The sequence below is a fragment of the Qipengyuania mesophila genome (assembly GCF_019711655.1).
GTDB lineage: Bacteria > Pseudomonadota > Alphaproteobacteria > Sphingomonadales > Sphingomonadaceae > Qipengyuania > Qipengyuania mesophila.
The window spans coordinates 777,501-1,230,658 of sequence record NZ_JAIGNU010000001.1 but is presented as its reverse complement, the minus strand read 5'-3'; the positions used below and the strand labels follow the sequence as shown (position 1 = coordinate 1,230,658).

Sequence of the window (453,158 nt, the reverse complement as noted above, 5' to 3'; positions counted from 1 at the left end):
AAAAGCTCCTCCGCGCGATCTTCGGCGAAAAGGCCAGCGACGTGCGCGACACCTCGCTCCGCCTGCCGCCGGGCGTTGCCGGGACGATCGTCGAAGTCCGCGTCTTCAACCGCCACGGCATCGAGATCGACGACCGTACGCGGGCGATCCAGAACGAGGAAATCGAACGCCTCCGCAAGGACTCGAACGACGAACGCGCGATCCTCAACCGGGCGACCTACAACCGCCTGAAGGACATGCTCGTCGGTCAGACCGCTTCGGCCGCGCCGAAGGGCGTCAAGAAGGGCAGCGAGATCACCGAGGAGCTGCTCGAAGGCGTCGACAAGCACGAATGGTTCAAGTTCGCCGTGGCCGACGATGGCCGCCAGGCGCAGCTCGAAGCCGTCAAGTCGCAGTATGACGAAGCGGTCAAGTTCATCGAAGAGAAGTTCGAGGACCGCAAGGAGAAGCTCGAGCGCGGTGACGAACTCGCCCCGGGCGTTCTCAAGATGGTCAAGGTCTTCGTCGCGGTGAAGCGCAAGCTGCAGCCGGGCGACAAGATGGCCGGCCGTCACGGGAACAAGGGCGTCATCAGCCGCATCCTGCCGGTCGAGGACATGCCGTTCCTCGAAGACGGTACCCCGGTCGACATCGTCCTCAACCCGCTCGGCGTGCCGTCGCGCATGAACGTCGGGCAGATCTTCGAAACGCACCTCGGCATGGCGGCCCGCAATCTGGGCCACCAGATCGGCGAGCAGCTCGAAGAGTGGAAGCGGGCGAACCCCAATGCCGCCGAGGACTACGCCAAGGCCAAGCCGCCCGAAGCCGTCATTGCGCGGCTCAAGGACGTCTATGGCGAAGAGTATCACGATGCGATCGACAGCCGTTCGACCGCCGACATCGTGGAACTGGCGGGCAACCTCACCGCGGGTGTCCCGATGGGTACGCCGGTGTTCGACGGTGCCCGCGAAGGCGACGTGACGATCGAACTCGAAAAGGCCGGTCTCCACAGCTCGGGCCAGTCGGTGCTGTTCGACGGGCGTACGGGTGAAGCCTTCGACCGCAAGGTCACCGTGGGCATCATCTACATGCTCAAGCTGCACCACCTCGTCGACGACAAGATCCACGCCCGTTCGATCGGTCCCTACAGCCTCGTCACCCAGCAGCCGCTGGGCGGTAAGGCGCAGTTCGGCGGCCAGCGCTTCGGGGAGATGGAGGTCTGGGCGCTCCAGGCCTACGGCGCCGCGTACACGCTGCAGGAAATCCTCACCGTGAAGTCGGACGACGTGATCGGTCGTACCAAGGTCTACGAAGCGATCGTCAAGGGCGACGATACCTTCGAGGCGGGCATTCCCGAGAGCTTCAACGTGCTCGTCAAGGAAATGCGTAGCCTGGGCCTCAACGTCGAACTCAAGTCGCTCAGCGACGACGAGGACGACGATGGTCTCGCGATCGCGGCGGAATAGGGGAGCGGCAACGCTCCCCCCACCGCCCCAGGAATTCACCCGCTAAGGGATAAAGTCATGAACGAACTGACCAAATTCACCAACCAGCTCGCGAAGCCCGAGACTTTCGACGAGATCCAGATCGGCATCGCCAGCCCCGAGCGCATCCGCTCGTGGTCCTTCGGGGAGATCAAGAAGCCCGAAACGATCAACTACCGTACGTTCAAGCCCGAGCGTGACGGCCTGTTCTGCGCGCGCATCTTCGGCCCCGTGAAGGACTACGAGTGCCTGTGCGGCAAGTACAAGCGCATGAAGTACAAGGGCGTCGTCTGCGAGAAGTGCGGCGTCGAAGTGACCGTGACCAAGGTCCGTCGCGAACGCATGGGTCACATCGAACTGGCCGCGCCGGTCGCGCATATCTGGTTCCTCAAGTCGCTGCCGTCGCGCATCGGCCTGCTGCTCGACATGCAGCTCAAGCAGCTCGAACGCGTGCTCTACTTCGAGAGCTACATCGTCACCGAGCCCGGCCTGACCCCGCTCGAGAAGTTCCAGCTCCTCACCGAGGACGAACTGCTCGAAGCGCAGGATGAGTACGGCGAAGACGCCTTCAGCGCCGCGATCGGTGCCGAAGCGGTCAAGACCATGCTGATGGACCTCGACCTCGAGCAGGAGAAGGAAGACCTGCTGGAAGAGCTCGCGACTACCAAGTCGAAGCTCAAGCCCGCCAAGATCATCAAGCGCCTCAAGGTCGTCGAAAGCTTCATCGAATCGGGCAACCGCCCCGAGTGGATGATCCTCGAAGTCGTGCCGGTCATTCCGCCCGAGCTGCGCCCGCTGGTTCCGCTCGACGGTGGCCGCTTCGCGACCTCGGACCTCAACGACCTCTACCGTCGCGTGATCAACCGTAACAACCGCCTCAAGCGCCTGATGGAGCTGCGCGCTCCGGACATCATCGTCCGCAACGAAAAGCGCATGCTGCAGGAAGCGGTCGACGCGCTGTTCGACAACGGCCGTCGCGGCCGCGTGATCACCGGCGCCAACAAGCGTCCGCTCAAGTCGCTGTCCGACATGCTCAAGGGCAAGCAGGGCCGCTTCCGCCAGAACCTGCTCGGCAAGCGCGTCGACTATTCGGGCCGTTCGGTCATCGTGACCGGTCCGGAACTCAAGCTGCACCAGTGCGGCCTGCCCAAGAAGATGGCGCTCGAGCTGTTCAAGCCGTTCATCTACGCGCGCCTCGACGCCAAGGGTCTCTCGATGACCCTCAAGCAGGCGAAGAAGTGGGTCGAGAAGGAGCGCAAGGAAGTCTGGGACATCCTCGACGAAGTCATTCGCGAGCACCCGGTCCTCCTCAACCGGGCACCGACGCTCCACCGTCTCGGCATCCAGGCCTTCGAGCCGGTCCTGATCGAGGGCAAGGCTATCCAGCTGCACCCGCTGGTCTGCGCCGCCTTCAACGCCGACTTCGACGGCGACCAGATGGCTGTCCACGTCCCGCTGAGCCTCGAGGCGCAGCTGGAAGCGCGTGTGCTGATGATGTCGACCAACAACATCCTCTCGCCCGCCAACGGCAAGCCGATCATCGTGCCCTCGCAGGACATGGTCCTGGGCCTCTACTACCTCTCGATGGAGCGGCAGGAGAAGACCCCCGAGTTCGTCGAAAACGACAAGGGCGAGAAGGTCGAGAAGCTGCAGATGTTCAGCGACATGGCTGAAGTGCACCAGGCGCTCGAAACCAAGCAGGTCTCGCTTCACACCAAGATCCTCGCCCGCGTTCCGCAGGCCGACGAAGATGGCAACATCGTCATGCAGCGTTTCGAAACGACTGCCGGGCGCATGCTGATCGGTGAATGCCTGCCGAAGAACCACAAGGTTCCCTTCGACATCGTCAACCGCCTGCTGACCAAGAAGGACATCGCCGACGTCATCGACGAGGTCTATCGTCACACCGGCCAGAAGGACACGGTGCTGTTCGCCGACGCCATCATGGCGCTAGGCTTCCGCCACGCGTTCAAGGCCGGCATCTCCTTCGGCAAGGACGACATGATCATCCCCGAGGAGAAGGTCGAACTGGTCGAGACGACCAAGAACATGGTCGCCGACTACGAGCAGCAGTATCAGGACGGCCTGATCACCCAGCAGGAAAAGTACAACAAGGTGATCGACGCCTGGAGCCGTTGCGGCGACCAGGTGGCCGATGCCATGATGGAGAAGATCAAGGCCCGCCCGATCGGCAAGGACGGCGTCCAGGCCGAGATCAACTCGATCTACATGATGGCCCACTCGGGCGCTCGTGGTAGCCCGGCGCAGATGAAGCAGCTCGCCGGCATGCGCGGCCTTATGGCCAAGCCGAGCGGCGAAATCATCGAGAACCCGATCATCTCGAACTTCAAGGAAGGCCTCAACGTCCTTGAATACTTCAACTCGACCCACGGCGCTCGTAAGGGCCTCGCGGACACCGCGTTGAAGACCGCGAACTCGGGTTACCTCACGCGCCGTCTGGTCGACGTCTCGCAGGATTGCACGATCGTCGTGGAAGACTGCAAGACCGAGAACTCGCTCGACATGCGTGCAATCGTCCAGGGCGGTAGCGTCATCGCCTCGCTCGGCGAGCGTATCCTCGGCCGCACCGTGGCCGAAGACATCGTCAACGCCGCCACCGACGAGGTCATCGCACCGGCGGGCACGCTGCTCGACGAACCGATGATCAAGGCGATCGAGGAAGCCGAAGTGCAGGTCGCCAAGATCCGTTCGCCGCTGGTCTGCGAAGCGGAACAGGGCGTCTGCGCCACCTGCTACGGCCGCGACCTTGCGCGTGGTACGCCGGTCAACATCGGTGAAGCTGTCGGCGTCATCGCCGCGCAGTCCATCGGTGAACCCGGCACGCAGCTGACCATGCGTACTTTCCACATCGGCGGTGCCGCACAGCTCAACGAGACCTCGCATCTCGAAGCCGTGTCGGACGGCAAGGTCGTCTATCGCGACATGCCGACCATCACCGACAAGAAGGGCCGTATCCTGTCGCTCGCCCGCAACGGCGAACTGGCTGTGATCGATGCCGAAGGCCGCGAACGCGAGATCCACAAGGTGCCTTACGGTACCGTGCTGATGCACAAGGATGGCGGCAAGGTGAAGGAAGGCGAACGCCTGGCCGAATGGGATCCGTTCAGCTTGCCGATCATCACCGAAACTTCGGGTGTGGTGAAGTACCAGGACCTGATCGACGGCACGACCATGGAAGAACGCGTCGACGATGCCACCGGTATCGCCCAGCGCGTCGTCACCGAGGTCAAGACCTCGGGCCGCAAGAAGAACGAGGATCTGCGCGCGCGCCTGACCCTGTTCAACGACGCGGGCGACGAAAGCGAACATGCGCGATACATGCTGGCCCCGGGCACCGTTCTCTCGGTCGAGGACAACCAGCAGGTCGAAGCGGGCGACATTCTCGCTCGTGCGTCGCGCGAAGCGGCCAAGACCCGCGACATCACCGGCGGTCTGCCGCGTGTGGCCGAACTGTTCGAGGCGCGTCTGCCGAAGGACAATTCGGTGATCGCCAAGATTTCGGGCAAGATCGAATTCGTTCGCGAATACAAGGCGAAGCGCAAGATCGCTATCGTGCCCGAGGAAGGTGATGCAGTCGAGTACCTGATCCCCAAGACCAAGGTGATCGACGTGCAGGAAGGCGACTTCGTGAAGAAGGGTGACACCCTGATTTCCGGCTCGCCCAACCCGCACGACATCCTCGAGGTGCTGGGCGTCGAGGCGCTGGCCGAATATCTCGTCAACGAGATCCAGGAAGTCTACCGACTCCAGGGCGTGAAGATCAACGACAAGCACATCGAGGTGATCGTTCGCCAGATGCTGCAGAAGGTCGAGATCACCGACGGTGGCGACACCGTTCTGCTGCCTGGCGAACAGGTCGACCTCGAAGAGCTCAACGAGACCAACGCCAAGCTCGGCAAGGGCAAGGAACCCGCCAAGGGCACTCCAATCCTGCTGGGCATCACCAAGGCCTCGCTGCAGACGCGTTCGTTCATCTCGGCCGCTTCGTTCCAGGAAACCACGCGCGTGCTCACGCAGGCCGCGGTCGAAGGGAAGAAGGACACTCTGGTCGGCCTGAAGGAAAACGTGATCGTCGGCCGCCTCATTCCCGCCGGAACCGGTGCGGGCATGAACCGCATGCGCATCACCGCCTCGAGCCGCGATGCCGCCCTGCGCGCCCAGTGGAAGAAGGCACAGGAAGCGATCATCGCCGCCAACACCGCCGAAGAAGAGCACGAGGCGGAACTCGCCCAGGGACCCGAAGCGGCCATCGGCGACGATCCGCTGGCGACCATGGAAGGCGAAACCCATGGCACCGATGCCGATGCGGGCGACTATCTCAACGAAGATGCCAAGGACAGCGAATAAGTCCTTCGCCGTCTAACGGCCAATATCGACCCCGCCGGCGTAAGTCGGCGGGGTTTTCTTTTGTCCGACGCGGTTTCCCCAGGGCCAGAACGCGGCGTAACGTTATTGCGCTCATAACTTGACTGCCACAGGCGGTGACTGCACGATATGGTATCGGACAACCGCCGGCAGGCTGCAGTGGCGGACCGCAGGGGAATTCGCGTCAATGGCAAAGCTCGACTCCGGGCTGCCCGTGAATTTGGGTAGAAGTTCGGCTGCCGAGGCGGTCGACCGCTTGCTGCTGGCCCGGCGTGTCGCGAATGTGAATGGCGGTTCGCGATTGGTGCTGGTCGCCGGCACCGGATCGATGGCGGGCGTGGTCTACGCGTTCCGCGATATCGCGCCGCTGGCCGTGCTGCTGTCCTGGATGGCGTTCCAGATTGTCCTGCTGGCGATCTCCACCGTGCTTGATTACCGGCTCGACCGGACCCAAGCGAGCCATGCCGAACTGCAGCAATACTGGCAGCGATCCATGGCGATGGAAGTCGTCCGCTCCGCCAGCTGGTGCTTCATCACGGTCTATCTGGCGATCTACGCCTCCGGCACTGCCGTCGCGGTGCTCGCCGCGATCACTGTCGCCAATCTGTGTACCGTACTGTTGGTGCACCGCACCGCCCCGCTGGCGGCCTCGGCCCGGCTCGGCCTGGTGGGCCTGGCGACGGTGGCCGCGATGTGGATCCACGCGGGCGTCGCCAGCTTCCCGGCGATCCTTTTGCTTGCGCTGTTCATTCTCGCGCTCGCCGGGTCGGTCCGCGAGCAGGACCGCCAGCTGATCCGCTGGGCGCAAGTGGAGGTCGATCGCGAAGAGGCTGCCGACACCGTGCGCCTTCTGCTCAACGATTACGAGGAGCATTCGTCCGACTGGCTGTGGACGGTAGGGTCGAATGGAAACTTGCGCGACGTCACGGATCGTTTCGCAACGGCGGCGGCGCAACCGGTCGACGAACTCGAAGCCTCCAAGTTCCTCGATCTGTTCACGCCGGGGGAAGAGCGCGATCGCCTGGCCCGCCACCTGATGGAACGCAGCCCCTTTCGTGGCCTCGTGCTCAGACTGAGGGCGGGGATCGGGGGCAGGGATGCCGTGCGGTACTGGGAACTCTCGGCCCGCCCGCGCAGCGACGGAAGGATGAGCGGGGTCGCGCGCGACGTGACCGGCGACCGGCTGATCGAGGAGCGCGTCGCCTTCATGGCGCATTACGACAATCTCACCGGCCTCGCCAACCGTTACCTCTTCAACGAGAGGCTGCGGACTGCGCTGGAGGATAGCGAACGAGCCCGCGAGGTGGTGCTGTTCTATCTCGATCTCGACGACTTCAAGGCCGTCAACGATACGCGGGGACATCTCGTCGGCGACCGGCTGCTGCGCGAGATCGGTACCCGTCTCGAGCAGGAAGTGCGGGGCCAGGATCTCGTCGCCCGGCTCGGTGGCGATGAATTCGCGGTCCTCCTCGAAACGCGCGCCGGAGCCGGCATGCTGATCGAGCGCGCCCACCGTTTTCTCGCGGTGATCCGCGAACCCTTCGAGCTCGACGGTCAGATCTATCGTATCTCGGGGAGTATCGGCATCGCCCAGCGCTGTGAGGCCGAATGCGATGCGGAGGAGCTCATGCGCCGCGCCGACCTCGCGCTGTTCGCCGCCAAGGACAAGGGCCGCGACACCATAGCGCTCTACGACGAGGACATGGATCGCGCGGCCCGCGAGCGACGCGAGATCGAGTCCGACCTGCGCGAAGCCCTGTCGCGCGGCCAGCTGAGGCTGCATTACCAGCCGGTCATCGATCTCGATACGGGAGAGGTCGCGGGATACGAGGCGCTGCTTCGCTGGTATCACCCGAGACGCGGGATCGTGACGCCCGCCGAATTTCTCGAAGTGGCCGAGGAAACGGGCATGATCGTGCCGATCGGCGAATGGGTGATCCGCCAGGCGCTCGCCGAGACGGGGCGCTGGGAGGGCGATTTCCGCATCGCCATCAATCTTTCGCCGACACAGGTCCGCAGCCCGCATCTGGCCGACGTCGTAGCCCAGGCGGTGCATACCCACGGGATATCACCTCATCGGGTGGAATTCGAGATCACCGAACACGTGTTGATGCAGAAGGGCAGCCTGTGCGCCAGCAATCTCGAGAAGCTGCGCGAGCTGGGCGCGAAGATCGCGCTCGACGATTTCGGGATCGGCTATTCCTCGCTCAGCTATCTGCGCCGCTTTCTCTTCGATCGGATCAAGATCGACCGCGACTTCGTCGAGGGGGTCGAGATGTCGGCGGACAGCCAGGCCATCGTCTCCAGTATCACCCGGCTGGCCGATGCGCTGGGAATGGCGACCACCGCGGAAGGCGTGGAAACGCGGGCCCAGCTCGATCTGCTGCGCAAGCTGGGCTGCCAGGAAGCGCAAGGCTATCTGATCTGCGAGCCGGTGCCCGGAGACAATTTCATCACCTTGTCTGCTGCGAAGGCGGCGATGAATGACGATGCCAGCGGGATCCTCGACTATCGCAAGGCGCGCGAGGCGGTGATGAAGCGGCGGACGCAGCGGGCCAGCTGAGCTCTCGCCAAGCGTCGCCCGCTCGGCTATCCGCGCCCGAATGACCACCGTCACGCGTTTCGCACCATCGCCCACCGGGCGGCTCCACGTCGGCAATATCCGCACCGCGCTGCACAACTGGATGCTGGCCAGGAAGTCCGGCGGACGCTTCCTGTTGCGGATCGACGACACCGATGCCGAACGCAGCCGCGAGGCATACGTCGACGCGATCCGCGCCGATCTCGCCTGGCTCGGACTGGTGCCCGATGACGAAACCCGCCAGTCGCAGCGGCTTGCGCTCTACGAACGCGCCTTCGAGGCCTTGCGCAAGGCGGGGCGCGTCTACCCCTGCTACGAAACCCAGCAGGAACTCGAGCTCAAGCGCAAGATTCGCCTCGGGCGCGGCCTGCCGCCGATCTACGACCGCGGGGCGCTCGAACTGAGCGCCGAAGTCCGCGCGGGCAAGGAGGCCGAGGGGATTCTCCCGCACTGGCGTTTCAAGCTCGACCACGATGTTCCGATCGCATGGGAGGACGGCGTCCGCGGCGCGCAGAAATTCGATCCCTCGCAGCTGTCCGATCCGGTCATCCGCCGCGCCGACGGTAGCTGGCTCTACATGCTGCCGAGCGCGGTCGACGATCTCGACATGCGGGTGACCGACGTGCTGCGGGGCGAAGACCACGTCAGCAATACCGCGGTGCAGACCCAGATGTTCGACGCGCTCATCGCGGCGGGCCATGCCGTCGGCCCCATGCCGCGTTTCGCGCATGAGGCGCTGCTGGTGGGGCGCGAGGGCAAGCTGTCGAAACGGCTCGGATCGCTCGGTTGCGACGCCTTTCGCGAGCGCGACATCGAACCCGCCGCGATCGTCGCGCTGCTGGCGCGCCTCGGCACCTCGCTCCCGGTCGAGGCGATCGCCGACCGCGACCTGTTGCTCGAGAGCTTCGACCTCGCGACCTTCGGGCGCGCACCGGCGAAGTTCGACGATGCCGAGCTCGACCGGCTCAATGCCGCGCTGGTCCACCAGTTGCCCTTCGCCGGAGTCGCAGATCGCCTGCCCGTGGGGATGGACGAGGCCGGCTGGCATGCGATCCGGCCCAATCTGACGCATGTGTCCGAAGCGGCGGACTGGTGGCGGCTGGTCACCGGACCGGTCGATCAGCCTGCCTTCTCCGAAGAGGACCGCGCCTATCTCGGCGAAGCCGCGCGGCAACTCGCATGGGGTGAGGATCCCTGGCACGCGCTCACTGGCGTGCTCAAGGAAACCACCGGCCGCAAGGGCAAGGCCCTGTTCCTGCCCTTGCGGCAGGCCTTGACGGGCATGGATCATGGGCCCGACATGGGCGAACTGCTGCCGCTGATCGGCGAAGCGCGCGCGCGCGAACGGCTGGAGGCCGCAGCACGGGGCTAGGGGGACATGCGATGGGAATTGGACTGGGAAGCGAGCTGAAGTTGCCCTGCGGGGCGGTGCTCCCCAACAGGATTTCCAAGGCCGCCATGACCGAAGGTCTGGCCACACCCGAAGGGAGGCCCACGCCCGCGCTCGAACGCCTCTACGGCATCTGGTCCGACGGCGGTGCCGGCATGCTGCTGTCGGGCAATATCATCATCGACAGCGACCATCTCGAACGACCCGGCAATGTCGTGATCGAGCGCGAACCCGATGCCGACATGAGGGCGCGCCTCGCGAGCTGGGCGAAGGCCGCTACCCGCAACGGCAACCACTTCTGGGCGCAGATCAGCCATGGCGGCCGCCAGACGCAGAAGCTGGTCAATCCGCACCCCAAATCGTCCTCCGACGTCCAGCTCGCGCTGCCGGGCAGCCAGTTCGCCAAGCCCACGCCGCTGACGAGGGAGGAGATCGCCGATCTCGTCACTCGCTGGGCACTTGCGGCGCGCGCCTGCAAGGAGGCGGGCTTCACCGGCGTTCAGGTGCACGGCGCACATGGCTACCTTGTCTCGCAGTTCCTCTCGCCGCGGGTCAACCTGCGCACAGACGACTATGGCGGCTCGCTCGAGAACCGCGCCCGCTTCCTGCTCGAGATCGTTCGCTCGGTGCGGGCGACGGTGGGGCCGGATTTCCCGGTCTCGGTGAAGCTCAACAGCGCCGATTTCCAGAAGGGCGGGTTCGATTTCGGCGACAGCCTGCAGGTGGTGAAATGGCTTGAAGCCGCATCGGTAGACCTGATCGAGATTTCGGGCGGTACCTACGAACAGCCCAAGCTGCTCGGTGTCGCAGGCCAGGAAGAGGAGGCGGTGCAGAACGTCGCGCCCTCGACCGCCGCGCGCGAGGCCTATTTCGTCGATTTTGCCAAGGCGATGCAGGCCGAGGTTTCGGTTCCGCTGATGGTCACCGGCGGATTTCGCACACGCGGCGCGATGGAAGAAGCGCTTGCGAGCGGCGCAGCCGATCTCATCGGGCTGGGGCGCCCTCTGTGCGTCGATACCGATGCGCCTGCGGAGTTGCTCAATGGCGCGGAGCGCTTCGCCCGCTACGAGGACAATCTCGACCTGCTGCCCAGCTGGCTCGGCTTCCTCAAGCGTTTCCAGCTCATGAAGGCGATCAACGGCTTTGCCGGCATCTACTGGTTCTACCAGCAGATCTGGCTGCTCGGACACGAAGGCCGGGTCGACCGCGACCTCTCCGTGTTCAAGGCCTTCCGCATCCTCGAGGCGCGCAACAAGCGCATCATGCAGGAACGCGCGGCGCTCTAGCCCTGCGAACGGATCAAATACCTGCCCAGGTCAATCCGTCTGGCAAATCGTCGGCGCTATAATCCACCTGCAGAACGCGCCTGCCTCGCCCCACTTCCGCTGCCTTGGAGGCGTGGATGATCGATGTGCGATAGGCCCAGACATCCCCGGCCTCCGCCAAGCAGGCCTCCACCGATGATGCGCGAACGATTTCCTCCACCTCGGTGGTGGGGACGCGGCCCAGCCGATGCGATCCGACGGCAATGAGCAGCGGCGCATTCGTTTCGGGTACGGGGTCAAGATGGCCTCGTAAGGTGACCATGCGTTTGATTACATCGAAGGGCGGCTCGACATGGAGCATTCCGGCTTTCGTCGACCACGGTCCGAACCCCTCGACCTCGCAGTGCTCGCCGACACAGATCGTGCGATCCTGATGCCAACCGAGCGACCAATTCTGCCCTTCGCTCTTGTCGAAGAGGATTGCGCGGACGGGTTTGGCCCGGTCACCGATGAATTGCCGAGCGATCGAGCCGAAGCAGCCACTGATGCCGATGTGCTTTTCAAGTGGGCCGACGCCGTTGAGTCGTATGCCCGCGCGATCCTGCGGCAGTTCAGCCAGTGCAATCAGGATGTCATCGACGCAGGCAGCCAGCACGGCTGGAAAATGCTGGGCACCGTCGCGGTCGAGGGTGAGCGAGCTCACCCCTCGTGCTTCTCCAGCTCGTCGCCGGTGACGGTGACGACGTGGAGGAGGTTGGTCGAGCCGGGGGTGCCGAAGGGCACGCCGGCCAGCGCGATCAGCTTGCTGCCTGCCTGGCCGAAGCGATGGCGCAGCGCCATGCGTTTGCCCTTGGCGATCATCTCCTCGAAACTGCCGATGTCCTTGGTCGCCACCGCATGCGCGCCCCACAGCAGGCCCAGCCGCCGGGCGGTCTTCATGCTGGGGGTCAGCACCAGCATCGGCACGCTGGGTCGCTCGCGCGCGACGCGGCGCGCGGTCGATCCCGATCCCGTGAAGACGGTGATCGCGCTCACCGGCACGGTGTCGGCCACGGTCATGCAGGCATGCGCCAGCGCGTCGGCGGTGGTCGCGTCGGGCGGCGTGTCGAGCAGGCGGACGCGTTCGAGATAGGCTTCGTCGCCTTCCACCTGCCGGGCGATCTTGTGCATGATCGTCACCGCTTCCTCGGGCCAGTCGCCCGCCGCGGTTTCGGCGCTCAGCATCACCGCATCGGCGCCGTCATAGACCGCATTGGCGACGTCGGACACTTCGGCGCGGGTCGGGGCGGGGCTCTCGATCATCGATTCGAGCATCTGCGTCGCCACGATCACCGGCTTGCCCTTGAGCCGAGCCGCGTTGACGATCCGCTTCTGCAACGGCGGGACTTCCTGCGGTTCGAGTTCGACGCCGAGGTCGCCGCGCGCGACCATGATCCCGTCGCTCATGTCGATGATCTCGTCGAGCCGGCGGACCGCCATCGGCTTTTCGATCTTGGCGCAGAGCGCGCCGTAGCCGCCCATCAGCTTGCGCGCCTCGGCAAGGTCCTCGGGACGTTGGACGAAGCTCAGACCGATCCAGTCGACCCCCTGCTGGACGGCGAAGGCGAGGTCGCGGCGGTCCTTGTCGGTGAGCGCCGGAATCGGCACCTCGGCATCGGGCACGTTGACGCCCTTGCGGTCGGAAATGACCCCGCCGACTTCTGCCGAGCAGAGGATTTCCTTGTCGTCGGCGCGGATCACGCGGAGGCGGATCTTGCCGTCGTTGATCAGCAACCGCTGGCCCTTTTCGAGCAGGCCGAACAGTTCGGGGTGCGGCAGTTCGACGCGCGTTTCGTCGCCCGGTTCGGGGTTGCGATCAAGCGTGAAATGGCCCGAATGGCGGATCACCGCCTGCCCGTCCTTGAACTTGCCCACGCGCAGCTTGGGCCCCTGCAGATCGGCGAGAATCGCGATCGGGCGGTGGAATTCCTTCTCCATCGCGCGGATCGCCCTGATCGTCGCCTCGTGATCGGCATGTTCGCCGTGGCTCATGTTGACCCTGAAGGCGTCGACCCCGGCCTTGAACAGGCGGGCGAGCATTTCGGGCGAGCGGCTGGCGGGGCCGACGGTCGCGAGGATCTTGACCTTGCGGCCGCGCGGATCGAGCTTGGGTGCTGTGATGGCCATGGAAATCGCCTATGGCAGCGACGTACGACAAAGCAAGGACGATGCGATTGTGACTACGAATGCGGGCGACCCGCTCGACCAACTCGACGATGCCGTAGCGGCGGCGGCGTTCCGCCGGCTGGTGCGCCACCTGCGCCACCGTCACGATGCGCAGAACATCGAGCTGATGGGGCTCGCCGGATTCTGCCGCAACTGCCTCGCCGACTGGATCCGCGATGCGGGGTTCGCAGGCGACAAGGCGGCCGCGCGCGAATTGATCCACGGCATGCCCCAGGACGAGTGGAAGGCGACGCGCCAGACCCCCGCCACCGAGGACCAGCTCGCGCGGATGGAAGCCAGTATCGCGAAAAATCGCGTGGAGTAGCGAGTCGCCGCCTTCACCCCGACCGAAGGGCTGGCTATCGAGCCGCCCGACCGATTCTCATTTTCACTGGAGCATACACCCCATGGCCGAAGCCACCGACGACCGCCTGCGCCTGCTGATCGAGCGCATCGAACGCCTCGAGGAAGAAAAGAAGGGCATCGCCGACGACATCCGCGACGTCTATGCCGAGGCCAAGGCGGTCGGTTACGACGTCAAGATCATGCGCCAGATCGTCCGCCTTCGTAAGATGACGCCCGACGACCGCCGCGAGATGGAAACCATCCTCGATACCTACAAGGCCGCGCTCGGCATCGCCTGAGCCGGTCCGCCCGAAGGAGAACCCCGATGCCCGCGCAATTGCCCGAACGCCGCGTGATCCTGGTGACCACTACCCCGAGCATCGAGGGCCACCCGATCGAGGCCTATCTCGGCCTCGTCTCGGGCGAGGTCATCCTCGGCGCCAATGTCTTCCGCGACATGTTCGCCGGCCTGCGCGATTTCTTCGGCGGCCGCGCGGCGAGCTATGAGCGCGTGCTCGAGGATGCGCGCCAGCGGGCGGTGCAGGAAATGCAGGCGGCGTGCGACAAGCGCGGCGGCAATGCCGTGGTCGGGGTCGACCTCGACTACGAGGTCGTCGGGTCCAAGGGTTCGATGCTGATGGTCTCGGTCACCGGGACCGCGGTCCGCATCTGATCAGGCGCTGCTGCCCGCCAGCAGCACCAGCCCGATGAAGGCGCCGTTGTGGAGGGCGTGCAGCAGCACGCTCGCCCACAGGCCGTAGTTGACGCGCAGGTAGCCGAGGATGGTGCCGGTGACGAATTGCGGCAGCACCAGCGGCAGCGCCATCATCATCTCTTCGGGTTTGAAGTTGAAGAGGTGAACGCTCGCAAAGCCCACCGCGCTGAGCCAGAACAGCAGTGGAAACAGCCGCTGGAACCAGCCCATTGCGTCCCGGTCCCGCAACAGGAAGACCGTCAGCCCCGCCACGACCAGCCCGGCAGTGCCCCCCTTCAGCGCTGCGGGTCCGATCGTGCCCATGCTCTCGGCGGGACCGGTCGCAGTGGCGAAGAGCAGTACCGTCATCCCCAAGGCGACCAGCGAGCCGAGCAGCACTGCCAGCAGATGCCCGGGCCTGCCCGAGAGCCAGCCGCGAAAGGCGAATTCCTCGGCCAGCGGGGCGAAGAAGATCACGGCCAGCGCGATATCGGCGCCGATCTCCATGTCGGCCAGCGCGGTCTTGGGGACCTCGATCCCCGACGACATCACCGCCCCCGCAACCGCGAGCAGCGCGGCCATGACCAGCACGTCGAGCAGGAACAGGCGCAGCACGGCGGCCAGGCTCGCCAGCCGCGGCATCGGCGCGCGCGCCGGCAGCACCGGGCGTTTCAGGAATGTGGCGAATTGCGACCACTCGCCGCGCGTCGAATTCGCGGGCGCAAGGCTTGTCGTTCCGGCGTGCATGCGGCTAAGGCGACCCCTGATTCCACCCACCCGATTGACGCAAAGCGAAACCATGGCCGGCCATTCCAAATTCAAGAACATCATGCATCGCAAGGGCGCGCAGGACAAGAAGCGCAGCGCGATGTTTTCCAAGCTCAGCCGCGAAATCACCGTCGCGGCCAAGATGGGCATGCCCGATCCGGATATGAACCCGCGCCTGCGCCTTGCGGTCAACGCGGCCAAGGCGCAGTCGATGCCCAAGGACAACATCCAGCGCGCGATCGACAAGGCGAGCGCGGCTGACGGCGAGAACTATGAGGAAGTCCGCTACGAGGGCTATGGCCCCGGCGGCAGCGCGATCATCGTCGAGGCGCTGACCGACAACCGCAACCGCACCGCCACCAATATCCGTACCGCCTTCAGCAAGAACGGCGGCAACCTCGGCACCGAGGGCAGCGTGCAGCACGGTTTCGAACGGCTCGGGCTGATCGAATATCCGGCGAGCGCGGGCGACGAGGAAAAGGTCCTCGAAGCGGCGATGGAAGCGGGCGCCGACGATATCGAGAGCAGCGAAGACGGCCACACGATCTGGACCGCGGCGGACGATTTGCACCAGGTCGCGGGCGATCTCGAAAAGGCACTGGGCGAGGCGGAGAACGTCAAGCTGGCGTGGAAGCCGAACATCACCGTCGAGATGGACGAGAACAACGCCTCGACGCTGATCAAGCTGATCGACGCGCTCGAGGACGACGACGACGTCCAGACCGTCTGGGGCAATTACGACATCTCCGACGAGATCATGGAGAAGCTGGGCTGATGGCCGCATCCGCAAGCGGAGTGGCCGGCTGATGCTGGCGTTCGTCGCGAAGGCGCTGCTCGCCGGCGTCATGATCGCGGCGATTGCCGAAGTCGGTCGACGCTTGCCGACGATGGGGGCGCTGATCGCCAGCCTGCCGCTCGTTTCCATCCTCGGCATGATCTTCCTGTGGATGGCGCGGCCCGATGCCGAGAACATGGCACGGCATGCCGAGGCGACCTTCTGGTACGTCCTGCCCAGCCTGCCGATGTTCCTGCTGATCCCCATGCTGCTGCGACAGGGCGCGAATTTCTGGCTGGCGCTCGGGCTCGGCTGCGCCGTGACCATCCTGCTCTACCTTGGCATGATGCAGATCGGCCCGCGTCTCGGTCTCCGACTCTGATCATCCTCGGCCTCGATCCTTCGCTCAGCTGTACCGGCTGGGGCGTGATCCGTGCCGAGGGCTCGCGTATCGCGCATGTCGCCAACGGCCAGGTTCCCACCGATGCCAAGGCGCCCATGGCAGAGCGGCTGGCCGCGTTGCAGGCGGCGCTGGCGGAGGTGATCGCTACCCACCGTCCCGACCGTGCGGCGGCCGAAGAGGTCTTCGTCAACAAGAACCCGCAGTCGACGCTGAAGCTCGCTCAGGCGCGCGGCGCAGTGATCGCGGCCTGCGGTGCTGCAGGTCTCGTTGTGAACGAGCACGCCGCGCGGCTCATCAAGAAAGCGGTCGTGGGAACCGGCGGTGCGGACAAGGCTCAGGTTCAGGCCATGCTGAAAGTGCTGTTGCCGGGTGCAGCGATTGGCGGGGCCGATGCGGCCGATGCGCTGGCGGTCGCGATCGCCGATGCGCATCTTGTGTCGAGGATCTAGCTCGTCGGCTCAGTCGCTGCCGCCGCAATCCTTACGGGGTATCATTATCTGCTTTTGGTCAGGCGAAGACGGCCGGGCTGGCCGGGACGATGGCGGTCGCGAAGAGCATTGCCGAGATGACGATTGAAAATGCTGCGGCGAAGACGGTCTGGTTGGTCGAGGCGAACATCGTGGAGGTCCTTGGTCGGTGAGCGGCTATGGCGCGGGGCTCAGGCTGTTGTCGTGAATGAGGCGAAGACTGCGGGGCTGCCAGGGATGATGGCAGAGGCGAACAGCGCTGCCGAAATGGCGATCGAGAAAGCGGCTGCGAAGAGGCTCTGGTTCGTCGAGGTAATCATGGTGCATTTCCTTCCGTTGTGTTCTCGGCAAGTCCATCTTGCCGTTGTCAGGAAGAGTGCAGGAGGCGTGCCAAATCCGGAAAAGCGCGCAAATCTGCGATTGATGCTACTTGCCTGAGCGGGTGCGGACAGTTCCGATTGCTCAAGGTTGGGAAAATTTCCCAACTGGTAGGATCGGACTTTTCGGCCGTCGCTACCTGCTGAGATTCCCTGTTCCAACTTCGGCCCTGTCCTGCAGCGATCCGACAGGTTAGAAGCCGCGAGTGCGCCCGCGATCACCATACAAATCTCGGGAATCGCGCGTAATTCAGCTCCCGGCGCTTTTGCGCGCCCGGACTGTGCTCCCTATGCTTCACCCTTTTAGGACAAACATTTTGACCATCCATCTCTACGGCATTCCCAATTGCGACACGGTCAAGAAGGCGCGCAATTGGCTCGACGCGCACGGGCTCGATTACAGCTTCCACGATTACAAGAAGGAAGGCGCAGATGCGGGCAAGCTGGCCGCGTGGATCGAGGCCGCGGGCGTCGACACCGTGCTCAACCGCCGCGGCACCACCTTCCGCAAGCTGAGCGACGCGCAGAAGGCCGATATCGATGCCGCCAAGGCCGTCACATTGCTGCAAGAGAACCCCTCGATGATCAAGCGGCCGGTGGTCGAACACCACGGGGCCCTGCTGGTCGGTTTCAAGGAAGACGAATGGTCCGCGCACTTCTCCTGATCCTCGCGGCGCTGGTCGCGACGCCGGTCGCGGCTGCCCCGGGCGAGGATTTCATCGTCATCGCGCATCGCGGCGCGAGCGGCGAGCGGCCCGAGCATACGCTGGCCGCCTATGAGCGCGCGATCGATCAGGGCGCGGACTATATCGAACCCGACCTCGTCGTCACAAAGGATCTCGTGCTGGTGGCGCGGCACGAAAACGAACTCTCCGACACGACCGACGTCGCTGATCACGAGGAATTCGCCGACCGCCGCCGGGGCAAGACGATCGACGGACGACTGGTCAATGGTTGGTTCGCAGAAGACTTCACGCTGGCCGAATTGCGCACATTGCGCGCCAAGGAACGGCTGCCGACATTGCGGCCGGGAAACGCCGAATTCGACGGCCTGTACACAGTGCCGACTTTCGCCGAAATCCTTCGGCTGGTTGCTGCCAAAGAGCGGGAGACTGGGCGGCGAGTGGGTATCTACCCTGAGCTGAAGCACCCCGAATTCCTGTTGCAGGAGGGCTTCGATACGGTCGACCTGCTGGTTACCGCGTTGCGCGAAGCCGATCTCGACGACGCCGTCGATCCGGTCTTCGTGCAGAGTTTCGAAGTCACCACCCTGCGTCGGCTCAATGCCATGATCGAAGTGCCGTTGGTCCAACTTGTGGCTTCGCAAGGCGGCCCTGCGGACGAGCCGTCGATGACCTACGCGGCTATGCTCAGCGCTTCCGGTCTGGCCGAAGTCGCCACCTACGCGGATGTGATCGGCGCCGATTTCAGACTCTTGTTCACCGCTGAGGGTTCGCCGACCGGGCTTGTCGATGCCGCGCATGACGCCGGCCTCAAGGTTCACGGCTGGACCTTGCGCAAGGAGAATGGATTCCTGCCGGTGGCATTCCGCCGCCCGGGAGGAGAGGGTGAAGAGGGCTGCTATAACCACATGTACGACCTGCTCGTATCCGCAAAGGTCGACGGGGTGTTCACCGATGATCCGGGCAAGGTCGTCTTGCTGCCCAAACAGGTCTGGAACGGGTGGTGCGGCTAGGGTCTATTTGCGGGCGGTGACGATGTAGTTGAGCGCGAGGTCGTTGGACAGGTGCAGCCCCTTGGCGGGCGAAAAGCCGATACCCCTGGGCTCGCCCATCTCGAGGCCCGCCTCATCCAGCAGCTCGCCGAGTTCGTCGGGGGTGATGAAATCGTCCCAGTGATGCGTGCCCCTCGGGATCATCCCGAGGCCCTCGGCGGCGCCGATCATCAGCAGGCGCGATTGCGGCGTGCGATTGGGGGTGGAAAGGACCATGAGGCCACCTGGCACAAGCCGCGCGGCCAGCGCCGCGACGAAGGCGCGCTTGTCGGCGACGTGCTCGATCACCTCCATCGCGGTGACGAGGTCGAACGTGCCGATGTCGAGATCGCCGATCTCGCCTGCCATGTAGCGGATGTCGAGCCCCGCGCCCTCGGCATGTAGGACGGCGGCGGCGACATTTTCGGGTGCGGCATCGACGCCCGTCACCTCGGCGCCCAGCCGCGTCAGCGGCTCGCACAGCAGGCCGGCGCCGCAACCGACATCGAGCGCGGACTTGCCGGCCAGCGGGCGACGCGCCTCGACATCGTTCGCCCAGTGCAGGTCCACCGCTGCGCGCAGGAACTGCAGCCGGACCGGGTTGAGCCGGTGGAGCATGGCCGAGGAACCCTTGGGATCCCACCAGTCCTTGGCCAGCTGTCCGAAATGCGCGGCTTCGTCGGGCCGGATCGTTTGGCCGCCCGAAGTTTTGCTACGCTCTTGCGTGGTTGCATCGCTCATGCGGCGTGGCTAGCAGCCTAGCCTCACGCATTCCAGCACGGAGACCCTTGCGCTTGGCCCGTATCGTGATGAAATTCGGCGGCACCTCGATGGCGGGGACCGAGCGCATCCGGCGCGTGGCGAATATCGTGCGCAAGCAGGCCGCGCGCGGGCACGAGGTCGCGGTGGTCGTTTCCGCCATGGCCGGCGAGACCGACCGGCTGGTCAATTTCTGCCGCGAGGCCAATGCGCTCTACGACCCGGCCGAATACGACGTCGTCGTCGCCAGCGGTGAACAGGTCACCAGCGGTCTTCTCGCGCTGACGCTTCAGTCGCTCGGGTGCAAGGCGCGCAGCTGGCTCGGCTGGCAGTTGCCGATCCACACGATCGAGGCGCATGCCAAGGCGCGCATCGAGAGCATCGATGCCGAGGCGCTCGTCGCCAGCATGCGGGCCGGCGAGATCGCGGTGATCCCCGGCTTCCAGGGTCTGGGCGACGACGGCCGCGTGACCACGCTCGGTCGCGGCGGTTCGGACACTTCGGCGGTGGCCGTGGCGGCGGCTATCAAGGCCGATCGCTGCGACATCTACACCGATGTCGACGGCGTCTACACCACCGATCCGCGCATCGTCGCCAAGGCGAAGAAGCAGAAGGCGGTGACCTACGAGGAAATGCTCGAGCTCGCGAGCGTCGGGGCCAAGGTGCTCCAGACGCGTTCGGTCGGGCTCGCCATGAAAGAGGGCGTGCGCGTGCAGGTCCTCTCCAGCTTCGTCGGCGAGGATGCCATTCCCGCCGACGATCACCCCGGCACGATGATCGTGTCGGAAGAAGAAATGAACCAGTTGGTGGAGAAGGGCGACATGGAACGCCAGCACGTGACCGGCATCGCGCATGACAAGAACGAGGCCAAGGTGATCCTCACCCGCGTGCCCGACAAGCCCGGTGCGGTGGCGCATATCTTCGACCCGCTGGCCAAGGCGGCGATCAATGTCGACATGATCATCCAGAACGTCGGTCGCGACAAGGGCGAGACCGACGTGACCTTCACCGTGCCGCAAGCCGACCTTGCGCGCGCGCAGGCGCTGCTCGAGGACCGGCGCGACGACATCGGCTACAACCGCCTGATCACCGACAGCAAGATCGCCAAGATTTCGGTCGTCGGCGTGGGCATGAAGAGCCACGCGGGCGTTGCCGCGACGATGTTCCAGGCGCTCGCCGATCGCGGAATCAACATCCAGGCGATCACCACGTCGGAGATCAAGGTCAGCGTGATGATCGACGAGGACGAGACCGAACTCGCAGTGCGCGTGCTGCACACCGCCTACGGGCTGGATGCGGCGGATGAGGCTGCTTGAACCGGCGCGACCCTCTGATCGATGGGTGGGCATCAATTGTCCGCAGCACGTGGCGCGCCTTTTCGGTGTTTTCGATACTACTTGTCTTGGCGATCTTGCACCAGCAACAGTCCGGGGCATTTGCGGAGATGGGGCACGCAGCAGTCCTTGCAGACGTCCTAAAGGCCGCCTTTTTGTTGTTTCTCGCATCCTTCATCACGGCGCTGATTTTTCACTATGTGGGGCGGCGCCGCTTACATGGATCCGATGCCGATGAGCGTAAGAACTGACAGGAGCGCCATGAGCCACACATCCACAATCCTCCTGCTCGGCTCGGGCGAACTTGGGCGCGAATTCGTCATTTCGGCCAAGCGCCTCGGCGCTTATGTCGTCGCCTGCGATTCCTATGATGATGCGCCCGCCATGCAGCTGGCCGATGCGCGCGAAGTCTTCTCCATGCTCGATGGCGAAAGGCTGCGCGAGGCTGCGGAGAAGCACCGGCCCGACTACATCGTTCCCGAGATCGAGGCGATCCGCACTTCGGTTCTCGCCGAGCTGGAGGAAGAGGGCTTCACCGTCGTGCCCTCCGCGCGCGCGGCGCAACTGACGATGAACCGCGACGCGATCCGCGATCTCGCCGCGAACGAGCTCGGGCTCGTCACCTCGAAATACCGCTACGCCAAGAACCTCGAGGAGGTGAAGGCCGCCGCGCAGCACACGGGCCTGCCCTGTGTCATCAAGCCGGTAATGTCGTCGAGCGGCAAGGGCCAGTCTACCGTGCGCAGCGAAGCAGGGCTCGAAGAAGCCTGGGACTACGCCTGCGCCAACATGCGCGGCGACCGCCAGCGCGTGATCGTCGAGCAATTCGTCGATTTCGATTACGAGATCACGCTGCTGACGGTGCGTCACAAGGACGGGGTGATCTTCTGCCCCCCGATCGGCCACCGGCAGGAACGCGGCGATTACCAGGAAAGCTGGCAGCCGACCCCGATGTCCGACACCGCCATCGACAAGGCGCAGGAGATGGCCCGCAAGGTGGTCGACGATCTCGGCGGCTACGGCCTGTTCGGGGTCGAGTTCTTCGTGCGCGGCGAGGAGGTGATCTTCTCCGAACTCAGCCCGCGCCCGCACGATACCGGCATGGTCACGCTGGTCAGCCAGAACCTGACCGAATTCGACCTCCACGCCCGAGCCGTGATGGGCCTGCCGATCCCCGGCGAACTGCGCGCGCGACCCGCCGCGAGCGCGGTCATCCTCGCCGAACGCGACAGCGCGAGCCTGGCCTACGAAGGGCTGGCAGAGGCGATGGCCGATGGTGCCGATATCCGTATCTTCGCCAAGCCCACCAGCCGACCCTATCGCCGGATGGGTGTGGCTCTGGCCACCGCGGGCGACACCGACGAGGCGCGCCGCAAGGCCCGCGATGCGGCGCACAGGGTGCGGATCCTCTACGGCGACTGACGCATCCTGCTTGCCGTAACGGCAGGGCCGCCCTAAGCGCCCTGCATATGAACACCTATCCCAAGACCGCCCATCTGATGCAGCGCGGCTGCGATTTTCTTGGTTCCGACACCGCGATCCTGTGCGGCGCGATGAGCTGGGTCTCCGAACGCAATCTCGTCTCCGCCATCTCCAACGCCGGCGGCTTCGGCGTGATCGCCTGCGGGGCGATGACGCCCGAGCTGCTCGACCGCGAGATCGCGGCGACCAAAGCGCTCACCGACAAGCCCTTCGGCGTCAACCTCATCACCATGCACCCCGATCTGTTCGATCTGATCCAGGTGTGCGAGAAACATGGCGTCGGCCATGTCGTGCTCGCCGGCGGAATCCCGCCCAAGGGCAGCGTCGAGGCGATCAAGGGTGGGCAAAATCCCGCCAAGGTGATCTGCTTCGCCCCCACGCTGGCGCTGGCCAAGAAACTGCTGCGCTCGGGCGCCGATGCGCTGGTGATCGAGGGCATGGAGGCCGGCGGCCATATCGGCCCGGTCTCGACCAGCGTGTTGGCGCAGGAAATGCTCCCCGAACTGGCCGAGGAACACCTGATTTTCGTCGCCGGCGGGATCGGTCGCGGCCAGGCGATCGCGGGCTATCTCGAAATGGGTGCGGCGGGTGTCCAGCTCGGAACCCGCTTCGCCTGCGCGACCGAGAGCATCGCCCATCCCGACTTCAAGAAGGCCTTCTTCCGCGCTTCCGCACGTGACGCGATCGCCAGCGTCCAGGTCGATCCGCGCCTCCCGGTGATCCCGGTCCGTGCGCTGAAAAACAAGGGAACCGAGGAATTTACCCGGAAACAGATCGAGGTCGCAGGCGTTCTGGATAGTGGGGGCCTCGCGATGGATGAGGCTCAACTGCAGATCGAGCATTATTGGGCAGGCGCGCTGCGTCGGGCAGTGATCGACGGCGACGTCGAGAACGGCAGTCTGATGGCCGGCCAGTCGGTCGGGATGCTCAAGGAAGAAGAACCTGTCGCCGTGATTATCGAGAAGCTGATGGCGCAGAGCGAAGAGGCGCTAACCCGACGCTGAAATGACAATACATCGTCTCGACGTCGACGTCGCAATCTATCGGGACCGGGTGCAGGTCACGCACCGTGCAACCCGGGCCTTTGCCGATCAGCCGGCAAAATTCGCCTTCTCTTCCGACACATCGATCGTCTCCGATCCGCGTTGTCTCGAGGACACCATCGTCCGGGCGATCCGCAAGGTCCTGGCCGAAGGCGCATTCGAGATGCGCGAACCCATCGCCCATGTCGTGAGCTGCGAGACGCCGCTCGATGAAAAGGAGAGGGCAATCGTCGAGGCCGCTCTATTCGAGGCAGGAATGCGCAAGGTGGTGTTCGACTTCGATTAGCCTAAGCTTGCCTTGACGGCCGACAAACGCGTTTGGGCTTGCCTCGGCAAGGCGCCGCGGGACATGGAACCGCCATGTCCGAACCGCTTGTCCTCACCCTCTCCTGCGCCGATCGCCCGGGCATCACCGCGCGCGTCACCTCGTTCCTGTTCGAGCGCGGTGGCAATATCCTCGAAGCGCAGCAGTTCAACGACCGCACCAGCGACGCTTTCTTCATGCGCGTCGAATTCGATCCGGGCGACGCTTCGCGCGCGGCAATCCGCGAGCAATTTGCAGGGCTTGCCGCGGACCACGGCATGGAATGGAAGCTCGCCCTGCGCGACCGACCGCGCCGTGTGCTGATCATGGTCAGCAAGTTCGACCATTGCCTCGCCGATCTGCTCTATCGCTGGCGCATCGGCGAACTGCCGATGGAGCCGGTCGCCATCGTCTCCAACCATCCGCGGGAGGCGATCGAACACACGCATCTGGGCGACATCCCCTTCCATCACCTGCCGCTCACCCGCGAGACCAAGGCCGAGCAGGAGGCGCAGGTCCGCGCCATCGCGGACAACACCGGGGCCGAACTGGTGGTGCTCGCGCGCTACATGCAGATATTGTCGGACGAGCAGGCGGCGCATTTCGCCGGGCGCTGCATCAACATCCATCACAGCTTCCTGCCGGGTTTCAAGGGCGCCAAGCCCTATCACCAGGCCTATGAGCGCGGGGTCAAGATGATCGGCGCGAGTGCGCATTACGTCACCACCGATCTCGACGAAGGGCCGATCATCCACCAGGATGTCGAACCGATCAGCCACGCCGATACGCCCGAGCAACTGGTCCGCAAGGGGCGCGACATCGAGAGCCGCGTCTTGGCCGAGGCGGTGCGTCTGCACCTTGAGGAGCGCGTGCTCCTCAACGGCAAGCGGACAATTGTCTTCAGGGGCTGACATTCCGTTTCATCCAGGCGGCCCGGCAGGCCCGGAAGGAGGCCGGCGGCTAGGGCGCGGAGGAAGCGAGCAGCGCCCGCCATGGTGCGACCCGCGGGTCGTCGCTCGACAGCGGGTCCCATATCGCGGCCATGCGTGCCCGGGCCTCGGGCTCGGGCACGCCCGCGGCGATATCGAGCAGGTAGAAGAAGGCCGTGACGCGGTAGTTCATGATGCAATGGACGTGCACCGGCCCCTCTGCATTGGCCAAAACGCTCGCAAGCTCCGCAACCTGCGCATGGCTCGGCGCGTCGAAAGCGACGGGGATATGCGTGTAGCCGATCCCCTGCTCGGCCAGGGCCGCGGCCTCGTCGGGCAAGGCTTCGGGGTGATCGGCGAGCGCGAGGTTGACCACGTGCCTGATCCCGATCGCGGCCAGCCGCGCGGGATCGCCGGGCTCGAGCCGTCCCGAAGTGGTGATCCCGTCGGGTCTTCGCTGCCAATTGCGAATGTCCGACGGGTCCTCCATCCTCGCGGGCCTACTTCTCGAGCGCCTTGTCCTCATTGGCGCGTTTCAGCACGTAGACCCGGATCGCCTCGATCTCGTCGCGGCTGAACTGGTCCTTCCAGGCGACCATGCCGTTGTCCGCCAGCAGCCCGTCATGAACGACCTGCTGCCAAAGGTCCTTCTTGCCGAGTGTGGAGGAGTGGCGCAGGTCGGGATTGAGCGCGCCCGAAACCGCCGATACGCCGTGGCAGACGCTGCAGCTGTTGCTGTAGAGCTTTTCGCCCAGCGCGACCTGTTGAGGCGTACCCGAGGGTGCCGGAGGGTCGAGAACCAGCGCCGGGGTCGGCTTGAGCGGTGGCAGGCTGCCCTTGGCGCCCAGCTTGAACACCAGCAGGCGGCTGACATTGGGGGTGATCCCGCCGCCGAGCTTGCCCGCCGAAACGTCCCACACACCGCCCCATCCGACCAGCACCGCCACATATTGCTCGCCGTCGATGGCATAGGTCATCGGTGCGGCGAGCACGCCGGTCTGCGTCGCGAAGGACCACAGCTCCTTGCCGGTGTCGGCGGTATAGGCCTTGAACTGGCCGGTCGAGGTGCCCTGGAAGACGAGATTGCCCGCGGTCGCCAGCGTGCCGCCATTGGTCGGGCTCGTCTGCGGGACCTTCCACTTCACCTTGCCTGCCACCGGGTCGAAGGCGACGAGCGCGCCGTTGAGGCCTGCCTTGATGGCCGCGCGGGTCGCCTTGTCGGCGGGGAAGTTGCCGCCGCTGACGTCGAGGCCGAGCTGGAAGCCCGTCGTGCCCGGTTCCCAGTCGGGATCGCCCATGTAGTATTGCGGGGTGTTGTTGGTCGGGATGTAGACGAGGCCCGTGGTCGGGCTGTAGCTCATCGGCGACCAGCTATGCGCGCCCACCGCACCGGGCACGCCGACGAAGGGCTTGCCGGTCACTTCGTATTTCGCCTCGGGATTGACCTTGGGCTTGCCGGTGACCGGGTCGAGCCCGCTCGCCCAGTTGATCCCGTCGACGAAGGGCCTGCCCGAGATGAATTTGCCCGTCGCCGCGTCGAGCACATAGAAGAACCCGTTCTTGGGCGCATGCATCACCACGCGGCGCTGCTTGCCGTCGATGGTCAGGTCGGTGACGGTGATCTGCTGGTTCGAATCGAAATCCCAGCGATCCTCGGGCGTTTCCTGGAAGTGCCAGACATATTCGCCCGTGGCCGGCTTCACTGCGACGATCGAGGCGGTGTAGAGGCTGTCGCCCGCGCCGTCGGTATTGCGATGCGCGGGGTTCCACGGCTCGGCATTGGCAGTGCCGAAATAGATCAGGTCGGTCTTGGCGTCGTAGGTGATCGAATCCCACACCGTGCCGCCGCCGCCGCGCTTCCACCAATCGCCGCTCCAGGTCTTGGCGGCCTTTTCCATGGCCTCGTTCTCGAAGCCCTTAGAAGGATCGCCCGGCACGGTGTAGAAGCGCCACAGTTCCTTGCCGCTCTGCGCGTCGAATGCGGCGAGATAGCCGCGGGTGAAATATTCCGCGCCCGCCGAGCCGATCAGCACCATGCCCTTGACGATGCGCGGTGCGCCGGTGATCGCCATCTGCGATCCTTCGGGAATGGTGAGCTTGTCCCATACCACCTTGCCAGTCTTCTGGTTGAGCGCGACCAGCCGCCCGTCGAGCGTCGCGACATAGAGCTTGTCGCCATAGAGCGCGACGCCGCGGTTGACCGCATCGCAGCAGACCTCGACCAGCTTGGACCGCGGCACTTCGGGGTCGTAGGCCCATTTGAGCGCGCCGGTCCGGGCGTCATAGGCCTTCACCATGCTCCAGGCGGTGGAGATGTAGAGCACGCCGTCGTGCATCAGCGGGGTGGCTTCCTGCCCGCGCGCCGTGTCGAGATCGGCCGACCAGGCGAGCCCGAGTTCGCCGACATTGGCATCGCTGATCTGCTTCAGCGGGGAGAAGCGCTGCTCGTCGTAGTCGCCGCCATAGGTCAGCCATTCGTCGCCATTGCCCGCCGCGAGCATGGCGTCGGTCACGCCATCGGTGGCCAGGGTGGGGCCGTCGGCCTCGCTTGCCCCCATGCTGCAACCGCCCAGTGCCAGCAGCGCCAGCGCCGCCCATCCGATCCCTCGCATCGCTCTCTCCCCGGCGACATTTGCGTCGCTCTATGAAACCCATCCTGCCGCGCGCGTGAAGGCTTGTCCATCGCTCGCTGCGTTCTAGGATGGCGGGCAGAAGGAGAGACGAGCATGTGCGACGAAAAGGATCTCGCCCGCTGGGCAAGGGGCGCCGTCAGCCGGCGGACATTCGGTGCGGGAGCGATCGCCGCGGGGGCCGCGGCCTGCGCGCCGATCGAAGGAACGGCGGGAGAGAGCAGTCCCGCCCCGCTGGCCGAGCGCAAGGTCAGTTTCGCCATTGCCGACGGCACGATGGATGGCGAATTCTTCCATCCCGCCACGGGCAAGCACCCCGGCGTGATCCTGTGGCCCGACATCGCCGGCATCCGCCCGGCCAAGCGCCAGATGGCCCGGCGGCTCGCCAAGGAAGGCTACGCGGTGCTGCTGGCAAATCCCTATTATCGCGATGTCGCCGGACAGCAGTTTGCCGACTTCGCCGATTTCGCCGGGCAGGGGGGCTTCGAGAAGGTTACCCCATGGCGGCAAAAATTCACCGTCGATACTATCGTCAGCGATACGACAGGATGTGTGGAGTGGCTGCTCGCCCAGGATGCGGTCGACGGCACCCGGGGCATGGGCGCGCAGGGCTATTGCATGACCGGCAGCTTTGCCCTCGTCGCCCCGGCAGCGCATGCATCGATGATGGCCGGGGCCAGCTTCCACGGCGGCGGGCTGGTCCGCGAGGGAGAGCGGAGCCCGCATCGCATGATGCGGAAAGGTGCGCATTATCTCGTCGCCATCGCGAAGAACGATGACGCCAAGGCGCCCGGCGACAAGACTGCGCTGCGCGAGGCAGCAGCAGCCGTGGGCGCCGATGCCGAGATCGAGGTCTATGGCGGCGATCACGGCTGGTGCGTGCCCGACTCGCCGTCCTACGACGAGCCCGAGGCCGAACGCGCCTGGGCGCGATTGCTCGCGCTCTACGCCAAGGCGCTGTAATGCGCTTGATGCCTGGCCTCGTCGCGCTGGCGCTGGCCAGCCCGGCTGTGGCGGACGATTTCGCACCCGATTGCGCCGCAGCGAGTGCCTTTCTTGACGAGGCAGTCGCCGCCGGGAGGACCGTTGGTGCCTCGGCGCTGGTCTGGCATCATGGCGAGGAGGCCTGTTTCGTCAGCGCCGGCGATGCGGTGCGCGAAGAGGACCGCCCCTTCGCGCGCGACACCCTGGTCCAGCTCTTCTCGATGACCAAGCCGGTCACCGGCGTGGCGCTGATGCAATTGTGGGAGCAGGGCCGCTTCGGGCTCGACGATCCGCTCGAATGGTATCTGCCCGAATATGCGGCGACCGAGGTGCTGACCGGCGAAAGCGAGACCGGCGAGGCGATCACCGCGCCGCCGCGACGCAAGATCACCATTCGCGACGTGCTGCGCCACACCGCCGGTTTCAGCTACGGGCCGTGGGGGCCGCCGCAGAATGCCTCCGACCGCGCCTGGCTCGCGCTCGAGCCACTTTCCTCCGAGAACACGCTGGCCGAGTTCTCGCGGAAGCTGGCGCAGGTCCCGCTGCTCTACGAGCCGGGTGCGCAATGGCACTACAGCGCCGGGGTCGACGTGCAGGCGCGGCTGATCGAGGTGCTTTCGGGCGACCCCTTCGTCGACTACGTCCGGACGCATATCTTCGAGCCGCTCGGCATGAAGGACAGCGGCTGGAGGCGCTCCGAGGCGGATCTCGCCCGGCTCGCGCGGATCTATGTCCAGGGCGAGGGCGGAGGTTTCACCCCCATGCCGCGCGACGCATGGCTCGAGGCCAATTTCGCCGGCAAGCCGATGACGATGGGCGGGTCGGGCATCGTCGCGCCGATCGACGATTACATGCGCTTCGCCCGCATGCTGCTGGGCGAGGGCGAACTCGATGGCGTGCGTATCCTGCAGCCCGCGACCGTACGCCTGATGGCGACCGACCAGCTCGACCCGCGCATCGCGTCCGAAGATCGCTGGTTCCTCCCGGACAAGGGCAATGGCGGCTTCGGCCTCAATGTCTTCGTACGCAACGGCCCGCCGCTGACGCCCGACGAGAATCGCGGCACGCGCGGCGAATTCTTCTGGGACGGGCTCGCCTCGACGCTGTTCTGGGTCGATCCCGCACAGGACATGGCAGTGGTCTTCTTCACCCAGAAGATCGATTTCGACGGGAGCCTGCACCACGATATTCGTCAGGCCGTCTACGGCGCCGACTATACCGGCCCCGAGTAGCCTACCGCTTTCGCTTGCGGCGTGCCCGTCCGGCGTTACGATGAAGCCCAGATAGGAGGGTTGTCATGCTCGAAGGTTCGCTGGTCCTGATCCTGCTGGTGCTGGTCGCCGTGCTGTTCCTGATGATGGGCGTGCGCGTGGTGAAGCAGGGTTATGTCTACACCATCGAACGCTTCGGCAAGTTCACCAACGCCGCCGATCCGGGCCTACACCTGATCGTCCCCTTCATCGACCGGGTCGGGCGCAAGATCAACATGATGGAGCAGGTGCTCGACATTCCCGGGCAGGAGATCATCACCGCCGACAACGCCATGGTCGGGGTCGATGCGGTGGTCTTCTTCCAGGTGCTCGACGCGGGCAAGGCAGCCTACGAGGTGGCCAATCTCTACCAGGCGATCATGGCGCTCACGACCACCAATCTGCGCACGGTGATGGGGTCGATGGACCTCGACGAGACGCTGTCGAAGCGCGACGAGATCAACGCCCGGCTGCTCAGCGTGGTCGATCACGCGACGTCGCCCTGGGGGATCAAGATCACCCGCGTCGAGATCAAGGACATCCGCCCGCCGCTCGACATTTCCGAGGCCATGGCGCGGCAGATGAAGGCCGAGCGCCTCAAGCGCGCCGAGATCCTCGAGGCGGAAGGCGACAAGACCAGCTCGATCCTGCGCGCCGAGGGGCGCAAGCAGTCGGCCATTCTCGAGGCCGAGGGCAAGCGCGAAGCCCAGTTCCGCAATGCCGAAGCGCGCGAACGCGCGGCCGAGGCCGAGGCACGGGCGACCGAGATGGTCTCCAACGCGATCGCCAGCTCGGGCAATCAGGCGATCAACTATTTCGTCGCGCAGGAATACACCAAGGCGGTGGCCAAATTCGCCGAGAGCCCCAATGCCAAGACCATCCTCTTCCCGGTCGAGGCGACGCAGCTGATCGGTTCGCTGGGCGGGATCGGCGAACTGGTGAAGGGCACGTTCGACCAGGGCGAGCGAGCGGCCGATTCGGGCACGCCGATTGCCGAACCGCGCGAGCGGACGCCGGTACCCCGACCCAGCGTTCCGCGCTCGCGCGACAGCTAGGGCTGGCGAATGGACGGCATAGACACCTACTGGCTCTGGCTGATCGCCGGTCTCGCGCTGGCACTGCTCGAAATGATCGTGCCCGGCGTCTACCTGATCTGGCTGGCCATGGCCGCGCTGGCGACCGCCGTGCTCGCCTTTGTCTCCGACCCGCCGATCGCTATGCAGGTCATCGCCTGGGTCTCGCTCTCGCTGATCTTCGCCTTCTCGGCCAAGCGCTGGTTGCGTGACCGTCCGATCGTCTCCTCCGACCCGCTGCTCAATAACCGCGCCGGGCGACTGGTGGGCGAGATCGCGCTGGTGACCCAAGCGATCGAAAGCGGCGCGGGCCGCGTCAAGGTGGGTGACAGCGAATGGATCGCGCGCGGCGCCGATGCCGCAGAGGGAACGCGCGTCCGCATTACCGGCAGCCGCGGTGCCGAACTTCTGGTCGAACCGGTGGCGCTGCTCGGCGGCGAGGGCGCCGCCTAGGCCTGCCTCACGCGCTCAGCCGGTCGGCGAAGCGGCCGTGCTTGCGATAGCGCACCATCCACCTCTCGAGAAACAGGTCGAGCGGCTTGGGCGTGATGCCGAACTTGTCGAAGCCGGGGAATTCGCCCGAGGCCACATTGCCCTGCTTCAGCAACTGCCACTGATCGCCGTTCATCGGCGTGCCGGGCAGCGCGGCGAACAGCGCGGAGAGCGCATCGGGCATGGGCAGGAAGCTGCGGTGGCGGTGCTGCGCCGCGGCGATCGCCTCGTTGATCTCCATCATCGTCAGCGTTTCGGGGCCGGTCAGTTCGAAGGTCTTGCCGCCGAAGCTGCCCGGATCCTCGAGCGCGAGCACCGCCGCCTCGGCCACGTCGTCGACATAGACCGGCTGCAGCTTCGCCTCGGGCGCGAAGACCGGCAGCAAGGGAAGCGTCGAAATCAGCCCGGCGAACATGTTGATGAAAGTGTCGTCCTTGCCGAACAGGATCCCCGGGCGCAGGATCGTCGCCGAGGGGAAGGCCGCCAGAACGCGTTCTTCGCCGAACTTCTTCGCCGCGGCATATTCGATCTCGGTGTCCTCGTCGGGCTCGGCGGCGATCGCGCTGACATGGACGAAGGCGCCGGCGCCTTCGCGCGCCGCGGCCTCGGCCATCCAGCCCGGCGCTTCGCCCATGATCCGGTGCAGATTGCCGCTGAAGGTACCGACGAGGTTCACCACCGCATCGGCGCCCGCAATGCAGCGCTCGACCGACCGGCGGTCGGCGGCGTCGCAACGCGCGAACTGCATCTGGCCGAGATTGGCGAGCGGCTTCAGCTTGAACGCATGGTCGGGATGGCGGCTGGCGATCCGCACGCGCGCGCCGCGCGCCAGCAGCGCCTGCGCCACGTAATTGCCGATGAAGCCGCTTCCGCCCATCAGCACCACCAGCCTGCCGTTCAACGCGCCGCTTTTCGCCATGGTATTCGCCTGATTCCTCGAAGGTGTCTTTCGCGCTGCGCCCTAGCCCCAACATTCGTCCAACCGCAAGCGTTCCGGCGCTGACGAAAGGCGTTGACAGGGTGCGTCTGCCTTCGCTAGTGGCCCGCGCCTACCCGCAGCCGAGCTTCGATGACCGGCCAGCGACAGTGTGCCCAGATGGCGGAATTGGTAGACGCACCGTCTTCAGGTGGCGGCGCTCGCAAGGGCGTGGAGGTTCGAGTCCTCTTCTGGGCACCATTTGTTCTTCTCACGTTCTCCCAAATAATCTATAAAACCCGCAGAAATCCTAGGGATTTGGCCCTTGGATCGTTCCGGATCGTCCCGCCTGTTCTCGGGGGTTCCAGACACTTTTGTGGGCCTTTTGAGGCCGTTTCGCAAAGGCCCAGATGAAAAGGCCCCCACATGCCGCTGACAGATACTCGTCTCCGCGCACTCAAGCCCAAGGATAAGCCGTACAAGGTAACCGATGAGCGCGGCCTATATGTTGAGGTTACGCCGACCGGCAGCAAACTTTGGCGATTCCGATACCGGATCGGCGGTGCGCAAAAGAAGCTCTGCATCGGCAGCTATCCCGACATCAGCCTCAAGCAAGCGCGAGACGCGGCCTACGAGGCGCGACGAGCTGTTGCTTCAGGGGGCGACCCGGCTTTTGAGAAGCGGAAGCGGAAAATCCGCGCGGAGTTCCTTTCTGCACAGACGTTCGAGGCAGTCGCGCGTGAGTATATTGAACAGATGATGGTCCAGAATGGCCGCGCCGATGGCACGATCGTCAAGGCCAATTACTTCCTCGATAAGCTTGCGCCTGCCATCGGGAACCGACCCATCAACGAGATCGAGCCGTTCGAAGTCCTGGCTCCCCTTAAACGGCTGGAAGCCACCGGTAAGCACGAGACTGCGAAGAAATGCCGCTCGTTCGCCGGCCGCGTGTTTCGCTATGGTGTTGCTACCACCCGCTGCAAATCCGATCCGACCAGTATGCTGAAGGGCGCTCTCGTAACGCCGAGAGCCACGCATTATGCAGCAATCCTCGAGCCCACCGAGCTAGGCGGGCTACTGCGCGCAATCGACGACTTCACTGGCTACATGGTGACGAAGTTAGCTTTGCAGATAGCGCCGCATGTGTTCGTACGCCCCGGCGAACTCCGGCACGCCGAATGGCATGAGATCGACCTTGTCGATGGGGTCTGGAAGATCCCTGCCGGTAAAATGAAAGCGCGCCGAGCGCATGCCGTCCCGCTTTCCAAGCAAGTTAGAAGCTATCTCACAGATCTGGCCGAGATGCTCGGCCGCGAAGGATATGTTTTCCCATCTGCGCGCAGCTCCAAGCGTCCCATGAGTGAAAACACGCTCAATGCCGCTTTCCGTCGCATGGGATACTCGAAAGAAGAAGTCACCGCGCACGGACTCCGGGCGACGGCATCGACATTCCTGAACGAGTCGGGACTTTGGAATCCGGACGCAATCGAGCGTGCCCTAGCACATGGTGACAGCAATGTTGTGCGCGGCATTTACCATCGCGGCAAGCATTGGGACGAGCGTGTGCGAATGGCTCAATGGTGGAGCGACTACCTCGATGAGCTCCGGACAGGAGGAAAGGTCATCGTGGGAAAGTTTGCGAAGGGTTGATCGGAAGAACGAATTTCTTCTCAGCCAGTGCAGGATTGAAGGCTCAGGACCAGCCCTATCAGGGACACTGACGCGAGCAAGGCGAACTCAATTCTGATGCCCCAGACCTTAAGCCACTTCCGCATCGTGCCGAGCCTCAGTTCGTAGAGCTTTGGCAGCTAAGCTGATCGAAGCGGTCAGCAACAGTCTTCCACGTTGCCATGCCTGCCTCGTCCCCTTCGTTGGATAGCCGCTGGATTTGCTGCGCGATATACGCGGTTCCCTCTTCGCCATGGTTCTTTTCGACCCAGAGCGCGACGGCCCACAATTCCTGATCGCGGTTCAGCACCATGGTTCACGTCTCCCGGTCCAGGTTCGCGCCAGGCCTTCGCTGACCAGCTGATCGCCAAGCGAGCGGCCGCCGCGCGTTACAACCCGCAATTTGCGACCGTACTGATCCTCGTCTCTGCTACCGATGGTCCTCAGTTCAAAGGGCCCGCCATTCAGCAATTCGACAAGGCGGTGCGTCGCGCGCATGCCGAGCTGGTATTCATAGTCGCAACGAGGCTCGCTGATCTCGGGAGTGTCGATGTCGGCAATCCGGATCTTCACGCCATCAAGCCAGAAAGTATCTCCATCCACGACGCATGTGCGCCGGATGGATCCGCAGATGTCGAATTGTGGGGAGCTTGCTTGCTGGAATAAAGCCTGAGGCTGATGATCGTCGTTAGCAAGGCTGGCATCATGGACTGGCCAGTTGAGTGCCAGCATCCCTCCAGCAAATACGATCGCGAATGCTCCCAAACCCAACGAGATCTCCTTTCTCAGCTTCCGGCGCTTCTGTGCCTTCAACGCCTTGCGAAAGTCGAACGGCTCACCGGGGGTCTCATTCACTGGCGTTGTCCGTCTTCATTCCGGCACATGATTTCAGACGATAGCCGGAAATCAGGTAGTTTCGTCAATTGTACGTACCAATTGCTTGCCAACGTCCCAACACAGACCGGACATATTGCGGCGTTTCACCATTGTTGGGAATGCCGCGTGATCGGGAGACGGCACCTGGGCCAGCATTGTAAGCAGCCAAGGCCAGGTGGACTGCGTCGAACCGGTCCAACATATCGCGAAGGTACCTGGCGCCACCGTCGATCGATGCAAGAGGGTCATGACGGTTCCGGACGCCCAGTTCTCTCGCCGTGGCCGGCATAAGCTGAGCCAGCCCGGCAGCACCGGCTGGGCTAACAGCCATCGGATTGAAGCGGGACTCAGCCCAAATAAGAGCACGAAGCAGGTTGGTCGGAAGCCCGTAACGGCGTTCAGCCTCGGCTATCGCCGCCATATACAAGCCTTCCCGGTAGGATACGTTTGCTGGCTCGGCCTGGTAGATTGCAGGAAGATATTCCCTTGCCGGCTGCTGGTCCGTCTTCGGCGGAACGATCGCGTGCTCGAACAAGGTGAAATCCTGGGCGCGGACTTGCTGAGAGGAGGTCGCGATCATCCCCAGGCAGGCGACCGCTATCGCGGTCCGACAATTGAGAGAGGTCATCTCGAGTGGTGCTCCATTGATTCGAATCACAATGGAACATAAATAGAACATATGACTGTAGGAAACCTGTGAATGCCTGCCTTCGGGAGAGGAAAGGAACGCTGATGGGGGGGCCACTTTGCATGCTGAGGAGCTCGCATGTCCCTGTCTGTCCAAACTCATCCCAACCGGTCGCTTGCCGAGACCGCCCGTCGCATTTGCGAATCGCGAGGGGGCAAATGGTCCGGCACAAAGGGCATGGCCTGTTGCCCCGCGCATGATGACCGCACGCCGTCACTCGGTGTGTCGCTCGGCCGACAGGCCATCCTCTTCCACTGTTTCGCGGGATGCGATCAGCAGAGCGTGCTGGCTGCTCTGGCGCGTGAAGGTTTCGAGGCACCGGCGCTTTTTTCAGGTTCTGCGACCACCAACGAACCCGAATCGACCAGCACCCGCAAACCCTCGGCGGTAGCGCTGAGGATCTGGCGCGATGCACAGCCACTGCGTGCTAGTCCGGCAAAGGCATATCTTGAAAGCCGCGGCATCCTCGCCGCATCTCCGGCGCTCCGCTTCCATCCACGAACGCCGCTTGGCCCGAAAGGACGGGCCCGCTTTCTGCCCGCCATGATCGCGGCAGTCAGCCTCGACGAGTGCCCGATCGCCATCCACCGCACGTTCCTGTCTACCGAGGCTTCAGGCAAGGCCGCTTTCGAAAAGCCGAAACGCGCGCTCGGCGCGCTCGGTGAAGCTGCTGTCCGCCTCTTCGCTCCGGCCTCCGGCAAGCTCGGCCTCGCTGAGGGCATCGAGAGCGCAATGTCGGCCTATGCTCTCACCGGCATTCCCGTCTGGGCGACCCTGGGCAATGAGCGCTTCGGTCTCGTCAGCGTGCCTGAAAGCGTGACCGAGCTTCACCTCTTCGTCGATCAAGATGCTGGCGGCGAGCTGGCCGCGTCGCGTGGCTTGGCCGCTTATGCCCGCGATGGGCGGACGATCCACGTTCGCAAACCATCCTCACGCGACACCGACTGGAACGATGAACTTACAGCATGGCTGCGCCGCAAAGCGGCGCGGTAGAGGAGAGAGAGCTTCTCTAATTCCTGATCCGGCAGAGGGCGTGTCCCGATGCCCTCATCAGGAGGACGAATTGCCATGTTTCAGTCAGACCTGTTTCCCGCCGGCGAGCAACAGTCGTCAGTGCCATTGGCTTACGCCGTCGGCGCCAGGATTGCCGAGTTTCTCGCTTCGGGACGTCACCTTTCCCGCGCCGATATCGCCGGCCTGTTCGCCGAGGAAACCGGCGTCATGGACTGGGGAAGCGCCTGGACCATCGATGACCACAACAACGCGGTCGAGATCGGCGCACTGCTCTGGCTGCGAGAGTCCTCACGGATCGATCTGGCGACGAACGTGCACGAAGCCGAAGCGCGGTTCGACTGGCTCAAAGCAGCCTTGCCGCCACGGCACGTGCGCAGCGAAGCACAGGTCGAGCTCCAGCAGTTCTCGACCCCGCCGATGCTGGCCTGGCTGATGGCGAAGGCTGCGGCTCTCTCCGCGCGTGACACGCTGCTCGAACCCTCCGCCGGCAATGGTGCCCTTGCTCTCTGGGGTTGGCTCCAGAACGCCTCGTTAATCCTCAACGAGATTGATCCGGCGAGACGAGACAACCTGGGCCACATCTTTCCTTCGACCGCGACCACCGCGCATGACGGGGAACTGATCGCCGACCTACTTCGCGGCCCGGTTCCATCGGCCGTGTTGATGAACCCGCCATTCGCCCGCAGCCGGGAACGCGGCAAGGACGGCGAGACGGCGCAGCGCCACCTGCGCAGCGCGATCCGGGCCACTGCCGGAGCCGCGAGGATTGTCGGCATCATGCCCGATGGCTTCGATGCTTCCACGTTCGCCAAAGCGCAGGGCGAAGCATCGCTGTTGCTCGATGTGCGCTTGCAGCAGGTGTTCCGCCGCACCGGGACTGGTATCGCCGTTCGCTTGGTCGTCATCGACAAGACGCAGACTGCGTCCTCGCCTGCGATCATCGGAGATACTGTCGACCTCATCTTGCTCCACGAGCTTATCACTGCGCTTCCGCCACGCGTACAGACCTCCGCCAACATCCATCGCCTGCCGCTCGGCAAGCCAGTGCGCCTCGTTTGCAAGACTTCGACCCAAAGCGCGCTGGTTCGGCCGGTGGCGCCGTTCGCCGCGACACCAGCAGCCACGGCGAATGCGATTGACCTTGCCTATTCGGTTCTCGCCGACCCCGCGCCGGTGCCTGAACAGACCGGAATTTACCTGCCTTACCGGCCCAGTCGCATCGCGTTCGAGGATGCGCCGGTCCATCCTACCCCGCTCGTGGAATCGGTCGCCATGGGTTCGGTCGCGGCGCCCCAGCCGGATGTTAGCCCGCGCCTTCCCGCAAATTGGCGGGCCGATGGCCTTCTGTCCGAAGCGCAGTGCGAGACACTGGTCTACGCTGCCCAGGCATTCGCGCGCGATCTTCCGGGCCGGTTCAAGGTCAGCCAGGAAGGCACCGCGCTGGAACTGTCCGAAGATGGTCACGAATACCGCCAGGGCTTCTTCCTTGGCGACGGAACCGGAGCGGGCAAGGGACGACAGATCGCCGCGGTCATCATGGACCGCTGGCTCGCCGGCGAGCGTCGCCATATCTGGATCACAAAGAACGAGGCGCTGCTCGAAGATGCGCGCCGCGACTGGGAAGCGCTTGGCGGGCTGCCGCTCGATCTCCAGCCGCTCTCGCGCTGGAAACTTGGCCACTCCGTAACGATGTCCGAAGGCATCCTCTTCGTCACCTACCCGACGCTGCGCTCGGGGCGCGCCGAGGATACGCGGCTCGACCAGATCCTTGCCTGGGCGGGCGAGGATTTCGACGGCGTGATCGCTTTCGACGAAGCCCACGCCATGGCCAATGCGCTCGGGGGCTCATCAACCCGCGGCAAGGTCAAGGGCTCCGAACAGGGCATGGCGGGTCTGAGGCTGCAGAACCATCTGCCGCGCGCCCGCGTGCTCTACGCGTCTGCCACTGGCGCTTCGGATATCGCCAACCTCGGTTACACCTCACGGCTTGGTCTCTGGGGACCCGAGACCGCCTTTCCGACCCACGAGGCGTTCATGACCGAGATCCGCGCTGGCGGCGTCGCGGCGATGGAGCTCGTCGCCCGCGACCTCAAGGCCCAGGGACTCTACGTTGCCCGTGCGCTGTCCTTCGCCGGGGTCGAGTACGAAATCCTCGAGCACAGCCTGACCGATGCACAGGTGCGGATATACGATTCCTATGCCGAGGCCTGGGCAATCATTCACCGCAACCTCGAAGCTGCGCTCGAAGCAACCCGCGTGGTCGACGAGGACAGCGGCGATACACTCAATCGCAACGCCAAGGCTGCGGCGCTCTCAATCTTCGAAGGTACCAAGCAGCGCTTCTTTGCCCAGCTCCTGCTCTCGATGAAATTGCCTAGCCTGATCCCTGCAATGGAAGCGGCGCTTGGCGAGGATCATTCGGTTGTCGTGCAGCTGGTCTCGACCGCAGAGGCCATGCTCGACCGACGCCTTGCCGACCTTACCGTGGAAGAACGCGAAGCGCTCGATATCGATCTCTCACCGCGTGAATACGTCATCGACTACCTTACGAAGAGCTTCCCGGTACGATTGATGCAGGTCTTCGCCGACGAGGACGGCAATCTTCGCTCCGAGGCAATGAGCGACGAGGAGGGCAATCCCGTTTTCTGCTCGCGTGCTATCGCCGCGCGCGATGCACTGATCGAACAGCTCTGTGCGCTGCCGCCTATCGCCACAGCGCTCGATGCGATCATCGAGCACTTCGGGACCGAGGCGGTGGCCGAGGTCACGGGCCGGACCCGCAGGCTGGTCCTGGGCCGCGATGGTCAGCAGCGCCTCGAACGCCGGAGCCCCAGTGCGAATGTCGCCGAAGCGCAAAGCTTCATGGAAGGGACCAAGCGCATCCTGGTCTTCTCGGATGCCGGCGGTACGGGGCGTTCCTATCATGCCGACCTCGGCTGTCGGAATCAGCAACGCCGGGTCCATTTCCTGCTCGAGCCGGGCTGGCGCGCCGACAACGCCATCCAGGGGCTTGGTCGTACGAACCGCACCAACCAGGCCTCGGCCCCGCTGTTCAGCCCGGTAACCACCGACGTGAAGGGCGAACGTCGGTTCATCTCGACCATTGCCCGCAGGCTCGACGCATTGGGCGCGCTGACGCGCGGCCAGCGCCAGACCGGCGGTCAGAACCTGTTCGACCCGGCCGACAATCTCGAAAGCGACTATGCGCGCGATGCGCTCAGCCGCTGGTTCCAACTGCTCTATGACGGCAAGCTCGAAGCCACGAGCTTCGGTAACTTCGTCGAGCGCACCGGCCTCCGGCTTGAAAGCCCCGATGGCGGGCTGACCGACAATCTCCCCACCATCCAGCGCTGGCTCAACCGCATTCTCGCGCTACCGATCGCGCTTCAGAACGCGATCTTCGATGAGTATCTCGGCCTCGTCGAAGCGCGGATCGAAGCGGCGCGCGAAGCTGGCACGCTCGATCAGGGACTGGAGACCGTCAGGGTCGATCACTTCACGGTCCTCGCCGATGAGCTCCTGCGCACCGACCCCGTGACCGGAGCCGAGACCCGCCTCGTCTCGCTAGAAGTGACGAGGCACCTTCGGCCTCTAAGTTTGCAACGCCTGGTGCGGATGCACGAGATTGGCAGCCCGCACGCGATCCCGATGCGCAATGCGCGCTCGGGCAAGGTCGCACTGTCGGTTCCTGCCCGGCGCCTCATCGCCGACGACGGGGCCGTGATCGAACGCCGACGCCTGCTGCGACCGCTCAAGTCCGCAAACTGGACGCTTGAGGCACTCGGTGAAAGCCATTGGGAAGATATTGGCGTTACCGCATTTACCAGCGCCTGGCGAACCGAGGAAGAGGAGGCCGCCGCTTCACCTGTGACCGAGCGCGTCCATCTTGCCACCGGACTGCTGCTTCCGGTCTGGAAGCGACTGCCCGGCGATCATGTTCGGGTCACCCGGCTCGTTGCCGAGAACGGCCAGTCGATCATTGGCCGCGAAGTGCTCGATATCGATCTCGCTGCAATCGCCGAGACCTTTGGACTTTCCGGAGTTACCGGACCAGCCGCAGAGCAGATCGGTGAGCTCGTCATCGCCAGCGGCAAGCCGCTGGGCCTCGCAAGCCACGATGCCCTGACCGTGAAACGCTCGCTGGTCGGAGGCGAACAGCGCCTTGAACTGACCGGGTTCTCGCCCGACCGGCTCGACTGGTACAAGAACAAGGGCTGCTTCACCGAAATCATCCGCTACCGCACGCGGCTATTCGTGCCAGTCTCCGCAGCCTCGTCGGTCCTCCACGCGCTTGCCGCCTGATCCCTCGGGCAGACCTCATTCTCAGAATGAGAGTGGAGGGAGCCCTTTGGGCTTGTGGGCCTTGTGATCCTCACCTGCGCCTTCATTCCATCAGGAGAACACCCATGATTCAGTCGATCCCCCTGAAGAAGCTCGTTCCGAGCCCGCGCAACGTTCGCAAGTCGAGCGATGTGCTCGCCGACCTCCAGCTGCGTGCAGACATTGCTGCGCGAGGCCTGCTGCAAAACCTCGTCGTACGCAAAGGAAAGCGCGGCAAGTTCGAGGTCGAGGCCGGCGGTCGCCGTCTCGCCGCGCTGCAGGCGCTGGCCGAAGAGGGCACCTTGCCCGAAAGCCATGAGGTCACTTGCCTCGTCATCGAAGGCGAGGAAAGCGATGTGCGTGAGGCCAGCCTTGCCGAGAACTTCCAGCGTCTGGCGATGAACCCCGCCGACGAGGCGCAGGCCTTCGCTTCTATCATCGATGCGGGGGCTACGACCGAAGACGTGGCGCGCCGCTTCGGTCTCACTGTCCGTTTCGTCGAAGGACGTCTGCGCCTGGCCTCTCTCGCGCCTTGCGTCTTCGAAGCGCTCGCCGAAGGTGCGATCACGCTCGACATGGCCAAGGCCTATGGCGCGATTTCCGACGTGGAGCGCCAGGCGCATGTCTATGCCGAGCTGCAGGACGCCTGGTACCAGATCACGCCTGACACGATCCGCCGCATGGTGCTCGATGCCACGGTGCGCGGTTCCGATCCGCGCGCTGTTCTCGTGGGACGCGATGCATATATCGCCGCAGGTGGCCGGATCGAGCGCGAACTGTTCGACGATGATGCCAGCGAGAGCTGGATCGATATCGCCCTGCTCGAAAACCTCGCACACAAGGCCATGGACGAAGCCGCAGAAAAAGCCGCGCTCGAATATGGCCTTGCCTGGGTTCGGCCGACCCTTGGCAACTATGTCAGCCATGACCTTGTTGAAGGTCTCGGCCGTCTGCCATGCGAACCTGCACCGATGACCGAGCAGGAAGCGCAGGAGCTCGGCGAGCTCGAGGCCGACTACGACCGCGTCGCCGCCGTGCTCGAAGACGAGGACAGCGCAGAGGACGAGGTCGCCAAGGCCGAACAGGAACTCGTCGTCATCGACCGCGCCATGCGCGCGCTCAACGACCGGCCGCCGGTACTCGCCGACGAACTGAAACAGGAGGCCGGTGCCTTCCTCGTCCTCTCGCGCAATGGCGAGCCGACACTGGTCCCGCAGTTTTACACCGAGACCGAAGTCGTCGCCGACGAAGGTGTGGTCGAGACCATCGAGGAAAGCGGAGCGGTGAAGACCAAGGGGAGCGCGCTGTCGCAGCGTCTTCTCGACGAGCTCGCAATGCAGCGCCGCGACATCCTGGCCATCCATCTCGCGAACGATCCCGCACTGGCGCTTGACTTCATGGTCTTCACGCTCGCCGATGCCGATGGGCACGACTGGCGCGCCAAAAAAGCATCGACGCTGGTCGGATCGGTCGCCTCCGGCCCGGTCACAGGGTTTGAGGCCAAAGATGCGCCAGCAAGCGCTGCTCTGGCCGAGTTTGCCGTGTCGCTCGATGAAAGCTGGCGCGCTGGCGAAAGCGACGTGGAACGGTTTGCAAGGTTCCGGGCGCTTTCCGACGAGGCGCGCTCTGCGTGGCTTGGCCATGTCGTTTCGCGCACACTCGTTGCCAGTCTCGCCTGCGAAGGCGAACGCTCGGTGCCGCTGCACGAGGCGCTCGGCTCCCTCCTCGAAATCGAGGCAGCGCATTGGTGGCGTCCCACTGCGAACAACTACTTCGACCGGGTGGCCAAGGCCCGCACGCTTGAAGCGCTCGATGCCGCTGGTGGTCCAGAACTGGTCAGTCGCTATGCCGCCTCGAAGAAAGCAGAGCTGGCGAGCGCTGCTGAGCGCATTTTCTCGGGCAACTTCATCGGCGAGGCAGATATCAAGGAACGGGCGCTGGCCTGGGTGCCTTCGATCATGCGTTTCGCCAGTGCCGAGGAAGTCCAATTGACCGGCCCCGAAGGAGACGAGGCGGTCAACGCCGAAGAAGCTGACGAAATTGCCGAGCAGGCCGCCTGACCCCTCCTGACAGGTCCAAGTCACTCGGTAGGCGGTCCGTCCCATTTGGGACGGGCCGCCTTTTCGTGTTTTTCCATTGCGGCGTCCGACACGATACTTCTGAATGCCACATTCCTAGTGCTGAGGAAGCGTGTCAGCAGTCGCCGACATTGCTGCCGTTCGCTGGCTCAGATTAGTCCGTCGAAACCTGCCCTACGTTCATGCCCAGCCAAAAGCGGTAACGGGCCGTAGCTGACGGGCGGCCTAAAGGCGTTCATGATTGGGAACGGAGTGAATTCAGGGTTACGCGCATCTCTAATGGACTGATATCTGCGTGAGACGCTCAAGCTACATTTCGACGCACCATTTTTCTACGCGATGGCAAACTGCGGGGCCTTCCGGCACGATCGCGCTTCGCTGGCGGGCAAGCAGGACAGCTGACGGCTTCTTCGACCATCGCTTTCGGTCTCGGGATTGGGCCTCCAAGGCGCCCATCGAGAATCTGCCGAATCAGATCGTCGAAAAGGTCGCGCTCGACCGCGTACATTCCGCCCCGCGCGCCTTCAAAGGCGCAGTTCCACGCCGCGAGTGCTTGGCCATAGCGTAGAGCATTTGTCAGACTCTCGATGCTCGTCGATTTCAATCCTGAAAGGCCCGCTCCGGCGATCTTCGACAATAGACCGGCCGAACACCAATCACCGGACCCGCAGCTGTCTAAAAACTGCGGCGCGTTGACCGCCGGCAAATGCGTCCAATCGGACAGATTTGAAAGACGATGGCGATAACGCAGCCCTTCAATGCCCATCGTCTGGATTTCAAGAATCGTGGCACTATCACCGGTCATCGCGCCGCCAGCCTCGCTCAAGCGCTGATCGGCATATTTCACGATGTGGGCGAGCTGCAACGCCTCGGCAAAGAGCTTGGGATCGGATTTGCCAGACGGCTCGAACATGACGATCGCGCCCGCGTCTGCCGCTCGCGCTGCCAAGGTCAGCGCCGCGCGCGAAAGCCGATCCATGAAGAAAACTTGGGCGCCGTTGACCCCGTCGCCGACGGCATCGACGGCCTGGCGTGTGACCGGCTTGAAACTCGGCAACCACTGGCCGCAGCGTGGACAAGCCCAGGAAAAGCGGTGTGTTGGTGATCCATCGCGCCCTCGACATATCTCCTGGATGATGATGGGCGTATGACTGGTTGGCTCACAACCGGCAAAATCCAGCTTCACGCCCCAGCGGCTCATGTCAGCCCTGACCCGCTCGGAGGCAGGGTCACCGTTCATGCGGGCGATTGGGTAGCTCTCCCACCCAAGGTAGGCGAGGATTGATAGAACGTTCCCGCAAGTCCCGCCCGCCCAAGCCTGGACCGGCAGGTTCGGATTCGCGCTCATGACCAGATCGAGTGCGATCAGGCCGGTCCCAAATGCGCGCGGCTTTTCGCCTTCGGCTGTGTTCACGCCGCTACCCCCTCATTATGAAGTGCCGGTCGAGGCTGCGGATAGACATCCCCTTCCAACCAAATATGAATCATGTCGGCCGCCTCCTCGTTGGCGGCCGGCCCATCGAACGCGTAGCCGATCGCCTCCAGATAGGCGACAGGCAAATCACGCTCGAGTGCCGCCATCAAGGCACCAAGCGCCATGACCTTGCTTCCGAGCGGTGAAAGGATCATCAGCGATCCTCCGACCTCCGCAAAGACCGGCTTTCGCAGGTCATCAAGACGCAGGATCGTTCGATAGAGATCGAGCGGATCCGACTCGTCCGCATAGACAATATTGCGCGTATCTACCGACCACCCGCTCTCGAACTCGGTCAGAAACTCCTCGGCCAAGCGATCGCCGGCCCGCGGATCGATCGTCGGAAACGGCAGGATCGGGCAGGTATCGTGCGGGTCGACGAAGGAATGCAGCCGTCCGAGCGCGCCGGCCCGCCCGGATGCGAGTTGCGGCAGCCAGAGCTTCGCGGCGCCGGCCGAGCCGTCGAGGGTCGATCCGCCGCGAAAGCCATGCACGAAGCCCGGCGCATCACTCGATACCGACGTGATCGCGCCGTCGAGGGCCGGGTCATGTGTCACGAACAGGTGAAGATTGAACTCGGCCGGTGCCCGCACCGACCGTTCGACCAGATAGCGGATGATCGGGAACGCCGTGCCGACCGAAAGCGCGCTGATATCGACGACGACATCGGTCGTCTCCGCGAAATCCTGCCGACCGATCAGCGCGACCGCATTCCGGCCGCCCACTACCGCGCCGTCGCTCCCGAAGATGTTCACCGATGCCATCTCATGCGCCGGAATTGCCGCCCGTAGCACGTCGCCATTCGTGGTAGCGCGGTCGATCAGCGTCTGCGTCGGCTTCGGGCGCTCTTCCTGAAAAAACAACCCCCGGATTTGGCCTTCGGTGTTGGCGAGCCGCCGCGCCACGGTCGTAGAACGAGGATCAAAGCCAGCTCCGCCCACCAGCAGGATGCGACGTTCGGGGCGGGCGAAATAATCGTCCACGAAGCCGTCAATCTCGGCGCCGCGATGCGAGACGCAGGGATCCCATCGGCCGGCCATCAGGGGACCTCATCCAGAAGCCGAACCAGATCGTCGGCGCGCCGCTCGAGAAACCCGCCCCGCTTGAGAGTCAGGCCATGATGGAGCAGCAACACGCCGCCCAGCTCGATGAGACACCATTTGCGCTTCTTCGTGCCATGATCCGGCACGAGCACAAAGGCGTTATAGGCCACGCCGAACTGCAAAACGCGCGCGAGATCGGGATGGCTCGTCGGGATCGAGTCGAACTCGTCTTGCGGAATTCCGAAGGCAGTCGCCCCACCCCCCAGCGACGCATTGCCTTCCAGGCTCTTGGTAACGCATTCCCGAGCGATCCCATCCGACAGACGCCTGACCAACTGCTGCTGCGGGAAGTCCCATTCCCGCACCATCTCGCTGGCGCGTTCGCGCAGCAGCTTGTGCTGCATCCCGCTGCGCAGCGTCGGCGCCTTGGCGCGAATGAGCTGGGTCTCCGACTGGGAGACCAGGCGGGCAGCCAGTTGCAGAAACTGCTCGGCATTCTCCGAACTAGCATCGCAGAGCGCATCGATCCCGAAATAATAAGGCCGATCATAGCGATGGAGGAGATGAATGCGGGCACCTTCCGCGATCGAGGCATCAACCGTCAGCGGGCGGTTCGGCTCGACATCCTCCTCCGGCTGATCGAACAGGTCTCGCTGGGGTATCCGCTTGGCATAGCGCTCAAACAGCACCGACAGCATTGCCATCTGCATGTCCTCGCCGGCCTCGCCCGTGCCTTCCAAATAGGTGGCAATATCCTGCGCGAGCGCGTGCCGGCGGACGGCAGAGATGTTATGACGGCGCTGAAGCACGTCGACATGCTCCGCCAACCGTTCCCGTTTGCTCTGTGCGATGATCTCGGGCGTAGTCGACAACAGATCGCCGAGATTGTTCAGCCGGCGGCGATTGAACACCTCCATCTGGCTCAAATAGCGGCCAGCCATATCTCGCGCCATCTTGCGGAATGCGCGCCGCTGCCCGAGCCGGTCGTCGGTGCTCTGCATCCAGATATCGGTGATTTCCCGGGCACGTTTGAGGCCCGGCTCCTCACCGTCCTGCGGTTCGGCATCCAGCAGGACGTCAGCAGGCGTGAGCGCGTCGAGCCGAGTCAGGATCCAGCGCGAAACTTTAAGTTCTCGCCGCGCGAGCCAGCGCTGCAAGGCGGCCAATTGAGCCGGATGGAGGCTGTGCGCATCGTCGAAGATGATCAACGGGCGGAGCGTCAGCACATCCTCGCCATCGACAATGCGGAAGGATTCGATGACGTCGAATGGGCGATAGGCCGCCGCCGCCTGGTCATCGATATCCTTGACGTCGGGCGGCATGAGTGCGGCTGAAATCCGATAGATCGCGAGTTCGACCTCGCGCGCGCGCTGGAGCAGATCGGGACCGGCCGTCCCCCCGATCGCGGTCAACGCCGCATCGGCGTCTGCCCGAGGAATGATCTCAACCTGATCGAGCGCGACGCCTGCCGTCTGCAAGTTGCGCAGCCATGCTAGGATCGTGCGCGCTTGCAGGAGGGCGATCATCAACCCTGCCTTGAGCTCGTCGGGATAGGGAAACTCCCAGAATTCGCGATATTCCGCCTCGAGCGGAAGCCTGCCCCCCAGCAGGACCGGCTGCTCATCGACCAGCGCCCCGCACGCCGTCAGCGTGTCGATCAACGGCTTGTAGGTGTTGAGGCCGCGATTGCGCAGCAGCGTGCGCAGCGTCGCATACTGGAACAGCCGGGCCAGGGTCGTCTTGCCGCTGCCCGGCGTGCCGATCACCATTGCCAAGCGATCGTAGAGCCGCCCATCCTTTGCCGGCTTCTCGAAAAAGGTCGACAGCGGTTCGGGCGTCACGACAGCCAAAAAGGCCTCGTCATCGCGAAGATATTCGGTGGCGCGCTTCTCGAAGGGATTGATCATGGCCGCCGCTCAAACATGCCTCTGCCGCCGCCGGAACAGAGGGCGCATCGCCGGAGCCGCAACACCATCACGGTCCCCGCCCGCGGTCTCCGCCCAGAGCAACGCGACCGCGTTATTCGGTGTATTGTGATTCAGCACGAGCGGGAGCGCACAGCCGCCATAGCCAAGGCCGAGATGCTCGACGCCGCCAACATCCGTGTGCTTCGTGCGAATGATCGGATCGTAATATGTCTGGGTCAGTTTGATGAACGCATCGTCACGCCCTTCAACGACGCCCAGGGGCAGGTCAGTCGGGAGGACCGTGCCGAACGAAATATGGACCGCCTTGGCCCAGCCGTCGCCGACCAGCGCATCTTTTGCGAGCTCTTGACGCTCGCCGATGGCCTGCGCTGCGGTCGAAGAGGCGATATAGTGATGCACGCAAAGCTCCCAATTCGGATCGAACGGGTCGCTTCCGAGGACCTGGCGCGCCCCTTCGATTGATTCCTTGAAGCGCCAGAGCTTCCCCGACCACTTCTGCTTCTTCTCGTTGTAGCGGAAGAACGATGTGCCCGTCCCCGCGAAATCGTCGACAAGATAGACCAGCCGAAACAGCGCCTGCTCGTCCTTGAGATCCTCGCGAAGGTTGCCGAGAAGGTCTTCCCATTTCTCCTTGTCGAGCTGTGTTGCGAGCACCAGCTGTTCATTGGTGAGCAGCCCGACATTGCTATGGCGAACGCCGTCGATCCGTGCGCCGTCGCTCAACCCCATGACGAGGGTCTGGCGGCGCAAGCGATCCACGTCGCTCCGCGCCGCTTCATCGCCTAGCACCCGAAAGGCGGGAATGCCGCGCTGCGCCGCGACCGTCGACACCAGACGTTCCCGCATCGTCTTTGGATAGAACTGTTCGACGAGCTTCTGCATTTCGATGGGCCCGACATAGACCAACCTACTGCGCACGAACGCATAGGCCGTCTCGCGTTCCGCCCGATCGAACTGCTGGAGCCAGGTGGCGAGACTCTCGAAAAACCGCATGCCCGCCTGGAAATCCCGGTAGCCGTCATATTTCAGCCGCGCCATCAGCCGCAGCCAGCGATATTCCTCCCGGGCGCGCTCGTCGCTCCAGTGCATGATCTCGGCAAGGACTTTGAGGCCTAGATCCTGGTTCATAGCAGCGCATCCGCCTTGAAGCGGACACCGCCTTCACACGGCTCAAGTGCGTCCAGATATTCGAGGGTCACTTGCAGGCCCCGCTGCCCCGGCTGACCAAGGTTCCAGCATGTGCTCGGATCGACGCTGATCTCGTCCACGCTCAGGGCGAACGGCTCGCGCAAAAGCGCATAGTCGTTTCCTGGCCACCGACCGCGATCGCCAATCGCCAGCAGGGCACCATCGTCGATCCGAGAGCGGATCGCCGCCAGCACGTTGGCCTTGGACACATGCTCAGGCACGATATCGATCGAATGACTCGACCGCGTGACGATCACATTGCGCATTCCCTGCGTGAGCAGTACTTCATGCGCCAGATCCCACAGTCGCGACTCCGACAGTCCTTGTCGGGCTTCCAATGTGACCTGGTATTTTCGGTCCGATTGTATCGCGGCGCCCGCCAGTTCGGGCTGATCGCGCAGCGCTAGCGCCAACGCGGCGAGCTCATCGCACGGTTCGTCTTTGCCATCCGGCGCATTATCTTCCCCCAACGCTGCTATTTCGGCGCCATTATAATAGCCGATCAGCACGTTTTCCCACAATGATTTAGGCAGCGCAGCCTGAAGGTCGCGCCGCACCGAGGCGCCCCGCCCCGTGGCGATCGCCAACTTGACGCCTGCGCCGAGCAGGCGACTCAATTGGCTCTTGACCTCGGGCGACACGGCATCGAACCGATGCCGCGTGTCGACCAGCGTCCCGTCATAGTCGAGCGCGATCGCCCGAAAGACAGGCCCCAACAGCCGCTGGCGGAAAGCTTCCAACGCCCCCTGCCAGCGCGCAAGGTCGCCCGCATCGGCAAGCTGCGCGGCGGAAGCGCCCGCCTTGCGATGGATTGCCGCGGCTTGCCTGGGGGTCAGGTTGGCGATGCGGGGCGCCGCGGTGCGCGGCAACGGCAGATGATAGAGCTTGCGTCCAAATTCGGGGACGCCCGGGCGTCCCGGATCGAGGCCCCGCGCGCGCCCCGCCCAACCCGTGATCTGCAACGCCGCGATGAGCGACGCCAGCATCGTCGCCATCGGCGATGCTGGCAGCTCAAGCCTTGCGATGGGTATCTCGGGCGGCAGCAGTGCAAGTGTGCGCTCCGCGAGATCAGCTCCAGTCGGTGAATAAAGCGCGAGTACGGCGCTAGCATCGCCCCGCTTGGCGAGCCAATGATGCCGACCATGTGCGAAGTTCCGGTAGTCCGCGATTTGCAGGTTGCCCACCGCAGCTTCGGTGAACTTGGACTCGAGGTCGATCGCCCCGATCCGGCTGTCTGCATCGTGAAGGACAATAGTCGTGCCACGCCGCCACAAATGCTCGGTCGTTAGTGCCCAGTTTTCGATCTGAGCGGACCCAGCGTCGAGCAAAGGCGCTATGTTGACACGTACCGCTTCCCACTCTTCTGCAGTGCCGAGTTCAAGCAAATATGCCCGGACAAGCACAGCGATAAAGCCCAGCAAGGAATTGGTGGCGAGGAAGCCGTCCTTACCCGCTGGCGGTGGAAAAAGCAGCAGATCAACGAAAGGGTGTCTGCGAGCAAGATCGGACAAGGGACTTTCCGAGCGACCACAGAGGATGGCGAGTTGCCGCGGCTCCTGGTTTGCCAGCCGGCGCGCTGCACCTAAAATGTCGACGTTGCTTCCGCCGGCACTCAACAACCAGTTCGCGAGCGGCGCTGCGCTTGGTTCGGTCACATCTAGCGGGGTCGCCACTACGCCCAGTTGGCGTGTAACATATTGATGCAGCTGCGCCAGCGCGTGCGCCGCCGTAAGAGAACCACCAGATCCCACTGCGCGAAGCGGCATTCCTCCGGCCGTTCTCACGGCGCGTCGCAACGCTCCAATGTCCACGTCATCAGCCCAGGCGAACGTCTCCGCAAGCCGCGCCATCTCAGCTGCATATGGCTTCGCCATAACTCTCCTTAATCTCGACCTTCGACCATCCCATACGATGCCTGGAACATCAAGAGAACAAAAAGATGCTTCGCGAATACATTATGGCTCGCCTTAAGAGCTTGCACCCAAGTCAGGTTTCAATGGCCGCAGCAGCAACTGCGGTGAAAGTGATGAACGGCAGGAATGGGCACGTGGCTACCATTTATGATAGCAGCGTCTAAGGTCGGCTATTCGCACGTCGCACCCCAATACCTGCCTTTCCGGATCGTCCAACATTTTGGACAGATTGAGCCGAGTGATCCGATGACCGCATTCAGGAGATCAGAGGCATCTCTTCTATGGCCGACGAGAGGGCGCTTAGCGTTCCATTAAACGAAAGGGGAGGGAGCTTTGCTCTTCCTGAGCCGGGACAACTCCGTTCCGGCGATCAGGAGATCTCCCATGACCAAGTCCCGCCGCTCTGTTTCGACATCGCCTGCCCAGCGCATTACCGCCGCCATTATCGAAAAGCTCGAGCAAGGAACAAAACCCTGGGTCAAGCCTTGGCGAGGTGTGCCGGTCTCCCGGCCCTTGCGCTACTGCGGGACGCCTTATCGCGGCATGAACACCTTCTGGTTGTGGATGGTGGCCGATGGCTGTGGCTACGCCTCGCCCTACTGGATGACGTACCGCCAGTGTCAGCAGCTCGGCGGCCAGGTCCGCAAGGGTGAGAAATCGACCATCGCGATCTTCTACAAGAGCTATACCAAGGAGGTCGAGAACGCCGAAGGCGAGGCCGACACTGAAAACCGGCGTGTGCTCAAGGCCTATGCCGTGTTCAATGCCGATCAGTGCGACGGCCTCCCTGAGTTCTATCACCCCAAGCCACTCGTTGCCGCGCTTGAGCCCGAAGGACGCGAAGACCGCCTTGATGCCTTCTTTGCCCATATCGGCGCCGACTTGCGGCATCATGGTGCGCAGGCCTATTACGAGCCGCTGCGCGACCGCGTCACAATGCCGCCAGCCGAACTCTTCGAAGCCTATGACCACTACTACGCAACGCTCGCACACGAGCTGTCGCACTGGACGGGGCATTCTTCGCGGCTCGACCGCGATCTCAAGAATCGCTTTGGCAGCGACGCCTATGCTGCGGAAGAACTGATCGCAGAACTGTCCTCAGCCATCCTCGGGGCCGAACTGGGTCTTCCGGTCACCCACCTCGACCATCACGCCAGCTACATCGCGTCCTGGCTCAAGATCCTCAAATCGGATGAGCGCGCTATCTTGACCGCTGCTGCCAAGGCCGAGGAAGCGGCCAGCCTGTTGCTTGACCTTGGGGGTCACCAATCCCTGGAAGGCGAGGCCGATGTCGATCTCGCCGATGCGGCCTGAGGAGCAATGAGATGGGACGTTCCGTCAGCTATCCGACCGGCTCCGTAGTCGCCTTTCGCCTGCTTGATGACGGCGAAGACGACGATGTCGATTGGGCCTACGAGTGCCTCGTCGACGAGGTCATCGATGCCGCGAAGGCGGCCTTTCCTTCTTTCGAGCGCTTCGATGGATGGCGCGGCCGCGAGGACCGCATTCTCCTGCGCAACGCTTTCGCCGATTGCGGCATATCGACCTATTGCGGCCTTGCCGCGATCTGGCTCGCCGAACGCGACGATGCCCGGTACTGGGAGGCCGATTTCTACAACCCACGAACGGGGAGAACACGCCACTGGCTTGGCCAGGTATCGGGTAGGTTCATCGACCTGTTCGGTGAACTGCGCCTGGTCGGGCGGTTCTCGAATGGCGAAGCAATCTTCGAGCGCTCCCGATCCACCTGCGACACCGGGTCCTGATCCTGCCTCATCCCTCTCCGCCGGGAGAGGCCCTTGGGCCGGTCGGGGCGCGCCGCAACCTGCGGCCCGTCGGCCCGTGTTACCCGCGCCAGCCTAGGGCCGCAGGTTTCCCGCTGCGCGGTGCGTCACGCCCCCTTTTCCCGGCCCTGATCGGGCTCCGGCGGACAGGGCCGAGGCAATGGTGCCTCCTCTCCTTGTCCCCGCGATCAGGAGACACCCCATGTACGACAGCTTCATCGACCAGTTGAGCGGCCTCGATCTCTCAGGCCTGAGCATCAGGCCGGCCCCCTTCAACGAGACCGACTTTCCCTGCGAGGACGCGATCGAGCAGACGCTTGGCGCCGTATGGTCCGACCTCTTCGCGATGTTTTCCGACACAGCCCTGGAAGCCGATGCCGAGGATATTGCCTGGGGCATGGTCAATCTGTTCCACCGCGCAGCCAGCCGCAAGTCGGCTCAACTTGATCGGGCCAGCGACGAGATCCGGGTCCTCCTCGCATCAGCCGACGGGTCCGAAGTGCATTCGAGCAATCTTGAAGAGCAGGTTGAGCGCGCGCAGGCTGCCGAAGCCAGCATGCTTGCCTTTGAGCAGATGCGCGAGGCGGCGGCAGCACTTTACCGCGACGAGACCGGCTCCTCTTGGAAGCCCGTTTCGGGCTCGCGCACGAGCCATTCGCGCCACTTCACATCGGCCGTGATCGATGCCCGCGATTTTCTACGCGCACGCGCTGAGAACCGTCGTCACGCCTTGATCCCTGAAGGAACTCCAGTCGTCTTTGCGGGTGGTCGCCAGAGCTTTGAAAGCGCCGAGGACGCGCGCGCCTACGCCGAGAACATCTGGGCGACGCTGGACAAGGTTCGCGATGCGGTTCCCGATCTCTTCCTGGTCCATGGCGGCGACGGCAAGGGTGCCGATCGTCTGGCAGCGAGTTGGGCCGAGCGCCGCGAAGTCCAGCAGCTGACTTATTCGCTCGATCGTCGTCTCGGTGCCCGCGCCGGGTTCAAGCGCAACGAGCAGATGCTCTCGCTCAATCCGCGTTACGTCGTCGCCTTTCCGGGCAATGGCGTAACCGAACGGCTGGTGATCGATGCCAAGACGCGCCGGATCACCGTGGTCGATCGCAGGACCGTCACGTTCCGATCCAAGATTAAGGGATAATAGTCTGTTGGTCGCCGCAGCATTTCTATGATCGGTTGGCTGCGGCGATCATCACAGACAATCGTCGTCGATTGCCTTTTCGGTTGGAGAGGGGATTTCTTGGAAAGGGCATCTCGGGGTATCAGCCTCGCATGCATCACGCCGACTCCAATCCGCTCGCCCATGATCACAACTTCCTGAGCGCCTCGCACGACGCCCATGAGCGGCGCACGCGTTATGTCGTTGCCTTGACCGCCGCGATGATGGTGGTCGAAATCGTCGCTGGCCTGTGGACCGGATCGATGGCGCTTCTCGCCGATGGTATCCACATGGCGACCCATGCAGGTGCCTTGGGCGTCGCGGCCTTCGCCTACTGGTTTGCCAAGCGCCATGCGAACAACCCGCGTTTCACATTCGGTACCGGCAAGGTGGGCGACCTCGCCGGCTTCGCGAGCGCGCTTGTCCTCGCCATCTTCGCAATCGGGATCGCGGTTGAATCGGCTCAAAGGTTCGTCAGTCCGCTCACGATTGCCTATACCGAGGCTATCTGGATCGCCGTGCTCGGCCTCGTGGTGAACCTCGCGAGTGCCTGGCTGCTTGGTGCCGATCATCACCATGGGCATGATCACGACCATCATCATCACCACGACCATGCGCATGCCGATAACAATCTGCGCTCCGCCTATTTCCACGTGCTTGCCGATGCCCTGACCTCCGTCCTGGCTATCGTGGCCCTTCTCGCCGGCATGTACCTCGGCTGGGCATGGATGGACGCGGCAATGGGGCTGGTGGGTGCATTCGTGATCGGGCGCTGGTCATGGTCACTGCTGCGCGATACCGCTGCCGTGCTTGTCGACGCCGAAGCGGCCTCTGAACGGTACACAGAGGTGCGCGAGGCGCTCGAGGACCGGGACGCCGCGATCGGCGATCTGCACATCTGGCGGATCGGTCCCGGCAAGTATGCAGTCATCGCCTCGCTCATCGCCGATGATCCGCTCGCGCCCGACAATTATGCCAGCCGACTTTCAGAGCATGCAGAATATGTGCACGTCACGATCGAAGTTCATCGCTGCGAACATCCGCATCCCGAGCTTCGCGCGGCCTGATCGCGCCGTTCTAAAAGACCGAAACAGTATTCGAGGACTGTTATACTGTAACAAAAGACTTATACTTCATCGTGTTACGGAACTTGCAATCTTGATGCGGTTTGCTAGGAGCCGTTGGAATCCATGACTACAAGCTATCGTCGCCTTGTCCTGCACCCTTTCGTCGTCCTGCTCATGCTGGTCGCGATGGTGTTCGTGACGGCGGCGGATGCTGCTGCTTGCGGTGCCGAAGTGGCGCCCGGAAGCACGCCCGTTCTGGCTTCGCTCGATAGCGCGTCTGCGTCATCCGCAGCCGCCGATGAAGTGCCGGGCGATCCGGATGCGCCGGCCGAGCAACACGGCGTGTGTGGACACGGCCATTGCCATCACGGGGCGAGCTTTGCCGGCACCGTGCAGAAGAATTCGGTCCCTCACTTGGTCGTGGTTCCCGATGCGCCTCCCGCCGAAGCGCTCGCTTCCGAAATTGCCGACCGACTGAAGCGCCCCCCTCGCGCCTGACGACCGTCACCGCGCTGCATGCCGCAGCGCAGTTCGGATCGTCAGCAGAGGAATTTTCGAAAAATGTCAGCCATTCATTGGCGAGGGGTCCTCCTTGGAGGGCTGTTCCTCGCCGCTCAAGCCACGACCGTGGCGGCGCAGGAGCGTGAGCTTCTGACGCTCGAAGCTGCGCTCGCTCGTGCGGGCATCGTCGACAGCGCAGATGAGCCCCCAGAAAATCCGCGCCTGATCGGACCGCGGGCCGAAGCCGACGCGGCGCGGGCCCTGGTCGACCAGGCGCGGCTGCGGCCCAACCCCGAAATTGCTTTCGAAGCCGAAAACATTGCCGGAAGCGGCGCATTTTCGGGATTGCAGGCCACCGAGTACACTTTGTCCCTGAGCCAGCGGCTCGAATTGGGCGGCAAACGAGGAGCGCGCGTCCGCGCCGCCCAGGCGGAGGCGCGCGTCGCGACCCTTTCAGGAGCGCTCTCGGTTGCTCAGCTCGGGCGATCGGTGCGCGAGCGCTATGTGGAAGCCGTCGCTGCGGCAGCCCGATTGGAACTCGCGCGGGACATAGTCGAGCGCAACCGCGAGCTTGCCAGGATCGCAGGGGTACTGGTCGATGTCGGGCGGGAGCCTCCCTTGCGTTCGCTTCGTGCCGAAGCGGCACTTGCGGAGGCGCTCGCGGAGCTTGAAGCGGCCCTGGCTGCCGACAGTGCGGCGAGGAATGCGCTGGCCGCGCTTTGGGGCGAGGCAGCACCTGCTGCGGACGTGCCTTCGGTGTTCCCCGAGATCGAACCTCCGGCAACGCTGCTCGCCTCGCCTTCGGCCTTACGTCTCCAGATCGCCCGTGCCGAACGCGAGGCTGCAGATGCCGCGATCGCCCGGGAACGCTCTTTAGGCATTCCGGATCCGACGATATCCGCCGGTGTCCGACGGTTCGAGGAAAGCAGAGACCAGGCGTTCCTCGTAGGCGTTTCGATCCCGTTTCCGTTCAGTAATCGCAACCAAGGAAACATCGCTGCTGCCGAGGCGCGGCTTCGCGCCGCGACGGCACGGGAGGCGATTGCCCGCACCGATTTCGAACTCGAAGTCACGCAGGCTCGCGGACAATTTCTGGCAGCCGAAGCGCGGGTCGAGACCCTCGCGGAGACCTCCTTGCCCCAAGCCGAGGAAGCCTTGCGCCTCGTTCGGATTGGCTACCGCAACGGCAGATTTCCGCTGATCGAAGTTCTGGCTGCGGCCGAAGCGCGCGACACCATCCGTGAAGCATTGATTCAAGCCCAGGAAGATCGTGGCCGCCTGGCGGCGACGCTGATCTGGCTCGGCGCACAATGAGGTATTTCCAAATGAACCGTAGACGTCTGGCCGTTTTTATCGGCGTGATCGTTTCAATCGCCGCTGCAGTGTTTATGCTGTGGCCAAGTGGCAGTGCCGACCAGCACATTGAGGAAACGAGCGAGGAGGCCGAGCTTCCCGAAGGGCTTGTCCTGCTTGGCGCCGAACAAATCGAAGCGTCCCAGATAGAGGTCGAAACCGTCGGTCAGGGATCGGCGGTCGAGCTGGTCTTTCCGGCCACCGTCGCGGCAAGCCCGACGGCAAGTGCCCGCATCGATGCCCGCGCAGCGGGCGTAGTCCGCAGTGTCGGCAAAACGCTGGGTGATTACGTGAGGCAGGGAGAGACGATTGCCCGCATCGAGAGCGCCGACGCCGCTGCTCTTGCGGCGCAACTCAGCGCAGCGGGCGCGCGGTTCAACGAATTGTCTGCTGCCTACGATCGAGAGCGCCGCCTTTTCGAAGCCAATGTCACCGCGCGGCAGGATCTCGAGGCCGCCCGAGCCAATCTGCAGGTTGCTCAATCGGAACTTGCGCGTGCCCAAGCGGCAGTCTCGGCGGCGGGTGTTAGCGGCGACGGGCGCTCCCTCGCGGTTACGAGCCCGCTCGCGGGCCGAGTGACCTCGGCGCCTATCGTTCTCGGGTCCTTCGTCGAGGCCGGAGAAGAACTCTACCAGGTCGTGAACCCGAGCGGCATGCAGGTCGAGGTTGCCCTCCCGTCGGCTGAAGCAAGCCGCATCCAGCCTGGCGACGAGGCCACGCTGGAAATCGCGGACAACCGGGAAGTGGGTGCGCGCGTGCGATCCGTCACTCCCTCGCTCGATCCCGAAAGCCGCAGCGCTACGGCGGTCCTGTCGCTGGCAAGGCCGATCCCCGGCCTGCAACCCGGTGCGTTCTTGCAGGCACGTATCCGCCCCTCGGGTGAGGTCGATACCGGCCGCATGTCGGTGCCGGAAAGTGCCGTCCAGACAATCGATGGCGCAGAGGTGGTCTTCGTTCGCACGCGCCGCGGGTTTCAAACCCGTCGAGTGGTCACCGGTGCGCGTTCGGGAGGACGGGTGGTCATCGAGTCCGGTCTCGAAGCAAATTGGCGGATAGCCACCGCCAACGCCTTCTTGCTGAAGGCTGAACTCGAGAAGGAGGAGGCCGAGCATGGACACTGATCACATGCAGGACGCGGATCGCCCCCACCGCCATGGCCTGATCGGCATGATCCTCGACGTCGCCGTGCGCTTTCGCTGGGCGATGGTCGTGCTGACCCTCGGTGTGGCAATCTTTGGCGTGGTGAATTTGCTCCGCCTGCCCATCGATGCTGTGCCCGATATCACCAACGTACAGGTGCAGATCAACACCGAGGCACCAGCCCTTTCGCCCTCGCAAGTCGAGACGCAGGTCACCTATCCTGTCGAAACCGGGCTTGCTGGCATCGAGGGTCTGGAAATGACACGCTCGATATCGCGCAACGGGTTCAGCCAGGTGACCGCGATTTTCGAGGAAGGGACCGACATCTATTTCGCGCGTCAGCAGGTCAACGAACGGCTGACGCCCATAAGCGCTTCGCTGCCCGAGGGTGCCGAACCGGTGATGGGACCCATCTCGACCGGCTTGGGCGAAGTGCTCATGTATACCATCGAGTACGAATATCCTGACGGCAAGGAAGCGCCGCGGGGCGGAGCGGTCGGATGGCAGTCCGACGGGAGCTTCGTGACCGAACGTGGCGACCGGCTCGACAGCGATGTTGCCAAGGCTGCCTATCTGCGAACCATTCAGGACTGGGTGGTTGCACCGCTCATGCGGTCGGTCGACGGTGTGGCAGGTGTCGACTCCATCGGCGGCTTCGAAAAGCAATATCTCGTCCAACCCGATCCCGCACGATTGACCGGTTACGGTTTGTCGTTCGACGAGGTGATCGACGCGCTGGAAGCGGCCAATCTCGCCGAAGGGGCCAATTTCGTCGAACGGGCCGGTGAAGCCCTCCTCGCCCGGGTCGATGCGCGCCTCGGCAGCGTCGAGGATATCGAGCAGGCGGTCGTTTCCACCCGCGAGGGAGTGCCTATTCGCGTAGGGGACATCGCCACGGTCAGCATCGGCGGTGACCTTCGAACTGGCGCGGCGTCGCTGAATGGCGATGAAGCGGTCGTGGGCACCGTGCTCATGCGCGCGGGCGAGAATAGCCGCACCGTTTCGGCCCAGGCGGCCGAACGGCTTGAGGAAGTCCGCAGCTCCCTGCCGGAAGGAATTGTCGCGGAGATCGTCTACAACCGGTCTTCCCTGGTCGATGCGACGATCGCGACCGTCGAGAAGAACCTTGTCGAGGGCGCGCTTCTGGTCATTGCGATCCTGTTCTTGCTGCTGGGCAACATCCGGGCAGCGATCATCGCGGCGCTGGTCATCCCCTTTTCCATGCTGATGGCATCGATCGGAATGAACCGGCTCGGCGTTTCGGGCAATCTCATGAGCCTGGGTGCGCTGGACTTCGGCCTGATCGTCGATGGTGCCGTCATCATCGTCGAGAACAGCGTCGCGAGGCTCGCGGCTCGACAGGAACACGAGAGCCGACTTCTTACACTTGGTGAGAGGTTGACGGAAACGCGGCTTGCCGCGCAGGAAATGATCAAGCCAACCGTGTACGGCCAGGCGATCATTCTTCTCGTCTTCGCACCGCTTCTCACCTTTACCGGCGTCGAAGGCAAAACCTTTTCACCCATGGCGATCACGGTCATGCTCGCGCTCGCCTCGGCGTTCGTGTTGTCGCTGACCTTCGTCCCGGCAATGATCGCCATCCTGCTCAACAAAAAGCTGACCGAAAAGGAGGTCAAGCCGATCCGGATCGCCAAGGAGCGATACGGACCGCTGGTCCGCAGGGCGATCACCCGCCCCTGGCCGGTCATCGGCGTCGGCGTCGGCATCTTCGCCTTTGCGGCCTTCGTGTTCAGCTTCCTCGGGAGCGAGTTCACACCGCAATTGGACGAGCGCGACATCGCCGTGCAATCGCTGCGTATTCCTTCGACATCGCTCGAACGTTCGCTCGCGATGCAAAGGCGGGTAGAGGACCGGCTCGAGCAATTTCCGCAAGTCGAGCTTGTCTTTTCGCGGACGGGCACGGCGGAAGTGGCCAGTGACCCGATGCCGCCGAACGCTTCCGATGCGTACGTGATCCTCAAACCCCGTGAGGAATGGCCCGATCCCGACCTCGCCAAGGACGAGTTGGTCGCGCAAATGGAGAGCGCCCTCAGCAGTCTCGTCGGCAACCTTTACGAGTTCAGCCAACCGATCGAATTGCGGTTCAACGAATTGATCGCAGGCGTTCGCGGAGATGTTGCCGTCAAGATCTACGGAGACGATCTCAGCGCCATGACCTCAGCGGCGAACGAGGTTGCGGGCGTGCTGCGCAATGTCGACGGCGCCGCGGACGTCAAGGTCCAGCAAGTGACCGGGTTCCCCACCCTCGATATTGCCTTCGATCGGCCAGCGATTGCCCGTTACGGGCTGAAGGTCGAAGACGTTGCGCAATCGGTGGCGATCGCACTGGGCGGTCGGCCTGCGGGCCTCGTTTTCGAAGGCGATCGCCGCTTCGATGTGGTTGTGCGGTTGTCGGACGCGACCCGCGACGATTTCGACCAGTTGGGTGCTTTGCCGGTGCTGCTCCCGAACGGGGCAACAATACCGCTACGCTCGGTTGCCGAGTTCCGTGTGGTGGATGGTCTCGCGGAGGTTCGCCGGGAACAGGGACGCAGACTGGTGATCGTCTCGTCCAACGTGCGAGAACGCGACCTCGGGTCTTTTGTAGAAGAGGCCCAGGAAAGGGTTGCGGCGCAGGTCGAACTGCCCGCTGCCGCGTTTATCGAGTGGGGCGGTCAATACCAGAACCTCCAGGCTGCTCAGGAAAGACTTCAGATAGTCATTCCTATCGCTTTCGCGGTCATTCTCTTGCTGCTTTACATGGCGGTTGGGGGCTGGGTGCCGGCGCTCGCCGTATTCAGCGCGATCCCGTTGGCCCTGGCAGGCGGGATTTTCTCCTTGGCTCTACGCGGGATGCCATTCTCGGTATCTGCGGCGGTAGGCTTTATCGCCCTGTCGGGTGTGGCGACCTTGAATGGCCTCGTGATGGTGACTGCGATCCGTCAGCGGCTCGACAGGGGCATGGCGCTCGATGACGCCATCGTCGATGGTGGATTGGCGCGCCTAAGGCCGGTTCTCATGACCGCGCTCGTTGCATCGCTCGGCTTCGTGCCGATGGCCATTGCGACCGGGACCGGCGCGGAAGTGCAACGTCCCTTGGCGACAGTCGTCATTGGAGGGTTGATCACCGCCACCGCGCTGACCCTTTTCGTCTTGCCCGCAATCTTGAAGCTGGTTTTCGGGACCAGAGAAGATGACCGGACCTGGCGACAGCGTTGGTGGGACAGGCTGCGGCGCAATGTGACAAGCGATGAGCAGCGCGAGCTGAAGGACATCACATGACCGATCGGGAAAGGAGAATACGGTGCTGGCACTGAAGGAAAAGAACGGACTGCTCTGGATACGTGCCGGAGGCAGGCAGGGGGATGAAGCTTATGACCGCTTTGTTCCCCAATTCGAACATATCGCAGAGCGCGAGGCCGGTACCGTCCCGATGGTGATCGAGCTCGCGCCTGACTTTTCGGGTTGGAACTTCGGAGGTCTCTGGCGCGATCTCAAGTTCGACATCCGGCATAAGGATTGTTTCGGCCGGATCGCCATAATCGGCGACAGCGAATGGGAAGAGTGGGGCACGAAATTGTCATCCTCACTCTTCCGCGCCGAAATGAAGTTTTTCCGGCCATCACAGCGTAGTCATGCGGAAAGCTGGGTACAAACCGAGGAGGACGCAGCATGAGTGGCGGACATGAGGTCGATGTCGGGTCGCCTGAAAAGCGCAAGACCCTGTGGGTTGTCCTGTGGCTTAACGTGGCCATCGCGATCGGCTTTTTCGCGGTCGGGTATTTTGCCGATTCTAATGCGCTGTTGGCGAACGGCCTCGATAATTCATCCGATGCCATCGTTTATGCGCTCAGCCTGCTCGCGCTGACCCGCTCACGGACCTGGAAACGCGGGGCCGCACGTTTCTCCGGCATCATGCTGCTGATCTTCTCTGCTGGGGTTATCTTCGATGCTTACCGACGGTTTGTGGAAGGGTCCGATCCGGGCGGGATATTGATGATGGCGATGGCGTTCATCGCGGGGATGGTCAATCTCTATTGCCTGCGCCTGCTGCAGAAGATGGAGAACAAGGACGTCAATATGCGGGCGGCGACCACCTTCAGCTTCAACGACTTTATCTCTAATGGCGGGATCATTATCGCCGGCATCATTGTGATGCTGACCGGAACCAACTGGCCCGACCTCGTTGTGGGCATCGCGGTAGCTTGCATCGCTCTCTATGGCGGCATCGAGATTCTGCGCGACGCTCACATGGATAGCCACGACGATGCGGGAACCAAACACGGCGAGAAGAGGAATTGACCCTATTCGATCTTCCTGCACAATGTGTCCGATGCGCTGGCTTCGGCCGGTGTGATCGTGGCTGGCGTGCTCATTCTGCGATACGAACTTTATATCGCCGATCTGACCATCACGGTGGTCATTGGTGACTTTGTGATCTGGCAGGGCGTTACTTTGTTGCCTCGCACGGTGCGTCTCTTGATGGGCGCGGTGCCGGACGAAAGCGAGTTCGATCGCATTGTGAGCGACCTGCGTGACGCAGAAGGCGTGGCCGACGTCCATCACGTCCAAGTCTGGAGCATCAGCGAGCATTATCGCGCGCTTGAGGCGCATGTCGTTCCTGCCGAATCTTCGTTGCAGGCTTTCGAGGATGTGAAGGCGTGGGCTCGCGGTATGCTCGAGACGCGGCACGCCATCACCCATGCAACGTTCGAAGCCTGCCTCGCTGCCAACTGTGATCCGGTTATGGTCCCGGGCCATCAGGTCGAAAAGAACCAATGCCAAGACCATGATCACGACCATTGACAAGCGCGGCGATCAGGTCGGCCGCTGCAAGCAAGCAGTTTGGTAGCGCACGGCATGAACCGCCCTGCAACTCGTAAAAGAGGACCGACGAATGAAAGCTTCCGATCTTATGGTCGCCGCGCTCGAGGCCGAGGGCGTCGAATATGTTTTCGCCGTTCCAGGCGAAGAGAACCTGGATCTCCTGGAATCGCTGCGAACTTCCGCCATCACGCTGGTTCTGGCCCGTCACGAACAGGGCGCTGGCTTCATGGCGGCGACCTATGGCCGCCTGACCGGCAAGGCAGGTGTGTGCCTGGCAACGCTCGGGCCTGGTGCCACGAACCTGACCACACCGGCGGCCTATGCCGCGCTCGGGGCCTTTCCGCTCGTCATTATTACTGGGCAGAAACCGATCAAGACATCGAAACAGGCCCAGTTCCAGATTGTCGACGTCGTTTCCCTGTTTACGCCGCTCTGCAAGGCTTCGACCCAGATCGTGAACGGCAATCGCATTCCCTCGCTCGTTCGCGAAGGTTTCCGTCTGGCGCAGGAAGAAAGGCCGGGCGCTGTACTGCTCGAGCTGCCGGAAGATATCGCTGAAGAGGAAACGATCGAACCGGTCATACCTCCGCATTACAGGCGTTATGCGGTCGCCGGAGATGCTGCGCTCGACGAAGCGGCCGAGCGCATCATCGCGGCTGAGCGGCCATTGCTCCTGATCGGTGCCGGAGCGAACCGCCGCCGCGCTTCGAAAGCGTTGCGCAAATTCGTGTCTGATACCGGCTTTCCATTCTTCGACACCCAGATGGGCAAGGGCGTGGTCGATGAAGATAGCGAGCTCTATCTGGGCACCGCGGCGCTATCGTCGGGCGATTATGTTCACTGCGCAATCGAAAAGGCCGATCTGATCGTCAATATCGGTCACGACGTGGTGGAGAAGCCGCCCTTCTTCATGGAGCCGGGCGGGCAGACCGTCATCCATATCAATTACAAGGCAGCCGAAGTCGATCAGGTCTACTTCCCGCAGCTCGAGGTCATCGGCGACATCGCCGGATCGGTCGAGCGGCTGGGAAACCGCCTGGATGGCAAGCTGCAGTGCGACCGCAGCTATTATACCGCCCTGCATCACGAGATTGCATCGCACATCTCCGAGACCAGCGACGACGAACGTTTTCCAATGGTCCCCCAGCGCGTGGTTGCCGACGTACGCAGCGTAATGGCGCGCGATGATATCGTTGCGCTCGACAACGGCATCTACAAGATCTGGTTCGCCAGAAACTACATCGCCCACGAGCCTGGCACCATCCTGCTCGACAATGCATTGGCGACGATGGGCGCAGGCCTTCCATCGGCCATGATGGCGGCGATGCTGTCGCCGGGGCGCAGAGTGCTCGCGGTATGCGGCGATGGCGGGTTCATGATGAACTCGCAGGAACTGGAAACGGCCGTCAGGCTGGGCCTGAACCTCGTCGTACTCGTCCTGAACGATGCGGCATACGGCATGATCCGCTGGAAGCAGGACCAGCTCGGCTTTCCGGACTACGGCCTGACCTTTTCCAATCCCGACTTCGTCACCTACGCACAAAGCTATGGAGCGACCGGTCACCGGGTCGAACGGAGCGCAGATCTTGTGGCGGTCCTGAACGACGCATTCGAGGCTGGCGGCGTGCATCTCGTCGATCTGCCCGTCGACTATTCCGAAAACAAGAAGGTGCTGATTGATGAACTCGGCGCAAAGGTGTGTGAGCTATGAAGACGATCGTTCACAATCCGTTCGACCGCGAGCCGGTTGCAGAAGTGCCGCTAATCGACTGGCCTCAAATCGATGAATGGCTGAATGAAGCGCAGTTGCTCCACCGCGACCGCCATGGCTGGCTTGCCGTGCACGAGCGTGTCGCCATCCTCCGGCGGGCTGCGGATATCATGCGCGAACGAGCCGAGGATCTGGCTCTCCAGATCGTCAGGGAGGGCGGCAAACCGCTGGTCGATGCGCGCGTGGAAGCCGGTCGCGCGATCAACAGCGTCGACTTATGCGTTCAGGCGCTCAGCGATGGCGGCGGTCACGAGATCCCCATGGACCTGACAGAAGCGGGTGCGGGAAGGACGGCATATACCTTCCGCGAGCCGATCGGTCCTGTCGTGGCGATCTCGGCATTCAATCACCCCCTCAACCTGATCGTCCATCAGGTTGGACCGGCGGTAGCAGCCGGGTGCCCCGTTCTCATCAAGCCTGCGCTGGAAACGCCTCTGTCATGCCAGAGCTTCGTGAACATTCTCCATGAAGTCGGCCTGCCCGAGGCCTGGTGCCGGTTCGCTCCGTGCAGCGACGATGTCGCCGAAAGGATGGCAACCGATCCGCGCACGGCGTTCTTCTCATTCATCGGTTCTGCGAAAATCGGCTGGATGCTTCGCTCGAAGCTGGCGCCCGGAACCCGCATTGCTCTCGAGCACGGCGGCGCGGCGCCGGTAATCGTGGACAGCGGCGTGGAGCGCGCAGCAGTGATCGCCTCGTTGCTCAAAGGCGGGTTCTATCATTCGGGTCAGGTCTGCGTTTCCGTGCAGCGCGTATTCGTCCCTGCTGCAGAATTGAAAGACTTCGCCAATGACCTAGGGCGATCTGCCGAAAAGCTGGTCGTGGGCGATCCCGCCGATGCCGAAACCCAATGCGGACCCCTGATCCGAACGGAGGAAGTCGACCGCGTCGAACGCTGGGTCGATGAAGCCATTGCAGCAGGCGGCACCCTGGTCTGCGGGGGAAGCCGCCTGAGTGACACTCTTTTCTCCCCGACCGTCATTGTCGATCCTCCCGAAAGTGCCAAGGTATCCCAGGAAGAAATCTTCGGCCCCGTGATCTGCGTGTATGGCTATGACGATATCGACCTGGCTATCGAGCAGGCCAATGCCCTGCCTTACGCCTTTCAGGCCGCTATATTCACCGATCGGCTGTCAATCGCCAATCATTGCATACAGTCTCTGGCGGGATCGGCTGTGATGGTGAACGACCATACGGCATTCCGCGTCGACTGGATGCCTTTTGCAGGGCTGCGCCGCTCCGGGCTTGGCGTCGGCGGGATCCCCTACACTATGGCGGATATGAGCATTGAAAAAATGGCCGTCTGGAACTGGCCTGCGGCGGCATCATAGCCCGTTCGACAGACCCGGGATGGCGACACGGGCAGCTTCGCACTCGTCGGCCTTTCCCGAAGTTAAGTCTCTTATGGGCGGCCGACAAAAGCCGTGCATTGGCGAGCCTGACCGAACTGGCGCACGAGGCGCGGACATCAAGGCTCGGCGGTACCCGCAAGTGCATCGATGATGCGGCAATCGCCTACAGTGTCTTGCTCGCAGGCAGCGATCATACGCCCAAGTTCCGTCCGCAACGCCTCCAGGCTCGCGATCTTGCGCTCGACCTCGCCGAGATGGCTTCTGGCCAGAGCGTCGATGCCCGCGCAGGACCGGTCGGCATCATCGGAGAGATCGAGCAATTCCCTGATGCGTGCCATGGAGAAGCCGAGATCACGCGCGCGCCGTATGAAGTTAAGGCGCGCTTCCTCTGCTGGTCCATAATCGCGATAATTGGCCCGCGTGCGTGGAGGGGCAGCGAGGATACCCTCACGCTCGTAGAAGCGGATTGTTTCGGATTTGACGCCGGTTATCCGGGCAAGTTGACCAATTCTCATGACAAAGGCTCCTGCCGCTTGACCTTGTAGTTACTACAAGGTGCATAGGGCGGATCGACGCAAGGAGTCGAGTAAATGGGAAAGACCTGCTGCGGCCCCGATGAGGCCGGTGCAAACAACAACGATCCGACATGGCGGCGCATTCTGTGGATCGCACTGGGCCTTAATGCAATCATGTTCGGCGTGGAGATCGTGGCAGGCATTGCTGCGGATTCGCGCGCCTTGCAGGCCGACGCGCTCGACTTTCTCGGTGATGCGGCAAACTATGCTATCAGTCTCGGTGTAGCGGGGATGGCGCTCGTCTGGCGCGCGCGTGCGGCTCTCGTAAAGGCAGCGACCATGCTGGCTTTCGGCCTGTGGGTGCTCGGCTCGGCCATCTGGGGTTTCTTTGTCGGGGCGTCGCCCGACCCGGGAACGATGGGCGCCATCGGTTCTCTTGCTCTGGCGGTAAATCTCGCCGTCGCCGCGATGCTGTTCCGGTATCGCTCGGGCGACGCGAACATGCGCTCGGTGTGGATCTGTTCGCGCAACGACGCGATCGGTAATATCGCCGTGCTGGCGGCAGCGATTGGCGTTTTCGGCACCGGCCGTGCGTGGCCCGATCTGGTTGTGGCGAGCATCATGGCAGGACTGGCGGTGTGGGGAAGTGCCGAAGTCTCCAAACAGGCCCGTGGCGAACTGCGCTCTACCTAAACTCCAGAATATCCCCGCGATCGGGGGTTGGAGGAAATACATTTCCGTCTACACCCTGCTATTGCGAATTAATTGCAACAGATATAGAGACCCCTCATGCATCGCATCGTCTCCGCCACCGTCCATCCGGCACTGCGGCTCATTCTGCTGGCGCTTGCGCTGTGTCTGTCCGTCACCGCGAACGCGGAAGAACCCGACGTGCGAACCACCTGGCGTCTGCTCGATTATATCGCGGTCGACTACGCCTCCGCCGTTTCCGAGGGAAGTGTTGCCGACGAATTCGAATATCGCGAAATGGTGGAGTTTTCCGATGTCGTGGCGCGGCAGATCGCTGCATTGCCGGATACTAAAGACAATCAAGCGCTCATCCGCCGATCGGACCAGCTGCGAGCTCTGATCGCCAATAAGGAACCCGCCGAGCGAGTTGGGCGCTTAGCGCGCGCGCTGGCAGCCTCGTTGCTGACAGCCTACCCGGTTCCGCTTGCCCCTTCGCAAGCGCCCGACCTTGACCGCGCCCGCACTCTCTTCGCGCAGAACTGCGCCTCGTGTCACGGCGCCGCCGGAAGTGCGCCACCTGCCGCAATGCAGGCACTTGATCCCCCGCCGATCGACTTCACCGATATCGACCGGGCGCGGCAGCGCAGTGCGTTCGGGCTTTACCAGGTCATCACGCAAGGGCTGGAAGGAACGTCCATGGCCAGCTTCGCATCGCTGTCCGACGAGGATCGCTGGGCGCTTGCATTCCATGCCGGCAGCATTGCTTTTGAAGATGTGGCCAAGGGCGAGCGTATTTGGCGGGAAGATGATGGCATACGCCAGCTTGTCCCCGATCTCGAGACGCTCGCCGCGCTCACACCGGAAAGTCTGGCCGAGCAGATCGGCGAGGACCGTGCGCTCGCCGTCATTGCCTATCTTCGCGCCAATCCCGATGCGGTGGGACAGGCAAATGACGCAGGTTCGCTCGCCTTCGTTCGCGATACGCTCGATCGCAGCCTGTCAGCTTATCGGGCTGGCAACCGAGAGGAAGCGCGGCAGCTTGCCCTGTCTGCCTATCTCGACGGGTTCGAACCCCTGGAGGCCCTCCTTGCAACGCGCGATGGCGGTTTGATGCGCGAGGTAGAACAGGCGCTCGGGCAATTTCGGGCCGGAATAGAGTCCGGTGCGGATCCATCCGAACTACAGCAACTAAGGGCTCGCATCGATAGTCTGCTGGCCAGAGCCGAGGGAGCGTTGGCTCCTGAGGCCGCCAGCGAAATCTCGACCTTTCTCGGGGCGTTCACCATCCTGCTGCGCGAGGGGATCGAAGCACTTCTGGTTGTGATCGCCATGATCGCCTTTGTGAAAAAGTCGCAGCGCTCCGAGGTATTGCCCTATATCCATGGTGGCTGGATCGCTGCTCTTTTCGCAGGTGTCGCCACCTGGGTCGTAGCAACCTACTTCGTAAGCATCAGCGGGGCGAGCCGCGAGATGACCGAAGGGATCGGCGCGCTGCTTGCGGCTGTCATTCTCGTATCGGTCGGGATCTGGATGCACGGCAAATCCCAGGCCGAGGAGTGGCGGCGCTATATCCAGGAAAAAATGGGCAAGGCGCTTTCGCGCGGATCGGCATGGTTTCTCTTCGGGCTCGCCTTTGTCGTGGTCTACCGCGAAGCTTTCGAGACTATCCTGTTCTACGCTGCCCTGTGGAACCCGCAGAGCAGCGGCATCATACTGGCAGGTGCCTTGTCGGCAGTAGCGCTGCTGGCGCTCATTGCTTGGGCCATGCTGCGCTACAGCCGCAAACTGCCGATCACCCAGTTCTTCCGCTACAGTGCTATCCTGATTGCGATCCTTGCGGTCATTCTCGCGGGCAAGGGCGTGGGCGCTTTCCAGGAGGCCGGAGTTCTTTCCGCCACTTTCATCGCCGGCTTGCCGCGCCTCGCCGAACTCGGCTTCTTCCCGACTGTCGAGACGATCGGCGCGCAATTGCTCACGCTGCTGGCCCTGATTGCCGGATTTCGGGTAAGTCGATCACCATCGGGACCGCAGCCGGCAGCTGTCGAGGGATAGGAGATCCCGGTTTGCGATCAGCGGGGTCCGGTGCCGAGACGGCGCGCGAGCCACAAGGTGGCGGTGGGAACCGCGACCCACATCACGATCGGTACCAGGCCGATTTTGGTCCCGGGCACAAGCGGCATGATTGCACTATAGGACCACCCCCAGTCGGCACCGACAGCCAGCACTTCGACCATGGCAGTAATGGCCAGGCCGATTCCCAGGAACACGACCAAACGCGAGATCGGCCAGTCTACGAGCCACGGCGTTTTACCACTGCCGACAGAGGCGCCGAGATAAGCGGCCACCATGATCCCGGCATCGCCGAACGAGGCCAGGCCGCAGCGACGTGCTGCCTCGGCAGGCGACAGACCTCCCGACTGGTAGAAAGGAAGCTGAAGCATCTCCCAGGCGAATGCGATAAGAATTCCGAATATCGCGATCCAGAGGGCTGGATGAGCACCGCGCCATTCGCGCGATTCCTCAGAGATTTGGTCCTGATCCTGCATCGTCTGATTCGTCACTCCTGCGATCTCCGTCCCGTCCCCATCGCTCAGGTATCGAATTTGGGAAGAGCGAGGCCGCGCAGGCGCAGGGCGTTGCCGATCACCGATACCGAAGACAGGCTCATCGCTGCGGCCGCGATCATCGGGTTCAAAAGCAACCCGGTCCATGGATAGAGGACACCTGCTGCGACCGGTATGCCGAGCGCATTATACGCAAAGGCAAAGAACAGGTTCTGCCTGATGTTGCGCATAGTGGCCCGAGACAGGACGAGCGCCTGAACAACGCCGACGAGGTCGCCGCGCACCAATGTCACGCCCGCGCTTTCGATCGCGACATCGGTACCCGTTCCCATCGCGATGCCGACATGCGAAGCGGCAAGCGCGGGTGCGTCGTTTATGCCGTCGCCGGCCATAGCGACCCGGCGACCCTCGCTCTTCAACTGCTCGATCTTGCGATGTTTGTCCTCGGGCGAGACATTCGCTTCGACTTCGTCGATACCGACCTGGCTTGCTACCGCACGCGCGGTGGCTTCGCTGTCGCCGGTAAGCATCACGATCTTGATGCCGCGCTCATGCAGCGCGGCAATAGCGGTGCGGCTGGTTTCCTTGATCGGATCGGCGACAGCGATAAGGCCTGCCGGTGCCCCGTCCACGGCCACGAACATCACCGTCTGTCCGAGGCTTCGGCCTTCGTCCGCCGTTGACCGCCAGCCTTCTTCGAGCGCCCCTATACGCTCCATCATCTTTTCATTCCCGATCGCGACCCTGCGCTTGTCGACATTTGCCTGGATGCCTTCGCCGGTCACGGACTCGATATCGGAAGCGTCGAGAATGGCAGCGCCCCTGTTTTGAGCCCCTTCCACGATCGCGTGGGCGAGCGGATGCTCGCTTCCTCTCTCAACGGCAGCGACAAGGCTCAGCAACTCCTGCTCGTCGAAATCTGACTGCGGTTTTACGTCGACAAGATCGGGCTTGCCCCGGGTCAGTGTGCCGGTCTTGTCGACAACCAGCGTATCGATCTTTTCCAGCGTTTCGAGCGCTTCGGCGTTCTTGATCAGGATGCCGTGCTGGGCTCCCTTGCCGGTGCCGGTCATGATCGACATTGGCGTCGCCAGTCCGAGCGCGCAGGGACAGGCGATGATCAGAACGGCGACCGCGTTGACGAGCGCGTAGGCAAGGGCCGGTGCCGGTCCCCAGATGGCCCAGACGACAAAACTCACGATAGCGACAAGGACGACGATGGGCACGAACCATCCGGTGACTTGGTCGGCGAGCCGCTGGATCGGTGCCCGGCTGCGCTGCGCCTCCGCCACCATCTGCACGATCTTCGAGAGCATGGTGTCCGCGCCGACCTGCGTCGCGCGCATGGTGAAGCTGCCGGTCTGGTTGACAGTGCCTCCGATCACGGGATCGCCAGCGCTTTTCTTGACGGGAATGGGCTCGCCGCTGATCATGGACTCGTCGATGGCGCTGCTTCCATCCTCGAGCGTACCATCGACGGGGACCTTGTCGCCCGGACGCACGCGCAGCAGGTCCCCCGACGTCAATTCATCGAGCGGTACTTCGCGCTCATCGCCGCGACCGAAGATCTTCATCGCGGTCGGGGGCGCGAGTTCGAGAAGCGCTCGCAAGGCGCTCGATGTCGATCCGCGCGCCTTGAGCTCGAGCACCTGCCCGAGCAGCACGAGGGTCGTGATAACCGCTGCGGCCTCGTAATAGACGCCGACCCGGCCCGCATGATCGCGGAAAGCCTCGGGGAAGATGTCCGGGGCGAGGGTTGCCACAAGGCTGAACAGATAAGCGATGGCAACGCCGAAGCCGATCAGGGTGAACATGTTGAGGTTCATGGTTCGGACTGATTGCAGCGCGCGGGTGAAGAAGGGCCAGCCGCCCCAAAGCACCACCGGAGTGGCCAGCAGAAGCTGCAGCCACTGCGCGAAAGCGGGTTCGATGACCTGATCGAACGGTCGCGACGGGATCATGTCGCCCATCGCATAGGCGAAGAGCGGCAGGGTGAAGAGCGCGCTCCACCAGAACCTTCGCCGCATGTCGACGAGTTCGGGATCGGGGCCCTCGTTCAAGGTGACCGTTTCGGGTTCGAGGGCCATCCCGCATATCGGGCAGGAGCCCGGCCCCGGCTGCCGGATCTCCGGATGCATCGGACAGGTGTATATCGTACCTTCCGGGACATCCTCGACAGCATCGAGGTGCGCCTTCGAAAGATACATCTCCGGATCCGCGCGGAACTTGTCGAGGCAGCGCGAGGAGCAGAAGTAATGGTCGCCACCCTCGTGTCGATCGATGAAGCGGGCGCCGTCCATCTTCACGCTCATTCCGCAAACGGGGTCGGTCGCCGTACCCTCGATTGCATTGTGCCCATCGCTCATCTGTCGTTCTCCCCTAATTGGCCGTGACCACGAATTGCCCCATCATGCCTGCGTCCTCGTGCTCGAGGATATGACAGTGATACATGTAGGGATTGTCGGGATCGGTATTCTCTTCGAACCGCAACAGCAGCCTGACCTGTTCACGTGGCTTGACGATAACGGTGTCCTTGAAGCCCGCCTCTTCCGCCTGCGGAGGCCGACCGTCCCGGTCGAGCAAGCGGAACTGCACGTTATGAATATGAAAGGGATGGGCCATCATCGATGCGTTGGCGATTTCCCATATTTCCCACTGACCCACCGGTACGCGCTGATTGATGACATCCATGTCCATGGTCTCGCCGTTGATCGCCATGCCCCGACCCATCATGCCCATATCGAGTACGAAACGGCGGCTGCGAACGGCGAGCGAGGGGTCTGGCGCGGCTAGCGCGGCCAGGGTGGGCGGGAGCATCACTGGAGTCGATGATCCGGAGGGACGCATATCGAGGATCGAAAAGGTGCGGCCCTGCCTCTCGCGACCGGTCCGGTTTCCCATCATTCCGCCGTCCATCATACCCCCGCCTTCTCCGGCCATCATGCCCATGGCGTTATCAGGACTGCTGGCATTCAGGCGCAGCGGGCGCCCTTCGGAAAGGTCGACGATCACTTGTGCGCGTTCGCCTGGGGCAAGGGTAAGACTGCGAATCTCGCGGGGTGCGGCAAGCAGGCCGCCATCGCTTGCGATGAGTTGCATCGGACGATCACCTTCGAGCGAGAAGGTGTAGAACCGCGCATTCGATCCATTGAGAAGCCGCAGGCGCAGCGGGCCGGCGGCGCCGTCGAAAACGGCATTGGCCGTTCCGTTCACATAGATGCGCTCACCTATCACCCCCATCATCCGCGAGTGCATGTTGAGCCGGTAAACGAGGCGGCCCGAGCTGTCGATCACGCGATCCTGCACGATGAGCGGTATGTCATCCACACCGTACCGGCTCGGCAGATCGAGGCGATCCTCTTCCTCGTCGCGCACGTAGATCGGGGCAGCAAGTCCGGCATAGACCTGTGGTCCGGCCCGGCGATGCAGATGCGAATGATACCAGTATAACGAAGCGCGCTGGCGTAGTTCGAATGACGGGCTCCAGCGCTCACCGGGCCGTATGAGCTGGTGCGGCCCGCCATCCGCTGTGGCGGGAAGTTCGAAACCATGCCAGTGGACGGTCGCATCTTCGGCAAGCTTGTTGTCGATGTGAAAGCGAACCTGTTCGCCGCGGCGCATTTCGAGGGTCGGGCCGAGATAGGATGCGTCGATACCGATCGTCGGAGACGGAGTGCCGGGCACGAATTCTTTCTCGCCCGGTGTCAGGGATAGGCGAAAGACACGCTCGCCCCGTTCGATCGTTCCTGCTTGTAGCGGAGGAATAGCAAGGGGACTGCTTGCGCCTGATCGATCGAGCGACATCTTGCCTTGCGTGTCGCAACCCAGCAGCGGCAGCGCCGCGAAACCCGTCGCCGCGAGGCCGGCGCTTTTCATGAAGTCGCGGCGATCCTGAAAGTTGGGCCTGTCGATACCTGGCATATTCACCTGTTTTCGCGTGGGAGGCACCGGCGCAACCGAGCGCCTCCCACCCACCGTCCTATCGCGGCGTTACCGAGGTAACGACGCTGCCTTCGGTTCCAGTACGAAATTCAAAGGCTATCCCCTCACCGACACTGACCTGTTCGAGGATTGGTTCGTCGGCTTCGAAGGCCATGGTCATCGCGGGCCATCCGATACTTTCGACCGGACCATGCTCGATGGTCACGGTGCCCGCCTCGGAATCGATGGCTGTTACCGTTCCCTCCGCGCTGGCGCTCTGCTCGCCGCCGGTCTCTTCCGCCATCGGCATTTCGCCTGACATGGGCATGCTGTCCGAGTTCGCCATGTCGTCAGACATCATGGTCTCTGAGCTGTCGTCTGCAGCGTCGCAGGCTGCAAGCGCCAGCGGTGCCGCGAGCAGGATCATGTAGGTTGGGGTACGCATTCTTCTTCTCCTTGAGGGTTGGCCGATTTTTCCGGACGGGGGCGCCGCAACAACAGATAAGCGGCGGGAAGCAGGAACATGGACAGGAGCGGCGCGGTAATCATGCCGCCGACCATCGGCGCGGCGATGCGGCTCATGACTTCCGAGCCCGCGCCGGTGCCGATCAGGATCGGAAAGAGACCGGCAAGGATGACTGCGACGGTCATCGCCTTGGGCCGCACGCGCAGGAGCGCGCCCTCCCGGATGGCCTCGTCCACTTCTTCGGCGCTCAGGTCAGCTTGTCGCCGTTCCAGTGCGGCTTTCAGGTAGATCAGCATCACGACGCCGAATTCGGCGGAGACGCCGGCGAGCGCGATGAAGCCTACCGCAGTCGCCACCGACTGGTTGTAGCCCATCAGATAGAGCAACCAGTATCCGCCCGTCAGCGCAAAGGGCAGCGTGCCCATGATCAGCAAGGCTTCGTCCCAGCGTCGGAAAATGAGATAAAGCAACAGGAAGATGATCGCGAGCGTCGCGGGAACCACGATCTTTAGTCGCTCATATGCGCGCGTCAGATATTCGAATTGGCCCGCATAGGACAGACTGACGCCGGCAGGCAGATCGACGCCCGCGGCGACGGCCTCCTGAAGATCGGCGACCACCGAAGTAAGATCGCGGCCCCGGACATCGACATAGATGTAGCTGGTCAGTCGGCCCTGTTCGCTCTTGAGCATCGGCGGACCGTCGCTGACGGCGATACGGGCGACAGTGCCAAGCGTGATCTGTTGGCCGGACGGCGTCAGAACCGGCAAGGCCCTGAGTTCCTCGACGCTGTCCCTGATTTCGCGGGGATAGCGCACATTGATCGGATAGCGCGCCAGCCCCTCAACGGTCCGTGCGACATTGGCACCGCCAACTGCACCAGAGACGATCTGCTGGATGTCGGCAATGTTGAGTCCGTATCGCGCGGCCGCCATCCGGTCGATATCGACATCGACATAGCGACCGCCCGACAGCCGCTCGGCCAGCGCGGAACTCACGCCAGGCACGGTCTTGGCGATACGCTCCACATCGAGTGCAACGCGTTCCAGTTGATCGAGATCGTCGCCTGACACCTTGACCCCGATCGGGCTCTTGATTCCGGTCGCGAGCATGTCGATCCGGTTGCGGATCGGCGGCACCCAGACATTGGCGAGGCCCGGCACCTGGACGACCCGGTCGAGTTCATCGACCAGCAGATCGGGCGTCATTCCCTCGCGCCATTCTTCGCGCGGCTTGAAGCGGATCGTCGTTTCGAACATCGTCAGGGGAGCCGGATCCGTCGCTGTATCGGCGCGCCCCGCCTTGCCGAACACCGTTTCCACCTCGGGGACCGACTTGATCAGGCGATCGGTGCGCTGCAGCAGCGCCGAAGCCTCGCCGGGGGAGAGGCCGGGCAGCGCGCTCGGCATATAAAGCAAATCGCCTTCATCGAGCGGCGGGAGGAACTCGCCGCCAAGCCGGGTGAAGGGGATCGCGGTGGTCAGGAAGATCAGCGCCGCGATCACCAGCGTTGCCTTTGGGCGCCGCATGACCCAGTCGAGCCCCGGACGATAGATTTTCGTCAGCCAGCGGTTGAGAAAATTGGAATCCTCCGAAGGGATCTTCCCACGGATCAGCCATCCCATCATTACCGGCACCAGCGTTACCGACAGAATGGCCGCGGCCGCCATGGCATAGGTCTTGGTGAAAGCGAGCGGAGCGAACAACCGCCCTTCCTGCGCCTGCAGGGTGAAGACCGGTAGGAACGACAGCGTAATGATCAGCAGACTGAAGAACAGCGCCGGTCCCACTTCCTTCGATGCATCGGCGATGATCCGCCAGCGTTCCTTCACCGCGAGCACGGTATCGGGATTCTCGTGTTCCCATCGCTCGAGATGCTTGTGCGCGTTCTCGATCATGACGACGGCGGCATCGACCATCGCACCGACCGCGATGGCTATTCCACCCAGCGACATGATGTTGGCATTGACGCCCTGGATGCGCATCACGATGAAGGCCGCGAGCACGCCCAAAGGCAGGGTGATGATGGCGACAAGTGCCGAACGCGCGTGCCAGAGGAACAGCGCGCATACGAGCGCCACGACGATAAACTCTTCGATGAGCTTCGTGGTGAGGTTCTCTATAGACGCATCGATGAGCTGAGAGCGATCGTAGGTCGTGACGATCTCGACGCCTTCGGGAAGGCTTGCCTGCAAGTCGTCGAGTTTCTGTTCGACGGCCTGTATTGCGCTTCTTGCATCCGCACCCTGGCGCAGGACGATGATGCCGCCGGCAACCTCGCCTTCGCCATTGAGCTCGGCGATGCCTCGGCGCAGTTCGGGGCCGACCTGGATCGTCGCTACGTCGCCCAGCGTGACCGGAACGCCGCCGCTCACCGCGCGCAGCGGGATCGCCCTGAAATCGTCGAGGTCGCCGAGATAGCCCGAGGCACGCACCATATATTCGGCTTCGCCCATCTCGACGATCGAGCCGCCCGCTTCCTGGTTGGCGGCCTGGATTGCGCTCACGATCTCGGCGTGAGTCACGCCGAGCGATGCCATCCGGTAAGGTTCCAGCACGACCTGGTATTGCTTGACCATTCCGCCGACGCTGGCGACCTCGGCAATGCCGGGAGTCGTCTTGAGCTCGTAGCGCAGGAACCAGTCCTGCAGGCTGCGCAGTCCGGCAAGGTCGTGCCCGCCGGTCCGGTCGACGAGCGCATATTCGTAGATCCACCCCACACCGGTTGCATCGGGCCCAAGCGTGCTCGTGACGCCATCGGGCAGGCGGTTCTGCACCTGGTTGAGATATTCGAGCACGCGCGAGCGTGCCCAGTAGAGGTCGGTACCGTCCTCGAAGATGATATAGACATAGCTGTCACCGAACATCGAATAGCCACGGACGGTTTTCGCCCCCGGCACCGAGAGCATGGTCGTTGCCAGGGGATAGGTGACCTGTTCCTCGACGATCCGGGGGGCCTGACCCGGATAGTTTGACCGGACCACAACCTGCACATCGGACAGATCGGGCAACGCGTCGACCGGCGTCGTGCGCACCGCCCAGAAACCGGCCAGCGTTACCGCGACGGCGGCGAGAACGATAAACAGGCGGTTGGCGATCGAGGCATCGATTATCCGAGCAATCATTGTCCGGCCCTCGTGATAGACTCGATCCGGGGGCCGGCATCCTGCTGGGTGAAGGTGAAGCGCACCCTGTCTCCCGTCTCGAGCCCGCGCATTTGCGCCGAGCTCTTCGTGCGGAAGGTCATGGTCATCGCGGGCCAATCGAGCCGGGGCACAGGACCATGCCGCAGCGTCACCGAACCATTGGCGATCGACTGGATCGTGCCGGTGGCACCGAAGGTCGCTGGTGCGTCCTCGCCGCCGGTGGAAGCGTCATCTGCCTGATCTATCGGACGGACGTCCAGTCCGGTGAGGCTTGCTTCGGAATCGAGCAGGAACTGACCCGATGTCACGACCTGGTCGCCGGCCGACAGACCGGCCAGCACTTCGGTCCTTCCACCCGCTTCGCGGCCGATCCGGACCTCGGCGGGCATGAAACCGCCCTCGTCCTGCTTCACCATCACGATGGTTCGACGTCCGGTCCTGATAACCGCTTCGGACGGTACCAGCAGCGCGCGGCGTGTGTCCGGGGTCAGCGAGACCTGTGCGAACATGCCCGGCTTGAGGCGCCCGGATGCATTGGGCAGTTGCGCACGAACGGTGATCGTACGGCTTGCATCCTGCGCGCTCGGCAGGATAGCGATGATGGGCCCGGAGAAGCGTTCCTCGGGGAATGCGGTCAGCGTCGCGCTGACAGGTTGCCCGACGCGGACAGTCGCCGCCTGCCTTTCAGGCACCGCGGCTTCGAGCCAGATCGGTGAGAAACCGGTTATCTCGGCGAGCGTCTGTCCGGCCATGACTGTCATTCCCGGACGCACGCCGAGCGATGTGATGGCACCTCCAATCGGCGCGGTAACGGTGATCGTGGACTGCGGACGTCCATTGCGCCCTACCGATGAGATCAGGCCTGGAGGCATGCCCAAAAGGCGCATGCGTTCGCGCATGGCCTGCGCAAGTTCTTCATCACCGCTGTTCAGGACGGCCAGATACTCCTGCTGCGCTCCGCCCCATTCGGGAACCAGGATATCCGCGAGCGGCGCGCCCCGTCCAACGACATCGTCGGGCGCGCGGCCGTAGGTTCTTTGTACATAGCCTCCGGCACGTGGCTGGACGATCGCGACGTCGCGTTCATTGTAGGCCAGAACGCCTGTGACGGTTATTTCCGGCTCGAGGACGCCGTACTCGGCTTCAGTGGTGCGGATGCCGAAATTCTGCACCAGGCCGGGATCTATCCTGACGCCTGCAGTGGCCTCCTCGCCCGCGCACTTGGGCACCAGCTGCATATCCATGAAGGGCGAATTGCCCGGCTCGTCGAAGTGCTGCCCCGGCACCATCGGGTCGTACCAGTAAAGGACCTCCTCGCATTCGGTCGCACTGCCGCCCGCGTCGCTTGCAACACCCTGGCCTTCGCCGAGCTGCGAGAGACCATAGCCGGCGGCAAGACTGATGAGCGCGACCGTGCCTGCCATCATCCAGGATTTCTGGCGCGGCGACAGCCTGTCCCACGCGGCTCCCATTGCGGCTCTCATCGGCCATACTCCCCATAGGTCAGTCGCAGGTTCGCGGCGGCTTCGACGGTCGCTTCCTCGCGTTGCAGAATGTCCACCCGCAGCACGGCGAGCGTTTTGATGGCGTCGATGACGTCGAGCAGTTCCGCGCGGCCCGCGGCAAAGCTCGCGCGCTCGAGGTCCACGCGGCTTTCGGCAAGGGGAAGCAATTCGTCGGTCGCGCGCTGCCATTGTCGATAAGCGCTGCGCCATGCCGCGAGATCGGTTTCGAACCGGGCTTCGAGTTCACGCAGCCGGTCTGCTCTGGCCGACTGTGCCGCAGCCGCTTCGGCGTCGGCGGCGGCTATACGCGGGTTTTGGCGCCGGTCCGCGAAAATCGGGAGCGTGATCGAACCCATCACCGAGATTGCATCGCCAAAATCGGGATCGCGCCGTCCATAGCTCACATTGACGCCGAAATCCGGACGCCTTTCCGATCGCGCAAGATCGCTTCTCGCTTCCGCTTGGCGGACCTGCGCAAGCGCCACGACAAGCTCCGGATTGCTTTGGAGCATGGCCCGCAAACCTTCGGGATCGAGATCGGCCGAAGGGATGGTTCCGGTCGCGGTAGCGTTCGGCAGAGCCGTATAGCGCGACAGCATGGCTTGCGCGGCCTCTCGGTTGGCTTCGATCCTGGTCCGCATATCTGCGACTTCGAGCACGGCACGGCGTACTTCCAGACTTTCGGCGGGCCTGGCCGAACCGGCGGCGACAGAACTGCGCGCGAGTGGTACGAGCCCCTCGATTTCAGCGAGTGCATCGTCGGCGACGGTCAGAGCCCGTTGGGCATAAGCCAACGAGATCCATGCCATTCCTGCTCCGAGGCGCACCCTGTAACGGGTTTGACGCAACTGTGCTGCGGCAAGATCGATGTCGGCGTCCGCCATTCCAGACCGGGCCCGACGTTTCGCGAGATTGGGGATCTCCTGTTCGATGCCGACTTGGATCTGCGTTGGGAGCTGGCGATTCAGCTCGAATGCAGCCGGCCCGCTTAGCGGCAGGTTCTGGATGCCCGCGCGTAGGCGCGGGTCTGGCAGTTCATCGGCAGCGTCGGCGATCTCGCGCCGGGCGTCCAGTCGCAGCTCGCTTGTTCGAACCTGCGGCTGGTCGCTCGTTGCTGCTCGTAAAGCTTCCTCATAGCCCACCGACTGGGCATTACTCGCCGGCGCAAGGGCCAGCAGGACCGGAAGCGCGGTCCAGCTTATTCGTTTCATGATCGTTCATCCGCAAAAGGAGCGCGTCAGGCACGCGTTCCGGATCACCGGCCCGCGTCGAGCGCAGGCCGTTCATCCAGAGGCAGGAGCGCGCAGGCTTAAGCCTGCACGCGGGTCATGCCGGAAATTGCGGAGGTGGCGGTTCTGGCCCCAGCCTTGGGGCGGCGAGCGAATTGGAGATCAAACCGCTGAATTGAGCAGCCTGCGCCGGTAAGTCTTCGGAAAGGGTCGCATCAGCGCCGGGAGCGAGCGGCGCAATGCACCCGAGCGCCACCAGACAATCCAGCCGAAGGTTCTTGCAAGGTGCGCTGCCGTCATCTTCCGTGGAAGTCGCGCCCGCCATCGTTTCCATCTCTGCGCAGGCCGGATCGCCTGCGTCGACGACCTGAGGAAGAGCAGAAGCATGCGCGGCCGACTGGACGAATAGCCCGCAGGCGATCAATAACAGTCCTAGGGTACGCAAGGCTCGCATCACACTCACCTAGAGCTTTGCCGCTTTTAAGACAAGGTCATGCAGCCTGCGGAGAGTCTCAAAATTATCGTGACCCCTCCCGATTGTCGCCGTACGTGTCTCGAACATGCCGCCTCCTCCTCAGTCGATTCCCAGTTCGGCTTTCAGCGCTGTCATGCTTTCGAAGCGGTCTTCTTCTGGGCGGGCTATTGCGGGCTTGGCGTTGACCCAGGTGTTCTCGCAGACGAATTCGAGCATCGCTGCCGCAAGATCCGCGTGCCGGCAGCGAAAGCAACCTTCGGCAAGGCGCTCGTCGGAAATGACGGCTTCACCGGTATAGGGTTCGTCCAGGAGCCAGCCCGGTCGCGCAGCCGTCCATTCCAGGCCTTTCGCGCGCTCCAGAAGATCTTCCATTGCGCGCATCTGTGCGAGAATTTTGTGCAAGGCTGGTCTTGCTGTGAGCTCGAACCATGCAGGAACGCTGGGCTGCGCCTCTACGAACGCTGCCGATATCACGACGATCCGGGAAATGCCGGTTGCCGACATCGCTTCCACCAGCCTGCGGGTTCCCTCCGTGTAAAGCGGAGGCGGATCGATCGCCGTCGATGGACTAAACCCTATACCGAGTGCGGAAATAACAGCACGGCAACCTTCGAGCTCGCTGCTGAAGTCGTCATTGAGTACATCGCATTGGAAGTACTCGACGTTATCGACCCGGTCCGATGGTTCGGGCAAGGTGTGCTCGAACGCTCGAACCGCGATGCCCTTGCGAACCGCATGGCGCAGTATTTCCGTACCGGTCTTTCCTCCGGCACCGAAGACCGCAATGGGTGCTGCATCGGTCACAGGCTCAGCTGCCACTGTCGTACCTCATTATGAATCTGGCCGCGCGTGCCGGGCCCGTCGTGATCATGGAGCGGGCGCCGACGCACGCTGGCGCCCGCTCGCTCGTGTTCACGCCTCGCTGTTGCCGCAGGTCGTGTACCCCCAGAACCCGAACTCGTCCTTCATCCGAGGTCCGGCGACGATGAGTTCCTGCATCTGCAGGCCCGCGTCTCCTTCGTCATCGAGAAGGCGCGTGCGGATACGAAGCTCACCATTCGCATACTCACCCGAGGCGCTTGCTGTGACAGGGATCAGCTTGCCGTTGATCTTGATCGCGCCGCCACCGCTGTTGTCGTAGACGAACGACGGAAACGCGACCTCAGTCAGGCGAAACTGACACGTGTTCTCGGCTCCCAGCGTGGCGAGGTCCGCGTCGCTCATGGTCTCGGGCAGCATGAGGCCCGGGCTGAGGTTGGCAAGAGCGCTCGCAGCACTCTCTATCGGTGCCGCAGTTGCCGGGGGATCGAGCTGTGCTTCGCGATCATTGCCGACCGCGGTATTGGTGTTGCAGGCCGCCAGAGGGAGGGCTGCAAGCGTCAGGATTGCGATCTTGTTCATTGCTGCATCTCCTCGGGCAGGCGTTCTTCGGTGCGCGGACCGTTTTCCTCGATGTCCTGGATGAGATATTTCATCTCGGCGATCTCGCGCCGCTGCGCGACGATGATGGCCTGCGCGAGTTCGCGAACCCGCGGATCCTTCAGGCTCGCCCTCTCGCTAGTCATGATCGCGATCGAGTGGTGCGGGATCATCGCGGCCATGTATTCGGTATCGTCCACCGTGGTCTGGCTGCGTACGAGCCATAGCGCGAGCGCGAAGACGACGGCTCCGACACCCAAGATGATGAAGTTCTTGGTCCGGTCCTTGTACATGCCCCACATGAAGAGAAGCATGACCACCATCATCATCGCGCCCATGACGAACATCATCCAGAAGCGCGTCTCGCTCCAGAAAACGTCGTCCATGTCGAAGCTGTTGGCATACATCAGGAAGAACATGATCACGGTCGAGGTCGATACCATTGCCATGAACCGCCAGTAGTTGCCGCCCCCTCCACCTTTTTCGTGTGCATCGTGCCTAGCTTCAGCCATATCAATTCTCCTTTTCGCTCATGGTTTGATAGACATATTGGGCGGTGCAACTGATCATCAGGAACCCGGTAAGGGCGGCGATGCCGGAAATGGCGCGCATGTGCCCGGCGGGCAGAATATCGCCGAGACCGACCGTCGAGATCGTGATCAGCGCGAAGTAGTAATAATCCATCCAGCTGTTGATGACGTCCTTCTCGAGCCCGCCAAGGCCCCAGACGGAAGCGAGATACATTCCGCCCGCGAATATGCCGGCGATGACCAGATGGCTGAGAAGAACGAGGCTGGAGCCTGCAAGCAGCCGGAAATGGCGTGGGTCCTTGCCTGGCGGAGAAACGGCTTTCGCCCCGCGCAGCATCAACATGTGGAAGTAGAGAGAGATCGCGAACAGCGCGAAACCGAGAAGCAGTGCCCAAATCATAGCGAGACCCAACCCAGGGCCTTGGCACCCATCCAAAGACCCATACCGATCATGAACAGGTTCTCGGTCAACGATACGAAGCCGAGCGGCACGTTGCTGCTTCCGCCGACGCAAGCGCATTTCAACTCGCGCTTGTCGATGTAGACCGCCTTGAACACGCTGACCGCGCCGACCGTCCCTATGAACAGCGATACCGGAACCGAGACGATCGGAAGCGCGTGCGCGACCATTAATATTCCAGCCAAACCCTCACCGAACGGATATAGAAATCCATATCGTACCCAGCGTCGCGCCAGCAGATCGTAGTTGAGGAACATGGTCGAGAAGCTGCGCACGTCCTGCAACTTCTGGATCGCGAGCAAGGCCATCGATAGGCTGACAAACCATTCGACCGCTTCCACCGTGAAAATCGTGTCGAAAACGTACCAGCTAATTGCCAGACCCAGGAGGAAAGCGACGCCGAAAATGGCAATGACGGGCTGGTAGCTGGTCTCGTCATCACCGGCTTGCGTTCTTTTCTTGCCGACATGCTCACGGACATCGTCGTAACCTCCGATGCGCTTCCCGCCGATGAAGGTTTGGGGGGTGGTTTCTACCCCATGCTGCTCTTTGAACGCATCGGTCTCCTCGCGCGTTTTCAAATGGTGGTCGTCCACCTCGAAACCTTCGCGTTTGAGCAAATCGACCGTTTTCAATCCATACGGACAAACGTGGTCCGGCATGACCATTCGGTAAACGGTGGCAGTTTTAGTCGTCACGATATGCTCCGTCTTGAATTTCTTTTGATCCGCGAACTTGGCGCCTCGATCCTCGTCGGCTTTTGGTCGCTGCCTTTGCGCTCGTGTTCTACTAACGGGGTCACCGCCTCTCTTCCGCCGGTCTTTCTGAAGCGGAGTCCATCGCTTGCGAACGCCTGGACAAATAGAACCATTCGGCGATGAAAACGGCGGCAATGCCTGCGACCGCATAGGCGACGACCGCAGGGTCGGTTTTGAGCTTGGCGAAGGCAAAAGCTGTCAGGACTACGCTGTCCGCCACGAGTGCCGACCATAGCACCCAGGCACGCGCACCGATCTCTTCCCGCAAACCGCGCAGCACGCCCCAATGCACAAGCATGTCCATTACGAGATAGAAAAATGCTCCGAGCGAAGCGATCCGCGACAGATCGAACAGGACCGCGAGCGTGCCGGCAATCACTACGGTATAGACCAGCATGTGACTGCGGATCGGTCCGCTCATGCCGAAATGGCTATGCGGGATCATCTTCATCTCGGTCAGCATCGTCAGCATTCGCGAAACGGCGAAAACACTGGCGATGACACCCGAGGTCGTGGCTGCGATCGCGATTGCGACTGTGAAATAGAAGCCAAGCTCTCCGAGCGCGGGGCGCGCAGCTGCCGCAAGAGAGTAATCGCGCGCCTCGGCTATTCCTGAAGTGCTGAGGCTGGCGCCGACCGCCACCGCGACGAGAAGGTAGACGACCACGCATACTGCGATCGAAATGATAATGGTTCTGCCGACATTCCGATGCGGATCGATGATTTCGCCGCCGCTGTTGGTGATGGTGGTGAAACCCTTGAAAGCGAGGATCGAGAAAGCGACCGAAGCGAGCAACGCGTCGAGGCCCGAAAGCGCGACCGGCTCTGCGAAGGCACCGCCTGAAAATCCGGTGGCCCAGATCGCCGCAATTGCGAACAGGGCGATGCCGCCGATCTTGATTGCCGACATAATGAGCGAAAACCCGCTGACCGATTTGTTGCCGGCAGCATTCACGAAATAGGCGAAAACGATGAGGGCCAGTGCCGCGACGGAGACCAGAATGCCGCTGCTTTCGAGCCCAAAGGGCCGCAAGGCATAGGTCGCGAAGGTCCGAGCGACCAGGCTTTCGTTGATGACCATCGACAGCGCCATCAGGAGCGATGCCGATGCTGCAACGACGCCCGGTCCGTAAGCCTTCTGAAGGATCATCGCGATGCCGCCAGAGGAGGGCCAGCGGTTCGACATCTTGATGTAGCTGTAGGCGGCAAGCGAGGTAACCAGCGCGCCGACTATGAAAGAAAGCGGAAATAACGGTCCAGCCAGTTCGGCAATCTGGCCGGTCAGTGCGAAGATACCTGCGCCAATCATGACGCCGGTCCCCATCGCGACACCGCCCAGCAACGTTATCGAGCCCGCATTCTCGCTATGTTGATCGTCGCCATCTGTCTGCAAGTCTTTCCCCTGTCTATGTCATCCCGTCCGAGAAGCATCACGACAAGCAGTACGTTGGGCAGAGGTTCACCCCTTAAAAAGATCCAGCATTTCTGACCGAGCTTTTGACTATCGCATTTCTCCTATTTCGTGCGTGCTGCAATCATACAAATTGGAAGGGTCCGGGACTGTGGGGGCAGCCAGCCCGGACCCGGCGAGAAGTTCGACAGGCTTCTGTGTCGCTTCCCGCAATTAGTCCTCATCGCCTGCAACCTTTCATGCCGACGCATGGAGTGGCTTCACCCCCTTACGGAAAGGACGCGAAGACGCTCTGTCCGGTTGGGCCAAAGGCGATGACGTCGTAAGGCTGGATCCGGTTTCCGGCCTCCATGCCGGGCGATCCCAGAGGCATTCCCGGAACCGCGAGGCCGGCAACGCCGGCGGGCCGTTCGCGCAAAAGCTTGGCGACGGCTTCTGCAGGCACGTGACCTTCGATGATGTATCCATCGACCTCCATCGTATGGCATGACCATAACTCTTGGGGTACGCCCCGCGCGGTCTTGATCGCCGCCATGTCGTTGCTGTCGACCGATGCCACCTTCGTGTTCATCCCGTCTTCGACATGGCCTGCCCAGTTGAGACAGCACCCACATCCTGGATCCCGGAACATCGTATAGGTCGCTGCCTGAGCCACGTTCGAACAGGCTGCCAGCACGAGCAAGGCCGCGCCGCTAATCGATCGCTGGAGCAGCGAAGGCTTTTTCAAATTCATTGTGCAATTCCTTTCTTGTATCCGCGCCATAGCGAGATCGTCCCGGTTGCCGTCGGGAACCGGTGGAGCAGGCATGGCTCGGTGAAGATTTCGGCGAACAGTTTTTCGACTTCGCCGTCGGCGCTGGGCTGCGTGTCGCTTATGCCGTCAAGAGACTGGACGGTCGCCCGGAAGAGGCTCCGCATGAGTGGGCTATCCTGCTTCATATAATCGGAGATCAACACGGTTCCGCCTGGCACGAGCAAGCTTTCGATGGTTTCCAGGATTGTCTGCTTCTTGCGCAAGGGGACCTGGTGCAGGACGAGGCTGCTGACGATCTTGTTCGGCTGCCACCCTGCGGGTAGCTTGAGGCTTTCGAGAAAGCCATTGTGCCATTTCACGAGATCGGCTCCCGCGCCAAACTTGCGCCGCGCAAGCGCGAGCGCATCCGGGTCGGGTTCGACACCGATCAGACCCGCTTCCGGACAATCCGTCATCAAGGCCTTGAGAAGAGTGCCGGTTCCGCTGCCAACATCGATCACCCGGTCGCCGGGGACAAGGTGCAGCTCTTCGACAATCCTTTGGCGCCAGAGATGTTCGCGGGTGAACAGAACGATCGCCCGGTCGTAAAGCGGCGTCAGAAAGCTCTTGCCAAGAAGAGGCGTAAATTCGCCGTGATCTTCAGGTGCGGTGATATTGCTCACGAGTTGGTTTCCATTCATCCCGGGTTCGACCCGATTCTGACAGACCCGTCTCGATTACGTATGGTGGTGGACATTCCCTCAAAAAAAGAAGTTTAAGGGATTGTGCAGGCGAGCGCGTATAGGACACGTGCAACCCACAGGAGTTTTTCGGATGCGTGACAATCACTCTCTTGATGCGGTGCTCGGAACCCTTTCCGCCACCGGCACCAGCGAGGTCCCCGCCGACTTCATGGATGGCGTTTGGCAGCGCGCCGGACAGCTTGGCGAAATCGCCGACCGACGCCGCCGGACGGCTCTGTTCGTCGGTCTGTTCGTCGTCGGGCTTGGAGCTGGCGCCGGAACGAGCGGTTGGCCCGGCGGCTATGGCACGTCTTCCGCGTCATTTGGCGAGAGTCTTATCCTCGGCGAACAGCTGTCCCCATCGGCGCTCCTCCATGTGGAGCAATAGGGTTTGAAGACGACGCATATCGTTCTCGCGGTGCTTCTCGCAGCACTTGCAGGATGCCTCGGCGCGATTGCCGCGGACCGCTGGGCCAATCACGAGGCTGGCTCCGGCCTCCACGATTTCGTGCACGACGAACTCACCCTGACGGCCGACCAGGAGCAGCGTCTCGATGCGCTCGAGGCTCGTTTCGCTGTCGAAAGGGCACGGCTCGAAGGATCGGCGCGTGCAGCCAATGCCCGGCTCGCCCAGGCGATGGAAACCGAGCATGAGTACGGTCCCGAGGTCTCGGCCGCGATCGACGAGGTGCATGCACGCATGGGCGATCTGCAGAAAGCAACGGTGCGCCATGTCTTCGACATGCGCGAAATTCTCGAACCCGAGCAGCAACGCCAGTTCGACCGCAAGGTCTCCGACGCCTTGACCCGCGACCCTCGCGACTGAAGCGCCATGTCGGGGGCGGGCGACAATCCGGATGAGGCCCTTGTTTCGCAGGCGAGGGCTGGAAACAAGCGGGCTTTCAGCCAACTCGTCGAGCATGAAACTGGTCGGCTTCTCGCGCTCGGGACACGCATGCTTTCCTCTCCTTCTCAGGCCGAGGACGTTGTTCAGGACAGCCTCGCTTCGGTGTGGCTGACGCGCCATCGGCTTGATCCGGACAAGCCGATCGGACCCTATCTGACAACCGTCGTCCTCAACCGCTGCCGGGACCGTTTGCGCAGGCGCAAGGTCGCGGGCTTTTTCGGACTGTCGGGTGATGACGAACTCCATTCCATCGCCGACGATTTGCCGGGTCCTGAAGCGTTGGCCGTTTCCAGGGAAGAGCTCAATCTCGTTCAGGCCGAGATCGCGCGAATGCCTGTAAGGCTGCGCGAAGCGCTTGTGCTCGTGACCATCGAGGGGCGTAGCCAGGCCGAGGCGGCCGATCTTCTCGGAACGACCGAAAAGGCGATCGAAACCCGCGTATATCGCGCGCGCAACAGGCTGAAGGAGCGCTTCGAAAAACTTTGAGGGGTTGGCTGGGCGCGCGCGTAAGTAACGGTAAACGCCAAGTCAGGAGCCCTTTATGATCGCCGTCAATCGACGCAAGTTTCTCGGAGCCGGAGCAGGAGGAATGGGTCTGCTCGGCCTTGCCGGGGCGATGCCTGCCTGGGCACGGGGCGCGGACATCCTCGCAGGTAACGCCCGCAAGGGGCTGGACGAGATATCCGGCCCCAATATCGACCTCACCGTTGCCCGATCGGCCTTCGCGACCGGCAACAGGCGCGGCGGCGCGATCGCCGTCAATGGCACGATCCCCGGTCCGCTGTTGCGATTGCAGGAAGGCACGACCGTCCGGCTCAATGTCCATAACCAGCTCGAGGAAGATACCTCGATCCACTGGCACGGTCTGCTCGTGCCGTTTCAGCTCGATGGAGTGCCTGGCGTGAGCTTTCCCGGCGTCAAACCGGGAGAGACCTTCACCGCCGAATTTCCGGTTCGCCAGTCGGGTACCTACTGGTGGCACTCGCATAGCGGCCTGCAGGAACAGGCCGGGCATTACGGCGCGATCGTGGTCGACCCCGCCGGACCCGATCCGGTCCAGGCCGACCGCGAATATATCGTGGTGCTGAGCGAATTCAGCGAAATGTCGCCCCACACGATTTTCGACAAGCTCAAGAAGGGCGAAGGCTACTTCAACTACAACCAGAACACCTGGACCGACGATTACCCGCTTTCGGGCGAGGATCGCCGGATGTGGGCGAAAATGCGCATGATGCCGACGGACATCCTCGACGTGTCGAGCGCGGCTTATACCTATCTTCTGAACGGCCATGGCCCGCTCGACAATCTGGAATACCTCTTCCGCCCGGGCGAACGCGTGCGGCTGCGCTTCATCAATGCCGGCGCCATGACCTTCTTCAATATTCGCATTCCCGGCCTGCCGATGACCATCGTTCAGGCGGACGGGCAGAACGTCGAGCCGGTGGAGGTCGACGAGTTCCAGATCGGTGTGGCCGAGACATACGACGTCGTCGTGACGCCGGGCGCGCAACAAGCCTACACGCTGGTCGCGGAGTCGATGGACCGCTCGGGCATGGGTATTGCCACACTCGCGAGCGCACCCGGCGCTCGCGCCGCCATTCCGCCGCTGCGCGATCCGCCGCTTCTGACCATGGCCGACATGGGCATGAGCGGCATGGACCACGGCTCGTCTGGCGATGCCGGCATGTCGGGCATGGACCACGGAAGTGGCGGCGACATGGCGGGGATGGATCATGGTTCGTCCGGCCAATCCGAGATGGCAGGCATGGCCGGCATGTCGGGGATGCAGATGCGCGACACGTCGCTTCTGCCGCCCGATGTGAAGGTCGGGCCCGGTCTCGACATGGTCTCGAGGAACCCGGTCGACCGCATGGGCGATCCCGGCATCGGTCTCGCCGATGTGCCGCATCGTACGCTCGACTATCGCAAGCTGCGCGCTCTGACTCCACACCGCGAGGGCCGCACGCCGTCCCGGCGAATGGAAATTCATCTGACCGGCAATATGGAGCGCTACATGTGGTCGTTCGACGGCAAGAAGTTCTCCGCCGTCTCAGACGAGCCGATCCGTTTCGCCTATAACGAGCGCGTGCGCGTGAAGCTCGTCAACGACACGATGATGGCGCACCCCATTCACTTGCACGGTCATTTCTTCGAGCTGGTCAATGGCGCGCCGGCCGATCGTCAACCGCTCAAGCACACGGTAATCCTGCAGCCGGGTGGCAGCGCGCAGTTCGACCTGACGGCGGACGAGCCGGGCGACTGGGCCTTCCACTGTCACCTTCTCTACCACATGCATGCCGGGATGTTTCAGATCGTCACGGTCGCCAATCCCGACGGGAGCGAAGCATGAAAATTCGTATTGCCAGCCTGCTCGCATCGGTCGCAGCCGGCTCAGTTCTCGCCTCCCCCGCGGCGGCGCAGCATGCCGGTCATTCGCCGGCGGAGCCGCAGCAAAGCGCCGAGGCGCAGGCTGACGCGAAGACGAAGTGCGAGGAAGAAGCCGAGCGCCATCGCGCGATGGGGCATCCGGTTGCAGATGGAGCATGCGAACCGGCTGCCCAGCCTGAAGCCGCCATGGACCGCTCGCAGATGGATCACTCAACCATGGATCATGGTGCGATGACCGCTCAGGATGGCCATTCTGGCATGACAATGCCTGTGGACGCTGCCCGTCCACAGGCATCGCCCGAAAGTCATGAAGGAATGGATCACGGCTCGATGCCGCAGGGCAAGCCCGCCGAAGGCGCGATGGATCATTCGCAGATGAATCACGGCGAGATGGGTCAGGCGGAGGCCAGTTCGTCGATGGACCATGGGCAGATGGATCACAGCCAGATGAACCATGGGGAGACGCCTTCGCAGGACAGGCAGGGCATGGACCATTCGGCGATGCAGATGGGCTCGGACGATGATATCCCGCTGCTGCCGCCTCCTCCAGAAGCAGGGAGCGGCCCAGCGCGCGCGGCGGTCGCCATCTGGGGCGAGGAAGCCATGAACGAAGCGCGCCGCGAGCTTGTCCGCGAGACCGACGGAGGAATGCGCTTCTGGTTTCAGGGCGACCGGCTCGAGTACCGCGCCCGCGAGGGGAAGGATGGATATCTGTGGGACATCCAAGGATATTATGGCGGCGACATCGACAAATTCTGGTTCAAGTCCGAGGGTGAGGGCAGCTTCGGCGAACCCATAGAAGGCGCCGAGGTCCAGGCGCTCTGGAGCCGCGCCATTGCGCCCTTCTTCGATTTCCAGGCGGGTGTTCGCCAGGACCTGACCGGTCCGGAACGCACGCACGCGGTTATCGGTATCCAAGGGATCGCGCCTTACCAGTTCGAGGTCGATGCCGCGGCCTTCGTCTCCACCAAGGGCGATGTGACGGCGCGTTTTGAGGGCGAACTTGATCAGCGCATCACGCAGCGGCTGATCCTTCAACCGCGTGCCGAAATCGCACTTTCCGCTCAGGATATTCCCGAACTCGGCATTGGCGCTGGCCTCGACCGGATCGAGGCAGGTCTGCGTCTTCGCTACGAGTTCGCACGCGAATTCGCGCCCTATGTCGGCGTTTCCCAGGAATGGCGCATCGGCGACAGCGCGGATTTTGCGCGGGCCGCCGGAGAGGATCCGAGCGTCACCAATTATGTCGTCGGTGTGCGATTCTGGTTCTGAAATCTCAAAAAGGATAGAACTTCCATGACCAAGACTTTGACACGCATCGCGGCGACTGCGCTTGTTGCCACGCTGATACCGCTGCCAGCCTTCGCGCAGCAGATGGACCACTCTTCCCATGCGAACCATCAGATGCACGCGATGGACGCTTCGGCGGACGATGTCGCGGGCGCTGAAGAAACCCTCAAGGCCTATCGCACCGCTCTTGAAGCGCGCGACGCGCAGGCAATGCGCGCGCTCTTCGCCGAGGACTCGGCGATCTTCGAGAATGGCAAGGCCGAAGGAAGCTTTGCCAATTACATGGAGCACCATTTGGGCCCCGAGCTCGACGCGATTGTGAGCTTCACCTTTACCGACCCCACGCTGACCGTCACCCGGATGGGGCACATGGCCCATGCCTATGAGACGTATGGCTATCGCATCGAACTTAGCGATGGCCGGGTGATCGAGCGCGACGGCGTGGCGACATCGGTGCTTGCTCACGATGCGGACGGGTGGAGAATCGTCCAGTACCATTCCTCGTCGCGCGCGCCGCGCAACTGATTACGGCTTTCGAAGAGGTAGCACCGGTTGGCAACGCCGTCGCTGAAGCTGCGCCTGCATGTGCTCGGCAGCAAGATCCACAAATGGCTGGCGATTTTCGTCGGTGTCCAGGTTCTCTTGTGGATGGGAACCGGCGCCCTCATGTCGTTTCTCGACCTGGAAGAAGTTCGCTCCGAACATGTCGTTTCGCGTGAACAAGAGGCGCTGCCCGCCGATGCCCCGCTCCCGGCCTGGGTCGCAAACGACGGTACTCTTGCAGCGGTAACGACACGTTCGCTCGACGGCGATGCCGTGACCGAGGTCCGCAAGGTTGACGGTAGCGTGAGCCTCCACGATCCGGTGACTGGGCGTAAACTCTCCCCCATCTCGGCGGCAACGGCAAAATCCATCGCCTTGCGCGCATGGACCGGGCCGCGCACGACCATCGAGGCCGCACGGATCGTCGATGACCCCATCGGAACCGAGTTTCGCGGCCCTTTTCCGGCCTGGCAGGTCACCTATGCTGACGAGGCTTCGACGCGCATCTACATCGATGCCGCCAGCGGCACGCTCGGGGCGGCGCGCAGCGATACATGGCGCCTGTTCGATTTCATCTGGGGCCTCCACATCATGGACTGGACCGAGCGCGACCGCATCAACAGTTGGTGGCTGCTGCTGTTCGGCATTGGCGGCACGATCATAGCCCTGTCGGGTTTCGTCCTGCTGGCGAACCGGATGCCGAGGCTGCGCCGCCGCGCAAAGAAGAGCAAGCTCGCCTGAGCCCATGGGGCTTATTCGCGTGGGCGAACGCCTTACCCTCGTTCGCCAGGCCGAACGCGGCCAGGAGCCGAATGCGTTCGACGATCGCGATGATGCCGCCAGCAAGCGTGACCACCCGGGCGCACTTCAGTCGCGCTGAACTATCAAATTAATGCGAGGGGCACGCGGCTGCCGTGCGTATCAGGCACATAGGTCGCACTTTAACTGCAGGGTCGGGAGACATACGAGACATGAAAGCCCCCTCATTTCTGGCGCTGCTCGCCGCAAGCCTGCTCTTCGTCGGACCCGTTCAGGCTCATGGCGACGAAAAGCACGGCGAAGAGGCGAGCGCCGCGCCTGCTGCCACCAATGGCGATGTGCACGACCAGGCGGCCATGGCGCAGATGGGCGAGACTGCGGATGCTGGCGAGTCCTCCGGCGCGCACGATGAAGCGGGCGCAGCCCATGACGAGGCCGGTGGCCATGCGGATGAGAGCGAAACCGGCGTCATGGCCGTACTGAAAAAGCTGCATCCGGCAACGATCCACTTCCCGATCGCCTTGTTTTTCATGGCTGCGGCCACCGAATTGTTCGTGATGCGCCGGAAAGGAGCGGGCCTGGAAAGTGCGGTGGGCGTACTCGTCTACGGCGGAGCAATCGGCGCAGTCGTCGCAGTTCTGTTCGGATGGATTCACACCGGCCTTTGGTTCGGAGGCGATGCCGTCATGCAGGTCCATCGATGGAACGGGATGCTGATCGCGGTCCTCGGTGTGGCAATGGCATACCTCGCGAGCAGGCCGAGCCAGAGCCGCGCATGGTTGCGTACGGCTATCTTCTCGATGGCAGCACTTATTCTGGTGCAGGGCTTCCTTGGCGGCGAACTCGCGCATGGGCCAAACCATCTCGGAATTTCCTGGCTCTGAAGGAGTTGAACAGCATGCGTACTTCCAGGTCAAAAACAGCGATCGCATTTTTCGCGATTGCGCCGATGATGTCCGCTCTCGCCGCTTGCGACGAAGCGCAGGAGAGCACACCGACCTCAGAGGTGTCGCCGATGGGCGAAGCAGCGGTGATGCCCGGCATGGCACCCGAGGGTGGTCTTGCAGACCCGACAACCTCTACCTCCGAAAGTGAGTCAGTGGCTGCGCGGCAGGACGCTCTTTCGACAGGCGATGCTGCCGCGCCCGCGTCTCGGCGAGCCGCCTCTCCGGTACCACGTGCAACTGCCACATCCGCCGCGCCGGCACCGCGCGCGCAACCCGAGAGCGAGGCGACCCCGCCCGCCGATCCCCATGCCGGCCATGACATGTCCTCGATGGCCGATCACGACATGGAAGGCATGTAATCCGGCGCATGGCCCATCAGTCAGGATAGTCAGGAGAAATCGTCTGCAAGCAATCGTGACGAAAATCCGGACATCAGAAAAGGACGGCTCCGCCTCCCCCCGAAGCCCTGCGGGTCGCAGGTGCCCAAGGGGCCGTTCTGGAACCCCGCGTGAAGACCAACCCAACGCGCGGGGTTCCGTCTCTTCGTCCTCGTTGTCGTCGTGCCAGGCGCTTCCCGGCATGGCTTCGTGCTATACAAGCATTGCGCTGCCAATCGCGTGGTGGGACATGGAAAGGAACTGCCAATGACCGAAAAAAGAACGGCCGGTGCGCTGTCGCGCTGGGAAGACGAAGGCGGTGCGCTCCCTTGCGGGCCGCAAGAAGCCCTCGCGGCCGATTGCGAGAAATGGGACATCCCTCCGCTCACGGATGCCGAAATAATCCAGCTACGCATAAGGGTGATCGCGCTCGAAAACATGGTGCTAGGATTATTGTCCACGGCAAGCGATCATCAGCTCACTGCGATCGAACAACTGGCCGAGTTCATCTCCCCACGCGCCGACGCGACGCAGCATCCGCTAACCTTGCACGCTGCCACACAAATGGAGAACTTTGTGGAGCGCGCTCGACGGTTTCGCGAGGAACCTTCAACGGATTGACTGACGCATGACCGGCCCTCGAACCCTAGCTCTCCTGCCTGCGGCTGGATCGTTGACCTGAAGAGACTGCGATGGACCTCGATACGCTCCTCGTCCGCTATTTCCGCACTGCCGATCTCGGAATGGTTGGCGCAGAGGCATTGGCATCGGGGATCGAGCGGTGCCAGGTCGATCTCGGTCTCGAGCAGGACCGGGGCAAGCGCTTTGCCTTGTGGGCCATGCTCTACCTGCTCGGGTCTGCCCCTGACCTCGACGTGGCCTTCGAGAATGAGGAAGACCGGGAAGCAGCCCGCAACTTCATGGATCTCCTGGCGGCATCGGAAGGCGATGTGGTAAGCTGATTGCAGCAGGGTCCTGGCACCTTCAGACCCGCACCCGATACCCATCCGGCTTTCTTCGCGAACAGTCCTGAACCAGGTCAGCTGAGGAGCCGCAACCCGTTCCTTTCCGGCCGTGTTGGCGGCTTCGCCGCCTGCCCGCACCCCCCGTCATGAACAGGTTTCCCTTCGGCCCTTCAGGCCTGCGGTGCAGTCCTCCCATGCCCTGCTTCTTCTGGATGTTCGCAAGCCGGAGATGGTCTCCGGTTTGAGGAACTGAAGGAATTTCATCATGACCAATATCGCAATCCTCACCGGCCGCATCGCCCGCGATCCCGACATCCGCGAGACCCAGGGCGGCACCAACGTCACCGGGATCACCGTCGTCACCGATCGCCCCGCACGCGACAAGGACGGCAAGACCTACAAGGACGATAACGGCTACACCGCCAAGGAAAGCGAGTTCCACCGGGTGACCTGCTTCAATGGCCTTGCCAAGACCGTCGGGCAGTACTGCTCAAAGGGCCAGCTGGTCAGTGTCCAGGGCCGCATCCACTACACCCAGTGGGAGGACAAGGATGGGGTCACGCGCTACGGCACCGAGATCCTCGCCGACAAGGTCGACTTTCTCTCCCGCGGCAACGGCTCGGGTGAAGAAGGCGACAACACCGACGCTCCCGAGATCGACTGACATCGATCCCGATCGTCCCCTTACGAAGAGGCTCTGCCGCAAGCGGCAGGGCCTCTTCTTCTGTGGTTACTGGGTTCCCGGCGCTGCATTCGAAGCACGGGTTGCACCGCGCCCCGTCAGTTTCTCGATCGCGGCATCCTCGCCGAGTTTCCCGAGTTCTTCGGCAACCTTCCTCAGGCCCTTCTTCGAGAAGCTTTCGAGGCCGCTTCCCAGGATGATTTCGCCGAGTTCCCTGGCTGCTTGCACTTCAAGTTCGCGTTGTTTGGCGTCGAGCGCCTCGCGGTCCGCTTCGAGCTTTTGCAGGGCTGCAATCGCGCTCCTGTTTCGGGGCATGTTACTTGTCCTTTTGTCCCCCTCAGATCCGCTCCCCAGTTGTTTCCATGCCCGCGTCACCGGGGTGTAGGAAAGGCAATTCGCATGCAGGAGATGTTTGATATTGGGCGGAGGTTGTGGGTTCTTGCTCACGGTTCTCCCAGCATGATGGCCTTGCGCCTCCCGCCTCAAGGATGGCGGGGCCCCACCATTTTGCCCGCCACCGGATTGCATCCGGCAGCGAACAAAATCGTTACCCCCACCGCCGCTATCGCGGTCGCCCATTCGGGCGATCCCTGACCCGGGATGCACAAGACCATCGCGAACGCCTCCTGTCGTCTCACGACAGAAATCAGGAGGATTATCATGGCTTATTCAATGCATTGCGCCCTTCCGTCCCGGAGCTATTTCGAGGCTCTGGAAACAGCCGAGAAGAGAGCGCTGCACAGCTTCTTCGATCAGCACGTTATCGAGGATGACGAACTCGGGTACTTTGCCCTCGACGAGGGTGACTACAACATATTGCCAGCGCATCTCGCAGCGCGGGTGGTCCACACGGTCCACGGCGGCATGCTCGACGAGTTCTGAGACTATCGACAGGGCCGGAACCGGGAACGGTTCCTGCCCTTTTTTCTTGTTCGCCGGGTAGTCCATCGAAGCGCAAGAAACCGGTTCGGTCGGTTACTCTGACGGCCGCCCACCGCAATGTGGCGGCGCCCGATAAATGGAGCGGGGCTGTGGACGCACTCTGTCCCGCGCATCTTGCGATGCGCTCCTGAGGGTGCGGCCTGATTTTCTCCTGGGCCCCGCACGCACTTGCGAACCGGCAACGGGTCGGGCGGCGGGAGGCTAGGGCATGCGACATGCCCCGCTTGCCTTGCTTCCCACGCGCCCTTGGCCGCTGCCTCTTTCGCAGGTGCTGTCTTTGGCTGGAAGCGTCGAATGCTCTCGATCTGCATCCGAAGAGGTGCCAGGCCTGGTTGCTCGCGCTCCAACATGGAGATCGGGAAAGGTCGTCCTTGATCAATCCCCCTTATTGCCTGGACCTCCTCGCGCACTTGGGAACAAAGGAGCACACCCTACCCCGCGATTTCGGGATTTATCTCTCTGTTACTGCTAAAGAATGTTGTTTTGGGCGAAATCAACCCGTCTGCGAGTAGAGCGGCTCTGCGCTGATCCGCTGACAACTCACATCTCTCTATCACACTGAAATAATGTCTGAATCTTTCGATTGACTGCGAGTTGTTCACGATTTATTCTCAGCAGCACCTTCCGCAAGGTGAGCCAGGTTCCGTCGGCCCGACAAGGAACCTGTTTCATGACCCGACAAGATCGGCTTCAGACATTCGTATCTCTCTCCGTAGGGAACTGGGTTCGCCAGTGTGCCGCGGACCATGGCGTCAGTGTCAGCATCTTTATCCGTGACCTCATTGTCGCAGCGTGGCAGCGCGATAACGAGACGAAGGAACGCCCCGCAGGGCTTGATCCCGCGCGCCAGACAATCTTCATTTCGGTGGCGCTCGATGCGCTTCTGGCCAGTCATTCGGACGCGAGTTTGCGCGACCGTACCCATGAGGCGTACCGGCGACGCCTCGAGCGTCTTGGCCTCCCCGTCAACGCGAACATGGGAGGCCATTCCCATGAAGCATAATCTCCTGAACTTCACCCGCGGGAGCCAGCTGCTCGGCCACTTCGGTTTCATGTTTGCTGCGGGGCTGAAGGGTCCACTGATTGTCACCGGCCTGGTTGCCGTCGGCACCTGCTATTGGGAAGTGCGTTCGGCTCTGAGTGATCACCAGATCTACCTGGTCTGGATGCATATCTACGCCAGTCTCTATGCCTTCATGGAGTTCGATCCGGCCAAGCTGGTCAACCTTGAATTGCTTGACGGCGAAAGGGTCGGCCTCCCCTTTGGCATTGTTCGCGAGTTCCCGCCAATGCGCGAGGCGGTCGAAGCATTTCGTTCGGCAGTGAAGCAGGGTTTGCTGGTCTCGGCGGTACTGCTGATCCCGGCCTTCGTGTTCTTCTGGTGGTTCGCCGAGCGCTTTGGCGGGCGGTCGAAGGAGCGCAAGCACGAGCGCGGCGCAATGCTTGTTTCGCTCGACGAACTCGAAGAAGAAATCGAGCGTCACAACAAGGCATTCCGGGCCGAGGAATTGGGACGCAAGTTCGGCTGGAAGTGGCGGCTTGCGAGCTCGTCGGCGCTTGCCGAAGCGGGCCATTATCAACCCGCACATCTCGCCGGCGTGAGCTGGCCGTGGCGGCTCGAACAGAGCCACGCCATGCTCATTGGCACGACCGGAACCGGTAAAACGGTGGCGCTCACAGAACTTGTTGCCGAAGCGCGTGAACGCGGCCAGCGCGCGGTTATTTTCGACCTCACAGGGGCTTTCATTGAGGCCTTCTACGATCCCGCGCGCGACATCATTCTCAATCCTGTCGATCTTCGGTGTCCGCTATGGAGCGTGTTCAACGACTGCACGACGGAAGCTGAGTTTCATGCCGCCGCTGAAGCGCTCGTGCCCCATGACGGGGGTGGTTCCGAACAATTCTGGGTGCTCGCGGCGCGCATGCTGTTCGTCGAGATGTGTCTCCATCTTGCCCGTGCCGGCACAGCGACCAACGAGGCCTTGGCTCGGCGGCTGATGACCGCTGACCTGTCCGAAGTGCATAAGCTGATGCGAGGAACGATGGCCGATCCGCTGACCGCTCCGGAGGCGGCCCGCATGGCGGAATCGATCCGCGCAGTGTTCAATGCGAATGCGAAAGTGCTCAAGCTCTTGCCCTCATCCGGACCGCGTTTTTCGGTCCGCGACTGGGTCAAAGGAGACTGCCAGGCGGGCTCGATCCTGTTCCTCTCTGCCCGCTATGTCGACATGAGCATCTCCTCGCAGTTGCTCACGCTATGGCTCGACACGGCGATGAATACGCTGATGACGCTCGAGCGCACACAGGACCTGCGGATGTGGTTTCTGATCGACGAACTCGGCGCCCTTCACCGACTACCGGCGCTTGAAAAGGGGCTGCAAACCGCGCGCAACTTCGGCGGTGCGATCGTCACCGGGGTGCATGCGTTTGCCAAGCTCAAGGAAGTCTACGGCGAGAACATGGCCATGACATTGTCCTCGCTTGCGCGAACCAAGCTCATCCTGGCGACGGCCGATCGAGAGACAGCGACCTGGTGCTCCGATTTCATCGGTCACCGGCAGGTGCGCGACATGGAAGAGGGTTACAGCTACGGGTACAACAATGCGCGCGATGCAGTCAGTCTGACGCCCAGGCGGCAGATCGAGCCGTTGCTCCTGCCCGACCAGTTCATGAACCTTCCGCGGCTGTCGGCCTACATCAAGTTTCCCGACGGATTCCCCGCTGCGCCGGTCTCGCTCATTCCGCGCACACGTGGTCGTATTGCCGAAGGTTTCATCGCCCGCGAGAAACCGCTCATAAAGCCTGGCCAGGGTCCTGCGGCAGCGACGCCCCAAGCGAACCCGGGTTCGAAACCGAATGACGAGCATCCCGCTTCGAATGATGACGGTGCCGGTAAGCCTGTCGATTCAAAGCAGCTCAAATTCGACCTCGAGGGGCAGCGCCGTGTCGCCGATGAACCGCAAGATCGGCAGGAGCCTGTGCCGCTTGAAAAGCTGAATGCAGGGCGCGCTGCTGGTGATCTCGGTGCCGAAACCCGTTCCGATGCTCATCCGGATGGGGGGCCAACGCTACCTCTCGCTGCCGTGCAAACCGGTGAGGATGCACCAGCAATCGGCGCGGAACAGCATCCGTGCGAACCAGGAACCGCCGGCGATGATGCAGCTGGAAAGGGCGGTTCGACGCAACGAGGCCGTGCGGCGGCCAACAGGCGTCAGTCGCTCACGCCGGTCGAAAAAGACCTGCGTGAAGGTGCGGTCGCAGATCCTCCGGAAAAGGACTTCGGCGAGTTCGAACCCGATATGTGAAAGGCAAATGGGGAGGGAATTACCTGGCCGCGAGGGGAGCCCGACGAGGATTAGACTGGATGCTTTCCGTCGCCAATGTGCGTTCGCCTTCGGCTGCCGCGAGCTATTTCGCGGCAGACAATTACTACACCGGCGCCGATGCCGATCGTTCCGGAACCTGGGTCGGGAAGGGAGCGGAACGACTTGGTCTCGAGGGCCGCGTCAGCGCCGAGCAGTTCGATGCCTTGCTGCGGGGAGAACTTCCCGGCGGTATCCAGGTCGGCAATGCGGGACAGGCCCACAGGCCGGGAACCGACCTCACATTCTCACTGCCGAAAAGCTGGTCGCTGCTTGCGCTGGTGGGCGGCGACCAGCGGATTATCGATGCCTATCGCGAGGCCGTCATCGAGACCTTGCGCTGGGCAGAAAAGAACGCGGCGCAGACCCGGATGAGTAGCAAGGCTGGTTACGGGAAGGTCGCGACAGATAATCTGACGATTGGTCTTTTCCAGCACGACACCAACCGCAACCAGGAGCCGAACCTGCATTTTCATGCGGTCGTGGCAAATGTCACGCAAGGCAGCGACGGGAAGTGGCGCGCGCTTCGCAATGACAAGCTTTGGTCGTTCAACACCCTGCTCAACTCGATGACCATGGCGCGCTTTCGTCTGGCGGTCGACAAAATGGGCTACGAAGCAGGGCCGGTTGGAAAGCACGGCAATTTCGAAGCAGCGGCCATTGCTCGCGGGCAGGTCGTGGCCTTTTCAACGCGGCGCGAAGAAGTCCTCGAGGCGGTACGCCAGCTCGGTGAGAACACCCCGAAAACCCGCGACATTGCTGTGCTCAATACGAGGAAAAGCAAGGCGCCCGTCAGGGACCGGGAAGGCCTTCTCGATGCATGGCGGCAGAAAGCCCAAGAAGTCGGGATTGACTTTGTCGGTTTGATCGATGCGTCGCAGATGCGGGCTGCAACGAAGGACATTCCCAGCTCCAAAGAAGGGAGCCTTCTTCAGCGTGGAATTGCGAAGCTGAGAGAGTTCGCCCAGCGGATCAAGGGCGATCCGGCTGATCCGCTGATCCCAGCCCATGTCCTCAAGCAAGATGCACCGATCATTGCGGCAGCGCAGGCCGTTGCTTCCGCGGTGCGTCATCTCTCGCAGCGCGAGGCAGCGTTCCCGCGTGAGGGATTGCTGAAAGCGGCGCTTGATTTTGGGCTGCCGACGACGGTGGATCACGTCGAAACCCGTGTGAACGCATTGGTCAGAAGCGGCGCACTCGAGCCCGGCAAAGGCGAACACAAAGGCTGGCTGGCGAGCCGCGAGGCGCTGGACCTTGAAAGCACCATTCTCGCGAATGTCGACGAGGGACGAGGTGCGGTGTCGCCCATCCTGGATCGATCGGACGCCGCGCAGCGGGTTCAGGATGTTGCTGCGCTCAATCACGGAATTTCACTCAATGAAGGGCAGGAGGATGCTGCGGGCCTTGTCCTTTCGTCGCGCGACAGGATCGTAGCGATCCAGGGCATTGCCGGGGCGGGCAAGAGCAGCGTGATGAAGCCGGTTGCCCAGCTGCTCCGCGAGGAAGGCAAGCAAGTGCTGGGGCTCGCCGTGCAGAACACGCTCGTCCAGATGCTCGAGCGCGACACTGGCATCCGTTCGATGACCATCGCCCGCTTTCTCGCCCAATGGGGCAGGCTTCTGCCCGAGCCGGGAAATGCCTCCCTTCTGAGTGAGGCTCGGAGCGCGCTCGGAGACCATGTCCTGGTGCTCGACGAGGCGTCGATGGTGTCGAATGAGGACAAGGCCAAGCTGGTACGGCTGGCGAACCTTGCCGAAGTCTACCGCCTTGTTCTCGTCGGCGACACGCGACAGCTAGGCGCCGTCAATGCCGGTAAGCCCTTCGACCTCGTACAGCAGGCCGGGATCGCGCGCGCCAACATGGATGTAAATTTGCGCGGCCGCGATCCCGCCCTGCGGCGAGCCCAGGCCGCCGCGCAGGAGGGACGCATCGACGATGCGCTCCGGGCGCTTGCTCCTTCAACCATCGAGGCTCGCGGGGACAGTGCGATTGTTGCTGCCGAAAAGTGGCTTTCGCTCAGCCCGGCGGATCGGGATCGGACGTCGATCTACGCGTCGGGACGGGCCTTACGTTCTGCGGTCAACGATGCTGTCCAGCGCGGACTCAAGGCCAATGGCGAGCTCGGGCCGCGATCCGGGCGCCTGACCGTCCATTCGCGGGTGAATGTGACACACGAGGAGCTTCGCTATCTTCGCACCTACCAGCCGGGCATGGTTCTCAACTTCCGCTCGCGCGACAGCACCCAGAAACTTTCCAAGGGTGACTACACAGTCAAGACCATTGACGAGGCGCGCAGGCAGCTCGTGCTTGAGGACAGGAAGGGGCAGCTTCGCAAGTTCAATCCTGCGCGTTTACGGCCGGGCGCAGACGATAGCCGCCTGTCGCTCTTCGAACGCAAGCCGCTGTCAATCATCGAGGGTGACAAGATCCGTTGGACCGACAACGACCACAAGCGTGGGCTGTTCAACGCCGACCGCGCGAGGATCGTGGCCATCGACACAAAGGGCGTCTTGGTGGAGACATCAGCGGGGAAGGAGCTCCGCCTGAGCCGCGGCGACCCCATGCTCAAACGCATGGACCTCGCCTATGCCCTCAATGCGCACATGGCGCAGGGACTGACCTCTGATCGCGGAATCGCAGTGATGGACAGTCGCGAACGTAATCTCGCCAATCGGAAGACCTTCTTGGTCACGGTCACCCGGCTTCGCGACGGCCTTACGCTGATTGCAGATAATGCCGAGAAACTCGGCCGGGCCATCAAGTCCAACAGCGGCGATAAAGCGTCGGCCGTCGAAGTAACGCAAAGGCTCAAAGCGGCAGCTGCCAAGGGGCTTTCGCAAGACAAGGATGTTGGCAGCGCTTCGCAGGCAAGTGACAAGCCCGAACTCACCAAGGAAAGGGTAAAGCCTTTCGAAATCGGGATCTAAGCCAACGGGAGCTCCTAAACCGCGCGTCCGAACCAGATGACACGCCCGACCACCTGGATTTCGGACCGATCGACATCATCCCAGCTGGGATAGGCCGAATTATCGCTGCTGATGGTGATCTTGCGGCCACCTGGCTTGAGCGTCACGCGCTTGACCACCAGCGCATCATCGGCGCGCAGGACATAGATGCCGTCACGTAGCCGCGAACCTTGGTCCGACGCATCGACCAGTACTTCGTCGCCATCGCTGAGTGTCGGCTCCATGGAGTCGCCTAGGACATGGATGATCGAGAGACTGGCGCTCTTTGCCCGGGTCAGCCGGGCAAGCCAGCGTTCGTCGAAGCCGAAGCGTGTATGGGCGGTCTCGCTTTCGGCAATCGCTCCAAAGCCCGCTGATGCATCGACATTGAGTACGGGTATTTCGATCAGTCCGTCACGCATTGGCGCGGCCGGGCCGCCCAAAACTTGCTCGTCGACCCCGAAGAAGCTGGCAAGCGTGCGCCGGTCATCATCGTCCAACTTGCGCGGCGAGCCGCGCTTGATGAACTGCTGAATGTAGGACGAGTTTCGTCCGATCATCCGCGAGATCGAGGAATATCCGAGCCGTCGCTGCTGGATCAGGCGATCGAGCTCCTCTCTGACATGTTCCATCGTGTCGTTCCTTCTGACGGTCTGAGGAGAGAAGGAAATCTCCTAGACTCGATGGAACCTTCCTACTAAGAACAAAACAGGAACACAAGTGCTGAGTGAGTCGAGGAAGGCCATGAAATTGCTGGATCGCATTGAGCGACACCTGAAGGAATCGCACATGTCGGCGACACGGTTTGGTCGTCGCGCGGTTGGCGATCCACGCTTTGTCTTGGACTTAAGACAGGGAAGGCGGCCGCGGCGACGGACCTTGGAAAAAGTTGAGGTCTATCTCAGGCATGCAGAGGTGCGAAACGGAGACGGTCTTTGAACGCAAGTCGTTTGTCAGCTTTCATTTAACGATCATCCCGCTAAGTTCGATACCGTTCGACGCGGGGGGTAGCGGGCTGGATTTCAGCAAAGGTGCCCTCTTTTAAGGGGGCGGCTAAGTGAATGATCTGATTAATCAACCCGATGCGCCACGGCTCATTTACGGGCTTCGGGACACAGGCTACAGTTTCAATACCGCCGCCGCTGATATCATCGACAATTCAATCGCGGCCAATGCGACCGAGGTCAATGTACGAATAGAGTTGGCCGAAGACGGTCGAAAATTCGTGTGCTTCGGTGATAATGGTGATGGCATGGACAGCGAGATGCTGTTCGACGCTATGCGTTACGGGGCACCTGCCAGAGCTAATCTTGCCAGTCTCGGCAAGTTTGGCCTTGGTCTCAAGACGGCATCCAGTTCGGTCTGCCTTAGGTTTACGGTCATTTCCCGTCAGTCTGATAAGGCTGACTTCGCCAAGCTCGCATGGGACCTCGAGCATGTCGAAGAGCAGAACCAGTGGGAAATGCTCCGCGAAGAGATGACAGCAGATGACTACGAGCTCTTCGAAGAGCTTTGCGGCGACAAGGGCACGCTTGTGGTCTGGTCCAAATGCGACCGTCTGCTATCGAAAGAATACGACGATCCGGGTGGCGCGAGGGAACAGGCTGCAATCAGACGGCTGGGTGAGCGGCTGATCGACCATGTCGCTCTCATCTATTATCGCTTCCTCGACAAAGGGGACGATCGTGAGAGGCATGTCTCAATATCTGTTAATGGGGAACAGGTCAGACCGTGGAACCCGTTCTATCCTGAGAAGGCCGATCAGGTGCTTTCACCTGAACAGCAGAAACTCGAGATCGAACTGGAGGACGGGTCGGTTGAAACAGCGCACATCAGGGCGTGGATTCTCCCGAACCGACGGGATCTGACCAGAGACGAACAAAAAATCGCGAATATCACCAACCGCGGCCAGGGCTTCTACATTCATCGCGAAGGACGAGTGATCCAGCAGGGCGGCTGGCTTGGCGTATTTGGTTCTGTTGAGCCGCACACGTCGTTGCTGCGCGTCGAATTCGATTTCACACATAAGCTTGACGAGGCCTTCAAGGTCGACGTCAAGAAATCGAAAATTCTCTTCGACCCGGCTCTTGAGGAAGCCCTCAAGACCCTACTTCAGCCGACTTATCGCGAGGCAGGAAACCGCTACCGGCGCAAGGAGAAAGCAGCGGCGGTGGAGCGCGGCGTCGATCACGGCAGCGCGAATAAAGTCATCGGCAATACGCCTTCGACCAAAAAGCCGGACGTCCAGTCTGCCGACGCGGGTCAGAAAACCGCTACACTCAACAACAATCGCGGTTCAGGCATCAAGCTTCGGGTACCCGTGGATACGCACGTAAACCCGGATCGTATTCACGTTGAAGCTGTCGAAACCATTACGTCCGGCGATCTCTGGGAGCCGGCTATGCGCAGCGATGCCGAGTCAGGCTTCGTAGCAGGCGTCCGCATTAACAAGCATCACGACTTCTATCTGAAAATCTATCAGAGAGCTGCCGCCAGTGGCTATGCAGTCGAGGGTATGGATCTGCTGCTGTGGGCTTTTGCTGTGGCTGAGCAGAACAACACCAACGATGACCTTGAGCCGATATTTGAGGACATTCGCAACGAGATTTCGACCAATCTCAAGAAGCTGCTGCGTGAAGTGCCTCTGCCCGACGACGAAGAGCTGACAGAGACCGGGGACGAAGAAGGGGACTGAAATGCTTGCCGAGAAGCAGGCCCTGATCCGCCGGGAAGTTGAGGAGGGAACCGGCGCTGCAATCTGTCTGGAGGAAGACAGGTCCGGAGTGCAGACAGCAATCAGGCTCTGGTTTGCAGACCTTGAGCGCTCTCACAGCCCGATGGTCACTCTTCGGCCGACCGGTCTGCGCCGCTTCGAAGCGAAGTTGGCATTCGGCAATTTCGCAGCCGATACGATCCGGCAGATGCGGCAGGCAAGCGCAGAAGAAGTCCAGCTTGCAAGGGCACTCGTCGCTTCAGTAGCGTCGAGCGCGGATCTAAAAATCGGTAACAATCAGACTACCGATGACTGGATGATCGACAATGGCAGTTTCACGATCATCGCAGAGAAGCGCGGTATCGAGAGCCGGTTTGACGATGACTCCGTTGCAGCGACCTGCCGGGAGCTCGTCATTCCGGTTCTTGCCGCAATGGCAGAGCTTTATGGATACGATCCGATCGAGGAAAGTACACCGACCGAGCAGGAAGCGCTGACTGAAGGCGCTGTCAAACTGACCGTCGTACGCCGACGCGAACGAAATCCACGCAATCGTCTGCTCTGCCTGCGTATCCACGGGGCAGCCTGCATGGTATGCAGTCTTATTCCTGGCGATCTTTATGGCGATGCTGGCGGTATTATTGAAGTTCATCACCTGCAGCCGCTTTCGCTTGCCGGCGAGCCCAGACCATACGATCCGGCAACTGACCTGATACCACTTTGCCCGAACTGCCATCGCGCGGTACATACAAGACGCCCGGTCCCTTGGACGCCCGCAGAACTCAGGGCCAAGCTGGGCAATGACTGACGGATCAGCATCACTTCCTGCCGATTTCAGGCAGATTACAGCGGCACCTCCCCAGGGCTGGGAGTTGTCGTCAAGAGTTGTGCAGCCGGAAATCCGGATCCGGAAAGAGGGTGCTGGTTTTGCGCTCCACGTTGCTGGCACCAAAACTGTGCGGGGGGAAAAGAAAGTCTGGGACGCGCCCGGCCCGGACTACAACTGGGTCGCCGACGGAAATGTGATCCGCCCACTTCCTCACGATACGCCGGCCATAGTCCGGCAGATGCTGGGCGGGCAGCTGCCGAAAACGCTCAGCTTTCCCGATGTGGTGCGTCTTGTCCGGCTGGGTAATCCCGACATACCTGTCATAGCTGAAGAGAGCGTCTTCCACTCAGCGCAATCGGCTGCTGCCGACCTGCGCCCGGATCAGGACATTCCGGGTCTGCATGCGACTCTGTTCCCGTATCAGGCTCAGGGCGTAGCATGGATGGACCAGACCATACGGCATACCGGCGGCCTCATTCTCGCTGACGAGATGGGGCTCGGAAAGACCATCCAGATCATTGCCCTGCTGCTCTGCGAAAAACCGGAAACCTCACGACCAGCCCTCATTATCTGCCCGACGAGCCTGATCGCCAACTGGCGGAAAGAGATAATGAAGTTTGCGCCCGAGCTTTCTGTTCTCATCCACCGCGGACACAACAGAACCGGCATCACCGCGGGTCTGCAGCGGGCGCAGGTCGTGCTTTCAACCTACGACACTGTGGTCAACGACATATCCATTTTTGCAGGAATGCCCTGGTCATGGCTGATTTGTGATGAAGCGCAGGCTTTGAAAAACCCCGATTCCGGGCGCAGGCAGGCAGTCGGGAGGATTCCCAGGCAGCGTACCATTCCGATGACGGGGACGCCGGTCGAGACGTCGCTCCTGGATCTCTGGTCGCTTGCTGATCTCGCGATACCTGGATTGCTGGGAAGCCGGGAGGACTTTGAAGCCGATCATCCTGACTCCGAGGAATCGGCAAAGAATCTGGCTCGCCTGACCGATCCTGTCGTTCTCTGCCGAAAAGTGAGGGACGTCGCCGGCGATCTTCCGGAGCGCATCGATATCGATCTGCCACTCGAACTCGGTGACGAGCTTTCCCGGTGTTATGATGAAGTGCTCGCCGAGACGCTTGAGAAGTACCCTGTGGCAGGTAATCTGGTCGCGACAGGTCAGTTGCAGCTCTTCTGTGCCCATCCCTGGCTGCAGGGATCAGGCGATCCCGACAGGGATCAGGACGCGGGGATCGATCCGTCAGCCGGAATGCCGCTCGTCACACCGAAGGTGGAGCGCGCAATCGCCATTCTCGAAGAGGCGTTCAGGAGCGGACGAAAGGTTCTGCTCTTCGCAATTTTTAATCGCTGTGGCGAGATTATCCGTGAGGCAGCACAGGGTCGGCTGCCGGATGCATACTGGGGGGCGATCAATGGGTCCACGCCGCAGGAAGAGCGGCAGGCAATCGTTGACGCATTCTCTGGCCACGATGGGCCGGGCTGCCTTGTACTCAATCCAAAGGCGGCAGGAGCGGGACTCAATATAACCGCTGCAACTATAGTCATTCATTTCACCCAAGCATGGAACCCTGCACTTGAATCCCAGGCAAGTGCCCGCGCGCACCGGCGCGGGCAGACCGAGCCGGTTTATATCTACCGGCTGTTTTACGAGGACACTGTCGAACGGGTGATGATTGACCGATCCCAGTGGCGCCGCGAGCTTGGCAACGAAGCAGTCCCGGTATCAACACGTGATGCCGATGATCTGAGGCGGGCTCTTTCCATCCGGCCCGGCGGAGAAAATTGATGAGCAGTCAGACTTATGAGAAGCCGCTGACGGCAAACGACACCGGAGAAACCGGAGGTCATCAGGCCGGCATACACATACCGAAATCACAGACTGATCTGATTGCGCTGCTTCCGTTTCTCGATCCAGCGCAGAAGAACCCCGATGCGTGGCTGGAGATGACGGACGAAACGGGGGTGACTTGGCGCTTCCGCTATATTTACTACAACAACAGGCTTCATGATGAAGGCGGGACAAGGGACGAGTACCGCATCACTCATATGACCAAGTTCTTCCGCGCTGTCGGGGCGACAGAAGGCGATGTACTCGTGCTTACCGGATCCCCGGGAAGTCTAACCTATTCTGTGTCGGTCCGGAAGGATGAGTCGCCTCAGGGCGAGGAGGCAGGTGCACCGGTGAGGGTCCGCCTGAAAGGCTGGCGCCGTGTACATTAGAGAAACCGGAGAGCCGATAGATCCGCCGGGCGCGCGTCACCGGGGTAGCATCCGGCAACCTGAACTGGTGGATGATCTCCCTATCGGCGTGCTTCACCTTGGTGTGAAGACTGCAACGCTGGAGAGGGCTGGTTTTCGCACCGTCGGTGATCTCGCCAGCGTAAGCCGGGAGCAGATCATCCGGATTCCCACAGTTGGCTGGCGCACCGCCGATCTGCTCAGTGAAAACCGGCAAGCGCTGATTGATGCTTCGGATGCTGAGACGGGCACTGATTGGGACAGGTATTGCGAAACGACGCGTATCCCTCTCCTGCCGCATGAGGGCCGGCCGCGTTCGGGCAAAGACTTTCTGGCTTCGCTTCCGGACTTTCTCGCAGAGGTCGCCGACAATCTCGCAGACGAAACCTTTTCAGCAATTCTTCGCGAACGCATCTGTCAGCCGCCGGAACGGCAGAAGACGCTCGATGAAATAGCTGCGACAACCAGCCCTCCGGTCACCCGCGAAAGGATCCGGCAGAAGGAGAAGAAGCTGCTGGGGCAGCTGACAGGCGGGCTACTCAACGAGACATATGGAACGCTGGGAATACATTTCCGTCCGGAGTTTTCGGTCTGGTGGAAACGGGCTGCTGACCGTCTTTCCCACCTTGAGGAAATCGAGTTCACAGATTTCGTAGAAGCCCTCTCCGCTGAATGGGAGGTTCCCAATCACGCGGTCATAGCACAGCTCCCCATCATCCTTGCGATAGTCACCGGCGAACCGCAGATGTCCGGGGAATTCCGGGCAGCAAGCCGCGTCGATCCCCGGCTCTTCGGCGATCTGAGGCGGGAAGTGCTCGGACTCCCACTGAACCGACTCAGACTGGGCAGATACGTTGAGCGTCTGGCTGAAGCCGGATCGGAAACTGTAGGGGATATCGTCGCGAGGTTGCGCGCCGGCAGCCTAGGGGCAAGGGGAGGAAAGGCGGCCGAGGTGGCTGCGATGCATGCAAATCAGCTGGCCTCCTGCCTCCGTGATGATGGTCTGATCGATTGGCGGTCATACCGGACAGCCAACGCACTGAGCTGTCTGCCAGCCTCGCCAACGGTCAATGCCGCTGAGTTCGTCGCCACACTTCGTGACACCGTCTGTGACTTGCTATCTGTGTGCCGCGTTACGAAGCGGGCGTCCGAAATTTACCGTCTCAGGACGAGCCGCACTCTTGGGAGCCAGATGACACTGCAGGCTGTCGCCGACGCCCTCGATACCCATCTGCCCACGGTCAAACGCGAAGAAACGGTGTTTCTGAGTTTTCTGAATGGAGTGCTGATCGGTCACGATTTCAGCAAGCTGCCTGTATGGCTGGATGACCTCTGGCTGGAATACTGGGACGAAGCCCGGGCCAGCTACGAAAGTGCCCGGGACAACTACGGAGAATTCTCGGAGAATCTTGCCTGGAAATGGCGACTGACGGTGCGCGACATCGGCAAAGCAGCACCAACGATCTGGGCAGTGCTGAGCGGCTATCCGACCGACAGGCGCTCGAAAAGATCCATCAGCAAAGCTCCCGTCGTGAGCCCGATCATTTATCCGGACCCTCAGTTACCTGCCGGAAGGATCCGGCTCCGTGGCTTCCGGCGGGTGCATTGACGAGGCGCACATGGATTCTACATCCTAGCCTCTGATTTCGAGCGATAGCTCATCACCCCTGAGCCAAGATGTCAGCCGCGTCAGAAGTGCTGTCGGTTCAATCCTATTCTTTCCCTTGAGCGCGCATTCCCAGACGGTGGCAATGCGCCATCCTTCCGAAAGCAGCGCTGATCTGACAACCTTGTCCCGCTCTTGATTGGCGCCGATCTTCGCCGCCCAGAATTCGGTGCGTGTCTCTGGAAGCCGGAACAAATGGCAGTCATGACCATGCCAGAAGCAGCCGTGCACAAAGATAACCGCATGAAACCGGCTGAGTACGATGTCGGGCTTGCCGGGCAGATCCTTCCGGTTGACCCTGAAGCGATAACCTAGCCGGTGAAGGCCACTTCGAATCTGAAGTTCAGGCTTCGTGTCCCTTCCCCTTATAGCCGCCATGTTACGGCTTCTTGTCGTGGGATCATGGACGTCAGGCATACTCCCGGACAGCCACCTCATCGTTCGGGGCTGCTTCCCGGGTTATATGCGGACGCATGATCCTTGCGACCTCGCTAAACACCGGCACTGCCACCGAGTTACCGAACTGCTTATACGCCTGCGTATCGGAAACAGGGATCCGGAATGTGTCGGGAAAACCCATCAGCCTTGCGCATTCCCTCGGGGTAAGCCGTCGGGGATTCTTGCGTCCCTTTTGCTGTACAAGAATTTCAGACCCATCCTTGTAATAGCGCGCTGAGAGCGTTCTGCAGGTGTCGTCCGGGCCTACCAGGCCATAGCCAAAGCCATTGCCTGCTGCACGATGCTTGGCTGAGTAATCTCGGAGATATTTCCAGAGGTGATTGCTCAGGGTATACTTGGCATTGACCCTCGCAAGTTCTCCCTCTGTATAGTGCGATTCTGCAGTTTCGCCGCCGTTCTCGGGATGCAATACCGATCGCATCCGCGCTTCGCCTTCAACCGGAAGCTTCAAGTCCGCCCAGTCGAATCCACTTTTTTCGCGGAAGCCAACGAGCACGATCCGTTCACGGTTCTGGGGAAGAAAATGACGTGCGTTTAGAACGCGAACATGGAGCTCGTATCCGAGGTCTTTCTCCAAAATTTTGCGGATGACCTCGAAGGTCCGGCCTTTGTCGTGGCTTTTCAGATTCTTCACGTTCTCGAGCAGGAATGCGCTTGGTCTGTGAGCCTTCAGGATCCGTGCAACATCGAAGAACAGCGTTCCCTGAGCTTCGTCAAGGAACCCATGTTTCCGGCCCAGCGCATTCTTTTTTGACACCCCGGCGATTGAGAATGGCTGACAAGGAAAGCCTGCGAGCAGAACATCATGCTCAGGAATCTCATCGACGGGGACTTTGGTAATATCGCCGGCGATCGGGCGGTTGTCCGGATAGTTGGTGTGATAAGTAAGCTGTGCATATTTGTCCCATTCAGACGTGAATACGCAGCGGCCGCCTATGCCGTCAAAAGCCCGGCGTAGTCCTCCTATGCCGGCAAAGAGGTCAATGAATGTGAACCCCTTCGCATTTGTGTGTGTCGGGACTGTATCAGCGCGCTCACGCAGCCAGTCGAGCACAACTTTGCGAGGTCTGATCTTTCCGGACTCCCAGCGGAAAATCTCCCGTTCGGAGTAGCCAAGTTTTTCTGCGAGTTCCTCGGTCGAGAGTCCGGCACGGCAGCGTAGAATTCGGAACTCAGATTGCATATGTCTGCCTCGGGTAGTTGTAGCGACGGGATGTCATGAAAATTCCCCACGGGCAAGGGCAGAGATTTTAGTTTCAACAAACCGCTGTAGGCGATCGCCCGGTCTGCCGGCTTCTCAGCCGATATCACGGAATCCGCGCCTAGCCTTCCGTGCCATGTCGGCTTCCACTCCGGCGGTATTGCAGTGCCTGTCCCAGTTACCGACTGCGGCCCGGATCGTTTCGATGATCGACTTGGTCTCAGTAGGTTTCAGGTCAGCAAACCGTCCGAATTCCAGCAGATCGTCGAGTTCAAAGTCGTCGGTCTTGCCAGCCAGCGACATCTGGTGCTCGTTGGTCCAATCCCCCTTGGGATTGTAGGCGTAGACGACATCGTATGCGGGCGAGAGGCTCCAGCGACCCGAGCTATCCATCAGGAAGGCGATGTTCTTGGTGTGGTCGTCTTGGTTACGGATAAAGACATTGAGCAGCGCGCGGCGCACCTGCTCCTTGATCGCTTCGCGTCCGAGACCGAGCATGCGGATGGTCTCGATTGCCTGCTCGTAGCTATAGGCCCGGGCGAGGTTGAAATCGAAATGGCGCATCGCGCAAAGCGACTGCATGTGGAGCTTCTTGCCGTCAGGCGTGCGATCAAAGCGCTGGGTCATGAAATGCGCCCTCCCGCCTTCCTCGTGCAGTCGTGAGCGAGCCATGTCGATGGCAGCCTCTCGGGCTAGCAGATAGCAAGCGTATTCAAGCCGGCCGAAGCCCATTGGGTCGGCAAGTTCCTTGTCGGCATTGCCCGACACGCCGTCGAACTTGACCAGCCATTGCGTGTAGCCGGGCCCTGCAGTCAGCTGCCCTGAATGGAACTCTCCGGTCGCCTCGTTCCAGGCGAGGACGGCCTTGGCCCGGGCGCCACCGGCGGAGGTTCCGACGCGCAGGATCTCTTGGAGTGCGCGGTGATCATCCTCTCCCTTGAGCACACCGGCCAGTTCTTCACGCGCGGCAATGACTCTGTTGGCGAGCTCGACCAGCGGGGCGATATCGACCGGCCGGCCCTGTTCACGGCGCTCACCGGTAGCGGGCTCGAATTCGAGCGCACCCATGCCTCGGCGACCGGTATAACAAAGGCGCTCGACCGGATCGAAGCTGTCGGCTGTGCGGCCTTGCTCGGCAAGCCAGCGATTGATCAGCGCGTTACCAAACTTGTCGGGCAGGCTGTCTGCCAGCATGCCCGGTAGCCCTTTAAAGGTCTCGTAATTCAGCGCGGGAAAATCGTAGACGCCGCTTCGTAATGGCATTGTGAGCGGAGCGACTTCGATGCCGCTGCGACTGAATTCCGGAGTGTATTCGAAAACCCCGACATCGCGATCTTCATCCCACAGGACGGCGCCGATCTGACGACCCCAGAGATTGACTACCGCACGCGTCATGGGGCCTCGTCACCCCAGCTCCATTCCTCGCCAGCCTCACCTTCAGAAGACTTGCGCACCCTTTGCCGCGCCTTGCCGGTGTCGGACCGGGGATCGAGCGGTCTCAGCTTGGCGTCCGGCATGACATCCAGCAGGCGGTCTTCAATGTCGAGCGCACGCATTATCCTGGCGAGGCTATCGATGGTCCCGCCATTACCGGCTTCCAGGCGGGCGAGCGTTGAACGCGAGATACCTGCCATTTCCGCAAGCTCGGCCTGCTTGAGATTGCGTGATATGCGATATGCTTCGATCTGCTTCCCGAGGTCGGATAGCAGCACCGAGAGCGGACGCAGATCTGGTGAATCATAATGTGGCATTATCGAGACATTATCTCCGTTATGGAGCTTTGTGTAGCGATTTTGCGTCTTTACGTGATGATATTTAATGTGTCAATATCGAGACGTAAATTGGCTTATGCCCGATAATGCATCAAATTTGCTACTTTATTTAGGTCGGAGTGATGGAAATGGATGACGAGAAGGAGCAAAACGACCAGACGGACTGGAAGGGCCTGCGAGAGATCGACCGTGCCATCTCCGAAAATCGGCGCATGGAATACAGCTGGAAGAAGGCTCTAGCAGATCCTTGGGAACGACGCGGACTCTGGCTACTTGGGCTGGTCGTCGTCGCATTTGCGGTGTTCGTCATCCTGCAGGATTTCGTGCTGTAGCTATCTATTGCCCCATTCTTTGACGTCGTCTGCAGCTTCCTCACTCGCGCCCGTGGCGCCTTCCGTTTGGCGATCAAGATAAGTTCGCACGGTTCCGATCCTGCCACGACCCTGTCGGCGCACCCGCTCGACCTCATCCGTGATGTCAGACCGATCAGGAGCATCGGGCATTGAGGGACCACCCGCAGAGCCCACGGCTCCTCTTGCGCGTACCTGCCCAGCACTTCCGATCCCGGGGCGGCTGACAGGAGCGAAGTCCGGCAGCGAAAGGTCGGCTTCGATGTCGTCTTGTAGGCGATCAGCATAGCTCTCGACAAACCGCGATTGCAGTTGTTGGCCGCGCGCGCTCATCTGGAACTCGATGTCGTCGAAGCGCACCGGCCCGTAATAGTCGCGATTGGCTTCGATCTCGGCCATGCCCCATTCGCGATAAGCCTGGCTCAGGTTTAGCGTGCCTGCGGCACTATTGGCCTCGTACCAACTGGCCTGGTTCTCGAGGCGGCTGGCCACCTCTTCGGCCCGACGCGCCTCTCGTGTGTAGCTTTCGGCTTCGGTCAGCGATCGGCTGAGACCCGACGAGCTGGTTGACACCTGCGATACCGAACTCGAACTCGTCTCGCGCAGGAAGCCTTCACGCGTGTTCGACCAGTTGCGGCTATCCGAAAGCTGCCGCAGCGTACCCATTATCCTGCCGCGATCTTCCGAGGCGATCCCGATATCGCTGTCGGTCCACGACTGATTTCGGCCACCGCGGACGCCCGCCTGCGCGTTTAGTACTCCACCTTCGGCCTTTGCTCCGGCTCCTGCTTCGCCGTTGAGGAACCAAGAAATAGTAATGTCGTCTGACGCGCGCCGGGACAGGCCGAACTGCTGCTGGAGCGTCCTCGAGGCATTGTCGACTTCGCTGAATGCCGTGCCGATGCTGTCGTTCGTACCAACGCCGCTGACAGTATCGGAGCTCTGACCCTGGCTGTAGGCGTTGCGGATCTCGCTGAACCGGGTGAGCGCAGAGCTCGTCGATTGCTGGGCGAGGTTGGCATAGGTCTCGCTCTGCGTCCGGCTCTGGCTCGCCATCGTTCCTAGGCGGCCCGTGAAGTCCTGCCCGAGCGTCGGCGTGAACGGATAGCTTGAATTCGGGACTGCAGCGAACTCGCCATCGGGGAAGCTGGTCGTCTGCGTGCCGCTGTCGCTGAATCCCCGCGTCTGTGCCGCGCCATAGGCAATGTTGGGGGCAAGATTGCCCTGCGCAAACTGGCGGGAAAACACTGTCGAATTGTCGATGCTCGAGTTGCCGAGTGAGACGTTGCCGGTGCTCGCTTCGCGCGAGGCTTCCTCGGCTGCATTCTGGCTCGGGTTGAGATAGCTCGTTGCCTGGCCCGAAATCGCCAGCGCACCACGCGCCACGCCGCCGGCAAGGAACGGGATCGAGGCGACAAGATAGCCTGCCAAGATGCCGATATCGCTGTTGACGTCGCTCATGCCAGCAAAGGTCGCGAGGCTGAGGCCCGTGCTGCCGCCAGCGGCGGCGACATCGCCCGCGCCTTTGAACATCAGGATCATGTGCAGGATGACGAAGAGCGGTCCCCACGCCGCAAGATAGAAGAAGCCGGTGACGTAACCTCTCAATGCAATGGGTCCGGTCCGCGGCATCAGGAACAGCGGAAACAGGACAGGGAACAGCGCGTAGAACACCACCGTCAGTACGACATTGAGGATTGGGACCCATTTCATCGCGTTGTGCGCGATCGAAGAATAGGTCCGCTCGGTCTGAATATCGGCCCGGGTCTGCGCGAAGACGTCAATACTGCCGGTGCCGCTCGCCCCTGCAAAGCCGTGCATGGCCTGGTTCATGGCATTGATCGTCAACACCTGGCGGAAAATGTCGCTCGCGCTGCGCGAGATGCCGGTAAGATACTGATAGGCAATCGGGAGGTCGGCCATGAGCTTGGCCTTGGCGAGCGCTTCGGTCTGGCGCGGATAGAGTTGGCGTCCCGCGACAAGCGTCATCTCGTCAATGAGGCTCGCCCATTGCCCCGAAAGCGCGGTGTAGGCTTCGCGGCAGGTGATGATCGAGGCCGTCACGCTGTCGTCGGCCTGCCGGGTCAGGAATTTCTGCGCGCGCGCCGCGCTGCCGGGTGCGATCGTCGCCCAGATATCATCGCTCTCGGACAGCTCCTTCATCGAGTAGCGGCCGAGCAGCAGATCGTAGAACACGCATTGCCTGACATGCTCGTCGAAGTTCGCAGCAAACTCCGGATCGGAAATGCGCAAGCTCCGCGTCGATTCAAGCAGCCGCGCGCCATAGATCATGCCGTTCTTCGAGTAGTTGAGGTCGTCCGGCAAGCCGAAGACGAGCTCGGCCGAGCGGGTCAGATAGTCCCCCGCCTGGCTGGTGAAACTTGCCATCAGGGCGAGCCCGAGCGGAACATTGGCCACCGTTGCCGGTGCAAGGCTTGGATTGACCCGGTCTGTCACATGGACGTCCATGCGCGGCACCATCAGACACATGTAGATGAGCGTCGCACCGAGGAACCAGTTGAGCCATGCGCGCCAGTCCTGGTTGAACGCGACCACGATGACCGCGAGCACCATGCCCATCACCAGCGCGACCTGAATCAGGCTCTTGTAGCCGCCCGCTCCGGTCCAGGCGGCAACGGCATTGAGGACATTGACGATATACTCGCCGCCGCCGACCGTGAAAATCTCGACCATGCTGCCTCACCCTTATGGAACGATGGAGCGGGACTGCATCCCGCGCGACCAGTCGAGCGCGGCGGCCATCGATGGCGACATCGAGGCGGCGAGCATGTTCTCGATCATCGCGGTCTTCTCGATGATCTGCATGATCGCGGAGACCCGCGCCTGTCCGGTCGCTTGCCTCTGGGCGAGGCTTGACCGGACTTCCGCGACCTGAGCGCGCCAGATCGCGAGTTTCGCTTCATCGGCCGCAATGAAGCTCGCCATCGAGCGTCCGGCCTCGGCTGTGATGCGTTCGAGGATGGCATAGAGAAGATCGATGCTGGCGATCTCGGCCAGCGTGTCGCGGTCGTCGGTTGCCATCCCGCGTCCATAGGCCGCCTGCACGGTGAGGATCTTGTAGAGCGGCACCGATGCCACCTGGAGCAGCTCCTTCTCCTCGTCGCCGATCGCTGTGTCGCTGCGGATGGCCTCGACCATGCTGCCGATGAGCTGGGCAACGCGGGGCCGGATGGCCTTCGCGCTCGTGAGGCTCATCTGCTGGAAAGTGGGGTTGAGGCACTGCTCGGGCTCGTCACACTGGAACACCCGCACCGACTGGCCTTGCGTCCCGTCGAGCAGCGCGGTCACCAGCGTCGAGGAGGCATCGCCTGCGAAAGGCACGAACTTGCCTGGTTCGTCATCGCGGGGCGGCACGTAGATCACCGTGCCGATGAGCGTCATCGCATACTCGGCGAGGTCGCGGTCGAAGGTGCCACCAGGGTTGAAGAAGGCGCTCTGCTTGAGGACATGCCAGGTGTAATTGCGCGGTACACCGGGATTGACGTCGGCATAGTCGGCGCCGGCGCTCTCATTGGTCGAGGCGCGCTGACCCCTGGTGCCGCAACCGTGTTTGGCGGCAGCATAGTCGGTGAAGATACCTTCGGAATTGCCGATCGCTTCGCAGATCGCCTTGTCGGCGAGATCGCCCTTGGGCCAGACGCCGCCGACCAGCCCCTGCGCCATCTCGCAGGAGTTGATCGAGAGATTGTTCATGAGCTGCGCCTTCTGGCTGAACTCCTGCATGATCTTTGAGCACTCGGGGCAGACGGTATCGATCGCGAGGCTGAAGGCGAACCCCACCGCATTGTTCGCGACGGCCTTCAACAGCGCGACCATCTCGCTCGCGTTGATGAAGGAGAAGGACCCGGCGAAGATATCGATGCCGCCGCAACCTGCGCGGGCACGCGGCAGCTGGAGGTTGGCGATGCTGGTCGTCTTCTGCGGGAAGCGCGTCCAGACATTGCCGAGGCTGTAATAGCCCGCCGACTGTCCTTCGAATGCGCTCGGCCCGGTGACATTGGCCGCAGCGCCCATGTCGTCCATGAAGCGGTCCATGCTGTCGCCGACGTTTGCGGCGACGGGGGACGCGACCATGCTGGCGGCAGCTATGGTGAGCGCCGCATTGCGGATGCTAGTAATCATGTCCGGCTTCCTTCGAGGTGAGGAGGTAGATGCGGTCCTGCAGCTCGTCGGCCGAGAGCACGCCGTATCCGATCGGGATCGGGCGCCTGGCCACGCTGTCCCAAAGCACGAGCGCCGGGGTGATGCCGGGTTCGAGCCCCATGCGGGGCCGCTGGCCGCTTTCGACCTTGTAGTCGGGGAAGTGCCTGGACGGCCCGCCATCGGTCGAGATCGCCCGGACCGTGATATGCCAGCGGTCCGCCACCGAGCGCACGATCGGGCTCATCACTTCGCAGGCGCCGCAGGTCTGGGCGAAGAAGTAGAACAGTCCATAGCGTTCGGAGAGCCTGGCCATCACCGCGTCGCGGTCGGCAGCGCGCGCGTCCTGCCATTGCTTCTTGGCGAGTGCGCCGACCGGTCGTTCGAGCGTGTAGTCGAGCTCGGGATCCTGCCAAATCGCGCGTTGCCAGACATCGGAGAACAGCGAAGCCCGGTCGAGCTGGGCACGCTGGAAGCGGATATAGGCGGTGACGTTTTCCGGCGTCGGATAGAGGATCGCGCGCGCCTTGAGTTCGCGCAGTTCCCCCGTGACCGCGTCCAGCTCCTGCGTGGCGGTCACCTGGGCTGGTGGCTGCGCCATCTGCGGCTCGTCTGCCGGCACCGGCTTTACGCAATAGAACCAGTAGCCGAGCCTGCGCTGCTCGCAGTAGAGGCTGTCTGCCGAAGCAGCTGGCTTTGCCTGGCGCGCTTCCTGGGCGGCTGCCCGAACGGGGAGCAGTGCAGCGAGAATCATGGCCAGTGCTGGGAGGGCCAGCATCGGCAGTGATTGGCGGCGCGTCATTGGCCACTCCTTGCGTAATAATCTTCGATTTTCTGCTGGATGAGGATGCTGGTCTCGAGCTCGTCGGGGAGCCGTGCAGCCTCGGTGAACTCGGCATAGACTTCGCTGAAATCCATCTGGCTGAGGTCGAGCCGGGCGAACTCGTCGAGCGTGAACCCCTCGCACTGCTCTTCCTTGGGCTTGTCCCAGGGCTTGCGCAGCTGGCGGCGACCCTGTTCCTGCAGGATCCGCGAGAGCTTGCTCTCGAAGCAGCAGTAGACCTTCTTCTTGGTCAGGCAGACGCCGAGGAACTTGTCCGAACAATAGGTCCCCACGTAGGCGCACAGCCCCTGCGCATCGCGTTCGTGGAGCAGAACTTCCTCGCGGTTGCAGCCGAGCGCGACCAGCAGGCTGATGCCGGGGATGAGCGGGAAACCCTTGCCCTTGCAGCAGTTGAGCACGCCGAAGACCTTGGACGAGCAGGTGTTGCGCGTGCCGCGGAACAGCGTCAGCGTCTCGGGATCGAACTGCCCGCGGGCCTCGTCCATCGCATGGAGCGCGGTGACGGCATCCTTGAACTCGTCGTTCGCGGTGCGCTGGATCGTCTCGCAGCTGCCGTCGATGCAATAGACATCGCCGTCGCAGACATACTGGGTGGAGCTGTCGGTCCCGGGAAGCGGGCACTCGTAGATGCGCTCCCAGGTCTCGCAGGGGTCTTCGTCGGTGAGGCATTCCTCGCGAACAAAGCGACAGCTGCCCTGGCTTTCGATGTCGGAGCAATCGGTCGCCGCTTCGCGCGCGATGCAGGTGTAGCTCCTCTGCCATTCCCAGCAGGGCTTTGTGACAGAGACGCCATCGACCACGCGGGTCTGCGGATCGGTATCGGTGCAGATCTCTGCGTCCAGCGTGCAATCGCTATTGTCCGCAAAACCTGTGCACTGGCTTTCGTCCGGGGTCGTGGTAACGGTGGTAGCGTTGGCAATGCGGTAGGGCGTCTGACCTGCGACCTGTTCGTCGCAGGTCAGCTCGGTAAGCGGATCGCCCGGCTCGGTGCACCACTTGCGACCACCGGACCAACCCCACTGCAAGCAAGGACCATCGCGGTGCCCGGTCACCCGGCAAAGAGCGCCCGAAAACTCTTCGCAGTCCGGCTCACCTGATAGGTTGAAGCTGCCCAATGGGCTGCAAAGGTAATGATACTGCGGTTGCTGGCTGACCCTGACGACGAGTGGTACCGCGCATTGGCCAACCGACTGATCGATCCGTGTGCCCGTATTGCAGGTCGCGGTATATGTGCCCGCCGCGCCCGAACCGGGCGGCAGCGGAACGCAGGATCCCTGGCTGCCCGAAATTGCCATGCCGCTGGTGTAGTCGAGCGGCGTCTCGTTGATGGCGAGGCTGCGCGCGATCACGTCCTCGATCTCGTTCGGCTCGAACCGTGCGCGATTGGCCATGCTGTCGCGGATCGTCCGCATCGGCGTGCTGGTCGTAGCGGCGCTGCGGGCGCGGGTCTCGATCTGGTCGGGATCGCGCGCAAGATCCTGCAGATCGCGCGTCGCTTGCGGATCGAAATTGGGAACGCGTGCTGCGTCGGGATTGGTCGTTGCTGCCTCGCGCGCTTCGCCCAGCAGCTCGGTGGCAAAGTACTTCCCGTCAGCCCTTGCCGCATCGCGGGTCTGAGCCTGAATGGAAGCCGCGCTTGTGAGGGTGACGAGTGCCACAAGGAGATGGGCGAGGGTTTTGGCGGTCATGGCCGTTCCTCCCTGGAGAGCTGGCGCAGATGGAGGCGGGCAAGTTCGGCGCCCGGACCCTTGCCCGAGGCAAAGGTCTCGAGGACTTCGCCCACGCTAATGTTGCCGGCGATGCGGTCGTGCGGCGGCACCTCGCTGGTGCAATCGAACCCGTCGCAGGGACTGAACTCGGTGCTCAGCATAATGAAGCTCGGTGCAGCTTCGATGTTGAAGGCGCGGAACAGCCTTGGATCGATGCCGAGCGAACCGGCCGCGTCTCGGGTGCTCCAGATGGCGGCGAGCCGCTTCTTGAATGCCTCGCTGTTACCTTGCGGGAAGCCGCGCAGCACGGTGACGCCTCCCGCCCTGGTCATGTCGTGGACCAGTGCTTTCAGCGCTTCGGGCGGCATCGACAGGCTGGCAAAGGCAATGAAGCGCGGGGTTCCCCCGAGCGACGCCTTCTCTGCGGCGGCTTGCCCTGCGATCATGGCGTCGAAGTCGAGGACGGCGTCGGTCTCGGTTGCCTTGATGCTGTCCGCATAGGCTGCGCGATTGGCCTGCGCTTGCGCCTGGATAGCCTGTGCGTCCTCGGTCAGCGCCTCGGCGCGTTGGCGGACATTGGTGCTGAGCGCCTGCGCATCGTCGGCGTGTTCGGCCGCACGCTCGCGGATCGCTTCAAGGTCGATGCCTTCGGGCGCGCTCTGGGCGAGAGCGAGGCCACCGAGAGTGACGGCAAGGCCGACGGGCAAAAGGAGGAGGTGCTTGTTCATAGCGCGCAGCAGTTCCGCTTGCGCCAGACGAGGTATCCCATGTCTTCGCCGATGGCGGGAATGACCTGTCCGGCCGATTGAAAGGTGGTGGAGGCGCCGATGGGCGGGCAGGCGTAACGGCCCGAAGTCGCCGGGTTGGGGTTGGTGGCCTGGAAGCGGTATTGTTGCTTGCGCATCACCGGCATCAAATATTTGCCGCACAGGCCCTTGGACCCCATCGTCCCCCACGAGACGAGTTCGCGGTGGAGCTTGTAGGCAAAGCGCGAAAGCACGAGGCGCGAGGCCTGGACGTGGTCTATGCTGGCCGAGACATTGCCGTTCATCGGGTACATCGACCCCTGGCAGCCCGCGCACCAGAACATCTCGTCGATCGGCAGCTTCGCGGTCGAGGCGACGCAGTCGGCCGCACAGGCAGCGAGCGCCAGCGGGTTGGCGAAGAGCACGGCCTCGGGGTTGATGATCGCGGTGAGCTCGGAATCCTGCCACAGCGGATCGATCTCGGAGATGTAGAGGATGTCGATCGAGCCCGATTCCAGGCACAGAAAATCGGCGACGATCTCCATCCAGTAGATCAGCGGATAGGCATACCAGTGGACGTGCCAGCTCGAATAATACTGGCTCGCGCCGCCCACTGCTGATGGACCCGAGATCGAGCGGAAGCCGATATCGAAGCCGGGATCGAGCTTCATGCCGCCGAGGTTCACGAAGCACCACGGCTTCATGCTGACATCGGCAAGCCGCACGGGCTCCCAGAAGCCCATCGCAATTCCGGGCCTCAGACCGCACAGGCACACCGGCAGGTCGGGGTTATCGGGATCGGGCCGGCTCGAGGGCCAGATGTCCAGCCCGCCGATCGAGATCGGGAACAGGCACGACCAGCAGATGTCGGTGATCGGGTTGACAAAGCTTCCGGTGCAGCGTCCCGGACCGGCATCGGCCATCGCGGGCGTTGCAGTGGCGAGACCAAGAATGGCGGCCAGCATGAGCGCCAGCTTTCTTAAGTGCGTCATTGGGCCGTCCTCCTTTTCGGTGGCAGCGCGATTTCGCTGATCTCGAGCAGGCGGCCCTGCTGGCGCACGCGTGCGGGCACCGATCTGATCCCGAACCTCTCCGTGAGCTTGCCGCCCTGGTCGAAATAGAAGCGGCGCTGGCGGGCCTTCATCAGCTCGAGCGGCGCACCCTTCACCAGGATCAGCTTGGCATTGGCGGCCTGCTTGAGCGCCCAGGCGAGCTGGTCGGGATCGTCGCCGTCGAGGAAGAGAAGTTCGGCGCGTAGCTGCACGCTGTCGAGCGGATTGACCCTCGTGCCAGCGGCATGGATCAGCTCGCCTTTTGCCCCGCGGATATCGGCAGCGAGCGTGATCGTCGGATCAAATTGCCAGCGACGGGCTTCGCTGGCCCGGACGATTCCGGCGACGGGGTCGGGCCGGTTCACGCGCGCGATCGTGCGGCGCTTCAGGTCTTCATTGAGCCGCGCGGTCTCCCCCGAACGTTCCATCTGCGTCAGGCGCGAATGAATCTGCTCGAGGAGGTCGCGCTCGATCACGGGAAACACCGTGCCGCGCTGGCCATAGTCGCGCGCCAGCACCTCGGCAGGGCAGAGCAGGACTGCAAGTAGGGCCGCAGGGAGGATGAGCTTGCTCACAGGATCGCCCTCCCGCTGCCCAGGATCTGGCCGCGGCAGACGAAGCCGATCTCGGCGTAGCGGCTGTCGAGGCCGCGCTGATGGCTGGTCCCGGTGTAGAAGCAGCCGTCGGGGATCGGGCCTTCGGGGCCCTTGTGAAGCGCAATGCCGAGACGGGTCTCATCGAGCCGCGCGGCGATCTTGCGGCCGTTGATGAAGACCTCGTGGCCACGGTGGCTCACGACATCGCCCGGCACGCCCAACACCCGCTTGCCGAAGAGCTGCGCGCCTTCTCCGAAATGCGCTTCGACGAGTCTGCTCGCCGGCGGCTCGAAGAAGATCAGGCTGCCGCGCTCGATCCGCGCATGCTTGTCGAGCCAGAAGGCCCAGTTGGGCAGGCTCGGGCTGGCATTGATGAGGAAGGCATGGTCTTTCGCGAAGGCGTCGACCGCGCCCCATCCGAGCGGCAGCAGCACCAGACCGGTCAGGACGAGCGGTCGTTTGAGCGTGCGGACAAAACGAGAGGCAAAGCGCGTCACTGGCCGCCTCCCTGCCCAAGCTGGCGGGCGATCCGCACGCGCAGTTCATCGGTAGCATCGGGGGCATCGCCCGCGAGCACTGCTTCGCCGACCAGCACCACGCGGCCATCGGCCCCCATTTCCGCAACAGCGCGCTCGGACGCCTGAAGGAAGGCGAGCACGCGCGCCTGGCTGGCTTCGGGATCCTGCTCTGCGCGCGCTTCGGCATCGACGAATGCGGCGATGGTCTCGGCAAGCCGGACGGTGACGATCTGCTGGCGCGGCTCGGACAGTTCGCGGCTGACCCAGGCTGCCCAGAGTAATGCGACCACGAGCGCGAGCACGCCGAGAATTCTCAGCAACAGCGGGCGATTGAAGGATGGTAGTCTGCGCGTCTCAGTCACGTTTAGCCTCCCGGGCCGGATGGTTGTCGAGATCGGCCGCAAGCCGCCTCAGGAAGCGGGGCATGCGAAACAGCGTCACAGCGCCAGCGAGGGCGAGGAAGCAGCCCTTGAGGTCCTGGCTGAACAGGCTGCGGCGCAGCCCGTCGGCTTCGAGATATCGGTCCGACAGATTGGCGAGCTGGGTGAAGAGGCCGCCAAGGTCCCAGCCCGCAACGAACAGGAACAGCGCGAGCGGCAATCCCAGCACGATCAGCAGTGAAGTCGCGGCAAAGCGCGCGGTCTCGATGAGGACGAAACAGCTCCCTTGCAGGAACGGCAGCAGGCTGCGGAGATTGGCCGGAGGGGTCCGGTCGACGAGATGCGAGACCATCATTGTCCGCCTCCCGCCACGATCCGGATGGCATCGGCGAGGCTGTGCCCGCGCCGCTCGCAGTCCTGGATCGCCGCATAGGTGTCGGGATCGGAGGAGTAGATCGTCGCCGAGAAGGGATCGAGCACGAGCCGACCGACCGCCTCGGTCTCGGGGCCTTTGATGAAGACCTCGCTGTACTCGGTCCCCGAACGCTTGAGGCTGCGGATCAGCGTCTCGGTGCGGTCGTCCATGTCGAGCCGCGCGTTCGCCCTGAAATCGGCGATCGTCTCGGCCTTCTGCTGAAGTACCAGCATCCAGTCGCTATTCTCGAGCGCGGCGCGCGCGCCGTCGGACTTGTAATAATCATTGAGGGACTGGGTCGCGGTGGCGAGCGCGCCGCCGTACTTGCGGGCAGTGCGGGCATAGGTTTCGACGAACTCGCCCATCGACCCGCCCTTGAGCATGGCCCAGGCCTCGTCGATCAGCAGCAGCTTCTTGGTTGCTCGCGACGAGCGGGTCATCGCCTGGCTGGTCATGAACATGATCGCCGAAAGGACGACGCTGCGCAGTTCCTCGCGGCTTGCGAGATCGCTCATCTCGAAGACGGTAAAATCATCGTCGAGCGCGAAGCTCGCCTTGCCTGCAAAGAACCCGCCGTAGCTGCCGCCGCGGCAGAAGGGCGCGATCGCGGTGGCGAGATCGCGGCCCGCCTCGCTTTCCGATCCATGGAGCGCATGCGCGACATCGTCGACCGATGCGCCGCTGCCGAGTGCCTCCCAGGTCGCGGTCACGGCCCGATCGATGAGCCCGCGCTCGGTATCGCTCGGCGCGGTGCCGGGACGCGCCATCTGGCCAATGATTGCCTTGATCATGGCGAAGCAGTCGAGGCGGTAGTCCTCGTCTTCGTGTGCGCGGGCATCGTCGACCATCGAGAAGGGGTTCAGGGAAAAGCCCGAGGCGAGCGTGAACTCAACGAAGCGTCCGCCCTGCAGTTTGACCGAATGCTCGAAGCTGCGCCCGTCGTCGATCACCACGACCTTGGCACCGGCGCCGCGCAGGGCGGCGCAGAGTTCCTGCAGCAGCACCGACTTGCCCGAACCCGACTTGCCGCAGATCGCGATATTGTGATTGCCGGCAGTGTTTTCGAACGGCGACCACCAAAAGGGCTGGCCGCGGCGGCCAACGAGCAGGAGGTGCGGGATTACGCCGCCGAGATATTCGCCCTGCATCGGCGCGATATGTGCCGCTGTCGTCGAGAGCATGGTCTTGAGACGCTTCAACCGCGCCATGTCGTCGGCGAGGCCATCGGCGAGGCACAGGGGAAAGGCAGCGACGAGGCCTTGGAGCTGGAGGAAGCGCTCGTCGGCAAGGTCCCAGCCCGCCGCCTTGTAGATCGCCTTGATGATGCGTTCATGCGCGTCGCCCTGGCCGAGCGGCGAGATGCTGGTGAGCCCGTAGAACAGCTTCACGAGCTTCTTGCCAGCCTGGAGTTCGGCCTGGACGTGGCGCCACTCGGCCGACTGTTCGGCAAGCTTGGGCAAGAAACGCGCGCTCTTGGTCTGGCTGAGACTGGTCGTGCGCATGAACTTGAAGCCCGCGCGCGCCGAAGCAGCTTCCTGGTCGGGGTAGACCAGGCACAGCATGGTTGCCGTCGGACAGGGGAAACGCAGCTTGTCGGTGAACATGTCGCCGATGAGCCGCGCGCATTCCCAAGGTGCCCAGCGCTCAGGGGTAGAGCGCACGGCATAGTGCCGCACATCGAAATGGTCGGGATAGCATTCGCCGACTTCAGGATTGCCCTCCTCGTCGCGGCCCGTCTCGCGAAAGCGCTCGGTCCTGAGGATCAGGCGATCGTCGCCGACCTCGAGCTCGATGTCGCGGCGGATCGCTTGGGACTGAAGCGTATCGTGCGGGTTCCACGCATGGATATCGGTCTCGTGCGCGGTAGTCGGCGAGGTGAGCTCGTCGATCAGCGCCAAGAGGCCGCCCGGACGCAGCTCCTGCGCGTGCAGTCCGAGCGAGTGGAGCATGCCCATCAGCCCTTCGCGGCATTCCGAAAGTTCCGCGTCGGTCACGCTTCCGGGCACCGGCACGCCGAGCGAGACGATCAGCCGGACGTTGCGAGCATGGAACGGCGCATGCGCCGAGCCCGAGCTCCAGACGAGATCGTAAAGGCGCCTGGTGCGCGCTCTGGCGATGGCCTCGTAGATCCCGCCCTGCTCGTAGCGCGGAGCGAACCAGGGGCCGACCACGCTGCCGATCCGCGGAGATGCGAAGTTCAGGACCTGGAGGCAGGCGCCCTGCGGCAGGCCTTCGGAGAAGAACTGACCGAGGATCTCGCCGGTCCGTTCGTCGGCCCCGATCAGCGGGGTGACTTCGAGCACGAAGCCTTTGGAGCGGGCGTTGCGGTAGAGCTTCGCCCCCTCGTCATAGACCCGGTAGGGCAGCCAGTCCGAGAGCATATCGAGCCCGAAATGCGCCCGCGGCTTTTCGGGCCGAGCCGTGTCGGCAAACAGGCCCCGCGAGAGTGCGTCGCGCGCGGCAGCAAGGGATAGCGTCACTGGCTCTCTCCTTCGGTCATGTCAGGTTGGGGGACCGGCTCGCGGGGAGGGGAAAACGAGCCAGGTCCCCCGGGTTCCGGCGCGTCAGCGCCGGGCATCGCCGGAACGGGCTGCGAGGGGATGAACAGCTGTTCCGGCAATGTGTCTGCCTCTTGGATTTTTGGCGGTTGGAAATCGGTTGCGGGGTTGCTCTCGCGCGTCGCGGCAATAGTCGATGCCAGCGAGCGCAGGACTTCGCGGCGGCCCTGCGGCGTGCGCCAGCCTGTCCCTGCCTGTTCGGGCAGCGTCAGGTGAACGACGCGCGCCTCATGGTCGCGGCCCGCCGCGTCACGGTAGCCTGTCAGCACGACCAGCAGGCGACGAACCGCTTCGCCGGTCGGGGTCACCGTCCGATGCGCGTCAACCGTGTCAGCCTTTTCAATGCCGGTCGCCCCGGCATCGATCGCGGAAGTCGGCGCGCAGGTCCCTTCCGGAGCCCGGCAGGCAAAGCTGCCTTTGACGTTGCCGCCGAGGCTGGCGCAGCCACTGGCCAGGAGGAGCGGCGCAGCGAGCACCATGGCGCGAAGGATTGGAAGCCGGCTCATTGCGCCACTCCCTTGCCTTCGGCGACGAAGCGGCGGATCGCCGCGGCATCGCGGTAGCCATGAAGCACCGCCCCATCGCGGGCGCGCACGATGACCGGAGTTCCGGCAAACCCGTTGGCCTTCGCGAAGGCTTCGTTGGCATCGAGTGCCTTGGCCTCCTTGCAGGTCTTATCAGTCGCCAGAGCCTGGCCGGAATAGGCCGCATGGAGTGCCTTTGCCGGATCCTTAGCGCACAGCACCGCCTCGGAAATCTTGCGGCTTGCCGCGCCGAAGATCGAGATCGGTCGCTCTTCGACATGAACCTTGGCCTTGGCGAGTTCGGCGGTCAGGCGCTGGCAATACCCGCACTGGAAATCCGAGAAGACGACCAGGCGTTCGCCCTTGAGGTTGCCCCAGTGGATCGCGCCGGCAGCCGGAAGCGACGAGAGGTCGACATGGTTGGCGGCCGCCTGGACAGGCGTTTCGTCGCGTCCCGCCGGCGCGTCACTGGCTACGCGCGCCGCACCGGCCGCGAGCAGATCGGGATTGAGTTCGAGCAGGCGGGCGGCAGTGACGTCGCGCCGTTCTTCCATGTCGTAGAGACGGCCTACGAACAGGTAGCGGGCGGTCTCGTCGATGTAGAACAGCGTGTCACCCGAGACGACTTCGCACCAGGGCCCGAGCGTGTCGCAGCTGATCGCATCGATCGGGGTCTTGGGCAGCCGCAGTTTCAGCGCCTGCGCGACATCGCTCGCCAAGCCGGCGGCGCTCGCAGGCATCGCAGTGACGGCAGAGACGCCGAGCGTCAGCACGGCGGCGGCGCTCGAGAGGGCAAGGGCAAGGTGGGCGGCGCGCGCCTTCAGGCTTGGCGGCGAGTCATTGTAGTTCATTTGGAGGGACTCCTGACGTGGACGCCGTCGAGAAAGACGATCTCGACCTCGATGCCGGTCGGCATCTCGACGACGGGTTGGTATTGTTCGGCGCGTTCGATGAGGTATCGGCTGACGGTGTCGGCGGCTTCGCCGGCACCCTGGCCAAAGCCACCGGCGAGGATGTCGGTCGGCGACAGCGCCTCGCGCTGACCGTTGGCGCCGACCTGGCCGGTAAAAATGCCGTTGGCGTTGGCGGAAAATCCGCGGCCGAAGCCGCCCACAATCCCGGCGAGCAGCGCCTGGCTGACAAGGCTGCCTTCGCGGCTGACCACGCGGCCGCGCACGCCCGACTTTCCGGCGAAGGAGATGAACCCCTTGACCTCGCTCACCGCGAAGCGCCCACCGGGTTGCGCGCAGGTCATGCGCACCAGCTTGACGTAGACCTTCTCCGCCGAGAGATCGCCGCGCGCCGCGCCATTGACGAGGCAGCCGGTGATATCGGTGGTGAGCAGTTTGTTGCCGCGCATCACCGAGCGGGCCGGACCGGTGATCCGGAGCACCACGGGAAGCGGATCGCTCTGGCTGGCAACGCCGGTCGAGGCATCGACACCCACGATGACCGTTGCCGGTGCGTAGCTGTTGGGCGGAAGGTAATCGCGGCTCGCTTCGAGCAACAAGGCTGGCGCAGTCTCTGCCGCACGCGGCTTGCCGTCCTTGCCCGTCTCCGCGCTGAAGCTCATCAGGCTGAGCTGTCCGCCTTGCGTTTCCGGCGCTCCTTGCGGTGGCTGGACAGCTCCGCCGGTGCCGACGCCGGGTCCATAGGCAGGTGGCGGTGGCAGTGGCGGCGCGGCGGCAGGTGCCTTCGCAGCTTCGCTCAGCTGTGATCGCAGATTGGCATTCTCGGCCGAGATCGCGTCGATCGCCGCCTGGCCGTCGGAGCGCATCTGCGCGTTCTCGCTGCGCAGGGCTTCGAGCTCCTGTTCGATCTCGGGGCGCGGCAGCTGGGCCTGCTGGAGATCCTTGATCGCGCGGCCCTGTGCATCGAGCCGGTTACCGTAGCTCGCGACGAACTCGCGCTGCGAGAGGTTACGATTGACGAGGCCGCCGGTGTCGATTGTCGCCGCACCATTGGCATCGGTGCCAGCCTCGTCGCCGTCGCCGCCGAAAATGAACATGCCGCCGCCGATGAGCGCGATGGCCCCGATCCCGGCGAGCAGCATCTTCTGGCGCTGTGCGATCTGCGAATTGAGGTTGCGCCGTCCGCTTTCTCGCGCTTCCGGCGAGCCCGGCAGAGGCCTCTTTCCGGCGTCCTTCTGTGGTGCCTCGGCCATCAGTCGAGTCCTCCCTTGGCAAAGACTAGGAAGGCACTGGTCGCTTCACCGGGAGCGAGTGCATCGCGGCCATAGGCAAAAGCGAGCGCGCCTGCGGCACCTTCGCGCTCGGAGCCAAGCGCAAGGCTTTCCTGGCCGAGGTTGCGCACGAGGAAGCGCTGTCCGGTAAGTTCATCGCCCTGGTATTCGGCGACCAGCTGGACCTCGATCCCGCCGGTACGGCGCGGAGCCGACAGTTCGGCGCGGGCAGTGAATCCGGGCAGGACGGCATCGCTCGCCATCGCCTCGATCAGGCGGATCGCGGCGTCCTCGGGACCGGTCTCGGTCTCCCATTCGGTGGCCGCGGCTTTAGCGAGCGCGGGATTGGTGATGAAGAGCTGGGTCGCTTCCTCGCCGCCGAGACGGCAGGCGAACTTGTAGACGTAGCCCGCCTTGCTGGTCGCAAAGAAGCTGACCCGGGCAGCGGCAAATTGCGGGGGCACGGAGATATAGATGTCTCCGCGCACTGGCTCGTGCGTCACCTGGAAATCATTGTAGGGAAAACCGCTCGCGATCTTCGAGACATTGGCAAAGCCGTCATCGATAAGCGCGATCCGGGTGAGTTCGCCGCGAGCGAGCTCGCAGTCGATGGTCGCGTTGTCGGCCGCTTCGACGAATTGGTCGGCATACGCCGGGACCGGCGCGAGCGCGAAGGCAAGCACGGCGAGGCCGGTCAGCTTGAGCCCGGGATCGGGGCGCCTTGTCGCGCCGATCGCGAAACAGGCAAGGCCGGTTCCGGCAAGCGCAGCAGCGAGGGGAGATGGGAGAAGGCTCATTGGCCGGGTTCCTCCTTGTCGGTGGGAAGTTGCTCAAAGCCGGCGAGCGCAAGGCTGAGGCCACGCTTCGACCAGCGGAAACGGAAGGAGCGGCGCTGGCTCGCGATCACCTGCGCGCCGACAAAGGTCTTGAGCGTGCCGGTGACGGTCGAGGTCAGGGCCTTGGGGTCGACGTGCATTTCCGCGATCACGAAGGCCTGGCTGATGTCCGAGCCGCGCTGTTCCTCGACGATTTGGACGAGCTCGGCCTTGAGGCGGCCGTGCGCGGCGGGATCGGCGAGCTTCAGGATGTTCGTCATCCAGTAATCGAGGCTTTCGGGCGCCCGGTTGAGGAGCATCAGTGCCGTGTCGCGGGTGACAAGTTCGAGATAGGGCGCGTCGATCCCGCCGCTCGAGACGGTGATCCGCTCTGAGGTGATCGGCACCAACACAACCTGCTCGTCGCGGGTGACCGCGGCGCCGAGGCTGACCAGCGTGGTCAGGCCCAGGACACCTGCCAGCACGGCAAAGCGGTTGCGTTGCCGCAGGTAGGTCTGCGCCTGTTCGTGCGCGAATTCTGCTCGCATGGTTCGCCTCCCTCAGCCCGCCAAGAGGCGGCAGTGGGAGGGCGGCGTGGCCTTCAACCCGAGAAAGCTCCCGGGTAGGTACCAGTACGCAGCATGCACCAGTGCCGAACCGGCGCCGCGTGCCTTTGCCTTCCGCAAGGCAAGCCAGGCCCCGGCGGCCAGGCCGATACCGATGAAGATATGCTGCGAGAGAATGCCCCAGGCGAAGGGAATAAGGATCCCTGCAAACTCGTCGATGGTCCAGAAGCCGATGAGCTCCGGGTCGTCGAGCCGCCGTGGAACGAGGTACCTGTCGGCCATGCCGCCCTCCTGTCGTGACCGGATCCGCTGATCAGATGACCGCGGTCACGACCGAGGTGACGATCGGAACGCCGGTGCCGACACCGATGCCGACGCCGACCGGCACCGCGACCTGGCCGAGCGAGAAACGCCCGGAGGCGAGACCGATCAGGCCGCCCGCAAGGCTGAGCACAGTGATGATCTTGCCGCCCGAACCTTCGAGGAAGTCGGTGAACTTGGTCAACGCGGGATCGAAGGTGGTATCGGCCCCGGCAAAGGCGGCACCGGCGCAGGCCAGCGCCACGCAGGCGGGAAGAATGTAGTCGCGGCCGCGAGCCCCGTTGGGCGAGCGCTGCTGGACCGGAAGGGCAGTCTTGGTGGTCATGGATGGAAACTCCGAGGATTGAACATCAGCCAGCGATGCGTTCGCTGTATGTTCTTTCCTCTCCCCGGAGCCGGGCTGTAGGAAATCGGGAATTGGATTTTGGGGCTTTCGACCAAGCAAAAAGCGACATCGGGAGGTGCGATGCACGGGATTCGCGCAGGCTGATCGCGCAACAGCGCTGACTGTGCCGGCATCTGAGCGAAGAGAGCCGCGATATGCGCGCAGGCGACCGAAATTCGCGCGAATCGTCGGAGGAAGCTGATCGTTCCTTCCTCTATGTTCTCTAAATGTTCTTTTTGTTTTCCTACAGGCTTCCTTCGCGGTTAGCCGGAGAGTCGATCACTCTGGAGATAAGGATTCGTCGATGACCAACATGGCGCTCTTTGCCGAACAACAGGTTCGCGCCGACCTCGCCCGGCTGCTTTTGGCCGCCGTCGAAGCCAGCGGCCGTGCCCGCTGCGACATCGCTCGCGACGCGCAGATCCATAAGGATGCCCTGCGCCGTGTTCTTGCGGGCGAACGCTCGGCCAGCCTCGGCGAAGCCTTGCGCATTCTTGCCGCGAGCGGCGTCGCGCCGCACGCACACCTGCTCCTGTTCCTCGTCAGCGGCGGCGATCACGCGATTGCGTGGCTGCAATCGGACCTCGCGCAATTCTTCGAGGACTTTTCCGGCGAACTGCCTTCAGCGCTCGAGCGTGTCTTGGGCAACCAGGTTCACGATGTGAAGCCGCGCTGGGCCAAGGGGACCGCGCACCGCGTCGCCCGCTTGCTCTCCGACCACATCGACGAGCTCGAACGCAAGGATGCGCTGCTTGGCGATGTCTTTGCCGGTGCCGAGGGAGGCCATCGTGGGTGAAGAGATAGACAAAGGAGCGACCGAAACCCGGCGGGTGACGCGGCTCATTCGCCTGCCCGAAGTTCAGCATCGCGTCGGGCTTGGCCGTTCGACAATCTATCGCTGGATGGCCGAGGGCAAGTTTCCGAAGCCCGTGCAGCTGGGTGGATATGCGGTCGCATGGGCAGAAGACGAAGTGGAGGCCTGGATTTCGGACCGCCTGAAGTGACCGCTTATTGGTCTGGAGCTGACTGGTTGGAGGCGGACGTGCCATCGACAGGGGCAGTCAAAGGCATCCTTTGCGCGGTCGCCGGATCGAAGCAGTCGGCCCGATACCCTCGAGTATTGGGAGCGCTCGTCGCTGCAAGAACCGAGCTGATTTCGGAAGCCACCGGCGCCTATTAAGGAACATACAATATTGAGTAGGTCGAGCCGATCATGACAAAGTGCATCGAACAAGATTTCCCGTGTCAAAATCAAGAGTACGATGCGTTCGATCAAATAGCGCTCTTAGAACTAAGCCAGCCAATTTCTGCCCATGAGTTGGTGAACGAGAGCGCATTTTGTGCGGAACTGCCGGTCGACGACGAACTTCGTATTGGGAACATAACGTACAAGCTCTATCTTAAATTCCTCCGTGGTCAGACAGGCCTCTATCACCTGTGGGTAGACTATGACGCCTGCGACGACCATGGCAATTACACGATGTTATGCGTGTATGTCGGGAAAGGGTTTGCTGAGCTTCGCGTTGATAGCCACGTCAAAAAAATGGCCGAAGAATGCCCAGCTATACGTGACATTCACCAGCATGGAGAATCGTCTCTTTAAGTACTACGAGCAATTGTTTCTCGATGTGTACGATTTCGAATTAAACAACATTGAGAATTCTGGCGCAGAACATCTGTTTGCGGTTTGGGATGAGGAACGCCATCACTTGGAAACGCACTTGAATGAGGTTTCCAATCTGAGCAAAATTCAAAGTTTCGACGACTGGTAAGAAGTCGTAATCCGACCGGCCTCAGGTCGAACGAACTCCAGTCTACAGCCCACGCCGTTACCGGTCTGGACGTCTGGTGTTTTGGCGCAGAGCGGCGGCTATATTACACCCCAAAAGCGACCGCCGAGCACGAATATGGCCGCATGATTCTTCAAGAGATCGCACACCTGCGTGGAGCAATGAGAGCTTCCGGATCAGATCGGCTTAATGCCTTCGAATTGGACATCGGCAGCGTGTCCCCGCCAGATGGGCCTTTCAACGTTTTCCGCCAACGCAAAGCCAAAAGATGCGAAATTCCCCAAGTGACTGAGAGCTTCGCATTGCTTAGCGATGGCCTCTACGTTGCTCGGGATCTGAGCCACCTTTTCTGGATATCGCGCTGCTCGTACGATTACCCACTCGGGTCCATTGTCTCCGACAAATCAGATGTTCGGATCGACGTTGGGATTTGAGTGAGTGGACATGATCTCGAAACCCTTCCTTTGGAGCCATTGCTTGACAACTTGAACTGCAAAATCAAGTAGTTCCCAGTCGGTAACCTCAATGAGTTCATCTGAGGCCAGGGAAAACGGATCGACCGATTGCGCGTTTCTAAGGTCGATCAAGCCCCAACCGCCCAACTGCGGTTTCCAGCCTGTCAGCGTCCTTCCCATCGGCCAGAGGTGACCTTCCCCCCGAAAAGTGGTCCGTTTTGAGAGTTAGGATTTCGGCTATTTACGGCTTGAAAGGGGCTGATGAATGGCACGGAAGAGATACACGCCGGAACAGATTATCGGGATACTGCGTGAGGCCGAAGTTCGGCTCTCGCACGGAGAGAAGATCGGGGAGATCAGCCGATCGCTGGGGATTTCGGAGCAGAGTTACTATCGCTGGCGACGCGAGTACGGTGGGCTGAAGGTCAGCCAGGCTCGGCGATTGAAGGATCTCAAGAAGGAGAACCAGCGGCTCAGGAAGGCGGTGTCTGATCTTACGCTCGATGCGCTGATCCTGAAGGAGGTTGTCGAGGGAAAGTACTGAGCCCTTCACGGCGTCGGCTGGCCATCGACCATGTGCAGGAGGCATTGGATATCTGCCAGCGCCGTGCCTGCCGGGTCGTTGCCCAGCACCGCTCGACCCAGCGCAAGCTGCCCGCACCACCAGCCGACGAGAAGCCGCTGACAGCTGCAATCATCCGGCTGGCCCAGCAATATGGTCGCTACGGCTATCGCCGGATCACGGCGCTGCTGCGCAATGAAAGTTGGTTGGTGAACGCCAAGCGGGTCGAGCGGATCTGGCGCCGTGAAGGGCTCAAGGTTCCGCAGAGACAGCCAAAGCGCGGGCGTCTGTGGTTCAACGATGGATCATGCGTGAGGCTGCGTCCGCAATATAGTGGCCATGTGTGGAGCTACGACTTCGTCATGGATCGCACCCATGACGGCAAGGCCTTCCGCATGCTTACCGTGATCGACGAGTACAGCCGCCAGTGCCTGGCGATCCATGTCCAGCGCAAGCTCAAGAGCGATGATGTCCTGGCCGTGCTGACCGAGCTGTTCCAACGCCATGGTCCGCCTGATCACATCCGTAGCGATAATGGCGCTGAGTTCACTTCTCATGCCGTGCGCGACTGGCTCTGGCGGATTGGTGTGAAGACTCTCTACATCGAACCCGGATCACCATGGGAGAATGGCTACAACGAATCCTTCAACGGCAAGCTCAGGGATGAGCTTCTCAACGGGGAGATCTTCTACACTCTGAAGGAGGCAATCATCCTGATCGAGCGCTGGCGTATCCACTACAACACCGTCCGGCCACACTCTTCGCTGGGCTACCAGCCGCCGGCCCCACAAACGATCTTGCCTCGTCCTGCCATGCTGCCTTACGCTGCGCTCCAGGCCGCCCAGCAGGGCGACCCCAACCGCCGGAACTCTAACTTAACCGGTGGACCACCCTGATGGGGCAGGTCAGCAGCATGGTGGCGGCAGGCACCGCTTCGGCAGGTTTCTGTTCGGTCATTTCCACTCTTCTCCCTTGATGTAGCCAATATCGGTGCCGGGCGGCCGTGGTCTAAGCGTTCATTGTGTGTGGTCTTATCAGTTCCATCTAGGAATGAGTGCTATTCCCGCGAAAGCCAGAACAATTCCTGCCAGTAACAACGATTGGTCGGCCAGCAATGCGGCAGAGATGATCAACGCTGCCACCACCGGACCCTTGACGGGGGTGCTGCGGTCCTCTTCCCGCGTCAGATGGTTCAGACTGGCTGGGTCGATGGATACCTGAATCGTACCTGATCGAGCGACCGAGGCAACGTTATCGATTAGCTCGGGCAGCGATGCCGAGAAATCAAGCAGGCCACTGCGGACCTTGGCCAAATGATCCCGCGCGGCTCCGATCGAAAATCGCTCGGCAAACAATTGCATCACGATCGGCTTCGTTTCTTCGGCGATATTGTAGTCCGGCGCCAAAGAGCGAACGAAGCCCTCTGCGGTCAGCAGGGTGCGCAGCAAAATAGCGAGGTCGGGCGGCAATACGAGGCGATAATCGCGCAACAATCCGAAAACCCGATCGAAAATTGCCGCGAATTCTATCCCGGCAAGAGCTGTGCCGCTAAATTCCGCGATCAGCTCATCCAGGTCCATCACCAATTGCGCGCGATCCACGAGTGGATTGCCTGCCCAGTCGAGCAGCAGATCGGCCACCTTGTCTATCTGTCCGTTCGCGATAGCGAAAATCAGTCGGACGATTTCCTGACGCCGCGCGCCGCTGAGAAAGCCGACCGAGCCGAAATCGATGAAGCCTACCTGGTTCCCTTCCATCCAGAAGACGTTGCCGGGATGCGGGTCGCCATGAAACTCTCCATTGAGAAGGATCATCCGTAGCACTGCATCGGCATAGCGCTTCGCGAACTGGGCATTCCCTGCCGGATCAGTTGCCGGGTGCCGCGACGCGGGCTTTCCGCCCAGGGCTTCCTGCACATTGATCGTCAAGCCTGTGAGTTCCCAGTGGATCGCGGGCGTCTTCACCCCAAGCATCTCCAGATAACCGCCAATCCTTTCACAGGCACGTGCTTCTGCCGCCAGGTCCATCTCCCGCGCTAAATTCTTGGCGAATGTCTGAAGGAATTCCACGGGTCGATAGCGAGCAATGTCGCTTGACCGACGCTCGGCGAGGCCCGCGAGCCGTGTCAACAGCCTCATGTCCGCCTCGATCCTGGACGCCATGCCGGGTCGGCGGATTTTCACGATAGTCTCGCTTCCGTCCAGCAGGGTTGCGACATAAGTCTGCGCGATAGAGGCTGAGGCGATCGGGTTTCTCTCGAAAGCGGCGAATTCACGTTCCCAGTCGCTGCCCCAAGCCGATACAATCACCGGTTCGATCTTATCGAACGGCAGCGGTTCCACCTGGTCGTGGAGAGTGCCGAACGCGGAAATCCAGGGTTGTGTAAACAGATCGCTTCTGGTCGCCAGGAGCTGGCCAAGCTTTATTCCGACAGGGCCGACATCGCGCAACAGCGCCACCACCGATGCAGGACGCAAGTCCTCGGTATCTGGCTCATTCTCCGAAACCGGCATAAAGCCAAGCAAGCTTCCGAGATTTTTCAGACCGTGCCGGGCGAAAATCTGACCGAGTTCTGCTAGCCGCGTCAGTTCACCGACACTGTTTTCCAGATCATGCTTCATCGGCTTTCTTCGCAAGTGTCAGCCTGCTTCTGATTCTCCGCAACTTTTCGAAGCATCGTACGCAGGAGGTCGATTTGAGGCGCAGACATTCCCTTCCAGAGAATTTCGTGGAGTCGATCAGCCGCTTCGCGCAGTTCCGGCCAGATGGTTCTTACTTGCTCGGTGAGGTGGAGGTTCCAAACCCTTCGATCGTGCGCCGCCCGCTCTCGCTCGATCAAACCTTTTTCAACCAAAACTGCGACAGCCTGTCCTATCGTCGCCGATTCAAGCTCGAGCAGGCGAGAAATCTCGGTCTGTGTTAGCGTAGGTTCTCGCAACAAGGACGCGATGATCCGCCATTGTGTTTGATTGAGGTCGAGCCCCACGATCAGAGCGTCGAAGGTCCGCCGAGCGGTCCTGTTCACCTCTTCTAGCAAATAAAGGATGTCATCCTTTTCGTTGGGGGCGTAATCACGTATCTCATCTTTCGGCATATGCTTATCCATAGCGCTATCTTGGAAGGCTCGCGCATGCCTGGCGTGTTCAAGCTCAGCGTCAACCATATTCGCTAGCAGTGCCGCCATGCAAACACTCGCTGATTTCACGCTACAGCAGAAACTGAATCCGATGGTCGCTCAAGCTGATAAGGAACCGAACGGCGCTGGGTGAGTGCGGGGGCTCCGGCCACCTCGCCTGCCACGACTGCCGGGATGTTATGATCGCATGCGCTCGGCGTCCCTCATCTGAGCATCAGACCCCCTGAAGGGCAAACGCGGGCGTGAACGCGGGGCATGGGCTCGATTTCGAGTGATTATGGCTCGCTGCCCAGATTGTCATGCATCCTAGCCAGCGATCCGCGTAAGCGCTCCAGTTCCCCAAAACGGATCCCCCCGAGCAAGCGAGCATACATTGCATCAGCTTCTACTCGCATCTTGGGAAGTAGCTCGATTGCGGCAGGGCGTAAATGAACCCGCCAAACGCGCCTGTCGTTCTTCGCGCCTGCGTCTTTCCACCAGCTCAAGTTCTTCCAGGCGATCAATAGTCTGGCCGATGCTAGCGCGCTCTAGCTTCAGTTCCCGAGCCAGCTCTGTCTGGGTCATGCCTGGGCTCCGAAAGATAAGCCAATATACTCCATTGCGTCCGCGTGAGCCCGAATTGTTCAACCGAAGAATCGGCGGTCCTGCGCAAACGCCGGGTCACTTCCTCCATAAGAAAGAACAGCCGATCGGTATCGGTGAGGGAACTTGCCCCCCTTTGTATCCGCGTCATAGCCCGTCATGGCAGCCATCTAGGGCAACCTACCATAGCGGATCAGGAAATAAAGCCGTTTACTGTAAATCGATTTACAATATGAGGTTGCGGTATGCAGTCGCAAACTTTCCATATCGGGGGAGATGGTGGCATCTCCATAGCAGCCGAAGCGACCGGAAATGCCGATGCTTTACCGGTCTTGCTCGCGCATGGGGGCGGCCAGACCCGTCACGCATGGAAACGTGTCACAGCCGATCTCGCCAATGCGGGATTTCGTCCGATCGCAATTGATATGCGCGGTCATGGCGACAGCGAATGGTCTGCCGAGGGCGCTTACGAAACGCGCGACTTCGCTTCAGATCTCGTTGCGATCGCTTCAAAAATGGACCGCAAGCCAGCGCTCGTCGGGGCCTCCCTTGGCGGGTTGGCCGGACTGATCGCCGAAGGACACCTTGCGCCGGGCCGCTTCGCGTCGCTCACTCTCGTCGACATCGCGCCGCGTATGGAGACGGGGGGCGTTATGCGCGTAGTCGGCTTTATGGAGGAGCACGTGGAGACCGGTTTCTCTTCACCGGACGAAGCGGCAGAGGTCATCGCGCGCTACATGCCACATCGCCGCAAGCGCGGAGCCGGCAAGGGCTTACGGCGCTATCTGCGAGAGAAGGAAGACGGCCGCTACTACTGGCATTGGGATCCGGCCTTTATCCGCAACATCACACTAGCCAAGCGAAGCGATCCGGCTCATCAGGAACGCCAGTTTGATGCGCTGAACGATGCAGCCAGCAGGCTTTCGCTGCCATTGCATATTATTCGCGGCGGATCGAGCGATCTGGTTTCCGAAGACGCGGTCGCGCAATTGCTCGAACTTGTTCCACACGCTGAATACACCGACATCGCAGAGGCAACACATATGGTGGTTGGCGATGCCAACGATGCCTTTTCGGCAGCGATACTCGATTTTCTCAAGCGTAATCACAGTCCGCAGGGAGCCGTTACATGACCGATAATCTGACAAGGATCGATCCTAAGCGCCTCGAAGAGATCCTGCAGATTGCCCCGTTTCACCGGTGGCTTGGCCTCACTTTACGGTCATGCTCGAACGAGCAGCTTGAACTGGAGATGCCTTGGCGCGACGAGATCGTGTCAAACCCGGCAATCGGTTCAGCGCATGGCGGCGTGCTCGCCTCTCTGATCGATTTAACCGGGCTCTACACCTTATTGTCGCAAGGTACAGGGGCCAAGGCGACCGCCGATCTGAGGGTCGACTACCACCGCCCGGCAACCTCGGGACCACTCGTAGCATCGGGCAAAATAATCAAGATCGGTAAAAATATCTCGGTCGCTGAAACACGTGTATACGGTCCTACTGGCAACCTTTTGGCTAGCGGCCGCGGTGCCTACGTATGCTAACAGCGTTATCCTAATGGAACTAACTGCAGGGCGAAAATTAGCAGGTCTGTTCCTCGAAGACCTGCAAAATAGTCCCACGACTTTCAGAGCGAATTGCGTCGCGATAGCCGCCTTCCAATGAGTGACGTGACCCCCTGATCTTCCCCCCAGCCGGGATTAGAGCCGAGCTGCGTTGATGCGTATGAGCGCGGTTGAAGCAATGGGCTGCGCAGCGGAGCCCGTAGGGCGTGGCGAAGCAGGCCATTGCTTATCTAGTTCGGCGGCGAACGCCGCCGATGTCGCGTAGCCAAGGGATGAGGGCGGTCTCTCTCGGTTGTAGTCTTCCACCTGACCTGCCCCATCAGGGTGGTCCACCGGTTAAGTTAGAGTTCCGGCGGTTGGGGTCGCCCTGCTGGGCGGCCTGGAGCGCAGCGTAAGGCAGCATGGCAGGACGAGGCAAGATTGTTTGTGGGGCCGGCGGCTGGTAGCCCAGCGAAGAGGGATTCATGCAGCGAACACCGCTGCCGGCCTCTCCCTATCACATCATCGACGATATTGAGCACACGGAACTTTTGTTCGGACGCCACCTAGTCGTGAGCAAATAAAAGTTCGAAAAAGAGGGCTCGACACAGCGAAGCGCCGAACCCTCTTGCAATTAGCGAGTAAGTTTAAAACTTGCCGCGCACGGTGATGCCGTAAGTCCGCGGTTCCGCAAGAAAAGCGGAGAACGTTTGTTGCGGAGCCACGAAAGGCGTGTTGAAGGCCACCTGCGTATACCCAACGTCAAACAAATTATTGACCCATCCCTCGATCGCGAAGCGATCCGCAATATTGGTCAGACCCACACGCCCGTTCACTACGACGAAGCTGTCCTGTTCCTTGCCGAAGAGCAGGTCGGAGCCGGTGTTGTAATCACCAGCCATACGAGCGTTCACGAAGACCAGGCCTTCGAGCCCACTGTCGCCGATTGGCGGCGTCCACGTAAGCGACGATGTTGCCACGATCTCTGGTGCATTCGACAGGTTGTCGCCTGGCAGCAAGCGTAGTGCGGGGTCGAGCGGTGCCCCGGTATCGTCCCCGATAAGATTGTCTTCAAAGCTCGTATCAGAATAGGTGACGCCAAGGGTAATATCCAAATCACGAGCGGGCCGTAGATAGGTTTCGATCTCGACACCTTGAGCGATCACACCTGGTGCAACTTCATCGGAAGAGCATGCACCGGTTGTCGCGCTTGCGTCTCTGTCGGCCCCGCCGAGATCGCTATCGCAACTATTGACCGTCTGCACAATGTAGAACGCCCCATTGAACGTGTTCAACTGGAAGTTACTGAACTCTTGCCGGAAGCCTGCAATGCTAACCCCGAACTCGCGTGTCGAGTATTTGAGGCCGATCTCATATGCATCGACTGTTTCTTCATCGAACTGCAGCGCGGCTGCCGAGATATTGGCCGGATCGAACGCAAGCGGATTTGACAGTGCAGACCTGTCGAGGTTGAAACCGCCCGCCTTGTAGCCGCGTGAATACGAACCGTAGACTAGCAGATCGGGAGTTGGCTTCCAGCTCAGGATAGCCGTGCCGGTAAACTCCTCCTCTTCGCGCGAGTCTTCGAGAGAAACTCCATCGAGCTCCGATGTCGAATTGCCTTGGCAGGAAAGGCTGATGATACCACCGGCCAGAGGTGCCAAAGTCGGAACACCCAGAAAGCCTCCGAGCAGATTGCGGTTTGTCGGACAAACCGTGTTGTCGTTGCGGAAAGTTGCGTCGAAGTCCTTGGTTTCGTTTGTATAACGAAGCCCCAGCGTCAAATCGAGCGTATCCGTGATCGCAAAGATATTATGCGTGAAGAACGCGAAGTTCTCACTCGTCTGATTGTAGACCTCGCTGACCGTTCCCAAATCGCTGATGCTTGCAAGGTTGTTGATACCTGCGAGGATCGCCGGGGTTGCAGCGCCGAATGCCGGGCTTCCGGTCAGCGTACCGTCCAATGCCGCCACGTTGGCACCCAGGCAATTGGAAGCCCCCGGATTGACCAAAGCCGGGTTGATCGCGATAGCGATGCGGCACGCTACGAAATTGCCGTACTGGGTGCCGAACCGCAGATTGTCACGCACCTGCAGTTCTTCATTGGCGTAATACGCGCCGATCAACCAATCGAGTTTGCCATCGAAGGCCTCACCGGTAAGGCGCAGTTCCTGAGTGAATGTTTCAAAGTCTCGAGCAAGAGCATTCTCGGTCGGAGCGCGGTAGAGAATATCGACAGTAGTGTAATCGGTGTCAGATCCCTGGCTGTTGGCATATTCACGGTAGCCCGTGATAGACGTCAACGTGACGTTCCCGAAATCCCAATTGATCTCAGCGGAAATACCGTAGTCTTCGGTTTCGCCTTCATAGCTTCTGCCCGGCGTAGGGTACAGGTCGCGGTTGAATGTGTCTTGGGTGAGGGCACGCGGATCCTGCCCAAGCGCAAGCAACACGGGAACGATCGGATTTGCGGTACTCGTCAGGGCGGCCCCATCCGATGGCCTCGTAAAGGGATCAAATCCAGCGCTGATCCGTGCAAGCGGAGCAAACTCGGGCTGGACGAACGTCGCGGCACAGCACGCTTCGTCCTTTTTGGAATAATCCCCGACAAGGCGAATGGACAGGTCGTCATTGGGTTCGAACAGGAGCTGACCGCGGACCAGATAACGATCGCGATTGTTGATCGTCCCGCCGTTGGTAATATCGTTGTAGAAGCCGTCGCGCTCAAAGTAAACGCCGTCCACACGCGCAGCTACGGTGTCGCCAAGCGGAGCGTTTATGCCACCTTCGACGCGGATCGCATCATAGTTGCCATAAGTGAAGGCCCCGTATGCGCTGAAATCGAACTCGGGCGGTGCGGTGTAGATATTGATCAGGCCTGCCGATGAGTTCCGCCCGCCCAGAGTACCTTGGGGACCGCGAAGGATTTCGACCCTGTCGATAGGGCCGAGCTCACTCAGGGCGCTTCCCGAACGAGAGCGATAGACTCCATCGACAAAAACCGCGACCGAACTTTCCAGACCAGGGTTGTCGCCGACCGTGCCGATACCGCGAATACGCGCGGAACCGTTAGCTTCGTTGCCGGTGGAAGACACCAGCAGGGACGGTGCAACCTGGTTCAGCTCACGTATGTCGCTGGCGCCCGAATTCTGGAGGGTTTCTCCGGAAACAGCTGACACGGCGACTGGAACATCCGCCAAGACCTGCGATCGCCCTTGCGCGGTAACAATGATTACGTTTTGGTCTTCGACATCGGCCCCTTCAACCAGATCCGCATCGGGTTCGCCAACATCCTGGGCGAAGGCGGCTGTCGGTGTGAAGGCAAGTGCCGCTGCCAATGCACTAAGGGCGCAATGGTGGCGTGATGGAAATCTTTTCATGTGCCTCTCCTCTAAGAATGTGCCCCATCCTAGGCACTAGTCGATGTTAGAAACGATGCCGATAAGCGCGTTTCATTTCAAGACTTGGTAGATGAATTGACGGATTATTTCACATTGTCGACAAGCATGTGGCAAAAATGCCATGCAGGTCACTACATGCAGGTTTCTAGTAGCCAGAAAGCTTGGAAAATCGGTCCTTTAACCAGCTCGACGAACCGAAGCTCTGCTCCAGCACGCGGGCGCGCTTGAGATAGAAGCCGACGTCGTACTCATCGGTCATGCCGATCCCGCCGTGCAGCTGGATGCCCTCGTTTGCCATGGTGTGCATAACGCGGTTGGCTTCCGTCTTGGCGATGGTCGCCGCGCGCGCCACGCCGAAGCCGGCATCGACGGCTTGCAGGCCCGCCTCGACCGCGCTGCGCATCTGGGCGAGATCGGCGAAGAGGTCCGCCATGCGGTGTTGCAGCGCCTGGAAGCTCGCCAGCACCTGGTTGAACTGCACGCGCTGCTTCAGATAGTCGAGCGTGTCGTCGAACACTTGCTGCGCCATGCCGAGCATTTCGGCTGCGGTGAGCACGCGCGCGCGGTCGAGCACGTCATCGAGCAGGCTGTCGCCGCCATTGGCGAGCTTCTCCGCCGCCGCGCCGTCGAAGGTGACGTCGGCATGGCTGCGCTGGTCGGTCAGCTTGCGGGTGGTGAGCGCGACGCCGTCGCCTTTCTCGACCAGGTAAAGCCCGTCCTTCGCCGCGACGACGAACAGGTCCGCACCATGCGCTTCATGGACGAAGGCCTTGGTGCCGCTCAGCTTGCCGTCGGACACACTGGTCTCGATCTTCGCAGGATCGTGGCTCGGCCCTTCGTCGACGGCGAGGGTGGCGATGGCCTCGCCGCTCGCCAGCCTGGGCAGCCACCTGGCCTTCTGCTCGTCGCTGCCGCCAAGAACGATCGCCGAGGCGGCGACGGTGTTCATCACCAGCGGGCTGGCGGTGAGCGTCTTGCCGAGTTCCTCGACGACGAGGCCCGCGGACAGGAAGCCGAAGTCCGACCCGCCATGCTCTTCGGGGATGATGACCCCGGCCCAGCCCATCTGCGCCATCGTCGCATAGGCGTCGCGGTTGAAGGCTTCGGGCTCGCCGCTGGCGCGGACCTTGCGGAATTCGGTGACCGGGCTTTCGTTGACGGCCCAATCGCGCGCCATGTCGCGCAGCATTTCCTGTTCTTCGTTGAGAACGGCCATTGTCCTTGCTCCCCTCTCTTACTGGTGGTCGAGCATGCCGAGCACGCGCTTGGCAATGATGTTGTTCTGGATTTCGGTCGAGCCGCCATAGATCGTCGTGGCCTTTCCGAAGAGCCACGCGCGCACGGCCCCGAGCTCGCCGTCCGAAAAGCCGTCGCCTTCCCAGCCGAGGCCCTGCAACCCGCGGATTTCGATCAGCAATTCGCTGCGTTCCTGGCTCAGCTTGGTGCCGAGCTTCTTGAGCACAGAGCTGATTTCGGAGACGCCGCCAGCTGCCTTGCTCTCTTCCATCGCGCGGCGCGCGGTGAGCAGGAAGCTGTTCCAGCGGATTTCGAAATCAGCGATCTTGTCGCGCAGCACCGCATCGGCGAGTTCGCCGTCGGCGCCCGTCGGCTGGTACTTCTTGGCGATATCGCCAAGGCTCTGGCCCATGAGTCGGGCGAGGCTGCCGCCGCCCGAGATGTTGGTGCGCTCGTGCTGCAGAAGGCGCTTGCCGATGGTCCAGCCCTGGCCTTCCTCGCCGACGAGGTTTTCCTTCGGGACCTTCACGTCGGTGAAAAAGGTTTCGCAGAACGGGCTGGTCCCGCTGATCATGGTGATCGGGCGGACTTCGACGCCGGGCGTGTCCATGTCGATCAGCATGAAGCTGATGCCCTTGTGCTTGTCGCTCTTGTCGGTTCGTACAATTGCAAAGCACTTGTCGGCCCATTGGCCGCCGCTGGTCCAGGTCTTCTGGCCGTTGACAAGGTAGTGGTCGCCCTTGTCCTCGGCAAAGGTCTGGAGGTTCGCGAGGTCAGAGCCGGCATTGGGTTCCGAATAGCCCTGGCACCAGCGGATTTCGCCGCGGCAGATCGGCGGAATATGCTCCTGCTTCTGTGCCTCGTTGCCGTATTCGAGCAGCGTCGGGCCGAACATCATGACGCCCATGCCGCCGATCGGGTTGTAGGCACCCGCCTTGGCGAATTCCTGGTCGATGATCTTGGCCTGCGCCTTGGTGAGGCCGCCGCCGCCGTATTCCTTCGGCCAGGTGGGGGTGCCCCAGCCGCGCGCGCCCACGGCTTCGCGCCACTTGGTCTGCGCCGGCGTTTCATTGGTGGGGCCGTCCACGCCGGCCAGCGCGTTCGACTGGCCCTTGAGTTCGGCGGGAAAATTGTCCGCCAGAAACTGCTGCACTTCCGCGCGGAAGGCGTCTTCGTCGGTCTGGGTTGCGGGCTCGATTTGTGTGGCCATGGGTGTTTTCTCGAAGAATCAAGGAAAGACAGATAAGAATGTAGGCTACGGGGACGAGGATCCCTCCGTCAGTATTGTTGTTCGGGTAGGTGAAGAACCAATCCATCCAGCATCGGCTTCATCGGAATCTGACAGGCAAGGCGACTGTATTCAGTGGTGCCTTCGGCGAACTGCAAGAGGTCGGCCTCCATTCCATCATGCATAAGCCGACCCACCTTGTCGATCCATTCGGGATCGACATGCACATGACAGGTCGCGCAAGCACATACCCCTCCGCAATCGCCATCGATACCCGGCACGTCATTGTATAGCGCCGCTTCCCTGGCTGTCTCGCCTTCTTCTATTTCGACCTCCCGTCGCTCACCATCGCTAGCCACGAACGTAATTTTGATCATCTTGAACTCCGCATTTCGATCTCGAGAGTCAGCGGGCGCGGAGCCGCACCGGCAGCCTGGTGATTCCGCGGACGAGGTTTGAAAAAAGACGCTCTGGTTCACCCGTAACCTCGACCCGGGAAAAGCGCTTGTGAATTTCTTCCCAGATGATCCGCAGCTGCAGTTCCGCGAGCCGGTTTCCCATGCAGCGGTGAATGCCATAGCCGAATGAGAGGTGATGGCGCGGATTTTTGCGGTCGATGATGAACTGGTCCGCGCGCTCGATAGCACTCTCGTCGCGGTTGCCTGACAGGTACCACATCACCACCTTGTCGCCCTTCTTGATCTGTTTGCCGCCGATCTCCCAATCTTCCAGCGCGGTGCGGCGCATATGAGTGAGGGGGGTCTGCCAACGGATGATTTCCGGAACCATTTTGCTAATGAGCGAAGGATCCGCGTCGAGTTTCGCGTACTCGTCCGGGCTTTGGTTCAAGGCGAGCACGCCGCCGCTGATGGAATTGCGTGTTGTGTCGTTTCCACCGACGATCAGCAGCATAAGATTGCCGAGAAACTCGAGGAACGGCATGTCGCGCGTGGCGGGAGAATGAGCCATCATCGAGATGAGGTCGTTCTTCGGCTCCTCGTTTATCCGTTCGTCCCACAGAGTCTTGAAATACATCGCGCAACCGATGAGTTCTTCGCGCCGCGCCTCGTAGGATTCGACGATCCCGGTTTCAGGTGCCGCAGTTGCTACATCGGACCAGCGCGTCAGCTTGCGCCGCTCCTCCCAAGGGAAATCAAACAAGGTTGCCAGCGTCATCGTCGTCAACTCGATCGCAACCTTATCCACCCAGTCGAAATCTTCGCCAATCGGGAGTTCATCGAGAATCTCTCCCGCGCGCTTGCGGATGATCGGCTCGAGCAGTTGCAGGTTGGACGGAGCCACTGCCGGAGTCACCGCCTTGCGCTGCTGATCGTGCTTGGGCGGGTCCATCGCTATGAACATTTCAAGTTCGAGCGCGCCTTCCACCGAATGCATGTCCTGGATTGCAATTCCGCCTAGCTTCGCTTCCGAAGAGAAGACCTTATGATTGGTGTCCACCGCCATGATGTCGTCGAACTTGGTAATGGACCAGTAAGGGCCGACATAGCTCTCGCGGCAGTAGTGGACAGGTTCTTCGGCGCGCAACCTGTCAAAAAATAGACCGATGGTATCGTTCTGAAACAGGCTTGGCCGGGCCACGTCGATTTCCTCGATCGGAATTGACGCGATCCTCGCCGCGGCATCCGGCTCGGCGATCTGGCTGTCCATAAGAACTATTCCTTCTACATCTCAGGCCTGATCGGCCTTCAGTCATCCTTAAGGGAGACATCTCGTGCAGTCAATAAATCGTATACTCTTTTAGTCCCTTGCAGACACCAATCCCATCGGATAGTGTGCCGATCCAACGAAGGTTTGCTAATATCCTTATACTTTTTATTCGAGAGGTGCGGGTGTGCTGATGAGTGGCGGATGTCAGCGGTGAAGAAGGCCAAGCGTGCCCTTTCTCTTGCGCAAAGCATCGTGCGGGACATCGAGGCGGGTCGCCATAACCCGGGTGACAGGCTTCCGCGCGAGGATGAAATGCTCGCGCGTTACGAGGTTGCGCGCGCAACTTTGCGGGAGGCTTTGCGGTTCCTGGAATTGCAAGGGGTCATCCATCTCCAGCTCGGCCGTGGTGGAGGTCCCGTCGTAGCCCGTCCGCAGACCGGCGATTTTGCAAGCAGTTTGTCATTGATTCTGCATTTCATGGAAGCCGATTTGCGTGGTTTGCTTGAATTGCGCGAAGCAATTGCTCCCGATGTCGCAGGGTATGCAGCCCAGCGTGCAACTACCGCTGATCTCAGCGCGTTGGCAGGGTGTCTGGCGGAATTGAGGCATCATGAAGCCTCTGATCAATTCGAGGAACTTAATCGCAGATTTCACGACTTGTTGGGTTGGGCGAGCGGCAATCCGCTGTTCGGTTTGCTGACCTCTGCGATGCATCTGTTGACCCGCGAGTTTTCCCATTCGCTGGGATATTCGGCACAGGAACGGGCGGTGCAGATGAAGTTTCTGGTGCGGGTGCTCGAGGCAGTGCGGACTGGCGACAGCGCCGCGGCCCGTCAAGCAATGAGCCGGTTGGTGGCCGGCTCTGCCGTCTATCTTTCGGAGCGCAGCCCCGAGCTGGTCTCGCAGCGGGTGCGGTGGGGGCAGCTGTAGAATTTTCAATAGTTTGAGTGTGCGTTTAGGCAAGTGGCTGGAGAGGAAGAATGGCGTTGAAGAGCCGAATATGCGAAATGCTGGGGATCCGGTACCCGATCCTGCTTGCCGGGATGGGCGGAGCGAGCGTTCCGGCGCTGGCGGCTGCGGTTTCGAATGCCGGCGGGCTCGGGGTCCTGGGTGCCGCGGCGTGTTCGCCCGATCAGTTGCGTGACTGGATTCGCCAGACCCGGGAATTGACCGACAAACCTTTCGGTGTCGATACGCTGCTCCCCGCGTCGGTCAGGCGCGGCTCTGCCCCTCAAAGCGGTGCTGCACCCCAAAATCCCATGGATCTGATGGGTGAATATCAGCAGTTCGCGCGCGACTTCATGGATCGTGAAGAGCTTCCGGAGGTCGATGCTGCCGCCGCCATGCGGGCGGCGGGCGCGCCTGAAATGGGCAAGGGCGGCCCGCAGTTGTTCTCGAAGGAATTCTTTGAGGCGCAGATGGAAGTGGTGATCGAGGAAAAGGTGCCGGTTTATGCTGCCGGCCTTGGCAATCCTGAACCGTGGATGGATCGGCTCCATGCCAATGGCACCAAGGTCATGGCGGTGATCGGCAAGGTCAAGCACGCCGAACAGGTCGTCGGGTCGGGCATCGACATGATCGTCGCGCAAGGGCACGATGGCGGAGGTCACAACTCGCCGATCGGGACTATTTCCTTGATTCCCCAGGTGGTCGACGCCGTTGGCGATCGTGTTCCTGTCCTTGGGGCCGGCGGTATCTCGGATGGCCGGGGTGTTGCCGCTGCGATGATGCTGGGGGCAGAGGGCGCGTGGGTCGGCACGGCATTTCTCGCGACCGAGGAAGCGGGCATCGAGCGCTTCCAGAAAGAGGCGATCACCGAAAGCGGCGATGCCGATACGGTCGTTAGTCGATCGCTTACCGGCAAACCGGCGCGCATGATCCGTAACAAATGGGCCGACGCCTGGGTGCAGGCCGGAAAGGAGCCTCTGCCGATGCCCTATCAGTCGATGATCTCCGGCCCGGTCATGGCCTCCGGGATCAAGGCAGAGCGCAAGGATGTCATCCCCGGCTTCGCGGGGCAAGGCATCGGCCTGATCGATTCGATCCGGCCTGCCGCCGAAGTGATGCGCGACCTGGTCGATGGAGCCGAGAAGGCGTTGGCGTCCGCTGGCATCTACAAGTGAAGCGCAGGAGGCAAGAAGATGGCTTACGCCAAAGGTCATGAATTGCGCCGCCCCGTAGAGCCTCTCAGAGCGCTGGGGCAATGAGGCAGTTGATTGCCGACAGGGAGGATACGGCGCAGGTGTTCCGTATCGTCAAGGCATTGTCGGGCAATTCCTATTATCGGAATTTCAATCGCTTCATGAAGTCGAGCGATGGGCGGCGTATCGCTTCCGACCGGGCCGACCTACTTGAAACCTTGTGCGATCGCAAACGCCTTGCGACCTGTGCGTCTGGCACGCTTGGCCGAGCCTACCTCGATTTTGTTTACGGGGAGGGTCTGACAGCAGAAGGTCTGGCGGAAGCCAGCGAGGCCGGAGGTCTGGAGGACCTCGGCGACCCCGATGTTTCCCTCTATCGTCGGCGCCTTCGCGATTCGCATGACCTGTTTCATGTCGTCGCCGGATACGGCAGGGACGCACTGGGCGAATTGTGCGTGCTGTCCTTCGGAAACGCGCAATTCTATAATCACGGGATCGCTTTCATCTTGGGCGTCGGCATTCCCAAGATGAAACTGGAAGCTGCCCAGTTGCCAGTGGCGCGCGCTGCATTTGAAGCGTGGCGCCGGGGCCGGGCTGCAGCCGATCTGACCACCTTCTACTGGGAAGAAAATCTTGATCGTCCGTTGGAGGATGTCCGCCGCGGGTTGCGACTGCGTCCGCCGGAGACCTATCAGAGGGTGCGCGCTCTTTCCGAACAGCTCGAACGCGATTACCAGGCGGTCAGGCAGGCATGAGCTTAAGCGACAAATCGGCCATCACCGGAGTGGGCGAAACCGCTTTCGTGAAAGGCACCGAGAAAACCGCGGTCGACATGATGCTGGAAGCATCGCGCAAAGCCATAGCAGATGCAGGGCTGAAGCCGTCGGATATCGACGGCATGGTTCCTCCGCCGATCTACACCACCTCGGAAGAGATGGCGGCTAACCTCGGTATCGAAGTTCTGCGCTATGCCTCTACGGTCCACATGGGCGGGGCGAGCCCTACCACGGCACTCCAGAACGCCGCGATGGCAATTGCCAGCGGCTTATGCGACCATGTGCTGGTGACGCTCGGGTGGAACGGTTATTCCGCCTTGCGGCCCAAGCCTGGCGCACCGCCGACGCGGCCGATGAACATGAACACCCTGACGAATACGATCCAAGGCTATTACATTCCGTATGGCGTGTTCCTGCCGGTGCAGATGTATGCCTGGCTCGCCACCCGGCACTCCCGAATTTACGATATCGGCCCGGAAGCGATGGCGGCCGTTGCACTGGCGTGCCGTCGCCATGCGCAGATGAATCCGCAGGCCTTCACTTATGGCCGGGAACTGGATGCCGAAACCTACCATTCCGCGCGCTGGATATCCGAACCCTTTCGCCTCTACGATTGCTGTCTGGAGACTGACGGGGCATGCGCAGTCGTGGTTTCGCGAATGGACCGCGCCAGGGACATGCCGCATGTTCCCGTGAGCATCGCCGGTGCGGCTGAAGGGCATCCTTACCCCGCCGACGATATCCCTTCGCGTCCCGACCCCTTCAAGATCGGCCTGAGCTACGCCGCGCCGCGCGCGTTCGAAATGGCGGGGGTCGATCGCGAAGACATGGATTTTCTGCAGATCTACGACTGCTTCACCTACGTGGTTCTCCTGCAGCTGGAGGCCCTGGGCTATTGCGAACCAGGTGGACAGGCAGAGTTCGTCGCGAATGGCCAGATCGAGCTGGGCGGGCGCTATCCCGTCAACACCCATGGCGGCCTGCTGAGCGAGGCCCATGTTTGGGGACTGAACCATGTCGTCGAGGCGGTGCGTCAGTTGCGCCACGATTGTGGGAAGCGGCAGGTCGAAGGCGCCCAGACCGGCCTGGTGACCGGCTGGGGCGATCTGGGTGACGGCAGTATAGCGATTTTGAGGAGGTTTGCGTGAGCGACGAGAAAGATCTGCCGCCCAAGATGCGCCCCTCGGCGCAGGCCGCACCAGCCAAGCCAAAGCCGCGCCCGCAGGATCCGGTGGAGCAGGAATTCTGGAACCGGTGTCAGGACGGCAACCTTTACTTCCAGCAGTGCGAAGGATGCGGCAGTTTTCGGCATTTGCCGCGCTATATGTGCGCCCGATGCGGTTCTCCTGAGTGGTCGTGGGAGCGTAGCACCGGCAATGGCACGCTGTTTTCCTGGACGGTGACCCATCAGGCACTGCATCCCGCCTTCGCCGGCGAGATTCCCTTCATCGCTGCGGTGGTGGAACTGGAGGAGGGAGTGCGCATGGCAACCCGGCTGGTCGATTGCGCGCTCGACGAGCTTGAGCTCGATCTGCCGGTCACGCTGGATTTCGAGCCGATCTCCGAAGATTTTCGCCTGCCAGTATTCCGACCCGTCGCGATCGCGCGCGCAGAAGGATAGACCAAGATGGATCTCGACTACGGACCCCAGTATGACGTGTTTCGCGAGGAAGTGCGCCAGTTCCTGCAAACCCACGGTCACCGCGCACCCGATGGCCAAGGCCGTGCCGCGCGCCCTTCCCCCGAAGCCGTCGAATGGCAACAGCTGTTGATCCTGCATGGTTACACCGCGCGCACGATTCCCAAAGAATACGGCGGATACGGAGCCGAGCCGGACATCCTGAAATCGCGGATCATTGCCGAGGAATTTTCGCGCGCTGGCATCCCCGCAGGCCTTGCGAACCAGGGCATTTCCATGCTCGTTCCCACGCTGCTGGAACTCGGAACCGAAGCCCAGAAACGGCAATGGATCGAGCCGACCCTTAATGGCGAGATAGTCTGGTGTCAGGGATATTCGGAACCTGGAGCGGGATCGGACCTCGCCGCGCTCAAGACCAGCGCCCGCGTCGAAAATGGCGACTTTGTCATCAACGGACAGAAGATCTGGACCAGCACGGCCAAGCAGGCGGACATGATCTTTTGCCTTGTGCGGACCGAACCGGACGCGCCCAAGCACGGCAGCATCTCCTACTTGATCTTCTCGATGGACACACCAGGGATCGAGGTCCGACCACTCAAGACCATGACCGGTCATGCCGAGTTCAATGAAACGTTCTTTACCGACGTGCGGGTTCCCTTGGATCAGATCGTCGGGCAGCGCGGGCAGGGGTGGTACGTGGCCAATGCCACACTGGGCCATGAACGTGGCATGCTGGGCGACCCCGATGCACTGGAAAACCGGCTCCAGGCGCTGGTCAGGCTGATGCAAAAAGAACGCATCGGCCAGGGTTGCGCAATGGACAACGCCGTTCTGCGTGACCGGCTGGTTGCATTGCAAGCCGAAGTCGCGGCGATGAAATTCAACGGCATGCGCATCCTGTCGAACAGCCTTAGGGGGGATGCCGGCGGCATGGCGAAACTTGTCGTGAAGCTGCAGAGCTGTGAGCTCGCCCATCAGATTTCCGCGCTCGCGATCGACGCAATGGGCGAGATGGGCATACTCTATCACGGAAGCGAGCGCGAGCGCGAAGACGGTGCCTGGCAGTGGAACTACATGTTCCAGCTTGGTCTGATCATCGGTGGAGGCACCGCCCAGATCCAGAAGAACATCATCGCCGAACGCGGGCTGGAAATGCCGCGCGAACCCAAGTTCGCAACGCCTCCCGCGGCCGAACAGGCGACGGCCGTTGCAAGCGGGCAGAATAAGGGAGCCGCCTGATGGATTTCGGACTTTCGCAAGACCAGGAGATGCTCTGCGACGCGATCAGCCGCACTCTTGCTGATACTTGTCCGCTCGATCATGTGCGCGAATGCGCGGAGGGCTCGGTTCCCTTCAGCGACAACGTGCGTTCGGCGCTGGGCGAAATCGGCATTTGGGGAATGATGGTTCCCGAGCAACATGACGGGCTCGGGATGACAATGCTCGATGCCGCCGTTGTGGCCGAGCAGCTCGGCTATGCCGTCGCGCCGGTGCCTTTTATCGGTGCCCATGTACTGGCACCCCTTGCGCTGGCACAGGGCGGTAGCGAGGAGTTGAAGGCGCACTGGCTGCCGAGGATAGCGAAGGGCGAGGCGCAAATCGCCGTCGCGATCGCGGAAACGGTGGAGATCCGGGACCGGGCAGGCGTGGACTTCGACGGCGCAAAGCTCGACGGAACGGCTTTGTTCGCGCTCGACTTCCTGGAAGCCGACGCGTTTCTGGTAGCCGATACCGCCGGTCGTATGCACTCCGTAGCTGGCGATGCTGCGGGTCTGGAGAAGGTTGCTCTCAAAACGATCGACCGCACCCGGAGCGTAGGGGAGCTGCGGTTTTCTGGCGTAGCGGGCGAGGCTCTCGCGGACGATGGTGGGGCCACAGTCAGGCGCCTGCGGGACGCCGGCCGGGTGCTCCTGGCCGCCGATAGCCTCGGTGCGGGCCAGGCTATGATCGAAAAAGCGGTCGACTATGCCGGGCAGCGCGAACAGTTCGGACGAGTGATCGGCAGCTTCCAGGCGGTCAAGCATATGTGCGCGGAAATGGCTGCCCGCCATGAACCATGCCGTTCGCTGGTCTGGTATGCCGCCCATGCGTTCGATGCGACGCCCGACGAGGCTTCGCTGGTGGCATGCCATGCCAAATCACATACGGGCGAAGTCCACCGTTTTGTCGCCCGAACCTCAACCGAGGTGCATGGGGGGATGGGTTTTACCGATCTCCTAGGTCTGCATTTCTGGTTCAAGCGAATCGGTTTCGACCGCCAGGTTCTGGGCGGTCCCGAAGCGGTCCGGGCCGAAGCAGCGGCCTTGCAGGGGTGGACGCAGGTCGCATGAGACGATGAATTAGGCGCACGCTACCGACAAAATCGTGGCCACCAAGGAGAGAGGAATTAATACGTGATCGACTGGAACCTTGGCGACATCCTTGATGCAATCGAGCCTGCGGTCCCAGAAGATGCTCCGGCGCTGATTCACGGCGACCGGATCATTAGCTGGCCCGAAATGTCGAAGCGTTCGAACAATTTGGCGCGCAATCTGCGCGCGCAAGGTGCAGGCGACGGGGCGAAGATAGCCTTCTACATGCGCAACCGTCCCGAATACGGGGAATTGATGGCCGCGTGCTTCAAGGGCCGCCTCACGCACGTGAACATCAATTATCGTTACCGTCCCGAGGAGGTTTTCTACATCTTCGACGATTCCGATAGCGAGGTAATTGTTTACAGTTCCGAGTTCCGCGACTGCATTCTTGAACTGAAGGAACGGTTGACCAAGGTTCATACATTTGTAGAAATCGGCGATGCTTCGCAGATCGCTTCCTTCGCGCTTCCTTACGAAAAACTTGTAGAAGGTAACGGCGCGCCTCTCGATATCGAGCGTTCCCCCGATGACCTGCTGTTCATATATACAGGCGGTACCACCGGCATGCCCAAGGGCGTGATGTGGCGACACGATGATATGCGCAAGGCTCAGCTCGACGCGCAAAAGCTGCTGGGTCCGGTTCCCCAGACCATGGAGGAAATGGTGGCCCTGGTGAAGCAGGGCGAGCTTGCGCGCATCACTTTGCCGGCGTGCCCGCTGATGCATGGAACCGGGTTCATTACTGCTATCGGCACGCTCATGTCGGGCGGGGCCATCGTCACGCTGTCCGATCCATCCTTCGACGCCGAAGAATTGTGGGATGCAGTGGACCAGCACAAGGTGCAGAGCATCGCCATTGTCGGTGACGCTTTTGCCAAACCCATGCTGCAGGCGCTGGACGCCCACCCGAAGCGCTGGGACACGAGCAGCCTGATTTCGATCATCTCGTCCGGCGTCATGTGGAGTAAACAGGTAAAGGCGGGCCTGTGCAAACATATCCCCCAGGTCATCCTCATGGACAGTTTTGGCGCTTCGGAAGGGCTGGGCTACGGCTTGTCGGTGACGACCGCACAGGGCGGCACCAACACCGCGAAATTCGGGATCGGGGAATTTTGCGACGTATTCGACGAGAACGACCGGAAGGTCGAGGCGGGGAGCGGCGTGCCCGGCTTTATTGCCCGCAAGGGCGCAATCCCCACAGGATACTACAAGGACCCGGAAAAGTCGGCCAAGACTTTCAGGACGATCGATGGCGTGCGTTACTCCATCCCGGGCGACTGGTGCCGGGTGGAATCCGATGGAAGCCTGACCTTGCTGGGCCGCGGCAGCGTCTGCATCAACACCGCAGGTGAAAAGGTTTACCCCGAGGAGGTGGAGGAAGTGCTCAAAACCCATCCCGCCATTGCCGACGCGCTTGTCGTCGGGGTGCCTGACGAAAAATGGGGCGAAGCGGTGACCGCTGTGGTGCATTTGACCCAGGATGCGGACTTCGACGCGCAAGCGATCAAGGATCACGTGCGCCAGCAACTGGCAGGTTACAAAACGCCCAAGGCGATTTGCCCAACGCAAACCGCCTTGCGCGCGTCAAACGGCAAGGCGGATTATACTACGGCCAAAGACATCGCGAAAGCGGGTGCCGGGGCCTCGTGAGCCATTCGCCCCTTCCTGACTATGATGTCGTAATCGTCGGGGCCGGGTTCAGCGGAATATACCTGCTATACAAGCTGCGTCAGGCGGGGTTCGATGTTCTGCTGGTAGACGCAGCGGAGCAGCCGGGCGGAATCTGGTACTGGAACCGCTATCCGGGAGCACGGGTCGATTCCCAGGTTCCACTTTACGAATTTTCCATTGCGGAAGTATGGAAAAGCTGGACGTGGAGCGAACGATTTCCAGGCTGGGAAGAACTGCGCGCCTATTTCCTCCACGTCTGCGATACGCTCGACCTCTGGCCGGCAATGCGAATGAAAACACGGGTCGAAAGCGCGCCGTTCGATGAAGACACCGCCTGCTGGCGATTGAAGCTCGACGATGGCGGAAAAGTAAGCGCGCGTTTCCTCTTGCCGGCCCTGGGGTTCGCCTCGAAACCCTACATTCCCGATATCCCGGGCCTTAGCGATTTCGAAGGCGAATGGTGCCATACCGCCCGCTGGCCGCAGGAAGGCATCGACCTTTCCGGCCGCCGGATCGCCCTGATCGGCACGGGTGCCAGCGGCGTACAGGTGGCGCAGGAGGCGGCAAGCTGCGCGGAGCAGCTGACGCTTTTTCAGCGAACCCCGATTCTCGCCCTTCCCATGCGGCAGGAAAAACTGGACGCAGATCGTCAGCTTCGCGAAAAATCCGAATATCCCGCTGTCTTCCAGAAAAGGCTTACGACAAGTGGCGGTTTCGAATGCCAATCGCTGGACATTTCGGCCCTGGCTGTGACCGAGGAAGAGCGGACTACGCATTTCGAGGATTTGTGGCAGCGAGGAGGGTTGCGCTTCTGGTATCATAATTTCGCTGACATACTGACGAACGAGGACGCCAATCGCCACGCCTACGAGTTCTGGCGTGACAAGGTGCGCGAGCGGATCTGCGACCCGACCATTGCCGAGAAGCTCGCTCCCGATGAGCCGCCACATCCCTTCGGGACCAAGCGACCATCGCTCGAACAGAATTATTACGAGATCTTCGCACAAGACAATGTGACGCTGGTCGATCTGAACGACACCGCGATCACTCGCGTCACCGAGGCCGGGATAGAAACAGCCACTGGCATGATCCCGTGCGATCTCATTGTCTTCGCGACCGGCTTCGATGCCGGTCGTGGCGGGCTCATCGACATGAACATCACCGGCCGCGGAAGGCTGGCGCTGGCAGAAGCATGGAAGAGTGAGATCAAAGCCTATCTGGGCATGGCTGTCGCCCAATTTCCGAACATGCTGTTCGCCTACGGACCGCTCAGCCCTTCAGGCTTTTCCAACGGTCCGACAAGCGCCGAAATCCAGGGTGACTGGATCTGCGATTTCCTGATCTGGCTGCGCGATAACAGGATCGGCCTTTTCGAAGCCGATGCGCTGGCCCAGCGAAGCTGGACCGATATGGTCGCCCAAGTAGGGTCGATGACGCTCTTCCCCAAGGCTGAATCGTGGTACATGGGCGCCAATATTCCCGGCAAACCCCGACAACTGATCAATTTCCCCAGCGTATCTGGTTACGCCGATCTATGCCACGATGTCGCACGGCACGATTATCGTGGTTTTATCAGGAATACACTATCCGGTATGGAGACTGCGCCGAAATGAATGAAATGAAACCAATCCACGACGGGTCAACAGATATTGATCCCGTATGGGCCGGCGACGGGGCGGATATACCCGAATGGTTCGCCTGGGCGCTGAGCGTGCCCCGTGAGGAAGGCTTCGTAGAGGTTGGTGGCGCGCGGGTGCATTATCTTCGCTGGGGCAGGCGTGACCGGCCCAAATTGCTCATGACTCACGGTTTTCTCGCCCATGCCCGCTGCTTTGCCTTCATCGCACCGTACCTTGCCGAAGACTACGACGTGGTGGCGTTCGATCTGGCCGGTATGGGCGATAGCGAGATGCGCGGCGTGGCCGATATAGCTGCGCGGGGAAAGGAATTTGTCGAGATCAGCGAAGCGCTCGATTTGTTTGCAGATGGAAGCAGACCGACGATCATCGCCCATAGTTTCGGCTCGGGTGCAGCGCTGACCGCCGTTTCCCAATCGCCGGATGCCTTCGCCGGCGTTATTGTCTGCGATCTCATGGTGATGCGGCCCGAAAAGCTGGAGAAATACTGGACCATGGGCAGATCGAGCCCCGGGTCGGGTAATCCTGACAAACCGGTGCGACGCTACCCCACCTACGAAGCGGCGCGCGAGAGGTATATCCTGTCGCCGCCGCAGGCAGTTGGTGAGCCGTTCCTGATGGATTACATGGCCTATCACTCTCTCCGCCGCGATGGCGAGGAGTGGACATGGAAGTTTTCTCCCGAAGTGTTCCGGCGCAGCAACAAGCCCGACGAATGGCTGACAGTAGGCCAGAGGCTGGTCGATGCGCCCGGGCGCAAAGCGATTGTGTACGGCGAGAAAAGTCAGCTCTTTGATCGCGATTCCGCCCGCTATATCCGGGAACTGGGAGGGGGAAAGATACCAATTGTTGCAGTGCCCGATGCACGCCATCATCTCATGCTGGATCAGCCGCTCGCGTTCGTCGCTGCGCTACGGGCGGTACTGGCCTTTTGGAGCCTCTGAGATCCCCCATACTAAGAGGCTGGTTCCTGGTCAGAGGCCAGCGAGATGGGGGCAAAGGGCGTCCATATTCATCTTGTACTATATCCGAACTATTGTCGCCGTCGGCACGGCGAACGCTTCGTTGGTCTCGATGCCAGCTGGGGCAAAAGCTTTATCGGGAGCAACTCGCTTAGCACGCCAACCATTGCTGATCTTTAGCAAACGTTCACTCCGCGTGCGATCTGGATCGTGGCCCATGGGGTCAAAAGATAAGGCGCTTTACTAATATCACGCGGATGTATATGCCCATGGACGGGGATTGGGCTAATTCTCTCCCTCTCCTCTCCACAGACTAAGGGGCGACCCTCGAGGTCGCCCCATTTTGCAGTAAGCGGCGGAGCCAATTATCGTCGCACTGAAGAGATGGGAAGGGATGCTATATGACACTGAGAGCGATGGTGCTCGCCACTTCGGCCATCTTGGCTTGGCCGCAGATGGCTTTAGCGCAGGATTCCACAACTGATGAGGCGGAACCCCAAGGATCCGTAATCATCGTGACGGCCCAACGCCAATCTCAAAGTCTGCAAGAGGTGCCGATCGCGGTCAGTGCCTTCGATGCTACGGCTCTCGAAAGCCAGCAGATCGAGAACGCTGCTGACCTTCAATTGACGCTCCCGAACGTCTCATTTTCGAAGGGCAACTTCACCGGGTCGTCCTTCACCATCCGTGGTATCGGCGATCTTTGTGTTGGTGTGACGTGTGACGCAGCGACGGCTATCCATATCAATGGTTCCCCTCTTTTTGGTACCCGGCTGTTCGAAACAGAATATTTTGACCTTGAGCGAATTGAGGTCCTACGGGGGCCGCAGGGCACCCTCTTCGGCCGCAACGCTACCTCGGGTGTTGTCAACCTTGTGACAGCCAAGCCTGACCTCGGTTCTTTCGGCGCGGCCGGAGAGTTCGAGTATGGGAATTACAACAGCATCAAGGCCGAAGGGATGGTCAATGTCCCGATCGGCGATTCTATCGGCGTTCGGGTAGCCGGATTCTTTCTGAATCGCGACGGTTACACCACAAACCTTTTCGACAATTCGGATGTCGACGACCGAGACATGTACGCTGTTCGTGGTTCTCTTCGTTTTGAACCCGGTGCCGATACCACTCTCGACTTCATGGCATATTATTTCAGGGAAGATGACACCCGTTTACGTAATCAAAAGCAGGCCTGCCAGCGTGACCCGCTCGGCGTGCTGGGTTGTCTGAACAATCGCCGCGACTTTGACATCACCAATGCCAATTCCACAGTCGGCGCAACGCTCAGTTCGCAAGAGTTCTTCGCTATTCAGGGAATTCCCTCAGTACTGGGATTGGGAAGCCTGTACGGCCCCGATGCATTTGCAGGATTCGATAAGCCCGACGATGTGCGCACGGTAAACACGGCGTATACTCCATTCTATTTTGCCGATGAAGTGCAGCTACAGGCCCGTCTCGAGCAGCGCATCGGAGCTATGACACTGACTGCAACCGGTCTTTATCAGGACACCGAAGTCGATTCCCGGCAGGACTACTTTCTGGGCATTCAGGATCGTACCGGCTTTGCTACGGCCTTGAACGTGTTGTCCGGCTTCGCGGCCAACGGTTTGCCTACCGGCCTCCCCGCACCTGCACCGGCGTTCGTGCCAGGTTCGTCGGCGTATTTTACCCCGATTGTGGAGGCTCTCATCCCCAATGGCCCAGGGGGCTTATTGTGCACCTCCGATAACGATGATGGGAACAGGGGCGCGTTCGAAGGTAATGTATTGTGCGGCGAAACGCCGCTATCCTTCGACAGGTCTTCAGAGCAACGCGAATCCTGGAGCGGCGAAATCCTCCTTTCCAGTGATTTCGACGGAGCATTCAATTTCCTGCTCGGAGGGATCTATGCAAAGTCCAAGACTACCGACAACAGTTACTATGTAAACTCATTCGCGCTTGACTACGCCAGTGCCATTCTGGGATCGTTTGGTACTTTGGCAGGCGGTGCACCGCCATCCTACTTCGCAACATCCATGTACCGCAACAATTCTCTCGAGGCTAATCTTGAGAGCTTCGGTGTGTTCGGGGAGATCTACGTCGACCTGACCGAGCGTCTGACCTTCACCGGAGGTTTGCGGTATAACGACGACAAGAAAGACGTGACTGCGCGCACGACCTTGATTAGCTTCCTCAATCCTTACGCGAATGACGGGGAGCCGTTCGACAGCCCGATCACTCCCTTAACCGGTCCCTCTGGTCTTTTTGATGCCGATCCTGGTACGCCAGGTGAGCAGCTGACGCAATTTAGAGAAGTAGGTTTCGATGAAATAACCGGGCGTGCGGTGCTCGACTACGAAGTTACGCCTGACAATTCGATTTACGCATCTTATGCCAGGGGCTATAAATCCGGGGGTATCAACCCGCCCCTTTCGCCCGTTTTCGATGTGGCTGAAAGCTTCGGATCAGAAACCATCGACGCATTTGAAATCGGATCGAAAAATACCTTTGCGAATGGCGCACTGCAATTAAACGCTACTGCATTCTACTATAAGTATAGCGGGTTGCAGCTTAGCCGCATCGTCGCCCGTACCTCAGTTAATGATACTATCGATGCCGATATCTGGGGTGTGGAACTAGAGTCCGTTATCCGGCCCGATCCCGATTGGCTTGTCAACTTGACGTTCAGTTATCTCAACGCGGAAGTTGCCGGCGACCAGTTCTTCTCCAATCCGCGCGACCCGGGTGGCGGCGATCCTGATGCCGTCATCATCAAGGATATCAGCAACGGTGCTAATTGTGCCGTAACCGGGCCAGCCCCCGGCGTGGCCGACGCATTCGTCGCCGGAGTGAACGCAGCTCTGGGTCTTCGTGGTCCCGAAGAATTTCCTAATGACGGCAATCTTGCGTCAAGCGGCGCATTCAGCATTTGCGATGTCTTGGCCGGAGCCGTTCCGGCGGGCAGCGGCCTTGCGGTATTAAGCCCTGGCGTAGAGGTCAACATAAAAGGGAACAAGTTGCCGCAGGCCCCCGAAATGAAGGTTTCGATGGGTGTGCAGTACACCGCCACTTTCGACAATGGCATGACTCTGGTTCCTCGCGTGGACGTAGCGCTGACTGGTGAGCAATACGGCAATATCTTTAACGGCAGGGTCAACCGGATCGAGCCATTCGTGCAAGCCAACGCGATCGTGCAGTTGAACAGTGCGGATGAGCGTTGGTTCGTGCGCGGATTTGTTCAGAACATTTTCGACAGCAGCTCGGTGACAGGATTGTACTTGACCGACGCATCCTCGGGGAATTTTACCAATATCTACACTTTGGATCCTCGTAGATATGGTGTTGCTTTGGGGTTCAGTTTCTAACAGGTCCAGATCGTGTTGGCGGGGAGATCGGTGGTCCTCCCAACGACCCGAAAGGACAGTGCCAGCTAGTTCGTATTTCGACCCATGACTTTATAGCTTTTCCAGAGCGGCGTAATGCTCGATGACCGCCTCGTAAGCCTACCGACGAGGCGGTCATCGAACCGGCCAAATGCGAGCTGCACTCGAAATGCCTGTACGATCGCTCGTTGATGTCGCTACGAGATGCTCGCGGAAAGCTTAAGGCCTTACATAGAAACGACAATGAAGAGTCACCGAATAGTGCAATCGGGATATCCGATGGTGATACTGGCAAACGCACTCTGCGAAAGGCGGAAACATGCTGACCCCTATGATCCAAGATTGGGTCGCAGTGCACGAGGTGCTGACGCGTTAGGAAAAGTTGGAAGGGGCTGCGGGGCAGACTTCTGAGAAAACTTATCCTAACTCTGTTCAGGTTTCATAACTGATTTTCGATCGACCGGAGCTGGCTCAACCGACGTGCGATTGTCGCGAGACAATTCGACCCATCCCAACCCAAGCGACTTCTGGATCGCGATCCAGCCATTTGTCATGGCGGCGATCGCCCGATCGAGATTTGCTCTGGCCTGTTCGCGCTTGCGGATCGAAGTGTCGAGTTCGCCTTGCGAGATTACCCCCGCGGCGCGGCGTTGCTCGTTAAGCTCCGCAGCCGTGTCGGCCTGCCGACTGATCTGCGCCAGCGCGGCTACGTTGGCTCTTTGTTGCCCGAACCGAGCAAGCGATTGTTCGGCGTCGCGTAGTGCGCCCAGGACCACTTCAAGATAGCGCGCTTCGGCCTCGTCGCGCGCACTCTCGGCCTGATCGATCGATGCTGCCGTGCGGCCGGAATCAAGCAGGTTCCACTGCAGCCGCGGCAAAGCGATTGCCGATAAGTTGCCCGGGTCCAGGATGTCGTCGGGCTCCGATCCGCCCAAACCGAGAATCCCCATGAAGGAAATCTTGGGGAAGCGAGCAGCCTCTGCCACGCCAATGCGCGCATTCGCCGCGGCCAGCATGCGTTCGGCGGCTCGAACATCCGGCCGCCGCGCTATTAGCGCTGCGGGATCGCCCACCGCGACCCGTTCGGGGGGAAGCGGAATTTCGGCCTGAGCCGCCAGGAGCCCGTCGAGTGCGCCGGGCGCTTCGCCCGTCAGCACCGCGAGCGTGTCTTTGAATACATCGATGTCCGCTTGAGCTTCCGCGATCTGCGACTTGAGCAGTTCGAGCTCGGCGTTCGCGTTACCGACCGGGAACAGCGCGAGAGCGCCCTGTGTATAGCGCTGATAGGTCAATTCGAGAATTTGCTGCTGCAAGTCGCGCTCTCGCTGGACAAGCTCGAGCCGCCCTTGCGCTTCTCGCAGGCTCACATACGCCCGCGCGATTTCGGCGGCGAGCTGGACTTTCGCATCCTCGGCGTTCGCCACCGAGGCCGCAGCCTGAGCGTTAATGGCCTCGACACGCCGTGCCTGCCCCCCAGCGAAATCGATCTCCCAGTTTGCATTGAGCCCGACGTTGTAGACGCTGAGGCTGTCCTGCTCTTCGGTGTCTGCAGGAGCGCCGGGCGATCCCGGGGGCGGGCCGCTGCCGATATCTAGCCCTGGGATATTCGCCTGGACCGCAGTCGCCTGCGCAGCCACGGCGGGTAGCCGGTTGGCGCGCTCCTGGCGGAGAGAAGCCCTTGCCTGTTCGATGCGAGCGCGCGCCGCGGCCACGCCCGGATTGCCGACCAGCGCGCGCGCCTCCAGTTCATTGAGAACCGGATCGCCGAGCAGCGTCCACCAGTCGCCGGCAATCGGCGCAAACGGATCGATTTCGGGGCCGGCGCGTACGAACGCATTGCCTGCGGCGGTCGCAAGTTGCGGGGGACCGGCATAGTCGGGACCGGACATGCAACCCGCGAGGAGCGCCATGGGAGCGAGGAGGGTTAGGGTCTTGCGCATAGAGTTCTCAGTGCATCGAAAGGGATAAGTTCTTCGGGAGAGGCTTGAGGAACAGTACCAGCGGCACCGTGACCAGGGTAATCGCGCCCATGGCGAAAAAGACATCGTTGTAGGTCATCACGAACGCATCGCGCTGAATGATGCCGGAAAGCATCTCCAGCGCGGCCTGTGGGCTGCCCAGCGACGCCGTCATGCCGTCCAGGTATTCCTGTAGCCGGGGGCTGTTGGCGTTGAGGGTTTCTTCCATGCGTCGACTATGATGCCACAGGCGCTGATCCTGGAACGAGGCAAGCCCCGCGAGCGCGAACGAGCCCCCGAGGTTTCGCGCCGCGTTGAAGATCCCGGAAGCATCGCCGGCATCCTCCTTGGCAACCGAAGCTACCGTCGCCTGGTTGAGGAACATCATCGTGAGGATCATGCCGATGCCACGCAGGAACTGGCTTTCGGTGAACACTCCACCTCCCGATTCCGCTGTCAGATTTATGCTGACGAAACAGCTTAGCGCCATGATGAACATGCCCGCGCCGACCGCAATGCGGATGTGAATCCTGCGGATCATGAACGGGAGAACGGGCATCAACAGGAAAGCCGGAACGCCCATCCAGAAGATCACAAGTCCGGTCTGCAAGGCATTATAATCGGAAATTATCGCGAGAAATTGCGGGATCACGTAGGTCGAGCCATACATGACCATGCCAAGCGCCAGTGCCATCACCACGACGCTGGCAAACTGCCTGCTGAGCATCAGGCGCAATTTGAGCACGGGTTTGCGCGCGTAAAGCTGTCCGTAGGTCAGAAGTGCAAAACCCACGACCGTCATCAGTGTGAGCTGGACGATCAGCGTGGAATCGAACCACTCCTCACGGTGGCCTTCTTCCAGAACGATGGTCAGCCCACCCAACCCAAGGATCATACCAGCTATTCCCGCCCAATCAGCCTCGCGCAGGTAAACCCAGTCGGGCTTTTCATGGGGTAGCCCGATGAATAGTAAAGCAAGGAGCAACGCGCAGACGGGCACGTTGACGAAGAAGGCGTAGTGCCAGCTCAGGTTCTCGGTAAGCCAGCCCCCCACCAACGGGCCCATTACCGGCCCAAGAACCACGGTCATTCCGAAGAGCGCCATGCCAATCGGCTGTTGCGATGGAGGCAGTCGCTTTGCGACGATGGTCATGGCGGTTGGAATAAGCGCGCCGCCCATGAACCCTTGACCGGTGCGACCGATGATCATCGTCGTCAGATCGGTGGCAATGCCGCACAACACCGAAAAGGCCGTGAAGGCAGAAACCGCGACGATGAGCAGCGTGCGAAGGCCGAGCAGTCTTTCCAGCCACGCGCTCAGAGGGATGATGATGATCTCGGCAACAAGGAAGGCTGTCGCGATCCAGGTGCCTTCGGTTCCGGTCGCGCCGATTTCCCCCTGGATCGTCGGCAGCGCCGAATTGACGATCGAGATGTCAAGCGTTGCCAGCATCGCCCCCAGCGCACCGGCGGCTACGGCGATCCAGGCCGTAGCATCGGCCTTTTCGACCGGCGGCGAAACCGCTGCAGCGGCGCCTGCCATCGGTCAGTCTCCGGCCGCGTTGCGGATCGAATCGAGTTGGTCTCTAGCGGCGCGCGTATCGACACTCGCGACAACAGACATGCCCGGCACCAGCAGACGCAGGATCTCGGGCGAAGCCTGAATGGATATGCGCACCGGGACGCGCTGAACGATCTTGGTGAAATTACCCGTCGCGTTCTGTGGCGGAAGGATTGAGAATTCTGCCCCGGTACCCGGCGCGATGCTCTGCACTCTTCCTGATAGCTCGAGGTCCGGCAGCGCGTCGATTTCCAAGGTGACGGGTTGCCCCGGGCGGACAAGTCCGAGCTGCGTTTCCTTGAAATTTGCTGTCACGTAGAGGCGGTCGGTCGGTACGAGGCTCATAAGGCGTTGGCCAGGCTGGACAAATTGTCCAGGTCGGACCGTGAGGTCACCCACCCGCCCGGAAATACTGGCCTGGAGCGTGGTCGATGACAGGTTCAGACGGGCGGCCTCGAGTTGCGCACGAGCGGCGTTGGCTTGCGAATTGGCCTGGTCTATCTGCTCGCTAAGCGTGTTCTGTCGGCGCTGTGCCGCCGTGAGCGCGGCGCGCGCTGCCGCGACTTGAGCCTGCGCTTCTCTGGCCTGGGCCTCCAGCTGATCGAGCCTCTCGCGCGGCTCCGCTCCCGAAGCGGCAAGGGGGCGGTACCGGACAACCTGCTCAGCAGCGAGACCAGCCTGTGCAGATGCCGCTGCGAGCTGTGCACGGGCCTGGGCAATTGCCGCGTCCTGCTCTTGTTGCTGGGCGCGTACCGTATCTGCTCCGGCGAGCGACGCGGCGATCTGGGCTTCGACCTGGTTCGTTTGGGCACGATAATCTCGCACGTCCAGCTGGACAAGCGCATCGCCCGACGCGACCGTTTGATTCTCCGTCACTAATACGCGCTCGACGTAGCCCGCAATTTTGGGGGAGATGATGACGCTGTCGGCGGCAATATAAGCGTTGTCGGTGGACTGCTGGAATCTGCCGTACGTCTGATGATTGTAATACCAGTAGCTCCCGGCGAGCAGGACCAGAATGCCGGCGATCAGCAGACCCAGCCGGACCCGCAGACTGGACAACCCCGTCGGACGTGCGCCTTCATCGCTAGCCCCTGCTGTCTCGTCCGCCATGATTATTTCGCTCCTCGCCATCGTTTGAGCCGCTGCGCGAGCGATATAGCGGCCAAAACAAAATGCGAAAGTCCTTTACTATTTTTCTCCGATCGATAGGAATGTCTCATGCCAGAAGATGAGGGCACTCTCGCACTCGACAATGTCATCACCCACGATGATCGAGCGATCTTCATGATGGACCAGATCAGCCGCGCCGCGCGCAAGGCATTCGATGACCGAGCACAGCCGCTGAGCCTCAATCGTACGCAGTGGCGTGTGTTGGCGCAGTTGATCAGAGCTCCTGCCCTGAACCAGACGGACATCGCCAGGAGACTTGAAATCACATCCTCCAGCAGCGGCCTGGAAGACATGACGCCTTCGCGCTTGAGTGACCGGACGCGGCTTGCGCAAGTCATAGCAATATTCGGTCGCCACGGGCGGGGCGGCATCACGCCCGTGTTGGGACTAGGCCGATCTCAAAACCAAAACACATTCGACGCGCCCGGATGCCCCGCTCGTGGCGATTGCGCCAGGGGACGAACCTCGGTCATGTTCTATAGCGGACAACCGAATGGAGCATGCGGGACGCGAACTTTCATTGCACCGGCCCTCTGCCGGACGAACAAACCGCTGGCGGCGTGCTAGATGGAAACTAACGCAAACTTCTCCCTAGTGGCGTGGATCGTTGGCATTCTGATGCTTACGACCATCGCTTTCGCGATGTGGCTAATCGATCCCAGACCAAATCAGGAAACATATCAGATCAAGTTTGATCGCTCCGTGGAAGGCCTTCAGTCGGGATCGACTGTAACACTATCGGGAGTCCCTGTGGGACAGGTAACATCGGTCCGTCTGGCGGAAAATGAACCGGAAAACGTGGTCGTTGTTCTGACTCTCGATCCTTCTGCGGCGAAAGTCCACGGCCTTGAAGCGACAATCAGCACGGATCTGATAACTGGAGAGGCTGCGCTCGTGCTCGAGGGCCGACGGGGTCGTCAGGGCATTTACACCGACAAGTCAGGAAAAAAGATCATTCCCGCCGCGGACGAAACCGGACTATTGGGGAGGGATGCGACCGCCACTGTAGAGACCGTGGCAAATAGCATTCGCGCTCTGAACGAAGGACTGGAGCCAGAAAAGCAACGGGTGATCACCTCCGATCTTGTCCGGCTTCGAGTCACGACGGCCGCACTCGCATCGGACGCCGAAGGTTGGGACGAACGATTGGCCTCAACAAAAGGAAGATTGTTAGACTTAGGGCACAGGGTTGGTGGATGGGGAAATAATCTTCGAGATGCAGATCGGCGGATCTCAGGGCGGAGCGCTTCTGCTATCGCGCAACGACGCCTTCGCCAATTCAGGGAGGGCGTGCAGAACGCTGAAAACAAACTTTCCCAGATAAGGAGTGGCATTCCGGCGGTCGAAGATTCTTTGGTTGAAGGTGAAACGGACCTTCGCGAGCTTAGTCGCGAACTTGCTCCTCTCAGTGAAAAAATCGAAGATATTCAGGTTGAGGGAATTACATCAAATCCTCCCCTCCCAGACTATCGGCCAAAAAGAAGAGAAGCTGGAACGAATATCGATGATTTAAAGTAAACCGAACGGATGACTGCTTCCGGGCAGAGCGCGCAGCCCGTAGAATAGCGGAGATTGGAGCGCAAAGCGGATAACGACCTACTCCGCGGTCAAGTTTGAAATTGAAATTCCGAGTCCTAAAAAAGGCATCGAACCAATACATTAGAGGGATTTTGCGGGCCTTTTGCGGGCTTTTCAGCTTGACCGAAATATCTAAACATCAGAAATTAAACGGAAAAGAAGTTCGAATGTGATGCCTCTTCTGGGCACCATTTCTCTAAAACATTGAAATATAGATATAAAATTCCATCATGTGAGGATCCGCATCGGAATTTCAAACGGTCGTCTCGCGTCGACTTTCCCTTTCTCTTTCTGTGCTTCCGCGACCCGATCCGATAAGTTTCGACTCGCCTCGAAACATCCCAGCCTCGCATTTTTGTGGGCCTTCCTGCGGGCACTCGGAGAAGGTCGAAGGGCTCACAGCCCCATCTTTGCTGTTCCTTGCCCGCCTCAAAAGCCCGTGCGATGCACAGAACCATGGGAATGCCTTGCGCTGCGTCCTGGCCGGTGCTTGCTCTTGGCCCGTCCCGACTCTTGTGGCGAGAGGATACTCGCGGAGACGGCGGGCGATCTATGCCCCCTGCATCAGCATTTTCGTCACCTTGTGGCGTACCGGCACAAGGCGAGCAGCCCGAAGGCCAATCCGGCGGGCCAGACGTCCGGGGCGCCGCTCATCGGTGTAGAGGCCGACGATGGCATTCGTGGCGGCGTAAAGCGGCCAGGTCGCGGTGCGGTGTCCGGCCTGGTAGCGGCGCAGGAGGTGCGGGCTGCCAAGGTCCATTCCTCTCTCCCAGGCCGACGCGGCGAGGAGGGCAAGCCGCTCGGTTCCCGCCAGGCCGAGATTGAAGCCATGCGCAGTAACGGGGTGCATGCCAACCGCCGCATCGCCTATCAGCGCGGCGCGCTGGGTGACGAAGCGGTGGGCGTAGGTCGTGGTGAGCGGATAGAGATGCGGCGGCGCCAGCATCCGCATCTCGCCAAAGCGCCTTGCGAAGCGGCGGGTCAGCTCCGCGCCCATCGCATCCTCATCCAGTCCGGCAAGCCGCTGTGCCTGCCCGTCCGCGAGAGTGACCACCGCCGACGCCTGTCCCTCACCCAGGGGCAGCAAGGCCAGCGTCTGCCCGTGGTCGAACCATTCGGTGGCGACGTGCCCGTGATCGCGCTCGATCGCCAAGCGCCCGACCAGCATGGACTTGCCCAGCCGGTTCATACGTGCCGAAATGCCGAGCTGCCCGCGAATGGCCGAAAAGCGCGAATCCGCAGCAACGAGAAGCGAGGCGGCCCGGTCGCTGCCATCGTCCAGCCATATGCGCGCCTCGTTCTCGCAGGTGGCGACCCGCTTGACGCCGGTTCCACTGACCAGCTCGATGCAGGGGTACTCGCGCGCCGCCGCGAACAGGGCGCGGCGGATGTCGCAATTGGACACCAGCGAGCCGAGCTGCAGCATGCCCGATCTGCCTGGAGCGAAGGACAGGGCGAGCGGCGATGCGCCGTTGAACACCCGGGCTTCGGCCAGCGGGTGGATCGCGTCCGCGCCAATCCGGTCCCACGCGCCGAGCCGTTTCAGCGCCGAAATCGAGGCATGTGTCAGGGCAATCTCGCGCCCGTCGAAGGCGGGTTCGGCAAGCTCGTCTTCCGCCTGTCGTTCCACCAGGGTCACGGCGATCCCCGCCTTGGCGAGCCCGATGGCGAGAGCAAGTCCTGCCGGACCTGCGCCGACGATCAGCACGGATTGGGTCATGGGTGCATATCCTTGTCTTGAATCGAGTTTAGCGCACGGCGAGCTCAAGCGGGCTGAGCCGGGCCAAGCGTACGGCGTCGAAAGGGCGGGTATCGGCGGGCAGGTCGCCCAGTGTAGGCCGGTCCGGCCCGGCCACCGCCCGTTGCAGGGCATAGGTTCCGCGATATCCGCGCCGGGAAAGGTCGTGGGCCATCTCGAGGATATCTTCTTCGCCCAGCAGATCGGCATGGATCGTGCTGCGCACTTCGACCGAAATCCGGTGCTGCCAGCACAGCAGGTCGAGCGAGCGGGCGAAGCGGGCAAAGACGCTCGTCCCGGTGACCGTGCGGAATTTATGCAAGGGAGCCTTGTAGTCGAGCGCCACACGGTCGAGCAGGTCCCCCTCGAGCAGGCGCGCGATGACGTCCGGCCTCAGGCCATTGGTGTCGAGCTTGATCGCGTAACCCAGCGCCTTAACCCTGGCCATGAATGCTGCGAGGCCAGGCCAGGTGGTGGCCTCCCCGCCCGAAAAGACCACGCCTTCGAGCAGGCCCTTACGCTTGCGCAGGAATGCCAGCGCCTGCTCCTCGCCGATTGCGCCCTTGCCGGCGACGATCTGCGGATTGTGGCAATAGAGGCAGCGCATATTGCACCCGGCGACCCACAATATGCAGGCGATGCGGCCCGGATAGTCGAGCATGGTGAAAGGCGTGATCGCGTGGAAGGGGGGCGTGGCTCGTCCCGCGCCCGCTCTTTCGTCCTGCGCCGTGGCACAACGCGCCATCGTCGTCTCACCCTATCCCGGCGAAGAGGTCGCCGACAGTGGCCGCATCCTCGGTGAAGTGGCGACGCGCGCGATGTTCGCCCTGCTTGCCCTTGTTGAAGCTGTCGACCGGGCGGAAATAGCCCATCACCCGGGTCCAGACCTTGGTGCGCTCTCGGCAGGTGGGGCATTCGGGCTGCTCGCCATCGAGATAGCCATGCGTGTCGCAGACCGAGAACACAGGGGTCAGCGTGACATAGGGCAGGCGATAATTGGTCAGCACCTTCCTGAGAAAAGACCGCGCCGCATCCGCGCTCGACAGCTTTTCGCTCATATAGAGGTGCAGCACCGTGCCGCCGGTATATTTGCATTGCAGGTCGTTCTGCAGGTCCAGCGCCTCGAACGGATCGTCGGTCAGATCGACCGGGATCTGCGAGGAATTGGTGTAGTAGATATTGTCGCCACTGCCCGCCTGGAGGATGTCGGGGAAGCGCTTCACATCCTCTTTGGCAAAACGATAGGTCGTGCCTTCGGCGGGCGTGGCTTCGAGGTTGTAGAGATTGCCGGTACGCTCCTGATAGCCGACCAGGCGCTGGCGCATATGCTCCAGCAGGTCGAGCGCCAAGGCGATGCCGCGTTCATCTGCGAGGTCGGACGCATCATCCGTGAAATTGCGCACCATCTCGTTCATCCCGTTGACCCCGATGGTCGAGAAATGGTTGCGCAGGAACGGGAGGTAGCGCGCGGAGTAGGGGTATAGCCCTCGATCGTACATCTGCTGCACGAAGGCGCGCTTCTTCTCCAGCGTCGAACTGGCGAGATCCATCAGCCGGTCGAGCTCGTCCATCAGGCCGGGCAGATCGCCTTTGAAGCGGTATCCGAGCGCGGCCATGTTGATCGTCACCACGCCAAGCGATCCCGTCATTTCCGCCGAGCCGAACAGGCCGTTGCCGCGCTTGAGCAGTTCGCGCAGATCGAGCTGCAAACGGCAACACATCGACCGGACTGCGCCGGGGGCATAGGCTTCCGGGTTGCGCCTCCGATCGCCCGTTTCGGGATCGACGATGAACTGGCTGCCGATGAAGTTCTGGAAATAGGACGAGCCGACCTTGGCCGCATTGTCGAAGATAGCGGTGGCGACCTTGCTGTCCCAGTCGAAATCCTCGGTGATATTGACCGTGGGAATGGGGAAGGTGAAGGGCTGGCCCCGGGCATCACCCTCGGTCATCACTTCGTAATAGGCGATGTTGATCATCTCCATCTCGGGTGCGAAATGGGAAAAGCGCAGATCGTCGAGCGTACGGACACCCAGGTCGCGGGCCTGCGCACGGGCGAGCAGGGCATCGTCTTCGACGCCGTCGAACAGATGCCGGTCACGATAGGTGGGATAGAGGTTGCGCAGGTCTTCGGGCACGACGATGTCGAGCGTGATGTTGGTGAAGGGCGACTGCCCCCAGCGCGCGGGCACGTTTAGATTGTAAACGAACTGGCGGATCGCCTTCTTGACCTCGGCGAAGTTCAGTCCGTCATTGAAGACATAGGGCGCGAGATAGGTGTCGAAGCTGGAGAAGGCCTGTGCGCCGGCCCATTCCGATTGCAGGATGCCGAGGAAATTGCTCATCTGGCCCAACGCCTCGCGAAAATGGCGTGGCGGGCGCGAGGATACGCGGCCCGGAACGCCGTTGAAGCCATCGTTCAGCAGCGCGCGCAGTGACCAGCCCGCGCAATAACCGGTCAGGCAATCGAGATCGTGGATGTGGATGTCGGCCTGGCGGTGGGCATTGCCCTCTGCGCGCGAATAGATCTCGTCGAGCCAGAAATTGGCGATCACCTTGCCCGCGACATTGCTGACCAGGCCCGCATGCGAATAGCCGACATTGGCGTTGGCTTTGATGCGCCAGTCGGCGCCGGAAATATACTCGCCGACCGTTTGCGAACAGTCGATCGACCGTCCGGAAAATGGCGTGTCGAGAGGAAGGCCAGAAGCCGGGACCGACGCGGCCCCCGGAGCGGCGTGGTCCATCGGAAACTGCTTGGCGGTCATGGTCATGGCGAACTCCCGTGATTGTGAGTTGCCGTCGATCGGACCGGAGCGAACTCAACATATGGTATGATGAATCTGCGTATATACCTCATCTGGTGTCACGGATTTGATAAATATCAAGGACAGCAATTCTTTTTCGATTAGGTGCCATCGCGTGCTCTCCTGTCCGCCGATGCCATCGAGTTGGACGGGTGAGCATCGTCATTCCGGCGGATGGAGACAGAGCATTGCAGGATTTTGCACCGGGCGCGGCCGTGGAAAGTCGCCGGACGAATGGCAGGACGCTGGCGACCGCCCTGCTCGACGCGCTGAAGGATCGCGGCGCGCGGCAGGTCTTCGGCCTGCCGGGCGATTTCGTCCTGCCATTCTTCCGGGCGGTGCAGGAAAGCGCGATCCTGCCGCTCTACACTCTCAGCCACGAACCATCGGTGGGCTATGCCGCCGATGCCGCGGCGCGGCTGGGCAGCACGCTGGGCGTGGCGGTCGTCACCTATGGTGCGGGTGCGCTCAACATGGTCAACGCGGTAGCCCAGGCCTATGCCGAGAAATCGCCCGTGGTCGTCATTTCGGGCGGTCCGGGGGCGGAAGAAGCGCGGATGGGGCTGGGGCTGCACCACCAGGTCAAATCGCTAAATTCGCAGTTCGAGATTTTCCGCGAGGTGACCTGCGCGCAGGCAATCCTGAATGATCCCGACACCGCGCCGTTTGAGATTGCCAGAGTGCTAGACACCGCGCTCAGCATGTCGCGCCCTGTCTATCTCGAAATACCGCGCGATCTGGTCGACCGGCCGTGTCCGCGCGTGCCGCGCCTTGCGCTGCCACAGGCCGATGCGACGGCAGCCCGCGCCTGTGCCCGCGAAATTCTCGATCGGCTGCGCGCCGCAGAGCGCCCGGCGATCCTGATCGGGGTGGAGGCGCGCCGCTATGGTCTGGAAGGCAAGCTCGCAGCACTGTGCCGGGCGCTGGGCGTGCCAGTGGCGACCACCTTCATGGGGCGCGGCCTGTTTGCGGGCGAGATCCTGCCATTGCTCGGTACCTATCTCGGGTCGGCGGGCGAGCCGGACGTTGCGGAAGCGGTCGAGGGGGCCGATTGCCTGCTGATGCTGGGCGTCATCCTGAGCGATACCAATTTCGGCGTGTCCTATCGCAATATCGACCTGCGTGCATCGATCCGGGCCTTCGATGGCGCGGTGGCGTTCTCGCACCACAATTACCCCGGTATCCTCCTGGAAGCGCTGGTCGATGCGCTGGCGGAAATTGCCGAGCCGATTGGAAGTGCTGCTGCTGCACCTTCGCCACGCTACACCACCGGTTTGGTTTACGATGACACGCCCCTCGAGCCATCCGATGTGGCGACCGCGCTGAACGATCTGTTCGCCACTTCCGGGGTTATGCCGATAGCCGCCGATGTCGGTGACAGTCTGTTCGTCGGGTTGGAGGTGTGCGAAACCGATCTGGTCGCGCCGGGCTATTACGCCTCGATGGGCATGGGCGTACCCGCCGGACTGGCGATCTGCACCGCCACCGGGCGCCGCCCGGTGGTTCTGGTGGGCGATGGCGCGTTTCAGATGACTGGCTGGGAACTGGGCAATTGCCGCAGATACGGCTGGGCGCCGATCGTGCTCGTCCTCAACAATCGCAGCTGGGAGATGCTACGCTGCTTCCAGCCGGACCAGCCCTATCATGATCTCGACGACTGGCATTTCGCGCAAATGGCTGTGCCGCTGGGCGGCGAAGGCGTGCGGGTCGAAACGCGGGCGCAGTTGAAGGATGCGCTGGCAGCCGCGTACAGGGATGGTCGCAGCTTCCAGCTGATCGAGGTCATGCTTCCACGTGGAAAAACCTCGCGCTCGCTGTGCCGCTATTCCGCGGCAATGCGCCAGCTATCGGTGCTGAAGGACGAGTAGCGGCGCGTCAGGGTCAGGGCCAGGATCAAGGGTAGATCAGGAATCGCCGCCAGCGATCCGCATCGATCCTTTCGAACCCGATACGGTCGTGGAGGCGGCCCGACTTGTTGGTCCAGAATTCCATCCGCGTGGGCTCCAGCCGGAAACCAGACCAGAAGGGCGGGCGGTGGACCTCTCCCGCGGCAAAGCGGGCTGCCGTTCGCGCTATCCGGCCCGCCAGTTCGGTGCGGCTTGCGAGCTCTTCCGACTGGCGCGAGGCCCAGGCCCCGATCCTGCTCTCGATCGGGCGCGTGGCGAAATAGCTGTCCGCCGCGCTGTCCCCGACCTGCGTTACCGCCCCCTCGATCCGCACCTGCCGGCCGAGCGGAGCCCAATAGAAGCACAGCGAGGCCAGGGGATTGGCCTTCAGTTCCCCCGCCTTGCGGCTGGACAGATTTGTATAGAACACGAACCCCGCCGGGCCGAATTCCTTGATGAGGACCATTCTGTTGGAGGGCGCGCCGCTGGGTGACGCAGTGGCCAGATTGACGGCGGAGGCATCGGCAATATCGGCCTGATCCTGCGCTTCGCGATACCAGACGGCGAAGGTGGCGAAGGGATCGGCAGCGTCCTTCGTCATCCTCAAAGCGATCGGCTTCCCGTGTGGCGCCAGTCTGCGAGCCGATCCTTCGCCCGGCCCAGCTCCATGCGCGCGATGGAGCGCAGGTGAACCTCGTCGGGACCGTCCGCGATCCGAAGGGCGCGCATACCGGCATAGACTTCAGCGAGCCCGAAATCGTCCGACAGACCGCCCGCGCCATGCGCCTGGATCGCGTGATCGACCACCCGCAGCGCGGTCCGCGGCGCGGCGACCTTGATCATGGCGATTTCCAAGCGCGCGGCCTTGTTGTCGGTCCTGTCCATCATGTCGGCAGCCTTGAGGCACAAAAGGCGCGTCATTTCGATGTCAAGCCGGGCTTCGCCCAAGCGCTGCTCCCAGACCGACCGGTCCGACAGGCGCTTGCCGAAGGCGATACGCGCCTGCAGCCGTTCGGACATCTTGTCGATTGCCCGTTCCGCCGCGCCGATGGCTCGCATGCAATGGTGGATGCGCCCTGGACCCAACCGGCCCTGCGCGATCTCGAATCCGCGCCCTTCGCCCAGGATCATATTGTCCACCGGCACCCGAACATTGCGCAGCACCACTTCGCCATGGCCGTGAGGGGCGCCATCGAAGCCGAGGACCGGAAGCAACCGCACGATCTCCACCCCGGGCGTGTCGAGCGGGACCAGCACCTGCGATTGCTGCCGGTGCCGCTCGGCCTCGGGATCGGTCTTGCCCATGACGATCGCCAGCGCGCAGCGAGGGTCGCCAACGCCCGAAGACCACCATTTGCGCCCGTTGATGACATATTCGTCACCCTCGCGCCGGATCGAGGTCTGGATATTCGTCGCATCGGAGGAAGCGACGTCGGGTTCGGTCATCAGGAATGCCGAGCGGATCGCGCCATCCATCAACGGCCTGAGCCAGCGCGCCCTCTGGTCGGGCGTGCCATAGCGGTGCAGGACCTCCATGTTGCCGGTATCGGGAGCCGAACAGTTGAACGCCTCGGACGCGAAGCTGACGCGCCCCATTTCCTCGGCGCACAGCGCATATTCGAGATTGCTCAGCCCTGCGCCGCGAAAGTCTTCGGTATCCTGTTCGGATGGGGGCAGGAACAGGTTCCACAGCCCTTCCTGATAGGCGCGTGCCTTCAGTTCCTCGATCACCGGAGGGATCTGCCACCGTGCTGCGCCTTCCTGCCGGGCGTGGGCGTGATAGGCATCCTCTGCACGATAGACATGGTCCCGCATGAAGGCGCGCACACGGTCGCGCCATGCGATCTGCCCGGGTGAGAGTGTGAAATCCATCCTGTTCTCCTGCGATTCCGCTGTTTGCCATCGACCGTAGGGACTGAAGCCGAATCCGCTTTGACCTGGGGCAAATAACTCCGCCCGCCGCAATCATTCGCTCGGGCGGGGGCGCAGCATCACGGGGGCATAGGCGAGCACGAACAGCGCGAAGGCGGCGATCCACAGCCCTCCGGCAAGATGCAGCAGTGACTGGTAATGCTCCGGGACGAGCGAGGCTGCTACACGCACCAGAACGGCGAGATGGAGCGCCACATAACTCGCCCGTGTCGCCGGCCCTGCATGGAGCGCGCGGCCCGTGTGACCCAGTGTGGCGCGGGTCATCACCGCCAGGATCATGCCTGCCAGCGCACCCACGGTCAGCGCGTGGACCCCCGCGCTTGACGGGATGGGTGCGCCAAGCCCGGTCGCGCCAAGCAACAGCAGTCCGAGGGGTATCCAGACATAGCCGAGATGGAGCACCAGCACGATCGGCGAGGCAAGCGTGCGCCATCCCCGCCACCGCACGAGGCGGACCAACTGGATGCTTCCCGCAAACACCAGCGCCACACCGACCGGGGGGACCGCACCGGCTACCATCCACGCAGCCAGTGCGATGACGGTCGCCAGCACCACTGCGATATCGAACCGGGTCGGTTGCGAGGGCAGGCCGCCAATCAGCCCTTCACGCTGCATCCAGTTGCGGGTGAAGGAGGGGACGATCCGGCCGCCGATCAGCGAAACCAGCGTCACGGCCAGCGCGATGCCTGCGCGGTGGCCGATATCATTTCCGATCAGGCCCGCCGATCCGGCAAAGTCCAGCAGATCGGCAATACCGAACAGTGCGATCGCCAGCGCTACGGGCAGGTTGCGGTTCTTCGCCAGCACGATCTCGCGCAGAATGAGCGCTGCAAGGGCGAGGTAGAACCCGCCATCGATCAGCGCCAGCAGCGCCAGCGGCAGCTCGGGAGCGACGAAGGGCAGGATGCGGGCGGCGACCCACCACAGCGCCAGCGCGGCCAGCGGCGCGCCCGCAATCGGCAGGCGGCCGGTCCAGTTGGGAACCGCGGTCAGTGCGAAACCCGCTATGGCTGCCCCGACAAAGCCGAACAGCATTTCGTGGCGATGCCAGGCCAGCGGATCGAGCGCGCCCAGTTGCTGCACGCCGACAGTAAAGGCCCACAGCCAGATCGCGATGGCGATGGCGGCCCAAATGCCCGCACCCAGAAAGAACGGCCGAAATCCGCCGCGTAGCACCGGCGGGGCCTGTTCCATCCGGCGGCGGCGCAATTCGAGCCGGTCGCGATTGTCGAGCGTTCCGCCCATCATCGCTCCCCGTCCAGAAAATCGACCCGACCGGTATCGAGGTGGTAATAGGCTCCGACCACGCGCAAAGCCCCGCTACGCTGCGGTTCGAGCAGGGCGGGCGAAGCCTCCTGCTGCAATTCGCGCACCACCTTGCGCACATTGCACAGCGCCGCCGCGTCGATGAGATTCTCGGCCCAAGGGTTGGCCTCCAGCACGGCGGGAAGCAGCGATTGAAGCACCTTGCTGACATTGCCTGAAAACTGGCGTTGCTCGCGCGTCACCGCGACCGCCGCGCGCAGGGCTCCGCAAGCCTCGTGGCCCATGACCACGACTAGCGGAACGCCGAGCTGCGTCACCGCGAATTCCAGGCTGCCGAGCGCGCTGGCGCACAGCGTGTTGCCGGCATTGCGGACGATGAACAGCTCGCCCAGCCCCCGTTCGAACAGCAGTTCTGGCGGCACCCGCGAATCCGAACAGGACAGATAGGCGGCGAAGGGCCGCTGCGCCACGGCGAGATGCAGCCTGCGCACCCGGTCCATCGGAGGCTGATACGTCGCATCGTCGAGAAAGCGCCGGTTGCCGTCTTTCAGGAGGGCCAGCGCCTCATCGGGGGAAAGCTGCGGGAGGGTATCGTCAGGCATGTCCACTATCTCGCGTATCATTTGCCCGCTTTCTTTGACTAATATCAATTACACTGGCGATTAAGCGCGTACCTCGGCGATATGAAGCAAGCCACACTCCTCGCTGCACCGCTTCTCGCGGTGTCGCTCTCGCCCGCGGTTCTTCATGCGCAAGCGGCTGAAGATCCTGTCGTCACCCCCTTTGCCGACATCCGCTACCGGCTCGAGCTTGTGGATCAGGACGGTGTGGCTGAAGACGCCACGGCATCGACGCTGCGAGTAAAAGCGGGTGTAAAGACAGGATCATGGCACGGCTTGAGCGCGCTGGTCGAAGGCGAGGCGATCATGCGCGTCGGCCCCCGGCACTATAACGACACCACCAACGGTCTGACCCGCTATCCAGTGGTCGCCGATCCGACCGACGTGCTGCTCAACCAATTCTATGTGCGCTTCAATCCCGGCAAGACGGTGGACGCGGTCGCTGGGCGTCAGGTCATCAATCTCGACAATCAACGCTGGATCGGATCGGTCGGCTGGCGCCAGAACGACCAGACCTTCGATGCGGGCCGGGTCAGTGTCACGCCGGTCGACGGGCTGACCGCGCAATATATCCATAGCTGGCGCGTCAACCGCATCTTTGGCCCTGATTCTCCGCAGGGCGTCTGGCGCGACTCCGCGATCAATGCGGTCAATATCAGCTACAAGCTAGGCGAGGCGGGGACGCTGACCGGTTATGGCTATTGGCTCGGTATTCCCCAGGCACCGGCGGCGAGTTCGCGCACCTTGGGCGCGCGGCTGGCCGGGCAGCACCCGGTGGCAGAGGGGGTCAAGCTGCTTTACGCCGCCGAATATGCCCACCAGAGTGATTTCTCGCCCAATTCCGCGAATTTCGGCCTCGATTATCTCGCGCTCGAGCCGGGCGTTGCCTTCAAGGGACTGACTCTGAAGGCCGGTTACGAACAGCTGGAGGGCAATGGCGCGGTCGCGCTGCAAACCCCGCTCGCGACGCTGCACGCCTTCAATGGCTGGGCGGACGTTTTCTTGACCACACCGGCCAGTGGGTTGCGCGACCTCTATGCGGATGCGGCCTACAAATTCGCCGACGGCCCGGCGAAGGGCCTGCTGCTGCGCGTCGCCTATCACGACTTCGATTCGACCGTAGGCGATCTCGATTATGGGCAGGAGTTCGACGCACTCATCGCCTACCCGCTGACCAGACAGATCGGCATTTCGGCGAAGCTCGCCCATTACAATTCGGATGGCTTCGCGACCGATCGGACCAAGGCTTGGTTCACACTCGAAGCGAAGTTCTGAACCCTGCAGCCACTCTCTTCCGGGCTAGCGAGGAACCCTGTCGGGTCGTGCGAAGACTTCCAGCATCGCGCGATCCGACACATTTACCGTGCTTCCCTTGATGCTGACCCCGTGCTTACGGAGCAGGCCGAAGGCACGTGAGAGGTTCTCCGGCGTCATGCCAAGCAGCGATGCAAGCACGCGCTTCTCAGCCGGAAGCTGGGTCTGCCCCGACCACTCTTGCTCGTCGTGCTGCTGCAGGATGAAATGCGCCAGCCGTTCGGCGGACTGGCGCAGCTTCATGTCGGCCAACGCCAGAACCAGATCCCGATAGCCAAAGGCGAGTTCGCGCATGGTCGCTTCCATCAGCGCCGTGTCCTTGCGCACGACCTCGCGCATCAGCGCGGCGGGCACCAGCATGACGCGCGAGGATTCGAGCGTGCGCGCCGACATCAGATAAGGCAGATCCGTGACCACGGCTGCCAGGATGAAGCTGCGGACCGGCTGGACGATCCGCATGGTCGTGTCGCGATCCCCGACCGAGGTATAGAGTTCGGCCAGGCCATCGACCAGGATATGCAGGAAATCGGCGTGCTGGCCGACTTCGAAGAGCACCAGTTGGGGCGGGAAGACCTGAAGGAAAGACCCCGAGAAAATCCGTTCCCGCTCATCCTCGCGCATTTCGCGGAATAGGGGCAGCTTAGCAATTTCGGGCTTTTCGGCGGGGCGCAGGTTCTGGCTCCTGTAGTCATTGGAATTGCTGAATATCAAGTCATGATTTGACCTGAGACATTTCAGTAAACGACAAAGATCAGGCTGGCCACAGGTTTTCAAAAGGCATCCGCGGTTCTTGATTTCGATCAAAGGAACTTCGGACGTGCTCCTTTCTGACGAGGCATGGACCTTAGCCAGAGGAGGCTGGAATGCAGTTGCGCTCTACAGCGAGTGAAGGCGAACAGAACCGTGCACTCGGACTCAGCACAGTCGCCTTCACCATCTGTTTCGCGGTCTGGACGATCTTCGCAATCATCGGAATCGAGATCAAAGGCGAACTGGAGCTGAGCGACACGCAGTTCGGCCTGCTGGTGGGCACGCCGATCCTGACCGGGTCGCTGACCCGCCTGTTCTTGGGCGTGTGGACCGACCAGTATGGCGGACGGATCGTCTTTCCGTTGACGATGATCGCCTCGGCTATCGCCACCTATCTCCTCTCCTTCGCGGATAGTTACACGCTGACGCTGCTGGCGGCGCTCGGGCTGGGCGTGGCGGGCGGCACCTTCGCCGTCGGCGTAGCTTATGTGTCGAAATGGTATCCGGCGGAGAAGCAGGGTTCCGCGCTCGGCTTTTTCGGCATGGGTAATGTCGGCGCGGCAGTGACCAAATTCGCCGCGCCCTGGGTCATGGTGGCGCTCGGCTGGCAGGCGGTGGCGCAGATCTGGGCGACTGTCGCGGCGGTGATGGCTGTGATCTTCTTCCTCTTCGCCAAGGATGACCCCGAACTCGCCGCGCGCAAGGCCAGCGGTGCCCGGCCCAGGACGTTGCGCGAACAGCTCGAGCCGCTGCGCAAGGAGCAGGTCTGGCGCTTCTCGCTCTACTACTTCTTCGTCTTCGGCGCCTTCGTGGCGCTGGCGCTGTGGCTGCCGAAATATTTGATCGGCGTTTATGGCGTCGACGTAAAGCTGGCGGGAACGCTTGCAGCGGTCTTCTCGCTCTCGGCCAGCGTGTTCCGCGCCTATGGCGGCATCCTGTCGGACCGCTACGGCGCGCGTAAGGTGATGTACGCCACTTTCGGCGTTTCGCTCATCTGCCTGTTCATGCTGTCCTATCCTTCGACCGATTACATCATTCACGGCGCGAAGGGGGATATCGCCTTCTCGACCGAGATGGGGCTAGTGCCCTTCGTAATCACCACCTTCGTGCTGGGATTCTTTATGTCGCTGGGCAAGGCGGCGGTCTACAAGCATATCCCAGTCTATTATCCCGACCATGTCGGCTCTGTTGGCGGGATGGTCGGCTTGGTCGGCGGGCTGGGAGGCTTCATCCTGCCGATTGTTTTCGGCGCGGTGAGCGACCTGACGGGCATCTGGACCAGCTGTTTCATGGTCCTGTTCGCGCTGGTCGCAGCGGCAATGGTATGGATGCATATCGCGGTGCGCCAGATGGAGCAGAAGGCTGCCGGGAAAACGGGGCGCACGCTGCCCGAGTTCCCCGAGATGGCGGATCTGCATCAGGACGCGAAACACCTCCCCCATGCCCATGCGGCAGACGGAAATGTGCTTAACGACTGGCGGCCTGAGGATGCCGCATTCTGGGACAGCACCGGTGAACGCATTGCCCGACGCAACCTCTATATCTCGATCCCCGCATTGCTGCTCGCCTTTTGCGTGTGGATGGTGTGGTCGGTCGTCGTGGCCAAGCTGCCCTCCATCGGCTTCGATTACAGCACCAACCAGCTGTTCTGGCTGGCGGCGTTGCCGGGCCTGTCGGGCGCGACGCTGCGGATATTCTACAGCTTCATGGTGCCGATCTTCGGTGGGCGGCTGTGGACCACGCTAAGCACCGCATCGCTGCTGATCCCGGCCTTCGGCATCGGCTATGCGGTCCAGAACCCGGATACGCCCTATCTGATCTTCCTGGTGCTTGCGCTGCTGTGCGGCTTCGGCGGGGGCAATTTCGCCTCGTCGATGGCGAATATCAGCTTCTTCTTCCCCAAGGCGCAGAAGGGCAATGCGCTGGCGCTCAATGCGGGGCTCGGCAATCTCGGCGTGTCGGTGATGCAGTTCTCCGTCCCGCTGGTGATCGCGGCAGGCGTGTTTGGTACGCTGGGCGGGATGCCGCAGCAGACCGCTGAGGGCGGCCAGCTGTGGTTGCAGAATGCTGGCTTCATCTGGGTGCCCTTCATCATCGCTTCCACGCTCCTCGCGTGGTTCGGCATGAATGACATCGCCGACGCCAAGGCCAGCTTCGCCGAACAGGCGGTGATCTTCCAGCGCAAGCACAACTGGCTGATGAGCTGGCTCTACACCGGCACGTTCGGCAGCTTCATCGGCTTTTCTGCCGGGTTGCCGCTGCTGGCCAAGCATCAGTTTCCCGATGTCGACGTGCTCAAATACGTCTTCCTCGGCCCGCTGGTTGGCGCATTGAGCCGTGCCGCCACGGGGTGGATTTCGGACCGCTGGGGCGGTGGGCGCGTCACTTTCTGGGTGTTCGTGGGGATGATGCTGGCCGTGGTCGGGGTGGTCTATTTTCTCGAAGCGGGCAGCTGGTGGGGCTTCCTCGGCATGTTCATCGCGATGTTTTTCCTGACCGGCGTGGGAAATGCATCCACCTTCCAGATGATCCCGATCATCATGCGTCAGCAAGTGCCCCGGCTGATGCCCGAACTGCAGGGCGCCGAATTGACGCGGCAGGCGGAAAAGGAATCGGCGGCGATCGTCGGCTTCACCTCGGCAGTCGCGGCCTATGGCGCCTTCTTCATCCCCAAGAGCTTCGGCAGTTCGATCGAGGCAACCGGATCGCCGCTGATGGCGCTGTGGGGCTTCTTCATCTTCTACGCCAGCTGCGCGGCGCTGACCTGGTGGGCCTACACCCGCCGGGGCGGCCTGCTCCACGCCATCGAGCGCGGTCAGGCCCCCGCCCCCGCATCCATTCCCCATGTTCTGAAAGAGGCCTGAGATGAGCTACATTCTCGACCGCCTGACCTTCTTCCGCCAGGCCAAGCAGGATTTTTCCGGTGGCCATGGCGTCACCACCGAGCAATCGCGCGCGTGGGAAGATGGCTATCGCAAGCGGTGGCAGCACGACAAGGTCGTCCGCTCCACCCACGGGGTGAACTGCACCGGATCGTGCAGCTGGAAGATCTACGTTAAGAACGGGATCATCACCTGGGAAACCCAGCAGACCGACTATCCGCGCACCCGGCCCGGCTTGCCCAATCACGAACCACGCGGCTGCCCGCGCGGAGCGAGCTACAGCTGGTATCTCTATTCGGCGCAGCGACTGAAGTACCCGATGGTCCGCTCCCGCCTGCTGAAGCTTTGGCGCGAGGCGAGGGCAGTGCGGACGCCGGTTGCTGCCTGGGCCTCGATTGTGGAAGATTCCGCCAAGCGCAAGAGCTATACCGCAATCCGTGGCCACGGCGGTTTCGTCCGTTCGACCTGGGACGAGGTGAACGAGATTATCGCTTCGGCCAATGCCTATACCGCCAAGACCTATGGCCCCGACCGGGTGATTGGCTTCAGCCCGATCCCGGCGATGTCGATGGTCAGCTATGCGGCGGGTTCGCGCTATCTCTCGCTGCTCGGCGGCACCTGCATGTCGTTCTATGACTGGTATTGCGACCTGCCGCCCTCCAGCCCGCAAACATGGGGTGAGCAGACCGATGTTCCCGAAAGCGCCGACTGGTACAATGCGGGCTTTCTGATGATGTGGGGTTCGAACGTGCCGCAGACGCGCACGCCGGACGCGCATTTCATGACCGAGGCGCGCTATCGCGGGACCAAGGTCGCTGTGGTCAGCCCCGACTATGCCGAGGCAACCAAGTTCGGCGATATCTGGCTCAATCCCAAGCAGGGCACCGATGCGGCGCTGGCATTGGCAATGGGCCATGTCATCCTGCGCGAATTCCACCTCGACCGGCAGGCAAGCTATTTCGAGGATTACTGCCGCAAATATTCGGACATGCCGATGCTGGTGCGGCTGGTGCCGCAGGGTGATGGCTATGTGCCCGAACGCCTGCTCCGCGCGAGCGATATCGCCGGATCGCTGGGCGAGGAAAATAATCCCGAATGGAAGACCGTCGCGATCGACGATGTGACCGGCGAACCTGTCGTCCCACTCGGCTCGGCTGGGTTCCGCTGGGGTGAGAAGGGCAAGTGGAACCTCGAGGAGAAGACCGGCGCGGGCAAGCAAGTCCAGCTGCGGCTGACCGCGATTATGGATGATCACCATGACCGGGTGGTTCCGGTCGACTTTCCCTATTTCGGTAATCGCGAACACGACCATTTTGAAGGCACCGACCATCCAAGCGTACTGTCACGCAATGTGCCCGTGCGTGAGATAGAGCTGGCCGACGGCAAGGCCCTGGTTGCTTCGGTGTTCGACCTGTTCTGCGCCAATTACGGTCTCGATCGCGGGCTGGGTGGTGAACATGTGGCGCGGGATTACGTCGATAACGTGCCTTACACCCCAGCCTGGGCAGAGAAGATCACCAGTGTTCCTGCCGAGCAAATCATCACCGTCGCACGCGAGTTCGCGTCTAACGCAGAGAAGACCAACGGCAAGTCGATGGTGATCCTGGGGGCCGGTCTCAACCACTGGTACCACATGGACATGAACTATCGCGGCATCATCAACCTGTTGGTGATGTGCGGCTGTGTCGGCCAGTCGGGTGGGGGTTGGTCGCATTATGTCGGGCAGGAAAAGCTGCGCCCGCAGACCGGCTGGCTGCCGCTCGCCTTCGGGCTCGACTGGAGCCGTCCGCCGCGCCAGATGAACTCGACCAGCTTCTTCTACGCCCATACCGACCAGTGGCGGTACGAGACGCTGGATGTCGAGGACATCCTCTCGCCCACCGCACCCGAGGGTGAGTGGGATGCGAGCCTGATCGACTACAATGCCCGCGCCGAACGCATGGGCTGGTTACCATCCGCGCCGCAGCTCAAGACCAACCCGCTGGAAGTGGCCAAGGCCGCGCGCGCGGCGGGGATGGAGCCGAAGGATTATGTCGCGGCAAAGCTGAAATCGGGCGATCTCGAGATGTCCTGCTTCGATCCTGACGATCCGGCCAACTGGCCGCGCAACATGTTCGTCTGGCGTTCGAACTTGCTTGGTTCGTCGGGCAAGGGTCACGAATATTTCCTCAAGCACCTGCTCGGCACCGCGCATGGCGTACAGGGCAAGGATCTGGGCGAGACAGGCCGCAGCAAGCCCAAGGAAGTGCGTTGGCACGACGAGGCGCCGCAGGGGAAGCTCGACCTGCTGGTCACGCTCGACTTCCGCATGTCGACCACCTGTGTCTATTCGGACATCGTCCTGCCCACCGCGAGCTGGTACGAGAAGGACGACCTCAACACCTCCGACATGCATCCCTTCATCCACCCGCTGACGGCGGCGGTGGATCCGGTGTGGGAATCGCGCAGCGACTGGGACATCTACAAGGGCCTCGCGAGGAAGTTTTCCGAGGTCGCGCCCGAAGTGCTCGGCGTGGAGGAAGACATCGTCCTCGTCCCGATCCAGCACGACAGCCCCAATGAAATTGCCCAGCCCTTCGGGGTTGCAGACTGGGGCCAGGGGCAGGCTGAGCCTGTCCCTGGCATAACTATGGCCAATGTCGCGGTGGTGGAACGGGACTATCCCAATCTCTACAAGCGCTTCTCCTCGCTCGGCCCGCTGATGGAAAAGCTCGGCAATGGCGGCAAGGGGATCGGCTGGAATACCGATCACGAAGTCGAGCTGCTGCGCAGACTCAACGGTACGGTGATCGAGGAGGGCCCGACCAAGGGCCTCGCCCGGATCGACAGCGCGATCGATGCCTGCGAGGTGATCCTGAGCCTGGCGCCCGAAACCAATGGTGAAGTCGCGGTCAAGGCGTGGGAGGCGCTGTCGCAGAACACCGGGCGCGACCATCGCCATCTGGCATTACCCAAGGAAGAGGAGAAGATCCGCTTCCGCGACGTGGTCGCCCAACCGCGCAAGATCATTTCCTCGCCGACTTGGTCGGGGCTGGAAAGCGAGCATGTCTGCTACAACGCCGGCTACACCAACGTCCATGAACTGATCCCCTGGCGCACGCTGACCGGGCGCCAGCAGCTCTATCAGGACCATCTGTGGATGCGCGCGTTCGGCGAAGGTCTGTGCGTCTATCGCCCGCCGATCGACACGCGGGCGGTCAACCCGATGATCGACGCGGCGAAGGATGAGAAGCACGTGGTGCTGAACTTCATCACGCCGCACCAGAAATGGGGCATTCACTCGACCTATACCGAGAATCTGCTGATGCTCACGCTGTCGCGCGGCGGGCCGATCGTGTGGATTTCCGAAGTCGATGCCGGGAAGGCAGGGCTGGTCGACAACGACTGGGTCGAGGTCTTCAACTCCAACGGTGCGCTGGTCGCGCGCACGGTCGTCTCGCAGCGCATGAAGGAGGGGACGCTGTTCATGTATCATGCGCAGGAGAAGATTGTGAACGTCCCGGGCTCGCCGCTCACCGGGCAGCGCGGGGGCATTCACAACAGTGTGACCCGCGCGATCCTCAAACCCACCCACATGATCGGCGGCTACGTCCAGCTCGCCTACGGCTTCAACTACTACGGCACGGTCGGTTCGAACCGCGACGAATATGTCATCGTCCGCAAGCTATCGAAGGTCGACTGGCTCGAAGAGGCCCTTCCCGAAGGGGAGAATGCAGCATGAAGATCCGCGCACAGATCGGCAAGGTTCTGAACCTCGACAAATGCATCGGCTGCCATACCTGCTCGGTAACGTGCAAGAACGTGTGGACCAGCCGCGAAGGGATGGAATACGCCTGGTTCAACAATGTCGAGACGAAGCCGGGAATTGGATATCCCAAGGATTGGGAGAACCAGGACCGCTGGAACGGCGGCTGGGTCCGCACCCCCTCCGGCTCGATCCGCCCCAAAATGGGCGGCAAGTGGCGGGTGCTGGCGAATATTTTCGCCAATCCCGACCTGCCCGAGATCGACGATTATTACGAACCCTTCACTTACGATTACGCCCATCTCCAAAAAGGGGGCGAGAGCAAGGCATTCCCCACCGCGCGCCCGCGCAGCCTGATTTCGGGAGAGCGGATGGAAAAGATCGAATGGGGGCCGAACTGGGAGGAAATCCTGGGGGGTGAGTTCTCCAAGCGGTCGAGGGACTACAACTTCGAAGGCGTCCAGAAGGAGATTTACGGCCAGTTCGAAAACACCTTCATGATGTATCTGCCGCGTTTGTGCGAGCACTGCCTCAACCCGACCTGCGTTGCGGCCTGCCCCTCGGGTGCGATCTACAAGCGCGAGGAAGACGGCATCGTCCTGATCGATCAGGAATCCTGCCGTGGCTGGCGCATGTGCGTGTCGGGCTGTCCGTATAAGAAGATCTATTACAACTGGAAAACCGGCAAGAGCGAGAAGTGCATCTTCTGCTATCCGCGCATCGAGGCGGGTCAGCCGACCGTGTGCAGCGAAACCTGCGTCGGGCGCATCCGCTATCTTGGCGTGATGCTCTATGATGCCGACCGTATCGAGGAAGCGGCGAGCGCGGAGAATGTCGAAGACCTCTATCAGGCCCAGCTCGACATCTTCCTCGACCCTAACGATCCTGCGGTGATCGAACAGGCCCGCAAGGATGGCGTGCCGGAAAACTGGCTGGAGGCGGCGCGCCATTCGCCGATCTGGAAGATGGCGATGGAATGGAAGGTCGCCTTCCCGCTCCACCCTGAATACCGCACCCTGCCGATGGTCTGGTACGTGCCGCCGCTCTCGCCCATCAGCGCGGCCGCCGAAGCAGGGGATATCGCCACCAATAATGGCATGCCCGACATCCGCTCGCTGCGCATCCCGCTCAAATATCTCGCCAACCTGCTGACAGCCGGCGACGAGGAGCCCGTCGCCGACTGCCTCGAGCGCATGCTCGCCATGCGCGCCTACATGCGGGCGAAGACGATCGAGGGCGTCACCGAAGAAGCGATCGCGGCGAAGGTGGGGCTCACCGGCGTGCAGATCGAGGAGATGTACAAGGTAATGGCGCTGGCGGACTACGAGGACCGTTTCGTCATCCCCACGGGCCACCGCGAGGACGCCGAGGATATGTACGACGAGCGTGGCGCCTGCGGCTTCTCCTTCGGCAACGGCTGTTCGGGCGGCAGCACGCCGGCCAACCTGTTCGGTACCAATCCGCGCAAGAAACTCCAGACACCGACGGAGGTGTTCTGATGGACAGCCTGCATCTGCTTTCGCTGCTGCTGCAATATCCCACGCTCGAACTGGCCGGTGCGCTCGGCGAATTGCGCGACCGGCTGGCGGCCGACAAAACGCTGCCAGCCGACACGGCGGAGCGGCTTGCTCCGCTGATCGACCGGCTGTCCGCGCAGGATATCTACGCGGCGCAGGAGACCTATGTCGAATTGTTCGATCGTGGCCGGGCGCTCAGCCTGCACCTGTTCGAGCACGTCCACGGCGAAAGCCGAGACCGCGGGCAGGCTATGGTCGACCTGCGCGAACGCTACGTGGCGGCGGGGCTCGACTCGGTGGCGAACGAACTGCCGGATTACCTTCCGCTGTTCCTCGACTATTGCTCGACCCTGCCGGAGGCGGCGGCGCGTGCCATGCTGGCGGAGCCGGGGCTGGTCCTCGTCGCGCTGGCCTCGCGCCTGGCGGATCGCGGCTCCGACTATGCCCCCGTGCTCGCGCTGCTGTGCGATATCGCCGGGGTCGAAATGGACGAGGAAGCGGCCAATTCGCTGCCTCCGCCCGAGGATCCGGAAACGCTCGCAGAGCTGGATGCCGAATGGGAGGAAGAGGAAATCCGCTTCACCAGCGAGCTGCCCGATCCGGGCGCGGCCTGCCCGCAGGCGAGCGCCATGCTGCGCCGCATGATCGAGGATCACATTCCTGCCGGAAGCGAAAGGAACTGAGCGATGAACACCTATCTCAACCATCTGCTGTTCGGCATCTATCCCTATATCGCGCTCGCCACGCTGGTGGTCGGCACCATCATCCGCTTCGAGCGCGAGCCTTATTCCTGGCGCGCCGGGTCGAGCCAGTTGCTCCGGTGTAAACAGCTCGTCTGGGGCTCGATCCTGTTTCATCTTGGCGTGTTGTTCGTGCTGTTCGGCCATATCGTCGGCCTGCTGGTGCCGATCTGGGTCTTCGATTCGCTTGCCGTGAAGCATGAATGGAAGCAGGCGCTGGCGGTGTTCGGCGGCGGTTTTGCCGGGATGGTCTCCTTCATCGGCGCGACCATGCTGCTGCATCGCCGCCTTTTCGATCCCCGGATCCGCGCGAATTCGGCGTTTGCGGACACCGGCATATTGCTGCTTCTGTGGGCACAGCTCGCACTCGGCCTTGCCACCGTGCCGATCTCGCTCAGCCATATGAATGGCGAGCAGATGGTGAAGTTCATGGCCTGGGCCAACGGCATCTTCACCTTCAACCCCACCGCCTCGCTCTGGCTCGACGGTTCGCACTGGATCTTCCGGGTTCACATCTTCCTGGGGCTGACGATCTTCCTGCTGTTCCCCTTCACCCGCCTGCCGCACATGCTGTCGGTCCCGGTGCGGTATATCTGGCGCGGCGGATACCAGATCGTGCGCACCCGGCGGAGCCTGATCAATGGCTGAGCTGATGGAGCGCGAAAAGGTCCGCGTGGGCGCGGTCGAGATCGGCGAGGAGCGAATCGCCGCGGAGATGCAGAATCACCCGGCCAGGGACGCAGACGAGGCATGGGAAGCGGCGGCACGCGCGCTGGTGGTGCGTGAACTGCTGCTCGGCGAAGCGCGGCGGCTAGGGATCGCGCCGAACGATACGAGGGACGATCTGGGCCGCAAGCTGACCGAGGAAGATGCCTTGATCGAAGTGCTTATGGAGCGCGAGGTCACCGTGCCGGTCGCGACCGAAGCGGAAGCCCGCCGGTTCTACGATACGCACCCCGATCGTTTCACCAGCGAACCGCTCGTCGAGGCGGAGCATATCCTTCTGTCTGCCTCACCCGAGGATACCATCGCCTGGAACATGGCGTTGAGCGATGCGCGCGGCCTGATCCGTCAGATACGCGCCACGCCCGCCAGCTTCGCGGAACTGGCTCGCAGCCATTCCGCATGCCCCTCGCGCGAGCAAGGCGGCAATCTGGGCCAGATCGGCCCCGGCCAGACCGTGCCCGAATTCGAACAGGCGCTATTCGCGCTTGGCGCGGGCGAGCTGTGCGCCGAACCTGTCCGCACGCACTACGGCGTCCATGTGGTGCGCGCCGGTCGCAAGGTGGAGGCACGCCAGCTTCCCTTCGAGGCGGTCGATGCCTCGATCCGCGCCTATCTGGAAGAAGCCTCGCTTCGTCGTGCCACTGCGCAATATCTTGCGATCCTTGCATCCAGGGTAGAGGTAGAGGGGATCATGCTTCCTGCAAGCGAAGGGCCGCTCGTGCAATGATCGTCGATCGCCTAGTTGATTACCTGCCTGTTTCCGGGCCCCTTGGTCCACGCTTGCGCGATGGCCTGGGACGCCGGTTCGAATATCTGCGCCTGTCGCTCACCGAAGTGTGCAACTTTCGCTGCACCTACTGCCTGCCCGATGGCTATCGCAAACGCTGCGGTCAGCCCTCCGTATTGTCCCTCACAGAGATCGAGCGGGCGGTGCGGGCCTTCGCCGCCCTGGGTCTGTGGAAGGTGCGCCTGACCGGCGGCGAGCCGACCATCCGGCACGATTTTGAAGATGTGGCGCGCGCGGTGTCCACAGTGCCCGGTATTCGCCGGGTGGCGATGACCACTAATGGCTATCGCTTGGCCGAACGGGCGCAAAGCTGGCGCGATGCCGGTGTCGATGCGCTCAATATCAGTGTCGATTCGCTCGATCCGGCGCGGTTCGCGGCGATCACCGGCCACGACCGGCTGGCCGAAGTTCTCGCCGGGATCGACGCCGCGCGCGAGGCCGGGTTTTCAAGCATCAAGCTCAACGCCGTACTGATGCGCGGGGTAAACGACGATGAGTTGGAGGCGATGACCCGTTTTGTCGCAACGCGCGACCTGTCGCTGCGTTTCATCGAGGTCATGCGCACGAATGATAATGCGGAGTTCTTCGCCGCGCGGCACGTCTCGGGCGAAAGCGTCGCACGACGGCTCGAAGCCGCCGGCTGGCAGCGTCTCGCGCGTGAGGCGGGCGCGGGGCCTGCAGTGGAATTCGGCCATGCCAAGGCTCGTGGTCGGATCGGCATCATCGCCCCTTATGCGAAGGATTTCTGCGCCAGCTGCAACCGCCTGCGGCTCGGCTCGGACGGCAAATTCCATCTGTGCCTGTTCGGCGATGGCGGGTTCGATCTGCGACCCCTCCTCCAGCACGACGATCAGCATGACGAGCTGGTCGCGCGGATCGTCGCGCTGACCAGGACCAAAGCCCCGGCGCATCGGCTGCACGACGGCGACAGCGGGGCGACGCCGCATCTCGCATCGATAGGGGGGTGAGGTGACAACGTTGGAGGAAACACGGGTCATGCTCGAAATCGAGTTGTGCGGGAGGCTCGCCGATGTCGGCGGGGCCTTGGCGCAAATCGCCATCCCCGAGAATGGCTGCAGCGTTGCCGAGCTGTTCGGGCTGATCGCGCAGCAGCATCCGGCGCTCGCCCATCCGCTCGTCAGTGGCCGGGTTAGGGCGTGCGTGAACGAGACGATCGTGACGCCCGATGCACGGGTAATGGCGGGAGACGAGGTGGCGCTGTTCCCGCCGGTTTCGGGCGGATGAGCGCAGAGGTCACTCTTGCGACGAAGGAGTTCGACCCGGCCGAACTACTCGGCGCCTTTACCCACGGGTTGGGTGGGGAGGGGGCGGTGGTCAGCTTCACCGGCCATGCGCGCGGCGCGGCGAAGGATGGCGCGGCAATCGAGGCTTTGGTGCTCGAAAGCTATCGCGGCGTAACGCTCGCCTCGATGAAGGCCATCGCCGCCGATGCCATGGCGCGCTTCGACATATCGCGTTGCCGCGTGGTGCACCGCACGGGCCGCATCGCGCCCGGCGAAGCCATCGTCTTCGTCGCCACCGCATCGGCCCATCGCCGCGCAGCCTTTGAGGCAGCCGATTTCATCATGGACCGGCTCAAGACCGAGGCGGTATTCTGGAAGCGCGAGGAAAGCCCCGATCGCAAACGCTGGATCGAACCCACCAGCGGCGACCATGCCGATGCCCAGCGTTGGCAGGAGTGAACAGGACGGACAATGCCCGGAATAAACGAGAATTTACCCTTTCACCCTCTGAAGATCGCGGTTCTGACGATCTCGGACACGCGCACGATGGAAACCGACACCTCGGGAGAACTGCTTGCCTCCCGCCTGCAGGAGGCGGGGCATGACCTCGCCGCGCGCGCCATCGTCAAGGACGATGTCGAGGCCATCCGCACGCAGGTGCAGGCGTGGGTCGACGATCCCGAGGTCGAGATCGTCCTCACCACTGGCGGCACCGGCTTCACCCCGCGCGATGTTACGCCCGAAGCGGTCATGCCGCTGCTGCGCCGCGTGATGGACGGGTTCAGCGTGGTGTTCCATCAGATCAGCATGGGCACCATTGGCGTCTCAACCCTGCAATCGCGCGCCTTTGCGGGGCAGGCGGGCGACAGTTTTATCTTCTGCGTGCCCGGGTCCACCGGGGCGTGCCGCGACGCCTGGGATCTGGTGCTGCAATACGAATGCGACAGCCGGTATCGCCCCTGTTCGATTGCCGGGCAATTGCCGCGCCTGCGCGAGGTTTGCGCGTGAGCAAGCTAACCCATCTCGATGCGGACGGGCGCGCACGGATGGTCGACGTCGGCGACAAGGCGGTGACGTCGCGGCGCGCAGAAGCAAGAGGAGAGCTGGTGTGCGCCCCCGCGACGCTGGAACTGGTCAGGACGGGCAAGACCCCGAAGGGCAGCGTGTTGGCCACGGCCGAACTTGCCGGAGTGATGGCGGCCAAGCGCACTGCGGACCTCATCCCCTTGTGCCACACTCTGGCACTGTCGAAAGTAGCAGTGGAGATCGCCATGGACGAAGCACTGCCGGGCTTTGCAGTGCGCGCGACGGTGAGGTCCGAGGGGCGCACCGGGGTGGAGATGGAGGCGCTGACCGCGGTGTCCGTTGCCTGCCTGACCTTGTTCGACATGCTCAAGGCGGTCGATAAGGGCATGGCGATCGGCGCGATCCGCGTGACCGCCAAGGAAGGCGGGCAATCCGGCTCGTGGAGCAGCGAATGATAACCGTCGATGAAGCGCTGTCATTGATCGCCGCAAAGGTCGGCCCGTTGGGAAGTGAGACGATAGCGCTGGCCGATGCCGCGGGGCGCACTCTGGCCGAGCCGCTGATCGCGCGCTGCGATGCCCCGCGCCAGCCGCTTTCGGCGATGGACGGCTACGCCGTCCTCGAACGGACGACCGCAGCCGGCAAACGGCTCGAGCTCATCGGAGAATCGCGCGCCGGACGAGGCTTCGCAGGAACCGTCCAACCGGGCCAGGCCGTGCGGATATTCACCGGCGCGCGCCTGCCGGACGGCGCGGATTACGTCGTCATGCAGGAATATGCCTCGCGCGACGGGGATCATGTGACTTTCACCGAAGGCTATGGCCCTGCACCGCATGTCCGCGCGGTGGCCAGCGATTTTGCAAAGGGAGCGGAACTGGTCCCCGCCGGTACGCGGCTTGGTGCGCGGGCCATGGTCGCGGCGGCGGCGGCAGACGTTTCCGAGGTCTGCGTTGCTCGGCGCCCCCGCGTGGCGACCTTCGCCACCGGTGATGAACTCGCACCGCCCGGCTTCGCGCATCTTCGGCCCGATGCGATCCCCGAAAGCGTCAGCTTCGGTGTCGCCGCCATGGTCGCGCAGGAGGGCGGCACGGTCGTCTCGCGTCGCACGGGAGCGGACGAACTGGACGCGCTGATCGCAGCTGCAGACGCCGCGCTGGATGAAGCAGACCTGGTCATCGTCACCGGCGGCGCCTCGGTCGGCGACCGCGACTTCGCCAAACCGATGTTTGCCCCGCACGGCCTCGACCTGTGGTTCGACAAGGTCGCAATGAAACCGGGCAAGCCGGTGTGGCTGGGTCAGGCAAGGGGCACAGTCGTGCTCGGCCTGCCCGGCAACCCGACCTCGGCCATGGTCACTGGCGCACTGTTCCTGCGCCCGATCCTGGCGCGGCTGCTGGGCGAGGCGAAGGCGCATCCCTGGCGCTGCCTGCCCCTCGCAGCTGGCCTGAAAGCCACCGGCACGCGCGAAACCTTCACCCGCGCGCGGTGGGACGAAGACGGACTGATCCCGCTCGACAATCAGGACAGCGGGGCGCAGGCGGCGCTGCTTCAGGCTGACTGGTTGATCCGCTGCCCGCCTGATCAGGCCGCGCTCGCGCCCGGTGCCATGGTTACCGCACTGCGCTTTTGAGCCGACGCTCGGCCAAAGCCAACGCATGCTGATCATTGGCATTGAAGAACGGGTCCTCATCCGCGTCCCAATCGACGAATTTGGCACCGACATCTTTGGCGAAGCGACGGAGAGACTGGCCGCCGTCGTCGATGTACTTCGCGAGCGATTCTGAATCCGTTCGCCAGAGCGTGGCCATTGGTTGTTCCCGCCCATTGCTCACCGGGACGGCCGCGGCCGCATTACCGATCTCCGACCCGAGATGAGATAGAAGATCCGTTGGCAGGAAGGGTTGGTCGCAACCGACCATTAGGACGTAATCGCAAGCTTTGGTTTCAGCAAAATCGAAAGCGCTTGCCAATGCGGTGATGGGCCCGATTCCGCTATGTCTGTCGAGCACGACTGGCAGCTCGAGCGCCGGAGCCTGGTGTCTATCGCGCAGGGCGAGCGCCACGCAATCGCTTTGCGCCAAAGCCCAGTCGGCCACCCGTTCTACCAGCGCTTTTCCCCCCAGTGCGCGCCACGGCTTGTCGCCGCCCATGCGAGTGCCTTGTCCCCCGCATGCGATGACGATGCAGTGGCTTGAGTATTTGAACGAAGGCGGCGTGTGATTCACTGTTAGACGACAATGCACCAACTTTAGTCCAGCATCCACACGTCTCGGCGCATCTTCGCATGAACTTTTTGAGGTGGCGCATCCTGTATTCTCCGGTCGCAGAGCGGGCGCGAAGCGGCCATAAGTTTGCGATCTGCACACGATGGCCCCTTGCCAGAATCTACCAAAAACAAAAGTAAATCAAAGTGTTACCGCTTAATGCGGGCTCAATTGCGGCCTTGCGAGACTGCAGACCCGATAATCACAGTAAATTCAGTTCTTTAGGCCGCTGGATGCGGTGCCTCTTCCGCACCATCTCTCGATCTTTGCTGAGAACAGCCGGATTCCGACGTCTCGCGACCGTGGTCGGTGCGCGAACGCAGCCCGTCTGCCGCTTCTCCAGCACAAGAATTCTCCATCGATGGATTAAGCCCGGCAGCTGGGCCGTTTCCCCTTCGAGCAGGCCTCGCACCGCCTGCACCACGAAGGAGAACCGACATGAGAACCAACGCCATGCTTTCGCTGATCGCCCTGGGTCTGGCCGGCGCGGCGAGCGCTGCCGTGCCCATGCTGCACGAAGAGAAGCTTGCGCGTGCCGAGGAGCGCTTGATCCTCACCCACCCGATCGCGGGAATCGAGAACAGTCTGTGGTTCGACTACCGGATCGATGTCGCCGAGACGCAGAAGGAGCTGTCGAGCGACCTGCGCCGGGCGAGCGATCTCGAGGACCGGCGCGACGCGTGGGAGGAATATGCCCACGAACTCAAGCACGAACGCGAGGACTACGTCCACGACATGGCGAAGCGCGGCTATCGCCAGGGCACGGTCCATCTCCTCGACTGACCGCCCGCATCTCCCTGGCGATCGCTTCCGTCCCTACCCCCCGGGCGATCGCCGATCCCCGAAGGACCGGCCCAGTGCCGGTCCTTCTTTTGCGCGCGCTGTCGGAAAGTCAGCGCCAGCCGTCGGCGCGGGCGCGGGCTTCGGCCTCGGCGTCGAGAGCAGGGCCGTCGGCCATCGCCTGCGCGCGGGCGAGGATCTCGGCATTGCTGGCGCTCGCCATGCGGTAGTCGGTGTCCGCCTGCCGCGCGCCGTCGCCGCGTGCTTCGAGTTTCCATCCATGCGCATCGCGGCAGGCAATCCCGCTCCCCGCATCGCGGCTGAAGGCGCGGCAGAAGTCGCCGTCGCGATCGCGAAAACTGAGGAGAACGCGCGTGTCGGAATCCGCGGCCTGCTCGGCAACCAGCTGGCTGTCGAGCACGGCGGCGAGCTGGGTGTCGGCATAGCCCTCGGGCGCGCCGCCGCGCGGAAGGAACAGTGCCAGCGCCAGCGCGGCGGCGATTGCCGGCCCGGCGACCCAGCTCCAGCGCGGCAGGCTGCGCTTCATCTCGCGCTGTTCGCGGGCGGCGGCCAGATCGACCACCTCGGCGGGCCTGGGTGCGAGCATGGCGGCCAGCGCGTCGGGCGCCGGTTCTTCCGCGATCGGCGCGAAGTGTCCCGCGAGCCGGGCCCTGAGCGCGCGATGCGCCTCGACCTCGCGCTGCAGGTCCGGATCGGCGGCGATCGCTGCGGCCACTTCGGCTTCGCGTTCCCCCGTCAGCTGGCCGTCGGCAAAGGCGGCAATGTCCTCGCGCGCGATGGTCATGCCTTTTCTCCCAGGATTTCGAGAAGCGCGTCGCGCCCGCGCACGAGCCGCGAATTGAGCGTGCCCACGGGGCAGCCGACGATTGCCGCGGCCTCCTTGTAGGCATAGCCTTCCACCATCACCAGCAACACCGCCTCGCGCTGTTCCTCGGGCAATTGCTGCATGGCACGATCGACCATCGACAGCTCGACCGCCGATTCCTGCGCGCCATCGCCGCCGACCGACAGGCCTGCTTCCTCCGCGACGAAAGTTTCGCGGCGGCGGGAACTTGCCCGGCCTTCGTCGATCCAGAGATTGCGCATGATCCGATACATCCAACTGTCGAGCCGCGTGCCGTCCTGCCACTTGTCGCGATTGGCGAGCGCGCGCTCGATGCTCATCTGGCAGAGGTCGTCACCGTCGGCCGGATTGCCGCAAAGGCCGGCAGCGAAACGACGCAGCCGGGGCAGCATTGCCAGCAAGTCCTGCTCGAACGATGGGTTCAGAGGTTTCTGCCTTCCGTGGATTAAACGGATGACCCCACCCGTTTCATCCATGCTTAATGCGAATTGGACCAAAGAACGCAACCGATGCCCCGAATTTCCCCGATTTCCCTCGTTCTGGCGGCGCTCGCGACACCGCTCGCCGCCCAGGTCGGCCTGTCGGGCGTCCAACTGCCGCGTGTGGGGGGCGTGCTCGAGCAGGTCGGCGATCTGGCCGACAATACGCTCGAGAGTACCAGCCGGACCGCGCGCGACCTTGCTCGCGACCGGCTGCGCACGATCGACCGGCTGGTGCGCCGCAATGGCGACACGATCGCACTCGACTCACGTGGCGAGCCCGCGCGGCGCGGCGAAGTGCTGCTGCTCGACGCAAGCGCGGACGCGCTCGCCAAGGCGGGGGCAGAGGGTTTCGTCCTGCTCGAGACGGTCGACCTGGCGGACCTCGGGATGCGCGTCAGCCGTCTGCGCGTGCCCGCGGGGCTGGAGCTTGGCGAGGCCGAACACGCGCTCGAGCGGATCCTCCCCTCGGTCACAATCGCGCCCGACAATCTCCATTTCCAGTCGGGAAGCGCGGGCCCGGTTCCGCTCGCTCTCGCCGCGGCGGGGAGCGGTGCGGGCAGCACGCCGGTGGGCATGATCGACGGTGCGCCGGGCAAATCCGTGCCCGTTGTCGCCACGCGCGGTTTCGCCGAGGGTGCGCCCTATCCGAGCAATCACGGCAGCGCGGTGGCCTCGCTGCTCGCTTCGGAGCATCCGGGGCCGATCCGTGTCGCCGATGTCTATGGCACCGACAGCGCGGGCGGCAATGCGCTCGCCATCGCCCGCGGGCTCGGCTGGCTGGTGGGGCAGGGCAGCAAGGTCGTGACCATCAGTCTCGTCGGTCCGCGGAACGCGGTGCTCGAACGCGCCATCGCGGGCGCCCGCAAGCGCGGCGTTGTGGTCGTCGCAGCAGTCGGCAATGACGGGCCGGCCGCGCCGCCCGCCTATCCCGCGAGCTATGACGGCGTGATCGCGGTCACCGCCGTCGACGGCAAGCGCCGCGCGCTGATCGAGGCGGGTCATGCGCTGCATCTGGACTATGCCGCACCCGGTGCGGACATTCGCGGGATCAACGCGAAGGGCAAGCGCATCGGCCTGCGCGGCACCTCTTTCGCGACCCCGCTGGTCGCCGCGCGGCTCGCCCGGGCGCTCGACCGCGGCCGCGACTGGCGCAGCGCGCTCGACGGCGAAGCCGAGGACCTCGGCAAGAAGGGCGTCGACCCGGTCTACGGGCGTGGCCTGCTGTGCGGGGATTGCAGGGGGCGCTGAAAAAATTTGCATAGGCGCGGATTAAGCCGCCGAGCCGGTTCGTTTCCTTTCCGAAGCAGGCGCCCCCCTCCCGGCGCCCTGCGGCAGAAAGGACCTCATCATGAAAAAGCTCTTCCTCGCAGCAGCGACCATGACCGCACTCGCCGCGGCGCCGCAGGCGCATGCCCAGCTCCTCTCGGGCTCGGGTCTCGGCCAGGTGACCGGCCGCGTCGGTCCGATCACCCAGAGCACGACCGGCACGCTGCGTTCGGCGACGCGCGGTACGCTGCGCGGCAATGCCCGCACGAGCGGTAGTCAGAATGTCGATCGCCGTTCGGGCGAAGTATCGCTCGACCGCTCGCTCGACACCGGGGCGGCCGCGACGACCGACCAGGTTATCGGTTCTCCGCTGGGTTCGGCTTCGGGGTCCGCCTCGGGCAGCGGCCAGGCCTCGGGTTCGGGCAGCGCCGATGCGCAGCTCGTCGGCACCGATGCGGTGCGTGACCTCGCGGGTCGGGGCGTGGGCCGGGCGCGTGACGGCGTCTCGACCGCCCGCAATCTGGCGACGCCCGCAGTCGGTGCGGCGCGCGATCGCGCCGGGAACCTGACGTCGCAGGCCGGAAATCTCTCGGCCATGGGATCGGGCAGTGGCGCGGCCTCGGGCAATGGCTCGACCGGTCTCGGCAACGGCATGCTTGCCGCCGCGGGCAGCGGGGCAGCCGCGGGTGATGGCGCCTTCGCCGTGAGCCCGGACATGCCGGTGCTTTCGCCGCAGGGCGCGCCGGTGGGCAAGGTACGCCAGCTCGTCAGCGACTCGCGCGGCCGCGTCGAGCAGGTCGTGGTCGAAGCCAAGGGACGCAAATTCGCGGTTCCTGCAGCCGATCTCGCAGTCAGCGGCAACGCGCTGGTGATGGGCGAAGGCTCTGCTTCGGGCGCGGCGTCGAAGCCAGCCGACGATACCGCCGAGTAACGCCGAGCGCCGCGACGCGGCAGGATAGGGCGGTCGGGTCAGCGCGGCCCGGCCGCTCTTGTCGTTGGCAGGCCGCTGGCGCGTCAGCGCGACAGGCTTCGTCACGTCTGGTAACTGCCGCCCGGAGATTGCTTTGACCGGGCGAAATGCCCATGGAGTCGGGCATGAAGCGCGGACGATCCCACATGGCCGAAAAGCAGCCTGCCAAGGGCACGATCCGCGACACGCTGCTCGAGGCCGCCAGCTCGCTGATGCGCGAACTCGACACGATCGAAGTCGGCATCCTCGACATCGCCGCGCGCGCGGAGGTCAATCATGGGATGATCCGCTACTATTTCGGCAGCAAGGAAGGCATGCTTCTCGCGCTGCTCGACCGCGATGTGGGCGTGCGCATCCGCCAGCTCGGCGCGCTCCTGCGGATGGACGCCACGCCGACCGAGAAGATGCGCATCCATCTCGAAGGCATCCTCGAGACCTACTACCGGATTCCCTATCTCAACCGTCTGATTCAGGCGATGGTCCGCGATGCCTCGCCCGAGCGCGTCCACCACATCGCCGAAGAGCTTCTCAAGCCGATCGCCCAGGCGCAGCACTCGATCATCCAGGAGGGCATCGCGGCGGGCGAGTTCCGCAAGGTCGATCCCAAGCTGTTCTATTTCAACACCATCGGCTCGGCCGACGGGCTCTATTCCAACCGTTTCACCCTTTCGGCGGTGTTCGGCGGAATCCCGGGTGCCGACGATGCGCTCCATGAACGCTACAAGGCACACACGGTCGAAACGCTGATGGCGGGCCTGCTTGCCTGATTATCAGCCTTGATAATTACTCGCCGCGAGGCATAGTCGCGGCATGGATCTCCAACTCGACCAGCAGCAGGAATTGCTGCGCCAGTCGCTCGACCGCTACCTCGCGAAGCACCTGACTTTCGAGGCACGCCGCACGCAATGCGAGGGCGAGGCCTTCCTCGATTTCTGGGAGGGTCTGGACGACGAACTCGGCGTGGGCGTGGCGGGCCTGGCCGAAGATCTCGGCGGGTTCGGTGGAGGCCCCGAAAGCGAGATGATCGTTGCCGGTGCGCTCGGCCGCGCGCTTGCGGTGACGCCCTATGTGCCCTGCCACGTCCTCTCTGCCGCATTGCTCGCGAACCTGGGCTGCGACGATCTCGTGCGCCGGATCGCAACCGGGGACATGCTGGTCGTCACCGCAATCGAGGAACCGCAGACGCGGGGCGAGGTCGCGCGCGTCGCCGCGCAGGCCGATCGCATAGAGGGCGGTTGGCGGTTGTCGGGCACGAAGCTAGTGGTCGACTTCGCAGCGCAGGCGGATATCGTCCTCGTTCCCGCCCTGATCGATGGGGAGGGGCTGGCGCTCTTCACCGTCGAGCCCGCGCGTTTCCGCGATGGCCTGAAGCCCTTTGCACTGATCGACGACACGCCCTCGGCCGACCTGCTGCTCGACGGGCTCGAACTCGAAGACGATCGCTGCATCGCACAGGGGGAGGGCGTGCTCGCCGCGTTATCCGCCGCCGTCGACCGTGCGCGCGCCGCGACCTGTGCCGAGGCTGCCGGGATCGCCGCGGTGATGGTCGCCGATACCGTCGCCTACGCCAAGGAGCGCGAACAATTCGGCGTCGCCATAGCCTCTTTCCAGGCGCTGCAGCACCGCATGGTCGACATGTGGGCCAAGTCGCAGGAGATCGAGGCGGCAGCGCTGCTGGCGACGCTCAAGCCCGACCAACCCGACGCGGTTTCGGCCGCGATGGCAACCGTATCGGACGGCCTGCGCAAGATCGGGCAGGAGGCATTGCAACTGCATGGCGCGATGGGGCTGACCGAGGAGCTGCGCGTCGGCCATTATTTCAAACGCGCCACGGTGATCGAGCACCGGCTCGGCAGCGCGGCGGCCCACGTCGAGCGCTATCGCGAGCGGCGGCTTTCGGCCTGAGGGCGTTAAAGCCCGAGGACGTGCCGTGCAAGGATGTTGCGCTGGATTTCGTTCGACCCGGCATAGATCGAAGCGGCGCGCTCGTTGAGATAGCGCAGCGGCGCGATCGCCTGCCACGGCTCGCCCGAGACGTAACCGTCCTCTGGCGGCTCGTAGCCGGGAATCTCCGCCCCGGGTCGTGTCGGATGCGGCTGGAAGACGGTACCGCTCGGTCCCGCCGCCTCGAGTGCGAGTTCTGTCAGGTGCTGCGCCAGCTCGGTGCCCATGATCTTCATCAGCGAGGCCATCGGGCCGACGCTCTCGCCCCGCCCCGCAGAGGACAGCAGCTTCAGTTCGAGCACTTCGAGCACGTCGATGCGGATCATGGCGCGCGCCAATCGCTGGCCGAAATCGCCATGGTCGAGCAGCGAATGGCCGCCCACCTCCTGCGCGCGCGTATTGTCGGCGATGGCCTGCGCCCTGATCTTGAGCCCAGCCGAATAGGCGCCGCCCCCGCGTTCGAATTCGAGCAGATATTTGGCGACCTGCCAGCCGCGATCGACCTCGCCGATGACGTTTGCCTGCGCCACCCGGACATCATCGAAGAAGACCTGGTTCTGCACCGTCTCGCCCGACAGCATCGTCAGCGGACGCACGGTCACCCCGTCCTGGTCCATCGGCACGAGGAGGAAGGTGATGCCCTCCTGCTTGCGGCCGTCGTTGCTGGTGCGCACGAGGCAGAACATCCAGTTCGCCTCTTGCGCATGCGTGGTCCAGATCTTCGATCCGTCGAGGATGAAATCACCGCCATCGGGGACTGCGCTCATCCGCAATGCGGCGAGGTCCGATCCGGCATTGGGTTCGGAATAGCCCTGGCAGAAGAATATCTCGCCGGTAAGGATGCGCGGGAGGAAATATGCGCGCTGCTCCGGCGTGCCGAAGGCGGCGATGACATGCGCGACCATGTGGATGCCCATCGGCGAGAGCGACGGCGCGCGCGCTTGGGCCATGGCATTGGCGAAGAGATAATGCTGCGCCACCGACCAGTCGCGTCCGCCATGCTCTTCCGGCCAGTGCGGTGCCGCCAGCCCGGCGGCGTGGAGCTTCGCCTGCCACGCCATCGAGGCTTCGTGATCGGGATAGACGCTGGTTGTATGGCGTCCCGCGTCGCGGATGTCGTCGGTCAGTTCGCGAGCGCAGAAATCCGCGATCTCGGCCGCGAAAGCCTTCTCTTGGGGAGACCAGTCGAGATTCATGCCCTATCCATTTGCCGATGATTATCAGGCCTGATAACAGCTCGGCCTTGGCCGTCAATGTTTCAGGGTGGGGAAGATGATGAACGAGCACGCAACTCTGAGCGCCGCCGGGGGTGAGGCACCCCGGCAGAGCCCGACGCCGACCGAAATCGACTTCACCAGGCCGGCGGGTGAGGAGGCCTATTACGCGCCCGACTCGATGCATTGGCGCATCTTCAAGAACGAGATCGCGCTGGCGGTCGGCGGGGTGGCCGCGGTCCTGCTCGAATTCGCCGATGCGCGCATCCGCTCGGGCGTGTGGGATCATTCGGTCTATCCGGTCGACCCGATCGGGCGTTCGCAGCGCACCGGCATGGCCGCCATGGTCGGCGTCTACGGGCCGAAAAGCGTAGCGCGTCGGGTCATCGGCGGGGTCAACCGGATGCATGCAAAGGTCGCGGGCGTGACGCCCAGGGGAGAGGCCTATTCGGCGCAGGATCCCGAACTGCTCGACTGGGTTTCGGCGACCGCGCAATATGGCTTCCTGACCGCCTACGACCGTTTCGTCCACCGCCTCTCCGAGGCGGAGAAACACGCCTACTGGAATGGTGGGGACGAGATCCCGCGCCTGTATGGCGTCACCGAGATCCCCCATTCGGAAGCCGAGTTCTTCGCCATGATGGAGCGGCTGCTGCCGCGCTTCGAGCCGCATCCGATCAATCTCGAATTCCTTGAGATCATCGCCTCGGGCAGGGCGCGCCCAGAAATCCCGCGCTTCATCCACCGTGCGCTGGCGCGCGCCGCGGTCGACATCCTGCCGCCGATCGTCCGCCGCAAGCTCGAACTGGGCCGCGAGTGGGACCTCTCGCTGCGCGAGCGCCTGCTGGTGAAGCTGTTCGGCAAGATGGCCGATCGGAAGGTCGACCCCGCCTCCCCCGCCTATCGCGCGGCGCTCCGCCTCCGCCTGCCCGGCAACACTGCCTGGCGGTAGCGCAGCCGCAAACTTCGCCGGGAAAGCACGATCGGCGCCTTGCCGCGCCCGCGCGACCGCCTATCTTGCGCGCCATGCATCTCGACGATCTCCTGCGCCGCTACTTCGCTTCGGACGACCTCACTGCCATCTCGCCCGACGCGCTTGCCGCCGGGATCGAGCACTGCCGCGTCGACCTCGGGCTCGAGAAGGATCCGGGCAAGCGCTTTGCCCTATGGGCGCTGCTGCACCTCTTCGACGCGGCACCCGACCTCGATGTCGCTTTCAAGACCGAGGCGGAACGCGAGGCCGCGCGCAATTTCGGCGATTTGCTGGCGGGGGCAGCCGAGGACGACGAGGCTTGAGCCCGCTGGACTAGATCGCGAATTCGAGCCTGTAGCCCGGCGGGTAATGCAGCCGCATGGTGGTGACCGGATGGTCGTCGAGCCAGGTTGTGCGATCCATGGTGAACAGCGCTGCCCCTTCCTCGGTCCCCAGCAGGTCGGCGATCCGCCCCTCGGCGGTCGCCGCCGAAAGCGCGACCTCACCGCGGGTGAAGGGGACCGTGCGCACCAGCCATTCGTTGGCGCTCAACTCGCCGAGATCGGCCTCGGCGAATTGTGGCACGGCGGCGAGGTTGATCCACCGCGTCTCGAAAGCGAAGGGGCGCTCGTCGGCGAGGTGGAGCGTCTCGAGATAGGCCGCCTTGGCCTCTCCCGTGTCGAGCCGTTCGGCGATTGCATCCGGCGCGCGCGCGATCCGGCGGTCGACGACCTCGCAGCGATAGGCCCCACCGGCGTCCTCGACCTGCTCGCGCAGCAAGGGAATGCGGAGCTGCGCCTGCGGCAGGGGCAGCGGGCGCACGCGCGTACCGCCCTTGCGCTTGCGCTCGACCATGCCTTCTTCGGCGAGCGCCTGCAGCGCGCGGTTCACCGTGGTTCGCGAGCAGGCGTATTCCTCGGCGAATTCGACCTCGCCGGGGATCAGCTCGCCCAATTGCCATTCGCCCGCGACGATGCGCGCGCGGATCGCCTCGCGGATGCCGCGATGCGTCCGGGCGTTCACAGCGCCGCGCCCAGCTCGCGGATTACGCGTGCGAAGCGCGTTCGAATTTCGTCCGCACGGACATGCTCCCCGCCGCGCACGATGTGGCGCCCGGCGGACCAGACGTCGCTGACCGCGCGGCCCTCGACGCCGAAGATCCAAGCATCGAGCCGCTGGTCGGGCTGCGGCCAGTCGAGGAAGGGCAGATCGTCGCGCAATGCAACAACGTCTGCCAGCCTACCGGCCTCGATCGCCCCGGCATTGCGCCCGATCGCCTGCGCGCCGCCGCGCGCGGCGCGTTCGTAGAGATAGCGTCCGGTCGAGCGCGTGGCATCGTCGCTCAGCACCGCACGCTGACGGTGCGCCAGCCGCTGCGAGACCTCGAGCATGCGCAGTTCCTCGGCCACCGCGATGCGGATGTTCGAATCCGATCCCACCCCGAAGCGCCCGCCCGCCGCGAGATAGTCGCGCGCGGGAAAGATGCCGTCGCCGAGATTGGCTTCGGTGGTCGGGCACAGGCCGGCGACCGCCCCGGAAGCCGCGAGGCCGGCGACCTCGCCCGCGTCGCAATGCGTCGCATGGATCAGGCACCAGCGTTCGTCGATGGTCAGATTGTCGAGCAGCCAGCGCACGGGGCGCGCGCCGAGATGTGCCTCGACCTCCTCGACTTCCTTGACCTGCTCGGCGGCGTGGATGTGGGTCGGGCCGGAGGGACAAAGTGCGAGGCAGGCGTCGAGCCCGGCGCGGTCGACCGCGCGCAGCGAGTGCGGGGCGATCCCGAGGCGGAAGTCAGCGGGCAGTCCGCGCGCGGCTTCGGCGATGCGCGTATAGAGCGTCTCGAATTCGCCCACGGTACAGCCGAAGCGCAATTGCCCGCCCTTCAGTTCGCGCCCGTCGAGCCCGCCATGGCTGTAGAGCACGGGGAGGTGGGTGAGTCCGATGCCGCTCGCCTCGCTCGCGGCGAAGATCGCGCGCGAGGTTTCGGCCATGTCGTCGAAATGCCCGCCGCCGACGCGATGATGGAGATAGTGGAACTCGGCCGAGGCGCTGTATCCGGCCTCGGCCATTTCGAGCTGCACCAGCGCGGCGATCGCCTCGATATGCTCGGGGGTGAGCACGTCGAGGAAGCGGTACATGACCTGCCGCCAGGCCCAGAAATCGTCCGCGCCTGCCGGTCCGCGCGCTTCGGCCAGCCCCGCCATGGCGCGCTGGAAGCTGTGCGTATGGACATTGGCGAGCCCGGGCAGGGCGGTGCCGACCGCCTGCGCCGCATCGAAGCCGCGCGGCGAGACCTCGCTGATCGTGCCCGCATCGTCGATATGGATCGCCTGGTCGGCGAGCCAGCCCGATGGCGTGAGAACCTGCCGCGCCGAGATGATGCTGCCCATTGGCCGTTGCGCCTTTCGCATATTATGTGCATACATAATCACACAGAGAGGAGCCACGCAAGAGCATGACCGGCCGAGTCTTCACCCATTGCAGCGCTGCGACCCTGGTCGAGGGCGAGCGCGGCTATGGCTTGGTCGAGGATGCAGCGGTCGTGGTGGCGGAAGGCCGGATCGCCTGGATCGGAGCGCGCGGCGACCTGCCTGTCGATCATGCGGTTTGGGAACAGGTCGATCTCGGCGGTGCGCTGGTCACCCCGGCGCTGGTCGATTGCCATACGCATCTCGTCTTCGGCGGCGACCGGAGCCGTGAATTCGCGCTGCGGCTCGAAGGTGCCAGCTACGAGGAGATCGCGCGCGCCGGGGGCGGTATCCGCTCGACGGTCTCCGCCACGCGCGACGCCAGCGACGACGAGCTGCTCGCCGAGGCGCTGCGCCGGGTCGACGACCTGCTCGCCGACGGGGTCGCGGTGGTCGAGGTCAAGTCTGGCTACGGCCTCAGCATCGCGCACGAATTGCGCATGCTCCGCGTCGCGCGCGCGATCGAAGGCGAGCGCCCGGTGCACATCCGCACAAGCTGGCTCGCCGCGCATGCGCTGCCGCCCGAATTCGAGGGCGAGGCGGACCGCTATATCGACGAGGTGGCCATCCCCGGGCTCGAGACCGCCGCCGCCGAAGGGCTGGTCGATGCGGTCGACGGCTTTTGCGAAGGGATCGGCTTCTCGCCCGCGCAGATCCGCCGCGTCTTCGACACGGCCCGCGAATTGGGCATAAGGGTGAAGCTCCACGCCGAGCAATTGAGCGACCTCAAGGGGGCGGTCCTCGCCGCCGAATACGATGCGCTCTCGGCCGACCATCTCGAATGGCTCGCGCCCGGGGATGCGCCGCTGCTGGCCGAGAAGGGCGTCGTCGCCGTGCTGCTCCCCGGCGCCTTCTACGCGCTGCGTGAAACGCGGCTGCCGCCGATGGATGCGCTCCGCGAGGCCGGCGTGGCGATGGCGCTGGCGACCGATTGCAACCCCGGCAGCTCGCCGCTGTCCTCGCTCCGCCTCGCCATGAACATGGGTTGCACGCTGTTCCGCATGACCGCCGAGGAGGCGCTTGCCGGCGCGACGCGCAACGGCGCGAAGGCGCTGGGTCTCGAGGCTGAATACGGCACGATCGAGCCGGGCAAGCGCGCCGATCTCGCCGTGTGGGACACCGAGCATCCCGATTTTCTCAGCTACTGGATCGGCGGGCGCCTGCTGCGCGGCCGGATCACCGCAGGACACTATCACGATGCATGACCTTGCGCCCGGATCGCTCGGGCTGGCCGAACTCGAAGCGCTCTATCGCTCGACCGGCGCCTTCCGGATCGATGACGCGGCAATGGCGGATGTCGCGGCTTCCGCCGAGCGGCTAACCGCGGCGCTCGGGTCGGGCGAGGCGATCTACGGGGTCAATACCGGCTTCGGCAAGCTTGCCAGCGTGCGCATCGGCGCGACCGACCTCGGCACGCTCCAGCGCAATCTGGTGCTCTCGCACAGCGCCGGCTTCGGCGAACCGCTCGCGCCCGAAATCGTCCGTTTCATCATCGCGCTCAAATGCCTTTCGCTCGGGCGCGGCGCCTCGGGCGTGCGCCCCGTCGTGGTCGAACGGCTGCAGCAGCTGGTCGAAGCCGATATCATCCCCGTGGTGCCCGAAAAGGGCTCGGTCGGCGCTTCGGGCGACCTCGCTCCGCTGGCGCATGTCGCCGCGACGCTGATCGGCGAGGGCGACGCCTTCTACAAGGGCGAGCGGATGGCGGCGGGTGCAGCGCTCCAGCGCGCCGGGCTCGAACCGCTCGTGCTCGAAGCGAAGGAGGGTCTCGCGCTGCTCAACGGCACGCAGGTCTCGACCGGCCTCGCGCTCGCGGCGCTGTTCGACAGCTGGCGGCTGGCGGTCAATTCGCTGGTCACCACCGCGCTCTCGCTCGACGCGGCGATGGGCTCGACCGCGCCCTTCCGCGACGAAATCCATACCTTGCGCGGCCATCGCGGCCAGATCGTCTCGGCGCGCACGATCCGTGCGTTGCTCGCCGGTTCGCAGATCCGCGAGAGCCACCTCGAGGACGATCTGCGCGTGCAGGATCCCTATTGCCTGCGCTGCGCGCCGCAGGTGATCGGCGCCTGCCTCGACCAGCTCGCCCACGCGGGCAATGTGCTGCGGGTCGAGGCCAATGCCGCGACCGACAACCCGCTGGTGCTCAGCGACGGGGCGATCGTCTCGGGCGGCAATTTCCACGCCGAGCCGGTCGGCATGGCGGCCGACGGCATCGCCATCGCCGTGTCCGAGATCGGCGCGATCGCGCAGCGCCGCATTGCGCTGCTGGTCGATCCGGCATTGAGCTTCGGCTTGCCCGCCTTCCTCGCGCCGTCGCCGGGGCTGCAGTCGGGGCTGATGATCGCCGAGGTCACCAGCGCCGCGCTGATGAGCGAGAACAAGGCGCTCGCCAACCCGCGCGTGGTCGACTCGACGCCGACCTCGGCCAATCAGGAAGACCATGTCTCGATGGCCTGCCACGGCGCGCGCCGCCTGTTCGAGATGAACGCCAATCTCGCCGCCATCCTCGGGATCGAGGCGATGACCGCCGCACAGGGCATCGAATGCCGCGCCCCCCTGGAAACCAGCGCGACGCTCCAGGCGACGATGGAGCGCATCCGCGCCGCCTCGCCCGCGCTCACCGGCGATCGCCTGATGGAGCCCGACATCGCTGCCATGGCCGATCTGCTGGGCGGGCAGGTGCTGGCGGAGGGGATCGCCGCCGAGACCATTGCGGATTTCGCACCGTGAACCCGGTGACCGTCGTTCGCGGCAGCTCGCCGCTCGTGCTCGCGCAGCCGCATTCGGGGAGTTTCGTGCCCGAGGATATCCGCGCCAATCTGACCGAGCGCGGCGCCATGCTCGCCGACACCGACTGGCATATCCCGCAGCTCTACGAAGGGCTCGCGCCCGAGGCGAGCGTGGTCCGCGCCGAGTTCAATCGCTACGTGATCGATGCCAATCGCCCGCCCGACGGGGCAAGCCTCTATCCGGGGCAGAACACCACCGGGCTCGTGCCCATGGTCGATTTCGAGAACCGGCCGATCTGGCACGAGGAGCCCGACGAGGCCGAGATCGCGCGTCGCCGCGAGCTGTTCCACGCGCCCTATCACGCGGCGCTGCAGGCCGAGCTCGAGCGGGTGCGCGCGGCGCATGGCTTCGCGGTGCTTTACGACTGCCATTCCATCCAGTCGCACTTGCCATTCCTGTTCGACGGCACGCTGCCCGACCTCAATATCGGCACGAACAATGGCGCCACCTGCGCGCCCGCGATCGAACGCGCCGTGGCGATGGCCTGCCTCAACGGCCCCTACAGCCACGTCCTCAACGGGCGCTTCCGCGGCGGCTGGACGACGCGGCACTACGGCCGCCCGGCCGAAAACATCCACGCGGTCCAGATGGAGATCGCGCAGAAGACCTATCTGAAGGCGGAAGAACCGCCCTTCGCCTACTGCCCCGACACCGCCGCCGACCTGCGCGACACGCTCGCCGAGGTCTTCGCCGGTATCGAGAGCACCTTCGGAGAGTTTGCATGAGTATCGACCGCCGCAACGCCCGCGAGATCAAGGCGCCCACCGGGCCCGACCTCACCTGCGGCAGCTGGCAGACCGAGGCGCCGTTCCGCATGATCCAGAACAATCTCGACCGCGCGGTGGCCGAGAACCCCGACGAACTGGTCGTCTATGGGGGCATCGGCCGCGCGGCGCGGAGCTGGAGCGATTTCGAGGCGATCCTGTCGAGCCTCAGGACGCTGTCGGACGAGGAGACGCTGCTGGTCCAGTCGGGCAAACCCGTCGGCGTCTTCCGCACGCATAGCGATGCGCCGCGCGTGCTCATCGCCAATTCCAACATCGTCCCGCACTGGGCGAACTGGGACCACTTCAGCGAACTCGATCGCAAGGGCCTGATGATGTACGGCCAGATGACCGCGGGCAGCTGGATCTACATCGGCACGCAGGGCATCGTGCAGGGGACCTACGAGACCTTCGTCGAGGCCGGGCGCAAGCACTACGGCGGCGACCTCACCGGCAAGTGGATCCTCACCGGCGGGCTCGGCGGGATGGGCGGCGCGCAGCCGCTCGCCGCGGTCATGGCGGGGGCCTGCTGCCTCGCGGTCGAATGCAATCCTGAGAGCATCGATTTCCGCCTGCGCACGCGCTATCTCGACGAGAAGGCTGAGACCGTGGACGAGGCGCTCGCCCTTATCGCGAAATGGACCGCCGCGGGCGAGGCCAAGTCGGTCGGCCTGCTCGGCAATGCCGCCGAAGTCTTCCCCGAGCTGGTCAGGCGCGGCGTGCGCCCCGATGTGGTCACCGACCAGACCAGTGCGCACGACCCGGTCAACGGCTACCTCCCCGAAGGGTGGACCATGGGCGAATGGCGTGCCAAGCGCGAGAGCGACCCCAAGGCGGTGGAGAAGGCCGCGCGTGCCTCGATGCGCAAGCAGGTCGAGGCCATGCTCGCCTTCTGGGATGCGGGCGTGCCGACGCTCGACTATGGCAACAACATCCGCCAGGTCGCGCTCGAGGAAGGGCTCGAGAATGCCTTCGCCTTCCCCGGTTTCGTCCCCGCCTATATCCGCCCGCTGTTCTGTCGCGGCGTGGGTCCGTTCCGCTGGGCCGCGCTCTCGGGCGATCCGGAGGACATCTACAAGACCGACGCCAAGGTGAAGGAGCTGTTGCCCGACAACCATCACCTCCACAACTGGCTCGACATGGCGCGCGAACGGATCGCCTTCCAGGGCCTCCCCGCGCGAATCTGCTGGGTCGGGCTGGGCGACCGCCACCGGCTCGGCATGGCGTTCAACGAAATGGTCGCGAGCGGCGAGTTGAAGGCGCCGGTGGTGATCGGACGCGACCATCTCGACAGCGGATCGGTCGCCAGCCCCAACCGCGAGACCGAGGCGATGAAGGACGGCAGCGACGCGGTAAGCGACTGGCCGCTGCTCAATGCCCTGCTCAACACCGCCAGCGGCGCGACCTGGGTCAGCCTCCACCATGGCGGCGGCGTCGGCATGGGCTTCAGCCAGCACGCCGGAATGGTGATCGTCGCCGACGGGACCGAGGACGCGGCGCGGCGGCTCGAACGCGTGCTGTGGAACGACCCCGCCACCGGCGTCATGCGCCACGCCGACGCCGGCTACGAGGACGCCGTGGACTGCGCGCGCGAGAAGGGGCTGCGGCTACCCGCGATCCTGGGCGAGTAGGTCGCGCCACGCCGGCCTGATCCAGCCGTCCACACGCGCGCGCTGGCCCTCGTCGAGCGCGCCGTAGCGATGGCGCAGATCGGCGAGGCACTTGGCCTGGTACTTGAACGTGCCCTGCCGATACTCGTGACCCATGGCGCGGAAGCCGAAGCTCTCCTCGCCCGCCTCGAGCGCCGCCGCATTGGCCGCGAGGAAAGGCGCGTAGATCTCGCCCGACAGCCTCGCCAGCGCGAGCGCCGCATCGCAGGGCTCCTCCGCCCAGCTGCCGACCACGCCCGAGAGGTCGTCCATGTGCGACAGCCAGCGGTAGGCATAGGGGTAGTCGGCGCGCATCATCGCTTGCGGCGTGGGATCGACGCCGAGCTGCGACAGCTGGCCGTAGAGCCCGAACTCGGCGAGGCTCGGGCGGCTGCCGAAGAGGAAAAAGGCGTTCGTGACGTGCTTCTCGAGGACTTCGAGCACCGCGCGGGTCGAGGCTTCGATCAGCGGGAAATTCTCCCGCGTGCAGCCCACCATTGCCATCCGTCCGACCTGCCGCTGGCGAAAGGCCTCCGCCGCGGCCTGCGAGGTTTCGACCCCGCCGCCATGGAGATTGTCGAAGGCGAGCCAGCGGCTCATCTGGACCTGGTCGACATCCTCCAGCCAGCGATAGCCGAACATCGGCTTGGTCATCCATTCGTCGGCGAAGTCCTCGAGCAGATGCGCGAGGAAGGCGATGGCGCGATCGTCCGGCACCACGCTGCGCCCGGCATGCAGCCGTTCGAGCTCGTAGATCAGCGGCGTGGAATCGTTGGCATAGCGCCCGTCGGGAAAGGCGAGCACGGGGATGACCGGGGCCTTCACACGCGCCAGCGCCTCGCGCGCCGCGGCGCCGTCGACCCATTCGAAGGGGATCCGGCGGTAGCGTAGCAGGCTGCGCATCTTCATCGAATAGGGCGAGGCGAGGGCGCCGTAGAGCGAATACATCTCAGCCGCGCGCCTCGATCCTGACCGGCATTTCGGTGAAGCCGTGGAGGAACGGGCTGGCGAGCCGGACCGGTTCGCCCTGCCGCATGATGCGCCAGCCCCGGGCGACCACCTCCTCGATCAGCGTGCCGATCTGGATTTCGGCCAGGCGCGCCCCGACGCAGCGATGGATGCCGTGGCCGAAGGCGAGGTGGCGGCGGGCATTGGCGCGGGTCACGTCGAAGCGCTCGGCATCGGCGAACACGCTCTCGTCGCGATTGGCCGAGATATACCACATCACGACCTTCTCGCCCTCGCGGATTTCCTGCCCGGCGAGCACGGTATCGCGCGTGGCGGTGCGGCGCATGTGGGTGACGGGCGATTGCCAGCGGATGATCTCCTGCGCGGCATTGGGCACCAGCGAGAGGTTGCCGTGGAGCACGTCGAGCTGCTCGGGATAGAGGTCGAGCGCATGGACCAGCCCGCTCATCGAATTGCGCGTGGTGTCGTTGCCGCCGACGATCAGCAGCGCGATATTGGCGATGCGCTCCATCGGCTCCATGTTCCCCATGGCTTCCGAATGGACCATGCGGCTGAGCAAATCGTCGGCGGGTGGCTTGGCCCGGCGGTCCTCGAGTTCCACGTCGAATCGCGCGAGCATCTGGCCCATCTGGGTCATGAACTCGGCGAAATACTCCTCGTTGAGATTGTCCGCCGAAACCCCGCTCGCCCAGTCCGACCACCGCTTGATGTCGCGCCATTCGTCATAGGGCATGTCGAACAGGATCAGCAGCATGCCGATGGTCATCGGGATCGAGACCTGTTCGACCCAGTCGAAGGTCTCGCCCATGGGCAGCCCGTCGAGCAGCATGGCGCAGCGTTCGCGGACCTGCACTTCCCTCTCGTTCATGTGGCTCGGCGAGAAGGCGGGCGCGATCACCTTGCGCTGTGCGGTGTGGATCGGCGGGTCCTGCGCGATGAAATTGGGGAAGGCGCTGTCGTTGACGTCGTCGGCGATGGTGATGTTGCCGCGGTCCCAGCTCGAGGAGAAGGTCTCCCAGTCGAGCTCGACCTCCTGGACGAGGCCATGTGTCACCACCGACCAATAGGCGCCGAAGGGACTGTCCGCACGCCAGCTCAGCGGTGCCTCCTCGCGCAGCCTGGCGAAGGGCTCGCGCCACCTGTCCTCGGTGTAGAGTGCGTTGTCACCGAGGTCGACATGCGTGACCGGGCGATCGGCCAGCGTAGCCATAGCCTTCTCCTCTCCTGCGGAGAAAGGTTGCATAGTACAACGAATGTGTCACTCTGAAATCGAGGGAGGAGAGGCAGGATGGCAACTACGGCACCGGCAATCGACAAGGACGCGCTGCGGCGCAAATATGCCGAGGAGCGCGACAAGCGCCTGCGCGCCGACGGTTCGGCGCAATACGTCCGGCTCGAACGCGAGTTCTCCGACCTCGCCACCGATCCCTATACCCCGCGCGTGGAGCGCGATCCGGTGACCGATCACGTCACCTTCGCCTTCATCGGCGGCGGCTTTGCCGGCCTCGTGGTTGGCGCGCGGCTGAAGGAAGCCGGGATCACCGACTATCGCATTGTCGAGAAGGGCGGCGATTTCGGCGGCACCTGGTACTGGAACCGCTATCCCGGCGCGCAATGCGACACGGCGAGCATGATCTACTTGCCGCTGCTCGAGGAAACCGGGCACATGCCGAGCGAGAAATACGCCCACGCCCCCGAGATCCGCGACCATTGCAGCCGCATCGGCCGGCAATACGGTCTCTACGGCAACGCCCTGTTCCATACGCAGGTGACGGACCTCGAATGGGACGAGGCGCGCAAGGTCTGGATCGTGCGCACCGACCGCGGCGACGCATTCACCGCCAAATACGTCGGCATGGGCACCGGTCCGCTGCATGTCGCCAAGCTCCCCGGACTGCCGGGGATCGAACTGTTCGAAGGCAAGAGCTTCCACACCAGCCGCTGGGACTATGGCTATACCGGCGGGACGCCCGAAGGCGATCCGATGACCGGGCTGGCCGACAAGCGCGTGGCCATCATCGGTACTGGCGCCACCGCGGTCCAGGTCGTGCCCAACGTCGCGCGCGATGCGCAGGAGCTGTTCGTCTTCCAGCGCACCCCGTCCTCGGTCGACGAGCGCAACAACCGCCCGCTCGAACGCGACTGGTTCGACAGCGTCACCGGTCCCGGCTGGCAGAAGGCGTGGCAGGAGAATTTCGTCGCCAATCTCGGCGTCGGCTTCCCCGCCGAAGACCTCGTCGACGACGGCTGGACCGATCTCGGCAAGCGTATCCGTGCGCAGGTCATCGACATGCCGCCCGAACAGCGCACGCCAGAGGGGATCATGGCCGCCTTCGAGGATGCCGATAACGAGAAGATGAGCGAGATCCGCGCGCGCGCCGAGGCCATCGTGGGCGGCGAGGCGGGCGAGAAGCTCAAGGCCTGGTACCGCCAGCTGTGCAAGCGCCCGTGCTTCCACGACGAATATCTGCAGGCCTTCACCCGCCCCAACACCCATCTGGTCGACACCGACGGCAAGGGGGTCGAGCGGATCACCGCGAAAGGTGTTGTGGCGAACGGCAAGGAATACGAGGTCGACTGCATCGTCTACGCGTCAGGCTTCGAGGTCGGCACCGATTTCACCGAGCGCGCGGGTTACGACGTCACCGGACGCGGCGGGCAGAAGCTGTCGGACTATTGGGCGGGCGGGATGAAGAGCTTCCACGGCCTCCACGTCCACGGCTTCCCCAACATGTTCTTCGTCCAGCAGAACCAGGCGGCGGCCTTCATCGCCAATTACCCCCACAATCTCGTCGACCATGCCGACACCGTCGCCTGCGTGGTCAAACATGCCGAGGACAAGGGCCACGCCACGGTCGAGCCGAGCGCGGAGGCCGAGAGCAAGTGGATCGAATTCCTGCTGACCGGTCCGGGCGCGCGGCTCGGCAGCACCGAATGTACCCCCGGCTATTACAATAACGAGGGACAGGGCTATGGCGAGCAGGAGCGCTTCGCCATGGGCCATCCCGCCGGCGCGATGGGGTTCTTCAGCCATATCGACCAGTGGCGCAGATCGGGCACCTTCGAAGGACTCGAGTTCGGCTGAACGCCGTTCGCGGACCCTGTTGGACGGTTGGTCGAAGGGGCTTTGCCGCAGGCTCCGCCCCCGCTAGCCTCGCGCCCTGATTTGCTTGGGGTAGATTCACATGACCACTAAACTCACTCGCTTCGCTTCGGCGATCGCCATCGCCTGTGCCACCGTCTCCGCGCCAGCCGCCTTCGCGCAGGACCATGCCGAGCATCACGCGAGCATGTCCGCCGGCGAACACGCCACCCACCAGCTCCACGCCCTGTTCGAGGCGAGCGAGGCGGCCTATCTCAAGCGCAATCCCTTCGCCGCCTTCTTCCGCGGCGATTTCACCGATGCCGACAAGCTCGGCGACTATTCCGCCGCATCCTATGTCGAGGAAACCGAGGCGGCGAAGGCCAACCTCGCCGCGCTCGCCGGGATCGACCGCGAAGTGCTCGGCGCGACCGACAAGATCGCCTACGACACCTTCGAATACACGCAGCAGCGCCAGCTCGTCCAGACCGCGCCCAACGTGTTCCCGACCGTGCTCGCGCTGCCGATGGACCATTTCCGCGGGCTGCACGTCTTCTACCCGCGCCTCTCCGCGCCGGGCGCGCTGATGCCCTTCGACACGGCCGAGGACTACCGCAACAATTTCGCCCGTCACCGCGAATTCGCGAAGATCGTCGACCAGGTGATCGACCGCTTCCGCACCGGCGCGGGCGCGGGGATCACCCTGCCGCGCATGTCGGTCGAGCTGATGATCCAGCAGCTCGATACGCAACTTTCGGCAGGTCCCGAGGCGAGTCCCTACTGGGCGCCGGTGGCAAATTTCCCCGACTCCATCGCCGAGGCCGACCGCGCTGCGCTGACCGAAGAGCATCGTGCGGTGCTGACCGACACGCTGTTCCCCGCGCTGCAGAAGCTGCGCGATTACCTCGCCAACGACTATCTCTCGCAGGCGCGCGAGACGATCGCGGCGACCGCCAATCCGGGCGGCGATGATTACTATTCCTATCGCATCGCCGAGATGACCACGCTGCCGCTGACCGCGGCGGAGGTCCACCAGACCGGCCTCTCCGAAGTGGCGCGCATCAATGCGGCGATCGATGCCGCCAAGGCCGAGGCCAACGGCCGCACCGCCGAAACCTACACCACCAAGGCTGACCTCCAGCAGGCGTGGTACGATGTCGCCGAACAGGTCGATCCGCTGATGGAAAAGGTCTTCCTGCGCCAGCCGAAGACCGAACTGAAGATCGAGCCCTACGAACCCTATCGCGAGAAGTTCAACCTCGCCGCCAGCTACATGTCGGGCAAGGCCGACGGCACGCGTCCGGGCATATTCTATTTCAGCGGCTACAACGTCGCCGAACGCAAGCTCGGGACCTCGATCAACCTCTACATGCACGAAGGCAATCCGGGGCACCATTTCCAGTCGATGTTCGCGATCGAGAACGAGGATCTGCCCGAATTCATGCGCTACGGCGGCTTCACCGCCTTCAGCGAGGGCTGGGGCCTCTATGCCGAGAGCCTCGGCTATGAGCTCGGGCTCTACGACGATCCCGTCCACCGGCTCGAAGCGCTGCAGGGCGGCGAATTGCTGCGCGCCGTCCGGCTGGTCGTCGACACGGGCATGCATGCGCTCGGCTGGAGCCGCGAGAAGGCGATCGAATACATGGTCGCCAACGGCCAGCCGCGCGACTTCGCCGAGAGCGAGACCGCGCGCTACATCGTGATGCCCGCGCAGGCGCTCGCCTACAAGACGGGCGAATTGAAGATCAAGGAACTGCGCGCCAAGGCGCAAGCCGCGCTGGGCGACGATTTCGACGTCCGCAAGTTCCACGAGCAGGTGCTCAACACGGGCGATATCCCGCTGCCCGTGCTCGAAGCCAAGATCGACGCCTGGATCGCGGGTGGCGGCCAGTAAGGCCTGCCCCCGCAGCGAAGGAAACACGATGATGAACCGCACTGCACTGCGCCTCGCTTCGGCGCTGGCCATCGCCACCGGCGTGCTCGCCGCACCCGCCGCCCATGCCCGGGACCAGGCCGAAACGGCGGCCCCGCAGACCGAGGGACAGCGGCTGCGCGCGCTGCTCGCTCAAAGCGAGGCCGCAGCGCTGGTGCGGCACCCCATCGGCGCCTTCTATCGCGGCGACTTCACCAATGCCGACAAGCTGGGCGACTGGTCTGCGGCCAGTTTCGAGGCCGAACGCACAGCCGCCGAGGCCGACCTCGCCGCGCTGGCCACGATCGACCGCGCCGCGCTCGATGCGGGCGACCGGATCGCCTACGACACCTTCGAATATGCCAACCGGCGCACACTGGCGGGCTTCGCGCCCGAGATCCTCGCGGTCGAGCTGGCGCTGCCGCTCGACCATTTCCGCGGGATCCAGGGCGATTATCCGAGCCTGTCAGCCCCCGACGGGGTGATGCCGTTCAAGACGCCGGAGGACTACGCCAACAATATCGCGCGCCACCATGCCTATGCGCAGATGGTCGACGATGTGATCGCGCGCTTCGACAAGGGGCTGGCGCAAGGCATCACGCTACCGCGGCTCACGGTCGAACTGATGATCGAGCAGCTGGATATCCAGCTCGACGCGCCCGAGGACACCAACCCCTATTTCGCTCCGCTGCGCAGCCTGCCCGACAGCTTCACCGAGGCCGAGAAGGACACCGCGCGCACGCAATTGCACGCGGCGGTCGCCGACACGCTCAATCCCGCGATGCGCCGCCTGCGGACCTATCTCGCCGAGACCTACCTGCCCAAGGCGCGGGCGAGCATCGGGGCGACCGACAACCCGGGCGGCGAGGCCTATTACGACTACCTCATCGCGCAGAACACCACGCTCCCGCTGACCGCAAAACAGGTCCACGAACTCGGCCTGTCCGAGGTGGCACGGATCTCGAAGGCGCGCATGGAGACCATCGCCGCGCGCGGCGACCGGCGTCCGCAGGTCTACAAGACCAAGGAGGCGCTGACCGAGGCGTGGTACGAGGTCGGCAAGAAGGTCGACGCCGCGATCGGGCCGATGTTCCTGCGCCAACCCGAGGCCGAGCTGCAGATCAAGCCCTACGAACCCTATCGCGAGCAGTTCCAGCTCGCCGCCTCCTACCAGCCGGGCGCCGAGGACGGATCGCGCCCCGGCACCTTCTATTTCAGCGGCTGGAACGCCGCCGAACGCGAGCTCAGCCCCTCGGTCCGGCTGTACATGCACGAAGGCAATCCGGGGCACCATTTCCAGACCATGTTCGCGATCGAGGACGAGAGCCTGCCCGACACGCTGCGGCACGGCTGGTTCACCGCCTTCGGCGAAGGCTGGGCGCTCTATGCCGAGAGCCTCGGCTACGAGTTGGGTCTCTACGACGATCCGGTCGACCGGCTGCAGGCGCTCGAGGACGGCGAATTGAAGCGCGCGGTGCGGCTGGTGGTCGATACCGGCATGCACGCCTTCGGCTGGAGCCGCGAGAAGGCGGTCGAATACATGGTCGAGAACGGCAATCCGCGCGACTATGCCGAGAACGAGATCGCCCGCTACATCGCGATGCCGGGCCAGGCGCTCGGCTACAAGGTCGGCGAGTTGAAGATCAAGGAACTGCGCACGCGTGCCGAGACCGCGCTGGGCGACAAGTTCGACATCCGCCGCTTCCACGACGAGGTGCTCAATTCGGGCAATATCCCGCTCGCCGTGCTCGAGGCCAAGATCGACGCCTGGATCGCTGCCGGCGGGAAATAGGTTTCTCGATCGGACAAGGAGAAAGGGGCCGCGCGATGCCATGTCGCGCGGCCCCTCTCTTGTCTCCGTTCGAAACGCTCAGCGCGCGTATTCGGGGTTGGCGGGGGGCAGTCTCCGCTTGGCCCAGGGCCGCCGCTGCGCGATGGCCAAGCCCACGGCGGCCAGCGTCACCGCCCAGAAGATCGCGACGAAGGGCTCACCGTTGCCCAGCGCCAGCCGCGCCAGCAGCGTGGCGAGGATCGCCAGCGGCACGCCCAGCGTCACGCCCCACCAGCCGGCATGGACCAGCGGGCGCGGGCGGCCCTTGCGCGCCTGCTTGTCGAGCCAGATGAAGGTGCCGGTGGCGACCACCACGCTCAGCGCCACTCCGAAGACGATATAGGCGATCTTGACCGGCAGCCCGCCGTAATTGCCGAAATGCAGATTGTAGATCGAGGCGGCGAACTGTTGGCCCATGGCGCCATCGGCGAGCCCGGTGGTCCCCTCGAAGCTGCCGTCGGGCGCGAAGTGATAATATTCGCCGAAGACCAGCCGCCGGTGATGCTCGCCGATTACCTGCACATGCTGCCCGCGGGTGCCCGGGTCGTGGAGAATGACGTAGGAGACGCGCACCGCGGGATAGTCGCGCGCCATATGGGCGAGGACGGGGGCGACGCGCGGCACCGGCGCGGGGGCCGGGTCGGCCTCGCCCTCCGCGCCGAAGACGGGCGCCAGCGCCGCTTCGCTGTCGCCGTCATAGGCACTCGCGGCGAGCGAGAAGCCCGCAACGTAGAACAGCCCGATCATCGTCCCCGTCAGCGCGATGGCGAGCGCGAAGGGCAGCGTCCACACCGCCAGCCTGTTGTGCCAGTCTAGCGTCGCGACCTCGTCCTTGCGCCGCGCGCGCAGGCGGAAGGCGTCGCGGAAGATGCGCGGATGCGCGACCACCCCGGACACGCCCAGCGCGACGATCATCGCCCCGAACATTCCGACCAGCGTCATGCCCCAGACGGGCGGCAGGTTGAGCCGGTAATGCAGCGCGAGAAGGAATTCGGACCAGGCGTTCTCCTCGGGCGCCGCGATCGCGCCATCCGCGTCGACATGCACCGCCTGCGTGTCGGTGGTGATCGTGGTGCGCGGCAGCGCCTCGGTCGGCATGTGGACATAGAGATGCGTGGTCGGCGGCTCTCCGGCTTCGGAGGCGACGACCGCCGCCACCGCCCGGTCGACCGCCTGCGGCGCGATGCTCTCCATCTCGGGCGCATCGAGCTGTTCGAGCCGCTGGAATTCCTCGTAGAGCACGATCGCCGAGCCGCTGACGCAGATGAGATAGAGCAGCGCGCAGCAGACCAGGCCGATCGCCGAATGCGCGGCGACGCCGCGGCGCACGGTGTCCTTCGACAGCAGCGCGCTCATGCGGAGCCTCCCAGCAACAGCAGCGGGGCGGCGGCACCGGCGAGCGGAACCAGCAGCATGGCGAGTTGCGCACGGCGGCGCTCGGTCATCAGCATGGCGAAGGTGAGCAGCGGCCAGAGCAGCGGCACCAGCGCGAGCACCATGACATTGCCGTCGGCCTCGGCAACCGGCCAGCGCATCGCGGCGGTGCGCATGGCGAGCGCGACTGCGACCGCTACCGCCAGCGCCAGCGGGCCCGTGAGCACGAAGGTCGTCAGGCCGCGGGTCCAGCGGCCAGCGTGCGCGGCGGGCGCGGCGACCCGGGGTGCGAGGGCGAAGCGCCGCGTTGCATGCGGCTTCTCGAAACCGGCATGGACGAGCAGCAGGCACGCCGCACCGGTGGCGACGAGTATCGCTATCGCCACGCCCCAGGCGCCCTCGGCAAGGCCCGCCAGCAGCGTCGCTCCCGCCAGCCCGGCCCATCCCAGCGCATTGAGGCCGCGATCGCGGCGCGGGCGGTCCCAGGACAGGCGCAGCACCGCGACGCTGCCCGCCGCGAGGGCACAGCCGAGCCACAGCGTGCCGTCGGACATCAGAAATTGCCCCGCAGCGTCAGCGTATAATTGCGCGGCTTGGCGTAATAGGCCTGCTCCCAATAGAGGCTCGCGACGTATTTCTCGTCGGTGACGTTGGCGATGTTCGCCTGCAGTTCGAGATTGTCGGTCAGCTGGTAGCCGGCCTGTAGCTGCAGCGTGGCATAGGCATCCTGCTCGATCCGGCCGTAGGCGGTGTCGACATGGACGTCGTCCTGCCAGGCGAGCACCGCGCCGAGCGACAGGCGCTCGGTCGGCTGCCAGCGCAGCGCGACATCGGCTGTGGTCCGCGGCACGTAGCTGCGCACCTCGGTGCCCGCGCCATCGTCGAGCGAGAGATGCGTCAGTCCCGCCTGGACGAACAGGCCTTCGGCAATCCGGCCGGTGATCTCGGCCTCGACGCCCTCACTGAAGACGTCGATCCCGGTGTAGAGCGTCTGTCCGGTGGCGGGGTCGAGTCCGACGGATTCGGCGAGGTTCGACTGTTCGGCGCGGAACAGCGCCACCGTGCCGAGCAGTGCGCCGTCGGGGGTCTGCGCCTTGAGGCCCACTTCCATGCTCTCGCCCTTGGCCGCGCCGAGCGGGGTGAGGTCGGTGCCGGTCTCGTGCTGCGGGAGGAAGATGTCCGAATAGCTGGCGTAGAGATTGAGGCCGTCGAAGGCTTCGAAGGTCACCCCGGCGAAGGGGCTGAGCGCGCTCTCCTTGCGCCCGAAGTCGACCCCGAAGCTCGTCCCGTCGGACGAGACGTCGATGAAGTTGGCGCCGCCGATCAGGCTCAGCCGGTCGGTCAGCTCGAGCCGCGTGGCGGCATAGGCGCGCCACATGAGGAAATCGAAATCGGCCTGCTCCATGGGCGGATCGTAGGCGGGGCGGCCGACCTCCTGCCCGGTCCAGTCGGGCAGCGCGGGGAGCGCGCCCCAGGCCGGATCGGTGAAGGGGACCGAGCGGCCGAGATAGTGGAAATCGGTGTCGCTGTACTGCACCCCCACCGACAGGTCGTGCTCGCGCCCGAAGGCCGTGAACTTCCCGGTCAGCTCCGAGTCCCAGATCCAGCCGCCGGTGTCGTAATTATAGGCGCCCGGATAGCCGAACAGGCCGAGCCCGGTCACCGGGTCGGGCGTGCCGTAGACATAGAACAGCTCGGAATCGCTCGAAGTGTCCTGCCGCGTGAGGACGGTCTTGAGCGTCCAGTCCTCGGCGAGCGCGAGCGCCACTTCGGCGAAGCCGCTGGTGTTGGTCGTGTCCCAGAAGGTCCAGTCCTGCGTGGTCGAGGTGCCGACCGGGTAATCGGTCGGCGACCCGTCGGTGGCGATCAGCGGCAGCGCGCCCCACAGCACGTTGTCGGCATTGTTCTGCTCGTGCGAATAGCCGAGCGCGACCGAGACGGTCGGGGCGAGCTCGCCGGCGAGGATGAGCTGCCCGGCATAGCGGTCGGACGTGTAGTCGCGCAGGTACGAATCCCCACTGGTGATCGCGCCGGTCGCGCGCAGGCCCCAGTTGCCGCTGTCGTCGAGCGCCAGGTCGAGATCGGCCTCGCCGCGGAAGGTGTCCCACGAGCCGTAGCTGAGTGCGGCCGAGCCGCCGGTCTCGCCGCCCGGACGGCGGCGGATGAAGTTGATCGTGCCTGCGGGATTGCCGATGCCCGACAGCAGCGCATTGGCGCCGCGCACCACCTCGACCTGGCTGTAGAACACCGTGTCGAGCGAGCCGCTGGTGGGGCCGTAGACATTGGGCGTCGCCAGCCCGTCGACCATCAGCCAGCTGATGTCGAAGCCGCGCGCGGTGTAATAGGTGCGGTCGGTCTCGACCTGCTCGACCTGCACGCCGGGGACCACCGCCAGCGCATCGTTGATTGCGTCGAAGCCGAAATCCTCGATCAGATCCGCGCCGATGACCGAGACCGATTGCGGCGTGTCGACCACTTCGAGCGGCAGCTTGGTCGCGCTGCGCGGCGGATCGTCCTGTCGCTGGCCGCGCACGATGATGCCGGGCGCGTCCCCGGCGCCGTCCATCGCCTCCTCCGCCAGCGCGGGCGCAGCGGCAAACAGGGCGGGGGCGAGCGCGCTGCAGGCGAGCAGCCGCGCGGCGGGGGAAGCGATATGCATGATGATTTCCTCGTCTGAACTTGAGCGCCCGCTAATGCGAGTCAATCGCAAGAGTCAAGGATAATGATAATCATTCTCACAGGAGCTTGTGGAGCCTCCCCGTCCGCATCCACGGTTGCGGGAACGCCGCCATGCGCCTAAACCGCTGCCATCCCCGGGGAGCCAGCTTGTGGCTGAGAGGGACGGGATAAGCGCCGTCCGACCCGTCGAACCTGAACCGATTAGCATCGGCGGAGGGAGTGGGCTGGTATCCGCCAGAAGTCCGCCTTCCGTCCTGAGGAGAGACTTCGCATGGCCGACATCAATTCCAAATTCGACATCGGCGTCACCACCGGCCCGATCCGCGGCAGCCGCAAGGTCCATGTCGGCGCCAAGAGCGGCAGCGGTGTGCGCGTCGCCATGCGCGAGATCGATCTCGAGGGCGGCGAGCCCAGCGTGCGCGTCTATGACACCAGCGGCCCCTACACCGATCCCGACGCGACGATCGATATCCGCGCCGGGCTGGAACAGAAGCGCCGCGAATGGATCATCGCGCGCGGCGATGTCGAGGAATACGACGCGCGCGAGGTGAAGCCCGAAGACAACGGCCAGCTCGGCCCCGACCGCTCGGGCGGCGTCCCCGGCTTCCCCAATGTCGCGCGCAAGGTGCTGCGCGCCAAGCCCGGCATGAACGTCAGCCAGATGCACTATGCCCGTCGCGGCATCATCACGCCCGAGATGGAATATGTCGCCGAGCGCGAGAACCTGGGCCGCGAGATGCTGCGTGACGAGGCGGCCCGCCTCACCGCGCGCAACGACGGCCAGCCCTGGGGCGCCGAGCTGCCCGATTACGTCACCCCCGAATTCGTCCGCGACGAAGTGGCGCGCGGCCGCGCGATCATCCCGTCCAACATCAACCATCCCGAAACCGAGCCGATGGCGATCGGGCGCAACTTCCTCGTCAAGATCAACGCCAATATCGGCAATTCCGCGGTCGCGTCGGACGTGGCGAGCGAGGTCGACAAGATGGTCTGGTCGATCCGCTGGGGCGCCGACACCGTCATGGACCTCTCGACGGGCCGCAACATCCACGACACGCGCGAGTGGATCATCCGCAACAGCCCCGTCCCCATCGGCACCGTGCCGATCTACCAGGCGCTGGAAAAGGTCGGCGGCATTGCCGAGGACCTCACCTGGGAGATCTTCCGCGACACGCTGATCGAACAGGCCGAACAGGGCGTCGACTATTTCACCATCCATGCCGGGGTGCGCCTGCCCTATGTCCCGATGACCGCCAAGCGCGTCACCGGCATCGTCAGCCGCGGCGGCAGCATCATGGCGAAATGGTGCCTCGCGCATCACAAGGAGAGCTTCCTCTACGAGCGTTTCGACGAGATCACCGAGATCATGAAGGCCTATGACATCGCCTATTCGCTGGGCGATGGCCTCCGCCCCGGCAGCATCGCCGACGCCAATGACGAGGCGCAATTCGCCGAGCTCTACACGCTGGGCGAGCTGACCAAGCGCGCCTGGGAGCAAGACGTCCAGGTGATGATCGAAGGCCCCGGCCACGTGCCGATGCACAAGATCAAGGAGAATATGGACAAGCAGCTCGAGGCCTGCGGCGAAGCGCCCTTCTACACGCTCGGCCCGCTCGTCACCGACATCGCGCCCGGCTACGACCACATCACCAGCGGCATCGGCGCGGCGCAGATCGGCTGGTACGGCACCGCGATGCTCTGCTACGTCACGCCCAAGGAGCACCTCGGCCTGCCCGACCGCGACGACGTGAAGGTGGGCGTTGTGACCTACAAGCTCGCCGCCCACGCCGCCGACCTCGCCAAGGGCCACCCGGCCGCCAAGGTTCGCGACGACGCGCTGTCGAAAGCCCGCTTCGAATTCCGCTGGCGCGACCAGTTCAATCTCAGCCTCGACCCCGACACGGCCGAGCAATACCACGACCAGACCCTCCCCGCCGAAGGCGCCAAGACGGCCCACTTCTGCAGCATGTGCGGGCCGAAATTCTGCTCGATGAAGATCACCCAGGAAGTGCGCGACTTCGCCGCCAAGCAGAATTCGGACAGCTACCTCGCGGCCACTGCGCCGGTCGAGGGAGCCGAAGAGGGGATGGAGAAGATGAGCGAGGTGTACCGGGAGAAGGGCGACAAGTTGTATTTGCCGGAGTAAGGAAGCTTAACTTCCTTGATTTGCTGCCCAATTTCCGCCTTGATGCGGGAAGGGGAGAGAAATTTGATACCACCATTCAATCTGAATGGCGTTTTGCCGCCCTTTATTGGAGCGACGCCAGGCGCTCAAATTGCTTTCTCGTCTCCATATTCTTGTACGAGTGTCGAACTGGTGGAACGGTTCTCCACGTCCGAGCATCGGCGCAGTTTGTTGGAGGGGCTTTTCCAGTTCCGTGCGAGCCTGCGCGAGAGCGGAATTGTCTCCGGCTTTCAGTGGTTGGATGGGAGCTTCACTGAAGACGTTGAGTCTGATGGCCGTGAACCAAATGATATTGATGTTGTGACGTTGGCATATCGTCCAGAAGGGCTAGCCTTGAACTTGCAAGGGTGGACCGAATTCGTAGCAGATCAAGGCACGGGCGGCATTTTCGATAGAGATCGGAATCGTGAACGCTTCACATGCGATACGTTCTTTGTGGATTTGAACACCGTGCCGCACATCGTCGCTCGACAGGCCGCTTACTGGACGGCCTTGTTCTCTCATCAGAGAAACACATTTCAATGGAAGGGCATGTTAGCTCTGCCGCTTCACACTGACGATACCGACGCGATCGCCGCGCTCGCGGGAGGTGGTGAAGATGAGTAAGCTTCAACGCGCGGCGCTGGAGAGCGAACGAGCCAGCCTTCAAGCCCTAATTGCCGAGGCCGCGGAATCCGACCCGTTGGGTACATTGTCTCTTCGTCAGCGACTTGAACGGATCGAAGAGGACTTGGCTGAGCTCGACGAAGATAAACATCATGCTGATGTAACGCTTCTGTTTTATGGCAAGCCGGTAGATGGCTCACGGGGAATTGACGCAGAATTTGCAGGCAAAGCTCTGCAATCATATCAGTCAGCGCTTTCGAAGCACATGAATTCCCTGACTGGCAGAGCGCTCGGTCGGAGAGGGCCAGTTCCCGAGCGGAGTCTGTCCCGAATGAATATTGTTGATGTCGTCCACGGATCCTTTGGGTTTCGACTTGAGGAGGACAACGAAGAAGCCCAGATGTTTGATACGTCACTCCGTGATGCAGTGACTGCTATCTCCAAAATTATCCACGATTTCTCTGACCCTTCCGATGCAGTATTTGAGCAGGCCATTGAGGATATCGATGGTCGCACATTCCTCTCCGTAAAGGCCTTTATTCAGCTGCTGCGAAATGAGGAAGCCAAGTTCAAGCTGGTTGACGACGAAGAAGAAATCGAACTCGACGACGCCAAGGTCGAGAGGGCCTATCAGCGCGTAGAGCGTACCGAGGTTATCGAGAATGAGGATTTCATAAGCGGCACGTTGGTGGGAGTGATGCCTGTTGCAAGGAGGTTCGAATTCAATCTTGATGGAACCGAGGAGATTATAACAGGTCCTATCGATGCCCGTCTAAGCGCGGACTTTCTTGAGCGGATCGAGAACGATGAGCAATTCATCGGCAGGCCTTGGCGAGCTTCCGTAAGGGTTAGGATTGTACGCAGGCCTGATGGGCGCGAAAAGATCGAGTACATCCTTACTGGTCTGGTCCAACCGGAATAGCCTATCGCGATGTGATCTACTGGCGAATTATTCGCTGTGTAGGGAACTCGCTCGTTGCTTTAGCCAACTCTACTACCGCCCCATCCTCACCAGCACCTTTTGGGAATTCGACTGTGAAGGTGGCCTTTGACCGTCTCGGTCTGCGGCTCCGACTCCCGCCTTGCCGAACGGCGGCGGGCCGCCACCGATACCGTCCATTCCGGCACGCAGGTCTTCCATGATCGCCCGCGTGGCGATGGCGCTGCCGATGCTGGCGGCGTCGAAGCTCTTGCGGTCGTGCGGCAGCACGCTGGCGCCTGCCTTGAGGCAGCGTTTGGCGAGCACTCAGTCGCTCGCGTCCTTGGACTTCGCTTCCTCCGTCTTCTTCGCTGCGGCCAGCTTCGCCGCTTCCGTCGAGCTCTTCTCTCGCTACGGGGGCACCGCCGCTTTCGGACCTGATTGGACTTTGCCCGGTTAGGGCGCGGCAGTCTACTAGTCGTCCGCGCTTCGCGCCGTATCGATCTTCGCTGACGTCGGACGGGCCCAAGGCCTATCCGGCCCTTGAGCGAACGCGTGATTGAAGAGAACGAAGATTACCAAGTAGAGCAACAGCAGGGCGCAAACGACGCCAAACGCGCACCACGATCGAGGCCACAACAAAACGAGCACGAAGGAGACTGACGAGGCAAGAGTGAGCGCCAGATAGAAGACCCAATGGTTCTTGTAGAGCTGTCGCAGCTCTCCTCGTGCTCTCGCGACGCAGATTCGATAAATTCGAAAGACCACGGGCACGGCAAACAGGACCGCGAGACTAAGTCTGGTGCCCCAATCAGTTTGCAGCGGTTTCATCCAGTGATGGTCATCAAGCGGACCGGTGAAATAGAGAAGGGAAACAAAGAATGCCGCCATGGCTCCGATCTCCAGAGCATCGTGCGCGATCGCCGGTCGATCATAATGCCGCTCCGGGTCCGACCCCTCCCCGAACTGGATCGTCAGATAGACGATAACTAGCCATTCCCAAGGTAGCATCGATGATGGAGCGGACTCATGGCGGCCCAACAAGGTGAGGATGCCTAGCGACCCGAGAAGTGCCGGATACCAAAGGCCGTAGATCCATCGCTGGATCGAGTGCCGGCCGGCAGCGCGCCATGTCACGTCGTCGTCTTTAGGCATGTTGCCCCCCATCTGCCCGCCGATGGAGCATGCCTCAATCGATCCCTAATGGCAAAACGCGCGCGAGCCTGCGGAACAAACGCAAAACACTTTCCTACACACACCCGCCTGTGCCTTATCCTGTCGGATGACCCAGTCCGACCCTCAGCGCCTGCCTGCACCGACCGGCGATAGCACTCCCGCCGAGGACGGTTTCGGCTTCGCCCCGCCAACATACGACCCCGCCGAATATCGCTGGGTGCCCGTCCGCCGCCGTCCGCGGCATGACGGATGGACCAAGGAGAAGCAGCGGCGGTTTATCGAGGTGCTCGCCGATACCGGGCTGGTCGGCGCGGCGTGCAAGGAGGTCGGGATGAGCCGGGCGAGCGCCTATCGCTTGCGGCGGGCGGCGCATGCGGGGGCCTTCGCCCGCGCGTGGGAGCTGGCGCGCGAGCGGGCAGGCGCCTTGATCGAGGATATCGCGTTGGCGGCTTTGCCGTCTGCTGCGCAACCGAGCGCGCGATCGAGGGGGTGGAGGTCGAGACCTTCGACGGCGAGGGCGAAGCGACGGGCGCGGGGCTGCAGCGCGCCTAGCGCTTGATCCAGCCTTTCGCCTCGTCGAGTTCGGCCATCGGGAAAACCTTGAATTTATAGGGCACGATCGGGATGAAGAGCTTCGCCGTGCGCGCCAGCCAGGTCATGTCGGTCACCAGCGCGATGCGCGCAAAATCGCGCAGGTGCTTGAGGTCGAACTTGGTGTCCTCCCACGCCGCATCGCCCGAGAAGGTGGTGTAATCCTCGCCCATCACGAACAGCAGCTTCAGCCTGTCGTGCTCCTCCAGCTTTGCCTCGACCAGCGGGATCAGCGTGTCGCGATAGTCCTGCGCGGTGATGATCCCGACCGCGCGCACCGCGACCACGTCGCGCGGCAACCCCTCGATCACTTCGAAGCGTCCGGGATCGTCCTCGGTCGCCCGCGCCCAGGCCTTGGCATCCTCGAGCTTGCGCGACGGGAAGCGGCGGATCGTCGCCGCGACGAAATGGTTGGCGATCTCGGGGGCGAGCGCCAGCAGCGCGGCATCCCCCACCACCGCGACCTTCTTCACGATCTTCTGGTGTTCCTTCACGAAGTGGAAATGCCTTGTGAGCGCGCCGAGGCTGTCCCAGTGCGGCAGGCCGTCGAGGCAGATGACGAGATTGGGCACGCGGTCGGTTTCGTTGATGCGCCTGTCGATCGTCTCGGCGAGCCGGTCGAAATCCGCCTTTGCCAGCGCCCCCTGCGGGCGGAGGACGACGTATTCCTCGTGCGATAGGTCGATGTCGATCATGGTCCGGCTCCTCTCTCGGCCGGGGCGCATGATGCACCGGTGCGGCGTCCGCGTCATTGACTTGGGTCAAATTCTCGCGGCGCAGGCTGGCGCAATCCGGCCTTCGCCGCGTGGCGCGATCCGTGGTATCCTGCACCTCGGATTGCCCTCGAGAGGAGACCCGCCATGCCCGCATTCCACCCGTTTCTCGCGCTGGCCCTGCTGGCGGGCGCCGCCCCGCTCGCCGCGAGCGAGGAGACCCGCCCCGCCGCCGCGCCGACCGGCGACGCCGACACCCGCTACTGCATGAGGGTCGAGCCCGCCACCGGCACCCGCGTCGAGCGCGTGGTCTGCTGGACCCGCGCCCGCTGGGCGAGCCAGGGCGTCGATGTCGACGCGGACTGGGCCGAGGAGGGCGTAAGGGTCGAGGGGTGACCGGTCACGCGGGAGGCGCGTGAATTTACTTCGCGGGCGCGAAATGGCATGATCGTCGCGCAGGGCCAGGGTGGGAATTGGCTATGAGCGAGACGGACATCGGCAATGCCGCCGGTGCGGGGGAGGCCCCCGCAACCGACGACGGCGCGGAGGACGGCAAGCACTTCTGGGGCTCGATCCGGGGCGTGATCACCGCGGTCAGCGGGCTCGTCGTCGCGCTCGCCGGGCTGATCACCGTGCTCGGCAATGTCGGCCTGTTCGGTGGCAAGGCCGGCGGGGAGGGCGAGGAGAAGACCGAGCCGCGCCCGCTCGAAAACCCGACCGGGGCGGCCACGCAAGCGCCGACACCCGCACCCGCACCCGCTCCGAGCGCCATGGCCTCGCCCACCGCCACGGCGGCGCCGCTCGCGGCGAACGAGCCCGCACCGGCGCATCCCGATGTGCGGATGTTCCGCGTCAGCTCGCCGAGCGACGGCTGGGTGGCGATCCGCGCGCGGGCGACCGTGTCGAGCGAGATGCTCGGGCGGCTCGAGCACGGCAGCTTCGTGCGCTGCGGCCGCCAGACCCCCGATGCGACCGGCATCGACCACCGCTTCTGGCGCTATTGCCCCGAGGTCCGCGGCTACATGGCCGAACGCCTCCTGCGCCGGGCCGACGACTAGCGTGGCGCGACGCTCGCATTCCGGACCGCCCGAACCGCGCCCCCGATCCCCTTGCAACGACCCTGAGAGGAACCCCGCCATGCCCGCCATCCGCCCGATCCTCGCGCTCGCCCTGCTGGCGGGCGCCGCGCCACTCGCCGCCGGCGACGGGGCGGATCCCGGAACCACGCACGCCCCGGCGCCGGGCGCACCCGTCTTCACCCCCTCCACGCTGCCCTATCCCTTCTCCACCGCGGTGCAGGTCGGCGACGTGCTCTACCTCTCGGGCGACATCGGCGTCGACGAGAGCGGCAGCGCGGTCGTCCCCGGCGGCATCGAGCCCGAGACGCGCCGCATGTTCGAGCGGATCGGCGCCACGCTGGCGCAGCACGGGCTCGGCTTCGACGACGTCTTCAAATGCACCGTCTACCTCGCCGACATGGGCGAATGGCCCGCCTTCAACGCGATCTACGCGACCTATTTCGAGAAGGGCCGCTATCCCGCCCGCTCGGCCATGGGCGTGAGCGGCCTCGCGCTCGGCGCGCGGGTGGAGATGGAATGCTGGGCCTATAGCCCTCAATAGGCACGCGGCCCCTGCCAGATACCCGACCTTCGCGAAATAGCGTTTGGCCGACGCTTTCCGCCATGCTGTAACCCCGCTCCCGCGCCGACACCTGCCGGCGCACACGGCAGCTAGGGAGAGGCGCCACCATGGCCGACAGCGACGACATCCTCATCATCGGCAGCTTCGTCAGCCCCTATGTGCGCAAGGTCCTCGCCTGCCTCGCGCTCAAGCGGCTCGCCTACACGATCGACCCGATCACCCCCTTCTACGGCAATGACGACTTCACCCGCCTCTCGCCGCTGCGCCGTATCCCGGTGCTGGTGCAGGGCGATCTCGCGCTGTCCGACAGCTCGGTGATCTGCGCCTGGCTCGACGAGGCCCATCCCGATACGCACCCGCTGCTGCCCGCCTCGCCCGCCGACCGCGCCCGCGCGCGCTGGCTCGAGGAATTCGCCGACACGCGCATGGGCGATGTCTTCATCTGGGGCCTGTTCTACCAGAAGGTGGTCCACCCGCTGGTGTGGAAACAGCCGGGCGACGAGGCACGGATCGCCGCGACGCTCGAAACCGACATGCCCATGGTGCTCGACTATCTGGAGGGGGAGCTACCCGAGGACGGCTTCCTGTTCGGCGACATCGGCCTGGCGGACGTGGCCGTGGCCAGCTTCTTCCCCAATGCGCGCTATGCCGGCTTCGAGGTCGATGCCGCGCGCTGGCCGCGCACCGCGGGCTTCGTCGCGCGTTGCCTCGCACATGAGTGCTTCGCCGCGACGAACCGCTGGGAAGCCGCCCAGCTATCGACCAACCCCGCCGGCCGCCGCGCCGCGCTCGAGCAAGCAGGCGCCCCGCTGAGCGCGACCAGCTACGCGCTCAAGGAGCCGCGGCAGGGGGTGATGACGCTGTAGGTGGGGCGTGGGAAAGCAGCGCGCTGATTTGCTGGAAGGTTTTGACTTGATGATTGATACACTGTTCACTATATGTTCCCGCGAAGCGAGGGGCCGTCATGTCAGCGCAGGCGTTTGGAGATAGTCACACCGTTCAGAAGTTGGGCGTCGTCCAGCGTTATCTCCAAGCCTATGCGACTGCGTTGAAGTTTCAGCCCTTTGAATTGATCTATATCGATGCCTGCGCTGGCTCTGGATCATCCGTTCCCAAGTCTGCTTTTCGGGACGAGGAAGAGTTTCGGCAAACTGAGCTTGAAGGCTTGGTTAGCCCGGTTGCCGACACTGATGAACTCATCGTGGGCTCGGCTATTCGAGCGTTGGGGGTCGATCCACCGTTTGCTCGGTATCTATTTAATGATACAAAAAAGTCCAATGTGGACGCTCTGCGTGAGACAGTTGAGGGCGAATTTCCTCATCTCATTGATCGTATCGAATTTACGCGTTTGGACGCGAATGAGATGCTTCGCGGGATTTGTTCGAAATGCGATTGGTCTGCGACCCGTGCGGTTGTATTCTTAGACCCATTTGGTTTGCAGATTGACTACGAAACCTTGCAAATTCTCGCGATGACCGAAGCCGTCGATGTTTGGTATCTAGTTCCGGTTTTTGCGATGTATCGTCAGATCTCTGGTTCGGGCGAAATAAATCCGGATGGCGGCCCTCGCGTTGACGCAGCGCTAGGCACAACCAGTTGGCGAGACGTCGCGGTCGTTGAAGAGGAAGAGTTGGGCGGCCTTTTTGATCAGCCACACCTTCGGCCCAAGCGGGCTGTGGACGTCGCTTGGTTTGAAGCTGTTGCCAAGGAGCGTATCGGGGCTGCCTTCGGCGGACGCATACTGGATGAAACGATGCCGCTTGGCCGGAATGGCATTCAGGAATTTTCTTTGATGTTTGCATGGGCCAATCCTCGGGAAAAAGCTAAGCTGGCCGCCAAGCTGGCAAGGGCGGTATTGGCGTAGTGGCAGGTTCTTCCGAAATTGAGTGGACGGACGTCACCTGGAACCCGGTCGCTGGTTGCACGATTGCATCAAGCGGTTGCACCAATTGCTATGCGATGAGGATGGCCGCCCGGCTCCAAGCGATGGGCCATCGCAAATATGCGGGTACCACCCGAAAGAGTGGTGGACGATATGTGTGGACTGGTCGGGTGAATGTCGATGAGAGCAGTCTTTCAGCTCCGCTGGAATGGCGAAAACCGAAGCGCATTTTCGTCAATTCGATGTCTGATCTCTTCCATCCGGATGTGCCTGACGAGTTTGTCATTCGAGTTTGGCAAACGATGATCGCCTGTCCGCAGCACCATTTTCAGATTCTCACCAAGCGGCCTGATCGAATGGCGCGCCTTTTCGATAGCGGTGTGATCGAAGCTAGGGACCATATATGGGTGGGAACATCGGTCGAAAGCGACGAGGTTGCAGATCGTGTGAAGCACCTTGCTTCCATTTCAGGTGCGACACTTTTCATATCCTTCGAGCCGTTGATCGGTGAGATCCAAGAGATCGATCTGCGGGGCATCCATTGGGCCATTGTAGGCGGAGAGTCAGGGCCTCGCTCGCGGCCGATGGAAGAGGCGTGGGTGGAGCGCCTATTGGAGATTTGCCGTCGCGACGACGTAGCGTTCTTCTTCAAGCAATGGGGCGGTCGAAACAAGAAGGCTGCCGGCAGAGAATTGCATGGTCAGACTTTTGATGAATATCCGCTGGAGCTGGAAGCTTAGGAAGCGGGGTGATGGTGAAGCCTTGATCCGAGTATCGCCAAGTCGTTGTCGAGTTAGGCCTATGATTCAGCTGCCCCTGTTTTTCGCGGCTTCGACCATGCTCCTGCTCGCCGCATGCGCCCCCGAACCCGCCGAAAAGCCGTCGCCCAACGAACCGACGCTCCCCAACGACATCGCCAGCGCCACCCCAACCACTAATCCCGCCCCCATGCCGCATACCGATGCGGGCAAGACCTTCCCCTCGGGCCGCTGGGACATGACCTCCAGCGGCGAAGGCGACGGCTTGTTCTTCGGCGTCACCGAGGGCGAGCCGGGCCGTGTGCATATCTTCTGCCCGGCGGGGGGCGGCATGCTCGTCAACGTCAACGCCTTCCGGCCGATCGGCAGCGAGGAGCGGATGAGCTTCGGCTCGGGCGGCGAAGTCGTGACGCTGGTGGCCAATCCCGCAGGAGACAGGCTGCGCGGCGGGGTGAGCGGCGAGGGGCCCGTTCCGGCTGCGCTCCTCACGATGCTCACCGGCAAGCAAGGCGTCGCGGTGAATTACGGGGCGCAGGATATCGGCCCGCTGCCGCCCGTCCCCGCCGAGACCGCGCGCGTCTTCGTCACCGGTTGCAGCGACTGACGCCGCGCCGGTCCGCGCAGGCTTTCCCCACACGCGCGGGGTGCCCCGCCGCGATGGTGCTGGCCAGCGCCGGCCCAAGCGCGCATAGGCGCCCGCATGGCCGATCTCTATCTCAAGAACCTCGAATCCGAACGCCGCCAGCTGTGGGCGACCTGCCGTCTCAAGGGATTGAAGCGCGATACGCCCGAGCGGCTGCGGATTGCCGAGATCGACCGGCTGCTGGCGGAGCACAAGGCGAAGAAGCCGCAGCCGCCGGTCGAGCGCGAGGAGGGCTAGGCCCTAGCTGTTCTTCATATTCTCCAAGCCCCTGATCGCACCGGGCTTGGTGCTGGGGTTGGAGGCGTTCTGCTTGGGTGGCTGTTCCTTCTTGGGTTTGCGGTTCTCGCGGCTCTTCTTGGCTTGGCCCTTGGCCATGGTCTTTTCCAATCGGGGCTGAATGCCCCGGCCGCGTTATGGGCCGATCGGCGCAAATAGATAGCGAAACCGTCCCCGCCGTTCCTAGCACCGGCTCAGCGGCGCGCGAGCTTGACCAGCACCCGGTCCAGCGCCTGCAGGAAATTCGACCGGTCCGCCTTGTTGAACGGCGGCGGCCCGCCTCCCATGCCGTCCATCCCCGCGCGCAAATCCTCCATGATCGCGCGCGTGGCCACGGCGCTGCCGATGCTCGCGGCGTCGAAGGGCTTGCCGTTATGCGCGAGGACGGTCGCGCCCGCCTTGAGGCAGCGTTCGGCGAGCAATATGTCGGCGGTCACGACCACGCTGCGTTCGTCGGCGTGCTCGGCGATCCAGTCGTCCGCCGCGTCGAAGCCCTCCGAAACCACTACGCGCTGGACTCGCTCGCTCACCGGCACGCGGAAGGCGCTGTTGCTGACCACGCGGACCTGCGCCTTGTAGCGCTCGGCGACGCGGTAGATTTCTTCCTTCACCGGGCAGGCATCGGCGTCGACGAGGATGGTGGGCGCGCTCATGCGTGCCCGCTAGCGCAGCCGGCCGGGGCACGTAAACGGCGAGTAAACTTTCCTACACGCGCGTTTTGTGCCTTATCCTGCGGGATGACCCACCACAGCCCCATCCCGCCCGCCGCTCCCGAGCCCTCCAACGCCGCACCCGTTGCCTCACCCAAGGACCGTCACGACGGCTGGTCGCACGCCAGGCAGGTCGGCTTCCTGCGCGCGCTGTCCGCCACGCATTCGGTGACCGAGGCGGCGAAGGCCGTCGGCATGGCGCGGCAATCGGCCTATCGGCTGCGCAGCCGCCTGAAGGGGCAGGCCTTCGATCTCGCCTGGGAGGTCGCCTTCCACCATTCCTACGACGTGCTCGCGCATGCCGCGCTCGAACGCGCGCTCAACGGGGTCGAGGTGCCGGTCTTCTACCAGGGCGAGCAGGTCGGCAGCTATCGCCGCTACGACGAGCGGCTGACGGTGGCGCTGCTCGGCCGCTCGACGCTGGGCGGCAATCCCGTGCTCGGGCGGCTGGGGCCGCTGGCCGAGCGCCATGCGCGCGATTTCGAGGCGCTGCTGGGGCGGATCGAGGCGGGCGATCCCCCCGCCACCGGCCTGCCGGGGCCCGGCGATCCCAGCGAGCTCGAACGGATTCGCGCCGGGACCAGCGCCGATCCCGCGTTTCTCGCCGCGTACCCCTGTCCGTCCGCGCTCTCCGATGCGGAATTGATCGCGGCATTACAGGCGTTTGAGGAGGATGAGCGAAAGTGACACGCTGTCACCTTCGTCACCCATGCCGCGCCGGGGGCGTAGGCGGGTCCGACCGTGCGGCGGCTCGCGGGAACGCCGCGCGCGTCCAAGCGCTGTCTTGGGCATGAAGACCATCCCCATCCTGCTCGCCCCGATGTCCGCACTCGCGCTGCTCGCCGCCTGTTCCTCGCCCTCCGACGAGGCAGCGGCGCCCGAGGATGGCGATATCGCCGCCGATGCCGCGACCGATGCGACGCCGACGCCCTCCGCCACGCCTGCGCAGGCTTCGGCGAAGACGCTGACGCTCGACGGGCTCGGCGGGCTGACGATCGGCAAGCCGGTGCCCGCGGGCAGCAGCTTCACCGCGGGCGAGGGGCAGATCGGCAATGGCTGCGAAACGCTGTCCTCGCCCGACTGGCCCGGCGTCTACGCCATGCGCACCGGCGGCGTGGTCAAGCGCATCTCGGTCTCCGACGGCAGCGGGGTGACGCTGGAGGAAGGCGTCGGCCCGGGTTCGAGCATCGAGGATGTCCGCGCGGCTTTCCCCGGCTTCCGCGAGACGCCGCACAAATACACGGAGGGCAAGTATCTCACCCAGCCGGGCACCGATCCGCGGCTGCGCTTCGAGACCGATCCCGACGGCACGGTCACGATCGTCCATGTCGGGGTGATGCCCGAGCTCGGCTATGTCGAAGGCTGCGCCTGACGGCTCTTGCGCCGCCGCGCGGGCGCGCTAGCCTCCCCGCTGCAAGGGGAGGAGAGAAGAATGAGCGAGACTGCAGCGAAGCCCGTCTACCGCGTGCCTTTCGTCGAGCGCACCGGCATGCGGCGGATCGAGGAGGCGCGCGGGCATTCGAAGCTGCTGATGCCGCTCGAGGGCAATGCCAACCACGTCGACGTCATGTATCTCGGCGCCTTCTGCGTGCTCGCCGAGGCGGTCGCCGCGGGGCCGGGGATCTCGGTGATCGACACCGCGACGCATTTCCCGATCATCAAGGACATCGCGGTCGACTTCCACCGCATGGCGGCGAGCGACGTGACCGGCGAGTATACCTTGTCCGAGGAGCAGATCGCCGGGCTCCACGCCGATCTCGTGCGCAAGGGCAGCGCGGGCTACATCGCCGAAGTGCCGATGCACGATGCGGCAGGCACGCTCGTCGCCACCGGGCGGGTGACGGTCAAGCTGCTGAGCCACGACTGGCCGGGCAAGGGCTGAGCGCCGCGAGCTCCCGCGGCGTTACAGTCCGGGCGCGGGCGCGGCGGGTGGGGTGGCGGCCTCGGTTGCGATGGCGACGGTGTCGGTCTGAGCTTTCGTGGGGACGCCAGTGGCGTTGCCGCGGGGAGCTCTTGAGGGCGTTTTCGGGATGGCACCCGCCGGAGCGCTTGCCGGGATGCCGGCCCGTTCGGGAGCCAGCTTGGGCGGCGCAGTACGGGCCGGTTGCCACTGTGCGAGGTGGTCGATCTCGGCCTCGCTCAATTCCCACTCGGCCTCGGCCTCGAGCGGCACCCGGTCGGGCACGTCGGACCACCGTTCGCTCGTCCGTCGCAGGCGACCGTGGAGCGAAAGCGCGACCACCGGCACGGTGCCGGTCGGGGTGACCAGCGGGTAGTGGTCGGGGAGCTGCTCCTGGCTCGACTGATCGGAGGCGAAGGGGGCAGGTTCGGGTGCGGAGACGGCCAGCCGGTCCTCGCTCGGTCGCAGCATCGAGATCGAACCGATCGCCTTCCCGCTGAGCGCGCCTGCCGCCGCGACGGCGACCAGCAGCGGCGCCGCCAGCCAGCGCGGATCGCCTCTTCGGGGCCCGGTCGATCGAGGATGGCGATGGGATGGCATGGTCAGTCGAACTCTCTCCTCCCCTGCCAACGCCTGGACGCGGGGCCCTGTTCCAGCCTTGACACCCGCGAGCGCTGGACACGCCGCGCCTTTGGACTAGTCTTCCTCCCGCAGATGGGAGAGTGGTCATGACGAAAGGCGAGGGCGGCTGCCTGTGCGGGGCGATCCGCTACCGGATCGAGGGCGAGGCCGCGGCAGCAATGGTGTGCCACTGCACGCATTGCCAGAAACAGTCGGGCAGCGCCTTCTCGACGATCCTCGGCGTGCCCGAGGGGCAGGTCGCGATCACCGGTGAACCGGCGACCTATCGTGACAGCGGCGAGAGCGGGAAGAGCGTCGATCGGCTGTTCTGCGGCACCTGCGGATCGCCGCTGTTTTCGAAGGTCGAGGTCGCCCCCGGCATGCTGTGGGTCAAGGCGGGGACGCTCGACGATGCGAGCAGCTTCACCCCCGCCGCGCATATCTGGACGCGGAGCAAGCAGTGCTGGGTCGATACCGGCGCGGTGCCCGCCTTCGAAACCAATCCGGGCTGAGGAGCGACACATGGCCAGCATCCGCGCACGCCTCGTCAATCTTGCGCTGCCGCTACTCGGCATCAGACGCTTCTTCTCGCAGCCCGACAGGCTCGACGCGCGCATCGCCAAGCTGCGCCGCCAGAAGCCCGTCCGTCCGCGGGCGAAATGGCACCAGCGCTTTGCCATCCACGAATTCGCCAGCCGAGGCTATCCTGTGGTGACCATCGAACCGAAGGCCGGTGCGAAGCCCGGCGCGCCGCACCTGCTCTATCTCCACGGCGGCGGCTATGTGATGGATATCGCCGCGCTCCACTGGGACACGGTGATGGATCTGTGCGAGCGGCTCGGCGCCTCGGCCACGGTGCCGCTCTATCCGCTCGCCCCAGAGGCCAAGGCGGCGGGCACGCTCGACCAGATGCGCGCGCTCTACCTCGAACTGGCCGAGCGCTACGGTGCGGACAATCTCACCGTCATGGGCGACAGCGCGGGCGGGGGGATGACGCTGGCGCTGGCGCAGATGCTGCGCGACGAGGGCGCAGCGCTGCCGGCCAGTCTGGTACTCTATTCGCCCTGGCTCGATGCGACCGGAAAGGCCGAGGGGCAGCGCGCGATCGAGCCGCGCGACCGCATGCTCGCGGTCAGCGGTCTTGAGGCCTGCGGCGCTATGTATCGGGGCGATCTGGCAGTCGAGGATCCCAGGGTCAGCCCGCTGTTCGGCGATCTCGCCGGGCTACCCCCGATGGCGATCTTTTCGGGCACGGCGGACATTCTGCTGGTCGACGGGCGGCGACTGGCGCAAAGACTCGCCGAGCCGGGCATGCCCGATCACATCTATCGCGAGTATGCCGACATGTTTCACGTCTGGATGCTGCTGCCGGTGCCCGAGGCGATGCAGGCTCGCGCCGAGACGGTCGAGTTCATCCGCGAACACAGGAAAGCCGCATGACCCCTCGCCACTGTTCGATCCTCCTTGCGCTGGCATGCGTCACGGCGTGCAGCGGCGGCCCCGGCGATGCGCCCGGCGCGGCCGCCACCGGATCCTTCGACGGGATCGAAGCGGGCGAGACGGTCCACTATACCGGCACAGAGCCCTTCTGGGGCGGGGCCGCGGCGGGCGGCATGGCGACCTATGAGACGCCGGACAATCCGGGGGGCAGCGAATTCCCGGTCGAGCGCTTTTCCGGCAACAACGGGATCGGATTCAGCGGGAGGCTGAACGGCACGTCCTTCGACATGACGATCACGCCGGGCGAATGCTCCGACGGAATGAGCGACCGGACCTATCCCTACACCGCGACGCTGATGATCGGCGGCGAACAACGGCGGGGCTGCGCCTGGACCGACAGCCAGCCTTTCAGCGGGCCGGAGGCGCCATGATGGCGCGGCGCCGGATCAACGGCTGGCGCCTCTTATTCTGGATCGCCGCAGCCTACAATCTGGTCATCGGTCTCGGTGCCTTCCTCGATGCCGCATGGGGTTCGCCCGAAGCGATCAATGGCGTGCTGATCTTCGCCTTCGGCATCCTCTATGCGCTGGTTGCGCGCGAGCCCAGGCGCTTCGCTCCGGTGCTGCTTGCGGGTATCCTCGGCAAGGCAATGGTCGTGCTCATGCTCGGTCCGCTCAACTGGAGCGGCGGCGGTAACCCGGCGATCGGCGCGATCGTCGCGGGCGACCTCCTGTTCGCGCTGGGATTTGCGGTTTTCCTGATCGTGCTGCGCCGGCGTGGCTAGAGTTCCGGCCCTCCCGCGCTGGCTCGGCCTCGCCGGTCTGCTGCCGCAGCTCGGCTGCGTCGTGGTGCTCTATGCGGGCCCCGCCGAATGGCGCGCTGCCGCGCTGGCGCTGGCCTTCGCCTATGCCGCGCTCATCCTCTCCTTCCTCGGCGGGGCCTGGTGGGGCATCGCCGCCGCAGCGCCTGCGGCCGAGAGGCGCAACGCGCTCGGCTGGCTGTGGATCGCCGCCGTGGTGCCGAGCCTCGTCGCGCTGGCCTGCTTTCTGCCCTGGGCGCTCGGCTGGCAATGGCCCGAGCCTTCGCTGGTCATGCTTGCCGGGGCGCTGCTGGTCAGCCTAGGCGTCGATGCGCGACTGGGCGCGTTGGCGCCGCGCTGGTGGATGGCCCTACGCGTACCGCTCTCGCTCGGCCTTGGCCTGCTGACGCTCGCCGCCGCGCTCGCCTAGCGCCGCGCGACCCCGGCAGCGTCGAGCTCGGGGCCCAGCCGCCGGGTCAGCCACAACCACCACATGCGGAAATCGGCGCGCAGGCTCCACAGCGGATAGGTGAAGGTCGCCGGGCGGTTCTTCTCATGCGTGAAATGCGCCACCCAGGCGAAGAGATATCCCGCCACCGGCATGGCGGCGAAGAGCAGGAACTTCCCGGTCGCGAGCGCGGTGATGCCGAGCGCCACCACCAGGGTGGTCCCGACGTAATGCAGCGCGCGCGTGCCGGGGCGCGCATGTTCGCGTAGGTAGAAGGGCCAGAACGCAGCGAAGGTGGTGTAGCGTTCCGCGCTCACTGTAGCCCCGGGATCTCGAGCTGCGCCGGGCTGGGCGCTTCGGGCATCATCAGCTCGCGCCTGGTCGGGGCGGTGCCGGTCGCGGCGGTGCTGCCGGGAACAGCGCCGATCGCGGTGCAGCTGCGCCCGGCGAGGAAATCGAGCGCGGTTGAGATCGAGGCTTCCTGCGGATCGCCGAGCGGCTTGAGGATATCGTCTGCCGAACGGCAGGTGCGTGGCATCACGCCGGCGAGGCCGCTGTAATAGTCACCGCCGCCGTCGGAATTCACCGTGCGGAAGGCGACCACGCGCAAGCGGTCGTCGCAAGCCGACCGGTCGCGGGCGATCTGGCCCACCGGCTTGCCATAGGTATCCGTCCCCACCAGCGCGATATTCGCGCCGAGATAGGGAATGAAGGCATTGGTCACGAGCTCGCTCGCCGAGGCGGTCCCCTCGGTCCCGATCACCGCGATCCTCGTCGCGGCAATCGCCTGCGTTTCGGCGGTGAAGTTGCGGACCTCGTTGTAGGCGCTTTGCGAATCGCGGAATTGCGTCCGGCTGAAGACCTGCCCGGTCTTGTCCGCCGCCAGAAGGTCGCCCAGGACTTCGGCTACCGAGACGAGCCCGCCGCCATTGTAGCGCAGGTCGAGGATTACGTGCGTAACGCCTTGCGCGCGGAAGCTCGAGAACGCCTGGCGCAACTGTTGCTTGGCGCTGTCGATGATGAAGGTGCGCAGGTTGAGATAGCCGACCTTGGTCCCGCCATTGTCGAGGATCTTCGCGCCGTAGCGGTTGGAAATCGGATCGAGTGCATAGTCGGCCTTGGTCACCGAGATATCGCTCTGGCTGCCGTCTGGCTGCTTGATCGTAAGTGTGCGGGTAACGCCCGGGTCGCTCGGCCCCAGGGCATTGACCACTGCCTGCGCGCCGCCGCTCGCCATCAGCCCGCTGACGCTCTGACCGTTCACCGCCAGGATCTCGCTCCCGCGGTCGATACCCTCGGCGAAGGCCGGAGCATTCTCGAACGCCTCGACCACGAAGACGCGGCCGGCGGCGACGTCATAGCTCAGACGCACTCCGAAACCGGCGTTGGAGCCGTTGTTGATGAGGTCGTTTTCTTCCTCGATCGAGGTGATGTAGGTGAAATAGCGATCGCGGTTCTGCGCGCGGGCGGGTGCGACGACCGCATCGATATAGGCCTGGAGCGAGTTGTAGCCCGCCCCGTTGACCGATTTGTCGAGCAGGCTGGGGAAGAGATACCATTCGTCGAGCTGGCCCAGGGCCCAGTCCTGCCGGCTGGCTAGCGAGCAGGTGTCGCTCGTGCCGCCTCCGCCGGAACCACTGCCGCCCCCGGTATTTCCGCCTCCCGAAGTCCCGCCACCGCCGCCGCAGGCGACCAGCGAGAATGCCAAAGTGGCGGAGATAAAGGTGCGACCCAGTCCCATGCGCCTGCTCCCGTGCAGCCATCGTGAAAAGCCCTTGCCGGGGCCGAGCCCGATCCATGACGGGTAAATCGGGGTGGGGCAAGGCCGCTGATGATCGCTGGCAAGGCCCGTTTCCCCCCGAAAACGGTGCAAATTTCGTCGCATGGGATGGTTTGTCGCCTCCAGCTATGCCTTAAAGGCGCCGCTGAAGACGCCCTTGGGGCGCGGAAAGAGGAGATTTCATGGCTGGCGGTGGTGCGCCCTGGGTTCAGAATGCGGTTGGTGGAGAGCCTGTCGGGCATGTCCTGACTCTCGAAAAAGTAGCCGACGAGCGTGTGCTCGGTCGCGGCGGCTTCTCGCTGACCAGCGCGGCCTTCCGCCATGGCGGCGAGCTCGATCCCTCCTTCACCGCTATCGAGGAAGATGCCGTCGCTCCGCCGCTCGAATGGACCGCGCCGCCCCCCGGTGCGCAGGAACTGGTGCTGGTCGCCGAGGATGTCGACAGGGGCCACGTCCACTGGACCGTCTGGGGCCTCGCGCCGCAGAAGGGCCAGCTGATGGAAGGCGAAACCCCGCCGCGCACCGGCAAGAACGCCCATGGCAATTCGGAATGGCTGCTGCCCGATCCGCCGCTGGGCGAAGAGCACCGTTACGTCTTCCAGCTTTTCGCGATCGACCTCCCGCTCACGCTGATGCCGGGGGCGACGCATGACGAACTCGTCCGCAATCTTGACGGACATGTAACCGCCGCCGCGGTCCTGACAGCCCGGTTCGAAGGCCATGAGGTCGAGGAACTGGATGTCGACGATCTCGACGACGTAGATTGAAGCATAGCCAAGGAAAGGATTAGTCATGGCTGGCAAGAACAACGCACTGCAGAAGCCGGTGAACCTGTCGCCGGAACTGGAAAACGTGGTCGGCAAGGGTCCCATGACCCGCGCCCAGGTAACGTCGAAGGTGTGGGATCACATCAAGGCGAACAACCTGCAGGATTCCAAGGACAAGCGCATGATCAACCCCGACGACAAGCTCGGCGCGGTGATCGGCAAGGAACAGATCTCCATGTTCAAGATGACGGGCGCCGTCTCGAAGCACATGAGCTGATCCAGCTTACCGGCGGCGCAGCGGCCAGTCCGTCGCGCCGCCGGTCCACAGCGCGAGCCACACGAGGAGCGGCTGCGCGACCATCCTCGGCAGGTGATAGCCGAGACCCCACCCACCATCGGGGCGCGCCATGTCGAGCGCGAAGTGATGGATATTCGCCGGAAAGACGCAGATCGCATACAGCGCGAGGCCCATGGCGCCCGCATGGCGCAGCGGCTGGCTGAAGGGCTGGGCGAGCGCGACCGCTCCGAGCAGTTCGGCAATTCCGGTCCACCAGATCACCGCCTCGGGCGCAGGGACCCAACCCGGCATGATCGCCAGGAAGGGCGCCGGATCTGCCAGATGCATGTATCCGGCCAAGGCATAGAACAGCGCCAGCAGCCAGCGCAGGCCAGCACGGATCACGCGCCCGGTTCCCATCCCGCCGGCGCGAGTTCGAAACCGGCGAATTCGAACGCGGGCGCCACGACGCAGGACACCAGCACATAGCCATGCGCGCCCGCGGCGGGCCGCGCGGCCTGCCACCAATGCGGAGCGATGACATGCTGCACCGCCTGGCCGCCTATGAGATCGGGGCCGAGCGTGATCGTCTCGACCGGAGAATGGTCGGTTTCGGCCAGCGACAGCTCAAGCGCATCGCCCGTGTGCCACAGCCAGATTTCGGAGGCATCGACGCGGTGCCAATGCGAGGCCTGGCCGTGCTCGAGCAGGAAATGTATTGCGGTGGCAGCAGCGCGCTCACCCTCCGCGGCCGGCGCGCGCCATGTCTCGCGGTACCACCCTCCTTCCGGATGCGGTTCGAGCCCGAGCCGTTTGATGATCGCGCGGGCCGAGGTCACTCCTCGGCCACCTCGACGCCCTTCCAGAAGGCGACGCGGTCCCTGATTTCGGCAGCCGCATCCTTGGGCTCGGGATAGTACCAGGCGGCGTCGGCATTGATCGCACCGCCGGCGTTGATCGAGTAGTAGCTCGCCGTGCCCTTCCACGGGCAGTGGCTCGTCGTCTCGCTCGGGACCAGCACGCCGCGGGCGACGTCGCCGGCGGGGAAATAGTGGTTGCCTTCGACGACGACCGTATCGTCGCTCCGGGCCAGGGTCTCGCCGTTCCAGCGGGCGGTGATCGTCATGATTGGGCCTTTCCTTGCGGGTCCTCTTTGCTAGGACAGCCCGCAAGACATCAAGGGGTTCCAGATCATGCGCCATTTCCTGCTCGCCACCGCCGCCTTCGCCTGTGCCACGCCCGCGCTCGCGGAGACACCCGAGCAGGTGGCAGAGGCCGCGCTCGAGGCGGCGCCGGTTTGGGACGGTCACAACGACGTGCCCGAGCAGCTGCGCGACCGCTATCGCAACATGCTTGCCGATTTCGACTTTACCGACACAGCAAAGGCGCCTTCCAATGGGTGGAGCGAGGGCGGGATGCACACCGACATCCCGCGCCTGCGCAAGGGGCATGTTGGGGCGCAGTTCTGGTCGGTCTATGTCTCGGCCAATTTGCCCGATGCCGACGCCACGGTGGCCGTACTCGAGCAGATCGACGTGATGAAGCGGGTCATCGCGCGCTATCCCGAAGACCTCGCCTTCGCCACGAACTCCGACCAAGTCGCCGCGGCGATGAAGAGCGGCAAGATCGCCTCGCTGCTTGGGATGGAGGGCGGCTACGCCATTTCCGACAGCCTGGCAGTGCTGCGCCAGTTCTACGCGCTCGGCGCACGCTACATGACGCTGACGCATTCGATGAAGATGTCCTGGGCCGACAGCGCCACCGACACCCCCGAGCACGACGGGCTGACCCCCTTCGGCGAACAGGTCGTACGCGAGATGAATAGGCTCGGCATGCTGGTCGACTTGAGCCATGTCAGCGAGGCGACGATGATGGACGCGCTCGACGTCGCGAAGGCGCCGGTGATCTTCAGCCACTCGGGCGCACGCGCGATCAACGGCCATGCGCGGAACGTGCCCGACAGCGTGCTGGCGCGGCTGCCGAAGAACGGGGGCGTGGTGATGGTCGTGGCGCTGCCGGGCTATCTCAGCGAGGCGCAGCGCCAGTGGTATGCCAACCGCGAGGGGGAGAAAGCGCGGCTCGAATCGCTGTGGCGCGGCCAGCCCGACGCGGTCGACGCCGCCCTCGCGGAATGGGATGCGGCCCACACCATGCCCACCGCCTCGGCCTCGGACATGGCCGATCATATCGACCACATCCGCAAGGTTGCCGGGGTCGACCATATCGGCCTCGGCGGCGATTACGACGGGATGGACAGCGGGCCGGTCGGGATGGAGGACGTCACCGGCTATCCGGCGCTGTTCGTTGAGCTGGCACGCCGCGGCTACAGCAAGGCCGACCTGCAGAAGATCGCGAGCGGCAATGTGATGCGCGTGTTGCGCGCCGCCGAGACCTATGCGGCGAGCGTCCGCGACATGCCGCCGATCGAGACCCCGCTGCCCGAGGAATAGGGCCGCGGCGGGCTCGGGCGCGCCTCAGAGCCGTTTGAGCGTCAGCGGATCGCGTTCGCCGTCGAAGAACTGCTCGAGCGCATCGGCGAAGACCTGCGCGTCCTCGTCGGAGCAGGCGGCCTCGAACAGGGTCATCGAACTGCGGAATTTCATTGCGTCGACGGGGCCGAGGATATCCTCGGCACTCATCGTCCCCGCCCAGTCGAGCATGGCTTCGGTCGCCTCGAACAGTCGCGGTCCAAGCTCCTCGTGCGTGCAATAGCTGCGCGCCTCCGCCGCGTTCGCCAGCGCAAATTTGCGCGCCGTGGCGCTCGTTCCCAGACCGGCGATCTGCGGGAACACGAACCACATCCAGTGACTGGTCTTGGCGCCCTCGCGAATTTCGTCGAGCGCGCGGTCGTAGACGCCACCCCCCTGCGCCTTCAGGAAATGGTCGAAGCAGGCTTTTTCAGTCGTCGTCGACATGGTCGGGGAGGCCATCGAGCGCGGTCGAGGCGTAATCCTCGAGCTCATCCTCGCTCATGCTGTCGTACATGTCGCGCGCGGCACCCTGAAGGTCGCCGACCTTCGTCTCGCCGCGCTTGGCGGCAAGCGCGGCCCCGGCCGCGCGCTGCTGGGCTTTCGACTTCGCCGGCATCAGTCTTGGGCGGAAAGCTCGGAGCCGAGCTTCAGCACTTGGTCGCCGTCGTCCTGAGTGACGAGATAGGCGGGATTGTCGGCGTTACCGTTGCGGGTGATCTCGCTCCCTTGCAGGGTGCGGGTGACTTCGCGCTCGAAGCGCTCCTTGACCTGTCCCTTGCCCTTGCCGCCACCCCAATCCCATTCGACATGCTGGCGGGTTCGGAAGCTATTCGATGTACTCATTCGCCAATCTCCGGTCGCGCTCAGTTCTCGATGACCTCGACGCCATCCTCCATGGTCGTCTGATCGTCGCTGGTGGCGGCCTGGTCGTCGCCGAGATCGGTGACGATGCTGTCGGTATCGTCGCCATCGTCCTCCATCGAGGAGATCTGGCCGCTGACGGTGCCTTCCTCCTCGACGTCTCCCGTGCTCAGCGCGGGGATGATCCAGGTAATCGAGAGCAGGATGATCGCCAGCAACAGGCCGCCGGCCAGCACCCAGCGCACGACGCCTTCCTTCGAGCCACCACTCGCCTCGGTATCGTCCAGATGGATTTCGTCGCCGTCCTTGTGCATGGCACTACTCCCTCAATTAACGCGAACACGCGCGTTTCAGGGAGTTTTACGCACTCGTAGGGCGAATGTTCCTGTTGCTCAGTCGCGCAGGAGCTCGTTGATGCCGGTCTTGTCGCGCGTCTGCGCGTCGACCGTCTTCACGATCACCGCGCAGGCGAGGCCGGGGCCGCCGTCCTTGCCGGGCATCGAACCGGGGACGACCACCGAATAGGGCGGGATATGGCCGCGGATCACCTCGCCGGTGTCGCGATAGACGATCTTGGTCGATTGGGTGATGAAGACGCCCATGGCGACCACGCTGCCTTCGCCGACGATCACGCCCTCGACGATCTCGCTGCGCGCGCCGATGAAGCAATTGTCGCCGATGATCGTCGGGTTCGCCTGCATCGGTTCGAGCACGCCGCCGATGCCTGCGCCTGCCGAGATATGGCAGTTTGCGCCGATCTGCGCGCAGCTGCCGATGCTCGCCCAGGTATCGACCATCGTGCCCTTGCCGACATAGGCGCCGATGTTGACGAAGCTCGGCATCAGCACGCAGCCGGGGGCGATATAGGCACCCTCGCGCGCGACCGCGCCGGGGACCACGCGGAAGCCCGCCTCGCGGAAACGTGCATCGTCCCAGCCGGCGAACTTGCTCGGCACCTTGTCGAAGGCCGGATGGCCGGCGCTTCCGCCTTCCATCACGCGGTTGTCGTTGAGGCGGAAGCTGAGAAGCACCGCCTTCTTGAGCCACTGGTTGACCCTCCAGCCACCCTTGCCGTCGGGCTCGGCCACACGGCCGGTGCCGCTGTCGAGCATCTTCAGCGCAGCTTCGACCGCCTCGCGCACGTCCGCGTTCTGCGGCGTGACGTTGGCGCGGTCGTCCCACGCGGCTTCAATGCGGGTTTCCAGCTCGGCACTCATCAGTTTCTCCGAATTCCGTTTCGCGCGCTGTTAGGGCGCAGCCGCGCTCCGCTCAAGGCCGTTCACCGCTTGGTTAGGCCCGGTGCGCTATGGAGAGCCGGTTCATAGGGGTCGTATATGAATCGAAACTCTCATCTATCGCGTCAGCTGCGCCTGACGTCGAGCCTCGCATTTGCGCTCGCCTTGGTCGCTTGCGGCGGAGGGGGAGGAACGCGCAGCGTTCCACCGCCACCCACTGCGGCACCGAGCCCATCACCGACACCGGCGCCAACCCCGACGCCCGCACCTGCACCGGCACCCGCACCGAGTCCCACGCCAACTCCCACTCCGATATCGTCCTTCGACACGGCCGAATACCGACGGTCGGACGGGCCCGATCAGCACAATGCCGTCGCGGCCTGGTCGACGGGGATTGCGGGGTCGGGAGCCATAATTGCCGTGGTCGATTCCGGAATCGATATCGACAGCCCCGAATTCGCGGGCCGGATCCATGCCGATTCCGTCGATATCGCGGGAAACCGGGGGCCCAACGCCTCGGAAGACGACCACGGTACCAATGTTTCCATGGTCGCGGCGGCCGCGCGCGACGGCAAGGGAATCATGGGAATCGCCTGGGAGGCACAGGTGCTCGCGATCCGGGCAGACGAACCGGGTAGCTGCGCCGGGGATACCACGAGCGATACGACCCAGGGGTGTTCCTTTCTCAATTCGGACATCGCGAAGGGGGTCGATTACGCTGTCTCCAAGGGCGCGACGGTCATCAACCTGAGCCTCGGCGGTGGAGCGCCCTCCCGATCGATGCTGGCGGCTGTCGCCAGCGCGTCGGCTGCAGGTGTCGTTGTCGTCATCGCTTCAGGCAACGACGGTGAGTCGATGCCCGATGCTTTCGCGAGCGAGCTTCGCAAGGCAGGCGGGAACAATGTCATCATCGTCGGCTCGGTCGGTGAATCGAATGTCATTTCCGATTTCAGCAATCGCGCCGGTGCGGATGCGGCCTGGTTCCTTTCCGCTCGGGGCGAGCAGGTCTGCTGCGTCTATGAGAACGGCGAGATATTCATCGGAAACGATGGCAGCGGCCAGTATACTCTCGTTCTTTCGGGGACCAGCTTCGCGGCCCCTCAAGTCAGCGGTGCCGTTGCGCTGCTTCGGCAAGCCTTTCCAAACCTTACCGGTGCCGAGATCGTGCAGATTCTCCTCGAGAGCGCAGCGGATCTCGGTGCGAGCGGTACCGATTCGACTTACGGCCGCGGTCTGCTCGATATCGCGCGCGCCATGCAACCGGCCGGAACGACGACAATTGCCGGGAGCACCAGCGTCGTACATCTTGGCGACGATACTGCAGTCGCCTCGCCGGCGATGGGCGATGCCTTGACCAGCCAGGCGTTAGAGAGCGTCATCACCGACAAATACGATCGCGCCTACGTTTACGATCTGTCCGGCGGTTTCAAATCTTCGGTCGTCCAGTCGAAACTTGGGGCAGCTCTCACCCCGCACGGCCGATACCATGAAGCAGGCTCGGAGGACGTCTCGATGGCGTTCACGATCTCCGATCCGGAAAGAGAGGGTCGGACGCGCTGGGCCGGTCAGCTACGCCTGAGTCCTGAAGAGGCGGATGGCGCGAGGGTGCTTGCCGGACGAATTGCTGCGCGCCTTGCGCCGGACACCTCCATTGGAATTGCGTTCAGCGAAGGCAGCCATGGCCTGGTGGCGCAAATGCAGGGCGCTGCGCGTCCTGCGTTCCTGATCGCTAGCGACGTCAGTGGCGACAAGGGCTTCGCCGCATCCGCCGACATGGCCGTGGCACTGCGCCGCCAGTACGGTCGCCTCGGGCTCACATTGAGCGCTGAAACGGGACAGGCCTGGCTCGGCAATGTCCGCTTTGCTCACGACCTGCCGTCTGACCAGCGCGAACGTTTCGACACACGGAGCTTCTCGATTGCGGCAGATCGAAAGTTCGGCCTCGTCGCCTCCACGCTGGCGCTCACCTGGATGCAGGAAGACCGGACCATGCTCGGCGGTTTCTTCAGCGAAAGTCTGGGGGGAAGCGGTGCGGACAGCCTGTTCATCGATGCGAGTGCGACTGTTCCGGCCGGTGCCTGGAGCTTCGGCACGACGCTGCGCCAGGGGTACACGAGGGCCCGGCGGACGGGTTTCGTCGCGGATGGGTCGGATTTCACCAGCACTGGCTGGGCCTTCGATATCGCGCGGGCGGGTGTATTCGAGCGCGGAGACAGGATCGGTCTGCGTATCGCGCAGCCTTTGCGCGTGTCCGGTGGCGGGCTCAAACTCGGATTGCCCGTCAGCTACGATTACGCGACCGAAAGCGCGGGATACGGCGTGCGGACGCTCACGCTTTCTCCGACGGGTCGCGAGATCGTCGGCGAATTGCGCTGGTCCGGTCCATTGCTTGCGGGCCAGGCCGGGGCCAGTGTCTTCTACCGCCACCAGCCCGGCCACATCGCCAATGCACCTGCCGATACCGGTGTAGCCGTGAACTGGTCGAGGCAGTTCTAGGCGGACATCCCTGCGGCAAGGGCGAAATCATAGGCCCGGTCGACCAGCGGCGCGACGCGTTCGGACATCGACTTGGCATGCGCCGAGGAGGCGGTGCCGTCGATGACGCGCTTCTTGATCCCCTGCATGATCCCGGCGAGCCGGAAGAGGTTGTAGGCGAAGTACCAGTCCATCGGTGGGACCGGGTATCCGGTGCGCGCGACGTAGCGCTCGACCGCTTCTTCCTGCGAGGGGATGCCGAGTTCCTTTAGGTCCAGCCCTTCGAGCCCGGCGCGCCCGTCATGCGGATTGTGCCAGTTGAGCATGAGATAGCTGAAATCGGCGATCGGATCCCCGAGCGTCGACAGCTCCCAGTCCAGCACCGCGAGCACGCGGTTCTCGTCACGCATGAAGATCATGTTGTCGAGCCGGTAGTCGCCATGGACGACCGAGCTTTCATGCTGCGGCGGGATGGTCTGCGGCAGCCATTCGATCATCCGCTCCATCTTGGGCATGTGCTCGGTTTCGGAGAGCTTGTACTGCTTCGACCAGCGGCTGATCTGGCGCGCGCAATAATCGGTCGGCTTCCCGAAATCGCCCAGGCCGATGGCCTCCGGATCCTTGGTGTGGAGATCGGCGAAAGTGTCGATCATCGAATTGTAGATTTCGCGGCGCTCGGCAGGCGTGTTGTTCGGCAGAGAGCCGTTCCACAGGCTGCGCCCGTCGGCGAGGCCCATGACGAAGAACTTGCTGCCGATGACCTCGGGGTCTTCACACAGGCCGTATGTCTTGGGCACGGGGAAGCCCGTGGGCCCCAGCGCGTGCATCGCCCTGTATTCGCGGTCTACCGCATGCGCGCTGGGCAGCAGCTTGCCGAAGGGCTGGCGGCGCAGCACGTAGGACCGGTTCGGGGTATCGATGCGATAAGTCGGGTTCGACTGGCCGCCCTTGAACTTCGAATAGGCGATCGGACCCTCGAAACCCTCGACATGGGCTTCGAACCACGCAGTAAGGGCATCGAGATCCATCTTGTCGGCATCGGCCACCTCGACCGTGCCGACCATCTCCTTGTCGAAATCGATCGGCTTGTCGTCGGCCATCAGTCGAACACCACGACGCTGCGGGCGGAGTGGCCGCCCTTCATCTTCTCGAAGCCCTCGTTGATCTTCTCGAGCGGGATGCGCTCGGCGATGATCGTGTCGAGATCGAGCAGGCCGCGCATGTAGAAATCGACCAGTCGCGGCAGGTCGACCGGGAAGTGGTTCATTCCCATGATCGCGCCCTGCAGCTTCTTGCCCGAAAGCAGGTCCATCGCGCCGAGCCCGACCTTGCAGTCGAGCGGCATCATGCCGAGGATCGTCGCAGTGCCGCCGCGGCGCAGGATCTTGACCGCGAGATCGGCACTGGCCTGACGACCCACGGCCTCGATCGCATGATGCACGCCGCCGCCCGAAATCTTCATGACTTCCTCGACCGCATTGTCGGCCATGGCGTCGACCGTGTGCGTCGCGCCGAGTACTTCGGCGAGATCGCGCTTTTCCTTGATCGGGTCGATGGCGATGACCTTGCCCGCACCAGCGATCTTTGCGGCGTTGATCGCCGCAAGACCCACGCCGCCGCAGCCGACCACGGCCACGGTCTCGCCCGGGACGACCGAACACGCATTGAAGATCGTGCCCGCGCCCGTCGTCACCGCGCAGCCGATTACCGCGGCGCGGTCCAAGGGCATGTCCTTGTCGATGGCGACGCAGGCATGCTCGTGGATCAGCATTTGCTCGGCGAAGGCCGAGAGGTTGAGCATCTGCGCGACCGGTCCGCTGCCGTCGGCGCGCATGATGCGTGGCTTGGCAGCCGGGTCGCGGCGGGTGTCCGCCCCCATGCACAGCGCCATGCGCCCGGTGACGCAGAACTCGCAGTGCCCGCAGAAGGCGGACAGGCAGGAAACCACGTGGTCGCCCGGCTTGACCGTCTTCACCTCGCTGCCGACGGCGCGGACCACGCCCGCCGCCTCATGCCCGGGAATGGCCGGCAGCGGGTGCGGATAGGCGCCGTCGATGAAGTGGAGGTCCGAATGGCACAGGCCGCAGGCCTTGGTGTCGATCAGGACCTCGTGCGGGCCCGGATCGGCGAGTTCGACCTCGCCGATCGTGAGCGAACCGACTTGTTCGAGGATTGCAGCCTTGGCCATCAGCGCGTCGCCCCCATGTCGCCCGAGCTGAGATTGTCATTGCCCGAGGTCGGGGCCGCGCCTTCGCGGAGCGCGTTGGCGGTGGGGCCCTTCTCCGGCAGGTGCTTGGCGAATTCCATGCGCGCGATCGAACGGGCGTGGACCTCGTCCGGACCATCGGCGAGACGCAAGGTGCGCTGGTGGGCATAGGCGCTGGCGAGGCCGTAGTCCTCGCTCACGCCGCCGCCGCCATGCGCCTGGATGGCATCGTCGATGATCTTCAGCGCCATGTTGGGCGCCTGGACCTTGATCATGGCGATTTCCTGCTTGGCCGCCTTGTTGCCGACCTTGTCCATCATGTCGGCTGCCTTGAGGCAGAGCAGGCGCGTCATATCGATGTCGATACGCGCCCGCGCCACGCGTTCTTCCCACACCGAATGCTTGTAGATCGGCTTGCCGAAGGCCTCGCGCTCCTGGAGGCGCTTGCACATCTTGGCGAGCGCTTCCTCGGCGATGCCGATGGTGCGCATGCAGTGGTGGATGCGGCCCGGGCCGAGGCGGCCCTGGGCGATCTCGAAGCCCCGCCCTTCGCCAAGCAGCATGTTGTCGACCGGGACGCGAACGTCCTTCATCTCGACTTCCATATGGCCGTGCGGCGCATCGTCGTAACCGAAGACGGGCAGGTGGCGCAGGATGTTGACGCCTGGTGTATCTTCGAGCGGCATGAGCAGCATCGACTGCGCCGCGTGGCGCCCGGCGCTGAAGTCGGTCTTGCCCATCACGATGGCGACCTTGCAGCGCGGATCGCCGAGACCCGAGGACCACCATTTGCGACCGTTGATGACGTATTCGTCGCCGTCACGATCGATCCGGGTTTCGATGTTGGTCGCGTCGGACGAGGCGGTGAAGGGCTCGGTCATGAGGAAGGCGGAGCGGATCTCGCCGTTCATGATCGGGGTGAGCCACTTGTCCTTCTGCGCGCGTGTCCCGTAGCGATGGAACACTTCCATGTTGCCGGTGTCGGGGGCCGAGCAGTTGAACACTTCGGAGGCGAAGCCGACGCGGCCCATTTCTTCGGCGCACAGCGCGTATTCGAGATTGGTCAGGCCGGGGCCCTCGAATTCATAGCTCTCGTCGACGTGGTGGTGGCCGTCGTTGCGCGGCGGCATGAAGAGGTTCCAGATGCCCTCGGCCTTGGCCTTGGCCTTGAGCTCCTCGACCACCGGAATGACCTTCCAGCGATCGCCTTCGGCATCCTGCTTCTTGTAGGTAGGGACGGCGGGACGGATGTGGTCGTCGATGAAGTTCTTCACCCGGTCGCGCCAGTATGCTTGCCGTTCTGTCGGTTCGAAATCCATCGTTCCTGTCCTCTTCTCTCTCGATTCCGTTGCTTTAGGAAACTGGCACGACAGCGGCGCCGCGCCAAGGGTTAATCAGGGCGGGGTGACCGCCGCGTCGACATCCGCTCGGGCCGCGGCGTCGAGTGCGGCGAGCCGCGCCTCGTGCTGCTCTCGATCGATCGGGAAGCGTCCGAGCCAATAGGCGGCGATCAGCCCGAGGACGGTGATCGCGCCGCAATAGAGCAGGATCATCTGCGTCACGACCTCGGGCGCCACGTTCGCGGGCGCGGCCTTGGCGGGCAGATTCGAAAGCGCGATCACCTGGCCGCCGAGCAGGATGCCGCCGCCGGTGGCGCATTTCTGGACGAACCAGTTGCCCGAATAGAAACTGCCTTCCGCGCGGCGTCCGGTGCGCTCCTGATAAGCCTCGACGATCTCGGCAATCATCGAGCTGCCCGAGATCATCACGACCACGCCCAGCGTGTTCGATACCAGCAGGAAGCAGTAGAACAGCGCGGCGCTGGTGGTCGATCCGACGGTCGGCCAGTAGCCGCTCAGGTAGAGCGCGAAGGGAACGAGGATCACGCCGAGCGAGCCGAGCGCGCCGATCACCGCGCTCTTGGGCTTGCCCCAGCGGCGATGCATCGGCCCGACGATGAAGAACATCAGTACCACCGACAGGAACAGGATGATCGGGAAGATCCGCAGCTCGGCCGTATCGAACTGCCAGACGAAGATGTTGAGATAGTTAGTCAGCGAAAAGGTAAGCCCCTGGCTGACATAGGCGGCGAGCGCGCCCGCGGCGAAAATCAGGAACGCCCGCTCGCTGAAGGCGTCGACGATCTCGCCGAAGGCGCCGCGCCAGCTGAAGGGCGGGGCCTTGGTCTCGGGATAGCCCGCGACGAGCCTGTGCTGGCCGAGCGCGGAGCCGAGCACCGAGACGACCATCAGCATCGCGCCGACGAGGCCGAACCAGAAATAGCCATCCGGCTGCAGCAGCCCTTGGGGGCCGGGCATGAAGACGAAATAGGCGAGGAACATCATCACCAGCCCGCCGCACCAGCCAAACAGGTAGCGATAGCGGAACAGCGTGGTGCGCTCGTCGTAATCGGCAGTGATCTCGGGCAGCAGGCTCACCGAAGGGACCTCGCAGGCCGACAGCAGCACGCGCACCGAGATCGCGACCGCGAGCAGCTCCCAGAAAGCCGGCGTATTGCCGCCGGGCGGGTGCCACAGGAAGACCCAGGCGAAGGCGAGCGGGATCGGCGCGGCATAGAGCCAGGGCAGGCGCCGGCCCCAGCGCGACCATGTGCGGTCGGACAGATTGCCGAGCAGCGGGTCGATGAAGGCATCGACCACCAGCGCCAGCGCTAGCGCGAGGCTGACGGTGCCCGCGTCCATGCCTAGCGCCTGATTGTAGAAGATCAGCAGGAAGAAGCTGAAGCCCGAATCCTTGACCCCGAAGGCGACCGCGCCGAAGCCGTGGATCAGCTTGAGGCGCTGGGGAAGGGGACCGGTGACGAAGGGCATCAGGCGGTCTGCTGCGCCGCCTTCATTTGCTCCTCGAGCGCGATCAGCGCTTCGAAGGCGCCACCTTCCTCGGGGTCCCAGCTATGCCGCGGCCCGAGCGTCAGCCCGCCGTCGACGATCAGCGATGCGCCGGTCATGAAGCCGGCCTCCTCGCTGGCGAGGAAGGCGACCGCATTGGCGATGTCGTCCGGTTGGCCGCCGCGCGCTACCGGCTGCGCATTGGACGACATCTGCGCGATCATCGCCTTGGCCTGAGTTTTCACCTCGTCCGGAATCTCGAGCGAGGCGGTGAAGATGTTGGTGTTGATGAAGCCCGGCTGGACCGCGTTTACGCGGATGCCGTGCTGGGCTAGGTCTGTGGCGGCACATTTGGTGAGATGCAGCACGCCCGCCTTGGCCACCGCATAGGCGGTCGGCGAATAGCCCGGGCCGACCGCGGCGACGCTCGAGACATTGACGATGCTCGCCCCGCCACTCTTGGTGCTGGGGCGACCCTTCATGTGCGGCACGGCGTAGCGGATGCCCATCGCTACCGAGCGCAGCAGCAGGTCCATCGTGCGGTCCCATTCGTCGGGCTCGATCTCGGCGATATTCGGGCGCGCGCCGCCCGCGCCGGCATTGTTGAACACGGTATCGATCCCGCCGGTTTCCTCGGCGGCGCGATCCATCAGCGCCTTGATCGCGGCCGGATCGCACACGTCGCAGGCAAGGTAGCGGACATCGCCCTCGGTCTCGCGCGCCAGCTTCTCGCCGCCTTCGACGTCGATGTCGCTGGCGAAAACCACGGCGCCCTCACGCGCGAACAGCGCGGTCGCTGCCGCACCGATACCCGATGCCGCACCCGTCACGACCACGGTCTTGCCCGAGAATCGCATGCCTACTCTCTCCCCGAATTTCTCCGCCGCCAGCTTAGGGGAGCAGGGGGTCGCGTCAACGAAATCCGGCTGACGTTACGGCAACGGCGGCTCCCGCCAGTGCCCTTGCATGGATAGGGCGAATCACCCTAACGTAAGCGTCAACATACCGCTGCTTTAGAAGAGAGGATTCGGCCAATGTCCGACAGCGACCTGGAGGCCTTCCGCGCCGAGACGCGCGCCTGGCTCGACGCCCATTGCCCGCCCGAAATGCGCGAGCCCGTCCGTGACGAGGACGACATCTATTGGGGCGGCCGCAACGCCAGCTTCAAGAACGACGCGCAGAAGGCCTGGTTCGAGGCCTGCCGCGACAAGGGCTACACCGTGCCCGCATGGCCCAAGGACTATGGCGGCGCCGGCCTCACCCCGGCGCAGGCCAAGGTGCTGCGCGAGGAAATGAGCCGCATCGGCGCGCGTCCGCCGCTTTCCAGCTTCGGTATCTGGATGCTCGGCCCGGCACTGCTCCACTTCGGCACCGAAGGCCAGAAGCAGCGCTTCCTCAACGAGATCGCGCGCGGCGAAATCCGCTGGTGCCAGGGCTATTCGGAGCCGGGCTCGGGTTCGGACCTCGTGAGCCTGCAGACCTTCGGCGAAGACAAGGGCGACCACTGGGTGGTCAACGGCCAGAAGATCTGGACCTCCTATGCCGACAAGGCCGACTGGATCTTCTGCCTCGTCCGCACCGACAAGGCGAACAAGTACCAGGGCATCACCTTCATGCTCTACGACATGGCCAGCGAAGGCGTGTCGACCAAGCCGATCCTGCTGATCAGCGGCAACAGCCCCTTCTGCGAGACCTTCTTCGACGATGTGAGCGTGCCCAAGAGCTATGGCGAGGACGTTCCCGCCTATGTCGGCGAGGTCAATCGCGGCTGGGACGTGGCCAAGTACCTGCTCGGCCACGAGCGCGAGATGATCTCGGGCGCCGATGGCGGCGACCGCACCAGCGCGATCGGCGCGGCGCTGACCCGCGCCAATGGCGAGATCGACCCGGTGCTGCGTGCCGAGCTGGCGCAGTTCGACGTCGATGCGCTGGCCTATTCGGCGATGGGCGAGAAGTTCCTAGACGAGATCAAGGTCGGCAAGGCGCATCCCGCGCAGCCGAACATGATGAAATACGCCGGCACCGAACTGAACAAGCGCCGCCACGAGCTGATCATGGCCGCTGGCGGCAGCCACGCGCTCGAATGGGAGAGCGAGGACACCGGCGGCGGCAAGCCGTCGCGCAACTGGCTGCGGACCAAGGCGAACAGCATCGAAGGAGGCACCTCCGAAGTCATGCTGAACGTCATTTCCAAGCGTATTCTCGACCTGCCGGGAGCCTGATCGATGCCTCTCTATTACGACGACGACCAGACGATGCTGGCCGAAACCGCCAGCCAGTTCATGGGCGAAGAGGGTTCGATCAAGAACCAGCTGCGCCACTGGCGCGACCGCAATTGCAAGGACGGCTTCGGCCACGGATTGTGGAAGCAGTTCGCCGAGATGGGCTTCACCGGCATGCTGGTGGACGAGGACGACGGCGGGCTCGGCATGGGCCAGGTCGAGGCGAACATCGTGCTCGAGGAAATCGGTCGCAACCTGACGCCGTCGCCCTTCCTGTCCTCTTCCGTGCTCGCCGCGACCGCGCTCAAGCACGGCAGCAACGATGTGAAGGGCCGCTGGCTGCCCGACCTGATCGCGGGCGAGATGGTCTATGCCGTCGCCGTGGACGAAGGTCGCAAGCACCGCCCCGAGCGGATCGCCTGCAAGGCCGAGCGCTCGGGCAACGGCTTCAGGCTGTCGGGCAAGAAGGACTTCGTGGTCTACGGCGCGAGCAGCGAGATGATCGTCGTCGCCGCTCGCACATCGGGCAGCGATAGCGACACGGACGGCGTGACGCTGTTCGCGGTGCCGCAGGATGCCGCGGGCATGAGCCACGACAGCGTGCGCCTCGTCGACAGCTCGATGGCAAGCCACATCACCTTCGACGGGGTCGAGCTCGACGGCGATGCGGTGATCGGCGAGGTCGATGGCGGGCGCGACGTGCTCAACGCCATGCTCATGGCGGGGCGTGTCGGCTCGGCGGCAGAGGGCGTTGGCGTAGCCCGCGGCGCGATGGACATGACCGTCGATTACCTCAAGCAGCGCAAGCAGTTCGGCAAGGTGATCGGCGAATTCCAGGCGCTGCAGCACCGCGCTTCTCACCTCTATTCGGAAGTCGAGATCGCCCGTGCGGTCACCATCAAGGCGGCGCAGCTGCTCGATGCGGGCAGCGAAAAGGCCGACCTCATGGCCTCGGTCGCCAAGGCCAAGGTCGCCAAGGTTGCCGGCCTCGCGGTGCGCGAAGGCGTGCAGATGCACGGCGGCATCGGCATGACCGACGAATACGACATCGGGCTTTACATGAAGCGCGACCGTGCGCTGCAGGAGTTCCTCGGCGACCAGTACTACCACGCCGGGCGCGTTGCGGAACTGAGCGGATATTGACGTCAACGCTCCTCGTCATTGCGAGGAGCCGAAGGCGACGCGGCAATCCATGGTTCGGCCTTGCGGGGCGCGAATGGTCGCGATGAACGAGGGGGCGGGGCCATGGATTGCTTCGCTCCGCTCGCAATGACGAATTGAGAGAGGATAGAGCGAATGACCCTCGAAGACCTGTTCAGCCTCAAGGGGCGCGTCGCGCTCGTCACCGGCGGCAGCCGCGGCATCGGCCGGATGATCGTCGAGGGTTTCCTCGCCGCCGGGATCGAGCGCGTCTACATTACCGCGCGCAAGGGCGGCGAACTGCATGAAACCGCCGAGGAACTGGGCGAGCGGGTGATCCCGATCCAGGGCGATATCTCGACCATCGAGGGGATCGACGAACTGGTCGCCGAAATCTCCGCCAAGGAGGACAAGCTCGACATCCTCGTCAACAATGCCGGCGCGGCCTGGGGTGTCGACTATCTCGAATTCCCCGAGAGCGGCTGGGACAAGGTCATGGACCTAAACGTCAAGACGCCCTTCTTCCTGACGCAGAAGCTGCACACTCTGCTGACCGCCGCCGCCAGCGCCGACAAGCCGGCCAAGGTGATCAACATCACCTCGATCGACGGCCAGCGCGTCAATCCGTGGGAGACCTACAGCTACCAGGCTTCGAAGGCCGCGCTGATCCACCTGACGCGGCGTATGGCCGCGCGGCTGGTCAAGGACCACGTCTATGTCACCAGCCTCGCACCGGGGGCCTTCCCCTCGAATATGAACCGGGCGGCGCGCGACCACGAGGAGCAATCGGCTGCCGGTATCCCGAGCAAGCGGGTCGGCGACAAGTTCGACATGGGCGGCACCGCGGTCTACCTCGCCAGCCGCGCGGGCGACTACACGATCGGCGAAACGCTCACCGTCGATGGCGGTATCGTCAACGCCCTGCTGCCGAGCCATTTCGCGCAGCCCTGATGGAGTAAGCCCATGGCCCGCACCCTGCGTCTCGTAGCCGACGGTATCCATTTCGCCGAAGGCCCGCGCTGGCATGGGGGCAGGTTGTGGTTCTCCGATTTCTACGCCCATCGGATCTATTCGGTCGGCGAGGGCGGGGGCGACATGCGGGTCGAGCTCGGGCTCGAGGGCGAGGAGCAGTCCTCGGGCCTCGGCTGGATGCCCGACGGCTCGCTGCTCTTCGTCAAGATGCAGGCGCAGGAGGTCTGGCGTCGCTGGTCCGATGGCAGGCTGGAACGCCATGCCGACCTGTCGGCCCTCGCGACCTTCTGGTGCAACGACATGGTCGTCGATGCGGCGGGACGCGCCTATGTCGGCAATTTCGGCTTCGATCTCGATGCGGAGCTCTCCGCGCGCGGGCCCGAAAGTGTGCTGGCCGATCACCCGACGACGCCGATCGCCCTCGTCGACGCAGATGGATCGGTCCGTTCCGCGGCCGGCGAGGAGCGGTTCGGCTTTCCCAATGGCACGGTCATCACGCCCGACGGCAAGACGCTGGTGGTCGGCGAAACCCTGGCGGCGCGGTTGACCGCCTTCGACATCGGTGAAGACGGCACGCTGTCGAACCGCCGTGTCTGGGCGAGCACCGCACCGCATGTTCCCGATGGCATCTGTCTCGATGCCGACGGCGCGATCTGGATCGCCGATCCGCTCAGCCCGCGCTGCGTGCGCATCGCGGAGGGCGGCGAGGTGCTCGAAACGATCGAGACCGGGGGGCTCAATTGCTACGCTTGCATGCTCGGGGGTGCCGACGGGCGAACGCTGTTCATGCTCGTCGCGCCGAGTTCGCACCGCGAGGTTGCCAGCGCCGAAAAGGCCGGTCGGATCTATGCCTGCGATGTCGATGCTCCGCGCGCCGGGCGGCCCTGACTGCGCGGCTACGGCACGCAACTGATCGGATTTTTCTGGGGTTCGGTGGGGAAAGCACTTGGCGAGCGCCGATCCTCGACGCTAATCATCCGGCAAGTGTGCACATGCAGGCCACGGCTTGCGGTAGAGGGTCCCGTTTCATGCATCGCAAATCCATTCTTCTCGCCAGTGCGGCGTTCGGCTGCCTCCTGATCTCGGCCTGCGGCGGCGGCGACTCCTCCCCGACGCCCACCCCCACGCCCACCAGCACGGCGACCCCGACACCCACCCCGACGCCGACGCAGTCACCGGTGGAGTTCGACTTCACCAAGGCGTTCACCACGCAGGTCACGAATGCGTCCTACGTCTTCGCCTATTTCAAGCCGACCTCGGGTAGCGAAACCTGGAGCGAGGGCTCGCGTCGCGACGGGACGAGCGAGATCGTCTACGCTGTCGCGCCTGAGAGCGTGGCCTACGATTGGCCCGATCCGTTCGATATTCCGAGTTTCGTCGCCGCCGATCTCGACAGCGCTTCGGATGTCCTGCGCGTCTATCGCAAGGGCAGCGACGTCCTGCGGATGGAACTGCCGTTCACGCACGTCATGCGCGTGTCCTACGAGCATTCGCAATCCTATGTCCTCGACACGGTTCCGGGCACGCTGCGCAGCTTCCGCTACGCGCTCTTTTTCAATCCGGTGACCACAACCGACGCGATCTCTACCAACCTGACCTATACCGGGACCGCGCAGGTGACCGGCGGCACCTCCGGCACGACTGCGGCGGGCGTCTATTTCGCGTCGGCGACCGACCTCGTGGTGACGGCGAGCGACAAGAAGATCACCGGGACGATCCGTATCTTCGAGACGGTCAACGGTTCTCAGGTCGAGCGCGCGGCACTGCCGTTCTCGGCGACGGTTGGTTCGAGCGGATTTTTTAGCGGGGAATCGGACGACACGATCTACGGGTTCAAGGGGCGTTTCGCCGGCACGCTGGCTGGCCCCAATCGCGAAGAAGCCTTCCTGATCTTCGACGTGCTCGATGAAGACGGCGCGGAATTCATCGGCTCGCTGATCGCCGGCAGGTAGCTGCGGTCGACCCGACGCTATCGGGCGTTAGAATTCCTCGGTGCAGATGACGCAATTGCGGCCCGAGGACTTCGCCCGGTAGAGCGCCTCGTCGGCCGCCTTGAGCGTGGCGGCGTTCGCTTCGCGCCCACCCGTGGCCAGCGCGACGCCGCCCGAGAAGGAGAGGAGCCCCATCGGCTCGTCGGTCTCGCGCAGCTTGAATTCCTTTTCGGCGAGTTCGAAGCGAGCCTTGTCGAGCAGCTTCGCGCCGCCCTTGAAGTCGCGCGAGCGCATGATGACGATGAATTCCTCGCCGCCCCAGCGACCGACGAAGTGCGGCGCGCAGGTTTCTTCCAGCGTCTTGGCGACCAGCTTGATCACGCGGTCGCCGACGCTGTGGCCGTAACGATCGTTGACCGACTTGAAATTGTCGATGTCGCACAACCCGATGACGCGTGCCTCGCCCTTGTCCGCCAATTCGACGAGCAGCGCGTCGATCGCGCGGCGATTGGCGAGGCCGGTCAGCTCGTCGCGATGCGCGTCGTTGCGCGCCGCCTCCAGCTCCTCGCGCAGGGATTTCACTTCCTGCACCGCGGCGGTCAGGCGGCTTTGCGCCTGCAGCGAATGCTCGACCATCTTGGTCATGATCGACAGCGCGTTCGCATTGTCGCCCGAAAAGGCGTCGGCCTCTTCGCTGAGCTCGCGGGCGAAGGCGCCCGTCGCATCGGCAGCTGACGAGGTCAGCTCGCTGATCTTGAGCGTCTGGTGGCGCAGCTGGGTGGCGAGCGAGATGTTGGCGCGTTCCTGCAGGCCGAAGATGGCGAGGCCGCCATGCCGCTCGAAGATGGTGTCGACTTCGTCCTGCTTGATGCGGAACCCCTCGTCGGTGATCGCCTTGATCGCCAGCGCGATCGGCGAGCCGCGATCATGCAGCGCGATATAGGCCAGCGTATAGTTCTGGGGGGTCGGCGGCAGGCGATGGCTCTTGAGAAAAGCCAAGGTCTTCGCGCCTTCGTCAAACTCCGTCGCGGACATGGCTACCCTGTATTCCCAAAACCTCGTTAATGCGCTTGCCGGCGCGGTGCCGGTCTAGCGCTAACGCGTAAAGATTGACAATTCGCATCCAGGACAAGCCTCGCAATCAGGATATCCGGCTCTTCTCAGGCCATCAATTCGCGCACGAAGGGGATCAGCCCGGTCTGCCGCTGGCGTTTGGTGCGTTCGGCGTCGAGGATTTCACGGACCTTGGCGAAGCAGCTGTCGACGTCTTCGTTGATCACGACATAGTCATAGGCGTCCCAGTGGCTGATCTCGGCGCGGGCGCGCTCCATGCGCGCCGCGATCACCTCGTCGGTATCGGTCCCGCGCCCGCGCAGCCGGCGCTCGAGCTCGGCGATGCTCGGCGGCAGGATGAACACGCGGACCACATCCTGCTGGTCCTTCTGGTAGAGCTGCTGCGTACCCTGCCAGTCGATGTCGAAGAGGAAGTCCTGCCCTTCCTTCAGGGCGTTGCGGATGCGGCCCTTGGGCGTGCCGTAGCGATGGCCGAAGACCGGCGCCCATTCGTAGAAATCGTCTTCCTCGACCATCCGGTCGAACTCGGCGTCGTCGACGAAATAGTAATGCACCCCGTCCTTCTCGCCCGGGCGCGGCGGACGCGTGGTGACGCTGACCGACAGCTTGATCTCGTCGTCCGCGTCGAGCAGCATCCGCGATATGGTGGTCTTGCCCGCCCCGCTGGGCGAGGAAAGGATGAACATCAGCCCGCGGCGGGCGAGTTTGTCGGAACGGTTGGTGGAATCGGCCATGCGCGCTGTTGCCGCATCGCGGGGCGGCAAATCAACCCCTTCGCCCGCGATGCCGTCACTTCTTGTCAGCGCGCCTCGCCTGCTTGCGCAACTGCCGATCGCCCTGGCGGCGCGCTTCGCGCCGCGACTGGCTGCGGTCGAACAGCACCTTGAGGACCAGGCCGGTGCCCACCACCACTGCGCCGGGTACCGATCGGGTCGCGACCTTGGTCACGCCATAGGCAGCGAGCGTGTGCAGCACGCTGCGGTTTTCGACCGCGTCCTTGGCGAACTGCTTGCCGTATTGCTTGCCGAGCACCGCCTTCTCGACCGCCATGCGCGACAGGCGTCCGGCACTGCGGAGCATGATGTCGTGGATGATCAGATTGGTGGCAGGGTTCGGACTCGGACCGGGGACCGGATCGGGCATTGACGGTTGCTCGTCGGTGATCCGCTCGAGCGCCTCGCCCATCGTATCGGTCAGATGCTGTGTTTTGCCTTTGCCGCTCGGCCCGCGTTTCGCCATGTCCTGCCCCGCTTCGCCGGGATTGGTCCGGCGCCTATTTCTTGCGGCCGAAATCGACCGTCACGACGTTGGAACCGTCGTCCGCCCCTTTAACGGCCTCGTCACCGCCCTGTTCCGATCCGTCATTGTCGGGATGCTCGGTCTGCGCGGGTGCCATGTCGGCGACGGTGGCCTGGAACTGGAGCCCGAAATCAACCGCCGGATCGACGAACTGGGTGATCGCGGCATAGGGGATGTCGAGTTCCGCGGGTACCTGGTTGAAAGACAGGCCAACGGCGAAGCCGTCTTCGCGCACGTTGAGGTTCCAGAACTTGTTCTGCAGCACGATCGTCATTTCGTCGGGGAACCGCTCGCGCAAATTCGCCGGTATCGAGACGCCCGGGGCATGTGTCTTGAAGGTGATGTAGAAATGGTGCGCGCCGGGCAGCTCGCTGCCGCCCTGCTCGATTTCGCCGAGCACGCGGCCGACCACTGCGCGCAGGGCTTCCTGCACGATGGAATCATAGGGGATCATGCTGTCGGGCGTGTCGTCGCTCATGCCCTTTTAGGTGGAGTGGGCGGCGGGCATGGTCAAGCCGTTTTAGCGGCTCTGTGCCCCGCACAAGGGCGCATTTTCTTGCGCAGTGCTGCGCGTCGCTCTAGCGCGATCCGCATGCGCACAGGACGGATCGAACGCAACACTGCGGAAACCAGGATTCTCGTCGAGGTCGATCTCGACGGGTCGGGACGCTACGAGGTCGCCACCGGCATCGGCTTTCTCGATCACATGGTCGAACAATTCGCCAAGCATTCGCTGATCGACGTGACGATGAAGGTCGACGGCGATCTCCATGTCGACCAGCACCACACGACCGAGGACAGCGCGCTGGCGCTGGGCCAGGCGCTCGCCGCCGCGCTCGGCGACAAGGGCGGTATCGCGCGCTACGGCAGCGCCTATTCGCCGATGGACGAAACGCTGGCGCGAGTCGCGCTCGACATTTCGGGGCGGCCCTACCTCGTCTGGCGCGCGGGGTTCAGCCAGGAAAGGCTCGGCGAATGGGACACCGAGCTGATCGAGCACTGGTTCCATTCTGTCGCGCAGACCTGCGGGCTGACGCTGCATGTCGAGGTGCTCTACGGCACCAACAACCACCACATCTGCGAAGCGATCTACAAGGGTTTCGCCCGCGCCATGCGCGCCGCGGTCGAAATCGACCCGCGCAAGGGCGGTGCGATCCCGAGCACGAAGGGGCAGCTCGGTGGCTGAGATCGTCGCCCTCGTCGATTACGGCGCGGGGAACCTGCACTCGGTCGAGAATGCGCTGCGCAAGGTCGGCGCCGAGGTCCGGGTCACCGCAGATCCCGACGTGGTGCGCGCGGCCGACCGGATCGTCCTGCCCGGGGTCGGCTCGTTCAAGGCCTGCGCCGAGGGGCTGCGCGCCGAAGCGGGCGTGATCGAGGCGATGCACGAACGCGTCTTCGTCGGCGGCGCGCCCTTCCTCGGCATCTGCGTGGGCATGCAATTGCTCGCGACGCGCGGGCTCGAGCATGGCGAAACCAGCGGGCTCGGCTGGATCGAAGGCACGGTGCGGCTGATCGAGCCGACCGACACCAGCGTGAAGGTCCCGCACATGGGCTGGAACGATGTCGCCCCGCTGCCGCATGCGCGCGGGCACGAGGTCATCGCCGCCGGCGAGGCCTATTTCCTCCATTCCTTCCATTTCCGGGCGCGCCACCACGAGGATGTGCTGGCCATGACCGACCATGGCGGCGGTCTGGTCGCCGCGGTCGGACGCGACAATATCGCGGGGGTGCAGTTCCATCCCGAGAAAAGCCAGGCCTATGGCCTCGACCTGATGAGCAAGTTTCTGGAGTGGAAGCCGTGATCGTATTTCCCGCGATCGATCTCAAGGCCGGCGCGGTGGTGCGCCTCGCCGAAGGCGATATGGACCGCGCGACCGTCTATGGTGACGATCCGGCGGCGCAGGCACGGCAGTTCGCCGAGGCCGGGGCGACGCATCTCCACGTCGTCGATCTCGACGGATCGTTCAAAGGCGAGGCGCAGAATCGCGGCGCGGTCGAGGCTATCGTCGCGGCCTTTCCTGGTCGGGTCCAGCTCGGCGGCGGCATCCGCACGCGCGCCGATGTCGAGGGCTGGTTCGCGGCAGGCGTCGCCCGCGTGGTGATGGGCTCCGCCGCGCTCAAGGACCCCGAATTCGTCAAGGACATGGCGCGCGAGCACCCCGGCGCCGTGGTGGTCGCGGTCGATGCGCGCGACGGCATGGTCGCGACCGAGGGCTGGGCGGAGGTCTCAGACGTGCCGGTGATCGACCTTGCCCGGCGGTTCGAGGATGCGGGCGTTGCCGCGCTGCTGTTCACCGACATCGGCCGCGACGGGCTGCTCACGGGGGTCAATATCGATGCCACTGTGGGGCTGGCGCGGCAGGTGGACATACCGGTGATCGCCAGCGGCGGGGTCAAGGGCCTGATCGATATCGACCTCCTGGCGCAATTCGCACCTCAGGGGATCGAAGGTGTGATCACCGGGCGCGCGCTCTACGATGGCCGCCTCGATCTGGCCGCGGCGCTGCGCGTGGCGGCACGGGCGTGAGCAAGGCGCTGGCAATCATTTATGGCGCCTTCATCGTCGCCCTCTGGCTGGGTCAGGGCCGCGTCCTTGTCCGCGATTTCAAGAATCTTGAGGCTGGGTGGGGGCGCTTCACCTATGCGCGGTCCGGAAATGCGCGAAAATACTGGCTGATGGTCGGCATCGATATCCTCCTTTTCCTTTTCGTCAGCTGGTATTTCATAGGGGCAGTCGTGATGGTGACCCGATGACCGTCCGTATCCGCGTCATCCCCTGCCTCGACGTGCGCGACGGGCGCGTGGTCAAGGGCGTCAATTTCATCGATCTCAAGGATGCGGGCGATCCGGTCGAGCAGGCCAAGGCCTATGACGCCGCCGGGGCGGACGAGCTCTGCTTCCTCGACATTTCGGCGAGCCACGAAGGGCGCGGGACACTGCTCGACATGGTCGAGCGCACCGCCAAGGTCTGTTTCATGCCGCTGACCGTCGGCGGCGGGGTGCGCAGCGTCGAGGACGCCCGCGCGCTGCTGCTCGCGGGTGCGGACAAGGTGGCGGTCAATTCGGCCGCCGTGTCGCGACCCGAACTGGTGCGCGAGATTGCCGAGAAGTTCGGCAGCCAGTGCGTCGTCGCCAGCGTCGACGCGCGCGCCTCGACCAGCGGGCAGGCGCGCGGCTGGGAAATCTACACGCATGGCGGGCGCAAGCCGACCGGGATCGACGCGGTCGAACATGCCATCCGCCTTGCGGAGCTGGGGGCGGGCGAATTGCTCGTCACCTCGATGGACGGCGACGGCACCAAGGCGGGTTACGACGTCGAACTGACCCGCGCGATCGCCGACGCGGTTTCGGTGCCGGTCATCGCCAGCGGCGGGGTCGGTTCGCTCGACCACCTCGTCGAAGGGGTGACGCGCGGCCATGCCAGCGCGGTGCTTGCCGCCTCGATCTTCCATTTCGGCGAGCACACCATCGCCGAGGCGCATGCCGCCCTGCGCGCGGCGGGCCTGCCCGCGCGCGGCTGACCGTCTCGCCACGGGACGGCACGCTCGCCGTTCATGCGGCATCTCCCGTCAAATGATAAGCAGCGTCCATGAGCAGCCAGTTCATCTCCCTGGCCGCGCAATTCGCGGATCTCGGCGGCCCGGCGGGCATTGCCGCGAGGCTGGTCGAGCCGAGCGCGCTGACGCTGGTCGCGGTCGGACTGGCGGGCGTATTGATCGGCCGCTTCCTGGTGAGCCGCAACGGAGATTGACGCTGTGCGCGGGCCCCGTGCATAGCGCGGGCCATGGACACGCTATCCCGCCTCGAGAGGACCATCGCCGAGCGGCGCCGGGCCGACCCTTCGCAAAGCTATGTCGCCACCCTCCACGCCAAGGGCCTGCCGCAGATCGCGCGCAAGCTGGGCGAGGAAGGGGTCGAAGCCGCGATAGCCACGCTCTCGGGTAGCGAAGCCGAACTCACGGGCGAGGCGGCGGACATTCTCTTCCACCTGCTCGTGGCGCTCGATGCGCGCGACATCCCCTTCGCCGAGGTGCTGGCCGAGCTCGACCGGCGCGAGGGGACATCGGGGCTCGAGGAAAAAGCCGGGAGGACCCAGTAGATGCCGATCGATCCGACGCTGCCCTATGACGACGACAACATCTTCGCGAAGATCCTGCGCGGCGAAATTCCTTCGACCAGGGTCTATGAGGACGAATGGGCCTATGCCTTCGAGGACATCAACCCGCAGGCCGAGGTGCACACGCTGGTGGTGCCCAAGGGGCGCTATGTCAGCTGGGACGATTTCAGCGCGCGGGGAAGCGCGGAGGAGATCGCCGGCTTCGTCCGCGCGGTGGGCAAGGTCGCGCGCGACAAGGGGCTGGTCGAACCCGGTTACCGGATGATGGCCAATGTGGGCATGCACGGCGGGCAGGAAGTGCCGCATCTTCACGTCCACATCTTCGGCGGGCAGCCGCTCGGCCCGATGATCTGGAAGCGTGGGTAAGAGGCGAGCTATTTGCTGCGTGCGGTCAGGACCTCCGTCCTGACCTTCGGCACCGGCCCACTTCCCCCACCCGGCCACCCACGGCACGGTATTCTATACGGTATTCTATGGGTGGCCGGGTGGGGGAGTGGGGCGGTGCAGCCGAAAGTCGGCGACGGACGTCGTCGGCGCACCCGGCAAAGACTCACTCTGTCCTTGACCGAATCCCCCGGGGCAGTTAACGGCGCGCTTGATTTCGCGCGTCGGGACCCCATTTCCGGCGCGTATTTATTTGACGAGAGACACCATGAAGATTCGCAACAGCCTCAAGTCGCTCAAGGGCCGCCATCGCGATTGCCGCGTCATCCGCCGCCGCGGGCGCACCTACGTCATCAACAAGACCAACCGTCGCTTCAAGGCCCGCCAGGGCTAATTCGCGGCTCCGCTCGCTTGCGGGCGGAAGCGTTGTTCGACCGGCCCGGCTCCGACGAGGAGTGCGGGCCGTTCGTGTTTGGGGCATGCGCAGTGGTGCCGTGTAACGCAGCATCTGCCGCCGCCCGGTCGGCGAGGACATACCGATGACCATCGAAGCCGTCGTGTTCGACGTGGGCCGCGTCCTCTACCAGTGGCAGCTCCGGCACCTCTTCGCGAAGATCGTCGCCGACGAGGCGCGGCTGGAGAAGCTGCTCGGCGAGGTCGTGACCGAGGAATGGCACTTCGAGCATGATCGCGGACGGCCGCTGGCTGCCATGGTGCCCGAGCGCATCGCGCTCTATCCCGACTTCGAAACCGAGATTCGCGCCTATGCGACGCGCTTCAACGAAACCGTTCCCGGGCCCGTGCCGGGCAGCCTTGCGCTGGTGGAGCGGCTCGACGAAGCGGGGGTTCCGCTCTTCGCGATCACCAATTTCGGGGCCGAATTCTGGGCCGGCTTCCGCCCGACTGCGCCGATCTTTGACCGCTTCCGCGACATCGTGGTGTCGGGCGAGGAGAAGTTGGCCAAGCCCGATCCGGCGATCTTCGCGCTGGCCGAGCGGCGCTTCGGCCTGCCCGCTTCGGCGATGCTGTTCATCGACGACAACCGCGCCAATGCGGACGCGGCGGCGGCGCGCGGCTGGCATGTCCACCATTTCGCCGGGGCCGAAGGGCTCGAGGCCGATCTCGCGGACCGGGGTCTCATCTAAGAAAAAGGGCCCCGGCGATGGTTCGCCGGAGCCCGTAGTCAGCCACCCGATGGAGAGGGGTGGGGGTGATCTGTGATCAGCCGTTGCACTGCGCCAGCTTGTCGGCGTCGAGCGCTTCTTCATTGGCGGTGAAAGCGGTGATCGCGCCGTGCTCGCGCTGCAGTTCGCGGCACATGCGCAGCGGGCGCGAGCTGCCCTTGTTGGCGACGCAGGTGGTGCCCTTGCAGGCCCAGGCGACGCCACCGGCGACGGTGGTGGTCGGCGCGTCGACCGGCTGGGCCAGCTCGACGGTGTAGAAATAGCCGTTCGACTTGGCTTCGGCGGCGGTCGGTGCGAGGGCGCCGAAGGTCAGGCCGGTGTAGGCGAGGGCAGCGGCGAAGACGCCGACATGGCTTGCGCGGGAGAGGATGGAGGTCATGGGGGAGTCCTTCCGAGTTGCAATTATCTCAACGGAGATTGAGGTTTCTGCAATTCAGTTGCAAATCGCAACTTAATGCTGCGAAACCCTCTAGGATGATGAGTTTCGCGATGCAACCCATATTTTGAAAAATTTGGCAAACGCCGTTTTTGCGCTAGAGAGGATAGGTTGCCGAAAGAGGACTGATTTTATGGGTGACCTCCGCGAACCGCTCCGCGAACTGACCGAATGCGGCCTGCCGCAAGCGCTCGAAGTCATGGGCGAGCGATGGTCCTTCATGATTTTGCGAGCCAGTTTCAATGGCTTGCATCATTTCGAGGAATTCCTCAGCGAGCTCGGCATTGCCCGCAACATCCTCTCCAACCGGCTCGCCAAGCTGGTCAGCCACGGCATTCTCAAGCGCGATCCCTGCGCCGACGACAAGCGCAAGATCGAATATCGGCTGACCGACAAGGGATTCGATTTGCTCCCCGCGATGGTCGCGCTGCGCCAGTGGGGCCAGAAATACGGTGCCGAAGTTGTGGAAAATCCGGTCCTGGTCGACGAACGCGATCGCCTGCCGATCGGCCCGACCTCGATCCTCAGCCATGACGGACGCATTCTCGGCCCGGCAGATCTCTACCTCGTCGAGCGCGACCGCCTCGGCATTCGCGCCGACGGCAGCAAGGCCGAAGCCGGTGCTGCGATCGAGCGCGGCCAGGTGATCGACATCGCCAGCATGCGCAAGGCGCAGAGCGCAGCCTGACACGCGGCAGGGAGGGTACGGCCGCCTAGTCGCTGCCAAACCGGAACCGTTGCCGCGCCGCCTCGCCCGGATCGATCTCGTAATAGATCCGGATTCGCACCCACTCGCCGACCATCGGGCGTCCGCCGCGTTGCGGGGGGCGAACCTTGAACTGCCACGCCGCCGCCTGGACCGCCTTGCCGATGCCCGATCCCTGCGGCGATTCGGCCACCACCTCGCAATCCTCTACGCGATAGTCGGCCACGGTACGGCAATCGATCAGCCCCCAGCCGGGTCCCTGCGTGGTCGAGAGATAGCCCGCCAGTTCGTCGTCATAGGGGCGGCGGTACCAGCGCGCGGCGTAGAGCGGCTCGCCATGCGGGCCGCTGCCCGCGATTCGCGGCGTGTCGCCGACCGAGGGCGTGAAGGCGGGGCCATAGGCCTGCGGCTTGGCCCCGGGCGCGGGCGGAGCGGTCTGCGGCACGCTTTCGAGCGAGAAGCTGTTGCGCAGGATCGGTCGCGGAGCCGGGAGCGGCGGTGACAGCGGTTGGCGCGACGCCTCTGCTGCCGGTTGCGGCTGCAGCGGCGTCGGCTCGGTCTCGACCGCTTGCGACTGTTCGGCAGGCGCGGGGGCAGGCGTATCCTCGGCCTCCGCCTCCTCCTTCGCCGCAGGGGTGGTGAAGGCGACCAGCGTATCGGTCATCGCCACGATCTCGCGCTTCACCGAACCGAGCGACATCAGCGCCAGCACCAGCAGCACTTCGATAACCACCGTGAGCACGATCGCCGGCAGCCGGTCGCGCACGCCGGGGGGCAGCTCGGCATAGCGCTGGCGCAGCGCGGCGACCGGATGGGTGGGCGGATTGGCGGGGGCGGTCACGGCTGGATGGAGAATTTGCGGTTGAGTCTCGGCGGTCCACCGGCATGGCCGGTTTTCGATGCATGCCCCACACCGGCCCGCATGGGCGATTTCCGCTACCGTGACAAGCGGCGCCTGCGCGCCCGATCTGCCGTAACGACCCCGTGGCCCCGTGACGTCATCGTTAAAACGATCTCAACCCGTCGCTGCGATAAGCGCATGCACCACCGATTCCACCGCTTTCCGCCGGACCTGCCTAGTGATCGAAATCGAAGTCCAGAACGAAACGCACCAGAGCGTGCATCGCATCAAGGCGCTGACCGTGCCGCGCATCGGCGAGGGCATCCGGCTGCGCGAACCGAGCGGGCAGTGGGCCTCCTACGATATCCTCGACGTGTGGTACCAGCAGGCCGAATTCGGCGAGGTCTGGGTCCCCTATGTCCATGTCCGCATGACCCCCGACGAGATGCGCGGCGGCCTCGGTGGCGAGGCCACTCCGCTGGTCGACAAGGGGCAGCAGGTGCCGATCGAGGACTTCCTCAAGAAGTTCGAGGGCGAGGCCGAGCACGAAACGGTCAAGCTGAATCTCGACCTGAGCGAGGCCGACTGAGGAGCCTGTACGCTCGTTTGGGCTAGTCTTGCTTCCGAAGTTCGGTGTTCGCCGCCCTCACTGCAGTTGCGCCTTGCAACATCTTGCCGCCTTTCGGCTTGAATTCAAACTCGCGAATGAGATTCTGGATATTCTCTTGCGCGCACACCGACGTTTCGGCGGGTGTCAGAGGAGGTTGCGGATCGACGCATCGAAACATCGCAACTTCGGAGGGAACCAGGTTGGCAGGCTCGGCCAGCGGGTTCTTGTCCTTCAGCAAAGCACTCAAGCGATCGATGAATTCCTTGCCGTTCTGGGCTGCCTCGGGAGACTCAGGAAGGTTTTCGGGCAAGGCTACAAGTTTCAGGTGCTCTTCCGCCTTGGTGAAATAGCCCAGTTCACGCAGGGCATTAACGGCTCGAACGTTAAACCAGAACCATGCCTCCTGATCGTCCCCGCTGGCTTTCCAGCCCGTTGCTTCCGCGATGAACCTCGCCTGATACCGGACCTTCCGATCGTAGTTTTCATCGGTTTCCCAAGTCGCCTGCAATAGCGAACTCAGTTGCGAGGTAGGATCTCGTCCGAGTTGCTTCTTCAGCCAGAAAGCACGGAAATGCGGGGTCTCCGTCCCCCTCATGGCCTGATATTCTTCGGAATGGACTGCGTTTCCGAGAACAAGCAAATCCGCATCGCTAAATTCTTCGTCGATCAGAAGGAGGCCATTTTCCGGACATTCAACGATGGGTGGCACCGGGAGCGGACTGTAGGGCTTTCCATCGGCCCTTTGGCCGAAGGTGATGTTGCTCAAGACCACATCTGCTTTGAATTTCTCGCCCCCGACTGGGCACTCGAACTTCTGTGTTGCATAGGTCGTCGCGCTCGCTGGGCTGCTGGCGGCGACAGTTGCCGCAGACAAGGCTGTGAAAATTGACGAACGTATCAGCATGGTGACCCTCGATGCATTGTATTGGTGACGATCCCGCTGTGACGTAGAATGTTAGAGAACAGTGTATTGCGGCAAAGATTGAGGGATCAAGATCTTGGCGGCTGCCTGCGATAGCTCAGCGCTTCGGCGATATGCATACGGCCGACCTGCTCGACTCCCGCGAGATCGGCGATCGTCCGCGCGACGCGCAGCATCCGCGTATAACTCCTCGCCGAAAGCCGCATCGCGGTGGCGGCCTGCATCAGCAGCTGGCGGCCCGCCTCGTCGGGTGTCGCGAATTCCTCCAGCGCATCGCCGTCGAGCTCGGCATTGGTCCGCGCGCCCGTAGTCTCCGAGCGGTCGGTCTGGCGCCGACGCGCCCTGGCGACGCGCGCCGCGACCTGCTCGCTGCCCTCGGCGGGCGGGGGCAGGGCGAGGTCGGCGGCGCAGACCGGGTCGACTTCGACATGCAGGTCGATCCGGTCGAGCATCGGACCCGAGACCTTGCTCTGGTAATCGGCAGCGCAGCGCGGCGCGCGACTGCAGGCGAGCGCGGCGTCGCCCAGATGGCCGCAGCGGCACGGGTTCATCGCCGCCACCAGCTGGACATTGGCGGGAAAGGTCACATGCGCATTGGCGCGCGCGACGTCGACCTTGCCCGTTTCGAGCGGCTGGCGCAGCGAATCGAGCACCGCGCGCTGGAATTCGGGCAGTTCGTCGAGGAACAGCACGCCCAGATGCGCGAGGCTGACTTCGCCCGGCTTCACGCGCAGCCCGCCGCCGGTGAGCGCCGCCATGCTCGCGGAATGATGCGGCGCGCGAAACGGGCGGGTGCGGCTGATGCGGCCTTCCTCGAGCGTGCCGGCGACCGATTGCACCATGCTGACCTCGAGCGCCTCGGCGGGCGAGAGCGGCGGCAGGATGCCCGGCAGGCAGCTGGCGAGCAGCGACTTTCCCGCGCCTGGCGGCCCGATCATCAGCAAATTGTGCGCGCCCGCAGCGGCGATCTCCAACGCGCGCTTGGCGGTTTCCTGTCCCTTGACCTGCTTGAGATCGCCGCCCGACGCCTCGCTCTCGACCACGCCCGGCTCGGGATCGGGCAAGCGCTGCGTGCCCTTGAGGTGGTTGAGCAGGCTGGCAAGGTCGGGTGCGGCGCAGACCGGCACCTCGCTCGCCCAGCGCGCCTCGGCGCCCTGCGCCCTTGGGCAGATCAGCCCGAGATCCTCCGCACCGGCATGGATCGCCGCCAGCAGCACGCCGGGCGAGGGGACGATCCGCGCATCGAGCGCCAATTCGCCCACCGCGATCCAGTCGCCCAGCTGTTCGGCGTCGGTCACACCCATCGCCGCGAGCAGCGCCAGCGCGATCGGGAGGTCGTAATGCGAACCTTCCTTGGGCAGGTCGGCCGGCGAGAGGTTGATGGTGATCCGCTTGGGCGGCAGCGCGAGCCCCATGCTGGCGAGCGCGGCGCGTACCCGTTCCTTGCTTTCGCCCACCGCCTTGTCGGCCAGGCCGACGATGTTGAACTTGGGCAGGCCGGGCGCGACAGAACACTGCACTTCGACGCCGCGCGCTTCGAGCCCCAGATAGGCCACGGTTTTGACCAGTGCGACCAGCGTTAACCCCCGCCTCCGTGTTCGCGCCTAGACGATGGCGCGAAAGGCCCGGCTTGTCGAGGGCAAAGCACCTCCGGATCGGAGCTGAAGAATTATGCTTAACAGCGGGTTAGCCATAGGTCTTGAGCGGCTGGAAAGCGGTGGGGCGGCAAAAACCTGCCATGTCCAGAATCGCAGCCCTCCTCATCTCCGCTTTCGCCGCGCTGATCGCGGTCCCGGCCTCCGCCCAGTCGCTGACGATGGTCAGCCTTCCGGTCGTCTATGTGTCGAACCCGGTGGTCCAGCAGACGCACCAGGGGCGCAAGGTCGCACCCACCGCCGCGGTGCGTCCGGCGATGCCGCTGGAAGAGCGCCAGGAACTGGCCGCGGTCCGCCCGCAGACCTATCAGCCGGCCGCGCTGCCGGTGTGGAAGGCGCCGCCCTTCATCGACCGCCGTTTCCGCGATTACAACCGCGGCATCGCGCAATACGGCCCGTTCCGCGTGATCGACGAACGCCGCGTCGCGCTGGTCGGCGAAACCGATGCCTCGACCCCGGGTTACTTCCGCGCGATGCTGCGCGATTTCCCCGCCCTCGAGCAGCTCGACATGGTCGAATGCCCCGGGACGCAGGACGACCGCGCCAACCTCAGGGTCGGCCGGATGATCCGCGACGCGGGTCTCGTCACCCATGTCCCCGCGATCGGCTCGGTCCGTTCGGGTGCGGTCGAACTCTTCCTCGCCGGCGTCGAACGCGACATTGCCGAGGGCGCCGAATTCGCCGTGCACAGCTGGATGGACCCCTATGGCCGCGAGGCTGCCGACTTTTCCATGGATGCGCCCGAAAACCGCCAGTATCTCGACTATTACCGCGAGATGGGCATGACCGCCGAGCAGGCCCGCGCCTTCTACGACTTCACCAATTCGGTGCCGCACCGCCGGGCGCTGTGGCTCGCGGCGAACGACATGCGCCGCTGGTCGGGCCGTCCGCAGCAGGCCAAGACTCCCGCGCGCCGCAGCGTGGCGAAGCCGGCCCCGACGCTCGCCTATGCCAACGTCACTTTTTCTTGACGGGCAAGGCACATTCGCCTAGGCGCGCGGCCCTGTAAGGCGGTCGCTCGCAGGGGCGGCCCTTTTTGTTGGCGCGATTCGTGTGTGCCGGCAGCCAACCAATTTTTGTAAGGACGATCCGATGAAGCGGACATTCCAGCCCTCGAACCTCGTGCGCGCCCGCCGCCACGGTTTCTTCGCTCGCAAGGCTACCCCCGGTGGCCGCAAGGTCCTGCGCGCCCGCCGCGCCCGTGGCCGCAAGAAGCTCTGCGCGTAATGTGATCCGCCGGGCCTGGCGGCACGGCGACAATCACGACGATGCAAGCGGGCTCCCAATGGGGGCCCGTTTTGCGTATCTGCCATCCATGCACCCTTCGCTCTCCGTGATCCGCAAGCGCAGCGATTTCCTCGCGGCGAATCGCGGGCTGCGCGTGGCGCGCCCGGGCTTCGTGCTGCTCGCCCGGCCCAATGACGGGAAGGGCAAGCGCTACGGCATCACCGTGACCAAGAAGATCGGCAATGCCGTGGTGCGCAACCGCATGAAGCGGCGCTTCCGCGAATTGCTGTGGGCGGCCCTGCCCGAAGCGGGTCTGCCCGATCACGACCATATCCTGATCGGCCGTGACGGCGGGGTGGAGCGCGATTTCGCGCTGCTGCGCGCAGAACTTGCCGCCGCGCTTTCGCGTGCAGCCCAGGGCAAGGGCGACCGACCGCGCAACCCGCGCCACCAGCGGAGCCGGCGCGCATGAAGTATCCGCTGATCTGGATCGCGCGCCTGTGGCAGCTCGGCCCGAGCCGGATCCTGCCGCCCACCTGCCGCTATCACCCCTCGTGCAGCCAATACGCCATCGAGGCGCTAGGAAAATACGGCGCGATCAAGGGTGGATGGATGGCGCTCAAGCGTATAATGCGCTGCCAACCCTGGGGCGGCCACGGCCACGACCCGGTGCCCTAGTGCTGTCTTGACAGGCTAAGACACCACCCCACATTCATGATTTCGACCGGACAAAGACGGGACCGACCTTGGACAACCATCGCAATTTGATCGTCGCTATAGCGCTCTCCTTCCTGCTGCTGGTGGGCTGGAACTCGGCGATGGACTATTTCTACCCGCAGCCCGATGCGCCGGCCGCGGGCAAGGTCGACACGCCGACCGAGCAGGCGGCGACTGCCGACGATGCGTCCCAGGCCGAGGCGACCCAGCACACGCGCACCGGCGGGCTCGTCGATCCCGAACTGCGGGCGCTCGAAAAGGCCGACCTGAAGACCGCGCTCGCCAGCGCCGACCGCCTGCCGATCGACGGCCCGCGCGTCGCCGGCTCGATCAACCTCAAGGGTGGCGTGCTCGACGACGTCGTGCTCAAGGATCACATGGAAGGCACCGGCAAGGACAGCCAGCCGGTCCGCCTGTTTTCGCCCAACGGCACGCCGGCGCAGCAATTCGCGCAGTTCGGCTGGGTCGGTTCGAACCTCAAGGTTCCCGGCCCCGACACGCTGTGGCAGGCCGACGGCAAGGCGCTGACCGTCACCACGCCGGTGACGCTGAGCTGGGACAATGGCGAAGGCCTGGTCTTCCGCATCCGCTATGCGATCGACGACAATTACATGTTCACTGCGACCCAGTCGGTCGCGAACACCGGCGCCAACCCGGTCGTCCTCCAGCCCTTCGGCCTCGTCAACCGCACTAGCCGCACCGCCAGCCAGGACCTGTGGATCGCGCATTCGGGCCCGATCGGCGTGTTCGGCGACGCGGCCGATTACGATGTCGATTACGACGATGTCGACGAGGCGGGCCGGGTCACCCCCGAAGGCCGTACCAGCTGGGCAGGCTTCACCGACATCTACTGGCTCGCCGCATTGGTCCCGCAGGATGCGACCGCGCCCGAGACCACCTTCCGTGCGCTGGGCGACGAGACCTATCGCGCCGACATGATCTACCAGCCCGAAACCATCGCGCCGGGCCAGGCGATGACGCGCACCTCGCGCCTCTACGCCGGGGCCAAGGAAAGCGTGGTGCTCGACAGCTATGAAGATGCGGGTCTGCAGAAATTCGGTCTCGCGATCGACTGGGGCTGGTTCCGCTGGTTCGAAAAGCCGTTCCTCTGGCTGCTCCGCAATATCTACGAACTGGTCGGCAATTTCGGCATTGCGATCATGATCCTGACGCTGATCGTGCGCGGGGCGATGTTCCCGGTCGCCCAGAAGGGCTTCGCGAGCATGGCTTCGATGAAGGCGATCCAGCCGAAGATGAAGGCCATCCAGGAGAAGCACAAGGACGACAAGCAGCTCCAGCAGCAGAAGATCATGGAGCTGTACAAGACCGAGAAGGTCAACCCGGTCGCGGGCTGCCTGCCCATGCTGCTGCAGATCCCGGTCTTCTTTGCGCTCTACAAGGTGCTCGTGCTCGGCATAGAGATGCGCCACCGCGAATTCCTGTGGATCAAGGACCTCGCCGCGCCCGATCCGGCCAACCTCGCCAATGCGCTGTCGCTGGTCGGCATCCAGGTGCCGCAGTTCCTGATGATCGTCTTCGGTCTCGGCGTGCTCGCCGTCATGCTCGGCTTCACCATGTGGCTGACCTTCAAGCTCAACCCCAGCGCGATGGACCCGATGCAGCAGCAGATCTTCAACATCATGCCGTGGATCCTGATGTTCGTCATGGCGCCGTTTGCCGCGGGCCTGCTGCTCTACTGGGTGACCTCCAACGTGCTCACGCTGGCGCAGCAGAAATATCTCTATTCGAAGCATCCGCAGATGCGCGCGATGATCGAGGAAGAGAAGGCGAAGAAGGCGGCCGAAGCCGCGGCGAAGGCCGGATGATGACCGAGGAAGAAGCCGCCGCACGGGCCGAGCTCGAGCGGCGGGCGAACAGACTGTTCTCGGGGCGGGTGGATTTCCTCCTCTCGGCCCCGCAGCTCAAGTTCCTGCCCGAACCGACCGTGCCCGAGATCGCCTTTTGCGGACGTTCGAACGTCGGCAAGAGCTCGCTCCTCAACGCGCTCACCGGGCGCAAGGCGATCGCGCGCGCCTCGGTGACGCCGGGCCGCACGCAGGAACTCAACTTCTTCGAGGTCGGCGACCCGACGCTGTTCCGCCTCGTCGACATGCCCGGCTACGGCTTCGCCAAGGCTCCGGTGAAGGTCGTCGAGAAGTGGAAGACCCTCGTGAAGACCTACCTCCGCGGCCGCCCCGTGCTGGCGCGCACGCTGGTGCTGGTCGACGGGCGCCACGGTCCCAAGGACGTCGACCGCGAGATGATGAAGATGCTCGACGAGGCGGCCGTGGGCTACCGCGTCGTGCTGACCAAGGCCGACAAGATGAAGGCGAGCGAGCTCGCCAAGGTCATCGAGGCGACCGAGGCCGAGGCACGCAAGCACGTCGCCGCCTATCCTGAAATCCACGTCACCAGCGCGGAAAAGGGCATGGGCATCGGCGAACTGCGCGCGGCGGTGCTGGGGGACGCGGGGGTTTAGAAGGAAATTGATGAGTCTGAAGATCGATCACGTCACCGTTCTGGTGCGGTCGCTGAGCGCGAGCATGCCCTATTATGATGCGCTTCTGCCGCTGCTCGGGTTCTCCAAACCCAAGGATCACGTCTGGACCGATGGCGAAGGATTCTTCTTCCAGTTCATGCAGGCCAAAGGAAATACGAGCGACTACGAGCGCTACGGACCTGGTATGAACCACCTCGGTTTCGCGGCACCCGATGTCGCAACGGTCGAGATGGTGCGCGAGCAGATGGCCGAGGCGGGTTTCGAAGTACCCGAGATTCAGCACCTGCGCGGCGCGACCGCATTGTTCATGAAGGACCCGGACGGCATCCGCTTCGAGATAACCCATACTCCGCCGGGCATCCCTGTCGTCGACTGAACTTCAGGTCGCAAATAGCATCGCGTCATCGGCAAATGCCTTCATCTCCAGCGCATTGCCGCTGGGATCGCGGAAGAACATCGTCGCCTGTTCGCCGGGCTGCCCCTTGAACCGGATGGTCGGCGGAATCGCGAATTCGACGCCCGCCGCAGTCAGCCGCTCGGCGAGCTCCTGCCAGTCCTCCAGCGCCAGCACGATGCCGAAATGCGGTACCGGCACGCCGTGGCCGTCGACATGGTTGGCTGCCCGGTCACCCGCCTGGCCCGGCGCGAGATGCGCGACGATCTGGTGGCCATAGAAATCGAAGTCGATCCATTCGTCGGAAGAGCGGCCCTCGCGGCAGCCCATCGCCTCGCCATAGAACGCGCGGGCCTTGGCAAGGTCGTCGACGGGAAAGGCGAGGTGGAAGGGGCGCAGGCTCATGGCGTTGGTCTAGCCCAGCCGTCGTTCGTCGCCTAGCCTCTCCGTTCAGCCTCGACAGCGCCAAGCTGAACCTCTACCGCGCCCCACGAAAGGTGGGCACGGGCATGAAACTGATCATCGGCAACAAGAACTATTCGAGCTGGTCGCTGCGCGGCTGGCTCGCGGCCAAGCAGTCGGGGGTCTCGTTCGAGGAGATCACCGTGCCGATGTTCGGCGAGGCGTGGGACGAGCTCAAGTCGAACGACGGCGGCACGCAGCCTTCCTCGGGCAAGGTGCCGATCCTGTGGGACGAGGAGGCGGTGGTGTGGGACAGTCTCGCGATTCTCGAATATCTCGCCGACAAGGTCGGTAGGGACCGCTTCTGGCCCAAGGACCCGGTGGCACGCGGCATGGCGCGCTCGATGGTCGCGGAAATGCACTCCTCCTACCAGGCGCTGCGCAGCGAATGCCCGATGAACGTGCGCAAGCGCTTCGACGGTTTCGAAGCGAGCGAGGCCTGCCGCGGCGACATTCTCCGCATTCTCGGCCTGTGGGCGGAGGCACGCAGCCGCTTCGGCAGCGGCGGCCCCTTCCTGTTCGGCACTTTCGGCGCGGCGGACGTGTTCTTTGCCCCCGTCGTGTCACGCTTCATCAGCTATCAGATCCCGGTCCCCGGCTTTGCCGCCGCCTATATGCAGGCGGTGTGGGAGCACGAGTGGCTGCAGACCTGGATCGAGGCATCGGAAAACGAAGAATGGGTCATCGAACAATACGAAACCATCGCCTGAACGCACTGGCGGCGCTCGCCGCGCTCGCAACATTGCTGCTTCCCGCGCAGGCGCAGGCCTGGGGCTTCTACGCGCATACGGTCACCGCCGATATCGCGCTCGAGAACGTGCGCCCCGACACGCGGGCCAGGATCGCGCGCCTGCTCAAGGCTTCGCCCATGCTCGGCACGCCCGATTGCGCGCTCGCCACGCTCGAGGACGCCGCCGTCTGGCCCGACTGCCTGCGCGGGCAATATTGGCGCTGGGGCCATACCTTCGCGTGGCATTACCAGACCGAGCCGGTGACCGAGGACTACGACGCCCGCAAGAACTGCTCGGGGCTCAATTGCGTCAGCGCACAGATCGAGCGCAACGAGCGAATTCTTGCCGACGAGAGCCTGCCCGACAATGTCCGTGTCGAGGCGCTCGCCTTCCTCGTCCATTTCATCGGCGACATCCACATGCCGCTCCACTCGGGCGATCTCGACGATCGCGGCGGCAACGACCGCAAGGCCGACTACGGCATCGTGCCGGGCCTCAATCTCCACTGGATCTGGGACGGCCCGCTCGCCGAGCGCGCGATCAGCGGCGACCCGCCCATCGCGCGCCGCTATTCGGCGGCAGAACGCGCCGAGCTGGCGGGCGGCCATGCCGCCGACTGGGGCCGCGAGAGCTGGGAGATCGCGCGCAGCTTCGTCTATCCCGAAACCTTCGGCTGCGATCCCTGCGAAGGCGAGCTGCCGCGCGAGACCGCGCTGTCGCAGGAACTGATCGTGCGCTCGGCGCCGATCGCGCGGCGCCGCGTGCTGCAGGCGGGCCTGCGCATGGCCGAATATCTCGACCGCGCCTTCGAGCCGGGGCCGCTGCCCGAGCCCGAGGCGAATTAGGGAATGCGATCGGTCGGGTAGCGTGTGCCGTCCTTGCGCGCGTAGCCGTCGGGATCGAAGACCATGTCGATATCGGGATATTCGCCCGAATCCCGGTCCGCATCGCCCGCGCTGATCGCCACGAAGACGCAATCCTCGTCCGATCGGTTGTGCAGCCGGTGGCCGTTCTCGACCCCCGCCGCCCAAGCCAGCACGTCGCCGGCGCGGACTACGGTTTCGCCGCCGTCTTCGATCAGCACCGCCTCGCCCGCGATCATCACCAGCAGCTCGTCCTCGAGCCGGTGCCAGTGGCGCTGCGAGGAATAGGCACCCGGCTTCAGCGTCACATGGCTCGCCCCCATTTGCGTGAGCCCCGCCGCGGGCGCGAGGCGGCGATACCAGCGTCCCTCTACCTCGGCATCGAAGGGCGCGGGATAGCCGGTCGTATTGGTCTGGGGGATGGCGTCGAGATCGAGCTTGGGCATTGTCGCGCACTCCTGCTAGCGGGTGCAGAATGACCGATGTTCTCGATCTCGCCAAGCGGCTGATGGCTGCCGAAAGCATCACCCCGGCCAGGGGGCCGGTGTTCGACGCAATGGAGGCGATGCTCGCCCCGCTCGGCTTCGAGGTCACGCGCTTCACGCGCGGCGAGGGCGAGAAGGGCACGCCTGAAGAGCCGGTCGAGAATCTCTTCGCGATCCGGCGCGGACCCGAGGGATCGAAGCATTTCGCCTTCGCAGGACATCTCGACGTGGTCCCGCCGGGCGGCGGCTGGGCTTCCGAGCCCTTCGATCCCGAAGAACGCGGCGAGTTGCTCTATGGGCGCGGCGCGGTCGACATGAAGGGATCGATCGCCTGCATGGTCGATGCGGTGGCGGATGTGCCGGAGGATGCCGGGACGGTGAGCTTCATCATCACTGGCGACGAGGAAGGCCCCGCGCTTCACGGCACGCGCGCGCTGATCGACTTCATGCGCGAACACGGTCACCGGCCCGATTTGTGCCTCGTCGGCGAGCCGACCAGCGTCCACCGCCTCGGCGACATGATGAAAATCGGCCGCCGCGGCTCGGTCAATATCTGGCTCGAGGTCGAGGGCACGCAGGGCCACGTCGCCTATCCGCACCTCGCCGACAATCCGATCCCCAAGCTGGTGGCCATGCTCGCCGAGCTCGACGCGCTGGTGCTCGACGAGGGCACCGACTGGTTCCAGCCCTCGAACCTCGAGATTACCGAGATCGAGGTCGGCAACCCGGCGCACAACGTCATTCCCGAGAAGGCGAAGGCGCGCATCTCGATCCGCTTCAACGATTGCCACTCGGGCGCCTCGCTGTCGGACAAGGTCATCGCGATCGCCGAAAAGCACGGCGGCTCGGCCCTGCCGATCGTCTCGGGCGAGCCCTTCCTGACGCCGCCGGGCGAGTTCTCGGGCATCATCGCCGCGGCAGTGAAGGCGGAGACCGGGCTCGACCCCGAACCCTCGACCACCGGCGGCACCTCCGACGCGCGTTTCCTGCGCGCCGTCTGCCCGGTGATCGAATTCGGCCTGTGCAACGCAACCATGCACAAGCGCGATGAGGCGGTGGCCATCGAGGACCTTTCGACGCTAAGCCGCATCTACGCGCGGATTGCCCGCGATTGCCTCATCACCTGACCTTCCGTCGGCCCGGACTCGATCCGGGCCAGTGCTTTCCTGTGCCTGGCTCATAGCGGCAAGAAAGCACGGCCCCGGCTCGGGGGCCGGGGCGACGCTGTGAGTTTGACGCAGGTGGACCTTCCCAACTCGCGCCGACTGCCCTAGCCATGCGCCAACGAGGGAGACGACACCGCATGCTGAAAACCTGGTTCGAAATTCCGCTGTGGCAGCGCGTCATCACCGCGCTCATCCTTGGCGTGCTCACCGGCTGGGCCTGGGGCCCCGAGGCCGAAAGCATCAAGTGGATCGGCGATTTCTTCATCAAGTCGATCAAGATGCTGGTCGTCCCGCTGATCTTCTTCAGCCTCGTCTCGGGTGTCGCGGCGATCGGCGATCTCAGGAAACTCGGCGCGGTCGGGGGCAGGGCGATGCTGCTCTTCGTCGTCACCGGCCAGATCGCGGTCTGGCTCGGCCTCGCGCTCGGCACCTTCGTGCAGCCGGGGGCGGGAGTCGATACCAGCGCGATCCAGATGGGCGCCACGCCCGAACCAAACCCCACCACCGCGGTCGACATGATCCTCTCGATCGTGCCCGAAAGCCCGGTGCAGGTGATGGCCGACGTCGCGGTGCTGCCGCTGATCGTCTTCTCCATGCTGGTGGGCATCGGCATATTGATGGCCAAGGAAGAGGGCGAGCCCGTCCAGAAGGTCTTCGATAGCGGCGCCGTGATCATGCAGAAGGTCACCATGATCGTGATGGAGCTGACACCGTTCGGCGTCTTCGCGCTTATGGCCTGGGTCGCGGGCACTCTGGGCATCGACGCGCTGATCGCGCTGTCGAAGCTGGTTGCGCTCAACTATGCGGGCTGCCTGCTGATCATCTTCGTGATGTATTCGGCGATGATAAAATTCCTCGCCAGGCTGCCGGTGCGCGACTTCTTCCGCGGTATCATCGATGCGATGGCGGTGAGCTATTCGACCGCCAGCTCCAACGCGACGCTGCCCGTGACGCTGCGCTGTGCCGAGCGCAATCTCGGCGTCTCGAATTCGGTGGCGAGCTTCGTCATCAGCCTCGGCGCGACGATAAACATGAACGGCACCGCGATGTATCTCGGCCTCGCCACTTTGTTCGGGGCGCAGATCTTCGGAGTGGACCTGTCGCTCGGGCAGTATTTCCTGATCTCGATCCTCGCCACGCTCGGCGCGGTCGGCGCGGCGGGCATTCCGGGCGCAGGGCTCATCATGATGGCGCTGGTCTTCGGCGCGGTCGGCGTCCCGCTCGAAACGATCGCCTTCGTCGCCGGGGTGGACCGGATCATGGACATGATGCGCACCACCACCAATGTCAGCGGCGACGCCGCGGTGGCGACGACGGTGGCGGTGATGACCGGCGAGATCGATACCGCCGAGATGATCTCGGCGGACGATGTTTGATCAGGATTATCCTACGAGATTTCGCCGAGAACGTTGGTTCGTGGGAGCGCTTCTCGCGTTGGTGGTTCCATTCGCCATCGTCTATTTGCAGAGCGGTCCACCAGACTACGATAGCTCTGCTAGAGTTCCGTCGCTTTTGATTTTCATCGCGTATTTCTTACCAGGCCTCATTGGCATCGAAATTATTCCAGTCCGACGATGGACCAAGGCGGTTCTGACGGCCTTGTACGTGCCCGTCGGCGGAGCGGCGATATTGGGATTCATGATTGCGCTCGCATGCCAGTACGGCTGCTTCTGATTCACCGCCCCTTCGGCTTCTCCAGCATCTTCTTCCGGTAGCTGCACAAGTCTACCACCGGGCACCGCCAGCACTCGGGCGTGCGCGCCTTGCACACATAGCGGCCATGCAGGATCAGCCAGTGATGCGCGCCGAGGCGGAAAGGCTGGGGGACGCGCTTTTCCAGCTTCGCCTCGACCTGCTCGGGCGTCTTGCCCTTGGCAAGCCCGGTGCGATTTCCCACGCGGAAGATATGCGTGTCGACCGCGAATGTCTCCTGCCCGAACCAGCAGTTGAGCACGACATTGGCGGTCTTGCGGCCGACGCCGGGCAGCTTGACCAGCTCCTCGCGGCTGTCGGGCACCTCGCCGTCGTATTCGTCGACCAGGATCTGGCTGAGCGCGATGACGTTCTTGGCCTTGGAATTGAACAGGCCGATCGTCTTGATGTGCTCCTTCAGCCCATCCTCGCCCAATTGAATCATTTGTGCGGGCGTTTGGACCTCGCGAAACAGCGCCCTGGTGGCCTTGTTGACCCCCACATCGGTGGCCTGCGCGCTCAGCGCGACCGCCACCACCAGCTGGTAGGCATTGCCGTATTCGAGCTCGGTTTCGGGCGCGGGATTGTCCTCCGCCAGCCGGCGGAAGAATTCGAAAATCTGGTCCTTGGTCATGGGTGCGGCTTGCTTGTCCTCTCGAGTGCGGCGAGCTTGGCTTCGACCGCCTCGTCGATCTCGTCGAGTCTGGCAAGGTGCGCGCGCATCTCCTCGATCTTCTGGTCGCGGCGGCGCTGCATCGCTTCCGAAAAGGCCGAGGCGATGATCCCGGTCGGCATGGCGACGAAGGCGATGCCCGACAGCGCCAGGATACTGCCGAAGACCTTGCCCAGCGCGGTCACCGGATAGGCATCGCCATAGCCGACCGTGGTCAGCGTGATCACCGCCCACCACAGCGCGCGCGGAATCGAGCCGAAGACCTCGGGCTGGATATGCCCCTCGATCATGTAGAGCGCGGTCGCGCCGACCAGCACGAAGACGAAGGCCAGCGCGACGGTCACGATCAGGTCGTCGGCGCGGTCGGCGATGGCGCCCCACACCTCCTTGATCGCGCGGCTGAAGCGGCCGAACTTCATCACCGCGAAGACGCGCAGCAGGCGGATCGTACGCAGCATGGCGGCGTCGGCGGTGACCAGCGGAAGCAGAGTGGAGACGACCACGAAGAGGTCGATCAGCCCGAGCGGCGAGCGGATGAAGGCCCAGCGCTTGGCCCAGTTGCTTGCGTCACCCGGCTCCTCCGCCGCGGCATAGATGCGCGCGCAATATTCGAGCAGGAAGATCGCCCCGAATACGAGCTCGCCCAGCACCAGCCCGCGGTGCCATTGCGGCGGCAGCGTCGGCTCGGTGGAGAGCGCGGCGGAGATGACGGCGGCGACGATGACGAGGATCAGCAGGCGGTTGAGCAGCGTCAGCCGCCCGTCGGGATGCGCCCCGACGAAGAGCTGGTCGTGCAATGTCTTGCGCAGTCCCGCCACTCGCTGTCCCCAACCTACCGGTTCCCCGGCCTCAGGCTATGCGGCGAAGCGTCTCAGCGCAACCAGCGGATCATGTTGGGATAGGTCGGCGCGCCCGCCGCCAGCGCGCTGCGCAGGTCGATCATCGTCATGCCGAGCTCGGCGAGCCCGTCGGCGCCGATGAACTGGCCGGTTGCATAGCAAGTAGCCGCGAATTCATAGCCGCCCTTGTAGCCTTCCGGATGGAACAGCTGGCGCAGGTTCAGATCGCATTGCCGCGCCGCGGCATAGGACCAGGCGATGGCCATCAGCTCCTCGCCACGATCGGGTTCGAGGTTGCACAGCGTGGCGCGGCGCTCCGCCTCGGTCACCGCGATATGGCCCGCCTCGTGGAGCACGTCGCCCGGCCACAGCGGCACTTCGGGATCGATCACGATGGCGCCATTGCTGATCGCCAGCCCCTCGATGGGCTGGGTCATCGGCTCGCCTTTGCCCCGCGCACGCACCGGGATGCCGACGCCCTCGATAAAGGCGATGCATCGCTGCGCCGTCGCTTCGCCGCCGCCCTCTTCGTGCCAGCGGCAGGTCGCGGCGGACAGCGCGGTCACAGCCCCAGCACCTCGTCCATCGTGTAACGTCCTGCGGGCTTGCCGACCAGCCACTCGGCCGCGCGCACCGCGCCGCGTGCGAAGATGCTGCGGTTTTCGGCGCTGTGCGACAGCGTGATGCGCTCGTCCTCGCCCGCCAGGATGACGCTGTGCTCGCCCGCCACCGTCCCGCCGCGCAGGCTGGCGAAGCCGATAGCGCCCTCCTTGCGCGCGCCGGTATGGCCGTCGCGTCCGCGTTCGGACTTGTCGGCGAGATCGATCCCGCGCCCCTTTGCCGCCGCTTCGCCCAGCAGCAGCGCGGTGCCGCTCGGGGCATCTACCTTGCGGCGGTGGTGCATCTCGAGGATCTCGATGTCCCACTCGGGGCCGAGACGCGCCGCGGCCTCGCGCACCAGATGCGCGAGCAATGTCACGCCGAGCGAGGTATTGCCTGTCTGCAGCACGGGGACCACGCGCGCCGCCTCATCGATCGCGCGGTGATGCTTCTCCTCGAGCCCGGTGGTGCCGACGACGATCGGGATGCCCGCGCCGATCGCCGCGTGAAGATTGGTGCAGAGCGCGGCGGGGGCGCTGAAATCGACCAGTACCTCGCTCGCATCGGCCAGCTTCTCGGCACAGCCGCCGCGGTCGATGCCGCCCGACAATTCGTGCCCTGTAGCGGCGATCACTTGGGCGAGGGCGTGACCCATGGCGCCCTCGCTGCCGATTATCCCGATCCGCGCCATTCTGTCTCCCTGCCGGCTGCGATCCCTGCCGGTCTTTGACATGCCCTACCGCATCGCTACTTGAAGGCAAATGAGCGAGATGCGCAACATCGTGATCCTCACCGGGGCGGGGATTTCCGCCGAAAGCGGGATCGACACCTTCCGCGACGCCGGGGGCCTGTGGGAACGGCACAGGGTGGAGGACGTCGCCACGCCCGAGGCTTTCGCGCGCGATCCTGACCTCGTGCTGCGCTTCTACGACCAGCGGCGCGAGGCGATCCAGACGAAAGAGCCCAATGCCGCGCACGAGGCGCTCGCCCGGCTCGATGCCGCGTGGGACGGCGATTTGCTGATCGTCACGCAGAATGTCGACGATCTGCACGAGCGGGCCGGGGCCAGCCGCGTGCTGCACATGCACGGCACGCACCTCAATGCCTGGTGCACCGCCTGCGACACGCGCTCGCGCTGGACCGGCACGCTGATCGACCGCCCCGGATGCCCCGTCTGCGGCACGCCCGCGCTGCGCCCCGACGTCGTCTGGTTCGGCGAGATGCCTTACGAGATGGACCGCATCTATGCCGCGCTGCGGCAGGCGGATCTGTTCGTCTCGATCGGCACCTCGGGCGCGGTCTATCCCGCCGCGGGCTTCGTCCAGGATGCGCGCTCGCTGCGCGTCCGCACGCTCGAGCTCAATTTGGAGGCGAGCATGGGCTCGCGCTGGTTCCACGACTCGCGCCACGGCCCGGCAACGCAAATCGTGCCTCAGTGGGTCGACGAGGTCCTAGCCGGCTGACCCGCAGGCCCGGCACTCCGGGTCCTTGGCGATGGTGAAGCTGCGCATGGCCGGAGCGAGGCCGTCGAGCAGGTGGACGCGGCCCCAGTCGGCCTCGCCCAGCGCGCTGACGTCCTTCAACAGGATGCGCACCGCTTGGAGCGCGGCGAAGGTCGCGACCCAGCCCGCCATCGCGCCGAGCATGCCATCTTCGGCGCAGGTATCGCAATCCTCGGCATCGAAAGCGTCGCCGACGAAGCAGCGGTAGCATGCCTGGTCGGGTAAGTGCCCGGCGAACGCACCGACCTGTCCCTGGAAGCGCCCCACCGCAGCCGAGAGCAGCGGGACACGTTCGGCCACGCAGGCATCGGAGACCGCGAGGCGGGTGGCGAAATTGTCGGTCCCGTCGAGCACCAGATCGGCTCCCACTACCAGCTCGTGCGCATTCTCGGCGGTGATCCGCCGGTCGCTGATCGCGACGTCTAGCGCGGGGTCGAAACCGGTCACCCAGCGCTTGGCGATCACCGCCTTGCCATGGCCGACGTCGCGGCTGTTGTAGAGCGTCTGGCGCTGGAGGTTGCTCGCATCGACGCGGTCGTCGTCGACCAGCGTCAGCTTCCCGATTCCCGCGCCCGCGAGATATTGCAGCGCGGGGCTGCCGATCCCGCCGAGGCCGACCAGCACCAGATGCTTGCCCGCCAGCGCGACCTGCCCCGCACCACCGATTTCGGGCAGCACGATGTGGCGCGCGAAGCGTTCGAGGCGCTCGGGCTCGAGGCTCATTCGGTCCCGTCCCCGCTTTGGGACAGGCGTTCGCGGCGGAAGCCGTGCATGCCGTGCCACCATTGCAGCGCGATCACGCCGCCCTTGGCGGGCTGCAGCGTCAGCAGCATGAAGATCACGGCGAGCGGCAGGATGATGGCGATGATCGCCATGGTCGACAACGCGAAATCACTGACCAGCATGATCAGCACCGGGGCGAGCAGGTGGCCGGTAACGAAGATCGAGACATAGGCGGGGAAATCGTCCGCCCGCTGCCCCGAGATGTCGAGCGCGCAGACCGGACAGGTATCGACCGGCTTGAGCCATGCGCGGAACAGCCGGCCCTCGCCGCAGCGCGGGCAGCGGCAGCGCGCCCCGCGCAGCAGCGCGGCGCCGAAGGAAGGGGGCAGCGCCACATCGCTGCGTGGCGGGTTTTGGAGTTTGTGCATGACGCGAGGCTCTTTGACGCCTCGCACGCCGCCTGTCGACAGGTCTGTGCATGGACCTGTCGGCGGGCGGTGAATGGATTGTGGAGCGGACCCGAAGGGCTGCGGAGTTTTCCCGTCAGCTTTCGAGCTGTCTCAACAGGCTGCGCACATCGCCGTCCATGTCGGCGTCGCGCTGGCGCAGGTCCTCGATCAGGCGGACCGCGTGGATCACGGTCGAATGGTCGCGCCCGCCGAACTTGCGCCCGATCTCGGGATAGCTGCGCGGGGTCAGGACCTTCGAGAGGTACATCGCCACCTGGCGCGGGCGGACGACGGCACGCGCGCGGCGCTTGCTGCTCATCTCGCTGCGGTCGATGCGGTAGAACTGGCACACGGTGCGCTGGATCTCGTCGATCGTGATCCGGCGGCGGTTGGCCGATAGGATGTCGGTGAGCTGTTCCTCGGCCAGTTGCAGCGAGACTTCCTGCCCCGTCAGCTGGGCATAGGCGATCAGCTTGTTGAGGCCGCCGACCAGCTCGCGAACGTTGCGCGTGATCGTGCGAGCGAGGAATTCGAGCACGTCGCCGGGCACTTCGAGCGGGGCGAAGCGCGCCAGCTTGGAGGTGAGGATCTTCTTGCGCAGTTCGATATCCGCCGCCTGGATGTCGGCGACGAGGCCCATCGACAGGCGCGAGAGGAGGCGCGGTTCGACTCCGTCGAGCGCCTGCGGCGCACGGTCGGCGGCGAAGACCAGCCGCTTGCCCTCGGCCAGCAGCGCGTCGATCGTGTAAAGGAGTTCTTCCTGCGCCGACGCCTTGCCGATGATGAACTGGATGTCGTCGACCAGCAGCAGGTCGAAGCTGCGCAGGCGAGCCTTGAACTCGAGCATCTGGTTGGCCTTCAGCGCCTGGACGAATTCGACCATGAAGCGCTCGGCGCTGCAGTAGAAGATGCGGCTGCGCGGATGCGCCTGCAGGAAGCTGTGGCCGATCGCGTGGAGCAGATGCGTCTTGCCCTGGCCGGTCGCGGCCTTGAGGTAGAGCGGCGAGAATTGCGGCTTCTCGGTCGCGCCCATGCGCTGCGCGGCGTTGAAGGCGAGCACATTGGCTTCGCCGGTGATGAAGGCGGCGAAGGTCAGGCTCGGGTCGAGACCGACCGAGCTGGTGAAACCGGTGTCGCCGAGCGTGTCTGCGCCGATCGCCATCATCGAGGTGTCGGCACCGTCATTGGCCGGGCGGCGTCCGTCGGAGTGCAGGCGCAGGTCGGCGACCTGGCGGCGGCCGGGGTGCACCTGGATGCGCACGTCGCGCACCTCGCTGCGGGCGATCTTCCACGCCAGGCTCAGCCGGTCGGCGAAGCGGTCCTTGACCCAGTTGGCGCTGAATTCTGTCGGGAGGAACAGGTCGAGCGTGCCGGTGGACTTGTCGATCCCGCCGACCTGGATCGGCTTGATCCATTGGCTGTGAAGCTGGTGACCGAGATCTTTCCGCAGGCCCTGGCTGATGTCAGCCCAGTCCGCTGCGAGGTTCACCGCTTCCTGATCTTCCATCAAATCGTCCTGTGCCTTCTGCGCGCCGCTGTCTGTCATTCTACGCATTCACAATCACCCCCGGCCGGTTCACGATCCCGACGCTAATTTTTTTCATCACTGGTAAGGCCGGGCACAGCTCCGCCCACTCCGGAAAACGGCGTTCCCCAGAGGTCCCCAATCATCGAATGTCCAAGAGCCCAAGCTGTCCCGTCTCGGGCTGAGATCGATTGTGTAAGTCGCCCGCCGGATGAGTCGCAAGGGGGATAACTGCAAAAAATATGAAATATAGTTGTTGACTCGGGTGTAAGCCGCAGGCCCCCGTTCAAGCCTATGGATTCATTTAAATTCACCCAATTTGACCTCGCGAATCGCGGGATTCCTTGGGTTTATGTTACGCCGCCATTTCGGGTCGGTATCGGAACGCAACTGGAATACGACAAAGGGGCCGCCGGTTCGACCGGCAGCCCCTTGCATGATGGTCAGACCGGTCTGCGACCGGCGTGAGATCAGAGAGCGGAGACGCGCTTCGTCAGGCGGCTCATCTTGCGCGCTGCAGTGTTCTTGTGCAGCACGCCGCGAGCGACACCGCGAGCCAGTTCGGGCTGGGCGGTCTTGAGCGCAGCCTGGGCGCTATCCTTGTCGCCGCCTTCGATCGCGACTTCCACCTTCTTGAGGAAGTTGCGGATGCGGCTCATGCGGGCGCCGTTGATTTCGGCGCGCTTCTCGTTGCGGCGGATGCGCTTCTTGGCTTGCGGCGTATTGGCCATGTCTGTCCTCGTCAGGCCGCACGGCGTGCGCGGCGGAAATCTTGTACAATGCGTGCGAAAGGGCGGCACGGGCCGCCGGAAAGCGGCGCACTTAGCGGCGCCCTCCCGAATCGTCAAGCAAATCGTCGCTCGCTGGCGGAACCGTGGGCACTGGCTCCGGTTGCCGCTATATGGGGGCGTGACAGGAAAGGACAAGCTTTGCCCGACAAGCCCGAACTGAGCGATGCCGAATGGCGCGAGAAGCTCACGCCCGAACAGTATCACGTGCTCCGCGAGGCGGGCACCGAGCGGGCCTTTACCGGCCGGTACGACAAGCATTACGCCGAGGGCGAGTATTACTGCGCCGGCTGCGGGCAGAAGTTGTTCGAGAGCGACGCCAAGTACAACAGCGGCTGCGGCTGGCCGGCGTTCACCGCACCCGCCGAGGGCGAGGCCGTCGACGAGCATCGCGACACCTCGCACGGCATGATCCGCACCGAGGTAACCTGCGCCAATTGCGGCGGTCACCTGGGCCACGTATTCCCCGACGGGCCACCCGATCGCGGGGGGCTGCGCTATTGCATCAATTCCGCGGCGCTCGACTTCGAGCCCGAGGATTGATCGGGTGTGATGCGCAGTGCGGCGTTCACGCCGCGTTAGACCTCGCCATGCAAGATTGTGGCAACTATAGGGCGGCGAACAACAAGGATGCCTGCGTAAAATATGGATAAGAGAGGGAGTCGCCGCAAGCGCTCGACGCGCCAGGAGCGCGCTCAACGGGCCGCTGCGGACACACCGCAAAGCCGCCTCAAGCTGTGGACCCGCCGCCTGGTCATCTGGGGCGGGGCCTTCGCGCTGCTGGCGGCGCTGTTCCTGGGTCTCGCTGTCGCCTTCGCGGCGCGTTCGATGCCCAATTACTACCAGCTCAAAGCAACGCAGACCGGGCAGACTATCGTCGTGCGCGCGCGCGACGGGACCGAGATCGTCGAGCTTGGACCGAGCTTTGGCAAATGGTTGGATGCCGATGAAATCCCGCAATTGATGAAGGATGCGATGGTCTCGGTCGAGGACCGGCGGTTCTACTCGCATCTCGGCATCGATCCCTGGCGTACCGGCGGGGCGATCATCGAAGGGATCACGGGCTCGCGCGAGCGCGTCGGCGGGACTTCGACCATCACCCAGCAGCTTGCGCGCAACGTCTTCCTCAACAACAACCGCTCGCTCGATCGCAAGCTGCGCGAGGCGGTGCTGGCGATGGCGCTGGAGGCGAAGTTCTCCAAGGAACAGATCCTCGAGCTCTATCTCAACAAGGTCTATTTCGGCGGCGGGGCCTATGGCATCGATTCGGCCAGCCGGAAGTTCTTCAGCCATCCCGCCAACGAGCTGTCGGTCGCCGAGGCGGCGATCATCGCCGGCCTCGTCAAAGCACCGAGTCGTTATTCGCCTACCGCCGATGTCGATGCCGCGGTCGGCCGCGCCAGCGTCGTGCTGCGGCTGATGAAGGAGCAGGGCCGGATTGCGCCGGACGTCACCGTCGATCCAAGTGCGGTGAAGCTGAAGGAGGAATCGGGTCAGAATTCGGTCCGCTACTTCACCGACTGGGCGCTTCCGCAGCTCGACCTGCTGTTGCCCGACACGACCGAGCCGATCGAGGTCTGGACCACGCTCGACGTCGGCATGCAGCGCGCGGCGACCGCGTCGATCAAGTCGAACACGCCCAAGGGCGCGCAGGGCGCGCTGGTCAGCATGGACCGCGACGGCGCCGTGCTCGCGCTCGTCGGCGGCACCGATTATGTCCAAACCAACTACAATCGTGCCACCGATGCGCTGCGCCAGCCCGGCTCGGCGTGGAAGCTGTTCGTCTATCTCGCCGCGCTCGAGGCGGGTTATACGCCCGACGATCGCGTGGTCGATACGCCGGTGACGATCAATGGCTGGAGCCCGCGCAATTCCTCCGGACGCAACGTCGGCGAGATCGATCTGAGAACCGCTTTCGCTTATTCGATCAACACCGTCGCGGCGCAGCTCGGCAACGAGGTGGGATTCGGTACGGTCGCGTCGATGGCGCGGCGCTTCGGCATCAGCACCGAGATCAACACCTATCCCGCCATGGTGCTGGGGTCGAACGAGGTCCGGCTGATCGACATGACCCGCGCCTTCGCAGCGGTGTCGGCGGGCGGCAATTCGGTCGAACCCTACGGCATCCTGAAGGTCGAAACAGCGGAGGGCGACCTGCTCTACCAGCACGAACAGGCGCGCAGCGCGCAGCTGGTCCCCGATTACGTCGCCGCCGGGATCACCGATCTGCTGCAGACGGCAGTCGCCACGGGGACGGGTCGCGCAGCGCAGATCGGGCGCCCGGTGGCGGGCAAGACCGGCACCACCAGCTCGAACAAGGATGGCTATTTCGTCGGCTTTTCGTCGGGCATCACCACCGGCGTGTGGATGGGGCGCGACGACAATGCCCGCGTCGGCGGACTTGCCGGCGGTACCGCCCCGGCGCGCGCCTTCGCCGCCTACATGCGCTATGCGGTGAAGGATCGCCCCGTGGAGGAATTCGACACCGACCTGCAGCTTCCGGAATGGCAACTGGAGCCCGACGACGAGTACATGCTCGGTGACCCCGAGGATTACTATTTCATCGACGAGCAGGGCAATCTGATCGAGCCGGGCACGTCCGACCGGCAGCGCCAGGATCCCTTCGGCGACGAGTTCGATCGCACACTCGATCCCGGCCGGGCGCCTCCGCCGGGCCCCAACGGCCAGCGGGTTCCGCCACCCGCCCCGCGCGGTGCCGATGGCGCGCCGCAGGCGGTCGGCGACGACTTCCTCAACGAGGCGACCGGCGCGCGGCGCGAACCGCGGCCGCAGCCCACTCCGCGGCCGACCTCCCGACCGATCGAATAGCGAACCTGCAATGGAAAAGGGCGGCTCCCTCGCATCGAGGAAGCCGTCCCTTCTCTATCCACTATGTCCAGTTGGCTATCAGCGCAGCCGAACGGCGACATAGGCCGGCGGGCGACCGCGCCGCTGGACCCGCAGCAGCACTGCCTCGCGGTTTTCGCCCTGCGCGGTACGGATCGTGTTCTCGAGATCGTCGAGCGTGGTCACTGCGCGATAGTTCGCGGTGAGGATGATGTCGCCGCGCTGCAGGCCCTTGCGCGCCGCGTCGGCGTTCTGGTCGACGCCCGCAACGACGAGACCCTTCGTGTCTTCGCCAGCTCCGAGCTGGCGGGCGATCTGCGGCGTCAGGGGCAGGACCTGCAGGCCGAGCTTCTGCTCGATCACCGCGTTCTCGTCCGGCTCCATCGGATCCTCGTCTTCGGCATCGGGGTTGAACTGCTGCTGCTGGCGCAGTTCTTCCTCGCTCGGGCGCTTGCCGACCGTGACGTTGACCCGTCGGCTCTCGCCGTCGCGGATCAGCTCGACCGGGATGGTCTTGCCGGGCGCGATGTTGGCAACGAGATAGGACAGCGTCTGGTCGGGGGTGACATCCTGGCCGTTGACCTTGGTGACGATGTCGCCCGCGCGGATGCCCGCCTTGTCGGCCGGTTCGCCCGGCTGGACCGACTGGATGAATTCGCCGCGATTCTGAGCCACGCCGAGCGAATCGGCGAGGTCGTCGGAGACCGGCTGAATCTGTACGCCGAGATAGCCGCGCTCGATCTCGACCCCGTCGCGCAGCTTCTGCACGATCGGAGCGGCGATTTCGGCGGGGATGGCGAAGCCGATGCCCACGCTGCCGCCCGATGGCGAGAAAATGGCGTTGTTGATGCCGATGACATTGCCCTGCATGTCGAACAGCGGACCGCCCGAATTGCCGCGGTTGATCGCCGCGTCGGTCTGGATGTAGCGGTCGTAGGCGCCGCCCTGGCCGGTGTTGCGATAGACCGCCGAGACGATGCCCGAGGTCACCGTGCCGCCGAGGCCGAAGGGATTGCCGATCGCGACCACCCAGTCGCCCGGGCGTGTCTGGGCGCTGTCGCCGAACTCGACGAAGGGGAAGGCTGCGCGGCGGCTGATCTTGAGCACCGCGAGGTCGCTCTGCGCATCGGTCCCGACGAGCTCGGCGGGATAGTCGGTCCCGTCCGGCATGGTGACGGTGATTTCCTCCACCGTCCCGCGTCCCGTCGGGCTGACGACGTGGTTGTTGGTGACGATGTAGCCGTCGGCCGAGATGATGAATCCGCTGCCGAGCGACTGGCCCTCGCGGAACTGCGGCTCCTGCTGCTGGCCGCCGCCGCGACGACCGAAAAGCCCTTCGAACGGGGTCCCGGCGAAGGGATTGCCCCCGTTGTTGGCAACTTCGATCCGCTGGCGGGTGGAGATATTGACCACCGCCGGCTGCAATTGCGCGGTGAGATCGGCGAAGCTGGCCGGTGCGCCGGCGCGCGGAACGACGCGCTCCATGTGGCTGTCGTCGTTCTGGGCGACCTGGGCGCCGGCCGGATAGCCGGTCGCAAGCGAGATGGCGGCGCCGCCCACCAGCAGCGCACTCGTCACGGAATATGCGTATCGCACGGGCTTCACGTCCTTTTCGTCCTCTTCTCTACTTGGCCGGGCTCCTGGTCAGGCTAATCGCTAGCACGCCATTTGCCCTGCGGTCAGGCGGGCACTGTCTCGCCCGCCGCTGAATGCCGATTGAACGGCACGGCGCCAGCTCGACGAACGATCAACGCCGCCCGCGGAACTGTCGCAGATATTCGTTGTCCGGCGACAGGATGATGCTGCTCTCCGAACTGTTCTCGGCGTTGGAGAAGGTCGCGTCATAGCTCTGCATCGCGCGGTAGAAATCGTAGAACTCGGCGTCCTTGCCGAAGCTGTCGGCATAGATCTTGGCGGCCTGGGCGTCGGCCTCGGCGCGGATGATGCGAGCGTCGCGGCCGCCCTGTGCGCGGATCGTGCGCGCCTCGCGCTCGCGGTCCGATTCCATCCGCCGGAAGGCCGATTGCAGCGGCGCCTCGGGCAGGTCGGTGCGCATGATCTTCACATCGACCACCTCGGCACCGTACTGGCGCGCCTGGCGGTCGAGGTTGGCCCGGACATTGGCCAGCGCATTGCCGCGTTCGGCGGTCAACATGGCCTGGAATGTGCGCCGGCCGAGTTCCTGGCGCAGCACCGAATTGAGGATCGGCTCGAGCGCGTTGCGCACGCCATCGGTCGAGCCGGCGCGTTCGACCATGCGCACCGGATCGGTGATCCGGAAGCGGGCATAGGCATTGACCAGCAGGCGCTGCTGGTCGGCCGACAGGACTTCCTCGTCCTTCATTTCAAGATCGAGCAGGCGCTTCTCGACGCGATTGACGCTCTCGATCAACGGCACGCGGAAATAGAGGCCGGCACCGGTCTTGCCATCCGGCGTGTTGACCGTGCCGACGGGATTGCCGGTGCGGATGATCACCACCTGCTCTTCCTCGGGCACGACGAAGGCGCTCATCATGAAACCGATCACTGCCACGGCGAGCGCGATCACCGCGGTGCGGTACTTCTGCAGAAAATCGCTCATCTCACTGGCCCTCCGGCGCGGTCACTGTGGTCGCGGGAGCGCTCCTTTGCGCCCGACGCTTGATTTCCGGCAGCGGGAGATAGGGGGTCACGTTGTTGGTCTCGACGATAGTCTTGTCGGTCTGGCTCAGGACGCGCTCCATGGTTTCGTAATAGAGCCGCTGGCGCGTCACCTGCGGCGCCAGGCGGTACTGTTCGTAGACCTTGTCGAAAGCCTCGGCCTCGCCCTCGGCCTGAGCCAGCACCTGCTGGGCATAGCCGCGCGCCTGGTTGCGCGCCGCATCGGCGTTCTGTTCGGCCACCTGGACGTCGCGGAAGGCGTCGACCACCTGCGCCGGCGGGTCGGCCTTCTCGATCTCGACACCAAGCACGCGGATGCCCGCCTGATAGCCGTCGAGCGTGCGCTGCATCCGTTCGCGCACGTCCAGTTCGATCGCCGCGCGGCCCTGGCCCGAGAAGGTCTCGTCGAGCTCGGTCTCGGCTACAGATGCGCGCATGGCGGCTTCAGCGGCGTCGTTGACCGTCTCGATAGGGTCGACCACACGGAACTTGAAGCCCGCCAGATCCTTGATGTTCCACCGCACGATATAGCTGAGGTCGACCAGGTTCTGGTCGCCCGTCAGGATCAGCTTGGCCTGGCTGTTGCTGCCAGGAATACGGACGGTGCGCACGCCTTCGACGTCTTCCACATCGACCGTCTCGATCGGGAAGGGCGCGGAGAAATTGAGGCCCGGCTCCATCGTCCGGGTGAAATTGCCGAGCGTTTTGACCACCGCCTTTTCCTGCGCCTCGACCAGATGGACGCTCGACGCGAACAGGCCGAAGACGACGATTCCTGCCAATGCAACCGGGAACCAGCTCTTGCCGCCGGGGCGCTGCGGAAAGCGGAAACCGGGACCGCCCGGTCCGCCGCCGCCGCTGCGGCGCGGGCCTTCGGGGCCGCGGCTCTTGAAGATGTCCTCGATATTGGGCGCGCGGCGCCCGCCGTCACCGCCACCCGGCGGCAGCCAGGGGTTACGCGGGCCCTTGGGCTTGTCACCGCTCTCAGAACTGCCGGGCTTGTCGCCCTCGCCGTCATTGCCCGAGCCGCCCCAGGGGCTTTTCTTGCCCGCCATCGCCAGCGATATCCTCTGTCCGAACCCGTCGAAAATTCTCATGTCATCCCTTATAGGTGTCGTTCTTCGGAAAAACAGGGGTTGCCGCGCGCTTTTCGATGCTACAGCAGCGCGCCCCATGAGTTCGATCGATCCGAAATCGCTTCTGCCCGCCAGCATCGCCGCCCGCGTTTCCGCGCTCACCGTGAAGGAGGGCCGGGCCATCGCCGTGATCGATGCGGCGGGTCTCGGCGACAGCGAGCGCGCCGAAATCGAACGCGCGGTGACCGATATCCTTTCGGCGCGCGACGAGATTTCGCAGGTCCATGTGGCGATGACCGCCGAGCGCGTGCAGCGCCGGCTGATCGCGGTCGGCAGCGGCAAGGGCGGGGTCGGCAAGTCGACCCTGACCGCCAACCTCGCGATCGCGCTGGCCGGTCGCGGGCGCAAGGTCGGGCTGGTCGATGCCGACATCTACGGCCCCTCGCAGCCAGTCATCCTCGGCAATCAGGGCAGCAAACCGGTCGCGCGCGACGAGAAACTCGTCCCGGTCGAGAGTGCTTTCGGCATCCCGGTCCTGTCGATGGGCCATCTGGTCGAACCGGGACGTGCGCTCGCCTGGCGCGGTCCGATGGCGGGCAATGCGCTGTCGCAACTGGTCGATGCGCATTGGGGCGACGTCGACACGCTGCTGGTCGACCTCCCGCCGGGGACGGGCGACGTCCAGCTGACCATGCTCCAGCGCTTCAAGCCCATCGGCGCGGTCCTGGTCTCGACGCCGCAGGATCTCGCGCTGATCGATGCTGCGCGTGCGGGGCAATTGTTCGATCAGGCGGGCGTGCCGGTGATCGGTCTGGTCGAGAACATGGCGGGCTATGCCTGCCCGCATTGCGGCGAGCTGTCGGACCCCTTCGGCAAGGGCGGAGTGGAAACGGCCGCCGCGCGTCTCGATCTGCCCTTCCTCGGGCGCATTCCCCTCGACCTCGCCATCCGCGAGGGGAGCGACAGGGGCAAACCGCCCGCCGCGGATGAGGGCGCGCTGGGCTCGCCTTTCCACGAAATCGCCGCCAAGGTCGACGCATGGATTGGCGAGAACAGCTAGACCAGCTTCCCGTCACGCGGCGCCAGATCATCGCGGGCGCGGCGGTCGGTGGCGGCCTCGCGGTCGCCTGGTGGCTCTGGCCGCGCCATTATGCCAGCCCGCTCGCGCCGGGGCCGAACGATCGCGATTTCGGCGGCTGGATCACCATCGGGACCGACGGCGTGGTGACGGTGGCGGTACCGCAGCTCGAGATGGGGCAGGGGGTGACCACCGTGCTCGCGCAGGTCGCGGCAGTCGAACTGGGTGCCGACTGGCGCCAGGTCGGCGTCGAACCGGTGCCCCCAGCCGGTCTCTACGCCAACATCCCGCTGGCCGCGAAATGGGCCCCGCTATGGTCGCGTCTTCCGGCTCTGGCGGGTGATCCGGATAGCCGGCTGGCGGAAAGTTTCGCCCGTTCGAATGCCTTCGCGGCCACCGCCGACGGCACCTCGCTCGTCGCCTACGAGACGCCGATGCGCGAAGCGGCGGCGAGCGCGCGCGCGCTGCTGGCGATGGCGGCCGCGGCGCGCTGGGAGGTTGATTGGGAGGAATGCGAGGTCGAGCAGGGGCTGGTCCGCCATGGCGACCGTCAACTTGGCTTCGGGGCTCTGGTCGAAGAGGCTGCCGAGCTCGATCCGCCCGACCCGCCGCCGTTGAGAGTCGTGCCGGCGAGCGAAGAGGCGTCCCCCGCGGCGGCAGAACTCGCGCCGGCCTTTCCGCGGCTCGACCTGCCGGCCAAGGTCGACGGCAGTTTCCTGTTCGCCGCCGACATCCGCCTGCCGAACATGGTCTATGCTTCGATCCGCCACGGGCCCCTGGGCCAGCCCGACCTTGCCCGTTTCGATGCCGCAGCGGTCGCCGGGCTGAACGGGCTCGTCGCGGTAGTGAAATCGCGCCGCTACCTCGCCGCGGTGGGGGAAAGCTGGTGGATCGCCGAACAGGCGCTCAAGGCGATGCGCCCGACCTTTGTCGGCCCGAAGGTGGTCGAGAGCGCCGGAGCACTGCAGGCGCTCGACGCGGCACTCGACGAGGGCGAGGCCGAACGCATTGTCGATGAAGGCGATGCCGACGACCTGCTTGCGCGGCCCGACTATGCCCAGGACTATGCGGTCGCCCCGGCCGTCCATGCCACGATCGAGACCGCCTCTGCCACCGCGCGTTTCGACGGCGGCAAGCTGGAGCTGTGGATCGCGGCGCAGGCACCCGAACTGACGCGCCGCGCGGCGGCCAAGGCGATTGGCATCGCGCCGCAAGACGTGGTGCTCTATCCCACCGCGGCGGGCGGCAGCTTCGACGCTCGGCTCGAACGGCGTCATGCGATCGAGGTGGCGCAGATCGCCAGCGAGGTCGGGCGACCGGTCCAGCTGACCTGGCCGCGCGTCCAGGAATTCCAGTCGCTCCCGGTACGCCCGGCGATCAGCGCCCGGCTGGAAGCGGGTTTCGAACCGGCGAGTGGCGGGCGGATCGCGGCTTGGCGCGCGCGGCTGGCCATGCCGTCAGCCATGCGCGAATTTGGCCTCCGCCTGTTCGACAACAAGACACCGCAGGCGGCGATCGAGCATGCCGCGGGCGGCGCCGATGCGCTCGCCTGCGAGGGCGCGGTACCACCCTATGCCATCGCCAATGTGGCGATCGATCACGTACCCGTGAGCATACCCATCCCGAGCGGGCGGCTGCGCGGCAATGCCCTGGCCTACACCGCCTTCTTCATCGAGAGCTTCATCGACGAACTGGCCGAGCGCGCCGGTCGAGACCCCTTCCTCTATCGCATGGAAATGCTCGGCAAGAGCCCACGCATGGCCGATTGCCTGCGTCGCGCGACGCGGCTGGCAGGCTGGGACGGTGGCCGCCGTGGGACCGGGCAGGGCCTCGCGATGGTTCGTGTCGGGTCCCGCGACGATGGCGGGAGGATCGCCTGTGTTGCGCAGGCGACGCTGGCCGAGGGCGGGGTGCGCGTGACAAAACTGCATGCAGCGGTCGATATCGGACGGATCGTCAATCACGACATCGCGCGTCAGCAGATCGAGGGCGGGCTGATCTTCGGCCTTTCGCTCGCGACCGGATCGAGTATCGCTTACGAAGACGGCAAGCCCGTACCCAACACGCTGGCCGGCCTGTCGCTGCCGACGCTCGCCGACTGTCCCGAGATGGTGATCGAATTCCTCCCGAGCGAGGCAGAGCCTTGCGATCCTGGAGAGCTCGGAGTGGCCGTCGCCGCGCCGGCAATCGCGAATGCTCTTTACTCTGCCACCGGCGTGCGCTTTCGCCGCCTGCCATTGCTTTCGGAGGGCCTATGACCTGGCAGACGCAGAATCCACCGACCGACCACCCACTAGTGGCATCGGGGCGCGTCGGCGTGCTGATCGTCAATCTCGGCACGCCCGACGCGCCCGAGCCGGGGCCGGTGAAGCGCTATCTCGCCGAATTCCTGTCGGATCGCCGGGTGGTCGAACTGCCGCCGCTGCTGTGGCAGCCGATCCTGCGCGGCATCATCCTCAATACGCGCCCGAAGCAAAGCGCGCATGCCTACAGCCAGGTGTGGACCGAGCAGGGCTCGCCGCTGGCGGCGATCACGCGCGCGCAGGCCGAGGCGATGCAGGCGCGTCTCGGGACCGAGGTCATGGTCGACTGGGCGATGCGCTATGGCACACCGTCGATCCCCGAGCGGATCCAGACACTGATGGACGCCGGGTGCGAGCGCATCCTGCTCGCCCCGCTCTACCCGCAATACAGCGCGGCGACGACCGCCACCGTTGTGGACAAGGCTGCGGACAAGCTGCGGACAATGCGTTGGCAACCCGCGCTGCGCACGCTGCCGCAATATCACGACGACCCCGCCTATATCGACGCGCTGGCGGAGGATCTCGCGCGCCAGCTCGATGCGCTTAGCTTCACCCCCGAGCTGCTGCTGCTGAGCTTCCACGGCATGCCCGAGCGCACGCTGCATCTCGGCGATCCCTACCATTGCCACTGCCGCAAGACCGCGCGGCTGGTCGAGGAAAGGCTTGCGCGCCCCGGTCTGCGGCTGCGCACCAGCTTCCAGTCGCGCTTCGGCCGCGCCAAATGGCTCGAGCCGGCGACCGATGCGGTGATCGAGGAGGAAGCAAAGGCCGGCACGAAACGCCTGGCCATCGCCGCGCCGGGCTTTTCTGCCGACTGCCTCGAGACGCTCGAGGAGCTGGCGATCCAGGGCCGCGAGCAGTTCACCGAGGCAGGGGGCGAGCATTTCGCCGCACTGTCCTGCCTCAACACATCGGACGCCGGCCTCGCGATGCTGGAGACGCTTCTGCGGCGCGAATTGGCAGGCTGGATTCCGGGCTAGGAATTACTTACACTGCGGTAAGTTGTCAGGAGCTACCGATGGCCACGCTTGCCGCCCACCAGCCGACCGAAACCTTGCCCACCCACTGGACCGAGGGCAATCCCGACGCGGATGCGCTGGCGCATATCCCGGGCGAGAAGGGCTGGCCGCTGGTCGGCAACACTTTCAGGATGCTCGCCGATCCGCATGGCATGGCCAGGGCGATGGTCGAGAAATACGGCAAGGTCTACAAGAACCGGGCCTTCGGCGGCTGGAACGTCGCCCTGATCGGCGCCGATGCCAACGAGCTCGTGCTGTTCGACCGCGAGAAGCTGTTCTCCTCCGAACAGGGCTGGGGGCCGATCCTCGACCAGCTCTTCCCGCGCGGGCTGATGCTGATGGATTTCGACCATCACCGCGCCGACCGCCGCGCGCTGTCGATCGCCTTCAAGCCGGGCCCGATGCGGCACTATGCCGACGCGCTCAACCGCGGGATCGCCCGGCAGGTCGAGCAATGGGGCGCGGGCGAGATGCGCTTCTATCCGGCGATCAAGGCACTGACGCTCGACCTCGCCGCGGACAGTTTCATCGGCATCCCCTGGGGGCCCGAGGCGGACAAGATCAACCGCGCCTTCGTCGACATGGTCCAGGCCAGCGTCGCCCCGGTGCGCAAGCCGCTGCCCTTCACCCAGATGAAAAAGGGCGTCGACGGGCGCGCCTTCCTGGTCGACTATTTCACGCAGGAAACGCATCGCCGCCGCGCCGAGGGCGGCGGGCAGGACATGTTCAGCCAGTTCGCCACCGCCGAATATGACGACGGTAGCCTGATGCCGGTCGACGAGGTGGTCGATCACATGAACTTCCTGATGATGGCGGCGCACGACACCATCACCTCCTCCGCCACCTCGCTGCTGTGGCTGCTCGCCAAGCATCCCGAGTGGCAGGAAAGGCTGCGCGACGAGGTCGACGCGGTCACCGGCGGCGCCGATTCACAGGGCAAGCCGCGCGATCTCGCCTATGAGGACCTCGGCAAGCTCGAGCTCACCGAAATGGCTTTCAAGGAGGCCTTGCGCTTCATCCCGCCGGTGCCCTCGATGCCGCGCCGCGCGCTGCGCGATTTCGAATTCGGCGGCTATCGGATTCCCGCGGGCACGCCGGTCGGCATCAACATCCACTGGACCCACCACAGCGACGAATATTGGGACGAGCCCGAAAAGTTCGATCCGCTGCGCTTCACCCCCGACAAGGTGAAGGCGCGGCACAAATACGCCTGGGTCCCTTTCGGCGGCGGCGCGCATATGTGCCTCGGCCTGCACTTCGCCTACATGCAGGTGAAGATCCTGATGGCGCAGCTCCTGCCGCGCTACCGGGTCGAGCTGGTCGACGGCGATCCCGAATGGCAGGCCTGGCCGATCCCCAAGCCCAGGGACGGGCTGAAGATCGCGCTCAAGCCGCTCTAGAAAGACCGAACCGAAGGTGAGGCAAGGCCGACCGGTCGCCCGAGCCTATGCGAGGAAGCCAAGCCGCACGGATGTGCGGCGCCCGGCGTTTGAGGGCGCAAACAGGACTCGCCTAGAAATCCACCGCGATGCCGTCCCTCACCCAGTCGCCGTAGCGGGTCGGGCTGAGTTCTTCCTCGTCCTCGCTCTTCCTCGGCTCGGGCGGAGGATCGTTGGTCCAATGCGAAGGCTTGTCGAAGCCCTGGGGGCGTTTGGTCGCGCGCTCGGTCATGCAGCCAAGATGATGGCGCTGGCGGCTTTGCGCAAGGGCGGGTAAGGCGCGCGGCCAATGGCCCAACCCCAAGGTATCCACGCGCGCCGGGCGGCGCTGCGCCTGCTCGATGCGGTCCTCCGCCGCGGCGAGACGCTCGACATCGGCTTCGCCGGTGCGACCAAGGACGTGCGCAAGTTCGAGGACAAGGCGCTCGCCCGCGCCATCGCCAGCGAGGTATTGCGCTGGCTGGTCGATCTCGATGCACTGATCGATAGCGCGACGAGGAAGCCGCTGCCCGCCGATGCCAAGGCGCGGCAGGTACTGCGGATGATGCTGGCGCAATGGCTGCGCCTCGGCACGCCGCCGCATGCGGTGGTTGCGACCGGGCTCGACCTGCTCGCGGGTGGTCCGCGCAGACTTGCGCATGGCGTGTTCTCGACACTGACGAAGCGCGAGGTTGCGCTGCCCGAGGTGCCGAACCTGCCGGCCGAGGTCGCGGCGCGCTGGGGCGGTCATGCTCCGGTGATCGCCGCGGGCCTCGCCGAACCGCCGCCGCTCGATCTCACGCTCCGCGACCCGTCCGAAACCGAGCACTGGCAGGTCCAGCTCTCCGCCGATAGCCTGATGCAAGGCCACCTGCGCCTGCCGCGCGGCGCGAATGTCGAGACGCTGCCGGGATTCGTCGAGGGTGCTTGGTGGGTACAGGATCTCGCGGCTTCGCTGCCCGCGCGCCTGCTGGGACCAGGCGAGGGACGCCACGTGCTCGACCTCTGCGCCGCGCCCGGCGGCAAGACGCTGCAATTGGCTGCGCAGGGCTGGCAAGTCACCGCGCTCGACATTTCCAAGCGCCGCCTCGACCTGCTCAAGGCCAATCTCAAACGTACAGGATTGAAGGCCGGAACGGTCCGCGCCGACGCTCTCAAATGGGAGCCGAAACACCAGTTCGATGCGATCCTGCTCGACGCGCCCTGTACCGCCACGGGCACCGCACGCCGCCATCCCGACGTGCTCCACCGCATCGGCGCGCGCCAGATAGAGGACATGGCCGAGCTGCAGGCGGCGCTGCTTGAACGCGCGGCTGGTTGGCTGAAGCCCGGCGGGACCCTGGTCTACGCCACCTGCTCGCTGGAGCGCGAAGAGGGCGAGGACCAGGCCGCTGCCATCGAGCTTCCCGTCGCGCCGGTCCTGCCCGGCGAACTGCCGCAGGGCCTCGCCCCCACGCCCGAGGGCTGGCTGCGCACCGACCCCGGCATGCTCGCCGAACCGGGTGGGCTCGACGGCTTCTTCATCGCGCGCTGGAAGAAGGAGCCCGCAGCCGGATAATCAGCGTTTGGCGCGGATCGAAGCCGTCGGGATGAATTCCTCGGGCACGAGCCGTGCATATCGTTCGAAGGCGGCTCTCAGTTCGGCACTCGTGTCGAGCAGGTCCCGCTGCTCCGGCAGCTGCGAGGGTGTATAGAACAAGTCGAAGGCGCTCGGTTGCAGGGCACTGACCACCCCCGCGCGGTACCGCTCGTCGCGGATGCCTTCGAGAAGCAACGCGGTCGCTTCGCCTGGCGCGCCGGCACATTGCAGGGCTTGTGCGGCGAGCGGGTAGAACTCTGCCGCGTTCTCGCGCAGATAGGCGAGGTCGGGGGCGATCTCATCGCTCCGGCCAAGGGCCATCAGGGCGCAGACATGATCGCGTGCCACGATCATGCGGGCATAGGGGGATCCCCACTTCGCCGCGACTGTGCGGGCCAGCCCGGCAGCCTCGAGCCCTTCCTCCCACCGTTCCTGCCCGACCAGGCGTGAGGCGCGATTGATCACGAAATTGACCACCCACGGATGCTCTTCGGGATCGAGCTCGGCGAGTTGGTCGAATATCGCGTCTGCCTTCTTGCGGCGACCAAGCGCGTCGTTCGCGTAGGCTTCGATGTTCAGGGCCCAGCCGTCCCCTTCTTCGATCGACTCCATGGCCCCTTCGCGCTCTCGCCATTGCTGGGCGAGCGCGATCGCTTCCTCGAACCGGCCGGCAAAGTGCAGGGCATGCGCCGCGTCGGAGAAGCGGTCGCGATCCTCGGAATGGTTTTCCAGCCGGCCCAGCGCCCAGAATGCATATTCGTCGGTGATCCGGTCGAGATGAGGGCCGGCGCGTTCGGCCACGAGCGGCCAGACCGGTTCGTACTTGCGGCTGGCGAGGAGGTCGACGTAAGTCGACGGATATCGGATCGTCGCCAGCAGCTGCGGGGCCATATCGGTACGACCCTGTCTGATCGCTGCCTCAAGCGCGTTTCTCGACACCCCACCTTGAAGGTCGGCGGGGAGAATGCTCAAGCGACGGCTGTCGATCCATTCGAGCATCAGGTCGTCGAAGGCGTCACTCGCGCCCTGAGTGTTGATCATCCTCGCGCCCTGCCAGAATCGTTCTGGATCGAACTCGCTGAGTTGCTTGTCGTCGAGCGCGCGCAGGCGCGAAAGATATTCGGTCGCATCATTGGAGCGGAATGCGAAATAGAAGCCGAGATTGCTGAAGTCGTTCTCGGGCCAGTGGTTTTCTAGCTGCTTGAGCTTGACGAGCCCTGCTTCGTATTCGCCCTCGACATCGTCGCAGAACGCGCCCGACAAGAGTTCACCACGAATGAAGAACGGGTTTTCGGGCAAGCGCCTTGCCAGCTCTCCGAATAGTGGCACGCCGAGCTCGCAGGGTCGTTCGAGCCAGGGATCGTCCTTGTCCCCGACCTTCGCCTTCAACTCCTCGCCACTCTTCGATTCCGCGTCATAGAACTGTTCCGCTTCCGCGGTTTCCTGTGCAGATAGCGAACTTGCCCACAGCAGTGCGGCGGCAAAGATGATTTTCATGGAACGACCCCCCGTTTGAACTTCTGTTCTTGACAAGTAGGGCCGCGATTACAAGCCATTTTTCCGGACCGACTTCAACTATTTGGCGGTCTTGGTTCTATTCGATAGTCGATCCGCGTGCAGTCTCGGCCAGACTGACGCAATTGCATCGAGACGAAGTCGTTCTCGCCACCTGTCCGTTCGATCTCGAACGGCACGCCCAGTTCGACATAGCGATCGAAGCGCATCTCGGCCTTGGTCACGCGGAAGGGGGCGCCGCCGCGCAGCAGGCTGACGAACTGCCGGGCGACCTCGGCAAGGTGCGCCGAGTTCACATGGTCGCCCGAACCGTCGAGCCAGGGATGGGCGGGTGGCATGGCGTTCTCGGCATCGAGCAGGCCGGTCGCCCGGGCTCCGTCGAGTGGGCCGAGGAAGGCGAATTCGCCGTCGTCGAGGCCGAGCACTTCGGGATCGGCATAGTCAAAGTTGGCCGACGCGATCTTAGCCGACGCCCCCTTCGCCTCGCTGCGCCACTTTTCGAAATCGCGCGTGCGGAACACCACGCCGCGCCCGTCGAGGCGACAGACGAGCGCATCCTCTGCATCGAAGAGATGGACCGAGAAGCTTTCCTTCCCCTCGATCCGCACGCGCTCGTAACGCCCCCTCGCCATGCGGCCGACCCCCGGATCGCCACAGGCCCAGCGGGTCCAGGTCAGCGCGGACCATTTGTCCGGGTCCCAGCCGCCCAGCGCCATGGCGCTTTCGACGCTCAGCCAGTAGCTCGCCGCCTGGATCGCGCCGGGATGGTGCGGGCCGATCGCCGTCCACGGCCAGGCCTGCGTGTCCTGCGAACAGGCGAACTCGACCCTGCCGTCGCCATGGACGACATGGTCGGATGTGAAGGCCTTGCGGTGTGCTCCCGGCATGCGCGCGAGAATTGCAGAGCACGCGCTTTCCTACAATGGCACCGCCGTGCGATATTTGCGCCATGCCGCATGGTCGATCCGCACACCCGCTGCCTCTCCATCAGGAGGTTGCGTGCGGGCCCGGCTCTTTTTTCGCAATGGACCGTGTAACAGGCGGTCCATGTGCATGGACTGTCGAGGGGAAATCCTTCCCCTCTCCTGCACCGGCGGAAGCCGAATCAGGCGTCGTCCTTGAGGTATTTCTGGAAGCTCTTGCGCAGCTTCATCAGCTTGGGAGGGATGACCGCGAGGCAGTAGGGATTGCGCTGGCCTTCGCCTTCCCAATACTCCTGGTGGTAATCCTCGGCCGGATACCATTCGCCGGTTTCGACGGTGGTCACCGCTTCCTGACCCGGATGCTCGTCGTTCCAGCGCGCGATGGCGGCCTTCGCCTCCGCTTCCTGCCCTTCGAGCGGGAAGATCGCGCTGCGGTATTGCGTGCCGACGTCGTTGCCCTGCCGGTTCAACTGGGTCGGATCGTGCGTGCCCATGAAGACGTCGTAGAGCTGGGCGAGGCTGATCCGCTCGTCGTCGAAGGTCACGCGCACGCCCTCAGCATGGCCGGTGTCGCCGGTGCAGACCTCCTTGTAGGTCGGGTGCGCCTTGTGCCCGCCGATATAGCCGCTCTCGACGCCGTCGACGCCGATCACGTCCTTCATCACCGCCTCGGTGCACCAGAAGCACCCGCCGGCAACGATCGCCTGCTGTTTAGCCATGTCACTCGATCTCCTTTGCGCGGAACAGATAGGGAGCCGCTTCGTCCTTGTCATGCGTGCCCGCGCAACTATTGCTGTCAGGGTACAAACAGGGGAGAAATCAATGCGTAGATCGATTACCGCCGCGTTGGCTGGCGCAGCGCTTGCCACCATGGCAACACCCGCTGTCGCGCAGGAGGGCAATTCGACCCGCCAGGTGCTCGGCCGCATTCTCGATGTCATCCTGGGACCCGACGAACAGGCCCAACCCGACGATGCAGCGGCGCCCGTCGTCGCCCCGGTGTCGATGGACCAGGTGCTTGCCGCCCCGACCCGCAACGAGGACCGGGCACGCGACGAGTGGCGTCACCCCGCCGAAACGCTCGGCTTCTTCCGGGTTCAGCCCGGCCAGACCGTGGTCGACTACATGCCGGCGAGCGGCTGGTACACGCGTGTACTCGTCCCCTATCTCGGTTCGCAGGGCCTCTACATCGGCCTCACCCCCGATCCCGCCGCCGCCGACGCAGAGCGGTTCGAGACCTATTTCGGCGGCCTTCCGGGGAAGTTCCGCGAAGCCGCGCCCGGATGGGGCCTGACCGGCGCGCCGATGGCGGTCTATGGCTCGCAGGACCTGCCGGAGGAACTGAAGGGCCAGGTTGATCGCGTGCTGATCTTCCGCGAGATGCACAATCTGCTCCGCTCCGGCGCGATGTACACAGAACTCTCGCGCATCCGCGGCCTGCTCAAACCCGACGGGATGGTCGGCATCGTCCAGCATCGCGCCAAGGAGAGTGCTCCCGCCGATTACACGCTGGGCGGGAACGGCTATCTGCGCGAAACGGATGTCATCGCGCTGATGCGCGCGCACGGGTTCGAACTCGTCGACAGCAGCACGATCAATTCCAATCCGCGCGATCCGGCGAACTGGGAAGGCGGCGTCTGGGTGATGCCTCCCGGCCTGAGCGGAGACGATGCCATGGACGCGCGCACGCGCGATCTGGGCGAATCCGACCGGATGACGCTGCTCTTCCGCAAGCGCTGATCCGTCAGCCAGCGTTCATGCCCCGGTGAGCATTCCCTCGATGTAACACTATCACATAGAGGGAATGCTCGATGAAACCTGTCTATCTCCTTCTCGTCGCGCCGCTCGCGCTCGCGGCCTGCACCGACCGTGCCGACGAGGCGCGCGGGGTCGACCACGGCGAGACGCTGCTCTCGGTCAGCGCCAGTGGGCAGGCCGAAAGCCGCCCCGACCGCGCCCAGTTCCAGGCGGGAGTCGAAACCTGGGCCCGATCGGCCAGGGAAGCGAGCAAGGCCAATCAGGACAAGATCGCCGAGATCGTCGTGGCGCTGCGCGAACTGGGCGTCGAGGAAAAGGACATCCAGACCCGCGCGGTCAGCGTCCAGCGAATCAACTGGGGCGACCGCAAGGGCCAGTTCCAGGCCGGCAACGTCGTCGAGGTGACGATGCGCGATCCGGCCAGGGCCGGTGCTGCGGTGACCGCGGTCACCGAAGCCGGGGCCAACATCGTGTCGGGCCCGAACCTGTCGATGACCGATCCCGAGGCGACCGCCAACCTCGCCTATGCCGACGCTTACAAGGCGGCGCGGAAGCGGGCCGAGGTCTATGCCGAAGCCGCGGGAATGGAAGTAAGCCGGGTGCTCTACATCCGCGACGCCGGGGGGCAGCAGGGCCAGACCTGGTTGCGCGGCGCCGATGCAATGAACGAAAGCGCGGCGATCCGGACGCAGGCGGTGGCGCCGCCTCCGCCGCCCGTCAGCATGCCCATGCCCGAACAGGGCTCGCCCTCGATGATGGTCGGGACCACGCGCAGCGACGTCTATATCCAGGTGGACTTCGCCCTGCGGGAGAAATAGTGCGGAGCGCATGAGAGACCTGACCGTAGCCGTTCTGCAGCTGTCGCTCGCCCGCAAGGAGGCGGCGGACAATATCGCGGCCGTTTCCGCACTCGTCGAAGAGGCTGCCGGGAAGGGTGCGCAGGTCATCCTGCCGCCCGAACTCTTCGCGGGCGAATACTTCTGCCGCGAGGAGGAGGAGGACCTCTTCTCTTTGGCGCACCCGACAGCCGACAGCCCGAGTGTGCAGGCGATGCAGGACCTCGCGAAGAAGCTCGGCGTGGCGATACCGACCAGCTTCTTCGAGCGCGACGGACACCACTACTACAACACGCTCGCCATGGTCGGACCCGATGGCGAACTGATGGGCACCTATCGCAAGAGCCACATTCCCGACGGTCCGGGCTACGAAGAGAAGTACTACTTCCGCCCGGGCAACGACGGGTTCAAGGTATGGGATGTCTTCGGCGCGCGCATCGGCGTCGGTATCTGCTGGGACCAGTGGTACCCCGAATGCGCGCGCGTGATGGCTTTGCAGGGCGCCGAAGTGCTGTTCTATCCGACCGCGATCGGCTCCGAGCCCTATGACGCCGATCTCGACACCAGCCGCATGTGGCGCCGCGCGATGATCGGCCATGCGGTGTCGAACTGCATGCCCGTCTGCGCCGCCAACCGGATCGGCCATGAAGGGCCGGCCGACCGGCAGCAGAGCTTCTACGGGCACAGCTTCATCTCGGACGAATGGGGCGACCTGACCGAGGAATTCGGCGCCTCGGACAGCGGCGCGCTGATCGCGACGCTCGATCTCGACCGCGCGGCCAAGCACCGCGCGGGGATGGGCTTCTTCCGCGATCGCCGGCCGCAGCTCTACGGGCGCATCGCCGAGGATTTCTGAGCTTGGCAGGGGGCATCGATCAGAACCAGCTCGACGCCCTCTTTACCGCCGCGCTCGAGGCGGCAGTCGCCCGGATCGAGAAGGACGGGACCTTCTTCCCGCTGCTGTTCGAGCTGCGCGTGACCGGCTCGATCCAGAATGTCGCCGTGCTCGAGAGCGGTGCCATCGACGGCCAGCAGACCGTGCTAGACCGGTTCGCCGAAGTGCTGCGGTCGCGCATTGCCGAAGGGCTGGTCGCCGCTGCCGCGATCGTCGTCCACCGCCAGACCGAAGACATGGTCGAAGTGCAGCTGCGCGCGACCAATTACTCCGCGAACGTCTTCGCCCCCTACGGCATGGAAACCAGCGGCTTCCTGGCGCGCAAACGCCAGCTATCGCTGGGCGCCTTCATCGTCCGACCGGCGCCCAACGAGATATTCTAGTCTCCGGCCAGTTCCTTGAGCACGATGCTCCAGTGGTCGAGCCCGGCATAGAAGGCGTCGACCCGCATACGCTCGTTGAGCCCGTGGGCGTAGATATCCTGCGAGCGGCTGGCGCCCGCGCCGATGGCGATGGTGTCATAGCCCAGCGCCCGGTAATGCATGCCGTCGGTCCCGCCAGAGGACATCGTCGGGACCATAGGGATGGGCCTGCCGAAGCGCGCGGCCAGCGATTTGGCGAGCGCCTCGCGGACCTCATCGGGGAAGCTGCTCATGGCGCTTTCGGTCGCCTCGGCGCGCTGCGTCACGCTGATCGCCTCATTGCCGATCGCCTGTTCGAGCGCGGCCTTAACGCTCTCGACCCCCTCGCCGGGGAAGACGCGGCAATTGACCGTGGCTGTGGCCGATTGCGGCAGGGCGTTCTCGGCATGGCCGGCCTTCAGCATTGTCGCGACGCAGGTCGTGCGCAGCGTGCCGACGAAGCCCGGATCGGCGCTGATCGTCGCGATAGCCGCAGCATCGGCGGGATCGGCGGCAAAGGCGCGCATCGCCGCGCCGAGCTCTCCGGGAATGCTCTGGCCCATGGCGGCGAAATAGCTGCGCGTCAGCTCGCTCTCGCGCACCGGAAAGGCATGCTGTGAGATCCGCGTCAGCGCTGCGGCGAGATCGTAGATCGCATTGTCGGGGCGCGGGCGCGAGGAATGGCCGCCCGGATTGGCCGCAGTGATGTCGAAGGTGACATAGGTCTTTTCGGCCAGCTGGACCTGCTGCGCGATGGGCGAGAAATCATCGGCGAGCCCGATCCCTCCCGCATCCGAATTGAGGACATAGGCCGGGTCGACATTCTCGGCGACCCACTTGGCCTGCGCGCGGGTCGAGATCATCCCGGTCTCTTCGTCGCCCGAGAAGGCGAGATAGAGATCGCGGTTGGGCATCCAGCCTTCCTCCTTCAGCCGGATGAAGGTGCCGGTGAGATTGGCGACACCGTATTTGTTGTCCTGCGTCCCGCGACCGAAGAAATAGCCGTCCTCCTCGACCAGCGTGAAGGGATCGCGCTCCCAGTCTTCGGGCAGCGCGTCGACCACATCCATATGCGCGAGCAGGACGATCGGCTTCTCGCCCGAGGAGCCGTCGCCGCGATAGCGCACGATCAACCCCTGCGTGGCATTGCCATTGCTGTCGTAGTCGGTGACCATCAGGTCTTCCTCGGCGAAACCCGCCTCGGCCAGCCGCCCCTTGAGATAGGCGACTTCGTCGTCGACCTGTTCCTGACCTGCGGCGCTGCGGAAAGCGATGATGTCGCGGTAGATGTCGCGTACGCGCTGCTCGTGCGGGGTGAGGTCTCGCGTCGCGGTATCCTGCGCCGCTGCCTGTCCCGTTATCGCCAGCGCACCCGCCAGCAGAATTGCCTTCACCTTCATGCCCCGCCGCTCCCGTTTGGCTGTTTGTCGTGCGGAGGCTAGGGCGGGGGCATGACCGAGGCAAGCACGCATCGCTACCTGATCGCACTGGGCTCGAACCGGCGGCTGCCGGGCGTGGGAAACCCGCGCGCGGTGCTCGATGCGGCGGTCGCGGCGCTGGCGGAAGAGGGCTGGCAGGTCGAGGCAGTCTCGCGCTGGATCGACAGCCGACCGCTCGGTCCATCTCTGCGCCGCTATGCCAATGGCGCCGCGCTGATCGCGGGAGATCTCGATCCGCCCGAGACGCTGGAAAGCCTCAAGGCGATCGAGCAGGCGTTTGGACGCGAGCGGCGGGGGCAGCGCTGGCGCTCGCGCACGCTCGATCTCGACATCGTGCTGTGGAGCGGCGGGGCGTGGCATTCGCCGGAGCTGGCGATCCCGCACCCGGCATTCCGCGAGCGCGATTTCGTGCTCCGTCCGGCTGCGCAGATCGCCCCGCACTGGCACGATCCGGTGACGCGATTGACCGTGCGCCAGCTGTGGCGGCGGGCCGAACGGCGTGCATGACGGGATAGCCGCAACAGCCGCTTGACCACCCGCGACGGCGCCCCTAGGTGGCACGCCGTGGTCGGGCCGTTAGCTCAGTCGGTAGAGCAACTGACTTTTAATCAGTAGGTCGCTGGTTCGAACCCAGCACGGCTCACCACCACCTTTTTCGCCCCGAGGCCGGTGCGCCGGCACCCACCGTCCGGAGCATTGCCCATGAAGACCCGCGCCGCCGTCGCCTTCGCCCCGAAACAGCCGCTCGAAATCGTCGAGCTCGACCTCGAAGGGCCCAAGGCGGGCGAAGTGCTGGTCGAGATCATGGCCACCGGCATCTGCCACACCGACGCCTATACGCTCGACGGGCTCGACAGCGAGGGCATTTTCCCCAGCGTGCTCGGCCACGAAGGCGCCGGAATCGTCCGTGAAGTCGGCGCAGGCGTCACCAGCGTGAAACCCGGCGACCACGTGATCCCGCTCTACACCCCCGAATGCCGCCAGTGTAAGTCGTGCCTCAGCGGCAAGACCAACCTGTGCACCGCCATCAGGGCGACACAGGGCAAGGGACTGATGCCCGACGGGACCACGCGCTTTTCCTACAAGGGCGAGCCGATCTTCCATTACATGGGTTGCTCGACCTTCTCGAACTTCACCGTCCTGCCCGAAATCGCGGTCGCCAAGATCCGCGAGGACGCGCCCTTCCAGACCAGCTGCTATATCGGCTGCGGCGTCACCACCGGGGTCGGCGCGGTGACCAACACCGCCAAGGTGCAAGTCGGCGACAATGTCGTGGTCTTCGGCCTCGGCGGCATCGGCCTCAACGTCATCCAGGGCGCGCGGCTCGCCGGTGCGAACATGATCGTCGGCATCGACATCAACCCGGATCGCGAGGAATGGGGCCGCAAGTTCGGCATGACCCACTTTCTCAACACCAAGGGCATGAGCCGCGACGAGGTGGTCGCCAAGGTGGTCGAGATGACCGATGGCGGGGCGGACTATACCTTCGATTGCACGGGCAACACCGAAGTCATGCGTACCGCGCTCGAGGCCTGTCACCGCGGCTGGGGCACGAGCATCATCATCGGCGTGGCCGAAGCGGGCAAGGAAATCGCGACGCGGCCCTTTCAGCTGGTGACCGGTCGTAACTGGCGGGGCACGGCCTTTGGCGGGGCCAAGGGCCGGACCGACGTGCCCAAGATCGTCGACTGGTACATGGACGGGAAGATCGAGATCGACCCGATGATCACCCATGTTCTCAGCCTGGAAGAAATCAACAAGGGGTTCGACCTTATGCATGCAGGCGAAAGCATCCGCAGCGTGGTGGTGTTCTGATGGCGGGCAAACTCTATCCCGATGCCGCCGCCGCGCTCGAAGGCGTGCTGCGCGACGACATGTTGATCGCCAGCGGCGGTTTCGGCCTCTGCGGCATTCCCGAGCGCCTGCTCACCGCGATCCGCGACAGCGGCGTGAAGGGCCTGACCTTCGCCAGCAACAATGCCGGGATCGACAACGAAGGCATCGGCATGCTGTTGCGCACGCAGCAGGTGAAGAAGATGATCTCTTCCTATGTCGGCGAGAACAAGGAATTCGAACGCCAGTTCTTGTCCGGCGAGCTCGAGGTCGAGTTCTGCCCGCAGGGCACGCTCGCCGAGCGCATGCGCGCGGGCGGCGCGGGCATTCCCGGCTTCTATACCAAGACGGGCGTCGGCACGCAGGTCGCCGAAGGCAAGGAGCACAAGGAGTTCGCCAATCGAGACGGGGTTATGGAGACCTACATCCTCGAACGCGGCATCTTCGCCGACCTCGCCATCGTCAAGGCGTGGAAGGCCGACGAGACGGGTAACCTCGTGTTCCGCAAGACCGCGCGCAATTTCAACCTGCCCGCCGCGACCTGCGGCAAGGTCTGCGTGGTCGAGGTGGAAGAGATCGTGCCCACCGGCAGCCTCGATCCCGACTGCATCCACCTGCCGGGCGTCTACGTCCAGCGGATGATCGTTGGCGCGCCCTACGACAAGAAGATCGAATTCACGACGACCCGCGAAAGGGAGGCGGCATAATGAGCTGGGATCGCAACCAGATGGCCGCCCGCGCGGCCAAGGAGCTGGAAGACGGCTATTACGTCAATCTCGGCATCGGCATCCCGACGTTGGTCGCCAACCACATTCCAGAAGGCATGCATGTCACGCTGCAGAGCGAGAACGGCATGCTCGGCATCGGGCCGTTTCCCTATCCCGACGAGGTCGACGCCGACCTGATCAACGCGGGCAAGCAGACCATCAGCGAACTGCCGCACAGCGCCTATTTCGACAGCGCGGCGAGCTTCGCGATGATCCGGGGCGGACATATCGACCTGACCGTGCTCGGCGCCATGGAAGTCGCGCAGAATGGCGACATCGCCAACTGGATGATCCCGGGCAAGATGATCAAGGGCATGGGCGGCGCCATGGACCTCGTCGCCGGCGTGAAGAAGATCATCGTGGTGATGGAACACACCGCCAAGGACGGCAGCCCCAAGTTCATCCCCGAATGCACGCTGCCGCTGACGGGACAGAACGTGGTCGACATGATCATCACCGATCTCGCAGTGTTCCACCGCCCCGACCACGACAGCCCGTTCCGCTTGATCGAGCTGGCACCGGGCGTGACGACCGAGGAGGTGGCCGAAAAGACCACCGCTGCCTACGAGATCGCGCTCTGAACATGGCAGTGGCGCTGGAGACGGTCGAGGAGCATCGCAGCCACGGCGGCGTGCAGGGCGTCTATCGCCACGCCTCGTCCAGCACCGGCACGGAGATGATCTTCTCGGTCTTCGTGCCCGAGCATGCGGAGGGCGCCAGGCTGCCCGTGCTGTGGTTCCTCTCGGGCCTCACCTGCACGCATGCGAACGTCACCGAAAAGGGCGAGTATCGCGCCGCCTGCGCCGAGCACGGGGTGATCTTCGTCGCTCCCGACACCTCTCCCCGCGGCGAGGACGTGCCCGACCACGAGGCCTATGATTTCGGGCAGGGTGCGGGCTTCTACGTCGATGCGACGCAGGCGCCCTGGGCCAAGCATTTCCGTATGCGCAACTATGTCGAGCAGGAATTGCCCGCGCTGCTGGCGGAGCACTTCCCAGTCGACATGGACAGGCAGGGCATCACCGGCCATTCGATGGGTGGACATGGCGCGCTCACCGTGGGGTTGCGCAACCCCGACCGGTTCCGCTCGGTCAGTGCCTTCTCGCCGATCGTCAGCCCGCTCAATTGTCCGTGGGGTGAAAAGGCGCTGGGCGGCTATCTCGGCACCGACCGCGAGGCGTGGCGTGAATACGACGCCTGCGCGCTGATCGAGGACGGCGCGCGGATCGACGGGCTGCTCGTCGATCAGGGCACGGGAGACAATTTCCTCGAGGACCAGCTCAAGACAGAGCTCCTGGTCCAAGCCTGCGAAAGCGCCGGCATCCCCGGCGAAATCCGCATGCAGCCGGGTTACGACCATTCCTACTACTTCATCTCGACCTTCCTCGCCGAGCATGTCGCTTGGCATGCGGAGCGCCTGAAGCGCTAGACCAGAAGCTCGCCTGGGAAAGACGCGCGGTGCTCGTGCGTTGATGCCCCATGTTCGTCGACAACACCTGGCTCGATATCGCCCTCCGCGGCGTGCTTCTGTCCGCTGCCGCGATCGTCTGGATCGTGCTGCTGATCCGCATCAACGGGCTGCGCTCGCTGTCGAAGATGACGAATTTCGATTTCGTCATGACCGTGGCCCTGGGCAGCCTCGTCGCCGGCGCGGCGCAGGCGAGCGACTGGAAGGAGTTCGGGCAGACACTGATGGCGATGGGGGGGCTGTTCCTCGTCCAGTTCCTCGCGGCGCGGATCCGCAAGGCTTCAGACGCCGCGGAAGATGTCATGCAAAACGAGCCGGTCTTCCTCATGCGCGACGGCAAGTTCCTCGACGATGCGCTCGACAAGACCCGCGTGGCGAAAAGTGATCTCATCGCCAAACTGCGCGAGGCCAATGCGCTCGACCTGTCGTGCGTGCGCGCGGTCGTGCTCGAGACTACCGGCGACGTCTCGGTGCTGCACGGCGATGGTCTCGACGAGATCGTGATCGAAAACGTAAAGGAGCTCTAGCGCCGGTCGAGCCAGCGGGCGATTGCGACCCCGCCGGTGATCAGGAACGGTACCAGCACCAAGCTCAGCGCGACCTTGGCGATGACCTGGCCGATCAGCAGATTGGTGATGTCGAACTGGCCATAGAAGGCGAGCGTGATGAAGATCACCGAATCGATCGCCTGGCTCAGCGCCGAGGCAATTGCGCCGCGCGCCATCAGCGACAGCGTCGAGGCGCCGTCGGACGATCCTCGCAGCCGCGAGAAGATCCACACATTGAGCAGCAGCGAGACGATATAGGCGGCAGGGCCCGCCATCCACACGCGCCACAGCGTCGCATGGACATGCTCGAATGCGGCGAGGTCCTCGCCGCGGAATTCGACCATCTCGACCGAGGCGGGCAGCTTGAGCACGAGCTGCATCAGCAGTGAGGCGACGAGCAGCGGCACGAAGCCGAACCAGACCATCCGGTTGGCAATCTTTTCGCCGTAGAGCTGGGCAAGCGTGCTCGAGATCACCACCAGCAGCAGAAAGGCGAAAATGCCCGACTCGACCGCCAGTTCGGTCGGCCAGAGTTGCACCTGTTTGTAGGCCAGCACGCCCGCCAGAACGGTCATTCCGCCATAGAGCAGCGTGTATACGAACAGGCCCAGCGGCATGGCTGCGGCGGCGAGCCGGGTCTCGTTGGCGGGTTGTGTCATGGATCGGTCTCGTACAATTCGGGGACGGCTGGGCCGTCGGCTTGCGGTGAAAATTGACTAATGGGGCGGCGCAAGCAAGACAGCGGCTGATTTCATCCGCAACTTGTAGCCTCCGAAGGGAAGCCGATGCCGCCCATCCTGATCAATCTCGTCGGCGTGCTGGCGATCTTGCTGATTGCCTTCCTGCTGTCGACCGGCAAGCGCCGCATCAAGCTGCGCGTGGTCGGTGCAGCCTTCGCGCTGCAGGCACTGATGGCACTTCTGGTGCTGCGCACCCCGTGGGGCGTCGAGCTGATCCAGGCGCTCTCAAGCGGAGTGATCGCGCTGCTTTCCTATTCGAGAGTCGGCATCGAATCGGTCTTCGGGCCAATGGATGCCAATCCCTTCACCAACACTTTCGTCATCGCCGCACTGCCGGTGATCGTGTTCTTCGCGGCGATCGTTTCGATCCTCTATCACTGGGGCATCATGCAGCGGCTGGTGCGCTGGGTCGGCGGGGCGATCGGCTGGATCACCGGCATTAGCAAGGTCGAGGCACTGGGCAGCGCAGCGAACATCTTCGTCGGGCAGTCCGAAAGCCCGCTGGTGGTGCGGCCCTATCTCGCCGCGCTGACGCCGAGCCGGCTGTTTACGCTGATGAGCGTGGGCATGGCGGGCGTCGCGGGGACCATTCTCGCCGCCTATGCCAGCTTCATCGGGGCCGAGGCGGTCCCTTTCCTGCTCGCAGCCGCGTTCATGTCGGCACCAGGCGGGATCCTGATGGCCAAGATCATCATGCCCGACGACGAGAGCCTTTTGGCCCGAGATGCAGCTGAGATGGCCGGGATCGATCCCGAAGGAGAGATCGTCTTGCCGACTTCGCGCATCAGTGCGGAGGGGCCGGCGGCGCTGACCGAGAGCGGCAAGCCGCATGAGGTCGAGGTCGCCGAGACCTTCGAGGAAGGGCATCGCCCCGCCAATGTGATCGAGGCCGCCGCGCAGGGCACGCAGACCGGCATCAGGCTGGCGGTAGCCGTCGGCGCCATGGTGATGGTTTTCGTCGCGCTCGTCGCTCTCGCCAACGGCATCCTCGGCGGCATCGGCGGCTGGTTCGGCTATCCGGATATCAGCTTCCAGCAGCTGCTCGGCTTCGTCTTCGCGCCGGTGATGTATCTGATCGGCATTCCCTGGGAGCAGGCGGGTGCGGCGGGCGGGTTGTTCGGCACCAAGATCGTGCTCAACGAATTCGTCGCCTTCATCGATCTCGGTGCCATGGATGCGAGCACACTGTCCGACCGCAGCCGCGCGATCATCACCTTCGCGCTGTGCGGCTTCGCCAATTTCAGCTCGATCGCCATCCAGATGGCCGTCACCGGCGGACTTGCGCCAAATCAAAGACCTGTGATCGCCAAGCTGGGTATCCGCGCGCTGGCCGCGGGCAGCCTCGCCAATCTGATGAGCGCGGCGCTGGCGGGACTCTTCCTCCCGTACTAAAGGGCGCACCCATTATGACCGATTCGAACACCGATATTGCGGTTGTGTCGCTGGCACAGCCGCTTGAGAGCATTGCCGACGAGCTGGGCCGCAGCTTCGAGGAATACGGCTTTGCCGTCATCCGCGACCACGGCATTCCGCAGGAGCTGATCGACCGCGCGGAGACGCTGGCGAAGACCTTCTTCGCGCTGCCCGACGAGGTCAAGAAGGCCTATCACATCCCCGGCGGCGGCGGTGCCCGCGGCTACACGCCCTTCGGGACGGAGAAGGCCAAAGACGCCAAGGTCCACGATCTCAAGGAATTCTGGCACGTCGGACGTGAACTTCCCGAAGGCCACCCGCTCGCCGAATATATGGCCGACAATGTCTGGCCGAGCGAAGTCGAAGGCTTCCGCGAGATCTTCTCCGAGCTCTATTCTGCATTCGAAACCGCCGGTAGCCGGGTGCTCGAAGGCATCGCGCTCCACCTCGGTCTCGATCGCGATTTCTTCGCGCCTACAGTCGAAGACGGCAATTCGGTCATGCGCCTGCTGCGCTACCCGCCGCTCGAGGGCCAGGAGGCCGAAGGCGCGATCCGCGCTGCCGCGCATGGCGACATCAACACCATCACCCTGCTGCTCGGCGCGGAAGAGGCCGGTCTCGAACTGCTGACCGCGCAGGGTGAGTGGAAGGCGGTGGCGCCGCCCGAAGGGGCGCTGGTGGTCAATATCGGTGATATGCTCGACCGTCTGACCAACCATCGCCTCAAGTCGACCCAGCATCGCGTGGTCAACCCGCGCGGCGAGGCGGCTTATCGTGCGCGTTATTCGATGCCCTTCTTCCTTCACTTCCGGCCCGACTACGTGATCGAGACGCTTCCCTCCTGCATCGATCCCGCACACCCCGAGGATCATCCGGCGCCGATCAGCAGCCACGATTTCCTTCTCCAGCGGCTGCGCGAAATCAACCTCGCCTGACGATCGACGACGCCGATAGATCGGGTTTCGTGCGCGGGACCCGATTTTTCGGACTAGTTGCTATTTTGCAACGCAAATTTTCTCCTAAAAAACAGCAACTTTCTTGTGTTCGCTGCAGGTGCGTCTCGCGCCTGCAACATACGTCTTGATCTTGTCACAAAAAGGTCGCTTGGGCTCAGCGTCCTCCCGCCATTGGGAGTGGGCTCTCCAATTCCAGGCAACCTTTAACGAGACCGAAGGGATCATCTCGATGAAGTTCAAATACCTCTTGGCCGCCTCGGTGGTCAGCACCGCCAGCGCGATGGTCGCTGCTCCGGCCGCCGCACAGTCGACCGGTTCGGCCGACTTCGACAACGAAAACGTCATCATCGTTTCGGGCGCCCGCTCGACCGATGTCGGCGGTGTCGATATTCCCGAATCGCCCAAGGCGAAGGTCCAGATCGGCTCCGAGCTGATCAGCCGCCAGAACCCCGGCCAGACCATCAACGACACGCTGAACCTTGTCCCGGGCGTCAGTTTTACCAACAACGACCCCTTCGGTTCGCTGGGTGGCAGCTTCACCATCCGCGGCTTCTCGTCGGACCGTATCTCGCAGACCTTCGACGGCGTTCCGCTGAACGACTCGGGTAACTACGCGCTGTACACCAACCAGATGCTCGACCCCGAAATCATCGAGTATGCGACCGTCAGCCTCGGCTCGACCGACGTCGACAGCCCGACCGCTTCGGCCGCCGGCGGCACCATCAACATCCGTTCGAAGGTTCCCGACGACGAATTCGGCGTGCTGACCAGCATGACCTACGGCAACATCATCGCGCGCGGCAATCCGGGCGACCGCATGATGTATCGCTTCTTCGGCAAGATCGAGACCGGCGAAATCACCGCTGGCGGCCTCAAGGCCTACTTCACCGCCTCGCGCACCGAGAACGATTCGGTCTTCTCGAACTACGGCGGCGTCGACAAGCAGCAGTACAACGCCAAGATCTTCCAGCCGCTGGGCGACAATGGCGACTTCGTTTCGATCGCCGGTCACTACAACCAGAACCGCAACAATTTCAACGGCTCGCCGGCCTTCTTCGGCGGGATCGAAACCTACTCGATTCAGGAACCGGAAGATCGCTTCTACGATCTGTTCGACGGCACGCCGTGCACGGTCGACGTCCCGCAAGCGGGCGTTCAGGACGAGTACAATAGCTGCGGCACTCCGTTCGAGCGTCGTTACAATCCGTCGAACACCGGCAACATCCGCGGCAACTCGCGCTTCACTCTTGGCGACTCGCTGACCCTGACGGTCGATCCGAGCTTCCAGTACGTGAAGGCCAATGGCGGCGGCACCTCGATCGGCTTCGAAGGCTTCTCGCCCGATGGTTACACCGGCGGCATCTTCCAGACCGATCCGCGTAACCCGCAGCGCAACAGCCGCTCGACGCAGTACTACTTCTTCGGTGGCGTCGACCTCAACGGTGACGGCGATACGCTGGATTACGTCAACATCCTGTCGCCCAGCCACACGCAGACCCGTCGCTATGGCGTGATCGCCAACCTGATCTACGACATCGACGACAACAACCGCGTGCGTCTGGCCTACACCTTCGACCGCGCGCGTCACCGCCAGACCGGTACGGCAGGCAGCCTGCAGCTCAACGGCGAGCCGTTCGACGTCTTCCCGATCAACGACCCGCTGCTCGACATCAACGGTGTTGCCCCGCAGAAGCGTGACCGTCTCTCCTACGCTACGCTCAACCAGGTTTCGGCCGAGTACCGTGGCGAGTTCGGCGACCTCGTGGCCCAGATCGGTGTTCGCGCGCCGTTCTTCACCCGCGACCTCAACCAGTACTGCGTGACGACCGACACCTCGGGCAACGTGAACTGCATCAACGGTGCCACCGACATTGCAGACTATGTTGCTGCCAACCCTGGCTACCTCGCTCCGACTTCGGCGAAGTACAAGTACGACAAGCTGCTTCCGAACGTCGGTCTCACCTACACCTTTGGTGATGCCAGCGTCTTCGCAAGCTACGCCAAGAACCTGTCGGTTCCGGGAACGGACACTCTCTACGGTTCGCTGCTGGCCGGTGTCGCGCCGACCCCGGAAACGTCGGACTCGTTCGACCTTGGTCTGCGTTACCAGAGCGGCAACATCCAGGCCCAGGTTTCGGGTTGGTTCAACCGCTACAACAACCGTCTCGCATCGGCCTACGATCCGGTTCTCGACCGCACGGTTACCCGCAACCTCGGTACTGTCGACAAGTATGGCATCGACGGCAGCATCTCGTGGAAGCCGGCCGACCCGTTCCTGATCTACCTCTTCGGTTCGTACCTGAAGTCGGACATCAAGGACGACGTCCAGACGGGTGCGACCTCGTTCGCCGAAACCGCAGGCAAGCGCGAAGCCGGTGCCCCGAAGTACACCCTCGGTGCCCGCGTCCAGGCCGATCTCGGACCGGTCGAACTTGGTGCGCAAGTCAAGCGTACGGGCATGCGTTACCTCAACGACATCAACACGGTCGAGCTTCCGGGTTACACCGTTGCCGATCTCGATGCGCGCCTGTCGCTGGGTTACTTCGACGAAGACTTCGACAAGGCCTACTTCCAGGTCAACATCACTAACCTCTTCGACGAGGTCTACATCGGCTCGGCTTCGACCGGCCTGACGACCTCGGGCGGTTTCGTGAACATCGGCCCGCCGCGCGCGATCACCGCGTCGCTCGTCTGGGGCTTCTGATCATAAGAAGTTCCGGAGGAGACTCCGGAACGTGATCAACCTAGGGGCGGTCCTCTTCGCTGAGGGCCGCCCTCTTTCATGTCTTCCGACCGACCCACCGGAACAGGCAGGCGTGGATTCCCGTTGAACCGGAATGGATCAGCAGGTCACCCGTTACAGCCAGACGAAACCGCGGCCCAACCCATGGGTGCTCGCGCTCATCGTGCTGATCCATATCGCCCTGTTCTACGTCCTCGTCCGGGCACTCGCGCCGAGTGCGGTGGCGGGTGTCGAGCGCACAGTCGTGTCGGCCTTCACCGTCACCGTCTCCGCTCCCGAAGACGAACCAGAGCCGACCGCTCCCGAACCCGAGGGCGCGCAGGGCGATCCGGGTCGCGAAGCGGTACCCGACGCGGTGACTGCGCCCGAGCCCAAGCGCCGGATGCGCGAGGATCCCCCCGCGCCGCGCGCCTCGTCCACCGGAACCGCGAACAGTGCCGGGGCCACCGACCAGGGTCAGGGAACCGGCCGTTCCGGGCAGGGGGAGGGTACCGGGAGCGGAGAGGGTGGCGGCGGCCAAGGCGGCGGGGCAGCGACCAAGCCGGTGTTGGTGCAGGCGATCACCGATGCGAGCGCCTTTCCGGTGCCGCCGGGCGGGCGGCAGGTGCGGATCGGCAAGTCGGTAATCGTCAAGCTGTCGGTCTCCGCCGCGGGGCGGGTGACAGGGTGCAGCGTCTATCGTCCCAGCCCGTTCCCGGAAACCGATGCCGTGGTGTGCCGGCTGGCTTACGAGCAGATCCGTTTCGAGCCCGCGCGTGATAGCCGCGGTACGCCGGTCGCGGCGACCTTCTATTATCAGCAGCGCTTCTTCAACTGATCGCGCCTTGCCTGCGCCGGCTTATTCCGGGGTGTAGCTCGCCAGGACCTGCTCGAGCTCGTCCTTGCCATAGGGCTTGGTGAGCAGGCCGAGAGCGCCGAGCCTTTCGAGCCGGTCGGCCATCTCGCCATAGCCCGTCGCGAGCCAGAAGGGCACGCCCATCTCGCGGAGTCTCTCGGCCACCGGCTCGCTGTTTTCCTTGCCGAGATTGTAGTCGAGAATGGCGAGGGCAGGGCGCGTCTTCGACAGAGCATCGAGTGCCGCCACGACCGAGCTCTCGGTACGCACCGTCTCGACCCCCAACTCCTTGAGACAGTCCTCGGCGTCGAGTGCGATGATCATGCTGTCCTCGACCAGCAGGACACTCGCGGGCGGGTTTTCCAAATGGCCTTCCTTCCGTTTCTTGAGGGCGGTGAAGCCTTCGCCCTCGCGCGTGCCCCATTCGACATTGCGTCCCGGAATGCAAAATCGAGCGACGACGCCTTCCAGGCGATAGTCGATCTCGGCCGTCCCGCCCAATTCGTAAGGGATAGAACGCTCGATAATCGCGCTGCCGAACCCGCGGCGCTTGGGTGGCTTGACCGGCGGACCGCCGGTTTCGCGCCAGTCGAGGCAGAAATTGCCTTCCGGATTCTCGCTGACTTCGACGGCCAGCCTCCCCGCCTGATCGCTGAGCGATCCGTATTTTGCCGAATTGGTGATCATCTCGTGGATGACGAGGGCAAGCACGGTATAGGCTTCGGGTGCGATCATCGCCTCGGGGCCCGAGAGGTCGAGCCGGTCCTTCTTCCCCGCGAGATAGGCATCCGCTTCTGTCTCCAGCAGTTCGGAGAAGGGCGCGGACGACCAGTTTCCACGCGTGATGTTGTCATGCGCCGAGGCGAGCGACGAGATGCGCCCGCCGACGATGTCGACGAAGCTTTCGATGTCGCGCGCGTCGCCCTTCGATTGGCTTATCAATCCGCGGATCAGGTTGAGGATGTTGCGCACGCGGTGATTGAGCTCGGCGATCAGCAGTTCCTGCTGACGCTGCGCCTTGCTGCGTTCGGTTACTGCCTCGTCGGTGAGGCGCAGGATGATCTCGAGCAGAGTGACACGCAGGCTTTCGGCGATGTCGAGCTCGGCGGGGGACCAGCTCTCGGCCCGACCCTCGACCGTCTCCTGCCACGCTTCGAAGCTCTTGCGCGGCGTCAGCCGGTCCCCATTCGGACCGGTCTCGACCGGTTTCTCGGGATTGCCCGCCCATGTCACCGTACGCACCAGCGGCTTGCGCCAGAGGATCAGATAATCCCGCGGAGTGCGCGACACCGGAATGACCAGCGCGCCGGCTGCGCGATCGGCAAAGCGTTCCGCCAGGGGCAGGTGGTCGGAGATGGATTCGCTGGCTAGGATCCGGCTTGTCGCTCCACCCTTGAGATTGGGGATTATGGCGCGGAATTCCTCCTCGTTGGGCGCTGCCCCGCGCGCATCGTAGACGCCGTCGACGAAGATGCTCGCCCCGTCGTGCGGTATCACCTGCTGGATGACCGGTTCGATCATCGGCAGGCTGCTCGGAAGCGGGGCACCCCCGGCAATGTCGCGCATCAGCCTGGTATGGATCTCGCGTGCGCGCTCCTTCCGTTCGGATGCCTCGCGGGCCATGGTCCGGTCGAGCATGAGCGAGAAGTAGTCCGAGAACAGCTCGGCTGCCGTCCGGCTCGAATAGGGCAGCAGCTTGGGGCCGTAGTGGTGGCAGGCGAACAGCCCCCAGAGCTTCCCGCCGACGATGATCGAGATCGACAGCGAGGCGCCCACGCCCATGTTCTTGAGATATTCGATATGGATCGGCGAGACCGCCCGCAGCGAGCTCATGCTGAGGTCGAGCGGCTCTCCGGTCAACGAAACCTCTGGCTCGATCGGCACCGGCTCAGCCTCGACATCGGCGATGATACGGAACCGGTTGCGCAGATAGAGCGCGCGGGCCTGGACCGGGATGTCGGTCTTGGGATAGCGCAGGCCGTAGAATTTCTCGAGATCCTCGCGCGCGGCTTCGGCAATGACCTCGCCCGACAGGTCGTCGTGGAAGCGATAGACCATCACCCGGTCGATCTTGAGCGCATGTCGCAGTTGGCGGGCGGCCTCTCCGACCAGGCTTTCCACGTCGGTGCGCTTCTCGAGCCGGGTCATGATCGGCCGCAGATTGCCGAGCTGCCGGTTGAGATCGCCCGCAACGTGGCGTTCGATCTCGATGATCGTGTTCGGGCCCGAGGTATGCAGAGCGCAATCGAACAGTTCGTCGGTGCCAAACAATTGCATGCCGAACATGCGCTCGACCTGGTCATCGATACCGAGGGTCGCAGCGGAACTGCGCAGCTCCGACAACGCGACCGGCGCAAAGAATCCGTCGAGCCCGTCACCGAGCTGGAGATCGCGGCCCTCACCAAGGATATCCTCGAGGTTGGTCGAACGATGCGAAACGAACCAATCGGAATTGACCGCGATCAGCGCGCCGAAATCCTGGATCCGACCGAGTTGGTGGATCGGTTCGCGATCACAATTGGTGAGGTTGACGTCGTGCGGCTGCATCACGCTGCCTCGAGGGCGAGGCTCTCTGCAGCCACCGCGTTGAAATGGGCAAAAGCGGCCCGCGCGCCATCGCGCGGGCCGCGCATGTCGCTCTCCGCATTCGGGCGCTGCAGCGTCGGAAGCAGCCCGCGCCAGTAATCCCCCATCGCGGAATCCGACAGGAAGGCCACTGGCCGCGACGCATCCAGCTTGGCCATCCGCGCAAGGATGGCCCGGTTGCCGAGCGCCGAGCCAGCGAGCACCCAACAAATGCCGAGGCTCTGTGCCTCATCAGCGGCGACAAAGTCGGGCGTGTCGAAGGGAAGCGGGTGGCCAAGCTCGCCCAGGTCGCGCGCAATCAGCCCGGTTTGCGGCGGAGGCGCATTTGCAATGCAATGCTGTTCCAGCCAACGCTCGATACCCTTCCGGGCGCGATACTGAATGGCGAGGAATGCGGCGTAGTCCTCGACGTCGCCGGTTACGAGCGCGCCAAGCCGCTCGTCAAGCCGGGTGTGTTCTGCCGAGGTCTCGCTCCTGAGATAATTCCGGATGGTGCGACCCACCCCATCGTCTGCCGGCATTCGTTCGGCCTCGCTTTCCCTACCGTCCTGCCTCGGAAGGCCGAATGTCCGCCGATCGGCCCCACCGACGGCGTACTTCCCTTTCCAGCGCCCCAAGCGCGAGTTCGTTCCTGAAACAGGAAATTCTCTTGCCAGCGGGTAGCGCTGACCTACTTTTTGGCGATCAGCTTCTGGCCCTGCTGGCGGATCGCGCCGGCGACCATCGGCTCGACGAAGGACAGCGCCGGCGGCAGGTTCACCTCGAACACGACCTGTCCATCCTCGACAAGAACGCACCCGTCGACGCCCTGGCCGATGGCCCTGACCGACAGATCCATGCGATCCTCATTGGGCCAATGTGTGGTCACGTCGGCGAGCCCTCCCGGAACGAACTGGCCGATCTCGTGGCTGTGCTCGCGGAGGCGGCGACGCACCTCTTCCTTTTCGAGATCGTGGGGAATGGGAACGCGCATCAGCTCTTGTGCTCCAGTTGCGGACTGGTTTCGGCGCCACTGCCGAATTTGTAGTCGAGATAGCGATGCTTGATCGCCAGGTCGTCGAGCGAGCCTTCGGCGAGCTGGCGCGTGATCGAATCGATCTCGCCGCTGATCTTGTCGAGACTGTCGGTGAGTTGCTGATCGGGGGTCGAACCGGCACGCTCTTCCTTGCGCAGATGCGCCGGGATGCGGCGGTAGCTGTCGATCATCTCTGGCAGCTGCTCGCCCACCAGGCTGCGCACCTCGCGCGCCTTCGGATGGTCTTGGTCGAGGCCTTCGAGTTGCAGGCCGAGCGCATCGAGTTGAACGCCCATGTCGCCGACGATCCTGGCGGCGGGCGCGGGCAGGGCGGGGCGCTGCGCTTCGAGCCACAGTTCGGTCCGGCTTACCATCTGCTGGACATTGCCTTTGTTGATGTCGGCGCGCCTGGGGGTGCGCATCTTCGGATAATTCCCGAGGACGCCGATCGCGACCACGCTGGCCACGACCAGCGCCATGATCCCGACGAAGCCGATTCCGTCGACAATGATGCCGAGTACCCCCATGCCGACCCATAACGCGAACAGCGCGATTGCCACGTTGCGGACCTTCTTCATCAGATGCTCGCGCTTCACCTTGGCCGAGCCCGCCCCGATGGAGGGCGCACGGCGATGACGACCGCCTTCGCGGTTGTCGCGCACGAGCGCTTTGCTCTCGGCGAGGATGCGGTCGCTGTCTCGGGTGAGGTCGTTCACGCGGTTACCCTCAGCCCTCGATGCTCAGCAGGCTCGATTCGGAAACCTGCTTTTGCGCCTGCGACTGGCCCTCGGCGCGAGCGATATAGCCCTTCGACTTTTCGACCTCGCTGCTGAGCAGAGTGACCGTCTGCTTCATGCTGTCGAGAGCGCGCAGCTTGAAATTGTCGACCTCGTCCATGGTATCGTAGATGTTCTGGAAGGCGCGCTGGAGCGTTTCGAGCGGGATGGTCGAGGCCGCGGCCTGTTCGTGGATCTTGCCGGTCTGGTCGCGCAGCAGCGTGCTGGTCGAATCGATGATCCCTGCCGTCGTTTCGTTGAGCGCGGTGATCTGGCCCAGCACGAGCCGCTGATTCGTCATCGCCTCAGCCACGGTCACCGCGGTACGCAGCGCGCCCACCGTGGTCGTGCTGGCGCGGTCGACACCCTTCACCAGTTCGACATTGTTTTTCTTGACGAGGTCGAGAGCGAGATAGCCCTGCACGCTCACCGCCATCTGTGTCAGCAGGTCCTGGGTCCGCTGGCGGACGTAGAACAACGCGGTCTCGCGCACCGCCTTGGCCTTGGCCGGGTCGGTCGCGTCGAGCTCGGCGGCTTTGTCCTCGAGCTTGGCGTCGAGCGTGTTGGAGATGTGGATCATCTGCTCGAGATTGCCCATCGCCTCCCACAGCTTCTGCCGCTCCACGTCGATCGCGGCATTGTCCATGATCAGCTCGTCCTTGCCACTGGCGAGGTTGTTGAGGATCGACTGGATGTGCGTCTGGGCGCTCTGATAGCTGCGGAAGTAATTGGTCAGCTTATTGCCGAAGGGAATGATGCCGAGGAACTTGCGCGTACCCGACAGCTTGCCGCGCTTGCCAGGGTCGAGATCCTCGACCACGCGGCGCAGCTCGGCAAGATTGGCGCCGACGCCTTCATCCTTGTCCATTGCGCGCACTGGGCGGTCGAGGAAACGGTTCGACATGCCCGCCGCGGCCATGATTTCCTTGCGGCCCATATTCGTCAGCTGGTCGACCTTCTTGCCGAATTCGGGCGAATTTGCATCCTCGGCGATCAGATCGGCGACGAAACCGTCGACCTTGGTTTCGAGCTTGCTCTTCACCTCGTCCGACACGGGCACCAGGCCCGCGGCCTTCTCGGGCTTCACCTCGGGCACCGGATCAGGCGGGGTGAGATCGAGGGCGGTCTCGGTAGCGGTCTGCGTTTTGGTTTCGCTCATGGGTGGCTGTCTCTCCAGGCGGTTCTGATCCTGTATTAGGGTTGCAATACACGATCTTCAAGCACGGTGTCGTCCTATCGGACGATCATGCCGCTTGGACAGTGCTCGGGGCAAGGCAATTATCGGCGCTTGCGAGCCGTCATCTCCCAGACATTGGTAGCGACGATAACAGCTTGGGACTTTTGAGCCTGATACCGATCCGGCGCTCCACCGGGGCTATCCTGCGGCCTTCGGCTTCCCGGCGAGCCCGATCAAGGCATTGATGATGTCGTTTGGCTTGGCCGGCTTGTAGATACAGGGGCGCGAACGGAACGTTTCGGGCATCGGGTCGGCGTTGCACTGCGCGCTGACGAAAGCGTAGGGCACCGCGTTGCGATCGAGTGCCTCGGCGATCGGCCAAACATACTCGCCACCCAGATCGATATCGAGCAGTGCGGCATCGAGATGGTTCTCTACGACAAGGCGCATGCCCGACGCGAGATCGAGCGCGGGACCCACCGGCTCGGCGCCGGTGTCTTCGACCAAATCGCTGATATCATACGCGATGATCGGATTGTCTTCGACAATCAGGACACGCTTTCCAGGGAGTGTGTGCGACATCTCTCTATCTACGATTCAGCCTGGGTAGCGACCCGCACGACCTTTCGTGAAATTCACGAAGCCAGCTCCGGTTCCGTGGAAATCGACGAACCCTCTGAAATCCTGCGGCGAACGGTGGCGTTTCGCTCGCGCTGTCTTTCGCACCGGAAAGCCGGCGGTTGCGGTCAGGCGGCAAGATCCAACGGCTGAATTTCGCCAGCGAGGTAGAGCTTCTTGGCCTTCGCGCGGCTCAGCTTGCCCGAACTGGTGCGCGGCAGCGTGCGCGGCGGGACCAGCTCGACCACACAGCTCATGCCGGTTACGCCGCGAACCTTGTCGGCGATCTGGTCGCGCAGGCGGATGCGCTCTTCAGGATCGGATACACGGCAGTGGACGAGCACCGCCGGGGCTTCCTCGCCGCTCTCCGTATCGATCGAGAAGGCCGCGATGTCGCCGTGATTGAAGCCGGGCAACTGTTCGACCGCCCATTCAATGTCCTGCGGCCACAGGTTCTTGCCGTTGATGATGATCATGTCCTTGGCACGGCCGACGATGAAGAGGTAGCCATCGCCCATGTAACCCATGTCACCCGTGTCCAGCCATCCGTCGACGAGGCAGTCGTCGGTTGCTTCCTGGTTGCGGAAGTAGGAATGCATCACGCTCTTGCCCCGACACCAGACCTTGCCGATCTGGTGATCGCCCTTGAGCACGCCGTTTTCGCCGCGGATTTCGACTTCCATGCCTGGGATCGGCTTACCGCAATTGACAATGGCGCGATAGCGCGCGGGCTTCGACAAGTCGCGCGGACGACCCGACAGACGCTCCTCCTCGACCAGTTCGACGCGAATTCCTTCGCCCGGGGGCATGACGGTCACCGCCAGCGTCGCTTCGGCGAGGCCGTAGCTGGGGTTGAAGCTGCTCGCCTGGAAGCCGGCATCGGCGAAAGCATTGACGAAATTCTGCATCACGTCGGGCCGGATCATGTCCGCGCCATTGCCCGCGACGCGCCAGCGCGACAGGTCGAAGCGGTCGGCGACATGGCTCTGGCTGGAGATGCGGCGCGCGCAGATATCGTAGCCGAAGGTCGGCGAATAACTGAGCGTGGTGCCCTTGTTGCGGCTGATGAGGTCGAGCCAGGCGAGCGGGCGGCGCGCGAAATGCTCGGTCTTGAGATAGTCGACCGAAACCTGGTTGGCGATCAGCGAGAGGAAGCAGCCGACCAGCCCCATGTCGTGATACCACGGCAGCCAGCTGATCACGCGGTCGTTCATGCCGATGTTCATCGATTCGGCATGACCGCGCAGATTGTGCAGCAGCGCCTCGTGCGTCACCGCCACACCGGTCGGGAAGCGAGTCGAGCCGCTCGAATATTGCAGGTAGCAGATGTCGTCCGGCCGGGCTTCGGGCAGGTCGCAATCGGGAGCGGGACGTTCGGCGAATTCGTCCCAGCTTTCGCCGCCGCAACCCTGCCGGTCGGCAGCGGCCTTGGCCATCTCGGCGATCTCGCCCGGGTAGATGAGGATCTTCGGATCCGAACTCTGCAGCTGCACCGAAAGCTGATCGATATAGCTTTCCTTGCCGCCGAAGGTGGTCGGCAGCGGCAGCGGAACGGGCCAGGCGCCCATCAAGGTGCAGCCGCAGAAAAGCGCGGCAAATTCGGGACTTGTATCGGCGACCAGCGCAACGCGGTCTTCTTTTTCGATGCCCATCGCCACGAGCCGACGAGCCGCATCGAGCGCGTCCTCGCGCATTTGGGCATAGGGATAGACGCGTTCGAGCATCCCGCGCATATCGTGGAAGTTGAGCCCCTTGGCGCTGCGCGCAGCGTAGTCGATGGCTTCGTTAAAGGTCGCGAAGTCCGAGCGGCGACGAGGTAGGTCGCAATCGTTCGGCGTCGGCGTCAATACGGCGTCGGTCATAATGTTCGGCGATACCCGTGAATAGCAGGGGCTCTGTGGCCTCCCTCATTGCTCGATCTGTCACGCGAACCGTAACGTCGCGCGCTCTCCCGCGTTTCCCATTCTTAAAGGACTGTGGCAGGAATATGGCCGATGGATGATGAACGTGCAACATCTGGGCGCACTCGTCGCCGGGCAAAACCGCTCGACCGCACGCGGCTGGAAGAACTGGCGCTGGCCTACGTCGCGCGTTTCGCGACCAGTTCGGGGAAACTCAGGGCCTATCTGCAGCGAAAATTGCGCGAGCGCGGCTACGTCGAGGGGGAAGAGGCGGATGTCGAGGAGCTGGTCTCCCGATACGCTGAGAAGGGTTATGTCGATGATGAGGCCTATGGTCGCGCACGGGCATCCGAACTGACTGCCCGTGGCTATGGCGCGCGGCGCGTCGAACAAAGTCTGCGCGCGGCCGGGATCGGCGAGGATCTGCGCCACGATCTCGAACCCGGGGAGGGGGTGAGGCGCCAGGCCGCGCTGGTGCTCGCGCGCAAGCGCCGCTTCGGCCCGTTCGGGCAGCCGCTGGGCGGGGCGCCCGACGAGGTGCGCAAGCTCAAGGAAAAGCGGCTTGCCGCCATGGTCCGCGCGGGCCATGAGTTCGACCACGCCAGGCGCGTTCTCGAAGCGCGCACTATCGAGGAGCTCGAGGAATGGGTCGCAGAAACACCGGACGAATCGCTCTGAAGGGCATCGGCGCGCTCGCCGGACTGGCGGCATTGCTCGCCTGTTCTCCGCAAACCCAGGCCGAGTCGCCCGCCGGACAATCGGTCAGAACCGCCGAAGCCGTCGCTCCGGACGTGCACCCTGTCTCCGGCCTCAGGATCATTCCTCTGACCGTGATCAGCGACACCGAAAGGATCGGTTTCCACGTCGAAGTGGCCGAGACCCGCGAAGCGCAGGCGCGCGGACTAATGTTCCGCACCGAGCTGGGCGATTTCGAGGGGATGATCTTCCCTTACGACGGAACCACCGCGCAGAGCTTCTGGATGCGGAACACGCCCTTGCCGCTCGACATCATCTTCATCGGGCCGGACAAAAAGATCAGCAATATCGCCGCGATGACGGAGCCCTATTCGCTCGACCCGGTCTATTCGGTGGGGAATGTGCTCGGTGTGCTCGAACTGCGCGGCGGCCGAGCTGAGGAGCTGGGCATCGAACCGGGCGATCACGTCGAATGGTAAGTGTCGAACGGTCTTGGCCCGCGCGCACGAATCCGCTAACCGCGCGGCCATGAGCTTCCTCGGCAAGATTTTCACCTGGTGGGACGGCGCCACGATCGGCACGCTCCTGTGGTCCTCGCGCAATGGCGAGCATGTCGGCACCGACGCGCAGGGCAACAAGTACTACCGCTCCAAGAAGAAGACCGGCGACGGTCGCGAGCGGCGCTGGGTGATCTACGAGGGTGCCAACGACGCCAGCCGCGTGCCGAGCGAATGGCATGGCTGGCTGCACGGTGCTTTCGACGACGTTCCCGAAAGCCACCTTCCGCCCGCGCGCATCTGGGAAGTCGACTACACGCCGAACGCCACCGGCACGGCTGGCGCCTATCGCCCCGCCGGCGCGCTCGAACGCGGCGGCCGACGCGCCCGTGCGACGGGCGATTACGAAGCCTGGTCGCCCGAGGCGTGACGATGCGCGGGGCGCTCGCCCTCCTCGTTCCGTTGGCGCTGCTCGCAGCGTGCGAGAGGGAGGCCGACGAGCCCGCCGACGCGGTGGCCACCGCGATTCCGGAAGACCTGCAGCAATCCGCACTGCCCGCGCAGCCTGCCGCCGAGGCAGGTCTTGGCACGCCGATGGCCGAGCGGATCGCGACGCTGGGCCTTCTCAACAAGCGCAACAACGTCAGCCAGGATATCGAGCTCAAACCGGGCGAACAGCAGCGTGTCGGCGACGTGATCGTCCGCCTTCAGGCCTGCGAGCGCACAGCGCCGTGGGAGATGCCCAAGGAAACCGGTGCTTTCGTGCAATTGCTGGTCAAGGAGCGCGGGATCGAGGACACGTTCCGCAAGGTCTTCTCGGGCTGGCTGTTCAAGAACTCGCCCAGCCTCAACGTGGTCGAGCACCCGATCTACGATGTCTGGGTCAAGGACTGCGCAATGGACTTCCCGGGAGAGGAAGACGCGCCGAATCGCGCCACCGCTTCGGGTAGTGACGCCGCAGGATAGCCGCCGGCAGCGCTGAGCAGGTCCAGGTAGCGGGCCTGCGGAATTGCCACCGCCCCCATCCGCGCCAGGTGATCGGTCATGAACTGGCAGTCGAGCAGCGCATATCCCCCGCTGCGCATTGCAGCGACGAGCCAGGCTAGCGCGACCTTGCTCGCATCGGTGGTGCGGCTGAACATGCTCTCGCCGCAAAAAACCCGGTCGAAGGCGACGCCGTAAAGCCCGCCGACCAGCTCACTTCCCTGCCAGCACTCGATCGAGTGCGCGTGCCCCGCCTGATGGAGCGCGAGATAACTTGCCTCGATGCGATGGCTGATCCAGCTTTCGGCATGCTCTTCGCGAGGGGCGGCGCATTCGGCGATCACGCCTGCGAAAGCGGTATCGCAGGTGACGCGGAACCGGTCCTGCCGCAGCACCTTCGTCAGGCTTTTCGAGAGACGGAAACCGTCGAGCGGGATAATCGCGCGTTCGCGCGGCTCGACCCAGTAGACCTCGGGATCGCTGCGATGGTCGGCCATGGGGAAAACGCCGCCGCGATAGGCGCGGAGCAATAGGTCCACCGGAATGCGGGAGGTTGCGGGGGCATGCATCGGGGTCGCGATATATCACTTGATCGGGCGGAGCGATATGCGCCTTGCCAAGCGCGGGCGGCCATACTAATGCGCGCCCTCCTGCAGGGGTGTAGCTCAGCTGGTAGAGCATCGGTCTCCAAAACCGAGGGCCACGGGTTCGAATCCTGTCACCCCTGCCATTTCCTTTTCTGTGGGCGCTTGTGCGCCGCTCGCGCCGGCCCTATCGGGCGGGCATGACCGACAAGAAAAGCGAACGCGACCTTTCTGATCGCAAGTTCTACCCGGCCGACCAAGAGGCCGAATTCGAAAAAATCTTCCCGCACCAGACCCCGCAGACCGCGCATCCGGCCTACAAGCTGGCCTACCAGGACACCGATTTCCTGCTGCGCGACGAACTGCGCCCGGTGCGTTTCCAGCTCGAACTGCTCAAACCCGAAATGCTGCTCGACGAGGCCGGCGTCGGCTCGACGCTGGTGGTCTACGGCTCGGCGCGCATTCCCCCACCCGAATCGGCCGAGACCGCGATGGCGGGCGCACAGGACCTGCCCGAGGACGAGCGGCGCGTGGTCGAGAACCTCGTCAAGAAGAGCAAGTATTACACCGAAGCCTACAAGCTGGCGAAGATCGCCAGTGAGAAATCGATCATCGAGGACGGCAAGCGCCAGTTCGTGGTCTGCTCGGGCGGCGGCCCGTCGATCATGGAAGCCGCCAACAAGGGCGCCAGCGATTCGGGTGCCGAAAGCATCGGGCTCAACATCATCCTGCCGCACGAGCAGGCGCCCAACCAGTATGTGACGCCCTATCTGTCGCTCAACTTTCACTATTTCGCGCTGCGCAAGATGCACTTCCTCTTGCGCGCACGGGCGGTGGCGGTTTTCCCGGGCGGCTTCGGGACCTTCGACGAATTCTTCGAACTGCTGACGCTGATCCAGACTGGCAAGATGAAGCCCATGCCGATCCTGCTGTTCGGCAAGGAGTTCTGGACGCGGGTGATCGACTTCGATGCATTGGCCGACGAAGGCACGATCTCGAGGAGGGATCTCGAGCTCTTCCGCTGGTGTGAGACCGCCGAGGAAGCCTGGGAGCACATCAGCGCCTTCTACGAGCTCGAACGCTAGCTCTCTTCGGCAGGCTCCAGCCGCCGCACGGCCTGGTGCCCGAGCGGCCCCGAGCCTTCTCCGAAGCCCGGGGCGTTTTCTATCGCCGCGAAGGTGAAGGCGCGTGCAATGCGGATCGCGTGCGTCATGGGCTGGCGATGACCGAGCAGCGTCGCCAGCGCCGCCGAAAGCGTGCAGCCGGTACCGTGCGTGTGCTGCGTGGCGATCCGCGCATGGGCGAAACTGCCGAGCCGGCCGCTGGGTGAAACCACCCGGTCGACGACCTGCGTTTCATCGCCCGCATGTCCGCCCTTGGCGAGCACCTGGACCGCGTGCCGTTCGGCCAGTTCCTGTGCTGCTGCGAAGACATCCTCGTCTACCAGACCCTCGCGTCCGGTGAGCGCTTCGAGTTCGGGCAGGTTGGGAGTGACGATGGTGGCGATCCGCATGAGCGCGGCGAAACCCGCGACGGTCTCCGCATCCGCGAGCACCGACCCGCTGGTGGCGACCATCACGGGATCGAACACGATGGGGCCGGCGAAGGTGTCGAGTCTCTCCGCCAGCATTTGCGCCGTCTTGCTCGACCCGAGCATGCCGATCTTGATCGCATCGGCGCCGATGTCCGACAGGCAGCTGTCGACCTGGTCGATTACGAATTGCGGACTGAGCGCCTCCACCCCCTGAACCCCGCGCGTGTTCTGCGCCGTGACTGCGGTGATCGCCGTCATGGCGTAGCCGCCGAGCATGGTGACGGTCTTGATGTCGGCCTGGATGCCTGCGCCGCCCGAGCTGTCCGAGCCGGCGATGGAAAGGATGCGGGGCGGGGGTGGGGTGTCGCTCACCCCTTGAATTTCCGCGTGGTGCTCGGCGGGAACTTTTCCTGCAGCTTTCTCGTCCGCGTCGGGCGGTCCATCAACTCGCCGCCGCAATTGGGGCAGATGTCGTCGAGGCGCTCGGCGCAGCTCGCGCAGAAGGTGCATTCGAAGCTGCAAATGAAGGCCCCCGGCGCCTCGGCCGGCAGGTCGGTCCCGCATCGTTCGCAGTCGGGGCGCATCTCGAGCATCAGGCGGCTCCCTTCACGGCATCGCAAATCCGGTCGACGACCGCTTCGACCTGAGCGGCATCGTCACCCTCGGCCATGACCCGGATGACGGGCTCGGTGCCCGAGGGGCGGATCACCAGGCGGCCCTTGCCCTCCAGCTCGCCTTCGGCATCGGTGATGACCTGCTTGACCGTAGCGTTCTCGAGCGGCTTCCCGCCTGAATAGCGTACGTTCTTGAGCAATTGAGGGACCGGGTCGAACGCGTGCAGCAATTCGCTCGCGGGCTTGCCGAAGCGCACGAGGCTGGCGAGGATGCGCAGGGCCGCAACGGTGCCGTCACCGGTCGTCGCATGGTCGAGCAGGATCATGTGCCCCGACTGCTCGCCGCCGACGTTGAAACCGCCTTCCTTCATCCGCTCGAGCACGTAGCGGTCGCCGACCTGGGCCCGTTCGAGCGTGAGGCCGATGCCCTGCAAATAGCGTTCGAGGCCGAGGTTCGACATGACCGTGGCGACCACGCCGCCGCCCTTGAGGTCGCCGCGGGCATGAAGTCGGCTGGCAATGACCGCCATGATCTGGTCGCCATCGACCGTCTCGCCTTTTTCGTCGATCACGATCAGCCGGTCGGCATCGCCGTCGAGCGCGATACCGATGTCAGCCCCCTCCCCGACTACGCGCGACTTGATCGCGTCGAGTGAGGTTGAACCGACGCCGTCGTTGATATTGGTGCCGTTCGGCTCGACGCCCATGGCGATGACTTCGGCGCCCAATTCCCAGACCGCGCTGGGGGCGACCTGGTAGGCCGCGCCATTGGCGCAGTCGACCACCACCTTGAGCCCGTCGAAACGGATATCCGATGCGACCGACTGCTTGACCGCGTGGATGTAGCGCCCGCGCGCATCGTCGATCCGGCGCGCGCGGCCGATCCGGTCGGCCTGCACCAGCAGGGGCTCCTGTTCGAGCAACAGCTCGATCGCCGCCTCGGCTTCGTCCGAGAGCTTGAAGCCATCGGGACCGAACAGCTTGATGCCATTATCCTCGAACGGGTTGTGGCTGGCCGAGATCATCACCCCCAGATCAGCGCGCATCTCGCGCGTGAGCAACGCGATCGCCGGCGTCGGCAGCGGACCGGTCATGACCACGTCCATGCCGACGCTGGTGAAGCCCGCAACCAGCGCACTTTCCATCATATAGCCCGACAGGCGTGTATCCTTGCCGATCACGACCCGGTGACGATGGCCTCCGCGCAGGAAATGCGTTCCGGCGGCCTGGCCGACGCGCATCGCGGTGGCGGCAGTCATCACGCCCTCGTTCGTGCGTCCGCGAATGCCGTCGGTGCCGAAGAATTTGCGAGCCATGGGTGGATCGTCTCCTGATTGCGCGCCACACCCATGGCGTGGATGGGCGGCGAATAAAAGACCGGTCGCCCCCCTTTTCGCGCACAATATCGCCGCTATGTGCAACTACGCGTCCGCAAGGGCGTTAGGGACGCGAGTACGGAATTTTTCACACCAACCCAGAGGGGACTATCCATGGCTTTTGAGCTGATCGACCTGCCTTACGACGACACCGCGCTCGAACCGGCCGTGTCGGCGAAGACGCTGTCCTTCCACCACGGCAAGCACCACAAGGCCTATATCGACAAGACCAATGCCGCGATCGAAGGCACCGATCTCGCGGACAAGAGCCTGGAAGAGGTCATCGCAGCGGCGCGCGGCAGCAACCAGGGCCTATTCAACAACTCGGCGCAGAGCTGGAACCACGGCTTCTACTGGCACTCGATGGCACCCGAGGAAACCGGCGCCTCCGACGAACTCAAGAGCATGATCGAGAGCGCCTTCGGTTCTGCCGACGGGCTCAAGAAGAAGCTGGCTGAAAGCGGCGCCGGCCACTTCGCCAGCGGATGGGTCTGGCTCGCGGTCAAGGATGGCGAACTTGTGATCGCCGAAACCCACGACGGCGATACGCTGGCCGATCAGGACGGAGTGAACCCTCTGCTCGTGATCGATTTGTGGGAGCACGCCTATTACCTCGATCACCAGAATGCGCGCCCGGCCTATCTCGATGCGGTCAACGGCAAGCTCAACTGGAAGTTTGCCAGCGAAAACCTCGCTCGCGGCACTACCTGGGCGTATCCGGCCTAACCAGCGTTCGGGCTAGCATTCGAAGACCCGTCGCCAGCGATGGCGGCGGGTCTTCTATGCACCCGCCTGCGGGTCGACCGGGTCGTCGAAGGGATTGGTTGCGAATAGCGGTTCGCCGAACACGAAACCGACCAGATTGGGTCGCCCGACATGATCGAACAGCGCGGTCAGCATGAGCAGGATCGGCACCGAAAGCAGCGCCCCGAAGACGCCCCAGATCCAGGTGAAATAGGATAGCGCGATGAGGATCATGACCGGGTTCATGGTGAACCGCGCGCCGAGGATCGAGGGGGTGACGAGGTTCGCCTCGATCGTGTGCAACGCGAGATAGGCCAGCGCGGGGATAAGGCCGATAAGAATTGTGTCGGCGGTTCCGATACCGAACAGTCCGAGCAGGGCGATCATGACGATGGGGCCGACATAGGGCAGGAAATTGAGCAGGGCGGCGAGCCCGCCCCACATGATCGGCGCATCCACTCCCAGAGCCCATGCGCCGAAGGCGACCACCACGCCTACCAGCGCGTTGATCCAACCGACGGTGAGAATATAGGCGGCGACACGGTCCTGAACCTCGCGGATCACCCGCGCGGCCTTGATGCTGGTGCCGAAGCTGGCACGGCCGAACAGCAGCCGCTGGCGCAGCCGTACGCGTGCCTCGATCATGAAATAGGCCATCAGCAGCGTGAGCACGACTTCGAGGATCACGCTCGGCGTTGCGAAGGCCACCTGTTCGAGCAGGCTCGGCGCGGCGAGCACCACTTCGCGCGTGCCGTCGTTCTTCATCAGCGTCGCGAGCTGTTCGTTGATCGCGGCAATCCAGGCGAATTGCGCGCGGACCTCGCCGAAACGCTGCGTGACCTGGCGCACCATCGTCGGCACGTCGTCGAACAGAGCGATCGCCGGCTGGAGGATAAGCGCGAGCGCGAGCAGCAGCACGGCGAAGAAGAACAGCAGCGCGGCGATCGAGGCAAGAGCGTTGGGCAGACCCCAGCCGTTGAGCTTGTCCGCCAGCGGAGAGAGGATCACCGTCAGCACGACCGCGGTCACGACCGGCAGGAATACCACCGAACCGATCGACAGGACGAAGGGCAGGGCGAAGAACAACCCGAGCCCGATCAGCAGCACAAGCGAGGAAATGAGCCGCAATTCCTGCTCGGCGAAGGCGAGCCGGTTCGATCGCCGCTTGGGCTGCCGCGGGGTGCTCTGGATAGGTGGCTCGGGATCGCTCATCAGCGTCTATCTGCCCTGCGCGGCGAAACGAGACAAGCGGTGCCGGGGCGTAGAATTTCTACCTCCGGCCGCCACCCTGGCCAGCGGCCACCTCGTCGAGCTCCTCGAGGATGGCGCGATGCGCGGCGTGATCGTCGATCGAGCGCTGCGGGATGTTGCCTTCGGACAGCATCGTGTTGAGCGCCGCCCTGGCGCGACCGACGCGGCTCTTGATTGTCCCCACGGCGCAGCCGCAGATCGTCGCCGCTTCCTCGTACGAAAAGCCGCCGGCGCCCACCAGCAACAGTGCCTCGCGCCGCTCGGGCGGCAGCGTCAGCAGCGCGCGATGCATGTCCGAAAGGTGGATCGGTTCTTCCTGACCTGCGGGCGCGGTGAGAACGCGCTCGGCGACCGTCTCGTCATATTCACCGCGGAAGCGGTTGCGACGCATGTCGGTGAGATAGGCGTTGCGCAGGATGACGAAGGTCCAGGCGCGCATGCTCGTCCCGGGCTGGAACCGATCCTGCGCCGCCCACGCCTTGAGCAGCGTTTCCTGGACCAGGTCGTCGGCCATGTCGGCGCGCCCGCAGAGCCCGCGCGCGAAGGCGCGCAGATGCGGGACCACCTCGGTCAACTCGCGTTTGAAATCGGCCTTCTCGGTGGCCGTCCGCTTCTCGTCCGACATCAGTCTTTGGAATCCAGCTGCGCGAGCAGGCTGCGGAACGTGTCGGGGAGCGGTTCGTCGACCACGGAATCGTAGAGCTGCCGCAGTCCGTTTGCCCACTCCGGCTCGCCCCCTTTGCCTTGTGTTGCGGAAGCTGGGGGCGGGCCGCCGGCGGTCGACCGCTGCGGTTTTTTCGGCGTGTCGGAATTCATGGCTTGAAAAATGGTACCCTTTTAGGTTTCTCGCCAAAGGCCTCGGGCCCGCTGACGAGAAGATCGATCCCGGAATGTGCTCTGCACAACGCGTGGGTTGCGATGCAGTTCCCGCCTTCGCGGATCGGAACCAAATCGGGTGCGCGGCATAGTATGGCATACCACGAGGCGGGCAAATCGTCAGGGGCAAGAAGCTGGAAAGCGAAAAACTCCAACGCAAAGGGCGCCGCAGGCGTTGGTTGATCGATTATCCGCGCGGAATTCCGGTGCTGATATTCGTCTTGGTCAGCGCGATCACCGTGCTCAGCGTCTTCGCCATCGAACGCGGCGAAGAGCAGCGAGATGCGGCGGATGTCGCGCGCAAGGCGCAGTCCATGACCTCTGCCATCGAGCGCCGTGCCTATACCAGCTCCGCCTATCTGCGCGCCGGTGCGGCGCTGCTGGCAACGCAGGACGAGGTAACGCCCGACCTGTTCCGCCGGTTCGTTTCCGAATTGCGGCTCGACGCCAATTACCGAGGGGCCGAGGGGATCGGCTGGGCTCCGATTATTCCAGCCGACGAAATCGACGCGTTCGAGGCGCGTCTCGGCGAGGGGCGGGTCGAGAATAAGCAGGTCACCCCCAGCCTCGCCGAAGAGCCCCGCGATACGCTGGCGCCGATCCTCTATTTGCAGCCCGACACGGTCCGCAACCGGCGTGCACTCGGCTACGACATGTACTCCGAGCCGGTCCGCCGCGCGGCGATGGATCTTGCGGCCAGTGATGACCGGCCGACGGCGAGCGGCCCGGTCGTCCTGATGCAGGAAGGCGGTGGCAATTCAGCGGGCTTTCTCATCTACATGCCGGTCTATGAAGGCCTCAGTCGCACGCGCAGCCTCAAAGGGTTCGTCTACAGCCCGTTCAATGCCTCGCAGTTTCTCGCCTCGGCAGGCGAACTGGTCAGTTACGACGTCGTCGGGGCACGGCTCATCGATGGTGAGGCAACCCCGCAATCGATCCTGGCCAAGAGCGATGGGTGGGTCGAGGGACGATCTGCGGTCAGGCGCGAACTCCAGCTCGCCAACCGCCGGATGATCCTCGAGGTGCAATCGGCGCGTGCCGAAGGGTTGTCGTCGATGTCGATGATCACTCTGCTGTTCGGACTCGCGGTGGCCAGCCTCCTGATGCTGGTCGCGCGACTCTTGACCCAGCAGTCGCTCGAAGACCGGAGGGCGATCAGCTGGTTTGAGGAACAGAATTCGATCCGCAACTCGCTGACTCGCGAACTCAACCACAGGGTCAAGAACACGCTCGCCAATGTGCTCTCGATCGTTTCGCTGACGCGCCGCCGGTCCGACAGCCTCGACGAATTCGCAGAGGGTCTCGACGGTCGTATCCGCGCCCTTTCCGCCACGCATGACCTGCTGACGCAATCGGACTGGGGAACCACGCCGATCCGCTCGGTGGTTGAGGTCGAATTGTCCCCTTATGCCAGCGATGACGCGCACACGCTCGAGATGATCGGTCCGCACACCGAACTCGCCCCCAACGATGCGCTGTCGCTCGGCCTCGCGATCCACGAACTCTCGACCAATGCCGCGAAATACGGCTCGCTCAGCGTGCCGGGGGGAAGCGTCGCGGTGAGCTGGACCCAGGTCAACGATACGCTCGCCCGGATCGAATGGATCGAGAGTGGTGGACCCGCCGTCACCAAGCCTCAGCGGCGCGGTTTCGGAACCGACCTGATCGAAAAGATCGTCGCGCACGAATTGCGGCACCCGGTCGAGCTCGACTTCCTGCCCGAGGGCGTGCGCTGCATCCTGCTGGTTCCGGTACGCCAGCCGAGCGAGTTCGAGCTGCGCCGCAAGGGTCCCGGCGGCCGCGGCCACTGACGGCGCGGGCAAGAAAAGACCCGAGCCTTGCGGCCCGGGTCGTTCCTTTCCGAGAATGCCGGACCGAACTCAGCCGAGCGGGCGGCTCGAACCGAAGAACAGCGCCTGGCTGATCGCCGCGCGCACGGTCTGTTCCTGGAACGGCTTGGTCACGAGATAGGTCGGCTCGGGACGGTCGCCGGTCAGCAGCCTTTCGGGATAGGCGGTGATGAAGATCACCGGAACGCTGCTGATTGCCAGGATATCGTCGACCGCGTCGAGGCCGGAAGAGCCGTCGGCCAGCTGGATATCGGCAAGCACGAGGCCGGGGGTCTTGTCGGCGACCACCTCCTGCGCTTGGGTGCGCGTGGCGGCAGTGCCGCAGACGTCGTGGCCCAGCGAGGTGACGAGGTCTTCGAGCTGCATCGAAATCAGCGGCTCGTCCTCGATGATGAGCACGCTGGTCGCCGATTCCTTGTCGATCTCGGCCACCGCTTCCTGAGCCAGCTGCTCGATGTCATCGGCCGACATGTCCATGATCTCGCCCGCCTGATCGGAGGTAAAATCTTCGAGCGTAGTCAGCAGCAGTGCCTGGCGGTTGAGCGGAGTGACCGATTTCAGGCGGTCGTGCGCCGCGCTCTCGTGGCCGTCGCCGCCCACGGTTTCGGGAATGTCCATATAGGCACTCGACCAGACCTTGTTGAAGGCGCGGTAGAGCGGCACCCGGCCGCCCTCGAGAGACTGTTTGAGTTCGCTATCCGCCAGTGCGGCTTCGAGCGTGGCACGGACGAATGCGTCTCCCGTAGCCTGCGAACCGGTCAGCGCGCGCGCATAGCGGCGCAAATACGGCAGGTTACGGGCAATTTGATCACCAAGCGACATTGAGACCCCTTCCTTAAGGTGCGCGCTTCTAACGTCCCCGGAGGGGTTAGGTTCCAATCTGCGCCGCCGCAAGCGAAGCGTTTGACAAGCGCGCCTTTTCGAGCGCATCCCCGCCTTCTGCCGAGGGGGACAGCCTTGTACGAAATTGACGATCCGATCGCCTGTGCCAACTGCCCGTTGCAGGGATGTCCGGGCTTGCGTTCGCTCGAGGAGCGCCAGCTGGCCTATATGCAGACCTTCAAGGATGGCGAATTGGGGCTCGAACGGGGCGATGTGTTGATCGACGAAGGCGCCGCGCACGAGCGGCTCTATACCGTGCTCGACGGCGTTCTGATCCGGTCGCGTTCGCTTGACGACGGACGGCGGCAGATAGTCAACTTCATGTTTCCCGGCGATCTTGTTGGCCTGCAGGGGGCATTCGACGAGCCGTCGAGCCATGCGGTCGAGGCGCTGATCGACGCTCGCCTGTGCCGTTTCCGGCGCAATGATTTCGTAGAACTCATCTCGACCCATCCGCGCCTGGGCTACGACATCACCTGGCTGGCGGCCAAGGAGGAAACCGCGCTCGAGGGGCATATCGTCTCGCTTGGCCAGCGCAGCGCGCGCGAGCGGGTCGCCTATCTTGCGGTGTGGTTGCTCGATCGTGCGCAGGCGACCTGTCTCGCCGATGAGCAGAACGTTGTGTCACTGCCGATAACCCAGGCGCAGATCGCCGACATGCTCGGCCTGTCGCTAGTCCATACCAACCGCACGCTGCGCCAGCTCGAGCGCGAGGGGCTGGTCGAGTGGAAATCGCGCGCGATCCACGTGCCGGACCTCGCGCGCGCCGCCGACTACGCGCAGTTCGATCGCCAAGCAGACAGATGTAGGCCATTCATTTAAATGAAGTTTGTGGCGGGCGCTAAAAAAGTTCGACCCCTTGGGAACCCTATTTCTTGCGGCGCGTATTCCCTATGTCACCGCCGAGACCCCCCCTCCCGTCCAAGCGGCTGGTGATACGATCCCGAAAGGCCTCCGTTGCTCCGCAACGGAGGCCTTTTTTCTGTGCCTCGCAGAGTGAGTGCGCGGGAATTGAAGGGGGGCGGAAGCGCCCTGATCGGGGATTTTGCTGCTGTGCCTAGCGGAGCGCGCCGCGCAACCGCGACATGATCCCGCGACGCCTTGGCTGTCGCAGAAGATCGATCAGGACCGCTGCGTCATAGGGCTTTTCGAGGATGTAGCCGAGCGCCGCGATGTCCTCGGGGATATCCTGCGGCGCGCCGGTGGAGAAGATGATCCGCGGGCTGTCGGGGCCGAGTGTGCGGACCAGTTCGGCTATCGCCCAGCCATCGTCGCGATCGGCGAGATGGACGTCGAGCACAATCGCCTCGGGCTGCTCTTCGCGCAGATGGCGCAATGCCTCCTCAGTCGAGGGCGACAGAGCGACGCGGGCGACGCCGGCGTCGAGCAGCGCCTGCTCGATGGTCAGACCGAGAACGGCATCGTCCTCCACCACGAGCACATGGGCAGGCAATTGCGCGCGCGCGGTGGATTTTGGATGCTGCGTCATAGATTCTCGCGAGGCCCCGGCGAACAACCCGCCGTCTCACTTGCCAACGGGGCGGCCGCCGCCGCAGTTCCCGCCCCGCGCGCTTCGTCTGCGCGGCGTGGCCGAATTGCGACAGCCCGCTCGGGTCAGGCCTGCGCTAGCCGCCTTTCGTAGATCGCGTATTCGCGATTGACCTCGCTCTCGATCGCGTCTGCGATGGCCTTCATCCCCTGATTGTCGTCGAGAATCCATCCGATTTCCGCGCGTTGCGTGCCGTAGAGGCGCGTGGCGGTGTCGCGAATCTGACTGATCATCATGAAGGCGAGCTGGCTGGCGAGGCGCGAATTGTGCAGTTCCTTGAGCACGCCCATCAAGGGCACGCGCATATCGGTACCCACCGGCTTGCGCATCCAACGCAACAGGTGGAACCAGCCGAAGGGTAGCAGCTTGCCATCGACCTTGCGCAGCACGCCGTTAATGTCGGGAAAGGTCAGCATGAAGGCGACCGGACGGCCGTCAAGCTCGGCGACGAGGTTGATCTCCTCGTGAATAATCGGCTTCAGTTTCTTCCCCGCATAGGCGATTTCCTGCGGCGTGAAGGGCACGAAGCCCCAATTGTTCGACCACGCATCGTTGAGGATGGTCAGGATCACCTCGACCTCTTCGTCCCAGCGGCGCTTGTCCACCGGCCGCACCTTGATCCGTTCGTTGCGCTGTCCCGATTGCACGATGCGGCGGATCAGCGGCGGGAAATCATGGGTGACGTCGAGGTCGTAGGTGAGCAGTGTCTTGGCACGCTCATAGCCTGCGCTTTCGATCCAGCCTTGGTAGGCTGCCGGGTGGTGCCCCATCATGATCATCGGATCGTGGTCCTGACCCTTTACCAGGAGGCCCGGTTCTTCCCAGATCGACATCGAAATCGGGCCGATCGCGCGGGTCATGCCCTGGCCGCTGAGCCATTCCTCGGCCTTCGCGAGCAGGGCATGTGCGACGCTCTCGTCCTCGGCATCGAAATAGCCGAACATGCCCGCGCCTGGGCCGAAGCCTTGCTCCTTCGGCAATTCGAGCGCGAGATGGTCGATGTGGGCCGAGATTCTGCCCACCGCCTTGCCGTCGCGGCGGGCGATGAAGAGCTGGTGCGATGCGTGACCGAAGAAGGGATTGCGGTCGGGATCGACCAGTTCGAGCTGTTCGGAGCGCAGCTGCGGCACCCAATGGGGCTCGCGCGCGGCGAAGGTGCGGCCGAGGTCGACGAATTCGGCGCGCCCCTTCTTGCCCCGGACGGGCTCGACCACCACATTTGCTTCGGACATTCGCGCATTACCTTCGTTCAGTTTGGGTTAGCCCTGTGTGCGCTAGCTGATCTTTGTCAAGGAAACGCGGGACCGCGATCACTATGATCGACAGCGCGCGCTGTATCGCGCGCATGTTTTCGGCTAGGGGCCTCCCAGGAAATTCGACCATGAATGTGCAACAGACACCGATTCCGGCTGCCGACATCGTCTCGCGTCGTAACGCGGGTTCGGGCTGGCATGCCCAGATCCCCGACGACAAGGCGATGCTCCGTGCTGCGCGCGACCTGACCAAGGATATCGCGGCGCATCGCGCGGACATCTATTGGCCCGACATGATCGGTTCGGCGCTGGTCGGTTACGCCGCGCTGGCGGGCGCGATTTTCGTCAAGAGCGTTCCGGTGGCAGTCGCGCTGGGGGTGCTTTCGGTGCTCGCGCTCTATCGCGCGCTGCTGTTCATCCACGAGATCTCGCATTTCCGGAACGGCGCGCTGCCGGGCTTTCGCGCTGCATGGAACGCGTTTGTCGGCATTCCCATGTTGACCCCATCCTTCATGTACGAACAGGTCCACACGCTGCACCACAAGCGCACGCAATACGGGACCATCGAGGACCCCGAATATCTTCCGTTGGCCTTGATGAAGCCGTGGAGCCTACCCGCCTTCGTGCTGATCGCGCTGCTCGCGCCGGCTGCGCTGCTGCTTCGCTTCGCCGTGCTGGTCCCGCTCGGGACCATCATCCCGCCGATCCGCCGCCTCACCTGGCAGCGGCTGAGTGCGTTGGCGATCAATCCCGAATTCCGTCGCCGCCCGCCCGAAGGCGATCTGACGCGGCGCGTCCTGCTGCAGGAGCTCGGCGGCATGCTGTGGAGCTGGGCGCTGATCGGCAGCGTCTTCGCCTTCGGCTGGAAGCCACTGCTCGTCGCGCTCGCGGTCGCCTCGGTAGTCGCGCTGCTCAACCAGCTGCGCACTCTGGTCGCGCATCTGTGGGAGAACGAGGGCGAGGCGATGACCGTCACCGCGCAATTCCTCGACAGCGTCAATGTCCCGCCGCCCGGCCGCATCGCGGAACTGTGGGCGCCGGTGGGGCTGCGTTATCACGCACTGCACCATTTGATGCCCTCGATGCCCTATCATTCGCTGCCCGAGGCGCATCGCCGGCTGGTCGCCGAACTGGCGGCGGAGTCGAGCTATCACGGGGCCAACCATGCGGGGATGGCGGTGCTCGTCGCGCGGATCGCGCGAAGCACCATGCGTCCGCGCGGCTAATCCCGTCTCCGGAACGGCAAAAAGGCCGCTCCCCTCGGTGGGTGGGAGCGGCCTTTCGCATTTCACCCGGTATTAGGCCGGGCAAAGCGATCAATCTCAGTCGACGTTGATGTCGGCCTTGACGCCGTCTTCGCTGACGGTCGCATCGACATCTTCGCCATCGATCGTCAGGCTCGAGCCTTCTTCGGTCTCGACCGGGTCGGCAACGACGGTTTCGGTCGCGGTCGGGGTGATCACAGTGGTGTCGGCGGTGTCAGTCGCTGCGGTGTCGGCGGTTTCGGGCGCATCGGCCTCGCCGCAGGCGGCGAGCGCGAGAGCGGCGGCGAGCGCGGGAATGGCGAGTTTGGTCATGTCACGTCTCCTTTGTGGCAACATTGTGGCAAGAACAGCCTGTGTCGCGGGAGGTTCCCGGAAAATGGTTCAGTCGAGGAAGCGGATCATCGCCCAGCGCCGCTCGCGCGGCAGGCCATGCGCGACCTCCTGCTCGATATCGGCCTTGAGCCGCGGGTAGACATCGAGGTCTGCCACCATCTCGAAGCCGTGCCTCGCATAGAAGGGCGCATTCCACGGCACGTCGGCGAAAGTGGTGAGGGTGAGCGCGGCGAAGCCGCTGTTGCGCGCATCGATGCCGAGCGCGCGCAGGAGGACCGACCCCACGCCCTGCCGCTGCATGTCGGGATGTACCGAAAGCTCGCGGATATGCAGTTCGCGGCGGAACGGTTCGGTCGAGATGAACCCGACCAGCCGGCCTTGCGATTCTGCGACCAGCGAATGGCCCTTGCGGATGAGGGCTGCCTGCTCTTCTGCGGGGATGGCATGCATGCCCGCCACGCCGGCGAGTCCTTCGATTTCACGAAACAACTGCCCTGCGGCGAGTTCGATGGCGGGGAGGTGCCGGGCATCCTCCACTCGTGCGAGACGGATCGAGAAGTGGCTCATTCCTCGGTGCGGATCAGCACCGTCTCGCCGATGAGCAGGAACAGGAAGAACGGGGCCCAGGCGGCGAGGAACGGCGGGTAGCCCCCGAAGCTGCCCATCGCGAGCGCTGCGTTGTCGACTACAAAATAGGCGAAGCCCAAGGCCATCCCGATGACTGCGCGAACGAACAGCTGGCCCGAACGTGCGAGGCCGAAGGCTGCCACCGCACCGAGTAGGGGCATTAGGAAGGCCGATAGCGGCCCGGAGATCTTGTGCCACCATTTCGCCCGGAGTTCCGCCGTGCGGCGGCCGGCGCGTTCGAACTCGGCGATCGAGCCGGTGAGCGTCCAGAAGGGCTCGGAATCGGGATCGATCTTGGCGAGGTCGATCTGGTCGGGGGTCAGCGCCTCGCCCACTACGAGCGAGCGGGGCTTGTCAGTAACCGCGCTTTGGACGCTGAAACGGGTGATCCCCTCCAGCCGCCAGCCGGGATTGGCGTAGCGCGCGCTGTCGGCGGCGATCTGCTCGACGATCATCCCATCAGCATTGCGGCGGTACCAGGTGACCTTGCGCATGGCGATCGCCTCGCCCGTGCCGGCGAGGTAGGCGGCGGTGAGGATGTTGCCGTCGTCGCTCAGATAGATGTTCGTGCGCACGCGGCTTTCGGTCGGTATCGGGCCGTATTCGACCGCGTCCCAGGCCTTGAGCGTTTCGGTGGCGCGGGTAACGACGCGCTCGTTGAAGCCGAAGCTGGCGAGCGAGACGAGCCCTGCGGTCAGCAGCAGCGGCGCCAGCACCTGGTGTGCGGAAAGCCCCGCCGCCTTCATCGCGATGACCTCGCTGTTCTGGTTGAGCGTGACCAGCGTGATAAGCGTCGCCAGCAGCACCGAATAGGGCATGAAGCGCGCGATCAGCTGCGGGATGCGGAGCCCTGCATAGGTCAGCAGTTCGCCCTGTCCATTGCCCGGAACGGCGAGGATTTCGCCGCTGGTCGAGAGCAGGTCGAGCATCAGCAGCACGAGCACGAGGACGAACAGCATGGCCGCGATCCGCGCTGCGAAGAGCTTGGCTAGATAGAGCGTCAGCGTGCGCGAGGGGAAGAAGTCGAGCTGCATGGAGTTCCCGTTATTCGGCCGCCGCAAGGTCGATCGTCAGTCGCCGGCGGCGGAACAGCTTGCCAACCCGCTTGCTCATTTTGCCGAACCAGATTTCCAGCGCACCGATCGCCTGCCCGCCAGGGACGTGAGCGACGCGCCAGTACATCCATATGATCAACGCGGCGAACAGCAGGAATGGTCCCCACAGAGCGACGATTGCGTCGAGCCGACCGAGCGCGGCGATGTCTTCCCCGTACTGATTGACCTTGTGATAGGCGACCACCATCACGATCGAAAGGAACACGCCCAATGCGCTGGTTGACCGCTTCGGTGGGATCCCCAACGCCACTGCCAGCAGCGGCATCAGCGCCATCATCACCACTTCGACGAGGCGGAAGTTGAAGCTGGCCTGGCTGGCGTCGCGCTTTTCGTCGGGCTGGGTGGCGCTCCAGCCGATACGCAGCAGTTCGGGCAGGATGTACTCGCGCTCGGCATCGCCGCGGGCGCGGAATTGTTCGATCTTGGGAAGGTCGATCGGCAGGTCGTGGCGAGTGAAGGTGAGCACGCGCGGGGTCTGGCTGCCGGTATCCTGAACGATCGTCCCATCGGTGAGCCGCAGGATGATCGTGTCGGGATTGTCGGTCGTTGCAAGAAAGGCGCCTTCCTTGGCCGAAATCGACAGCACCTGGCCCTTATCGTTGGAAACACGCGCGAAAATGCCCTTGAGGCGCCGCCCGTCGTCCTCACTCTCTTCGATCCTCAACGCCATGCGATCGGCCAGCGTGGTGAACTCGCCGACCTTGATCGACGCGCCGAGCGCGCCCGAGCGCAGCTCGTATTCCATTTGCTCGTAGTAGTAACGGCTGATCGGCTGGATGAAGAACACCAGCGCGACATTGATCACCATCAACACGGCGGTGATTGCGAAGGGGACGCGCAGGAGCCGCCCGTAGCCGAGCCCGACCGCGCGGAACACGTCGAGCTCGCTGGTGGTGGCGAGCTTGCGGAAGGCGAGCAATATGCCGAGCAGCAGGCCGAGCGGAATGGCGAGGCTGGCGTATTCGGGGATCAGTGCCATCAGCATCTTGAAGACGACGCCCACGGGGCCGCCTTCGACCGCGACGAAATCGAACAGTCGCAGCATCTTGTCGAGTACCAGCAGCGAAGCGGCGATCGCGAACACGGCCAGCATCGGCACGATCACGAGCCGGAAGATATACCGATCGATGCTGGGAATGAACTTGAACAAGGTGCCGCCGGTCGATTGTCTCCGCCGCTGCCCCTAGCGCGCTTTTCGGCGCAGGTCATGCCCCTTGTGGTTGCGGCTCAGGGGCAGGCGCTCAGGCCTTTTCCAGCGTGCACTGCAGCGGGTGCTGGTTCTGGCGGGCGAAGTCCATCACCTGGTGGACCTTGGTCTCCGCGACTTCGTAGGGGAAGATGCCGCAGACGCCGACGCCCTTCTGGTGGACGTGGAGCATCACCCGCGTCGCTTCCTCCATGTCCATGCGGAAGAAGCGCTTGAGCACGATCACCACGAATTCCATCGGAGTGTAGTCGTCGTTCAGGAGCAGCACCTTGTACTGGCTTGGCTTCTTCGGCTTGGCGCGGGTCTTGGTGGCAATGCCGACCTGGCCTTCGCCATCGCGCGCATCGTCATCGCCATCGGTGGCGCGGATCGGGAGGGGAGTCGGAATCTGGGACATTTCAGGGGCCATTATCGTATCGCTCGGCCAAATCGCAAGGCACCAGCAACACGCACTCGAGCGGTGACCTCGTGGGAAGACGAAAAAAGGGTCGGATGGCACGAGACCATCCGACCCACGGTGTCCAATTCGCCGGGCGAGGGAGAGAGGAGAGAGTGCCCGACAGAATTGAAGCTGTAATTCGCCTTAGGCGGCCTTGCGGACCTTTTCGGCGGCGAGGCTCATGCGGGTTGACACCGGTGCGAAGGCTTCGTTCGCCAGCTTGAGCATGGCTTCCGTGTTCTTCGAGGTGGTCGCGACCAGCGCGTCGAAGTTGCGGCGGGCGATTTCGCCCTGCAGCTGGAACAGTTCGGTCGGCGACTTGATCGCGGTGAACTTCTTGACGTCTTCCTGGACGGTTTCGGCAGCCGACTTGGCTTCCTCGACATAGGTGCGGCCCATGTCCTGCATGCCGGCGGCGAGGATCTTGCCCGAAGCGACGAGGGCTTCGAGATTGCCCTTCTGGAATTCGACGGCGTCCTTGGTCATTTCGGTGCCCTTGTCATAGGCGGCCTTGGCGCGGGTCTGCATGTCGGCAGCCATTTCCTTGGCCTTGGCAGTGTAATCGGTGGTTGCGGTCTTCTTGGCAGTGGCCATGATGGTATCCTTCAACTGGGAAATCGGAGTGGTCTTGGCGGCTTCCGCCTTGGTCGGAGCGGCCTTCTTGGGGGCCGCCTTGGTCTTTTTCGCGACAGTCGGCTTGGTGGCCGGTGCAGCTTTCTTCGCGAGGGCCTTCTTCGGCGCGGCCTTCTTGGCCGGAGCCTTCTTCGGTTCCGCGGCGACCGCCTTCGCGACGGTCTCGGCCTTCACCGGAGCTGTGGTGTCCGCTTCGACGGCCTGTTCGACCTTCTTCGCGCTCACCGCCTCGGCGGTCTTCTTTTCCGCTGCCTCGGCGAAAGCCTTCTCGGCGGCGGCGTCGATCTTGCTCTGGTTCTCGGACATCGGAAACCTCGATTTGTTGCAGTGCACAAAATAGGCATTGCAATTGCGAAGTCAAGCGATTTTTGTGCAGTGCACAATAAGCGGAAAACCCTCATCTAGCCAATGGCTTGAGGGTCAGCGCTCCTCGCCTTCCGTGCGATTGAGCATGATCTTGTTGGCTGCCTCGGAATTGGCGATCACGAGATCGGGGAGGCCATCGCCGTCGATATCGCCCGCCGCGATGCCGTAGGTATCGGCGAGCTCCTCCTCGAGCTCGGTATAGACGAATTCAGCCTTGCCGCGATTGTGCAGGATGGCATTGCGACCTTCGGTACCGAGCGCGAGATCGACCAGGCCGTCGCCGTCGAAATCCACCGCCGCCATCGACTGCACGGGTTGCGTGCCCGCGGCGATGGCGCGCGGGGCGGCGAAGCTCCCGTCGCCCCGATTGGCGAGAAGGGCGACCGACCCATCGTCGCGGCCGAGCATGATGTCGGCATCGCCGTCGCCATCCATGTCAGCGGCGACGAGCTGGCGATTGTCGCCTTCGGTCCCCGAGAGAGGGGTGGCGGAGAAGTTCCCCATCCCATCGTTAAGCAGGACCAGGCTCGCCGCACCCTCGCGCCGGGCGATCGCAAGGTCGGTATCGCCGTCACCGTCGAAATCGCCGGTGGCCATCCCGGTCGAGGGACCGTCGGTGCCCGGCAGTTCAATCGCGGGCGAAAACCGCATGTCCCCGAGGCCAAGGAACAACAGGTCCGGGCCCCGGCGTCGCGCAATGGCGATGTCAGAACGGTCATCGCCATTGGCATCGAGGCCGACCGCATTGCGCGCGGAGCCTCCGCTGCCCTCGAGTGTGCCGGCCTCGGCGAAATTCCCCTTGCCGTCATTGACCAGAACGACCGCCGCAAGCAGGTCGCGCACGACCACGATGTCGATGTCGCCATCGCCGTCGTAATCGCCCGGCTGGACACGATAACTCGCCGACGGGCCGCGCCCGATCGGGAGGGCTTCGAGCAGCCGGCCGTCGCCATTGTTGAGGTATACGAAATCCGGCTGCGCCCAGTGGCGTCCGTTCGCGGCGAGCACATCGAGATCGCCGTCTCCGTCGACATCCGCCAACGCGATATCGGCGGTCATCCGCGCTTCGAATTCGAACTCCAAGAACACGCTATCGCGCAGTTCGATCTCGTCCGCCCGGGCGGTGGTGGCAGCGATCAGAATGCCGGCGACGGCAAGCATCGTGGCTCGGCGAATTTTCATGCATTTCTCCAACAGGCGTGTCAGCGCGTGGCGACGTAGCGGCCGGGAGCGTCCTCGATCGTTCTATCGCCTTTCCCGCCGGGCTTGCGCTTGCCCGTGGCGGAGACACGCGCGCCGTCCTGGGCGCGCAGCCACTCGATCCAGTCGGGCCACCAGCTGCCCGGATGCTCGACGGCGCCCTCGCGGAACTGGGCCAGCGTATGGACCTCGCCATCGTTGAGCCAGTACTGGTATTTGTTCGCATCGGGCGGATTGACCACGCCGGCGATGTGGCCCGAGCCCGCCAGCACGAATTTGATCGGGCCCTTGAAGTGATCGCGGATCTTCCACACGCTTTCGGCCGGCGCGATATGGTCCTCCTTGCCCGCCTGGACATAGGTCGGCGTCTCGACGAGGCCGAGATCGATCGGGGTGTTGTCGACGCTCAGCGCGTCCGCTTCGACCAGCCGGTTGTCGCGGTAGAGGTCGCGCAGATATTGCTCGTGCCACTTCGCGGGCAGGTTGGTAACGTCGCCGTTCCAGTGGAGCAGGTCGAAGGCGGGATAGTCCTCGCCCAGCAGGTAGTTGTTGACGACATAGTTCCAGATCAGGTCGGTGCCGCGGAGCAGGTTGAAGGTCGCTGCCATGTAGCGCCCGTCGAGATAACCGTCGGCACTCAGCGCCTTGACCATGCCGAGCTGCCCGTCGTCGACGAAATTGAGCAGGTCGCCCGCCTTCTCGAAATCGATCTGCGCGGTGAAGAAGGTCGCGCTCTTGACCTTGTCCTGATCGCCGCGGCGGTGGAGCAGTGCGAGCGTGGCGGCGAGCGTGGTCCCCGCGACGCAATAGCCGATCGCATGCACGCTCGGCACGTCGAGCCGCGCGCGGATATGGTCGATCGCATCGATCTGCGCGCGGACGTAATCGTCCCACACCACGTCCCGCATGGTCGCGTCGGCCGATTTCCAACTGACCATGAACACGGTGACGCCCTGCGCGACCGCCCATTTGACGAAGCTCTTCTTCGGGTTGAGGTCGAGAATGTAGAAGCGGTTGATCCAGGGCGGGAAGATCACCAGCGGCGTCTCCATCACCTCCTCGGTCGAGGGCGAATACTGGATAAGCTGGTAGAGCGGCGTTTCGTGGACCACCTTGCCAGGCGTCACCGCGATATTCACGCCCAGCGTAAAGGCACTCGCGTCGGTATGGCTCAACTGCCCGCGCCGGAGGTCGGCCAGCAGGTGCTCCATGCCCTTGACGAGGTTCTCGCCCCTGGTCTCGAGAGTGCGCTCCATCACGACAGGGTTGAGCAACGGGAAATTCGCCGGGCTCGCTGCTTCGGTGACGGTGCGCGTGGTGAAGCGCAGTTGCTCGCGCTTGTCGTCCGACAGGCCCTCCATCCGGTCGACCATCTCGGCGACGCGTTCGGCGAGGAAGAGGTAGGTCTGGTGGATCAGCGCATAGGCGGGATGCGCGCGCCAGCGCGGATCGGCGAAGCGGCGGTCACGGCGCGGCAATTCGGCTTCGTCTTTCGCGCCCGGCTGACCATCTGGGCCGAGCGTATACTGATTCATCACCTGCTGCCACAGCGCCACGCCATCCTGCACCAACGCCTGCTGCTGCGCGGGATCGGCCAGCGGCATCTGCCGATACCAGTCCTGTGCCAGCTGCATCCAGCGCGTCGGATCGAACCACGGCGCCAGCGTCTGCGGATCGGCCAACTGTTCCGTCTGGTATTGCAGCCACATGCCCTGCAGCTTCGCCCCGACTTCGGTCCAGTGGCGCATGTCTTCGGTCGACAGCGGCGTGCCCGCAGTCGCTTCGGCCAGCGGCGCGAATAGCGTGCGCGCAAGCTTAGCCGGCGCTTCGAACATGTTGGTGAAGGGGTCGGGGCCGTCGTCGGTCATCATCGCTCCTGCTTGGTGCCAAGCACCTGTTGGGGAGACAATAGGATATTGCGTGTCCCGATGCATCCGTCCCGTTGGCACCTGCACGGTGAATGGGTAATCAGTGTGACTCATCCAACGCCCGAAAGAGAGCGAATGTCCGACGAATTCTACCGTATCAAGCGCATGCCTCCCTATGTCATCGCCGAAGTCAACGCGATGCGGCATGCCGCGCGGCAGGCGGGGCGCGACATCATCGACCTCGGCATGGGCAATCCCGACCAGCCGCCGCCGCAGCATGTCATCGACAAGCTTTGCGAAGTCGCCGCCAAGCCGACGGCGCACGGCTATTCGCAGTCGAAGGGCATTCCCGGCCTCCGCAAGGCGCAGGCCAATTACTACGGTCGCCGCTTCAACGTCGATCTCGATCCCGAGCGCGAAGTTGTGGTGACGATGGGCTCGAAGGAAGGCTTGTCGTCGATGGCGACCGCGATCAGCGCGCCAGGCGACGTCATCCTCGCGCCCAGCCCCGCCTATCCGATCCACACCTACGGCTTCATCATTGCGGGCGCCACGATCCGCTCGGTGCCGACCACGCCCGACGAGCGCTACTGGAAAGCGCTCGACAACGCGATGGCCTATACCGTCCCGCGTCCGACGGTACTGGTGGTCAACTATCCGAGCAATCCCACTGCCGAGACGGTCGATCTCGCCTTCTACGAACGGCTGGTCGACTGGGCGCGCGAGAACAAGGTCTGGGTCCTGTCCGACCTCGCCTATTCCGAACTCTATTACGACGGCAAGCCGACCCGCTCGATTCTCGAAGTGCCGGGCGCCAAGGACGTGGCGGTCGAATTCACCTCGATGTCCAAGACCTTCTCGATGGCCGGCTGGCGCATCGGTTTCTGTGTCGGCAACAGGGAACTGGTCGCCGCGCTGACGCGGGTGAAATCCTATCTCGACTACGGCGCCTTCACCCCGATCCAGGCGGCCGCCTGCGCCGCCCTGAACGGTCAGCAGGACGTGGTCGAGCAGAACCGTCTGCGCTACCAGAACCGTCGCGACGTGATGGTCGAAAGCTTCACCCGCGCCGGGTGGCCGATTCCAAATCCGCCCGCCAGCATGTTCACTTGGGCCAAGCTCCCGCCCGGGTTCGAGGAGATGGGCAGCCTGGAGTTCTCCAAGCAGTTGCTCGAACACGCCGGTGTCGCGGTGGCGGCGGGGGTCGGCTTCGGCGAGGAGGGCGAGGGCTTCGTCCGCATCGCCATGGTCGAGAACGAGCAGCGCATCCGCCAGGCGGCGCGCAACGTCAAACGCTTCCTCGCCGAGCACGCAGGCGGCTAGCGGGCGAATTGCGTCCACATCGGTGGCATCTCCCGCCGATACGGTTTCCAAACGATTCCCTTCACTTACTCTCGGTGAAACTGCGCAGCACCGGGGGTGATTCGTTGGGAGAAGCGGAGTTCCTGTGGCTATCCAACAGCCCGGATGTTCCAATCCGGTGGGATCTCCGCTTGGCCGACTGGTCGATGCGGCACGCCCCGGCTGCAGCGGGCGCGATCCACGGCCTCCCGGGGATGCTCGACTGGCGCGCCGCGAGCCGGCCGGCCGACTGGCGCGAACTGCAGCGTCGTGGGCGGATCGTGGCTGTCGGAGTCGACGACGCGCGTGAGCGGGCCCGGCTGCTCGACCAGGGGCTGGGCGATGCGCTTGGGAGCCGGGTCGGCTTCGTCGAACTCGGCGCGCGCATGGCCCGACTTGCCTCCCGCACCCGCGCTTTGCCTCGCCGTCTCGATGCCGGACCAGTCACGCTCGACCTGTTCCATCGCGACGGGCGCGTAGCTGGGCGCTGGCTTGGCCTTCACCCGCGCGAATTCGCGCTTCTCTGGCGGCTTGCCGAAACTCCGGGCGTCAGGGTGGGGCGAAGGCAGCTGCTGCGTGACGTGTGGCGGCTCGATCACGTTCCCGAAACCAACTCGCTCGATGTCCATGTCTCGCGCCTACGCGCCAAGCTGCATGTCGCGCGCTGCGCCTGGCTGGTCGCGACCGATCCGCTCGGCGGCTACCGCCTCGCTGCATCCCGCCGGCCGCATGAGCTAGGCGGCGGAGCAACTGGACTTGTCACGCCCGTGAGCTACGAAGGGGACAACGCATCCCCTGGGCGAGAGGCAGTTCCATGAATTTCAACGACCGCGTTTCCATCGATCTGGGCGACAACGGCGTCGCGCAGGTACGCTTCACCCGCGGCGACAAGATGAACGCGCTCGACCCGGCGCAGTTCGAGGCGATCCTCGAAGCGGGCGAGGCGCTGCGCGCGATGCAGGGGCTGCGGGTCGCGGTGCTTTCGGGCGAGGGGCGCGCCTTCTGCGCCGGGCTCGATTTGTCGAGCATGGCGGCGGGCGGGTCCTCGCCGCAGGCCAAGCTCGCCGAGCGCACCCATGGCAATGCCAACCGCGCGCAGGAAGCCGCGATGACCTGGCGCAAATGCCCTGTCCCGGTGATTGCCGCGGTGCACGGCGTCTGCTTCGGCGGCGGCCTGCAGATCGCCAGCGGCGCCGATATCCGCGTGGTCCACCCGCAGACCCGCATGGCGGTGATGGAGATGAAATGGGGGCTGGTCCCCGACATGGGCGGCTATGCGCTGTGGCGCGGCCTGGTGCGCGACGATACACTGCGCGAGCTGACCTATACCAACCGCGAATTCTCTGGCGAGCAAGCGTTAGGCCTTGGCTTCGCTACCATGGTGGAGGAGGATCCGCTCGCCCGCGCCACTGCCATCGCGGAGACGATCGTCCAAAAGAACCCCGATGCCATCCGCGGCGCCAAGCGTCTGTTCCGTGTGATGCATGAAGAGGGCGAGGACGCAATCCTGCTGGCCGAGAGCGTCGAGCAGGACGGCATCATCCGCACGCCCAACCAGGTCGAGGCGGTGATGGCCGAGATGCAGAAACGCGCGCCGGCGTTCAAGGACAGCTGAGCGCTTCACAAGCCGGCTTCGGTTAGGCCGCGATCGTCAGCCGGTTGCGGCCCTCGTTCTTCGACTGGTAGAGCGCTGTGTCGGCAGCTTGCAGGAGGAAGGTTTCATCGGCGCCCTTCTGGTGAACGGCGACCCCCAGGCTGATCGAGATGCTGCGGGGGCCTTCGAGGGCGGCCCAGTCCAGTTCGTGGCAGGCGATCCGCAGCCGTTCGCCGATCATGGCCGCGACTTCTCCCGAGGTTTCGGGCAGGATCGCAAGGAACTCCTCGCCACCCAGTCGGCCGAACAGGTCGCCCTTGCGCAAGGCGCGCTCGCCGAGCGCCGCGATCTCGCACAAGACCTGGTCGCCCACCGCGTGGCCATGGATGTCGTTGACCGATTTGAAGTGGTCGACATCGATCATCATCACGGCGAGATCGCGCCCCGCACGTTCCGCACGGGCGATTTCTTCGCCTAGCCGCGCGAGCAGTTTGCGCCGGTTGGCGACGTGGGTCAGTTGGTCGGTTTCCGCAAGTAGCACCGCTTCGCGGGCCAGTTGCTCGGCGCGCGCCTTCTGGCGCTCGAGTTCCTTGGCTGCGCGGACATGCTCGGTGACGTCCTTGAGCACGCCAAAAATCGCGACGGGAACTCCGTCTTCGAATTCGATGTCGCCCAAGGATTCGACATGGCGAATGGCGCCATCCGAACGCTTGATGCGCGCTTTCAGGATGAACTTTTCCTGCTGGACGACGGCCTTCGCCAGTACCTGTCGAACCTTCTCATTGTCCTCGGAAATGATCGATCCATGCTCCAGGTTCATTGCCCGGTCCCTTTTCGGATCGAGCCCGTAGATATGGAACATGCCGTCGGACCAGTCGCTCGTCCGGTTCCTGAGGCAATAGCGCCAATGGCCTACATGGGCGAAGGTCTGGGCCGCTACATGTTGCGCTTTTCTACGGGCGATCTCGTTCATCTGCCCGCGCGATTTTGCGAGCAGTGTGGCGAGGGGCAGGGCCGAGGCGAACATCGTGAGCAGGTAGAACTGGAAGAAGTATATTTCCGCGATCGGATCGCCGACGAATGCGATAGGGCTGGTTCCGGCCGAAACGGCGAAGGTGCCGACGGCGGCGATGGTAAACACCATGGCCAGCGCGCCGGTTACGCCCAGCATGTAGGTGGCTAGTACCGTTCCCGCCAAGGGCAGGAACAGCAGCGGATATTCTTTCTGGAAGAAGGTGAGGCCGATCGTGACCGCACAGAATCCGGCGACCAAGGCAATCCGCCCCTTACCACCGGCAACCGGTTCCTCGCCCGCGACGATGCGCAGGGAGGTGACGATCGCCGGCGCCACGATCAGGATACCCAGCAGTACGGTGGTAAACCAGGACAGGACGAAGACAATGTCGCCAGCGTGACCAGTGGTGACCGAGGCGATCGCCGCGCTTGTCGAGGCTGCGGCCAGGGCTGCTCCGGAGAATCGCATCACCCATCGGGGGTTGTCGAAACGTCCGCATCCACGATTTTCGCAGGCAATCTTGGCGGCGATGAAGCCTTCGAGGAGATTGGCCACGGTAAAGGCGCAGGCGATCCCGATGCTGGCGCCAAAGGCCAGGTTGATGCCGATGCTTATCGGCGCGACGAGCGCAATCAGAAGTGTCCGGGGCTTGGGCCTCAGCATGAGCAGCCCTGCGACGAAGACGCCGCTCGAGGGCCAGATGATCGCGATCCCGTCGTTGGTCTGCGTGTAGATCAGCGAGATCGCGGCAAGGATGCCGTAGGCGATTGCGAACAGGAGAGCGCCAGGCCACCCGATCGCCAACCTGTTATCGATCATCAGCTTCATGCGCGTTCGCGGTAACCCGTTACGATTAAGATTTCCTGTCCGGTGCTCCCGTCCGGCCGATTTCACACATCGATCACACGGCCACCCGTCAGCCGAACACCGCGACGCATTGCATGCCGTCGAGCACCTGCTTGCCTTCGGCGTTCCACAACCGCAGGCGTTCGCTCGAATAACCATGCGCGGCGTGCTGGCTGGCATTTTCCGACAGCCACCAGCCGTCGCGCGTCTGCGGTTCGGGCTCGAGCAGGTTGAAACTCCAGTTGATCGAGCTGATCGGACCCTGCCGCTTCATCGCGCGCATCGCGCCGGGCGGCAGCACGTCGCCGAGCAGGATGAGCTCGCTGACCGGATTGAGCCCCTCGCGCTCGGCCAGCCGTGCCCAGCGACGCACGACCGGCTCGCCGGGCCCCTGCAGTTCCTGCGCGCGGCGGAGCTCGAAATTGCTCTGGATGAAGGCCGGGCCCTTGCCGTGCATCGCGGGTTCGGCCTGCTCGGGGCCGCCGGGCCAGTCGGATACCGGCGCGGCCTCGTGCTCGGCATTGGCCTCGCGCTCGGTCCCGAAGAGCCAGAAGGCGGTCAGTGTGCACGCACCCTCGCACCAGATCTCGCTGCGCACCTGCGCAACATTGCGACCCTGGCGGACGATCTCGCGCCGCAACTCGGCCTCGGGCCCGGTCGGCGCAACGAAGGCGACTTGCGCGGCGCGCAGCGGCGGCAGGTCGGGGAAGGCGCGAACAGCGGCGGTATAGGCAATCAGTGCCGAGGCGCCGCCGTAGAGGGTCCGTCCCTGCATCCAGGCGTCGAGGCCCGAAAAGCGCGTCTGGCCGCCATCTGCGGTGATCGGATCGAGGAGATTGGCAATGCTCATGCAACGGGTCATTGCCGCTCTGCGGTCATGCGTCCAGACTGACGTTACGGAAGACGTCACGAGGCGATTGCCTTTGTTCCGGAGAATCGCTAGTGCGCCGCTTCCCGTCTGAGAGGGCGGGCGAGGCCCGATGGCGGAGTGGTTACGCAGAGGACTGCAAATCCTTGCACGCCGGTTCGATTCCGGCTCGGGCCTCCATTTCCCCTTTTTCTCCCTTTCGTATTCTTCCGATTTTGACACGCAAATACGCGGGTTTCCGCCATTCGTGTGCCTGAAATCTTTTGTTCCCTTTTCTCCCTTACTGCGCGATAAGGAGGGGGAGATGGAGGGGGGCGATCTCCTCTTAGAACACGGAGGCGAGCGGTATGGGTAAGCTCACAGCGAAGGCGGTTCAGGCGCTAGGGCCGGGGAGGCATCACGATGGTGATTGTCTGCTCTTGGAGGTCCGCAAGACCGGATCGCGCTCGTGGTTGGCGAGAGTGCGCCATAACGGGAAGCGCCGGGACATCGGACTGGGAAGTGCCAGCGTCATCTCGCTGGCGAAAGCGCGTGAGCGGTGCAGAGAGGTGCGACTTGCGATTGCCGAGGGCCGCGATCCTCTGACGCTTTGGAAGCCATCCCCTCCGATGGCTCGCTTCTTCAATGAAGTCGCTCTCGAATTCATCGAACAGCGAGAGATCAGCGGAAAGTCGCGGCAGCAAGCGATTAGCCGGTTGGAGAAATATGCATTCCCCAGCCTTGGTAAGCTACAGGTGCAATCGGTCGATGCCGACAATATTGCCGAGGCGCTGCGCCCGATCTGGACCACGAAGCCGGAGACAGCGGTGCGAACGCGCGATTTGATCCTGCGAACGTTGCGCTTTGCTCGCCCGGACGGTGCGCTGCTGGAAACGACACTCGCCCGAGCGATCACCGACCGCCTTCCGGCGCAGCCCCGCAACAAGAACTTCGCGGCGATGCCCTACACCCAGGTGCCGGAGTTCATGGCGAAGCTCACTCAGAAGAAGACAATGGGATCGCTCGCATTGCAGACGGTGATCCTTACGGCCACGCGCTCCGGTGAAACGCGCGGGGCCACGTGGCGGGAGATTGACTTCAAGGCGGGAGTTTGGACGGTCCCAGCCGAGCGAATGAAGATGAAGCGCCCGCATCGCATCCCCCTATCGCCGGAGGCCATAGCGGTTTTGAAGGCGGCGCGCGTAATGCCGAAGGCTGACCTGAAAGCCGATAGCCTCGTGTTCCCCGGCGCGACAGGCAAGCCCCTAAGCGACATGACGCTGACGAAGATTTTGCGGGACATGAAGGAGCCGTTCACCGTCCACGGTATGCGGTCCAGTTTCCGCGATTGGGCTGCGGAGCAAATGTCGATGCCGGGTGAGATTGCGGAAGCCGCGCTGGCGCACGCTGTCCCCAATGCCGTTGAAGCCGCCTATCGGCGCACAACCTTCTTCGACAAGCGCCGGGAGATGATGGAGGCGTGGGGATCGTTCTGCGACGGAAGTGATGGCGCGGACGTAGTGCCGATTAGGAAAGGGCGCGGACAGTGACCGAAGATGAGTTGATGGAAGAACTCTACCAAGCGTCACGAGCCGGTCACACGATACGCAAAGAGTGGCTGGAAGAATTCATCTGGCATCCCGATGGTCAGGAGCGATTGCGCGAATTGGGGCGCGAGGCAGACGAGCCGTTGCTGATGGCGCTGATGGATTTGCTTCACGAGTATGCTGATGCCTCGCGCCGGAATGCGAGCAAGAAGCGCCGCAAGACCACTGAGCCGGGGGTGAACTGGCAGCGAGAGCTTGCCGCGCACCTTCAAGAGCACGGCCCGAAAACAAAGCTAGCCAAGTTTCGCAGCCTTCCACGCAAGCGTTCGCTCGATGAGGAGGGACCGTGCGAGGAGCCGCTTTCCCTGCTTAACGGAAAGTGGCTCCTCTTTCGCGATCCCGATGATCGGATTGTTTGTGTGGAAGATGCAACCGGCATCGCCAACTCGATCAGCTACGCAACCTTTGAGGACTATCTGAAGCCCAAACCCAAGGCGCGCTAACTTTTTCAGGGTGATTAGCCGCTAATCTCCCTCTCCGCTGGCGCAATTCGTCTGTCGTTCCAACGAAAGGACACGACAAATGGATGATTTCAGACCCCGGCTAGTTGACCGCCACAAAGCGCGCGAATTGCTCGGGAACATTGGCGATAGCAAGCTCTATGACCTCTTCAATCGTGGTGAGATTGAGGGTGTGTTCCTCGACAACAAGCGCCTGTTCGTGGTCGCTTCGATTGATGCCTACATCGACCGCCTAACCAATGCCCGGCCCGATGGCGTTTCGCGCCGCGTCGGCAACCTCAAGTATTGCGATGCAGAGTGAGGAAGAGGCACACCCGCCATACGATGGCCCCTTCTGCGAAATCAGCCGGGATGGTGTTTTCTACGTGTTCGCTATCGAGCCTCGCCTAGCCGGGGCCGGGGAGCCGCGATCCTATTCCTGCAAGAGCGTCGCTTGGGGGCAAATGCTCGCATGGGCGCAGCAATTCCGCCTCCCGGTGCGCGACCTCACCAATCCGAAAGTCGGGCCGAGAGCCTAGGCAAAAATTCTTCGGAATTAGTGCTTCGAATTGAAGTGCTTAGGCAAAATAAGGACGCTCGAAAGGAGCGAAATATGACCCAATTCTATCGCAAAGCCGCCTGCAATATCGTGAAGCAGGGCCACCCCTCATTCGACCGTCAGGCCGAGAGCGATCAGGCGGCAGCGGGAGGTTTCCGCCCGGACCCGTTTGCTGGCCAGCTTCGCTACGGTGAGCCGGAGCTTATCGCCCTCGATCACCAGCAATCGCTGAAGGCCGAAGGCTACTCCGTGCGGCTCGCTGGCGACCGGGCCACCCGGCTTCATCGCGGCATCGTCGCCAACCCGGAAGCCGAACGCCTCGCACTGGTGACGCTCGACAACGGCAATCGGTTCGCGGTCAACTTTGACGAGTTCGACCTGACCACCGGCTACTGCTCGGGATCGATGATCCGGGAAGCCATCATCATCGACGTTCGCAACCTCCGGGCGCGGATCGCTCGCATGATCGAGGATGCGGCAGCAGTCGTGGGGGAGCCGGATGATGGCGAGTAAGAATGAAACGCCCCCTGACCCGGGGGAGGGGTCAGAGGGCGCAGCTCACCGAAGCCAGCCCCCTTTTGCGGCCGATCCGATTCAGAAGGAAACGAGCGACAACGGGCTGCTGCCTTCCGTCCTACTCAAATTCCTGCGAGACGCGGGTGCAGAGGTCACGAACCTAGGAAGCGCGTCCATCTCGCGTGAAGTGGAAGGCTATCCCAAGCCGGTCGGCGGCTACAAGTTCTCGGCCAAGGGCATCTCCGCTTGGGGCGTGGCCGAAGCGCCGGAGGAAAAGCTGGCCGAGCAGATAACCGAGGCGCTTGCCGAGGCGAACCTGCCGAAGCCTACTGCGATGCTGGCGCTCCCGGATAATCCGCCCGGTGTCGTGATGTCCGATCCGAACACCTTCATCTGTCACAACCTCAAGGGCCAGATTGTGTTGGTTCATCAGCGTTACGAAACGAAGGACGGGGGCAAGGGCTTCATACCTTGGACACGCTGGTCCGATGGTCAGTGGCGCAAGATCGAGCCGGAGGTCATGCCGTTCTGGGGTATCCTCGGCGCGAAGGACAAAGCCGTTCTCTACATTCACGAAGGCGCGAAGGCAGCGAAGCGGATGCAGCGCATGATTGCAGGCGCGATCCCTTCGGACACGTTCCCGTGGTTCGAGGAAATGCGATACGGCCACCACATCGGCTGGATCGGCGGCATCTGGGCGCTCAATCGATCCGATTGGGAAGGCCTCGCAAAGATGGGCTGGAGCACGGTGATCGTGGTCGCGGATAACGATGGGGGCGGGGTGCGCGTCGCGGCTCAAGCCTCGCGCTTCTTCACCTGCCCAACCTTCATGCTCCGCTTCGGGGAAGATCACCCGGCGCGCTTCGATTGCGGCGATCCGACACCGCCTAGCCTAATGGATGAAGAGGGCAATTACATCGGCCCGTCTTATGCGGATTGCCTTCACTCCTATGATCGAGCGACTGACCTAGTTCGAATGCCAGATCGGGAAGGGCGGATGCGCTCCGTCCCGGTCCTGCGACAAGCGTTCATCGAAAGCATCGCGGTCGTGACCGAGACGCAGCAAGTTTTCCATCGATCGCACCCAGCACGCGCGATGGATAAGAAGCCGTTCAACGATAGCGTCAGGCCGCGCTCTGACACGCCCGACACCTATAGCCTTATCACGCAGCAGCCGCAGTGCGTTTGCGATGCGCGGATATATAGCCCCGACCGGCCTCCGGGGCCGCTAACCGATGGCGGGAGGATGGTTTGGAACGCCTATGAGCCTTCCCCCATCGCGGCGACCGCTGGCGATCCTGCACCGTTTTTCGCTTACCTAGAGCACCTGTTCCCTATCGAGGGTGAGCGGTTCGAGGTCATGCGCTGGATAGCCACGCTAATCGCGCGCCGGGACATTCGGATGCACTATTCGCTGCTCCTGATTTCCAAGACGCAGGGCGTCGGCAAATCGACCTTGGGCGTGATCCTCTCCGGCCTATTGGGCGAGGGCAACGTCGCCTTCCCCGGCCAGAACGCATTCGAGAGCCAGTTCAACTCGTGGGCGAACGGGCGGCTCCTGGTATTCGTCAACGAGATATACACGAACGGAAATGCGAAGGTTTACGACCACCTCAAGAATTTCATCACTGATGATGAAATCGAGATCAACGAGAAGCACGTGCGACCATACCGGATCAAGAATTGGTCGGTGATCGCCGCCTGTTCGAACTCAAGGAAGGCGCTGTTCCTGCCCGATGAGGATCGGCGCTGGCTCGTGCCTACGGTGACGGAGGAGCTTCGTGACCGGGCCGACTGGGGTGACCTCTACGCATGGCTCAATGCCGGGGGTCTAGGGATCATCCGGGCGTGGGCCGAAGAATTTGCTCGCGACCATGCCGTGAAGAAAGGCGAGCGTCCCCCGGCCACCGCTGCGAAGCGAGCGATTGTCGCTGAGAATAAGTCGGAAGGGCGATTGTTCGCGCGCGACTTCGGTGAGGAGTTCGCGGACATGGATCCAACGGTCTGCCGCGTGAGCGATATTCGCGCTTGGATCGCCGGCAAGCGCGGCATCGATCTGGGCCATGCGAACCTCGAAAAAGAGCGCCTGATTATCGATGAACTGGAGGCGGTCGAGGGACTGACTATCTGGAAAGGCGATGCGCGGCCCAAGATCGGAGGGCGGCGCGGAGAGAAGGCGACGGTTGTGTTCAACTTCGTGCCGGAGCCGGGGGCGACGTGGGGCCAACTGGAGGATCGACTTAAGACACTGAAGGAGCTGGGTTTCGAGCCTCCAATGTAGAAGGAAACGACTACCACGAAGGCGTTCCCCGTTCCCCGATATACCCCCCGAAATAATTTACGCGAGGAGAACGGGAGAGAAGGGAGAAGGGGATAGAGCCGAGCTAATTAGAAACGCCCCCCTAATCGGGGAACGGGGAACGCCCCCGAAACAGAGGAAAGAGATGTGGAACATTCCATGAACGACATTGCTGATTTTGAGGAGCATATCGCTTCCCTCATTGCGGGCAGGGGTGAGCCGGATCGCTCCAATCTAGAAGCCTTCCTGCGCCGCCATCCCGGCATGACAGTGCGGGACTGGAAAGGCCTTGGCCCCTCCATCCCCCTCGATCCAGCAGGGTGGGAGAAACCGTGGCATCGACTGCGAGGCGATGAGGTGAAGGAGGAGGCGGTTCGAGCTTTTGCGCGCGAGCTTCCCCACAATCTGCGTCAGGCCGCAGCCCGCCACCCGGACCTCATCTGGAACCCCCTCGCTCGCAAGTATCGGGTGCGCCAGCCCGGTGACCGGGAGGGGGGTCAGGGAAGTCTAAGCACGGCCCACCCCAAGACCGGCGGCGATCACGAAGAAACTCGCAAGGGTGCAGAAACATCACGAATTTTGAGGAGAAGACCATGACCGATAAGCCCAAAAAGCCCCGTCGCACTCGCGTGGATAGTCAAGCCGGAGTTGCTGCCGCGATGGTGGCCGGTGGGAAGAAAATCACCTTGCCCGCTGGCCTGACCCTGACCGCCGCCGAGCGGCGCGTTTTCGTCGAGCTTTGCGAAGAACACAGCAAGAGCGAACTGACCAGCCATCGCATCCGTTTGCTTGTCTCGCTCGCCCGCAATCTGATCGCCCTCGACAACGAACAGAAGGCCATCGCGCGGGAAGGCTCCGTGCTCGTGAACAGCCACGGCAACGCTTACCCGAACCCCCGCGTCAAAGTGACGACCGGGCTGCACAATTCGATCCTTTCGATGCGCCGCTCACTCGGCATCCACACCCGCGCCTTGGAAGGCGGGAGCAACCAGAAAGCCGCTGTCCGTCGCGCACACAACAAGGCCAATGAAGCCGACCGCGAAAACTACGACACCAACCTCATCAACTTCCCCAAGCCACAGGAGACTGACGATGATGATTGAACCCGAAGCCCTCGCCACGCGCGGGGAGGTAATCGCCATGATCCACGGCCTGCATCTCTCGCTGGCCGAGAAGTGCCGGATCGAACCGGGCGCAGACAACGAAGATGTAGCTATCGCCGCGCTCTATGGTGCGTTGGACGCTTCGACCATCCTCATGTCCGGCAACAAGGATGCGGGGATCGGGTGGCTCCGGGCCGCACTCGATGTGATTGAAGCCGGTCAGCCCCTTGTAGCAGAGACGATCCAATGACCCGGCCCAACCTCTCGATAGGGGACCGCCTCCAAGCCGAGCCGTTTAAGGTCCGCCGCCGGGTGCTAGAGCTATTGGACGAACTCAGCGCCCCGCTTCCCCCGCGCGAAATCGAAAAAGCACTGACCCGCTCCGGCTATACGAGACGGGAGGCCAAGGCGCTCACCCTATCCCTCAAGAAGCTCCCGATAATCGCGATCGGATCTCAACCAGCCTCAAGCAAAAAACAGGATTAGCATCAGTAGCACAATCATTGCTCCGACAAGCATCTTGAGGTCTTTGAGCTCTTTGTAAAATGGCGCGACCCATCGAGGATCGGGAGTAGGGGCCGGCAAATCAGATCCACCCCAATCGGAGTCATAGACTTCGTCCTCTGATACGACTTCCTTTTGCATCCGTTCGATTATTGAGTGGGGCTTGACCGCCTTGCTGATCGAAAACGTGGCATCCCAAACCTTCCCCACCCTAGGCAAATCGATGTCGCTGTCTTCGGGCATCTCAATGTCTTGGCCGCGTTGTTCCGAGCAAAGTACCTTGTATTCGTCCGCGTCTATGTCAGGCGTCCACTCCGCATAGAACCCACGTGCGTGGCAATCGAAACGAGCCGCGCCGATTTGATCAGCTGCAATCCTCTGGGAGATCAAATCGAATTCAGCCTTAGGAACAGCTAGGTCGAACTGGATCATATCGGAGAACTCTTGTCCCCACATCGGATCGGTATCAGTCCTGCTAGGCCACGCCGAGGCGCTCGCTGCGCGTGCTCCAACATCTGCTTCTGCATTGTCGGCGATGGGCCGAATGACCAAGAAGATGTCTTCAATGGGCCGTGAAGTCCCAAACATCGAATACTTGGGTTTTCCATATCGCCTGACGCTTTCCGGTTCGAGGGCAGCACGTATCCATGAACCGCCATCGTCAAATTTGCTCTCCACTGCGCTCCGTTCGTGAAGAGATAATTCAGTTGCCACGAAAGAGTGTGAGAAGGTCCATGGTATTTTGTCCCGGCCTTCCTTTCCATCTTCAGAAACCTCTCGGATCGCCCATGGATATAATCCAGTTTCAGTCTTGGCGTTGAACCGCAACTTGCGCTCTAAATTGTAATCCATTGGTCCCCCGTAAATAGGCTTCAGGCTCCGACTTATTGCTTCTCTTTGAACTATATACAACCGAACCTCACCCTAGATCGAACGCCTTGCCCGCCAAGCTCTGACGCTGCCGGGGAGAGCGCGAGATCAGGCAAGACGCGACGCTGCCGAAAACGGGTTGAGGCATCCGGCCTCGATCCCCTCACCACATTCGTTTTCGGAGCTACCGATGCAACATTTCAACCTACCTCGCGCCCTGCGTGGCGCGGTTCGCGCTGAGGAAACCCCTCAGCAGCTTTTTGCGCAGATCAACGGCGCGATTGGCGACCTTCGCCAGCGGCATGACGACAACATCAACGATGTTCGCGAGCACGTCGATAACCTGTCCACTGCAATGAATGCGATGCAGGGCCAACTCGACCGCAATGTCTTGTCGACCCCCGGTGCCAGCGCCATGCTTCCGGTCGAGCCGGACTACACCAAGGCGTTCGCCAGCTTCATCCGCAAGGGCGACGGCGAAGCGAAGCTGTCCGAGCTTCAGAGTGCGGGCGACCGCGCTGCGATCCAAGCGGCGCTTTCAGTCGGCTCCGACGCGAATGGCGGCTTGCTTGCACCTATCGAGTGGGACCGGGAGATTTCCAAGCAGCAGGTGACGACCTCGCCCATGCGGAAGCTCGCCAAGGTTATGACGACCTCCGTGGGCGCATTCACCACTCTCTGGCAGTCGGGCAATCCGGGCAGCGGTTGGGTAGGCGAGACTGCGGCCCGTCCGCAGACCTCGAACCCCACCTTCGATCCGATCACCTTCGCGGCTGGCGAAATCTACGCCAACCCGGCTGCAACGCAGCGCATCCTCGATGATGCTGCGATCGACATCGGTGCGTGGCTTGTTGATGCACTTCGTATCGAGTTCAACCGGCAGGAAAACATCGCCTTCCTTTCCGGGTCGGGGGTCAACCAGCCCGCCGGTCTGCTGACCTACGTCACCGGCGGCGCGAACGATGGGACGCACCCCGGCGGCAACCTCACAGTGGTCGAGGAAGCTGTTGCGGTCGATGCCCTCATCGACTTCATGTATGGCTTGGGCGCTCCTTATAGACAGAACGCCACCTGGGTTCTTTCTAGCCTTACGGCTGCGGCGCTAACCCGCCTCAAGGACGCTGATGGCAATCTGATCTGGCGCGAAAGCCTTATCGTTGGCCAACCGGCCACCCTGCTGGGCCGCCCGGTTGAGATCGATGAAGGTATGCCGGGGCCGACGGCTGGCAATATCGCGATTGCCTTCGGTGACTTCCGGGCCGGGTATTTGGTGAATGATCGTTACAGTTCGCTGCGGCTGCTGCGCGATCCCTTCACCAACAAGCCCTTCGTCCATTTCTACGCTACCAAGCGCGTGGGCGGGGGCGTTCTCGACCCGAACGCTATCCGGCTCCTCCGCATCCCGGTCTAAGCCCGTAGGATCGATGCAGAGGGAAACTAGAAGCCCCGCCGGTAATCTCCTACTGGCGGGGCTTCTTCACGTTTCTAGCCGCACTAAGACTGGTAGAGCGCCTGCGCTTCGTTGAATGTCATCGGCGTCTTTGATTTCCTATCCGTGAGAGTGACTGATCCAGTCGTTTTTCGGTCAGTCCAATATTCTCCTTCGAGGCGTGTGGGTGTTGCGCTTTCCACGCTTAAAAGCATCGCGCCGTAGTGGATTTGGCTACGATAGCGATACATCGATTTGGGCTTGTTTCGATAGGCGCAGCTTATCTCGAATGTTCCATCAGAGCACGCTTCTACACCCGCTGAGACAGTCTCCGAACTCGACTCTTCCGTAATTAGCCTAAGGCTTATCTGCGAAGCTGTTTGTCGCACGACTAAGAAGCAATGGATGGTTGGAACACCTTCGTTCGTTTCCGGGTTCACCCAGTCGCTCTGCAGTTCGACCTTCCATGTTCCGTGGACATAGGGGCGCTTGATAAGCCAACCTCTAAAGATCGGTAGCTTCCATGCCCACGCGTCAAAGAGAAGCATGACACCAGATACGGCCCCAACAACGGTTCCGAATGGCGCGAGCATCTCCCAACTCAAAGGAGTTCCTTTGAGCGCCAGTAGCCCTACCCAGAAGGTGACGGACAACGTCAGAAACGCAGTTATTTGCGGCCGTGTCATCATCACTCGAAACCTACATAGTCCCAACAGTCAGAAAGAAATTTATGCGCGCTCTCCCAAGTCCAAGCTTGGGAGCCACGGAAGAGATACTTGAGTTCACTAACCTCCCCCCACTCCTCGCACTTTTCGTAAGTCATAGTGTTGTTGAAAAGGTAGGCGAGTGCCTCACGCATAGACTGAGACCAAGAGCCATAGGTTAGATACTGGTCCGGCACATTCCAAATAAGACACTCCATCAAGAAGCTTGAGGTGCCGTCAGCTGAGGGAATTTCGTCAGCGAGCATGGCATAGCGAAGGGTCTTGAGAATTCTAACGCAGCCTTTGTAGGATCTTCCGGTGCGGTCGTTCTTCGCCACGCCATTATCGTAATGCTGGTCGGGCCAATTAATGATTCGCCTCCCCTTTCGGGTTCGCATTTCGACACCTTCCAAGAATCGTCCGCTGTCGTCGTATCTGCGATGATCGAAGAATGGAGCCGCGTCGGCATCAACTCGATACGTGTTGGCCTTTATATCGAAGGCCTTGTCCCCAGCATCGACTGCGCTTTGCCCGAAGTAATCTATCAAGGCTTGGCCCAACTCTGCCCGGAAAGTTTCGAAGTCGTATGTGGCGGGCACAATGCCGAAGGTTTCGCGAGTTGAGCCATCAGGTCCGTCCCAAAAGAAGGTGTTGCTACAGACCACCGCGATATCAACATCGCTATCGGCGCGCACATTGACGCGATTGCGATATGAACCCTGAGCGAAAACGCGCACGCTTCGGGCCTTCAATTTGTCACTTGCTGCAATAGCGTTCTTAATCGCCCTCTCCGCATTCTGCATCTTGTCGCGTTCCGTTTGCGATGGAGGTGCTGCGAAGCGTTTAAATTGTTCTTCAGTAAATCTCATATCAAACCTTCACCCGGTCTATAAATACATCAAGAACGAATATGGAACGCAGATCAAGATTGAGATGGCATGAAAGGCGTTATCAGCTTGGGGATAAGTCGGGTGGGTCCGCTCTCGATGCTTCAACACATCTCAGCTTGCCCCGACCATCGATCCTGCCTATAGGGCGCGGCGCTGGTTCAGCCCCGGCCTTCGTCCTTAGCCATACCGGCGGAGGGGCGGATGGAGGGGGAGGGGCCGTGCCTCAACCCGCTAGTTTCGTGATTCTCTCTGGCTATTCAGGGGCTTCCGAACTTTCGGTTTGGGGGAGGCTCGGGCCTCCACTTCTCGCTTGTCAGCGACGAGTGCCGCTTTAGCTCAGTTGGTAGAGCACATCATTCGTAATGATGGGGTCACAGGTTCGAGTCCTGTAAGCGGCACCACCACTTCCAGAAGCAAGAATCGACACTCACTGCGGAAAGGCTGTTCGGCTGTTCGCGCGCTTGGGTCCTGTTTGGGACGCATCGAGCTGTCTCTCAAGAATCAACCGGTCAGAACTCACCTACGTCCTCAGACGACGTGAGACCATTCGATCTGATTTTCAACACAAGATGAATCTTCTGCTCATGATCAATATCACGGCGTCTTTTCCAAGAAATCAGAGATCGTGGATTATGTGAAGGGGAGTTCGTGGATTCTGATATCCGCCTATTCGCAATGGCCAGAAGCGGCACCGAATGGGAACTAAAAACCCGTCGAGAGCCAAGGCTTCTCACGTCAGGCATAAAGCTGCTCCAGCAACAGATTGTCCATCGGCCAAATGAACGGCCATGGCATTCAGATTAGAGATACTATAGTTTGCGCTTGCCTACCTAAGGATGTTGAGCGGTACGCGGAGGCCAACAAGTGCGGTCCAGCGAGGGAACCAGTTCCGCCACGCCGTCGTTTCGAGCTTTCCTCAGCTATTGCCACGCCGACAAGTTAGCGGCGCAGCGGCTGCATCGCCGACTCGAAAACTATCGCCTGCCAAGGCATTTGCGGCAGCCCTCTGAGGGAGGAATGCGGGATGGACGGATCGGCAAGGTTTTTCGCGACCGCGAGGATCTTCCCGCGGCGACGGATCTTTCGGCCGTCGTGCGGCAGGCGCTGGCCGCGTCGCAGGCCCTGATCGTTCTGTGTTCGCCCGATGCCAAACTCTCACGCTGGGTTGCGCGCGAGATCGAACTGTTTCGCGAACTGCACCCCGACCGGCCGATCCTGGCGGCGCTGTTGCGCGGTGAGCCGGAGGAGGCCTTGCCCGCTTCGCTGCGCGCCAGCGGAGAGCCGCTGGCGGCGGACCTTCGCAAGAATGGGGATGGAGCGCGGCTCGGTTTTCTCAAGGTCGTAGCCGGCTTGGTAGGTGTCCCGCTCGACGCGCTGGTGCAGCGCGACAGCCAAAGGCAGGTGAGACGCGTGATGGCCGTCACGGGCCTGGTCGCGGCGGTTGCCCTAGCCATGGGTGTGATGACGATAATCGCATTCAAGGCGCGCGGCGAAGCGCAGCGGCAGCAGGCCGAGGCCGAAGGGCTGATCGAATACATGCTGACCGACCTGCGCGAGGATCTCGACGGAGCGGCCGGGGTTGCGGTGATGTCCCGCGTGAACAAGCGCGCGCTGTCGTATTACGAGGACCAGCAAAGCCTGGAATCGCTGTCACCCGAAAGCCTCGAGCGCCGGGCACGGGTAATTGGCAGGCTCGGCGAAGACGCCATGTCCCGCAAGGACTTCGGCCTGGCGCGGCGCAATCTCGAGGAGCGGGCGCGTACGACGCTCGGCCTGCTCGACGAAGACCCGACCGATCCCGGGCGTCAGTTCGATCATGCGTTGAGCCTCAATCGCCTGGCGGTTCTCTCGCAGGCTGAAGGGAATGGCGAGCAAGCGGAGATCGATCTTCGGAAGAGCTGGACGCTGTTATCGAAGGTGCAGGCGTGGAAGAGTCGAAACACCGAATGGCAGCGCACGACGACGCTGGTCGCCGGAAATCTCTGCGCGATCGATGTCCTGAACAAGGCAGTCGACGAAGAGACGCTCACCAAGTGTCGGATTGCTATCGAATTGGGGCAGGCGCTTGCGAAGCGGGACGATGTCGCATCACGTACGCCCTACGACCTGGCCTTCAACCTCATGTGGCACAGCGTCGCGCTGGAACAGGCGGGGCGGCGCGACGAGGCGCAAGGCGTGCGGCGCGAAACGCTGCAACTGACCGACCGACTGGCGGCACAAAACCCGGATAACCGCAAGATCACGGCGCAGCGGATGGAAATTTACGGCTATCTCGCCTCGTTCGAAGCGCCCCCGACCCGCCGCGCGATGCTGACGACGGCGATGGACATCGCCCGGCAACTGACGCGCCTCGATCCCGACCATGCGGACTGGCGATCGAGCCTCGAGAACTATCGCACCAAGCTGGAGGAGTGAGAGATGAGCAAGGCAGAAAAGACATACGACAACATCTATCTATTCCAGGTGGAGCAACCTGCAGATGGCTTTGCGGTGTTCGGCTACGTCTACAAATTCCGGGGTGATCCGATGAGTCGGTCAGCCGCAGCAGCTGAAATCGAAAAAGGGCCAAATACACAAGAATGGGAGGATGTTACCAAGATGCATGCTAGAGAAAACTTCAACATGCTCTTCGCGCCCAACACGGAAGGATTGGTATTCGTTCGACTGCCCATCACGAATCCGGTAACTGTGTTTGGCGATAAGAAGGTTGTCGATCTCAACGTAAAGCGCAACGGTTCCAAGAAGATCGTCAGGGCATGCAAGCTCCATCCTAACAATGGTGTGGCGGGTCTCATTTGCTCCTTTGAAATCAATATCCCAGATGCAGTTGCCGATATCGGCGGAGCCAATAATCACCATGCAATCGCGCGATTGCCGATCATGTTCGATTTCGTCGATACCGACGGTGTTTCGCCTGTTTTCAAGGATCCGCGTCACAAGCGAAAGGAAGCGGTTCGCAAACAAGAACGTCGGCATCGCGAACGAGCCAACCACCTGACGGACGATAAGAACCACGGTGGCATCCATCCGCCATCGGGTTCCAGCCTGATCCTGGTGGCCTGACGCTTGGCCGCTAGTACCTTGCTCAGCCCGTATACACAGCTCCTGCGCCTCGCCCGCTCCGGTTCGCCCGAGCGGGCGTGGTCGTTGATGGCGCAGCACGGCCTGCTCGATTCCGACAGCGATGACAAAGCGCTCAGCTTGCAGGCGCGACTGGTCAAGGATCGGGCCAAACGCGCGACCACTGGGGCGGAGCGCGCACGGCTGTTCGATCAGTCGGCGCAACTCTACGCCAAGGCCGCGGGCCTTTCCGGAGCGAGCTATCCGCTGATCAACGCCGCATCGCTTTCGCTCTTCGCCGGCAAGCCGGCGCAGGCGCAACGGTTCGCCCGACAAGTGCTCGACCTGATCGAGTCCGACCCCGAGGAAGGCGAAACCCCCTATTGGCGCGCGGCCACGCGAAGCGAGGCGCTGCTGCTGCTCGATCGGGAGGAGGAAGCGCGTGCAGCGCTGCGCGAGGCTATCGCAAGGCAGCCGCAGGCATGGGAAGATCATGCTGCAACGCTCGCGCAATTCGAACTGATCCTGGCCGAAAAGGGCCTGGGTGCAAATTGGCTCGATGCGCACCGCCCGCCGCCCAGCGTTCATTTCAGCGGCATTGCCCGGCTCGCGCCCGATACGCGCGCGGTCTCCGAGGCAATCGAGCATTACATCGCCAGCGAGAGACCGGGCTTTGCCTACGGCGCCCTCGCAGCCGGGTCGGACCTGCTGTTCGCCGAGGCTTTCATCGCCTGGCGCGATGCCGATTGCCCCGCGGCTGAACTGCACGTCGTGCTGCCGCTTCCCATCGATCAGTTCCGCCGGCTTTCGGTAGCGGCTTTCGGCGATCACTGGCTGGAGCGGTTCGACGCAGCGCTGGCGCAGGCAACCAGCGCAACGGTTTACGGGCTGGACGATCCGGAGCTACCGCTCGCGGTCGAATATGCCGATCTGGTCGCGATGGGAAGAGCGGTCCGCAACGCGCGAGTGCTCGAGAGCCGGGCCGGCGCGATCACCGTGGTGGGCAAAGGCGAGAGTTTGCGCCCGCAACTGGCATCGTGGCGCGGCCGCGGCCGCCCACTCACGATCATCGAAGGCGTCCGTGCTGGCGAGACAGTGCTCAGGTCGGCGCCGACCCACCAGCGGCTGCAGATACTGGTCTGGGCACGCGACGCCGACGGGCCGGCAGGAACGCCGCCCGCGCGGCGCGACGTGCAACGGCATGGGTATTTGGGTGGGCACTGGTCCCTCCATGACGACCTCGCCGAGGCAGGAAAGCTGGCGAAGGACCTGGCCGATGGCGGCGATGGCGCGCAGGTTGCGATCGTCCTCGCTCCATGCAACCCGAATGATCCCTCCGCTCCCGTGTTGCAGCGCGCCGCGGGTCTCGCCGCCGTGGCGACCCCCGGAACGGTCGTTGCCGATGAAGCCACGGCCATGGCGTTGATCCGGGCTGGGTGGGGCGGGACGATCGAAGAGCTGGGCGAGCTGCTTCTGCCGTCCGGCCGCGAGCCGATCTGGAGTATTGGCTAGACGATCAGCTCTTCGAGCATGCGGCGCGACACGATGGTCAGCTTGTCTGCTTCGCGCTGGACGATGCCGCGACGTTCGAGGCCATTGACGGTCCGTGACGCAGTCTCGCGGGTCGTCTGCGCCATCAGCCCCAATGCTGCGACGACCGGCGGCGGCGAGATACAATCGCCACTTCCTGCCGCGTTAAGGAGTTCTGCGCAGACCCGGCCGGTGGCCGACAGAGTGATGCGAGCCGCCATTCGATCGAGCGCGGCATGATATTGTCGGGCGAGAATCATTGCGAGCCCGCTCCCGATCCGTGTCTCCTCTTGGACCAGCGCACCGAGATCCTTGGAGGAGATTTCAAGCACGGCAATATCATCACGGGCAATAACGTCTGACACGAACACCCGTTCGTTGGGCAACGCGCCGAAAAGTTCTCCAGGGCCGTGCGCCATCAGCAGTTGGACCTGTCCGTCGCTACCGATGACTTTCAGCTGAGCCTGGCCCTCGAGGACGATCCACACCTTGGCGCCGAGATCGCCCTGATGAATCAAGGCCTGATTGTGGCGATAGACCACAAACCTCATCGCGTCGTCGAGACGCTTTGCCTCGGCCGCGCTGCACGCGAAGAACGATGATAAGGCGCTCAGTCGTTCCGCTTCATCCATATCAGGCCTTCTCTCTTGTGACCGGCGTCCGGATGGGGAGTGCTTCCATGGCGGAAGAAGCAAAGATGACGATCGCGGTCCAGCGCGGTCATTGGAGTGGGATCGCAACAAACTTCGCGACAGCGGAGACAGTCGGCATAGATTTCGATCCTTACCGGCACAGTAGTCAGGAGCGAGCAAGAAATGCAAATTGAACGTGGTGGCCGAAATCGTCTCGACCCGCGCCACAGGACCTCCTGACCAAGTCCGAGCGAAGGGCGAAAGCCCCGGACAAGACACGGTCCGGGGTGACAGTCTGCCCGCGTGTGGCAGTATATTTTATACGGCGTGACGGCGATCAAAGTGCAGCAAGAGCGGAATGCGTAATGACCTCTGATCCGAGTCGAAGAGGAAGTCATCATGTCGCAAGAGCACTATTTCATTCGCGAAGGCGTGAAGGTCACCCGGTCTCGTATCGCTCTTTTCGGACCGCTCGACGAATGATTGCACGTTCCACCGGGACAGCAACCGCAGAAGCTCAGGTTCAACCTTGGCGGTGGGAACTTCGCGCGATGCATCCTCCAGTCAGGCGAGGCCTACGCGATCCCCGAGAGACGGAACAGTCGGCTCATCCGCTTGCGGCAGCGAGCTGGATGCGGCGACCTTCGCGATGGACAGATTTGTTGCTGACAGTACTTCCTCCCTGAACGCCGTCGCTTCGCGCAATAGGGACACCAGCGTCTCATCACGATGCGCCGTTGTTCCGTCGCCAATGATGAGTTTGATTTGTATCGCGGAAGAACAAAGCTTGCCATGGATACTAGACGGCGTATCGCCCTGGGTGGCATATCTCAGAGATGGTCGAAGCGCTCCTTTGGATTTCGGAACTCCTGACGGGTGCGGTCGCGGTTTCGATCGCAACCCTTGCCGTGGCCTTCACCGGTATTTCCATGCTGAGAGGGCGCGTCCCCTATCAAAGGGGCGCGATGGTCGTCATTGGGTGTTTCATAGTTTTTGGCGCTCGGTTTGTCGCCGAAGGACTGTCGGGATTGGCCGACTATCAGACTGAACCCGTAATTTCGCGGACGTCGGTCGATCAACCACCTCTATTTGCCGCGCCTGATACAGGTGATCGTCGAAATGACCTTTATCCCGGGGCCGCGATACCGGATGCCACATCATCCGTCGGCGAGGGTGGCGTGCGTTGACCATCTCGAATCGGAAGACGCCTTAAGTGAGCGGGGGGCATTACATTGTGCCCGAACGGTTGCTTCGTGAGGTCTGCATTTCCGCGCATCTAGCATTGCCGGAGTGGCGTGCCTTGGCTTCAAGCCAAACTGACGAGCGGACCCTTGGCCCGGTCCATGGGCGAACACAAACACACTTGGGCTCGTTGACATTTAACGATGCCATGGACTCCTGATGCCGCGATGAAGTGCGCTGCCAGAAACACACAGGCCGGATGGTCGTCTGCTAGCGTTCGGTGTGCCATCGGCATTTTTCGGTCGAACCGTGATCTGGGCGCCGAGTTCCATTGCCGAATTCATACTTGCTTGCTTGGAGAGTAATGACGTTCCTGAGAGCTAGATCGCGCTTGACCCCACAATGTCTTCGCGAGAGAAGTCTTTGAATATGGACGCGGGGGGCGGAAACAGCGACTGGAGTCGCGAGGCGGCGGTCGGCCGGCACCTGCCCTATGCCGCGCAGATCGACCGGCGTACGATCCGCCTGCGCGACGGGCGGCTGATGCAGGTGATCGAGCTCGAGGGGCTCGCCTTCGAGACGCTCGATACCGAGGATATCGAATATCGCGAGACCTTGCGCGACGGCATGCTCCAGGCGCTCGGCTCCTCGCGCTTCGCCATCTACCAGCACATCGTCCGCCGCCAGGTCGAGCCATCGCTCGACGGCAGCTTTCCGGACGAATTCTCCGCGGGGCTGGACCGCCGCTGGCGCGCCCGGCTCGAACGTAAGGCGCTCTATTCGAACCAGCTCTTCATCACCGTCGTCCTGCGCCCACTGCAGGGCAAGGGCGGCAAGGTCAGCGGGATCGGGCGGCTGCTGCGCAGCACCACCCGCTCCGAGCGCGAGGCCATGCTGAGCGACGATCTGCGTCAGCTCGATGCCGCGGTCGAGGCACTCGAAGCCTCGCTCGGCGCCTATGGCGCGCGCGTGCTCGAAAGCTACACGCACAAGGGCGGGCTCTATTCCGAACAGCTCGAATTCCTCTCGATGCTGCTCGATGGGCCCGCGCGGCCGATGGCGCTGACCGAGGGCGATCTGGGTCACTACATCCCGCGCCGCCGGATTACCTTCGGGGCCGAAAGCGCCGAGCTGTCGAGCGACGGCGCGCTACCGCCGCGTTTCGCCGCGATCGTCTCGATCAAGGATTATCCGGCCTACACTTCCGCGGGCATGCTCGACGATCTCATGCGGCTGCCCTTCGAGCTGCAGCTGTCGCAGAGCTTCGCCATCGTCGAGCGGCAGAGCGCGAGTTCGCGCATCAACCTGTCATTGCGCCGCATGCGCGCAGCGGACGACGAGGCGATCACGCTGCGCAACCAGTTGGCCGAGGCGCGCGACGCGGTCGCCTCCGGCCACACGATCTTCGGCGAGCACCACCTCACCGTGACCGTCTTCGGCAGCAGCGAGGGGGAATTGGCGAGCCATGTCTCCGAAGTGCAGGCCTCGCTCGCCGATATCGGCATCGTCTCGACCCGCGAGGATATGGCGCTCGAGCCCGCATTCTGGGCGCAGTTTCCGGGCAATTTCAAGTATATCGCCCGGCGCGCGCTGATCTCGAGCCAGAATTTCGCGAGCCTTGCCAGCCTGCATAACTTCCCCACCGGACGCGCCGCCGACAACCACTGGGGCCCCGCCGTATCGGTGCTCGAGACCAGCGCCGCGGGCCCCTATCACTTCAACTTCCACCACGGCGACCTGGGCAATTTCACCGTCATCGGTCCGTCGGGCTCGGGCAAGACCGTGGTGCTCAATTTCCTGCTCGCCCAGGCGCGCAAATACGATCCGCGCATCGTCTTCTTCGACAAGGATCGCGGCGCCGAGCTGTTCCTGCGCGCCACCGGCGGGCGCTATGACGAGCTGCGGACGGGCGTGCCGAGCGGGTTCAATCCGCTCAAGCTGCCCGACACGCCGACCAACCGCCAGTTCATCGCCGAATGGATCGGGCAACTCGTCAGCCAGCCCGACATCGCCCTGCTCCCCGAGGAGCGTTCGCGCATTCGCGCGGCGGTCGACGCGAGCATGGAGGCTCCCGCAGAGTTCCGCCGGCTCGCCTATTTCTCGCAGCTGCTCCAGGGCAGCGCGCGGCCGCATCCGGGCGATCTCGGCGCGCGCCTCGCCCCATGGTGGGGGAATGGCGACCGGGCCTGGCTGTTCGACAACGAGCACGATCTCGTCGACCTCGACCAGAAGGTGGTCGGCTTCGACATGACGCGCCTGCTCGACGATCCGACCCTGCGCACGCCGACTATGATGTACCTGTTCCACCGTATCGAGGAGCGGCTCGACGGGACGCCGACGATCATCGTGGTGGACGAGGGCTGGAAGGCGCTCGACGACGAGGCCTTCACCAGCCGCATCCGCGACTGGGAAAAGACCATCCGCAAGCGCAACGGGATCGTCGGCTTCGCCACGCAGAGCGCTGAGGATGCGCTCGACAGCCGCATCGCCTCGGCGATCGTAGAACAGGCCGCAACGCAGATATTCATGGCCAATCCGAAAGCTCCGGCGGCAGCCTACATGGATGGCTTCGGCCTGACCGAGCACGAATACCAGATCGTGCGGACCCTGCCCGACACGTCACGTGCGTTTCTCGTCAAGCACGGCCAGCACAGTGTGGTCGTGAGGCTGGACCTGTCCAACGAGCCCGACATCATCACGATCCTGTCGGGGCGCGAGACGACGATCCGCATTCTCGACGAACTGCGCGACGACAAGGGACGCTTGCCCGAAGACTGGCTTCCGCGCGTGATTGAGCGGGCGGCAGCCTGATGAGTTGCGGTGCGCCCGTTGCGACGCTCGGCACGATCCAGCGCTATTCCGTGTGGCTCGATTGCCAGGCCGAAACGATCGGCCGCGACGGCTTTCTCGGTCTCGCGGGATACAGCCTCGACAGCGGCATTCTGACCGCCTTGCTGACGATTTTCGTTGCGCTGATCGGCTATCGCCTGATCCTCAATCGCGAGATCGACCTGTCCGACGGAGTCGGCTGGGCGGTGCGGGTGGGGATCGTGTTGGCCCTTCTGACGGGTTGGACTGCATTCCAGACGCTCTTTTACGACGTCGCCATTGCATGGCCGAGCGAGCTAGCCAGCCGGATCGGCGAGTCCAGCGGTATGTTGGAGGATCCCGCCGGCGCGCGTGCACAACGAGCCTATGATGCTTTGCGTGTGGGGCTGGAAGGCTTCCAGCCATCGGGTGAGGAGGGCGGCAATTACTATGCGCAGCGGCCACTTCCGACGACCGCGACTCTGTTCTTCGTATCGACCGTCGGATTGGCGGGTGCGGTTCGCCTCGCAGCCGCGTTCCTTCTCGCCATAGCCCCTTTCCCGATCATGGCGTTGTTGGCTGGTCCCGGAGCCGGACTGTTCCTGGGGTGGGTCCGTGCTCTGCTGACCACCGTCTTCGCCACGACCGGCCTGGCGTTGTCGTCTTCGCTGGGCCTGCTGGCAGTGGAGGCGGAACTCTCGCGAATGCAGGCCCTGGGCCTCGCGAGCTGGCGCGCGATCGATGAGCAGGCACCGCTGGCAATCGTCGTGACATTCCTGCTCGTCGGTACGCTCATCCTCTTCGCAAGCTCCAAACTCGCCAGCGGGATTACGGTGGTGGCTTGGCGCCTGCCGGCAACCGCGGGAACAAGCGTGGTGCGAGAGCAGGGGCATAGCGAACAAGCATCGCTACCAATGGCGAGTGTTGACCGAGCCGGACAGGAGGCAGCCTCACGCGGCGGTGTTGCAAGGCCAGTCGCAGTCAGCGAGGCATTCGAGCGCACAATCCGACGCGAGAACGACGCGGCCGGGGGTGGGAGTGTCGTTGGCCCCTTCATGACGTCGACCGGTAAGGCGGGCCACGAAACGGCTGGGACCAGACACGCCTCGAGCTACACCCGCAGTCGCACCCCTTTGGGCCGACGTCACCGCAGCACGATCAAGAGGGATGGCCGAGCGTGACCCATCACAAGCCCGACGAATATTTCGAACTCGCCCGCAGCTGGGCGGTCGAGAACGACGAACGAGAGCGCAAGAGTTCGAGGCTTGCATGGCTGGTTGCCGGTGTTGCTGCGGTCGTGGCGTTGGTCGAGGGGTTGGCGTTGTTCGCGCTAATACCTCTCAAGACCACCGAGACGGTCATGATGCTGGTCGATCGAAACACGGGCTATGTTCAGCGCATCGATCCCGCTGACGCCTCGCTGGTTCGAGCCGATGAAACGCTGCTCCAGTCGATGCTGGCGCAATATGTCACGGCGCGAGAACGCTTCGATCGCGCCAGCGTCCAGGACGACTACCGGAAAGCGTCGCTGTGGTCGGCAGGCAGCGCGCGCCGTGCCTACGTCGCGGAGATGGCGTCGAGTAGCCCGTCTAGCCCATTCAATCGCTTCCCCCAGGGCCAGAGCGTGGCAGTCGAGGTGAAGAGCGTGACTAAGATCGATAGGGATCGGGCTCTCGTGCGGTTCGATACCTTTCTCGATGCGCCGGACGGGCGCCGAGAACCATTCGGTTCATGGATTTCGCTCATCGAATTCCACTTTTCCGACGGCGCGATGAGTTTCGAAGATCGCCTCCTCAACCCGCTCGGCCTTCAGGTCACGATGTATCGTCGGGACGCGGAGCGACCCACTGAGCAATCCGGAGCGGGGGGTGGGGCAGCGATCGCTGCAGACCGCGGATTCGAGGACGCGCAAGGATGATCTGCCGCTTGCTGACCCTTCTCACGCTTGTTCTCGTTTCGCCTGCGCATGCGCAGGGCGATCCTCGGATCGTCGAGGAGGCCTATGACCCCGATCTCGTCTATGCCGTCTCGATATCCCAGGGCAATGCCACGGTGATCCAACTCGAAAGAGGCGAGGCTGTAGAAAGCATCGTCGTAGGGGATGCCGACGGCTGGCTGGTCGAAGCGACGGCCAGCGCCGACAGGGTGGTCGTCAAGCCGGTGCAAGGCGCCCGGCGAACGAACATGATCCTCCTGACGACGAAGCGAAGCTATGCGTTCACGCTCGATGCCATGGGCGGAGCGGATACGTTCCTTCTCAAATTCCGGTACGGGCCCGAAACCCGTTCCAGTGCCGAAGCGGGTGCATCCTATCGGTTTCGGGGGAGCCGATCGCTGAGACCACGCCTGATTACCGACAACGGTCGAACGACATCGATCTACTGGAGCCCCGACGTGCCCTTTCCCGCGGTATTCACCATTGACGATGAGGGAGATGAAGTCGCAGCGGAACATCGTGCTGCCGGGGACGGGCTCATCCTCGAAGGGGTTCATCCGCAGCTGGTTTTTCGTAGCGGCAAGCAGAAGGCAACCGCCACCCGGATAGCGGGCGAGGGTCGGCCATGACCGCGCGGGACCTTGGGGCCGCAGGCGGGACGGATATCGGTCGCGTCTCCACCGTTCGCAGGCCGCGTCAGGGCCTCCCCGATTGGGCCATTGTGGCATGCGCGGTTTTCCTGGGGCTCCTGCTCTTCTTGTTCTTGTCGAGTGAACGAACGAGTGATCGGGAACTTTCGCTCTTTGCAAAGGGAGAAAGCAGCCCGATCGCCTCTCCCCCACCTCTTCAGGTCGATCGCCGGGACTTTGGTGTTCAGCCGCGGAGTCTTCCTCCCGAGGCGTTCGAAAATGCCCCCCCAATCACCTTTGCCCCCCAATCGCGGCCGGCGGTGATCGCCTATCCCGAGCGTGCTCCGCGTCCGCTGGACCAGTCGGAAGAATTTCGGGCCCCATCCTCCTTTGCGCCGATGGGAGGCCCGCAAAATGCGGACGCCGGGTTCTCAAGCCGTCGCGAATTGCCCCGTGCATTGATTTTCGATCATGGGATCGCTCGAACTCCCGCGAAGCTATCCCAAGGCCCGGTGGTGAATTCGATGGCGCAGGGTCAGGCGTCACCGGAGGATGCCTCCGATCGGATCCTGACCCCGCGACCGGCACTCCGAGGGCCCTTTCTCCTCCCCTCGGGTTCGACAATTCCGGCCGTGTTGCAGACCGGGGTAGATACTTCGCGTGGTGGACCGGTGCGCGCGCTTGTGACGAATGATGTGCGCGGCCAGGATGGGCGCGAGGTAGTCGTTCCGAAGGGGGCGACCCTGAGTGGGACCTATCCTGCCGGAGCGGAGGCCGCCGGCAAGCGTGTCCTGATCACCTGGGAAAGGTTGCACCTTCCGGACGGCCGGGTGGTCGACATGACCTTTCCTGCCACGGACAAGTTCGGGACTGCCGGGGTGGAGGGGAAGGCGCACGGCAACGGCTTGACCCGGTTCGCGGGCTCGTTCCTCCAATCGGTCCTGAATGCGGCGACATTCGGTCTCATCAACCGGGCTACATCCAGCACCGTCTATGTCGGAGGCGCAATCCCAACGCCTCAGATCGCTTCCGAGCAACCTTCTCGGCGCATCACCGTCCCTGCCGGAACGACGGTTGTCGCGTTCGTTACCCAGCCTATCGATTTCTCGGAAGGCGAGGAGTCGGTTTCCAGAGGACCTCGCGCAACAAACCGAGAGCGGCTCGAAGTAGACCGGTGGTCCGACTGAACCGCACAGGGGCAATCGGTCATCGGCTTGGCCTCAAGATCGCCTGAAAGCGATCGAAACCTGCAAGATCCAGAAGTTGAATTTGTTTGTAGCGCAACTTTGTTGTGACCCTTTCCCTGTCCCGCGGACAGGGAACTTGGCTCTGAAAATGGCGAGAATCTGGGGTTTTCGAGGGCTCTCGCAAGGCTGCGGGTTACTCGAAAACAACCGCTTTCCCTGTAGTTTCCCTGCGAAACAGCGAAGCCAGGGAGATACCGGTTCACTCAAGACTGTGTCACGCACTCACTTTTTGATCCTTAACCTATGTGATGGCCTTCCGCTTTTCAAAGTGTTAGGCCTACGCCCAAGTATTGGGAAGAAGCCCGACAGAACGGGTTCTCCGGATCGCAGGAAATCGTCGATTGGACGGCCGCGCGCTGCGCGGGCGGGAGGTTGATTCGAATGGGCGGTCCGGTCTTTTCGGGCGAATATTGGCAAATCGGGCCCACACCGCGGCCACGAGGTTACTCCCGTCCTCTCGTCCATTCCCATCCGTTTGTCGCCACGGAGAACACATTATGACCCGCTCCAACTCGCTGCTGCTATCGGGCGCCGGCCTCGCCATGGCGGCTGCGCTTCTCATGCCTTCGGCTGCGCAGGCGCAGGCGTTCAACGCTACGCCGTCCGTCGTTCAGGGCGCTGCGGACATCGACCGGTCGGTGCGCAATCGAGACCTGCTGACGATCCATACTCAGGGCACGATCATCGACTGGACCCCCTATGAGGACGGGTCGGGAAGGGCCAAGACCTTCCTGCCGCACGGCAACACCGCGATATTCCAGAATTCGAAACTCAGTTCGGACTTCTCGGTCCTCAACCGCATCCTGCCCTCGACAAACGGGGATGTCGCGATCATCGACGGGACGGTTATCGGACGGATCAAGGACTATACGTCGGGGACCTCGCAGAGCGGTGGTTTCATCGCCTTCTATTCGCCAAATGGCATCGTCGTCGGCAATTCGGCCGTCTTCGATGTCGGGCAGTTGCTTTTGACGACCTTGGCGCTCGACCCCGACGATTTCCCATCCTCGGATGGATATTTGCGGATGACGGGCGCGCCGGGCCAGACCGCAGGGGTTCGCGTGGCCAGCGGCGCACAGATCTCCGCAAGCGACTACGTAGCGATCGCCGCGCCAAGGATCGCCATGAACGGCACTGTCGATGTCGACGGCTCGGTCGCCTATGTCGCAGGCGAACAGGTCAACCTGCGCTTCAACGGCGGCCTGTTCGATATCGAGGTTCCGGTCGGGACTTCTGTCGATCCGGCGATCTGGCACACGGGCACTACCACCGGGGCGGCCAGCACGAGCGCGAGCCGTCCGCACAAGATCCATTTCGTCGCCAAGGGCCAGGGCAACCCTGTCGCGATGCTGCTTGGCGGGAACATCGGCTTCGCTGCGGCATCGAGCGCCAGCATCGACAATGGCGATATCGTCCTGTCCGCAGGCTATGACGTGAGCGATGGGCAGAGCAACCCGGGCATGGTCTCAGAGGGTGCTGCGGAAGAAACGATCCGGATCGTACGCGGAACGAATTTCACGTCCAGCGTCGATGTGGCCGCGACCGGGTGGTTCACTGCAAATTCGGCCAATGGCGCAATCGACTTTGCCGAGGGATTGCGGGCCCGGGCTGCCCGCGGAATCGGCCTTCTGGCAGCCAATGGAAACGACCTTGCGATTGCTGGCAATCCCGACCTGAGGTCGGCGGGTTACGTCAATGCAGATGGCGATGTGTTCGGCGGAACCGTGAGGCTTGCTGCGACTGAAGATGCGACTCTTTCGGTCGCCGGACATCTGCGGGCGAATGCCGTGCCGGACCTGGACAGCGGGAACTCCACTGGGGGCAATGTTTCGCTTGTCGGCGACGGCGGCGCGATTTCGATCGGCATCAGTGCGACCCTTACGGCAGATTCGAACATCTACGACAGCAGCCAGCCCGTATATTTCGGGCGCAGCTTCGGTGGAACGGCGCTTGTGGAGGCCCGCAACGGCGGGTCCGTTACGGTTGGCGCCAGGCTGAACCTGAGCGTGAAAGGGGTCGGTGAAAGCGGGCGCGGGCGTAGCGCGATCGGCGGTGATGGGCTTATTCGCGCTTTGAGCGGGGGGTCGATCTCGGCGGGTAATTCCGGTGGTATCTATGCATCGGCTCAGGCCGGGACTGCAGCAGGTGTGGTCCAGGTCGAAGATGGCTTTTCCGCGCAAGGTGGCACTGCGCAACTGCTCGCCGATGGAGGAACGATCGAATTCCATCGCATTAGTGGATCTGCGACCAATAAGTTTGATCTCGATGTTTCGGCTCGCGGCAGCTCTGGCGCCGGCACCAATGTGGACGGTCCAAGCACCGATACCGGTGGCTTCGCCCGGGGCGGGGTCAGCCGCTTGGTCGCGAATGACGGTAGCATTGGCATGTACGTTGTCACGGACATGTCTGCCCATGGCTTTGGTGGTCAGGGAGGATCGGGCGGAGGTGCAGCGGGCGGTCGTCTGCTGATTTCGGCCAAGGGAGCTTCGACCATCCATATGTCCCGTCTCGACGCCGATGTCGGCGCGACCGGCGGCCGCGGATTTTCGACGATCGGATCGGGAGGCCGGGCCGCCGCTGGCTCCGTACTGATCGAGACCTATGACACAGCTGTCGTCTATTCATTAGACCAGCTGAACGCCAATGCGGTCGGCGGGAACGGGAACAGCGGGGGCAACGCCGTTGGGGGTACTGTAGGTATCCACGTCCACACGGGTACGAAAAGCGCCACCACCCACATCGAGACGAACGCGACAGGCGGAAATGCAACGGTCGGCTATGGTGGCAGCGGAGGCAATGCGACTGCCGGCTCCGCGTTCCTCCAGGCCGATGGATCGTTGGAAGAGTTCGCTCGGATCACTGGAGGAGGGCAGATTAACGCTGAAGCGCAAGGCGGGGATGGCGGCCCAGGCGACGGCGCCTCGATTGGTGCGGGCAATGGTGGAAACGGTACGGGCGCGCTGTTCGATGGAACCGTCGGACACGGCGGGGTCTATGTTCTCGTCGGGCGGGACAATGCCAGCGTCCAAAACCTTGCCCTTTACTCCAATCTCGGCACCGGCGGGGCCGGGGGATTGGGCGGCGCTGGTCAGGCCGACGGAATTGGCGGAACAGGCAGGGGCGGGACGATTCACATCGGACGATTCGCCGGCGGGGGCGATGGGTCGATCGACAATGGCCGCACGACGGGCGCTAGTTTCAGCGTTGTGGCCAGCGGCACCGGAGGTGGCAGGAGTGATGAGGGGACTGGCGGGGCCGGGTATGGCGGATTGGTGCAGGTCATCGTCGGAGGAGGTCCCTATGGATACGGCAGCAGGTCCTATTTCTATGCGAACGGGAGTGGCGGTAGCGGCGAAGTCGGCGGTGATGGTTTCGGCGGGTCGGTGCTCTTCGAAATCGGCGCTTCGACGCAATATGAAGAGGGTGACGTCTGGGTGAAGGCGCAGGCATCCGGTGGCCAGTCGACCACTGGGCAAGCAGGCAACGGATTTGGCGGCGATGCCACTTTGCGGATTCTCGGAGATGCCACGTTTTTCGGTGAATTGAACGTGATCTCCAACGGCTCCGGCGGACTGTCGAGCAACGGGTTCGGAGGCAATGGAACTGCCGGAACGAGCCAGGTTCTCATTGGCAACGGCGGCAGCCTGACATTGTCCAGTAGGCACCTAAGCCCCCGTATCTTTGCCAACGGCAATTTCGGTCCCGGCTACCTCGGCAATGGCAACGCGACTGCAGGCATCGCGCGCATCATCGTCGACGGGGGGACGCTATCCCTGCCGGAAGGCAACGAATATACGGAGAATTTCATCGAGCTAAGCGCTGCAGCGCGTACGAAAGAGGGAACGGCGGAAGGTGGGGCCGTCATCTTCAAGGCCCTAAATGGCGCAGTGGTCACGGTTCCGATCTTCGAGCTGGATGCGTCCGCAACCAAGACGGGGACCGGGACTGCGACCGGCGGTACCGTCGAAGTGGAAATTCAGTCGGGATCGTCGATAAGGGCCTATCTTGTCGATCTGCTTGCCAACGGTGCGACGACGGCGGGCTCATTCGATGTCTCCAGCTATGGTGGAACGTTGGAGTTCGGCCATTTCACCGCCTCCGCGACAGGGTCGTCGGCCGGCGCGACGTCACGGCTCGGCGGGCTCGGCGGAAGCTTTGCGATAGGCAATTGGCATTCGGTTTCGACGGCCGGCGACCTGGTTCTTCGCGATATTTCGGCTGCGGGCTCCCTGGGTTCGCTGTTTCCCGGACATTACGAGGCGGGTAGCGCCTCGGTCGACATCACCGCCGGAGGGACGGTGCGGGCCGAGGGCACCATGGCCTATCACGATGTCGCGTCTACCGATGCATTCAACGTGACCGCTGACCGGCTCGAGATCGTGACGCCCGGCAGCATCCGGCTGACCGCGCCGGATGCCACCTATGCGGGTCAATTCACCTTCGAGGGCTCCGATTTCTGGATGGCCGATGCCGATACCATCGCGCAACTGGCGGCCGACCCGACTTTCGATGGCCGCAACGCCCTGCTCGCCACGGCGGCGTCGGGCAGTGACTCACCGCTCGGCTATCTGCGCACGGGCGATGCGACGCTGATCACCGACGGCACCCTCCTGGTACGCAATACGGGCACGGCGGTGGCACCCGGAGGCATCACCGTGACGGGCACGCTCGGCATCGGCGGGGGCAGCGATCCGGTGGATCTGTTCGCCTACGGCCGCAAGCGGAACGGTGACGGCACTTTCGTGACCGGCTCGGCCTTCTACGATCTCGTCGATTTCAACGCCGGCCGCGGCGTGGGCGATCCGCCCGTTACTTATACCGACGGCTCGCAATTCAACGATTGCAACGTGAATGCAGGAACTTGCTAGAAGCCGCATCAACCCGATCGCAGATGGGAGAAATGAAATGACCCGCGCAGCCACCCGCTATCATGCCCTGCTGTTATCGGGCGGCGGCCTTGCGATGGCGAGTGCGCTTCTCATGCCCTCGGCTGCGCAGGCGCAGGCTTTCAACGGTACGCCCTCAGTGGTTCGCGGCAGCGCGACGATCGACCGTTCGGTGGCCAAGACCGACACGATCACCGTCTCGACAAGGACCACCGTGATCGACTGGACTCCGTTCGAGGATGGGTCGGGCAAGGCCAAGACGTTCCTTCCGCGGGGCACTACGGCGATCTTCCAGAACCTGCGCTCCGCGTCGGGGACCACCGATTTCGCCGTGCTCAATCGCATCCTGCCGTCGAGCAATGGCGACGTCGCGATCATCGACGGCACGGTCATTTCGAGGGTGAACTACAATTTCGGTCCCGGTGCCGGCGATAGCTCGCGTGGCGGAACCGTTGCCTTCTATTCGCCCAATGGCTTGCTGATCGGCAATTCGGCCGTGTTCGACGTCGGGCACCTCCTGCTCACGACGCTGGCGCCCGACCTCGACAGTTTCGACAGCTACCTCGACGGCGGCACCCTGCAACTGACCGGCTCGTCCGGACAGACGGCGGGCGTGCGCATCGCGGGCGGTGCGCAGATCACCGCTCCGCGCAAGGACAGTTCCTTCGTCGTCGCCGCTCCCCGCGTGGCGATGAACGGCACGGCCTATGTGAACGGCTCGACCGCCTATATCGCAGGCGAGCAGGTCAATATCAGCTATGACAATGGCCTGTTCGACATCGAGATCCCTGTTGGAACCACGGTGGACACAGCAATGTGGCACACAGGTTCGACCGGCGGCCCGGCGCGCACCACGACCGGCGAGAACCACATGATCTACGCCGTCGGCAAGGGGCAGGGCAATCCGATCACGATGCTGTTTGGCGGCAATCTGGGCTTCGACCCGGTGGTGACCGCCGGCGTCTACAACGGCGAAGTCATCCTGTCGGCAGGCTACGACGTGCATGGTCGGACAATGAACGTGGGCCCGGTCGCCCATGACGCGCCCGAAGAGACGATCCGGGTCGTGCGCAAGACGCTGTTCAAATCGCGCACGGACATTGCCGCGACGGGATGGTTCACCGCGAATACCAACCATGGCTCGATCAACTTCCGCGGCGGCCTCGACGCCTGGGGCGCTCGGGGCATCGGGCTGCTGGCGCAGGACGGCAAAGACCTGCTGATCGGCGGCAGTCCGGACCTCACTTCCTATGGCTATGTCGACGCGGACGGAAACAGCTTCGGGGGGATCGTACGCTCCGTCGCGCGAAGCGGCGCTACCATTTCCGTGGCGGGCAGTTACGACGTAAGCGCGGTTCCACTCTACCGCACGGGCGATACGACCGGCGGGAGCGCAATCATCATCGCGGATGGCGGCACTTTCCAGACCGAAAAGGGGGTAGAGCTACAGGCCGATGCCAATTTCATTTACGGTGCCGGCGGACTGTATGTGGTCGATGGCGGGCACAGCTACGGCGGCTTCGCCAAGGTCTCGGCGAAAAATTCCGGCACGATCGATGTGGGCACGGATCTTTTTCTTAGGGCGCAAGGCTCAGCCAGGAACGGACGCGCCCGCGATGGGCTGGGAGGGAGCATAATCATTGCGGCCGAAAGTGGCGGCATGATCGATGTCGCGGAGTTGATCAGCGCCTCTGCTAGCGGATCTGGCAGCAGCGGGAGCCGGGATCTCGGGCTTCTCGACGGACGTAACGGCATCGGCGGGTACATCAGGGTAGAGGCCAACGGAGGCTCTATTGCTGCCGGCGACACGGTGAGGCTGTGGGCGGAGGCTACGAGCGGCAGCGGCGTCAGCCAGAAAGATGGCTACGTCGCAGGCAATCCCATCGATCGCGGCGGAACCGCACGAGGAGGGACGGTACTTGTTACCGCGCACGACGGGTCGATATCCTTCGTCTTCGACATCAATACATACGCGGTTGCCGGAAATGGTGCCGATGGAGGAGACGCCTTTGGCGGCAAGGCCACGATCATGGGTTCCGGGGCGAGCGTGCTTACTCTCGGAGGAGGAAGCATGGAAAACTGGGCTTTCGGTGGTGAAGCTGTCCGGGCCGGAGGTTTCGGTGGCACCGGCGCCGGTGGCGAAGCTCTGGTCGCGACGTATGAAACCGCGCTGATCCATGCGACAAATTTCTACATGGATTCGCAAGGATATGGCGGTGTCGGCACGAATGGGGGCTTGGCCACCTCGGTGGGAGCGGGCCTCCACGCTTTCGGTGGAACGATCGAGGTCGATGATCGGGTCACCCTTCTGGCAAGCGCTCAGCCGCGCGCATGCTGCAGGGCCGAAGAAATGGCCAAATGGGGCGAGGCACAAGCCGGGACTGCCTTTATCCAGACGGACGGTTCCCTGACCAACCCTGCGACGATCACGATCGGCATTGATGCCCAGGTATACGCCGATGCCTTGGGACGCAACGCGACGGGTGGGACGGCCAAGGTGCTCGCTGATCGCGATACCGGGACGATCAGCGCACGGAAAATATACACCTCTGCTCGCGGCGAAGGTTTCAACGGTACCGGAACCGGCGGAACAGCGATCGTAGGCACCTTTGCAGGGCTGGGCGATGGCTCGCTTGGCAATGGCGAACTCTCAACGGGCCTCACCTCCATCAACGTCAACGGCTCCGGCTTTCGGGACAGTGAAATCGAGCGAGGCGGAACGGGTATCGGCGGCACGGCCCAGCTTGTGGTCGACGGAGGCCACGTCGACGCCGGAGCGATCGAGATCCGCGCTACCGGATCCGGCAATCGAGGCGCCTCCGGGGGCGACGGCACGGGCGGAAGCGCGACCATCGATGTCCTTTCCGGCTCTCTCGATGCCAGCTCCGCCTTGATCTACGCGAATGGATCGGGCGCATATGGTACCACCGGAAATGGCGGGAACGCCACGGGCGGGACGGTGGCCATCCGTTCGGCAGACAGTTTCACGATCGGCAACAGCTCAAGCCCGGGTGACCTTGACGTGACGGCGACCGCGAGCGGTGGAGATTCGCGCGATGCATCGGGTGGGGCTGCAAACGGGGGATCGATCGATGTGACCGTGAGCGATACGGGTCGGCTCTCGATTGCCGGCTCGACGAGCCTCGACGCCGGTGCGACGGGCAAGGGAGGCCCGACCGGCGGCGGCGATGCTGCGGGCGGAGAGGTCTCGTTGCTGGTCGACAATGCTACCGTTGCGATGCAGGCCGCCGAATTTCTTGCCGATGCCACCTCTTATGGCGGCAGTGCAACCGGGGGCACTGCCTCGGTCGAGGCGCTGAATGGCGGCACGGCCAGCGCGGTCTCGCTCGTGCTCGATGCGAGCGCCGTCAACACGGGGTCGGGCACAGCTGAAGGCGGATCCGCCAGCCTCGTTGCGCGCTCGGGCGCCCTGATCGATATCGGCGATCTCACCGTCGATGTAAGCGGAACGACGAGCGCCGGCTCTTATGACATCGTCGAAGATGGGGGCACGATCCAGATCGGCACCTCCAACGTGCCGACCGCGCAGGCCCCCGACGAGGAGTGATCGAGCAGCCGATTCTCACCCAGCCCCGGGCCCGGGGAGCGAGATTTTACGGCCGGAGGCGGAAATATACATGACAACGTCCTCAAGACGGTGTTAGGCAAGCTTCTAGCAATTGAGAAGAAACCCGATTTTACGGGTTCGCCGGATCGCAGAAATAGTCGGCAAGCGCGCAATAGCGCGTTGTTGAGGGGGCGATCTGCATGGGCTTGGGCCAACGAATCAACACGCATTTTATCCGCAGCCATGGCGCCGTATCGCGCGCGCTGCGGTCGGGCTTTCTCGCTGGGGCTGCTGCACTGGCGCTTCCCGCTGCGGCGCAGGCCCAGTCGGTGCCCAGCCGCAGTGAACTCGCGCCGCCGCAGGCGCGCGAGCCGGCGCGGCCCGCCACCACGCTGACGATCGACGGGGGGATGGAGCGTGCGCCCTGTGCGCTCGATGCGCCCGACCTCGCCGAGATCAAGGTAACGCTCAGCTCGGTGCGCTTCGTCGGGGCTGAGAAGGCACCCGACGTGGCGCTGGCCGGGGCCTATCAGGACTATCTCGGACGCGAACTACCGATCTCGGTGCTGTGCGACGTCCGCGCCGCCGCCAACCAGCGGCTGCAGCAGGCAGGCTATCTCGCGACCGTCGAAATCCCGGCGCAACGCCTGTCGAACGGCGATGCCGAAATGCGCATCGTCTTCGGGCGGGTCACGGCGCTGCGCGTGCGCGGCGATGCGGGCCCTTCGGAACAGCTGGTGGCGGGCTATCTCGAGCCGCTGACGCAGGACGAGGTCTTCAACACCCACAGGGCCGAACGCTACCTCTTGCTCGCCGACGATCTACCCGGGGTCGACGTGCGCCTCTCGCTGCGTCCCGCCTCGGGTGGCGAACCGGGAGACCTGGTGGGGGACATCGCGGTCGTCCGGCGTCGCGGTGCGCTCGATTTCAACGTCCAGAACCTCGGTTCGAAATCGCTCGGCCGGTTCGGCGGGCTGCTGCGCGGCGAGGTCTACGACCTGACGGGGCTCGGCGACCGCACGAGCCTGGCGCTGTTCTCGACCATCGATTTCGACGAGCAGCAGACGATCCAACTGGGCCACGACTTCGCGCTGGGCAGCGACGGGCTGCGGATGTTCGGCCAGTTCACCTACAGCTGGACCGATCCCGATCTCGACCTGCCCGGGCTCGACGTGAAATCGGAGACGTTGTTCGCCACGGCGGGGCTCTCCTATCCGATCCAGCGCAGCCGGAGCGCCACGCATGTCCTGAGCGGCGGGCTCGACTACGTCGACCAGGACCTGACCGTGAACGATTTGCGGCTGACCCGCGACCGGGTCCGGACCGCCTTCCTGCGGCTGGAATCGGACTATGTCGATCCCGCGAGCATCGCGGGCACGGGCGGCTATAGCGCCTTCGCTCCGCAACTTGCCGCGCGCAGTTCGGTCGAGCTGCGCCAGGGCATCGACATCTTCGATGCCACTCCCGACTGCCGCACCGCAGCGCTGGCCTGCATCGCTGCGGGCGTCGCGCCCAACCGGATCGAGGCGGATCCGACCCCGCTGCTGGTCCGGATCGAAGGGGAGGCCGATTATCGGCCGATCCCCGATCTGCGCTTCTCGCTCGGGATGAGCGCGCAGTTCACCGGCGATCCGCTGCCCGCCTTCGAGGAATTCGCCGCCGGCAATTATTCGATCGGTCGCGGCTACGATCCGGGCAGTGTTCTGGGCGACAATGGCTACGCGCTCTCCTTCGAGGTCGGCTATGGCTCGACGGCGCCCTCGGGACCGAACGAAACGGCGTGGGAAGGCTATCTGTTCACCGACATGGCCTGGGCCTGGAACGAGGATCCGAGCCGTTCGCCGCTCAATCCCGACCGCCTGTGGTCGGCCGGTGCGGGCCTGCGCTTCGCCTATGGCAGCGCGCTGCAAGCCGATGTGGCGGTCGCAGTGCCGCTCGAAAAACCTGATTTCGCCGCGGAGCGCGGCGATGTGCGCGTGCTCTTCTCGCTCACCACGCGCCTGCTTCCCTGGAGGTTCTGACATGGTCCGTTCGATCAACCGCCGCGCCTCGCTGCTCCTTGGTGGGGCGGGCCTTGCGATGGCTGCCGCGCTCGCGCTCCCCACACCCGCACGGGCCGACGCCTTCAACGGCACGCCGGTGTTCGTCCGCGGGAGCGGGAATGTCGATCGCTCGGTCTCCAACATCGACACCATCACGATCACCTCGTCCAGCGCGGTGCTCGACTGGACCATCTACGAAGACGGCTTCGGCAATGCGCTGACCTTCCTGCCGAACGGGAACACGGCCTATTTCCAGGACGGTCCGGGCCAGGGCGGCTTCGCCGTGCTCAACCGCATCCTGCCCTCCACCAATGGCAACGTGGTCGTCTTCCAGGGCTCGGTGATCTCGCGCCTGCAGGATGCGAGCGGCAATTTTTCGAATGGCGGGATGGTCGCCTTCTATTCACCCACCGGGATCATCGTTGGGGCCAATGCCGTGTTCGATGTCGGGCAGCTCCTGCTGACCACGCTCGATCCCGATCTCAACAGTTTCGACAGCTATGCAGCGGGGGGAACGCTGCAGTTGACTGGCGCATCGGGTGCAACCGCCGGTGTCACGATCGCCAGCGGGGCACAGATCGGTGCCCCCGGCGAAGGCAGCTATTTCGCCGTGGCCGCGCCGCAGATCGCCATGCGCGGCAATGCCTACATCAACGGCTCGACCGCCTATGTCGCCGGCGAGCAGGTCAATTTGTCCTACGCCAACGGGCTGTTCAACATCCAGATTCCCGTCGGGACCAGTGTGGCCAATCCGATCGACCACAGCGGCACGACGGGCGGACCGTCGAGCACGGGATCGGGCGACAACCACCTGATCTACGCGGTCGCCAAGGCGACCACCGATCCGATCACCATGCTGCTGCGCGGCAACCTCGGCTTCGACACGGCGGCGAGCGCCGGGATCGACAATGGCGATATCATCCTGTCGGCCGGCTACGACGTCTTCGGTCGCTCGGTCTCCACCGGCGCGGTCAACAGCAGTGCGCTCGAGGAATCGATCTCGATCCTCGGCTCCGCGAATTTCTCCTCGAGCGTCCTTGCCGGGGCGACCGGTTCCTTCTCGGTCAATTCGAATGCCGGCGCGGTCGATTTCGCCGACGGGCTGATCGCACGCGGCGCGCGATCGGTTTCGCTCATCGCCAAGAGCGGCAACGACGTGACCATCACCGGCGATGTCGACCTCGAAGCCGAGGGCACCATCCTTGGCACGGGCGATGTCGTAGGGGGCACGATCGATCTGCTTGCGCGCGATGGCGCCGCGCTCTCGATTTCCGGCGGCCTCTTCGCCGATGCGACGCCAACCCAGAACAATGGCGACACTACGGGCGGCAAGGTTCAACTCAAGGCGGATGGTGGCACGCTGACCATCGATGGTGACGTCTGGCTGCGGGCGGAGGGCAACGACCATTTCGCCAGCGGTACGCTCGGCGACAGTTTTGGCGGAACCACTCGCCTGCTCGCGAACAACGCAGGGACGATCAGCCTGGGCGGTACCCTCCTGATGGACGCGCTTGCCTTCGGCAATGGCCGGGGCGGGCGAAGGGGTATCGGCGGTACCAGCGAAGTCGTCGCCCAGAGCGGCGGCCGGGTAGATGTCGCTGGGACGGCAACCTTGCGCGCCTCTGGCTATGGCGGAGATGCCGATGGTACGCTGGGCGTTTTCGACGGCGGCTTGGGGATGGGCGGTACGGTTCAGCTCCTGGCGACCGGCGGAACGCTCAATTTCGGCAGCGATGTCCTGATTTCCGCCGAAGGTTACGGCGGCGAGGGTGCTGCCGCCTTCGGATTTGGCAGCGGCGGCGATTTCGGGGGTGCCGGTGTAGGGGGGCTGGGGAACATCCAGTCGACCGACGGGAACATTACCATAGCCGGGCAGTCGAGCCTTTTCGTTCGCGGCTTCGGCGGTCAGGGCGCTTCCGGCGGTAATGGCTCGGGAGGGATCGCGCAGGTGTTTGCGCGCGGGACCGGAACCATCGACCTCACGAGCGTGTCTGGCTCTGCCCATGGATTGGCCGGCGGCGGCCTCGGCGCGAGCGGTCGCGGTGGCGACGGCCAGGGCGGTCGGTCGATCATCATCACCCAGGACACCGGCGCCATCCACCTGACCGGCGATGCCAATATGCAGGCCAACAGTTTCGGGGGCGATGGCCACACCGGCGGTGATGCCATAGGCGGCAATGCCGGGGTCTATGCGATATTCGGTAATATCGTTGTCGACGGAGACGCCTATCTCTCCACCCAGGCCTTCGGCGGCGACGCCACGGTCGGGTTCGGCGGCAATGGCGGCAACGCGCTTGGCGGGACGTCCTATGTCCAGGCGGACGGCTCGCAAACGCTGTCTGCCAGCGTCACGATCGGCGGCAATGCCTCCGCCTATGCGGGCGGATACGGCGGCACCGGCGGCGCGGGCGATGGCGGCTCGATCGCGGCCGGTGACGGTGGCGATGGCACGGGAGGAACCTATCAGGGTGCACCGGGAACAGGCGGTGCATTCGCTCTAGCCGGCCGGGACAATGCGACGCTGAGTATTGGCGGATCGACCGTCCTCGACGCCCTGGGCTTCGGCGGCACCGGCGGTACGGGGGGAACCGGCCAGGCGGGCGGCCGCGGCGGTGACGGAAACGGCGGGACAACCCAGGCTGGTACCTTCAGCGGGCGTGGCGATGGTTCGCTTGGCAATGGCCAAGCGAGTTTCAACGCGCTTTACCTCGCGGCGAACGGCACCGGCGGCCAAGGTGGTTCGGGAGGCGGCGGCCTTGGCGCAGGGGGTGATGGCACGGGCGGCTTTGCGGGGACTTTCGCCATCCAGTCGCAGGTCACTGCCACGGATATTTCGACGATTGCGAATGGGACGGGCGGCTCTGGCGCGACCGGTGGAGTCGGCATCGGCGGTAACGCCGGCATCGGCGTAGTCTCCGGTACGCTCAATGCGTCCAGCTTCTACGGCAGCGCCACGGGAACTGGCGGCGGAGCGACAGCGGGCGATGCCGGCGACGGCATCGGCGGCGAGGTCTCGATCGACAGCGATGGGACACTGAACGTCACCGGCAACATGAGTCTCAATGCCCTCGGCTACGGCGGCTCGAGTTCGACTGGGCTGGGCGGATTCGGCACGGGCGGGCTGGCGCGGTTCACCTCGACCGGCTCGGCGACCTCGACGGTCGGGGGGACTCTTTCGCTCAACGCCTTTGCGGTCGGAGGGTCTGGAGGCGATGGCGGAGGCGGACAAGGCGGGACCGCGGAACTCGACTTGCGCGGTGTCAGCGCGCTGACCGCAGGTAGTCTTTACGGTGATGCCGGCGGGAGAGGCGGCAATGGCGCGGTCGCCGGCGCGGCAACCGGCGGCGACGCTTCGATCCTCGTCGGCACGGGTGGCAACCTCTTGGTCGAACGCGAAAGCTTCTGGCAAGCCGGCGCCACCGGAGGCTCAGCCATCATCGGCGACGCCGCCGACGCTCAGGGCGGTACGATCACCGTGGAGAGCCGCGGTGGCACCATCACGTTCAACGAGCTGCTCTACATGCAGGCACAGGGGGTCGGTGGCGCCGTCATCGACGGTACGGGCAAGGGCGGCAGCGGCCGGGGCGGTGCGATCGACATTTCCGCGTCCGGCGGCGGTTCGCTCAGTTTCTGGTCGATCCAGGCGTCTGCCGGTGGTTTGGGCGGAACGGGTTCAACTGCCGAAGGCGGTGACGGTTTCGGCGGCATCGTGGCAGTGACCGCCATGGACAATGGCAGCCGCATCGACGTGCTCAACGAGCGCAGCTTGCGCCGTTTCGACACCATAAATCGTGGCGGCATGTTCGCCGCCAACGGGATCGGCGGAAACGCCAACGGGGGCAGCGGTGCCGGCGGCCTTGGGACCGGTGGCGAAGTCTACATCCTAGCGGGTGCAGGGAGCACGATCGCGCTACCCTCGACAGTCGACCCGACAAACCCCGACTCGGTCGGCTTTACCTCCATAATCGCGCGCGGTTACGGCGGCGGCTCGTCCGTAAACGGCGGTAGGGGCGGCGACGGCATGAGCGGCACGATCGAGGTGCTCGCCAACGGCGGGACCTTCACCTCGGGCGAGATGCTGGCGAGTGTCTTCGGGCAGGGCGGCAACAGCCTGAACAGCGCCCTCAACATCTCCGGCGGCAATGCGTTCGGGGGAACGCGCATTTTCTCGGCCAGCAACGGCGGGTCGATGAGAGTGAACATGATCGGCGGGGGCGCAGGCGCTGTCGGCGGCAATGGTTCGGGAACCGGCATCGGTGGCGATGCAACCGGTGGTTCGGCTTTCCTGGTCGTCGACAATGCCGACGTCACCTTTGTTGGAAGGGGCCTGTTCTTCGCCGGCGCCTCGGGTGGTTCGGGGCGCATCGGCGGCGATGCCACCGGCGGCAACGTCTATGTCTCGCTCGCCAACGGCGCCAGCGTGAATGTGGTCCCGGATGCCGAGGGCAACGCCTATCTCGGGCTTGGCACTTCTGCCATCGGTGGCGAAGGTACCGAGCGCGGCGGCGCTGCCAGGGGCGACCAGGTGACTCTGGGGATCAGCAATTCGACCTTCGACGGCCAGCTTCTGGTCAATACCGATGCCTTTGGCGGGGGAGCCAGCAACGGAACCGGTGGCGATGCCCGCGGCGGCAGTTTCTCGATGCTCACGCAGAACTCGCAGGTCCTGCTCGGTACCGGGAGCGAGATTTCCACCTCGGCATTCGGCGGCAGCGGCCTTGTCGGCGGTTCGGCGATCGGCGGGATGAGCGCGTTCAATATATTCGAGGGCACTGCGCTCGATGTCTACGGTGCGCCCAGCGGCCTGTCCCTGCTGACGGTCGATGCCAATGCCACCGCGGGGACCGGCAGCAATGGCGATGGCGATGCGACCGGCGGCGCGGTCCAGTGGTTCGTGCGTGGCGGATCGGTCACGGCGCCCTCGATCGTGCTGAATGCGCGTGCAACCACGGGAACCGGGACTGCCACGGCTGGCACGCTCGGATTGACGGCGGCGGACAATGCGAATGTCGGAATCGGCCTGCTGCAAATGGATGCCTCGGCCGAAGCAGCCGGTACCGGGACCGCGAGCGGTGGCCTGGCCAACCTCGTTTCCCGTGGACAGTCCGAAATCCAGCTCGGCACTCTCGAGATCGATGCGGACGGCGCGGACGTGGCCGGCTATTTCGAGATGTTCGCCAATGGCGGCACGCTCGGCATCGAAAATGCTTATATCCAAGCGACCGGTGCGAGTGCTGGCGGGCTGTCGCGGATCGTCGCCAATGGAGGGAGTGTGCCGATCAGCGACTATGCCCAGTTCATCCTTACGGGCGATCTCAACATCAACACCTCCAATGGCGGGCTCGTCGGCGGCCCGTCGGTCGCGAACCCCACCGCGACCATCTTCATCCAGACGCCGGGCACCGTCAGGATCGATGGCGACAACGACGACCAGATCAGTTTCGGCGGTCGCGAGCTGTTCATCACATCCAACGAGCTGGACATCCTCGACGGCGCGCGGATCGGGGCGCAATTTCTGGGGCTGAGCGTATTCGGCAATGACAACATCACGGTCATCGGCGGCAACACGGATACGCCCGGATATACGCTGACCCAGGCCGAGCTCGGTCGCATTGAGGCCGGCGCGGCGAGCTTCTCGACCTCATTCGACGGGATGGCTTCGGACGACCTGCTGTTCCGCGATACGACCATATTCGGGTCGCTCGACGACGGCGTGTCCGATCTGTCGATCGAAGCGCGCGTGGTCCGTGTCGAAGGCATGGTGACCTATCGCGAAGCCGCCGCGACCGACTATTTCGGCATCTTCGCGGACCGGCTCGAAATCGTCACTCCCGGGGGCATCCAGATCCTCGATCCGAGCGGCAACCTGACGGGCACCTTCGAGTTCGAGGGCGGCAATTTCTGGATGGCCGATGCCGATACGATTGCCCGTCTGCGGGATGATGTCGCCTTCGACGGCCGCAACGACCTGCTGGCCACGGCAGCTACGGGCAGCGACGATCCGCTGGGATATCTGCGGGCGGGAGACGTCTTGATCGACATCGAGGAAACCTTCCTTGTTCGCAACACCGGCACGGCCGCAGCGCCGGGCGGGATCACCGTGACCGGTACGCTGACGATCGACGGCGACGGGGTCGAATTCCCGATAGATGCCTTTGCCTACGGCCGCAGGCAGAATTCCGACGGATCCTTCACGACCGGAGAGGCCTTTTTCGAACTGATCGATTTCACCGGTGGAGAGGATGCCGACCCCCAGGACCCGGTGACCTATGACGATAATGCGCAGTTCAACAATTGCGGCATCAATTCCGGCGAATGCGCTGTGATCGAGCAGCCCGAAGAACCGGAGGTGCCGGACGAGCGCGAGGAGGTCCTCGAAGAGATCGATGAGGAAGCACCCGCCGCGGCGGTGACCACCACCGAGCCGATCGCCGCCGCTCCGGTAGAGCAGAGCGAACAGGACAGCAATGTCGAATTCGGATCGGATTTCCCCGCGCTGCTGAGCGCCTCGCTGGTCGTCCAGGAGGACGCGATCGACGATCCGGTGACCAGCGGCGGCGATATCGCGCTCTACGGTTCGGGCGAGGAAGACCCGGGCGAAGATGACGAGGAAGAGGGAGACGAATGATGCGCAGAAAATCCCTGGCCGCCTTCGCGGCACTCCTCGCGCTTCCGCTGCAGAGCCTGTCCGCACAGGGACAGGACCGTCCAGTCAGCTACGCCGATACCTTCGCCATCGGGGCCAACGGGCTGTGCGAGGCGCAGATCCTGCCGCCGCAGCCGGGCGGGGGCCTGTTCGACCGCGGCTATACCATCGTTTGCCGCGACGCGGCGGCGCCGGTCGGCACGCTGTGGGTCCTGCGCGACCTGCCATCGGGCGATGCCACCGCGCGCTTCCTCCCCTCGGCCAGCTGCAATGCAGGCGATGCGGGCGCGGTGCCCGACGCGCTCGCGGGCAGCGCCAGCTATTCCTGTACCGACGAGGATCTCGGCACGCGCCGGGTGCTGGTGGCGGGCCAGCTGGGCGGCAAGCTCTATGCCGGCGAGGCGATCGCTGCCTATGCCGACGCGGTGCGGCTGGGGCTGGCGACGCTGGTCAACGACCACCCGGTCCAGGGCGATGTCGAGATTCCGCTCACCGAGACCGGCGACGCCGCCGCCTTCGCCCGGGCGCAGGCGCGGGCGCTCGCCGCCGATGCGGTGATCGCCGAGGCCTATCGGCGCAGCAACAGCGGGGATTTTGCCGAGGCGGCGGAATTCTTCGCCGAGACGGCTGCGACCGGAGAGGGCGGCAATGCCCTCGAGGCGCGCCTCAACGCCGCGCTGCTGCAGTCGAACCTGGGCAACTACGCCGAGGCGGCGCGCGGCTTTTCGAGCGTGCGCGGGCAAGTCGCCGGCGATCCCGTCATGGCGCGCATGCTGCGCAATTACGAGGCGATCGACGCGCTCAATGCGGGCGCGCCGCAGACCGCGCTCGACATTCTTGAGCGGCCCCTGCCCGCGGGCACCGGTTCGCGTGACGCGCTGGCCGGGCTCGAGATTTCGGATGCGCTGGCGGCGCGCCTCTCGGCCGAGCAGGCGAGCGCACTCGACAGCATCGGCGGGCTGACCCCGCTCGAGCGCGCCGACCTGCTCGATGGCCAGACCGAATATCTCAAGGCAACGGCGCTGCGCCTGCTCGGAAGAGGAGCCGAAGCAGAGAGCCATCTGACCGCGGCTGACAGCACGCTCGGCGGGGTCCGCAACGGATCGGTCCGCTCGATCCTGTGGCTGCGCGCGCAGGTGCTCGGCGAACTCGCCGATCTCGCGGAGCGCAAGGGCGATACTACCGCTGCCCAGGCCTACCACGGCCAGGCGATCGGCCTGCTCGAGGTGAACTACCCGGATTCACCCGCGCTGCTCAGCAGCAAGGCGCAGCTGGCCGGCTTCCTCGCGCGCAGCGGTCGCAAGGACGAGGCGCTCGCCACCTATCGCGACCTGGTCGACAAGGCACAGGGCAAGCCCGCCCCTGCCTTGCGTCGCCTTCTGGTGCCCTATTTCGACCTCCTCGGCGAAGCCGGGCTGGCCGAGAGCGAGGCTGCGGGCGACATGTTCCTCGCCAGCCAGCTGCTCCAGCGGCCGGGACTCGCGCAGACGCAGGCGGTGCTTGCCCGCGAGCTGTCGGGCGGTAGCGACGAGGCCTCGCAACTGTTCCGCAAGGCGGTCAACATCGGCCGCTCGGTCGAGCAGGTGCGCAATCGCATCGCCCTGCTCGAGGGCCAGGCCGCGGGCGATCCGCTGGTGGCGGAACGCCTCGCCGCGCAGCAGGCGACGCTCGAAAAGCTCGAAGCCGAGCAATTGTCGATCCAGAACAAGCTCGGCGAATACCCGCGTTTCCGCGCGGTGTCCGACGGGCGCGTCACGCTCGGTGAACTGCAGGAAACGCTCCGGCCGGGCGAGGGCTATCTCAAGCTGGCGACGCTCGACGGCGCCACCTTCGCCGTCTTCGCCACACCCGACATGGCGCGCGCCTATCGCGTGGGGATCGATCCGAACGCGCTCGAGGCCGAGGTCGACGATCTGCGCGCGACGATCGCCTATGTCGAGAATGGCGAGACGCTGACCTTCCCCTTCGACATCGAGAAGTCGCGCGCGCTCTACAAGGCACTGCTCGATCCGGTCGATGCCGAGGTGAAGGCGCTGAAGCACCTGGTGTTCGAACCCGACGGGGCGATGCTGCGCCTCCCGGCAAACCTGCTGGTAACCGACGACGACAGCGTCGAACGCTATGTCGAGCGCGTCGCGCGCGAGGGCGACGAGTACGACTTCAGCGGAACCAGCTGGCTCGGTCGACAGGTCAACATCACCACGACGGTCTCGCCCTCGGCGTTCCGCGACGTCCGCAAGGCGCCGCGATCGGGCGCGACGCGCGAATATATCGGCTTCGGCGAAAACACGCCGATCAGCGCAGACCGGGGCACGCTCGGCACGCGCTCGGCGCTCGCCGGGGGCGAGGACTGCCTCTGGGCGCCGGCGGTCTGGGACTATCCGATCAAGGCAGACGAGCTCTACACCGCGTCGCGCAGCCTCGGGGCGAAGGCCACGGAGGAAAGGATCGTCACCGGCGATACGTTTACCGATACGGCCGTGCTCGGGATGGAGGACCTCAACCAGTACCGCATCCTCCACTTCGCGACCCATGGGCTGGTCACCGCACCGCAGCCCGAATGCCCGCCGCGCCCCGCGCTGCTCACCTCCTTCGGAGACGACCAGTCCGACGGCCTGCTGTCCTTTGCCGAAATCTTCGACCTCAAGATCGACGCCGATTTGGTGATCCTGTCGGCCTGCGACACCGCGGGCGCGGCCACGCTCGGCGCCACGCGCGAGGCGGGCGTGTCGGGTGGCGGCTTCGCGCTCGACGGGCTGGTTCGCGCCTTCGTCGGTGCGGGCGGGAGGACCGTGGTGGCGAGCCACTGGCCGATCCCCGACGATTACGACGCCACCAACCGGCTGATCGACGGCTTCTTCGCCGCGGGTGAGGGTGTCGAACTGGCCGAAGCGATGCGGAGGTCGCAGGCGCGGCTGATGGACAGCAAGGAAACCTCGCATCCCTTCTACTGGTCGGCCTTCGCCATCGTCGGCGACGGCGGCGCGCCGCTGCGCGAGTAATTCGAGGCGCCGGGGGCGGAGTGACAGGGGCGCGCCTCGGCGCGCCCCTGTTTTCCTATTTCAGCGGGAGGATCTGGCCGATGATGTAGTCCGCAGCCTGCTGCGGGGTCATTTCGACCGTGTTGACGCGGATTTCCGGATTCTCCGGCGCTTCGTAGGGGCTGTCGATGCCGGTGAAGTTCTTCAGCTTTCCCTCGCGTGCCTTCTTGTAGAGGCCCTTGACGTCGCGCGCCTCGGCAACCTCCAGCGGCGTGTCGACATGGATCTCGATAAACTCGCCCGCATCGATCATCTCGCGCACCAGCTGGCGGTCGGCCCGGAAGGGGCTGATGAAGGCGGTGAGCACGATCAGGCCCGCGTCGGTCATCAGCTTGCAGACCTCGCCGACGCGGCGGATGTTCTCGATCCGGTCGCTCTCGGTGAAGCCGAGGTCCTTGTTGAGCCCGTGGCGGACATTGTCGCCGTCGAGCAGGAAGGTGTGGCGGTTCATGATCGCCAGCTTCTTCTCGACCTCATTGGCGATGGTCGACTTGCCCGAGCCCGACAGGCCGGTGAACCACAGCACGCGCGGTGTCTGGTTCTTCATCCCGGCGTGATGGTCGCGCGTGATGTCGGTCGGCTGCCAATGGACGTTCTGGCTGCGGCGCAGGCTGAAATGCAGCATCCCCGCACCCACCGTGTGGTTGGTGATCTTGTCGATCAGGATGAACCCGCCCAGCGCGCGGTTCTCCGTGTAGGGATCGAACACCACGCGCTTGTCGGTGGTGATCTCGCATACCCCGATCTGGTTGAGATGGAGCGTCTGCGACGCAAGGTGCTCCATCGTGTTGACGTCGATCTCGAACTTCGGATGGGCGATGGTCACGCTGACCATCTGCGTACCCAGCTTGAGCCAGTAGGCGCGGCCGACGACGAGCGGTTCGTCGTCCATCCACACGATCGTGCTCTCGAACTGGTCGGCCACCTCGGGCGGCGCGTCGGCCGTGGCCAGCACGTCGCCACGCGAGCAGTCGATCTCGTCCTCGAGCGTGATGGTGACCGACTGGCCGGCGACCGCCTCGTCGAGATCGCCATCCATGGTGACGATCGACTTCACCTTGCTGGTCTTGCCCGAGGGCAGTGAGCGCAGCTCGTCGCCGGGCTTGACCGTGCCGGTGGCGATCTGGCCCGAGAAACCGCGGAAGTCGAGATTGGGGCGGTTGACCCACTGGACCGGCATCCGGAACGGCTTCGCCTGGTTGGCGGTGTTGTTCACCTCGAGCTGTTCGAGATGGTCGATCAACACCGGGCCGTGGTACCAGGGAGTATCGTCCGAACGGGTGGTGATATTGTCGCCGGCGAGGCCCGACATCGGGATCGCCGTGAATGTCTCGATGCCGATGCTCTCGGCAAAGTGCTCGTAATCGGCGACGATCGCATCGAACTTCGCCTGATCGTAATCGATCAGGTCCATCTTGTTCACCGCCAGCACCAGATTCCTGATGCCGAGCTGGTGACACAGGAAGCTATGGCGCTTGGTCTGCACCAGCACGCCCTTGCGCGCATCGATCAGGATCACCGCACAATCGGCGGTCGACGCGCCGGTCACCATGTTGCGCGTGTACTGCTCGTGGCCGGGGCAGTCGGCGACGATGAACTTGCGCTTCTCGGTCGCGAAAAAGCGATAGGCGACGTCGATCGTGATGCCCTGTTCGCGTTCGGCGGCAAGCCCGTCGACCAGCAGAGCGAAGTCGATCTCCTGCCCCTGCGTGCCGACCTTCTTGCTGTCGTTCTCGAGCGCGGCCAGCTGGTCCTCGAAAATCATCTTCGAATCGTAGAGCAGGCGTCCGATCAGGGTCGACTTGCCGTCGTCCACGCTGCCGCAGGTGATGAAACGCAGCATCGACTTGTTCTGGTGCTGCTCGAGATAGGCCTCGATGTCCTCGGCGATGAGCGCGTCGGTCTTGTAGATAGGGTCGGTCATCAGAAGTAGCCCTCCTGCTTCTTCTTCTCCATCGACGCGTCGCCCGCGTCCTTGTCGATCACGCGGCCCTGCCGCTCGCTGGTGGTGGTGAGGAGCATTTCCTGGACGACTTCCTGCAGCGTCGCTGCCTCGCTCTCGACCGCGCCGGTCAGCGGAAAGCAGCCCAGCGTGCGGAAGCGGATCGAGCGCTCGGTGATCTCCGGGCGATAGCCCATGACCTTCTCGAGCCGGTCGATATCGTCGGCCATGAACAGGCCGCCCTCATATTCGTAGGTCGGCCGCGGGGCGCTGAAATAGAGCGGCACGATCTCGATGTTCTCGGCCATGATGTACTGCCAGATGTCGAGCTCGGTCCAGTTGGACAGCGGGAAGACGCGGATGCTCTCGCCCTTCTTCTTGCGCGCGTTGTAGAGGTTCCACAGCTCGGGGCGCTGGTTCTTCGGGTCCCAGCCATGCGTCGCGGTGCGGAAGGAGAAGATGCGCTCCTTGGCGCGGCTCTTCTCCTCGTCGCGGCGCGCGCCGCCGAAGGCCGCGTCGAAGCCGTATTTGTCGAGCGCCTGCTTGAGCCCCTCGGTCTTCCACATGTCGGTGTGCAGCGGGCCGTGGTCGAACGGGTTGATCCCGCGTTCGGCCGCCTCGGGGTTCTGGTGGACCAACAGTTCCATCCCGGCATCCTTCGCCGCCTTCTCGCGCAGCGCATACATGTCCTGGAACTTCCAGGTCGTGTCGACATGCATCAGCGGGAAGGGCGGGGGCGAAGGATAGAAGGCCTTCTTGGCGAGGTGCAGCATCACCGCGCTGTCCTTGCCGATCGAATAGAGCATCACCGGCTTGTCGGCCTCGGCGGCGACTTCGCGCATGATGTGGATGCTCTCGGCCTCGAGGCGCTGGAGATGGGTGAGGGTCTTGGCGTCGGTCATCGATGGGCTCCGCAAGTATTCGCCGAGACATAGGTGCGCGCGGCGCCGATGGACCTCCCAAATGGGAGGTGATAGAAGAACTTGCATGCGGATTCCGAATCTCGGCGAGGCGGAGCTGCTCGTGCCGCTCCATTCGGGGATGTTCGAGCAGCCGATGTGGCGGACCTTCCTGCGCCAGCTGCTGCGCGTGTGCGAGGCGGAAGGCGTTGCGATCGTGCTCGACAGCGCCGACCAGGGCGGGCGGATCGCACTCGGCGAGGGCGTGCCATTGGCCATGCCCGAGGCAGCGATGCGCGAAGGGCGCGTCTATGCGGGCGAGGAGCTCGACGGGGCCGCGGGCGGGCTGCGCGCCGTACGTATCGGTGGGAGCGGACTGGATCTCACCATGGCGGTGATGGCGCCGCAAATCCCCGGCGCGGAGATCGCCAGCCTCCTCTCGGCACTGGTCCCGCATTTGAAGGTAGCGCTGCAGGTACTCGCCGCGATCGAGCGCGAGCGCGGTCGCGCCTCGGTCAGTGCCGAGGCCGCCCGACGGATGAATTTCGGCTGGATCGCGGTCGATGAGCGCTGCCGGATCGTCGATCTCGATGCGCAGGCAGAGCGCTTCCTCGAGCGTTCTGGCGCGCTGCGACGCGGTCCCTACGATCGCCTCTTCCCCTCAGCCCCCGCCATCGACCGCCAGCTGACCGCCATCGTCAAGGCCATGGCCGGCGACCGCCGCCACCGCCCGCGCGCGATCAATCTCAGCCACGATCCGTGGATCGACATCCTCGTCGCGCCGATGCGGGTCGAGGCGCTTGCCGGGGATAGCAAGGCGGTGGCGGTGATTTATTTGCGCGGCGACCGCTCCTCCTCCGCCGACCGCCACGAGCAGCTCGTCGACCTGTTCGACCTGACCCCGGCCGAGGCGCGGCTGGCGTGGTCATTGGCGCAGGGATTGTCGATCGCCGAGGCGGCGGAAGAGCATGGCCTGACGGTCGAGACGGCGCGTTACTACTCGAAGCGGATCTACGCCAAGACCGGCGCGCGCGGGCAGGTCGACCTCGTGCGCAACATCCTCACCGGCGTGCTGGCGCTCGCCTAGTCGGTCCGCGCGGTGAGGTCGGGCCAGAAGGAGTCGGCCCCGCGCGCGATCACCGCCTTGCCAAGGCGACGGCTCCAAAACGCATCGTTGCCGTATTCGCTGCGCCACTGCCACAGCCGCCGGGTCAGCTGGTGGAGCGCATATTCCTGCGTGAAGCCGATCGCGCCGTGGACCTGGTGCGCCACGGTGGTGCCGATCTCGACCGCGCGATTGGCGCGCAGCTTGGCCGCCGCGATCTCGAATTGGGCCGATCCGCGCCCGAGCGCCTGCGCCGCGCCCATCGCCGCGCAGTTCGCCGCCGCCGCCTCGCAGGCGAAGCTCGCCAGCGACTGCTGGACCGCCTGGAACTTGCCCAGCGCGCGGTCGAACTGCTGCCGCTCGTTGACATAGCCGACCGACAGCGCGAGCGCTGCATCGAGCGCGCCCGCGATCTGCGCGGTACGAGCAAAGGCCATCAGCTCATGGCGACGTTCGCCTTCGGCGACCCGAGCCACTATCAGTGCGGGAAGGTCGATCCCCAGCGCGTGATATCCCGCGAGGCGGAACACGGTCAGCGCATCGAGCCAGTCGCCGCCGAAGCCGCCCTCGTCCTCCGATACCAACAGCAGCGGCAGGCCCAGTTCCTCGAGCCGCGACAGGTCGCAATCTTCACTGGCGCCGGGACCCAGATCGGCGAACAGCGGATCGGCCATCTCGGCCAGCATGCGGCGGGTATCGCTCATCTCAGGCCCAGCCCCCGGGCGATGATCCCCCGGATGATCTCGCGCGTCCCGCCGCGCAGCGAAAAGCTCGGGCTGACCTGCAGCAGGTAGAAACAGACCGCGCGCAATATCTCGGCATCGGCGTCGTCGAAATCGATGGCCGATTGAACCAATTGTGGGATCGCCTGCTCGTAGGAATTACCCAGATCCTTGACGATAGTCGCCTCCAGGGCCGGGTCTTCGCCGCGTGCCAGCTTGGCCGCCACCGAGGCGCTCATCAGCCGCAGCGTCCAGGCCTCCGCGGCCAGGCGGCCGACCATTTCCATGAGCGCTGGGTCGTCCTTGCCCTCGGCATGGCGCACCAATTCGAGGAACAGCACCATCGACGAAAGATACCGCTCGGGTCCGGATCGTTCGAGCGAGAGCTCGGCCGTCGCCTGCTTCCAGCCTTCGCCCTCGGTGCCGAGTAGCGCGGAGGCGGGCAGGCGCACGTCCTCGAAGAACACCTCGTTGAATTCATGCGCCCCGGTGAGGTCGATGATCGGTTTCACGGTGACGCCGGGTGTGTCCATCGGGATCACGAATTGCGAGAGGCCCTGCTGCCGCTCGCTGCCAGCTTCCGAGCGCACCAGCGCGATCATGAAATGACTGACATGCGCACCGGTGGTCCAGACCTTCTGGCCGCTGATCACCCATCCATCGCCATCGCGCCGCGCAGAAGTGCGGACCGAGGCGAGGTCCGATCCCGAACCGGGCTCGCTCAGGCCGATGCAGGCGAAGGCTTCGCCACGCGCGATGGCGGGCACCCAGCGGCGCTTCAGCTCTTCATTTCCGAGCCGGAGCAGCAGCGGCCCGCTCTGGCGATCTGCGATCCAGTGCGCGCCCACCGGAGCGCCCGCCGCGAGCAGTTCCTCGATCACCACATAGCGTTCGAGCTGGCTGCGCTCGTGGCCACCATATTCCGCGGGCCAGGTCATGCCGAGCAGGCCCGCTTCGCCGAGCTTGCGGCTGAATCCGGGATCGGCCTTGGTCCAGCTGTTCGCGCGTTTCACCGGGTCGCGCTCGCCATGCTCCACCACCAGCGCGCACACCTGCTCGCGCAGCGCCGGGGCGCTGTCCGGCCAGTCGACGGCTTCGGTGACGAAAGTCTGCACGTGCTCTCCTCTCGCTGCCTCTCTCACCAATTTACCGCCGTACCGCAAGGCCCGTTGCATCGAGCAACGAATCTCGACAGTGTGTGCAGCAGAGGCGAATCCCCCGGAGGAGAGAGACGATGACCGACTACAAGAACCTGATCGACGGCGAGATGGTCGACAATGGCGAGTGGCTCGATGTGCTGAACCCGGCCAACGAGCAGGTCGTCGGCCGCGTCCCCGCCTGCGGCAAGGACGAACTCGACCGCGCGGTCGCCGCCGCGCGGCGGGCGTTCAAGACGTGGAAGAAAACGAGTCAGGAAGAACGCCAGCAGGTTGTCCAGGGGATCGCCGCCGCGATCAAGGACAATGCCGACGAACTGTACCGCCTGCTGACCACCGAGCAGGGCAAGCCGCACCAGCAGGCGCAGCAGGAGATCTACGGTGCTGCCGGCCTCGCCGCCGCGCAGTCGACGCTGACGCTCGACGACGTGATCAACCAGGACGACGACACCCGCCTGTCGCGCACCCGCCGCGTGCCGGTGGGCGTGGTCGGCGGCATCGTGCCGTGGAACTTCCCCGTGATGATGGCGATCCAGAAGATCGTCCCGGCGCTGGTCGCGGGCTGCACCATCGTGCTCAAACCGTCGCCCTTCACGCCGCTGACCACGCTGCGGATTGCAGAGTTGATCAAGGACGTTGTACCCGCCGGCACGGTCAACATCATCACCGGCGAGGACCACCTCGGCCCGATGATCACCGAACATCCCGACATCGACAAGATCACCTTCACCGGCTCGACCGCGACGGGCAAGAAGATCATGGAAGGCGCCAGCGGCGACCTCAAGCGCATCACGCTCGAACTCGGCGGCAACGACGCCTCGATCGTGCTGCCCGATGCCGACGTCGAGAAGGTCGCCGAACAGCTGTTCTGGTCGAGCTTCTCCAATGCCGGCCAGGTCTGCATCGCGGCCAAGCGCGTCTACATCCACAAGGACATCTACGACGATCTGAGCAAGGCGATCGCCGAATACGCCAAGACCGTGGTCGTGGGTGACGGTTCGCAGCAGGGCACGGGCGTCGGTCCGATCCAGAACAAGAAGCAGTACGAGCGCGTGCTCGAGCTGATCCAGGACGCCAAGGACAATGGCTACAAGTTCCTTACCGGCGGCGACAAGGATCCCTCGGGGACCGGCTACTACGTGCCGATCACCATCCTCGACAATCCGCCCGAGGACGCGCGGATCGTGGCCGAGGAACAGTTCGGCCCAGTCATGCCGCTGCTCAAGTTCGACACGATCGACGAGGTGATCGAACGCGCCAACAATTCGGAATACGGCCTCGCCGGCGCGGTCTGGACCAAGGACACCGACAAGGGCGTCGAGATAGCCGAACAGCTCGAAACCGGCACGGTGTGGATCAACGAATTCATGCAGTTGTCGCCCTTCGCACCCTTCGGCGGGCACAAGCAGTCCGGTTTCGGTGCCGAATACGGCGTCGATGGGCTGAAGGAATTCACCTATCCGCAGGTGATCACGGTCAAGCGCGACGCCGCGGTCTGATCGAACCTCCTAGCCCGGGCGGGGCGGGCCGAAGCCCCCTCCGCCCGGAGTGAGGATCACGAAAGCATCGCCGGGCTGCATCTCGGCCGATCCGGTCGCACCCAGTTCCTCGCGGGAGCCGTCGGCTCTCTCCACCCAGTTGCGTCCCGGCTGCGCATCGCCTCCGCCGCAGATGCCCTTCGGTGCGACCGCGCGCCGGTTGGCGAGCATATTGGCGCGCATCGGCTGGAGGAAGGTGACGCGGCGCTCCACGCCGTCGCCGCCGCGGAACTCGCCTGCGCCACCCGAGCCCTGCCTGATGGCGAAACGATCGAGCCGAACGGGCAGGCGCGTTTCGAGAATTTCCGGGTCGGTCAGCCTTGAATTGGTCATGTGCGTCTGCACCGCGCTGGTGCCGGGATGGTCCATTCCTGCGCCCGATCCGCCGCAGATCGTCTCGTAATACTGGTCGGTCCCGTCGCCGAAGGTGAAATTGTTCATCGTCCCCTGGCTCGGCGCGAGCCGTCCGGTCGCGGCGAACAGGGCGTCGGTGACCACCTGGCTTGTCTCGACATTGCCGGCGACGACGGCCGCACCTGGGCGCGGGTTGAGCATCGACCCTTCGGGCACCACCAGCTCGACCGGGCGCAGGCAGCCGTCGTTCATCGGGATGGCATCGTCGATCAGCGTGCGCACGACATAGAGCGCGGCGGCGCGGGTGATCGATCGCGGTGCGTTGAAATTATCGGGTAGCTGGTCGCTCGTGCCGGTGAAGTCGAACACGGCCGAGCGGGTCTCGCGGTCTACCCGGATAGCGACCTTGACCACCGCGCCATTGTCCATCGGATAGGCGAATTTGCCATCGTCGAGCCGGTCGAGCAGACGCCGCACGCTCTCTTCGGCATTGGCGAGCACGTGATCCATATAGGCGGTCACCACCTTGGCACCCTGGTCCCGCGCGGCCGAGTGGAGGAGCTCGGCCCCGCGCGTGCAGGCGGCAAGCTGCGCGCGCAGGTCCGATATGTTCCGATCGGGATTGCGTGCGGGATAGCGCGCCGAGGCAAGCAGATCGCGGATCTCCGCCTCGCGGAACCGCCCCTCGTCGACGAGAAGCACATTGTCGATGAGGACGCCTTCTTCTTCGATCGTGCGGCTTTCGGGTGGCATCGAGCCCGGCGCGATGCCGCCGATATCCGAATGGTGACCACGCGCAGCGACGAAGGCATCGGGTTCGTCGCCTTCCTCGCCGAAGAAGACCGGCACGATGACGGTGATGTCGGGGAGGTGCGTGCCGCCGCGATAGGGATCGTTGAGCACATAGGTGTCGCCGCGCAGGAACCCGCGTCCGTCGCGCGCCTCGCCGCGCGCCTCGATGACCCGCGCTATGCTCTCGCCCATGCTCCCGAGATGCACGGGAATATGCGGGGCGTTGGCGATCAGCGCGCCGCCGGCGTCGAACAGCGCGCAGGAGAAATCGAGCCGCTCCTTGATGTTGACCGATGTCGCGGTCGACTGAAGGACGACACCCATTTCCTCGGCGATCGCCATGAAAAGGTTGTTGAAGATCTCGAGCCGCACCGGGTCGACCTCGGTTCCCGCGGCCCGGTCGCGGGTGATCGCTTCGCTGCGGGTGAGGACGAGGCTGCCGTCCTCGGCCAAATCTGCCTGCCACCCCGCCTCGACCACAGTCGTCGATGCCGGATCGATGACCAGCACGGGACCGCTCACGGCCGCATCCTCGGCGATCGCCGGGCGTTCCACCGTTTGCCAGCTTCCCGAGGCCTCACCACTCGCGGCGAGCGGCGCGACTTCGCATTGTCCGAGCCCTCCCGATGATCCGCTCGCCTCTACGCTCAGCGCCTCGACGATGATCGGTGCCGCATCGTCGGAATAACCGAAGTTTCGGCGGTGTAGTGTGCGGAAGGCCTCGTCCATCGTGCTGTGGTCGTCGCAGTCGAGCGTGAGCAGGCTGTCGCTACCCTCGAACCGCAGGCGCGCGCGTCGCTCGATGGAAATCCCGTCCTCGGGAATGCCCTGCTCGCGCAAGGCCTCCAGCGCCTCGTCAGCCAGCAGCTCCAGTTCGGCGGCAAAGCCTTGCGACAGGGGGCGCACGAGGCTGACTTCGCGGATGGCCTTCACCGGGGCGAGCCCGATGCCATAGGCGGACAGGATGCCCGCAAGCGGGTGGACCAGCACGGTTTCGATGCCCAGCGCGTCGGCGACACGGCAGGCGTGTTGGCCTCCCGCCCCGCCGAAACAGGCGAGGGCGTAGGTCGTTACGTCGTGACCGCGTGCGACGCTGATCTTGCGGATGGCATTGGCCATGCTGTCGATCGCGATGGCGAGGAACCCCTCGGCGATCTCTTCAAGCGGCTTGGCTTCGGGCAGCGCCTCGGCGATTTCGGCCAACCGCGCGCGCGCGGCCTCGGGGTCGAGTGGTTGGTCGCCGTCGGGGCCGAACACGCTGGGGAAGAAGGCAGGATCGATCCTGCCGAGGAAGAGATTGCAGTCGGTCACCGTCAGCGGGCCACCCTTGCGATAGCAGGCCGGGCCCGGGTTCGCGCCCGCGCTGTCGGGGCCAACGCGGAAGCGCCCTGCATCGTAGTGGCAGACCGACCCGCCCCCCGCGGCCACCGTGTGGATCTGCATCATCGGCGCGGCGACGCGCACGCCCGCGACCACGCTGTCGCCGGTCAGCTCGTAGGCTCCGGCGTAATGCGCGACATCCGTGCTCGTCCCGCCCATGTCGAAGCCGATCAGCCGCTCGTGACCCAGCGCCGTGCTCGCCGCGACCATGCCGACCACGCCGCCTGCGGGTCCCGAGAGGATCGCATCCTTGCCGCGGAAGGCGCCGACTTCAGCAAGCCCGCCGTTGGACTGCATGAAACGCAGGCTCGCCACCTCGGGCAGGCTCGCCTGTAGCGTATCGGTGTAGCGTTTCAGCACCGGCGAGAGATAGGCATCTACCACCGTCGTATCGCCACGCGGGACGAGCCGGATGAGCGGGGCGACCTCGTGGCTGACGCTCACCTGTGCGAAGCCAAGGTCGCGTGCCATGGCGGCGAGGCGCTCCTCGTGATCGCGATATTTCCAGCCATGCATCAGCACGATGGCGAGCGCATCGAAGCCTTCGTCGCGCAAGGCTGCGAGTTGTGCTTTGGCGCGGACTTCGTCGAGCGGCTCAAGGAGCGTCCCGTCGGCGCCCACGCGCTCGTCGATCTCGACCACCATCGAGGGAAGCTGTTCGGGCAGCACGATATGGCGCGCGAAGATGTCGGGCCGTGCCTGGTTACCGATGCGCAGCGCATCGCCGAACCCGCGCGTGATGACGAGTGCGAGCCGCTCGCCCTTGCGCTCGAGCAGGGCATTGGTCGCGACCGTGGTCCCGATCCGCATTTCGGCGATCGGACCGCGGCCGTGGCGCTCTATCAGGCGGCGAACCGCCTCGCTGGCGGCATCGAAATAGTGCTCGGGATTTTCCGACAGCAATTTGTCGGTCACCAGCTGCCCGGCGGGGGTGACGGCAACCACGTCGGTGAAGGTTCCGCCGCGATCGACGGCAAAGCGCCACGCGCCCGGTTTCGCTGCTCCACTCATGCGCCGCGCTTCGCATGGGCGACGGCGAAGATCAAATCAGCCTCCGCTTGATGGAGGTTGGCGCGCGCGAGACGTCGAGGGTTCGGTGGCCTTCCCAATTCGATCTTAACCATTCTTCTCTAGCCCGTGACCCCGGGGCGCGCGGCAGCGGCCGCCGCAGGGCTTGGGGGCGCGAATGCGGAATGCACACTATCGACTCGTGAATGATCTTCCGGAGGTTTCCGGTCCCGGACAAAGTGTGCGCGGCAGCGTCGCTCGGGGTTTCGAACCGGTGAAGCATGCCTTTGCCGCGGCAATCCAGTCGGGTGCGGCACTTGGTGCGGCGTGCACCATCATCCATCGCGGCGAAACCGTGGTCGACCTCCAAGGCGGCTGGCAGGACAAGGCCCGGACCAGCGAGTGGCAGGGTGACGACATCGCGCTGGTCTACTCGCTCACCAAGGGCCTCACCGGCATGGCCGCCGCGGTGGCGGTGTCGCGCGGCCTCTTTGCCTATGACGAGCCGGTCGCCGACATCTGGCCCGAGTTCGCCGCCCATGGAAAGCATGCTGTGACCGTGGGCGAGGCGCTGTCCGAACAGGCGGGGCTCGCCGCCATCGATTTCAAGCTGACGCTCGACAATCTCGCCGACGAGGACGCGATCTGCGCCGCCATCGCCGCGCAGAAGCCCAACTGGATGCCGGGAGATCACAGCGGCAACCACGCCTATACGCTCGGCTGGATCGCCAGCGAGCTGATCCACCGCCGCGATCCGCAGGGGCGCCGCCTGCCGCAGTTCTTCGCCGAGGAAGTGGCGGGACCGCTCGGCGCGGACGTCTTCATCGGGCTGCCCGACAGCTTCGATCGCAGCCGCATCGCGCGGATCGATGGGTTCGGATTGCAGGACCTCTTCATCCACCACACCACCATGCCCTGGCCGCTCACCTTCAAGATGTGCCTGCCGGGTACGCTCGCCTTCCGCACGCTCAACAATCCGCTGATCCTCGAAGGGCCGGGTGCGCTCGATTGCGAAGAGTTCTGGCGCGCGGGGCAGGGCGCGGCGGGCGGAATGGCCTCGGCGCGCGGCCTCGCGGCGCTCTATCAGGCCTTCGCGGACGGCGGGGAGAAGCTTGACATTTCCCCGGAGGCGATGGCCACACTGTCGCAGGGCCATGCCTATCCTCGTAAGGGCCTCAAGGACCAGATCCTCACCGCCGACATGTACTACTCCTTCGGCTTCGAGAAGCCTTTCGCAGAGTGGGGATACGCCCGCAAGCGTAGCGCTTTCGGCAGCTTCGCAGTGGGCGGCTCGCTCGCCTTCGCCGATCCCGAAGACGGGGTCGCCTACGCCTGGATCACCAACCAGCTCGGCACCGGAAAATGGGACGATCCGCGCGAGAAAATCGTGCGCGACGCCTTCTACGCCTGCGTGGAGACCATTTCATGAGCATTGCCCAGATCGTCCTGTCGGACCTCCACCTCGGCGCGCGCGACAGCCTGCTGACGCATGTCAACGCTGCGAGCGAGATCATCGAAGGTCCGTCGCGGGTGCTGTCCGCTTTCGCCGAGGGCCTACGCGCCACCTTGCGTGAGGACGAGAAGCCGCAACTCGTGTTGCTCGGCGATGCGCTCGACCTCGGCCTTTCGCCATTCGGCGACGTCTCGAACAGCTTCCTCCAGCTGCTCGACGCCTTTTTCCCCGAGGACGGTCGCGAGTTGTTCAGCCGCGAGATCGTCTATGTCGCCGGGAATCACGATCATCATTTATGGCGCATGGCGCAGGATCACGGCTTCATTAGCGCGCTGCAGGCGGGCGAGATCCAACGCGATCTCGAACACATCACCCCGATCATTGGGCGTCCGGCGCACACCTGCCGACTGATGGAATCGCTCATCGCGCACCGCCCGCATCTTGCGGGTGCGAGCGTGCGGATCGCCTATCCCAACTGGGGGCTGGCGAACAAGGATACCGGCCGTGCGGTGGTGATGCATCATGGGCATTACCTCGATGGCATGTACCGCGCATTGTCCAATCTGCGCGGCTTCCTAGAGAACGGCGAGGCGCGCCCTGCTACCATGCAGCAGCTCGAGGCAGAGAACGGCCCGTGGATCGATTTCCTGTGGTCCGACCTCGGCAGCGCGGGCGAGATCGGCGGCGAGGCGGGATCGCTCTACGAAACCATGCTGAGCGCGGGTGCGAGCCACGATTTCGCCGAGAGTATCGCGCGGCGCATCACAGGCGGCCTGAACTCCAGGCTCGGCATCAATCCCAAGATGCAGCTCAAATACGGCATCACGCTCGACAACCTCATCCGCGCGGGCGTCGACGCAACCGCCGGGCGCGGCGCGGAACGCCAGCGCGATGGCTATGGCCATGTGCTCGGTGCAGCGGAAATCGACGATATCGGCTGGTACGTGGGCACACCCATGGCCGCGCAATTGCGCGAGGAACTCGGCGAGCTGCCGCGCGAGATGAACTTCGTCTTCGGCCATACGCACAAGCCGTTCCAGGACGAGCTCATGGTCGAGGGCTACGATCTGCCGGTCGGCGTCTTCAACACCGGCGGCTGGGTGCTCGACGAGCCGACGCTGATGCCGGTGCAGGGCTGCGCGGCGATGCTCGTCTCCCACGAACTCGAAGTCGCCTCGTTGCGGCTGTTCAACGATCCGACCGACGGCACCATGGCGCCGGTCCGCGTCGAGGGTAGCGGGCGCATCTCACGGCTTGCCGAGGAGGCGGGCGAAGCGGTCGAACGCGCCGCCGACGTCTGGGCCGATTTCTCCACCATCGTTCAGGGTCGCATCCAGCACGAAGCCGATGTGAAGGTCCGCAAGATGCTCGACCGCTCCAACGAAGCCCTGCGGGAGGCGGCAGAATGACCATGCAGAAACGCATCGCAAAGGGCCTCGACCAGGCCAAATCGCATTATACCGTCCTCGTCATCGGCTCGGGCTATGGCGCGGGCGTCGCGGCCTCGCGGCTGGCACGCGCGGGTCAGGATGTCTGCGTGCTCGAACGCGGCAAGGAGCTACTGCCTGGCGAATATCCGAACAAGCTCGCCGACGCGCAGGGTGCGATGCAGATCAATGCGAAGGGCGGACGCATCGGCGAGCCCGATGCGCTGTTCGAGGTGCATGTGAACGACGACCAGTACGCGCTCGTCGGCTGCGGCCTCGGCGGGACCTCGCTTATCAACGCCAACGTCTCGCTCGAACTCGACAAACGCCTGCTCGACCAGGCGCACTGGCCGATGGCGTTCCGCGACCATCCGGCCGAGATCGACGCCTATTACGAACGCGCGCGCGAAATGCTCGCGCCCAATCCCTATCCCGACAGCTATCCAGCCCTGGGCAAGCTGGAGGCGCTCGAACATTCGGCAAAGGCGATGGGGCAGCGCTTCTACAAGACACCGATCAACGTCAATTTCGAGGACAAGCTCAACAAGTTCGGCGTGCCGCAGCTCGCCTGCACCAATTGCGGTGATTGCGTTTCGGGCTGCAATGTCGGCGCGAAGAACACCACGCTGATGAACTATCTCCCCGATGCCGCGAACCATGGCGCGGAGATATTCACGCAGGCCAAGGCGCTGTGGATCGAACGCAAGGGTGAGGCCTGGCGGGTCCATCTCGAGCCCAACGGCAAGGATGCGCCGCAAGGCCCGTCGAGCATCACCGCCGATCATGTCATCCTCGGCGCCGGCGCGCTCGGGTCGACCGAGATCCTGCTGCGCTCGCGCGAAAAGGGCTTGGCGCTCTCCGACCGGTTGGGCGCAAATTTCTCGGGCAATGGCGACGCGCTGGGTTTCGCCTACGACAGCTATCTCAAAGCCGAGAAGCAGGGCGACGAGCTGACCGCAAAGCCGCTTTACGCCATCGGCGTCGGCGCATCGGAGGTCGCCAAGGACGCTTATCCCGGGCCCTGCATCACCGGCGTAATCGACATGCGATCCACCGAAGACGCGACCAGGGGGCTGGTGATCGAGGAAGGCGTCGCCCCCGGAATCATCGCCACCGCGCTCGCCCCTGCCTTCTTCTTCGGCGAAGCGCTGGCCGATGGCTTCACCCGCTTCGGCATGGACCAGGTCAAGCCAAGGCTGATGGATGCCAAGGCCATGGGCGAGGCGGTGCAGACCGATCCCGGCAGCATCGCAGAATGGGCCTACAAGGGCCCGATGGCGCGGACGCAGACCTATCTCGTGATGAGCGTCGACGATTCCGGAGGGCAACTTGCCCTTGAAGGCGACCGTCTCGCGATCCACTGGCCCACCGCAGGCAAGCAGCGCACCTTCCGCCGCGACGACGACAAGATGCGCGAGGCCGCGCAGGCGATCGACGCGCAATATTTCTCGGATCCATTGTGGGGCGATCCCTTCGGCAAGAAGCTTATCACCGTCCACCCGATCGGAGGCTGCGCCATGGGCGACGATGCTTCGCGTGGCGTGGTCGACGATATCTGCCGCGTGTTCACTGGCCGCGATGGCGGAGAGGTGTACGAGGGGCTCTACGTCTGCGACGGAGCCGCGCTTCCGGGCGCAGTCGGCGTCAACCCGCTTCTGACCATCACCGCGGTGGCCGAGCGCGCGATCGAGAAGCTGGCGCAGCGTCAGGGGTGGAGCATCGACTACACGCTCGGCGCGGAGGGTCCGCTTCCCGCACCCGAACCCGCCGAAGAACCCGCGCCCGAACCCGTGCTCGCCACGCGCGGCGACGCGCTGCGCCTGAGCATCGCCAAATGGGTCGCGGGCCACGCGATCGATCCGGTCTCGCGCGGGATCGAGGAGGCCGCCTCGCATTTCGAAGGCGGCGCGGTGGACAAGGGCAAGGCGGCGATCCGCCAGCTGGTCAAGGACCATCCCGAGGCGATGAGCCCCGGCCTCGCCTTTACCGAGACCATGGCGGGCCACATCAGCGCGACCGGCTGCCATCACCGCCCTTGCGGCCATGTCGAGCGCATCCGCGACGATTACGCCAATGGTGAGGCATGGGGCCGCACCGAAGGCAGCGCCTGCAGCTTCCTGCTGACGGTCACCACCGACAACCTCCACCGCATGATCGAGGAGAAGGAGCACCGCTCGCGCATCACCGGCACGGTGAGCCTCAGCGCGATCTCGCCCGATCCGCTACCCGTGCGCGAGGGCACCTTCCGCCTGCTCGTGGCCGATCCGAACAAGGCCGAGAGCTGGAAAATGCTCTACGATATGGTGCTGGAAGGCCCCGAGGGCCCGATCCATTTCCACGGCTTCAAGACGCTCGAGCAGCGCGGCAAGTCGGACCCGTGGACCGATCTCACCACGCTGTTCGTCACACTGCGCCATGGCGAGGACGAGCGCGGCGAACTGATCGGTCGCGGTGTGCTCAAGCTCGGCATCGACGAATTCATGCGTCAGCTGACCACGATCACCGTCCACGATAGCGATACGCTGGTCGGCCATGTGGTCAATTTGATCCCGCGCGCGAAGAAGGCGATCGAAGCCTATTTCACCGCCAAATACGCGGGCTTCTTCGCCATGACCGTGTTCCGCGCCTATGGCGGGATGCTGGCGACGCTCAACGATTTCGCGGGCAAGGAGGCGGCCAAGCTGGTGGCACGAGACTTGCACCTGCCGCCGGCGGAACGCCATGTCGTCCCGACGGGAGACGGCGTGAACATCGGCCTCACGCGCTATCGCGGCGGCTCGCGCGGGCCACTGGTGCTCGCGCCCGGCTTCTCGGTCCGCGCATCGAGCTTCGCGACGCCGACGGTCGAGGAGAACCTCGCCGAGAGCCTCGTGGCGCGGGGCTACGACGTGTGGCTGTTCGACTATCGCGCCAGTGCGGATGCTGGCAACGACACCGAACATCCCCCAAAATTCACCATCGACGACATTGCCCGTCACGACTGGCCCGCCGCCATTGCCAAGATCCGCGCGGCATCGGGTGCAGAGAGCGTTCAGGCCATGGCGCATTGCGTGGGGTCGATGAGCCTCCTGATGGGGATCGGCGCAGGCTGGGTCTCGGGCGTGCGCTCGCTGATCTCCTCGCAGCTCACTCTGCATCCGGTGACCGACTGGCTCAACTACATGAAGTCCGATCTCGGCGTCGCCGGGGCGCTCGGACAGATATCCCTGCTCGACGGGCATCTCGACTTCGTTAGCCAGGGGACCGACGCCGACTATGAGATCGACGCGATCGCCTATCAGATCCCCATGCCGGAGGGGCAGGCCTGCAAGAACCCGACCTGCCGGCGCGTGTTCGGCGTGTTCGGGCCGAGCTGGGATCACAACCAGCTGGGTCACGATACCCACCTAGCGCTTGGCAGCATGTTCAGCCGCGTCTCGCTCAAGCCCTTCGAGCAGTTGCAGCAGGTCATGCACAAGGGCCTGGCGGTCGATGCAGAAGGGAAGGCGATCTACACGTCAGACGCTGCGGCGCGCCGTCTGGCATTGCCGATCAGCTTCCTCTCGGGTGCGACCAACCAGATATTCTACCCGGAAAGCGGGCAGCGCACGCGCGTCTGGCTGCAAGGCAAGAACGGTAGCGAGCTCTACCAGCAGCGGATCGTACCGGGTTATGGCCACATGGATCTGTTTATCGGCCACAATGCGCACCGCGACGTGACGCCGGTCATTCTGGAACAGCTGGAATGGCTCGATGGCGCTGGGCAGAGGGAACTGGCGCGCAGTCAAGGCTAGGCGCGGCTGGCATCAGCGCACGAATGATCGGGCCGAAAGTTGTGCCTTCTCGAAGATGAGGGCGAATTCGACCGCGTTGCGGACGTCCAGCTTCTTGAAGATATTGGCCCGGTGGACTTCCACGGTGCGCGGGCTGATTCCGAGGTCACGCGCGATTTCCTTGTTGCTGCTCCCGTCCACGACCAAGGCGGCGATCTCGCTTTCGCGCGGTGTCAGGCGGGCCATCAGCGATTTGCTCTGCTCGATCTCGGCGAGATGGCGCCGCAGCTCTGCCGAGTGGGCGACATGCTCGCCGACCTTCTCTGCAAACTGTTTGATCGAGACCGGTTTCTCGACAAAGTCGGCTGCGCCGCCTCTCATGGCCTTTGCGGCAAGGCCGATCTCGCCTTGAGAGGTCAGCATGATGACCGGAATGGCCAAGGTTTCGGTCGGGAGCTTGCCGAGGACGGCCAGCCCATCCATTTCGGGCATCCGCGTATCGAGCACAATGCAATCGGGTAGCTCGAACTCCAGGCTGTCCAGAAAATCCGCGCCGCTGCGGAAGGGGCGGCAGAGGAAGCCGTGCCGTTCGAGTCCCCGTACGAGCGCCTGCCTTACGTCGGATTCGTCGTCGACAATTGCGACCCGGGACTTCGCTTGGTCGGAGGCGGAGAGCTGCGTGGAGTCCAAGGTCACCGGCCCTCGACCCTAGCTCAGGCCGACGCGTCGACGCATGCGGATGACCGAACCAGCCCGGCGCTCCTGCTTCGATAGATTGGCCCGATCCATCTTTGCTCCCGAAGGTGAGACCGGTTCCGCTACCACTAACTCCTTCAAAAGGCAAAGCTACGCGAAGGCTGGGCGTGTGACCGATCTTGTCTTCTTGGGCGGGCGGAGCAGTCGTTTCGTAGTCTCGCTGGCTATGAACCAGATTCAATTCCGATCAACGCTGCACTCGCGGTGACCCATTCGAATCCGTTTCATTGTCGAGGATCCGGTTACAAGGCCATCCAGCTCTTCCACAGCATATACAGCGCGACCACGAAAATGAGCGCAGCGAAAACAGTCTTCAGCTGGCCGCCTCCCGAAAGCCGCTTGGCCAGTTGCGTGCCGAAGAATCCGCCGGCCACGCCGCCGAGAATGAAGACGGCCGCGAGCACCCAGTCGACGAGGCCGGAGACTGCGTAATTCGCCGCGGTGGTCAGGCCGAACGCAGTGACTGCGACAAGGCTGGTGCCGACGGCATTGATCATCAGCATGTCGGTCGACGCGATCAGTCCGGGGACGATCAGGAAGCCGCCGCCGATACCGAAGAAGCCACTGAACGCCCCCGTTCCAAGCCCGAAGCCAAGGACCTTGGGGGCGTTCCGCCGATTGCAGGCTGCACCCGGAGTGCCCATGGCCTTCCTCGACCGGAGCATCAGTGCGCCCACCACGAGCATCAGGATCGCGAAGAGGAAGAGCAGTTTCTGGCCGTCGAAATTCTTGCCCAGCGTCGAACCGCCAAAGGCGCCGATCACCCCTGCGCCGGCGTACATCAGGCCGCAGCGCCAGCGGACATTGTGATCCCGCGCATGCTGGATCAGCCCGGTTGCGGCGTTGGCTGCCACCGCGAAGGCGCTGGTTCCGATGGCCACGTGCGGGTTGGGCACGCCGACGAGATAGACCATCAGCGGAACCGCGAGGATCGATCCACCGCCGCCCACGAGGCCGAGCGAAAATCCCACGAGCCCGCCGGAAAGCGCGCCCAGAAGCAGGTGAAGCGTGTCGATCATGCCGCGACCCCAGCCTGTGGCCTCGTTTCGGGCTTCACGAGCCATTCGTGGCCCTTGAGCATCCCGTTCCAATAGACCCAGGGCAGGACTTCGGATTTGAGCAGCCAGCTCAGCTTGCGTGGCCGGGTGCCGTCGATCAGCCACTTGGGAAAGCTTGGCAGGAGCTTTCCGTCATAACCGAATTCGGCGAGCACGATCTTTCCGCGCTCGACGGTGAGCGGGCAGGAGCCGTAGCCATCGTAGTCGGAGACCGGCTCATTCCCGTCGAGTACGGCGAGCGCGTTGACCGCGACGATCGGGGCCTGCTTGCGCGCTGCGGCCGCCGTCTTGGCGTTGGGAGCCGATCCCGCATCGCCGACGGCGAAGACATTGGGATAGCGGACGTGGCGCAGGGTAAATTTGTCGATATCGACGAAGCCGCTTTCGGGATGAGCGAGCGGACTGTCGGCGACGAATTGCGGTGCGACCTGCGGAGGCCCGACATGAAGCATGTCGAAATCGACCGTTTCCTCGCCCGCCGGGGTCTTGAACGTGGCGGTTTTGCCCGGCCCGTCGACCGCGATCAGGTTCTGTTCGAGCTTCAGCGCAATGCCGTACTTCTCGACATATTCCATCAGTGCCGGAACGTATTCCTTGACCCCGAACAGCACGCCTCCGGCGTTGCGGAACTCGACGTCGATCTGGTCGAGGGCACCGCGTTCGAGCCAGGCATCGCAGGAGAGATACATGGCCTTCTGCGGCGCCCCGGCGCATTTGATCGGCATGGGCGGCTGGCTGAAAATGGCCCGGCCCGACTTGAGATTTTGCACCAGTTCCCACGTGTACGGAGCCAGATCGTAGCGGTAGTTGGAGGTGACGCCGTTACGTCCGAGCGTATCCTCGAGGCCGGCGATCTTCTCCCAGGCGAGCCGGATACCGGGAGCCACAATCAACAGCTTGTAGGTGACCGTGGTGCCATCGGTGAGCGTGACCTGATTGCTTCCGGGCTGGAAGCTGGCCGCAGCCTGGCGGATCCAGTAGGCGCGGCGAGGCATCACGCTCGCCATGGGACGGCGCGTGACCGCTGCGTCGAAAACGCCGCCGCCGACCATCGTCCAGCCGGGCTGGTAGGAATGTGTCTCGCTTGGCTCGATGATGGCGATATCGAGCGAGGGGCGGCGCTTCAGCATCGATGCTGCGGTGGCGATGCCGGCGGTTCCTCCGCCGACGATGACCACCTCGTGAGTGAGCTTCTGGGCCATGCGAGATCCTTTGGGATTGGCGCCGGGTTACTTGCCGAGCCGGGGGCGGAGTGCGGACAGATCGTAGCCGGCCTCGCGCGCGCGCGCGATCAGCGCGTCGCCCTCGAGCCGGTCGCAGTTCGCGAGGGCATCGAGTGTGATCGAGCGCGTGCCCGTGCGGCAGTAGGCGAGCACCTTGCCCTCGGCTTCGCTGCGCACGCGCCCGAAGGCCTCGATTGCGGCGACGGGAAATTCCCCGCCGGATACGGGGATGTGGTGGAAGGCCATGCCGGCGGCTTCGGCCGCGACCGCCATCTCGGTGGCCTCCGGTTGGCCGTTTTCCTCGCCATCGGGGCGATTGCAGATGAGCGTGCGGTAGCCCGCCTCCGCCAGTGCGGGCAGGCCTTCCGGCCGGAGCTGTGGGGCGACCGCGAAGCGGTTTGATACCGGTGCGATCGTCATCTGCTCTCTCCCTCGAAGAGGCGAACGATCGCCATGCCGGCCAGCATGGCCAGGACGAAGATCGCTGCCGCCTGCGGCGCGATCACCAGGGCGGCGATGCCCGGGCCGGGACACAGGCCGGCAATCCCCCAGCCAATGCCGAAAAGGGCGGCGCCGCCGATCAACCGAGCGTCGAAGTCTTTGCGCGTGGGGAAGTGGAATTGTTCCTCGAACAGCGGCGCGGCCATGCGCGGAACCACGCGCCAGACGATCGCCATGACGATGACTGCCCCGCCCATGACGAAGGCCAGCGTCGGATCCCAGTCACCGAAGAGATCGAGGAAGCCGCGCACGCGCGCCGGGTCGGTCATCCCGCCGAGCGCGAGCCCGGCACCGAACAGCGTGCCCGAAACCAGGCTGGGCGCTGCGATTCTCATGACAGCACCTCCAGGCCCATGGCATTCATGATGGCCACCGTCGCGATTCCCGCGGCCATGAAGGTGAGCGTCGCGACGAGCGAGCGGGGGGAGAGTCGGCTGACGCCGCAGACGCCGTGGCCGCTGGTGCAGCCGCTGCCGAGCCGCGTGCCGATACCGACCAGCAGGCCGGCCACGGCGAGGGTGAGTGGACCGGCGAAGCGCGGCTCGGTCCCGCCCGCCAGCAGCGACACGACCAGAGCGCCGAGCGGCAGGCCGAGCACGAACATCCACGCGCCACTGCGGGCGATGCCGCTACCGCCGAGCCCGATGGTTTTGGCGGCGAGCCCGGAGACCCCCGCGATCCGGCCAAGCCCGAGCAGCATGACGGCAGCGGCAAGGCCGATGAGCACGCCACCCGCCACCCCCGCGAGCGGCGCGGCATCGGGAAACCCTGGGAGCATCATACGGCGTTCACCGGGATCTTGATGTAGCTGACCCCATTGTCTTCGGGGGCTGGCAGGCGGCCACCGCGGATGTTCACCTGGACAGAGGGCATGATCAGATTGGGCATCGCCAGAGTCTTGTCGCGTGCGGTGCGCATCTCGACGAACTCGTCCTCGGTGACACCATCCTTGACGTGGACATTGCCCTCGCGCTGCTGCCGGACGGTGGTCTCCCACGCATATTCGTCGCGGCCCGGCGCCTTGTAATCGTGGCACAGGAACAGGCGCGTCTCCTTGGGAAGCGAGAGCAGGCGGCGGATCGAGCGGAACAGCTGGCGCGCATCGCCGCCCGGGAAATCGGCCCGTGCGGTGCCGAAGTCGGGCATGAAGATGGTGTCGCCCACAAAGGCGGCGTCGCCGATGATGAAGGCCATATCGGCCGGCGTGTGGCCCGGAACATGGAGGGCGATGCCTTCGATCTCACCAAGGCGGAAGGTCTCGCCGTCCTCGAACAGCTTGTCGAACTGCGATCCGTCGCGCTCGAAATCGGTGCCTGCGTTGAACAGCTTGCCGAAAACCTCTTGCACGCGCACGATCTCGCGCCCGATGGCTAGCTTGCCGCCGAACTTTTCCTGCAGATAAGGCGCTGCCGAGATATGGTCGGCATGGGCATGGGTCTCGATCAGCCAAGACACTTTCAAATTGTTCGAAGTGACATATTCCACGATAAGGTCGGCCGACCCGTAGGAGGTCCGCCCGGAGGCGGCTTCGTAGTCGAGGACCGAGTCGATGATCGCCGCCTCGTTCGTCTTGGGATCGTGGACCACGTAGGAGACGGTGTTGGTTGCCTCGTCGAAGAACCCTGCGATCGAAGGGCGTAGGGTCTTGTCTTCGCGGGCGCGGGCAATCTGTTCGGCGGCCTGCTGAACCGCGTTGTCGTTCGCCATGAGACTTGCTCCATTAAATTACATAAAGTGTGTATATGTATTGCATTGTCGAAGTCAAGTGGTATGTATTCCGAATGACGAACCACGCCCTTCGCGATAGCACTGAACGCGACGCGCCCTGCGCCGGCCTCCGTATCGGGGATCAGGCGCCCGATTTCTCGGCGCGCAGCACGACCGGCGATATCCGCCTGTCCGACTTCCGGGGGCGCTGGCTGGTGCTCTTCTCGCATCCGGCCGATTTCACGCCCGTCTGCACGACCGAATTCGTCGCTCTTGCCCGGGCCGCGGAGGAGTTCGAGCGGCGCGATTGTGCGCTGATGGCGCTGTCGGTCGACAGCCTGTTTTCGCACTTCGCCTGGCTCAGGATGATCCGCGATCGCTTCGGGGTCGAAGTCCGCTTCCCGATAATCGAGGATCCGACGCTGGTGATCGCTCAGGCCTATGGCATGGTCGCTCCGCAGGATAATGACAGCGCGACGGTGCGGACGATCTTCTTCATCGATCCGCAAGGCGCGATCCGCGCGATGAGCTGCTACCCGGCCAATGTCGGTCGCTCGACGCCCGAGATGATCCGCACGCTCGACGCGCTTCAGGCCGTCGATGACGGGAGAGGGCTGGCACCGGCGAATTGGCAGCCGGGCGAAAGCTTGCTGCGCCAACCCAGCGCCAGCCTGGACGATGTCTTCGCAGCGGAGGGTCAGGCCGACTGGTTCCTGCAGCAAAGCGGCGAGGGTGCAGGTCGGTGACCGAGGAAGATCTGGTCGATGCCCTCAAGGCGGTCGCTCACCCGGTCCGCTTGCGCATTCTGCAAACGCTTGCCGGGGGTGAGCGAAATGTCGGTGAAATCGACGATGCGGCACAGATCGGGCAGCCGACGCTGTCGCAGCAGCTGGCGGTGCTGCGCAATGCCGGGCTCGTCGCCACGCGCAAGCAGGCCAAGCTCGTTTTCTACCGCCTCGATGCCGCGAAACTCGCCGCCATGTCTTCGATGCTGGGGGGCATCGCCGGTGTGACCGTCGAGCGAGCGCGCCCGCCGCGTCGCCCTTCGGCCGGCGTCGCCACATTCGCACGACTGGGCTGATCGATACGGCGTAGGCTGGTGCGGTCTGGCGCCAAGGTTGTAATTGGCGCGGTCTTGGGCCTCGGGAACGATCAGGGCCCACGCGCAAGCGATGCGAGCTAGCGGTCCCGAAGGCGCTATCTTGGAGGTCCGACCTCGCCTCGATCGACGCGAGTTCGTCCGCACGATTGTGCCGGGAACTTCGACTGCAGGCCATCTCCGCAGATGCATTTCCGAGAAAGCTACCTTGCGGAGCTCATGGTCGCGCATGGGTCCCCTCGTTTCCTTCGTCGGGACGGCGACCCTATGGGTTTGGATTGCAAGCGAAACGAGTTGTTGAATTGGGTTCGTTGGTAGTTGGTTCTTACTCGGCTGAGGCCCAGCTAGTCCGTGAGGTCGAAGACCGTCCGGCCGAGCTCAAATCACGTTGTCAGGGGGGCAGAGGCTGATTGGTCGGCGGCAGGATCACCTGCCGGTGACCCGAAGGCGGCAGTAACGTCCATCAGCGATAGCCGCTTCGCCGTTGTGGGGCGGCTTGGTCAATTCCGTGTGGGGAATGACTTAACGGCGAAATCTATCGGAAGGGTCGCTTGATCCGACTGAAGGCCGGTGGCGGAGACGGAGGGATTCGAACCCTCGATACCCGTTACCAGGTATGGCTCCTTAGCAGGGAGCTGGTTTCAGCCACTCACCCACGTCTCCGCATGTCGCAGCGCCGGGCGGGCCGGATGCGAGGGGCGCGCTATAGCCACGGCCCCGCATACCATCAAGGGGAGTTTTGCGCTTATCGCGCACCAACCTCTCGACCCCCGCTGCGACTCGCTTCGCCGCATTTTGGATTCGGTTCATCGCCGTTTCATTGCCGCACCGCTCAAAGGGGATTCTTCTCACCGCGCAGCTGTCTGCGCCTATGCCGCCGACACGGAGGGATCGATGACCAAATTCACACATATCTTGCCACGCCTCGGCCTGGCGCTCGCCGCTTTCGGCATGGCCGCGACTCCGCTCGCCGCCCAGGTCGAGACGATCGACCCGGACGCCGCGATCGACGGCGACCTCGTCGAACAGCCGGGCGACCAGCCCGTCTATGCCGAGCCGGGCGACACCTCCACCTACGCTCCCGAGGTTGAGGCTACCACGCCGCCCGAGACCGACGGCGCGACCGAGCAGCAGCAATGGTCCGAACAGGCCGCCGAGGAGGCCGCGAGCGACGCGCTCGCCGGCGCTGCGGTCGACGATCCTTCGACAACTTACCGTGAGGACGATCTGATCGGTGCGGCCGAAGGCGTCTTCGGCAAGGGTGCCGAAGGTGTCGCCAAGATGATCCGCAAGCTGCTCAAGGATCAGGGCGAGCCCGATGCCTATATCGTCGGGCGCGAGGCGAGCGGCGCCTTCATCGTCGGCGCGCGCTACGGTTCGGGCACGCTCTACCACAAGGTCGAGGGCGAGCTGCCGGTTTACTGGACCGGTCCCTCGATCGGCTTCGACGCCGGTGCCAATGCCGGTAGCACCTTCGTGCTGGTCTACAATCTCTACGACAGCGAGGAGCTCTACGAGCGCTATCCGGCGGGCGAAGGGCAGGCCTATGTCATCGGCGGCCTCACGGCGAGCTATCTGCGCAAGGGCGACGTCGTGCTCATCCCGATCCGTATGGGCGCCGGGCTGCGGCTCGGCATCAACGCGGGCTATATGAAGTTCTCGAAAAAGCACCGTTGGCTGCCGTTCTGACGGCCGGGAAAAAGGAGCCCTTCGGGTCGCCCAACCATAAATCCGGATGGCTCCGGGGCCGCGGCAGGATTTCCTGTTGCGGCCCTTTCCATATCCGGCGATGAGGCCCCCATGCTTGACCAACTCGAAGCCCAGGCCCCCGACGCGCTGCTCGCGCTCATCAAGATGCACGCGGAGGATCCGCGCGAGGACAAGATCGACCTCGGCGTGGGCGTCTATCGTACCAATGACGGCGCAACGCCGGTGTTCCGCTCGATCAAGGCGGCGGAACAGCGGCTGGTCGATACGCAGGATTCGAAGAGCTATCTCGGGCCCGAGGGCGACACCGGCTTCGTCGATGCGCTCAAGCCCTATATCTTCGGCAAGGACGCGTCGATGGGCGGCAGGCTCGAGGGCATGCAGACCCCCGGCGGCACGGGCGCGGTGCGCCTCGCGGTGGCGCTCGCCAAGGCAGCCGGGGTCAAGCGTGTCCACCTCGGTGTGCCGAGCTGGCCCAACCACGCGCAGATCCTGCAGGACGTCGGTGTCGTGACCTGCACCTTCCATCACGCCAAGGCCGACGGCACGGCCGACATCGACGCGCTGATCGAGACCATCGAGGCGGCCGAACCGACCGACGCGGTGTTGTTGCACGGCTGCTGCCACAACCCGACCGGCGTCGATTACACCGACGAGCAGTGGGAGCAGATCGCCGAAGCCTTTGCCGCCAAGGGCATCCTCCCGATCCTCGATGTCGCCTATCACGGTCTCGGCCGCGGTCTGGAAGAAGACGTCGCCGGCGTGCGCAAGGTCCTCGCCAAGGTGCCCGAGGCGCTGGTGGCCTATAGCTGCGACAAGAATTTCGGTCTCTACCGCGACCGCGTGGGCGCCTTCTACATGATCGCCAAGCAGCCATCGGACCTTCCCGCGATCACTTCCAACGCCAATGCGCTGGCGCGAGCCAACTGGTCGATGCCGCCCGATCACGGCGGCGCGGCGGTGCGCACCGTGCTGCGCGACGGGGACCTGACCAAGCAGTGGCTCGACGAACTCGACGAGATGCGCGCGCGCATGCGCCGCGTGCGTGCTCGTCTGGCCGCTGCTGACAACGAGGCGCCGGGACTCAACCTTGCCGCTCTGGGTGAACAGAACGGCCTCTTCGCCATGCTCCCGCTGACCAAGGACCAGATCGCCAGCCTGCGCGAGGATCACGCGATCTACATGGCCGGATCGGGTCGGATCAACGTGGCGGGCCTGCACGCAGGCAATACCGACAAGTTCATCGCCGCACTGGCGGATGTGATCGAGGGCTAGGCAAGGATGGATCGCCAGCCGACCCTCGAGACCGAGCGGCTGGTCCTTCGCCCGCTCGCCGAAGCCGACCGCGAACCGCTCTATGCTGTGGCGGGCGATCCCGCCGTGTGGGAGCAGCACCCGATCCACGACCGCTGGCGGCGCGACGTGTTCGACGCCTTCTTCGATGATGGGCTGGCGAGCGGCGGCGCGCTGGCGGTGACCGACAAGACCACCGGTGCCATCCTCGGCTCCACCCGCTACGACAAATACGACCCCGAGGAAGGCGGCGTGGTCGAGATCGGCTGGACCTTCCTCGCTCCGCGCCACTGGGGCAAGGGCGTGAACCACGAGATGAAACGCGCGATGCTGGCGCATGCCTTCGCCCATGTCGCTTTGGTCGAATTCCGCGTCGGCGACACCAACTACCGCTCGCGCAATGCGCTGGAGGCCATCGGGGCGGTGCGGACCGATCGATACGAGCTGGAGAAATACCAGGGCAAGCGCGTCGTCCACCTGGTGTACGAGATCACCCGCGAAAGCTTCGCCAGCGGCCCGCTGAGCTGATTGCCTGAGGCGCTATTCGGCCGCTTGAACAGCGACCTCCCGGGCGGCTCGCTGCGATTTCTGCCGCGAATTGAAGATCACGAAGGCGGCGAGTACCACGGTGAACAGCGCAAACATCAGCACCCAGCTCGCCGAGAGCAGGAGCGCGATGTTGTCGATGCTGGAGGAGGTCCAGACCTGTAGCGGATCATTCTCGGCCATCTCGAGCAGCTTGTGATATTCGCCGGGGCATTGCGCTGACGCATCGATCATAGGATCGGCGCGCGCGACTGCCTGCAGTTCGCCGGTCCAGCCGCAACCGAGAATGGCTTCGGTATCGGTCCCGGGAAGCGCCTTTACGAAACGCAAATGCAAAACGAACTGCGTGGCCATAGAGAGGACGAGTCCGATTGCCGACAGCGCCAGGAACAGGCGATACCGCCCTTTCCTGCGGGGGAGGAATTGAAAGACCAGGATCAGCGAGACGAGGATCGCGACCATTCCCACGAATTCGAGGTTTTCGGGCCACGGCGGAGCCAGGCCCGAGCCGGCTGCGATAAGCGGAGCAAAGACCGATCCCGAGATTACCAGCCCGCCGATCCAGCCGAAATCCTCTACGGTCTTCTTGAAATCGTCCAGCATCGACATCGAGGGTTTCCTATTGAGTCAGATCGATCGGATCGGGCTGGATGTTGAGGTCCAACTGGCCCGTGCGGACTGCGCCGCCCGGTTGGGAAATACGGAAGCGGTAGTACCGGCCGCGCAGGAACAGCGACGAGCCGAGCATCTCGGTCCAGGCGCAGGAAGGGGTGTAATAGGAGCCGGTCCTTACCTTGCAGATCCGCGACTTGAGTTCGCTTGTCACCCACACCTTCGCCCCGGCGGGAAGGATGAAATCGATCGGGTCGGGCATAGGCGGCGGCGGTGGGGGAGGGGGAGGCGGGGGAGGAGGTGGCGGTGGCCCCTTCCGTCCATTTTCGACCCACTGTTCGTAGCTGCCCCTTTGGGATTGCGGGCAGAACGGTTCGAAAATCGCCGTCCGCTTCTCAATTTCGCCCTTTTCGAACATCCGCTGAAGTTCCGCATTCACCGTGCGGATCCCGGCCAGCGGCTCGGTGCGACCCCAACCCGCCCTTGCCTCGAGAGGCGAGAGATCCACCCCGCCGATCCCGTTTGCTGCCAGGCTTGCGAGGATGATGACGCGGTCGGCCGCACGATAGAAATCGTCATCGCGCTCCGCATCCCGAAAGACGTCGTCCCACGGGACCTTGGGCTCGCAACGTTCGAGATAGAGCACCGAGACATTCTCCGAGAACGAGAAATTCTCGGGCAATTGCGCCGCATACCAGTCTGTGCGGGCAGTGCGTTCCCACGCGGTATCGTCGGCCAGATAGGGCTTGTCGTAGATGCTGGCAGGTTCGGTCTTGAAGGCAATTGCGCCGAATTGCTCGACTATTGGATCGCGCATTACTTCGACCAGCGCATCGAATTCGGACACTTCCTGTGCATGGAGCGGGAAGGCCAGACACGTCACGCCGAACAAAGCCAATAGCTTGTTTCGCATAATCTTCCCCCCGTCGTCATGCGTCCCCACGGGGCATTACTATCGTGCAAACGCCTTGGAAGGCAATATCGACGTCAGCTAGACGAACGTAACCAGCTTTATTGAGCGCGCAGGCTTTCCATTCTGCGCAAATAACGTGCCAGCACGTCGATCTCGAGATTGACCGCATCGCCTTCGGACAAATCGCCCAGCGTGGTGACTTCAGCGGTGTGCGGAATGATGTTGAGCGCAAAGCGGACGTCGCCGTTGTCCTCGTCCTCGACCTCGTTGACCGTCAGCGAAACGCCATCGACGGTGATCGAGCCCTTTTCGGCTACATAGGGGGCGATGTCCTCACCCGCGAGAATCTCGAGGCGGGTCGAGCCGCCGATGTCCTCCGCCAGCGCCACGCGGCCGACCGCGTCGACATGGCCGGTCACGAGGTGCCCGCCCAGTTCGTCGCCCAGCCGCAGCGCCGGCTCGAGATTGAGCCGGCGATCCGCACGCCACTGGTCTTGCGCCGTGCGGCTGGTCGTCTCTCCCGACACGTCGACCGCGAACCAGGCGTCGCCTTCCGTGCCACCCTTTCCGACCACCGTCAGGCAGACGCCCGAACAGGCGATCGACGCGCCGATATCGATGCCCGCCGGATCCCAGGGGCAGGCGATGACGACGCGCAGGTCGCCGTTGTCCTCGATGCTCGTGATGGTGCCTATGGCGGTGACGATCCCGGTGAACATGCGTGCTCCTGATTACCGTCGGCGGCTGTAGGCTTCGAAGCTGTCGCTGCCAAGCTGGCGACGTTCGACGAGCGTCCAGCGGCCATGCGCGTCGGCAAGGTTGGCAAGGCCGAGGTCGCCGATCGCGCCGCGCCCGCCGCCGATGACGATCGGCGCGCGGTAGAGTTCGAGCCGGTCGACGAGGTCGGTACCGAGCAGGCTCGCGGCGATGTTCGAGCCCGCTTCGACATAGAGATAGAGCGCATCGAGCGAGGCGATCTGGTCGGGCCGATTGATGACCTTCACGCCATCGGGTGCGACCCCGCGGGTCAGCATGACGCGCTGCGGACTGCGATCCTCGAGGCCCGGTAGCCGGACGTCGAGTCGGGGCTTGTCCGCGCGCCAAGTGCCGCCGCCGACCAAGATCGCATCGGCCTGCGCGCGGCGGGCATGGACATGCGCGCGCGCCGCCTTGCCGGTGATCCACTGGCTTGTGCCGTCGGCCATGGCAGTACAGCCATCGAGCGACATGGCGAGCTTGAGCGTTACATGGGGGCGGGCGCTGTGGGCGCGGGTGAGATAACCCGCGAGGCTAGCAGTCGCATCGGGGGAGGGCAGCAGCTGGGCCTCGATCCCGGCCTCGCGAAGGCGAGCAAAGCCGTCGCCCGCCGTGCGCGGATCGGGATCCTCGACACCTGCGACCACGCGCGCCACGCCCGCCTCGACAAGCAAATCGCTGCACGCCGGGCCGCGTTCGGAGCGGTGGGCGCAGGGCTCGAGAGTGACATAGGCAATCGCGCCGCGCGCGCTTTCGCCAGCCTCAGCCAGTGCGGCACACTCGGCATGTGGGCGGCCGCCCGGCGCGGTCCATCCCCGGCCGACGACCACGCCGTCTTTGATCAGTATGCAGCCGACGCCGGGATTGGGATAGCTCGCCGGGCGCGCACGGCTCGCCAGCCGCGCGGCAGCGGAAAGCCAGCGCGCGTCGCTCGCCGCTGCGCTCAACCGCCCGAACCTGCCTGGTAGAGCTCGCGTTGACGGGCTTCCGCCGCGGCCTTTTCGCGCGCGTTTTCGATCTGCGCCTCGCGTTCCATCTTGTCGACGTCGAGCCCCGTTGCGCGACCGAGCGTCTTGTAGGCCTCGACCTTCTTTTCGCGCAGTTCGGCGAGTTCTGCCTCGCGGGCCTCCTTGCGCTTCTGGTTTTCCAGGTTCGAGCGACGGATTTCCTCGTCGCTGCGGCCTTCCGCGAGCGTCGAGATGAAGGTGACTTTGGGGGCATCGGGCGGCCGGAAGTGCGATTCGCGTGTCAGCATCGCCAGCCCGCTCAGCGGAATGGCGAAGGACAGCGCCAGCAACGGCCACCTGTAGGGCCGCGGTTCGCGGAGGTAATCCCACAGGTCGGCGAGGCCGGCCTTGGCATTGAAGCGTGTCTTGAGGCGCATGACCGCCAAGATAGGAGCTTTCGCCGGTGCGCGCCAGTCAAGCTTAGCCGAAGGCCGCGTAGAGCGTGCGACCATGCTGGCTGAGCCAGCGATTGGCCTCGTCGATATCGTCTTCGTAGAGCCGGTCGAGCAGCGCGTGGAAGGCAGGCGAATGGTCGAAGTGCACCAGATGCGCGACTTCGTGCGCGACGACCGAGCGGCGGACGTGGTCGGGTGCCTGGACGAGACGCCAGTTGAGGCGGAGCGTGCCCTCCGACGAGCAGCTGCCCCAGCGGCGCCGCGCGCGGGTCAGGCGAACCTCCGACGCGGCAAGCTCGGCGCGATTGCAGTACTCCGCCGCATCCTCGGCGAATAGGCGCAAGGCCTCGGCTTCGAGCCAGCGCTGCAAGCGATTTCCGAGCGTATCCTGCGGACCACCGATGCGGAGAGTATCGACCGACAGGGCCGGCTTGCGGGGAGCATCCTCGCGCCAGTCGAGCGCAATCTCGCTGCCACGATAGAGCAGGGCCCCCTCGCGCGCCGGATCGCGCCTGTCGGGCACCTTGGCGAGCTGGGCGGCGAGCCAGTCGCGCCGGGCATGGGCGAAGGCGATGGCTTCGGCGCTGCGGCACCAGTGGGGCAGCGTGATCCGCACCGCGTTGCCATCGGGCGCGAGCCGCAGCGTCAACCTCTTGGCGCGGCGGTTGCGGGTGATCTCGATCGGCAGCGTGCGTGTGCCCAGTTCGATCACCGGCTCCAGCGCTTCGCGGCGGAGCCAGTCGATCACGCCGCCTCCTCCCCCTCGTCGAAATCCTCGTCGTCCCACTCGACGATATGGTGTTCGAGCGGGCCCGCCTCGTGCTCGCTCACCACCCGGCCGGCGACCGAAACCCCGGCACGGATCACGTCCTCGCGATCGCCGGTGAGCAGATAATGCCAGCGCGGCAGCGGATCCCCGTCGGCGCGGCGACGGTAGGCGCAGGTGGGCGGCAACCAGGAGACGTCGTCGACGATCTTCAGCGTCAGCCGCAGGCAATCGGGCACGAAGGCCTTGCGATGCTTGTAATCGGTGCAGCGCGCGGTCTGCGTGTCGAGCAGCTTGCACGCCACATTGGTGTGCTCGATCTCGCCCGTTTCCTCATACTCGACCTTGTGCAGGCAGCAGCGTCCGCAGCCGTCGCACAGCGCTTCCCATTCCTCGGTCGTGAGATCGGCCAGCGGCCGCTCCCAGAAGCGGTCCCTCAGTGCACCCATTTTTCCAGTTCCGCGGCCACCGCTGCGGGGCCTTCGTCGGTCGGCAGCATCGCCAGCGGCTTGCCCTCGGGACCGAACAGATAGGTGATGTTGGTATGGCCGACGAGATAACCGCCGCCGTCCTGCTTCTCGCCGATCGAATAGGTCGCGGCGAATTCCTTCGTGACCGCGTCGAGCTGTTCCTTGGTGCCCGTCAGCCCGAGCAGCCGCCGATGGAAATTGGCGGTGAATTCCTTGAGCACTGCGGGCGTATCGCGCTCCGGGTCGACGCTGATGAAAAGCGGCTGGATCTTGGCGCCGAGTTGGGGATGATCCTTCTCGAAGGCCTTCAGCCCCAACATGGCGTTTCCAGTGTCCCTAGGGCAGACATCGGGGCAATAGGCATAGCCGAAATAGACCGTGCGGTACTGGCCTGCGAAGTCGCCCCAGCTGACCGGATCACCGTCCTCGCCCGTCAGCGTGAAATCGCCGCCGATCGCGGCGCCGGCCAGCGGTGGTTCCGCGGGCGCGGAATCGCTGCAGGCGGAAAGGGCGAGCAGGGCGGCGAAAAGCGGGGTAAGGTTGCGGAGCATGGTCTGACGGTTCATGGTCTGCTAACCGCCCATCTTCAAGGGCGAGTCAGCCATTCGATTGAGGATAACAGGGGCTTTCACACGGTGAAGCGTTTCGCGAAAAACTTCCTTCTGGTCGCACTTGCGGGGACGCTGCTCGCACCTCCGGCGCAGGCACAAATGCAGCGCGAGGGATACAAGTTCCTCGAGGCGGTCAAGAAGCGCCAGGGCGACGACGTCACCCAGATGATCGAAGAGCCCGGCAGCATCCTGGTCAACACGCGCGACATCTCCAGTGGTGAGACCGCGCTGCACATCGTCACCCAGCGGCGCGATGCCGTCTGGCTGAACTTCCTCCTCTCGAAGGGAGCCAATCCGAATATCGCCGACAAGAACGGCACCACCCCCTTGCAGCTTGCCGCGCAGCTCGGTTTTACCGAGGGCGTCGAGATTCTTGCCGAGCGCGGGGCTGCGGTGGACGTACCCAACAGCACGGGCGAGACGCCGCTCATCTCGGCGGTCCACCGGCGCGACAGCGGCCTGGTCCGCCTGCTCATCTCGAAAGGCGCGAGCGCCGACCGGGCGGACAATTCGGGCCGCACCGCGCGCGACTATGCTGTGCTGATGGGCGCGCGCTCGGACATGCTCGCGGAGATCGAGCGCGCCGAGGCGGAGCGCGGCGAAAAGACCGAGACCTACGGGCCCAGCTGAGCGATGGACGTAGCCGACCTCACGCTCGACGAACTGCGTCTCGCGCTCGCACCCGGCATAGCCGAAGCGGCGGTGTTCGACGGCTGGAGCGACGCAGCGCTCGACATGGCGGCCGACCAGCTTGGCGCCGATCGCGACGTCGCCCGCCTGGCGTTCAAGGATGATGGGGCGATGGGCATGATCTGCGCTTGGATCGAAACGATCGACCGGCAGATGATGCTCGACCTCCCGCCCCAAAAGCTCGCGACGATGAAGATCCGCGAGCGGATCCGCAGCCTCGTCCAGTATCGCCTAGATGCCGTGGCGGGCCAGGAAGAGGCACTGCGCCGCGCGCTCGCGATCATGGCCATGCCGCAGAACGCCGCGCGCGCGCTCAAGACCGGCTGGAACAGCGCCGATGTCATGTGGCGGCTCGCGGGAGATACGGCGACCGATTACAATCACTACACCAAGCGCGCGATCCTCGCGTCGATCTACGGCGCGACGCTGTCCGTCTTCGTCGCAGACGAAAGCGAGGGCAAGGCCGAGACGAGGGCCTTCCTCGACCGCCGCGTCGAAGGCGTGATGACCTTCGAGCGGATCAAGGCCAAGTGGCTCAATCCCGAGCGCGAGCATTTCAGCATGGCGCGCTTTCTCGGACGTCTGCGGTACCCGGCGCGCTAGCGCGCTATTGATAACCAGTTGCAACAAGCGGGCACATCTGACAGGGCGGCAGCATGACGCTCGACGGGTTCGAACATGAGAAGGCCGCCAGGATCGTGGCGGTGGACTGGGCCATCCTGGCCGAGGACGAAGGCAAGCGCCTCAAGGCGCTGGGCGTGGACGAGGGCGCCGAAGTCGCGGTGATCCATCGCGGCATCTTCGGCACGCGCGATCCGCTCGCCATCCGAATCGGCCGCATGACCATCGCGCTGCGCCGGTCGCACGCACTCGCGATCGAGGTCGAGCCCGCATGAGCCGCAAACGCACCGCGGCGCTCGTCGGCAATCCGAATTCGGGCAAGTCGGCGCTGTTCAACGCGCTCACCGGGGCGCGGCAGAAGATCGCCAACTACCCCGGCGTCACGGTCGAGCGGAAGGCCGGGCGGCTGGTGCTGCCGAGCGGCGAACCGGTCGAATTGATCGACCTGCCCGGGTCCTACAGCTTCGATGCGGCGAGCCCCGACGAGGAGGTGACGCGTCAGGTCGTCCACGGCGAATTCGAAGGCGAATCGCTGCCCGAGGTGATCATCCTCGTGCTCGACGCCGCCAATCTCGAACAGCATCTGGTCTTCGCGCAGGAAGTGCTCGAGCTGGGCCGCCCGACGGTGGTCGCGCTCAACATGATCGACCTCGCCGAGCGCGACGGGCTCGTGCTCGATCCGGCCGCGCTGTCCGAGGCGCTCGGCGTGCCGGTGGTCCCGACCGTTGCGGTGCGCCGCAAGGGGCTCGCCGAGCTTTCCGCCGCGATTGCCGAGGCCGAGAGCCATGCCGACGAGGAAGCACACAAGCGCTGGCACCTGACCCTGCCCGAGCGGCGGCTGTCGGCCAAGATGATGGCGCGCGGCGCGATCCTCTCCAAATCGACCCGCCACACGATCGAGAACGGCGTCGACCGCGTCCTGCTCAACCCGTGGATCGGGCCGGTGATCCTGTTCGGACTGCTGTTCGTAATCTTCCAGGCTGTGTTCGCCTGGGCGACGCCCTTCGCCGATGCGCTCGAAGCCGGAGTCGGCGCGATTTCGAGCCTCGTGACGGACACCCTGCCGCCCGGCATCGTCCGCGATTTCCTCACCGAAGGCGTACTCGCCGGCGTCGGTTCGGTGGTGGTCTTCCTGCCGCAGATCGTGATCCTGTTCTTCTTCATCCTCGTGATGGAGGCGAGCGGCTACATGGCGCGCGCCGCCTTCCTCATGGACCGGCTGATGGCGGGCGTGGGCCTCTCGGGGAAGAGCTTCATTCCCCTGCTCTCCAGCTTCGCCTGCGCGATCCCCGGCATCATGGCGACGCGCAGCATTCCCGATCCCAAGGACCGGCTGACCACGATCCTCGTCGCCCCGCTGATGACCTGTTCGGCGCGCCTGCCGGTCTATGCGGTGATCATCGCCGCGGTCATTCCGCAGACGAGCGTCGGTCCCGGCATCGGGCTGCAGGGCCTGGTGCTCTTCGCGCTCTATCTCGCGGGGATCGTCGGCGCGATGGTGGTAGCGCTGGTGCTGCGCCACACGGTGACCAGCGGCGCGGCGAGCGGTTTCATCATGGAAATGCCGCGCTACCAGCTGCCGCGGGTGAAGGACCTCGCCATCGGGCTGTGGCAGCGCGCCTGGGTGTTCCTGCGCCGCGCGGGCACGATCATCTTCACCGTCACCATCGTCCTGTGGCTGATGCTGAGCTTTCCCAAGGCAGAGCCGGGCGAGAGCCAGGTCGATGCGAGCATTGCCGGCATGGTCGCCGACGGGTTGCATCCCGTGCTCGAGCCGATCGGCTTCAACCGCGAGATGAGCCTCGCGCTGGTGCCCGCCATGGCCGCGCGCGAAGTCGCCGTATCGGCGCTCGCAACGACCTATGCCGTCGGTGCCGAGGATGAGGACGTCGCCGCCGCCGGCGTGACCGACAAGATCGCCGCCCTGTGGAGCCTGCCGACCGCACTCGCCTTCCTCGCCTGGTTCGTCTTCGCGCCGCAATGCATCTCGACCATCGCGGTCGCGCGACGCGAGACCAATGGCTGGAAATGGCCCGCCTTCATGGTCGGCTACCTCTTCGCGCTGGCCTATGTCTTCGCCGGGCTGACCTTCTGGATCGCGACCGCGCTGGGGCTGTAGCGCCAACTGGGTCCGCTCCGGTGGAAACTCGCCCGCAGCCCTAGAAGCGACTCGCGCCCTCGGTTAGGCCCTTCGCAACAGATACGAAGGGACGATTCGATGGCCGGTAGCCTCAACAAAGTCATGCTGATCGGGAATCTGGGCGCAGACCCCGAAATCCGCAGCTTCCAGAACGGCGGCAAGGTCGCGAACCTGCGCATCGCGACGAGCGAGACCTGGAAGGACCGCAACACCGGCGAGCGCCAGGAACGCACCGAGTGGCACACCGTGGCGATCTTCTCCGAAGGCCTCGTCGGCGTGGTCGAACGCTTCCTGCGCAAGGGCAGCAAGGTCTACATCGAAGGCCAGCTGCAGACCCGCAAGTGGCAAGACCAGTCGGGCAACGATCGCTACAGCACCGAGGTCGTGATCCGCGGCATGAACGGCACGCTGACGATGCTCGACGGCGCGCAGGGCGGTTCGGGCGGCGGCGGCGGCGGCCAACGCGGCGGCGGCTCGTGGGACCAGGGTGGGGGCTCGTCGGGCGGCGGCTCGGGCGGCGGCTGGAACCAGGGCGGCGGCGGTTCGTCGGGCGGAAGCTCGGGCGGTTCGGGCGGCGGTTCGAACTACGACGATCTCGACGACGACATTCCGTTCTAGGATATTCCGTGCAGCTTGTGTGATCCACCGCGCTCGGCCCATGGCGTCCGGTGTCCCGATTGTGACACCGAGCCGCGCGCCATTGAGTTTTACCCTGGCTTCCAACAGCTGCTCCAAAGGTGCCCGCCTGTGTTCGGGAAATCTTGATCGAGGAACCGCATGGTAAAAAACAGTCTCGTAGCCTTAGCCCTTCTCAGCGCCGTGATGAGCACGGCAAGCATGGCAGTGGTACCCGCCGATTCCCCGCAGGCTGTTTCTGCCCGAGCGGAACCGCAACTGGTTGTCCTGACTCCACGCGAAGCCGTGGAAAAGGCTGCCGATGCTGCACCCAGTGGCATAATTGCAAATTACCAAATGACGGTCGTGGCTACCGGACAGGAGAACGGTAGGATCTTCCTGAATTCAGAGGAAGATTATCGTGACCAACGTTGCCTGACGATCGAATTGTCGCCGAAGGTACAAGCAGAGCTGCGAAAGGTCCTGGGCGACGATCTGATTGCGGCGCTTAAGGGTAAGACCATCCGTGTCCATGGGGTTGCCGAGAGAGTGAAGATCTATTTCTACTTCACCGGTGGTCGAACGGATAAGTATTATTATCAGACCCATATCCGCCTGGAGCGAGCCGAAGACTTGCTCGTCGTTTCCGACGAAGGCTGATGCTCGCCATTTATGGGCGCACAGAGGTAGCGTGCGTACGCATGGCGGGGTTTATTTCTTCAGCCCCTTGAGCGCCTCCGCCAGCGGGCCGCTCGAGGCCTGTTCCTCGTCGCTGGTGATGCCAGCTTTCCTGCGCGCTTCGTCGGCGCCGGGGCCTTCGCGGTAGGGATCGATGGCGAGCGCCAGCGTCTGCGCGATCGCTTCGCCGAGGTCGAAGCTGTCACCCTCGTATTCGATCTCGTCAAGGTCCTCGCTGTCGAGCTCGATCTCCTCGTCGGGCGTGTGTTCGGGTAGCGAACCGGCAGGCACGAAGCGCAGCGCGAGCGGCTCTTCGACGTCGTAGGACAGGTCCTCGCGCGTCACCGCGCAGGGCTGTTCGATCGTCGCGGTCAGCGTGCCATTGGCGAGCACGGCCTCGTCCTTGGTGCCGAACTCGACCTTGGCGGTTAGCGCGGGAATCGAGGTGACTGCGAATCGCTTCGCCAGCGCGGCGCGTTCTTCCTCGCTCGCCTCGATCACCATCGGTTCGGCAGGCAGCGCGCGGGTCTTGATCAAGCGGCTGAGTTCGGGCGCGCTCATGCCGCGATCTCGCCTGCCTGAAGCTGCTCGAGCGTGGTACGCGCGAGCCGTGCATGCAGCGCCGCCATGCGCTGGACCAGCGCCTCGGCCTCGTCGGGCTGCGCCATGGTGACATTGCGGCGGACGGCCTCTACCAGCACCTTGGGATCGCTGCGCAGGCCCTCGCGATAGGCGCCGATGCGCCCGTTCATGCTTTCCATCAGCGCGTTGATCTTCTTGCCCACGGTGGGATCGCCGATCCCCGCCTCGCGCATCTGCCCTTCCATGTCCTCGACGAAAAATTCGGTCAGCCGTGCGGTGGCGGGGCCCTGGCCGCCTTCGTCCTCGAGCCGCAGCATGACCAGCGTCAGCACCAGCGTGATCATGTCGTAGCGACCCTCGATGGAATCGGCGACGCCGCACATGCGGTACCAGTCGGGGTCGCGCGCCTCCGCGACCGTTCTGTGCCACAGGGCGCGCCATTCTTCGCGCGGGTCGGGCTGGGTGCCGAAAAGGCGGGACAGGAAGGACACGTACTACTCCGTTCAGCGGCAATACAGGCCGCGATCCCCAAGCGCTTCCCATTGCCGAGTTGCATGGGCCGACGCTTTCGGATTAAGGCGTTGGCCGAGCATATAGGCAGGGGACGGCCCGCGGCCAAGCGCCTGCCGAAAGACGGAGATTTGCTGTTCCCATGAACAGGTCGAAAATTCTGGGCCTTGCCATTGTCGGCGCAGGCGCCATCGCCTTGAGCGGCTGTGCCTCGATCCGCGAACCGAGCGGTTACATCGTCGATGCCACGCTGCTGCAGTCGGTCCAGCCCGGCATCGACAACGAGCAGAGCGTCGTCGGCACGCTGGGGCGCCCGACCTTCGAAAGCCAGTATGGCGAGAAGACCTGGTACTACGTGTCGAGCACCAGCGGCCGCAAGCCGTTCGTCCGCCCGCGGATCCAGCAGCACTCGGTGCTCGCGGTGAAGTTCGACCAGGCCGGCAATGTCGTGTCGACCGAGCAGTCGGGCATCGACAAGGTCGTCTATCTCAGCCCCGATGGCGACGCGACGCCGACGCTGGGCCGCGAGCGCACCTTCCTCGAGGACCTGTTCGGCAATATCGGTGCGGTCACCCAGCCGGGCGTCGGACCTGGGCAATAGGGCGCTTCGCAGCCGACAGCTTGACCCGCTGGCGCCGCGCCCCATATCGCGCGGCATGGACGATAGAGACAATCGCCACGGGCTGACCCAGTGGCATTCCACCACCATCATCGGCGTCAAGCGCGGCGATAAAACCGTGATTGCCGGGGACGGACAGGTCTCCATGGGCAATACGGTGATGAAGCCCAATGCGAAGAAGGTTCGCCGGATCGGGGAGGGCGGCAAGGTCGTCGCCGGGTTCGCCGGGGCCACCGCCGATGCCTTCACCCTGTTCGAACGGCTCGAGCGCAAGCTCGAACAGCATAATGGCCAGCTCCTGCGCGCCGCGGTCGAACTGACCAAGGACTGGCGCATGGACAAGTACCTGCGCAATCTCGAAGCGCTGATGATCGTGGCGGACAAGGAAAACCTCCTCGTCCTCACCGGCAATGGCGACGTGCTCGAACCCGAGGGCGGAATCGCCGCGATCGGGTCGGGCGGCAATTACGCGCTCTCCGCCGCCAAGGCGCTGGTCGACTACGAAGACGATCCCGAAACGATCGCGCGCAAGGCCATGGCCGTCGCCGCCGACGTCTGCGTCTTCACCAATGGCAATGTGACCCTTGAGACCGTCTAGGCTCATCGGACCGAGGAATTTATGGACAATCTGACTCCCAAGGCGATCGTCGCTGCGCTTGACGAGCACATCATCGGCCAGAAGGATGCCAAGCGCGCCGTCGCCGTGGCGCTGCGCAATCGCTGGCGCCGCCAACGGCTCGGCCCCGAGTTGCGCGACGAGGTGACGCCCAAGAACATCCTGATGATCGGCCCCACCGGCTGCGGCAAGACCGAGATCAGCCGCCGGCTGGCGAAGCTCGCCGAGGCGCCCTTCATCAAGATCGAGGCGACCAAGTTCACCGAGGTCGGCTATGTCGGCCGCGACGTCGACCAGATCGCCCGCGACCTTGCCGAAGAAGCGATCCGGCTAGAGAAGGAGCGGCGCCGCGAGGCGGTGCGCGAGGCGGCCAGCCATGCGGCGATGGACCGCCTGCTGAGCGCACTGGTCGGCGACAATGCCAGCGAGGCGACGCGCGAGGCCTTCCGCCAGCGCATCGTCGAGAACGCGATGAACGATACCGAGGTCGAGATCGAGTTGCGCGAGCAGCCCAGCCAGCAGATGGATATTCCCGGAATGCCCGGCGGGGTCGGCATGATCGACCTCAGCGACATGCTCGGCAAGGCGATGGGCAAGTCGAACATGAAGCGCCGCAAGCTGAAAGTGCCCGATGCCTGGGACCGGCTGGTCGACGAAGAGGCCGACAAGCGCATGGACCAGGACGACGTCAACCGCGTGGCGCTGGAGAACGCGGAGACCAACGGCATCGTCTTCCTCGACGAGATCGACAAGATCGCCGTGTCCGACGTACGCGGCGGCAGCGTCAGCCGCGAGGGCGTGCAGCGTGACCTGCTGCCGCTGATCGAAGGCACCACCGTCGCGACCAAATATGGGCCGATGAAGACCGACCACGTGCTCTTCATCGCCAGCGGCGCGTTCCACGTCGCCAAGCCTTCGGACATGTTGCCCGAATTGCAGGGCCGCCTGCCGATCCGCGTCGAGCTGCGCGCGCTCACCGAGGAAGATTTCGTACGCATCCTCAAGGAAACGCGTGCCAATCTCATCGAGCAGTACAAGGCGCTGATCGGCACCGAAGAGGTGACGCTCGACTTCACCGAGGATGCGATCGCCGAGGTCGCCAAGCTCGCCGCGCGGGTGAACGAGACGGTCGAGAACATCGGCGCCCGACGCCTGCAGACCGTGATGGAGCGCCTGCTCGAGGAAATCAGCTTCGAGGCCGAGGACCACAGGGGCGAGACGATCACGATCGACGCCGCCTACGTCCGCGAGCGGCTCGAAACCCTGGCCGGCGACGCCGACCTCAGCAAGTATATCCTCTGATGACGGGCGCGGTGAGCGACGGGCGGGCGATGATCGCGCAGATGAGCCCGCGGCTTGACGAGCGGCGCTGGTGCTTCGTCTCGGTCACGCCGGACCGGGCTCCCGAACTGCTTGGCGCGGCCCTCGGCACCTTCCGCGAGGACGAGGGCGTTTCGGCAATTGTACCGCCCGAACTCGCGCCAGAGGGCACCCCGGTATTCGCGCGGATCGTGCTCGAAGTCTTCTCCGACCTCGAGAGCGTCGGCCTTACCGCGGCGGTTGCAAGTGCGCTCGCCGAAGCGGGCATCGCCTGCAACATGGTCGCGGCGCTGAACCACGATCATGTCTTCGTGCCCGCGGACCGAGCCGAGGAGACGCTCGTTCTTCTCGAGCGGCTGGCCGCCGCTCAGGGGTGAGGCGCTAGCCCGATCTCGACGCCGGTTTTGTCGGTGAGCGCGAACTTGTCGACCAGGTCGGAACTGGCGCGGTTCAACCCGCGGACCCGCACGCTACGGCCGTTGCGGCGCATGCGCTCGACCACCTTGTCGAGTGCGCCGACCGCGCTGATGTCCCAGAAATGCGCTTTCGAAACGTCTATGATGACGTGGTCCGCCGGGTCGGGCTGGGTGCTTTCGGGGCCGAGCGCGGCTTCGAACCGCTCGACGCTGGCGTAGAAGATCTGGCCCTTGGCGCGGTAGATCGCGGTCTCGTCCTCGCGCTCGCGCACGACCTCGAACATGGTCATCACCTTGTGGGTGAAGAACACGCCCGACAGGATCACCCCGGCGAGCACGCCCAGGGCGAGATTGTGCGTCGCGACCACCACGACCACGGTGGTGACCATCACAACCGAGGACTGCCACGGATGGCGCGCCATGTTGGGGATGGAATTCCAGCTGAAGGTCCCGATCGAGACCATGATCATGATCGCAACCAGCGCGGGCATCGGCACCTGGCCGACGAGGTCGCCGAGCAGCGCGAGCAGGATCAGCAACGCCGCGCCCGCGGTGAAGGTCGACAGCCGACCGCGACCCCCGCTGGTCACATTGATCACCGACTGGCCGATCATCGCGCAGCCGCCCATGCCGCCGAAGAAGGCCGCGACCACGTTGGCCACGCCCTGGCCCGCGCTCTCGCGGCGCTTGTTGCTGCCGGTATGCGTCATGTCGTCGACGATCTGCGCGGTGAGCAGGCTTTCGAGCAGGCCGACCGCCGCCATGGTCGCCGAATAGGGAGCGATGATGGCGAGCGTTTCCCAGTTCAAGGGCACGTCGGGCAGCGCGAAATAGGGCAGGCCTTCGGGCAGCTCGCCCATGTCGGCGACGGTATTGACCGGCGCATGGATCCAGATCGACAGCGCGGTCAGCACGATGATCGCGACCAGCGGGCTGGGCACCGCGGTGGTGAGCTTGGGGAAGAGATAGATGATCGCCAGCGCGGCGGCGACCATGGCGTAGGTTTCCCATCCGACATTGGTGAGCTGCGGGAGCTGCGCCATGAAGATCAGGATCGCGAGCGCGTTGACGAAGCCGGTGATGACCGAACGCGAGACGAACTGCATCAGCAGGTCGAGCCGCAGGAAGGCGGCGATGCCCTGGAACACGCCCATCAGGATCGTTGCTGCGAAAAGGTATTCGACCCCGTGGTCGCGCACGAGCGGCACCACGACCACGGCCACCGCGGCGGTCGCGGCGGAGATCATGCCCGGGCGCCCGCCGGTGAAGGCCACGACCATCGCGATCGCGACCGAGGCATAGAGGCCGACCCGCGGATCGACCCCGGCGATGATCGAGAAGCCGATGGCTTCGGGGATCAGCGCCAGCGCGACGACGAGGCCCGCCAGCATGTCGGCGCGGATGTTGGAAAACCAGTCGCGGTGGATCGCGCTGCGGTCGAGCATGGTCATGTCCTGCAAGGTTCGGGGAGCGCGCGCGGGCGCGCTGAGAAGCGGTGCCGCCTATGGCCCATGTTGCAGCGCAGCACAAGGGAGCCCGCCTGCGCGACCGTCCCTACGCCTCCTCGCGGTCCTCCGCCTGCTGCCGCGCCCACATCTCCGCGTAGAGCCCGCGGCCTGCGAGCAATTCGCGATGCGTCCCACTTTCTGCGAGGCGGCCCTGCTCGAGCACGAGGATGCGGTCGGCATCGGCAATGGTCGACAGGCGGTGCGCGATCGCCAGCGTGGTGCGGTGCTCCGAAACTCGGCGCAGCGTCGCGAGGATCGCCTGTTCGGTGCGGCTGTCCAGGGCGCTGGTCGCTTCGTCGAGCAGCAGGATCGGCGGATCCTTGACCAGCGTCCGGGCGATCGCGACGCGCTGCTTCTCGCCGCCCGACAGCTTGAGGCCACGCTCGCCCACTTCGGTGTCGAAGCCTTCGGGGAGGCGTTCGATGAAGGGCAGGATCGCGGCATCGCGCGCGGCGGCGATCACGTCGTCGCGTGTAGCGCAGTCGCGGCCATAGGCGATATTGTAGCCGATCGTGTCGTTGAACAGCACGCTGTCCTGCGGGACGATGCCGATCGCCGCGCGCAGGCTTTCCTGCGTGACCTGCGCAATGTCCTGCCCGTCGATCGTGATGCGTCCGGCCCATGGGTCGTAGAAGCGGAACAGCAACCGCCCGATCGTGCTCTTGCCCGCGCCCGAAGGGCCGACGATGGCGACATGCGCGCCCGCGGGCACTTCGAAGCTCAGCCCGTGGAGAATTTCGCGGTCCTCTTCGTAACCGAAGCGTACGTCCTCGAAGGCCAGCGTCGGGCGGCGAACGACGAGCACCGGGGCGCCCGGCGCGTCCTTCACCTCGGCCTCGGTATCGATCAGGCGGAACATCTCGGCCATGTCGATCAGCCCCTGGCGCACCGTGCGATAGACCATGCCGAGCATGTCGAGCGGGCGGAAGAGCTGGGTGAGGTAGGTGTTGACCAGCACCAAATCGCCGGTGGTTAGCACGCCCTTGCTCCACTGCCACACGGTGAAGCCCATCGCGCCGCCCATCAGCAGGTTCATGATCAGCGCCTGGCTGATGTTGAGCAGGCCGAGCGAATTCTCGCTCTTGACCGCCGCCTCGGCGAAGGCGCGCGCGGTATCGGCGTAACGCTCGCGTTCGCGCGCCTCGGCGCCGAAATATTTGACCGTCTCGTAATTGAGCAGGCTGTCGACCGAGCGGGCGAGGGCGGTGCCGTCGAGCTCGTTCATCCGCCGCCGCAAATCGTTGCGCCACTCGGTTATCTTGCGCGTCACATAGATATAGGAGCCAACGGTCAGCGCGGTGGCGGCGACCAGTTCCCAGCCGAAGTTGAGATAGAAGATCACCCCCACGGCGGTCAGTTCGAGCGCGGTCGGGGCGATGTTGAAGAGCAGGAAATAGAGCATCACGTCGATGCTCTTGGTCCCGCGATCGATGGTCTTGGTGACCTCCCCGGTGCGTCGCGACAGGTGGAACCGCAGCGAGAGCCGGTGGAGCCGGGTGAAGGTATCCTCGGCCAGCTGGCGCGTCGCATCCTGCCCGACCCGCTCGAAGGTGATGTTGCGCAGATTGTCGAAAGTCACCGCGGCGAGGCGCCCGGCGGCATAGGCGATGACGAAGGCCAGCGCGACCATCGCCGCCTCGTTGGCGGGCGTGGTCATCGAATCTATCGCCCGCTTGTAGGCGAAGGGGAGCGCCAGCGTGGTCGACTTGGCGAGCAGGACGAAACCCATCGCGCCGACGATCCGCCGCTTGAGCTGCGGTTTGTCGGCGGGCCAGAGATAGGGAAGGAAGCGACGGATGGTCACCCAGCCTTCGGGATCGGCGCTCTGGGTGGAGGGTCCTGTGTCGGGTGGCATGCGGCCCATGATCTGGGGGAGCATCGTGCGGCGCGCAAGGCGGTGGGGAAATTACCTCCGAAGTGGATTGGACTTGCCGATGATCGCAGTCCGCTCGAAAACTGCCCGCGGGGCGGGCTCGAAGCAGCCGTTTCGTCTGCCCGATGCTCCACCTTGGACCCAGAGCGGGTGGCCAGTTTCCGGGCAGATGCGCTCATGGGTGTGCGCATCGTCGCGCAGCACACTTATAGGGAGAATCCTATGAACAGGCTCATCGCACGGACGGCTGCCGCCGCATTCGTGATCGTCACCTCTACCGCACCGCTGCAGGCGCAGATGTCGAACGACGACGATTTCATCCAGTGCATGATCGACTGCCAGGACTGGCAGCCGGACCAGGCGATCGTGCGCCAGTGTGAGAACTGGTGCTACGCCTATTACAACCCGAACTGACTGGCCCTGTGCGCGGCGGCAGGGAAGCTAACTCCCCGGCTGACGTCCGGTAAACATCGCCCGCGCCCGCGATGGATCGGTCTTGCCCGGGATGTCGAACAGCACCTGCCGCCGCGCAAAGTCGATTGCGACCCGGTCGAAGACTCGCATGTTGCCGATGCCCAGGATCAGCGCCGGGCGGCGGTCGAGGCCGAGCGCGTGGAACGTCGGGCTGTCGGTGAAGCCGATAGGGACATTGCCCATCGTCATCCCCCCGATCTCAAGCTGGCGCACATAGGACAGATCGCTCAACACGCGCACGCCATGGACGTCGGTCGCGCTGATTTCACCCTGGGCGCGGGTTCGCAGCTTGCGCAGCAGCGCGCGATTGCCCGTGCTCCCCTGCGCGCCGGTGTCGATGATCACTGAAATCCTTATGTCGTCGACGGTTGCGTCGGTGATCACCATCTGGCCGAGCTTCCTGCGCGCGCGGACGATGATCTCGTACCCCGAATTCCCGCCCAGGCTCGCCGCGTCCGCCACCCGCATCCGCTCTTCGCGAAAATCGATCAGCACGCGCAGGTCTTGCAGGCTGTCGAGCCCGAGGATCCCGTCGGCGCCGATATTGCCGGCATGCAGGAGCGGCGAGAGCAGCCTGGTGATCGAGCGGTCGGCAAAGCTCAACTCGTCGACCTCGACCATATCGACGCGTTGCGCGCTCCCCATGGCGACGAGCATGGCCTGCCCGCGTCGTGGCAGCGCGAGCTCTTCGGCGATATCGTGCGACACCACCGTCGCCTGCGCCCCCGTATCGACCAGAAAGCGATAGGGGCCGTTGCCGCCAATGGTCACCGGCACCGTCAGCCGCTCGTAGCGGTCGCGATCGAGGGCGTGGTCGGCGACCACCCCCTCTGCGCCCTCATCGACCAGGGGAGGCCCCTGCGCAGAGGCGGCTGCCGTCAACGCCAGGCATGCGGCGATCGGAGTCAAGCGGAAGAGCGCACTTCGGATCATTCCATCCATCCCAAGGGACCGTGGCCAGCTTACCACGACCCGGCGGTCGGACAAAACCTGGCGTGGATGATTGCGGCTGGCCGTCGTCGCCCTATATTCTCGGCAAGTCGAGATTGCGCGGACATCCTATGACCGACGACAGCTGCCGGGTCCTTGTCACGGTCCTGGCCCATAATGAAGAGCGACGGATCGCCGCCTGCCTCGACAGCCTTCCGCTGGGCGAAAGCGATGTGCGCGTCGCGGTCGTGGTCAATGGCAGCAGCGATGCCACCGCCGACATCGTGCGCGGCTATCGCGAGCGCGGAGTCGAGCTGGTCGAGTATGCAGAGGGCGGCAAGTCGCGCAGCTGGAACCGCTTCATGATCGATGCGGGTCCGCGAGCCGCCACCTATGTCTTCGTGGATGGAGATGCCGAA

436 protein-coding genes, 6 tRNA genes, 3 pseudogenes and 1 riboswitch (2 of these 446 cut by a window edge) are annotated in these 453,158 nt (G+C 63.9%); of the genes and pseudogenes, 250 read left to right on the top strand and 195 right to left on the bottom strand.

Annotation, left to right across the window (positions count from 1 at the left end; translation table 11 throughout):
- The 5 genes from rpoB to K3181_RS06110 form a co-directional block, all read left to right on the top strand.
- Positions 1–1,445, top strand: partial view of a DNA-directed RNA polymerase subunit beta gene (gene rpoB / locus K3181_RS06130; protein WP_221601766.1) — the 3' end only. The gene continues 2,749 nt to the left of window position 1, outside the view; 1,445 of the gene's 4,194 nt are visible here — the last part of the coding sequence; the start codon falls outside the window, past its left edge; it ends in the stop codon at positions 1,443–1,445.
- Between the two features lie 57 nt (positions 1,446–1,502).
- A complete protein-coding gene (rpoC, locus tag K3181_RS06125; protein ID WP_221601764.1) occupies positions 1,503–5,831 on the top strand; it encodes a DNA-directed RNA polymerase subunit beta' in 4,329 nt (1,442 codons plus the stop codon).
- 205 nt (positions 5,832–6,036) lie between these two features.
- Positions 6,037–8,412, top strand: a complete 2,376-nt coding sequence (locus K3181_RS06120) for a putative bifunctional diguanylate cyclase/phosphodiesterase (protein WP_221601754.1) — start codon at positions 6,037–6,039, stop codon at positions 8,410–8,412.
- Between the two features lie 40 nt (positions 8,413–8,452).
- The gene (locus K3181_RS06115) at positions 8,453–9,802 is read left to right on the top strand and encodes a glutamate--tRNA ligase (RefSeq protein ID WP_221601751.1); all 1,350 of its coding nucleotides are present in this window, start codon (positions 8,453–8,455) and stop codon (positions 9,800–9,802) included.
- 11 nt (positions 9,803–9,813) lie between these two features.
- A complete protein-coding gene (locus tag K3181_RS06110; RefSeq protein WP_282099764.1) occupies positions 9,814–11,106 on the top strand; it encodes an NADH:flavin oxidoreductase/NADH oxidase family protein in 1,293 nt (430 codons plus the stop codon).
- A gap of 13 nt (positions 11,107–11,119) precedes the next feature.
- Here the strand turns inward: K3181_RS06110 and K3181_RS06105 are convergent, their stop codons facing one another.
- Both K3181_RS06105 and pyk read right to left on the bottom strand, forming a co-directional pair.
- A complete protein-coding gene (locus K3181_RS06105; protein WP_221601748.1) occupies positions 11,120–11,788 on the bottom strand; it encodes a phytanoyl-CoA dioxygenase family protein in 669 nt (222 codons plus the stop codon).
- Complete coding sequence (gene pyk / locus K3181_RS06100) at positions 11,785–13,251, bottom strand: pyruvate kinase (RefSeq protein WP_221601746.1); 1,467 nt, start codon at positions 13,249–13,251, stop codon at positions 11,785–11,787. Before pyk ends, K3181_RS06105 begins: the two co-directional genes overlap by 4 nt.
- Positions 13,252–13,300: 49 nt before the next feature.
- On the opposite strand from pyk, the gene K3181_RS06095 reads away from it, so the two are divergent.
- From K3181_RS06095 to K3181_RS06085, 3 genes are all read left to right on the top strand, one after another.
- Positions 13,301–13,615 carry a DUF1244 domain-containing protein gene (locus K3181_RS06095; protein ID WP_345725478.1) on the top strand — a complete coding sequence of 105 codons (315 nt, stop codon included), beginning with the start codon at positions 13,301–13,303 and terminating at the stop codon, positions 13,613–13,615.
- An 82-nt stretch (positions 13,616–13,697) separates the two neighbouring features.
- A complete protein-coding gene (locus K3181_RS06090; RefSeq protein ID WP_221601743.1) occupies positions 13,698–13,934 on the top strand; it encodes a DUF2312 domain-containing protein in 237 nt (78 codons plus the stop codon).
- A gap of 26 nt (positions 13,935–13,960) precedes the next feature.
- On the top strand, positions 13,961–14,308 hold the full coding sequence (locus K3181_RS06085) for a YbjQ family protein (protein WP_247714874.1): 348 nt from the start codon (positions 13,961–13,963) through the stop codon (positions 14,306–14,308).
- On the opposite strand, the gene K3181_RS06080 is transcribed toward K3181_RS06085, so the two are convergent.
- Positions 14,309–15,076, bottom strand: coding sequence for a CPBP family glutamic-type intramembrane protease (locus K3181_RS06080; RefSeq protein ID WP_221601741.1), 768 nt, complete (start codon positions 15,074–15,076; stop codon positions 14,309–14,311).
- Positions 15,077–15,128: 52 nt separating this feature from the next.
- Here K3181_RS06080 and K3181_RS06075 point away from each other — a divergent pair, with 52 nt between their 5' ends.
- From K3181_RS06075 to ruvC, 3 genes are read left to right on the top strand one after another with little or no spacing between them, the layout of a single operon-like run.
- Positions 15,129–15,872 carry a YebC/PmpR family DNA-binding transcriptional regulator gene (locus K3181_RS06075; RefSeq protein ID WP_221601722.1) on the top strand — a complete coding sequence of 248 codons (744 nt, stop codon included), beginning with the start codon at positions 15,129–15,131 and terminating at the stop codon, positions 15,870–15,872.
- Positions 15,873–15,903: 31 nt separating this feature from the next.
- Positions 15,904–16,254 (top strand): DUF3147 family protein, encoded by a 351-nt coding sequence (locus K3181_RS06070; RefSeq protein WP_221601720.1) that lies wholly within the window; start codon positions 15,904–15,906, stop codon positions 16,252–16,254.
- Positions 16,251–16,724 (top strand): crossover junction endodeoxyribonuclease RuvC, encoded by a 474-nt coding sequence (gene ruvC, locus K3181_RS06065; RefSeq protein WP_221602840.1) that lies wholly within the window; start codon positions 16,251–16,253, stop codon positions 16,722–16,724. The genes K3181_RS06070 and ruvC overlap by 4 nt, the downstream gene beginning before the upstream one ends.
- Before the next feature lie 58 nt (positions 16,725–16,782).
- Here ruvC and K3181_RS06060 read toward each other — a convergent pair whose 3' ends face one another.
- Positions 16,783–16,893: an enoyl-CoA hydratase gene (locus tag K3181_RS06060; RefSeq protein ID WP_221601710.1), complete on the bottom strand. Its 111-nt coding sequence runs from the start codon at positions 16,891–16,893 to the stop codon at positions 16,783–16,785.
- Between the two features lie 40 nt (positions 16,894–16,933).
- Complete coding sequence (locus tag K3181_RS06055) at positions 16,934–17,062, bottom strand: enoyl-CoA hydratase (RefSeq protein WP_221601709.1); 129 nt, start codon at positions 17,060–17,062, stop codon at positions 16,934–16,936.
- A gap of 374 nt (positions 17,063–17,436) precedes the next feature.
- Between K3181_RS06055 and K3181_RS06050 the strand changes: the two genes are divergently transcribed.
- Both K3181_RS06050 and K3181_RS06045 read left to right on the top strand, forming a co-directional pair.
- Positions 17,437–17,784: an ArsC family reductase gene (locus K3181_RS06050; protein ID WP_221601707.1), complete on the top strand. Its 348-nt coding sequence runs from the start codon at positions 17,437–17,439 to the stop codon at positions 17,782–17,784.
- Positions 17,763–18,815: a glycerophosphodiester phosphodiesterase family protein gene (locus tag K3181_RS06045; protein ID WP_221601705.1), complete on the top strand. Its 1,053-nt coding sequence runs from the start codon at positions 17,763–17,765 to the stop codon at positions 18,813–18,815. Before K3181_RS06050 ends, K3181_RS06045 begins: the two co-directional genes overlap by 22 nt.
- Positions 18,816–18,818: 3 nt before the next feature.
- Here the strand turns inward: K3181_RS06045 and ubiG are convergent, their stop codons facing one another.
- Positions 18,819–19,574, bottom strand: a complete 756-nt coding sequence (gene ubiG / locus K3181_RS06040; RefSeq protein WP_221601703.1) for a bifunctional 2-polyprenyl-6-hydroxyphenol methylase/3-demethylubiquinol 3-O-methyltransferase UbiG — start codon at positions 19,572–19,574, stop codon at positions 18,819–18,821.
- A 53-nt stretch (positions 19,575–19,627) separates the two neighbouring features.
- Here ubiG and K3181_RS06035 point away from each other — a divergent pair, with 53 nt between their 5' ends.
- The 6 genes from K3181_RS06035 to purU all read left to right on the top strand — a co-directional run bounded on the left by K3181_RS06035 (position 19,628) and on the right by purU (position 24,666).
- Positions 19,628–20,908, top strand: coding sequence for an aspartate kinase (locus K3181_RS06035; protein ID WP_247714873.1), 1,281 nt, complete (start codon positions 19,628–19,630; stop codon positions 20,906–20,908).
- On the top strand, positions 20,905–21,177 hold the full coding sequence (locus K3181_RS06030; RefSeq protein WP_221601701.1) for a hypothetical protein: 273 nt from the start codon (positions 20,905–20,907) through the stop codon (positions 21,175–21,177). Before K3181_RS06035 ends, K3181_RS06030 begins: the two co-directional genes overlap by 4 nt.
- 10 nt (positions 21,178–21,187) lie before the next feature.
- Entirely contained in the window at positions 21,188–22,348 is a 1,161-nt protein-coding gene (gene purT / locus K3181_RS06025; RefSeq protein WP_221601699.1) for a formate-dependent phosphoribosylglycinamide formyltransferase, read from the top strand.
- Positions 22,349–22,395: 47 nt separating this feature from the next.
- Positions 22,396–23,412 carry an NAD(P)H-dependent flavin oxidoreductase gene (locus K3181_RS06020; protein WP_221601697.1) on the top strand — a complete coding sequence of 339 codons (1,017 nt, stop codon included), beginning with the start codon at positions 22,396–22,398 and terminating at the stop codon, positions 23,410–23,412.
- Between the two features lies 1 nt (position 23,413).
- The gene (locus tag K3181_RS06015) at positions 23,414–23,737 is read left to right on the top strand and encodes a hypothetical protein (protein WP_221601695.1); all 324 of its coding nucleotides are present in this window, start codon (positions 23,414–23,416) and stop codon (positions 23,735–23,737) included.
- Positions 23,738–23,811: 74 nt separating this feature from the next.
- Complete coding sequence (purU, locus tag K3181_RS06010) at positions 23,812–24,666, top strand: formyltetrahydrofolate deformylase (protein WP_221601693.1); 855 nt, start codon at positions 23,812–23,814, stop codon at positions 24,664–24,666.
- 49 nt (positions 24,667–24,715) lie between these two features.
- Here the strand turns inward: purU and K3181_RS06005 are convergent, their stop codons facing one another.
- Entirely contained in the window at positions 24,716–25,174 is a 459-nt protein-coding gene (locus K3181_RS06005; protein ID WP_247714872.1) for a protein tyrosine phosphatase family protein, read from the bottom strand.
- A 10-nt stretch (positions 25,175–25,184) separates the two neighbouring features.
- The gene (locus tag K3181_RS06000) at positions 25,185–27,296 is read right to left on the bottom strand and encodes a PQQ-dependent dehydrogenase, methanol/ethanol family (protein ID WP_221601689.1); all 2,112 of its coding nucleotides are present in this window, start codon (positions 27,294–27,296) and stop codon (positions 25,185–25,187) included.
- Between the two features lie 114 nt (positions 27,297–27,410).
- On the opposite strand from K3181_RS06000, the gene K3181_RS05995 reads away from it, so the two are divergent.
- The 4 genes from K3181_RS05995 (at position 27,411) to K3181_RS05980 (ending at position 31,074) form a co-directional block, all read left to right on the top strand.
- Complete coding sequence (locus K3181_RS05995) at positions 27,411–28,277, top strand: dienelactone hydrolase family protein (RefSeq protein ID WP_221601687.1); 867 nt, start codon at positions 27,411–27,413, stop codon at positions 28,275–28,277.
- Positions 28,277–29,530 carry a serine hydrolase domain-containing protein gene (locus tag K3181_RS05990; RefSeq protein WP_247714871.1) on the top strand — a complete coding sequence of 418 codons (1,254 nt, stop codon included), beginning with the start codon at positions 28,277–28,279 and terminating at the stop codon, positions 29,528–29,530. The genes K3181_RS05995 and K3181_RS05990 overlap by 1 nt, the downstream gene beginning before the upstream one ends.
- 65 nt (positions 29,531–29,595) lie before the next feature.
- Positions 29,596–30,603, top strand: a complete 1,008-nt coding sequence (locus K3181_RS05985; RefSeq protein ID WP_247714870.1) for an SPFH domain-containing protein — start codon at positions 29,596–29,598, stop codon at positions 30,601–30,603.
- 9 nt (positions 30,604–30,612) lie between these two features.
- Positions 30,613–31,074, top strand: a complete 462-nt coding sequence (locus tag K3181_RS05980) for an NfeD family protein (RefSeq protein WP_221601685.1) — start codon at positions 30,613–30,615, stop codon at positions 31,072–31,074.
- A 7-nt stretch (positions 31,075–31,081) separates the two neighbouring features.
- Here the strand turns inward: K3181_RS05980 and K3181_RS05975 are convergent, their stop codons facing one another.
- Positions 31,082–32,032, bottom strand: coding sequence for a complex I NDUFA9 subunit family protein (locus tag K3181_RS05975; RefSeq protein WP_221601683.1), 951 nt, complete (start codon positions 32,030–32,032; stop codon positions 31,082–31,084).
- Positions 32,033–32,203: 171 nt separating this feature from the next.
- On the opposite strand from K3181_RS05975, the gene K3181_RS05970 reads away from it, so the two are divergent.
- Both K3181_RS05970 and K3181_RS05965 read left to right on the top strand, forming a co-directional pair.
- Positions 32,204–32,290 (top strand) — tRNA-Leu (locus K3181_RS05970).
- A gap of 165 nt (positions 32,291–32,455) precedes the next feature.
- Positions 32,456–33,679, top strand: a complete 1,224-nt coding sequence (locus K3181_RS05965; RefSeq protein WP_221601673.1) for a tyrosine-type recombinase/integrase — start codon at positions 32,456–32,458, stop codon at positions 33,677–33,679.
- A 136-nt stretch (positions 33,680–33,815) separates the two neighbouring features.
- On the opposite strand, the gene K3181_RS05960 is transcribed toward K3181_RS05965, so the two are convergent.
- From K3181_RS05960 to K3181_RS05950, 3 genes are all read right to left on the bottom strand, one after another.
- A complete protein-coding gene (locus tag K3181_RS05960; protein ID WP_221597101.1) occupies positions 33,816–34,010 on the bottom strand; it encodes a DUF6961 family protein in 195 nt (64 codons plus the stop codon).
- On the bottom strand, positions 34,001–34,552 hold the full coding sequence (locus K3181_RS05955; RefSeq protein WP_221597102.1) for a thermonuclease family protein: 552 nt from the start codon (positions 34,550–34,552) through the stop codon (positions 34,001–34,003). Before K3181_RS05955 ends, K3181_RS05960 begins: the two co-directional genes overlap by 10 nt.
- A gap of 64 nt (positions 34,553–34,616) precedes the next feature.
- The gene (locus K3181_RS05950; RefSeq protein ID WP_221597447.1) at positions 34,617–35,201 is read right to left on the bottom strand and encodes a lytic transglycosylase domain-containing protein; all 585 of its coding nucleotides are present in this window, start codon (positions 35,199–35,201) and stop codon (positions 34,617–34,619) included.
- Between the two features lie 138 nt (positions 35,202–35,339).
- On the opposite strand from K3181_RS05950, the gene K3181_RS05945 reads away from it, so the two are divergent.
- From K3181_RS05945 to K3181_RS05935, 3 genes are all read left to right on the top strand, one after another.
- Positions 35,340–36,254, top strand: a complete 915-nt coding sequence (locus K3181_RS05945) for a DUF7146 domain-containing protein (protein ID WP_221601670.1) — start codon at positions 35,340–35,342, stop codon at positions 36,252–36,254.
- Between the two features lie 75 nt (positions 36,255–36,329).
- Positions 36,330–40,577, top strand: a complete 4,248-nt coding sequence (locus tag K3181_RS05940) for a strawberry notch family protein (RefSeq protein ID WP_221601668.1) — start codon at positions 36,330–36,332, stop codon at positions 40,575–40,577.
- Positions 40,578–40,681: 104 nt separating this feature from the next.
- The gene (locus tag K3181_RS05935; RefSeq protein WP_221597105.1) at positions 40,682–42,655 is read left to right on the top strand and encodes a ParB/RepB/Spo0J family partition protein; all 1,974 of its coding nucleotides are present in this window, start codon (positions 40,682–40,684) and stop codon (positions 42,653–42,655) included.
- Between the two features lie 322 nt (positions 42,656–42,977).
- On the opposite strand, the gene K3181_RS05930 is transcribed toward K3181_RS05935, so the two are convergent.
- The 5 genes from K3181_RS05930 to K3181_RS05910 are packed head-to-tail and all read right to left on the bottom strand — an operon-like array spanning position 42,978 to position 50,180.
- A complete protein-coding gene (locus K3181_RS05930; protein WP_221601666.1) occupies positions 42,978–44,087 on the bottom strand; it encodes a PfkB family carbohydrate kinase in 1,110 nt (369 codons plus the stop codon).
- Positions 44,084–45,187: a hypothetical protein gene (locus tag K3181_RS05925; protein ID WP_221597107.1), complete on the bottom strand. Its 1,104-nt coding sequence runs from the start codon at positions 45,185–45,187 to the stop codon at positions 44,084–44,086. Before K3181_RS05925 ends, K3181_RS05930 begins: the two co-directional genes overlap by 4 nt.
- Positions 45,187–47,097 carry an ORC-CDC6 family AAA ATPase gene (locus tag K3181_RS05920; protein WP_221601664.1) on the bottom strand — a complete coding sequence of 637 codons (1,911 nt, stop codon included), beginning with the start codon at positions 47,095–47,097 and terminating at the stop codon, positions 45,187–45,189. Before K3181_RS05920 ends, K3181_RS05925 begins: the two co-directional genes overlap by 1 nt.
- A 9-nt stretch (positions 47,098–47,106) precedes the next feature.
- On the bottom strand, positions 47,107–48,246 hold the full coding sequence (locus K3181_RS05915; protein WP_221597111.1) for a phosphoribosyltransferase-like protein: 1,140 nt from the start codon (positions 48,244–48,246) through the stop codon (positions 47,107–47,109).
- On the bottom strand, positions 48,243–50,180 hold the full coding sequence (locus tag K3181_RS05910; protein WP_221597113.1) for an HAD hydrolase family protein: 1,938 nt from the start codon (positions 50,178–50,180) through the stop codon (positions 48,243–48,245). The genes K3181_RS05915 and K3181_RS05910 overlap by 4 nt, the downstream gene beginning before the upstream one ends.
- Before the next feature lie 423 nt (positions 50,181–50,603).
- Between K3181_RS05910 and K3181_RS05905 the strand changes: the two genes are divergently transcribed.
- From K3181_RS05905 to K3181_RS05845, 13 genes are all read left to right on the top strand, one after another.
- Positions 50,604–51,533 carry an ArdC family protein gene (locus K3181_RS05905; protein ID WP_221597114.1) on the top strand — a complete coding sequence of 310 codons (930 nt, stop codon included), beginning with the start codon at positions 50,604–50,606 and terminating at the stop codon, positions 51,531–51,533.
- 11 nt (positions 51,534–51,544) lie between these two features.
- Complete coding sequence (locus K3181_RS05900; protein ID WP_221597116.1) at positions 51,545–51,985, top strand: hypothetical protein; 441 nt, start codon at positions 51,545–51,547, stop codon at positions 51,983–51,985.
- A gap of 220 nt (positions 51,986–52,205) precedes the next feature.
- Positions 52,206–53,144 carry a DUF2493 domain-containing protein gene (locus K3181_RS05895; protein ID WP_221597118.1) on the top strand — a complete coding sequence of 313 codons (939 nt, stop codon included), beginning with the start codon at positions 52,206–52,208 and terminating at the stop codon, positions 53,142–53,144.
- 131 nt (positions 53,145–53,275) lie between these two features.
- Complete coding sequence (gene dmeF / locus K3181_RS05890) at positions 53,276–54,229, top strand: CDF family Co(II)/Ni(II) efflux transporter DmeF (RefSeq protein ID WP_221597120.1); 954 nt, start codon at positions 53,276–53,278, stop codon at positions 54,227–54,229.
- 123 nt (positions 54,230–54,352) lie between these two features.
- Complete coding sequence (locus K3181_RS05885) at positions 54,353–54,727, top strand: hypothetical protein (RefSeq protein ID WP_123880465.1); 375 nt, start codon at positions 54,353–54,355, stop codon at positions 54,725–54,727.
- Positions 54,728–54,790: 63 nt separating this feature from the next.
- On the top strand, positions 54,791–56,044 hold the full coding sequence (locus K3181_RS05880) for a TolC family protein (protein WP_221601662.1): 1,254 nt from the start codon (positions 54,791–54,793) through the stop codon (positions 56,042–56,044).
- An 11-nt stretch (positions 56,045–56,055) separates the two neighbouring features.
- A complete protein-coding gene (locus tag K3181_RS05875; RefSeq protein ID WP_221601660.1) occupies positions 56,056–57,204 on the top strand; it encodes an efflux RND transporter periplasmic adaptor subunit in 1,149 nt (382 codons plus the stop codon).
- 37 nt (positions 57,205–57,241) lie between these two features.
- Positions 57,242–60,505: an efflux RND transporter permease subunit gene (locus tag K3181_RS05870; protein ID WP_221597448.1), complete on the top strand. Its 3,264-nt coding sequence runs from the start codon at positions 57,242–57,244 to the stop codon at positions 60,503–60,505.
- Positions 60,506–60,527: 22 nt separating this feature from the next.
- Positions 60,528–60,899 (top strand): SpoIIAA family protein, encoded by a 372-nt coding sequence (locus K3181_RS05865; protein WP_123880457.1) that lies wholly within the window; start codon positions 60,528–60,530, stop codon positions 60,897–60,899.
- On the top strand, positions 60,896–61,525 hold the full coding sequence (locus K3181_RS05860; protein ID WP_008603820.1) for a cation diffusion facilitator family transporter: 630 nt from the start codon (positions 60,896–60,898) through the stop codon (positions 61,523–61,525). Before K3181_RS05865 ends, K3181_RS05860 begins: the two co-directional genes overlap by 4 nt.
- Before the next feature lie 24 nt (positions 61,526–61,549).
- On the top strand, positions 61,550–62,029 hold the full coding sequence (locus K3181_RS05855) for a cation transporter dimerization domain-containing protein (protein ID WP_230782970.1): 480 nt from the start codon (positions 61,550–61,552) through the stop codon (positions 62,027–62,029).
- Positions 62,030–62,120: 91 nt separating this feature from the next.
- A complete protein-coding gene (locus K3181_RS05850; protein WP_221601658.1) occupies positions 62,121–63,761 on the top strand; it encodes an acetolactate synthase large subunit in 1,641 nt (546 codons plus the stop codon).
- A complete protein-coding gene (locus K3181_RS05845) occupies positions 63,758–65,152 on the top strand; it encodes an aldehyde dehydrogenase family protein (RefSeq protein WP_221601656.1) in 1,395 nt (464 codons plus the stop codon). Before K3181_RS05850 ends, K3181_RS05845 begins: the two co-directional genes overlap by 4 nt.
- Before the next feature lie 137 nt (positions 65,153–65,289).
- Here K3181_RS05845 and K3181_RS05840 read toward each other — a convergent pair whose 3' ends face one another.
- Positions 65,290–65,688, bottom strand: a complete 399-nt coding sequence (locus K3181_RS05840) for a MerR family transcriptional regulator (protein WP_060703638.1) — start codon at positions 65,686–65,688, stop codon at positions 65,290–65,292.
- A 75-nt stretch (positions 65,689–65,763) separates the two neighbouring features.
- Between K3181_RS05840 and K3181_RS05835 the strand changes: the two genes are divergently transcribed.
- Both K3181_RS05835 and K3181_RS05830 read left to right on the top strand, forming a co-directional pair.
- Positions 65,764–66,381, top strand: coding sequence for a cation efflux transmembrane domain-containing protein (locus K3181_RS05835; protein ID WP_010240550.1), 618 nt, complete (start codon positions 65,764–65,766; stop codon positions 66,379–66,381).
- A 96-nt stretch (positions 66,382–66,477) separates the two neighbouring features.
- Positions 66,478–68,430, top strand: a complete 1,953-nt coding sequence (locus K3181_RS05830; protein ID WP_221601654.1) for a cytochrome c/FTR1 family iron permease — start codon at positions 66,478–66,480, stop codon at positions 68,428–68,430.
- Positions 68,431–68,447: 17 nt separating this feature from the next.
- On the opposite strand, the gene K3181_RS05825 is transcribed toward K3181_RS05830, so the two are convergent.
- The 16 genes from K3181_RS05825 to K3181_RS05750 form a co-directional block, all read right to left on the bottom strand.
- Complete coding sequence (locus K3181_RS05825) at positions 68,448–68,939, bottom strand: hypothetical protein (protein WP_230279358.1); 492 nt, start codon at positions 68,937–68,939, stop codon at positions 68,448–68,450.
- A 29-nt stretch (positions 68,940–68,968) separates the two neighbouring features.
- Complete coding sequence (locus tag K3181_RS05820; RefSeq protein ID WP_086491589.1) at positions 68,969–71,308, bottom strand: heavy metal translocating P-type ATPase; 2,340 nt, start codon at positions 71,306–71,308, stop codon at positions 68,969–68,971.
- 13 nt (positions 71,309–71,321) lie between these two features.
- Positions 71,322–72,890, bottom strand: a complete 1,569-nt coding sequence (locus K3181_RS05815) for a multicopper oxidase family protein (protein WP_345725450.1) — start codon at positions 72,888–72,890, stop codon at positions 71,322–71,324.
- Positions 72,891–72,921: 31 nt separating this feature from the next.
- On the bottom strand, positions 72,922–73,308 hold the full coding sequence (locus K3181_RS05810) for a copper-binding protein (RefSeq protein WP_228222244.1): 387 nt from the start codon (positions 73,306–73,308) through the stop codon (positions 72,922–72,924).
- Positions 73,287–76,454, bottom strand: coding sequence for an efflux RND transporter permease subunit (locus tag K3181_RS05805; protein WP_221601652.1), 3,168 nt, complete (start codon positions 76,452–76,454; stop codon positions 73,287–73,289). The genes K3181_RS05810 and K3181_RS05805 overlap by 22 nt, the downstream gene beginning before the upstream one ends.
- Positions 76,451–77,947: an efflux RND transporter periplasmic adaptor subunit gene (locus tag K3181_RS05800; RefSeq protein ID WP_221602836.1), complete on the bottom strand. Its 1,497-nt coding sequence runs from the start codon at positions 77,945–77,947 to the stop codon at positions 76,451–76,453. The genes K3181_RS05805 and K3181_RS05800 overlap by 4 nt, the downstream gene beginning before the upstream one ends.
- A gap of 8 nt (positions 77,948–77,955) precedes the next feature.
- Positions 77,956–79,191 carry a TolC family protein gene (locus tag K3181_RS05795; protein WP_221601650.1) on the bottom strand — a complete coding sequence of 412 codons (1,236 nt, stop codon included), beginning with the start codon at positions 79,189–79,191 and terminating at the stop codon, positions 77,956–77,958.
- Positions 79,192–79,306: 115 nt separating this feature from the next.
- Positions 79,307–79,663: a hypothetical protein gene (locus K3181_RS05790; protein ID WP_144400834.1), complete on the bottom strand. Its 357-nt coding sequence runs from the start codon at positions 79,661–79,663 to the stop codon at positions 79,307–79,309.
- A gap of 120 nt (positions 79,664–79,783) precedes the next feature.
- Positions 79,784–80,488 carry an NAD(P)-dependent oxidoreductase gene (locus K3181_RS05785; RefSeq protein WP_039388617.1) on the bottom strand — a complete coding sequence of 235 codons (705 nt, stop codon included), beginning with the start codon at positions 80,486–80,488 and terminating at the stop codon, positions 79,784–79,786.
- A gap of 108 nt (positions 80,489–80,596) precedes the next feature.
- Positions 80,597–81,085 (bottom strand): DUF6692 family protein, encoded by a 489-nt coding sequence (locus K3181_RS05780; protein WP_009823998.1) that lies wholly within the window; start codon positions 81,083–81,085, stop codon positions 80,597–80,599.
- Positions 81,082–81,546: a DUF305 domain-containing protein gene (locus K3181_RS05775; protein ID WP_008603933.1), complete on the bottom strand. Its 465-nt coding sequence runs from the start codon at positions 81,544–81,546 to the stop codon at positions 81,082–81,084. The genes K3181_RS05780 and K3181_RS05775 overlap by 4 nt, the downstream gene beginning before the upstream one ends.
- Before the next feature lie 70 nt (positions 81,547–81,616).
- On the bottom strand, positions 81,617–82,033 hold the full coding sequence (locus K3181_RS05770; RefSeq protein WP_008603934.1) for a potassium channel family protein: 417 nt from the start codon (positions 82,031–82,033) through the stop codon (positions 81,617–81,619).
- Positions 82,030–82,761, bottom strand: a complete 732-nt coding sequence (locus K3181_RS05765; protein WP_009823997.1) for a glutaredoxin family protein — start codon at positions 82,759–82,761, stop codon at positions 82,030–82,032. Before K3181_RS05765 ends, K3181_RS05770 begins: the two co-directional genes overlap by 4 nt.
- A 130-nt stretch (positions 82,762–82,891) precedes the next feature.
- Positions 82,892–84,199, bottom strand: a complete 1,308-nt coding sequence (locus tag K3181_RS05760; RefSeq protein WP_345725477.1) for an APC family permease — start codon at positions 84,197–84,199, stop codon at positions 82,892–82,894.
- A gap of 331 nt (positions 84,200–84,530) precedes the next feature.
- Entirely contained in the window at positions 84,531–84,995 is a 465-nt protein-coding gene (locus tag K3181_RS05755; protein ID WP_221601646.1) for a DUF411 domain-containing protein, read from the bottom strand.
- A complete protein-coding gene (locus tag K3181_RS05750) occupies positions 84,992–85,678 on the bottom strand; it encodes a class I SAM-dependent methyltransferase (protein WP_486659997.1) in 687 nt (228 codons plus the stop codon). Before K3181_RS05750 ends, K3181_RS05755 begins: the two co-directional genes overlap by 4 nt.
- A gap of 151 nt (positions 85,679–85,829) precedes the next feature.
- On the opposite strand from K3181_RS05750, the gene K3181_RS05745 reads away from it, so the two are divergent.
- The 13 genes from K3181_RS05745 (at position 85,830) to K3181_RS05690 (ending at position 94,578) form a co-directional block, all read left to right on the top strand.
- The gene (locus tag K3181_RS05745; protein ID WP_009823994.1) at positions 85,830–86,126 is read left to right on the top strand and encodes a hypothetical protein; all 297 of its coding nucleotides are present in this window, start codon (positions 85,830–85,832) and stop codon (positions 86,124–86,126) included.
- A gap of 3 nt (positions 86,127–86,129) precedes the next feature.
- Positions 86,130–86,564 carry a Spy/CpxP family protein refolding chaperone gene (locus tag K3181_RS05740; protein WP_009823993.1) on the top strand — a complete coding sequence of 145 codons (435 nt, stop codon included), beginning with the start codon at positions 86,130–86,132 and terminating at the stop codon, positions 86,562–86,564.
- Between the two features lie 6 nt (positions 86,565–86,570).
- Complete coding sequence (locus K3181_RS05735) at positions 86,571–87,131, top strand: RNA polymerase sigma factor (RefSeq protein WP_151884812.1); 561 nt, start codon at positions 86,571–86,573, stop codon at positions 87,129–87,131.
- A 55-nt stretch (positions 87,132–87,186) separates the two neighbouring features.
- Positions 87,187–88,995, top strand: a complete 1,809-nt coding sequence (locus K3181_RS05730; RefSeq protein ID WP_221597133.1) for a copper resistance system multicopper oxidase — start codon at positions 87,187–87,189, stop codon at positions 88,993–88,995.
- A complete protein-coding gene (locus K3181_RS05725; RefSeq protein WP_221597135.1) occupies positions 88,992–90,305 on the top strand; it encodes a copper resistance protein B in 1,314 nt (437 codons plus the stop codon). Before K3181_RS05730 ends, K3181_RS05725 begins: the two co-directional genes overlap by 4 nt.
- A 24-nt stretch (positions 90,306–90,329) precedes the next feature.
- Positions 90,330–90,848 carry a YybH family protein gene (locus K3181_RS05720; protein ID WP_009823989.1) on the top strand — a complete coding sequence of 173 codons (519 nt, stop codon included), beginning with the start codon at positions 90,330–90,332 and terminating at the stop codon, positions 90,846–90,848.
- 27 nt (positions 90,849–90,875) lie between these two features.
- Positions 90,876–91,607 carry a PepSY domain-containing protein gene (locus K3181_RS05715; protein ID WP_009823988.1) on the top strand — a complete coding sequence of 244 codons (732 nt, stop codon included), beginning with the start codon at positions 90,876–90,878 and terminating at the stop codon, positions 91,605–91,607.
- A 4-nt stretch (positions 91,608–91,611) separates the two neighbouring features.
- Entirely contained in the window at positions 91,612–91,746 is a 135-nt protein-coding gene (locus tag K3181_RS15700; RefSeq protein ID WP_267900630.1) for a hypothetical protein, read from the top strand.
- A 91-nt stretch (positions 91,747–91,837) separates the two neighbouring features.
- Positions 91,838–92,509: a DUF2231 domain-containing protein gene (locus K3181_RS05710; RefSeq protein WP_221597137.1), complete on the top strand. Its 672-nt coding sequence runs from the start codon at positions 91,838–91,840 to the stop codon at positions 92,507–92,509.
- A gap of 14 nt (positions 92,510–92,523) precedes the next feature.
- Positions 92,524–92,931 carry a hypothetical protein gene (locus K3181_RS05705; protein WP_221597138.1) on the top strand — a complete coding sequence of 136 codons (408 nt, stop codon included), beginning with the start codon at positions 92,524–92,526 and terminating at the stop codon, positions 92,929–92,931.
- Between the two features lie 285 nt (positions 92,932–93,216).
- Entirely contained in the window at positions 93,217–93,570 is a 354-nt protein-coding gene (locus K3181_RS05700; protein ID WP_221597139.1) for a hypothetical protein, read from the top strand.
- A 71-nt stretch (positions 93,571–93,641) separates the two neighbouring features.
- The gene (locus K3181_RS05695) at positions 93,642–93,911 is read left to right on the top strand and encodes a hypothetical protein (RefSeq protein ID WP_221597140.1); all 270 of its coding nucleotides are present in this window, start codon (positions 93,642–93,644) and stop codon (positions 93,909–93,911) included.
- Positions 93,912–94,179: 268 nt separating this feature from the next.
- Positions 94,180–94,578, top strand: a complete 399-nt coding sequence (locus tag K3181_RS05690) for a single-stranded DNA-binding protein (protein WP_221597141.1) — start codon at positions 94,180–94,182, stop codon at positions 94,576–94,578.
- A 66-nt stretch (positions 94,579–94,644) separates the two neighbouring features.
- Here the strand turns inward: K3181_RS05690 and K3181_RS15615 are convergent, their stop codons facing one another.
- A complete protein-coding gene (locus K3181_RS15615; protein ID WP_247714869.1) occupies positions 94,645–95,175 on the bottom strand; it encodes a DUF6437 family protein in 531 nt (176 codons plus the stop codon).
- An 81-nt stretch (positions 95,176–95,256) separates the two neighbouring features.
- On the opposite strand from K3181_RS15615, the gene K3181_RS05680 reads away from it, so the two are divergent.
- From K3181_RS05680 to mobF, 4 genes are all read left to right on the top strand, one after another.
- Positions 95,257–95,478: a hypothetical protein gene (locus tag K3181_RS05680; RefSeq protein ID WP_050599527.1), complete on the top strand. Its 222-nt coding sequence runs from the start codon at positions 95,257–95,259 to the stop codon at positions 95,476–95,478.
- Between the two features lie 730 nt (positions 95,479–96,208).
- A complete protein-coding gene (locus K3181_RS05675; protein WP_221601642.1) occupies positions 96,209–96,541 on the top strand; it encodes a hypothetical protein in 333 nt (110 codons plus the stop codon).
- On the top strand, positions 96,531–98,843 hold the full coding sequence (locus K3181_RS05670) for a type IV secretion system DNA-binding domain-containing protein (RefSeq protein WP_221601640.1): 2,313 nt from the start codon (positions 96,531–96,533) through the stop codon (positions 98,841–98,843). Before K3181_RS05675 ends, K3181_RS05670 begins: the two co-directional genes overlap by 11 nt.
- 59 nt (positions 98,844–98,902) lie before the next feature.
- Positions 98,903–101,827, top strand: coding sequence for a MobF family relaxase (gene mobF, locus K3181_RS05665; RefSeq protein ID WP_221601638.1), 2,925 nt, complete (start codon positions 98,903–98,905; stop codon positions 101,825–101,827).
- A 14-nt stretch (positions 101,828–101,841) separates the two neighbouring features.
- Here the strand turns inward: mobF and K3181_RS05660 are convergent, their stop codons facing one another.
- A complete protein-coding gene (locus K3181_RS05660; RefSeq protein ID WP_221601636.1) occupies positions 101,842–102,477 on the bottom strand; it encodes a S24 family peptidase in 636 nt (211 codons plus the stop codon).
- Positions 102,478–102,902: 425 nt separating this feature from the next.
- On the opposite strand from K3181_RS05660, the gene K3181_RS05655 reads away from it, so the two are divergent.
- The 5 genes from K3181_RS05655 to K3181_RS05635 all read left to right on the top strand — a co-directional run bounded on the left by K3181_RS05655 (position 102,903) and on the right by K3181_RS05635 (position 109,246).
- Entirely contained in the window at positions 102,903–104,540 is a 1,638-nt protein-coding gene (locus tag K3181_RS05655) for an ATP-binding protein (RefSeq protein WP_221601634.1), read from the top strand.
- Between the two features lies 1 nt (position 104,541).
- Positions 104,542–105,366 (top strand): HNH endonuclease, encoded by an 825-nt coding sequence (locus tag K3181_RS05650; RefSeq protein ID WP_221601632.1) that lies wholly within the window; start codon positions 104,542–104,544, stop codon positions 105,364–105,366.
- On the top strand, positions 105,359–107,185 hold the full coding sequence (locus K3181_RS05645) for a DEAD/DEAH box helicase (RefSeq protein ID WP_247714867.1): 1,827 nt from the start codon (positions 105,359–105,361) through the stop codon (positions 107,183–107,185). The genes K3181_RS05650 and K3181_RS05645 overlap by 8 nt, the downstream gene beginning before the upstream one ends.
- Positions 107,185–107,619 carry an EcoRII N-terminal effector-binding domain-containing protein gene (locus tag K3181_RS05640; RefSeq protein WP_221601630.1) on the top strand — a complete coding sequence of 145 codons (435 nt, stop codon included), beginning with the start codon at positions 107,185–107,187 and terminating at the stop codon, positions 107,617–107,619. Before K3181_RS05645 ends, K3181_RS05640 begins: the two co-directional genes overlap by 1 nt.
- 67 nt (positions 107,620–107,686) lie before the next feature.
- Positions 107,687–109,246, top strand: coding sequence for a hypothetical protein (locus K3181_RS05635; protein ID WP_221601628.1), 1,560 nt, complete (start codon positions 107,687–107,689; stop codon positions 109,244–109,246).
- Positions 109,247–109,270: 24 nt separating this feature from the next.
- Here the strand turns inward: K3181_RS05635 and K3181_RS05630 are convergent, their stop codons facing one another.
- The 4 genes from K3181_RS05630 to K3181_RS05615 form a co-directional block, all read right to left on the bottom strand.
- Entirely contained in the window at positions 109,271–109,681 is a 411-nt protein-coding gene (locus K3181_RS05630; protein ID WP_237487477.1) for a very short patch repair endonuclease, read from the bottom strand.
- A 31-nt stretch (positions 109,682–109,712) separates the two neighbouring features.
- Positions 109,713–110,945 (bottom strand): DNA (cytosine-5-)-methyltransferase, encoded by a 1,233-nt coding sequence (gene dcm, locus K3181_RS05625; RefSeq protein WP_221601626.1) that lies wholly within the window; start codon positions 110,943–110,945, stop codon positions 109,713–109,715.
- A gap of 114 nt (positions 110,946–111,059) precedes the next feature.
- Positions 111,060–112,358, bottom strand: coding sequence for a type II toxin-antitoxin system HipA family toxin (locus tag K3181_RS05620; RefSeq protein WP_221601624.1), 1,299 nt, complete (start codon positions 112,356–112,358; stop codon positions 111,060–111,062).
- Positions 112,355–112,714: a helix-turn-helix domain-containing protein gene (locus K3181_RS05615; RefSeq protein ID WP_067695826.1), complete on the bottom strand. Its 360-nt coding sequence runs from the start codon at positions 112,712–112,714 to the stop codon at positions 112,355–112,357. The genes K3181_RS05620 and K3181_RS05615 overlap by 4 nt, the downstream gene beginning before the upstream one ends.
- Before the next feature lie 149 nt (positions 112,715–112,863).
- Here K3181_RS05615 and K3181_RS05610 point away from each other — a divergent pair, with 149 nt between their 5' ends.
- A complete protein-coding gene (locus tag K3181_RS05610; protein WP_320181559.1) occupies positions 112,864–113,067 on the top strand; it encodes a hypothetical protein in 204 nt (67 codons plus the stop codon).
- On the opposite strand, the gene K3181_RS05605 is transcribed toward K3181_RS05610, so the two are convergent.
- The 18 genes from K3181_RS05605 to K3181_RS05520 are packed head-to-tail and all read right to left on the bottom strand — an operon-like array spanning position 113,068 to position 130,797.
- The gene (locus K3181_RS05605; RefSeq protein ID WP_067695821.1) at positions 113,068–115,779 is read right to left on the bottom strand and encodes a conjugal transfer protein TraG N-terminal domain-containing protein; all 2,712 of its coding nucleotides are present in this window, start codon (positions 115,777–115,779) and stop codon (positions 113,068–113,070) included.
- A gap of 12 nt (positions 115,780–115,791) precedes the next feature.
- On the bottom strand, positions 115,792–117,228 hold the full coding sequence (locus K3181_RS05600; RefSeq protein ID WP_221601622.1) for a conjugal transfer protein TraH: 1,437 nt from the start codon (positions 117,226–117,228) through the stop codon (positions 115,792–115,794).
- A complete protein-coding gene (locus K3181_RS05595; protein ID WP_230833605.1) occupies positions 117,218–118,048 on the bottom strand; it encodes a conjugal transfer protein TraF in 831 nt (276 codons plus the stop codon). The genes K3181_RS05600 and K3181_RS05595 overlap by 11 nt, the downstream gene beginning before the upstream one ends.
- Positions 118,045–119,778, bottom strand: coding sequence for a conjugal transfer protein TraN (locus tag K3181_RS05590; RefSeq protein WP_067695815.1), 1,734 nt, complete (start codon positions 119,776–119,778; stop codon positions 118,045–118,047). Before K3181_RS05590 ends, K3181_RS05595 begins: the two co-directional genes overlap by 4 nt.
- Positions 119,775–120,527: a type-F conjugative transfer system pilin assembly protein TrbC gene (trbC, locus tag K3181_RS05585; protein WP_050599554.1), complete on the bottom strand. Its 753-nt coding sequence runs from the start codon at positions 120,525–120,527 to the stop codon at positions 119,775–119,777. Before trbC ends, K3181_RS05590 begins: the two co-directional genes overlap by 4 nt.
- The gene (traU, locus tag K3181_RS05580) at positions 120,524–121,537 is read right to left on the bottom strand and encodes a conjugal transfer pilus assembly protein TraU (protein ID WP_221601620.1); all 1,014 of its coding nucleotides are present in this window, start codon (positions 121,535–121,537) and stop codon (positions 120,524–120,526) included. Before traU ends, trbC begins: the two co-directional genes overlap by 4 nt.
- On the bottom strand, positions 121,534–122,172 hold the full coding sequence (gene traW / locus K3181_RS05575; RefSeq protein ID WP_082835680.1) for a type-F conjugative transfer system protein TraW: 639 nt from the start codon (positions 122,170–122,172) through the stop codon (positions 121,534–121,536). Before traW ends, traU begins: the two co-directional genes overlap by 4 nt.
- Positions 122,169–122,690, bottom strand: coding sequence for a S26 family signal peptidase (locus K3181_RS05570; RefSeq protein WP_050599556.1), 522 nt, complete (start codon positions 122,688–122,690; stop codon positions 122,169–122,171). The genes traW and K3181_RS05570 overlap by 4 nt, the downstream gene beginning before the upstream one ends.
- The gene (locus tag K3181_RS05565; protein WP_228135197.1) at positions 122,687–123,073 is read right to left on the bottom strand and encodes a type-F conjugative transfer system protein TrbI; all 387 of its coding nucleotides are present in this window, start codon (positions 123,071–123,073) and stop codon (positions 122,687–122,689) included. Before K3181_RS05565 ends, K3181_RS05570 begins: the two co-directional genes overlap by 4 nt.
- Complete coding sequence (locus K3181_RS05560) at positions 123,066–123,446, bottom strand: hypothetical protein (protein ID WP_050599558.1); 381 nt, start codon at positions 123,444–123,446, stop codon at positions 123,066–123,068. Before K3181_RS05560 ends, K3181_RS05565 begins: the two co-directional genes overlap by 8 nt.
- Complete coding sequence (traC, locus tag K3181_RS05555) at positions 123,443–125,986, bottom strand: type IV secretion system protein TraC (RefSeq protein WP_221601619.1); 2,544 nt, start codon at positions 125,984–125,986, stop codon at positions 123,443–123,445. The genes K3181_RS05560 and traC overlap by 4 nt, the downstream gene beginning before the upstream one ends.
- Positions 125,983–126,570 (bottom strand): hypothetical protein, encoded by a 588-nt coding sequence (locus K3181_RS05550; protein ID WP_050599560.1) that lies wholly within the window; start codon positions 126,568–126,570, stop codon positions 125,983–125,985. The genes traC and K3181_RS05550 overlap by 4 nt, the downstream gene beginning before the upstream one ends.
- A complete protein-coding gene (locus tag K3181_RS05545; protein WP_221601617.1) occupies positions 126,567–127,439 on the bottom strand; it encodes a DsbC family protein in 873 nt (290 codons plus the stop codon). Before K3181_RS05545 ends, K3181_RS05550 begins: the two co-directional genes overlap by 4 nt.
- Complete coding sequence (locus K3181_RS05540; RefSeq protein WP_006834211.1) at positions 127,436–128,752, bottom strand: TraB/VirB10 family protein; 1,317 nt, start codon at positions 128,750–128,752, stop codon at positions 127,436–127,438. Before K3181_RS05540 ends, K3181_RS05545 begins: the two co-directional genes overlap by 4 nt.
- Complete coding sequence (locus K3181_RS05535) at positions 128,752–129,567, bottom strand: type-F conjugative transfer system secretin TraK (protein WP_006834210.1); 816 nt, start codon at positions 129,565–129,567, stop codon at positions 128,752–128,754. Before K3181_RS05535 ends, K3181_RS05540 begins: the two co-directional genes overlap by 1 nt.
- Positions 129,564–130,133 (bottom strand): type IV conjugative transfer system protein TraE, encoded by a 570-nt coding sequence (locus tag K3181_RS05530; RefSeq protein WP_067695812.1) that lies wholly within the window; start codon positions 130,131–130,133, stop codon positions 129,564–129,566. The genes K3181_RS05535 and K3181_RS05530 overlap by 4 nt, the downstream gene beginning before the upstream one ends.
- 12 nt (positions 130,134–130,145) lie before the next feature.
- Positions 130,146–130,433, bottom strand: a complete 288-nt coding sequence (traL, locus tag K3181_RS05525) for a type IV conjugative transfer system protein TraL (protein WP_006834208.1) — start codon at positions 130,431–130,433, stop codon at positions 130,146–130,148.
- Between the two features lie 31 nt (positions 130,434–130,464).
- The gene (locus tag K3181_RS05520; protein ID WP_006834207.1) at positions 130,465–130,797 is read right to left on the bottom strand and encodes a hypothetical protein; all 333 of its coding nucleotides are present in this window, start codon (positions 130,795–130,797) and stop codon (positions 130,465–130,467) included.
- Positions 130,798–131,161: 364 nt separating this feature from the next.
- Between K3181_RS05520 and K3181_RS05515 the strand changes: the two genes are divergently transcribed.
- The 3 genes from K3181_RS05515 (at position 131,162) to K3181_RS05505 (ending at position 132,460) form a co-directional block, all read left to right on the top strand.
- Positions 131,162–131,653, top strand: coding sequence for a hypothetical protein (locus tag K3181_RS05515; protein ID WP_006834206.1), 492 nt, complete (start codon positions 131,162–131,164; stop codon positions 131,651–131,653).
- The gene (locus K3181_RS05510; RefSeq protein ID WP_006834205.1) at positions 131,646–131,861 is read left to right on the top strand and encodes a helix-turn-helix transcriptional regulator; all 216 of its coding nucleotides are present in this window, start codon (positions 131,646–131,648) and stop codon (positions 131,859–131,861) included. Before K3181_RS05515 ends, K3181_RS05510 begins: the two co-directional genes overlap by 8 nt.
- Positions 131,862–132,070: 209 nt before the next feature.
- Entirely contained in the window at positions 132,071–132,460 is a 390-nt protein-coding gene (locus K3181_RS05505; protein WP_196793211.1) for a hypothetical protein, read from the top strand.
- Positions 132,461–133,051: 591 nt separating this feature from the next.
- On the opposite strand, the gene K3181_RS05500 is transcribed toward K3181_RS05505, so the two are convergent.
- Positions 133,052–133,282, bottom strand: coding sequence for a hypothetical protein (locus tag K3181_RS05500; RefSeq protein ID WP_006834202.1), 231 nt, complete (start codon positions 133,280–133,282; stop codon positions 133,052–133,054).
- Between the two features lie 85 nt (positions 133,283–133,367).
- Here K3181_RS05500 and K3181_RS05495 point away from each other — a divergent pair.
- A protein-coding gene (locus K3181_RS05495) for an IS3 family transposase (protein ID WP_369765956.1) occupies positions 133,368–134,560 on the top strand; the annotation gives its coding sequence in 2 pieces (ribosomal slippage) (positions 133,368–133,617 and positions 133,617–134,560; 1,194 coding nt in all).
- Between the two features lie 138 nt (positions 134,561–134,698).
- Here K3181_RS05495 and K3181_RS05490 read toward each other — a convergent pair.
- The 3 genes from K3181_RS05490 to K3181_RS15605 all read right to left on the bottom strand — a co-directional run bounded on the left by K3181_RS05490 (position 134,699) and on the right by K3181_RS15605 (position 137,364).
- On the bottom strand, positions 134,699–136,285 hold the full coding sequence (locus K3181_RS05490) for an ABC1 kinase family protein (RefSeq protein WP_006834199.1): 1,587 nt from the start codon (positions 136,283–136,285) through the stop codon (positions 134,699–134,701).
- Positions 136,282–136,848 carry a MarR family winged helix-turn-helix transcriptional regulator gene (locus K3181_RS05485; protein WP_006834198.1) on the bottom strand — a complete coding sequence of 189 codons (567 nt, stop codon included), beginning with the start codon at positions 136,846–136,848 and terminating at the stop codon, positions 136,282–136,284. The genes K3181_RS05490 and K3181_RS05485 overlap by 4 nt, the downstream gene beginning before the upstream one ends.
- A 330-nt stretch (positions 136,849–137,178) precedes the next feature.
- Positions 137,179–137,364 carry a MarR family transcriptional regulator gene (locus K3181_RS15605; protein WP_228135198.1) on the bottom strand — a complete coding sequence of 62 codons (186 nt, stop codon included), beginning with the start codon at positions 137,362–137,364 and terminating at the stop codon, positions 137,179–137,181.
- A 263-nt stretch (positions 137,365–137,627) separates the two neighbouring features.
- On the opposite strand from K3181_RS15605, the gene K3181_RS05475 reads away from it, so the two are divergent.
- Both K3181_RS05475 and K3181_RS05470 read left to right on the top strand, forming a co-directional pair.
- Complete coding sequence (locus K3181_RS05475) at positions 137,628–138,515, top strand: alpha/beta fold hydrolase (protein ID WP_011415890.1); 888 nt, start codon at positions 137,628–137,630, stop codon at positions 138,513–138,515.
- A complete protein-coding gene (locus K3181_RS05470) occupies positions 138,512–138,925 on the top strand; it encodes a hotdog fold thioesterase (protein WP_006834195.1) in 414 nt (137 codons plus the stop codon). Before K3181_RS05475 ends, K3181_RS05470 begins: the two co-directional genes overlap by 4 nt.
- Before the next feature lie 156 nt (positions 138,926–139,081).
- Here the strand turns inward: K3181_RS05470 and K3181_RS05465 are convergent.
- The 6 genes and pseudogenes from K3181_RS05465 to K3181_RS05440 all read right to left on the bottom strand — a co-directional run.
- Positions 139,082–139,261: pseudogene (locus K3181_RS05465) on the bottom strand (IS3 family transposase); the annotation flags it as partial.
- A gap of 311 nt (positions 139,262–139,572) precedes the next feature.
- Positions 139,573–142,305, bottom strand: coding sequence for a TonB-dependent receptor (locus K3181_RS05460; RefSeq protein ID WP_141457925.1), 2,733 nt, complete (start codon positions 142,303–142,305; stop codon positions 139,573–139,575).
- Between the two features lie 166 nt (positions 142,306–142,471).
- Positions 142,472–143,542, bottom strand: a complete 1,071-nt coding sequence (locus tag K3181_RS05455; RefSeq protein ID WP_050599563.1) for an acyl-CoA dehydrogenase family protein — start codon at positions 143,540–143,542, stop codon at positions 142,472–142,474.
- A gap of 18 nt (positions 143,543–143,560) precedes the next feature.
- Entirely contained in the window at positions 143,561–144,772 is a 1,212-nt protein-coding gene (locus tag K3181_RS05450; RefSeq protein ID WP_006834192.1) for an acyl-CoA dehydrogenase family protein, read from the bottom strand.
- 68 nt (positions 144,773–144,840) lie between these two features.
- Positions 144,841–145,167, bottom strand: a complete 327-nt coding sequence (locus tag K3181_RS05445) for a 2Fe-2S iron-sulfur cluster-binding protein (protein ID WP_006834191.1) — start codon at positions 145,165–145,167, stop codon at positions 144,841–144,843.
- Between the two features lie 28 nt (positions 145,168–145,195).
- Positions 145,196–146,458 (bottom strand): cytochrome P450, encoded by a 1,263-nt coding sequence (locus tag K3181_RS05440; RefSeq protein WP_006834190.1) that lies wholly within the window; start codon positions 146,456–146,458, stop codon positions 145,196–145,198.
- 201 nt (positions 146,459–146,659) lie between these two features.
- On the opposite strand from K3181_RS05440, the gene K3181_RS05435 reads away from it, so the two are divergent.
- The 11 genes from K3181_RS05435 (at position 146,660) to K3181_RS05385 (ending at position 160,976) form a co-directional block, all read left to right on the top strand.
- Positions 146,660–147,388 carry a FadR/GntR family transcriptional regulator gene (locus K3181_RS05435; protein WP_006834189.1) on the top strand — a complete coding sequence of 243 codons (729 nt, stop codon included), beginning with the start codon at positions 146,660–146,662 and terminating at the stop codon, positions 147,386–147,388.
- Between the two features lie 50 nt (positions 147,389–147,438).
- The gene (locus tag K3181_RS05430; RefSeq protein WP_006834188.1) at positions 147,439–148,581 is read left to right on the top strand and encodes an NAD(P)H-dependent flavin oxidoreductase; all 1,143 of its coding nucleotides are present in this window, start codon (positions 147,439–147,441) and stop codon (positions 148,579–148,581) included.
- A gap of 80 nt (positions 148,582–148,661) precedes the next feature.
- Complete coding sequence (locus tag K3181_RS05425; protein WP_050599564.1) at positions 148,662–149,354, top strand: Coq4 family protein; 693 nt, start codon at positions 148,662–148,664, stop codon at positions 149,352–149,354.
- On the top strand, positions 149,351–150,523 hold the full coding sequence (locus K3181_RS05420) for a thiolase C-terminal domain-containing protein (protein ID WP_221601615.1): 1,173 nt from the start codon (positions 149,351–149,353) through the stop codon (positions 150,521–150,523). The genes K3181_RS05425 and K3181_RS05420 overlap by 4 nt, the downstream gene beginning before the upstream one ends.
- Positions 150,520–150,996 (top strand): Zn-ribbon domain-containing OB-fold protein, encoded by a 477-nt coding sequence (locus K3181_RS05415; RefSeq protein ID WP_006834185.1) that lies wholly within the window; start codon positions 150,520–150,522, stop codon positions 150,994–150,996. The genes K3181_RS05420 and K3181_RS05415 overlap by 4 nt, the downstream gene beginning before the upstream one ends.
- A 6-nt stretch (positions 150,997–151,002) precedes the next feature.
- On the top strand, positions 151,003–152,253 hold the full coding sequence (locus K3181_RS05410) for an acyl-CoA dehydrogenase family protein (protein WP_221601613.1): 1,251 nt from the start codon (positions 151,003–151,005) through the stop codon (positions 152,251–152,253).
- Positions 152,253–153,344: an acyl-CoA dehydrogenase family protein gene (locus K3181_RS05405; RefSeq protein ID WP_141457922.1), complete on the top strand. Its 1,092-nt coding sequence runs from the start codon at positions 152,253–152,255 to the stop codon at positions 153,342–153,344. The genes K3181_RS05410 and K3181_RS05405 overlap by 1 nt, the downstream gene beginning before the upstream one ends.
- Positions 153,345–153,407: 63 nt before the next feature.
- The gene (locus K3181_RS05400; RefSeq protein ID WP_050599568.1) at positions 153,408–155,018 is read left to right on the top strand and encodes an acyl-CoA synthetase; all 1,611 of its coding nucleotides are present in this window, start codon (positions 153,408–153,410) and stop codon (positions 155,016–155,018) included.
- Positions 155,015–156,652 carry a flavin-containing monooxygenase gene (locus K3181_RS05395; RefSeq protein WP_050599569.1) on the top strand — a complete coding sequence of 546 codons (1,638 nt, stop codon included), beginning with the start codon at positions 155,015–155,017 and terminating at the stop codon, positions 156,650–156,652. The genes K3181_RS05400 and K3181_RS05395 overlap by 4 nt, the downstream gene beginning before the upstream one ends.
- The gene (locus tag K3181_RS05390; protein WP_050599570.1) at positions 156,649–157,620 is read left to right on the top strand and encodes an alpha/beta fold hydrolase; all 972 of its coding nucleotides are present in this window, start codon (positions 156,649–156,651) and stop codon (positions 157,618–157,620) included. The genes K3181_RS05395 and K3181_RS05390 overlap by 4 nt, the downstream gene beginning before the upstream one ends.
- 419 nt (positions 157,621–158,039) lie before the next feature.
- Complete coding sequence (locus tag K3181_RS05385; RefSeq protein WP_050599571.1) at positions 158,040–160,976, top strand: TonB-dependent receptor; 2,937 nt, start codon at positions 158,040–158,042, stop codon at positions 160,974–160,976.
- Positions 160,977–161,416: 440 nt separating this feature from the next.
- On the opposite strand, the gene K3181_RS05380 is transcribed toward K3181_RS05385, so the two are convergent.
- From K3181_RS05380 to K3181_RS05370, 3 genes are read right to left on the bottom strand one after another with little or no spacing between them, the layout of a single operon-like run.
- Positions 161,417–162,904: an efflux transporter outer membrane subunit gene (locus tag K3181_RS05380; RefSeq protein ID WP_050599651.1), complete on the bottom strand. Its 1,488-nt coding sequence runs from the start codon at positions 162,902–162,904 to the stop codon at positions 161,417–161,419.
- 37 nt (positions 162,905–162,941) lie between these two features.
- Entirely contained in the window at positions 162,942–164,495 is a 1,554-nt protein-coding gene (locus K3181_RS05375; protein ID WP_050599572.1) for a DHA2 family efflux MFS transporter permease subunit, read from the bottom strand.
- Between the two features lie 3 nt (positions 164,496–164,498).
- A complete protein-coding gene (locus K3181_RS05370) occupies positions 164,499–165,626 on the bottom strand; it encodes an HlyD family secretion protein (protein WP_247714866.1) in 1,128 nt (375 codons plus the stop codon).
- A gap of 108 nt (positions 165,627–165,734) precedes the next feature.
- Here K3181_RS05370 and K3181_RS15835 point away from each other — a divergent pair, with 108 nt between their 5' ends.
- A complete protein-coding gene (locus tag K3181_RS15835; protein WP_050599573.1) occupies positions 165,735–166,253 on the top strand; it encodes a MarR family winged helix-turn-helix transcriptional regulator in 519 nt (172 codons plus the stop codon).
- Positions 166,254–167,204, top strand: a complete 951-nt coding sequence (locus tag K3181_RS05360; RefSeq protein WP_082737151.1) for an MlaD family protein — start codon at positions 166,254–166,256, stop codon at positions 167,202–167,204.
- Between the two features lie 610 nt (positions 167,205–167,814).
- Here the strand turns inward: K3181_RS05360 and ubiM are convergent.
- Genes ubiM through K3181_RS05345 form a run of 3 tightly spaced genes read right to left on the bottom strand, consistent with a single transcriptional unit; the run spans position 167,815 to position 171,776 of the window.
- Positions 167,815–168,984, bottom strand: a complete 1,170-nt coding sequence (ubiM, locus tag K3181_RS05355; RefSeq protein WP_221601609.1) for a 5-demethoxyubiquinol-8 5-hydroxylase UbiM — start codon at positions 168,982–168,984, stop codon at positions 167,815–167,817.
- Positions 168,985–169,012: 28 nt separating this feature from the next.
- Positions 169,013–169,747, bottom strand: a complete 735-nt coding sequence (locus tag K3181_RS05350) for an anaerobic ribonucleoside-triphosphate reductase activating protein (RefSeq protein ID WP_221601607.1) — start codon at positions 169,745–169,747, stop codon at positions 169,013–169,015.
- A 7-nt stretch (positions 169,748–169,754) separates the two neighbouring features.
- Positions 169,755–171,776, bottom strand: a complete 2,022-nt coding sequence (locus tag K3181_RS05345; RefSeq protein ID WP_221601605.1) for a ribonucleoside triphosphate reductase — start codon at positions 171,774–171,776, stop codon at positions 169,755–169,757.
- A 221-nt stretch (positions 171,777–171,997) separates the two neighbouring features.
- Between K3181_RS05345 and ipdC the strand changes: the two genes are divergently transcribed.
- Positions 171,998–173,677, top strand: coding sequence for an indolepyruvate/phenylpyruvate decarboxylase (ipdC, locus tag K3181_RS05340; protein ID WP_221601594.1), 1,680 nt, complete (start codon positions 171,998–172,000; stop codon positions 173,675–173,677).
- A gap of 25 nt (positions 173,678–173,702) precedes the next feature.
- On the opposite strand, the gene pdxH is transcribed toward ipdC, so the two are convergent.
- From pdxH to K3181_RS05320, 4 genes are all read right to left on the bottom strand, one after another.
- Positions 173,703–174,296 (bottom strand): pyridoxamine 5'-phosphate oxidase, encoded by a 594-nt coding sequence (gene pdxH, locus K3181_RS05335; protein WP_221601593.1) that lies wholly within the window; start codon positions 174,294–174,296, stop codon positions 173,703–173,705.
- Positions 174,297–174,298: 2 nt separating this feature from the next.
- Complete coding sequence (locus tag K3181_RS05330; RefSeq protein ID WP_221601591.1) at positions 174,299–175,567, bottom strand: acyl-CoA dehydrogenase family protein; 1,269 nt, start codon at positions 175,565–175,567, stop codon at positions 174,299–174,301.
- Positions 175,568–175,660: 93 nt separating this feature from the next.
- Positions 175,661–176,875 (bottom strand): NnrS family protein, encoded by a 1,215-nt coding sequence (locus K3181_RS05325; RefSeq protein ID WP_221601589.1) that lies wholly within the window; start codon positions 176,873–176,875, stop codon positions 175,661–175,663.
- Positions 176,872–177,495, bottom strand: a complete 624-nt coding sequence (locus K3181_RS05320) for a carbonic anhydrase (protein ID WP_221601587.1) — start codon at positions 177,493–177,495, stop codon at positions 176,872–176,874. Before K3181_RS05320 ends, K3181_RS05325 begins: the two co-directional genes overlap by 4 nt.
- Positions 177,496–177,576: 81 nt before the next feature.
- On the opposite strand from K3181_RS05320, the gene K3181_RS05315 reads away from it, so the two are divergent.
- Positions 177,577–178,788 carry an alginate export family protein gene (locus tag K3181_RS05315; RefSeq protein WP_221601585.1) on the top strand — a complete coding sequence of 404 codons (1,212 nt, stop codon included), beginning with the start codon at positions 177,577–177,579 and terminating at the stop codon, positions 178,786–178,788.
- A gap of 24 nt (positions 178,789–178,812) precedes the next feature.
- On the opposite strand, the gene K3181_RS05310 is transcribed toward K3181_RS05315, so the two are convergent.
- Positions 178,813–179,631 (bottom strand): helix-turn-helix domain-containing protein, encoded by an 819-nt coding sequence (locus K3181_RS05310; protein ID WP_221601583.1) that lies wholly within the window; start codon positions 179,629–179,631, stop codon positions 178,813–178,815.
- Positions 179,632–179,690: 59 nt separating this feature from the next.
- On the opposite strand from K3181_RS05310, the gene K3181_RS05305 reads away from it, so the two are divergent.
- From K3181_RS05305 to K3181_RS05250, 12 genes are read left to right on the top strand one after another with little or no spacing between them, the layout of a single operon-like run.
- Positions 179,691–182,441 carry a nitrate/nitrite transporter gene (locus K3181_RS05305; RefSeq protein WP_221601581.1) on the top strand — a complete coding sequence of 917 codons (2,751 nt, stop codon included), beginning with the start codon at positions 179,691–179,693 and terminating at the stop codon, positions 182,439–182,441.
- Position 182,442: 1 nt separating this feature from the next.
- Positions 182,443–186,180 (top strand): nitrate reductase subunit alpha, encoded by a 3,738-nt coding sequence (locus K3181_RS05300; RefSeq protein WP_221601579.1) that lies wholly within the window; start codon positions 182,443–182,445, stop codon positions 186,178–186,180.
- The gene (narH, locus tag K3181_RS05295; protein WP_221601577.1) at positions 186,177–187,703 is read left to right on the top strand and encodes a nitrate reductase subunit beta; all 1,527 of its coding nucleotides are present in this window, start codon (positions 186,177–186,179) and stop codon (positions 187,701–187,703) included. Before K3181_RS05300 ends, narH begins: the two co-directional genes overlap by 4 nt.
- Positions 187,703–188,404 (top strand): nitrate reductase molybdenum cofactor assembly chaperone, encoded by a 702-nt coding sequence (gene narJ / locus K3181_RS05290; protein WP_221601575.1) that lies wholly within the window; start codon positions 187,703–187,705, stop codon positions 188,402–188,404. The genes narH and narJ overlap by 1 nt, the downstream gene beginning before the upstream one ends.
- 3 nt (positions 188,405–188,407) lie before the next feature.
- The gene (gene narI, locus K3181_RS05285) at positions 188,408–189,109 is read left to right on the top strand and encodes a respiratory nitrate reductase subunit gamma (RefSeq protein ID WP_221601573.1); all 702 of its coding nucleotides are present in this window, start codon (positions 188,408–188,410) and stop codon (positions 189,107–189,109) included.
- Positions 189,102–189,914, top strand: a complete 813-nt coding sequence (locus K3181_RS05280) for a peptidylprolyl isomerase (protein ID WP_221601571.1) — start codon at positions 189,102–189,104, stop codon at positions 189,912–189,914. Before narI ends, K3181_RS05280 begins: the two co-directional genes overlap by 8 nt.
- On the top strand, positions 189,911–190,942 hold the full coding sequence (moaA, locus tag K3181_RS05275) for a GTP 3',8-cyclase MoaA (protein WP_221601569.1): 1,032 nt from the start codon (positions 189,911–189,913) through the stop codon (positions 190,940–190,942). Before K3181_RS05280 ends, moaA begins: the two co-directional genes overlap by 4 nt.
- A 28-nt stretch (positions 190,943–190,970) precedes the next feature.
- Positions 190,971–191,219 (top strand): MoaD/ThiS family protein, encoded by a 249-nt coding sequence (locus K3181_RS05270; RefSeq protein ID WP_221601567.1) that lies wholly within the window; start codon positions 190,971–190,973, stop codon positions 191,217–191,219.
- A complete protein-coding gene (locus tag K3181_RS05265; RefSeq protein ID WP_221601565.1) occupies positions 191,216–191,677 on the top strand; it encodes a molybdenum cofactor biosynthesis protein MoaE in 462 nt (153 codons plus the stop codon). Before K3181_RS05270 ends, K3181_RS05265 begins: the two co-directional genes overlap by 4 nt.
- A gap of 12 nt (positions 191,678–191,689) precedes the next feature.
- Positions 191,690–192,226: a molybdenum cofactor biosynthesis protein B gene (gene moaB / locus K3181_RS05260; protein ID WP_221601563.1), complete on the top strand. Its 537-nt coding sequence runs from the start codon at positions 191,690–191,692 to the stop codon at positions 192,224–192,226.
- Positions 192,223–192,699, top strand: coding sequence for a cyclic pyranopterin monophosphate synthase MoaC (gene moaC / locus K3181_RS05255; protein ID WP_221601551.1), 477 nt, complete (start codon positions 192,223–192,225; stop codon positions 192,697–192,699). The genes moaB and moaC overlap by 4 nt, the downstream gene beginning before the upstream one ends.
- Complete coding sequence (locus K3181_RS05250; protein ID WP_221601549.1) at positions 192,696–193,874, top strand: molybdopterin molybdotransferase MoeA; 1,179 nt, start codon at positions 192,696–192,698, stop codon at positions 193,872–193,874. Before moaC ends, K3181_RS05250 begins: the two co-directional genes overlap by 4 nt.
- On the opposite strand, the gene mobA is transcribed toward K3181_RS05250, so the two are convergent.
- Positions 193,855–194,469, bottom strand: a complete 615-nt coding sequence (gene mobA, locus K3181_RS05245; protein WP_345725449.1) for a molybdenum cofactor guanylyltransferase — start codon at positions 194,467–194,469, stop codon at positions 193,855–193,857. The two genes, K3181_RS05250 and mobA, sit on opposite strands and share 20 nt — an antisense overlap.
- Before the next feature lie 477 nt (positions 194,470–194,946).
- On the opposite strand from mobA, the gene K3181_RS05240 reads away from it, so the two are divergent.
- Positions 194,947–195,291 carry a hypothetical protein gene (locus tag K3181_RS05240; protein WP_221601545.1) on the top strand — a complete coding sequence of 115 codons (345 nt, stop codon included), beginning with the start codon at positions 194,947–194,949 and terminating at the stop codon, positions 195,289–195,291.
- A gap of 109 nt (positions 195,292–195,400) precedes the next feature.
- Here the strand turns inward: K3181_RS05240 and K3181_RS05235 are convergent, their stop codons facing one another.
- Positions 195,401–196,093 carry an anti-sigma factor gene (locus tag K3181_RS05235; protein WP_221601544.1) on the bottom strand — a complete coding sequence of 231 codons (693 nt, stop codon included), beginning with the start codon at positions 196,091–196,093 and terminating at the stop codon, positions 195,401–195,403.
- A complete protein-coding gene (locus tag K3181_RS05230) occupies positions 196,090–196,629 on the bottom strand; it encodes an RNA polymerase sigma factor (RefSeq protein ID WP_221601542.1) in 540 nt (179 codons plus the stop codon). The genes K3181_RS05235 and K3181_RS05230 overlap by 4 nt, the downstream gene beginning before the upstream one ends.
- Before the next feature lie 33 nt (positions 196,630–196,662).
- Between K3181_RS05230 and K3181_RS05225 the strand changes: the two genes are divergently transcribed.
- The 4 genes from K3181_RS05225 (at position 196,663) to K3181_RS05210 (ending at position 200,776) form a co-directional block, all read left to right on the top strand.
- Positions 196,663–197,883, top strand: a complete 1,221-nt coding sequence (locus K3181_RS05225; RefSeq protein WP_221601540.1) for a S8 family serine peptidase — start codon at positions 196,663–196,665, stop codon at positions 197,881–197,883.
- Between the two features lie 100 nt (positions 197,884–197,983).
- Positions 197,984–198,832: a hypothetical protein gene (locus K3181_RS05220; protein WP_221601538.1), complete on the top strand. Its 849-nt coding sequence runs from the start codon at positions 197,984–197,986 to the stop codon at positions 198,830–198,832.
- Between the two features lie 185 nt (positions 198,833–199,017).
- Positions 199,018–199,638 carry a TetR family transcriptional regulator gene (locus tag K3181_RS05215; protein WP_221601536.1) on the top strand — a complete coding sequence of 207 codons (621 nt, stop codon included), beginning with the start codon at positions 199,018–199,020 and terminating at the stop codon, positions 199,636–199,638.
- Positions 199,639–199,681: 43 nt separating this feature from the next.
- On the top strand, positions 199,682–200,776 hold the full coding sequence (locus K3181_RS05210) for an acyl-CoA dehydrogenase family protein (RefSeq protein WP_221601534.1): 1,095 nt from the start codon (positions 199,682–199,684) through the stop codon (positions 200,774–200,776).
- Between the two features lie 5 nt (positions 200,777–200,781).
- On the opposite strand, the gene K3181_RS05205 is transcribed toward K3181_RS05210, so the two are convergent.
- A complete protein-coding gene (locus K3181_RS05205; protein WP_221601523.1) occupies positions 200,782–202,011 on the bottom strand; it encodes an acyl-CoA dehydrogenase family protein in 1,230 nt (409 codons plus the stop codon).
- Positions 202,012–202,090: 79 nt separating this feature from the next.
- Here K3181_RS05205 and K3181_RS05200 point away from each other — a divergent pair, with 79 nt between their 5' ends.
- On the top strand, positions 202,091–202,981 hold the full coding sequence (locus K3181_RS05200) for an oxygenase MpaB family protein (protein WP_221601521.1): 891 nt from the start codon (positions 202,091–202,093) through the stop codon (positions 202,979–202,981).
- A 74-nt stretch (positions 202,982–203,055) separates the two neighbouring features.
- Positions 203,056–203,325, top strand: a complete 270-nt coding sequence (locus K3181_RS05195; protein WP_221601520.1) for a hypothetical protein — start codon at positions 203,056–203,058, stop codon at positions 203,323–203,325.
- A 10-nt stretch (positions 203,326–203,335) separates the two neighbouring features.
- On the opposite strand, the gene hutC is transcribed toward K3181_RS05195, so the two are convergent.
- Entirely contained in the window at positions 203,336–204,025 is a 690-nt protein-coding gene (gene hutC / locus K3181_RS05190; protein WP_221601518.1) for a histidine utilization transcriptional repressor HutC, read from the bottom strand.
- Complete coding sequence (locus K3181_RS05185) at positions 204,022–205,392, bottom strand: formimidoylglutamate deiminase (RefSeq protein ID WP_221601516.1); 1,371 nt, start codon at positions 205,390–205,392, stop codon at positions 204,022–204,024. Before K3181_RS05185 ends, hutC begins: the two co-directional genes overlap by 4 nt.
- Before the next feature lie 65 nt (positions 205,393–205,457).
- On the opposite strand from K3181_RS05185, the gene hutI reads away from it, so the two are divergent.
- From hutI to hutU, 4 genes are read left to right on the top strand one after another with little or no spacing between them, the layout of a single operon-like run.
- Entirely contained in the window at positions 205,458–206,675 is a 1,218-nt protein-coding gene (gene hutI, locus K3181_RS05180) for an imidazolonepropionase (protein ID WP_221601514.1), read from the top strand.
- Positions 206,668–208,200: a histidine ammonia-lyase gene (hutH, locus tag K3181_RS05175; protein ID WP_221601511.1), complete on the top strand. Its 1,533-nt coding sequence runs from the start codon at positions 206,668–206,670 to the stop codon at positions 208,198–208,200. The genes hutI and hutH overlap by 8 nt, the downstream gene beginning before the upstream one ends.
- On the top strand, positions 208,197–208,985 hold the full coding sequence (gene hutG, locus K3181_RS05170; protein WP_221601509.1) for an N-formylglutamate deformylase: 789 nt from the start codon (positions 208,197–208,199) through the stop codon (positions 208,983–208,985). Before hutH ends, hutG begins: the two co-directional genes overlap by 4 nt.
- Positions 208,982–210,655: a urocanate hydratase gene (gene hutU, locus K3181_RS05165; RefSeq protein ID WP_221601507.1), complete on the top strand. Its 1,674-nt coding sequence runs from the start codon at positions 208,982–208,984 to the stop codon at positions 210,653–210,655. The genes hutG and hutU overlap by 4 nt, the downstream gene beginning before the upstream one ends.
- On the opposite strand, the gene K3181_RS05160 is transcribed toward hutU, so the two are convergent.
- Together K3181_RS05160 and K3181_RS05155 are read right to left on the bottom strand one after the other, a co-directional pair.
- A complete protein-coding gene (locus K3181_RS05160) occupies positions 210,632–211,621 on the bottom strand; it encodes a glutathione S-transferase family protein (protein WP_221601505.1) in 990 nt (329 codons plus the stop codon). The two genes, hutU and K3181_RS05160, sit on opposite strands and share 24 nt — an antisense overlap.
- Position 211,622: 1 nt before the next feature.
- Positions 211,623–212,852, bottom strand: a complete 1,230-nt coding sequence (locus tag K3181_RS05155) for a cytochrome P450 (protein ID WP_221601503.1) — start codon at positions 212,850–212,852, stop codon at positions 211,623–211,625.
- Between the two features lie 78 nt (positions 212,853–212,930).
- On the opposite strand from K3181_RS05155, the gene K3181_RS05150 reads away from it, so the two are divergent.
- The 3 genes from K3181_RS05150 (at position 212,931) to K3181_RS05140 (ending at position 218,428) form a co-directional block, all read left to right on the top strand.
- Complete coding sequence (locus K3181_RS05150; RefSeq protein ID WP_221601501.1) at positions 212,931–214,727, top strand: flavin-containing monooxygenase; 1,797 nt, start codon at positions 212,931–212,933, stop codon at positions 214,725–214,727.
- Positions 214,728–214,827: 100 nt separating this feature from the next.
- Positions 214,828–216,618, top strand: coding sequence for a DUF885 domain-containing protein (locus tag K3181_RS05145; protein WP_221601499.1), 1,791 nt, complete (start codon positions 214,828–214,830; stop codon positions 216,616–216,618).
- A 31-nt stretch (positions 216,619–216,649) separates the two neighbouring features.
- The gene (locus tag K3181_RS05140) at positions 216,650–218,428 is read left to right on the top strand and encodes a DUF885 domain-containing protein (protein WP_221601497.1); all 1,779 of its coding nucleotides are present in this window, start codon (positions 216,650–216,652) and stop codon (positions 218,426–218,428) included.
- 78 nt (positions 218,429–218,506) lie between these two features.
- Here K3181_RS05140 and K3181_RS05135 read toward each other — a convergent pair whose 3' ends face one another.
- The 3 genes from K3181_RS05135 to K3181_RS05125 are packed head-to-tail and all read right to left on the bottom strand — an operon-like array spanning position 218,507 to position 222,500.
- Complete coding sequence (locus tag K3181_RS05135) at positions 218,507–219,823, bottom strand: PepSY-associated TM helix domain-containing protein (RefSeq protein ID WP_221601495.1); 1,317 nt, start codon at positions 219,821–219,823, stop codon at positions 218,507–218,509.
- A complete protein-coding gene (locus tag K3181_RS05130; RefSeq protein WP_221601493.1) occupies positions 219,820–220,395 on the bottom strand; it encodes a hypothetical protein in 576 nt (191 codons plus the stop codon). The genes K3181_RS05135 and K3181_RS05130 overlap by 4 nt, the downstream gene beginning before the upstream one ends.
- Complete coding sequence (locus K3181_RS05125) at positions 220,395–222,500, bottom strand: TonB-dependent siderophore receptor (protein ID WP_221601491.1); 2,106 nt, start codon at positions 222,498–222,500, stop codon at positions 220,395–220,397. The genes K3181_RS05130 and K3181_RS05125 overlap by 1 nt, the downstream gene beginning before the upstream one ends.
- A 145-nt stretch (positions 222,501–222,645) precedes the next feature.
- Positions 222,646–222,758, top strand: a riboswitch (TPP riboswitch).
- A gap of 33 nt (positions 222,759–222,791) precedes the next feature.
- Here K3181_RS05125 and thiC point away from each other — a divergent pair.
- The 3 genes from thiC to K3181_RS05110 are packed head-to-tail and all read left to right on the top strand — an operon-like array spanning position 222,792 to position 226,233.
- Positions 222,792–224,666: a phosphomethylpyrimidine synthase ThiC gene (thiC, locus tag K3181_RS05120; protein ID WP_221601489.1), complete on the top strand. Its 1,875-nt coding sequence runs from the start codon at positions 222,792–222,794 to the stop codon at positions 224,664–224,666.
- Between the two features lie 42 nt (positions 224,667–224,708).
- Positions 224,709–225,311 (top strand): DUF6932 family protein, encoded by a 603-nt coding sequence (locus K3181_RS05115; protein ID WP_425594544.1) that lies wholly within the window; start codon positions 224,709–224,711, stop codon positions 225,309–225,311.
- A complete protein-coding gene (locus K3181_RS05110) occupies positions 225,304–226,233 on the top strand; it encodes a hypothetical protein (RefSeq protein WP_221601484.1) in 930 nt (309 codons plus the stop codon). The genes K3181_RS05115 and K3181_RS05110 overlap by 8 nt, the downstream gene beginning before the upstream one ends.
- 72 nt (positions 226,234–226,305) lie before the next feature.
- Here K3181_RS05110 and K3181_RS05105 read toward each other — a convergent pair.
- Positions 226,306–226,557: pseudogene (locus K3181_RS05105) on the bottom strand (DUF188 domain-containing protein); the annotation flags it as partial.
- Between the two features lie 147 nt (positions 226,558–226,704).
- On the bottom strand, positions 226,705–227,385 hold the full coding sequence (locus K3181_RS05100) for a hypothetical protein (protein ID WP_221601482.1): 681 nt from the start codon (positions 227,383–227,385) through the stop codon (positions 226,705–226,707).
- 127 nt (positions 227,386–227,512) lie between these two features.
- On the opposite strand from K3181_RS05100, the gene K3181_RS05095 reads away from it, so the two are divergent.
- On the top strand, positions 227,513–227,965 hold the full coding sequence (locus K3181_RS05095; RefSeq protein ID WP_221601479.1) for a hypothetical protein: 453 nt from the start codon (positions 227,513–227,515) through the stop codon (positions 227,963–227,965).
- Here the strand turns inward: K3181_RS05095 and K3181_RS05090 are convergent.
- Positions 227,955–228,692 (bottom strand): SpoIIAA family protein, encoded by a 738-nt coding sequence (locus tag K3181_RS05090; RefSeq protein ID WP_221601477.1) that lies wholly within the window; start codon positions 228,690–228,692, stop codon positions 227,955–227,957. The two genes, K3181_RS05095 and K3181_RS05090, sit on opposite strands and share 11 nt — an antisense overlap.
- 165 nt (positions 228,693–228,857) lie before the next feature.
- Here K3181_RS05090 and K3181_RS05085 point away from each other — a divergent pair, with 165 nt between their 5' ends.
- From K3181_RS05085 to K3181_RS05050, 8 genes are all read left to right on the top strand, one after another.
- Positions 228,858–229,106: a hypothetical protein gene (locus K3181_RS05085; RefSeq protein WP_221601475.1), complete on the top strand. Its 249-nt coding sequence runs from the start codon at positions 228,858–228,860 to the stop codon at positions 229,104–229,106.
- 83 nt (positions 229,107–229,189) lie between these two features.
- Positions 229,190–229,768: a hypothetical protein gene (locus tag K3181_RS05080; protein WP_221601473.1), complete on the top strand. Its 579-nt coding sequence runs from the start codon at positions 229,190–229,192 to the stop codon at positions 229,766–229,768.
- A 79-nt stretch (positions 229,769–229,847) separates the two neighbouring features.
- On the top strand, positions 229,848–230,330 hold the full coding sequence (locus K3181_RS05075; RefSeq protein WP_247714864.1) for a RidA family protein: 483 nt from the start codon (positions 229,848–229,850) through the stop codon (positions 230,328–230,330).
- A gap of 128 nt (positions 230,331–230,458) precedes the next feature.
- Positions 230,459–231,217 (top strand): glutathione S-transferase family protein, encoded by a 759-nt coding sequence (locus K3181_RS05070; protein ID WP_221601471.1) that lies wholly within the window; start codon positions 230,459–230,461, stop codon positions 231,215–231,217.
- A 98-nt stretch (positions 231,218–231,315) separates the two neighbouring features.
- Complete coding sequence (gene tcmP / locus K3181_RS05065) at positions 231,316–232,215, top strand: three-Cys-motif partner protein TcmP (protein WP_221601469.1); 900 nt, start codon at positions 231,316–231,318, stop codon at positions 232,213–232,215.
- A complete protein-coding gene (locus K3181_RS05060) occupies positions 232,215–232,973 on the top strand; it encodes a DUF5131 family protein (protein WP_221601467.1) in 759 nt (252 codons plus the stop codon). The genes tcmP and K3181_RS05060 overlap by 1 nt, the downstream gene beginning before the upstream one ends.
- Positions 232,974–233,034: 61 nt before the next feature.
- The gene (locus K3181_RS05055) at positions 233,035–233,595 is read left to right on the top strand and encodes a hypothetical protein (RefSeq protein WP_221601465.1); all 561 of its coding nucleotides are present in this window, start codon (positions 233,035–233,037) and stop codon (positions 233,593–233,595) included.
- A gap of 96 nt (positions 233,596–233,691) precedes the next feature.
- Positions 233,692–233,871 carry a hypothetical protein gene (locus tag K3181_RS05050; protein WP_221601463.1) on the top strand — a complete coding sequence of 60 codons (180 nt, stop codon included), beginning with the start codon at positions 233,692–233,694 and terminating at the stop codon, positions 233,869–233,871.
- Between the two features lie 3 nt (positions 233,872–233,874).
- On the opposite strand, the gene K3181_RS15695 is transcribed toward K3181_RS05050, so the two are convergent.
- Positions 233,875–234,009, bottom strand: a complete 135-nt coding sequence (locus tag K3181_RS15695) for a hypothetical protein (RefSeq protein WP_282099756.1) — start codon at positions 234,007–234,009, stop codon at positions 233,875–233,877.
- Between the two features lie 95 nt (positions 234,010–234,104).
- Complete coding sequence (locus K3181_RS05045) at positions 234,105–234,563, bottom strand: YaiI/YqxD family protein (protein ID WP_221601461.1); 459 nt, start codon at positions 234,561–234,563, stop codon at positions 234,105–234,107.
- Between the two features lie 84 nt (positions 234,564–234,647).
- Here K3181_RS05045 and K3181_RS05040 point away from each other — a divergent pair, with 84 nt between their 5' ends.
- From K3181_RS05040 to K3181_RS05030, 3 genes are all read left to right on the top strand, one after another.
- On the top strand, positions 234,648–235,307 hold the full coding sequence (locus tag K3181_RS05040) for a hypothetical protein (protein ID WP_221601459.1): 660 nt from the start codon (positions 234,648–234,650) through the stop codon (positions 235,305–235,307).
- A gap of 103 nt (positions 235,308–235,410) precedes the next feature.
- The gene (locus K3181_RS05035; protein WP_221601457.1) at positions 235,411–235,992 is read left to right on the top strand and encodes a hypothetical protein; all 582 of its coding nucleotides are present in this window, start codon (positions 235,411–235,413) and stop codon (positions 235,990–235,992) included.
- Positions 235,993–236,052: 60 nt separating this feature from the next.
- A complete protein-coding gene (locus K3181_RS05030; protein ID WP_221601455.1) occupies positions 236,053–236,502 on the top strand; it encodes a PaaI family thioesterase in 450 nt (149 codons plus the stop codon).
- A 21-nt stretch (positions 236,503–236,523) separates the two neighbouring features.
- Here K3181_RS05030 and K3181_RS05025 read toward each other — a convergent pair whose 3' ends face one another.
- On the bottom strand, positions 236,524–237,120 hold the full coding sequence (locus tag K3181_RS05025; protein ID WP_221601454.1) for a hypothetical protein: 597 nt from the start codon (positions 237,118–237,120) through the stop codon (positions 236,524–236,526).
- A gap of 128 nt (positions 237,121–237,248) precedes the next feature.
- Between K3181_RS05025 and K3181_RS05020 the strand changes: the two genes are divergently transcribed.
- The 5 genes from K3181_RS05020 to K3181_RS05000 are packed head-to-tail and all read left to right on the top strand — an operon-like array spanning position 237,249 to position 239,810.
- Entirely contained in the window at positions 237,249–237,653 is a 405-nt protein-coding gene (locus K3181_RS05020) for a GFA family protein (RefSeq protein ID WP_221601452.1), read from the top strand.
- Positions 237,654–237,663: 10 nt separating this feature from the next.
- Positions 237,664–238,581 carry an alpha/beta hydrolase gene (locus tag K3181_RS05015; RefSeq protein ID WP_221601450.1) on the top strand — a complete coding sequence of 306 codons (918 nt, stop codon included), beginning with the start codon at positions 237,664–237,666 and terminating at the stop codon, positions 238,579–238,581.
- Entirely contained in the window at positions 238,578–239,012 is a 435-nt protein-coding gene (locus K3181_RS05010) for a COG3650 family protein (RefSeq protein WP_221601448.1), read from the top strand. The genes K3181_RS05015 and K3181_RS05010 overlap by 4 nt, the downstream gene beginning before the upstream one ends.
- Positions 239,009–239,365: a hypothetical protein gene (locus K3181_RS05005; protein WP_221601446.1), complete on the top strand. Its 357-nt coding sequence runs from the start codon at positions 239,009–239,011 to the stop codon at positions 239,363–239,365. Before K3181_RS05010 ends, K3181_RS05005 begins: the two co-directional genes overlap by 4 nt.
- Entirely contained in the window at positions 239,358–239,810 is a 453-nt protein-coding gene (locus K3181_RS05000) for a DUF3429 family protein (protein ID WP_221601444.1), read from the top strand. The genes K3181_RS05005 and K3181_RS05000 overlap by 8 nt, the downstream gene beginning before the upstream one ends.
- Here the strand turns inward: K3181_RS05000 and K3181_RS04995 are convergent.
- Both K3181_RS04995 and K3181_RS04990 read right to left on the bottom strand, forming a co-directional pair.
- Entirely contained in the window at positions 239,807–240,145 is a 339-nt protein-coding gene (locus K3181_RS04995; RefSeq protein WP_221601442.1) for an Mpo1-like protein, read from the bottom strand. The two genes, K3181_RS05000 and K3181_RS04995, sit on opposite strands and share 4 nt — an antisense overlap.
- Positions 240,142–241,569 (bottom strand): S41 family peptidase, encoded by a 1,428-nt coding sequence (locus K3181_RS04990; protein ID WP_221601440.1) that lies wholly within the window; start codon positions 241,567–241,569, stop codon positions 240,142–240,144. The genes K3181_RS04995 and K3181_RS04990 overlap by 4 nt, the downstream gene beginning before the upstream one ends.
- Before the next feature lie 221 nt (positions 241,570–241,790).
- Between K3181_RS04990 and K3181_RS04985 the strand changes: the two genes are divergently transcribed.
- The gene (locus K3181_RS04985) at positions 241,791–242,375 is read left to right on the top strand and encodes a YbhB/YbcL family Raf kinase inhibitor-like protein (RefSeq protein WP_221601430.1); all 585 of its coding nucleotides are present in this window, start codon (positions 241,791–241,793) and stop codon (positions 242,373–242,375) included.
- A gap of 25 nt (positions 242,376–242,400) precedes the next feature.
- Positions 242,401–242,652 (top strand): SWIB/MDM2 domain-containing protein, encoded by a 252-nt coding sequence (locus K3181_RS04980; RefSeq protein ID WP_040966059.1) that lies wholly within the window; start codon positions 242,401–242,403, stop codon positions 242,650–242,652.
- Between the two features lie 6 nt (positions 242,653–242,658).
- Here the strand turns inward: K3181_RS04980 and K3181_RS04975 are convergent, their stop codons facing one another.
- From K3181_RS04975 to K3181_RS04965, 3 genes are read right to left on the bottom strand one after another with little or no spacing between them, the layout of a single operon-like run.
- On the bottom strand, positions 242,659–243,057 hold the full coding sequence (locus tag K3181_RS04975; protein WP_345725448.1) for a DoxX family protein: 399 nt from the start codon (positions 243,055–243,057) through the stop codon (positions 242,659–242,661).
- Positions 243,054–243,491, bottom strand: coding sequence for a cupin domain-containing protein (locus tag K3181_RS04970; protein ID WP_221601426.1), 438 nt, complete (start codon positions 243,489–243,491; stop codon positions 243,054–243,056). The genes K3181_RS04975 and K3181_RS04970 overlap by 4 nt, the downstream gene beginning before the upstream one ends.
- Positions 243,488–243,778, bottom strand: a complete 291-nt coding sequence (locus K3181_RS04965) for a DUF427 domain-containing protein (RefSeq protein ID WP_221601418.1) — start codon at positions 243,776–243,778, stop codon at positions 243,488–243,490. The genes K3181_RS04970 and K3181_RS04965 overlap by 4 nt, the downstream gene beginning before the upstream one ends.
- Before the next feature lie 67 nt (positions 243,779–243,845).
- On the opposite strand from K3181_RS04965, the gene K3181_RS04960 reads away from it, so the two are divergent.
- Entirely contained in the window at positions 243,846–245,102 is a 1,257-nt protein-coding gene (locus tag K3181_RS04960; protein WP_221601416.1) for a dipeptidase, read from the top strand.
- Between the two features lie 24 nt (positions 245,103–245,126).
- On the opposite strand, the gene K3181_RS04955 is transcribed toward K3181_RS04960, so the two are convergent.
- The 5 genes from K3181_RS04955 to dapD all read right to left on the bottom strand — a co-directional run bounded on the left by K3181_RS04955 (position 245,127) and on the right by dapD (position 247,201).
- Positions 245,127–245,567 carry a DUF1810 domain-containing protein gene (locus K3181_RS04955; protein WP_221601407.1) on the bottom strand — a complete coding sequence of 147 codons (441 nt, stop codon included), beginning with the start codon at positions 245,565–245,567 and terminating at the stop codon, positions 245,127–245,129.
- The gene (locus tag K3181_RS04950) at positions 245,551–245,739 is read right to left on the bottom strand and encodes a DUF3008 family protein (RefSeq protein WP_221601397.1); all 189 of its coding nucleotides are present in this window, start codon (positions 245,737–245,739) and stop codon (positions 245,551–245,553) included. The genes K3181_RS04955 and K3181_RS04950 overlap by 17 nt, the downstream gene beginning before the upstream one ends.
- On the bottom strand, positions 245,739–245,966 hold the full coding sequence (locus K3181_RS04945; protein ID WP_221601395.1) for a hypervirulence associated TUDOR domain-containing protein: 228 nt from the start codon (positions 245,964–245,966) through the stop codon (positions 245,739–245,741). The genes K3181_RS04950 and K3181_RS04945 overlap by 1 nt, the downstream gene beginning before the upstream one ends.
- A gap of 20 nt (positions 245,967–245,986) precedes the next feature.
- Entirely contained in the window at positions 245,987–246,298 is a 312-nt protein-coding gene (locus tag K3181_RS04940) for a hypothetical protein (protein ID WP_221601393.1), read from the bottom strand.
- A 78-nt stretch (positions 246,299–246,376) separates the two neighbouring features.
- On the bottom strand, positions 246,377–247,201 hold the full coding sequence (gene dapD / locus K3181_RS04935) for a 2,3,4,5-tetrahydropyridine-2,6-dicarboxylate N-succinyltransferase (RefSeq protein WP_221601391.1): 825 nt from the start codon (positions 247,199–247,201) through the stop codon (positions 246,377–246,379).
- A 117-nt stretch (positions 247,202–247,318) separates the two neighbouring features.
- On the opposite strand from dapD, the gene K3181_RS04930 reads away from it, so the two are divergent.
- On the top strand, positions 247,319–249,715 hold the full coding sequence (locus K3181_RS04930; RefSeq protein ID WP_221601389.1) for a S8 family peptidase: 2,397 nt from the start codon (positions 247,319–247,321) through the stop codon (positions 249,713–249,715).
- On the opposite strand, the gene K3181_RS04925 is transcribed toward K3181_RS04930, so the two are convergent.
- The 5 genes from K3181_RS04925 to K3181_RS04905 form a co-directional block, all read right to left on the bottom strand.
- Positions 249,712–250,794, bottom strand: coding sequence for a phosphotransferase family protein (locus K3181_RS04925; RefSeq protein WP_221601388.1), 1,083 nt, complete (start codon positions 250,792–250,794; stop codon positions 249,712–249,714). The two genes, K3181_RS04930 and K3181_RS04925, sit on opposite strands and share 4 nt — an antisense overlap.
- Positions 250,794–251,882, bottom strand: a complete 1,089-nt coding sequence (locus K3181_RS04920; protein ID WP_221601386.1) for a Zn-dependent alcohol dehydrogenase — start codon at positions 251,880–251,882, stop codon at positions 250,794–250,796. Before K3181_RS04920 ends, K3181_RS04925 begins: the two co-directional genes overlap by 1 nt.
- Positions 251,882–253,219, bottom strand: coding sequence for an acyl-CoA dehydrogenase family protein (locus tag K3181_RS04915; RefSeq protein WP_221601384.1), 1,338 nt, complete (start codon positions 253,217–253,219; stop codon positions 251,882–251,884). The genes K3181_RS04920 and K3181_RS04915 overlap by 1 nt, the downstream gene beginning before the upstream one ends.
- 75 nt (positions 253,220–253,294) lie before the next feature.
- Entirely contained in the window at positions 253,295–254,731 is a 1,437-nt protein-coding gene (locus K3181_RS04910; RefSeq protein ID WP_221601382.1) for an MFS transporter, read from the bottom strand.
- Positions 254,731–255,606 carry an SDR family NAD(P)-dependent oxidoreductase gene (locus K3181_RS04905; protein ID WP_221601380.1) on the bottom strand — a complete coding sequence of 292 codons (876 nt, stop codon included), beginning with the start codon at positions 255,604–255,606 and terminating at the stop codon, positions 254,731–254,733. Before K3181_RS04905 ends, K3181_RS04910 begins: the two co-directional genes overlap by 1 nt.
- A 177-nt stretch (positions 255,607–255,783) precedes the next feature.
- Here K3181_RS04905 and K3181_RS04900 point away from each other — a divergent pair, with 177 nt between their 5' ends.
- From K3181_RS04900 to K3181_RS04880, 5 genes are all read left to right on the top strand, one after another.
- Entirely contained in the window at positions 255,784–256,971 is a 1,188-nt protein-coding gene (locus K3181_RS04900) for an acyl-CoA dehydrogenase family protein (protein WP_221601378.1), read from the top strand.
- A gap of 3 nt (positions 256,972–256,974) precedes the next feature.
- A complete protein-coding gene (locus K3181_RS04895) occupies positions 256,975–258,114 on the top strand; it encodes an acyl-CoA dehydrogenase family protein (RefSeq protein WP_221601376.1) in 1,140 nt (379 codons plus the stop codon).
- Between the two features lie 153 nt (positions 258,115–258,267).
- The gene (locus K3181_RS04890) at positions 258,268–259,062 is read left to right on the top strand and encodes an SDR family oxidoreductase (protein ID WP_221601374.1); all 795 of its coding nucleotides are present in this window, start codon (positions 258,268–258,270) and stop codon (positions 259,060–259,062) included.
- Positions 259,063–259,074: 12 nt separating this feature from the next.
- Positions 259,075–259,971, top strand: coding sequence for an SMP-30/gluconolactonase/LRE family protein (locus K3181_RS04885; RefSeq protein ID WP_221601372.1), 897 nt, complete (start codon positions 259,075–259,077; stop codon positions 259,969–259,971).
- Between the two features lie 140 nt (positions 259,972–260,111).
- Positions 260,112–261,035 (top strand): hypothetical protein, encoded by a 924-nt coding sequence (locus K3181_RS04880; RefSeq protein ID WP_221602906.1) that lies wholly within the window; start codon positions 260,112–260,114, stop codon positions 261,033–261,035.
- A 27-nt stretch (positions 261,036–261,062) separates the two neighbouring features.
- Here the strand turns inward: K3181_RS04880 and K3181_RS04875 are convergent, their stop codons facing one another.
- The 4 genes from K3181_RS04875 to K3181_RS04860 form a co-directional block, all read right to left on the bottom strand.
- The gene (locus K3181_RS04875; protein ID WP_221601370.1) at positions 261,063–262,013 is read right to left on the bottom strand and encodes a GGDEF domain-containing protein; all 951 of its coding nucleotides are present in this window, start codon (positions 262,011–262,013) and stop codon (positions 261,063–261,065) included.
- Between the two features lie 161 nt (positions 262,014–262,174).
- Positions 262,175–262,822, bottom strand: coding sequence for a guanylate kinase (gene gmk, locus K3181_RS04870; protein ID WP_221601368.1), 648 nt, complete (start codon positions 262,820–262,822; stop codon positions 262,175–262,177).
- A gap of 55 nt (positions 262,823–262,877) precedes the next feature.
- Positions 262,878–263,327, bottom strand: coding sequence for a hypothetical protein (locus tag K3181_RS04865; RefSeq protein ID WP_221601366.1), 450 nt, complete (start codon positions 263,325–263,327; stop codon positions 262,878–262,880).
- A gap of 34 nt (positions 263,328–263,361) precedes the next feature.
- The gene (locus tag K3181_RS04860; protein WP_221601364.1) at positions 263,362–263,865 is read right to left on the bottom strand and encodes an SspB family protein; all 504 of its coding nucleotides are present in this window, start codon (positions 263,863–263,865) and stop codon (positions 263,362–263,364) included.
- Between the two features lie 114 nt (positions 263,866–263,979).
- On the opposite strand from K3181_RS04860, the gene hisB reads away from it, so the two are divergent.
- The 10 genes from hisB to K3181_RS04810 all read left to right on the top strand — a co-directional run bounded on the left by hisB (position 263,980) and on the right by K3181_RS04810 (position 269,036).
- Complete coding sequence (hisB, locus tag K3181_RS04855; RefSeq protein WP_221601362.1) at positions 263,980–264,573, top strand: imidazoleglycerol-phosphate dehydratase HisB; 594 nt, start codon at positions 263,980–263,982, stop codon at positions 264,571–264,573.
- Positions 264,566–265,192, top strand: a complete 627-nt coding sequence (gene hisH / locus K3181_RS04850) for an imidazole glycerol phosphate synthase subunit HisH (protein ID WP_221601360.1) — start codon at positions 264,566–264,568, stop codon at positions 265,190–265,192. The genes hisB and hisH overlap by 8 nt, the downstream gene beginning before the upstream one ends.
- Positions 265,189–265,917 (top strand): 1-(5-phosphoribosyl)-5-[(5-phosphoribosylamino)methylideneamino]imidazole-4-carboxamide isomerase, encoded by a 729-nt coding sequence (gene hisA / locus K3181_RS04845; protein WP_221601358.1) that lies wholly within the window; start codon positions 265,189–265,191, stop codon positions 265,915–265,917. The genes hisH and hisA overlap by 4 nt, the downstream gene beginning before the upstream one ends.
- Positions 265,914–266,144 carry a hypothetical protein gene (locus K3181_RS04840; protein ID WP_221601356.1) on the top strand — a complete coding sequence of 77 codons (231 nt, stop codon included), beginning with the start codon at positions 265,914–265,916 and terminating at the stop codon, positions 266,142–266,144. Before hisA ends, K3181_RS04840 begins: the two co-directional genes overlap by 4 nt.
- Positions 266,141–266,911 carry an imidazole glycerol phosphate synthase subunit HisF gene (hisF, locus tag K3181_RS04835; RefSeq protein ID WP_221601354.1) on the top strand — a complete coding sequence of 257 codons (771 nt, stop codon included), beginning with the start codon at positions 266,141–266,143 and terminating at the stop codon, positions 266,909–266,911. The genes K3181_RS04840 and hisF overlap by 4 nt, the downstream gene beginning before the upstream one ends.
- Positions 266,912–266,979: 68 nt before the next feature.
- Positions 266,980–267,141, top strand: coding sequence for a hypothetical protein (locus tag K3181_RS04830; protein WP_221601353.1), 162 nt, complete (start codon positions 266,980–266,982; stop codon positions 267,139–267,141).
- A gap of 33 nt (positions 267,142–267,174) precedes the next feature.
- Positions 267,175–267,489, top strand: coding sequence for a phosphoribosyl-ATP diphosphatase (locus K3181_RS04825; protein ID WP_221601351.1), 315 nt, complete (start codon positions 267,175–267,177; stop codon positions 267,487–267,489).
- Complete coding sequence (locus tag K3181_RS04820; protein ID WP_221601349.1) at positions 267,490–267,873, top strand: histidine triad nucleotide-binding protein; 384 nt, start codon at positions 267,490–267,492, stop codon at positions 267,871–267,873. It begins immediately after the preceding gene.
- A 286-nt stretch (positions 267,874–268,159) separates the two neighbouring features.
- The gene (ykgO, locus tag K3181_RS04815) at positions 268,160–268,285 is read left to right on the top strand and encodes a type B 50S ribosomal protein L36 (protein WP_050599643.1); all 126 of its coding nucleotides are present in this window, start codon (positions 268,160–268,162) and stop codon (positions 268,283–268,285) included.
- A gap of 145 nt (positions 268,286–268,430) precedes the next feature.
- Complete coding sequence (locus K3181_RS04810) at positions 268,431–269,036, top strand: HAD family hydrolase (RefSeq protein ID WP_221601347.1); 606 nt, start codon at positions 268,431–268,433, stop codon at positions 269,034–269,036.
- Positions 269,037–269,112: 76 nt separating this feature from the next.
- Here K3181_RS04810 and K3181_RS04805 read toward each other — a convergent pair whose 3' ends face one another.
- On the bottom strand, positions 269,113–269,454 hold the full coding sequence (locus tag K3181_RS04805; RefSeq protein WP_221601345.1) for a DUF8200 family protein: 342 nt from the start codon (positions 269,452–269,454) through the stop codon (positions 269,113–269,115).
- Positions 269,455–269,644: 190 nt separating this feature from the next.
- Here K3181_RS04805 and K3181_RS04800 point away from each other — a divergent pair, with 190 nt between their 5' ends.
- On the top strand, positions 269,645–270,199 hold the full coding sequence (locus K3181_RS04800) for a winged helix-turn-helix transcriptional regulator (protein ID WP_221601343.1): 555 nt from the start codon (positions 269,645–269,647) through the stop codon (positions 270,197–270,199).
- A gap of 25 nt (positions 270,200–270,224) precedes the next feature.
- On the opposite strand, the gene K3181_RS04795 is transcribed toward K3181_RS04800, so the two are convergent.
- A complete protein-coding gene (locus K3181_RS04795) occupies positions 270,225–271,058 on the bottom strand; it encodes a hypothetical protein (protein WP_221601341.1) in 834 nt (277 codons plus the stop codon).
- Between the two features lie 238 nt (positions 271,059–271,296).
- On the opposite strand from K3181_RS04795, the gene K3181_RS04790 reads away from it, so the two are divergent.
- Positions 271,297–271,647 carry a hypothetical protein gene (locus K3181_RS04790; protein ID WP_221601339.1) on the top strand — a complete coding sequence of 117 codons (351 nt, stop codon included), beginning with the start codon at positions 271,297–271,299 and terminating at the stop codon, positions 271,645–271,647.
- Between the two features lie 22 nt (positions 271,648–271,669).
- Here the strand turns inward: K3181_RS04790 and K3181_RS04785 are convergent, their stop codons facing one another.
- Positions 271,670–272,572 carry a hypothetical protein gene (locus K3181_RS04785; RefSeq protein WP_221601337.1) on the bottom strand — a complete coding sequence of 301 codons (903 nt, stop codon included), beginning with the start codon at positions 272,570–272,572 and terminating at the stop codon, positions 271,670–271,672.
- Between the two features lie 86 nt (positions 272,573–272,658).
- Positions 272,659–274,167, bottom strand: coding sequence for a YifB family Mg chelatase-like AAA ATPase (locus K3181_RS04780; protein ID WP_221602833.1), 1,509 nt, complete (start codon positions 274,165–274,167; stop codon positions 272,659–272,661).
- A 161-nt stretch (positions 274,168–274,328) separates the two neighbouring features.
- On the opposite strand from K3181_RS04780, the gene K3181_RS04775 reads away from it, so the two are divergent.
- From K3181_RS04775 to K3181_RS04745, 7 genes are all read left to right on the top strand, one after another.
- Positions 274,329–275,216, top strand: coding sequence for an alpha/beta hydrolase (locus K3181_RS04775; protein WP_221601335.1), 888 nt, complete (start codon positions 274,329–274,331; stop codon positions 275,214–275,216).
- A gap of 121 nt (positions 275,217–275,337) precedes the next feature.
- Entirely contained in the window at positions 275,338–275,472 is a 135-nt protein-coding gene (rpmH, locus tag K3181_RS04770) for a 50S ribosomal protein L34 (protein WP_057884309.1), read from the top strand.
- Positions 275,473–275,560: 88 nt separating this feature from the next.
- Positions 275,561–275,944 carry a ribonuclease P protein component gene (gene rnpA, locus K3181_RS04765; protein WP_221601333.1) on the top strand — a complete coding sequence of 128 codons (384 nt, stop codon included), beginning with the start codon at positions 275,561–275,563 and terminating at the stop codon, positions 275,942–275,944.
- Entirely contained in the window at positions 275,941–276,150 is a 210-nt protein-coding gene (gene yidD, locus K3181_RS04760) for a membrane protein insertion efficiency factor YidD (protein ID WP_221601331.1), read from the top strand. Before rnpA ends, yidD begins: the two co-directional genes overlap by 4 nt.
- A 68-nt stretch (positions 276,151–276,218) precedes the next feature.
- Positions 276,219–278,015, top strand: a complete 1,797-nt coding sequence (gene yidC / locus K3181_RS04755; RefSeq protein ID WP_221601329.1) for a membrane protein insertase YidC — start codon at positions 276,219–276,221, stop codon at positions 278,013–278,015.
- Positions 278,015–278,668 carry a ribosome biogenesis GTP-binding protein YihA/YsxC gene (gene yihA, locus K3181_RS04750; RefSeq protein ID WP_221601327.1) on the top strand — a complete coding sequence of 218 codons (654 nt, stop codon included), beginning with the start codon at positions 278,015–278,017 and terminating at the stop codon, positions 278,666–278,668. Before yidC ends, yihA begins: the two co-directional genes overlap by 1 nt.
- Positions 278,669–278,678: 10 nt before the next feature.
- A complete protein-coding gene (locus K3181_RS04745; RefSeq protein WP_247714863.1) occupies positions 278,679–279,065 on the top strand; it encodes a VOC family protein in 387 nt (128 codons plus the stop codon).
- 3 nt (positions 279,066–279,068) lie between these two features.
- On the opposite strand, the gene K3181_RS04740 is transcribed toward K3181_RS04745, so the two are convergent.
- The gene (locus K3181_RS04740; protein WP_221601325.1) at positions 279,069–279,488 is read right to left on the bottom strand and encodes a VOC family protein; all 420 of its coding nucleotides are present in this window, start codon (positions 279,486–279,488) and stop codon (positions 279,069–279,071) included.
- A gap of 104 nt (positions 279,489–279,592) precedes the next feature.
- On the opposite strand from K3181_RS04740, the gene K3181_RS04735 reads away from it, so the two are divergent.
- Together K3181_RS04735 and K3181_RS04730 are read left to right on the top strand one after the other, a co-directional pair.
- Positions 279,593–280,255, top strand: a complete 663-nt coding sequence (locus tag K3181_RS04735) for a glutathione S-transferase family protein (protein WP_221601314.1) — start codon at positions 279,593–279,595, stop codon at positions 280,253–280,255.
- Entirely contained in the window at positions 280,222–281,121 is a 900-nt protein-coding gene (locus K3181_RS04730; protein WP_221601311.1) for a S1/P1 nuclease, read from the top strand. Before K3181_RS04735 ends, K3181_RS04730 begins: the two co-directional genes overlap by 34 nt.
- Here K3181_RS04730 and K3181_RS04725 read toward each other — a convergent pair.
- Positions 281,118–281,585: a cupin domain-containing protein gene (locus tag K3181_RS04725; RefSeq protein WP_221601309.1), complete on the bottom strand. Its 468-nt coding sequence runs from the start codon at positions 281,583–281,585 to the stop codon at positions 281,118–281,120. The genes K3181_RS04730 and K3181_RS04725 overlap by 4 nt on opposite strands.
- 29 nt (positions 281,586–281,614) lie before the next feature.
- Here K3181_RS04725 and dapE point away from each other — a divergent pair, with 29 nt between their 5' ends.
- Complete coding sequence (gene dapE / locus K3181_RS04720) at positions 281,615–282,751, top strand: succinyl-diaminopimelate desuccinylase (RefSeq protein WP_221601307.1); 1,137 nt, start codon at positions 281,615–281,617, stop codon at positions 282,749–282,751.
- A 176-nt stretch (positions 282,752–282,927) separates the two neighbouring features.
- On the top strand, positions 282,928–284,166 hold the full coding sequence (locus K3181_RS04715; protein WP_221601305.1) for a dicarboxylate/amino acid:cation symporter: 1,239 nt from the start codon (positions 282,928–282,930) through the stop codon (positions 284,164–284,166).
- Positions 284,167–284,465: 299 nt separating this feature from the next.
- On the opposite strand, the gene nth is transcribed toward K3181_RS04715, so the two are convergent.
- From nth to dapB, 4 genes are read right to left on the bottom strand one after another with little or no spacing between them, the layout of a single operon-like run.
- Positions 284,466–285,116, bottom strand: a complete 651-nt coding sequence (nth, locus tag K3181_RS04710) for an endonuclease III (protein ID WP_221601303.1) — start codon at positions 285,114–285,116, stop codon at positions 284,466–284,468.
- Positions 285,113–285,973 carry an ion transporter gene (locus K3181_RS04705; protein WP_221601301.1) on the bottom strand — a complete coding sequence of 287 codons (861 nt, stop codon included), beginning with the start codon at positions 285,971–285,973 and terminating at the stop codon, positions 285,113–285,115. The genes nth and K3181_RS04705 overlap by 4 nt, the downstream gene beginning before the upstream one ends.
- Positions 285,974–286,026: 53 nt before the next feature.
- Positions 286,027–286,560, bottom strand: coding sequence for a hypothetical protein (locus K3181_RS04700; RefSeq protein WP_221601299.1), 534 nt, complete (start codon positions 286,558–286,560; stop codon positions 286,027–286,029).
- Positions 286,557–287,285, bottom strand: coding sequence for a 4-hydroxy-tetrahydrodipicolinate reductase (gene dapB, locus K3181_RS04695; RefSeq protein ID WP_221601297.1), 729 nt, complete (start codon positions 287,283–287,285; stop codon positions 286,557–286,559). The genes K3181_RS04700 and dapB overlap by 4 nt, the downstream gene beginning before the upstream one ends.
- A gap of 70 nt (positions 287,286–287,355) precedes the next feature.
- Between dapB and K3181_RS04690 the strand changes: the two genes are divergently transcribed.
- Positions 287,356–288,057 (top strand): NAD-dependent deacylase, encoded by a 702-nt coding sequence (locus K3181_RS04690; RefSeq protein WP_221601295.1) that lies wholly within the window; start codon positions 287,356–287,358, stop codon positions 288,055–288,057.
- On the opposite strand, the gene K3181_RS04685 is transcribed toward K3181_RS04690, so the two are convergent.
- The 4 genes from K3181_RS04685 to rpsT form a co-directional block, all read right to left on the bottom strand.
- Positions 288,046–288,819 carry a HesA/MoeB/ThiF family protein gene (locus K3181_RS04685; RefSeq protein ID WP_221601293.1) on the bottom strand — a complete coding sequence of 258 codons (774 nt, stop codon included), beginning with the start codon at positions 288,817–288,819 and terminating at the stop codon, positions 288,046–288,048. The two genes, K3181_RS04690 and K3181_RS04685, sit on opposite strands and share 12 nt — an antisense overlap.
- Positions 288,816–289,247, bottom strand: coding sequence for a DUF983 domain-containing protein (locus K3181_RS04680; protein WP_221601292.1), 432 nt, complete (start codon positions 289,245–289,247; stop codon positions 288,816–288,818). Before K3181_RS04680 ends, K3181_RS04685 begins: the two co-directional genes overlap by 4 nt.
- Positions 289,248–289,362: 115 nt before the next feature.
- Positions 289,363–290,823: a chromosomal replication initiator protein DnaA gene (gene dnaA, locus K3181_RS04675; RefSeq protein WP_221601290.1), complete on the bottom strand. Its 1,461-nt coding sequence runs from the start codon at positions 290,821–290,823 to the stop codon at positions 289,363–289,365.
- A gap of 440 nt (positions 290,824–291,263) precedes the next feature.
- The gene (gene rpsT, locus K3181_RS04670; protein WP_221601287.1) at positions 291,264–291,524 is read right to left on the bottom strand and encodes a 30S ribosomal protein S20; all 261 of its coding nucleotides are present in this window, start codon (positions 291,522–291,524) and stop codon (positions 291,264–291,266) included.
- 198 nt (positions 291,525–291,722) lie between these two features.
- Between rpsT and msrB the strand changes: the two genes are divergently transcribed.
- Together msrB and K3181_RS04660 are read left to right on the top strand one after the other, a co-directional pair.
- Positions 291,723–292,124 (top strand): peptide-methionine (R)-S-oxide reductase MsrB, encoded by a 402-nt coding sequence (msrB, locus tag K3181_RS04665; protein ID WP_221601285.1) that lies wholly within the window; start codon positions 291,723–291,725, stop codon positions 292,122–292,124.
- A gap of 102 nt (positions 292,125–292,226) precedes the next feature.
- Positions 292,227–294,410, top strand: coding sequence for a transglycosylase domain-containing protein (locus K3181_RS04660; protein WP_221601283.1), 2,184 nt, complete (start codon positions 292,227–292,229; stop codon positions 294,408–294,410).
- A gap of 78 nt (positions 294,411–294,488) precedes the next feature.
- On the opposite strand, the gene K3181_RS04655 is transcribed toward K3181_RS04660, so the two are convergent.
- The 3 genes from K3181_RS04655 to hflK form a co-directional block, all read right to left on the bottom strand.
- On the bottom strand, positions 294,489–296,024 hold the full coding sequence (locus K3181_RS04655) for a Do family serine endopeptidase (protein ID WP_221601281.1): 1,536 nt from the start codon (positions 296,022–296,024) through the stop codon (positions 294,489–294,491).
- Between the two features lie 151 nt (positions 296,025–296,175).
- A complete protein-coding gene (gene hflC, locus K3181_RS04650) occupies positions 296,176–297,009 on the bottom strand; it encodes a protease modulator HflC (protein WP_221601279.1) in 834 nt (277 codons plus the stop codon).
- Position 297,010: 1 nt separating this feature from the next.
- The gene (gene hflK, locus K3181_RS04645) at positions 297,011–298,165 is read right to left on the bottom strand and encodes a protease modulator HflK (RefSeq protein WP_221601277.1); all 1,155 of its coding nucleotides are present in this window, start codon (positions 298,163–298,165) and stop codon (positions 297,011–297,013) included.
- Between the two features lie 76 nt (positions 298,166–298,241).
- Between hflK and K3181_RS04640 the strand changes: the two genes are divergently transcribed.
- The 4 genes from K3181_RS04640 to K3181_RS04625 are packed head-to-tail and all read left to right on the top strand — an operon-like array spanning position 298,242 to position 303,944.
- Complete coding sequence (locus K3181_RS04640; protein WP_221601275.1) at positions 298,242–299,204, top strand: Mrp/NBP35 family ATP-binding protein; 963 nt, start codon at positions 298,242–298,244, stop codon at positions 299,202–299,204.
- Positions 299,183–301,480: a xanthine dehydrogenase family protein molybdopterin-binding subunit gene (locus K3181_RS04635; protein ID WP_221601266.1), complete on the top strand. Its 2,298-nt coding sequence runs from the start codon at positions 299,183–299,185 to the stop codon at positions 301,478–301,480. The genes K3181_RS04640 and K3181_RS04635 overlap by 22 nt, the downstream gene beginning before the upstream one ends.
- On the top strand, positions 301,477–302,505 hold the full coding sequence (hemH, locus tag K3181_RS04630) for a ferrochelatase (protein WP_221601263.1): 1,029 nt from the start codon (positions 301,477–301,479) through the stop codon (positions 302,503–302,505). Before K3181_RS04635 ends, hemH begins: the two co-directional genes overlap by 4 nt.
- A gap of 38 nt (positions 302,506–302,543) precedes the next feature.
- A complete protein-coding gene (locus K3181_RS04625) occupies positions 302,544–303,944 on the top strand; it encodes a cytochrome P450 (RefSeq protein ID WP_221601261.1) in 1,401 nt (466 codons plus the stop codon).
- A 112-nt stretch (positions 303,945–304,056) separates the two neighbouring features.
- On the opposite strand, the gene K3181_RS04620 is transcribed toward K3181_RS04625, so the two are convergent.
- Complete coding sequence (locus K3181_RS04620; protein WP_221601259.1) at positions 304,057–304,215, bottom strand: DUF1674 domain-containing protein; 159 nt, start codon at positions 304,213–304,215, stop codon at positions 304,057–304,059.
- Positions 304,216–304,272: 57 nt separating this feature from the next.
- Here K3181_RS04620 and K3181_RS04615 point away from each other — a divergent pair, with 57 nt between their 5' ends.
- Positions 304,273–305,520 carry an RsmB/NOP family class I SAM-dependent RNA methyltransferase gene (locus K3181_RS04615; protein WP_221601257.1) on the top strand — a complete coding sequence of 416 codons (1,248 nt, stop codon included), beginning with the start codon at positions 304,273–304,275 and terminating at the stop codon, positions 305,518–305,520.
- On the opposite strand, the gene K3181_RS04610 is transcribed toward K3181_RS04615, so the two are convergent.
- From K3181_RS04610 to msrA, 3 genes are all read right to left on the bottom strand, one after another.
- On the bottom strand, positions 305,521–307,038 hold the full coding sequence (locus tag K3181_RS04610) for a tetratricopeptide repeat protein (protein ID WP_221601255.1): 1,518 nt from the start codon (positions 307,036–307,038) through the stop codon (positions 305,521–305,523).
- 74 nt (positions 307,039–307,112) lie between these two features.
- On the bottom strand, positions 307,113–307,943 hold the full coding sequence (locus K3181_RS04605; protein ID WP_221601253.1) for a hotdog family protein: 831 nt from the start codon (positions 307,941–307,943) through the stop codon (positions 307,113–307,115).
- A 218-nt stretch (positions 307,944–308,161) separates the two neighbouring features.
- Positions 308,162–308,698 carry a peptide-methionine (S)-S-oxide reductase MsrA gene (gene msrA, locus K3181_RS04600; protein WP_221601250.1) on the bottom strand — a complete coding sequence of 179 codons (537 nt, stop codon included), beginning with the start codon at positions 308,696–308,698 and terminating at the stop codon, positions 308,162–308,164.
- A 103-nt stretch (positions 308,699–308,801) separates the two neighbouring features.
- Between msrA and K3181_RS04595 the strand changes: the two genes are divergently transcribed.
- The 4 genes from K3181_RS04595 (at position 308,802) to K3181_RS04580 (ending at position 311,851) form a co-directional block, all read left to right on the top strand.
- Positions 308,802–309,719: a class I SAM-dependent methyltransferase gene (locus K3181_RS04595; RefSeq protein ID WP_247714862.1), complete on the top strand. Its 918-nt coding sequence runs from the start codon at positions 308,802–308,804 to the stop codon at positions 309,717–309,719.
- A gap of 71 nt (positions 309,720–309,790) precedes the next feature.
- Positions 309,791–310,555 carry an SIMPL domain-containing protein gene (locus K3181_RS04590; protein WP_221601248.1) on the top strand — a complete coding sequence of 255 codons (765 nt, stop codon included), beginning with the start codon at positions 309,791–309,793 and terminating at the stop codon, positions 310,553–310,555.
- Between the two features lie 10 nt (positions 310,556–310,565).
- On the top strand, positions 310,566–311,429 hold the full coding sequence (gene aguB, locus K3181_RS04585) for an N-carbamoylputrescine amidase (RefSeq protein WP_221601245.1): 864 nt from the start codon (positions 310,566–310,568) through the stop codon (positions 311,427–311,429).
- Between the two features lie 2 nt (positions 311,430–311,431).
- Entirely contained in the window at positions 311,432–311,851 is a 420-nt protein-coding gene (locus K3181_RS04580) for a hypothetical protein (protein WP_221601243.1), read from the top strand.
- On the opposite strand, the gene K3181_RS04575 is transcribed toward K3181_RS04580, so the two are convergent.
- On the bottom strand, positions 311,848–313,269 hold the full coding sequence (locus K3181_RS04575) for a M20/M25/M40 family metallo-hydrolase (RefSeq protein WP_247714861.1): 1,422 nt from the start codon (positions 313,267–313,269) through the stop codon (positions 311,848–311,850). The two genes, K3181_RS04580 and K3181_RS04575, sit on opposite strands and share 4 nt — an antisense overlap.
- Before the next feature lie 51 nt (positions 313,270–313,320).
- On the opposite strand from K3181_RS04575, the gene folK reads away from it, so the two are divergent.
- From folK to K3181_RS04540, 7 genes are all read left to right on the top strand, one after another.
- The gene (gene folK / locus K3181_RS04570) at positions 313,321–313,815 is read left to right on the top strand and encodes a 2-amino-4-hydroxy-6-hydroxymethyldihydropteridine diphosphokinase (protein ID WP_221601239.1); all 495 of its coding nucleotides are present in this window, start codon (positions 313,321–313,323) and stop codon (positions 313,813–313,815) included.
- A 63-nt stretch (positions 313,816–313,878) separates the two neighbouring features.
- Positions 313,879–313,954, top strand: a tRNA-Lys gene (locus tag K3181_RS04565).
- A 56-nt stretch (positions 313,955–314,010) separates the two neighbouring features.
- Entirely contained in the window at positions 314,011–315,123 is a 1,113-nt protein-coding gene (locus tag K3181_RS04560) for an S-(hydroxymethyl)glutathione dehydrogenase/class III alcohol dehydrogenase (RefSeq protein ID WP_221601237.1), read from the top strand.
- The gene (locus K3181_RS04555) at positions 315,123–315,848 is read left to right on the top strand and encodes a CoA transferase subunit A (protein WP_221601230.1); all 726 of its coding nucleotides are present in this window, start codon (positions 315,123–315,125) and stop codon (positions 315,846–315,848) included. The genes K3181_RS04560 and K3181_RS04555 overlap by 1 nt, the downstream gene beginning before the upstream one ends.
- The gene (locus tag K3181_RS04550) at positions 315,848–316,489 is read left to right on the top strand and encodes a CoA transferase subunit B (protein ID WP_221601229.1); all 642 of its coding nucleotides are present in this window, start codon (positions 315,848–315,850) and stop codon (positions 316,487–316,489) included. The genes K3181_RS04555 and K3181_RS04550 overlap by 1 nt, the downstream gene beginning before the upstream one ends.
- Positions 316,490–316,497: 8 nt before the next feature.
- Positions 316,498–317,337 (top strand): S-formylglutathione hydrolase, encoded by an 840-nt coding sequence (gene fghA, locus K3181_RS04545; protein WP_345725476.1) that lies wholly within the window; start codon positions 316,498–316,500, stop codon positions 317,335–317,337.
- A 50-nt stretch (positions 317,338–317,387) separates the two neighbouring features.
- Positions 317,388–317,903 carry a DUF421 domain-containing protein gene (locus tag K3181_RS04540; RefSeq protein WP_221601227.1) on the top strand — a complete coding sequence of 172 codons (516 nt, stop codon included), beginning with the start codon at positions 317,388–317,390 and terminating at the stop codon, positions 317,901–317,903.
- Here the strand turns inward: K3181_RS04540 and K3181_RS04535 are convergent.
- Complete coding sequence (locus K3181_RS04535; protein ID WP_221601225.1) at positions 317,900–318,583, bottom strand: queuosine precursor transporter; 684 nt, start codon at positions 318,581–318,583, stop codon at positions 317,900–317,902. The two genes, K3181_RS04540 and K3181_RS04535, sit on opposite strands and share 4 nt — an antisense overlap.
- A 126-nt stretch (positions 318,584–318,709) precedes the next feature.
- Between K3181_RS04535 and K3181_RS04530 the strand changes: the two genes are divergently transcribed.
- The 4 genes from K3181_RS04530 (at position 318,710) to K3181_RS04515 (ending at position 324,593) form a co-directional block, all read left to right on the top strand.
- On the top strand, positions 318,710–320,056 hold the full coding sequence (locus K3181_RS04530) for a NupC/NupG family nucleoside CNT transporter (RefSeq protein ID WP_221601222.1): 1,347 nt from the start codon (positions 318,710–318,712) through the stop codon (positions 320,054–320,056).
- A gap of 14 nt (positions 320,057–320,070) precedes the next feature.
- The gene (locus K3181_RS04525) at positions 320,071–321,012 is read left to right on the top strand and encodes an isopenicillin N synthase family dioxygenase (protein WP_221601221.1); all 942 of its coding nucleotides are present in this window, start codon (positions 320,071–320,073) and stop codon (positions 321,010–321,012) included.
- A gap of 250 nt (positions 321,013–321,262) precedes the next feature.
- Entirely contained in the window at positions 321,263–323,737 is a 2,475-nt protein-coding gene (locus K3181_RS04520; protein WP_221601213.1) for a TonB-dependent receptor, read from the top strand.
- A 133-nt stretch (positions 323,738–323,870) separates the two neighbouring features.
- A complete protein-coding gene (locus tag K3181_RS04515) occupies positions 323,871–324,593 on the top strand; it encodes an energy transducer TonB (RefSeq protein WP_221601212.1) in 723 nt (240 codons plus the stop codon).
- A gap of 21 nt (positions 324,594–324,614) precedes the next feature.
- Here K3181_RS04515 and K3181_RS04510 read toward each other — a convergent pair whose 3' ends face one another.
- The 7 genes from K3181_RS04510 to K3181_RS04480 form a co-directional block, all read right to left on the bottom strand.
- Positions 324,615–327,158 (bottom strand): HWE histidine kinase domain-containing protein, encoded by a 2,544-nt coding sequence (locus K3181_RS04510; RefSeq protein WP_221601210.1) that lies wholly within the window; start codon positions 327,156–327,158, stop codon positions 324,615–324,617.
- Positions 327,158–327,718 carry a biliverdin-producing heme oxygenase gene (locus K3181_RS04505; RefSeq protein WP_221601208.1) on the bottom strand — a complete coding sequence of 187 codons (561 nt, stop codon included), beginning with the start codon at positions 327,716–327,718 and terminating at the stop codon, positions 327,158–327,160. The genes K3181_RS04510 and K3181_RS04505 overlap by 1 nt, the downstream gene beginning before the upstream one ends.
- Positions 327,719–327,867: 149 nt before the next feature.
- Positions 327,868–328,170 (bottom strand): polyhydroxyalkanoic acid system family protein, encoded by a 303-nt coding sequence (locus tag K3181_RS04500; RefSeq protein ID WP_221601205.1) that lies wholly within the window; start codon positions 328,168–328,170, stop codon positions 327,868–327,870.
- Positions 328,170–328,928: a conjugal transfer protein TraF gene (locus K3181_RS04495; protein WP_221601204.1), complete on the bottom strand. Its 759-nt coding sequence runs from the start codon at positions 328,926–328,928 to the stop codon at positions 328,170–328,172. The genes K3181_RS04500 and K3181_RS04495 overlap by 1 nt, the downstream gene beginning before the upstream one ends.
- A gap of 10 nt (positions 328,929–328,938) precedes the next feature.
- Entirely contained in the window at positions 328,939–330,147 is a 1,209-nt protein-coding gene (locus K3181_RS04490; protein ID WP_221601202.1) for a toxic anion resistance protein, read from the bottom strand.
- A gap of 216 nt (positions 330,148–330,363) precedes the next feature.
- Complete coding sequence (locus K3181_RS04485) at positions 330,364–330,747, bottom strand: response regulator (RefSeq protein WP_221601192.1); 384 nt, start codon at positions 330,745–330,747, stop codon at positions 330,364–330,366.
- A gap of 164 nt (positions 330,748–330,911) precedes the next feature.
- Positions 330,912–332,645 carry a fatty acyl-AMP ligase gene (locus K3181_RS04480; protein ID WP_221601190.1) on the bottom strand — a complete coding sequence of 578 codons (1,734 nt, stop codon included), beginning with the start codon at positions 332,643–332,645 and terminating at the stop codon, positions 330,912–330,914.
- 132 nt (positions 332,646–332,777) lie between these two features.
- Between K3181_RS04480 and K3181_RS04475 the strand changes: the two genes are divergently transcribed.
- Genes K3181_RS04475 through K3181_RS04460 form a run of 4 tightly spaced genes read left to right on the top strand, consistent with a single transcriptional unit; the run spans position 332,778 to position 334,843 of the window.
- Positions 332,778–333,362, top strand: a complete 585-nt coding sequence (locus K3181_RS04475; protein WP_221601188.1) for a regulatory protein RecX — start codon at positions 332,778–332,780, stop codon at positions 333,360–333,362.
- Entirely contained in the window at positions 333,329–333,859 is a 531-nt protein-coding gene (locus K3181_RS04470; RefSeq protein WP_221601186.1) for a DUF192 domain-containing protein, read from the top strand. Before K3181_RS04475 ends, K3181_RS04470 begins: the two co-directional genes overlap by 34 nt.
- A 49-nt stretch (positions 333,860–333,908) precedes the next feature.
- A complete protein-coding gene (locus tag K3181_RS04465; protein ID WP_221601184.1) occupies positions 333,909–334,307 on the top strand; it encodes an NADH:ubiquinone oxidoreductase subunit NDUFA12 in 399 nt (132 codons plus the stop codon).
- Between the two features lie 2 nt (positions 334,308–334,309).
- Positions 334,310–334,843 (top strand): DUF2155 domain-containing protein, encoded by a 534-nt coding sequence (locus tag K3181_RS04460; protein WP_221602830.1) that lies wholly within the window; start codon positions 334,310–334,312, stop codon positions 334,841–334,843.
- Here K3181_RS04460 and aat read toward each other — a convergent pair.
- Positions 334,747–335,430 carry a leucyl/phenylalanyl-tRNA--protein transferase gene (gene aat / locus K3181_RS04455; RefSeq protein WP_221601182.1) on the bottom strand — a complete coding sequence of 228 codons (684 nt, stop codon included), beginning with the start codon at positions 335,428–335,430 and terminating at the stop codon, positions 334,747–334,749. The genes K3181_RS04460 and aat overlap by 97 nt on opposite strands.
- Positions 335,431–335,515: 85 nt before the next feature.
- Between aat and K3181_RS04450 the strand changes: the two genes are divergently transcribed.
- Both K3181_RS04450 and K3181_RS04445 read left to right on the top strand, forming a co-directional pair.
- Positions 335,516–335,591 (top strand) — tRNA-Trp (locus tag K3181_RS04450).
- Positions 335,592–335,645: 54 nt separating this feature from the next.
- Positions 335,646–336,530, top strand: a complete 885-nt coding sequence (locus K3181_RS04445) for an LOG family protein (RefSeq protein WP_221601180.1) — start codon at positions 335,646–335,648, stop codon at positions 336,528–336,530.
- On the opposite strand, the gene thiD is transcribed toward K3181_RS04445, so the two are convergent.
- From thiD to glmM, 3 genes are read right to left on the bottom strand one after another with little or no spacing between them, the layout of a single operon-like run.
- Complete coding sequence (gene thiD / locus K3181_RS04440) at positions 336,527–337,351, bottom strand: bifunctional hydroxymethylpyrimidine kinase/phosphomethylpyrimidine kinase (RefSeq protein ID WP_221601178.1); 825 nt, start codon at positions 337,349–337,351, stop codon at positions 336,527–336,529. The genes K3181_RS04445 and thiD overlap by 4 nt on opposite strands.
- On the bottom strand, positions 337,348–337,572 hold the full coding sequence (locus K3181_RS04435) for a DUF1272 domain-containing protein (protein ID WP_221601176.1): 225 nt from the start codon (positions 337,570–337,572) through the stop codon (positions 337,348–337,350). Before K3181_RS04435 ends, thiD begins: the two co-directional genes overlap by 4 nt.
- Positions 337,572–338,909 carry a phosphoglucosamine mutase gene (glmM, locus tag K3181_RS04430; RefSeq protein WP_221601152.1) on the bottom strand — a complete coding sequence of 446 codons (1,338 nt, stop codon included), beginning with the start codon at positions 338,907–338,909 and terminating at the stop codon, positions 337,572–337,574. Before glmM ends, K3181_RS04435 begins: the two co-directional genes overlap by 1 nt.
- Positions 338,910–339,083: 174 nt before the next feature.
- Between glmM and K3181_RS04425 the strand changes: the two genes are divergently transcribed.
- Positions 339,084–339,695, top strand: coding sequence for a superoxide dismutase (locus tag K3181_RS04425; RefSeq protein ID WP_221601150.1), 612 nt, complete (start codon positions 339,084–339,086; stop codon positions 339,693–339,695).
- Between the two features lie 54 nt (positions 339,696–339,749).
- Here the strand turns inward: K3181_RS04425 and K3181_RS04420 are convergent, their stop codons facing one another.
- Genes K3181_RS04420 through K3181_RS04410 form a run of 3 tightly spaced genes read right to left on the bottom strand, consistent with a single transcriptional unit; the run spans position 339,750 to position 341,780 of the window.
- Positions 339,750–340,925, bottom strand: coding sequence for an AI-2E family transporter (locus K3181_RS04420; protein ID WP_221601148.1), 1,176 nt, complete (start codon positions 340,923–340,925; stop codon positions 339,750–339,752).
- Positions 340,926–340,983: 58 nt separating this feature from the next.
- The gene (locus tag K3181_RS04415) at positions 340,984–341,589 is read right to left on the bottom strand and encodes a sigma-70 family RNA polymerase sigma factor (protein WP_221601146.1); all 606 of its coding nucleotides are present in this window, start codon (positions 341,587–341,589) and stop codon (positions 340,984–340,986) included.
- Entirely contained in the window at positions 341,589–341,780 is a 192-nt protein-coding gene (locus K3181_RS04410) for a NepR family anti-sigma factor (protein WP_221601145.1), read from the bottom strand. Before K3181_RS04410 ends, K3181_RS04415 begins: the two co-directional genes overlap by 1 nt.
- A 266-nt stretch (positions 341,781–342,046) precedes the next feature.
- Here K3181_RS04410 and K3181_RS04405 point away from each other — a divergent pair, with 266 nt between their 5' ends.
- A complete protein-coding gene (locus K3181_RS04405) occupies positions 342,047–343,651 on the top strand; it encodes a CHASE domain-containing protein (RefSeq protein ID WP_345725447.1) in 1,605 nt (534 codons plus the stop codon).
- 69 nt (positions 343,652–343,720) lie between these two features.
- On the opposite strand, the gene K3181_RS04400 is transcribed toward K3181_RS04405, so the two are convergent.
- Positions 343,721–344,512 carry a response regulator gene (locus tag K3181_RS04400; RefSeq protein ID WP_221601143.1) on the bottom strand — a complete coding sequence of 264 codons (792 nt, stop codon included), beginning with the start codon at positions 344,510–344,512 and terminating at the stop codon, positions 343,721–343,723.
- A 135-nt stretch (positions 344,513–344,647) separates the two neighbouring features.
- On the opposite strand from K3181_RS04400, the gene K3181_RS04395 reads away from it, so the two are divergent.
- Positions 344,648–345,394, top strand: coding sequence for a Crp/Fnr family transcriptional regulator (locus tag K3181_RS04395; RefSeq protein WP_221601141.1), 747 nt, complete (start codon positions 344,648–344,650; stop codon positions 345,392–345,394).
- Positions 345,395–345,629: 235 nt separating this feature from the next.
- Here the strand turns inward: K3181_RS04395 and K3181_RS04390 are convergent, their stop codons facing one another.
- Both K3181_RS04390 and K3181_RS04385 read right to left on the bottom strand, forming a co-directional pair.
- Positions 345,630–346,061 carry a response regulator gene (locus tag K3181_RS04390; RefSeq protein WP_221601138.1) on the bottom strand — a complete coding sequence of 144 codons (432 nt, stop codon included), beginning with the start codon at positions 346,059–346,061 and terminating at the stop codon, positions 345,630–345,632.
- A 125-nt stretch (positions 346,062–346,186) separates the two neighbouring features.
- Positions 346,187–347,353 carry an N-acetyltransferase gene (locus K3181_RS04385; protein WP_221601136.1) on the bottom strand — a complete coding sequence of 389 codons (1,167 nt, stop codon included), beginning with the start codon at positions 347,351–347,353 and terminating at the stop codon, positions 346,187–346,189.
- 149 nt (positions 347,354–347,502) lie between these two features.
- Here K3181_RS04385 and K3181_RS04380 point away from each other — a divergent pair, with 149 nt between their 5' ends.
- A complete protein-coding gene (locus tag K3181_RS04380; RefSeq protein ID WP_221601134.1) occupies positions 347,503–348,600 on the top strand; it encodes a fatty acid desaturase family protein in 1,098 nt (365 codons plus the stop codon).
- A gap of 96 nt (positions 348,601–348,696) precedes the next feature.
- Here K3181_RS04380 and K3181_RS04375 read toward each other — a convergent pair whose 3' ends face one another.
- The 8 genes from K3181_RS04375 to K3181_RS04340 form a co-directional block, all read right to left on the bottom strand.
- Positions 348,697–348,951 carry a hypothetical protein gene (locus K3181_RS04375; RefSeq protein ID WP_221601132.1) on the bottom strand — a complete coding sequence of 85 codons (255 nt, stop codon included), beginning with the start codon at positions 348,949–348,951 and terminating at the stop codon, positions 348,697–348,699.
- A 69-nt stretch (positions 348,952–349,020) separates the two neighbouring features.
- On the bottom strand, positions 349,021–349,539 hold the full coding sequence (locus tag K3181_RS04370) for a GNAT family N-acetyltransferase (protein ID WP_221601130.1): 519 nt from the start codon (positions 349,537–349,539) through the stop codon (positions 349,021–349,023).
- Positions 349,536–350,633, bottom strand: a complete 1,098-nt coding sequence (gene lptG / locus K3181_RS04365; RefSeq protein ID WP_221601127.1) for an LPS export ABC transporter permease LptG — start codon at positions 350,631–350,633, stop codon at positions 349,536–349,538. Before lptG ends, K3181_RS04370 begins: the two co-directional genes overlap by 4 nt.
- 10 nt (positions 350,634–350,643) lie before the next feature.
- Positions 350,644–351,864 carry an LPS export ABC transporter permease LptF gene (gene lptF / locus K3181_RS04360; protein ID WP_221601125.1) on the bottom strand — a complete coding sequence of 407 codons (1,221 nt, stop codon included), beginning with the start codon at positions 351,862–351,864 and terminating at the stop codon, positions 350,644–350,646.
- Positions 351,865–351,955: 91 nt separating this feature from the next.
- Positions 351,956–352,318, bottom strand: a complete 363-nt coding sequence (gene clpS / locus K3181_RS04355; protein WP_247714860.1) for an ATP-dependent Clp protease adapter ClpS — start codon at positions 352,316–352,318, stop codon at positions 351,956–351,958.
- A 186-nt stretch (positions 352,319–352,504) separates the two neighbouring features.
- Entirely contained in the window at positions 352,505–353,299 is a 795-nt protein-coding gene (locus K3181_RS04350) for a phasin family protein (RefSeq protein ID WP_221601121.1), read from the bottom strand.
- A gap of 114 nt (positions 353,300–353,413) precedes the next feature.
- On the bottom strand, positions 353,414–354,541 hold the full coding sequence (locus tag K3181_RS04345; RefSeq protein ID WP_221601120.1) for an FG-GAP repeat domain-containing protein: 1,128 nt from the start codon (positions 354,539–354,541) through the stop codon (positions 353,414–353,416).
- Positions 354,542–354,561: 20 nt separating this feature from the next.
- Positions 354,562–356,427, bottom strand: coding sequence for a PHA/PHB synthase family protein (locus K3181_RS04340; RefSeq protein WP_221601118.1), 1,866 nt, complete (start codon positions 356,425–356,427; stop codon positions 354,562–354,564).
- A 135-nt stretch (positions 356,428–356,562) separates the two neighbouring features.
- Between K3181_RS04340 and K3181_RS04335 the strand changes: the two genes are divergently transcribed.
- From K3181_RS04335 to K3181_RS04325, 3 genes are all read left to right on the top strand, one after another.
- Positions 356,563–357,750, top strand: a complete 1,188-nt coding sequence (locus K3181_RS04335; RefSeq protein ID WP_221601116.1) for an LL-diaminopimelate aminotransferase — start codon at positions 356,563–356,565, stop codon at positions 357,748–357,750.
- 170 nt (positions 357,751–357,920) lie between these two features.
- Positions 357,921–358,586, top strand: a complete 666-nt coding sequence (locus K3181_RS15595) for a winged helix-turn-helix domain-containing protein (protein ID WP_247714859.1) — start codon at positions 357,921–357,923, stop codon at positions 358,584–358,586.
- The gene (locus K3181_RS04325; protein WP_221601113.1) at positions 358,583–359,383 is read left to right on the top strand and encodes a crotonase/enoyl-CoA hydratase family protein; all 801 of its coding nucleotides are present in this window, start codon (positions 358,583–358,585) and stop codon (positions 359,381–359,383) included. Before K3181_RS15595 ends, K3181_RS04325 begins: the two co-directional genes overlap by 4 nt.
- Before the next feature lie 22 nt (positions 359,384–359,405).
- Here K3181_RS04325 and K3181_RS04320 read toward each other — a convergent pair whose 3' ends face one another.
- Both K3181_RS04320 and K3181_RS04315 read right to left on the bottom strand, forming a co-directional pair.
- Positions 359,406–361,403, bottom strand: a complete 1,998-nt coding sequence (locus K3181_RS04320; RefSeq protein ID WP_221601111.1) for a sensor domain-containing diguanylate cyclase — start codon at positions 361,401–361,403, stop codon at positions 359,406–359,408.
- Positions 361,294–362,073, bottom strand: coding sequence for an acyl-CoA thioesterase (locus K3181_RS04315; RefSeq protein WP_221601109.1), 780 nt, complete (start codon positions 362,071–362,073; stop codon positions 361,294–361,296). Before K3181_RS04315 ends, K3181_RS04320 begins: the two co-directional genes overlap by 110 nt.
- Before the next feature lie 124 nt (positions 362,074–362,197).
- Here K3181_RS04315 and K3181_RS04310 point away from each other — a divergent pair.
- The 11 genes and pseudogenes from K3181_RS04310 (at position 362,198) to K3181_RS04265 (ending at position 369,080) form a co-directional block, all read left to right on the top strand.
- A tRNA-Cys gene (locus K3181_RS04310) sits at positions 362,198–362,271 on the top strand.
- Between the two features lie 167 nt (positions 362,272–362,438).
- Positions 362,439–362,663: pseudogene (locus tag K3181_RS15830) on the top strand (Arm DNA-binding domain-containing protein); the annotation flags it as partial.
- Positions 362,664–362,699: 36 nt separating this feature from the next.
- Positions 362,700–363,620, top strand: a complete 921-nt coding sequence (locus K3181_RS04305; RefSeq protein WP_247714858.1) for a tyrosine-type recombinase/integrase — start codon at positions 362,700–362,702, stop codon at positions 363,618–363,620.
- Positions 363,617–364,120: a hypothetical protein gene (locus K3181_RS04300; RefSeq protein WP_221601105.1), complete on the top strand. Its 504-nt coding sequence runs from the start codon at positions 363,617–363,619 to the stop codon at positions 364,118–364,120. Before K3181_RS04305 ends, K3181_RS04300 begins: the two co-directional genes overlap by 4 nt.
- 79 nt (positions 364,121–364,199) lie before the next feature.
- A complete protein-coding gene (locus K3181_RS04295; RefSeq protein WP_221601103.1) occupies positions 364,200–364,439 on the top strand; it encodes a helix-turn-helix domain-containing protein in 240 nt (79 codons plus the stop codon).
- 291 nt (positions 364,440–364,730) lie between these two features.
- Positions 364,731–365,189, top strand: a complete 459-nt coding sequence (locus K3181_RS04290; RefSeq protein ID WP_221601101.1) for a hypothetical protein — start codon at positions 364,731–364,733, stop codon at positions 365,187–365,189.
- Positions 365,179–367,473, top strand: coding sequence for a DUF5906 domain-containing protein (locus K3181_RS04285; protein WP_221601099.1), 2,295 nt, complete (start codon positions 365,179–365,181; stop codon positions 367,471–367,473). The genes K3181_RS04290 and K3181_RS04285 overlap by 11 nt, the downstream gene beginning before the upstream one ends.
- Positions 367,474–367,650: 177 nt before the next feature.
- On the top strand, positions 367,651–368,088 hold the full coding sequence (locus K3181_RS04280) for a hypothetical protein (RefSeq protein WP_221601096.1): 438 nt from the start codon (positions 367,651–367,653) through the stop codon (positions 368,086–368,088).
- Positions 368,085–368,594, top strand: coding sequence for a hypothetical protein (locus K3181_RS04275; protein WP_221601094.1), 510 nt, complete (start codon positions 368,085–368,087; stop codon positions 368,592–368,594). Before K3181_RS04280 ends, K3181_RS04275 begins: the two co-directional genes overlap by 4 nt.
- Positions 368,584–368,844 carry a hypothetical protein gene (locus K3181_RS04270; protein ID WP_221601092.1) on the top strand — a complete coding sequence of 87 codons (261 nt, stop codon included), beginning with the start codon at positions 368,584–368,586 and terminating at the stop codon, positions 368,842–368,844. The genes K3181_RS04275 and K3181_RS04270 overlap by 11 nt, the downstream gene beginning before the upstream one ends.
- Entirely contained in the window at positions 368,841–369,080 is a 240-nt protein-coding gene (locus tag K3181_RS04265) for a hypothetical protein (protein ID WP_221601090.1), read from the top strand. The genes K3181_RS04270 and K3181_RS04265 overlap by 4 nt, the downstream gene beginning before the upstream one ends.
- Here K3181_RS04265 and K3181_RS04260 read toward each other — a convergent pair.
- Positions 369,060–369,950, bottom strand: a complete 891-nt coding sequence (locus tag K3181_RS04260; RefSeq protein WP_221601088.1) for a hypothetical protein — start codon at positions 369,948–369,950, stop codon at positions 369,060–369,062. The genes K3181_RS04265 and K3181_RS04260 overlap by 21 nt on opposite strands.
- Positions 369,951–370,158: 208 nt before the next feature.
- Between K3181_RS04260 and K3181_RS04255 the strand changes: the two genes are divergently transcribed.
- Positions 370,159–371,379 carry a phage major capsid protein gene (locus K3181_RS04255; RefSeq protein WP_221601086.1) on the top strand — a complete coding sequence of 407 codons (1,221 nt, stop codon included), beginning with the start codon at positions 370,159–370,161 and terminating at the stop codon, positions 371,377–371,379.
- An 83-nt stretch (positions 371,380–371,462) separates the two neighbouring features.
- On the opposite strand, the gene K3181_RS04250 is transcribed toward K3181_RS04255, so the two are convergent.
- Positions 371,463–372,086: a Cap15 family cyclic dinucleotide receptor domain-containing protein gene (locus K3181_RS04250; RefSeq protein ID WP_221601084.1), complete on the bottom strand. Its 624-nt coding sequence runs from the start codon at positions 372,084–372,086 to the stop codon at positions 371,463–371,465.
- The gene (locus K3181_RS04245; protein ID WP_221601082.1) at positions 372,086–372,970 is read right to left on the bottom strand and encodes a nucleotidyltransferase domain-containing protein; all 885 of its coding nucleotides are present in this window, start codon (positions 372,968–372,970) and stop codon (positions 372,086–372,088) included. The genes K3181_RS04250 and K3181_RS04245 overlap by 1 nt, the downstream gene beginning before the upstream one ends.
- Positions 372,971–373,316: 346 nt before the next feature.
- Here K3181_RS04245 and K3181_RS04240 point away from each other — a divergent pair.
- The 4 genes from K3181_RS04240 (at position 373,317) to K3181_RS04225 (ending at position 377,563) form a co-directional block, all read left to right on the top strand.
- Positions 373,317–373,392: transfer RNA gene (locus K3181_RS04240), tRNA-Thr, on the top strand.
- A 463-nt stretch (positions 373,393–373,855) separates the two neighbouring features.
- Complete coding sequence (locus K3181_RS04235) at positions 373,856–375,406, top strand: toll/interleukin-1 receptor domain-containing protein (RefSeq protein WP_221601080.1); 1,551 nt, start codon at positions 373,856–373,858, stop codon at positions 375,404–375,406.
- A gap of 3 nt (positions 375,407–375,409) precedes the next feature.
- On the top strand, positions 375,410–376,054 hold the full coding sequence (locus tag K3181_RS04230; RefSeq protein WP_221601079.1) for a hypothetical protein: 645 nt from the start codon (positions 375,410–375,412) through the stop codon (positions 376,052–376,054).
- A gap of 3 nt (positions 376,055–376,057) precedes the next feature.
- Positions 376,058–377,563: a tetratricopeptide repeat-containing protein gene (locus K3181_RS04225; RefSeq protein ID WP_221601077.1), complete on the top strand. Its 1,506-nt coding sequence runs from the start codon at positions 376,058–376,060 to the stop codon at positions 377,561–377,563.
- On the opposite strand, the gene K3181_RS04220 is transcribed toward K3181_RS04225, so the two are convergent.
- Positions 377,560–378,213: a Crp/Fnr family transcriptional regulator gene (locus tag K3181_RS04220; RefSeq protein WP_221601075.1), complete on the bottom strand. Its 654-nt coding sequence runs from the start codon at positions 378,211–378,213 to the stop codon at positions 377,560–377,562. The genes K3181_RS04225 and K3181_RS04220 overlap by 4 nt on opposite strands.
- A gap of 836 nt (positions 378,214–379,049) precedes the next feature.
- Between K3181_RS04220 and K3181_RS04215 the strand changes: the two genes are divergently transcribed.
- From K3181_RS04215 to K3181_RS04165, 11 genes are all read left to right on the top strand, one after another.
- Positions 379,050–379,400: a TrbC/VirB2 family protein gene (locus tag K3181_RS04215; RefSeq protein ID WP_221601073.1), complete on the top strand. Its 351-nt coding sequence runs from the start codon at positions 379,050–379,052 to the stop codon at positions 379,398–379,400.
- Positions 379,401–379,824: 424 nt separating this feature from the next.
- A complete protein-coding gene (locus K3181_RS04210) occupies positions 379,825–382,206 on the top strand; it encodes a VirB4 family type IV secretion/conjugal transfer ATPase (protein ID WP_425594535.1) in 2,382 nt (793 codons plus the stop codon).
- Complete coding sequence (locus K3181_RS04205; protein ID WP_221601068.1) at positions 382,206–383,384, top strand: type IV secretion system protein; 1,179 nt, start codon at positions 382,206–382,208, stop codon at positions 383,382–383,384. The genes K3181_RS04210 and K3181_RS04205 overlap by 1 nt, the downstream gene beginning before the upstream one ends.
- On the top strand, positions 383,381–384,121 hold the full coding sequence (locus K3181_RS04200; protein ID WP_221601066.1) for a VirB8 family type IV secretion system protein: 741 nt from the start codon (positions 383,381–383,383) through the stop codon (positions 384,119–384,121). Before K3181_RS04205 ends, K3181_RS04200 begins: the two co-directional genes overlap by 4 nt.
- 8 nt (positions 384,122–384,129) lie before the next feature.
- The gene (locus K3181_RS04195) at positions 384,130–384,768 is read left to right on the top strand and encodes a TrbG/VirB9 family P-type conjugative transfer protein (protein ID WP_221601064.1); all 639 of its coding nucleotides are present in this window, start codon (positions 384,130–384,132) and stop codon (positions 384,766–384,768) included.
- 320 nt (positions 384,769–385,088) lie between these two features.
- Positions 385,089–385,955 carry a TraB/TrbI/VirB10 family type IV secretion system protein gene (locus K3181_RS04190; protein ID WP_221601063.1) on the top strand — a complete coding sequence of 289 codons (867 nt, stop codon included), beginning with the start codon at positions 385,089–385,091 and terminating at the stop codon, positions 385,953–385,955.
- 557 nt (positions 385,956–386,512) lie between these two features.
- Positions 386,513–390,883 (top strand): beta strand repeat-containing protein, encoded by a 4,371-nt coding sequence (locus K3181_RS04185; RefSeq protein WP_221601061.1) that lies wholly within the window; start codon positions 386,513–386,515, stop codon positions 390,881–390,883.
- A gap of 37 nt (positions 390,884–390,920) precedes the next feature.
- Positions 390,921–394,469, top strand: coding sequence for a hypothetical protein (locus K3181_RS04180; protein WP_221601059.1), 3,549 nt, complete (start codon positions 390,921–390,923; stop codon positions 394,467–394,469).
- 200 nt (positions 394,470–394,669) lie between these two features.
- On the top strand, positions 394,670–396,490 hold the full coding sequence (locus tag K3181_RS04175; RefSeq protein ID WP_221601057.1) for a ShlB/FhaC/HecB family hemolysin secretion/activation protein: 1,821 nt from the start codon (positions 394,670–394,672) through the stop codon (positions 396,488–396,490).
- Between the two features lies 1 nt (position 396,491).
- Entirely contained in the window at positions 396,492–403,139 is a 6,648-nt protein-coding gene (locus K3181_RS04170; RefSeq protein ID WP_221601055.1) for a beta strand repeat-containing protein, read from the top strand.
- A complete protein-coding gene (locus tag K3181_RS04165; protein WP_221601053.1) occupies positions 403,139–406,159 on the top strand; it encodes a CHAT domain-containing protein in 3,021 nt (1,006 codons plus the stop codon). The genes K3181_RS04170 and K3181_RS04165 overlap by 1 nt, the downstream gene beginning before the upstream one ends.
- A 55-nt stretch (positions 406,160–406,214) precedes the next feature.
- On the opposite strand, the gene cysN is transcribed toward K3181_RS04165, so the two are convergent.
- A complete protein-coding gene (cysN, locus tag K3181_RS04160) occupies positions 406,215–408,122 on the bottom strand; it encodes a sulfate adenylyltransferase subunit CysN (RefSeq protein ID WP_221601051.1) in 1,908 nt (635 codons plus the stop codon).
- Positions 408,122–409,042, bottom strand: a complete 921-nt coding sequence (gene cysD, locus K3181_RS04155) for a sulfate adenylyltransferase subunit CysD (protein ID WP_221601049.1) — start codon at positions 409,040–409,042, stop codon at positions 408,122–408,124. The genes cysN and cysD overlap by 1 nt, the downstream gene beginning before the upstream one ends.
- A gap of 85 nt (positions 409,043–409,127) precedes the next feature.
- On the opposite strand from cysD, the gene K3181_RS04150 reads away from it, so the two are divergent.
- Positions 409,128–410,126, top strand: a complete 999-nt coding sequence (locus tag K3181_RS04150) for a helix-turn-helix transcriptional regulator (protein ID WP_247714857.1) — start codon at positions 409,128–409,130, stop codon at positions 410,124–410,126.
- On the opposite strand, the gene K3181_RS04145 is transcribed toward K3181_RS04150, so the two are convergent.
- Complete coding sequence (locus tag K3181_RS04145) at positions 410,123–410,848, bottom strand: acyl-CoA dehydrogenase family protein (protein WP_221601047.1); 726 nt, start codon at positions 410,846–410,848, stop codon at positions 410,123–410,125. The two genes, K3181_RS04150 and K3181_RS04145, sit on opposite strands and share 4 nt — an antisense overlap.
- Positions 410,845–411,981 carry an acyl-CoA dehydrogenase family protein gene (locus tag K3181_RS04140; protein ID WP_345725446.1) on the bottom strand — a complete coding sequence of 379 codons (1,137 nt, stop codon included), beginning with the start codon at positions 411,979–411,981 and terminating at the stop codon, positions 410,845–410,847. Before K3181_RS04140 ends, K3181_RS04145 begins: the two co-directional genes overlap by 4 nt.
- A gap of 119 nt (positions 411,982–412,100) precedes the next feature.
- Here K3181_RS04140 and K3181_RS04135 point away from each other — a divergent pair, with 119 nt between their 5' ends.
- Positions 412,101–413,522, top strand: coding sequence for an aldehyde dehydrogenase family protein (locus K3181_RS04135; protein ID WP_221601043.1), 1,422 nt, complete (start codon positions 412,101–412,103; stop codon positions 413,520–413,522).
- A gap of 9 nt (positions 413,523–413,531) precedes the next feature.
- Here K3181_RS04135 and K3181_RS04130 read toward each other — a convergent pair whose 3' ends face one another.
- Positions 413,532–417,098, bottom strand: coding sequence for a hydantoinase B/oxoprolinase family protein (locus tag K3181_RS04130; protein ID WP_221601042.1), 3,567 nt, complete (start codon positions 417,096–417,098; stop codon positions 413,532–413,534).
- Between the two features lie 199 nt (positions 417,099–417,297).
- On the opposite strand from K3181_RS04130, the gene K3181_RS04125 reads away from it, so the two are divergent.
- From K3181_RS04125 to K3181_RS04115, 3 genes are read left to right on the top strand one after another with little or no spacing between them, the layout of a single operon-like run.
- A complete protein-coding gene (locus K3181_RS04125) occupies positions 417,298–418,524 on the top strand; it encodes a serine hydrolase (protein WP_345725445.1) in 1,227 nt (408 codons plus the stop codon).
- The gene (locus K3181_RS04120) at positions 418,521–419,957 is read left to right on the top strand and encodes a metallophosphoesterase (RefSeq protein WP_221601038.1); all 1,437 of its coding nucleotides are present in this window, start codon (positions 418,521–418,523) and stop codon (positions 419,955–419,957) included. Before K3181_RS04125 ends, K3181_RS04120 begins: the two co-directional genes overlap by 4 nt.
- Positions 419,954–423,748: a GMC family oxidoreductase N-terminal domain-containing protein gene (locus tag K3181_RS04115; RefSeq protein ID WP_221601035.1), complete on the top strand. Its 3,795-nt coding sequence runs from the start codon at positions 419,954–419,956 to the stop codon at positions 423,746–423,748. Before K3181_RS04120 ends, K3181_RS04115 begins: the two co-directional genes overlap by 4 nt.
- 12 nt (positions 423,749–423,760) lie before the next feature.
- Here K3181_RS04115 and K3181_RS04110 read toward each other — a convergent pair whose 3' ends face one another.
- The 7 genes from K3181_RS04110 to K3181_RS04080 all read right to left on the bottom strand — a co-directional run bounded on the left by K3181_RS04110 (position 423,761) and on the right by K3181_RS04080 (position 428,972).
- Positions 423,761–424,417, bottom strand: a complete 657-nt coding sequence (locus tag K3181_RS04110) for a response regulator transcription factor (protein ID WP_221601033.1) — start codon at positions 424,415–424,417, stop codon at positions 423,761–423,763.
- Between the two features lie 308 nt (positions 424,418–424,725).
- Positions 424,726–425,502: a sulfite exporter TauE/SafE family protein gene (locus K3181_RS04105; protein WP_221601031.1), complete on the bottom strand. Its 777-nt coding sequence runs from the start codon at positions 425,500–425,502 to the stop codon at positions 424,726–424,728.
- Positions 425,499–426,743, bottom strand: a complete 1,245-nt coding sequence (locus tag K3181_RS04100) for an NAD(P)/FAD-dependent oxidoreductase (protein ID WP_221601029.1) — start codon at positions 426,741–426,743, stop codon at positions 425,499–425,501. Before K3181_RS04100 ends, K3181_RS04105 begins: the two co-directional genes overlap by 4 nt.
- A 27-nt stretch (positions 426,744–426,770) precedes the next feature.
- Positions 426,771–427,184, bottom strand: a complete 414-nt coding sequence (locus K3181_RS04095; RefSeq protein ID WP_221601027.1) for a protein tyrosine phosphatase family protein — start codon at positions 427,182–427,184, stop codon at positions 426,771–426,773.
- Positions 427,181–427,600 (bottom strand): DUF6691 family protein, encoded by a 420-nt coding sequence (locus K3181_RS04090; protein WP_221601025.1) that lies wholly within the window; start codon positions 427,598–427,600, stop codon positions 427,181–427,183. Before K3181_RS04090 ends, K3181_RS04095 begins: the two co-directional genes overlap by 4 nt.
- Positions 427,597–428,046 carry a YeeE/YedE family protein gene (locus K3181_RS04085; RefSeq protein ID WP_221601023.1) on the bottom strand — a complete coding sequence of 150 codons (450 nt, stop codon included), beginning with the start codon at positions 428,044–428,046 and terminating at the stop codon, positions 427,597–427,599. The genes K3181_RS04090 and K3181_RS04085 overlap by 4 nt, the downstream gene beginning before the upstream one ends.
- Complete coding sequence (locus K3181_RS04080) at positions 428,043–428,972, bottom strand: MBL fold metallo-hydrolase (protein ID WP_221601021.1); 930 nt, start codon at positions 428,970–428,972, stop codon at positions 428,043–428,045. The genes K3181_RS04085 and K3181_RS04080 overlap by 4 nt, the downstream gene beginning before the upstream one ends.
- Before the next feature lie 74 nt (positions 428,973–429,046).
- Between K3181_RS04080 and K3181_RS04075 the strand changes: the two genes are divergently transcribed.
- Both K3181_RS04075 and K3181_RS04070 read left to right on the top strand, forming a co-directional pair.
- A complete protein-coding gene (locus K3181_RS04075) occupies positions 429,047–429,718 on the top strand; it encodes a peroxiredoxin (protein ID WP_221601019.1) in 672 nt (223 codons plus the stop codon).
- Positions 429,715–430,053 carry an ArsR/SmtB family transcription factor gene (locus tag K3181_RS04070; RefSeq protein ID WP_221601018.1) on the top strand — a complete coding sequence of 113 codons (339 nt, stop codon included), beginning with the start codon at positions 429,715–429,717 and terminating at the stop codon, positions 430,051–430,053. Before K3181_RS04075 ends, K3181_RS04070 begins: the two co-directional genes overlap by 4 nt.
- A 589-nt stretch (positions 430,054–430,642) precedes the next feature.
- On the opposite strand, the gene K3181_RS04065 is transcribed toward K3181_RS04070, so the two are convergent.
- A tRNA-Ser gene (locus K3181_RS04065) sits at positions 430,643–430,734 on the bottom strand.
- Between the two features lie 231 nt (positions 430,735–430,965).
- Between K3181_RS04065 and K3181_RS04060 the strand changes: the two genes are divergently transcribed.
- The 3 genes from K3181_RS04060 (at position 430,966) to K3181_RS04050 (ending at position 433,599) form a co-directional block, all read left to right on the top strand.
- A complete protein-coding gene (locus K3181_RS04060) occupies positions 430,966–431,760 on the top strand; it encodes a DUF1134 domain-containing protein (protein WP_221601015.1) in 795 nt (264 codons plus the stop codon).
- A gap of 111 nt (positions 431,761–431,871) precedes the next feature.
- The gene (locus K3181_RS04055; RefSeq protein WP_221601013.1) at positions 431,872–433,053 is read left to right on the top strand and encodes an amino acid aminotransferase; all 1,182 of its coding nucleotides are present in this window, start codon (positions 431,872–431,874) and stop codon (positions 433,051–433,053) included.
- 6 nt (positions 433,054–433,059) lie between these two features.
- A complete protein-coding gene (locus K3181_RS04050) occupies positions 433,060–433,599 on the top strand; it encodes a GNAT family N-acetyltransferase (protein ID WP_221601011.1) in 540 nt (179 codons plus the stop codon).
- 12 nt (positions 433,600–433,611) lie between these two features.
- Here the strand turns inward: K3181_RS04050 and K3181_RS04045 are convergent, their stop codons facing one another.
- From K3181_RS04045 to K3181_RS04010, 8 genes are all read right to left on the bottom strand, one after another.
- Complete coding sequence (locus tag K3181_RS04045) at positions 433,612–434,226, bottom strand: hypothetical protein (RefSeq protein WP_221601009.1); 615 nt, start codon at positions 434,224–434,226, stop codon at positions 433,612–433,614.
- A gap of 10 nt (positions 434,227–434,236) precedes the next feature.
- On the bottom strand, positions 434,237–435,076 hold the full coding sequence (locus K3181_RS04040) for a hypothetical protein (protein ID WP_221601007.1): 840 nt from the start codon (positions 435,074–435,076) through the stop codon (positions 434,237–434,239).
- Between the two features lie 164 nt (positions 435,077–435,240).
- Positions 435,241–435,861, bottom strand: a complete 621-nt coding sequence (locus K3181_RS04035) for a riboflavin synthase (protein ID WP_221601005.1) — start codon at positions 435,859–435,861, stop codon at positions 435,241–435,243.
- A 12-nt stretch (positions 435,862–435,873) separates the two neighbouring features.
- Positions 435,874–436,845 (bottom strand): bifunctional diaminohydroxyphosphoribosylaminopyrimidine deaminase/5-amino-6-(5-phosphoribosylamino)uracil reductase RibD, encoded by a 972-nt coding sequence (gene ribD / locus K3181_RS04030; RefSeq protein ID WP_221601003.1) that lies wholly within the window; start codon positions 436,843–436,845, stop codon positions 435,874–435,876.
- Positions 436,842–437,291: a hypothetical protein gene (locus tag K3181_RS04025; protein WP_221601001.1), complete on the bottom strand. Its 450-nt coding sequence runs from the start codon at positions 437,289–437,291 to the stop codon at positions 436,842–436,844. The genes ribD and K3181_RS04025 overlap by 4 nt, the downstream gene beginning before the upstream one ends.
- 34 nt (positions 437,292–437,325) lie before the next feature.
- Positions 437,326–438,048 carry a M48 family metallopeptidase gene (locus K3181_RS04020; RefSeq protein ID WP_221600999.1) on the bottom strand — a complete coding sequence of 241 codons (723 nt, stop codon included), beginning with the start codon at positions 438,046–438,048 and terminating at the stop codon, positions 437,326–437,328.
- Positions 438,045–438,515, bottom strand: a complete 471-nt coding sequence (locus tag K3181_RS04015) for a YcgN family cysteine cluster protein (protein WP_221600997.1) — start codon at positions 438,513–438,515, stop codon at positions 438,045–438,047. Before K3181_RS04015 ends, K3181_RS04020 begins: the two co-directional genes overlap by 4 nt.
- Positions 438,503–439,102 carry an SCO family protein gene (locus K3181_RS04010; protein WP_247714856.1) on the bottom strand — a complete coding sequence of 200 codons (600 nt, stop codon included), beginning with the start codon at positions 439,100–439,102 and terminating at the stop codon, positions 438,503–438,505. Before K3181_RS04010 ends, K3181_RS04015 begins: the two co-directional genes overlap by 13 nt.
- 69 nt (positions 439,103–439,171) lie before the next feature.
- Between K3181_RS04010 and K3181_RS04005 the strand changes: the two genes are divergently transcribed.
- From K3181_RS04005 to K3181_RS03980, 6 genes are all read left to right on the top strand, one after another.
- Entirely contained in the window at positions 439,172–439,777 is a 606-nt protein-coding gene (locus tag K3181_RS04005; protein WP_345725444.1) for an ankyrin repeat domain-containing protein, read from the top strand.
- Between the two features lie 3 nt (positions 439,778–439,780).
- Positions 439,781–440,440, top strand: coding sequence for a COQ9 family protein (locus K3181_RS04000; RefSeq protein WP_221600995.1), 660 nt, complete (start codon positions 439,781–439,783; stop codon positions 440,438–440,440).
- Positions 440,441–440,493: 53 nt separating this feature from the next.
- Positions 440,494–440,733 carry a FeoA family protein gene (locus K3181_RS03995; protein ID WP_221600993.1) on the top strand — a complete coding sequence of 80 codons (240 nt, stop codon included), beginning with the start codon at positions 440,494–440,496 and terminating at the stop codon, positions 440,731–440,733.
- Positions 440,730–442,577, top strand: coding sequence for a ferrous iron transporter B (gene feoB / locus K3181_RS03990; protein ID WP_221600991.1), 1,848 nt, complete (start codon positions 440,730–440,732; stop codon positions 442,575–442,577). The genes K3181_RS03995 and feoB overlap by 4 nt, the downstream gene beginning before the upstream one ends.
- Before the next feature lie 99 nt (positions 442,578–442,676).
- Positions 442,677–443,216 carry a single-stranded DNA-binding protein gene (gene ssb / locus K3181_RS03985; protein ID WP_221600989.1) on the top strand — a complete coding sequence of 180 codons (540 nt, stop codon included), beginning with the start codon at positions 442,677–442,679 and terminating at the stop codon, positions 443,214–443,216.
- Between the two features lie 159 nt (positions 443,217–443,375).
- Complete coding sequence (locus tag K3181_RS03980; protein ID WP_221600987.1) at positions 443,376–443,873, top strand: hypothetical protein; 498 nt, start codon at positions 443,376–443,378, stop codon at positions 443,871–443,873.
- Between the two features lie 51 nt (positions 443,874–443,924).
- Here the strand turns inward: K3181_RS03980 and K3181_RS03975 are convergent, their stop codons facing one another.
- Together K3181_RS03975 and K3181_RS03970 are read right to left on the bottom strand one after the other, a co-directional pair.
- Positions 443,925–444,452 (bottom strand): YceD family protein, encoded by a 528-nt coding sequence (locus K3181_RS03975; RefSeq protein ID WP_221600985.1) that lies wholly within the window; start codon positions 444,450–444,452, stop codon positions 443,925–443,927.
- A complete protein-coding gene (locus K3181_RS03970; RefSeq protein WP_221600983.1) occupies positions 444,449–444,964 on the bottom strand; it encodes a ubiquinol-cytochrome C chaperone family protein in 516 nt (171 codons plus the stop codon). The genes K3181_RS03975 and K3181_RS03970 overlap by 4 nt, the downstream gene beginning before the upstream one ends.
- Positions 444,965–445,125: 161 nt before the next feature.
- Here K3181_RS03970 and K3181_RS03965 point away from each other — a divergent pair, with 161 nt between their 5' ends.
- Genes K3181_RS03965 through K3181_RS03950 form a run of 4 tightly spaced genes read left to right on the top strand, consistent with a single transcriptional unit; the run spans position 445,126 to position 447,915 of the window.
- Positions 445,126–445,584, top strand: a complete 459-nt coding sequence (locus K3181_RS03965) for an outer membrane protein assembly factor BamE (protein ID WP_221600981.1) — start codon at positions 445,126–445,128, stop codon at positions 445,582–445,584.
- 55 nt (positions 445,585–445,639) lie between these two features.
- On the top strand, positions 445,640–446,200 hold the full coding sequence (gene hslV / locus K3181_RS03960) for an ATP-dependent protease subunit HslV (protein ID WP_282099751.1): 561 nt from the start codon (positions 445,640–445,642) through the stop codon (positions 446,198–446,200).
- A 21-nt stretch (positions 446,201–446,221) separates the two neighbouring features.
- The gene (gene hslU, locus K3181_RS03955) at positions 446,222–447,520 is read left to right on the top strand and encodes an ATP-dependent protease ATPase subunit HslU (protein ID WP_221600979.1); all 1,299 of its coding nucleotides are present in this window, start codon (positions 446,222–446,224) and stop codon (positions 447,518–447,520) included.
- Positions 447,520–447,915 carry an ACT domain-containing protein gene (locus tag K3181_RS03950; RefSeq protein WP_221600977.1) on the top strand — a complete coding sequence of 132 codons (396 nt, stop codon included), beginning with the start codon at positions 447,520–447,522 and terminating at the stop codon, positions 447,913–447,915. Before hslU ends, K3181_RS03950 begins: the two co-directional genes overlap by 1 nt.
- Here the strand turns inward: K3181_RS03950 and K3181_RS03945 are convergent.
- A complete protein-coding gene (locus K3181_RS03945) occupies positions 447,906–449,399 on the bottom strand; it encodes a SulP family inorganic anion transporter (protein ID WP_221602823.1) in 1,494 nt (497 codons plus the stop codon). The genes K3181_RS03950 and K3181_RS03945 overlap by 10 nt on opposite strands.
- 109 nt (positions 449,400–449,508) lie before the next feature.
- A complete protein-coding gene (locus tag K3181_RS03940; RefSeq protein ID WP_221600975.1) occupies positions 449,509–451,317 on the bottom strand; it encodes an ABCB family ABC transporter ATP-binding protein/permease in 1,809 nt (602 codons plus the stop codon).
- Positions 451,318–451,557: 240 nt separating this feature from the next.
- On the opposite strand from K3181_RS03940, the gene K3181_RS03935 reads away from it, so the two are divergent.
- The gene (locus K3181_RS03935; RefSeq protein ID WP_221600973.1) at positions 451,558–451,749 is read left to right on the top strand and encodes a hypothetical protein; all 192 of its coding nucleotides are present in this window, start codon (positions 451,558–451,560) and stop codon (positions 451,747–451,749) included.
- 27 nt (positions 451,750–451,776) lie between these two features.
- Here K3181_RS03935 and K3181_RS03930 read toward each other — a convergent pair whose 3' ends face one another.
- Positions 451,777–452,742, bottom strand: a complete 966-nt coding sequence (locus tag K3181_RS03930; protein WP_247714855.1) for a retroviral-like aspartic protease family protein — start codon at positions 452,740–452,742, stop codon at positions 451,777–451,779.
- Between the two features lie 128 nt (positions 452,743–452,870).
- Between K3181_RS03930 and K3181_RS03925 the strand changes: the two genes are divergently transcribed.
- Positions 452,871–453,158: the beginning of a glycosyltransferase family A protein gene (locus K3181_RS03925; RefSeq protein WP_221600969.1), read on the top strand. Its footprint extends 585 nt past the window's final position; only the first 288 of its 873 coding nucleotides appear in the window; its start codon is at positions 452,871–452,873; its stop codon lies beyond the right edge, outside the window.

What these genes read in the sequence shown, in the direction of transcription:
- rpoC (WP_221601764.1), top strand. Translation starts at nt 1,503, where the DNA reads ATGAACGAACTGACCAAATTCACCAACCAGCTCGCGAAGCCCGAGACT.
- K3181_RS06120 (WP_221601754.1), top strand. Translation starts at nt 6,037, where the DNA reads ATGGCAAAGCTCGACTCCGGGCTGCCCGTGAATTTGGGTAGAAGTTCG.
- K3181_RS06115 (WP_221601751.1), top strand. Translation starts at nt 8,453, where the DNA reads ATGACCACCGTCACGCGTTTCGCACCATCGCCCACCGGGCGGCTCCAC.
- K3181_RS06110 (WP_282099764.1), top strand. Translation starts at nt 9,814, where the DNA reads ATGGGAATTGGACTGGGAAGCGAGCTGAAGTTGCCCTGCGGGGCGGTG.
- pyk (WP_221601746.1), bottom strand. Translation starts at nt 13,251, where the DNA reads ATGGCCATCACAGCACCCAAGCTCGATCCGCGCGGCCGCAAGGTCAAG.
- K3181_RS06090 (WP_221601743.1), top strand. Translation starts at nt 13,698, where the DNA reads ATGGCCGAAGCCACCGACGACCGCCTGCGCCTGCTGATCGAGCGCATC.
- K3181_RS06085 (WP_247714874.1), top strand. Translation starts at nt 13,961, where the DNA reads ATGCCCGCGCAATTGCCCGAACGCCGCGTGATCCTGGTGACCACTACC.
- K3181_RS06080 (WP_221601741.1), bottom strand. Translation starts at nt 15,076, where the DNA reads ATGCACGCCGGAACGACAAGCCTTGCGCCCGCGAATTCGACGCGCGGC.
- K3181_RS06075 (WP_221601722.1), top strand. Translation starts at nt 15,129, where the DNA reads ATGGCCGGCCATTCCAAATTCAAGAACATCATGCATCGCAAGGGCGCG.
- K3181_RS06070 (WP_221601720.1), top strand. Translation starts at nt 15,904, where the DNA reads ATGCTGGCGTTCGTCGCGAAGGCGCTGCTCGCCGGCGTCATGATCGCG.
- K3181_RS06060 (WP_221601710.1), bottom strand. Translation starts at nt 16,893, where the DNA reads ATGTTCGCCTCGACCAACCAGACCGTCTTCGCCGCAGCATTTTCAATC.
- K3181_RS06055 (WP_221601709.1), bottom strand. Translation starts at nt 17,062, where the DNA reads ATGATTACCTCGACGAACCAGAGCCTCTTCGCAGCCGCTTTCTCGATC.
- K3181_RS06045 (WP_221601705.1), top strand. Translation starts at nt 17,763, where the DNA reads ATGGTCCGCGCACTTCTCCTGATCCTCGCGGCGCTGGTCGCGACGCCG.
- ubiG (WP_221601703.1), bottom strand. Translation starts at nt 19,574, where the DNA reads ATGAGCGATGCAACCACGCAAGAGCGTAGCAAAACTTCGGGCGGCCAA.
- purT (WP_221601699.1), top strand. Translation starts at nt 21,188, where the DNA reads ATGAGCCACACATCCACAATCCTCCTGCTCGGCTCGGGCGAACTTGGG.
- K3181_RS06020 (WP_221601697.1), top strand. Translation starts at nt 22,396, where the DNA reads ATGAACACCTATCCCAAGACCGCCCATCTGATGCAGCGCGGCTGCGAT.
- K3181_RS06015 (WP_221601695.1), top strand. Translation starts at nt 23,414, where the DNA reads ATGACAATACATCGTCTCGACGTCGACGTCGCAATCTATCGGGACCGG.
- purU (WP_221601693.1), top strand. Translation starts at nt 23,812, where the DNA reads ATGTCCGAACCGCTTGTCCTCACCCTCTCCTGCGCCGATCGCCCGGGC.
- K3181_RS06005 (WP_247714872.1), bottom strand. Translation starts at nt 25,174, where the DNA reads ATGGAGGACCCGTCGGACATTCGCAATTGGCAGCGAAGACCCGACGGG.
- K3181_RS06000 (WP_221601689.1), bottom strand. Translation starts at nt 27,296, where the DNA reads ATGCGAGGGATCGGATGGGCGGCGCTGGCGCTGCTGGCACTGGGCGGT.
- K3181_RS05995 (WP_221601687.1), top strand. Translation starts at nt 27,411, where the DNA reads ATGTGCGACGAAAAGGATCTCGCCCGCTGGGCAAGGGGCGCCGTCAGC.
- K3181_RS05990 (WP_247714871.1), top strand. Translation starts at nt 28,277, where the DNA reads ATGCGCTTGATGCCTGGCCTCGTCGCGCTGGCGCTGGCCAGCCCGGCT.
- K3181_RS05985 (WP_247714870.1), top strand. Translation starts at nt 29,596, where the DNA reads ATGCTCGAAGGTTCGCTGGTCCTGATCCTGCTGGTGCTGGTCGCCGTG.
- K3181_RS05980 (WP_221601685.1), top strand. Translation starts at nt 30,613, where the DNA reads ATGGACGGCATAGACACCTACTGGCTCTGGCTGATCGCCGGTCTCGCG.
- K3181_RS05975 (WP_221601683.1), bottom strand. Translation starts at nt 32,032, where the DNA reads ATGGCGAAAAGCGGCGCGTTGAACGGCAGGCTGGTGGTGCTGATGGGC.
- K3181_RS05965 (WP_221601673.1), top strand. Translation starts at nt 32,456, where the DNA reads ATGCCGCTGACAGATACTCGTCTCCGCGCACTCAAGCCCAAGGATAAG.
- K3181_RS05960 (WP_221597101.1), bottom strand. Translation starts at nt 34,010, where the DNA reads ATGGTGCTGAACCGCGATCAGGAATTGTGGGCCGTCGCGCTCTGGGTC.
- K3181_RS05950 (WP_221597447.1), bottom strand. Translation starts at nt 35,201, where the DNA reads ATGACCTCTCTCAATTGTCGGACCGCGATAGCGGTCGCCTGCCTGGGG.
- K3181_RS05945 (WP_221601670.1), top strand. Translation starts at nt 35,340, where the DNA reads ATGTCCCTGTCTGTCCAAACTCATCCCAACCGGTCGCTTGCCGAGACC.
- K3181_RS05940 (WP_221601668.1), top strand. Translation starts at nt 36,330, where the DNA reads ATGTTTCAGTCAGACCTGTTTCCCGCCGGCGAGCAACAGTCGTCAGTG.
- K3181_RS05935 (WP_221597105.1), top strand. Translation starts at nt 40,682, where the DNA reads ATGATTCAGTCGATCCCCCTGAAGAAGCTCGTTCCGAGCCCGCGCAAC.
- K3181_RS05925 (WP_221597107.1), bottom strand. Translation starts at nt 45,187, where the DNA reads ATGGCCGGCCGATGGGATCCCTGCGTCTCGCATCGCGGCGCCGAGATT.
- K3181_RS05920 (WP_221601664.1), bottom strand. Translation starts at nt 47,097, where the DNA reads ATGATCAATCCCTTCGAGAAGCGCGCCACCGAATATCTTCGCGATGAC.
- K3181_RS05915 (WP_221597111.1), bottom strand. Translation starts at nt 48,246, where the DNA reads ATGAACCAGGATCTAGGCCTCAAAGTCCTTGCCGAGATCATGCACTGG.
- K3181_RS05910 (WP_221597113.1), bottom strand. Translation starts at nt 50,180, where the DNA reads ATGGCGAAGCCATATGCAGCTGAGATGGCGCGGCTTGCGGAGACGTTC.
- K3181_RS05905 (WP_221597114.1), top strand. Translation starts at nt 50,604, where the DNA reads ATGACCAAGTCCCGCCGCTCTGTTTCGACATCGCCTGCCCAGCGCATT.
- K3181_RS05900 (WP_221597116.1), top strand. Translation starts at nt 51,545, where the DNA reads ATGGGACGTTCCGTCAGCTATCCGACCGGCTCCGTAGTCGCCTTTCGC.
- K3181_RS05895 (WP_221597118.1), top strand. Translation starts at nt 52,206, where the DNA reads ATGTACGACAGCTTCATCGACCAGTTGAGCGGCCTCGATCTCTCAGGC.
- dmeF (WP_221597120.1), top strand. Translation starts at nt 53,276, where the DNA reads ATGCATCACGCCGACTCCAATCCGCTCGCCCATGATCACAACTTCCTG.
- K3181_RS05885 (WP_123880465.1), top strand. Translation starts at nt 54,353, where the DNA reads ATGACTACAAGCTATCGTCGCCTTGTCCTGCACCCTTTCGTCGTCCTG.
- K3181_RS05880 (WP_221601662.1), top strand. Translation starts at nt 54,791, where the DNA reads ATGTCAGCCATTCATTGGCGAGGGGTCCTCCTTGGAGGGCTGTTCCTC.
- K3181_RS05875 (WP_221601660.1), top strand. Translation starts at nt 56,056, where the DNA reads ATGAACCGTAGACGTCTGGCCGTTTTTATCGGCGTGATCGTTTCAATC.
- K3181_RS05860 (WP_008603820.1), top strand. Translation starts at nt 60,896, where the DNA reads ATGAGTGGCGGACATGAGGTCGATGTCGGGTCGCCTGAAAAGCGCAAG.
- K3181_RS05850 (WP_221601658.1), top strand. Translation starts at nt 62,121, where the DNA reads ATGAAAGCTTCCGATCTTATGGTCGCCGCGCTCGAGGCCGAGGGCGTC.
- K3181_RS05845 (WP_221601656.1), top strand. Translation starts at nt 63,758, where the DNA reads ATGAAGACGATCGTTCACAATCCGTTCGACCGCGAGCCGGTTGCAGAA.
- K3181_RS05840 (WP_060703638.1), bottom strand. Translation starts at nt 65,688, where the DNA reads ATGAGAATTGGTCAACTTGCCCGGATAACCGGCGTCAAATCCGAAACA.
- K3181_RS05835 (WP_010240550.1), top strand. Translation starts at nt 65,764, where the DNA reads ATGGGAAAGACCTGCTGCGGCCCCGATGAGGCCGGTGCAAACAACAAC.
- K3181_RS05830 (WP_221601654.1), top strand. Translation starts at nt 66,478, where the DNA reads ATGCATCGCATCGTCTCCGCCACCGTCCATCCGGCACTGCGGCTCATT.
- K3181_RS05820 (WP_086491589.1), bottom strand. Translation starts at nt 71,308, where the DNA reads ATGAGCGATGGGCACAATGCAATCGAGGGTACGGCGACCGACCCCGTT.
- K3181_RS05810 (WP_228222244.1), bottom strand. Translation starts at nt 73,308, where the DNA reads ATGCGTACCCCAACCTACATGATCCTGCTCGCGGCACCGCTGGCGCTT.
- K3181_RS05805 (WP_221601652.1), bottom strand. Translation starts at nt 76,454, where the DNA reads ATGATTGCTCGGATAATCGATGCCTCGATCGCCAACCGCCTGTTTATC.
- K3181_RS05800 (WP_221602836.1), bottom strand. Translation starts at nt 77,947, where the DNA reads ATGGGAGCCGCGTGGGACAGGCTGTCGCCGCGCCAGAAATCCTGGATG.
- K3181_RS05795 (WP_221601650.1), bottom strand. Translation starts at nt 79,191, where the DNA reads ATGAAACGAATAAGCTGGACCGCGCTTCCGGTCCTGCTGGCCCTTGCG.
- K3181_RS05790 (WP_144400834.1), bottom strand. Translation starts at nt 79,663, where the DNA reads ATGCGAGCCTTGCGTACCCTAGGACTGTTATTGATCGCCTGCGGGCTA.
- K3181_RS05780 (WP_009823998.1), bottom strand. Translation starts at nt 81,085, where the DNA reads ATGAACAAGATCGCAATCCTGACGCTTGCAGCCCTCCCTCTGGCGGCC.
- K3181_RS05775 (WP_008603933.1), bottom strand. Translation starts at nt 81,546, where the DNA reads ATGGTATCGACCTCGACCGTGATCATGTTCTTCCTGATGTATGCCAAC.
- K3181_RS05770 (WP_008603934.1), bottom strand. Translation starts at nt 82,033, where the DNA reads ATGATTTGGGCACTGCTTCTCGGTTTCGCGCTGTTCGCGATCTCTCTC.
- K3181_RS05765 (WP_009823997.1), bottom strand. Translation starts at nt 82,761, where the DNA reads ATGGTCATGCCGGACCACGTTTGTCCGTATGGATTGAAAACGGTCGAT.
- K3181_RS05755 (WP_221601646.1), bottom strand. Translation starts at nt 84,995, where the DNA reads ATGAATTTGAAAAAGCCTTCGCTGCTCCAGCGATCGATTAGCGGCGCG.
- K3181_RS05745 (WP_009823994.1), top strand. Translation starts at nt 85,830, where the DNA reads ATGCGTGACAATCACTCTCTTGATGCGGTGCTCGGAACCCTTTCCGCC.
- K3181_RS05735 (WP_151884812.1), top strand. Translation starts at nt 86,571, where the DNA reads ATGTCGGGGGCGGGCGACAATCCGGATGAGGCCCTTGTTTCGCAGGCG.
- K3181_RS05730 (WP_221597133.1), top strand. Translation starts at nt 87,187, where the DNA reads ATGATCGCCGTCAATCGACGCAAGTTTCTCGGAGCCGGAGCAGGAGGA.
- K3181_RS05725 (WP_221597135.1), top strand. Translation starts at nt 88,992, where the DNA reads ATGAAAATTCGTATTGCCAGCCTGCTCGCATCGGTCGCAGCCGGCTCA.
- K3181_RS05720 (WP_009823989.1), top strand. Translation starts at nt 90,330, where the DNA reads ATGACCAAGACTTTGACACGCATCGCGGCGACTGCGCTTGTTGCCACG.
- K3181_RS15700 (WP_267900630.1), top strand. Translation starts at nt 91,612, where the DNA reads ATGGGGCTTATTCGCGTGGGCGAACGCCTTACCCTCGTTCGCCAGGCC.
- K3181_RS05710 (WP_221597137.1), top strand. Translation starts at nt 91,838, where the DNA reads ATGAAAGCCCCCTCATTTCTGGCGCTGCTCGCCGCAAGCCTGCTCTTC.
- K3181_RS05705 (WP_221597138.1), top strand. Translation starts at nt 92,524, where the DNA reads ATGCGTACTTCCAGGTCAAAAACAGCGATCGCATTTTTCGCGATTGCG.
- K3181_RS05700 (WP_221597139.1), top strand. Translation starts at nt 93,217, where the DNA reads ATGACCGAAAAAAGAACGGCCGGTGCGCTGTCGCGCTGGGAAGACGAA.
- K3181_RS05695 (WP_221597140.1), top strand. Translation starts at nt 93,642, where the DNA reads ATGGACCTCGATACGCTCCTCGTCCGCTATTTCCGCACTGCCGATCTC.
- K3181_RS05690 (WP_221597141.1), top strand. Translation starts at nt 94,180, where the DNA reads ATGACCAATATCGCAATCCTCACCGGCCGCATCGCCCGCGATCCCGAC.
- K3181_RS15615 (WP_247714869.1), bottom strand. Translation starts at nt 95,175, where the DNA reads ATGGGCGACCGCGATAGCGGCGGTGGGGGTAACGATTTTGTTCGCTGC.
- K3181_RS05680 (WP_050599527.1), top strand. Translation starts at nt 95,257, where the DNA reads ATGGCTTATTCAATGCATTGCGCCCTTCCGTCCCGGAGCTATTTCGAG.
- K3181_RS05675 (WP_221601642.1), top strand. Translation starts at nt 96,209, where the DNA reads ATGACCCGACAAGATCGGCTTCAGACATTCGTATCTCTCTCCGTAGGG.
- K3181_RS05670 (WP_221601640.1), top strand. Translation starts at nt 96,531, where the DNA reads ATGAAGCATAATCTCCTGAACTTCACCCGCGGGAGCCAGCTGCTCGGC.
- mobF (WP_221601638.1), top strand. Translation starts at nt 98,903, where the DNA reads ATGCTTTCCGTCGCCAATGTGCGTTCGCCTTCGGCTGCCGCGAGCTAT.
- K3181_RS05660 (WP_221601636.1), bottom strand. Translation starts at nt 102,477, where the DNA reads ATGGAACATGTCAGAGAGGAGCTCGATCGCCTGATCCAGCAGCGACGG.
- K3181_RS05650 (WP_221601632.1), top strand. Translation starts at nt 104,542, where the DNA reads ATGCTTGCCGAGAAGCAGGCCCTGATCCGCCGGGAAGTTGAGGAGGGA.
- K3181_RS05645 (WP_247714867.1), top strand. Translation starts at nt 105,359, where the DNA reads ATGACTGACGGATCAGCATCACTTCCTGCCGATTTCAGGCAGATTACA.
- K3181_RS05640 (WP_221601630.1), top strand. Translation starts at nt 107,185, where the DNA reads ATGAGCAGTCAGACTTATGAGAAGCCGCTGACGGCAAACGACACCGGA.
- K3181_RS05630 (WP_237487477.1), bottom strand. Translation starts at nt 109,681, where the DNA reads ATGGCGGCTATAAGGGGAAGGGACACGAAGCCTGAACTTCAGATTCGA.
- dcm (WP_221601626.1), bottom strand. Translation starts at nt 110,945, where the DNA reads ATGCAATCTGAGTTCCGAATTCTACGCTGCCGTGCCGGACTCTCGACC.
- K3181_RS05620 (WP_221601624.1), bottom strand. Translation starts at nt 112,358, where the DNA reads ATGACGCGTGCGGTAGTCAATCTCTGGGGTCGTCAGATCGGCGCCGTC.
- K3181_RS05615 (WP_067695826.1), bottom strand. Translation starts at nt 112,714, where the DNA reads ATGCCACATTATGATTCACCAGATCTGCGTCCGCTCTCGGTGCTGCTA.
- K3181_RS05610 (WP_320181559.1), top strand. Translation starts at nt 112,864, where the DNA reads ATGGATGACGAGAAGGAGCAAAACGACCAGACGGACTGGAAGGGCCTG.
- K3181_RS05605 (WP_067695821.1), bottom strand. Translation starts at nt 115,779, where the DNA reads ATGGTCGAGATTTTCACGGTCGGCGGCGGCGAGTATATCGTCAATGTC.
- K3181_RS05600 (WP_221601622.1), bottom strand. Translation starts at nt 117,228, where the DNA reads ATGATTACTAGCATCCGCAATGCGGCGCTCACCATAGCTGCCGCCAGC.
- K3181_RS05595 (WP_230833605.1), bottom strand. Translation starts at nt 118,048, where the DNA reads ATGACGCGCCGCCAATCACTGCCGATGCTGGCCCTCCCAGCACTGGCC.
- K3181_RS05590 (WP_067695815.1), bottom strand. Translation starts at nt 119,778, where the DNA reads ATGACCGCCAAAACCCTCGCCCATCTCCTTGTGGCACTCGTCACCCTC.
- trbC (WP_050599554.1), bottom strand. Translation starts at nt 120,527, where the DNA reads ATGAACAAGCACCTCCTCCTTTTGCCCGTCGGCCTTGCCGTCACTCTC.
- traU (WP_221601620.1), bottom strand. Translation starts at nt 121,537, where the DNA reads ATGACGCACTTAAGAAAGCTGGCGCTCATGCTGGCCGCCATTCTTGGT.
- K3181_RS05560 (WP_050599558.1), bottom strand. Translation starts at nt 123,446, where the DNA reads ATGATGGTCTCGCATCTCGTCGACCGGACCCCTCCGGCCAATCTCCGC.
- K3181_RS05550 (WP_050599560.1), bottom strand. Translation starts at nt 126,570, where the DNA reads ATGAGCCGGCTTCCAATCCTTCGCGCCATGGTGCTCGCTGCGCCGCTC.
- K3181_RS05545 (WP_221601617.1), bottom strand. Translation starts at nt 127,439, where the DNA reads ATGAACTACAATGACTCGCCGCCAAGCCTGAAGGCGCGCGCCGCCCAC.
- K3181_RS05540 (WP_006834211.1), bottom strand. Translation starts at nt 128,752, where the DNA reads ATGGCCGAGGCACCACAGAAGGACGCCGGAAAGAGGCCTCTGCCGGGC.
- K3181_RS05535 (WP_006834210.1), bottom strand. Translation starts at nt 129,567, where the DNA reads ATGAGCCTTCTCCCATCTCCCCTCGCTGCTGCGCTTGCCGGAACCGGC.
- K3181_RS05530 (WP_067695812.1), bottom strand. Translation starts at nt 130,133, where the DNA reads ATGCGAGCAGAATTCGCGCACGAACAGGCGCAGACCTACCTGCGGCAA.
- traL (WP_006834208.1), bottom strand. Translation starts at nt 130,433, where the DNA reads ATGGCCGACAGGTACCTCGTTCCACGGCGGCTCGACGACCCGGAGCTC.
- K3181_RS05520 (WP_006834207.1), bottom strand. Translation starts at nt 130,797, where the DNA reads ATGACCACCAAGACTGCCCTTCCGGTCCAGCAGCGCTCGCCCAACGGG.
- K3181_RS05515 (WP_006834206.1), top strand. Translation starts at nt 131,162, where the DNA reads ATGACCAACATGGCGCTCTTTGCCGAACAACAGGTTCGCGCCGACCTC.
- K3181_RS05505 (WP_196793211.1), top strand. Translation starts at nt 132,071, where the DNA reads ATGACAAAGTGCATCGAACAAGATTTCCCGTGTCAAAATCAAGAGTAC.
- K3181_RS05500 (WP_006834202.1), bottom strand. Translation starts at nt 133,282, where the DNA reads ATGGGAAGGACGCTGACAGGCTGGAAACCGCAGTTGGGCGGTTGGGGC.
- K3181_RS05490 (WP_006834199.1), bottom strand. Translation starts at nt 136,285, where the DNA reads ATGAAGCATGATCTGGAAAACAGTGTCGGTGAACTGACGCGGCTAGCA.
- K3181_RS05485 (WP_006834198.1), bottom strand. Translation starts at nt 136,848, where the DNA reads ATGGCGGCACTGCTAGCGAATATGGTTGACGCTGAGCTTGAACACGCC.
- K3181_RS15605 (WP_228135198.1), bottom strand. Translation starts at nt 137,364, where the DNA reads ATGACCCAGACAGAGCTGGCTCGGGAACTGAAGCTAGAGCGCGCTAGC.
- K3181_RS05475 (WP_011415890.1), top strand. Translation starts at nt 137,628, where the DNA reads ATGCAGTCGCAAACTTTCCATATCGGGGGAGATGGTGGCATCTCCATA.
- K3181_RS05470 (WP_006834195.1), top strand. Translation starts at nt 138,512, where the DNA reads ATGACCGATAATCTGACAAGGATCGATCCTAAGCGCCTCGAAGAGATC.
- K3181_RS05460 (WP_141457925.1), bottom strand. Translation starts at nt 142,305, where the DNA reads ATGAAAAGATTTCCATCACGCCACCATTGCGCCCTTAGTGCATTGGCA.
- K3181_RS05455 (WP_050599563.1), bottom strand. Translation starts at nt 143,542, where the DNA reads ATGGCCGTTCTCAACGAAGAACAGGAAATGCTGCGCGACATGGCGCGC.
- K3181_RS05450 (WP_006834192.1), bottom strand. Translation starts at nt 144,772, where the DNA reads ATGGCCACACAAATCGAGCCCGCAACCCAGACCGACGAAGACGCCTTC.
- K3181_RS05445 (WP_006834191.1), bottom strand. Translation starts at nt 145,167, where the DNA reads ATGATCAAAATTACGTTCGTGGCTAGCGATGGTGAGCGACGGGAGGTC.
- K3181_RS05440 (WP_006834190.1), bottom strand. Translation starts at nt 146,458, where the DNA reads ATGGACAGCCAGATCGCCGAGCCGGATGCCGCGGCGAGGATCGCGTCA.
- K3181_RS05435 (WP_006834189.1), top strand. Translation starts at nt 146,660, where the DNA reads ATGTCAGCGGTGAAGAAGGCCAAGCGTGCCCTTTCTCTTGCGCAAAGC.
- K3181_RS05430 (WP_006834188.1), top strand. Translation starts at nt 147,439, where the DNA reads ATGGCGTTGAAGAGCCGAATATGCGAAATGCTGGGGATCCGGTACCCG.
- K3181_RS05425 (WP_050599564.1), top strand. Translation starts at nt 148,662, where the DNA reads ATGAGGCAGTTGATTGCCGACAGGGAGGATACGGCGCAGGTGTTCCGT.
- K3181_RS05420 (WP_221601615.1), top strand. Translation starts at nt 149,351, where the DNA reads ATGAGCTTAAGCGACAAATCGGCCATCACCGGAGTGGGCGAAACCGCT.
- K3181_RS05410 (WP_221601613.1), top strand. Translation starts at nt 151,003, where the DNA reads ATGGATCTCGACTACGGACCCCAGTATGACGTGTTTCGCGAGGAAGTG.
- K3181_RS05405 (WP_141457922.1), top strand. Translation starts at nt 152,253, where the DNA reads ATGGATTTCGGACTTTCGCAAGACCAGGAGATGCTCTGCGACGCGATC.
- K3181_RS05390 (WP_050599570.1), top strand. Translation starts at nt 156,649, where the DNA reads ATGAATGAAATGAAACCAATCCACGACGGGTCAACAGATATTGATCCC.
- K3181_RS05385 (WP_050599571.1), top strand. Translation starts at nt 158,040, where the DNA reads ATGACACTGAGAGCGATGGTGCTCGCCACTTCGGCCATCTTGGCTTGG.
- K3181_RS05380 (WP_050599651.1), bottom strand. Translation starts at nt 162,904, where the DNA reads ATGGCGCTCCTCGCGGGTTGCATGTCCGGTCCCGACTATGCCGGTCCC.
- K3181_RS05375 (WP_050599572.1), bottom strand. Translation starts at nt 164,495, where the DNA reads ATGGCAGGCGCCGCTGCAGCGGTTTCGCCGCCGGTCGAAAAGGCCGAT.
- K3181_RS05370 (WP_247714866.1), bottom strand. Translation starts at nt 165,626, where the DNA reads ATGGCGGACGAGACAGCAGGGGCTAGCGATGAAGGCGCACGTCCGACG.
- K3181_RS15835 (WP_050599573.1), top strand. Translation starts at nt 165,735, where the DNA reads ATGCCAGAAGATGAGGGCACTCTCGCACTCGACAATGTCATCACCCAC.
- K3181_RS05360 (WP_082737151.1), top strand. Translation starts at nt 166,254, where the DNA reads ATGGAAACTAACGCAAACTTCTCCCTAGTGGCGTGGATCGTTGGCATT.
- ubiM (WP_221601609.1), bottom strand. Translation starts at nt 168,984, where the DNA reads ATGACCCAATCCGTGCTGATCGTCGGCGCAGGTCCGGCAGGACTTGCT.
- K3181_RS05350 (WP_221601607.1), bottom strand. Translation starts at nt 169,747, where the DNA reads ATGGCGCGTTGTGCCACGGCGCAGGACGAAAGAGCGGGCGCGGGACGA.
- K3181_RS05345 (WP_221601605.1), bottom strand. Translation starts at nt 171,776, where the DNA reads ATGACCATGACCGCCAAGCAGTTTCCGATGGACCACGCCGCTCCGGGG.
- pdxH (WP_221601593.1), bottom strand. Translation starts at nt 174,296, where the DNA reads ATGACGAAGGACGCTGCCGATCCCTTCGCCACCTTCGCCGTCTGGTAT.
- K3181_RS05330 (WP_221601591.1), bottom strand. Translation starts at nt 175,567, where the DNA reads ATGGATTTCACACTCTCACCCGGGCAGATCGCATGGCGCGACCGTGTG.
- K3181_RS05325 (WP_221601589.1), bottom strand. Translation starts at nt 176,875, where the DNA reads ATGATGGGCGGAACGCTCGACAATCGCGACCGGCTCGAATTGCGCCGC.
- K3181_RS05320 (WP_221601587.1), bottom strand. Translation starts at nt 177,495, where the DNA reads ATGCCTGACGATACCCTCCCGCAGCTTTCCCCCGATGAGGCGCTGGCC.
- K3181_RS05315 (WP_221601585.1), top strand. Translation starts at nt 177,577, where the DNA reads ATGAAGCAAGCCACACTCCTCGCTGCACCGCTTCTCGCGGTGTCGCTC.
- K3181_RS05305 (WP_221601581.1), top strand. Translation starts at nt 179,691, where the DNA reads ATGCAGTTGCGCTCTACAGCGAGTGAAGGCGAACAGAACCGTGCACTC.
- K3181_RS05300 (WP_221601579.1), top strand. Translation starts at nt 182,443, where the DNA reads ATGAGCTACATTCTCGACCGCCTGACCTTCTTCCGCCAGGCCAAGCAG.
- narH (WP_221601577.1), top strand. Translation starts at nt 186,177, where the DNA reads ATGAAGATCCGCGCACAGATCGGCAAGGTTCTGAACCTCGACAAATGC.
- narJ (WP_221601575.1), top strand. Translation starts at nt 187,703, where the DNA reads ATGGACAGCCTGCATCTGCTTTCGCTGCTGCTGCAATATCCCACGCTC.
- narI (WP_221601573.1), top strand. Translation starts at nt 188,408, where the DNA reads ATGAACACCTATCTCAACCATCTGCTGTTCGGCATCTATCCCTATATC.
- K3181_RS05280 (WP_221601571.1), top strand. Translation starts at nt 189,102, where the DNA reads ATGGCTGAGCTGATGGAGCGCGAAAAGGTCCGCGTGGGCGCGGTCGAG.
- moaA (WP_221601569.1), top strand. Translation starts at nt 189,911, where the DNA reads ATGATCGTCGATCGCCTAGTTGATTACCTGCCTGTTTCCGGGCCCCTT.
- K3181_RS05270 (WP_221601567.1), top strand. Translation starts at nt 190,971, where the DNA reads ATGCTCGAAATCGAGTTGTGCGGGAGGCTCGCCGATGTCGGCGGGGCC.
- K3181_RS05265 (WP_221601565.1), top strand. Translation starts at nt 191,216, where the DNA reads ATGAGCGCAGAGGTCACTCTTGCGACGAAGGAGTTCGACCCGGCCGAA.
- moaB (WP_221601563.1), top strand. Translation starts at nt 191,690, where the DNA reads ATGCCCGGAATAAACGAGAATTTACCCTTTCACCCTCTGAAGATCGCG.
- K3181_RS05250 (WP_221601549.1), top strand. Translation starts at nt 192,696, where the DNA reads ATGATAACCGTCGATGAAGCGCTGTCATTGATCGCCGCAAAGGTCGGC.
- K3181_RS05240 (WP_221601545.1), top strand. Translation starts at nt 194,947, where the DNA reads ATGAGAACCAACGCCATGCTTTCGCTGATCGCCCTGGGTCTGGCCGGC.
- K3181_RS05235 (WP_221601544.1), bottom strand. Translation starts at nt 196,093, where the DNA reads ATGACCATCGCGCGCGAGGACATTGCCGCCTTTGCCGACGGCCAGCTG.
- K3181_RS05230 (WP_221601542.1), bottom strand. Translation starts at nt 196,629, where the DNA reads ATGGATGAAACGGGTGGGGTCATCCGTTTAATCCACGGAAGGCAGAAA.
- K3181_RS05225 (WP_221601540.1), top strand. Translation starts at nt 196,663, where the DNA reads ATGCCCCGAATTTCCCCGATTTCCCTCGTTCTGGCGGCGCTCGCGACA.
- K3181_RS05220 (WP_221601538.1), top strand. Translation starts at nt 197,984, where the DNA reads ATGAAAAAGCTCTTCCTCGCAGCAGCGACCATGACCGCACTCGCCGCG.
- K3181_RS05215 (WP_221601536.1), top strand. Translation starts at nt 199,018, where the DNA reads ATGGCCGAAAAGCAGCCTGCCAAGGGCACGATCCGCGACACGCTGCTC.
- K3181_RS05210 (WP_221601534.1), top strand. Translation starts at nt 199,682, where the DNA reads ATGGATCTCCAACTCGACCAGCAGCAGGAATTGCTGCGCCAGTCGCTC.
- K3181_RS05205 (WP_221601523.1), bottom strand. Translation starts at nt 202,011, where the DNA reads ATGAATCTCGACTGGTCTCCCCAAGAGAAGGCTTTCGCGGCCGAGATC.
- K3181_RS05200 (WP_221601521.1), top strand. Translation starts at nt 202,091, where the DNA reads ATGAACGAGCACGCAACTCTGAGCGCCGCCGGGGGTGAGGCACCCCGG.
- K3181_RS05195 (WP_221601520.1), top strand. Translation starts at nt 203,056, where the DNA reads ATGCATCTCGACGATCTCCTGCGCCGCTACTTCGCTTCGGACGACCTC.
- K3181_RS05185 (WP_221601516.1), bottom strand. Translation starts at nt 205,392, where the DNA reads ATGGGCAGCATCATCTCGGCGCGGCAGGTTCTCACGCCATCGGGCTGG.
- hutI (WP_221601514.1), top strand. Translation starts at nt 205,458, where the DNA reads ATGACCGGCCGAGTCTTCACCCATTGCAGCGCTGCGACCCTGGTCGAG.
- hutH (WP_221601511.1), top strand. Translation starts at nt 206,668, where the DNA reads ATGCATGACCTTGCGCCCGGATCGCTCGGGCTGGCCGAACTCGAAGCG.
- hutU (WP_221601507.1), top strand. Translation starts at nt 208,982, where the DNA reads ATGAGTATCGACCGCCGCAACGCCCGCGAGATCAAGGCGCCCACCGGG.
- K3181_RS05160 (WP_221601505.1), bottom strand. Translation starts at nt 211,621, where the DNA reads ATGTATTCGCTCTACGGCGCCCTCGCCTCGCCCTATTCGATGAAGATG.
- K3181_RS05155 (WP_221601503.1), bottom strand. Translation starts at nt 212,852, where the DNA reads ATGGCTACGCTGGCCGATCGCCCGGTCACGCATGTCGACCTCGGTGAC.
- K3181_RS05150 (WP_221601501.1), top strand. Translation starts at nt 212,931, where the DNA reads ATGGCAACTACGGCACCGGCAATCGACAAGGACGCGCTGCGGCGCAAA.
- K3181_RS05145 (WP_221601499.1), top strand. Translation starts at nt 214,828, where the DNA reads ATGACCACTAAACTCACTCGCTTCGCTTCGGCGATCGCCATCGCCTGT.
- K3181_RS05140 (WP_221601497.1), top strand. Translation starts at nt 216,650, where the DNA reads ATGAACCGCACTGCACTGCGCCTCGCTTCGGCGCTGGCCATCGCCACC.
- K3181_RS05135 (WP_221601495.1), bottom strand. Translation starts at nt 219,823, where the DNA reads ATGAGCGCGCTGCTGTCGAAGGACACCGTGCGCCGCGGCGTCGCCGCG.
- K3181_RS05130 (WP_221601493.1), bottom strand. Translation starts at nt 220,395, where the DNA reads ATGTCCGACGGCACGCTGTGGCTCGGCTGTGCCCTCGCGGCGGGCAGC.
- K3181_RS05125 (WP_221601491.1), bottom strand. Translation starts at nt 222,500, where the DNA reads ATGCATATCGCTTCCCCCGCCGCGCGGCTGCTCGCCTGCAGCGCGCTC.
- thiC (WP_221601489.1), top strand. Translation starts at nt 222,792, where the DNA reads ATGGCCGACATCAATTCCAAATTCGACATCGGCGTCACCACCGGCCCG.
- K3181_RS05115 (WP_425594544.1), top strand. Translation starts at nt 224,709, where the DNA reads ATGCGGGAAGGGGAGAGAAATTTGATACCACCATTCAATCTGAATGGC.
- K3181_RS05110 (WP_221601484.1), top strand. Translation starts at nt 225,304, where the DNA reads ATGAGTAAGCTTCAACGCGCGGCGCTGGAGAGCGAACGAGCCAGCCTT.
- K3181_RS05100 (WP_221601482.1), bottom strand. Translation starts at nt 227,385, where the DNA reads ATGCCTAAAGACGACGACGTGACATGGCGCGCTGCCGGCCGGCACTCG.
- K3181_RS05095 (WP_221601479.1), top strand. Translation starts at nt 227,513, where the DNA reads ATGACCCAGTCCGACCCTCAGCGCCTGCCTGCACCGACCGGCGATAGC.
- K3181_RS05090 (WP_221601477.1), bottom strand. Translation starts at nt 228,692, where the DNA reads ATGATCGACATCGACCTATCGCACGAGGAATACGTCGTCCTCCGCCCG.
- K3181_RS05085 (WP_221601475.1), top strand. Translation starts at nt 228,858, where the DNA reads ATGCCCGCATTCCACCCGTTTCTCGCGCTGGCCCTGCTGGCGGGCGCC.
- K3181_RS05080 (WP_221601473.1), top strand. Translation starts at nt 229,190, where the DNA reads ATGAGCGAGACGGACATCGGCAATGCCGCCGGTGCGGGGGAGGCCCCC.
- K3181_RS05075 (WP_247714864.1), top strand. Translation starts at nt 229,848, where the DNA reads ATGCCCGCCATCCGCCCGATCCTCGCGCTCGCCCTGCTGGCGGGCGCC.
- K3181_RS05070 (WP_221601471.1), top strand. Translation starts at nt 230,459, where the DNA reads ATGGCCGACAGCGACGACATCCTCATCATCGGCAGCTTCGTCAGCCCC.
- tcmP (WP_221601469.1), top strand. Translation starts at nt 231,316, where the DNA reads ATGTCAGCGCAGGCGTTTGGAGATAGTCACACCGTTCAGAAGTTGGGC.
- K3181_RS05055 (WP_221601465.1), top strand. Translation starts at nt 233,035, where the DNA reads ATGATTCAGCTGCCCCTGTTTTTCGCGGCTTCGACCATGCTCCTGCTC.
- K3181_RS05050 (WP_221601463.1), top strand. Translation starts at nt 233,692, where the DNA reads ATGGCCGATCTCTATCTCAAGAACCTCGAATCCGAACGCCGCCAGCTG.
- K3181_RS15695 (WP_282099756.1), bottom strand. Translation starts at nt 234,009, where the DNA reads ATGGCCAAGGGCCAAGCCAAGAAGAGCCGCGAGAACCGCAAACCCAAG.
- K3181_RS05045 (WP_221601461.1), bottom strand. Translation starts at nt 234,563, where the DNA reads ATGAGCGCGCCCACCATCCTCGTCGACGCCGATGCCTGCCCGGTGAAG.
- K3181_RS05040 (WP_221601459.1), top strand. Translation starts at nt 234,648, where the DNA reads ATGACCCACCACAGCCCCATCCCGCCCGCCGCTCCCGAGCCCTCCAAC.
- K3181_RS05035 (WP_221601457.1), top strand. Translation starts at nt 235,411, where the DNA reads ATGAAGACCATCCCCATCCTGCTCGCCCCGATGTCCGCACTCGCGCTG.
- K3181_RS05030 (WP_221601455.1), top strand. Translation starts at nt 236,053, where the DNA reads ATGAGCGAGACTGCAGCGAAGCCCGTCTACCGCGTGCCTTTCGTCGAG.
- K3181_RS05025 (WP_221601454.1), bottom strand. Translation starts at nt 237,120, where the DNA reads ATGCCATCCCATCGCCATCCTCGATCGACCGGGCCCCGAAGAGGCGAT.
- K3181_RS05020 (WP_221601452.1), top strand. Translation starts at nt 237,249, where the DNA reads ATGACGAAAGGCGAGGGCGGCTGCCTGTGCGGGGCGATCCGCTACCGG.
- K3181_RS05015 (WP_221601450.1), top strand. Translation starts at nt 237,664, where the DNA reads ATGGCCAGCATCCGCGCACGCCTCGTCAATCTTGCGCTGCCGCTACTC.
- K3181_RS05010 (WP_221601448.1), top strand. Translation starts at nt 238,578, where the DNA reads ATGACCCCTCGCCACTGTTCGATCCTCCTTGCGCTGGCATGCGTCACG.
- K3181_RS05005 (WP_221601446.1), top strand. Translation starts at nt 239,009, where the DNA reads ATGATGGCGCGGCGCCGGATCAACGGCTGGCGCCTCTTATTCTGGATC.
- K3181_RS04990 (WP_221601440.1), bottom strand. Translation starts at nt 241,569, where the DNA reads ATGGGACTGGGTCGCACCTTTATCTCCGCCACTTTGGCATTCTCGCTG.
- K3181_RS04985 (WP_221601430.1), top strand. Translation starts at nt 241,791, where the DNA reads ATGGCTGGCGGTGGTGCGCCCTGGGTTCAGAATGCGGTTGGTGGAGAG.
- K3181_RS04980 (WP_040966059.1), top strand. Translation starts at nt 242,401, where the DNA reads ATGGCTGGCAAGAACAACGCACTGCAGAAGCCGGTGAACCTGTCGCCG.
- K3181_RS04965 (WP_221601418.1), bottom strand. Translation starts at nt 243,778, where the DNA reads ATGACGATCACCGCCCGCTGGAACGGCGAGACCCTGGCCCGGAGCGAC.
- K3181_RS04960 (WP_221601416.1), top strand. Translation starts at nt 243,846, where the DNA reads ATGCGCCATTTCCTGCTCGCCACCGCCGCCTTCGCCTGTGCCACGCCC.
- K3181_RS04955 (WP_221601407.1), bottom strand. Translation starts at nt 245,567, where the DNA reads ATGTCGACGACGACTGAAAAAGCCTGCTTCGACCATTTCCTGAAGGCG.
- K3181_RS04950 (WP_221601397.1), bottom strand. Translation starts at nt 245,739, where the DNA reads ATGCCGGCGAAGTCGAAAGCCCAGCAGCGCGCGGCCGGGGCCGCGCTT.
- K3181_RS04945 (WP_221601395.1), bottom strand. Translation starts at nt 245,966, where the DNA reads ATGAGTACATCGAATAGCTTCCGAACCCGCCAGCATGTCGAATGGGAT.
- K3181_RS04940 (WP_221601393.1), bottom strand. Translation starts at nt 246,298, where the DNA reads ATGCACAAGGACGGCGACGAAATCCATCTGGACGATACCGAGGCGAGT.
- dapD (WP_221601391.1), bottom strand. Translation starts at nt 247,201, where the DNA reads ATGAGTGCCGAGCTGGAAACCCGCATTGAAGCCGCGTGGGACGACCGC.
- K3181_RS04930 (WP_221601389.1), top strand. Translation starts at nt 247,319, where the DNA reads ATGAATCGAAACTCTCATCTATCGCGTCAGCTGCGCCTGACGTCGAGC.
- K3181_RS04925 (WP_221601388.1), bottom strand. Translation starts at nt 250,794, where the DNA reads ATGGCCGACGACAAGCCGATCGATTTCGACAAGGAGATGGTCGGCACG.
- K3181_RS04920 (WP_221601386.1), bottom strand. Translation starts at nt 251,882, where the DNA reads ATGGCCAAGGCTGCAATCCTCGAACAAGTCGGTTCGCTCACGATCGGC.
- K3181_RS04915 (WP_221601384.1), bottom strand. Translation starts at nt 253,219, where the DNA reads ATGGATTTCGAACCGACAGAACGGCAAGCATACTGGCGCGACCGGGTG.
- K3181_RS04910 (WP_221601382.1), bottom strand. Translation starts at nt 254,731, where the DNA reads ATGCCCTTCGTCACCGGTCCCCTTCCCCAGCGCCTCAAGCTGATCCAC.
- K3181_RS04905 (WP_221601380.1), bottom strand. Translation starts at nt 255,606, where the DNA reads ATGCGATTCTCGGGCAAGACCGTGGTCGTGACGGGTGCGGCATCGGGT.
- K3181_RS04900 (WP_221601378.1), top strand. Translation starts at nt 255,784, where the DNA reads ATGTCCGACAGCGACCTGGAGGCCTTCCGCGCCGAGACGCGCGCCTGG.
- K3181_RS04895 (WP_221601376.1), top strand. Translation starts at nt 256,975, where the DNA reads ATGCCTCTCTATTACGACGACGACCAGACGATGCTGGCCGAAACCGCC.
- K3181_RS04890 (WP_221601374.1), top strand. Translation starts at nt 258,268, where the DNA reads ATGACCCTCGAAGACCTGTTCAGCCTCAAGGGGCGCGTCGCGCTCGTC.
- K3181_RS04885 (WP_221601372.1), top strand. Translation starts at nt 259,075, where the DNA reads ATGGCCCGCACCCTGCGTCTCGTAGCCGACGGTATCCATTTCGCCGAA.
- K3181_RS04880 (WP_221602906.1), top strand. Translation starts at nt 260,112, where the DNA reads ATGCATCGCAAATCCATTCTTCTCGCCAGTGCGGCGTTCGGCTGCCTC.
- gmk (WP_221601368.1), bottom strand. Translation starts at nt 262,822, where the DNA reads ATGGCCGATTCCACCAACCGTTCCGACAAACTCGCCCGCCGCGGGCTG.
- K3181_RS04865 (WP_221601366.1), bottom strand. Translation starts at nt 263,327, where the DNA reads ATGGCGAAACGCGGGCCGAGCGGCAAAGGCAAAACACAGCATCTGACC.
- K3181_RS04860 (WP_221601364.1), bottom strand. Translation starts at nt 263,865, where the DNA reads ATGAGCGACGACACGCCCGACAGCATGATCCCCTATGATTCCATCGTG.
- hisB (WP_221601362.1), top strand. Translation starts at nt 263,980, where the DNA reads ATGCGCACAGGACGGATCGAACGCAACACTGCGGAAACCAGGATTCTC.
- hisF (WP_221601354.1), top strand. Translation starts at nt 266,141, where the DNA reads ATGACCGTCCGTATCCGCGTCATCCCCTGCCTCGACGTGCGCGACGGG.
- K3181_RS04830 (WP_221601353.1), top strand. Translation starts at nt 266,980, where the DNA reads ATGAGCAGCCAGTTCATCTCCCTGGCCGCGCAATTCGCGGATCTCGGC.
- K3181_RS04825 (WP_221601351.1), top strand. Translation starts at nt 267,175, where the DNA reads ATGGACACGCTATCCCGCCTCGAGAGGACCATCGCCGAGCGGCGCCGG.
- K3181_RS04820 (WP_221601349.1), top strand. Translation starts at nt 267,490, where the DNA reads ATGCCGATCGATCCGACGCTGCCCTATGACGACGACAACATCTTCGCG.
- ykgO (WP_050599643.1), top strand. Translation starts at nt 268,160, where the DNA reads ATGAAGATTCGCAACAGCCTCAAGTCGCTCAAGGGCCGCCATCGCGAT.
- K3181_RS04810 (WP_221601347.1), top strand. Translation starts at nt 268,431, where the DNA reads ATGACCATCGAAGCCGTCGTGTTCGACGTGGGCCGCGTCCTCTACCAG.
- K3181_RS04805 (WP_221601345.1), bottom strand. Translation starts at nt 269,454, where the DNA reads ATGACCTCCATCCTCTCCCGCGCAAGCCATGTCGGCGTCTTCGCCGCT.
- K3181_RS04800 (WP_221601343.1), top strand. Translation starts at nt 269,645, where the DNA reads ATGGGTGACCTCCGCGAACCGCTCCGCGAACTGACCGAATGCGGCCTG.
- K3181_RS04785 (WP_221601337.1), bottom strand. Translation starts at nt 272,572, where the DNA reads ATGCTGATACGTTCGTCAATTTTCACAGCCTTGTCTGCGGCAACTGTC.
- K3181_RS04775 (WP_221601335.1), top strand. Translation starts at nt 274,329, where the DNA reads ATGTCCAGAATCGCAGCCCTCCTCATCTCCGCTTTCGCCGCGCTGATC.
- rpmH (WP_057884309.1), top strand. Translation starts at nt 275,338, where the DNA reads ATGAAGCGGACATTCCAGCCCTCGAACCTCGTGCGCGCCCGCCGCCAC.
- rnpA (WP_221601333.1), top strand. Translation starts at nt 275,561, where the DNA reads ATGCACCCTTCGCTCTCCGTGATCCGCAAGCGCAGCGATTTCCTCGCG.
- yidD (WP_221601331.1), top strand. Translation starts at nt 275,941, where the DNA reads ATGAAGTATCCGCTGATCTGGATCGCGCGCCTGTGGCAGCTCGGCCCG.
- yihA (WP_221601327.1), top strand. Translation starts at nt 278,015, where the DNA reads ATGACCGAGGAAGAAGCCGCCGCACGGGCCGAGCTCGAGCGGCGGGCG.
- K3181_RS04745 (WP_247714863.1), top strand. Translation starts at nt 278,679, where the DNA reads ATGAGTCTGAAGATCGATCACGTCACCGTTCTGGTGCGGTCGCTGAGC.
- K3181_RS04740 (WP_221601325.1), bottom strand. Translation starts at nt 279,488, where the DNA reads ATGAGCCTGCGCCCCTTCCACCTCGCCTTTCCCGTCGACGACCTTGCC.
- K3181_RS04735 (WP_221601314.1), top strand. Translation starts at nt 279,593, where the DNA reads ATGAAACTGATCATCGGCAACAAGAACTATTCGAGCTGGTCGCTGCGC.
- K3181_RS04730 (WP_221601311.1), top strand. Translation starts at nt 280,222, where the DNA reads ATGGGTCATCGAACAATACGAAACCATCGCCTGAACGCACTGGCGGCG.
- K3181_RS04725 (WP_221601309.1), bottom strand. Translation starts at nt 281,585, where the DNA reads ATGCCCAAGCTCGATCTCGACGCCATCCCCCAGACCAATACGACCGGC.
- dapE (WP_221601307.1), top strand. Translation starts at nt 281,615, where the DNA reads ATGACCGATGTTCTCGATCTCGCCAAGCGGCTGATGGCTGCCGAAAGC.
- K3181_RS04715 (WP_221601305.1), top strand. Translation starts at nt 282,928, where the DNA reads ATGCTGAAAACCTGGTTCGAAATTCCGCTGTGGCAGCGCGTCATCACC.
- nth (WP_221601303.1), bottom strand. Translation starts at nt 285,116, where the DNA reads ATGACCAAGGACCAGATTTTCGAATTCTTCCGCCGGCTGGCGGAGGAC.
- dapB (WP_221601297.1), bottom strand. Translation starts at nt 287,285, where the DNA reads ATGGCGCGGATCGGGATAATCGGCAGCGAGGGCGCCATGGGTCACGCC.
- K3181_RS04690 (WP_221601295.1), top strand. Translation starts at nt 287,356, where the DNA reads ATGAGCGAGATGCGCAACATCGTGATCCTCACCGGGGCGGGGATTTCC.
- K3181_RS04685 (WP_221601293.1), bottom strand. Translation starts at nt 288,819, where the DNA reads ATGAGCCTCGAGCCCGAGCGCCTCGAACGCTTCGCGCGCCACATCGTG.
- K3181_RS04680 (WP_221601292.1), bottom strand. Translation starts at nt 289,247, where the DNA reads ATGCACAAACTCCAAAACCCGCCACGCAGCGATGTGGCGCTGCCCCCT.
- dnaA (WP_221601290.1), bottom strand. Translation starts at nt 290,823, where the DNA reads ATGCGTAGAATGACAGACAGCGGCGCGCAGAAGGCACAGGACGATTTG.
- rpsT (WP_221601287.1), bottom strand. Translation starts at nt 291,524, where the DNA reads ATGGCCAATACGCCGCAAGCCAAGAAGCGCATCCGCCGCAACGAGAAG.
- K3181_RS04660 (WP_221601283.1), top strand. Translation starts at nt 292,227, where the DNA reads ATGGATAAGAGAGGGAGTCGCCGCAAGCGCTCGACGCGCCAGGAGCGC.
- hflC (WP_221601279.1), bottom strand. Translation starts at nt 297,009, where the DNA reads ATGAGCGATTTTCTGCAGAAGTACCGCACCGCGGTGATCGCGCTCGCC.
- hflK (WP_221601277.1), bottom strand. Translation starts at nt 298,165, where the DNA reads ATGAGAATTTTCGACGGGTTCGGACAGAGGATATCGCTGGCGATGGCG.
- K3181_RS04640 (WP_221601275.1), top strand. Translation starts at nt 298,242, where the DNA reads ATGAGTTCGATCGATCCGAAATCGCTTCTGCCCGCCAGCATCGCCGCC.
- K3181_RS04635 (WP_221601266.1), top strand. Translation starts at nt 299,183, where the DNA reads ATGGATTGGCGAGAACAGCTAGACCAGCTTCCCGTCACGCGGCGCCAG.
- hemH (WP_221601263.1), top strand. Translation starts at nt 301,477, where the DNA reads ATGACCTGGCAGACGCAGAATCCACCGACCGACCACCCACTAGTGGCA.
- K3181_RS04625 (WP_221601261.1), top strand. Translation starts at nt 302,544, where the DNA reads ATGGCCACGCTTGCCGCCCACCAGCCGACCGAAACCTTGCCCACCCAC.
- K3181_RS04620 (WP_221601259.1), bottom strand. Translation starts at nt 304,215, where the DNA reads ATGACCGAGCGCGCGACCAAACGCCCCCAGGGCTTCGACAAGCCTTCG.
- K3181_RS04615 (WP_221601257.1), top strand. Translation starts at nt 304,273, where the DNA reads ATGGCCCAACCCCAAGGTATCCACGCGCGCCGGGCGGCGCTGCGCCTG.
- K3181_RS04610 (WP_221601255.1), bottom strand. Translation starts at nt 307,038, where the DNA reads ATGAAAATCATCTTTGCCGCCGCACTGCTGTGGGCAAGTTCGCTATCT.
- K3181_RS04605 (WP_221601253.1), bottom strand. Translation starts at nt 307,943, where the DNA reads ATGCCGGGAGCACACCGCAAGGCCTTCACATCCGACCATGTCGTCCAT.
- msrA (WP_221601250.1), bottom strand. Translation starts at nt 308,698, where the DNA reads ATGGCTAAACAGCAGGCGATCGTTGCCGGCGGGTGCTTCTGGTGCACC.
- K3181_RS04595 (WP_247714862.1), top strand. Translation starts at nt 308,802, where the DNA reads ATGCGTAGATCGATTACCGCCGCGTTGGCTGGCGCAGCGCTTGCCACC.
- K3181_RS04590 (WP_221601248.1), top strand. Translation starts at nt 309,791, where the DNA reads ATGAAACCTGTCTATCTCCTTCTCGTCGCGCCGCTCGCGCTCGCGGCC.
- aguB (WP_221601245.1), top strand. Translation starts at nt 310,566, where the DNA reads ATGAGAGACCTGACCGTAGCCGTTCTGCAGCTGTCGCTCGCCCGCAAG.
- K3181_RS04575 (WP_247714861.1), bottom strand. Translation starts at nt 313,269, where the DNA reads ATGAAGGTGAAGGCAATTCTGCTGGCGGGTGCGCTGGCGATAACGGGA.
- folK (WP_221601239.1), top strand. Translation starts at nt 313,321, where the DNA reads ATGACCGAGGCAAGCACGCATCGCTACCTGATCGCACTGGGCTCGAAC.
- K3181_RS04560 (WP_221601237.1), top strand. Translation starts at nt 314,011, where the DNA reads ATGAAGACCCGCGCCGCCGTCGCCTTCGCCCCGAAACAGCCGCTCGAA.
- K3181_RS04555 (WP_221601230.1), top strand. Translation starts at nt 315,123, where the DNA reads ATGGCGGGCAAACTCTATCCCGATGCCGCCGCCGCGCTCGAAGGCGTG.
- K3181_RS04550 (WP_221601229.1), top strand. Translation starts at nt 315,848, where the DNA reads ATGAGCTGGGATCGCAACCAGATGGCCGCCCGCGCGGCCAAGGAGCTG.
- K3181_RS04540 (WP_221601227.1), top strand. Translation starts at nt 317,388, where the DNA reads ATGTTCGTCGACAACACCTGGCTCGATATCGCCCTCCGCGGCGTGCTT.
- K3181_RS04535 (WP_221601225.1), bottom strand. Translation starts at nt 318,583, where the DNA reads ATGACACAACCCGCCAACGAGACCCGGCTCGCCGCCGCAGCCATGCCG.
- K3181_RS04530 (WP_221601222.1), top strand. Translation starts at nt 318,710, where the DNA reads ATGCCGCCCATCCTGATCAATCTCGTCGGCGTGCTGGCGATCTTGCTG.
- K3181_RS04525 (WP_221601221.1), top strand. Translation starts at nt 320,071, where the DNA reads ATGACCGATTCGAACACCGATATTGCGGTTGTGTCGCTGGCACAGCCG.
- K3181_RS04520 (WP_221601213.1), top strand. Translation starts at nt 321,263, where the DNA reads ATGAAGTTCAAATACCTCTTGGCCGCCTCGGTGGTCAGCACCGCCAGC.
- K3181_RS04515 (WP_221601212.1), top strand. Translation starts at nt 323,871, where the DNA reads ATGGATCAGCAGGTCACCCGTTACAGCCAGACGAAACCGCGGCCCAAC.
- K3181_RS04510 (WP_221601210.1), bottom strand. Translation starts at nt 327,158, where the DNA reads ATGCAGCCGCACGACGTCAACCTCACCAATTGTGATCGCGAACCGATC.
- K3181_RS04505 (WP_221601208.1), bottom strand. Translation starts at nt 327,718, where the DNA reads ATGCCGGCAGACGATGGGGTGGGTCGCACCATCCGGAATTATCTCAGG.
- K3181_RS04500 (WP_221601205.1), bottom strand. Translation starts at nt 328,170, where the DNA reads ATGCGCGTTCCCATTCCCCACGATCTCGAAAAGGAAGAGGTGCGTCGC.
- K3181_RS04490 (WP_221601202.1), bottom strand. Translation starts at nt 330,147, where the DNA reads ATGAGCGAAACCAAAACGCAGACCGCTACCGAGACCGCCCTCGATCTC.
- K3181_RS04485 (WP_221601192.1), bottom strand. Translation starts at nt 330,747, where the DNA reads ATGTCGCACACACTCCCTGGAAAGCGTGTCCTGATTGTCGAAGACAAT.
- K3181_RS04480 (WP_221601190.1), bottom strand. Translation starts at nt 332,645, where the DNA reads ATGACCGACGCCGTATTGACGCCGACGCCGAACGATTGCGACCTACCT.
- K3181_RS04475 (WP_221601188.1), top strand. Translation starts at nt 332,778, where the DNA reads ATGGATGATGAACGTGCAACATCTGGGCGCACTCGTCGCCGGGCAAAA.
- K3181_RS04470 (WP_221601186.1), top strand. Translation starts at nt 333,329, where the DNA reads ATGGGTCGCAGAAACACCGGACGAATCGCTCTGAAGGGCATCGGCGCG.
- K3181_RS04465 (WP_221601184.1), top strand. Translation starts at nt 333,909, where the DNA reads ATGAGCTTCCTCGGCAAGATTTTCACCTGGTGGGACGGCGCCACGATC.
- K3181_RS04460 (WP_221602830.1), top strand. Translation starts at nt 334,310, where the DNA reads ATGCGCGGGGCGCTCGCCCTCCTCGTTCCGTTGGCGCTGCTCGCAGCG.
- aat (WP_221601182.1), bottom strand. Translation starts at nt 335,430, where the DNA reads ATGCATGCCCCCGCAACCTCCCGCATTCCGGTGGACCTATTGCTCCGC.
- K3181_RS04445 (WP_221601180.1), top strand. Translation starts at nt 335,646, where the DNA reads ATGACCGACAAGAAAAGCGAACGCGACCTTTCTGATCGCAAGTTCTAC.
- K3181_RS04435 (WP_221601176.1), bottom strand. Translation starts at nt 337,572, where the DNA reads ATGCTCGAGATGCGCCCCGACTGCGAACGATGCGGGACCGACCTGCCG.
- glmM (WP_221601152.1), bottom strand. Translation starts at nt 338,909, where the DNA reads ATGGCTCGCAAATTCTTCGGCACCGACGGCATTCGCGGACGCACGAAC.
- K3181_RS04425 (WP_221601150.1), top strand. Translation starts at nt 339,084, where the DNA reads ATGGCTTTTGAGCTGATCGACCTGCCTTACGACGACACCGCGCTCGAA.
- K3181_RS04420 (WP_221601148.1), bottom strand. Translation starts at nt 340,925, where the DNA reads ATGAGCGATCCCGAGCCACCTATCCAGAGCACCCCGCGGCAGCCCAAG.
- K3181_RS04415 (WP_221601146.1), bottom strand. Translation starts at nt 341,589, where the DNA reads ATGTCGGACGAGAAGCGGACGGCCACCGAGAAGGCCGATTTCAAACGC.
- K3181_RS04410 (WP_221601145.1), bottom strand. Translation starts at nt 341,780, where the DNA reads ATGAATTCCGACACGCCGAAAAAACCGCAGCGGTCGACCGCCGGCGGC.
- K3181_RS04400 (WP_221601143.1), bottom strand. Translation starts at nt 344,512, where the DNA reads ATGTCGCTTGGTGATCAAATTGCCCGTAACCTGCCGTATTTGCGCCGC.
- K3181_RS04390 (WP_221601138.1), bottom strand. Translation starts at nt 346,061, where the DNA reads ATGACGCAGCATCCAAAATCCACCGCGCGCGCGCAATTGCCTGCCCAT.
- K3181_RS04385 (WP_221601136.1), bottom strand. Translation starts at nt 347,353, where the DNA reads ATGTCCGAAGCAAATGTGGTGGTCGAGCCCGTCCGGGGCAAGAAGGGG.
- K3181_RS04380 (WP_221601134.1), top strand. Translation starts at nt 347,503, where the DNA reads ATGAATGTGCAACAGACACCGATTCCGGCTGCCGACATCGTCTCGCGT.
- K3181_RS04375 (WP_221601132.1), bottom strand. Translation starts at nt 348,951, where the DNA reads ATGACCAAACTCGCCATTCCCGCGCTCGCCGCCGCTCTCGCGCTCGCC.
- K3181_RS04370 (WP_221601130.1), bottom strand. Translation starts at nt 349,539, where the DNA reads ATGAGCCACTTCTCGATCCGTCTCGCACGAGTGGAGGATGCCCGGCAC.
- lptG (WP_221601127.1), bottom strand. Translation starts at nt 350,633, where the DNA reads ATGCAGCTCGACTTCTTCCCCTCGCGCACGCTGACGCTCTATCTAGCC.
- clpS (WP_247714860.1), bottom strand. Translation starts at nt 352,318, where the DNA reads ATGTCCCAGATTCCGACTCCCCTCCCGATCCGCGCCACCGATGGCGAT.
- K3181_RS04350 (WP_221601121.1), bottom strand. Translation starts at nt 353,299, where the DNA reads ATGTCCGAGAACCAGAGCAAGATCGACGCCGCCGCCGAGAAGGCTTTC.
- K3181_RS04345 (WP_221601120.1), bottom strand. Translation starts at nt 354,541, where the DNA reads ATGAAAATTCGCCGAGCCACGATGCTTGCCGTCGCCGGCATTCTGATC.
- K3181_RS04340 (WP_221601118.1), bottom strand. Translation starts at nt 356,427, where the DNA reads ATGACCGACGACGGCCCCGACCCCTTCACCAACATGTTCGAAGCGCCG.
- K3181_RS04335 (WP_221601116.1), top strand. Translation starts at nt 356,563, where the DNA reads ATGTCCGACGAATTCTACCGTATCAAGCGCATGCCTCCCTATGTCATC.
- K3181_RS04325 (WP_221601113.1), top strand. Translation starts at nt 358,583, where the DNA reads ATGAATTTCAACGACCGCGTTTCCATCGATCTGGGCGACAACGGCGTC.
- K3181_RS04320 (WP_221601111.1), bottom strand. Translation starts at nt 361,403, where the DNA reads ATGCCAGCCAGCACGCCGCGCATGGTTATTCGAGCGAACGCCTGCGGT.
- K3181_RS04315 (WP_221601109.1), bottom strand. Translation starts at nt 362,073, where the DNA reads ATGAGCATTGCCAATCTCCTCGATCCGATCACCGCAGATGGCGGCCAG.
- K3181_RS04305 (WP_247714858.1), top strand. Translation starts at nt 362,700, where the DNA reads ATGGCTCGCTTCTTCAATGAAGTCGCTCTCGAATTCATCGAACAGCGA.
- K3181_RS04295 (WP_221601103.1), top strand. Translation starts at nt 364,200, where the DNA reads ATGGATGATTTCAGACCCCGGCTAGTTGACCGCCACAAAGCGCGCGAA.
- K3181_RS04290 (WP_221601101.1), top strand. Translation starts at nt 364,731, where the DNA reads ATGACCCAATTCTATCGCAAAGCCGCCTGCAATATCGTGAAGCAGGGC.
- K3181_RS04285 (WP_221601099.1), top strand. Translation starts at nt 365,179, where the DNA reads ATGGCGAGTAAGAATGAAACGCCCCCTGACCCGGGGGAGGGGTCAGAG.
- K3181_RS04280 (WP_221601096.1), top strand. Translation starts at nt 367,651, where the DNA reads ATGAACGACATTGCTGATTTTGAGGAGCATATCGCTTCCCTCATTGCG.
- K3181_RS04275 (WP_221601094.1), top strand. Translation starts at nt 368,085, where the DNA reads ATGACCGATAAGCCCAAAAAGCCCCGTCGCACTCGCGTGGATAGTCAA.
- K3181_RS04270 (WP_221601092.1), top strand. Translation starts at nt 368,584, where the DNA reads ATGATGATTGAACCCGAAGCCCTCGCCACGCGCGGGGAGGTAATCGCC.
- K3181_RS04265 (WP_221601090.1), top strand. Translation starts at nt 368,841, where the DNA reads ATGACCCGGCCCAACCTCTCGATAGGGGACCGCCTCCAAGCCGAGCCG.
- K3181_RS04260 (WP_221601088.1), bottom strand. Translation starts at nt 369,950, where the DNA reads ATGGATTACAATTTAGAGCGCAAGTTGCGGTTCAACGCCAAGACTGAA.
- K3181_RS04255 (WP_221601086.1), top strand. Translation starts at nt 370,159, where the DNA reads ATGCAACATTTCAACCTACCTCGCGCCCTGCGTGGCGCGGTTCGCGCT.
- K3181_RS04250 (WP_221601084.1), bottom strand. Translation starts at nt 372,086, where the DNA reads ATGATGACACGGCCGCAAATAACTGCGTTTCTGACGTTGTCCGTCACC.
- K3181_RS04245 (WP_221601082.1), bottom strand. Translation starts at nt 372,970, where the DNA reads ATGAGATTTACTGAAGAACAATTTAAACGCTTCGCAGCACCTCCATCG.
- K3181_RS04230 (WP_221601079.1), top strand. Translation starts at nt 375,410, where the DNA reads ATGAGCAAGGCAGAAAAGACATACGACAACATCTATCTATTCCAGGTG.
- K3181_RS04220 (WP_221601075.1), bottom strand. Translation starts at nt 378,213, where the DNA reads ATGGATGAAGCGGAACGACTGAGCGCCTTATCATCGTTCTTCGCGTGC.
- K3181_RS04215 (WP_221601073.1), top strand. Translation starts at nt 379,050, where the DNA reads ATGGTCGAAGCGCTCCTTTGGATTTCGGAACTCCTGACGGGTGCGGTC.
- K3181_RS04210 (WP_425594535.1), top strand. Translation starts at nt 379,825, where the DNA reads ATGGACGCGGGGGGCGGAAACAGCGACTGGAGTCGCGAGGCGGCGGTC.
- K3181_RS04205 (WP_221601068.1), top strand. Translation starts at nt 382,206, where the DNA reads ATGAGTTGCGGTGCGCCCGTTGCGACGCTCGGCACGATCCAGCGCTAT.
- K3181_RS04185 (WP_221601061.1), top strand. Translation starts at nt 386,513, where the DNA reads ATGACCCGCTCCAACTCGCTGCTGCTATCGGGCGCCGGCCTCGCCATG.
- K3181_RS04180 (WP_221601059.1), top strand. Translation starts at nt 390,921, where the DNA reads ATGACCCGCGCAGCCACCCGCTATCATGCCCTGCTGTTATCGGGCGGC.
- K3181_RS04175 (WP_221601057.1), top strand. Translation starts at nt 394,670, where the DNA reads ATGGGCTTGGGCCAACGAATCAACACGCATTTTATCCGCAGCCATGGC.
- K3181_RS04170 (WP_221601055.1), top strand. Translation starts at nt 396,492, where the DNA reads ATGGTCCGTTCGATCAACCGCCGCGCCTCGCTGCTCCTTGGTGGGGCG.
- K3181_RS04165 (WP_221601053.1), top strand. Translation starts at nt 403,139, where the DNA reads ATGCGCAGAAAATCCCTGGCCGCCTTCGCGGCACTCCTCGCGCTTCCG.
- cysN (WP_221601051.1), bottom strand. Translation starts at nt 408,122, where the DNA reads ATGACCGACCCTATCTACAAGACCGACGCGCTCATCGCCGAGGACATC.
- cysD (WP_221601049.1), bottom strand. Translation starts at nt 409,042, where the DNA reads ATGACCGACGCCAAGACCCTCACCCATCTCCAGCGCCTCGAGGCCGAG.
- K3181_RS04150 (WP_247714857.1), top strand. Translation starts at nt 409,128, where the DNA reads ATGCGGATTCCGAATCTCGGCGAGGCGGAGCTGCTCGTGCCGCTCCAT.
- K3181_RS04145 (WP_221601047.1), bottom strand. Translation starts at nt 410,848, where the DNA reads ATGAGCGATACCCGCCGCATGCTGGCCGAGATGGCCGATCCGCTGTTC.
- K3181_RS04135 (WP_221601043.1), top strand. Translation starts at nt 412,101, where the DNA reads ATGACCGACTACAAGAACCTGATCGACGGCGAGATGGTCGACAATGGC.
- K3181_RS04130 (WP_221601042.1), bottom strand. Translation starts at nt 417,098, where the DNA reads ATGAGTGGAGCAGCGAAACCGGGCGCGTGGCGCTTTGCCGTCGATCGC.
- K3181_RS04120 (WP_221601038.1), top strand. Translation starts at nt 418,521, where the DNA reads ATGAGCATTGCCCAGATCGTCCTGTCGGACCTCCACCTCGGCGCGCGC.
- K3181_RS04115 (WP_221601035.1), top strand. Translation starts at nt 419,954, where the DNA reads ATGACCATGCAGAAACGCATCGCAAAGGGCCTCGACCAGGCCAAATCG.
- K3181_RS04105 (WP_221601031.1), bottom strand. Translation starts at nt 425,502, where the DNA reads ATGATCGACACGCTTCACCTGCTTCTGGGCGCGCTTTCCGGCGGGCTC.
- K3181_RS04100 (WP_221601029.1), bottom strand. Translation starts at nt 426,743, where the DNA reads ATGGCCCAGAAGCTCACTCACGAGGTGGTCATCGTCGGCGGAGGAACC.
- K3181_RS04095 (WP_221601027.1), bottom strand. Translation starts at nt 427,184, where the DNA reads ATGACGATCGCACCGGTATCAAACCGCTTCGCGGTCGCCCCACAGCTC.
- K3181_RS04090 (WP_221601025.1), bottom strand. Translation starts at nt 427,600, where the DNA reads ATGAGAATCGCAGCGCCCAGCCTGGTTTCGGGCACGCTGTTCGGTGCC.
- K3181_RS04085 (WP_221601023.1), bottom strand. Translation starts at nt 428,046, where the DNA reads ATGATGCTCCCAGGGTTTCCCGATGCCGCGCCGCTCGCGGGGGTGGCG.
- K3181_RS04080 (WP_221601021.1), bottom strand. Translation starts at nt 428,972, where the DNA reads ATGGCGAACGACAACGCGGTTCAGCAGGCCGCCGAACAGATTGCCCGC.
- K3181_RS04075 (WP_221601019.1), top strand. Translation starts at nt 429,047, where the DNA reads ATGACGAACCACGCCCTTCGCGATAGCACTGAACGCGACGCGCCCTGC.
- K3181_RS04060 (WP_221601015.1), top strand. Translation starts at nt 430,966, where the DNA reads ATGACCAAATTCACACATATCTTGCCACGCCTCGGCCTGGCGCTCGCC.
- K3181_RS04055 (WP_221601013.1), top strand. Translation starts at nt 431,872, where the DNA reads ATGCTTGACCAACTCGAAGCCCAGGCCCCCGACGCGCTGCTCGCGCTC.
- K3181_RS04050 (WP_221601011.1), top strand. Translation starts at nt 433,060, where the DNA reads ATGGATCGCCAGCCGACCCTCGAGACCGAGCGGCTGGTCCTTCGCCCG.
- K3181_RS04045 (WP_221601009.1), bottom strand. Translation starts at nt 434,226, where the DNA reads ATGTCGATGCTGGACGATTTCAAGAAGACCGTAGAGGATTTCGGCTGG.
- K3181_RS04035 (WP_221601005.1), bottom strand. Translation starts at nt 435,861, where the DNA reads ATGTTCACCGGGATCGTCACCGCCATAGGCACCATCACGAGCATCGAG.
- K3181_RS04015 (WP_221600997.1), bottom strand. Translation starts at nt 438,515, where the DNA reads ATGGGTGCACTGAGGGACCGCTTCTGGGAGCGGCCGCTGGCCGATCTC.
- K3181_RS04010 (WP_247714856.1), bottom strand. Translation starts at nt 439,102, where the DNA reads ATGAACCGTCAGACCATGCTCCGCAACCTTACCCCGCTTTTCGCCGCC.
- K3181_RS04000 (WP_221600995.1), top strand. Translation starts at nt 439,781, where the DNA reads ATGGACGTAGCCGACCTCACGCTCGACGAACTGCGTCTCGCGCTCGCA.
- K3181_RS03995 (WP_221600993.1), top strand. Translation starts at nt 440,494, where the DNA reads ATGACGCTCGACGGGTTCGAACATGAGAAGGCCGCCAGGATCGTGGCG.
- feoB (WP_221600991.1), top strand. Translation starts at nt 440,730, where the DNA reads ATGAGCCGCAAACGCACCGCGGCGCTCGTCGGCAATCCGAATTCGGGC.
- ssb (WP_221600989.1), top strand. Translation starts at nt 442,677, where the DNA reads ATGGCCGGTAGCCTCAACAAAGTCATGCTGATCGGGAATCTGGGCGCA.
- K3181_RS03980 (WP_221600987.1), top strand. Translation starts at nt 443,376, where the DNA reads ATGGTAAAAAACAGTCTCGTAGCCTTAGCCCTTCTCAGCGCCGTGATG.
- K3181_RS03975 (WP_221600985.1), bottom strand. Translation starts at nt 444,452, where the DNA reads ATGAGCGCGCCCGAACTCAGCCGCTTGATCAAGACCCGCGCGCTGCCT.
- K3181_RS03965 (WP_221600981.1), top strand. Translation starts at nt 445,126, where the DNA reads ATGAACAGGTCGAAAATTCTGGGCCTTGCCATTGTCGGCGCAGGCGCC.
- hslV (WP_282099751.1), top strand. Translation starts at nt 445,640, where the DNA reads ATGGACGATAGAGACAATCGCCACGGGCTGACCCAGTGGCATTCCACC.
- hslU (WP_221600979.1), top strand. Translation starts at nt 446,222, where the DNA reads ATGGACAATCTGACTCCCAAGGCGATCGTCGCTGCGCTTGACGAGCAC.
- K3181_RS03950 (WP_221600977.1), top strand. Translation starts at nt 447,520, where the DNA reads ATGACGGGCGCGGTGAGCGACGGGCGGGCGATGATCGCGCAGATGAGC.
- K3181_RS03945 (WP_221602823.1), bottom strand. Translation starts at nt 449,399, where the DNA reads ATGCTCGACCGCAGCGCGATCCACCGCGACTGGTTTTCCAACATCCGC.
- K3181_RS03940 (WP_221600975.1), bottom strand. Translation starts at nt 451,317, where the DNA reads ATGCCACCCGACACAGGACCCTCCACCCAGAGCGCCGATCCCGAAGGC.
- K3181_RS03935 (WP_221600973.1), top strand. Translation starts at nt 451,558, where the DNA reads ATGAACAGGCTCATCGCACGGACGGCTGCCGCCGCATTCGTGATCGTC.
- K3181_RS03930 (WP_247714855.1), bottom strand. Translation starts at nt 452,742, where the DNA reads ATGATCCGAAGTGCGCTCTTCCGCTTGACTCCGATCGCCGCATGCCTG.